Genomic DNA, 461,373 nt, shown 5'->3' with positions numbered 1-461,373 from the left:
CAATTATAGGAATCAACAAAAGAAATAATAGAATTTTACGCAATTTATTCACCTCTTTTTAAAAAACAACCTCAGCTCAAATGCGCTGAGGTTGTTTTTTTATTTATTTATTACAAAATACTTGAACGTCCGTAGTAGATAACTCCAGATACTGCATCAATTGATAACTCTTGTCCATCGCTAATCATTGTTGTAGCGTCTTTCACACCCACAATAACAGGAATCCCTAAACTTAAGCCAACAACTGCAGCATGACTTGTTAATCCACCTTCTTCAGTAATTAACCCTGCACATTTAGAGATAGCTGGCATCATATCACGATCAGAACCAATCGTTACAATAATTTTACCTTCAGTATCTTGCGCCAGTGCTTGCTCAGCATTTCTGACAACTAAAGCTTTACCTATAGCAGCAGATTTACCAATTCCTTGACCTTTAGTAAGCATATCGCCAATTACATGAACTTTCATCAAGTTAGTAGTACCCGCTTCACCTACTGGCACACCAGCTGTAATAACAACTAAATCACCGTGGTGAACATAGCCTTTGTTCAAACTTTCTTGAACAGTTAGCTCTAAAATTTCATCCGTTGAACTTACTTTTGGTCCAACGATAGGGAATACACCCCATACAAGAGCAAGTTTACGACATGTTTGTTCTGATGATGTAACTGAAATAATCGGTACACCTGGACGATATTTAGCGATCATACGTGCAGTATGGCCACTTTCAGTTGGTGCTAAAATAGCTGAAACTTGTAAGTTAAGTGAAGTGTAAGCAACCGCTTGGCTAATCGCCTCAGTCATGCTAGCACCTTTCTCACGGCTACGTTTACTAACGATCGCACGGTGATCCAATGAATCCTCTATACGATTAGCAATTTTATACATCGTTTTTACAGATTCTACCGGATAAAGTCCAGCTGCTGTTTCACCAGAAAGCATGATTGCATCTGTACCATCTAATATTGCATTCGCTACGTCACTTGCTTCAGCTCGAGTAGGACGAGGGTTACGCTGCATTGAATCCAGCATTTGTGTTGCTGTAATAACTGGTTTTCCTACTGTGTTACATTTTTGGATAAGATTTTTTTGAACAATAGGTACTTCTTCTGCTGGAATTTCAACTCCAAGGTCACCACGAGCAACCATTAAACCGTCAGAAACTTGAATGATTTCATCGATATTATCGACACCTTCTTGATTCTCGATTTTCGGAATAATTTGGATATGTCCACCATTATTATTTTCTAGCAACTCACGGATTTCTAATACATCTGATGAACGACGTACAAATGAAGCAGCGATAAAGTCTACACCTTGTTCGATACCAAATAGAATATCTTGTGCATCCTTTTCCGTAATACCTGGTAATTGTACTGAAACGCCTGGTACATTCACGCCTTTTTTATTTTTAAGTACGCCTGCATTTTCAACTACAGTATGAATTAATCCAGCCTCGGTATCTTTACCAGTTACACGTAATTCAATTAGACCATCGTCTAATAAAATGGTTGAACCTTCTTCAACATCATCGATAAGTTTTTCGTACGTAATAGAGAAAATTTCTTTATTGCCAAGTACTTCTGTCATGGAAACATCAATTGTTTGACCTGTTACTAATTCTACAGCGCCATCTTCCATTGAATGCGTACGAATTTCAGGACCTTTTGTATCAAGTAAAATAGCCACAACTTGTCCAGTCTTTTTCGCTGCTTCACGAATGCTCTCAATTCTTGCTGCGTGTTCTTCATGACTACCATGCGAAAAATTCAAACGAGCTACGTTCATACCTGCTTCAATTAATTGCACTAAAATTTCTTGCGATTCACTAGCGGGACCAATAGTACATACAATTTTTGTTTTTCTCATCTGTTCGACCACTCCAATTTAATTAAATCGATAATTCTTTTGATAAAGTGTACATTGACAAGTCTGTATTACGTTCTTTCTTAAATGCCTCTTCTAAGTCATAGTCTACCACCACATGGTTTCTCATGCCAACTGCAAGACCACCGCGATTCTCAATTAATAATTCTACTGCTCTCGCAGCGAAAGTACTTGCTAGTACACGGTCACGCGCTGTCGGCGATCCACCACGTTGGATATGACCCAAAACTGAAACTCTTGTTTCAATATCTTTTTCTGAAAGTTTTTTTGCCAGATCACTCGCTGACATAACCCCTTCAGCAACTATAATAATGCTGTGCTTTTTCCCTCTGTCATAACCTTGTTCTAAACGTGTGACAAGTTCGTCTAAATCATGTTGTACTTCAGGAATCAAAATCGTTTCAGCACCACCAGCTAGACCAGCCCATAAAGCCAAGTCGCCTGCATCGCGACCCATTACTTCAATGATAAATGTGCGTTCATGAGATGTTGCTGTATCACGAATTTTATCAATACAATCTATTACAGTATTCAAAGCTGTATCAAAGCCTATTGTATAATCTGTTCCCGGAATATCATTATCAATTGTTCCCGGCACACCTACACAAGGGAAGCCACGCTTCGTTAACGCCAAAGCCCCTTGATAAGAACCGTCTCCACCGATAACAACTAACCCTTCGATACCATGCTTTTTCAACTGTTCAATCGCTTTGAGTTGTCCTTCTTCTGTTTTGAATTCTAGACAACGTGCAGAATGTAATTTCGTACCTCCACGTTGAATAATATCCCCTACAGAACCGCGATCTAAACTTTCAATTTGTCCATCTATCAGTCCTTGATAGCCATAGTAAATACCTGCAACTTCTAAATCATGATATAAAGCTTTCCTGACAACTGCGCGGACAGCTGCATTCATGCCTGGTGCATCTCCACCACTTGTTAAAACACCAATTTTTTTCATATGATTCATTCCTCCTACAAGCGTCACTATTAAGACATTAACACGAAATAGTATTCTGTGTCAGTATTGCGTCGAAAGAAATAGGCTGTTTCATGTATCTAATTAATTGATATTGATACAGATTCAGCCCTCTCTTATATTTAATTGTTACTATTCAATGTAGTTATACCCCAATAGCTCAAAATTTATTATAACGATTTCTTACTATTCAGTGTATACTCCAATAGCTCTAAATTTATTATAACGATTTTCAATTAGTTCATCGGCTGGTATATTTTTTAGTTTTTCTAATGAATCACTAATAACCGTCTTCATATTAAGCGCTTGTTGCACTACATCATTATGTGCTCCACCTAACACTTCAGGAATAATTTCATCTATAATTTCCATTTCCTTTAAGTTCGGTGCAGTAATACGCATAGCTTCTGCAGCTTTTTGTGCTAAAGTCGCATCCTTCCATAAAATCGAAGCAGCTCCTTCTGGTGAAATAACAGACAAAGTTGCATTTTCTAACATGTGAATTTGGTTAGCTACACAAAGAGCAAGTGCACCACCACTACCACCTTCACCTATAACTATACTGATGACTGGAACTTTTAACCCCGCCATTTCGAATAGATTGCGCGCTATAGCTTCACTTTGCCCACGTTGTTCTGCCGCTTTACCAGGATACGCACCCTTTGTATCAATCATACATATGATTGGTCTTGAAAATTTCTCAGCTTGCTTCATTAGGCGTAGAGCCTTTCTATAGCCCTCCGGATGCGGCATTCCGAAGTTACGTCGAATATTCTCTTTTGTATCCTTCCCTCTTTGATGGCCAATAATTGTAATTGGTCGTCCTTCAAAAGAGGCTATACCTCCGATAATCGCTTCATCATCACCAAAGTTTCGATCACCATGAAACTCGATGAAATCATCAAAAATAGCATTTATATAATCTTTTGTCGTTGGACGCTCAGGATGTCTAGCAATTTGCACTCGGTCCCAAGGTTGGATATTATCATAAATTTCTTTAGCTAATTTACTAAAACGGTCCTCAAGTTGACTAATTTCTTTCGACATATCAACATCTGCATTAGCAGTGAATTCTTTTAACTCATTTATTTTCTCACGAAGCTGCATTAGTGGTGCTTCGAACGGTAAGTATTTCACCATAATTATTGCGCCTCCTTTACATGAAGCTTAACAATTGTTGAAACCGTTTTGCGCATATCTTTACGATTTACCACTGCATCTAACTGACCATGCGCCAATAAAAATTCCGCAGTTTGGAAATCTTCCGGTAATTTTTCACGAACTGTCTGTTCAATAACACGACGCCCTGCAAAACCAATCAATGCTTTTGGCTCAGCTAAATTAATATCCCCAAGAGAAGCAAAACTTGCAGAAACACCACCAGTTGTCGGGTGTGTCATGATTGAAATAAATAAATGTCCTTCTGCACTATGGCGTTGTAAGGCAACACTTGTTTTAGCCATTTGCATAAGAGATAACACACCTTCTTGCATACGAGCTCCACCGCTAGCTGTGAAAATGATAAATGGCGCACTTAGTTCAGTGGCCTTTTCAATTGCACGAGTAATCTTCTCACCTACTACGGAACCCATTGAACCCATACGGAAATGTGAATCCATAATCGCTACAACGATTTGTTCGCCATCTAACTCACCGATACCTGTTAATACTGCTTCATTTAATCCTGTTTTCTTTATATCTGATTGAATTTTTTCTATATAGCTAGGAAACTCTAATGGATTAATAGAAACTAAATGATCGTCCAATGATTTAAATGTACCTTCATCAAAGAAAATTTCAACACGCTCTTGTGCTGTCATTTTGTAATGATGGTCACACTTTGAACAAACTTTTAATCCTTTCATTAAATCCTTTGTTAACTCCACATGACGACAATCAGGGCATTTTGTCATGATTCCTTCTGGCACATCATGTTCCTCACGCTTTACAGAAATACGCGCTTTATTTTTTATTTTATTGGTTTTAAATAAATCTTTTATACTCATAAAATATCTCTCCCCTTATGTAGCAACTCGGTCCATTTTTCAAACCAGCTTATTGCTTCAGCAGTATTTCCTATCATTAATTCACTTATAAATGCTTGTAACATAGGCTGTTCATGCTCGGTAGAAAGTCCACTATACATCTCTTTTCCATATTGCTTTAACAGAATCCACATTTTCAGTACAAGGCGATTTTCTGATGTGATAACGATTTCCCTTATAACATCTTCGCGCGCAATTACACCTTCAGTTTCAAGATTACGCAATAAACTTTCCCATACTGGTAACTTTCGTAATGTTTCATTAGAAGACACGATACGAATTGCATCACGTTCAAGAATTTTTCGTGTTTCATTCACATTTTCTAAATCTGTTCCTTCTTGCAAAATGAAGGTAGACAATACTTCTACTAATTTATGATTTCGAAAATCGGTTAAGAATGTCCCTTCGCCTCTACGCGTTTCAATGAGTCCAAGTAGCTCTAAACTGCGTAGTGCTTCTCTTACAGATGACCTTCCAACATTCAAACGCTCAGCTAGTACACGCTCTGATGGAATTTTACCACCTGCCGGAATATTTTCATCACGTATTAAAGCTCGTAGTTCACTGACAATTTGTATAAACATTTTAGAAGTTGGTTTTTCTGCACTCATCGAATTTCTCCTTGGACAATATAAGTTGTAAAAAAGTGGTCTGACCACTTTTTATAATAGCATACATAAAATCTTTCGAAGAGTAAAGTAAAAATAAAAAACTGCGCAAAAATCACACAGTTTTAGTCGTTTAATCTATTTTTCAGTTAGTTCCGTTATTAATTTCTTTACAATCATTTGCGCCTTACCGTTACGTAGCTCTACAAAACCTTCTGCCAAAACAATCTGTTCCTCTTGTAACCATTCTTGAATCTGGCTATATTCACGAGGAAAGATAGTTATTGAAAGCATGCCAGATTCATCTTCAAGGTCAATAAACGCCATTTGTTCGCCTTTTTTCGTACGAATTTGCTTAATCCCTGAAACGATTCCGAGCATTTTCGCATATTTTCGACCTTGAATTTGTAAAATATCCGCAGCAGACATGGAATCTAGTTGCAATTCTTTCTTTAATTTCAAAATTGGGTGCTCTGACATATAAAATCCAAGCACCTCTTTTTCATATTGCAACAATAGCTTCTCTGGCATCAAGCTTGCGTCTGCATATTTTGGTTTACCAAATAAAAAATCGCCATCGCTTAATAAACTCTCTTCATCATTTGGTCGATATAAATTCGCATGCTTGACAACTGCTTCAATAGAAGCTAAAAGTTGCCCACGATCTCGCCCAAAGTCATCTAGCGCTCCAGCCTTTATTAATGGCTCTAATGCTTTTCTAGTAAAATGAACACCTGTCATATCAAGCGCAAAGTCAAATAAATCAGCCCAGTTGGAATGACCGTTTTTACGTAAACTTAAAAGTTTTGTTAAAAATGATTGTGGTACACCTTTTATTGCAGAAAGCGCAAAACGAATAGCACCATTCTCCACTCTAAATGTGCGACCGCTATGATGAATAGATGGTGGCAACACGGTTATTCCTTTTTGTTTAACCTCTTGCAATAAGCGCATAAGACGATCTTGATTTCCTATGGTACTTGTCAAAAGTGCAGCGTAAAAATACGCAGGAAAATTCGCTTTTAAATACGCCATATGATAAGAAATGACACTATATGCGACGGCATGACTTTTTGGAAACCCGTAATTTGCAAAACGAACAATTAAATCGTAAACTTCCACCGATACTTGCTCAGTAAACCCTTTTGCTACAGCATTTTTTACGAAATGTTGTTGTTCGGCATCTAATATTTCCTTCTTCTTTTTACTAACTGCTCGACGTAAAATATCTGCTTCTCCCATCGTAAATCCTGCCATCACTGAAGCAATTTGCATGATTTGTTCCTGGTACACAATGACACCATACGTCTCTCTTAAAATAGGTTCAAGTACTGGATGTGGCATGATTACAGCCTCGCCACCGTGCTTCCTTTTACTATAAACAGGAATAAAATCCATTGGACCTGGACGATACAATGCATTGACTGCCACGATGTCCTGAAAAACAGTTGGCCTTATGTCACGTAATGCTTGGCGCATACCATCAGATTCTAATTGGAAAACACCTGTTGTATCGCCTTGTTGCAACAACTTGAAAGTCGAGGGATCATGTAATGGAATTTTTTCGAAATCAAGAAATTTCCGTGTATCATAGTAAATCATTGAACGGATACGCTCTAAAATGGTTAAATTGCGCAAACCAAGAAAATCCATTTTCAATAAGCCGATAGATTCTACTTCTTGCATCGGCCATTGCGTGATATAGAGCCCGTCGTTCCCCGGCTCAATAGGGACGATATTTACTAAAGGCTCTGGAGAAAGTACCACACCCGCTGCATGCGTCGATGCATTTCGAGGCAATCCCTCTAAATTCAATGCAACTTCAATCCATTTTTGACGTATATCTGAAGTAGCAATCCAATCACGTAATGCAGCAGATTCTGCTAAGGCTCCTTTTAATGTGGTACCTACCTTATTAGGAATAAGCGAGGAAATTGTCGACATCTCTTCACTCGTAAATCCGAATACACGTGCTACATCTCTAGCAACTGCTTTAGCAGTTAGCGTACCGAATGTAATGATTTGTGATGTATATGTTTTTCCATACTTATCAGCAACATACTGAATCACTTCTTGTCGACGATGATCTGCAAAATCAACGTCAATATCTGGCATAGTAATTCGCTCTGGATTTAAGAACCGTTCGAATAATAAACCATATTGTAGTGGATCAACATCTGTAATTCGTAATGTATAAGCAACAAGCGAACTTGCTGACGAACCACGACCTGGTCCCGTTAAAATTTGCTTACTTTTCGCGTATTGAATATAGTCCGAAACGATTAAAAAGTAATCTGCATAGCCCATTTCTTGAATGATTCCTAATTCATAATGCAATCTTTCAATATAATCTGTACTGGCATTTGGTACCCGTTCTTGTAGTCCTCTTAAGCTATTTGCTTCAAGTAAAGAAAAAGCTGTCTCACTTTTTGGTGTTGGAAACTTAGGCATCAAAAATTTGTCGAATGCTAGATCAACCTGACAGCTAAGTAACATTTCCTCGGCAGACAAAAGCCACTCAGGATAATCTGCAAACCAATCCTGCCATTGGCTGTTATGAGGTACAAACTGTTGGCGCTCGCGTGCGGTCAATTGATCACTAATGTTCATCTTCATCCCTTGTTCAATAGCTTTAGCTACTTCAAAAGAAAAAGCATGTTCCTCACGCATAAATGTACATAATTGAGTCGCACAAATAGGTAATTCTTGTTCGTGGCAATAGCTAATAATGTCCTGTTCTATATCAGATTTCAAACCACCAGGTCTATCAATCCCAACATATAATCTACCCTTACCAAAAATAGCTTGTAGAGCTTGTACATCTTCAAACGAACCTTCAGTTGTCCAGTCCGGTGAGGTCATAGGTATCATCAGTATGCAGCCCTCTTGGTACCCCTCAAGCCAGCGTAACGGTAATACTTCTCCATCACGAATAGACATAGCAGAAGTTACTTTCAGTAAATGTTGATAACCTTGCTGTGTCGCCGCATATAAAACGACTGATCGTACTTGCTGTTCGCCAAATTGTACACGAACGGTTAAACCAACAACTGGATGAATCTCAGCTTTTTTTAATGCACGCCAAAAAGGCAACAAGCCGTACAATTTAGAATTGACGATTGCTGCTGCCTTCGCATGTTCTTGCTGTAAGAAAGAAATGAGCTCATCAATGCGAATCGTACTTTTTAACATATCCGCAGCCGTCACAATTTGTGGATATACATTTTGCAACTTCATCTCTTCCTTTCGATAGTTAGTATTTTGCACAAAGTTCTTTTAATTTCGAGATAACCTCTTCTGATTCTTCCCAATTATAAATAGTTGCGCCAGATGCCATTGGGTGGCCCCCACCATTATATTGTTTTGCAAGAGTATTAATAATTGGTCCTTTTGAACGTAAGCGAACACGAATTTGATCTGCCTCTTCTACAAAAATCACCCACGCCTTAATCCCTTTAACATTACCTAATGACCCTACTAAAAGAGAAGTATCGGAAGCGGATACGCCAAATAGCTCTAAAACTTTAATTGTTAATTTAATATAAGCTGCACCATTATCATCCATCACAAAATTTTGGAATATATAACCTTGCATATGAAGCAATTCTCGGCTCAATTCATACATACCATCAAATAATTCTGTACGATCAAAATTATATTTAATTAATTCTCCAACAGTGTTAAATGTCGTTTCTGTTGTACTTGGATAGATAAAGCGCCCAGTATCACCAACGATACCCGCAAATAAGAAACGAGCCGCTTTACTATCCATTTTCCAATCCGCTACTTTTCTACCCTCGGTGAATAGATCATAGATCATCTCACTACATGAGCTTGCATTTGTATTGACCCAAAGCATATCACCATAAGCATCATCATTTGGATGATGGTCTATTTTAATTAAAAACTTCCCTTGTTTGTAGCGTTGATCGTCGACACGCTCTGTATTAGCTGTGTCAGTAACAATGACAAGAGCATTTTCAAACTCTTTATCAGCAACAACTTGAGGCTCTCCTAGAAATGAAAGGGATTCCTCATGCTCACCTGTTGTATATACTGTTTTTTCCGGATAAGTCGCTTGTAAAATAGCTTGTAGACCCATTTGTGAACCGTATGCGTCTGGATCTGGTCTAACATGACGATGAATAATAATTGTGTCATATTGTTTAATTGTGTCAATAATTTGTCGTTTCATTATGATTCTCCTTTAAATGATTGTGAACCCCTAAATCCCGACTGTACAAAGGTTAGCATATTAGATTTTATAAAAGGATATATATAGAATAATTTAATCTCTCATAGTCTCTCTATATAACAAGTTCCCTTTGTTTTTCTACTCGCTTTTTCCTGTATTTATCGTTAAACTAGAATCAGCTTTGCTTTTATAGGAGGAACACCATGTCTAATATTTTGAATGTTGTTCTAGCAATTTTAATTGCTATTACAGTGGTTTTTTATTTTTATCTTAAAACAAAACAATTCCGTTCTGATTTACCTATTCGAAAAAAATGGTATTCGAGTCGTGCTGGTGTAGCTTTAGGTGGCTTATTAGTTATTTTTGGTGTCAACCAAATAATTATGTACCACACCACTTTAACGTATATTGTATGTGCAGTTTTAATTCTTTTCGGCCTATTTACTGCATTTAATTATAATAAACGAGTTCGCCACTATGGACAATTTGTTGAAGAAGAATATCGTTTGAATAAAAAGTGATGCACAGTACTGTGCATCACTTTTTTGTCGAATTCAATACATTTAGCGCTCTAATAATTGGAAGGTCATCATCGCTTTACCAACTAACATAGCTTCACTATAAACTTCGAAATCCATTTTCACAAATTTACGACTCATATCCAAAATGCGTGGTTTTACGACTAATGATGTCTCCATTTGAACCGGTTTCATATGGTAAATTGTCATATTCTCTACGACACTTTCACCGCGCTTAAATTTTTTAAGTGCAATAGAACCCGCTTCTACTAGCAAGGTAGTAAATGCACCGTATGAAATAGCACCAAATTGGTTTGTCATTTGAGGTGTTACGGTAAATTCTACTGTAGTTTCCTCATCGTCTCTTGCCATTTTAATCTCATTTTTTACTAGGTCATCTATTGTTTCTCCATGTTGGGGCTGCCTTTGAGCCATTTGTAACGCTTTTAAGACATCCTGACGGCTAATCACACCTTGTAATAATCCTTGATCATTGACTACTGGTAGTAAATCAATGCCTTCCCAAATCATTCGATGCCCTGCCGTTGCGACACTGGTTTTCATCGACACCGTAATAGGATTACGTGTCATTAATCGATCAATAGGATCATCGTCTTGTTTACCAATCACATCACGTGAGGTCACTATGCCAACAATTTTATGATGCTTATCCACTACTGGAAATCCCCCATGAGTCGTTGAAGCATTTAATAAATGATACTCGCGAACCGTATCCGTCGACTTTAAGAAAGCAGTATCTTTCATTGAGACAAAAATATCTTCAATTAACAATATCTCTTTTTTAATCAATTGGTCATAAATTGCACGGTTAATCATTGTTGCTACAGTAAAAGTATCATAACTAGTCGAGATAATTGGTAATTCTAACTGGTCAGCAAGCTTTTTCGTTTCTTCCGCCGTATCAAAGCCGCCTGTTATTAAAACAGCCGCACCTTCTTTTAGGGCGTTTTCATGCGTACGACCTCGGTTTCCAACAATTAAAAGACAACCTGCATCGGTATAACGCATCATGTCCTCAAGCTTCATCGCACCGATAACAAATTTCGTCAGTGTTTTATGCAAACCATCTTTACCGCCTAATACTTGTCCATCCACTATATTAACGATTTCAGCAAAAGTAAGTCTTTCAATATTCTCTTTTTTCTTCTTCTCAATTCGAATCGTTCCAACACGCTCAATCGTACTTACGAGTCTTCTTGTTTCTGCTTCTTTAATTGCACGATAAGCAGTCCCTTCACTCACGGATATATCCTTTGCGATTTGTCGCACAGAAATTTTATCCCCTACAGGAAGTGATTCTATATATTGAAGAATCTTCTCATGTTTTGTAGCCATAAAATCACCTATTTTCCAACATCATTGTTGCTTAAGTGTACCACATTCTGGTCATATTCATTAGTTGAAAAACCAATAAAGACATATTCTTTCAGGTTTTTTAATCAAATCTCCAGTTCTTCTCCCGGATTTAATACTTTCACTTCAGTAATCGACACCATTTCTGCAAAGTCCTGCGGATCCTGTTCGATAAGCGGGAATGTATTATAATGCACTGGAACAACAACTTTCGGTTTTAAATAAGATACTGCACACGCTGCATCTTCTGGTCCCATTGTAAAGTTATCTCCAATTGGTAAAAACGCTATATCAATTGGATGGCGCTCGCCTATTAATTTCATATCGCTAAACAACGCTGTATCACCTGCATGATAAACTGTCTTACCCTCTGCAAAAAATAAAATACCAGATGGCATACCTGTATAAATAATTTCACGATTCTCTGTCGTATAAGACGAGCCATGGAATGCTTGTGTTAATTTAACTTTGCCAAAATCAAATACATAAGAGCCCCCTATATGTAGTGGATGAGTTTTAACGCCTTGCCAGGACAAATAACTTGCTAACTCATCAGGTGCCACTACTAAAGCATCAGCCGCTTTTGCAATCTCCACCGTATCCCCGACATGGTCATTATGTCCGTGCGTCAATAAAATCACATCTGGCTTTTGGTCTTCCACTTTTAGATCCGTTAATTTGTTACCATTAATAAAAGGATCGATTAAAATTGTATAACCATTCACCTGAATTTTCACAATTGAATGCCCGTGATATGAAACTTTCATAATTAAATCCTCCTAATATTTCGACTTACTAAAAAATATTCGTTATCAATACGTTTTCTCCTTCTTTTTTGGTATTCTAATAACATAGTACCTCAGGCTTTCTTTAGCCATGGTCTATTAAATCAATCCAAGGGGGATTAATAATGAGTAAAATACAAACTATTTCAAACTATTTAAAAGAACAAAGTATTGACGCTGCATTTGTGACAACACCTGATAATGTGTTTTATGTATCTGGATTTAAAAGTAATCCACACGAAAGACTACTTGGAGTAATGATTTTCCAAGATGCGGAACCATTTTTAATTTGCCCTAAAATGGAAGTACCTGATGCTAAAGCTGCAGGCTGGTCACATGAAGTAGTTGGTCATGAAGACACCGAGAATGCATGGGCACTATTACATCAAGCAGCAGAAGCACGTGGACTTTCATTACAAAATATTGCAATCGAAAAATCACATTTAACCGTTGAGCGATTAGAAGCACTTAATGACTTCTTCCCTACTACAAAATTTGTTGGCTTTGATGACCAATTAAATAACATGCGTCTAGTGAAATCCGAAGAGGAACTTGAAAACTTGCGACAAGCAGCTGCTCTAGCGGATTATGCTATTGAAGTAGGTTGCAGTGAAATTGCTGAAGGTAAGACTGAACTTGAAATATTATCTGCCATTGAACTAGCTATGAAGAAAAAAGGCGTATATATGTCTTTCGATACAATGGTTTTAAGTGGTAAGAAAACTGCTTCTCCACACGGTAATCCTGGTGAACGTAAAATTGAAAAAGGTGATTTCATCTTATTTGATCTTGGTGTTGTCTATAACGGCTATTGCTCAGATATTACACGTACAGTGTCATTTGGTGAGCCAACATCTGCTCAAAAAGAAATTTATGAAACTGTTCGCAATGCCAACGAATCTGCTATTGCAGCTGTTAAACCTGGTGTTCGTGCGATGGATTTAGATAAGATTTCTCGTGACGTTATTACTGATGCTGGTTACGGTGAATATTTCACTCACCGTTTAGGTCACGGTTTGGGCATTTCTGTACATGAATTCCCATCTGTTCACGGAGCTAACGAAATGCCTCTTCAAGAAGGTATGGTATTTACAATCGAACCTGGTATTTACAAAGACGATGTTACTGGCGTCCGTATCGAAGACGATGTATATGTAACAAAAGATGGCGTGGAAGTTCTAACTAAATATCCAAAAGAATTAATCATTCTTTAATAACAGAAAGGACTACCCTCTATTGAGTAGTCCTTTTCTATACAAAAAGTCACTTAGTAAAATTACTAAGTGACTTTTACTTTCATTATCTTAATAATGTATTTGCATCTACATAAGGATGGTTTAATGCTTCTGCAACTGCTGCAAAAGTGACATGACCATCTAAAGTATTTAATCCTTTTTTCAATGCTTCATTGTCTAAGCAAGCTTGTTGATAGCCTTTGTTAGCAATTTGCAAAGCGTAAGGAACAGTATTGTTTGTAAGAGCCATTGTTGAAGTACGTGGTACAGCACCAGGCATATTTGCTACTGCATAATGTACTACTCCGTGTTTCACATAAGTAGGATTATCATGGGTAGTAATACGATCAGAAGTTTCGAAAATACCACCTTGGTCAATTGCAATATCCACTACTACAGAACCAGGAGACATTGATTTGATCATTTCTTCTGTTACAAGCTTAGGCGCTTTTGCACCTGGAATAAGTACTGCTCCAATTACTAAATCTGAATTTTTTACAGACTCGGCAATATTGAATGGGTTTGAAATAAGAGTTTGAACATCACGACCAAATTGGTCATCTAGTACGCGTAAACGTTCAGGGCTTAGATCGATAATTGTTACATCAGCCCCCATACCAATAGCAATTTGTGCTGCGTTTGCACCAGCCATTCCTCCACCAATGATAGTAACTTTACCACGTGTCACTCCTGGTACTCCACCTAGAAGAATACCTTTACCGCCTTCCATTTTCTCAAGATACTGAGCACCGATTTGAGTTGCCATACGTCCTGCAACTTCACTCATCGGTGTTAATAAAGGCAATGATCTATTTGGAAGTTGCACTGTTTCATAAGCAATCCCTACTACTTTTTTATCAAGCAATGCTTGAGTCAATTCTGGCTCTGGTGCTAAGTGTAAATAAGTAAACAGAATAAGTCCTTCATGGAAATAACCATATTCAGATGCAACTGGTTCCTTTACCTTCATCACCATTTCTTGAGACCAAGCTTCTTCAGCTGTCCCTACAATATGTGCCCCAGCAGCTACATAATCTTCATCTCCAAAACCAGACCCTAGACCGGCTCCCTTTTCGATGAATACTTCATGTCCGAAAACTGTTAAGTTGACCACTCCAGCAGGTGTCATAGCAACACGGTTTTCATTATTTTTAATCTCTTTTGGAATACCAATCTTCATAATCCATCCTCCTAATTGTGAAAAGCTATTAGCTCTTGTTGTATTAATAAAATGAACAAGTAACTCTATTTAAAAACATGTTCATTCTAACAGATTTTAACACTCATTTGTGTATAAATTTAGAAAATTATATTTTTTTATTATTCTCTCAATATAAGTCTTATTTGAAATTCAACATTTCCACGCAATTGTTCACACTTTAGTTGGAAAGCTTTCACATATACTTCAATATTATGGTGTTTATTTGTTTCTATTGGGTGGTATAATAATATTAAATTAAAAGGAGGAATTACATATGACATTATCTTATAACAATATCATCGTAGCTGTAGACGGTTCCGCTGAAGCAAAATGGGCATTCGAAAAAGCAGTTGGAATTGCTAAACGTAACAATGCAACGTTAAATTTAGTAAACGTGATCGACACTCGTTCATTTGCTGCTGTTGAAGCATATGACCGCTCAATTGCTGAACGTGCTCAAACTTTTGCTCAAGAGTTGCTTGCTGGCTATAAAAAAGAGGCTGAAACAGCTGGTGTAGAAAATGTTAAAGTTTTAATCGAATACGGTTCCCCAAAAACAATTATTACTAAAGAAATTTCTAAAAAATACGAAGTAGATTTAATCATCTGTGGTGCAACAGGTTTAAATGCTGTTGAACGCTTCCTAATCGGTAGTGTTTCTGAAAACATCGTTCGCTCTGCTAAATGTGATGTACTTGTAGTACGTACACCAGAATCTGATGCTAAATAATTATTAAATAAAAAGAGGCTCCTAATAAACATTAGGGCCTCTTTTTTTCGTATTATTTCTGCTCTTTTTTCCAAATTTGTACTTTTGTAAAGAACATTTCTAGCGCTTGCTTATTCGTCATACTAGGTACTTTAGCAAGTAATACTTCCTTCACAGGTTTTCCATCAGCACTTTTCTTTTGTAAGATAAATAGACTCTTCGAATGTGCTTTATTTGAAAAAAGTGAACTCGGTAATTGAATTACTGCTTGAATCCATGCTGTTTTTTGCAAATATTTATACAAACCTTGCGCTTGTTCTGATTCAAAAATATTCTCAGGTACTAAGAAGAATAGATATCCGCCATCCTTCGAATATTTCAATGACTGCTCGATAAATAAGTGATGCGCATATATCATGCCTTCAGTAGCCTTTAATTCAAATTCTTTTGCTACTTCATCATTTGGATAATAGCCTACTGGTAAATCACAGACTACTGCATCCGCTGGATCAATCATTAAATTTTGCAATGCATCTTGACGGAAAAGTGAAACTGGCTGCTCTGTTAAATCTGCAGCTGCTGCCGCTAATTGAATTAGTAGCTCGTCAATTTCTACTCCAACCCCATCTGCTCGGTCTTGTAGTAAATTCATTACGGTTAATAGTAAATTCCCCGTACCAACTGCTGGATCTAGAAGTTTGATTTTAGCACCATCCTTCTCTTGACTATCCATAAATTGTTCCACGAAATAACCAACTAATAACCCCAATGCATCTGGAGTCATTTGGTGATTAGGTTGTGCATTTTCACGCATCCCTTTTAAAATAGCCAGTTGAATTGCCTTACGAATATCTTCTTTTGAAGCCACTTTACCAGCCGGTACATTATCGCCATCTAACCATGCATTCAATACTTCTAAAACACTATCTAAATAGGATAATTCTTGTTCTTTCTCTATTTTCTGAGCATTGTCATTAATAAAAGAAAAGAGTTTTTCTATTGTTTCCATATTTACTCCTTCAAACGTGAAACCCACTCATAAAAGGCAGAGTGGGTTTCATGTTGTTTTAATCATTAGAATTCTTATTTTGCTAGTTCTTTAACAGCTACTAATGCACCTTCATAATCTGGGTGGTTTGTACCTTCAGATACATACTCTGCATAAACAACTTTTCCAGCTTGGTCTACAACGAATACAGAACGCGCTAATAAGCGAAGTTCTTTCATATGTACACCATAAGCATCACCGAATGACATATTACGGTGATCTGATAATGTATAAACATTTTCAATACCGTTCGCACCGCACCAGCGTTTTTGAGCGAATGGTAAGTCACATGAAATTGTTAAAATGGCTACATCTTCACCTAATTCAGAAGCAGCTTCATTGAAACGACGTGTTTGTGCATCACATACACCTGTGTCAATTGAAGGTACTACACTTATTAGACGAATTTTACCTTCATAATCTTGTAATGTTTTTTCAGAAAGATCTGGAGCTAGCACTGTAAAATCAGGTGCTTGATCACCTACTTTTACTTCGTTACCTACTAATGTTACAGGGTTATTTTTAAATGTTACTTGTACCATTTCAACGCCTCCTTGTATTTAATCTTACTCGAATCTTTTAGGCTCTTGCAACTGAGAAACCTCAGAATCGACTGCTTCTTTATCAACTGATAGATTTTCCTCTTCTTTTGATTCAGCAACAGTCGGTTCTTTATGTTCTACTCGTACCATCTTATCATGTTTTTCATAAGTATTTTCATGAACTACAATTGTATCTGCAATATAATCATGTAATCCTTTTTTATTTGGTGTAAAAGCTACCATCCAATAGATGACCGGTAAAGTAGCAGAAAAGAAACGCCCAATCCATTCCCGGAAAATTACCGTACCCCACTTTAGCTTTTGCTCTTTTACATGAACTACTTTCAGTCCAAAGACCATTTTCCCTACCGTTTGATTCAAAAACTTCGTCATAATAACAAAATATAAATAGAAAATAACACTAGAAACAATTGTGACCGGCGCATACCACGGCGCGTTGTCAGTATTGATTCCAAGTATAGTCACAATCGGATTGACTGTTAAGCCAGAAATTGCACTAATGATAGCTAAATCCAATAAATAAGCCCAAAACCTTACCCAAAATCCTGCTGGTTTTAACTGATATTCTTCTATTTTTCTAACCTGTACCGGCTTTTGACTAATCGTGTGTACCTCAACAAATTCCGTCAATTTTCATCGCCCCTTACTCATCACCGTACATATACATCATACGCGGTGCAGAATTGTAGTTAGAAAGAATTTTACTAATTGCTTGTGTTTCAGCAGAAGCGCCAAATAGATTATTCATTTTCACAGAGAATAGTGAAGTCCAATCTTCTGAAGTAGCATATTCAAAAACTTCAGCACCTTCTAGTTTATGATCCTTTTTCATCGCTTCAATCGTATCTTCTGCATAGCCAACTTCATCAGCTAAGCCAGCTTTAATAGCCTGTGTACCATTTAAAATTCGACCATCAGCAACTTTCTTAACATCTTTTTCACTCATGCCACGGCCATCTTCAATAACATCAACAAAACGTTCATAAGAATCATTAATCATTTCTTGTAACATAGCGCGCTCATCAGAAGTCATTTCACGTGTAGCACTCATAATATCTTTGTACTTACCTGTTTTGATTGTTTGAAATTCAATTCCGTATTTTTCTGCCAATTTACCATAATTCAAGCCTTGCATGATTACACCAATTGATCCAGTCATCGTCTCTTCATCTAAAAAGATTTTATCTGCTGGTGCTGAAATATAATAACCACCTGAGGCAGCCATCGATCCCATAGATACATATAATGGAATATTACGTTTCTGTTGAAGTTCTTTAATCTTGTCATAAATTTGTTTCGATTCAATAACAGTACCACCTGGTGAGTTCACTTTTAATACTACACCTTTAACAGTTTTATCATCTATAATCGACTCTAATTGATTCATAAAAAACTGATGATTATAGCTTGCAGCTCCACCTAGTAAAGAACCAGAACCTCCATTATCTTGAATTGTACCGTTTACGGATAAAACAGCAATTCGCTTGTTTAAGTCACCTGATTCGATTGGTAGTTCACTGTATGTAGTGCCACCTGACATATTAAGTACGTTATCGAATTTTGATGTAAAATCTGTCGTTGCAATCTTCAATACTGTATTTACACCAATTGAAGCAACTAATAAGAAAGCAGCTGCTCCTAAAGCGATCCACCTTTTTGTATTCATCTTCTCTTTTCCTCCTTTTACCTTCTATTAACTTACGAACCAAACTGCTAAATGTTTCGATTTTTTCCAAATTACTAATTTTTAGATTTTCTCACCTCTATAATTTTAGTAATTGAAAATAATATTAATGCTACCCAAATGAATGAAAATGATAATAAATCTATTCCACTAAATGATTCCCCATAAACAATTACACCTAAAAATAACATTATAGTTGGTGATACATATTGAATAAATCCAACTAAATATAATGGAATCTTCTGCGCTCCAGTAGCAAATAATATTAATGGCACCGCAGTTACAATACCAGTTCCAATAATAAGTACATCTGTTTTTATATCCGTATGTAAAAATGAAATATTTCCGTGGAAATAAACATAAACATAATATGCCACGGCAACAGGTAATATAAAGAATGTCTCTAAAACTAGTCCCCTAGTCGCATCTACTAGTACTTTCTTTTTTAGTAAACCATAAACACCAAACGTCAATGCTAAACCGAATGACAGCCAAGGAATCTGACCATATGAAATAACTAATATTAAAACGCCAATTGCAGCAATTATGAAAGACATGACTTGTGCTTTAGATAGTTTTTCTTTTAAAAAGAATATCCCTAGTAAGACAGATACTAACGGATTCATATAGTAACCTAAGCTTGACTCAACGATATGATTATTATTAACAGCCCATATGTATAAAAACCAATTGAGTGAAATTAAATAAGCCGCAGTAACGAGTAACCAAAATGATTTTGGATGCTGCCATAACTGTTTAAAATCCACTAATAACATTTTCCCTTGCTTCAAGATAACCACAAATATTAATGTTAAAATAAATGACCAAATTACTCGTCCTGCTAAAACCTCTTCGCTTGCAACATGCTGTAATCCTTTCCAATAAAGTGGAAAGATACCCCATATTATATAAGCTCCTAAGGCAGAAAGTATACCTTTCTTTTCTTCCTGCATAGTAACACCTCATTCTATATTCAATTTATAGATTACCGCTATAATTATATGACTTTAGTGTATGAAAGTAAACGTAACATAAAAAAGAAGGCCCATTCCACTGCTATTTTGCAGTGACAATAGACCTTCTATTTTACAACCATTACGCTTTATTTAATTCTAGATTTCTTAATTCCACACGACGGATTTTACCCGAAGTAGTTTTCGGTAATTCATCTATAAATTCAATTGCTCTCGGATATTTATAAGGAGCTGTTAGCTGTTTCACATGATCTTGTAACTCTTGAATAAGTGTAGTTGAAACATTATCTTCTTTATTTTTTAAAACTACAAAAGCTTTTACGATATTACCGCGTATCTCATCTGGGCTTGCAATCACTGCACATTCTTGTACAGCAGGGTGTTTTACTAAAGCATCCTCTACTTCAAATGGTCCAATTGTATATCCAGAACTAATAATAATATCGTCAGAACGCCCTTCAAACCAGAAGTATCCATCTTCATCCTTTTTGGCTTGATCTCCCGTAATGTAATAATCACCACGGAATTGCATGCTCGTTCTTTCTGGATCTTTTAAATACTCTTTAAACAGGGCAGGAGTTGATACATGAACAGCGATATCGCCAACTTCTCCAGCCTGGCATGGTTTACCATATTCATCAACAACATCAACGATATTACCTGGTGTTGGTTTCCCCATTGAACCTGGTCTTGCTTCCATACCTTTCATCGTGCCAACTAATAATGTATTTTCTGTTTGTCCATAGCCATCACGGACTTCTAAACCAAATAGTCTCGCAAAGACATCGATTACCTCGCGATTTAACGGTTCACCTGCAGAAACGGCACTGTGTAATGCTGATAGGTTATATTCTCCTAAACCGTCCACTTTTGCCATAATACGATATTCAGTTGGCGTACAGCATAATGCATTTACTTTATATTTTTCTAATAGTTGCAGGTATTTTGTTGCCTCGAATTTGCCATTATAAACAAAGCCAGTAGCTCCACTTCCTAATACCGATAGAAACGGGCTCCAAATCCATTTTTGCCAACCAGGACTTGCCGTTGCCCATACTAGATCGCCATCTTCAATTCCAAGCCAATGAGCTGCAGCTGTTTTTAAATGTGCGTATGCCCAACCGTGCGTATGGACAACACCTTTAGGATTCCCCGTTGTACCACTTGTATATGATAAAAACGCCATATCTGTATTTTTTGTTGGTGCCATTTCAAATTGTTCAGATGTTGTTTCCGCTTCTTGAATAATTTCAATCCAAGGTTTATGCGCTTGGCCAATAACAAAAAGTTTTAAGCCTTCTAAATGTTTCACTTCATCAAATTGTTCAATATATGGCTCATAAGAAACGATGGCTTTGGCTTCACTATGTACAAGGCGATAATCGATATCCTTTGCACGTAACATTTCGGAACTAGGAATGACAACTAACCCAGCTTTCAGTGCAGCCACGTAAGTAACATACGCTTCGATTAAGCGAGGCACCATAATAAGGATTACATCACCTTTTTTTAAGCCGTTGTTAGTAAATACATTCGCCACTTTATTTGCCTTTTTTATTAAGCCAGCATAAGTGATTTCATCTGTATTACCGTTTTCGTTTTCATAAACAATGGCTTTCCTTGCCTCATCATGTATATACTTTTCAAATTCCTCAACTAAATTATAGTCTTCTGGCGCAAGCAAATCTTCGCGTTTCATGAAAAACTCCCCCTTAAGATGCTCATATTAAGAACATTTACATTATACAGAAAATTCTAACTTCATACAACTCGTATGTATCATCAAGTCTTAGTACTAGGTAACAAAACTAACACAAAAAGAAGCCGATGACAAATCTGCCACCGGCTTCTCCTTTGGTTACATAATCATTTGATTATCATTTGATTATTTGTTGTAACCTTTTAATTGTTGTTCAGCCATTTGCACTAATCGCTTAGTGATTTCTCCGCCAACGGAACCGTTAGCACGCGATGATGCGTCTGGACCAAGTTGCACTCCGAATTCTTGTGCGATTTCGTATTTCATTTGGTCGATCGCTTGTTTAGCACCTGCTACTTCAAGTGGATTTGAATTTGAATTTGCCATGTGTATCACCTCCTTGTGAATATAGAATGCGCTGAAGGAGGGATTTCATACGGGCAAATTACAGGAAATTCTTTCTTCTTTTAGAGTAAATCTGCAAATTCATCTTGCTTCTGCTTAGGGAATGTATGAATTTCGCGGTTTTGCACCGCTTTTTTAATCATTTCATCGAAGTCAGTAAAGCTTTCATAATACACAACTTTCTCTAATTTCGGTTTTGTTTTTGGACTTGCTGGTGTAAATACCGTACAGCAGTCCTCATATGGACGTATTGAAATATCATATGTGTAAATTTTTCTTGCTACGTCGATAATTTCTAATTTATCGTATGTGATTAATGGGCGTAAAATAGGCGTTGAAGTTACTTCATTAATAGCAGCTAAGCTTTCTAAAGTCTGGCTCGCTACTTGCCCTAAGTTTTCACCAGTCACAATTGCTGTAGCACCGATTTCTTCACGTACTGCATCTGAAATTTTCATCATCATACGACGTGTTGAAGTCATAGTTACGTTTTCTGGCACTTGTTGTTGGATTACTTGTTGAATTTCAGTAAATGGAATGATATGAAGACGCACATTCGCACCGAAGCGACTCATTCTTTCGGCTAAATCTTTAACTTTTTCAAGTGAACGATCACTTGTATATGGTGGGCTGAAGAAATGAATTGCCTCAATTCGCACTCCGCGTTTCATCATATAATAGCCTGCAACTGGACTGTCGATACCTCCAGATAATAATAGCAATGCTTTTCCGTTTGCACCGACTGGTAAACCACCAGCACCAGGAATGACTTCTACCATCATATATACTGCATGTTCACGTACTTCAATACGAAGTTCGATTTCAGGTTCTTTCATTTGAACATGTAAATTCGGAATATTACTTAAAACATGTCCACCCATTTCAAGTTGTAATTCATAAGTATCTAATGGAAATCTTTTATCTGAACGTTTTGCATTTACTTTGAACGTTTTGCCATCTGTATCGATTGATTTCATAATATTAATCGCAAGTTCTTTCATTGCATCCAAAGTCGGTTCGCATTTTGCAACTGGACTAAAAGAATGTATGCCAAAAACTGTTGGTAATCGTTTAATTAGTTCATCCATATCTTCATCTTTATCACTGCTAATATACATACGATCTCGTTCTGCACGAATTTTCATATCTGGTATGTCTGCAAATGAGAAGCGTAAGTTTTCTCTTAATCGTGTTATAAATTGTTTTCGGTTACGTCCTTTTGTCGTTAATTCACCGTAACGTATTAGTATTTCATGCCATTTCATAGTTGAATTGTCTCTCCTTTTAATTGTTTCATCATTTTCGCAAATACTACTTTAAATTGTTCTATATCTGAATTTGTTAAGCCATTGCCAAGACTTATACGAATAACACCTTTTTCGAAACTTTCTTCTATTTGAAGAGCTTCTATAACATGACTAATACTTGAATCTTTTGAGGAACACGCACTAGATGTTGAAACGATAAAACCTTCACTTTGCAATGCATTGACAACAACTTCACCTTTTAAGCCTCTTACACTGCAACTTATAATATGTGGTGCACCACCATTATTTGAAATAACATGGACATGATAAAATTTATTGAAAAAGGCATGTAAATCCTCTCGCCACTTTTCAAATTTCGGTGTATTCTCTGTCATTTGCTCCACAGCTAGGCGCATGGCTTTTGCTAAAGCAACATTTTGAGGTACTGCAACAGTTCCACTACGGTAACCTAATTCTTGTCCACCACCATGTAGTATCGGTTGAATTTTAATGCGCTTAGAAAAAGCTAATAAGCCTGTTCCTTTTAAGCCATTTATTTTATGACCTGAAATGGTTAAAGCATCTGGACCATTATCTCCTTGAAATTGCACCGGCAATTTCCCGAAGCTTTGTACTGCATCCACATGGAAAAATGCACGGCTATTTGAACGTATGATCTTCGCCATTTCCGAAATTGGTTGAATAGAGCCCATCTCATTATTTACATGCATAATACTAACTAGCACTGTATCTTTACGAATTTTGCTTTGCAGGTCAGATAGTTTGACGCTTCCACTTTTATCGACGCCAATAAATTCTAGTTCAAAGCCTTCATTTGTTAAATGACGAGCACTTTCGATGACAGATGGATGTTCGATAGCGGAGATTAGAATATGCTTTCCACGATGCTGGTTTGCTCTAGCAAGGCCTTTAATAGCAAAGTTATTTGATTCTGTTCCACCTGACGTGAAAATTATATGCTCAGGCTCTGTTTTCAGAATTTGAGCGATTTGCTCTCTTGCTTTCATTAATAATGTATTGGCTTCTGTACCCATTTGATGAAGGGAAGCTGGATTGGCATAATATCGTTCATTCGCTTGTATAAAAGTTTGCATTACGGATGAATCTGGTTTAGTCGTCGCGCTATGATCAAGATAAATCAATTGTGTAACCTTCCTTCCAAAAGAAAGCCACCTGCACTCTACCGTGCGGTGGCTTTATGCTTCTCTTATTATGAACGTCAATTGTCGTCTTTGGCAAGTACTTGAATTTTTTTCATAGCACCTGGTTCGGCTGCTTCTACGGCTGTTGCAGCATTTTCTAGCGCTTTTGCATATCGGAATTCTCGGAATGCCTGCTCAGCCTCTAATAATCGTTGGTGCATTGTTGGATTAGACGCACGATAACGGTTACCATATTGAATAATTCGTTCAATTAATAATACGTTTTCAAGCATTTCTGTTGCTGTATTATGTACATCTTGAATACATTTTTCAGCGGTATCCAAATTCTTATGTACGGCTACCATATTTAACGGAACTTCTTTTAAGCTTTGAACAACTATAAATAACTGTTCCTCTGCTTCTTCCAATCGGATATCCATTTCTTCTGGAATCCCTGGAATATTCGCCTTATTTAACATACGATCTGTTTCATGCAATAACTGCTTGAGGTTTCCAAGTGTAGCTCTTGCTTTATTTTCATCAATTCTTAAACTCTTTAAACGATCAGCAAATCGATCTTGCTCTTCAAATAAACGTTCTGTTTCTTCTTTAACTCCCTTTAACTCCTCTTGTAAGCTAGAATAGGCAGATTGCTCTTCTTTTACTTGAATAGATAGTAATTCATATCGCTGACGAACTGACATCAATTGTTGTTTACAATTTGTAGGAAGTGCAGCATCTTTTTCTGATAAATGATATCCTTTTTGAACTTCTTCTGCCTCTTTTGCTGTTTCATCGATTGATACAATAACATTTTCTAATCGTGCACCAATTTGTTCAAAGTTTTCATCAACAAATCTCTTAGCCATCACTTCTTTTTCTAATGCATCATAAAATGAATCAATTTCATCTTTAATTTCATTTACTCGATGCTGAACTGAAGTTATGTTCAAATCCGCAATTTGTTGTTTAAATTCATCAATGCTTTCTTCCATTACATCTAACTTTCCATTCAGTTCTAAATGTTTTAAGAAGAATGATTGCTCTTCCATTTCTCGTTGACCATTACGTAGTTCATGAATATGAGATGGAATCTTGTGCTGAATATCCGTTAATAACGCTGGAATTTCATTTATCAATTTGAAAATATGTTGACCTTCTTCATCTAACGTAATAACAATTTCTCTTGCTTGTAAATAGTTACCTGATTCTGTCAGTACTTCATATTCCTCGAATTTCGGATTAAATGTCTCCAGACGTTTTTCTAATGGACCTGCAGCAGGACCATATGAATATTGATGAGCTAACAACGTTTTTCTAGCTGAACGATACTGATCCTTCAGCTGTTCAATCTCAATTCTGTTTTTCTCTTCACTACCGATCAATTCACCAAGTTCTTTTAAAATTTGGATCATCTCTTGATCGTACTCATTAATACGAGATTCAATTTCTTTTTCAATGTCAGTCGCTTTGCCAAATTGGAATTTATCCACAAGTTCTTCAGCATCAAATAATAGCACGTCGATTTTAGGCATTTCAACGTCCATAAGCTCCGTCCATTTATTGCGCCAGCGCTCAAACATCTCTTCTGTTTGACCATTCATGTTCAGAGCTTTCACTTTTGTTAACTCTTCCAAAACAGGTTTGTTTTGAATTTGAAGTTTTTTCTGATCCAACCTCTGAATTTCTTTATTATGTTTTCGACGCAAAATGAAAATGAATGCTACTATAATACATAGTACGATTATAACGGGAATGATATACTGCATCGTAAGACCCCCTGTTCCTAAATCACTATTTCAGCCAATTAATTAACCTTAATATTACCATGTTTTCGGTGAATTTGTTTACCGTTTACAACGTATTTTAAAAAAATATCTACCATATCACTATATTATACAAGTTGGAGGAATATTTCATGAAACGAGATGCTCACATTCACTCACCTTTTTGCCCTCACGGAACCACGGATGATTTTGAAAAATACATAAAAAAATCAATCAATTTAGGATTTACCGACATTACATTTACTGAACACGCACCTCTCCCTAATGGCTTTACTGATCCAACGCCTATGCAAGATAGTGGTATGGTAATTGAAAATTTATATCCATATATAGAAAAGTTAAAAGAATTAAAAAAACAATATGCATCAAAAATTCGGATTCGTATTGGTTTAGAAGTCGATTTTATTACCGGTTATGAAAGACAAACAAGAGACTTTTTAAATGATATCGGTCCACAGTTGGACGATGCTATTTTATCAGTTCACTTTTTAAAACATAACAATACTTATACATGTATTGACTATTCAAGTGAGAAATTCCTGGAATTTGCAGAAGCAGTTGGAACAGTAAAAGAAGTTTACAGTCTATATTATGAAACAGTTAAAGAATCTATTTCTTCTGATTTAGGACCATACAAACCAAAACGAATCGGTCACCCGACACTCGTTCATAAATTCCAATTAGCACATCAACAAAAAATAGATGACCACAAACAAATTGAAGAGATATTACAACTGATGGCCCTCAATGACTATGCACTAGATGTCAATGGAGCAGGCTTGTCAAAAAAGGATTGTAAAGAACCTTATCCTCCATTACAATATGTTAAACTTGCTGAAGCTTTACAGATTCCGCTTGTTTTTGGCTCTGACGCTCATCAAGTTACGGATTTACATCAACATTATGATAAAATTTTCCCTTTAAGATAATTTAGAATGGAGAGATAAAATGTTTACACAATCCTCTTATAGTGGCAACTCAGAAGAACAATATGCACTTTTAGCAAAGCAGTTAGATGCATTATTAGAAGGCGAAACAGATACTATTGCTAATTTAAGCAATGCCTCAGCATTATTAAATCAATTTTTAGACACCATTAACTGGTGTGGATTTTACTTACATAAAAACGAAGAATTATTATTAGGACCATTCCAAGGTTTACCTGCCTGTGTCCATATCACAATTGGACGTGGAGTTTGTGGAACTGCAGCAGCGAAACAGGAAACAATCGTCGTTGAAGATGTTCATGCATTTCCGGGTCATATTGCCTGTGATGCAGCTTCTCAATCAGAAATTGTCGTTCCAATCATCATTGAGGGTAAACTTTTTGGTGTACTTGATATCGATAGCCCTATTCAAAATCGCTTTTCAGATGATGATCGTAAAGGCATCGAACACTTTGCACAAGTATTAACGAAACATCTTTCATTCTAAAATACCAAAAGAGTTACGCCCACAATCGTATTGAGCGTAACTCTTTTTTAACACCTTAATTTGTAACATCATCCATTTCAAACAAACGAAATTGATTTTTGCCGTTATTTTTCGCTTCATATAATGCAATATCCGCATTTTGAAAAACGTTATGAAAATTGTGATTAAGATTTTTTTGCCAAGCAGCTACACCTGAAGAAACAGTTACAGATGGTGTTGTTACCTCAGGAACAGATGTAACAATCTTATCAACTAAATCAATTGATGCCAATAATGTTTGGTTAGGTAAATAGATAGCAATTTCTTCGCCACCCCATCTAGCACAAATCCCTTGCCCCTCCACCGTGTCTACCAAATGTTGCGCTATCGTTACTAAAATCGCATCACCTTTTTGGTGTCCATATGTATCATTGATCATTTTAAAATTATCAATATCTAATAGAATAAAGACACCACCTTCATCCTTATCCATCGAAACTTCAACATATCGATCCAAATATTTTCTAGCAAATAATTTAGTTAAATGATCTCGATCGACCATTTCTTGAAGTTGATCACGTAAAATTGTATTCGAAATCGCCAATGAAGAATGTCGTATTAAAGATTGCATTAATTTAAAACTATCAAACGAAAAGAAATACGGCTTATTATGTAAGACGATACTAAAACCATGTACTTTTTCTCGAATAATAATAGGTATAGCCATCATCGACATAAGCGAGACTCTATCAGCTATTAAGTTGCTGAAATCTGCTATAAATAATGGATCTGTCGATTTATCAAAATGATCACTTACATATTTCAAATATGGCTTTGATTCATTTTCAAAGAAAAAGGCCGTACTCTCTGTTGTTACTTGATATACATCATTTTCTTTTAAAACAAAGCAAATTTCATCCGGATTAAACGACTTTGTTAACTGTTTTGCTAGAAACAATAACATTTCTTCTTGATTCAATTTCATATTTAAACGGTGCGACGTTTCATTTATAAGTTGGAGATCTGATACTAAACGATGTGATTGATGATATAGTTTTGCATTTTCTAATGCATTCCCTGAAGTTTCAGCTATATGCATAATGAGGTCTTTCTCTTGTTTACCAAAAACGTAATTTAGCGGTGCGAAAATTTGCAGCACTCCATAAATACCTTGACGGCCCTTTATTGGTGCATTTAATACACACCATTCTATGTCTTCGGCCTGTTCAATTTTCATATCTCCTGAAACAAAGGCTTCTATAGTTGAAGAACGCTCAGACATATAATCAAATGTATGCGTATCAACAGTTAAATGACGATCTTGATCGTTTGATAAAATAAGTTTCGATTCAAACTTCGGGAGAGCACTTCTGACACCATGAAGAAGTGCTTTCAGAATTCGATCAATATCCATAGATGAATGGAAAATACTTGTCATTCTAACTAATTCAATATTCATCTTTTGTTCATATGTGGCTCTAATATTTTTTTGTATTAACTGAATTACACGCGAGAGTAGCATTTCAAAATCATGAATATACTTTGTCTTCGCAAACTTTTTCCAATCCGCAGTTTCTTGCACAATGATAATGCCAAACGGTTTCTGATTAACTTCCCGTAAAACTATCACATCATCGGCAAAATCATATTTCTTTTTCAAAATATCAACAAATGCGCTTGGGAATGGATACTCTTGATGAAGATGCTGCTCTAATAATTTACTTGGAATACCTTGCGTTATATTCTCATGTGCTGCATCAATTGAGACAGGATAGAAGGTATCTTTGTCTAAATGTAAGTATTCACTTTTTGAAATACCGAAGTATTGTAATAGGATTCCTTTTAATAGTTCAAAATATTCACTACTATTAAGTTTTTCATCTATTAAATCCATCCACAAGTCTAGGATCTGACATTTTACATTTTGCATTGTTTGTTGATAATCTGCCATGCAATCACCTTTTCCTTCAAAACATGCTATATATGATCTTGTCTAATTCTATTATACATAAAATAAGTCTTTTCAACTATAGCCTTTTGGAAAAAACTTCTTGAATTCGAGAAATCGTATCAAAGCTCCTTGTTTTATCCTTTAACTACTTGTTTTATCTATTCTACACTCTCTCATTTACCTTGACACATTACTATGTAAAAGTTACAATGGTCTTTGTGTAAAATAAACGCAGCAGTTGTATGGTTTTATTGCTTCATTTTGTTCCTCCAGAAATGGATGGTGTAACACGTAACCCTTTGGCTGCATGGGCGAAGTTGCATGAAAATAAAATGTCAATAATTCTGGATACATCTGGTTTTTATTTTACAACAAAATAAAACCAATTAAAGGAGGAGACTCTCTATGTCTCGTTATACAGGTCCATCATGGAAACTGTCTCGTCGCCTTGGTATTTCACTAAGCGGCACAGGTAAAGAAATCGAAAAACGCCCTTACGCACCAGGACAACACGGTCCTAACCAACGTAAAAAATTATCAGAATACGGTTTACAATTACAAGAAAAACAAAAACTTCGTCATATGTATGGTATGAACGAACGTCAATTCCGTACTCTATTTGACAAAGCTGGTAAAATGCAAGGTATCCACGGTGAAAACTTCATGATTCTTCTTGAAACTCGCCTTGATAACTTAGTTTACCGTTTAGGTCTTTCACGCACTCGTCGTGGATCTCGTCAATTAGTAAACCACGGCCACATTTTGGTTGATGGTAAACGCGTTGATATCCCTTCATTCCGCGTAAAACCAGGTCAAGTGATTTCTCTTCGTGAAAAATCTCAAAACCTTGATGTTGTTAATGAAGCAATCGAAGTAAACAACTTCGTACCAGAATACCTATCATTCGATGCAGATAAAAAAGAAGGTACTTTTGTACGTCTTCCAGAACGCAGCGAATTATCAGCTGAAATCAACGAAGCTTATATCGTAGAGTACTACTCTCGTTAATCTTTGTTCTTTCCAAAACCTTGTACTCGTTATTTCAACGGGTACAAGGTTTTTTTATTATATATTCTCCACTAACTAAAAATTAATTCTTTTTCAAGCTACTTATAAAAAAAGTATATAAAAGAGGCTAATGAACATCCAAAGAATTATTTGGATGTTCATTTAGCCTCAAATGGATAAGAACTAGGTTATTTACTAATCACCGCTCTACATTTACCCCATAATTGAGAACGTAAAAATAATAATAATAATAAGTAAAATGACAAAAACAACGAAGCCTGGAATGAAAATCGTGAAAAATGCACGCCAATTAGAAAAACGATGCGTCTCTGCAATTACCCCCACGTTAATAACAAAAGCCCATATAGTGACACAAAACGAGACTAGACTCGAAATTAGTGTTACTAAAAGGTTCTTCACTTCAAGATAATCGCTATCCATCCGAAAAAATGTTTCTGGAGAAAATGCCATCCATAATAATAAAATGGGTGCTAACCAAATATGAGGAATCGAGGATAACCCCATTACTTTGAACATCTCTTTGTAAGTTGCCTTTCCTTTAAACAATTTACCTATTAGTAAGAATACCGCTGCCCCAATAGCAGATGAAAACAATCCAATAAATGGTCCACCAATTAAACAAATCAATAATATACCCCAGGTTGGAATATCTAAAGATTCCGCATCCATTGCACTGAAAAGTACACCAGCCATCCCTCCGAGCAATATGAATATGATGGCGTAACCTAATCCTTTATGATCAAGTATATATCTGGCCGTTTTTTTTGGTTGTAACCAAATAGAGAAAAATGGATGTAACACTTCTTGCTGCTTTGTTTCTTGTAATTCATTCATTTACAATTCTCCCCTTCTAGTATTCTGTTAAAATCATACCAAAGATAATATAGGTATATTCTCCCTAAAAATTCATTTATGGTAAATATGAGAAATGCAACATAAGGATGACTATGCGATTCTTTCAACTTCTTTCTCAATAATCCTTAAAGAGCGAAAATCAGTTTAACGATTCTGATTCCACTCAAGAATCATATCGTCCAATAAAGTATCTTCACACCCCAATATTTTTCCATATAAAAAGAGTATGCGAAATGCATACTCTTTTATACGATTCTTATGACTGTAATTTATTCAACTTCGCCAGCCCAAGCCAACATGCCACCATCCATATTAGCTACATTAAAGCCTTGATTTTCTAAAAACATTGTTGCGTTGCCACTCCGACCACCTGAACGACAAACCATTATGTACTCTTTTGATTTATCTAATTCATTCATACGAAATTCGATTAAACCTAAAGGGATATTGATGGCTGTTGGAATTATACCTGCAGCTACTTCATCCACTTCACGAACATCAATCAAATTCAATTCTTTACCCGATTCTAATAGTTGTTGTACTTCTTCTACTGAAATTGATTTCATTTTATTATCTCCTTTACCCCTCTGGGTATATATAATATTGAAAATAAGGAAGAGACGATTATCGGCTCTTCACTAATAGATCTACAGCTTCTTTAATTAATGTTTCTTTATCTTTCCCTTTAAGCTCATTTTCATCTTCCATGCAACGCACTAAATTAGTACTTACAATAAGCCCAATCGCGCGATCAATTGCTGAGCGAGAGGCAGATAACTGTGTGATGACATCTTTACATTCTTTTTCTTCTTCAATCATACGAATAACACCTTTTAACTGGCCTTCTATTCGTTTCAAACGATTCTTAATTTGATCATTATACTCCATATTATCGTCACCTCAATTCAAGCATATCGTGTAACAGTATTAGATATTATACCCCTAATGGTATTGTGTCAAGTAAAGATGTTACAAAACAAATTAGTTGAAAACTCATACCCTCCATAGTATATTAAAAATACCTACAGGGGTATATAGGATAAACTTTCAAAAGGAGGCAATAACGGCATGACATTGGATGTGACCGTTTATTCAGCCGCAAATTGTGGTTACTGCGTATTAATGAAAAATTTTCTAAACGAACAAAACATTCTCTATAAAGAAGTAAACATTCAAGAAAAACCTGAAATTGTGCAAGAGCTAATGGCTGCAACTGGTCGCCTCGGCGTACCCCAAACAAATATTAATGGTAATTGGATACTTGGTTATGATCCGAATTATGCTATGAAAATTATCCAGCAACTAATAACAACTAATAGAAACGGAGAATTACAATAATGGAATGGATTATCCTACTACTTGCAATCGCTGTTTTTATGTACTTACGCACCAAAACAGCAAAAGGTGTAAAAAATATTTCTACAAATGATTTAAAAAACATGCTAGATGACAAATCAAAGCAACTTATCGATGTCCGTACACCTGGTGAATATAAAACCCATCATATTGTACAATTTCAAAATATCCCATTAGATCAACTACCTAGCAAAGTAAACAAGCTTGATGCCAACAGGGAAATCATCGTTATCTGCCAAAGTGGTATGCGAAGCGCTCGTGCTGCTAGTATTCTTTCAAAAGCAGGCTTCACTTCTGTTTATAATGTTAAAGGTGGCATGAATCGCTGGTCATAATCTAATCTCATTTTCAGCTATAGCCAAAAATAGCCATTCGTTATGTTATAATTACACTTAACGAATGGCTATTTTTTATTTAAAAGGAGGTCTTTATAAATGAAAATCATATCAATTTGCCCTAGTAATACTGAGCTACTCACCTACTTACAACTTGAGCATCAGTTAATTGCTATCGATGACTTTTCTGATTGGCCCTCTTCTATTCAGCATTTACCACGTCTTGGTCCAGATCTTTCTATTAATATGGATTTGCTTGAAAGCATGGAGCCCGAGCTCGTCATTGCTTCACTTAGCGTTCCTGGGATGGAGAAGAATATTGAGGAACTCGAGCGTCGTAAAATTCCACATCTCGTACTAAATCCTAATAGTCTGCAAGAAATTGCTGACGATTTACGTATACTAGGTAAAGCATGTGGCGTACTCGAACATGCTGAGGTAAGAGCTGCTGAATTTGAGAGCTTTGTTGCTAGTATGAAGAAAATCGGTGAAAGTTGTGAGATCAAACCTTCATTATATTGGGAATGGTGGCCAAACCCCATTTTCACACCAGGTGGTATTAACTGGCTGACTGAAGTAAGCGAAATTGCGGGTGGTGTAAACCTCTTTGCTGATGTTGAATTAGCTAGTGTACAGACCGATTGGAATGATGTATTAAAAAGAAATCCTGATTATGTATTTTTAGCATGGGTAGGTGTTCAACACCACCGAATTAAACCTGGGCACCTTCTGAAAAGACCTGGTGCATCAGAAATGTCTGCTATAAAATTAGATCGCCTTCATGTAATGGAGGAATGGCTCTATTGCCGTCCTTCTCCTAGGTTACTAGAAGGTGCTTTGAAATTAGCAACCTTAATACATCCCAAAGAGTATGAAAATCTCACGTTACCTGAATGGATAATTGAAAAATAAGCTGAATTTAATAAAAGTAGAAGACTTCTCACATTAAGTGGGAAGTCTTTTTTTATTTCAATATTTTACGATAAAATAGGGTTATTTTCTTACAAAAGAGCCTATTCTATGTATAGATAAGTTTTCTTTAATAATCATAATATTTATTAGTTCTATACTTCTTTCATAGATTCAAAAAAAGACTACTGCTCACTTTAAAGTGAGCAATAGTCTTAATGGAAGAATAACTAATAGCTTAGGCCCACAGGATGTAGGTCACGTAACCGTTACGGCAGGACGCCGCGTACTTAGGTTACGTTCCTTTGAAACGAGCGCCTTGGGCTAACAGGATGTTAGTCATGCAACCGTTGCGACAGGACGTCGCGTACTTAGGATGCCTTCCTTAAGTAGCTTATCCAGCTTCAGGCGCTAGACTCTCGAGGTCACTTCCACTTTCTCGGACAAAAGCTGTGGTGATGCTTTTGTTTCGAAAGTACCAGTGCTTGTCGAAGGCCCACAGGATGTGGGTCACGTAACCGTTGCGGCAGGACGCCGCGCACTTAGGTTACGTTCCTTAAAACGAACGCCTTCAGCATTTAATTGAACTGTACCATGTGGTATTTCTTTTTACCTCTTCTTACGATTGCAAATGCATCTTCTAGGCGGTCTTTGGCGTCTACAGTGTATGCTAAATCAGTGATTTTTTCGCCATTGATAGAGATAGCTCCGTTTGTTACGTCCTCACGGGCTTGACGTTTTGAAGATGAAATTTTAGCTTCGACGATTAGGTCGACAATGTTCTGATCTTCTTTAGCGATTTCAACCGAAGGTACGCCACTAAATGCTACTTTCATTTCTTCTACTGAAAGTGCTTTTAAGTCACCTGAGAATAGTGCTTCTGTAATACGAATTGCTTGCTCTAAGCCTTCTGCACCATGAATTAATTTTGTCATTTCAGCAGCTAATGCTTTTTGTGCTTTACGTAGATGTGGCTCAGTTTCTACAGCAGTTTCTAATGCTTCGATTTCTTCACGAGATAGGAATGTGAAGATTTTCAAGTATTTCACGACATCAGAGTCAGCTGCATTGATCCAGAATTGGTAGAACTCGTATGGTGATGTTTTTTCCGCGTCTAACCAAACTGCTCCGCCTGCTGTTTTACCGAATTTTGTGCCATCAGCTTTTGTTACAAGTGGAATTGTGATACCAAATGCTTTTGTTTCTTCTTCATGTGTTTTACGAATCACTTCTAGGCCAGTTGTAATATTTCCCCACTGGTCAGATCCACCGACTTGAATACGGCAATTGAAGTTGTCGTATAAGTGGTTAAAGTCAATACCTTGAATAATTGTGTAAGCAAATTCAGTAAATGAAAGACCAGTATCTAGGCGAGATGAAATTGTATCTTTACCTAGCATGTAGTTTACATTGATTAATTTACCGTAGTCACGTAGGAATTCAATCGTATTCATTGAGCCAATCCAGTCGCGGTTATTTGCAAGTTTTGCACCGTTATCTGAATTGAAATCGAAAATGCGCTCTAATTGTTTTTTAATTCCTTGAACGTTTTTCTCAACCTGTTCAACCGTTTGTAATTGGCGTTCTTCAGAACGACCTGATGGATCACCAATCATACCAGTAGCGCCACCGATTAATAGAATTGGTTGGTGACCTGCCATTTGGAATCTTCTTAAAGTAAGTAGTGGTACGATATGTCCGATATGCATGCTATCTGCAGTTGGGTCAACACCACAATACAAAGAAACAGATTCCTCATTTAATAATTTTTCCATACCTTCAGCATCTGTTTGTTGGTACAGTAGGCCACGCCACTGTAAATCTTCCAATAATAGATTTGTCATATTCCTTACCTCCTAATATAAATAAAAAAAGTCCCTGCATATAAATATGCAGGGACGTTAATCACAATTTAACGCGGTACCACCCAGCTTGAAGAAAAAATGATTCTTCCGGCTCATACGTCTTAACGCGACGCTTACGTTCTCGCTCCAAATGTGTAATTCGTGTCCATATTATGACTAGCTTTCACCAACCGCTAGCTCTCTATACAGGGAATATGTTCACTACTGCGCACTTTTCAACGCTCGAAAAACTATTAATGACTATTGTACTTCATTTAGATTCATTGTCAATAAATATTATTAGTCATAAATCAATTATGGTATAATTAACGAGATTTTAGGAGGTCGATTTAGTGATAGAACAATTTAAAAAATGGGTTGAAAAAATAGACAATCGTATTCAAGAAATGACTTCTATGAGATGGATGAAAACACTACGCATAACATCAAGCGTAATCTGGAATTTATGTTTATTATTTATCACATTAGCAGTTTTAGGTTTTGTATTTGTAGGGTCTATTGGCGCTGGATATTTTGCTTCCCTCGTAAAAGAAGAGCCTCTGCGAGCAAAAGCTGAAATGCGCAGCGACATTTTAACTTATGATGAAACGAGTGATCTCTACTTCGCAGGTGGAAAATATTTAGGTAAAATGCGTTCGGACTTAGAACGACGCGAAACTACTCTAGATAAGGTCTCGCCAAATGTAATTAATGCTGTACTAGCTACAGAGGATGAATACTTCTATGAGCATGAAGGTATTGTGCCAAAAGCAGTTTTCCGTGGATTGTTACAAGATGTAACGAACTCCTCGACTCAAACAGGTGGTTCCACGTTAACGCAGCAATTAATTAAAAACCAAATTTTAACGAATGAAGTTTCTTACGAGCGAAAAGCGAAAGAATTATTACTCGCAATGCGACTTGAGAAATTCATGGACAAAGACGAGATTTTAGAAGCTTATTTAAATATTATTCCTTATGGTAGAAATGCATCTGGTCGTAATATTGCCGGAATCGAAACAGCTGCTGAAGGTATTTTCAATAAAAAAGCAAATGAACTTAACCTTGCTCAAGCTGCCTATATCGCAGGTATTCCACAATCACCTTATGCATATACACCATTTACACAACAAGGAAAGCTTAAAGATAAAGATTCATTAGCACTTGGTATTAACCGTATGAAAACAGTTTTATATCGTATGCATGAAACAGGCTATATTACTGACAAGCAGTATAAAAAAGCACTGAAATACAATATTAAAAAAGATTTCCGTAAGCCGGAACTTCGCCCAGAAGAAAAATATCCATATGTAACATATGAAATTGAAAACCGTGCGAAAGATATAATGGCTACTATTTTAGCTAAAAAAGATGGATTAGATCCAAAACGATTAAAAAATGAAAAGAAATTAAAAGAAAAATATACAATCTTAGCAGATCGTGAATTGCGATCAAAAGGTTACAAGATTTACTCTACGATCGATAAGAAAATGTATGACAATATGCAAAATGTAAAAGATAACTTTGCCTATTACGGTGCTACATTTAAAAAGACTGTTACAGATTCAGAGACTGGAAAAAGTAAACAAGTTGATGTACCTGTACAAGTTGGTAGTGTTGTCATGGAAAACAAAACAGGTAAAATTTTAAGCTTTATCGGTGGTCGCGACTTTAAATTAGAAGAAATAAACCATGCTACTCAAGCTAAACGTTCAAATGGTTCTACTATGAAGCCACTTCTAGTATATGCACCAGCGATTGAATATGGTGTAATCGGGGCAGGTAGTCCTGTAGTCGATGTGAAATTCAACTTCAATGGATGGTCTCCATCAAACTATACTGAAAGTGATAACCGTGGTATTATTTCGGCACGTGAAGCTTTAAAAGACTCACAGAACTTACCTGCAATCAGACTGTACAGCCAAATCATGAACCGTAGACCTGCTGATTTACTTGCCAAAAATGGCTTCTCAAGTTTAGATGCGGATGATTATACGAACTACGCAACTTCTATCGGCGCGCTAAAATATGGTGTAACTGTGGAAGAAAATACGAATGCATTTGCAACATTTGCAAATGGAGGTAAATTCGTGGATGGTTATATGATTTCTAAAATTGTTGATTCAGACGGCAAAACTGTATATAAACACAAATCTAAAGCAAAACAAGTATACAGTCCACAAACTTCATATATCATTACGGATATGATGCGTGATGTATTGAAACAAGGAACTGGTACAACAGCAAATGCTGGCCTGAAATTTAGTGCCGACTTCGCTGCTAAAACAGGTACATCACAATTCTATAACGATGTTTGGTTGGTTGGATATAACCCTGATATTTCATTAGGTGTATGGATGGGTTACGATACACCACAGACACTTTATCAATACAATGAAACTTACTTACAACCAAGTACTCGTATAAATATGTTATGGGCTAGACTGATGAATTCTGTTTATGATTCTAATCCAAAATTAGCTACAGCATCTGGCAAACGCTTCACTGCTCCTCCTGGTGTAGTTAGTCAGACATTCTGTGGTTTATCTGGACGAGCATTATCATCTGCATGTTCAAAAGCAGGGTTCTCACGTACAGATTTATTTAACTCTCAAGTGATGCTACCTACTAGTCCAGATGATAGTTTCAACTCAAGTGGTGGCTTAAATCCTGACTTTATCTCTCGTATGTTAGGTACCTTTGGTGGGGATCCTGCAAGTATTCTATCAACAAAAGAGAAAGAAAAATTAGATGCTGCAAACAAACCTGATGACGAGAAAGACAAGGATAAAGAGAAGAATAAAGAGAAAGATAAACAGCAAAATAACAACTCTTCAAGTTCAAATGGAAATACTGACAAAGACAAAGATAAGAACCAGAAACCTAATACAGATAATAATAAACCCGACAAAGATAATACAACAGAGCAAGATAAAGACAAAGACAAAGACAAAGACAAAGACAAAGATAAAGACAAAGACAAGGACCCAAGTACTGATAAAGACAAAGATACTAGTACTGAAAACAATGGTACTAGTAACAACAATTAATCCTTCTCAAAGAGCATTCTACACATTTGTAGAATGCTCTTTTCTTATATCAATTAATTACATCTAAACCTTATTAATTACACCTTATATCACCCCACAAACTTTCGACACTAGACATATAATTTTCTCATTTATGTGATTATTCTCTTTTTCATTCATGTATAATTGAAATACAATATCTTAGCAAGGTGGTGAAATAATGGAATTTATTAAAACTTATTACGGCGTTAATATGGAAACTAAATCAGGTCAAATTGTAGTTGAAGGTCCTATCCCACCTGAGCAATTAGAAAAACTAAAATTCCATGAGGATTTAACAGCCTTTCGGGTTGCTAAACAACAATTTAAAGCGTTAATTGGAATAGCCAAATTACCTGAAGGGCGTATTATTATTGCACGTAATGAGGATACCATCGTCGGTTATGCAACCTTTTTATACCCTGATCCATTAGAACGTTGGTCAGAAGGGAAAATGGAGAATTTAATTGAGCTTGGAGCAATCGAAGTCATACCAGAATTTCGCGGAACAGGTGTAGGCAAACAAATACTTCGCGTATCAATGATGGATGATGCAATGGAGGACTATATCGTTATTACAACCGAATATTATTGGCACTGGGATTTAAAAAGAACCGGACTAAATGTTTGGGAGTATCGTAAAATCATGGAGAAAATGATGAACGCGGGAGGTCTGGAGAATTTCGCCACAGATGAACCAGAAATCTCTTCGCACCCTGCGAATTGCCTAATGGCACGTATTGGTAGTAGAGTTGATAGTGAATCAATTCAAAGGTTTGATCAGCTACGTTTTAAAAGCCGTTTCATGTACTAAACAACTAAACAAAGGGGATTTTGTCTATGATTGTTGAAGAAATCATGAATACAACTGTGTTCTCCTTAAAACCGTCCAACACTATTAAGGAGGCCGTTCAGCTACTTAAAAAAGAACAGATTCGTCATTTACCTATTACAAATGAAGCGAATGAAGTTATTGGCCTGGTGACAGAACGGGATATAAAAAACGCGCTTCCGTCTTCCCTGCTCAAAATACCAGACGAAGGTATCTATGACCAACCATTAGAAAATATTATGACAAAGAATATTATTGTCGGTCATCCACTTGATTTCGTCGAAGAGATCGCCATCATTTTTTATGAACATCGTATTGGTTGTTTACCTATCATAAGCGGTGGTAAATTAGTAGGAATCGTAACAGGAACAGACTTACTGTATAACTATATTGAGTTAACTGGTGCAAATAAACCGAGCTCTCATATTGAAATTCGTGTACCAGATATCGTAGGCATATTATTTGAAGTAACAAAAATATTCCATAAGCACCACGCGAGTGTATTAAGTGTCTTAGTATATCCAGATAAAGAGTTTGATGAGATGAAAATACTATCTATACGAGTAAAAATCATGAATCCTCTTTCCATCATTGAGGACTTACGAAAAGAAGGGTTTGATGTGCTATGGCCAAATATGCCGGGCATGAAACTGTAGACAAGAACGCCGTATTCATTTACTCAGATAACCAACTTGGATATAAATTTTCAGACACTCATCCTTTTAATCAAAAAAGACTAACTTTAACAGTCGATTTACTAAATGAGCTTGGTGCCTTAAATAAAGTAGATATTGTTGAGCCACGTATCGCAACAGATGAAGAAATTCTTCTCGGTCACGATTCAAAGTATATGGATATAGTAAAAAAAGCTGGTCGCGGTGAAATAACAAATGAACAGGGTGAACAGTACGGCATCGGTACAGAGGATACTCCCATCTTTCCATTTATGCATGAAGCGAGTGCTCATATCGTTGGTGGCACCCTAACCGCATGTGATTATGTGATGCAAGGAAAGGCTAAGCATGCTGCTAATTTAGGTGGTGGACTTCATCACGGCTTTAAAGGTCGAGCTTCGGGGTTTTGTATTTATAATGACAGCACTGTAGCCATCAAGTATATGCAACAAAAATATAATGCCAGAGTACTCTATATCGATACAGATGCACATCATGGTGATGGTGTTCAATGGAGCTTCTACGACGATCCAGATGTGTGTACTATTTCTATTCACGAAACAGGTCGTTATCTTTTCCCTGGCACTGGGAACGTTACAGAAAGAGGAACTGGTGAGGGTCATGGTACTTCTTTCAATTTACCGATTGATGCTTTCACAGAAGATGAATCATTTTTGGACATCTATGAAACAGCCTTTAGAGAAATAGTCGCGCATTTTAAACCGGATGTGATTTTGACACAAAATGGTGCAGATGCACATTATTTTGATCCCTTAACTCATCTGTATGGTTCTATGAAGATTTATAAAGAAATCCCAAGGATCGCTCATGAGCTAGCACATGAATATTGTGACGGCCGTTGGATTGCTGTCGGTGGGGGCGGCTATGATATTTGGCGAGTAGTCCCCAGGGCATGGTCGCTTATTTGGACAGAAATGACTGATCAAAAAACTCCTGATGGGCCACTCCCATCTGCTTGGTTAGAAAAATGGCAGCCCGAATCTCCAGTCACCCTAATCCCTACTTGGATGGATCCAAGTAATATGTATAATGAAGTTCCAAGAAAAGTAGAAATCACAGAAAAAAATCATCAAATTTTAGAAAAAGCATTGTACATGATTCGTTCTATACAAAACTAAACATATATAAAAAGGATCGCTCCTATCGTCTTTTACACGATGTTAGAGCAATCCTTTTTTATTGAAATATTTATTTCACTGAATCTCGTTCTTCAATACGATGTGGAAGTATAACAATTCCATCTTCCACTGTTTCTTTGTTCATAAATTTAGTTAATAGGCGCATTGAAACCGCACCTATATCATACAGCGGTAAGACAACACTTGTTAATTGAGGACGTACCATTCGTGCTAGCTTCGAGTTTTCAAAACTAATTACTTCAATATCGTCCGGTACTTTCTTACCTGCATCTTGTGCACCATGGATAATTCCAATGGCTAGCTCATCACTACCAGCAAAGAAGGCTGTTGGTGCATTTTCAAGCTTGCTTAGCTCTGCCCAATCCTCGATACCACTATCATAAGAGTCTTCATTGGCAATAACAAGATTGTCATCCAATTCAATTTCAGCTTCTTCTAATGCTCTCTTGTAGCCAGCAAATTTATATTCTCGGTTAATCGTAGAAGTAAATGGTCCTGACACGAAAGCAATTCGTTTATGGCCATTATCTATTAGTCGGTTTACCGCCTCATAAGCCGCTTGTAAATAATCAATATTTACAGATGGTATTTCTTGTGTTTGGTCAATTGAACCTGCTAAAACAATGGGTACAGGGGAATGTCCCATTTTATCTAATAGCTCTTCTGTGACTTGCTCGCTCATCAAAACAATTCCATCAACTTGCTTACCATACATATTATCTAATAACTGAACTTCCTTATCTTCACGTTGATCGGAATTGGATAAAATAATATTATAGCGATACATTGTCGCGATATCTTCAATACCTCTTGCAAGTTCAGCATAGAAAATATTGGAAATATCCGGAATGATAACGCCTACTGTCGTTGTTTTTTTACTTGCTAAGCCACGAGCAACCGCATTTGGTCTATATTCTAAGCGTTCAATTACATCAAGAACTTTTTTTCTAGTTGACGGCTTAACGTTTGGGTTGCCGTTGACGACACGTGAAACTGTCGCCATAGAAACATTCGCTTCACGTGCAACATCATAAATTGTAACGGTCACTTGATGACCTCCTTTTCTTTTCTTCTTTTTATGATACGACAATTAGCAAAGATTTTTCAACAAAAGAAAGGTGACGATTCTAGTAATTCGAATCGTCACCCCCTATTATGCGTGTATTTCGTAAGATTTCATGAACTTTTGTATTGTTTCGTAGAATTCATCGAATTGTGGAATGCTCATTTGTTGTTGAGCATCCGATAATGCTACTGCTGGATCTGGATGAACTTCTGCCATGACACCATCTGCTCCAATAGCAATGGCTGCTTTAGCACATGGTAATAGTAAATCGCGACGACCAGTTGAATGCGTTACATCTACAAATACCGGTAAATGTGTTTCTTGTTTTAAAATTGGAACAGCTGAAATATCTAATGTGTTACGTGTCGCTTTTTCATATGTGCGAATACCACGTTCACAAAGAATAATTTGATCATTACCTTTTGAGATAATGTATTCTGCTGCATTGATGAATTCATCAATTGTTGCTGCTAAACCACGTTTTAAAAGTACAGGTTTATTTGTCGCTCCTGCTGCTTTTAATAATTCGAAGTTTTGCATATTACGTGCACCGATTTGGATAACATCGATATGATCTAATGCTTCATCCAAATGTGATGGTGTAACAATTTCAGAAACTACAGCTAAACCGAATTCTTTTGAAATCTGTTTTAAAATTTTCAAGCCTTCAAGACCAAGACCTTGGAAGTCATATGGAGATGTACGTGGTTTGTACGCTCCGCCACGAATCATTTTCAAACCTTTTGATTGAATCGATGCAGCAACTGCTGCTACTTGCTCGTATGATTCAACCGCACATGGACCAAATACGAACGTTGGTTCTCCAGTTCCAATTGCTTCTCCGTTAATATTCACAATTGTATCCTCTGGTTTACGTTTACGAGATACTAATAATTCTTTTTTATGATCTGTTTCCTGTAATTTTAATGCTGATTTAAAGATTTCTTTGAAAATATGTTCAATCGTACCTTGACTAAGTGGACCTTCATGATTTTCTTTCAATAGGTTCAGCATATGTCGCTCACGAAGAGGATCATAACGATTAACACCTTGTTTTTCTTTAATTTTTCCAATTTCTTGTACGACTTCTGCACGTTCGTTAATTAAACTTAAAATTTCAAGGTTTAATGCGTCTACGCGGTCACGTAACTGATCTAAATTTTGATGACTCATTGCGTTTCTCCTCACTTCCTCGTATCAGGTACTTTCAGTAGACTGAAAACTGTGATACATTTTTAGATAATAAGACTATTATAATCAATGTTTTTCAAAAAGTCACGCAATATTTCTTTAGCGCTTCAACGCGACGAAGTATATTGCTTTAAATGCACATGAAAGGACGTGGCAAAACACGATGTCTAAGCTATTTGCATTAGATATAGGTACACGCTCTGTAGTTGGAATAATTATAGAAGAACAAGGTGAGAATTTCCACGTTGTCGACTTAATGATTGAAGAACACAAGGAACGTGCCATGGTAGATGGTCAAATACATAATGTATTACATGTAGCTACTTTAATAGAGAAAATTAAAACTCAACTTGAAGAGAAACACGGCCCTCTTCATAAAGTAAGTGTCGCTGCTGCCGGTCGAGCTTTAAAAACTGAACAAGCTGATGTCACGATTAATATAAAAAACCGTCTTGCTTTCACTGAAGAAGATATCAGCCGTTTAGAATTAGCTGCTGTTCAACAAGCACAGCAACAACTATTACAAAATAAAGAAGAAAAAAATAATACTAGTCATTATTATTGTGTTGGCTATTCAGTTTTATACTACCGTTTAGACCAAGAAGAAATTGGCAGTTTAATTGACCAACAAGGAGAGGAAGCCTCAGTTGAGGTAATTGCTACATTCTTACCAAGAGTCGTCGTAGAATCGCTGTTAGCGGCTCTTAAACGTGCTAATTTAGAGATGGAAGCATTGACCCTTGAACCAATAGCAGCCATCAATGCGTTGATTCCTCCTTCAATGCGCCGTTTAAATGTCGCTCTAGTGGATATAGGTGCAGGTACGTCGGATATCGCCATTACAGATAAAAGTACAGTTGTAGCTTATGGAATGGTACCTACTGCTGGTGATGAAATTACAGAGGCGTTAAGTGACCATTACTTACTGGACTTCCCTGTTGCTGAAAAAGCAAAAAAAGAAATGGCTACGCAAGATTCGATTAATATCCAAGATATATTAGGCTTCGACCAGTTTTACCCTCGCTCTGAAATTATGGAAAAATTACGTCCAGCAGTTGTACAACTCGCTACAGCAATTGGCACTGAAATTTTACGATTAAATAATCAAATTGCCCCAAAAGCTGTTTTACTAGTTGGTGGTGGCAGTTTAACACCGGATTTACCAATGGAACTTTGTAGAGTTTTAGATTTACCAGAAAACCGGGTAGCAGTTCGAGGAATCGATGCCATTCAACAACTCACAAGGGAGGATCATGTGCCTGCCTCTCCTGAGCTAGTAACACCAATCGGTATTGCCATTGCAGCAAAACGAGCACCGATAAAATATATGACTGTTGAAGTAAATAAACAAATCATTCGTCTATTTGAATTAAAAGAGATGACGGTTTCAGACGCATTACTTGCAGCCAATGTTTTAGCTACAAAATTATATGGTAAACCAGGTTTAGCTCTTTCAATTAAAGTAAACGATCAGGATATCTTTATACCTGGTGGTCATGGTAGCCCAACTGAAATTTTCGTCAATGGTAATAAAGCAAACACCAAACACCTCATCCAAAATGGTGATATCATCGAGTTAAAAGAAGGCGAAAACGGAGCACCTGCTCAAGCTACGGTGAAAGATATATTAGATGATGCTGGTGTTAAAAAAGTATACATCCAAGATTTATCATACGAAATACAACCGAAAATCGAGGTAAATGGTCAAACAGTAACCTCGGATACGCAATTAAAGGATCGGGACACTGTTTCTATTAAAACAGCCGATACCATAGAAGAAATTTTACATTGGACTAACAATCAAGCCCTTATAAAACGATTAACACCTTTTACAATCTATGTTGATAACAAGCCCGTAAATTTAGCTGAATTCGCGAGTAGTTTATCACTTAATAGTCTTCCGACAAAACTACACTATGCTATGAAAAACAATGATCGATTATCTATCAGAATGACAGAATTGCCGACAGTTGAACTAATCTCTAAGCGCCTTAACATGCAATTAGAAGACCGCATTGTCGTTACATTCCAAGATGAAACGTTAGAAATGATTAAAACTTGCATGTCTGTTTATATAAATGGAGAAATTGCTCATAAATCAGATGTCATACCAAATGGCGCAAAAATTCAATTTGTCACTAAAGATACTAGTAACTGGATCTATCAAGATGTATTCCGTTTTTCCAATTGGCAATTACCTATAGATTTCAAAGGCTCATTTTCAATATTACGTAATGAAAAACCTTCAAAATTCGATGCAGAAATTTTCGGTGGCGATCAACTTTCTATTACATTAAATAAAATAGAGCAAGAATCTTATAAATAACAAAAAAAAGCTATCTCAAATGTTCTAATAACGAACTTTGAGATGGCTTTTTACTTATTACTATATTATCTGTTTTTTGACGCTTCAGCTTTTGCTTCTTTTGTAACAGACTCGACTACTTCTACTGCTTCTTCAAGAGCTAAACTTACTGCCGTAGGCTCAATAGTCTCTGCTTCATATTCTGCAATCGTTTTTTCCATTGTTTCCATGATATCTATCGGCTCTTCACCTTCAGAAGAAGCCGTTCCATCATCCAATGGCTGAGTTGTTTTTGATTTGATTGATTTTACTTTATCAACTAATTGACCTGATTGTTCTTGTAGCGTTTTAGAAATTTGAGCAGACTTCTCCTTTGCTGTGGAAGAAAGCTCAATACTTTTTACTTTGATTTGGCTCGCTTGTGTTGCTACATCTTCACGCAATTCTTTACCTGTTTTAGGAGCTAAAAATAACGCTGCAGCAGCCCCAACAATACCACCTACAAATGCGCCGATTACAAAATCTTTTACATTTACGTTTGATTCGTCATAGAGAGATTCAGTTTTATGTTCATAAGGTTGGGGTAAGTAAGCATTCACTTCCGAACCCTCAATGCCTTGGTTACCATAAACATCATAATTATTTCTCACATCATTGTAATTCGGTTTTTGTTCTGACATACATAGCGCCTCCCAAAATCTTATTTTCTTCTTTTTCGCTTACCATTTTCATCCGGTGTACTCACCGAAACTGTTTCATTGTTTGCTTTACGCTCTTTCATCTTACCACGTATTCCCATAAAAGCGTTACTCCATTGAATAACTTGAGCGATTTGATCACTGTTTTTTGAAACATTTGAATAAATAGAAGATGTTACTTGTTGTACTGAATTATTCAATCCATTTACTGAATCGCCAAAACCTTTAACAGCTTGTACTACGGTATTCAGTTGTTGAGATTTATCCTGAATATCCTCTGCCAAACTATTTGATTTTTCTAACAAGCTTGTTGTCTCACGTGTAATCCCTTGCATTTGACCTTCAATTCCAGCCATCGTATTCGCTACATTATTTAACGTCGTTTTCAACGAATTTAATGTCATTGTTAAACCAATACATAAAACAAGGAACCCAACAGCCGCGACTAGTGCTGCAATATACAAAATAACTATCATCTTACACCCTCCTTACTATATACATTTAAGTTCCCACAAAATGAATGTATTTAAACATTACATATTACAATACATTCTACAAAACATTGCTAAATCCTGCTAATCATCATCACTATACTACAAAAATAAAGAATTTTCCATTAAAAAAACAGCTCAGCCTCTAAGAGAGGTTAAACTGTTTTTTTTATATTTTCGCTTATATTATGCGTTTTCTGCTAATAAAAGAGCTTCAAATGCTTCTTGGAATTTGTGCACATCTCCTGCACCCATAAACAAGAATACAGAATCTTTATGCTCTATTAAAGAAGAAATATTTTCTATCTTCAACAATTCACTGCCTTCAATTAGATCTACTAAATCTTGTATAGACAGAGCACCTGATTTTTCACGCGCAGAGCTGAAAATATCACAAAGATAAACACTATCTGCTTCACTTAAACTATCCGCAAAATCTTGTAAAAATGCTTGCGTACGTGTAAATGTATGTGGTTGGAAAATAGCTACAACTTCGCGATTCGGGTATTTTTGTCTTGCAGATTGAATCGTCGCTCTAATCTCTGTAGGATGGTGAGCATAATCGTCAATTAATGTACGTGCACCAATTGCTGTCTCAGTAAAACGACGTTTAACACCATCGTAAGTACTTAGACGAGCTTGAATCGTTTCAGCTGGAACTCCTTCATAATGACATAAAGAAATAACTGCAAGTGTATTTAGTACATTATGATCCCCAAACATTGGAATATGGAATTTACTATAGAATTCATTGCGTACGAAAACATCAAAGGTAGAGCCTTCAGTTGTTTTTTCTACATTACGCGCTTCAAAATCATTTTCAGAACCAAAACCGTAAAATACGACTGGTACATTAGCTTGAATTTTTTGTAAGTGTTCATCGTCACCGCAAGCAATAATAGCTTTTTTCACTTGTAATGCCATTGATTGAAACGCATCAAACACATCGTCTATATCTTTATAATAGTCAGGGTGATCAAAATCAATATTAGTCATCACTGCATAATCTGGATGATACGCTAAGAAATGACGGCGGTATTCACATGCTTCCATTACGAAGTTTTGAGCACCTACTGCCCCGCCACCAGTACCATCACCAATTAAAAACGAAGTCGGCTTGTCTCCTTCTAACACATGAGACATTAAACCTGTTGTTGAAGTTTTACCATGGGCTCCTGTAATAGCGACTGATGTATATTGTTCTAAATATTCCCCAAGGAATGTATGATAACGAATTACTTCTACACCGATTTCACGGGCTTTTACTAACTCTGGGTGCTCGTCCGTAAAAGCATTACCCGCAATTACAATCATTCCTGGTTGAATGTTGTTCTCGTCGAAAGGCAAGATAGTGATATTGCGCTTTCTTAAAGGATCCTCTGTAAAAAAGTATGTTTCGATATCGGAACCTTGAACCGTCTCACCTGAATCAAATAGAATTTGTGCAAGTGAACTCATTCCTGATCCTTTAATTCCTGTAAAATGATAAACTGTCATGTTGAAACCTCCCGGGAAAGTTTCCTTACCCTTGATTAATCAAATCTTTAAAACATATTACATTATAGCATGGATTACTACACTTCTAAAATAAACGATAATTCCCACTCTTTCACTTTTATTATTTAGAAGTTATAAGACATTAGTCATAAATAATTTACATTTCTTCATATCCGTTATTAAAGAGATTCTCTAAATCTTGTGTTTTCAAGAAGACATCACGTGGTTTTGTGCCTTTTGATTCTGAGATAAATCCTTGAGCTTCCATCATGTCTACTAATCTGGCTGCTCGATTATAACCGATATGGAATTTTCGTTGTAAAGAAGATGTCGAAACTGTACCTTGCTCACAAATATGGCGGCATGCCTCTTCAAATAACTCATCTTGTTCTTCAATTGCCTCAGCTTTTCTCAACAATTCTTCTTGTTCAAAAATATATTCCGGTTCACCTAGTGATCGCATATAGTCTGTAACAGCTTCTATTTCTTCATCCGTTACAAATGTACCTTGCACACGAATAGGCCCAGACATTCCATTACCTAAGTACAGCATATCACCACGACCTAATAATCGTTCCGCACCTTGGCTATCTAATATTGTACGTGAATCAATTTGAGATGATACAGAGAATGCAATTCGTGTCGGAATATTAGACTTTATTAGCCCTGTAATAACATCTACAGATGGGCGTTGAGTTGCAAGTACTAAATGAATACCACAAGCTCTTGCTTTTTGAGCAATTCTACAAATGGCCTCTTCCACATCAGTAGGAGCCATCATCATTAAATCTGCTAATTCATCGATGACTATTACTAAATATGGCATTTTCAATGAAAATTTTCGTTCTTCTTCAACCATGGCATTGTATCGAGTAATATCTCGTGCGCCAACATGTGCAAACAACTGATAACGTCTTTCCATTTCCTCTACAGCCCATTTTAAAGCTGCAGTAGCTGCCTTGACATCTGTAATTACCGGGCTCACTAAATGAGGAATATGATTAAATGCAGCCAATTCCACCATTTTAGGGTCAATTAATAGCAGCTTAACATCTTGTGGGCTAGCTTTTAATAATAGACTAACCAAAATTGAGTTAATACAAACAGATTTACCAGATCCAGTTGCCCCTGCAATTAATCCATGAGGCATTTTACGAAGATCCAGCGTTACCGGTTTTCCTGTTAAATCTAAACCCAACGCCGCTTCAAGTGGCGAATCTGAATCAATAAATAACTGGTCACCAACAATCTCAGAAATACGCACTGGTCGTGATTTTTGATTTGGAATTTCAATTCCGATTGAGCTCTTACCTGGAATCGGCGCTTGAATACGTATGTCCCTAGCAGCAAGAGCAAGTTTCAAATCATCTGCTAAATTACGTATTTTACTCACCTTGGTACCATGACCAACCGTAATTTCAAATTGCGTTACTGCAGGTCCTTGCACAATTTGAACAATCTCTCCTTTTACTTGAAAATAAGAGAGTGCTTCAATTAGTTTCTCACCTTGCATATCCATCCATTCAAAATCCTCTGTCTTTTCCTCTGGTGACTCTAAATATTTTAGAGATTCATCAAGGTTTTCGTTAATGCGTGATGGCATAGGCTCTTCAATTTCTGGTTCGATGACTGGCGCAACTGTTGTCGCCGCAACTTCTTCATTATCAGACACCTTATAAGACTCTAATATGGGTTCTTGTGCAGGTTTCTCTGTCATAATCGTTCCAACAGGTTGCTCTTTTGCAACCAAAGGAAGTACAGTTTCTTCTACACTCGTATTTAATAATTGCTTAGTCTTAGCTTCTTTCAGTGCCCATTTCTCTTTATCCGTTTTTAACATGAGAACATTAAAAGGAAGTTTACTTTCGTCTTTTTTTACTGGCTCTTGGTACGCTTCCTCTTTTGAAGATGGTTCCTTTATATGCTCTATATTTTCAGTGTACTTATTAGATGCATCTAAAATTACTTCTTCTGTTCTTGAAAGACCATCTTCAGGCTCTTCCGCTCTTCGAATAAGTTCTTCGACAATGGCAGGTTTTTCTTCTATAGTAATCTCCTCTATGGAAGTTTGTGCCTGCCCAACTAATTTTACTTCTAGATTTTGTTCTTCAACTTCATCCTGCTCTTTAATTTCAACAGGTTGTTGAATTGGCTCTTCCACATAATGAACAATGCCAATTTCCTCACTATCACTACCTTGAGCATTTACTTCATCCATTTTTATAACGGATTCAGTTAAGCCCTCTTCATTAGCAACTTCAAGCGACTGTTCTTCCATTACAATTGTTTCAGTAATAACTTGAGCTTGCTCTACTTCTGTTTTAGCAATAGCTTGGACTTCTTCTACTTCTGTTTCTGCAATAGCTTGGACTTCTTCTACTTCTGTTTCAGCAACTGCTTGGACTTCTTCTACTTCTGTTTCAGCAACTGCTTGGACTTCTTCTACTTCTGTCTCATCAATAGCTTGGACTTCTTCTACTTCTGTTTCTGCAATAGCTTGGACTTCTTCTACTTCTGTTTCTGCAATAGCTTGGACTTCTTCTACTTCTGTTTCTGCAATAGCTTGGACTTCCTCTACTTCTGTCTCTACAGTAGCTTGGACTTCCTCTACTTCTGTCTCTACAGTAGCTTGGACTTCCTCTACTTCTGTCTCTACAGTAGCTTGGACTTCCTCTACTTCTGTTTCAGCAACTGCTTGTACTTCTTCTACTTCTGTTTCTGCAATAGCTTGGGCTTCTTCTACTTTTGTTTCTACAATAGCACTTTCTTCTGTAGCAGTGATGTGTAGTGACTCCATTTCTTCTATGGTAGCCTGTTGCGTTACTTCTAAATGATCATCAGTCTGTTTTAGTTCATTGGATTCATTGCCCTCTAGTTGGTCATGAATAGAACGTACAGGTGGCTTTTGAAAACCATAAACGGGTGAAGGTACATTAGTAGGTTTGAATTTTTGTTTTTTTACATTCTCTGGCTTGGTGGTAGTTACAGTTTCGGCTTCACTCTCAACTGATCTACGACCTAGTGAAGAACTTGGTCGTTCCCTATAAGGAGCAGTAGTATCATAATTTGGCTTTGGATTAAATGGATTAATACGCTCTTGTTTTGATGGCGCCTCGTTATAACGATTCTTCGTTGTTGGTCTCCGCGGCTCTCGTGTTTCGAAACGAGCTGGCTCCTGATATTGCTGTAACTGATTATCAAATGGTGCCCTTCTATTTTGCGATGTTGTTTGATTTTGAGCAGATGGTTGGAAACGATCTTGTTTTTGCCTTTGTCGTTGTTCTTGCCATTGATCTGGTTGAACGGATTGTGGCTTTGGTTTGATCTTTTTATTCGATTGTAGTAGCGCTTGCTTGCTTGGAGTTTCCTTCTGTATCATTTGCGAGCGCTCTGAATCAGATATAACCGGGAAACGGAAAGCATCTCTTTTACGTAAAAATGCAGGAATAGAATCTTCTTGTTGTACTGTTTCAAATTCTTGTTCTATATATTCTTCATATGTATCTTGTATTTCAATTCTGTCATTATTAATCTTTTTTTCATTATCATATTCTTCTATTTCGTCACCCATAATACGAGCAACTACATTTTTAAACCATTTCATAAGAATCACTCTTTTCCAAATCGTTGCATTCATTTTATCAGTAATAACGCCAAGTATGCAATGAGAAGCGAAAGAATGCACTAGAAAATTACCATTTTTCTCAAATTCATTTCGTATATTAATATAATTATTTCTTTTTTGTTACAAAAAAATCGACATACCTATAATACGGTATGTCGATTTAACATTAATTTATTTAAGCTTGAAAAGGTGTACCTGCAACTGCATCATCCTCAAGTACTAAAATCCCTTTTACTTGTGGAGCGTTTGGTATTGCTAATTCGCGAGCTGAACAAATCATTCCAGAAGAAGGAACGCCACGTAGCTCAGCATCTTTGATTAACATACCTGAAGGCATAACTGCTCCCACTTTAGCAACAACTACTTTTTGACCTGCTTCTACGTTAGGAGCACCACATACGATTTGTAATGTTTCATCTCCAACATTTACTTTACAAATATTTAATTTATCTGCATTAGGGTGTTTTTCTTTTTCTTCAACAAGACCAACGACAAATTTCGGAGTTAGGTCAACATCTAAGTTTAGTGTTGCGCCATTTTTAACGATAGCTGCATCAATTGCTGCTACTAGCTCTTCCGTAATTTCAACGTTACCTTGTTGTTCAATTTGCATGTACTCACTTGCATTAAAAAGGTTAAACCCTTTTACTTCGCCAGTAGATTCTTCTTTTAAAAGAACTAAATCTCCGTGCTTTTCTAAAACAGTTTTTACGATTGCTTCTGTCGATAATTGAACTAGTAAAACGTCTCCAACATAAGCTTTGTTGTATGATACGATCATTTTTTCTCTTGCTCCTTTTTCACTCTGTTTTTAGCTAATATAAAGATTGGTTCTAAATCGCCATCTTCATATATAAATGATAGTGATGTAATTGGTACAGTACCTACCGTAAAGAAATGCATAGTCATTTGTGCTAACACATCATATCCTGCTTCATTACGAATATCACCTATGATTAGCACGTCTTGATGCGGTACTGACACAGTCATATCCCCTTCAATCTTACCACGCATTTCCTTTAAAAAGGCATCATTTAAAATACGACTTGCATCATAACCATCATTTTCATTTAAAAAATAGAAAACATTTTCCGCTACTACGTCTTTTTTAACTTTCGTATTCAGCTTTCTTATTTGAAAGCGTGCAGCTTCTGTTATTTGCTCTGCTGATACATTTAGCTTGTCCAACATATCAACATCAATTAGACGATACGTATTGCCAAGATCAAGAGCATAATAAATACGTGTTTCTGCTGTGTGATCAGTTGTTACGAAAGCATGACCATCTTTTGATTTTTTCGGAAAAGATGTAGATCGAATGATTGGGAAAATATTATCTAGATTCTTAAACCCTTCTGCATGCTCTTTTTCCATTGCTGAAAATGTCTCTTGAATTGTATAAATCACTTCATCAATTGCAAGTTCTTTTTTCGTTTCATATTTAGAAAGGATACCTGGTAAAGATATATCCATCCCTTTACCTAGCTCTTTATGATCTAATCTTACTTTGTTGTGTTTTTCATCAAATTGCCATTCAAAGTGAGTATCACTCAATCGTTCTTGTAGCTTTTTGACTAGCTCTTTAGATTTCAACTGCTTCAACTCCCTTTATTTTCACATAAACAAACGGTTCACTTTTTTGTGAACCGTATCAGATAGCTTTAATTTCACTATCTCCAATGACTTATAATGATTCTAAAAACTCTTCAATTTCAATTTGTGTTTTACGATCTTTACTTACAAATCGACCACTTTCTTCACCATTTTCGAATGCGATGAAGCTAGGTATACCAAATATATTTAAGTCTCCACATAAATCGATAAAATCATCACGATTAACTGAAACAAATTGAATCTCTTCGAATTTTTCTTCTATTTCTGGCATAAACGGATCGATAAAATGACAATCTGGACACCAGCCTGCTGTAAATAGAAAGACTGTTTTTCCTTGTGATTTTAAGTCTGAAAATTGTTCAATAGTTTGTAAACTTTGCATGTTCTTAACCTCACTTATTAGTAATCTTCACTGATCGAACAATTTGCATCATTTGTTCTATTAGTTCATCGATATTTTCACCATTTGTAATGGTCGTCAATTTAACACCACCACTACTTACAATGATCTCATATTGTTTGTCTTCTTTCTTTATAACACTTGCAAATCCAAATCGGTTCTTCTTTTTAAATGTTTGTTCTTTTACTATATTAGCTGTTTTATCAGCTTTCAAAGCTTTATAAAATCTTTCACTATCATTACTTTCATTAGGATTAATAAATAGAACAAATGCATTTTCATCTTTAGATAAAATAATATTGGTATCATCTGATGAAGTTTCTTTTGTAAAATCTGAAGGTAGATAGAAATTGATTTTATTGGCTTGCTCTGTACTTTTCTCAGGTTTGGCGTTAAATACACTTTTTGCATTCTCCATTCCCTGATCCATCTGTTCTTCAATAGTTTGTCCGCAACCTACTAGACTTGCTAGTACAGAAATGATTAGTAACAATACAATGGTATATCGTGACATGCCATCCTCCATCCTTGCTTGAACTCCATTCTATTTTAAAGATGTTATAGAGTCCATGCAACTTTAGTGCTCTTCCCACTAAACTGCTAATAAAGAGGGAAAAGTCATGCTTTTTGGAAGAAGTATTGCCCAATTAACAATTTTATAACATGTTCAAACATTTCTTTTCGATCAATTAAATCCTGAGTGAAAATACCAATTGCTCCAGAATGTTGTCGAATATCGTTTTGTTGAGTATATTCATCCATTACAGGACCCAGCTCTCTGCCACTTTTCACAGCTTCTGCAACTGTTTCTGGCAATGGAATCTGAGCCCCTGCTGCTGTAATGACATGTCCATCTTTTAATACAAGGGCTCCCCAATTGCAAACATACATAGCCCCATCAATTTCCTTCACTCCGCCTTCTAATCCAAATGAAAAATCTGCATTAGATACATTACGCGTATTTTTTGCACGATTAATTGCACCTTCTCTTGTTTCAGCATCTGTCATCGGTTGTGCGGATACGCCCGATACAACTTCAATATGTTCGAAAACTAATTCTTCATTTATAAATTGTTTTACAACTGCTTCTACAGCACCTGTCTTAGCTTTATTTTTTGTTCCTATTGCTATTAGCATTTTCATACTCCCTTAATTAATCATTTATGTATAGAAAAAGAGGGCCCTTGTCGGAACCCCCTTAATAGTATAACAAATTAACCGTTTGCACGGATTGTTTCTAACGTTGTACGGTCTGCATTTTTGACAAGCTTCACGATCAATTCCTTCGCTGCATCTAAATCATCCGTATGAATGATTGAAGCATGTGTGTGAATATAGCGTGAGCAAATACCGATAACAGAACTTGGTACACCATCATTAGAAATATGTACATTTCCTGCATCTGTACCACCTGGTGAGACGAAGTATTGATATGGAATATTATTTGATTCAGCTGTATCTAAAATGTATTCACGCATTCCTCTATGAGTGATCATTGTGCGGTCTAAAATACGAAGTAAAGGACCTTTACCTAGTTGACCGAATTGTGTTTTATCACCTGAAGTATCATTAGCTGGGCTGGCATCTAAAGCAAAGAAAAGATCAGGTTTAATCAAATTAGCTGATACTTTAGCTCCACGTAGTCCAACCTCTTCCATTACATTCGCGCCTGAGTATAATGTATTCGGTAGTTTTTCGTCTTTCAGTTCTTTTAATAGTTCAATTGCAAGCCCACAGCCATAACGATTATCCCATGCTTTTGCCATAATTTTTTTCGGGTTTGCCATCGGTGTAAATGGACAAACTGGAATAATTGATTGCCCTGGAATGATGCCCATCTTTTCTGCATCTGCTTTATCGTCAGCACCTACATCAATTAACATGTTGCTAATTTCCATTGGTTTTGACTGCATTTCTGGTGTTAATAAATGTTTTGGAACAGAAGCAATTACACCTGGTATTGCACCATTTGTTGCATATACTTCAACACGTTGCGCAAGCATTACTTGATTCCACCATCCACCTAGAGGTTGGAAACGAAGCATGCCATTTTCAGTAATTGAAGTCACCATAAAAGCAACTTCATCCATATGACCTGCAACTAGAATACGCGGACCATTTTCGTCACCTTTTTTTAATCCGAAAATGCCACCTAAATTGTCTTGCACAATCTCATCAGCATACTTAGATAACTCTTGTCGCATAAAAGCGCGTACGGCACGTTCATCACCCGGTGCCCCCGGTAATTCAGTTAATGTTTTAAACATATCTAAAGTTTCTTGATTCAATTGAAAAGCCTCCTTTAATGAGCCACTATATCTTTTATTTTATCCAAAAACTACTTTTAATACTAGCATTTTATTTCGGGCACCGAAATGTGGAAGGCGCTCGTTCAGCTACACTTCGCGTTGGAGGGCGGAAGCCAAAGTCGCTTTTTGACTTTGTGCGCCCGGCCGAAACGCCGAAAGTAGCTTGCGCCTGCAACTAGACATACCGTAATGTGGAAGGCGAAACATTCAACTAACAGTGTGGCCAGCATGTATAAAACACCCCTCAATTTAAAATAGTATCCCCAAAAGTGCCACCCTCACATTTTCACTCCATATAATGGATGTGGTACACTAGCTTCATATGAAATTTAGGGAGGCAATGATCTATGAAATTACGTGATTTCCTACTTGGCGTTGCAACAGGACTGGCTGCAGCTTATGTAATTAAAGAAGCTAGCGAAAAAATTTATCCAAATAAACCAGCTAACTCAGTATTGTCTGACATTAAAAACTTATTTAAACAGGAAGGTCCTATCGATGGGTCATGGATTTTCATGGAACCAGAAGTATTCAAAAAGGAAAACATCGAAATCCCAGTGTATAAAGGCGGTATTTCTCGCGTTCATAATGGAGAAACGCAAAGTTTCGAATTCGCTGCTGATGCTAAAACAGGCTCGATTATTGACTTAGTACGTGTTTAATTCTTACGTTCTTTTAAAACTCCTCGTTATAGAGGAGTTTTTTTCATACTTAAGCCTGTAATATACAAACATAATTTTCTCTTCCGTAGTTGACCACTCTCCTATGCACAAAAAAAAGGCATCTCATGAGCCAACCTCCCAGCTCAGAGATACCCAATATAATGAACAGGAAAAGAATTATCCTTTAAGGACAGTCTCTTCTTTCATCTCTTCTCTTGTACGTTTCAATTCTCCGATTACTTCTTTACCTGCCTCATTCCACTTAATGAGACGATAATGTGCATCATGATAGAAGCTAAACCAATAGCCTTTTTCTAATGCTTCCTTCATTAACTTTTCTTTCGCGAAAACTGATGTCATTGGATAGTCATCGTAAGCAAGTACCCATAGTGGGTTTTGGTGAGCATGTGTTGGCATAATGTCCGCCATATGTAGAATAGTCTCACCATTTTGCGTTAACTTGATAATACTATGCCCATTACTATGTCCACCTGTATGAATCATTTCAACTCCAGGTAATACGTCTAATTTATCAGTGAAAGGTGCTACTAAATGTTGCACAGGCTCCCAATTTTCTTTCCAATACGTATTAGCTGAACGAATATTTGGTTCGCGCATTTCATCCCATTCAACTTGTGAAACAAAGATTTTAGCATTCGGGAAAGTTGGTACCAGCTTGTCCTGTTCCCATTTTGTTAGACCACAAGCATGGTCAAAATGTAAATGTGTCATAAGTATATAATCGATGTCTTCAGATAGTAATCCCATTTCGACTAAGCCATCATCGATATATGATTGCTCTGTCACACCGAAATTTCGCAACTGCTTTTCAGTAAACTTATTGTTTCCAACACCTGTATCGACTAACATATTCTTACCTTGATACTGAATAAGAATTGGATCTGTCGGTAGTTCAATTTGGTTATTATCATTGACTGGATACTTGCGTGACCAAAGTGGCTTTGGCACTACTCCAAACATTGCTCCACCATCTAAAAAAGTGGTTCCCCCTTTGAGCCATGTTAATGTCATATCATGAAAATTAAATTGATCCATTTCCTTTTCCCCCTTGTAAAAAAATTTAGGTACAAACATTTCTATTTTTATACAAAATGAATATTCCCCCAAGTAAATTGTAACATGTACAAAAAAGTTGTTCTATTTTTTCTATCCTGTTCCATTTCCACAAACAAAAAAATGCAGGAGCTTTATAAAAGCTCCTGCATTTTCAAAATTCATTATTTTTCTTCTGGTAATTGGAATTGTGCTTCCACGCGATAAATAGGTTGACCTTTTGCAGAGAATTTCTCTTCATATTCAGTCATAATATTATCTTCAGGCATTTCTTTGTGTAAGTCTAAAGAAACATAAACAAGTTTCATACCATACTGTGACATACTCACTAAAGAGTATTCAAATAGGCCTCGGTTATCAGTTTTAAAGTGGACTTCACCGAAATCAGGTAAGATATTCTCATAAATACTTAAGAAACCAGCGTGTGTTAATCTTCTTTTTGCGTGACGTGTTTTTGGCCATGGATCAGAGAAGTTTAAGTATAAACGGTCAACATCATTTTTCTCAAAAAACTTTTCTAAATCCGAACCGTTTACTTTTAATAATCGTAAATTAGATGGCTGACCAGCAGCTTGTACTTTTTCAACCGCCTTTACGATAACACTGTCAAAAAGCTCAATACCGATATAGTTAATCTCTGGATTAGCAAGCGCCATACCAGTGATAAATTGTCCTTTACCCGTTCCTACTTCAATATGCAATGGATTGTCGTTTTGAAATACTTCATTCCATTTACCTTTTTGTTCTTCAGGATTTGGAACGACGATGTCTGGGTGACTAGCAATAAATTCTTCAGCCCATGGTTTATGTCGAAGTCTCAATTGTTTTCCTCATTTCTGTTATTTCTACTGTTCAACTACTCATTATTAAAGAAAGCTTACCATTCGTCAAGAAGACTTTCTTGCCAATTGCCAAGCTTTGTGGATTACGCCAAAGTGAATCGACTCATATTCCTTAGTCCTACCAGCAAACTCTCCATCTGTATGAGCCTTAACCTCGTTATAGATTTCCACTTTGAATTCTTTAGCAGAATACTGCTGAACTGCTTTTAATCCAGTATGTTTACCAAAAAATACAGTACTAAACAGAAACAATAATTTTAAACGAGAGATTTCATAAACAACGGTCAATTCGATATGGTGATCATTTGGGATAGAATATGGCGAGACTTTCATTCCACCACCAAAGTATGGCTGATTACTGGCTACAACAAGCCATACTTTTTCAAAAACTTTTTCTTGTCCATTATGTACAACTTTAGCCGAAAATGTTTTAAAATTTAGTAATGCCTTAAGTAAAAAATAAATATATGTCAGTTTCCCCAAACGAAGGATATTAAAGTATTGTTTAAGCTTCGATTCATTCGCCTCTTTGGCTATATATGCGTCGATGCCAATTCCTGCGTTATTAACAAAATAATATGTATCGCCATTTCTTTGCATAGTACCGATATCCATTAATTGACCTTCACTACGTTGCTCAACATACGCTTCTATTTCTGCTGCTGTGTTAAATGTCTCATATCCTCTTCCAAAGTCGTTCCCAGAACCTGCTCCAATTGCACCAATACATATTTCTTCACTCTCTAGAATGCCTTGTACAACTTCATGAACTGTTCCATCTCCACCAATCGCTATCAATAAATACTTTTCTGATTGCACTATCGCTGAATTAGCATATCGTTTTGCAATTTCGGTTGCATGACCCGGGTATGCTGTAAACTCTATTTGATACGGGATTTGCAAGGACTTTTCTAGATAGTTCCATTTCCTCTTAGCAGCTCCATTTCCCGCTTTTTCATTAATAATAAAGACTACTTTCACTGATCCATATCCTTTTCCTCAATCTTTGTATCCCAATTCGTACGATGGAATGATGTTGTTTGCACTGTATTTAATATCGACTGCGCAGCTTTAAACTGCATATGCTTCATAGGAGATGGGTTCTTTTTTAAATGTGAAAACCATTCTGGAAATTTGCGTTTATCGATAAACTGGACCCCATATGCCGAACCCGGATAGTCGATATAGCCATTACGTGATAAGACAATTTTATGGATTGGTATATCAATTTGGTCATTTGTAAACAATTGTTTCAATATAGATTCCATACGATTTAAACTAATCAATGGACTTAATACTTTTTTGTCTGTTGTACCTACTTTTTTCAACCAAAAGCGATCTCCACTACCGATAAATGAAGCTCGTTCTTCCTCTTCAAGAACTTGAATACACAGACAACTTGTTGGAGTTAATAAAATAACCCCCATCTCAATAGGTGCTTTTTTCAATTGTAGAATAGGATAGTAGAATAACAAATAACTATCTGGAAGGTTTTGAGTCAATGTTCGTAATAACGAATCACGTTGGTATTTTGGTTCAACATACGATTTTTCTCTTAAAGTTGAACTAGCCCATTTTAATTGAAAGTGAAATAGCTGATCAACATACATTCGTTTTAATTCTTCAGCCGTTTGTGGTCGATAAAGTATATTTGGTTCAAAATCCAAAGTCATTATTTCTTCAGGCATTTCTTCCTCATCTGTTACACTATGACTTAGACTAGCTTCATCTAATAATTCGTCATTATGCTCAAGTTCCTCTTGCCCTAAATCTTCATCTTTCTTTTTAAGAGAGAAAGACAATACCTTTTTAAAAAATGGATTACGTTGCTTTTTTTCTAATTCTTCAGACTCATGCTCCCATTGCTCTATCTCAGCACCAGTTTCCCATTCCTTTTTCATACGTTCCCATTGAATCTGTTTTAATCGTACAAATTGCGATGGATAGCGTTTTAAATTAATTTGATAGCGTGAAATATAATCTTGTAGCTTAACTAATTGTGCCATTATAAGCGTCCCTTCTAAAATAAATTCGTTCAAAAGTAGGGTTATTTCTACTGCTTTATCTATCCATTCTACATGACGTAAAGAAAAAAAAATAGAGAAGGCGTTGATTTCGCCCCCTCTATCTCTATATTTTGTAAAATTATAAGGACCCTAGCTGTTGTACACGTGCATCAAAGGCAGCTTGTAATTTTCTAGTCCATTCACCTGGTTTCCCATTACCTATAATGTTGTCATCAATTTGAATAATAGGCGTAATTTCAGAGCTTGTTGAAGACATAAAGAATTCATCCATGTCTATTGCTTGCCCTGTTGTGAATGCTTCTTCTTTAACAGATAAACCAATTTCTTCACAAAGAGACATTATAACTCTTCTTGTAATCCCATTTAGGATTAAATTGTTAGTTGGATGTGTATAAAGTACACCATCTTTTATACCATACATATTTGAAGAAGAACCTTCAGTTACAATTTCACCACGATGTTGGATTGCTTCGTAGTAACCTGCTTGTTGTGCAGCTTCTTTTGCTAACACATTACCTAGTAAGTTTAAACTTTTAATATCACAACGTAACCAACGTATATCTTCTACAAATTTAGCTTTTACACCCTTTTCATACTTCTCAATTGAACGCTCACCTTTCATTGTATAAGCGATGAAGACTGGTTCAGGCGTAGGCGTTGGGAATGCATGTGCACGAGGTGAAGAACCACGAGTAATTTGAAAATAAACATAGCCATTAACAATTTCGTTGGCTTCAATCAAATCGTAGACCATTTTATGAAGAACATCTTTTGTATATGGAATCACTATATTAATTTTTTCAGCACTTTCATAAAAACGGTCAATATGCTCAGTTACTGTGAACATTGAGCCATTATAAATTTTTATCACTTCATAGACGCCATCACCAAATTGATAGCCACGGTCTTCTATAGAAAGTTTGATTTCTTCCTCTTTTACCAAACGATCATTCCAAAGCATTGTTGTCATTCAAGCATCTCCTCAAGTTGTTTCTACACTAATTTTACTCTTAGTTATCTGCCTCATTTTTATCACAATCACAAAAAAAGCGCAATGAGTAAATATACTTCATTGCACTTTTAGGGCTGAAATTTAATTAGAGCTATTATTTTTTTAGATATACTTTTTCTGGTTTTAAGTAATTTTTAAATTCTTCATTAGATATTCGGATAAAATCTTCTTTCATGTTCTGTCCATTGTTCATAGCTAATGCTTTTTTATTCGCTTCACTTAAATCATTGAAAATAGTTTCATATTCTTCCCCTGGTCCATTATTCTGCCAAACAATAAATTGCATCGCACGGCTTACTTTAGTAAACACATTATTTTGGAAAGTAGGATTTACCGCACCACTTGCTAAAATACCACGTAAATTACCTTCATTTACATTTGTGATTGTATTATTTTCAATAACTGAGTTTGACCAGTTCATCACACGGATTGCATCTGAACGTGTATTGGAAATTTCATTGTTTCGAATAATAATACGATCATGGTATTTTCCGCCTGAATACTTATGTGTTCCAATTGCTCGGTCAAGTAGATTAAATTTATTGTTTTCTATAACTACATTGAAATTTGGTTGTGCGTCAAATTTACTCCAAATTTGGCTCCAACCGCTTGTTTTCGCATCTGGTGTATCAATGTTGATGGCTTCTTTATTATAGCCCATATAGTTTCTAGAGCCGTCAAATGTACAGTTTTTCACAACTACGTTTTTTGAAGCATCCATCTCAATAAAATGTCCCGAGTACATATTTAAAAATGTAATATTATCTACAACTATGTTTTGGTTATGCCCCATAATAATCGAGATAGCAGAAAGGTCATAATCCATATCAATCGTTACTTCTCCATGACCAATTAAGGAAATATTTTTTTCCCCTTTAAATTTGCCAAATGCATCATCTTCTTTAGCTTTAGAAGGTCTTACAAATTGGAATATTGACTTGGCTGGTTTCATGCTAGAACCCGTATCTGTTCCTTTTATTATTCTAACACCATCTTCAAATTCAATCGTTACATTTGATGGTACATAAAGTGCGTTTGTAACTGTATATGTACCTTCATTCAAAATCAGTGTTCCGCCACCCGTACTTTCTAGTTTTTCTAGATATGAACGTAACATATAATATTGCATCGTTTCACTAGTAAATGTGGAATAATTCATATAATTTTCATTGATGGGGTCTGATAAAGGAGTAACTGTGTATACAGGCTTATCCTCTGCATTTGCTGCATCTGTAGATATGTATAATAGTAGACTGAAAAATAGAACTGTTGCTCCAAATAAAATACTTATTCTCTTAACATTAAGCATTGATCTAAAATCTCCTTTATGTTGAGTATAATATATAATAAACCCCCATCCGAATATTGGAAAGGGGGTTAATATTTAGTGTACTATACTTTTCCATTTCAAAAAAGGTAAATCTTACTTCGTTGCAAGTTCGACAATGGCATCTGCATAAATAGCAGCAGCCTTCACTAAGTTTTCAACTACCACAAATTCATCTGCCTGGTGCGCGATATCAGGCTCACCTGGAAATAGCATACCAAAAGCTACACCTGTTTTTAATTCACGTGCGTAAGTACCACCACCAATGGATAATAACTCGGCTTTTTCCCCAGTATTACGCTCATAAACTTTAATTAGTTTCTGGATTAACTCTTCTTTTTCATCTACATAATGAGGAGCTGAGTTTTCTGCTATATCTAATGCAAAGCCATTTTTAGCAAGCTGTTGTTGAGCTGCAGTTATTTTTTCATTATATGGATATGTGACAGAATAGCGCAAACTTACTTGCACTTCTCCACCTTTCCCAGCTTCGAATGATACTACCCCTGCGTTCAGTGTAGTATCTCCAGACATATCATCATGGAAATCTAGTCCTAGAGCATGGCCACGCGTTTCTTCACCAAATGCAGTTACTATAAACTGTACAAACTCTTTTGATCCTGAAGTGGTTAATTGTGTATTCAAGAATGCCGCTAATTTTACCGCTGCATTCACACCATCATTTGGCTCCATTGCGTGAGCAGATTTCCCCTTAATAGAAACATTAAACACTTCAGATACTTTTTCAATCGCCCCATGTAAGCTCTCTTGTTGTAAATATGCTTGAAATGCTGCTTCAAAATCAGCAGATACATTATGAATTTCGGCTGTTGCATTATCAGGTACCATATTCGTACGATGACCTGCTTTGAAAGAAATTAATTGTTCGTTTTCAGCTATTTTTTGCAGTTGGCTAAATACTAATACAGCTATTCCTTTTTCAGCATTAATAATTGGAAAATCAGCATCTGGAGCAAATCCTAAAGTAGGCATTTCTTCTTTTTCAAAATAGCGAGTTACACAACGAAATCCAGTTTCTTCATCAGAACCGATAATTAATCGTACTCGACGATCTAGTTGAACCCCAGCATCCTTCACCATTTTCATAGCAAGCCAAGCAGCCATTGTTGGTCCTTTGTCATCAATTGCCCCTCGTCCAAATAATTTGCCATCCTCTACAACACCACCAAACGGAGGATGTTTCCAATCACTCCCTGCAGGTACTACATCAACATGACAAAGGATTCCGACTAGTTCTTCACCTTGTCCCATTTCAATATGCCCTGCCATATTATCGATATTCTTTGTCTTCAACCCTTGCTCTTCACCTTTTTGTAATAGCCATTTCATAGCTTTTAATGGACCTTCACCAAAAGGTGCTTCTGCTGTAATTGTTGTTTCATCTAAAACACTTTCTATTTGTACTAATTCCTGCAATTCTTTAATCAATTCATCTTGTCTTTCTTGAGCTTGTTTTAACCAATTCAAATTTATTCCTCCTTACACTTTTCATAAATCCATTTTACACGGTTACTTACTTCGAAGATAGAAATAACATAGACTTAGGAAAAACACGAACATTTTACCATTTAAACCATAAAATAATTCGTAAATGACTATGAACATACTGTTACAACTTTGTAAATCCAAACAAAACGTTGGAAAAGTATAAGATTTTTCGTTATAATCGAATTGTCAGACAATCACATTCTGACGATCAACTAAGAGAAGGGGATGTCTAAGGCAAAAGAAAAAAAGCCTGAAATACATCGCATATATTATCGTCCGCTAGTCTTTGCCATGAGAATTAAGATGAAGGAGTGGTTCAACTTTGAAACCAACTACTGATCGGATGCTCAATCGAATTAAAGATGTGTATATGTACATTCTTAGCAATGGGACTGTAACTACACAAGATTTAGTCGATGAATTCGGCATTACTCCTCGCACCATTCAAAGAGATTTGAATGTGTTAGCCTTTAATGACTTGGTAGAAAGCCCAAGTCGAGGTAACTGGACAACGACGCGTAAAAAAGTGAAAATGACATCATAGAACCATTCGACGAGTTAGATCTCACGCTTTTCGTTGAACAAGACGTTAACATTTGCCTTTATTAAGATTTATCATGCTGATTGCAAAAACGTCTTTTCAAAACTACTTTTAATTTTATTACATGTAAAAAAAGAATGACCATGCTGCGTCGCTTGGTCATTCTTTTTGTTTTAGGATTTTAAGCTATTTAATTCTTCCTCAGTTAACTCGCGGTATTCACCAAGTTCTAATTGCTCATCTAATTTTAATGACCCCATTGATAAACGTTTTAAATACGTCACCTTTTTTCCAACCGACTCAAACATACGCTTCACCTGATGGAATTTCCCTTCTGAAATCGTCAATTCAATTTCAGATGTAGGACCAGCATTTAAAATAACTAGTTCACCAGGCTTTGTCATATAGCCATCTTCTAACATTACTCCTCTAGAAAATGCTTCAATATCAGCTTCTGTTACTTCACCATCGATTTGCGCATAGTACACTTTCGGAACATGCTTTTTCGGTGACAGTAAATTATGTGTCAATCCACCGTCATTTGTGATTAACAGTAAACCTTCTGTATCTTTATCTAAACGCCCTACAGGGAACGGTTCAAAATGTGCATGAAAAGGATCTAGTAAGTCGATAACTGTCTGATCATGCAAGTCTTCTGTTGCTGAAATTACACCCGGTGGCTTGTGCATCATTAAGTAAATGAACTCTTGATAATGCACACGCTCACCAAGTACTGACACATTTTGTTTTACAGGGTCTACATGTTTTGATACATCTTTTGCTACTTCGCCATCAACAGTTACTGCTTTCATTTTCAGCAATTGTTTAACTTCTTTACGCGAGCCGTAGCCCATATTTGATAGTAATTTATCTAAGCGCATTTTTTCCTCCTACATGCCAAGCTTGCGTGAAATTCTTGTAATTCGTTCTCCTAATAGTTTTTGGGCTAAGCCAACTCTTAGAGAACAATATCCGTATACGACGACTCCTACAGTTGCACAAATCGTTAAGTATAGTAGTGCTTGCCATTTTGTTTCTGCCACACCCATTAACAATAATAGTTTATGGACGATGATAACAGTAGCAGCCATTATGGCAGTTAAAATAGTAATTAAGATTGAGCGTCTAATAACAACAAATGATTTGTAATTTAACGCTTTTTTCAGGACGACCATATTGATGGCGATTGATACTGTATAGCCAATCGCAGTCGCAATGATTGCGCCTTTTGCTTGGAATGCTTCAATTAGTGGTATATTGACGATAAGTTTTACTAAAATCCCTGTTAATAAACTGAAGACAATCCACTTTTGATAATCGATTCCTTGTAATAGGGCTGCTGTCACTTGGAAAAAAGCAAATAAAATAGCTACTGGTGCGTATGCTGCTAAAATACTCGCTCCCATTGCATCATTTGAATATAACAAATGATAAATATCTTTAGACAGTATCGAGATTCCAACTACAGCTGGTAAAGTGACAAATAATAAAATTTGATACGTTTTATCCATCGCTTGAATAAGTTGTGTATGCTCTCTGTTTATGAAATACTTTGTAATTGTTGGAATTAAAGCCATTGAAAACCCTGTTGCAAGCATGACTGGAATAATAACAATTTTATGCGTTGTAAAATTCAGCATACTCAAATATAAATCCGTTACACTCGATAAACCAATGTTCCCCATAGCTGTATTAAATGTCAACATATCAACTAACTGGAATAGTGGGTTTGCCACCCCAACAAATACAAATGGAATGGAATAACGAATGACTTCGGAATAAATTTCTTTATACGATAACTTACCAGAAGAAACACTTTGAGAAAGCTTCAAATCAAACTCAGGTTTTAATCGTTTCCAATAATAATAGAGAATCAATAGTCCTCCCAGTGCTCCGATAAATGCTGAGAACACCGCAAATGAAATAGCTGTTTCTGCTAATCCTCCAAATACTTTCACAATTAAAAAAGATCCTATTAATAGCGCAATAATACGAACAATTTGCTCAATCAATTGTGAAATTGCAGTTGGTTTCATATGGTCATAACCTTGGAAAAAACCACGAACTAAACTCATAAATGGTACGACAATAAGCGCGAAACTAACCCAGCGAATAACTGATGCTATTTGAGCAACAGAAAAAACTTGCTCTTCATCTTTAATAACTAAATGTGCAATCGGCGTTGCTAATAAATAAAGGACTAAAAAGGATAAAAAACCAGTGATTGTCATGATGAGTAATCCAGACTTCACAAGTTTTCGCCCTGACTCATAATCACCTATACTATTGTATTTCGATACAAATTTTGAAACTGCAATTGGTGCGCCTGAAATCGCCACCGACAGCATTATTGTATATGGAATGTAGGCATACGAATATAACGCAACATTTTCTTGCCCTATGATGGCGTAAAACGGGAATACGTAAACGAGGCCAAGTACTTTCGATAAAAACATGCCAATGGTCAAAATGGCAGTGCTTTTCATTAATGATGACATACAACCCTTCCATTCTTCGTAAATCTAATGAACCTAAATGATAGTTTACAACTCAAAGAACAATTACTCAAATAGTTTATTTAAATCATGTATAATAAATAAAAAAAGAAAGTGAGTTCACATATATGTATGACGTCATAATAATCGGTGGGGGTCCCTCGGGCCTAATGGCTGCAATCGCTGCTGGAACTGAAAGAAAGAAAGTATTACTGCTTGAAAAAGGAACAAAATTAGGTAAGAAATTAGCTATCTCAGGAGGCGGTCGCTGTAATGTCACAAATCGTCTACCTGTTGAAGAAATCGTCAAACATATTCCAGGAAATGGTCGATTCTTATATAGTCCGTTTACTGTTTATAACAATGAAGATATCATTGCCTTTTTTGAAGGCTTAGGCGTCGCTCTAAAAGAAGAAGATCATGGGCGTATGTTCCCTGTCTCCAATCGTGCACAAGACGTTGTAGACGCTATGATTAATGAATTACACCGCTTAAAAGTAGATGTTCGATTAAGTACAACCGTTAGTAAATTATTAATGGATGATGACAAAATTCTAGGTGTGCGTTTATCAAATGGCGAAGAAATACGGTCAAATGCCGTCGTAGTTGCAGTTGGTGGTAAAGCTGTACCACAAACAGGCTCGACAGGAGATGGCTATCCCTGGGCTGAGAAGGCCGGCCATACTGTAACAGATCTCTATCCAACTGAAGTTCCCCTATTATCTAACGAAAACTTCATCCGCCTTCGCGAACTACAAGGATTAGCATTACGTGATGTAGCTGTTTCTGTCCTAAACAAAAAAGGTAAACCACTAGTAACACATCAAATGGACATGCTATTTACCCACTTTGGTTTAAGTGGACCTGCCATTTTACGCTGTAGCCAATTCGTTGTAAAAGAAATGAAGAAAAACGGTGGTAACCCAGTAACTATTCGCATTCAATCATTAATGGATTACAACGAAGAATCTGCATTCCAAATGCTCTTTAAACTAGCAAAAGATGAGCCTAAAAAAGCATTAAAAAACGTGTGGAAAGGTATTGTACTTGAGCGATGGCTATTATTCCTTCTAGAGCGTGCTGGCCTTGACGCACAATCGATTGGTGCTGACCTTGCTGCAGAGAAAACACGTTTATTTGCAAAAGAGTTGGTCGCATTTGAAATGACTGTGAATGGTACACAACCATTAGAAAAAGCTTTCGTAACTGGTGGCGGAGTTTCAGTAAAAGAGATTGAGCCTAAAACAATGGCTTCTAAAAAGAAACTCGGTCTTTATTTCTGTGGTGAAATTTTAGATGTCCACGGTTATACAGGTGGTTATAATATTACTTCTGCACTTGTAACTGGGCGAATTGCTGGTATGAGTGCTGCTCAATTTACGAACTAGCTCCAATTTTTAATTCTTTCATTTCATTATTAAAGCCATTATTTCGTGAAATCGAAATAATGGCTTTTTATGTTATTTATAAGGATTTTTTATGAATTGCTTTTATTATAGATAAAAATAAGTATCGACTTTATAAACCTAAATTTTTGGCAATGATTACTTTCATGATTTCATTTGTTCCTGCGTATATAGACGCGACAGGTATATCTCTATATCTTCTAGCAATCTTATATTCTTCCATATAGCCATATCCGCCATGTAATTGCATACACTCACTGGAGATTTGCCTTGTAGATTCTGTCAGCCAATATTTCGCCATTGACACTTTTGTAACAATATCTTTACCAGCTATATGATCTTCAATTAGAGACTCAAGGAATGTTTTTCCAAGTTCAATTTTTGTCGCAATCTCTGCAATTTTAAATTGTGTATTTTGGAAAGATGATATTGATTTTCCAAAAGCTTTGCGTGATTTTATATACTCCAACGTTGTCTCCAACATATCTTCTGCAGCTATTTGAGTTGAAATAGCAACTACTAACCTTTCTTGCTGCAGTTTTTCCATTAGATAACTAAAACCTCGCCCTTCTTCACCTAATAAATTACTCACAGGGACTCTACAATCTTCAAAAAATAATTCAGCTGTGTCTTGTGCATGCAGACCGACTTTATCTAATTTGCGCCCTTTAGTAAAACCAGGCATACCATCTTCAACAACGATTAAGCTAACACCTCTATGCTTTGGTTCCGCTTGCGGATTTGTTTTAACAGCTACGACAAATAGATTGCCATTAATGCCATTTGTTATAAACGTCTTTTGACCGTTCAACACATAGTAATCACCTTCTCGAGTAGCTGTCGTTTGAATATTTGCTAAGTCTGATCCAGTTCCTGGCTCTGTCATTGCAATCGCTGTAATAGTATCGCCCGTCACACAATTCGGCAACCACCGTTTCTTCTGTTCCTGTGAAGCAAATGACTCAATATACGGAACAACAATATCATTATGTAGGCCAACTCCTACTAAACTAGTTCCTACACGTTCTAACTCTTCTGAAATAATAACATTAAAACTAAAATCTAAACCAAGACCACCATATTTCTCTTCAACTTGGGGACATAGGAAGCCCATCTCAGCAAGACTCTTCCAAAATGCAATTGGAATTATTCGATTTTTTTCCCAGGTATCATAAAAAGGTGTAGCTTCTTTTTGTAGAAACTTACGCAGCGATTCCCTGAACATCTCATGCTCTTCTGTTTCAAATCTATATCTCGTCATAAGTATTCCTCCTTACTCTATACGTTCAATAATAGTGGCATTTGCCATACCCATTCCTTCACAAATGGAAAGTAATCCGTAGCGGCCACCTGTACGTTCTAATCGATTCATCAAAGTCACTAAAAGCTTCGTTCCAGTAGCTCCTAATGGATGACCAAGTGCAATTGCCCCACCATCAGGATTTAACTTTTCAGGGTTGGCACCTACCTCTTTCAGCCAAACTAATGGAACTTGCGCAAATGCTTCATTGACTTCATATGTGTCTATTTCATCTATAGTAAGTCCTGCTTTTAAAAGCACTTTCTTAGTTGCCTCAATTGGTCCTGTTAACATTAGTGTTGGATCTGATCCTGTAACACTTCTAGCAACGATACGGACTTTCGGTTTCAAACCAAGCGCATCTGCTTTTTCACGCGACATTAGAAGAACAGCCGAAGCTCCATCACTCATCTGACTTGCATTACCTGCAGTGATCGTTCCATTTTCATCAAAAACTGTCTTCAACTCACCTAAAACTTCCACAGTAGACCCTTCACGAGGTCCTTCATCAATCGCGAAGCTCATTGTATCCCCTTTTTCTAATTGAACATCTACTGGAACAATTTCTTTTGTAAAATGCCCATTTTCGATTGCCTCAAATGCTTTTGTATGGCTTTCTGATGAATATTGATCAAGCTCCTCACGTGTTAAATTCCACTTTTCGACCATTCGTTCCGAGGACAATCCTTGATTAATAATCTCGTATTTTGCAGTTAATTTTTCACTTGGTTTTGCTTCTCTAATGTTCGAAAACATAGGTTCTCTTGTCATACTTTCTACTCCTCCAGCAATGACGATATCCATGTCCCCTGAAGCAATAGCTTGTGAAGCAAAATGGACTGCTTGTTGACTAGATCCACATTGTCTATCAATCGTGACACCCGGCACATGAATTGGGAACCCCGCAATTAGTGCTGCTGTTCGCGCAATATTACCAGCTTGTTCTCCTGATTGTGTTACACATCCTAAAATAACATCATCGACTTCAGCCTTATTTACACCTGTACGTTTTACAAGTTCATCAAGTACAACTGCGGCTAGCTCGTCTGATCTATAGCCAGAAAGCATTCCTTTTCTTCTCCCTACTGCTGTTCGTACTCCTTCTACAATTACCACTTCTGTCATTTTAATCCCACCCCTTCAATTAATTAATATCCAAGAAACTCAGCTTTTCGCTTCTCTACAAAAGCTGCTCTTCCTTCTGTGAAATCTCTAGTTTGAAATACAATAGATTGGCCATACGCTTCCATTTCTAGAACACTTTCCAAGGATGCGTGTGTAGCTTGGTGCATAATTCTTTTAGCAATACCAAATGACTTTGTCGGTCCTTTTGCCAATGAAACTGCAAGTGCTCTACCTTTTTTCACAGCTGTTCCATCTGGAACAACTTCGTTAATCAAGCCACATTCCAGCGCTTCAAGGGCCGTTACTTTTTTGCCCGTGAATACTAATTCCGCGGCTTTATGCATGCCAATCTTTTGCGGAAGGAAATATAATCCCCCCATATCAGGGATTGCTCCTACTTTTGCGAAAATCTCTGAAAATATGGCACTTTCATCCGCAACGATCAAATCACAGCAAAAAGCAATATTGCACCCTGCTCCAACTGCCGGACCATGAATCGCTGCAACAACAGGCTTTTCCATATTATAAATACCCGTAATTGCCTCATGCCCTTTTTGCAAAAACTCTTTAACTGCAACTGCATCAGTGGTGTCGATTCCAAAATCTTTCAAATCACCGCCCGAACAGAAACCCCTTCCGTTTCCATATAGTAAGACTGCTCGTATATTCTGATCATTTTTTGCCTCCGTTACCGCTGCGGCTAAATCCGATACTAATTCATAATTTACTGCATTTAACTGATCTGGCCGATTTAACTCAATTTCATAAACGCCATCTTTAGATCTAGTGATAACTGTAGACACCAAATTCCCCTCCTTTAACGAGGTCTAATGCTATGGCTAAATTTTTCATACTGAGTCATGTTGTAGTTTTTTGATTTAAATATTCTTCACGTATCACGCGCTTCAATATTTTACCTGCTCCGCTTTTTGGCAGCTCCGATAGAAATTCAATCGATTTTGGTACTTTATAATTTGAAACTATCGGACGAATGGAAGTAAGAATCTCCTCTTCTGACGCAGCAGTATCCTGTTTTAATACAACAGCAGCTCTGACAACTTCTCCCCACTGCTCGTGAGGAACACCAAATACCGCGCATTCTAATACAGCGGGGTGGCTTGATAGTGCTTGCTCAACTTCCACTGAATACACATTTTCTCCACCCGTAATAATCATGTCTTTTGCTCGGTCAACTACATAGAAAAACCCTTTTTCTTCTTTATATCCCATGTCTCCAGTAAAAAACCATCCATTCCGAAGAGCTTGCGCCGTTTCCTCAGGCAAATTCCAATAGCCCTTCATGACATTAGGACCCCTTGCGATAAATTCGCCCACTTGACCAATTGGTACCTCATTACCTTCCTCATCCACTACCTTCATTTCGATGAACTGAACAGGTTTCCCACATGAAGCAAGCCGCTTTTCCTCTTCCTTCGTCCCATTAATAATATGATCTTTCGGCTTCAAGAGAGTCAGAACCGGAGATGCTTCGGTCATGCCATATGCCTGAAACAACTGCGCGTCAGGCAACATTGTCATGGTTTTTTTTAGTAGTCCCGTAGCCATAGGTGAAGCACCGTATAACATTAACCTAAGTGAAGTTGTGTCATATTTCTCAAAATCTGCTGAATGAAGTAGCATATTAACCATCGTGGGCACTAACATAACAGCTGTCACCTGTTCTTTTTCGATGACATGCAATACATCTTTCGGTGTAAACTGGCGCACCACTGTGTGTGCCCCTCCAGCTAACGTTACCGCAAAAGTAGATGCTTGGTCCGCAAGATGGAACATAGGTGCAGCATGCAGATAAATATCACTTTCCATATATTCGAAATTCAAAGCAACATGAAGTGCATTTGTCAGCAAATTTTTATGTGTTAACATGACGCCTTTGGAGCGCCCAGTTGTCCCTCCTGTATAGAACAAACCAGCTACATCCTCTTCCTGTACGTCTTCGTAGACAAGCTCTTCTACGGACTCCCCATCAAGCAAGGCCTCATACGAATGTATATCTGAGTACTCATTTAGCTCCGGGGCATCTCGATTTTCAGCCAAAATTACATGTTTGATACCAGATACTCGCTTTTTCAGCTCGTCAACGATAGGTAAAAATTCTTTGTTGACGTATAAAATCTCTACCCCTGCATCATTTAGCACATAGGCGTTCTCTTCTAAACTAAAGCGCGTATTCAGTGGCACAACGATTCCGCCCATTGCTGTTATACCGTATATCAATTCAAGATAGCGAAAATCGTTCAGCAGGAGTAAGGCGATACGCTCTCCTTTTTTCACGCCAAATTTTTTTAGCGATTCTTTCAGTTTCGCAGTCCGCCCCTCTAATTCCTTATAACTATATCGATGATGCCCGTCGACAACTGCCAGTTTCTCTGGACAATTTCTAACCGTACTAAGTAGACTTTTTGTTAGAATCATTATCTTTCACCTCGGTATAAGTTTTTTAACGTCTAATTGTTGAAAAAAAGACTCTCTTCAAACCCGCTCCGGCTGCCACTTGATATGCGCCTATACTCAATTTATATAGTTAGTTATTTATTCATTAATTACTTTTAACTGTCTCTCGCAGTTGAAACTTCATCAATTTCCCAGAAGTATTGCGAGGCAATTCGTTTTCAAATAGCACTTTTCTTGGAATTTTATAGCCCGATAAATTCTTTCTACAATAAGCTTCCAACTCTACAAGATCTATCGTCTCTCCATTTTTTTGTACAATAACCGCCGTCACGACTTCTCCCCACTGCGGATCAGGTGTTCCAATGATTGCGATATCTGCAATTTGTGGGTGTGCGCTTAACACGTTCTCAACCTCAACAGAGTAGACATTTTCTCCACCTGAAATAATCATGTCTTTACTTCTATCAACTATAGAAATGTATCCTTCGTCATCTTTTACTCCTAAATCTCCAGTGTATAACCAACCATCTCTTAAAGTACTTGCCGTTTCCTTAGGCTTTTTATAATATTCTTTCATAATCGTACTACCTTTAAGAATAAGTTCTCCAACTTCACCTGCCTTTGTTTCAAGCCCATTAGGTGCAACGACTTTCACTTCCGTTAACAACAAGCCGTCCTTACCAGCTGACCCAACTTTTGTCTTATGTTCCTCCGGAGATAAGAAAACACCTGTAGGACCTCCTTCTGTTAATCCACATAAGCTGTAAAAATTATGCGTTTTGAAAAATTTGATACATTGATTGACTTGTTCAGCAGACATAGGTGCTGCACCATAAGAAAAACGCTTAATAGATGAAACATCATATTGATCTTTATCCGCATATTCAAGCATTAATTTATACATTGTTGGAACAGCGAAAAAGTTCGTGATTTTATATTTCTCAATATCTCTAAATATAGCTGCAGGGTTAAATTCTCGGTGTATCACGTTAAACCCACCTACGAAAAAACTACTTGTTAAACATATTACTAGCTGCGCCGCATGATATAACGGCGCAATATGAATAAATTTTTCCTGTGCGTTGTAACCAAACGTTCCAATCATCCCCACATTTACATTTGTCACACGTTGATGGTCAAATAGTGCACCCTTTGGATTCCCCGTAGTTCCTGAGGTATACAAAATATGAAGGTCGTCCGTACCATTAATTTCAATAGATGGCTCAGAAGTATCCTTAGATAAGATAGCTTCAATTGACAAGTTTCCTTCAATGCTTGGCGTTTCAACAGTAATCACTTGGCGGATAGCAGGAATGCCATTTTTAGATGCTTGAATTAACTCTTCATAGTCTTGATCGCAAATGACAAGGACACTATCAGATTGATTCAAGATGTAATTCGTTTCTCTTTCAACTAACCGAAAATTCATCGGCACAATGACTGCACCTATTTTGGCGCATGCATAATAAGAAATAGCGAAGAAATCGGAGTTTTTCATCATAAGAGCCACTTTTTCTCCCTTGTTCACTCCTAAGTTAAGTAAACCGTTGGCAAATCGGTTCACAATTTCATTAAACTCGCCATACGTATATGAACGGTCTTCATAAACAACTGCCATTTTTTCCGGGTGTCTTACTGCATTTTGCGCTAAAATTTTTACAATGTTCATCCATCCATTCCTCCATTGCTATTTAATTGAACATTCAGAAATTTATTTAGACATTTTGATATAAAGTAATGCCGTCCGCTTCGTTTCTAATGAACCATTCCTTAACGTGGAGACATCCGAATTCCACCATCTAGACGTATCACTTCCCCGTTTATATACTCATTTTCTATCATGAATAGTACCAATGATGCGTATTCAGTCGGTTTTCCAAGACGTTTGGGAAACTCGACCATGCTTTCCAATTTCTCAACCACTTTTTCTGACAAAGTCTCTGCCATTGGTGTACGGAACAAACCTGGCGCAATCGTATTAATTCGAATGCCAAAAGAAGATAGATCACGTGCAACTGGCAAAGTCATTCCTGCAACTCCAGCTTTACTTGCACCATAAGCCGCTTGCCCCATTTGACCATCAAAAGCAGCTACTGACGCCGTGTTGATAATAATTCCACGCTCGCCAGCATCTGTAAGAGGTTCATTTTTCGCCATTTCTGTCGCTGCCAATCTCAATACATTAAACGTCCCATTTAAGTTGATATCTATCACTTGTTTAAAGTTTTCTAAAGGCATTGCTCCCGAACGGCCCAATGTCTTTTGAGGTGTTCCGACACCAGCGCAGTTCACACAAATATGCACTGCTCCAAATGTCTCCATCACTTTCTCGATTCCAACCTGTACAGATGCATCGTCCGTAACATTTACAAGTGCGTAAACAACGTTTTCACCCAATTGCTCACATGCCAGTTGTGCTTTTTCTTCATTCAAATCAAAAATGACTACTTTTGCTCCTCTCTCTACTAAACTTGTCACCGTACCAAGTCCTAAACCTGAAGCTCCACCTGTAACAATTGCTACTTTACCTTTTATATTCATGTTCTCCACTCCATTTCTTTTATTGATCAAAATTTGTGGTTTTCACCACTAGTATTCTTTTTATAAAGTAATAGTTTGAACTACTAATGATTAAGGTTAATACCCTTCAAAAACTGGTTTTCTTTTTTCTGTGAAAGCTGCTAATCCTTCTGCCATATCGTATGATTTTGTATGCGCCTTCAACGATAACAATTCTTGTTTCAATGCTATTTCAACAGGTTGCTCCAATCCATCCGTTACAAGTTGTTTCATCTTGCGGAGGACCAAAGGACTTTTTTCTGAAATCTTGTCTGCAATTGCTTGTACAGTCTTTTCTAATTCCTCTAGACTAACTACTTCTTGGACAAATCCGTATTCCTTCATTTCGGCTGCACTAATAAATTCGCCAGTGAACAGTAAGTACTTTGCACGGTTAACACCAATTTTCCGTGGCAACTTCACAGCACCACCTGCTCCAGGCAACACTCCGAAATTAGCATGAGCATCCCCGATTTTCGCTTTTTCAGACGCAATAACAAAATCGGCCGTCATCGCAAGCTCTAAACCGCCCGCCAAAGTAATACCATTTAATGCGGCAATTAAAGGTTTACTCAACTTTTCTAACTTCCCAAAAAGCTCTTCACTTAAATCTAATAAGCCAGGTTCCTTTTGATACTTCACCTCAAGGTCTTCCAAAAGTTCCTTTAAATTTGCTCCTGCACAAAATGCTTTCCCCTTGCCTGAAAGTACAACAACACGGACATCATCATCATTCTCCGCTTGGACAATTGCCTCTTTCAAAGCAAGCAATAAAGCTTTTCCTATTGCATTCATTTCGTCTGGACGGTTTAAATAAATCCATGCTGTTTGATTACGTTTTTCATAAATAATTGGTTGATTGCTCATTGTAAGTTGTCCTCCTTTATTTAAATACGCCTTGTTCTTTCCATTCTCTAATTTGATGTATACTATATCCTTGTCCTACTAAAATATCTGTTGTATTTTCACCGATAGCTGTACCTACATGCTGATAAATTGGTTTAGCTGATGAAAATTTTATTGGAGTAGCCATTTGTTTTTGACTGGCTCCATTCACTTTAGGGACATCTACTATCATTCCCCTTGCTTGAAGTTGCGGATGATCACACGCTTCGGCAAACGTTAATACCGGTTCCACGCATCCTTCTAAATCTCCATCAAACACGGCCAGCCATTCTTCATAATTCTTTGTTAAAAAAACTGCTTTAATTTCTTTCTTAAACATTTCTTGATCCGCGGCCTTTTCACTCATTCCTATTCCGAATAATTCAGATTTCCCTAGAGCATCACAAAGTATTTTTTTAAAAGGCGGCTCAATGCTCCCCACGGAAAAATATCGACCGTCTTTCGTTTCATAAAAATCATAAAATGTGCCACCATTTAACTGCATTTCTTCTGGCTGCGGTTCTATTCCTCCAGCGAGATATCCTGAGCCATAAACTGCATTCAGAGAGAAAGCAGCATCAGTCATGCTTATATCGATGTATTGCCCTTCCCCCGTCTTCTCACGATGAACAACTGCTGCCAATATGCCGATAACTGAATGTAATGACCCTCCCGCAATATCTGCAATTTGGATACCCATCGTTGTAGGAGCTTCTCCTTTACGCCGCGAGTAGTCCATTACACCAGCTACTGACAAATAGTTATTATCATGCCCCGGTCGATTCCGGTAAGGCCCTGTTTGACCGTATCCTGTCAGCGAGCAGTAAATGAGTTTAGGGTTCACCTTCTTTAGTGATTCATAGTCAAGACCTAAACGCTCCATAACACCTGGCCTAAATTGTTCAATAACGATATCGTATTCGTCCACTAACGTTTTAATGATTTCCACTGATGCTTCATGCTTCAAATTCAATGTCAACGAGCGTTTCGAGCGATTCAAATAACAGTGCGCAGCAGACAGTCCCTCTTTATCAAAAGGTGGCATCACTCTAATCAGATCGACTCTCGCCTGAGACTCCACCCGGATTACTTCCGCTCCCATATCAGCGAACATCATAGTGGCATACGGTCCAGGCAACAAGGTTGAAAAATCTAGTATTTTCAATCCTTTTAAAATGCTCATTATCCATCCCCCTTGCTACTCTTGCTTTCCAAAAATACCTCTACTAATAATTTCTTTCATAATTTCAGAGGTACCTCCAAAAATCCTTTGAATTCTAGCATCCACGAAAGCTCTAGAAATTGGATATTCCTGCATGTACCCATACCCTCCGAATAATTGTAGGCAACCATCTACGATTTTCCCTTGCGCTTCAGTGCATGTTAGTTTAGCCATACTTGCTGTTTCAGTATCAAGGTCTCCTCTTTCTATTAAATACAGACATTCATTAACAAACGAGCGATTCACCCTTGCTTCTGTCTTCATTTCTGCAATGCGAAATCTAGTATTTTGAAATTGGCTAATTGGTTTTCCAAATGCTGCGCGTTCATTTACATATGCAATCGTTAAATCTAATACTCCTTCTAATGCTCCTTGTGCACCAATTGCGATTGTTAGTCTTTCCCTAGGAAGCTCCTTCATTAATGTAATAAACCCTCTGTTCAATTCGCCTAAAATTGCGTTATCAGGTACTAATACATCCTCTAAAAACATTTCAGAAGTATCGCATGCATGTAATCCGATTTTTTGAAGGTTTTTCCCTCTGCTTATACCTGGGGTGGCTAAATCTACTATAAATAATGTTGTTCCTTTTGATGCAGGTACTTTCAAGTCCGTTTTAGCAACAACAATCACAAAGTCACAAAGTTGACCATTACTAACAAATGTTTTTGAACCATTTATTACATAAGTTAATTGATCTTCATCAAACTGGGCTATTGTTTGAATTCCTTGGAGATCACTTCCTGCTCCGGGCTCAGTCATTGCAATTGCACCGACAAGTTCACCGGTAGCCATTTTCGGTAGATAGTAATTTTTTTGTTCTTCATTTCCAGAGCTCAATATGTATTGAGCAATTATATTAGAATGAACCGATAAATTAACCGCAATTGCTGCATAACCTAGTCGATTCAACTCATCGATAACTGTTACAGAATAAGAGAAAGGCGCTCCTGACCCACCGTACCTTTCTGGAATATCTATACATAACAACCCTTCATCTCCAAGCTTTTTCCAAAGATCACGAGGGATGTTCCCATTTTCTTCCCAGTTACTATATTCCGGTTCAATTAATTTCTTTGCTATAGATTGAATGGATTTACGAAATAACAACAACTCATCTGCTTGATGCATCTCACTGATTGCCATATATATATCTCCTTTACACTTTGATGATGTCAGCCACCTTGGCCATTAGTACGCCTTTTCCATGTTGATTGTATGTTGTTAATGTGATCGTAATATTTCCCTGTCTTCTTTATCTTGAATCATATGAAGAATTTAAGTTCTTCCGATAAAACTTTAGCTTTACTCTATATAAGCAAGACCCATGCCAACTTTATTTTTCATTGATACCCTTGAATATTAGGTGATTTCCAAAATATATATGTCCATAATCGTGAACACATTTCCGTTAATAAGTGGAGAGTGTTAACAAATAAGTGTAAACTGTACACCTATTTGTTATAATATTTTTAATTATCAGTAAACTTAATGAGTGGAGGAATTTTATAAATGCGTGTCGAGGATGTCATGATGAAAGATTCGCCTACTTGTACAGTAAATTACACAATTCAAGAGACATTAGAAATTTTCGCTAAAATAAATTCGCAAATTATTCCGGTAGTTAACGATGATAAAAGATTAATAGGTTTACTAACAAAAAATAAAATTATTCAAATACTAGCGGAAGGTTATTCATTTCAGTACCCTATTTCATCTTTTATTAATTTTAATCCCATTTTCTTATATCCAGATCAAGATATTAATGAAACTCGAAAATTACTACTTAATCATCAGATTGGACATGCACCTGTTGTAAATCGACAAATGCAACCTATTGGCATTCTTTCTACATCACAAATATTATTTGCATACGACCTCGTATATGATCGATTGCAAACCCAACAATCATTACTATTCGAAAACTTAAATTTCGGATTATTTTCTGTTGATACTAAGTTTAAGGTTAACGCCATAAATCCTGTAGCAGAAAAAATCCTTCAATTATTACCCAATAAACAACATATATTCACTGAATTAAACGGACTCGGGGAGATTACTAATCTATTAACTGGGATATTGCATCATAAAGAACAAATAATGAAAAAGAAGATGCAACTAAATGGCCATAGCCTTGTCGTACAGAGTTATCCATTGATAGAAAAAAACAAACTAGTTGGTTCTATGGTCATTATGGATGATTGGACTAATATCGAAAAAATAGCCAATGAACTGCGTTTTTCTAAAGAATGGGAGGAAAAGTTACGAAGCGTTATTGAACTAGCTTATGATGGCATTATTTTAGTTGATCAAAAGGCAGAAATAACAATGGTCAATAATGGCTTTTGTGAGTTATATAATGTTCAAAGTAATGAACTTTTAGGGAAATCCATTTCGAACATGTACCCTGATTTAGGGTTAGATGAAGCTTTACAAACAGGTGTCAGAATAACGAATGTTGCAAAATTAATTGGTAAGACACAATGTCTTATTACAATTTTACCTATAAAAAACAATGAAGAAATTATTGGAGCAATTTGTAAAATTACATACCGTGGTTTAAAGCATTTGCAAGAAGCTATTAAAAAGGTAAATAACTTGGAACAACAAGTCACTTACTATCAAAAAGAATTGAATGAACTTAAAGGAACAAAATACTCTTTTGCTAATATTATTGGGGAATCTTCCAATATTAAACGGATAAAAAATGAAGCCTTAGCTGCTTCTAATAGTTTATCAACGGTTTTACTTTTAGGGGAAAGTGGCACCGGAAAAGAATTATTTGCACATGGAATCCATGCCTCTTCTTCTCAAACTGGTATGTTTATTCAAGTGAACTGTGCAGCAATTCCTCCAGAGTTAATGGAATCAGAATTCTTCGGTTATGCTGAGGGCTCGTTTACTGGTGCAAAAAAGGGTGGGAAAAAGGGCAAATTTGAAATGGCTCAAAATGGAACATTATTTTTAGATGAAATCGGTGATATGCCTCTTTCACTTCAATCAAAACTATTACGAGTTTTACAAGAAAAGGAGTTTGAACCAATAGGGAGCAATCGTATTATTAAACTCCAAACTAAAATTATTGCTGCAACAAATCAAAACCTTGAAACACTTATTAAAGAGGGGAAATTCAGAGAAGATTTATATTATCGTTTAAATATAATGAGGATTAACATCCCACCTTTACGAGAACGAATTGAAGATATACCTGACATTGCAGAATCCATTATTTCAAAACTAAAACTTTCAGGATTTCATTTAAAAGGAATCACTCATTCTGCATTAACAAAGTTATTAAACTATAACTGGCCAGGTAATGTTCGTGAGCTACATAATATTTTAGAAAGGGCAGCAAATCTAACAAGTGATGGATATATAGATGCTCAACACCTTCCAGAATCGTTCAATGCTAACGCTAATATTTTCACATCAACTGAAAATATAAGAATAGATCAAACAAATACACTTCTAGCATATTCAGAGGAACTTAATAATAAGCCATATTGGAATGCTATTGATCATAAAGAAAAAGAACTCATACTTGCTGCACTTAAAGAAACAAATGGAAACAAAGCAAAAGCAAGTAGAATATTAGGTATCAGTCGCACGTGGCTTTACGAAAAGATAAAAAAATATAATATAAGTATTTGAATAATCTATTTCTAGCATACTACCGATTAACCTATCTTATTTCTATTGGCATTAATAAAAGAGGCAATAAAAATATTTTTTATAAGTCAAGAAATATTCTTAAGTCCAAATAATAAAAAGCAAGGAGAAAACGTAATGTTTTTCTCCTCGCTTTTTTATAAAAACACTTATCATTTACTACCTTACTTGAATAAACTGCTGTGTCCAGTAATGTTTATAAGGGCCACCATTGGCATAACCTACTCCAATATGAGTAAAACGGCTATTTAGCATGTTTGCTTTATGACCTGGGCTATTCATCCAAGAATTCATAACATCTTTTGGCGATATTTGGCCAGCCGCAATATTTTCACCTGCATAGTAATAACTGATGCCGTAGTTACGCATCATATCAAACGGAGAACCGTATGTTGGACTAGTGTGGCTAAGGTATTGAAGATTACGCATGTCTTCTGATTTAAGAGTAGCAGTTTTCTCTAGTCTTTTGTCTATTTTAAGTGGTTCTACTCCTACTTTTTTTCTTTCTACATTCACAAGATTAACTACTTGTTCGCTAAAAGTTACAGGTTCAGGTTTTGGTTCAGGTTTCTTTACAGGTTCTTTTTTATATGGTGATTTTAATTTACCTTTTTTATAAAGAATCCCATTGTATATGTATTGAGAAAATGCTCCTCGTTTAACTAAATCATTTGCACCAAATTTTGTTGATGATTTTCGTTTACCGACACCGGTAGTAACAAATGCTTGTACATCTTTATAAGCTTTATTTTTCTTAGATACATCTGAATACGACAGGTTTTTTACGGATTTTAATTTAAATGCCTTTGTTAACATTGTTGCCATTTCAATCTTCGTTATTTTACCTTTTGGATTGAATTTTTTTGATTTCTTCCAAATTTTTTCGTCCACTAAAGTTGCAGCATATGGATATGCCTTACTCGATTTTTTTAAATCTGTAAATTTCGGATTAGGACGGTTCTTTGTAGAAAGTTTTAAAGCTTTAACAATTGCTTTCGCCGCATCTTCGCGTGTTACATAACTAGACGGTTTAAATTTGCTACCTTTATACCCCGTCATTATTTTTTTTGAAACTACATACTCAATTGCTTTTTTGTTTGAATGAGTTTTTGAAACGTCTTTAAATTTAACATTAGTCGCCGCAAATCCCGTTGTGGACAGCGTTCCTACCATAAAGATGATTGCAATCAAACATGAAAATATCTTCTTATACATCGTACTTACTTCCCTTCTGTTGCTTTAATTGCCTAAACTTTTATGCACAACTTTATTATATTAATATAATTAAAAATAGTTTAAAAGGACAAGAAGTACAATTTCTTATCAAATAAATGGATAATTTAATAAACCTTATATTACATTTTAAAATAAATTACTCAGTTAATTTGTATTATTCTCCATAAAAAAAGACAGGGAAAGCATCTCATTCATGCTTTCCCTATCTTTTTATCAGTTAATCTCGATCTAGTATGTTTTTCAAATGATAAATGAGTTTTAGTAGTTCCGTAAATAGGTTGATAAAGTCTAAGTATAGATTTAATGCAACGAGTGGCACTTCTTCATCACTAATATAACTTCGAGCAATTTGATTCATATCGTACAACGTATAACTTACAAACAGCAATACACCAATTGCACTTGCAAAGACCATTACAATATCGCTAAAACCGACAAAAATCGTAATGATAGAAAAAATGATGACACCGATTAATACGATAAACAAAAATTTGCCCCAGTTACCTAAATTGCGTTTAGTATTATAACCAATAATACCTGCTACGATGAAGATTGCCGCCGTTGTACCGAAGATAACTAGTACTAGACTTCCACCTAAAGCACCGATGTAAAATTGGAGCAAGCTATATAATGTCACACCTGTTAAGAAAGCAAATAGGATCGAGATCGATTTGCTCGCTTTTCTTGCAGCACGACTAAACATAACGATTAACAGTAAAACAACCGTTGCGATACTAATAGGCATTACTAGTGATACGGGAACGAATACACCAGCAAATAGCCCAATCGCTGTGACTACCCAAAGCAATGTAAAAAACCGAAGAACCTTCGGAAATTGTGATTCCATTAAATTTATCTCTCCTATATTGTTAAACTACTATTATTATAATTCTTTTTTAAAGAAATGTTTAATAGTATGGATATATCAAACTTCATTCCCCTTTCAAACATTAGTGAAATTTTTCTTTAGCTAAAAAAATCTCCAACTATAATAAGATCACTCATCTTATCTAGTTATTTATCACTATATGTTTATCTTATACTTTTGCATTCCATACTTCGATAACAGTTGAATTATTCAGCGTTTATACTAGCTATAGATTAGTCATTATAATATGTAGGGAGATTGAATATGAATACTTTCAAATTTATACCGCTGATACTTTTAACGACATTTTTAATGGGTTCTTCTTTTGCAGTAGTTAAAATTGGTTTACCTTATTCATCGCCACTGTTATTAGCAGCATTACGCTTTACACTTGCCGGAATCATCATGGCAATAATCGTGATTATTTTAAAAAGACCTCATCCAACTTCAAAGGAAAGTTGGGTAAAGTTGCTGATAATAGGTAGTTTGCAAACAGCTGGCGTTATGGGCTGTATCTTTTTAAGTTTACGAACGATTACGGCTAGTGAATCCTCAATTCTCACTTTCACAAACCCATTACTCGTCGTAGTATTCGGCACCATCTTTTCTCAAATACGCTATAAATATTATCAATGGATTGGCGTTCTTTTCGGTTTAGTAGGAGTAAGTATTACGATGGGAGCACAAATTGAATTTAAGATCGGTATTCTTTTTGGCATTCTATCTGCTGTATTTTGGGCGATGGCCACATTATTAGCTAAAAAGTGGGGAGCATTTTTTGATAACTGGGTGTTATCCGCCTATCAGATGCTGTTTGGTGGATTAATATTATTACTTGGTAGCTTTACTCTTGAAGAGTCATTTTTTATTCTAAATAGTAATTCAATATTCATTTTATTATGGCTAAGCATTATGTCATCCATTGTTCAATTTGCTGTCTGGTTTTATCTTTTACAAAAAGGTGATCCGGGGAAAACGAGTGCCTTTTTATTTTTAGCACCTTTTTTTGGTGTACTGACTGGCTGGTTATTATTAGATGAACCGTTATACCCTTCTCTTATAGTTGGTGGTCTATTTATAATTATTGGTATTTATTTAGTAAATAGTAATTTCAAGCAAAAAAACAATCTAGTTCAAAGTACTATAAAAGTAAATGAATAGCTGTTGTTCAATCAAAAAACCCTCTCCTAATATAATTTGGCGAGGGTTTTTCATTTCAACATTACATATTTATATTAAAATTTTGTTTGAAACCTACTTTTCCTTTGTCTGTAATTTTTACAGCACGTATAGATGGCACTCTAACAATCCATCCTAAATCAAAAAGGTGTGTCATAAGTCCATGTCCTAAAGCACCTGCAAGATGATGTTGACGCTCACTCCAATCTAAACAAGCATGTGAAAATGAACGGCGTTTTATTTTTAATTTATCTAAATCAATGCCGAATTCAGTAAAGAATTGTTCTCCTTTAGGAGTAACTAAAAATTCTCTCTCTTCTTTTTTTAGATATCCTGAATTCAACATTGATTGGGTTAAGTTTATGCCTAATTTACCAGCTAAATGGTCATAGCAAGTTCTAGCTTCCTGAAGTAATTTTACTTGGCTAGATTGTTTTAATGAACGAACTTCAGGAGGTGGCGAAATGGCAAGAAAAGATTCCAAAATACGTGCGACTTCTTCATTCTCCAGTTGATAATAACGATGACGTCCCTGTTTCTCTACTTTCACTAAATTACCTTCTACTAATTTTGCAAGGTGAAAGCTCGCTGTTTGAGGTGTTACAGCAGCCATATAAGCTAATTCACTCGCTGTATGATAACGCCCATCCATTAAACTTGTAAGAATTGTTGCTCTTGAGGTTTCTCCAAGGAGAGAAGCAACTTCAGCCACATTGGGATTTATACTCATTTCCAACATCCTTTCCGCATTCCATATTTCGATTATAGGGGAAGTATAGGTTGCTTACAATATACACCAATTACGTTGAGGCTTATTTGATCATAAACCACATTTTAACCATTTTAACTTTCTAAAGTGATTTGTTCTGCTTTAACGTATTTTTTAAAAAACCCTTAGAAATGTTTGGAAAATAACCTTAACATTTATACTTATTTATCTTTATTCACTAATTTTCCATGTCTTTAATTTTAAAATTAATTATCTTTGCAACTATTGTTGTTTTCAAACGTATATAGGGTATCATATCTAATCAGGAGGTCTTGTATATGTTCATAATCCCAACTATTATTGCTTTTTTATATGAATTATTATTAGCTATACCTATTTTAGGTGGAGCTATTATGATTGGTTCTGGATATTCAGCTTTAACGACTGCGCTCGTTATTCATGTAATCGTTCTTGTTCTGCGCTTTGTGACTGGTCACTCAAAAGTTGTACCGATTTTAGCGATTATCTTAACTTTACTGACGTGGATTCCTATCCTTGGATGGACTATTCATATTTTAATCGCTGTTGCTTATTTCATTGACTTTTTTATGGGTTTAGGCAAAAGTTCTATTAAAAGGGATTTTTAAAATAATCAATTTATAGTGCACAGTTTCAATTCCTCAAAATTGAAACTGTGTATTTTTGTGCGTACTAAATATGAAACCCTAGTATTCCTTGCGCTATTAAAAAATGAAAAAACCACATCTTCTCTCATATTAAAGAGAAGATGTGGTTAGTCTGCTAAACAGCAGAAGTATTATGTGATGAAGCTTAAATCGCTACAATATTCACAAGTTTCCCAGGAACAGCGATAATTTTCTTAATTTCTTTATCCGCAATTTGTTCAGCAATTTTTTCATCTGCTAATGCAATTTCTTGTAGGTCTTCGCGAGATGCGTCTTTTGCTACTAAAATTTTGGTTTTTACTTTACCGTTTACTTGCACTACTACTTCGATTTCATCGTCAGTTAATTTCGATTCATCAAATGTTGGCCATGCAGCGTACGTTAATGTTTCTGCTTTACCAAATTTCGCCCATAACTCTTCTGCAATGTGAGGAGCAATTGGCGCTAACATTTTAACGAAGCCTTCAGCATAAGCTGTTGGCACGACATCTGCTTTGTAGCAATCATTGATGAATACCATCATTTGTGAAATAGCCGTGTTGAAACGGATATGTTCGTAGTTTTCAGTTACTTTTTTCACTGTTTGGTTATACACTTTTTCTAAAGTAGTATCATTTGAAGCTTGGATTTTATCTGATAGTGATCCATCTTCATTGATAAATAGACGCCAGATACGATCTAAGAAGCGTCGTGCTCCATCAAGGCCATTTTCAGACCATGGAATAGATGCTTCAAGCGGGCCCATGAACATTTCGTAAAGTCGAAGTGTATCTGCACCGTGGCTCGCAATAATATCGTCAGGGTTTACTACATTCCCTTTTGATTTAGACATTTTTTCATTACCTTCTCCTAAAATCATCCCTTGGTTGAATAATTTTTGGAAAGGCTCTTTAGTTGGTACAACACCTAGATCGTACAATACTTTATGCCAGAAACGAGCATATAGTAAATGCAGAACAGCGTGCTCTTGACCACCAATGTAAATATCAACTGGTAACCAGCGTTTTAATAATTCTGGATCCGCAAGCATCTCATCATTTGTTGGATCAATATAACGTAGGAAGTACCAACTAGAACCAGCCCATTGTGGCATAGTGTTTGTTTCTCGACGACCTTTTTTACCTGTTACAGGGTCAACTACATTTACCCATTCTTCAATATTCGCAAGAGGTGATTCTCCAGTTCCACTTGGGCGGATATCATCAGTTTTAGGTAAAATAAGTGGTAGCTCTGATTCATCAAGCGTTGTTACTTCGCCATCTTCCCAATGAATAACTGGGATTGGCTCTCCCCAATAACGTTGACGGCTAAATAACCAATCACGTAAACGATAAGAAATTTTCTTTTCACCTACGCCTTTTTCTTCTAACCATTCAATCGCTTTAGCAATCGCTTCTTCTTTGCCTAAACCATCAAGGAATCCAGAGTTAACATGTTTACCTTCTCCAGCATATGCTTCTTTTTCGATATCTCCACCCGCTACAACTTCAACGATTGGTAAATCGAATTGTTTTGCAAATTCGTAGTCACGTTCATCGTGAGCAGGAACAGCCATGATTGCACCTGTACCATATGTTGCAAGTACATAGTCAGCGATCCAAATCGGCATTTTCTCACCATTAATTGGATTCACTGCATAAGCGCCTGTGAAGACACCTGTTTTTTCTTTTGCAAGATCAGTACGTTCAAGATCAGATTTCATTTTCACTTCATCTAGATATGCTTCAACTGATGCTTTTTGTGCATCTGTTGTAATTTCAGCTACTAGTTTATGTTCAGGAGCAAGTACTGCATAAGTAGCACCAAATAATGTGTCAGGGCGTGTTGTAAATACACGGAACGATTGATTTGTACCATCTACTGTGAATGCCACTTCTGCACCTTCAGAGCGCCCAATCCAGTGACGTTGCATATCTTTAATATTTTCAGGCCAATCTACTTCTTCTAAATCGTCGACTAAACGGTCAGCATAAGCAGTAATTTTCAGCATCCACTGTTTCATAGGACGGCGTTCAACAGGGTGTCCACCACGTTCTGATTTACCATCAATTACTTCTTCATTAGCAAGTACTGTACCAAGTGCTGGGCACCAGTTAACAGCTACCTCATCAATATAAGCTAAACCTTTTTTGTATAGTTGAACGAAAATCCATTGAGTCCATTTATAGTAGCTTGGATCTGTTGTATTGATTTCTCGATCCCAGTCATACGAGAAGCCAAGTTCTTGAATTTGACGTTTAAATGTCGCAATATTTTTTGCTGTAAATTCAGCAGGATCATTACCCGTGTCTAAAGCGTATTGTTCAGCAGGTAGTCCGAATGCATCCCAACCGATTGGGTGAAGAACATTATAGCCTTGCATACGTTTGAAACGACTTAAAATATCTGTTGCTGTATATCCTTCAGGGTGTCCAACATGTAAACCCGATCCCGATGGATAAGGGAACATATCTAGTGCATAAAATTTTGGCTTTGATTCGTCATTGACAGTTTTAAATGTATTATGTTCTGCCCAATATGATTGCCATTTCTTTTCGATCTCTTGATGATTGAAATTCAATGATTTCTCCTCCTTAAAATAATAAAACAAGTTTCGCCATTTATATTGTCATAATATTCCTATACTTTAGACAAAATAAAAACTCCCGTCCCTAGAACAAGGGACGAGAGCTTAAAAAGGTTCCCGCGGTACCACCCAAATTAGTGTATTACACTCAACTTGATTCCTTAACGCGGAAAACGGCTTTGGTTACACTTGTATTCACCATTGCAGACTCCAAGGCGAGTTCAATTTATCCATTTACTAGCTTACACCACCCGCTAGCTCTCTTGAAAATCAAATAAATTTACTATTCCTTATCATAGTCTTGTTATATTGAATCTAATTCTAATCGAATTGAGCCAAAATGACAAGCAATTTAAAAACTTTGGAAATAAAAGGGTTATGATGTTCGGATCGAAGTTTTCTTTATAATATGTAAAAGGTTCGATTTCTACCCTATTTATACGTGAAGAAAAGGATATCAATAAAATACAAGTGTTATTTTAATGTAAAAAAAGAAAGACATATCCTACTTATGCCTTTCTTTTTTTATAGAATATCACTTATCTAACAACTACATTTTCCTGCACATTTTCTACATTTAAATCGGCACCAGTAACTGCAACAACTTCTTCTACTGTATACCCTTCAAATACTTCTCTTAATACCAGTCCTGTAGGTGTTACATCAATGACAGCACGATCCGTAATGATTTTGTCGACAACGGATTTTCCTGTTAACGGTAGCTCACAAGTCTTTTTAATCTTAGCAGAGCCATCCTTTGCTACATGCTCCATTATTACAATAATTTTCTTTGCACCATGTACTAAGTCCATTGCTCCGCCCATACCTTTAATCATTTTCCCTGGAATCATCCAATTGGCTAAGTCACCTGTTTCAGATACTTCCATTCCACCTAAAATGGCTACATCAATATGGCCACCGCGGATCATCGCAAATGATTCAGCATTGCTAAAAAAAGCAGAGCCAGGAATAGTTGTGACCGTTTCTTTCCCTGCATTAATCAAATCAGGATCTACCTCATCCTCTGTCGGATATGGTCCTATTCCTAATAATCCATTTTCTGATTGTAAAATTACCTCTTTATTTGAAGCTATATAATTAGCCACTAATGTTGGCATACCAATTCCTAAATTGACATAATTCCCGTCAGCAATTTCCTGTTCCGCACGACGTGCAATTATTTCTCTTACATTCATATCTCAAAGTCCCCTTTCTTTAAGAACGAATCATTAAGCGTTCAATTCTTTTTTCTTGTTTCGCCTGAAATAGGCCTTGTACATAAATGCTTGGCGTCTGCACTTGGTTAGGGTCAATGTCACCCGGCTCCACTAGTTCCTCTATTTCAGCAATCGTAAATCTTCCAGCTGCAGCCATGATTGGATTAAAGTTTTGTGCTGTTTTGTTATAAATTAAATTACCAAAACTATCTGCCTTAGCTGCTCTTATTAATGAAAAGTCTGCATGCAAAGCTTCCTCTAAGACATATTCCTTACCATCGAATATGCGTGTTTCCTTTCCTTCTGCAATAGGAGTCCCCACTCCCGCCGGCGTATAAAATGCTGGAATCCCTGCTCCACCTGCACGAATTTTCTCGGCTAGTGTACCTTGTGGTGTCAGTTCTACCTCAATTTCACCTGATAGTACTTGACGCTCGAATTCCTTATTCTCTCCTACATAAGAACCTATCATTTTCTTTATTTGTTTTTTATGTAGCAGTAATCCAAGTCCCCAATCATCAATGCCACAATTGTTAGAAATGATGGTTAGGTCTTTCACTTCTTTTTCAACTAGAGCTAGAATGAGTTGCTCTGGAATACCAACTAAGCCAAATCCACCCACCATAAGTGTCATACCATCTTGAATATCAGCAATCGCTTCACTTGCAGAAGTATAAATAGGCTTCATCTTCACTACCCCTTTCTTCACTTGAAATTTCTCCCTCTTTCATTTTCTCAAACAAGTAACAAATATTCAAATTCTAGCAAATATATATATTTATGTAGTATTTTATGCAAATAAAAAACTGAGAATCTCAAAGACTCTCAGTTTTTTTCTCTTTTAGCGGTCGATCATACATGACATAAGGTACTATAGCAATCGCAAGGAAAATTGTTAAAACAATGAACATAATATGCATACCTAATTGATCAGCCAGCACACCACCTATAAAGGGTCCGACCATTCGACCTATCATCGCAGCACTATTTACAACCCCTTGATAAAATCCATCTCGTCCTTTGGGTGCTAACGTGCTAGCAATTGTAGGAATTGCTGGCCATACGAACATTTCTCCAAAAGTCAAAATGATAATTGCGACCATGAACATTTGGAATGATTCTGCAAAGCTCACTACAATAAAGGATACGATATAGATGGAAATCCCTAACACTAGTTGCGCTTTCATAAGATGTTCCAATTTTTTTACAATCGGATTAATCAGTGGTTGACCGATTACAATCAATAAGCCATTTACAGTCCAAAGCAAACTATATTGCTTCAATGAAATACCTAAATCTTGTGTATAAGATGAAATTGTTGTCGTCCATTGTGAATAGGCAATCCAACTGAATAGGAAACCGGATGATATTATTAATAGTGCGATAAAAGAAGATTTATCTTTCACGCGCTTACTTTCACTCACAACAGATGTTGGCCCCATTGATTGTTCCCCCATGGACCGGAAACCAAAAAAGGCAATGAAAAAGAACACTACGTACATTAGCAAATTCGCACTAAATAAATAGTCAAAGCTATAAGACGCTACAACTCCTGCAAGAGCTGGACCAATCGCTACACCTAAGTTTTGAGCTAAGTAAATGGCATTAAATCCACGTCGCCCTCCTTCTGGCCAAGCAGTACCTACCATTGCGAACATACTTGGGAATACAACCCCACCACTAAAACCGATAAGCGTTAAAAACCACACGTAATGAGGCCAACCATGCCAAATTGTTAAGCAGATTAGACCTAAAATTGTCACAATAATTCCAAACATGATCGCCTTATAACCGCCATAACGATCAAATAAATAACCACCTAGTAAGTTTCCAACAACACCTGCAGCAGCATTTGCCATTAACACAAGCCCTGCAACAGAGAGAGATTGCCCTAGATGATCATGCATATAAATTGTATTTAAAGGCCATAAAAATGAACTACCTGTAACATTTACAAGCATACCAATTATTAATAGCCAGACACTTTTTGGCATCCCCTTACCCCCATTATTTCGTATAACTAAATAATCTTATTTCATTTCCATTATTTCAACAACCCCATAAAGCTTTTTTCTATTATTTTTTTTCACTTGAAATAAAATGATTCGATGAATTGGCCATTCCCATGTTAAAATAGTTCGTTAGAGGAGTGAAAACGCATGACTGAAAATTTATTTCCGTTCCCTTCTGATGGGAAACGTTATTATACATGGAATCGATATTTACGTAATGAGTTTGGTCACAAAGTATATAAAGTAGCTTTGGATGCAGGCTTTGACTGTCCAAACCGTGACGGCACTGTAGCATTTGGTGGTTGTACATTTTGTAGTGCAGCCGGCTCAGGTGACTTCGCTGGTGATCGCGTAGATCCAATTCCAGTTCAATTCGAAAAAATCAAACATAAGATGGAGCAAAAATGGAAAAACGGCAAAACGATGGCCTATTTCCAAGCGTATACAAATACACATGCCCCATTACCAATCTTGAAAGAGAAATTCGAGGCGGCTTTAGCTCAAGAAGGTGTTATGGGGATTAGTATTGCTACTCGACCTGATTGCTTGCCTGATGATGTTGTTGAATATTTAGCTGAACTTAATGAAAGAACTTATTTATGGGTAGAACTAGGTTTACAAACAGTCCATGAAAAAACAGCAACAATGATTAATCGTGCACATGATTTCGCGACTTATGTTGAAGGCGTCGAAAAATTACGTAAGCACAATATACGAGTATGTAGTCATATCATTAACGGGTTACCTCTTGAAACAAATGAAATGATGATGGAGACTGCACGAGCTGTCGCTAATCTTGACGTACAAGGGATCAAGATCCATCTACTTCATTTATTAAAAGGTACACCGATGGTTAAACAATATGAAAAAGGCATCCTTGAATTTCTGGATAAGGATGAATATATTAAGCTGGTAGCTGACCAACTAGAAATCATCCCGCCTGACATGATCGTGCATCGAATTACAGGTGATGGACCAATCGACTTAATGATTGGCCCAATGTGGAGTGTTAACAAGTGGGAAGTATTAAATGGGATTGATGCTGAACTTGAAAGACGAGGTAGCTGGCAAGGTAAGTTTTATAATGCGGAAGTGCCATCTAAATGAAGCTCCAGCGCGTTTTACAATACACTAAAGATTTACTAGCAGATACAGTAGTAGCTGGTGATTCTGTGGTTGATGCGACAGCTGGAAATGGACATGATACAGCCTTTCTAGCAGAGCTTGTAGGCACTACAGGACATGTCTATGCTTTTGATGTTCAGCAGCAAGCAGTTGACGCGACAAAATTACGCCTTGAGGAAAACCAATTAGACAAACAAGCTACAGTTATTTTAGATGGCCATCAAAACGTTAAACACTATGTATCAGAGCCTATTAAAGCAGCTATTTTCAATCTCGGTTATTTACCTGGTAGCGAACACTCGATTGTCACAAAGCCTGGTACAACAATCGAAGCAATCTCTGACTTATTAGACCTATTACATGTAGGCGGTATGATTATTCTCGTTGTTTACCATGGCCATGAAGGCGGCAAGGATGAACGCGATAAATTATTAGCTTATGTTAGTGACTTACCACAGAAATACGTTCATGTTTTACGTTATGAATTTATCAACCAAAAAAATGACCCTCCATTTATCATTGCTCTAGAGAAAATGAAGGACTTACCATAAAAGAATTACAACAATACAAGACTTCTATTACCGTTCATACAGGTGATGGAAGTCTTTTTTATACCTTTCACCTTATTCTCCTACAAAAAAATACTTGAATAAAAGCCATTGCACATAGTGATACTGATAATATTCTATTTTTATAAGGAGAATCAGTATGCCAAAAATTCATGCAGTTAGTACATATAACCCACCATATACATTAGTACAAACTCAGGCTGAGCATTTTGTTCGCACTCTTTTCTCACAAAAAATAACTCAACTAGAGCGCTATTTACGTGTTTTTGAAAATGGTGAAATTCTTAATCGCCATCTTACTATGCCAATTGATTGGTATAAACAAGATCACGATTTCGCCGAACGTAACCGACTTTATATTGAACACGCTGTCTCTTTTGGCGTTACCGCTATTGAGAACTGTTTAGAAAAAGCTGGTGGGGTCAGTACGAAGGATATTGATGCCATTGTATTTATCTCTAGTACTGGCATTTCAACACCAAGTATTGATGCTCGAATTATGAACAAACTCCCTTTTTCTGAACATGTTGTACGAATTCCTATTTGGGGACTAGGTTGTGGCGGTGGTGCCGCCGGAATTAGTCGGGCTAATGACTTCTGTATTGCCCACCCCGCTTCAAAAGTTTTAGTTCTATGTGTTGAGCTTTGTAGCCTTACTTTCCAAGCGAATGATTTAACTAAAAGTAACCTTATAGGCACATCCCTTTTCGGAGATGGTGTCGCTTGTGCGCTCGTTTGTGGGGATGCTGTCATGGCTACTGCTCGCCAGCCACTACCCGCTATTAAAGCTACTGCTTCCAAATGGCTTCCAAACTCAGAGGATGTCATGGGATGGGCTGTTGAAAATACAGGATTTCATGTTATATTCGCCAAAAGTATTCCTAGCGTTATTGAAAATTGGCTTGCCCCTTTTGTAGATGAATTTTTACAAGCTAACAAAACAGAGCTCTCAAACCTCCATCATTTTGTAGCACATCCTGGTGGAAAAAAAGTATTAACCGCTTATGAAACTGCTTTACGAATAGATTCGCAATTACTTATACCAAGTAAAACCATATTACAAGACCATGGCAATATGTCTTCTCCTACTGTTTTATATGTATTAGAAAAGACAATGACAGAGTATGCTAATAAAGGAGATATTGGCTTAATGGCCGCTTTAGGACCGGGTTTTAGCGGAGAACTATTACTCTTAGAATGGAAGTGATGACTTGCTATTTTCTATCGTCTTCATACTAATTTGTTTACAACGCTTAGGAGAATTAATGGTTGCAAGGTCAAATGAGCGCTACCAAAAAAGACAAGGAGCTATTGAGGCTGGTCAGGGACACTACCCACTCATGGTGATAATGCATACTCTCTTTTTATGCAGCCTACTCTTTGAATACTTATGGCTCAAACCTCCACTGAGCCCACTATGGCCTTATCTACTAATAGCCTTCATAACGCTACAATTTGCACGTGTTTGGGCTATTCAATCACTTGGTCGATTTTGGAATACGAAAATCATTATTTTACCCGGAGCCAAACTAGTAAAACAAGGACCGTATAAATGGATGCCTCATCCAAATTACGCCATTGTCGCTCTTGAAATCGCCATTATACCTCTTATTTTCCAGGCATATTTCACTGCTATTATTTTTACGTTTCTTAATTACGGGATGATGCTTATACGTATTCCGATAGAAGAAGAAGCACTTTCACAATATAGCAACCACCCTTCTAATGAACCAGATAAAATTTCTAGTTAAAAAAATAACCTCTACATAGCTAAATTTGCTAAGTAGAGGTTATTTTTATAGTATTTCCTTTGCAATTAGTTCAAAGGATTTTAATTTGTCTTCAAAATTATAAGCAATCGTTACTAGCATCACTTCTTCTGCTTGGTATACTTCTGCTAAGTTTTCAATTTGTTCTTTTACTTGTTGAGGATTTCCCACAACTAATCTTTTACGGAATTCCTCAATACTTTGCAGATCATAGATGGTATATGGATAATTCATAGCTGTTTCAATAGAAGGTGTTCCAGCAGATGGCTTACCTTGTACTAAACGAAGCATAGTCAGCTCCTTTGAAGATGCAATTCTCTTTGCATCTTCTTCAGTCTCTGCACAAACTACAAAGACAGCTACTGCTTGCTTTGGCTGTTGCAAATATTGAGATGGTCTAAAGCGATCTCTATATGCCTTAGCATAAGAAGGGCCTCCATCACCATTAATAAATTGAGCGAACATATATGGCAAGCCTTTTTCCGCAGCTAAATATGCTGAATTAGCACTTGAACCAAGCATCCAAACAGGTGGAGCGCTATTGGTCGTCGGTGTTGCTTTTAAACCTTGGAATTGATGACCTTCTGGTACTGCATCATGCAAATACATAAGTAAATCATCAATCTGGTTAGGGAACTGATTGACATCACGAAAATTCCCATCATGTAAAGCATGAGTTGCACGTGGCATTCCACCTGGTGCTCTCCCCATTCCTGCATCTATACGCCCTGGGTATAAGGCTTCTAATAACTTAAAATTCTCTGCAACTTTATATGCTGAGTAATGTGGTAGCATCACACCACCTGATCCAATGCGAATACTCTTAGTTGCTGACGCTAAATGAGATATTAGTATTTCAGGCGATGAACCCGCTAAAGTTGTTGTGTCATGATGTTCTGAAACCCAGAACCTTGAATATCCCCATTCCTCTGCTTTTTGTGCTAAAACAGTTGTTTGTCGCAATGCCTCGACAGCATTGGAACCTTCAGAGATGGGTGACTGGTCTAATATACTTAATCGAATGTCCAAAAAATCGCCTCCTAGCTAAAGAGTACCGAAACATATAAAATAACACCAATAAAAAGTACTAAGGGTAAATGGAATACCCTTAGTACTTAGAATGTTACTCTGATTTTTTATTTTTATTGTAGTTAACCCAGAAGTCTGCATTTTTAATACCTAATTGTTCTGGATTAAACACAGGGTCTTTTCCTTGTTTCTTCTGGGCTTCATAGTCTTTTAATGCAAGTAAAGCTGGCTTCATAATAAATAGTATACCTATGACATTTACCCAAACCATTAACCCTAATCCTACATCACCTAGTGCCCATGCTATAGTAGAAGTTTTTACTGTCCCATAGAATACGGCAGCCAAGAAAACAAATTTCATTACCCAAATCCATAACTTTTCTGCCTTTCCTTTAAATAGATACGAGATATTTGTTTCTGCTATATAGTAATATGCCATTACAGTTGTAAAAGCAAAGAAGAATAAAGCAATGGCTACAAATTCTGAACCGAATCCTGGTAAAGCAGAGTCCACTGCGTATTGTGTATACGCCGCACCAGCTTCAATATTAGACGCTACAATCCCTTTACCAAAGTCACCTTGATGAAGGAATGTTGCATTCGCTTCATCATAAACATTAAAAGTCCCTGTAAATAAAATCATGAATGCTGTTGCTGAACAAACTAATAACGTATCAATGTAAACGGAAGCCGCTTGCACGATACCTTGTTTGGCTGGATGGGATACTTCTGCTGCTGCTGCGGGATGGGCTCCTGTACCTTGACCAGCTTCATTTGAGTAAATACCACGTTTTACTCCCCAGGCGATTGCAGCTCCAATGATCCCCCCAAAGGTTGAATCCAGAGCAAAGGCATTTGCAAAGATTAATTTAAATACTGCAGGTACTTCAGAAATATTCATTAAAATAATCACAAGGGCCATTAAAATATAGGCAATAGCCATAAACGGTACAACATATTGGGCTACTTTTGCAATTGATTTAATACCACCAATAATAATAATTGCTAATAAAACAACGATGATAAGTCCGGAAATCCACATTTTAATACCAAAAGCACTTTCCATTGCCCCTGCAATTGCATTAGTTTGTACGCCAGGCATTAAAACTGCCATTGCGATTAATGCAATAACGGCAAAAACTATACCAAAGCTTTTCTTCCCCAAGCCTTTTTCAATATAGAAAGCTGGACCACCACGATATTGATCATCTTTTTCTTCCTTGTAAATCTGAGCGAGTGTCGATTCAACGTAAGCTGTAGCGGCTCCAATAAAAGCGATAGCCCACATCCAAAACACTGCACCCGGTCCGCCAAATGCAATAGCTGTAGCTGTACCTGCAATATTACCTGTTCCTACACGACCAGATAGCGCAATCGACATAGCTTGGAATGAAGAAATACCTTTTTTTGACTTTTCTCCTTTAAACATAAGAACACACATGTCTTTTATCAATCGAACTTGTAAAAATCGTGTAATGATTGAGAAAAGTAAACCTACTGCGAGTATGCCATAAATCATCCACGGTCCCCATAAAAAGTCATTCAGAAGCGAAACGAAACTCTCCACTTATTCTCCTCCTTTTTTAATTTTTAGTTAAAACTTCGTATTTTCTTTTTAATGATAGGAATATAAAATTTATAAAAAATCATTAGTGGATATATGTTACATTCTGATATATAACTAAATTTCATAATCCGTAAACCATTATATGTGTTATATATCAGAAAAATCCGAAGGGTATACATTATTATTTAAGGATAGAGCTTTATCTTTTAATTATTAAATCAATATTTTCCCAGTACACTCAATTAGAAAATATTACTCTCTTCTCCACTTATAGCAAAGCAAAAATCCTTAACAAAAAAAGGCGTCTCTTTAGTCATTTACAGACTAAGAGACGCCCTATTATATTGTGAAGATCTTGATATCATTTATGGATATTAAACTCCATTATCGAAAAAACAATTCATTTATCAGTTAAATGCTTATTTTCTTTCTTTATTTTTTTGTTCCCAGAAATCAGCATTTTTAATACCTAATTTAACGGGATCAAATTGAGGATCAATCCCCTGCTTTTTCTGCTCTTCATAATCTTTTAATGCTATTATAGACGGTTTCACCAAGAATAATAGCGCGATAATGTTTACCCAAACCATTAGCCCTAGACCAATGTCACCTAAAACCCAAGCTAAGTCCGATGTTCGAACGGCACCATAGAAAGTCGTAGCAATAATAATAATTTGCACGACACGTATGCCAACTTTCTGCCGCTTCCCTTCAAACATATAAGCAATATTCGTTTCAGCAATGTAATAATAAGCCATTGTCGTTGTAAAAGCAAAGAAGAATAATGCAATGGCAACAAAGCCTGAACCTACCCCAGCACCTGGGAATGCACTGTCGACCGCTGCTTGAGTATAAGCTGTTCCTGCGATAACACCGGGAGCATTTTCAACTAAATATTCACCTTTACCATCATCTAATTGGACATTATACATACCTGAAAATAGGATCATAAATGCTGTTGCCGTACAAACTAAAAATACAGCTAAGTATACCGAAGCTGTTTGTACTAGACCTTGTTTTACCGGATGAGATACCTCAGCAGCAGCTGCTGGGTGAGGCCCTGTACCTTGTCCAGCTTCACTTGCATAAACACCACGTTTTACTCCCCACGCTATTGCAGCACCTACCATCCCACCAAAAGTAGAGTCTAGACCAAACGCACTTCGAATAATTAAAGAAAATACTTCAGGTACCTTCTCAATATTAATAACAATAATAATGGCTGCAACTAGAAGATATCCTAACGCCATAAACGGTACGATAAAAGAAGCTACTGAAGCTATACGTTTTACGCCACCTAAAATAATGGCACCTAAAATAACACAAACTACTAAACCTGAAATCCAATGTTTTATACCAAATGCAGTATACATCGAGTCAGCGATAGCATTTGACTGCACGGTTGGTTGTAAAAATGCCATTGCAACAACTGCTGCTACAGCAAAAATCATTCCTAACCAACGCTTCCCTGTACTTTTTTCGATATAAAATGCTGGTCCACCGCGATAAACACCGTTTCTTTTTTCTTTATATATTTGTGCTAAAGTTGATTCTACATAAGCGGTTGCAGATCCGATGAAGGCAATTACCCACATCCAGAAAATTGCACCCGGTCCCCCAAAGGCAATTGCTGTAGCAGTACCTGCAATATTACCTGTCCCAACACGACCAGATAACGCCATAGATAATGCTTGGAAAGAGGATACACCTGCTTCAGATTCTTTACCACTGAAAATTTGTTTAAACATGTCTTTCAATAAACGGACTTGTACACCTTTTGTTAATATAGTAAATAATAATCCGACTAGTAGAATACCGTAGATCATCCACGGTCCCCATAAAATCTCATAAACACTGGTAATAATGGCTTCCATCTATTGTCCCCCATTGATCATAATAAATTATTCCATGAATAATATATATTGCCAGTTTCAAATAAAAGAAAAATTAATTCTATTAAAATAGCAATTGTTATGTATTATATATCAAAACCATAAAATTGGGAATATACCTTATGTGTTATATGACAATTGAAATCGGTTACAAATAAAAAAGACGGAATTCTGTAAAATTCCGTCAATGTTTAAATAATATATCCAACTGATTTTAATGTATTAAAGATAAAACTTTCCATATAGGCATAAATGTCTTCACGTTCAGGTTCTTGAAACAAATCATGATAACAGGCTTTCCATTCCTTATATTGATACTCTGATAAACTTTGTTGCGCGAGCCATTTTTTACTATACGCAATATCCGCTATTTTATCATTGCCACCAGTCATTAATAAAATCGGGATATTTGGAAATACCGTTTGTTGTGATATTCCCTTCATGAAACCATGAAGTTCACGGTACCAATTGACAGTAATGACATCATTATAGTAAATATCATCTTTTTCTTCTTTATAAAATTCATAGCTTCTCGTTAAGTGTTTAATATTGATTTCATGATTGATTTTCAGATTGCCTGTCAGTTTACTTAGACCTGTTAAAGCATTTGATAATTTTGATGGTTGGTGTTTTAAATGCATCCAAGGTGACGTTATTATCACACCCGTACATTCGTACTTGAATTTTTCAACAACATGGATTCCTAATATAGCTCCTAAACCATGTCCCACTACAAATACAGGTAAGTTATATGTTAAAGCTGCTTGCATTAGTTGTTTAACGAATGTTTCGTAACTTTTAAATTCTTCACTGTGCACACGTTTATGTCTACTATCCTCTCCATGTCCAGGTAAATCTCCTGAAATAACATGTATACCAGACGTTCTTAAATTTTCGATTAACCATGCATAACGACGATGATGTTCGTATGCACTATGTATAATTACAGCGACAGCTCTTGCTTGGCCTTCCGTTTCCCATTTCCACATTACTATCTCACCTCATAAATTCCTATGTATATATTAACGTATTCTGCCTATTTCAGTTCCATTCATTGCTTCCTTTTGTTACGATAATAATACATAATAACTTGAAATGAGGCGTTTTTCGATGATTTATCCATTTAGAGACAAAAAACCATCTATTGACCCATCTGTATTTATCGGTGATAACGTAATTATTACTGGCGATGTTACTATTGGACCTGATTCTTCTATATTTTACAATACAGTTATTCGTGGAGATGTTTCACCTACGATTATTGGACGCAAAGTAAATGTACAAGATTTATGTTGTTTACATCAAAGTCCTGCATATCCACTAATCTTAGAAGACGACGTGACAATTGGACATCAAGTAACATTACATAGCTGTACTGTAAAAAAAGGCGCTCTAGTTGGGATGGCTTCAATTATCCTAGATGGTGCTGAAATTGGTGAAGGTGCATTTATAGGTGCAGGCAGTCTCGTTTCACAAGGCAAGAAAATCCCCCCAAACACTTTAGCATTTGGACGCCCTGCAAAAGTTATTAGAGAGTTAACAGAGGAAGATAAAAAAGATATGGACCGTATTGTCAACGAGTATTACGAAAAAGGCCAATACTATAAATCACTTCAAAAATAGTTCAATCAAGTTGCCTGAGTATCGTTTTTTAAACGATTTCTCAGGTTTTTTATTCTCTTACTATGAGTTTCTTCTATATTAAATAAAAATATCCCGAACTACAATGATTACTTAAATAATCAATGTGTAACTCGGGATATTTTATGTTATTGCGATTTTTTAGATTGAATTATAGTCCCGCTTTTTCTTTTAAAACGGCAGCTTTATCTGTAGCTTCCCAAGGAACATTCAAATCTGTACGGCCGAAATGACCATAAGCAGCTGTTTGTTTGTAGATTGGGCGACGTAGATCAAGCATTTTAATAATACCTGCTGGGCGTAAATCAAATAATTCACGAACCCACTCAACTAAATCTGCTTCTTTTACTTTTCCAGTACCAAATGTATCGATTGCAATTGAAACTGGTTGTGCAACACCAATTGCATAAGCCAGTTGTACTTCACAACGCTCAGCAAGTTCAGCTGCTACGATATTTTTTGCAACATAACGCGCTGCATAAGCTGCAGAACGGTCAACCTTAGTCGCATCCTTACCAGAGAAAGCACCGCCACCATGACGAGCATATCCACCATAAGTATCTACGATAATTTTGCGTCCCGTTAAGCCTGCATCACCTTTTGGTCCACCAATTACAAAACGACCAGTTGGGTTGATGAAGTATTTTGTTTTTTCGTCTAGTAATTCAGTAGGTACAACTGGAGCAATTACACGTGCTTGTAAATCCTCTTTAATCTGCTCTAATGTTACCTCTGGATCATGTTGAGTTGAAATAACAATTGTATCCACACGAACTGGACGATTATTTTCATCATATTCGATTGTTACTTGTGTTTTACCATCTGGACGTAAATAATCTAACTCTTTTGTTTTACGAACTTCAGTTAAACGTCGTGCTAATTTATGTGCCAAGCTAATAGGTAGAGGCATTAACTCAGGTGTCTCGTTACATGCGTATCCGAACATTAAACCTTGGTCACCTGCACCAATTGCTTCTATATCTTCATCTGACATTGAGCCTTCGCGTGCTTCAAGTGCTTGGTCAACGCCCAATGCGATATCAGCTGATTGCTCACCAATTGCCGTTAAAACAGCTACGTTTTCGCCATCAAAGCCATATTTACCACGTGTATAGCCGATTTCCATTACCGTTTCACGAACGATTTTAGGAATATCAACATAAGTTGATGTTGTAATTTCTCCTGCTACTAATACAAGACCCGTTGTTACTGTAGTTTCACACGCTACACGTGCATTCGGGTCTTTTGAAACGATTTCATCTAAAATGGCATCCGAAATTTGATCACAAATTTTATCTGGATGTCCTTCTGTTACACTCTCTGATGTAAACAGTCGACGGTTTGTCATTTGGTTTCCTCCTATTATCTGCGAGATTGCCTCGGAAATGATACGGTACTCATTACCCATGTTAGTTCTTTCCAGTAGGATTGAACGCCAAGCCGTTGCTGCCTTTAACACGAGGATTCTAGAAAGTGCCACTATATATAAATAGAACCGCATAAATTACAATTACTTATTAAAAATTTAGGAATTGGTCTATTTTAAATAAAAAAACCCTTCCCCCCATTATTACTAATGAGTGGAAGGGAATAATTCATAAGCACCTTTCACTCTTATCGTTCAAGGATTAAATCCTTGCATCAGATTGAGCACCAGCGCATCACATAAAATCACAATGCAGGTTGCCGGGTTTCATAGGGCCTGACCCTCCACCAGCTCGGGATAAGAGTATCCGTTCAATTTCTCATATTAGAACATTATAGCTTAGTTGTCAACTTCTTTTTTATTTCTAAAAAAAAGTACAACTTTCATAGAAATTATATGGTAATTAGTATAGATTATTTAGCTAAATGTGTTATACTAATTTCCGAAATGAATTATAAATCCCCTCTAATAAGAGGAATAATATAAAAAGGATGGTACGTAAAACGATGAATTCAGTAGAAATTACGAATGAACTGAAGGAATTATTGAAAGGTGAAAATATTCTTGAACAACTTTCAGTACCACAATTAACAGAAAAAGCTACTTCACGCGGTGAGGCAATCCTAACTGTTGATGGTGCAGTCAGAGCAGTCACAGGAAAATATACAGGTCGTTCTCCTAAAGATAAATATATGGTTGAAGAAGATAGTTCGAAAGACAAAATTGATTGGGGTAAAGTAAACAGACCAATTTCGTCGGATATCTTCGACTCATTATACACTAAAGTAATAAACTACTTAAAAGAAAAAGAAGAATTATTTGTATTTAAAGGTTTTGCAGGTGCAGACCCAGCATCTCGATTAGCTATTCGTGTAGTGAATGAATACGCTTGGCATAACCTATTTGCACATCAATTATTCATTCGTCCTACTGAAGAGGAATTAGAAACTCATGAAGCTGACTTCACAATCGTTTCTGCTCCAACTTTCAAAGCGGACCCAGCAGTAGACGGTACTGATTCAGAAACTTTCATTATCGTTTCCCTTGAAAAACGTATCATCCTTATTGGCGGTACTGAATACGCTGGAGAAATGAAAAAATCGATTTTCAGTATTATGAATTACTTATTACCACAACAAGGTATTCTTTCAATGCACTGTTCAGCAAACGTTGGTGAAGCAGGCGATGTAGCATTATTCTTCGGTTTATCTGGAACTGGTAAAACAACTTTATCAGCAGATGCAGATCGTAAACTAATCGGTGATGATGAGCATGGTTGGTCTGACAATGGTGTATTCAATATCGAAGGCGGTTGCTACGCTAAGACTATTAACCTTTCTAAAGAGAAAGAACCTGAAATATACAATGCTATCAGTTTTGGTACTGTTTTAGAAAACGTAGTAGTAGATGAAGAAACACGCATTCCTAACTACGATGATGTTTCGCTTACAGAAAATACTCGTGTTGCTTACCCAATCCAAAATATCGAAAACATTGTTGATCCATCTGTTGCAGGCCACCCTAAAACAATCATCTTCTTAACTGCAGATGCATTTGGTGTATTGCCTCCAATCAGTAAGTTATCAAAAGAGCAAGCAATGTATCACTTCTTAAGTGGTTTCACATCTAAACTAGCAGGTACTGAACGTGGTGTTACTTCACCTGAACCAGTATTCTCAACATGCTTCGGTTCTCCATTCTTACCACTTCCAGCAACAGTTTACGCTGAAATGTTAGGTAATAAAATCGACGAACACGAAGTAAATGTTTTCTTAGTAAACACAGGTTGGACTGGTGGCGAATACGGCGTTGGTAACCGTATGAAACTTTCTTACACTCGTACAATGGTTCGCGCTGCAATCGACGGTAAACTAAATAACATCTTTACTGAAAAAGATGCTATCTTCGGATTAGAAATGCCTGTAGCTATTGAAGGTGTTCCTACTGAAGTATTAAATCCACGTAACGCTTGGGAAGATAAAGAAGCTTATGATCAAAAAGCTTCTGCACTTGCTGGCATGTTCCGAGAAAACTTCGAAAAATTCGGTGTTGTATCAGAAGATATCGTGAAAAATGGCGGTCCTATCGCTTAATTCATCCAACATAACAAAAAGACCACTCTCCGAGTGGTCTTTTATTTTAATAATATATATAAATTGATAAGACCGTTGATTTCCACTGCGGTTGGCGCTTTCCGTGGGAGTCGCCACCTCCGCTCCAACAAAGTAGCCTATAATTAATTTTAGCCCCAATAAATTACACAAACGCATTTATTATCCCAAACACCATATTCAAAACAATAAAAATTATAATAATTGTAATAATACGATGCAATGTAAGAACCTCTACTTCTTTATCTTTATAACGCTCATAAAGAATCCATAAAACAATTCTTCCTAATAAATAAATTAAATGCTAAATATACAATCTTAAAAATAGTCAACTTTTCAAAAACACCTGTCTTTTTTCTGAGTTAAATCAGCTTTTTTAAAATAAAATGGTTGGTGATAAATATGTTATGTATAGATAAGTAGCGGGTATTCAAAATGTATGCGAATGATAAAGAGTTTACGCGCTATCGATTTAAAACGATTGCAGAATGATCAAAAGGCATTTATCATAATCAAAACTTACGCCCAATAAAAGAATCAAGCGCAACGATTCTCTTAAGAAAAATGATATTGCTTTTTCGTAATACGACTAAGCAACACAACAAAGACCATTCTTTTCCTTATTTTCATTTACTATAAAAAAAACAGGGCGAAGTATCTTAAATAATAGTCAAACAAAAAACACTCAGGATATGAACATTCTGAATGTTTTTGTTATATTATTCAACGTCAACATCATAAAATACTGCCTCTGTATGAGGATTAGCAAATTGTTGTATCACTTCTTCAGAATATGCTCCTGTAACTTTATTAAAGCGCACCTCAAAGCCGTAATCCCTAACCTCTATGCTGCCATTCCCATCGTTATCATAATAGCGCATAGAGAACCATTTTAATTTCCCCTCTTTATTAGCAGCATGATTTTTTAAAAATGCACGATTATCATCTTTTAAGGGAATTCTTTGGATTTTTATAAGACCTTCATCTTTAGAGACATCTGCTATTTTTTCCAATTCTTCAATAACCCCATGTTCTTCTTGCCAACTTTGAATTTCTACATCTACACACTCTTTTGTGAATTCATCGCAAAGAATTACCCAAAATGGATATGTTTCCTCAAAACTTGCATCAACTTTTACTTTTTCCTGGTCGACTGTTATTTTTACATAACCTAGCATAAGTTCACCCCTTTTGGAGTTTCATCCAATTGCATGCGCTCTTAACCATTTTGTGATTGACTGCACTAGGGAAAAAATGAGTATAGTCATTAAAATACCATGTTTCCACATGCTTATTAAATGCCTTTAAGCTTTCTTCAAGCAATAAAGCATGATGCAATCCAACGTTTTCATCCTTTTTACCATGAATAATTAATACCGGTGCATTTAATTTTTTTATCTCAGCAATTGGTGAACGCTCTTCATATGCCGCAGGTATCTTAGTAGGTGATCCGCCTATTACCCTTTTCATCATTCTGCGCATATCTATACGTTCTTCATACGTAAATTTAGGATTAGAAACGCCTGCCCAAGTCACAATAGATGTAATGTCATCTCGCAAAATCCCAGTCCAAAGCGCCATCAAACCGCCTCTAGAAAATGCGAATATATGAATGCGATGTGTATGACAATATTGTTTTAATACATCGACACCGTTTACTGCATCATAACGGTCATTTCCACCAAATTCATCTCGACCTTCTCCCCCACGATTTCCGCGGTAATACGGCGCAAAAACAACTAATCCTTGCGATGCAAATTGTGCAATACGAGCAGGTCGAACCATACCAATACCTTGCATACCACCACGTAGATAGAGTAGTCCTTCATAAATACCCTTTGCGACTGGCTCTGCAAGTAATCCTTTCACTCGTAAACCTTCTGACCAATATGTAATTTCAGTTAGACGAACTTTGGGATTTGGAGACGGATAATCACGACGACTTTCAACGAAGCCATTTATCTTCACGCTCACTCACCTTCTCCAACATTTTTTTCATCCCTGCATCTTTCATGTAGAAGCTTAGTCGATCACTATTATGTAACTCTTCATCTGATAGCAATACAGCTCCATTCGTTTCAAATTTCCGCTGAATGTCATCAATTCCCAAGACATTTGCCACATAAACTGCTTTACTAAATGGAAACTCATCATGAACATAGTATGTTGCTAACCACTCGATCTCATGAATGATGGCACCTGTTTCTTCATATACTTCCCTTTTTGCAGCTTGTTCTAACGTCTCTTCTCCTTCTACTTTACCACCTGGAAATTCAAGACCCCGCTTTGGATGATCCGTTAATAACCACTGTTTATGATATTTAGCCAAGACTAGTACATGCTTAGGCGCCATGTTAAAAGCATTTTTCTTAAAAGATAATTCAACACCATTGCCGTTTAAATCCGTAAATGTAAACATACCTTCGATCACTCCCTATTGCTCTAAGTGTAACGAAGGTATGTTTTTCAATCAACTATAATATGGCATTTGTTCGATTAGTTGCTTCGTTTCAGTATCACCAAATTCGTGAACAAGTGCATACAGTTTCTTTAAACGTAGATCAACTTCATCGTTTTCCTGATCTAAATGGTATGGAATGTAAGGTAATTGAGCTCTCCATATACTCTTCCCATCAAAGTATTCCGCTTGATTAAATAGTTGGTCAAAAATTTTTATATATTGAGGTTCAATCTGAAGTTTAAATTCCCATGGGGATTCGTCAGGAGAAGTATAGTAACGCTGATTTGCAATTGAAACGTAAAGCGTAATGGGTTTATTCATCATATCATCCTCTTTTTTAATATAGGATAACCTAATCTATATCAATTATACTTTGACGTCCATCAAACATAGCAATTTTCATTTGTTGATCAATAGAGAAAGGTTGTTTATGTATGGTTTCTAAAACTAATTTATACAATGTTTTATAAAAGCATTTCTTTATAATGCTCTACACTGATAAACGTAGTATGAATAAAACGTAAAAATCCGCCTCTACTAATCTTAAGTAAAGGCGGATTCAAAATTTTTATTTTCTTTCTCAAGCAACTTATATCAAATTTTATTTTTTGACAAATTGGATTAGCTTGAATGATGCTCTTTTAGTTTACACTTTGTACACTTCGTTTTCTTAACAATTTCGCAGTGTTTACCATTATCTCAAGTGCTGCTAAAGTTTCATCGGTTTTTCGTGTTTTTAAACCACAATCCGGATTAATCCAGCACTGTTCTGGTAAGAGAACTTCAAGACTGTCAGTTACTACAGCTACCATTTCATCTATTTCAGGAACTCTTGGACTATGAATATCGTATACACCTAAACCAATACTATTTGTATATGTTGCATTTTTGAAAGCCTCAATAATTTCACCATGACTTTTCGATGTTTCAATTGAAATAACATCCGCATCAAGTGCACGAATTGGCTCAATAAAATCATTAAATTCACAATAACACATATGCGTATGAATTTGTGTCTCATCTTCAACTCCTGAAGTAGCTAATTTGAAAGCATCGACGGACCAATCCAAATAAGCATCATGTTTTGAAGCTTTTAATGGTAAACCCTCTCTAAGTGCAGGTTCATCTACTTGAATAATACGAATACCAGCAGTCTCTAATGCTTCAATTTCCTTACGTAGTGCTAAGGCAATTTGCTGAGCTACTATACTACGTGGAACATCGTCACGAACAAATGACCAATTTAAAATCGTAATAGGCCCGGTCAACATACCTTTAACAGGTTTAGTTGTTAACGATTGTGCGTAGACTGTTTCGTCGAGCGTCATTGGTTTTTCCCACCTAACATCTCCATAAATAATTGGTGGTTTAACGCAACGTGATCCATATGAAACGACCCACGCTTTTTCTGTAAATGCAAATCCTACAAGCTTTTCTCCAAAGTATTCAACCATATCTGTTCTTTCAAATTCACCATGAACTAAAACATCAAGTTCTAGTTCTTCTTGGTACGCAATCCATTTTTTTATTTCATTTTTTATGAAATTATCATGTTGTTCCTTATCAATTAGTCCTTTTTTAAGCTGTGAACGATTGCGCTTCACTTCAGCTGTTTGTGGGAAGCTACCAATTGTTGTTGTAGGAAAGTCTGGTAGTTGTAAAAGCCTTTGTTGACGATCTTTTCGAATAGCATATGCTGATTGACGTGTTATTTGAATTTCACTCAACCTTTTAATATTCTTCAGTACTTCTTCTTGTTGACGTACTGAACTGCTATTTAGCAATTCTCTTGTCAATCGATTTTGTTCAAAAGCCACTTGATTTGCATCACGATTATTTGTTAAAGCGTTTTTCAAAATAGCTAACTCTTGTAACTTTTCGTTTGCAAATGCTAAGTTTTCATATAGCTCTTTTGGTAATTTCGTTTCTGCTGTTAGACTTACTGGCACATGCATTAGGCTACATGACGGCTGAATCCACAGATGATTGGGGGAAACTAAACTTTCTAATTCAATTAGCAATTTAAATGATTGTTGTAAAGGAGTAATCCAAATGTCACGACCATTAATAATACCCGCTGCTAGAACTTTATCATTTGGAAATCCAAATTTTTTGATATTAGAAATATTCTCTTCTAGACCATGTACAAAGTCTAGCCCGATGCCTGCTACAGGTAATTTAATCAATTCTTCATACCATTCTGCTGACTCAAAATATGTTTGTAATAGCAAATTGCTGGAGTAATTATCAGGGTTTAGTTGTTCATATATTTCTGAGATTATTTTCATATCTTCCTTAGATAAAGAAGTTGATAGAATTGGTTCTTCTATTTGAATCCATTTTGCACCGGCTGCAGAAAGATCACTCAACAGTTGACTATAGACATTGATTAACTGAAGTAAATATGACGGCTTATTCAGCGTAGCAACTTCTTTTGTTAAAAAATAAAATGTCCCTGGGCCTATGATGGTAGGCTTTAGCTCTGCATTAAAGTTTTCCTTCGCTTCTAAATAATAGCGCAATGGTTTATTGTCCAATAATTTTAAAGTTTGTCCTTCATACTCAGGTACAATATAGTGATAATTCGTATTAAACCACTTTGTCATTTCACTTGCAGGAGCAGATTGATTTCCACGTGCCATCGCGTAGTAAGTTTCTAGAGATACTAAATCTGAATTCCATTTATAACGTGCGGGAATAATTCCAAACATTGCTGCTAAATCTAACATGCGATCGTAGTATGTAAAATCACCTACGGTTACTATGTCAATCTTTGCATCTAGCTGAACTTGAATATTTGCTAATCTATACTCTTTCATCTGTACTTCGAATTGTTGTTCACTTATTTCTTTTGACCAAAAAGCTTCGATAGTTTTTTTCCATTCACGATTTGGCCCGATATATGGATATCCAATAACTGTACTTTTCATCTTTCCATCCCCCAATTCAATAAAAAACCACCATCTAATGAAAAACATTAAAAGGTGGTTGATGATTTTTAAAATAGTAAATACCGAAAAAAATCAGGAATAATAAAAGAAGACACACTATTCCCTTTCAAATTCGCTTATCGTACTAGGATATAATAATCCTTGAAAAAATCTCTCTAACACCCCCTATCCGCGTAGGTTTTTTGGTGTGTACTAAACTAAGGCAGGTCTCCTGGCTTGTCATCATCGCTTACTTTTCCTTCCCATTACAAATCTAACAGTGGATTTAAAAGTTTGCTCCTACATACAGTTGCGGGACAGCATCGGATTCTAACCGATTTCCCTTTTAAGCGACTATCAATTTAAAATAGCGCACCTTAGCCTACACGATATTTAATTGTTCACTTACTATAACACACAAACTTTAATTTGTTCAGTATATTCTAAATTTAACAATATTTATATTTTTATGATTACCAAACCGTTAAATTTGGTTATCAGTATAAATATCAGTTACACTTTCATCTCTTCTTCAATACTAACTTCAATCAAATCATTTGAGTAATATACCAGTTCGTTATACACACTTGAATATGCCTTTTCTAGTTTACCTAATTCTTCTTCAATATTTTCAATTCCACTATTTTCAATGGAGCTTTCAATCATGTTTTTCGCCTGCAATAAAGTACAAACTGTATCTGTAACTTGTGAAAGCATCACCATCGATTTTAACTGTAATTTAAACTCTTCAATATTCATTCATATTCCCCTTATCTCTTCATTAAAAAAACACCTTTTATCAATTAATAAAAGATGTTTTTATGATTAATTAATATGTTCCCTGTTGCGACAATACGTACTAGAATAAACGTTTCTATATTTAGAAACAGAAGTTTTTATCACTTCTAAATCCTCATTAGTCCAAACGCTTTCTCTAATACGCTGTCGTACAGTGATCATATAAATAGGGTTTCTATTCATTATCACATAACACCTCCTATCCACGTAGGGTTTTGGTGTGTACTAAACTAGGCAGGTCTCCTGGCTTGTCATCATCACTCACTTTTTCCTTCCCATTACAGTTCTAACAGTGGATTTAAAAGTTTGCTCCTACATACAGTTGCGGGACAGCATCGGATTCTAACCGATTTCCCTTTTAAGCAGCTATTTATTGTAAATAGTGCACCCAATTCTACACGTTATTCAGTTGTATCACCATCTTACCATAGTGTAATGCAAATATTCATAATATTATTTGCAAGTAATATAAAAAAGGATTTACATTGAATACAAATAAAAATTATTGAAGTAATTTTTCGATAGAATATTAGTATTTCTGTCTACTAATAGCAACGAGTAAGGTTCTTTTTATAGATATAAATGAATTATTCAATGGGGTGTATGAAAAGGAGGGACTTTATATTCAACTACTATTTCAAAAAAGTTGATATTATTTAGACAAACTATATTAATGTGCCAAATTATATTTTATTAAGAACTAGCAACTGTTCTAAAATTCAAACAGTTGCTGTTGTTTATACAATATTTTTCATTCATCTTACTAAAGCTTTGATACTGCGAAAAGTTGATATCCAACACCAAATATATTAAGCTTCTTCAGCCTCATAGCTAATTTGCCATTCGATACCAAACTTGTCCTTTAAACTTCCATAGCATTTGCTCCAAAATGTTTCTTGTAGCTCCATAGCAACTTTTCCGCCAACTTTTAGTGCTTCAAAAGCAGATTTAAGTTGTTCTTCATTGTCACTAACAACGGCTAGGCTAACATTATTCCCTAATATAAAAGGAGAACCAGGGAAAACATCAGAAAACATAACATTACTTCCAAGAATGTTTAGTCGAGTATGCATGACTAAATCTTTTGCCTCCTCTGGTAGAGTATATTCAGGGTTTTGTGGCGCATCACCAAAAGTCATAATTTCTGGTTTCTCTGTGTTAAAAACCTCTGCATAAAACTCCGCTGCTTCGCGACAATTCCCATTAAAATTAAGATACACATTAATAGCCATTTAGCACACTCCTCTTTTCACTTCATATTGTTTCAAACATAATTACTTTCTAATTTTATATTTCCAACATATAGTAGTCAAATTTTTCAATTTTATGACTCGTTGTTTGAACTTTTTCAACCCATTAAAAAACCACGCACTACAAAGTTGGAGTCCGCGGCTTAAGTAAATCAAACTTGAATGTCAATAGTTGCCCCTTTATAAGGATGAGCCGCTTGAGCAGGCTCTGGCATTGCTTCTAATAACTGTACAGCTGCTGTTGCTTGCATATTCATCGAATTTTGCAAAACGCTCATTTGTACAGTTTGTTGAAGCTGAGCAAGGTCCATTGACATCATAGAGTTAATATCCATTAGTATCACTCCCTTATCTTTAATAATATCGGAAATTCTAAGTTATTATTAAATGGATGCAAATATCCCCTGAAACATTTACATGTCCAAGAGAACTATCTTTCACCTTAATTCGTAGAAAGCTCTGAACTTTCAATTGTAACCGTGACGTCTGTTTCACCATATTTGCCATACGCCGCATGATAAGCAGGACCTACACCTTGTATAAAACCAAATGAATGACGGATACCTGCTGAGATGAATTTTTTCGCCTCAATAACAGCTTCTGGTACAGTTTGACCTTTTGCTAAACCCGCAGTGATAGCTGCGGAGTATGTACAGCCTGCACCATTTGTATGAATTGTATCGAAACGTGGCGACTCCAATAAATAGAATTGTTCACCATCAAATAAGACATCAATTGCCGGGCCCTCTAATCGACCGCCCTTTACAAGTACATATCGTGGTCCCAATTCATGTAATTTCTTAGCTGCTACTTTTAAATCTTCTATCGAATTCAGCTCCATACCGTCTAGTAAATAAGAAGCTTCTGGCATATTCGGTGTGATGATCGTTGCTAGAGGAATTAGTTGCGTTCGCATCGCTTCCATAGCATCTTCTTTTAATAATGCAGAACCAATTTTCCCAATCATTACCGGGTCTACAACAATATTTTTCACACCAGATTGTTGAATCCATCTAACCACATTAATTATTATTTCATGTGTGAAAAGCATTCCTGTTTTAATTGCATCTGCACCGATATCTTCTAAAATCGTATGAACTTGTGCCTCAATCGCTTCAACTGATTGCGGAAAAATCCCTTGTCCTGTGTGAGGATTTTTTGCCACAATAGCTGTAATAGCTGATGTCCCGAAGACATCTAACTCCTGAAAAGTCTTGATATCCGCCTGAATCCCTGCTCCACCACGTGCAGCTGATCCTGCAATCGTTAAAGCTCTTGATACTTTCATTTTCAATCTATCCCTTCAGTTATCTTTCGATTGATTTCGCTTTACTAGAAGCTTTGTCTCTCGCAGAATTTTCATCATCATAAGTTTGACGATAAAGATTTGGTTATTTTAGTGAATACGGTACAACTATACCTACTAGCCATTCACTACATTTAATTCATTATAAACTATAGTGTATTTTGAATTGCCGGTACAAGAGTTCGAAGAGGGTTAAGAATATCACTATTTATTTGTTTACTTGCATCTACCATTGATAACTGAGCCACTGCAATTGCTTGAGTACTGTCTTTTACCAACATCTCTAACTCTTTAGCTACAATTCTATTGTGCCCTTCTAGTTGACCTTCCATGACTAACTTGAATGCACCTTCAATAATATGTACTTCAATGTCTAATGATTTACTATCTTTGTTTGCAAATTGATTCAAGCGATTGATGGTTCCTTCAACTGTTGCGAAGGATTAAACGGCCGTTTCAATTCGCTACATAATATTCTCGTCTCTTTAGATGCTAAAGGACCCTTTGGTAGCCCCTTTGTTGATTCGAAAAGGACAGCTGTAACGGAGAATACTGTTGAAGCACTTCAAGTATTCTATTTACGTCCATCTTTATCTATAGAAAATAGTAATGCATTGTTAGAAGCTGCAGGTAAAATGTTCTCACAAGTGCATGGTGGCGACTTCACGACTGGTCTATTATTCAAAGATCAACAATCATTTGAAATTTAAGGAGGTTCTATAGTGGGTACTATTACATTAGCAGAAGCAGTAAAACTGAAAAGCATATTAACAAAAAAAGTACATGAGCTATCCTCCGAATTACAACGTGTTGCTTTTGTCCAAGTGGAAAAAGGCGAAGAACCAAAACCTTCTAAACGTTTACTTACAGAAGTAGATACTGAACTTGAAGATGTTCGAAAAGATATTCGCATACTAGATAAATTAGTATACCGTGCAAATATTGATCATATTCTTGCTGGATTCGTAAATACAATTTTTAACGGCTTTGATAAGTCACAAATTTCTTGGAAGAAAGGTACATCTAATTTAATTATTGGTTTCATACTTTGATAATTTTCATCCAATAAAGCAATATAATTCGTACAAGTAATCAAAATCGCATCTACACCACTGTTCTCTATCCATTGAACCTGCTCGATTACTTTGCGTTTTGCCTCTGCAATTGAAAATGTATTATCGTGATTGATGCGATTTATTAACCCTGGATCAACAAAATGCTGTAATTCCACATTCATTCCAGATAACGCTTCTTCTATATATCGTATATTGGAATAATGGGCATGTAGACATCCTAATACTTTCAACGTACATCCACCTTTCTTATTCAGAAAATAATAGCTAGATATGTAAAGCCTATATGAAGACACATAAAAAGACCAGTAACTTTTCGTTACTGGTCTTAGCATTATTAACAGTTAACCTAAGAATGCTTTTAACATCCAAACATGTTTATCAAGACTTTGATAAGTAGCATTTAATAAATCTTCCGTCATATCATCCTCTTCTTTTGCCGCTTCAACCATTCCTGATTTTAAGGATTTCATCACGATTTCAAAATCACTTATAACAGCTTCAACCATTTCATTTGTTGATTCGTTACCAGTCGCTTCTTTTACATTGGAAATTTCCAAATGTTCTTTTAATGTTGCAACGGGTTGTCCACCTAAAGTTAATATACGTTCTGCGATTTCATCTAAATGAGTTGCTGCTTCATTGTACAATTCCTCAAATTTCTCATGTAGCGTAAAGAAAGATGGTCCTTTCACATACCAATGGTAGTTATGTAATTTTGTATAAAGCACCGACCATGAAGCTACTAGTTGATTTAATTCATTTTGTAAAGCTGACATAAAACTTTCACACTCCTCTTTCTGTTTTAAGCACTATACTGTTAATATACCGCTATTTTAAGTAAAATAAACATGAAGAAATCATTGAGGTGAAATAAATGTCGATTGCTTGGATTGCCATAATGCCTGTTGTTATTTTGACAGTAGCTTTAGCAAGTTATTTAATTTACTATATCGCAAAAAACAACCAAAAAGATTCACATAAAACGATTGATCCTAAACCAACGCAGCCTTTTTATACTGCCGAGAAAGAAGATAAGTAAATGAAGTATATTTTCAAATTCCTTATTCGTATTTATCAAAAAGCGATTTCACCTTTGACTCCACCATCATGTCGCTTTTACCCAACATGTTCAAATTATGGGTTGGAAGCGATAGAAAAACACGGTGCTTTTAAAGGCGCTTACTTAGCTATCCGTCGCATTTTACGCTGTAATCCGCTACATCCAGGTGGATATGACCCTGTACCAGAAGAATGGCCTCCGAAAAAAGATTAGTTTCGGGGCTTTTTTTATTGTGTTTTTTTATAAACTCTTGTATGATAAAACATGTCAAAAAACAAATCGTAATGATTACTATTTAAGAGGTGCTAATATGAAAAAGGCTCTATCTATATTTTTAATTGCTATAATCGCTTTATTTACTGTTGCCTGCAATGCAGAAGACCAAGCAAATCAGGAAAAAAGCAAAAAAGACGTACTATCTATTTACACTACTGTTTATCCTTTAACTTACTTCGCAGAACGTATTGGTGGTAAGCATGTTGAAGTTAATTCCATTTACCCTCCTGGATCAAATGAACATTCTTTTGAACCAACGCAAAAAGATATGATGAATTTAGCAGACGCAGATTTATTTTTCTATGTTGGTTTAGGTCTTGAAGGCTTTGTTAACAATGCCCAAAAAACATTAAAAAATGAGAATGTAGAATTTATTGAAACTGCCGCTAATGTATCCGAGGAAAAACTAGACGTTAGTACAAGTGTTGCACATGAACATGAAGCTGAAGAAGAAGATCATGATCATGCACATGGTGATATTGACCCCCATGTATGGCTTTCACCTATCATCAGCCAAGATTTAGCACTTTCTATTAAAGACGCTTTAGTAAAAACTCAACCAAATCATAAAGAAGAATTTGAACAGAATTACAAAGCTTTAATCTCAGAGCTTCAAGATTTAGATAAAGAATTTAAAGAAATGGCAGATAATGCCCCGTCTAAAACATTCTTTGTATCTCACTCTGCATTTGGTTACATTGCTGGAACATATGGATTAACTCAAATCTCAGTAGCTGGATTGAATTCACAAGACGAACCATCACAAAAAGAATTAACAAAGATTGTCGATCAAGCAAAAGAGAATCATATTCACTATATCCTGTTTGAACAAAATGTTTCTTCTAAGTTAGCTGAAGTCATCCAAAAAGAAGTTGGTGCAGAACCACTTACTCTTCACAATTTAAGTGTTCTTACAGATGAGGACATTAAAAACGAAGAAACATACTTTACTTTAATGAAAAAAGATATCGAGACATTAAAAACGGCTTTAAACGAATCAAAATAATATGAGTTAAACAAAAATTAAACCCGTACAAAGAGTCCTTATAATGGCTCATTGCACGGGTTTTTAATTTTCACTTTAACACCAAATATTTATCCAATTAATCCACCATTCGTTTTTTAAAGGTAACCACTGTAGCAATAGCTGCTATAATAATCCAACCAATAATCACTGCAAATGGCTTAATTAAATCCCCTAAAGCAAAACTTTTTTCAAGTAGCTCTCCCAAAAGAATAATTTGAACACTTGGGAACCATTCGATCACTTTCAATATAGGATAATTTTCAATATACGCCATTCCCATAGGTCCTAATGAAAATATAGCTAGTACGGGTAATACAATAACAGACGATTCCATTACAGACTTAGCAAAAAGACCTAAAAATGTTCCGACAGCTATATAAAATACCGCTGATATCATTAGTGCTATTGCCATCACCACAAAATTCCTTGGCATATACCCTGAGAAATACATACATCCCCCTACAATAAGCATAGTAGAAATAAATGTTAGTGTACTTTTACCAATTAGGATTTCAGAAGTCGATGCTGGAGATAACATTAAACTCCTCAGTGTATTCTTCTCTTTCTCTTCAGCAATCAAGCAACATTGGACGTAGGTAGCTACCATCGAAAATGTAATGTTAATCGACATAAAGTACCCTTGAATTGTATCAACACCCACTCGAGAGTAAAAAGCTGCTAAAATAAGCGGTAAAAAAATCATTGATGATACTGCTAAATTACGCGAAAACTCCTTGTAGTCTTTCACTAAAATTGCTTGAATTCTTCTAACTGATGTATTCATAGTAGTTCCCTCCCCGTTACTTGTACGAAAATATCCCCTAGACTTGGTTCATTAGTCGATATACGTTCTACTTGATTATTTTGCATCCATTCAAACATTTGTTTTGCATCTTCCGAACCTTTACCAATTATTTCCTTCTTACCATCTAATAGTTCAACTGTTAATGTGTCATCTCCAAATTGGCGTTTTAAGTCGGTAGGTGCTCCAATTGCACGTATAGTCCCTTTATCAAGAAAAGCTACACGATTACAAAGTACCTCAGCTTCTGCCATATCATGCGTCGTTAAGAAAATTGTCGTTCCCATCTCATTCAATTTACGTAATCCAGCATAAATATGATTAGTGTTCACTGGATCAAGCGCAGAGGTCGGCTCATCTAAAAATAACAATTCTGGTTTGTGTAAAATAGCACGTGCTAATGTAACTCGTTGGATCATTCCTTTTGATAAAGTATTAACACGTTTCTTACGTTCTTCATATAAGTTAACAAACTTGAGCGCCTCTTCAACTGATGAATCAGGTAAATCATATAATCTACTATATAGTAAGAGGTTTTCTTCAATTGAAATTCTCGTATATAAACCACTATTATCTGTTAAGATACCAAATCGACTACGTGCTGCTGGTTGTTGCAATGCTCTCGCATCATTATTAAAGACGCGTACATCTCCACCTGATGCAGTAAGTTGCCCAGTTAATATTTTTATTGTCGTTGTTTTCCCCGATCCACTTGGCCCAAGGAAACCGAATATTTCCCCTTTTTTAATTTCAAAAGAAACATCTCGGATTGCCTGCTCCTTTTGAAAACTCTTTTCCAAATGGCTTACTTCAATTATTTTTTCCATTAATATTCCCCCTGTATTCGATCTTGACCTAAGAATACAAGAGGTTTTATGATTGCGCATTATATATCGGGTGAATGGAGCTATATGATGGTGAATGATATCAAATTATGGGTGAATGGAGACCGATTATTTCCTGAGAAATAATTTATATTCCGACTATTTTCTTCAATTCTACTAACTTACTTTTCGATAAAGGAACATGCGTTCTTTCGTTTTCAGATAAAATTAAGCTATAGCTATTTTTAGTCCATGTCACAATTTCTCTAACCTTTTGTAAATTAACAATATAAGAGCGATGGCAACGGAAGAAACCGAATGGAACTAGACGTTGTTCGAGATCATTAAGTGTTAAAGTACATGGAAACGCATCTCCACTGACATATACATTCACTAATCCATCTACACTCTCAATATAATCAATCTCAGGTGGATTAAATAATATAAATTTGTCATTTAGCTTGGTAGGAATTTTCTCTAATTTAATCAGCTGACTTTCTGGTTCAAGTGCTTTCTCGGTTTCTTTTCTCTCTTCCTGTAAATCCAATGGTTCTAATCCTGTTGAATCCAGACGATATAGATGCTCTGATGAACTCAGCAGATTTTCTAAACTATTCGCCAATAAATATACAATATATCCTTTTTCCTTTAATGCTGTAATGACAATATCAACAATACGTTTAGTTTCGACATCTAGATTTTGAAAAGGCTCTTCTAAAATATGTATAGGGTGTTCATGCATTAATAATTTGGCAAACCGTACTCTTTGAACTTGTACATCATTTAAATCCTTGATTTTTACACTTTTTTTATCCATTAACCCAGTAATTTTAAGAATATCCTCGAGTACTTCATTAGAATTATATAAAGCCCTTTCAAACTTCAGGCTTTCCATTACTGTTAATCGTTCGTAGCACCCTTCTTTTCTAAAGTGAAGGTTTATCTGATTGTTGTATTGGAGTTGTTGAACAATATATCCTATTTGCTCTACATCAGAGTATATACCAGTTACAGCTCCCTCATTAAATGGCAATTCGAATGAAGGACAAATTGTGACACCACCAATAACTGACTCAGGAATAACAATTTGCTGAAAATCTTTTGTCATGATTTATAACTTCCTCTCACAAATAATAAAATTATACAACACAATGGAAATTAATTCATTTAAACCAATTAAAATACATATAAAAGCTACTGAATTCGACTAAATATCAATGCTGTTATACAAAATTAAACCATCTATGATATTAATCATCATAGATGGTTTAATTAATTTAATCTTGATTTTATTCTTTGTTTAATAACTCTTTTAATTTTCTTCGCAATAACTTATTTGAGCCATTGCGAGGTAATTCACTAACGAAATAAATTTGATGTGGTACTTTGTAATTGGCTAAATGTTCCCTGCAAAACGTCGACAATTCATCTACACTTATTCTCTCTTTTAATACAACAAATGCATTAGGTACTTGCCCCCATTTTTCATCCTCTACTCCACATACACCAGCTTCACGGACCGCTTCATGTGAAACAAGTACATTTTCAATCTCCGCAGGATAAATATTTTCACCACCGGAAATGATTAAATCTGAACGACGATCAACGACATACAAATAACCTTCATCATCGAGATAGCCAATATCTCCTGAATGTAACCAGCCATTTTCCTGAGAAGACTTATGCGCGAACCTCCCTATATATCCAGGTGTTACATGGGGACCACGAATTAAAATCTCACCTTGATCAAAAGCTTTCTCTGCTCCATCAATACGGATTTGATTGAAAAAGAGAGCTTTACCCGCAGATCCTAATTTACGTATTGCATCTGTACTTGATAAAGTTGCTGTTTGAGAAGATGTTTCTGTCATACCGTATGTTTGGGAAACATTAAGTCCAAGTTCTTCCGCTCTCTTCAAATAATCGATTGGAACCGGCCCGCCTCCAGCAAGCATTGTTAAAAACTTTGGAGAAACTTTAACATTTCTAGCTTCCAACTCCGATAAAATTCTTTCTAAAGTGACAGATACAACTGACATTCTTGTTACAGTACCTGCTACTAATTCATTTACTATTTCTTTAACGTTAAATTTAGGATAGAGTTTAATTTCAACACCATGCAATAATGATTTAGCTAGCATGGAAAATCCACTGATATGAAATAATGGCATTGTACAAAGCCAGCAATCACCTTCTACTAAACCCATATTATAAACGGAGGAAGTAGCACTTGAAACGTGATTCCCTACCGTTTGGCGAACTCCTTTTGGATAGCCAGTGGTACCAGATGTATACATGATTGTCATCGTGTCATCATCATCCCACTCACCTGCAAGAACGAAGTCTCGCTGATGACTTGTATTAATTTCATTAAAAGTCAATGTTGGCACATTATTAACAGGTAATTTCTCCACTAGTAAGTCCGCTACTAAAATAAAATTAACTGCCGCATCATCAATTTGATAAGCTAGCTCCTTTTCTGTTAATCGTAAATTTAATAGCACCATCTCACATTGCAAATGCATACAAGCATACATCATCCAAATAATATTGGGATGGGATGGTGCATAAATAGCTACACGAGATTGCCGCTTTACGCCATTTGCAATTAATTTTCCAGCTAGAATAAGTGCTTTATCATTCACTTCTTTAAAAGTCCACTGTTCTTCTTCAAAGCTAAGTGCAATCCGCTCAGGTGTTAATAAGCTACGTTGTAAAAGCCAGTTTGGTATCATTTTTTCACCCCCGCCTTAATTATGTTGATAAAAAAAGCTGCCCTTAGAGGACAGCTTACAATGACAACTTTTCTGAGCTGTCATTAGGTGAAAATTACTTGAAGTATTTACTCGACAGTTCCAGCTTCAGGCGATAACTGCTCGCAGCTGGACGAGCATTTTGTTGGTCATGCAACCGTTACGACAAACTTAGGCAGTCTTCCTTAGCTATTAAGGGAAACGTGGGAACTGGCCAAAGTCTGGTTCGCGTTTCTCTTTGAATGCGTCGCGACCTTCTTTTGCTTCGTCTGTTGTATAGTAAAGTAAAGTTGCGTCTCCAGCGAATTGTTGAAGACCTGCTAAACCATCTGTGTCTGCGTTGAATGATGCTTTTAGGAAGCGTAATGCAGTAGGTGATTTAGAAAGCATTTCTTCACACCATTGAACAGTTTCGTCTTCTAATCTTTCTAGAGGAACAACTGTATTTACTAAGCCCATATCCAATGCTTCTTGTGCATCGTATTGACGGCATAGGTACCAAATTTCACGTGCTTTTTTATGGCCAACGATACGTGCTAAGTAACCTGCACCGTAACCAGCGTCAAATGAACCTACTTTAGGTCCAGTTTGTCCAAAGCGAGCGTTTTCTGCTGCGATAGTTAAATCACAAACGATGTGTAACACATGTCCGCCACCAATTGCGTAACCAGCAACCATTGCTACTACAGGTTTTGGCGTGATACGGATTAAATGTTGTAAGTCTAATACGTTTAGACGAGGAATGTTGTCATCTCCAACATAGCCACCGTTTCCGCGAACTTTTTGGTCTCCGCCTGCGCAGAAAGCTTGGTCGCCTTCACCAGTTAAAATAATTACACCGATATTTGCATTATCACGTGCACGTGTAAATGCGTCGATTAATTCTGAAGTTGTTTTTGGACGGAATGCATTTCGCACTTCCGGACGATTAATTGTAATTTTAGCGATACCATTATAAGATTCATACTTAATATCTTCGTATGTACGCTCTGTTACCCATTGACGAGTCATATATATGATCCTCCTACTTGTAATTTTTAAATTTGTTCCTCTATTATTGTAGCAAAAGTTTCAGGATTTTCCACATGAATTGCATGTCCAGCTTTTGGTACGACTACATGCTTACAATTTTGGAATAAATTCTTCATGTCGATAGCCTTTTGATAAAATTTCTTATCTAACTCACCTGTTACTAAAACAACAGGTTTAGTAAAGGCTGCCAACTCATCCCAATATGATTTCTGTTGTCCTGTACCTACGCCTCTTAAACTGTTTGCTAAACCTCTTTCATTTTGCAATAAGCGCTCTGCACGAATTTCCTCTTGAATGTCTAGAGGTAAGTTTTTTTGTGAATCGAATAAGGATATGTTCTCCCAATAATCCACAAATGCTTGTATACCTTCTTCTTCAAGACGATCTGCTAGAGTATTATCAGCTTTTACTCTGACAGTGCGTTCTTCAATCGTTTGCAGACCTGGTGAAGCACTTTCCAAAATAAGTTGCTCAATTGATTCGGGATATTGCAAAGCATACGCTAATGCGATGCGTCCCCCCATAGAATAACCTACTAACGTGAATTTATTGATACCACGTTGTACCAACAATTCATGTATGGCTGCAATTTGCTTCTCCATGGAATAATGCTCTACGTTTTTGGGGCTATCTGTGTAACCATGACCAATCAAATCAATTGCAATGATACGTACTTGATCACCCATTAAGCTTTTTACTTTGTCCCATGTTGCAGAACTGCCAGTAAAGCCATGTAATAATACAACGGTTTTTTCGACGCGCGGATTAATTATTTTATAATGCACGTTTAAGCCGTTTATTGTCATTATTACGCTTGCCATTTTGCATCTAACTCCTCACCAATCGCTCCCCATAATTTACGGTGTGTCTCAACATTTACTTGACGATTTGTAAATACTTCTATCAAACGAAGCGGTTTTTGTTTTGGTGTTTGTAACACTTCTACAAATACCTCTTTTGTTTCTACAGCTTGATATTCTGCTCCGTACATTACTGCGATTTCTTTAAAGTTAAGTCCTGAAGGTGTTCCGAATAATTCTTCATAATGTGCTTCTTCTGTAGCTTGTGCTAAATATGAGAAAATACCACCGCCATCATTATTCATCACAACGATCGTCATATTACACGCTTGATATCGTGTCGTAATTAATCCATTCACATCATGTAAAAACGCTAAATCACCAATCAATAAATACGTTTCACGCTGTCTTGCAAGTTGCATACCAAAAGCAGTAGACACAACACCATCAATGCCATTTGCACCGCGATTCGCAAAAACTTTCACATCTTTTACCGTTTTATTGAAAAATGTATCTACATCTCGGATTGGCATACTACTACTAGCAAATAAATCACTTGCTTCAGGTAAATTTGTAAATAGCGTCGCTGCCATTGCACCCTCATCAGATTGCTCTACTAAATACTGCTTAATATGCTTTGTTGCAATATCATTTGCAGCAATCCATTTAGATCTATAAATAGTATCGATTATTGACTCAACAGTGACATCTTCTAACCAGTCACTGACACCGGCATGTATGTGATGTGTAGCAATTGCTAAAGAATCACGGAACATCGGATTCTCATCTATTACTATAAATGTATCTGGTTTAACCAAAGTTAAAAATAATGAAAGAGGTTTTGATACTAGCTGTGCACCAAAGCGAATAATAGTATCAGGTGCCATAGAATTTTTAAAAGCCTCGTTTTTCAAAATAGCATCATACTGATCAATGATATAATCCATACAATCTTCAGGAATATTCGAGCGTAAATGAGATAGGCTCTCTACAAGAACTGGCCATTTCACCTTTCGAATAAAATCCCAAACAGCTTCTATGTCCGCTCCAGGACTCATCTCACCGAAAATTAATAATCCTTTTTCAGCTTTGTTAATTGCAGCCTCTAATGTATTAAATGCCTTTTTCGAAGGACGTAATTCAGCTCCGTAACTTTCCACAAATGTTCCAACTGGTAATGTCTCTTGGAAATTGATGAGTAGTGGTTCACGGAAAGGTACATTAATTTGTACAGGGCCAGCAGGTGCAGTCGTCGCAATCGACATCGCACGTACTATATGACGTTCGATAAATGACATTGTCCCTGTTGATGTATCTGGTAGTGGGAAGTCAACTGACCATTTTACTTGCTTACCGTATAAATTCACTTGATCGATTGCTTGTGGTGCTCCGACTTCACGTAATTCATGTGGACGATCGGCCGTTAATATGATCAAAGGTACACGCGCATAGCTCGCTTCTACAATTGCAGGGAAGTAATTCGCTGCCGCTGTTCCTGATGTACAAACTAGCACAACCGGTCTCACACTTGCCTTTGCAATACCTAATGCCAAAAATGCTGCAGAACGCTCATCTACTTGACGGTATAAATTAAATTCCTTTGAAGAAGCAAAAGCATAAGCAAGTGGAGTTGAGCGTGAGCCCGGACTCACAACTACATCTCGTGCACCTGCCTCATATAATGACGCAACGAGCTTATAAACATAGCTCGTTAAAGTCTCTTTCTCACTCATGTAATTGTCCTCCTAAAGCTCGTAACATCGGACGGAATTTCACTAAAGTTTCATCGTATTCACTGCTTGGTTGTGAATCAGCTACAATGCCACCACCAGCATATAAAAATGCTTGATCTTTAGCTAATAGAGCCGAACGAATAGCTACAGCAAATTCCCCGTTACCTTGAGCATCTAGCCACCCAATTGGAGCTGCATAGAGTCCGCGATTCAATGGTTCATATTCTCGTATTACTTGCATTGCCTTCATACGAGGTACGCCCCCTAAAGCCGGTGTTGGGTGTAATGTTTTTACTAATTGTAAAACAGTCGCTCCTTCTTTCAATGGACCTTCAACTGGTGTAAACAGATGTTGTATATCTCTAATTTTCAGCAACTGAGGCGCATTTGGAATTTGATAACTTGCACAGTTTTCTTTAAATGTCTGTAAAATCATATCCACCACATATTGATGCTCGGAAAGGTTTTTCGTATCATTTAATAAGCTTTGTCCTAGCAAGTCATCTTCTTCAGCCGTTTTCCCTCGTTTGATAGAACCTGCAATACATGAAGAGTAAGCATATTTATCGGAAACCTTTACTAAACGCTCAGGTGATGCTCCGAAAAACAATTTACCTTGTTCTTCTAGGCCAAATAGATAACTGTCTGGCTGCTCCATCATTACTTGTGACAACACATTAGGAGATGTTACTTGTTCTTCAAATTGCAAAGCGAGAGAGCGTGCAATGACAACTTTATCTGCTTCTTTTTGGCGTATTAAAGACGTCACCTTGCTAATTGATTCCAAGTATTCTTCTTTATAAGGCTCATAACTGCTCTTAATTTGTGGCTTGGCATATATTTTTAACGCCTTTACTTGCGCTGTATGAATCAATTCATCACGCTCTTTGCGTAAGGCATTAAGCGCTTCTGTCGTATTCTCTTCATCAGTGATCAAATGAATACTCACATAAGCTTGATCATTTTTCACTACAAGTTGGTATGTTGCAACAGCAAAAAAAGCTTCAGGAAAACCTGTCCATTCACCTGACACTTCATTTTCCGTATCAAATGTAAAACCACCAAACAAAATAGGTTGAATATTGTTTTCATCATTCACAACATTTTGCGTTAGCTTTTTCCATTGTTGTTCTACGTCATCAAATCTATGTTCTTTTGCATCGCTTGAAATTGTTTGAGCATGACCCAAACCTGCAAGCGTAAATGTTTTTTCACGATTTTGCCAAAAAAATCGTTGTCCAGCAAATGATTGCTCACCCGCTTCAAAAAAGGCGAGCGCTGACAATCGACTTACTTCTATTGTTTCTATATGAAAATATAATGTCGATTGCTCTGTTTCAATTCGGTCGCCGGTTGTTGCTGACAACTTCCGATTCATGAAAATTCCCTCCGTCAACGAATACCACCAATTAATGGAATCCACTCGTACATACTTAAATATCCTATACTATCATACATCTTTATTGGCAATTCGGCACTTCATTTGCAAAGTTCAATTGCATTTTCTATGTATTTTCGCTAGTAATTTACTAAAAAATTCTAATACAGCTAAAATATAAACGTCATGATAGATTATGTCATGAGGTTTTATCTACTAACATATATTTTACTTATGAACATTTAGGTTGATTTGAAAGGTTGAAATCAATATTATTAAATGACTAAAAAATGAAGAAAAGGGGTTTTCACAACGAGAAAACACTTAGAAGCCAAGCAACTGGGGACAGCATTTATGAAAATAAAACGAATTCTATTGAAAAAGCCACATATCCTTGTAAGCCTTGCAATTGCTTTCTTATGCCTCTTTGTAAGTAATACCAACAATTCACCTGTAATGGCTAGTAATGAAAAGAAGTTAGCCCCCATTCAATTAGATATGGGTGGGATTTCTGTTGCACGGGAAATTTTTGATACTTTAAGCAGCTCAGACTATGTAGTTATGAGTGTGGGAGTAATACCTCATCCTCATACCATAACTATTTCCCTCAAGCTCACTAATGAAGAATTAGAAAAAGAAAATCCAATAGTGACAAAGAAAGTTGAAGAAATTTTGGCAGCCCACTATACTGACGATTATAAAATCAAAATTGAGAAATTCGAAAACGTTCCTCCTAATGAGTTGCCATCTAAAAGTGAAGAAATCCATAAAGAAATGCTTAACCTCTTCCCTATCATTTCAAAAACCATGAAAAAATTCGGATATGATACACCGCCTAGCATAGCATATAACGATATAAAATCTGGAATCCTCATTATAGAATTACCTAATACTGAAAAAAGAAAAAAGACTATAAAGCTAGCTGTGGAAAAGGCTTTAAAGAAGGAAAAGTTTAAAATTAAAAAAGTTGAATTTAAACTGTATAACAAATCGAAAAGACTTCAAGATTATAGATGGAGTCCAATTATTAGCACTATTTCAGATAATCTTATTGGGAAAAGTGATTACATGCTGAAAGGTGTAAGTTATCAAATAAAGAATGGAAAAACCTATATTTCTTTAAACACGGGGTTAGACAAGTCTAAGTCGGAAAATATCACTTATTTAAAAGAGACTTTCAAGAAATTTTTCACATTAGAATCCACTAAAACCCAGATAAAGAAAGATGCTTACGAATTAATCATTTACGGCACAAATAAGCAAATACTAGTGAAAATAACAAAGAATTAACTTCACTGCAAAAAAAACGTAATGACAACCTAGGTCATGACGTTTTTTTATACTTAATTTTATATTTTTTTCACATAAGATAAGAAGTTATTACTCGCGATACCTTTCACTTCATCCTTAGTAAAATGTTCTTGCAATTTCTCTAACAAATTTTGAGTTTGAGATGCATTCTGTAAATTCCCAACAAACTGGTGAATGCCATCAAAATCTGATCCTAACCCTAAATTCTCTACACCAACTACATTTGCTAAATGCACAAAATGTTGAATCAATGCCTGCATTGTAGCAGATTCAGTATGATTGACAATGAACTCTGGATAATAAACAAGATGAATATGACCACCATGTTCTACAAGAGCCTTTGCCTGCTCATCCGTTAAATTACGAGGATGGTCACATAATGCACGTGCATTCGAGTGACTAGCAATAATATGTTTAGCCATCGGTAGTACATCCCAAAATCCTTGCATATTTAAATGTGATACATCTATGAGTATGTCACGTTCATTTAATAATGCCACAACCTCTTTTGCAAAATCTTTCAAACCTAAATTAGGGTCATTTTGTGCACCATAAGCAACAGCATTCTCATTATTCCAAGTGAGGCCAACTAGTTTCACGCCTGCGTCTAATATAGCCTGTAATTTGAATAGATCGGCTCCGATGGCATCACAACCTTCTAATGTTAAAACCGCTCCAATTTCACCTTCTTGTAGCGTTTCTAGTTGATGCCAATCTGTAATATGTACCATCTCCGGATTTGGAGCAAGCACTTGTGTTTGGAATAATTCAATTTGGCGGAGTGCCTCTAAGTATTTTCTCCCTTGAGGTATATCTTCATCTACGAAAATCGCAAAAAATTGCACCTTCACTTTTCCTTGCTTTAAGCGTTCTAAATTTGCTTGTAATTGTGGTGCATTTCTAAAATTAAGTGGTTCTTCGGCTATGGACAATTTCCATAACACATCACAATGCAAATCGATAATATTCATATGTTGTACCCCCATTAGCTATCTTACTGCACATATTATACATGGTTACGATGTTTCAGCATAATATCGCTTGTTTGATTTTTGAAATACTTGTGTACACAATATAACCGATAGTAGCACTGCTATTGCCGAAAATCCTACAGCTACCATTTGTAAAGAAAACCATTCAGCTAGAGCACCGATAATAAAAGTAAATGAAATTTGTATTATACTCAAGAACATTGCTGTAACACTACCAAACCGCCCCATAATTTCTGTTGGCACATTTTTTTGATAGAAAGTATCATATCCTGAGTTGGAGAATGACATAAAGAACCCTAAAAAGATAAATGCTGCAGTTGCTGTCCAAAACCCTACAGAGCTGTAAAATAATAAATAGCCAACTGTGGTCATCAACATACCTACGGCAAAGTATATTTGTAATGATATTTTTTTCACCAACATTGCTGATATTGATGCCCCAATAATTGAACCTATCCCTGTAATGCTAACGATTACTCCATACATTTGATTAGATAATCCTAGGTTTTGCTTAATAAATGTCACCTCTTGTGAATCTAGAGAAAAAGCAATCATTAAAGCAACTTGGAATAATAAATATACTTTTATAAAATAATGATCTTGTTTTATATATGACTTAACAACTTGCCAATCTGCTAACATCATTTTTATAGTAATTGGTTCACGCTTTAATATTGTTTTATCTTCGATATTTGGTAACAGGTAAATACAAAAAGCACAACAAAAGAATGTTATTGCGTTAATCACAACACATATCGTTGTACCAACTGTTACAATTAGTATACCTGCAAGCGCAGGGCCGATTAAAAATGAACCTGAATTCATCATACTCATAATTGAATTAAATCGTCGTCGATCGGTTTCCTTTACAAATTTTGTGATATAAAAAGTAGAGCTGGGCCCAAAAAAGGAACCGGCCATATTTGCAACAAATATGATGGTATAAATTATCCAAATCGACCCCATAAAAGGTACAAGTAGCACAAGTAAACCTCTTATTACATCAGAAAATATCATTAACCTTCTCTTATTCTGCCTATCAATTATGGATCCGGCGAAGAAATTCGTTAGTAACTTTGCAACAGGACCTACAATATAAATACCTGCAACTGCTGCTGCTGATTTGGTCATATCAAGAACCAAGACATTTAACGCGATTATGTAAATCCAATTTCCAAAAAAGGAAACACCAATTCCACTAAGTAATAAAGAATATCTTTTCCACATCCCTATTTTCACCCCTTATTTCAATCATTTGATGAAACTGTAATTCTCCCCTTCAAAATACATTAAAATCTATATATTTCCATTTTACGATTATGGAAACTTAATATGAATATAAATTTCTGAAAAATTCATAAAATAATTTTCTAATTTCACATGGTTGTCATTAATATTGAGCACAACAAAAATGGAACTGTATCTCCACAGTCCCATTTTTACTTTATTCTATTTGATCGCTAGGTGAATCTGAGGAACCGTATGCTTCTACTTCTAGAAAACTGTCCTCATTATCAACAATTGATCTATCATCCTGTATAGGTCGCTCTGTTGAAGCATTTAATAGTTCCTCCTCAACAGGTCTGTCAGTAGGTACCTTATTTTCTGGTACATGCTCGACACATGTCAGTGCTGTTGGAATAGCCTCTAATCGACCGAATGGAATGTCTTCTCCACATTCGCTACATTTTCCATAAGAACCATCATCAATAGCTCGCAACGCAGCCTCAAGTTTTTCAATTTGTTGTCCATTATGTTCACCAATCGCCATTTCTGTTACTTGATCTGTTAAATCAGTTGCTTGATCTGCAGGATGGTTGTCATAATTGGATAACTCTGTTGAATCTGGGGGCTCATGTGTATATTTTCTTCCCTGCAACACAAATAATTCTTGTATCATTTGATTTTTTAAATTTTGATATTTTGTGTTCGTCATTTTATTCCTCCATTAATATAACCTATTTATTATTATTTCCTATATTTTTTAAATCAAACATAAAAAAGAGTACTGCTTTTGCAGTACTCTAATTATTCATTCCAGTATAGATTAATATAGCATCTCTTAAAAGTTGTGCTGTACCAGTTTGCTCTTTATCATAATAGCTCGTGAAACGTTCATCTGCTATATACATTTCTGCAAGTCCTGCATGTGCTTCTTTGCTATACTTTGGCCAATAATACATTAACCATCGCTTATGTGCTTCGGCAGCACGCTGAGCAACATCACTATCAGCTTGACCAGTTTCCATTGCTCGTTTTAATAAACTCATCACTTCTTGCTCCAATGCTTGCACTTTTTCATATTGCTGCTCAGTCATTTGTTGCACTTTATTATTGGATGCATCAACTGTAGCATCTCCGTAATTTTGTCGTATCTCTTCGCCATATTCTTTTTCATTATCTAAAATCATTTTTTCCTTTAAACCTTCAAACTTTTCTTCGTTTGACATTTGAACTCCTCCATTCATAGCTCTGATTGTTTTAGTTACCGTTGTTATCATGACATCTAATTGTTGGCGTTTCTCCATTAATGCCTTATAATGCTCCATTAGGGCATTCTTATAGTCAAAATTCTCGACTGTTATGATCTCTTTAATGACTTCTAACTTAAAGCCTAATTCACGATAAAATAATATTTGCTGTAACAAATCAATCTCTTCTTGCCCATAAATACGATAACCTGAAGAATTTACACGTGCAGGTTTTAACAAGCCAATATCATCATAATAACGCAATGTTCTAGAACTAACTCCTGACAGCTGAGCAAGTTTTTGAATCGTCATTTCCATCTCTTTTCACCTCCATGTTTCTACTATATAGTTTGACGTAACGTTAAGGTCAATAGGATATAATTTAAAAAATCTAAGTACCGGCAAACAGCCTTTACGTAGTATGTTACTTCATATATTTATGATGATTTTTAACTTGCCTAATTATAAAGAACTCTTTTTCATAATCTGCAAAAATTGCTTTAACTCATTAAAAATACGCCTTTTCAAACGCAAAAAAACCATTAGAATCAAATATGATTCTAATGGTTTTTTAGTATGACCCCTACGGGATTCGAACCCGTGTTACCGCCGTGAAAGGGCGGTGTCTTAACCGCTTGACCAAGGGGCCTATATGGCGGAGAAGGAGGGATTTGAACCCTCGCGCCGCTTACGCGACCTACACCCTTAGCAGGGGCGCCTCTTCAGCCACTTGAGTACTTCCCCATATATGGCTCCGAAGGTAGGACTCGAACCTACGACCGTCCGGTTAACAGCCGGATGCTCTACCACTGAGCTACTTCGGAATAATTTTAATGGTGGGCCTAAATGGACTCGAACCATCGACCTCACGCTTATCAGGCGTGCGCTCTAACCAGCTGAGCTATAGGCCCATAAAATTGGAGCGGGTGAAGAGAATCGAACTCTCGACAACAGCTTGGAAGGCTGTGGTTTTACCACTAAACTACACCCGCATCATGGTGGGTCAGGACGGAATCGAACCGCCGACACTTAGAGCTTCAATCTAATGCTCTACCAACTGAGCTACTGACCCATGATGATTAATACAATATTTTTAAAAAATGGCGGTCCGGACGGGACTCGAACCCGCGACCTCCTGCGTGACAGGCAGGCATTCTAACCAACTGAACTACCGGACCATTTGGTTGCGGGGACAGGATTTGAACCTGTGACCTTCGGGTTATGAGCCCGACGAGCTACCGAACTGCTCCACCCCGCGATAATGATATTATGAAATTAACTTTTAAAAAATGGAGGAGGAAGAGGGATTCGAACCCCCGCGCGGTATGACCCGCCTGTCGGTTTTCAAGACCGATCCCTTCAGCCAGACTTGGGTATTCCTCCAAAAAATATAACGTTGTGTAGATGGTGGACCTTGCAGGACTCGAACCTGCGACCGGACGGTTATGAGCCGTCTGCTCTAACCAACTGAGCTAAAGGTCCTTTAGTTTGGTTAGTATGGCGGCAGAGGGGATCGAACCCCCGACCTCACGGGTATGAACCGTACGCTCTAGCCAGCTGAGCTACGCCGCCATGATGGTATTAAATTTAGTAATAAATTGGTGGAGCCTAGCGGGATCGAACCGCTGACCTCCTGCGTGCAAGGCAGGCGCTCTCCCAGCTGAGCTAAGGCCCCATAGGGTTGAAAGTATTAATGGTCGGGAAGACAGGATTCGAACCTGCGACCCCTTGGTCCCAAACCAAGTGCTCTACCAAGCTGAGCTACTTCCCGTTAATGGCGCGCCCGGCAGAAGTCGAATCCACAACCTTCTGATCCGTAGTCAGACGCTCTATCCAATTGAGCTACGGGCGCATTTATATCACTTATATTATATTAAAAGATGGTGCCGAGGACCGGAATCGAACCGGTACGGTAGTCACCTACCGCAGGATTTTAAGTCCTGTGCGTCTGCCAGTTCCGCCACCCCGGCATATTTTGGAGCGGAAGACGAGGTTCGAACTCGCGACCCCCACCTTGGCAAGGTGGTGTTCTACCACTGAACTACTTCCGCAATATGCTGATAAACTTAAAAATTATGGTGCGGGTGAAGGGAGTCGAACCCCCACGCCTTGCGGCGCTAGATCCTAAGTCTAGTGCGTCTGCCAGTTCCGCCACACCCGCATATAATGTTTTTTAAAAAATGGTGAGCCATGTAGGATTCGAACCTACGACCCTCTGATTAAAAGTCAGATGCTCTACCAACTGAGCTAATGGCTCATATGAAATGAATGGTGCCGGCGAAAGGAGTCGAACCCTCGACCTACTGATTACAAGTCAGTTGCTCTACCAACTGAGCTACACCGGCATTGTTTATTTAAAATAATGGTGGAGGATGACGGGATCGAACCGCCGACCCCCTGCTTGTAAGGCAGGTGCTCTCCCAGCTGAGCTAATCCTCCATATTGTTCGCCTAGCAACGTCCTACTCTCACAGGGGGAAACCCCCAACTACCATCGGCGCTAAAGAGCTTAACTTCCGTGTTCGGCATGGGAACGGGTGTGACCTCTTTGCTATCGTCACTAGACTATTTTCTTAAGGACAAGAATTATTATAACATCTTTTTTAAAGTTTAGCAAGTGTTTTTTGCTATTTTAGAAAAGTTTTTTTCTTGTTCTCTCAAAACTGGATAAATTACATTGAAGTTAGTTAAGTAAAATTTGGTTAAGTCCTCGATCTATTAGTATTCGTCAGCTCCGTATGTCGCCACACTTCCACCTCGAACCTATCTACCTCATCGTCTTTGAGGGATCTTACTTACTTGCGTAATGGGAAATCTCATCTTGAGGGGGGCTTCATGCTTAGATGCTTTCAGCACTTATCCCGTCCACACATAGCTACCCAGCGATGCCCTTGGCAGAACAACTGGTACACCAGCGGTGTGTCCATCCCGGTCCTCTCGTACTAAGGACAGCTCCTCTCAAATTTCCTACGCCCACGACGGATAGGGACCGAACTGTCTCACGACGTTCTGAACCCAGCTCGCGTACCGCTTTAATGGGCGAACAGCCCAACCCTTGGGACCGACTACAGCCCCAGGATGCGATGAGCCGACATCGAGGTGCCAAACCTCCCCGTCGATGTGGACTCTTGGGGGAGATAAGCCTGTTATCCCCGGGGTAGCTTTTATCCGTTGAGCGATGGCCCTTCCATGCGGAACCACCGGATCACTAAGCCCGTCTTTCGACCCTGCTCGACTTGTAGGTCTCGCAGTCAAGCTCCCTTATGCCTTTACACTCTACGAATGATTTCCAACCATTCTGAGGGAACCTTTGGGCGCCTCCGTTACTCTTTAGGAGGCGACCGCCCCAGTCAAACTGCCCGCCTGACACTGTCTCCTACCCCGCTAAGGGGCATGGGTTAGAAGTTCAATACATCTAGGGTAGTATCCCACCAACGCCTCCTCCGAAGCTGGCGCTCCGGAATCTCTGGCTCCTACCTATCCTGTACAAGATGTATCAAAATTCAATATCAGGCTACAGTAAAGCTCCACGGGGTCTTTCCGTCCTGTCGCGGGTAACCTGCATCTTCACAGGTACTATAATTTCACCGAGTCTCTCGTTGAGACAGTGCCCAGATCGTTACGCCTTTCGTGCGGGTCGGAACTTACCCGACAAGGAATTTCGCTACCTTAGGACCGTTATAGTTACGGCCGCCGTTTACTGGGGCTTCAATTCGCACCTTCGCTTGCGCTAAGCACTCCTCTTAACCTTCCAGCACCGGGCAGGCGTCAGCCCCTATACGTCACCTTACGGTTTTGCAGAGACCTGTGTTTTTGCTAAACAGTCGCCTGGGCCTATTCACTGCGGCTCTCTCGGGCTTTCACCCTACTAGAGCACCCCTTCTCCCGAAGTTACGGGGTCATTTTGCCGAGTTCCTTAACGAGAGTTCTCTCGCACACCTTAGGATTCTCTCCTCGACTACCTGTGTCGGTTTGCGGTACGGGCACCTTTTACCTCGCTAGAGGCTTTTCTTGGCAGTGTGAAATCAGGAACTCCGGACATACGTCCTCGTCATCACAGCTCAACGTTATAGAAATGGGATTTGCCTCATTTCACGCCTCACTGCTTGAACATGCATAACCAACAGCATGCTTACCCTATCCTACTGCGTCCCCCCATTGCTCAAATGGTAAATAGGTGGTACAGGAATATCAACCTGTTGTCCATCGCCTACGCCTATCGGCCTCGGCTTAGGTCCCGACTAACCCTGAGCGGACGAGCCTTCCTCAGGAAACCTTAGTCATTCGGTGGACGGGATTCTCACCCGTCTTTCGCTACTCATACCGGCATTCTCACTTCTAAGCGCTCCACCAGTCCTTCCGGTCTGACTTCACAGCACTTAGAACGCTCTCCTACCACGGACATCTAAGATGTCCATCCACAGCTTCGGTGAATTGTTTAGCCCCGATACATTTTCGGCGCAGCGTCACTCGACCAGTGAGCTATTACGCACTCTTTAAATGATGGCTGCTTCTGAGCCAACATCCTGGTTGTCTAAGCAACGTCACATCCTTTTCCACTTAACAATTACTTTGGGACCTTAGCTGGTGGTCTGGGCTGTTTCCCTTTTGACTACGGATCTTATCACTCGCAGTCTGACTCCCGTGCATAAATCACTGGCATTCGGAGTTTGTCTGAATTCGGTAATCCGGGATGGACCCCTAGTTCAAACAGTGCTCTACCTCCAGGATTCTCTATCACGAGGCTAGCCCTAAAGCTATTTCGGAGAGAACCAGCTATCTCCAGGTTCGATTGGAATTTCTCCGCTACCCACACCTCATCCCCGCACTTTTCAACGTACGTGGGTTCGGGCCTCCAGTAAGTGTTACCTTACCTTCACCCTGGACATGGGTAGATCACCTGGTTTCGGGTCTACAACCACATACTCATTCGCCCTATTCAGACTCGCTTTCGCTACGGCTCCGTCTTCTAAAACTTAACCTCGCATGTAATCGTAACTCGCCGGTTCATTCTACAAAAGGCACGCTATCACCCATTAACGGGCTCTAACTACTTGTAGGCACATGGTTTCAGGATCTATTTCACTCCCCTTCCGGGGTGCTTTTCACCTTTCCCTCACGGTACTGGTTCACTATCGGTCACTAGGTAGTATTTAGCCTTGGGAGATGGTCCTCCCAGATTCCGACGGAATTTCACGTGTTCCGCCGTACTCAGGATACACTCAAGAGAGAATGAACTTTCAACTACAGGGCTGTTACCTGCTCTGGCGGGCCTTTCCAGACCGCTTCGTTTAACTCATTCCTTTGTAACTCCATATAGAGTGTCCTACAACCCCAAGAGGCAAGCCTCTTGGTTTGGGCTATTCCCGTTTCGCTCGCCGCTACTCAGGGAATCGATTTTTCTTTCTCTTCCTCCAGGTACTTAGATGTTTCAGTTCCCTGGGTCTGCCATCAAGACGCTATGTATTCACGTCAAGATACTGCTCCATTACGAACAGTGGGTTCCCCCATTCGGAAATCTCCGGATCAAAGCTCACTTACAGCTCCCCGAAGCATATCGGTGTTAGTGCCGTCCTTCTTCGGCTCCTAGTGCCAAGGCATCCGCCATGCGCCCTTAATAACTTAACCTAAAAGTTAGTTATTAAGCCTAAAAAACTTAATAATAAAAAATGTGTTACTTAATTTGCTTCAATGTCGTTTTATCCAGTTTTCAAAGAACAAGGTTTTGAAGATCATTTTACAATGAGCCTTCAAAACTGAACGCAAGACGTTAATCGACAGATCCAAGATCTGTTTCCGTAATTATCCTTAGAAAGGAGGTGATCCAGCCGCACCTTCCGATACGGCTACCTTGTTACGACTTCACCCCAATCATCTATCCCACCTTCGGCGGCTGGCCCCATAAAGGTTACCTCACCGACTTCGGGTGTTACAAACTCTCGTGGTGTGACGGGCGGTGTGTACAAGGCCCGGGAACGTATTCACCGTGGCATGCTGATCCACGATTACTAGCGATTCCGGCTTCATGTAGGCGAGTTGCAGCCTACAATCCGAACTGAGAACGATTTTATGAGATTAGCATACCCTCGCGAGTTAGCGACTCTTTGTATCGTCCATTGTAGCACGTGTGTAGCCCAGGTCATAAGGGGCATGATGATTTGACGTCATCCCCACCTTCCTCCGGTTTGTCACCGGCAGTCACCTTAGAGTGCCCAACTAAATGATGGCAACTAAGATCAAGGGTTGCGCTCGTTGCGGGACTTAACCCAACATCTCACGACACGAGCTGACGACAACCATGCACCACCTGTCACCAATGTCCCCGAAGGGAAAACTCTATCTCTAGAGCGGTCATTGGGATGTCAAGACCTGGTAAGGTTCTTCGCGTTGCTTCGAATTAAACCACATGCTCCACCGCTTGTGCGGGCCCCCGTCAATTCCTTTGAGTTTCAACCTTGCGGCCGTACTCCCCAGGCGGAGTGCTTAATGCGTTAGCTGCAGCACTAAGGGGCGGAAACCCCCTAACACTTAGCACTCATCGTTTACGGCGTGGACTACCAGGGTATCTAATCCTGTTTGCTCCCCACGCTTTCGCGCCTCAGTGTCAGTTACAGACCAGAAAGTCGCCTTCGCCACTGGTGTTCCTCCAAATCTCTACGCATTTCACCGCTACACTTGGAATTCCACTTTCCTCTTCTGCACTCAAGTCTCCCAGTTTCCAATGACCCTCCACGGTTGAGCCGTGGGCTTTCACATCAGACTTAAGAAACCACCTGCGCGCGCTTTACGCCCAATAAATCCGGACAACGCTTGCCACCTACGTATTACCGCGGCTGCTGGCACGTAGTTAGCCGTGGCTTTCTAATAAGGTACCGTCAAGGTACGTTCAGTTACTAACGTACTTGTTCTTCCCTTACAACAGAGTTTTACGATCCGAAAACCTTCATCACTCACGCGGCGTTGCTCCATCAGACTTTCGTCCATTGTGGAAGATTCCCTACTGCTGCCTCCCGTAGGAGTTTGGGCCGTGTCTCAGTCCCAATGTGGCCGATCACCCTCTCAGGTCGGCTATGCATCGTTGCCTTGGTAGGCCATTACCCCACCAACTAGCTAATGCACCGCGGGCCCATCTAGTAGTGACAGCCGAAACCGCCTTTCAGCATTTTGCCATGTGACAAAATGGATTATTCGGTATTAGCCCCGGTTTCCCGGAGTTATCCCAATCTACTAGGTAGGTTGCCCACGTGTTACTCACCCGTCCGCCGCTAAATCAGAAGAAGCAAGCTTCTTCATCATTCGCTCGACTTGCATGTATTAGGCACGCCGCCAGCGTTCGTCCTGAGCCAGGATCAAACTCTCCATAAAAGTAGTTTGAAAGCTCATTAGCTTTGCTAGCGTATCATCCGAAGATGATATCTATTTTTGTTTTGATCCACCAACAGAGTTGATGTCCAAAAACATTTATTGATTAACGTCTTGCATGTTCAGTTTTCAAGGTTCATTTTGTTGCCGTTTCATAAGCGACTTCAATATCTTATCATCATCTGTTTTCTTTGTCAAATACTTTTTTGAAAAAGTTTTTTGAGATGTTGTATTCATATTTTGTAGCACGTCTTAGCGACATTTATTACTATACATCATCTTATTTTGAAAATCAACAGTTTTTTTAAAATAACTTTATAATCTTTTTTCATTAATTTTATATAGCATAATACACGCTGTTACAATCACGTTACTTAGTACTTGAAAGTGCATTAGTTTTGTCATTAAATACAAAGTACTTTTTAATTACCGCGCTAATTGTTTCAAATAAACCCGCTATTGAAGTCACTTTCATACTCACCTATTATAAAAACTCATAAAAAAGATTATGCCCTAACAAATTGGGTACTATAACTAATATAGCAAAGTAACACTACTCAATTGAAGTCGGCCAACATGATTCCCCTTTAATAAGAAGATAGACAAATAAAGTAATCACACCATTCGACTAAACATTCATTGCATATGTAACATTTGGCGAAACCTTTCTCGAATAATAAATACCCTGTTGAAAATGTACAAGCCCCAACGCAAGCAAATCTCCAAAAATCTGAACTACATGCCCCCTCCCTTAGTTAGTACATAGTCTTTCATTACAATACAATCGGATAACTACGTTTCAGAATGAAGTTTATCTTTATAGAAAAGTTACTTTCCTATTGTTTAACTTGCTACAGAGGTGTAACTTAGTGACCCATAGCTTAAAATGCATGGAAACACTATGAATACTTCCGCATTAATCGAATACACCCAATCACTTCTTTTTAATCGGAATATTCCATGGAAAATGTTGAAGAAATAAATAAACTCTAAAAAGCATTCGATAAAATTTTTGAAGCTGTAATCTGTACGAACTACAAGCGTAACATAAGTAGTGAGGACTAAAATTAGGATAACACTGCCACTGATAAAAATAGCAATGTATGGATCGGTATTAGTTTTTTCAAAGAGTATCAATTTCTATAAAAAGTAAATTCCCCATATACATAGTGTACAATACGAATACTAGATGATCCTAAATTAGAATCGAGCAGGATGAGGTTCGGAAAAATGAAAATGAAATAAAGGAGGACTACTACAATGAACTTCTTACTGGATAACAGTTTAACCCATGAAATGTTCATTAAATTGATTGTTGCCGCTACATTGAGTTTAGTCATCGGTATTGAAAGAGAATTGAAAAGAAAACCGGTTGGATTGAAAACAAGTTTAGTTATTGCTACATTCAGCTGTTTGTTGACAATCATTTCAATAGAATCAGTTTATAATGCTAAACCAGTACCAGGCATCAATGTATCAATGGATCCGCTCCGCTTAGCTGCACAAATCGTCAGTGGAGTTGGTTTTTTAGGTGCTGGAGTCATTTTACGCAGAGGCAATGATAATATAAGTGGCTTAACAACTGCAGCTATGATTTGGGGTGCAGCAGGGATTGGTATTGCTGTTGGTGCAGGTTTTTATGCGCAAGCTATTATCGCTGTCGTTATTGTGATGATTGGTGTAGAAGTCCTTGCTCCTATTTTTATGAAATTTGGCCCTAAGCGTCTTCGTATGCGTGAAGTATCTTTGAAAATAGGCGTTAAAGATATTCAACATATCAATGATATATTACTATTTTTACGGAAGAATGATATGGATGTAGATAATATGCGTATTAAAGATATTCGTCTAGAGAATAATGAAGTTAAGCATGAAGTCGATTTACGTTTTTCAGCTCTGCCAAAAAAAGATACTATTTCAATATATAACAGCATTCGCGAACAACCTAATATAGAAGAAATAGAAATTGAAATTCTGTCTTAGAGGAGGCATTTTATGAGTAATGTATGGAGCTTATTAAAGAAAGGAAATAAACCTTCGCTATTAGCGGCTTTAGTCAATTTGTTTTTAGGTATATTAAAAGGTGTTGCTTTCTTCTTTACAGGAAACATTGCAATGTTTGCAGAAATGATGCACTCATTAGGTGACTCAGCCAACCAATTCTTTGTTTTTATCGGCTCTGCCTTATCTAAAAAAGCACCTACTCGACAATTCCCAAAAGGTTTTGGGCGTGTTGTTAATTTAGTGTGTTTAGGCGCTGTTCTTATAGTAGGAATATTATCTTACGAAACAATTAAAGAAGGCTGGCATCAAATTACTCACCCCGCTCCTTCGAATGGGATGTGGATTAGTTTAAGCGTTTTAGCAATTGGCATTATATTAGAAGGTGTTGTATTAATGAAAGCTGCGAAAGAAATTCTTCATGAATCAAATGAGTCAGCTACTTTCTTTTCTGTCCTACCTAAAGCCTTTACCCATTTAAACCGAGCAAAACCTGCAACGAAACTTGTCTTTATGGAAGATTTAGTAGCAACTTCAGGTGGCGTTTTAGCTTTTGTAGCTGTGATAATCGCGCATTTCACTGGATTTTTACAAGTTGAAGGTATTGCTTCAATTCTAATTGGTCTTATGATGTTCTACGTAGTTGGTGTGATATTTTTAGAAAATGCTCGTGGAGTAATTGGTGAAACCGATGAAGAAATGCTAAACCATATCGCACATTTATTATGGGAAGATAAAAATGTACGCGATATCCAAAAGTTAGAGGTGGTTAAAGAAGGCGAGTTTTTACACGTAGAGGTCCTTGCTGAAATTGATCCTTCTCTCACTTTTGCTGAGGTTGACGATATTCGGGACCACTTGATGAAGATTTTATTATCTCAAACTAAAGTTTCAAAGGTGACTATCGCCTTCGATGAAGATGATGGTATTACAAATTGGAATCACATTGACGATCACCCAAATAATATGAAATAAAAGATGAGATCGGGACGCATTGTTACCGCGTTTAGTAACATGCTCCCCTTTATACTTAATCAATTGAAAAGAGTGATGAAAATGCAAAAAACAATATTAATTAGCGATATACATGGTGAATTTAAAAAATTTCAAGAGCTTTTAACTCTTACAAATTATTCGCCAGATAAAGACAGATTAGTTTTACTTGGCGATTATGTTGATCGAGGACCTGATTCAGCTAATGTGTTAGATTTAGTCATGCAATTACAGCAAAATGGAGCAATTGTTTTAATTGGTAATCACGAAAATTTAATGCAAAAAGCATTTATAGAACAAACGGAATACGCTTGGAAACATTGGACTGAACGGTGTGGCGGTAAAGAAACCTTACTTAGCTATGGGTTTTCTGAAGAAGAGATACAGGGAATAGGTGAAGGTGAGCAGTTCAATGTTCCACAATTACAATCTGAAAAGCTTGATGAGCATTTGGCATTCATAAAAAATTTACATACATATATAGAAGATGATGATTATATTTTCGTGCATGCAGGTATTGATCCTCATATCCCTGTAAGCGAAACGGATAAAGAAACACTTATTTGGATTCGAGAAGAATTTCATAACGGTTATACCGGCAGTAAAACAGTAGTATTTGGTCATACCCCCACCTCCACTTTGCACCAAAATGAAAATAATCATGATGTTTATTTTGGCCAAAATAATATTATCGGTATCGATGGTGGCGCCGTTTTTGGCGGTCAATTGAATTGTTTAGAACTACCCAGTAAGAGCATTTACTTTATTAAATAAAAACTCGTATGATTTTTGATGTCACAACACACTCTAGCTATAAGAGGAGGTGTTATGATGAGCGTTATACAAAGAACGGCCTTATTTTTCACTATTATCGGTGCTTTAAATTGGGGTGTTATTGGCTTATTTCAATTTGATGTTGTCGCAAGTCTTTTTGGCGGACAAGCTAGTGTGGTATCAAGAATCATCTATACTATCGTAGGAATTGCTGGTCTAGTGAATTTGTGGATACTCTTTAGACCATCAGAAGAAATAGAGCGTTCAGAACCTCAAGTAGCGCGTACGATGTAATATCCAATATGCAAAAAACCCCCAAGAACACGTTAATGTTCTTGGGGGTTACTTTTTAGCTTAACGTTTATACCCAACCTCTGAAGCGAGAAGCCTCAGCAGTTTTACGTACACCTACCATATAAGCTGCTAAACGCATATCGATACCACGTGTTGTTGCAACTGTATAGACATTATCAAATGCATCAACCATTTTCTTAAGAAGTTTTTCATTTACTTCCTCTTCTGACCAGTAATAGCCTTGGTTGTTTTGAACCCATTCAAAATAAGAAACTGTAACGCCTCCAGCACTTGCTAGTACGTCTGGTACTAGTAGAATGCCACGGTCATTTAAAATTTTAGTCGCTTCTGAAGTTGTCGGGCCATTTGCTGCTTCTACTACAATACTTGCACGTATATTATGTGCATTGTCCGCAGTAATTTGATTTTCAATCGCAGCAGGAACTAAAATATCGCAATCTAGTTCAAGTAGTTCTTTATTAGAGATTGTATTTTCAAAAAGAGTTGTAACAGTACCAAAACTGTCACGACGATCTAGTAAATAATCAATGTCCAGACCTTCTGGATCATGCAAAGCTCCGTGAGCATCAGAGATACCAATAACTTTAGCACCTAAATCACTCATGAATTTAGCTAGGAAACTACCTGCGTTACCAAATCCTTGGATAACGACACGTGCACCTTTAATGTCAATATTACGACGTTTAGCTGCTTCTTCAATCACAATTGTAACACCTTGTGCAGTTGCGCGGTCACGGCCTTGCGAACCACCTAAAACAATTGGTTTACCTGTGATGAAACCTGGAGAGTTGAATTCATCAATGCGACTGTATTCATCCATCATCCATGCCATGATTTGTGAGTTCGTGAAAACGTCTGGAGCAGGAATATCTTTTGTTGGTCCAACGAATTGGCTAATAGCACGAACATAGCCACGACTTAGTCTTTCAATTTCCCCCATAGACATCTGGCGTGGATCACAGATGATACCACCTTTACCACCGCCATAAGGTAAATCAACAATACCTGCTTTTAAAGTCATCCACATTGAAAGCGCTTTAACTTCATCTTCAGAAACTTGCGGATGGAAGCGCACGCCACCTTTTGTAGGACCTACTGCATCATTATGTTGTGCACGGTAGCCTGTGAATACTTTCACTTTACCATCATCCATTTTAATTGGAATTCGTACTTCTAGCATACGTAGTGGCTCTTTTAAAAGTTCATACATTCCTTCATCGTAGCCTAGCTTGTGAAGAGCTTCGTGAATAACCGCCTGTGTTGATGTAAACAGGTTAAGATTTTCTGCCATTTGATTTTCTCGCCTCTTTATTCATAATGTTTTTTAACTGTATATCGCAAACATTGTAACATAGTTCCAGTGATTGTGGGATATATTTCAGTTTATTTTGTAAAGACTTTTTTGATTTTTTCAATTGCCCAATCTAATTCTTCTTTAGAAATAATTAAAGGTGGTGCAAAACGAATTACTGTATCATGTGTCTCTTTGCATAATAAACCTAGTGTCATCAACTTTTCACAGTATGGACGTGCTAATTCATTTAACTCCATTCCAATGAATAAACCGCGACCTCTCACTTCTTTTATCACATCGTTATCAATTTTCTTCAGCTCATCCATGAAATAATTTCCTAGCTCTAATGAACGTTCAGCAAGATTTTCTTCTTTTAGCACATTTAAAGCTGCAATCGAAACAGCACATGCAATTGGATTACCACCAAAAGTCGAACCGTGTGACCCTGGATTGTAGACGCCTAAAATCTCTTTACTAGCGACAACACATGAAATCGGGAAAACTCCCCCACCTAATGCTTTGCCTAAGATGTACATGTCAGGATTTACATCTTCCCACTCACATGCAAACATTTTCCCTGTACGAGCTAAACCTGCTTGGATTTCATCAGCGATAAATAATACGTTATTTTCACGACATAAATCTCTTGCTGCTTTTAAATAACCTGCTGGCGGAATAACAATACCCGCTTCCCCCTGAATCGGTTCAACTAAAAACGCAGCAGTATTTGGTGTAATAGCTGCTTTTAAAGCATCTAAATCACCGTAATCTACTAATTTAATACCAGGTAACATTGGTCCGAAACCTCTTTTATACTCGGCTTCTGAAGACAGGGATACCGCAGTCATTGTACGACCATGGAAGTTCCCATTACATGCTATGATTTCTGCTTGACCCTCTGCTACACCTTTTACATCGTAAGCCCAACGTCTTGCTGCTTTAAATGCAGTTTCTACAGCTTCTGCACCTGTATTCATAGGTAGCGCCATTTCTTTTCCAGTTACTTCGCAAACTAACTCATACCATGGCCCAAGTTGATCACTATGGAAAGCACGAGATGTTAATGTCACACGGTCTGCTTGATCTTTTAATGCTTGAATGATTTTTGGATGGCGATGACCTTGGTTTACAGCAGAATAAGCTGAAAGCATATCCATAAATTTATTTCCTTCTGGATCCTTTACCCATACTCCCTCTGCTTCTGAAATAACGATTGGCAGTGGCAAATAGTTTGGTGCACCAAATGTTTCTGTTTGCTTAATAATCTCATGTGTCTTTGTCATTATATTTCCCCCTAAAATATAAACGTAGGCTTTCTAACGTCCACTATTATTTTATAAAAAGACAGACATATATAATTTAGTCTGCCTTTTTGTTTCTCTCATTAAATCCTTTGTGATACAGACTAATTAAAGTGTCTCTGAAGTTGTTTTTGCTTGCATATGCAATTGCAAATAATCCGGTCCGCCTGCTTTAGAATCAGTTCCTGACATGTTAAAGCCTCCGAATGGTTGGTAACCTACGATTGCTCCTGTACAACCGCGGTTGAAGTATAAATTCCCTACATGGAAATCTTCGCGTGCTTTTTCTTGATTCATACGATTTTTTGTAATGACTGCACCTGTTAAACCATATTCAGTATTATTTGCAATAGCTAATGCTTCATCGAAATCTTTAGCTTTTGCTATAGCTACTACTGGCCCGAATATTTCTTCCTTCATCACACGTGCTTCTGGAGTCACATCAACAATTACTGTTGGATTTACGAAGAATCCTTTTGAATTATCTGAAGTGCCTCCAGCAACAATTCGGCCTTCTTCTTTTCCAATTTCAATGTAGCTAGTAATTTTTTCGAATGCAGCAGCATCGATTACTGGTCCAGTGAAGTTTGATAAATCTGTTGGGTCTCCAACTGATAAACCTTTTGTCAATTCTTCAACACGAGTTATTACTTCTTCGTAAACATCTTCTACAATGACAGCTCTTGAACATGCTGAACATTTTTGACCGCTAAAGCCAAATGCTGAATTAACGATTGATTGTGCAGCAAGCTCTAAATCTGCTTCTTTATCAACAACAATCGTATCTTTACCGCCCATTTCAGCGATTACACGTTTCAGCCAAATTTGACCTTCATTTAATTTTGAAGCCCGTTCGTTAATACGTAAGCCCACATCACGAGAACCAGTAAAACTAATAAAGCGCGTTTTCGGATGATCTACTAAATAGTCTCCTACTTCTGCCCCTGAGCCTGGAATGTAGTTAACAACACCTGCTGGTAATCCTGCTTCTTCAAGAATTTCTACAAATTTATAAGCAACTACCGGAGTAGTAGATGCTGGTTTTAAAAGTACTGTATTCCCTGTTACTACAGCAGCTACTGTTGTTCCTGCCATAATTGCGAATGGGAAGTTCCACGGTGAAATGACTACTCCTACTCCTAAAGGAATATAGTCATAACGGTTGAATTCACCTGGGCGACTTTCAACTGGTTGACCGTCTTTTAGTCGTAACATTTGTCGACCGTAATATTCTAAGAAGTCGATTGCTTCTGCTGTATCAGCATCAGCCTCATTCCAAGGTTTACCTGCTTCTTTTGTTAAAAGCGCAGAAATCTCATGCTTACGGCGACGAATAATCGCTGCTGCTTTGAATAATACATCTGCACGAATTTCAGGTTTTACTTTCTTCCATGTATGAAAAGTTTCATCTGCTACTTGCATCGCTTTCTCAGCTAATTCTTTGCTAGCCTTTGAAACTGAACCGATAACTTCTTCTTTATTTGCTGGATTATATGAAATGATTTGATCATTCGTTGTAATACGTTCTCCACCGATGATTAACGGATATTCTTCCCCAAGATATCCTTCCACCTTTTTTAAAGCCTCTAAATATGCTGTGTTGTTCTCTTCTTTAGAGAAATCTGTAAATGGTTCATGTTTGTACGGAATCATTTGTAATCCTCCCTTGTGATGTAAGTGCAAAAAATATTTGCATTTATAAATTGTTTACACTTATAATAATGCAAAAGATTGTTGCGTTTTTCAAGTAAAAAATATTTAAAATTATAAAAAAATTTCAAGGTGATAAAATATGAAACCAATTGACAACGACTTAACACCCTTTTACCGTCATGCAACAGAACATGCTTCTGTTGGTATCCATGCAGTAAATGCTCAAGGGCAAACGATTATTTATAACGATAAAATGAAAGAAATTGAAGGTTTGAATTTGAAGGATGTTATAGACCGTTCTATTTTAGAACTCTTTCAATTTGAGCAAGAGGAAAGTACGTTACTTCAAGTTCTACAAACCGGGGAAAAAGTACTCAATGTAAAACAAACCTATTGGAATCATAATGGTCAAGAAATTACGACGATTAATGATACATTTCCTGTTTTTGAAAATGATGCACTAATTGGAGCCATTGAGTTTGCTCGTGATATTACTACACTTGAAAAACTTGTTTACCAACCGCTACGACGTTATGGAGAACCTATTACTTTTTCAAGTATTACAGCTGTTTCTCTACCAATGAAGGTAGTTATTCAAACAGCCGAAAAAGCTGCAATAGCAAGACTTCCTGTACTTTTAATCGGGGAGTCTGGAACTGGCAAAGATTTAATTGCTGAAGGCATCCATCATAATTTAGATCCTGTGAATCAACATTTCATCACAATTTTCTGTCAGCGCTCAGATACAGCCATTTTAGAAAAACTGTATGAAAGTACGAATTCACTTCAAAATTGCACGATATTCTGCGAACGTATTGAATTTTTATCTTTAACGTTACAGGAGAAGTTATTACAATTATTAGAAGAGAACCATATGAAAAACCATATGTTTATCGCTAGTATTGGTGGAGATCCAATAGATTTAATTGCTTCAGGTCAACTGTTAAAAGAACTCTATTACTTTTTCGCATCTGTCACGATTAATGTGCCTCCATTACATTCAAGAAGAGAAGATATTAAACCATTTATAGAGAACTTCCTGAAACGCCATCGTCAACGTTTCGGTTCTAACATTCAAGACTTGTCTAGTGAGGTCCATGAACTTTTCCATCTATACGATTGGCCAGGCAATTTAAAAGAATTAGAAATTCTACTTGAGGAAATTGTCTCAATGGTAACGACAGAGGAATTGATCACGTTTGAAATGCTGCCACTCCATTTTAAATGGAAGGTACAAGCATTACGGGACTCTTCACACGATGCATCCTATTTTGTCGTACAAAATACGAAGGAACTACTACCGCTTGATGAATATTTACGTGAGGCAGAAGAATATTATTTGCAAAAAGCATTGAATATGTATGAAGGAAATATCACGAAAACAGCTAACGCACTTGGCATGAGCAGACAAAATTTACAATATCGTATTCGAAAAATGAAGAAATAAAAAGAGGGTTCACATTAATGTGAACCCTCTTTCAATTAACCTTTTATACCTGATTTGTCGATCCAATCTTGTAACTTTTCTTTTAATGAATTGAAACCAACTGCATCTTTTTCGTCAACACGCGCTTGTAAAGATTTTCTCGGCGCGTTTTCTTTGCGTTTCATTGGGGGGCGTTCCTGCAGTGCACGAATAGATAAGCTGATTTTGCTCGCATTTTCATCGATTTCAAGTACCTTTACCTGTACTTCCTGACCAACCGATAAAAGATCTGCAATGTTTTTTACGAAGCCGTACGTAATTTCAGAAATATGCACAAGTCCTTGGGTATTTTCGTCAAGAGCAACGAAAGCACCATAGGGTTGTATTCCTGTTATCTTACCAGTTAACACATCTCCTACTACATATTTATCTGCCATAAGCCCTTCCTACCTTCTGTAGCTATATATACACTATATTCATGTTAAATTATAACATAGCGGTATAGTACGGGCAAAAAATCACTTTGTTGGATTTAATGGGAGACGCCAACCATTTTCTTCTTTAATTAGTCTGAACTCACTTACATTTAATAAATCTATCTCATCTTCGTTCTTCCTAACAATGCGAGTAACACCCTGCACATCCTCATCTCTTACCGTTTTAAGCTGAACAAAAGTCATTTTCTCAAATATTTCACTTAGACGAGTATCTTTTCCAAAATATTCATCGAACGACATCTCCCTAACTTTATCCTTTGACGGTATTCCATACTTCTCCCCTTTCACGAAAAGCTCATAAACGGTATCATAATCATCCATCATCATACTGTAATAATATAATCCAACAACTTCAATTGCTTTGGCGTCCTTTAATACAGCCTGATTATGAGTCTTTGAAAATAATTTATAGTATGAATGGATACGGGATTCAAAATCAGTGCCTATCATTTTCTCTGTCTCTGAATAATTTGCATCAGAAGTACTTATAAATGACTCATGAAGTGAATGATTGACTGCATCCTCAATATCACTAAATTGAAGGTTTCCCCAATGCTTTGATGAAGTCCAATTTGAAGCTTCAAACTCATCCACAATCGGCTTTAAATAAAATAGCGTTGGTGAAAATTTTGAACCATTCTCTAATAAATTTAACCAAGCATCTCGATATTCCTTATTCACTTTACCGGTAGCATCCATAACGGGGTTACTATTTGAACCTTTTACTAATGAGTATACCGCATTCGCGTAATCACCTTTTAACTCATCAAAGAAAGATAATTCTTGGTCCGCCAAACTCCATGTTTTTTCTATTATATTTAATAAAAAAACCGTTTCATCAATTGAATGAACTAAATCGCCACCATAAGTAAATGGTTTTCCATGCAAAATAGTAAAATAATCTAGTAGACGAGCTGTTACTTTATCCTCCAACTTCGCAGTTGTTACATCTGAATTAAAACCAAAAATCACATTATTATAAACGATTTTTAAACCTAAATTTTGAATCTCTGCACTATCGATAGCATTTTTCAATATTTGCGGAAGTTTATCCTTATTCATGAATAGCCTCTTCCACTCTAGATTACCGTCTTCTCTTACAAAATCTAAATCTTCGCTATGCTCCATAAATAAATTATTGTAGTAATTAATAAGGTCTGTAGAACGGTCGTAATATTCAGATATATATATCCTTGCTTCCGTATCTGTAAGTTTTTTTTCATTAGCCATTGTTGTATATATCAATTGTTGGGGTAGTTGAATACTTCTCATAGTTTCCTTATAATATTCATCTTTTTGATTTTCTGAATAAAGCATTTTCCTGTCTTCATCTTTCGATAGTTTTTTATAAAAGTTATACCTTGTATCTGCCCAGTTTACAAAACCTATTTCTGCATAATCTTTTTCCTTCATTTTCAAAAGCTTACGATTCTTTTCTCTTGCCACTGGATAATCTTTTTCAATGTCTTCAAATACTTCTGCGAAAGTATATTGTCCATCACTTCCTTGTTGCAGTTGTTTATCATTTTCAAAAAAGTAGGTAGATCCTAAAATACTTAGTATAAAAATACTCGCTATACTGATAGCCCAAACAATTAGTTTTTGTCTATTTTTTCTTGGCTTTTTTATATGCTCTATAGCTTGTAATTTTTGATTTTCACTTTCAATTTGCCCTACTATTTTTTCCAACTGAAATTGCGAAGGCACCTTGTCATAGGATTTTTTCAATAGCTTCATACGATCTTCAAATTGTTTATCGTCCATTATTGGTACCTCCGATCTTTGATAACTCCCTTTTCAACTGCTCTTTAGCCCTTAGAAGACGTGTTTTAACTGATGATAATGATATATTTAGTACATCTGCTATTTGTTCGTATGTTAGTTCATGAAAATAAAAGAGCACGATAGGATGACGGTATTTTTCATCAAGTTGTAAAATGGCTTGATGTAGTTCCTGGTCCTCTTCAAATACTAGAATTCGTTCTTCAGCTGAAGGCATATATGTATGTTTAGAACTTTTTTGTGTCAACCTATGTTCCTTCGCCACTTCGCGCGTTTCCTTACGATAATAATCACGCGTTGCATTTAAGGTGATTTTATACAACCAGGTTGTGAATCTCTCGTGATTAAATTGGTGTAAAAAACGGTAAAGCTTTATAAATACTTCTTGGGTGACATCTGGTATGTCATGCACATGAACTCCACACTGAAAAGCAAACTTTTCAACTGTTATATGATGAAATTGCATCAGTAGGTTATATGATTCTAAATCGCCACTTTGCGCCTTGGCAATTAGCTCCTTATCTGGCATTGTTCCCCCCTCACTCTCTGTTGTACTGTTGGTGATACGATAGAACTTTCAATTTTGTTTCACAAAATCCTATACTTTTTTCTAATTGATTGAGGTAGAATAAAACAATCCTTACTAAAAGGAGGACATAAAAAGTGTCAAATAGGGATCAATTTGCGTCGAAGATAGGATTTATTTTAGCGGCTGCTGGTAGCGCCATCGGTTTAGGGGCTATTTGGAAGTTTCCGTATATGGCTGGTACTAATGGCGGTAGTGTTTTTATATTGCTATTTATTATATGTACATTAATTATTGGGTTACCAATATTAGTGGCTGAATTTATGATTGGACGACGTGGGCAAACAGATGCTGTTTCCTCATTTAAAAAACAAGCTCCAGGTACACTTTGGTTTTTAACTGGTTGGGCAGGTTTTATATTTTCTGCTATTATCTTATCCTTCTATAGTGTTGTTGGTGGGTGGATATTAAGTTATATTGTTCGTGCAATTTCTTTTGAATTATCTGGTAGTGGTGAAGATTATTATGGTGAGCTTTTTGCCTCTATAACATCTAATCCTTGGGAAGTTGTCATTGCCCAAGCTGTGTTCTTATTCCTTACTGTCTGGATTGTACAGGGTGGAGTGAAAAATGGAATTGAAAAAGCAAGTAAATGGATGATGCCATTACTATTTATTTTCTTTATCGTATTAGTTATACGTTCTTTAACATTAGATGGTGCAATTGAGGGCATTAAATTTATGTTCGTACCTGATTGGTCATATTTCACAGGTAAAACATTATTGATGGCTTTAGGACAAGCATTCTTCTCCTTAAGTGTTGGGGTTGCAGCTATGCTGACATATGCTTCTTACTTATCAAAAGAAACGAAAATAGGTAGCTCAGCAATAAATGTTGCAGGGATGAATATCGGTATTTCACTGTTAGCGGGTTTAGTAATCTTCCCAGCAGTATTTGCGCTAGGTTACTCCCCCGATCAAGGTCCAGGGCTAGTGTTTATTATTATCCCCGCTGTATTCCAGCAAATTCCTTTCGGCTCTTTGTTTATGATTATTTTCTTTATCTTATTATTATTTGCGACAGTGACGTCTGCAATTGCTATGTTAGAAATTGTTGTAGCAACAGCGATGGGTCCAAAATATGATAAACGTAAGCAATATTCATGGCTATGCGGCTTTGGGATTTTCATTGTTGGTATTCCTAGTGCGTTATCTTTTGGTGTATTGTCCGAGATTAAAATTTTCGGTCTATCCATTTTTGATTCAGCTGATTTCCTTACGAATAATATTGGTATGCCAATAGGTGCATTACTTGTCGCTATTTTCGCAGGTTATAAAATTTCGAAAGCAGACGCTGCTGCTGAATTGAACACAAAAGATTGGATATTCAAAACTTGGCGTATTCTTGTTCAATTCGTCGCTCCAATTGCAATTATTATTGTCTTTATCCAAAGCGTGTTCTTTAGATAACGTCATTTTTCTGTCACTTACGTTAGAAATCCCTTCACTCAAGCCGTGTTATAATTTAATTATTATTATTGTAAACGATTTGAAAGGAGTGCTTTATTTATTATGATGAATCAAGATTTTCATACTCAACTTCGCCAACTTCGTGGTGAACGTAATATTTCACTCGAGGAATTATCTTTACAAGTTTGTGTTAGTGCAGAGAAACTAGGGCGCTATGAATCTGGAGAAGATATTCCTTCAAGAGAGACAATTTTCAAACTTTCAAACGCATTAGAAGTACCGTTGTCTAACTTAACGGACGGTTTACAATTTCATTAAGAAAAAAAGCCTTATTGCTCGATTTTTATCGAACAATAAGGCTTTTTCTTTTTATACGATGCATTTTGCTTCGAATTTTACAGCTAATAGCTTATATGAAATTCCGATACATTCTTCGATAGGAATCCATCTTTCGAATGTTCGCTCGTAAATTTCTTGAATTTTCTTACCTAGTACAGTTGGATCATCTATATGCTGTAATTCCGCTACGACATCGGCCGCTTCTGTATCATATTTGAAGTTCTCTATTTCAAAAGGGTCCCACTCTGAAAGGATGTGTACAGCCTTTCTATTCATTGCAATATTCTCCATATTTTTTCACCTAATTACTTTTCATCTTTAATGGTTATGATAACATAGATATAAAAAAAGAAAAGAGGGATATGCTTGAGTAGATTTGACCAAGTGATAAACAGAAGAGATACAAATTCGACAAAATGGGATATGATGGGGGCAATTTACCAAATTGAAGATACATCAGATATCTTACCAATGTGGATTGCAGATATGGATTTTGCTGCTCCTGAAGTAGTAACCAATGCTATCCGTGGTCGTTTAGAACACCCTGTGCTAGGTTATGCAGTTGCAGATGATATGACAACAGGAACGTTCGTCAATTGGGTTGAAAAACGCCATAATTGGACCATTGAAAAGGATTGGGTTCTCTATCATAGTGGTGTTGTCCCCGCTATTGCATCAATTGTTGAAACTTATACAAAGCCTAAAGACAAGATTTTAATCACCCCGCCTGTTTATCCTCCATTTACTAATGTTCCGATTGCGTTAAAACGTGAGATGGAAGAATGTGTAATGGTAGAAAAAGAAGGTCATTATTTACTAGACTTTGAAGCATTTGAAAAAAGTGCTGCAAAAGAAGCAGTGAAGTTATTCATTTTATGTAACCCACACAATCCAGGGGGAATCGTCTGGAGTGAGGATGATTTACGAGAAATGCTTCGAATTTGTGCAAAACATGATGTACTGATTTTGTCAGATGAAATTCACGCGGACTTAATATTTGATGGTCAAAAGCATATCCCTCTCGCAAAAATTGCTGGTGAAGAGGCTGCTCGTGTTATTACTTGTATGGCACCAACGAAAACATTTAACTTAGCAGGTGTACAAGTAGCTATGATGATTGTATCTGACGATTCTATGCGAGATAAACTTTTACAAAATGCTGCTTCGCATGGTCAAATGGGACCTAACATCTTTGCTATTGATGCACTGAAAGCCGTATATACTGAAGGTGAAGAATGGTTAACTGAGTTATTGTCATATGTGTCAGCTAATATGGATCTTGTTATCGAGCAGATTCCTGCTGCTGTTCCTGGCATTAAAATCGCAAAACCTCAAGGTACATACTTGTTATGGATTGACTACCGTGATACTGGTTTAGAAGAACAGGAAGTGATGGAACGCTTGTTACATACTGGGAAAATTGCTTTAGATCCAGGTTCTAAATACGGGGAATCAGGTCGTGGATTCGTTCGTATGAATGTGGCTTGTTCAAGAGCAACTGTACAGGACGGCATTGAACGTTTTATAAAAGCATTTAAATAAGCAAAGAAAAACCAGTCGAATCTAATTCGACTGGTTTTGTTTTACGTCTTGTTGACGACTTTGAAGAATTTCTTCCTCTAGCATTTTTGTTTTTAGCTCTTGTTTTTTGGCCATTTTTTTAACTGTAAAAAACACAGCGACACATAGAACTAAAATAATTGCTAATTCAATTGCTGCTGGAAGATACTCCGATTTGTCTTCAGGAAAATAGAGAAACTCATTTAATACCCAAGTTTTCATCTGAGAACACTCCAATTATTATTTTTGAAGAACTTCGATTGATTGAATTGAAATATCTTCAAGTGGTTTGTCACGCATATCTTTTTCTACATCAGCCATTTTATCAACGATGTCCATACCTTCTACAACTTGACCGAATACAGTATGTTTGTGGTCTAACCAAGGTGTACCGCCATTTTCTGTATATGCAGCGATAATTTCTTCTGGATAGCCAGCATCTTTCATTTGTCCGATCATGTTAGCAGGAACTGATGGCATTTGAACAATGAAGAATTGGCTTCCGTTTGTACCTGGACCAGCGTTAGCCATTGATAGAGCACCACGAATGTTGAATAAGTCATTTGAAAATTCATCTTCGAAAGTTGATCCATAAATGCTTTCTCCACCCATACCTGTACCAGTTGGGTCTCCACCTTGAATCATGAAGTCTTTAATAATACGGTGGAAAATGATTCCGTCATAATAACCATTTTCAGCGTGAGTTAAAAAGTTTTGAACTGTTTTAGGTGCATGCTCTGGGAATAATTTAATCTTGATTGAACCTAAAGTCGTTTTCATTTCTACTAATGCTTCGTTTGCTTGTACTTCAGTTGTTAATTGTGGATACATAATATACTCTCCTTTAAAATCTTGAATGTTTAGTTACCCTTGTTACGGGGAAAATAAAAGTAATTTTTAAAGTGGGTTTATCCCACCATCGCAACCTTAATAACTTCAACACTTTGAGGTTGCGTATACTACTTGGATACCTCGTCATAGTCTATCATAATTTACACTATTTTTCAGTTAAAAACTCTCATTAACATTTGAAGAGCTTCATACAAAATTCATAATGCTATATACTACGAATAGACCAAATAATACAGCGAAAGAAAGTGCTCATATGAACCCACAGCAAAAACGCAATTTTATCATTATCTGGTTTGCTAACTTATTAGTTGCAGGAACAACTACTATGATTATGCCCTTTCTTTCATTATACATTGAAACAATGGGCAATTTCACCGAAAGTTATGTCCAAAAATGGGCAGGTTTAATCTTTGGTGCCACATTCGTGTCTGCTTTTCTAATGTCACCTATCTGGGGACGAGTTGCAGATAAGTATGGTTATAAACCAATTTTAATTATTAATGGCTTTGGCATATCTATAAGTATTTTCTTTATGGGACATGTACAAAGTGTAGAACAGTTTTTCTTATTACGCTTATTCATGGGTATTGTAACGGGATTCATCCCGACATCTCTTGCGTTTATAAGTAGACAAACACCCAAAGAAGTTGCAGGGAAAACCCTAGGGACTCTACAAATGGGGAGTGTAACGGGGACACTTTTTGGACCGGTTATCGGTGGTTTGTTGGCAGATGAATTTGGTTTTCAGTATACGTTTATTATTACATCGATTTCCATCGCAACTGCCGCCATACTTATCATATTCGGTGTCCGTGAAATCCAAAAAGTGAAAAAGAAAGATTCAATTGTATACTCTCGGATAGCAGTATTAAAAGGCATATTCCATCATCGATTATTATTTAACGTCATGATGATTACAAGTCTTATTCAAATCGGAAATTTTAGTATTCAGCCTTTACTTTCTCTTTATGTATCCGATTTAACAACTAGTGGGCAAGTTGCCTTTCTAGCTGGACTGACCTTTAGTGCTGCAGGCGTGGGAAACTTATTATTCGCAAGGTTCTGGGGTCGACTTGGTGACCAAATAGGATATGAAAAAGTGTTAACAATTCTTTTAGCAATAGCTGTTATTTTCATCATTCCACAAGCGTTTGTGACATCACTTTGGCAATTGATGGGACTGAGACTGTTATTCGGTATTGCAGTAGGTGGACTAATTCCTACTACTACAGCTCTAATACGTCGCGAAGCACCTATAGATATTCAAGGTGAAGTCATGGGCTATAATACAAGCTTTCGTTTCCTAGGGAATATTATTGGTCCAACCTTTGGAGGAATCGTTAGTGGCTTTATCGGTATTTCTTCTGTTTTCTACGTCACAGGCTCATTATTTTTAATAGCTTTCTTTATTTTAAAAAGGACACGTAAATATCCTAAACAGCATTTAGAAGACATTTTGGAATCGTAATTTGGGATAGCATATTTTTATTAGATTACGGCTGGAAATACTATATTTTTTTTACAGCCTTCTTATAAAATGTGCTATTCTTTTTTATGAGCGTTTTCATTTCATCAACCTTATTATACATACAAAAACATTAAATCGAGGGGGGTATCATTGAGAAAAGTAGTTGGTAGTCTTATTATTATCCTCTGTATTCCTCTACTGTTTTTTCTATTCGATCAAATTTCAATTGAGAAGAATACAGCTAATACTTTGGATAAAAAATTCACATCTTCCATTCAGTTAGATGAGACAAACTCACTCATTCCAACTGTCTTAAGAGATCAAAATAAAGATACCTTTTCAGAGGAATATACGGAATGGCGCAAACCGATGAAACTTGCGGATATTCCAGAGTTTGTTCAAGAACTATTTTTATATAGTGAAGATGAGCATTTCTATGAACATATTGGTTTTGACTTAAGTGCCATTGCGCGTGCCGTTGTTGCAAACTCATCAAGTGGTGAATCTTCGCAAGGTGGGAGTACCATCACCCAACAACTTGTTCGTATGCGCTATTTATCAGAGGAAAAATCTTATGAACGGAAAGTACTTGAAATCTTCTATTCTTATGAGTTAGAAAGAAAAGCTTCTAAAGATGAAATTTTAAATATGTATTTGAATGAAATGTACTTTAGTAATGGCGTTTATGGTATTGGTGGCGCATCAACTTATTACTTTCAACGTCCAGCAAATAAACTAACAAAAGCTGAGATGGCGTTTTTAGCTGCCATTCCAAATAACCCTTCTTTATATGACCCTATCAAACATTTTGATAATACAAAGAAAAGACAGGAACGACTAATCAATAAACTAGTGGATAAGGACATTCTAACAGCGAAACAGGGAAAGAAAATTAAAAAAGAAAAAATAACACTCTCTATCAAGCAGAAAAAACAACTTTATCCTGCTTATAGTACGTACGTATTAAGTGAATTGCGATCATTAGTCGCTGACAAAGAAGGATTTGCAAAGCAACTTAAAGTGGCTAAAACAACTGCTGAAAAAAGAAGCATTAATAAAAAGCTGACAAAAAGGGTTAATACTTTGCTAAATGATGGTCTTATTATCGATACTGCCCTATCTCCTATGAAGCAAACAGCAGATCAGAATGCAATCGATCAAGCCATTTCCTATACTCAAGATTTACAAGCAGCAGCCGTTGTTATTGATAATAATAGTCGTGAAATTGTTAGTATTTATGGGGGGAAGGGGTATGAAAAATTTGATTATAATCGAGCGTTTCAGGGTGTGCGGCAGCCAGGTTCTGCATTTAAGCCTTTAATTGACTATGCACCTTATTTTGAAACCACTTCAGCAACTCCTAATACGATTGTGAGTGGTCAGCCTTTCTGTATCGGCTCCTATTGTCCTCAAAACTATGGAGGGCAAGTGATTGGCAATGTAACTCTTCAACAAGGTTTCCGAAATAGTTACAATACTGTTGCTATGCGTTTGTTTCATCAAATTGGTGCAAACAAAGCATTTTCCTTCTTGAAGCCATTTCAGTTTAATTCATTATCAAATGCTGATCATATCTATCCTGCCGCTATAGGTGGATTAACGCATGGTGTTACGACATTAGAATTAGCTGATGCCTATACTAGCTTTATTAACGGGGATTACGAGCCAGTTCATGCCATTCGTCAAGTACAAAGTCGCGATGGTAAGCTTCAATATAAATGGGAGCAAAAGCAAAAACAAATTTGGTCACCTAGTACCATCCAGCATATGCGTACATTATTAGCGGACGTTGTTCAAAATGGAACAGGAGTTGGTATACATATTAACGCTCCCTATGTTGGTGCAAAAACAGGTACTACTAATGATTATCGTGATTATTGGCTAGCAGGCTTAACAGATCGCTATACTTCTGCAGTATGGATTGGATTTGATCGCCCAAGAAATATGTACTGGCTTGAAAATGCTAAAATTCATCATCGTATATTCTCTAATATTATGCAATAAAACAAAAAGCTGTCGAGGGTTAGTTATCCCCCTGACAGCTTTTTATGTTCCCTACATTTAGATTGGTAAACTCGCTAAAATACCGTTATACAATTTAAAAATAACATAAACAATTAAAGTTATTAAGATACTCCAAAGTAAAATATCAAATATTAAAACACCAATCGTTGCACCTAACGTCATATGATTACTAATTTTATAAATGACATAAATAAAGTATGTAAGAACAGTAAGTAAGAAAATAACCATTAATAATATGAACGATTGAATGCCAAAAGCAGAAGCTAGGGCTCCAAAGAAGAAAATAACATTTCCTCCCCGAGCTTCAGCGACTGTTTTACCATCTATATCTTTTGAAAAAAACAGCATTGCTAATTCATGAATTGTCTCTCCAATCAACTTTAAAGCAGAGAACAACATAAAAAAGCAAAGTGCAAAAACAATTAATAAAAATACACGTAACTGTATTTCTGATAAAAACTCGCGCATACCTGTGTAGACACCTATAGATTTAAAGACTTCAATGGATTCTGTTACTGTATACAATCCAAACGTTAAACTAAATAGTATGATCGTAATCAGCGGTAAATATCCATAAACATAAGGGTTTTTCATTTAAATTCCTCGATTATTTTATTATTTTCTTCCTATTTATAATATCGAATAAATACCCATACTATCAAGGTCTACAACAAAGATTAAGCCATGCAAATGTATGTATAATGAGCTATAATATGATTTGTTGACTGCAACATAAGATTTTTTTGGAAGGAGGATTTATTTGGTACAAGTATTATTTATATTCATACCAATTATTGCTGCAATCTTTATACCTGTGCTTTTTAAGAAGGTAAGAGGAATCCATACTGGCTGGTTTGTATTAATTGTTCCAGTTGTGTTAGCAGCCATTTATGCCTCTTATATTTCGCGGGTGATGCATGGAGAAGCCATTGTTTCAAAGGTCAATTGGGTTCCATCACTTGATATCTCATTTATCTCCTATATTGATGGCTTAAGCCTGTTATTTTCACTTCTGATTACGGGAATAGGCGCATTAGTCGTCCTATATTCTATCTTCTACTTAGATCGTACACGTGAACAATTACATAATTTCTATGTATATTTATTAATGTTCATGAGTGCCATGCTTGGCGTTGTACAATCAGACCATTTAATTAGTTTATATCTATTTTGGGAGTTAACTTCTATTTCTTCCTTCTTATTGATTGGCTATTGGTATGACCGTGATCGCTCTAGATTTGGCGCATTAAAATCGATGATGATTACTGTATTTGGTGGCCTCATGATGCTAGGAGGATTCATTCTTTTATCTATCATGGGTGGAACGTACTCTATTCGTGAACTCATCGCACAAGCTCCAACACTTGCTACACATGATTGGTTCACCCTATCGCTAGTACTTATTCTTTTAGGGGCATTTACTAAGTCTGCACAGTTCCCATTCTACATTTGGTTACCTGATGCGATGGAAGCGCCTACACCAGTAAGTGCATATCTTCACTCTGCGACGATGGTTAAAGCAGGCATCTATTTAGTCGCACGTTTAACACCTATTTATGCTAGCTCTGAAACTTGGGTCTGGCTCGTTATGGGAGTCGGTTTATTTACATTATTCTGGGGTTCTTTCTTTGCTGTAAAGCAAACAGATTTAAAAGGCATATTAGCTTTTTCAACTGTCAGTCAATTAGGACTAATTATGTCTTTGCTTGGTGCAGGAGCTGTTGCATTCCATGTTGACCAAGCGCAGGATACTGTATTTAAATTTGCTGCCTTTGCAGCTATCTTTCACCTTATAAATCACGCAACATTTAAAGGTAGTTTATTTATGATTGCTGGTATCGTGGATCATGAAACAGGTACACGTGATATTCGCAAGCTCGGTGGATTAATGAGTCTTATGCCAATCAGTTTTACAGTCGCAGCTATCGGCAGCTTCTCAATGGCTGGTATTCCACCATTTAACGGATTTTTAAGCAAAGAAATGTTCTTAACATCTATGCTTGCCATAAAAGATTTTAATCTTTTTGCAATGGATACATGGGGAACTATCTTCCCTATCGTCGCTTGGATAGCAAGCGTCTTTACATTCGTTTATAGCTTCTATTTTGTATTCAAAACATTTACGGGTAAATATAAACCAGAATTATTGCCGAAAAAAGCCCATGAAGCACCTATTGGTATGCTGATTTCACCAATAATCTTAGCTTCACTTGTGGTAATCATATTCTTTATCCCGAATATAATTGGAGACGTTTTTGTAAAACCAGCTGTTTTAGCCATTCAGCCATTCTTATATGACTCAGCTAGTGCTATTCCAATTCATGTCTCTGCTTGGCATGGCTTTAATACTGAGTTATTTATGACAATCGGTATTTTCGTTGTTGGCTTCTTGCTTTTCTTAACGATTCCAAAATGGCAGAAGTTATACAAAATCGTACCAGATTGGTTATCACTAAATCGTTTATACGACCGATTCATGACATTCTTAGATAAAGATTTAAATTTCATTTCAAAACTATATATGACTGGTTCAATTCGAAATTACTTAGTCTATATGTTCTCTTTCATCGTTGTCATTACTATTAGTACTTTATTTGTAAAAGATGCTTTTAGTTTCTCAATGGAAGGTACAGCACCAATTCATGTATATGAGATTATTTTAATTCTTGTTCTGATTATTAGCACTATGACTGTTTTGTTCTCAAAATCACGCTTAACAGCCATCATTGCGTTAGGAGCCGTAGGTTATTCGGTAGCTTTGTTCTTCGTTATCTTTAACGCACCAGATTTAGCTTTAACACAACTCGTTATTGAAACGGTATCAGTCGCATTGTTCTTACTTGCGTTTTACCATTTACCGAAACTTAGTCGACATGAAGAGCGAATTCGATTCCGCTTAAACAACTTTATCATCTCATTAGGTGTTGGTGTCATGGTGACACTCGTTGCTTTGTCTGCACAATCTCAAAAGCTTGTACCTTCTATTACGGAGTATTACAAAGAAACCGTCAATACATTAGCCGGTGGTGGTAATATCGTAAACGTAATCTTAGTAGACTACCGTGGATTCGATACATTATTTGAAATTACGGTGTTATCTATTGCTGGTATGGCTATCTTAGGTATGATTCAACTCCGCCTAAGTAGAAAGGAGAATGAGCGTGAAAACAAATGATGTCATTTTAAAAACGACTTCACATGTCGTATTTTTTATCATCTTTCTCTTTTCAATTCATGTCTTTTTAGCTGGTCACTTTGCTCCTGGTGGTGGATTTGTAGGAGGATTACTTACTTCAAGCGCCATCGTACTTTTACTGTTAGTTTATGATATAAAAACTGTTCAAAAATTGTTACCGATCAACTATACAATTATGACCGCAAGTGGTTTAGTTTTAGCACTTGGAACTGCTTCAATAGGTATGTTTATGGGTAAACCTTTCTTCAAGCATTATTTCGACCATTTCTATCTACCATTAATTGGTGATACTGAATTGCATACGGCAATGCTTTTTGATACAGGTGTTTATCTAGTAGTTGTTGGTGTAACATTGACAATCATTCAATCGATTGGAGGGGATGATTGATGGAAGTCATTATGGCCATTGCCATTGGTTTTCTATTCATGGCAGCTGTCTACTTAATGCTATCTAAAAGTTTACTTCGCATTATTATTGGTACTGGCCTTCTCAGCCACGGTGCTCACCTACTTATTTTAACAATGGGTGGTTTAGGCGGTAGCGCACCTCCAGTTTTATCAGAAGGCGTTACAAATATGGCTGATGCCATTCCACAAGCATTAATCTTAACAGCAATTGTTATTAGCTTTGGTGTTACTGCTTTCTTTTTAGTACTAGCTTATAGAGCTTATCAAGAGCTTGGTACAGATGATATGAATTTAATGAGAGGAACTGATGAAGATGATGAGTAATTTCCTATTGTTGCCAATCATCATCCCGTTCTTCTTTGGAATGTTGTTGATGTTTGCACCAAAAAATATTCGTTTTCAACGAATTGGAGCGATGACAGGTTTATCCATTGCAGTAGTTGCTGCTATTTTCTTATTATTTAAAGTGAAAAACGAAGGTCCGCAAGTTGTAACATTTGGGGACTGGCCTGTTCCATTCGGGATTACAATGGTTTCAGATATGGTATCTGCATTGCTAGTTTTAACATCTGTTATACTTGCCTTCTTTACTGTATGGTATAGCATTGCATCTATTGGTAAAGAGCGTGAATCGTTCTTCTATTACCCAGGTATTTTATTTATGGTGACTGGTGTGAACGGTGCCTTTACTACAGGTGATATTTTCAACCTATTCGTTTTCTTTGAAGTGTTGTTAATGTCTTCATACCTGTTAATCGTTCTTGGTGGCGAAAAGGCACAATTACGAGAGTCCATTAAGTATATTTTAGTCAATGTAATTTCATCTGCTCTTTTTGTTATTACAGTAGCTTATCTATATTCGGTTGTAGGAACGCTAAATATGGCTGATATTGCTGTGAAAATTGCGGACATTCAGCAGCCCGGTATTATTACCGTTATTGCTGTTTTATTCTTAATTGTATTTGGTTTAAAAGCAGCCATTTTCCCACTGTTTTTCTGGTTACCATCTTCATATGCCGCTCCTCCTATTCCTGTGCTTGCACTATTTGGAGCGTTATTAACAAAGGTTGGCGTTTATGCAATTACTCGTACATATACGTTATTCTTCGTACATGATACGGGCTTTACGCATGAACTACTAATGATTTTGTCGGTACTAACGATTCTCGCTGGCTGTATTGGCGCTTTAGCATACTTCGATGTGAAGAAAATCATTATTTATAACATTATTATTGCTGTCGGTGTTATTTTATTTGGGGTCTCTCAAATGAATGACAATTCGTTAACTGGCGCAATGTTTTATTTAATCCATGACATGCTAATTAAAGCCGCGCTATTCTTCTTAGTCGGCATTATCATTGCTGTTACAGGCACCTCAGATTTAAGGAAAATGGGCGGTCTTATGAAAACACACCCTGCTTTAGGTTGGTTTTACTTAATCGCAGCATTTGGCCTTGCTGGTATCCCACCATTAAGCGGTTTTATTGGTAAACTATTAATCGTTCGTGGAGGTTTTGAAGCAGGTAATCTATGGGGAAGTTTATGGATTCTATTATCCAGCTTAGTGGTATTACTATCCGTAGTTCGCATTTTCATCTATGCATTTTGGGGCAAAGAGAAAGGTCCATTACAACCTGTTGATAAAGGTTACTATCGAATGATGTTTATCCCAACCGTTATTCTAGTTGTGCTGACAGTATTTTATGGCGTTGGTTCAGAATGGATTACACCATTTATGCAAGATGCAGGAAATATATTAAATAATCCATCTGTGTATACAGATGCCGTGTTAAAGGAGTAGATGACGATGGCATTTCAAATCTTATTAAACTTCTTTATCGCATTTATATGGATGTTCTTGTCTACTAACTTCGCTTCAAGTAACTTTGTAGTTGGTTTCATCTTAGGTATGATCATGATTTATATTATGCGAAATTTCTTCTCGAGTCGTCTTTATATTAGTCGATTTTGGGCAGTGATTAAACTAATTGTTCTGTTTATGAAAGAGCTGATACTCGCTAATTTCCAAGTATTTATGGTTATCATTAAACCTAAGCTTGAGATGCGTCCAGCATTTTTCGCTATGCAAACTGAATTAGAACAAGACTGGGAAATCACATTGTTATCCAGTTTAATAACATTGACTCCTGGCACGATCGTTGTCCATGTGTCGGATGATTCGAAAACACTTTACATTCATGCAATTGATATTGACGATGTTGATTCAGCAGTTGACTCTATCAAAAATTCCTTTGAAAAAGCCATACTGGAGGTGAGTCGTTCATGACGTACTTTATTTGGGCTATTATTGTCATTGTAACACTATCACTAATCGGATTAGTTTACCGCCTTGTGAAAGGACCTTCTGTTCCAGATCGTGTGATAGCACTTGACTCAATAGGTGTATCTATCATTTCTCTAGTTGGTTTGTTTTCCATTTTCATCAAAACAAGTTTCTATTTAGATATTATTTTACTGTTAGCGATTCTATCCTTTATCGGTACTGTAGCTTTCTCTAAGTTTATAGAAAAAGGAGAGATCATAGAACGTGACAATTCTCGCTAATATATTAATCGTCTTAACAATCTCTTTTGGAGCTATATTTATCATGGTTACTGCGATCGGCCTAATAAGACTACCCGATGTATATTCGCGGTCTCATGCGGCTTCTAAGAGTGCTACATTAGGTGTTATGAGTATTTTAATAGGCGTGTTCTTACACTTTTGGTTAATAGAAGATCATTTTAACCCTCGTATTTTACTCGGTATCTTATTTTTGTTCATCACAGGTCCTGTTGGTGGCCATGTTATAGCACGTGCAGCATACTTTTCAGGTGTAAAAGCTTGGAAAGGCACTGTGAAGGATGAATTAAAACCAGAATATGAACGCAAAATGAAAGAAGCTTCTATAAAAGAAAAAGAATGAAAAAAGGCTTTTGTCTCCATATTAAAGGGACAAAAGCTTTTTATTTTACCAGTAAGGTCTACCACATGGAGGTCCAAACGGTGGTCCGCATTGTGGTCCGAAGTTCGGTCCAAAATTCGGTCCGTAATTTGGTCCATAATTTGGCCCAAAGTTCGGTCCGTAGTTTGGTCCATAAAAACGATTATAAGGTTGACGTGGTCTAATGGATGATCCGACTAAGCCACCAAGAAAGCCTCCAAAAAATGGTCCGCCGAAAAATCCGCCGCGAAATGGAAACATAAGCCTCCTCCTTTCTGCTCTATACTATGTGTCTTAGTAAAGTACAGCTAGGTCTTGGCCCATTTAATTACTTATCTTCCTCTGCTAAACGCTCGACAAATGTTGCAATGGTACGAACCATTACACCTGTACCACCTTTAGGACCTAAATCATGTGCACTGCGAGTATCTGATGTTCCAGCTATATCTAGATGAATCCAAGGTGTATCACCAACAAACTCACCTACAAAGCCACCCCCGAAAATCATATGCCCGTCAGAACCTGGAGAGTTATTTAAATCTGCTACATCACTTTTTCGAATTCGTTTCTTATCGTTTTCTGTTAATGGTAATTGCCATACGAATTCTCCCGCTTCTACAGAAGCTTCTACAAATTTCTCAAACAATGTCTCATCATTAGTTAAAACACCTGTTTTATCGTAACCAAGAGCTGTAATGACGCCTCCTGTTAATGTTGCCACATCAATGATGTAGTTTGCACCTTGTTGCTTTGCATAAGTTACAGCATCTGCTAATACAAGTCGACCTTCCGCATCAGTATTTAATATCTCTACAGTTTTTCCACTATATGTTGTAATAACATCATCCGGTTTGAAAGCTTCACCTGAGATCATATTATCTGTTGAACCAATAACAGCTATGACATTTTTGTTTGGACGTAATTCGCCAATTATTCTCATTGCGCCAAGTACAGCGGCCGCTCCGCCCATATCACCTTTCATACCAACTAGTCCTGTTTTAGTTTTAATAGAATAGCCACCCGTATCAAATGTTACACCTTTACCAACTAGACCAATGACATCTTCCCATTTATCTGTTGCTTGGTATTTTATCGTAATAACACGTGGTTCTTCTACTGAACCTTTATTGACAGCTAAAATAGCACCCATTCCTAGTTCTTCTAATTGAGCTTTGTTTAAAATTTCGATTTCGAAATCGTATTGTTTAGCAAGTTCTTCCGCATAATCTGCTAATTTTACAGAAGTTAATATATTACCTGGTAAATTCACTAAAGTACGTGCTTCATTTACAGCTTTAGCATATACTTGTCCTACTTCAAAACCAGCCACTATCTCTTGCATATCTGCTGTCGTAATGAAACTAACTTCTTCTATTTTTACATCGATTGCATTTGAAGACGTTTTATAATTTTGTACGTTATAATAACCTAAACCCGCACCTTCAGCTGCAATAATTGATACTTCTGTCGAATCAATGTCAGCGGTTACAAATGAATCTACCCATAATGTAACTGTTTTAGCATTTAGTTTATGTAGTTCTTTTCCTACTAAGCCGAATGATTCACGTAATTCATCTGTGCTTAGCGTTTTACGGTCTCCCAGTCCAACAAATAGTATACGTTTCACTTGAGTTGATGGTATAAAGCTTGGGATTTTCGTTAATTTTTTTAGACCTGTAGCAATGTCACCCTCTTTAATCCATTCTGTAATTGGATTGCCAAAGATTTCTACAAAATCTAACCATCCTTCTAATTGCTCTTGATTCTTAGATACACCAACAATTAATATTTCTGCTTGTGCCGATTGAAATGTTTGACCTTCTTTATTAATGTTCATCTGAATCCTCCATTCCTAAATGATCCATTCTATTATATCAAAAATATTACACCAAACGAAATGTTCGGATTCCGAATTTCCTTAGAGTTTTTTCAATGTTCTGTCCTATGTTATAGTATTACTAACTTATTTTCGGCTAGAAAGGTGCTGATTTAGTGGAGCTGCTTCACAATATTCCCCTGCTCTCCTCACTTTTTGCAATTATCTTTGCACAATTTATTAAAATCCCTATTCATTTCATTGCAACTAAGAAGATCGATTGGTCACTTTTCACGTCTACTGGTGGCATGCCAAGCTCACATTCTGCGGCTGTATCGGCCCTTACAACAGCTATTGGCTTTGAAAGTGGTTTGGATTCACCCTTGTTTGCCGCTTCCACGGTATTTGCTATTATCGTTATGTTTGATGCCACTGGTATACGTTATCAAGCAGGACAACAAGCAGTCATTATAAATCAACTGCGTAAAGATTTCCAAGTTTTTGTCAATGAAGCAAAAGGCTGGATTAATAAAAATGAAGAAGAAAAAATACAAGAACTAAAAACACTATTAGGGCATAGACCAAGCGAAGTATTCTTTGGAAGTTTAACTGGTATACTCATTTCAGTTATCATCTATACAATCTTTTAAAATGTAAAAAAGCAGTGTCCGATTTAAAATCGTGACACTGCTTTTTTGTGTATCGATTGTTCGAATTAGAACATACGATAGCCGTTTTTTCGTAATGCTTTCATTACTAAACCTGCAATAATAGCACCTGCAAGTCCACTTGCTAGAATAAGAATATCAACTAATTGTAATGATACTAGTTTATCCCCTAATGCCGGAAATGCCGTTCCTGGCTTAAAGAAATAATCGAAAAAACCAACTTCATCAACAATGAAGATGACAACTATCGGGTAGACAATCGCCATGAACCAAGTAGCACGGAGTAACATATTGATTAAGAATCCGATTCCAAAGAACATAACGAGGAATAATATCATTGATAATACCAATTGTACAATTGAAAATGAACCAGCCATATATTCGAAACCTCCATTTTTCCTCTCATAAGTGTACATGATTGGAACAATGCTTTCAACGACTAGTAAGTAATTTCAAAGCTTTGTCATAATTCAAATATTACTAGAAAAACAATTTATATGAGGTATAACCAAATATATTATCTGGTTCTAAATTATCTAAAGCACTTTTACGAGCATTTATTTCTGTTTTTAATAACTCTAGTATCATTAATGACGTACGCTCGTCCTCTTTTAAGGCTAATGGGGACATCCAACATGCTTCATATAATTCATCTAATTGTGCAACAACTGGCTGTAAAGGATCATTCACTATTAAATGAAAAACGGCCATATTATCACTTATATCATTTTTTATTACGCCTGTCCGTAAACCAATTAAGCCTAGTATGGTAGCATCGATTCCTGTTTCTTCTTTTATTTCTCTAATTACAGCTTGATCTGCTGTTTCAGCTGGCTGTACAAAACCAGCAGGTAATGACCATTTGCCATCAAGACCACCATAACGCTTCATCACTACAAGCCATTCACCATTATTATTCTCTACTAAACCTGATACACCTAACCAAACTTTCATACGGTCTTGTTTATCCAATGACATTACCTCCCAATAAAAAACTCCCTACAGTTATAATAACTGAAGGGAGCGTGAAAGGTACAATTATAGTACGTTGAATTTACCTTTTTTAAGAACTAAGCCAGCGCCACCAACCATGTAAAGTGCACGGTTATCGATTACTTTTTTCATGAATGAAGCTGGTTTACCAGTGATTTCTTTACCGAATACTTCACCGATTGCGTCAGAATCACCAAGAGAACATACAGTACCTTTAAGTGCTGGTACAAATTCTTTAGTGTCTTTGCCTTCGATTAAAGCAATAAGGTTTTCAGCAACTGTAATTGCTTGTTGCATAGCGATTTGAGCTGTTGTTGGGTAAGGACGACCAGCTTCTTCGTTCATTAAGAATGCACAGTCACCAACGATGAATACTTCAGGGAATCCAGGTACACGTAAGTCTTTGTCAACTGCAACACGTGCACGTTTTGATGGGATATCTGATTCTTCAACAATGCGAGAACCACGAACACCAGCAGCCCATACTACAGTACCAGCTTTGATGAATTCGAATTCTTCTTCGCCTTTTTTAATTTTTACGCCTTCTGGAGTAGCTTGAACTACTGGAGTACCGATTGAGAATTCGATACCTTTTTTAGTTAAGTAACCAACAGCATATTCTACTAATTCACGAGAGAACATAGGTAATACAGTTGGAGCTGCTTCTACACAGATAACGCGTACTTTTTCTTGAGGTGCATCGTATTCTTTGCAAAGCTCTGGAATACGGTTAGCTAATTCACCAAGGAATTCGATACCTGTGAACCCTGCACCACCAACAACGATTGTTAATAACGTGTCATCTTTTTCAGCAGGAGCTTGTGATGCCCACTCAGCGAATTGAGAATTAATATGATCGCGAAGTTTACGAGCTTCATTTACATCAGAAATACCGAATGCAAATTTATCTAAACCTTCGATACCGAAAGTTTCACCTTCGAAACCAAGACCTACTACTAGGTAATCGTAAGACATTTCACCTGCATCAGTAATTACTTTTTTATTTGTAGCGTCAATAGATTCAACAGCTGCTTGAACAAAGTTAACTTTGTTATTTAAAACACTTTGAATGTCATAACGTACTTTCTCTGGAGATAGAGTTCCTGCTGAAGCTTCGTGTAACCAAGTTGACTCATAGTGGTATGAGTTTTTGTTTACAATTGTAATATCGGCTACATTAGAACCAATTTTCTTTTGCAAGTTAACAGCTGTTGTTAAGCCACCATATCCTGCACCCAATATTAATATTTTCGGTCTATTCACTAGAATCGAAACCACCTTTAAATTTTATATTCTCTGACCAATAAAAAAGAAGTATTTTACATACTTCATCTCCACCATCAGTGTGTCTATTTTTCGACAAAATACCTACATACTATATTAGACCTTTTGTTAACTGATTTCAATAGAGTAATGTTGAAAAAACGAGCGAAATAAGTTACTATTTCAGGGTTGTTTTTTTATTTTTTATTCCTTTTAGTATAATTTAATAATTTTTGTCAATTTATCATTATGATTCCTACATACATAATATTCTTTCATACGCAACTAATTTGATGCTAACTATTAGTTTATTTATTCCCTTAAAAAAATAAAGTATCCACGAATAAATAAAAACCTCCTCATTTTTTAAAAAATGAGGAGGTTTTTTATATAGTTTTTTTAATTAACAGCTTTCAGGAGTACCTTCTGTTTTGGCTGTTCTAAACGAAGTCCCACAACCACATGAAGCGATAGCATTTGGATTATCAATCGTAAATCCGCCACCCATTAATGATTCTTTGTAATCGATTTTAGTTCCTTTTAAGATTGGTGCATCTTCATTGGAAACAAGAATTTGTAAACCATGTTCTTCTTGTATAAAATCATTTTCTGCTTTTTCTTTTTCAAAACCCATACCGTATGACAGACCACTACAGCCACCACCTTTTACAGCTATGCGTAAAAAAGAGCCTTCTTCTTCATTGTGCTGCATCATTTCTTTTACATGGATAGCAGCAGCTTCAGTAATTTCAATTACTTGCGTCATCTGTGTCACCTTCTTTCATATTTCTATCATAACAATAATTTATGTTGGAGTAAAACATCTCATACTCGAAAAATAGACACATCTAAAGACCTTTATTCTGGTATAATTGATTCATATATAGACATAGGAAATGAGGACTACATTATGGAAATTTCACCTTATTACGAGAAGCAAATAGACTGCATTCATTGTAAAAAGAAATTTAAAACAATTAAAGTGCGCTCAAAATTTATTAAGGTCAGTAATAGTGAAAGTGATTTTCATCCGTTATACGAAAATGATGTTAACCCTCTATTTTATCATGCATTTGTTTGTGAGCACTGCGGGTTTTCTTTCACAGAAGACTTTACAAAGTATTTTGGACCAAGCATATCAGAAGAGATTGATCAAAAAATCAGCTTACATTGGAAAAAACATTCATTTGAAAAAGAACGAACAATAGATGATGCACTACAAGCATATAAATTAGCACTTGTTTGTGGAAAAATAAAAAAAGAAAAACATATTACATTAGCGGGACTTGCATTAAGAACAGCTTGGCTATATCGTACACTTGAAAATAAAGAGCAAGAAAATCGATTTATGCTTATTGCACGAAATCAATATATAGACGCATTCTCCAATGGCGATTATAACGGTACTTCCATGTCGGAAGTTCGTGTTATATACATAATAGCCGAATTATCAAGAAGATTAGGAGAAAGAGAAGAGGCCATTCGCTACTTCTCTCGTGTTATAGAAAAACAACGTACTTCAAATGAAACAAAAATCATTGAAATGGCCAAAGAACAATGGCAAACCATGAGACATGAAAAGGAAATGGCTGAACGTACTGAAGCTTAATGATTCCTTTTATTATTTAAACTTATCTATAAAAAAAGAGCCTTCTAAAAGAGGGCTCTTTTTTATCTCTATACGGTTGTTGCTTAGAATACTTGTTCTACCTCAATAACACCTGGTACTTCTTCTAATAACGCGCGTTCAATCCCTGCTTTTAAAGTGATTGTAGAACTTGGGCAGCTTCCGCATGCGCCTAGTAAACGTAATTTTACGATACCATCTTCTATATCAACTAATTCACAGTCTCCTCCATCACGAAGAAGGAATGGGCGTAATTTATCTAAAACTTCTTGTACTTGTTCTTGCATATTCAATCGACTCCTTTCCTTATAATTATTATAATATCAGACGAACACAAAGGAAAGTAATTAAAATGCTCAATTAATGGTATAACAATATTTTAATTAGTACCCACTCCCAAAATACTATTCTACCTTCACCTTTTTATCTACTAAGCAATTCCGATGTTCTTTAATAATAGATAATCTTTAATAGTTTAATATTGTAAGTGACAATCTTACCGTTTATCTTTATATTTATATGTAAGTACATATGGAAAAATTTTAATATTATGAACGAGAGGATGAATTGTAAGTGACAGTACAAACAATTGCAATCGAAATATACGGGGCTAGTATCATGTGTGCAAGCTGTGTTAATGCACCGTCTTCAAAAGATACTTATGAGTGGCTACAAGCCGCTATTGATCGTAAATATCCGGAACAACCTTATCAAATCACATATATCGATATAGAAAATCCTATTGAGGATGAACGCCGTAATCAATGGGCAGAACGAGTAAAAGATGATGAGTTTTTCTATCCATTAGTATTAATTAATAATGAAATTATTGGCGAGGGCTACATCCAGTTAAAGCCTGTTTTTAAGGAGCTAGAGAAATTAGGCTTTGAACCGATTGAAAAATAAATACAATAAAAAGCTGTCTCACTGTATAATGTTTTATCATTGTACGTGAGACAGCTTTTTTTAACCGTTTTGACGTTTGTACATCCACAACAAGCCTGATTTCATCAAGCGGGCAATACGACCTGTTACAGTCTTATCTGCTAAATAAACGAAACCTTGTTTCTTTCCTAAAGAGCCCATAAAGCCTTTTAGCTTAATTTCTGGCATTTTCTCCGGAAGAGCTTCATTTTTCCAACGCAATTTTAAAATACGAACAATATGTTCCGCTTGCTCTTCAGCTAACTGTGCACTTGGACCAAATTGTGAGGCTGCGCAATCTCCAACCACATAGACATGTTCATCATTTGGTATATTCATATATTGTGTTATAACTACTCGACCAGTTCGATCAGATTCTAGACCTAAGTCACGGACTACCTTAACTGGTTGAATACCCGCCGTCCAAACAACTGCATCTACTGGAATTTGTTCTTCATGATTATGTAGCATATGTTGTTCTACTTTTGTAATATTCGAGTTCGCAATAACTTCAACATCATTATTATCGAACCACTTTTTAACATAATTACTTAAACGTTCTGGGAAATCTTTTAGAATACGAGCGCCACGATCAAATAATTTAATTTTAAGATCCGCGCGACTCTCTCGTAATTCACTTGCTAATTCAATACCACTTAATCCTGCACCTACGATTCCTACGACAGAACCAGATGGAAGGCCACAAAGAGCGTTATAAGCTTCACGTGATTTAGCCATTGTCTGGATGCTGTATGAAAATTCATCCGCACCAGGTACACCGTGATATTTATCTTCACAACCTAGACCAATCACTAAATCATCATACGCTACACTATTGCCACCTTCTAATAGTACGGCTTTGTTAACTGTATCAATTTTTTCAATTTCTCCATAAACGATCGATAACCGCTCATTTTCAGGGAAACTTACACGAATATGTTTCTCAGGTGTTGTACCTGCAGCTAAAGCATAAAAATCGGTTTTCAAGCTATGGAATGGTGCACGGTCTACTAGAGTGATTTGTACATCTTCTGGTAAATTGTTTGGTAATAAACGCAAAAGAATACGCATATTACCGTAGCCACCGCCTAATAAGACTAATTTTCTCATAGTAATCTCCTTCTTCTTACAATATTACATATCGTTTCATTTCAAAACTGTCCACTAAGAGTATAAACGATTGTGAGAAGTTTCACAATATAGACTCGAAAATTGACGAATGAAAAAAAAAATAGTAGCATTTCGAGTAGTGAGGTGAAGCGCACATGAATCCGCTTGTTGAGTTTTGTGTTAGTAATTTAGCAAATGGCTCCCAAGATACATTTGAAGTGCTAGAAATGGATCCTAATATAGATGTTTTAGAATATGGCTGTTTAAGCTATTGTACGAAATGCTCTAATTCTTTATACGCTCTTGTAAACGGCGAAATGGTTGAAGCTGAAACGCCGGAAGAATTAACAAAAAAAATCTATGAATTTATTGAAGAGAATCCTTTATTTTAACCAAAAAAGTCGCAAGCTATGTGAATTAACGACATAGTTTGCGACTTTTATTTTACAATTGCCAATCGAGTAAACTATTAATGCAGTAAGTTGGTTGGATTTCCTTTTTCAATACAGATTCAGTAGGTGTTACTCCAGTATTCACGTGTAATGTATCTATACCAAAGCGAATTCCTGCTAATATATCCGTATCATAATTATCACCAATCATAAGCATATCCTCTTTTTCAAACCCATTCAATTGCTGTAAAATTGCTAGCATATGAGGATGTGGTTTCCCTATATACGTAGGTTCCACACCTGTCACATTATGAATTAACTCTGCAATTGATCCATTTCCTGGTGCAAATCCTTTTTCACTTGGAAATTTTATATCACCATTTGTCGCTACAAATTCTGCACCATTTTGTATAGCATAGCAAGCATTTTCTATTTTAGAATAATTTAATTCCAGATCAATACCTTGCACTAACACATCCGGTTGTTCAGATGTGAACGTAATATTTTCAGCAAGTAGAGCTTCTCTTAAGCCATCTCCACCTATCATTTGCACTGTTGCATCTGGATAGTGATTGCTAATATATTTTGCAGTTGCAATAGCTGAAGTTAAAATATGTGCTTCAGGTGCACATATCCCCATTTTCAATAGTTTTTGCTGTAATTGTTTTTGCGTCATACGTGCATTATTGGTGATATAGAAAGGTTCTATGCCTTTCTTTTGTAATGCATGAATAAAAGCTACAGCAGAAGGAATAGGCTCAGTTCCCTTATACACAGTCCCATCTAAATCGAAACAATAGGCTTTGTATGCTTTCATTTTTGTACCTCTGGAATGAATGCAGAAACTGGACCTAGCTCATTTACTAGATAATGCTCTACTTTTGGTGCAAATGCTTTAATGGCATCCATATTATTATTTAATACAACTACTAACTCTTCATCATTTACTTCTAAAATATCACGCACAAGTGCACGTCGTAAGCCAATTAACTCTTTTAATGGCTGATCCATTTCAGCTGTAATGACTTTTTCATCGACTAAAATATCAATTATATCTTCATAACTTCCAGGATCACGCATAATAAAACCATCAATCATGGAATTACCCACATCAATTATCGCTTCGATTAATGTATTCGCAATACGCTCCAAAGCCAATTTACGGATATCATCTGATAACCAGTCTTTTTGGCCTTCAAAAACCACTATTAATGAATTCATATATTCAAGATTTTTTATTATTTTTTTACGATCAACGAAATACAAAGTACTTCCTCCATTCAAATTATAAAAGTTGATAGTCTACTCCTTTCTATAGTACCATATCTTTAGAATCGGAAGGAGTTGCACACGCAATGGAAAGATTTTTCTTATACGACGATGTCGAAGATACAAAGACTCGTTTCGTTAGCTTCACAGGCGAATCGCAACGCTATGATTTAGCTATTTTACAAAGCGGACGCTTTTTTGGAAAAGTGCTCGTTTTAGATATGCAACTCGGCCGCTTTGCTATTCTCGGCTCAGACGACCTAGAAGAGCCAGGATACTTAGAACAAGTATACAACCGTCCAGAAGACGAAGCACAAGAACTACGAGAATACCTACATGAATTAATTGGGTAACCCTAAATGCTGAAGGCGCTCGTCCAACGGCGACAAGCATTGGAAGGCTCGAATCAAAAGCATCACTTCAGCTTTTGACCGAGAGACTAAAGTGACCTCGAGGGGCTGGCCGCTGAAGCTGGATATACCTTAATGCTTCAGGCGCTCGTCCAGCTGCGAGGTCGTTGGAAGACGGAAGCCAAAGTCGCTCTTTGACTTTGAGCGCCCGACTGAAACGACCCGAGCAGCTAGCGCCTGAAGCTGGATATACCTTAATGCTGAAGGCGCTCGTTCAACTGCGAGGTCGTTGGAAGGCGGAAGCCAAAGTCGCTCTTTGACTTTGAGCGCCCGACTGAAACGACCCGAGCAGCTAGCGCCTGAAGCTGGATATACCTTAATGCTGAAGGCGCTCGTTCAACTGCGAGGTCGTTGGAAGGCGGAAGCCAAAGTCGCTCTTTGACTTTGAGCGCCCGACTGAAACGGCCCGAGCAGCTAGCGCCTGAAGCTGGATATACCTTAATGCTGAAGGCGCTCGTCCAGCTGCGAGGTCGTTGGAAGGTGGAAGCCAAAGTCGCTCTTTGACTTTGAGCGCCCGACTGAAACGACCCGAGCCGCTAGCGCCTGAAGCTGTATAACACCCCTTACCTCATAACTCTAACTTAACCATTTCAAATCAAAAAAATACTAAAAAAAAACATCAATTCCAGCTATTATAGCTCGGAATTGATGTTTTTTTGTTCTTCTTGAATTGCTTCAGTGATAATGATCTCTGGCTCATCTAATGTTTCAGATTCTACCTCTTCAATCACTGCTTCTTTTACAGGAATCGGCGCTTTACCCGTTTTCTTTAGTACAAAATAAGCACATCCAAAATTACAATATTCGTATAAATAATCTTGTAAAGTACTTATTTTCGTATCGAAAGAAGCCTTTTGATTTTTGTCATCAAAAAAGCCTTTTAAACGTAATTGGCCATAGCCCCAATCACCAACAATATAGTCATACTTCGTTAAAATATCGCTAAATCGTCCAAGAAAAGCCTCTTCTTGGAAACCCTCTCGATAGTCCGTTAATACATCATACGCCATTCGTTCTGCAATGACCATGTTACCACCATCCGTTAGTTATTCGTGATAGCGCTTTTTTCTTCGCCAAGCAGTTGTTTTTGTTTCGCTGCTGCATTTACTTGTTCATCGGCATGATAGCTACTACGCACCAGTGGACCAGCTTCACAATGAGAGAATCCTTTACTCATCGCAATTTTACGCAGTTTACCGAATTCTAATGGTGAATAATATTTTTTCACAGGTAAATGTTTTTTTGACGGTTGTAAATATTGACCTATCGTCATTATATCTACATTATTTGCGCGTAAATCGTCCATTACTTCAATTATTTCTTCTTCTGTTTCTCCAAGTCCCAACATCAAAGATGACTTTGTTGGAATCTCAGGTTGCATTTCTTTTGCACGACGTAAAAATTCTAATGAGCGATCGTATTTAGCTCGAGCACGAACTCTTGGTGTTAAGCGTTTAACTGTCTCGATATTATGGTTTAAAATATCAGGTTTCGCATCCATTAATATGCGTAAATTTTCTTCAATCCCACCCATATCTGAAGGTAAAACTTCAATTGATGTGAATGGGTTTTTACGACGAATTGCACGAACAGTTTCTGCAAACACTTCTGCTCCTCCGTCTTTTAAGTCATCACGTGCTACTGCAGTTACAACGACATGTTTTAAGTTCATAATTTCAACTGAATCCGCTACGCGTTCTGGTTCTGCTGTATCTAATTCATTTGGAAGACCTGTTTTTACTGCACAGAAGCGACATGCGCGTGTACATACAGCTCCTAATATCATAAATGTCGCTGTACGTCTTTCACCCCAGCATTCATGAATATTTGGGCATCTGGCTTCCTCACAAACTGTATGTAAGTTCTTTTCTCGCATCAGTTTCTTTAGGCCTTTATAGTCGTCGTTAGTATTTAGTTTGATTTTTAGCCAATCCGGTTTTCTTATATGTTCTTCTTTAGTTGGTTTACATGATGTCATTGAAGATTCGTCTCCCATCATAAGGCTTATTTATATATTGTAGTACTTTTGTCAATGTAACATAATAAATAGTTTCAAACAACCTTCGATTACTAATATTGTCAAAATATTTCGCTATACCCGGCACTAAGTAAATATTAATTTAAATGAAATGAAAAAGGAAATTAATTATCTCTTAGTTCATTTTAATTGGTACCTCAACTGATGGTTGCGTACCTCCACCTGTCGTATAAATATTAGGTACTGTTCCCTTAAGCATACCAATAGCAACTGGAATTCTTTGCTCTACTGTGGTTGATTTACTAGCAAATGGAACGATGACTTGAACATTTACTGATAAGTGAATTTGTACTTTCACGAGTGCATTATTAATACCAAATTCCTCAATATCCGTTTCTACGTTTGTATTTATTTTGCCTATAACATGAAAACGAATAGGGATTTTAGGCCCTAAATTCCCTAACAAAGGCATATTAGTTGCCTGCCCAATTGGAACAAAAAAGACAACTCCACCATCTTCTTGCATTGCATTGGCGTCATATTCAATATCATCGAATTTCGGCAATTTACTTAAATTCCCTGATTCTGCATCTTCAAGATGCTCTTGTACTAGCGTATACGTTTCCGCCATAACACGATTAATAATTTCTGAATTAAACTTTGTCATTTTAGTATCTTCGCCTGGTACTTCTTCTATTATATCATTGACATCAAGAACATTTGCAGTTCTTGAGTTTATCGCCTTACTAATAACTTCAGATGCTATTCGATTCGTTTGGACTTCTGCATATCGCAAATATATTGGCATCAGTCTTACATTCACTAAGTAAAATAAGAGAGCAATCATCCCCAAAAAGCTTAAGATAAAAATTGGTAATAGTCGAGAGCGTTTTTGTCGTTTTTGCACTAACAATCTACGTCTTTGTTTTGGTAAACGCAAAAAAATTCCCCCTAATCATAAGCTATGACTAAGGGGAATTATTTATTCATTATGTACGAGGTATTCCACCTCAACCTGATGGATGTAAGCAGTTGGTTCATCTTCCAAACAACATTCATATGTTGCTGGCAATATTTCACCATTCTCTTCAAAAATGCGAACCCAAGGTTTATCTGTAAATTTATGATTTTGTTTTGAGACAATTCCTCGGCGACCATCAGAAAGTAAAACGACAGTTCCGTTCGGATATATGGCGATGCATTTTTGAAATGCTTTTACAACCTTCTCATCGTATAATGTACCGATACCTTGCTTAATTATTTCCATCCCATGTGATGGCAACATTTTCTTTCGATATACGCGATTAGAAGTCACTGCATCAAATACATCGGCGACAGCAATAATTTTAGCATATGGGTGAATTTCAAAATCAATCAACCCACGTGGATAACCGCTACCATCAAGTCGTTCGTGATGTTGGAATGCACAATGTGCTGATAATAAAGAAATAGTATGTAAGTTTCTTAATAAGTCAAAGCCATACTTTGCATGAAGTTTCATTGTATCGTATTCTTCATTTGTTAAGCGCCCAGGCTTATTTAAAATCTCAAGTGGGATTAGCATTTTACCAACATCATGTAACATGGCACCAATCCCAATTTGGCGTATTTCATCTGATGTATATTTCATCTCTCTAGCAATCGCAATAGAATAGATTGCCACTTGTAATGAGTGTTGATAGATATATTCATCATATATAAATGCGTCACTCAAAACTGTAATCATTTCTTCACTATTTATAATACTTTCAAGTAACTGCTCTATAATACATCCGAAATGTTTGGACTGTTGATCTAAACAATAGGTTAAATCTGCATTTTTTTGATTTTTCAACATTTTGAAGGAATCTGTAATTTTATCAACAGCTTTTCTTCTTATGTGTATAGGCACAGCTTCAACTATATTAATATCATGAGAAATTTCATCGTTAATATATACATATTGAACATTTAATTGTAAAAGTCGGTCGGCTATTTGATTTGATGCTACGACCCCTTCATGTAGTAAAGGTCTTCCAGCCTCATTCCAAATTGTTCTGCCGATCACCATTCCAGGTTGCAACACTTTAGTTGAAATCAGCCTCATACTATTTCCCCATTCGTAAACATAATCTATTCTCTATATATTGACTCATATAAAACTTTAATCAGGTCTTTCTGAATTTTCCCCTTTGAAAAATTCAAGTCCATACAGAATTAGAATATCACGTAAAAATTGAGGTAACAAGTATGTTTTTGGTGTATTTTTGAAATCGGGAAAGAAATAACCAAAAGTATACATATCTAAAGTCACAAGCTTGTAACTTTTTTTCAAATCCGCTATACGTCCCTCTATTACTAACTGCCCCATATCGTTCACTTCAAATTGATAGTTTAGCATCTTACCCATCACTACACCTCTAAACCCTAAGCCCTTCACTTCTCTTCTTGGCCAATCTACATTTTGTGCTTCAATATACACTTCTTTTAAACGCTCACCAGTAAGCTCAATTACACAAGCGTTGATTGGGTGTGGAAGCATACTGTGTATATCATTAGCTGTCACTCTGCCTTTTGGAAGTCCATTTAAGAAAATTCCTGCATTAAACAAAGCACAATCAGCATTTGAAAATTGTAATAGTGCCTGGGCAAATAATCGTGAGAGATTTGAATGATGGTACCATTCCTTATTATAATAACGGTCTGTATAAAATACAGGTACATCAAGTAGTTTACGCCCTCGTCGTTCAAGACCTACTACTATCTCTTTCTCATTGTCTACAGATGCAAGATCTATCGTTCTGTGAAGCATCGTTTTTTTCTTCACAACTTTTTTTATATCCGTATCAAATAGTATCTCAGTATGCCCTACAAATAATCCGAATTTTCCTCCACCAGTTAACATCACATCATTCACTATTTTACCTTCATGCAAAATATGATGCGTATGAGCTCCGAAAATAACATCGATTTCAGGGCATTGTTCTGCTAATGACATGTCGTCAGACAAACCTAGATGCGACATACAAACAAGCACATCCACTTGATCACGTAACTCATCTACTTGTTTTTTCAATACTGTGAGTGGCTCTAATACTTGCCATTCAAGTTGCTCATAAAATGAATAAAATGGTGCTGTAGCCGCAATAATACCTACTTTTGCACCAGCTGTTGTGTTATAAATTTGATAAGGCTTTGCCCAATGAGGCAACTCACCATCATTATTGTGCAAATTTGCTACTAAGACATCGAATTTCGCATCTTTATATAACATATTCAATTCGCTATTCGATAAAGTAATACCTTCATTATTACCAATCGTTACAGCATCATAATTTGCATCATTTAATAATTCCACATTCCCTTTACCCAACGTCGCCTCAGTATAAACATTCGAACGATCCATAAAGTCCCCTATATCAAGAACAAAGCAAGTATCACCTGCATCTATATGCCACTTCTTTCGTGTCATAAGAAATTCATGAGTTCGAGGCCAATGTTCAAAATGGCTATGGACATCATTTGTATGATAAAAATGGATTGTTTCTAGCATAATATCCCCTCTTTACATTCAGATTAGTCCATCTATGATTGAACGAATTCCGAGAAGTAATAAAATTATTCGTAAAAAGAGCACTAATGTATCTGATTTAATACGCTTATTAAGTGCTGCTCCAAATTTCGCCCCTATATAAGCCCCTGGAATGACAGGAATCGTATATAACCATGGAACATTCCCTAAATATATATGGCTAGCTGAGTTAACGATAGACGATAAAAACACCATGAACATGGATGTTGCCACAGCCACATGGGGAGGGAATAAAAATAACAAAATCATTGCAGGAACAATCATTGATCCTCCACCAATTCCAAATAACCCTGAAGCAAAGCCAATTGCAAAAGTTAATAACAATGCAAACCAAATAGGATAGCCATAAACAAAACTTTTACCTTCTTGGTCGACAAAAGTTCGCTTCTGCCCATTTTCAACAAACCATTTAACTGGTTTTAATTTATCTTTCACAATTAAAATTGTCGCTATTATAATTAATAAAATACCAAAATATAAATTAAATGATGGCAAATCTAATCCTTTATTTACCCAAGCACCAAAAATCGTCCCAGGAACACTCCCAGCAAAGAAAATTACGCCACTTTTATAGTCAACTGTTTTCGATTTCATATATGATAATGTAGATGCTAATCCAGTGAAAATCATCATAACTACAGATAGACCTACTACTTTTTGTGGTGTTATATCCGGCATTAAACCGAGTGTGAGACCTACGAAAAGTGTTGCTGGTACTAATATAACACCCCCACCTAAACCTACTAAAGCGCCAATTAGCCCTGAACATAACCCAATTACAGCAATTAAAATATATTCCATTACGATTCTCCTTCAAAAAAATCTAATTGTTTCGGAGATAATCCTTCATATTGTACGCCCAACATTTTTTTTAGTTGTTTAGCATTTTTTGCTGCATCATTTCCGGAATTATTATTAAACAACACAAACACATCTTTTGCCTGCTGTTGTAACGCTACAATATGTTTTTGTAATCCCTTTAATTCTTCTTCATTATAGTTATACAAGAAACGAATTTTACGCCATTCTTCATTATTTCCTGGATTGCGCCAACCATGCACATTACGACCATGAATCCGAACAAGGACACGTTCATTTGTCGCTTTTGGTACTAGTGGAACTGAACCTTCACCTGCCTGTGGCTCATCACAAACTGTATGTATTAAACCCTCTTGACGTAAGAAATTCAATGTACCGTCCATGAATTTTTCGCTATACCAAGTGCGATTTCGAAACTCAATCGCTACAGGGAAATTCTTTAATTGTTGCTTCACATAGCGAATATAAGTAACATTTTTTGTTTGACAGTCAAACCATGGCGGGAACTGTACTAAAATCATAGCAAGCTTTCCTGCTTGTTGAAAAGGTATAATCGCGTCTTTAAATGCCTCAAACATATCTTCCTTAGTTTCATAAGGATTATCCTGCCTCAAATGACCTGTCATGCCTTGATAAGCTTTTACAACAAACTGAAAATGATCCGGTACTTCTGCAATCCACTTTCTCACATTAGTTTCAGACGGAATAGAATAAAATGACGTATCTACTTCAACAACAGGAAAGTGTCCACTGTAATCAAATAACTTATCACGAGCTGTAGACAACGGACTATATAGATCTGGATGATCTCCCCATCCAGTTAAACCAATATGTATCATCTCATATCCCCTCATTAACAGACGTTTAGTTTATGATAGCATAACATTCTACTGTGTTAGAACAGATTCACTCTTACCTTCTTATGCATTAATCACTCTAATTGTATGAAAAAAAGCTTCGGCATCAATTTGGAATTCCAAATTGAGTTACCGAAGCTTAAAAGTTAGCTCTGATTAACCGATAGAGCCTTCCATTTCGAATTTGATAAGTCTATTCATTTCTACTGCATATTCCATTGGAAGTTCCTTAGTGAATGGCTCGATGAAGCCCATTACGATCATTTCTGTCGCTTCTTGCTCAGAAACACCACGGCTCATTAAGTAGAACAATTGCTCTTCAGAAACTTTTGAAACTTTTGCTTCATGCTCTAAAGAGATTTGATCATTCATTACTTCGTTGTATGGAATTGTATCAGAAGTCGATTCGTTATCCATGATTAATGTATCGCATTCGATATTTGCACGAGCGTTGATCGCTTTTTTACCAAAGCGAACAATACCGCGATATGTTACGTTACCACCATGTTTAGAAATTGATTTTGATACGATTGTTGAAGATGTGTTTGGTGCTAAGTGAATCATTTTCGCACCAGTATCTTGGTTTTGTCCACGACCTGCAATAGCAATTGATAATGTCATACCACGAGCACCTTCACCTTTAAGGACACATGCTGGGTATTTCATTGTTAATTTAGAACCGATGTTACCATCAATCCATTCCATTGTAGCATTAGCATCACACACTGCACGTTTCGTTACTAGGTTATAAACATTGTTAGCCCAGTTTTGAATCGTCGTATAACGGCAATATGCGTCTTTTTTGATGATGATTTCTACAACAGCACTGTGTAGAGAGCTTGTTGTATAAACTGGAGCTGTACATCCTTCAACGTAGTGTACACTTGCGCCTTCATCAACAATAATCAATGTACGCTCGAATTGACCCATGTTTTCAGAGTTAATACGGAAGTACGCTTGTAGAGGTGTTTCAAGTTTCACACCTTTTGGTACATAGATGAACGAACCACCAGACCATACTGCTGAGTTTAATGCAGAGAATTTGTTGTCTTGTGGTGGAATTGTTTTACCGAAGTACTCTCTGAAAAGTTCTTCGTTTTCACGAAGTGCTGAGTCTGTGTCTTTAAACACAACGCCCATGTCTTCAAGTTCTTCCTTCATGTTATGGTAAACAACTTCTGATTCATATTGTGCAGAAACACCCGCAAGGTATTTTTGTTCTGCTTCAGGAATACCAAGCTTATCAAATGTTTCTTTGATTTCAGCTGGTACTTCATCCCAAGATTTTTGAGTTGCTTCTGAAGGTTTTACATAATACGTAATCTCATCGAAGTTTAACTCAGAAAGATCGCCACCCCATTGAGGCATTGGTTTTTCATAGAAAATCTCAAGTGATTTTAGACGGAAATCTAACATCCATTGAGGCTCATTTTTCATTTTAGAAATTTCTTTAACGATATCAGCAGTTAATCCACGTTTTGAACGGAAAATAGATACGTCCTTGTCATGGAATCCATACTTGTAATCGCCAATTTCAGGCATTTTTTTAGCCATCGTTTCTCCTCCGTTCAGAGTTCATTAATAATTTATTTATTTTCAGATTCGTTTTGTACGCCTTTTTCCATCGCTTTCCAAGCTAAAGTTGCACATTTAATACGAGCTGGGAATTTCGAAACACCTGAAAGTGCTTCTACATCACCTAAATCGATTGAATCGTCATATTCTTTTCCAAGCATCATATCAGAGAAAATATGTGCTAGGTTTTGAGCTTCCTCAACTGTTTTCCCTTTGACTGTTTGAGTCATCATGGAAGCAGAGGACATTGAGATGGAACAACCTTCTCCATCAAATTTAGCATCCTCAACGATGCCATTATTTACTTGTAAAGTTAAACGGATACGGTCGCCACAAGTAGGGTTGTTCATATCGATAGTGACATTACTACCTTCAAGAGCCCCTTTGTTTCTTGGCTTTTTATAGTGATCCATAATAACTGAACGGTAAAGTTGATCTAAATTATTCAAAGACATCAGCAAAATACTCCTTCGCAGTGCGCAACCCTGCAACAAGACGGTCAATATCTTCCTCATTATTATAAATATAGAAGCTAGCACGTGCAGTTGCAGTACATTGTAACCATTTCATCAGAGGCTGTGCACAATGATGTCCAGCACGTACAGCAATACCATTCATATCTAGAACAGTCGCTACATCATGTGGATGTACATCATCTAAATTAAATGTTACAAGACCTGAACGTTTTGCAGGATCTTGTGGTCCATAAATTGATAAACCTTTAATTGTTTGCATATGGTGAATAGCATAACGCGATAAATCATGTTCGTGTTTTTCAATCGTGTCCATGCCGATTTCTTGAAGGAAATCAATAGCTGCACCTAACCCAATAGCTCCAGCAATGATTGGAGTACCACCTTCAAATTTCCAAGGTAGCTCCTTCCATGTAGATTCATGAAGACCTACAAAATCGATCATCTCGCCACCAAATTCAACCGGCTCCATGTTTTCGAGAAGCGCTTTTTTACCATATAATACACCAATACCAGTTGGCCCGCACATTTTGTGCCCAGAGAATGCTAAGAAATCACAATCTAAATCTTGCACATCTGTTTTAAAATGCGGTACACCTTGTGCCCCATCAACGACCATTACAGCACCATGCTCATGAGCAATTGCAGTAATCTCTTTGATTGGGTTGATCGTACCTAAGACATTTGAAGCGTATGCCATTGAGACAATTTTTGTTTTGTCAGTAATTGTTGCGCGCACTTTTTCTAATGATAAAGTACCATCTGACTCTAAATCGATATATTTTAATGTCGCGCCTTTTTCCTTCGCAAGTTGTTGCCAAGGGATTAAGTTAGAATGGTGTTCCATATAAGTGATGACGATTTCATCGCCTTCACCTAAATGTGTACGACCATAACTTTGTGCAACTATATTTAGTGCAGTTGTAGTACCTCTTGTGAAGATGATTTCTTCAGTCGAGTTTGCATTGATAAATTTACGAATTTTTTCACGAGCACCTTCATAAGAATCTGTTGCTCTGTTCCCAAGTGTGTGTACACCACGGTGAACATTTGAATTTTCAAATTCGTAATAATTTTTGATTGCTTCAATTACTTGAATTGGCTTTTGAGAAGTTGCAGCACTATCAAGATAAACAAGCGGGTGCCCGTTAATTTCTTGATTTAATATCGGGAAATAGCTTCGAATGTCATCTTTGATCATTAGCGAACTTTCCTTTCGATAACCTCCGTCAGTTGCTTTTTAACACCCTCGATAGGCAATTTGTTTACAACTGGCGCAAGGAATCCGTGAATAACTAAACGTTCAGCTTCTTTTTTCGCAATACCGCGACTCATTAAGTAATACAGTTGAATTGGGTCAACGCGTCCAACAGAAGCTGCGTGTCCAGCAGTTACATCGTCTTCTTCGATTAATAAAATTGGGTTAGCGTCACCACGAGCATCTTCGCTAAACATTAACACACGTGATTCTTGAACAGCATCTGCTTTAGTAGCGCCGTGCTCAATTTTGCCAATGCCATTGAAAATAGCACGAGAAGAATCTTTCATTACACCGTGTGTAAGGATGTAACCAGTAGATGCTTTACCCCAATGACGAACTTCAGTTGTGAAGTTTTGACTTTGACTTCCGCGACCAACAACTACTGATTTACTATCAGCATTTGAACCGTCACCGATTAAATGTGAAATATTTTCAGAGATTGTATCGCAGTCATTCATTAAACCTGCAGCCCATTCAATAGTTGCATCACGGTGTAAAATACCGCGGCGGTTAACATAAGTCGTTAAACCTTTAGCAAGTACATCTACCGCTCCGAAAACCACTTTTGCATTATCATTTACGATAACTTCTGCAATAATGTTTGCTTGTCCAGTTGCTTCGTCAACAGTAGAAAGATAGTTTTCTACATATGTAACTGAACTGTTTGCTTCAGCAACAATTAATACATGATTGAATAATGAAGCTTTTGCATTGTCATGTAAGAACACAACTTGAAGAGGTTCTTCAATGATGACGTTTTTTGGAACATAAACGAAGACACCACCGTTTACTAATGCAGCATGTAATGCAGCTAGTTTGTGAGCATCAGCTTTTACGCCTTCTGTCATATAATATTTTTTCACTAGGTCACTATGTTCGCGACTTGCTGTGATAATATCAGTCATAATAACACCTTGTGCTTTTAGCTCTTCTGAAAGCTCCAAGTATGCAGGTGTATTATTGTGTTGGATATAGATGTTATGTTGGTTTTCAACATCTACAATTGACTTCACTTCTTCAGGAAGTTCAGCTAGTGATGCATATGTTGTACTTTCTACAACATGCGCTGGGAATTCTGTGAAATTCCATTTTGTAATATTAGTTTTATCTGGTTTTGGCAATGGTAGCGTTTCTACGTTCGCTAGTGCACTTTCACGAAGCTCAGTTAACCAGCTTGGTTCATTGTTCGCTTCAGAGAAGGAGCGTACGTCTTGAGCGGTTACCGCCAATTTTGTTTCAACCGTCATTCTGCTCGTCCCCCTTCTTATGCTTCTTGTTCAGCAGTTTCTTCGTCTTCAATGCCTAATTCTTGTTTAATCCAGTCATAACCTTCAGCTTCAAGTTTATGAGCTAATTCAGCTCCACCAGATTTTACAACTTTACCTTGCATCATAACGTGTACTTTATCTGGAGTGATGTAGTTAAGTAAACGTTGGTAGTGAGTGATCATTAAGCAGCCGAAGCCTTCGCCGCGCATTTCGTTGATTCCTTTAGAAACAACTTTTAATGCATCGATATCAAGACCAGAGTCAATTTCATCTAAAATAGCGAATTTAGGTTTGATCATCATTAATTGTAGAATTTCGTTACGTTTTTTCTCACCGCCAGAGAAACCTTCGTTTAAGTAGCGTTGAGCCATATCTAAATCCATTTCAAGGAATTCCATTTTTTTATCTAATTCACGAATGAATTTCATCAATGAAATTTCGTCACCTTCTTCACGACGTGCGTTAATAGCAGAACGTAAGAAGTCAGCGTTTGTTACACCAGAAATTTCTGATGGGTATTGCATACCAAGGAAAAGACCTGCTTTAGCGCGTTCGTCTACTTCCATTTCAAGAACGTCTTCACCATCTAGCATGATTGAACCTGAAGTTACTTCATATTTTGGGTGACCCATAATAGCAGAAGCTAAAGTAGATTTACCCGTACCGTTAGGACCCATGATTGCATGGATTTCGTTTGTATTAAGTGTTAAATTTACACCCTTTAAAATCTCTTTTCCGTCAATTTCGACATGAAGATCTGTGATTACTAATGTTGACATTTCATTACCTCCATTTAAAGTTCAATGAATGGTTTCCCATTTCTAATTTAATATCATTCTAATCTTAACTTAAAAAGAAGTGGCTTGCAAATCTTTTGAAAATTATTCTCATTTCCCCTTTAAACAGTAGATGTCCACTAGCTTTATATCAAGTATTCTAGCAATTCTTTGCTATTTCTAAAAAATCAATTCATTTTCAATACAGATACTCTAATTGAGAATCGATTTCACTCTCAGTATAGTGATAACCTTATTTTTCTGTGAATTTATGTATTTTCTAATATTTTCATTCGACAGATATTATTGTTTACTGACTAATTTTAATCCGATACATTGCTATTTTTCGCATAAAAAAAAGCCTGCTGAACAGGCTTTTTTAGTCATTCTCAAATTATAAAACGGCGTATTCTGTTAAATATGCATTAACACTTTCCGCTACACCACGGCCTTCTTTAATCGCCCATACGATTAAACTTTGACCTTTACGTGCATCACCTGCTGTAAAAACACCATCAACATTAGTAGCATATTTTTTCCCTATTGACGCAATTTTATTATTCGTTACTTTTACACCAAATTGTTCTGGTAAAGCGTGCTCCACACCTTCAAAGCCGATTGCAACGAATACATGTTGCGCAGGCCATACCTTTTCAGTACCAGGTACTTCTTCAAAATAAGCGTAACCTTCATCATTAATAACTTTATTCATTTGGATCGTGTGTAATTCTTTCACTCGACCTTTTTTATCCGCCACTATTTTCTTTGTTTGGATGCAATATTCTCGCGGGTCTTTACCATACTTTTCATCCGCTTCAGCATAGGCATAATCTAATTTATAAATATGAGGATCAGTTGGCCATAAATTATCGGCAGCACGATTGACCGGTAACTGAGGATGTTTACCGAATTGTACGACGCTATTGCAATTTTGACGAATTGCTGTAGCTACACAGTCAGCACCGGTATCACCACCACCAATAACAATGACATCCTTACCTTTTGTATTTATATACTTACCATCTGCAAAATTAGAATCCAGTAAACTCTTAGATGTTGAAGTTAAATAGTCCATTGCTAAATGAACCCCTTCTGACTCGCTTCCTTCCATATGAAGAGCGCGTTGTTTAGTTGCACCAGTACACAAGATGATTGCATCATACTCGGCCTTTAACTGTTCAGCTGTAATATCCTTACCTACTTCTGTATTTAAGACAAACTCTATGCCTTCTTCCATTAATAATTGAATTCGGCGTTCTACAACGTCTTTTTCGAGTTTCATATTCGGAATTCCATACATAAGTAAGCCACCCGCTCGGTCAGCTCGCTCGTAAATAGTAACCGAGTGCCCTGATTGGTTTAATTGATCCGCTGCAGCAAGTCCTGCTGGCCCTGAACCAATGACGGCAATTTTTTTCCCAGTTCGTAATTTAGGCAGACGTGGTTGAATCCAGCCATTTTCGAACCCTTTATCTATAATGGTACGTTCAATGCTTTTAATTGCAACTGCAGGGTCTGTAATTGCTAATGTACAAGAACCTTCACATGGAGCTGGGCAAACGCGGCCTGTGAATTCCGGGAAGTTATTTGTAAGCAATAAACGTTCTAATGCTTCCTTCCATTTACCTTTGTATACTAAATCATTCCACTCGGGGATGACATTATTAATCGGACAACCTGCAGCTGTACCGCGAATCTCAATTCCCATATGACAAAAAGGTGTCCCACAATCCATACATCTAGCACCTTGGATTTGAAGAGCTTCATCGGTTAATCTTGAAGCATATTCTTTCCAATTCTTAATGCGCTCTAGTGGTTGTTGTTCTTTTGCTTTTTCTCGACTATATTCCATAAACCCAGTTGGTTTCCCCATCTAGAACCCCTCCTCGATTATTTATTGGAAAGCACTACTTCCTTTTTTTTAGAAGTAGCTAAAAATGCTTTCATCTCTGCATCATCTGCAGATAAACCTTCAGCCTTGAAATCCCTAATACGATCAATCATTTTTTTATAGTCTGCGGGAACAACTTTTATAAATCTAGCAACAGACTGTGGCCAATCGGTTAAGATTGTTTTGGCTTTTGAACTATCTGTGTTCAAAATATGTTCCTCAATTAACGCGCGGACAAATTTAGTTTCTTCCTCATTATCTAAATCCTCAAAGCCTATCATTTCCATGTTGCACTTTTCTTTGAAAGATTTTTCATCCTCTACTAATACGTATGCGATACCACCGGACATACCCGCACCAAAGTTCTTACCTACATCACCTAAAATAACAACATGACCTCCAGTCATGTACTCACAACCATGATCTCCTATTCCTTCAACAACGATATCCGCTCCACTATTACGGACTGCAAAACGTTCTCCTGCTCGGCCATTGATAAATGCTTTACCACTCGTAGCACCGTATAGACAAACGTTTCCGGCAATGACATTTTTCTCAACATCGCCTTTTATTGGTGCGGAAACGACCACTTTACCTCCTGATAACCCTTTACCGAAGTAATCATTCGCATCGCCATTTACATACATAGACATCCCTCTAGGAATAAATGCACCGAAACTTTGCCCAGCTGAACCTGTGAATTGAAGTGAAATTGTCTCGTCAACTAAACCTCTTTCACCATAACGTTTCGAAATTTCACTTCCGATAATAGTGCCTACAACTCGGTCTGTGTTTTTAATCGGATAATGCAGCTTTATAGGTCTTTCATCTATTATAGCTTCCTCAACTGCACCAAGAATTTCACGCATATCAAGAGATTCTTCGATTTTATGATCTTGCATCACTTGCTGAGTACGAGGTCCTTTAGGTTGATACAATAAAGCTGAAAGATCTAATTGACCTGCTTTCCAATGATTCATAGCTCGGTCACTAATTTCTAAAACATCTGTGCGACCAATCATCTCATCCATTGAACGAAAACCGAGCATAGACATATGTTCTCGTACTTCTTCAGCAACAAATTGCATAAAATTTACGACGTGATCCGCATTTCCCATGAATTTCGCTCTTAACTCAGGATTTTGAGTAGCTACCCCAACTGGGCATGTATCTAAGTGACACGCTCTCATCATTACACAACCTAGGACGATTAAAGGAGCTGTTGCAAAACCATATTCTTCAGCTCCGAGTAAAGCCGCCATCACAACATCTTTACCTGTCATCAACTTACCATCGGTTTCTAAAATGACGCGATCACGTAGACCATTTAACATCAGCGTTTGATGCGCCTCTGCAAGACCAAGCTCCCATGGTAATCCGGTATGCTTAATGCTCGTTTTTGGTGAAGCTCCTGTACCACCGTCATATCCACTAACAACTATTACGTCTGCCGCACCTTTCGCAACACCAGCAGCAATGGTACCAACCCCAGCTTTTGAAACAAGTTTCACACTAATACGTGCATGACGATTAGCATTTTTCAAATCATGAATCAATTCTGCCATATCTTCAATGGAGTAGATGTCATGGTGTGGTGGGGGTGATATTAATCCTACACCTGTAGTTGAACCACGAACATCAGCTACCCATGGGTATACTTTGTTGCCAGGTAACTGTCCACCCTCACCAGGCTTTGCCCCTTGTGCCATTTTAATTTGCAATTCATCTGCATTCACTAAGTAATGGCTTTTCACACCGAAACGACCTGAAGCAATTTGTTTAATTGCACTTCGACGATTATCCCCATTAGCATCTATTTCGTAACGACTTGGGTGTTCCCCACCTTCACCACTGTTACTTCTACCGCCCAATCTGTTCATCGCAATAGCTAATGTTTCATGCGCTTCCTGACTTAATGACCCAAATGACATAGCACCTGTTTTAAAGCGTTTTACTATTGATGCAACTGATTCTACCTCTTCTATTGGAATACGGCGTTGTGCTTTTTTAAATGTAAATAAATTACGTAAGAAACCAATTCGTTCTTCATTTGCCATTTCAGCATATTGTCTGTAAAGGCCGATATCCCCTTTACGTGCTGCCCATTGCAATGTATGGATTGTTTTCGGATTAAAGGCATGATGTTCACCCGTACTTCTCCACTGAAAATCACTGCCCGATTGCAACACTTGCTCAGTAGAGTGAACTGCTTCAGCATGCTTACGAAGCGCTTCTTTACCGATTGTTTCTAAATCAATTCCGCTTAATTGAGAAGCTGTTCCTGTGAAATATTTAGCAATAACGTCTTTACTAATACCCACTGCTTCAAAAACTTGAGCACCACGGTAACTCTGAACTGTTGAAATGCCCATTTTAGACATAACTTTAACAACACCATCTGCAATAGCTTTTGTATATTTGGCAACAGCTTCATCATATGTTTGTGACAGATGACCATCTTTAATCGCTTGATAAATTGAAGCAAATGCTAAATACGGATTAATCGCATCTACCCCGTAGCCGATTAAAGTTGCAAAGTGATGCACTTCACGTACTTCAGCAGATTCTATAATAATGCTTACCTTTGTACGATTTCCTGTTTTCACCAAATACTGATGTAAACAGCTAGCAGCTAGTAACACTGGTATAGTCGGTGTTTCTGCATGTAAAAGACGGTCTGATAACACGAGTAGTTGAGCACCTTTAGCAATCGCTTTATCGGCATCTTTTGTCAGCCTAGCCAATTCATTTTCTAATTCTTCTGAAAAATCAAGATGCAATAATGCACTTTTGAAATTTTCATTTTCATTTACTATTAATTGCTGTAATTGACTGTTTGTAAGAACCGGCGTTTCTAGGAAAATACGACTGCTATTTTTTTCTGTTGGATGTAGCAAGTCACCTTCTGCCCCTAAAACCGTCATTGTAGACGTCACAATATGCTCACGAATCGAATCGATTGGTGGATTTGTCACTTGCGCAAAAAGCTGTTTAAAATAATTAAATAATGATTGTGGACGATCTGATAATACCGCTAGCGGTGTATCATTCCCCATTGAGCCAAGGGGGTCTTTCCCCTCAGCTACCATTGGTACGATATATTTGTGAATATCTTCATAAGTGTAACCATTGACCTTTTGACGGAAAAGTAAATCCATCATGTCCTCAGGTTGATCTTCTTTCGTCTTCACAGTCACAAGGTTTTCTTCTAACCATTGTGTATATGGCTTTTCCCCTGCAATATCTGATTTTAACTCTTCATCTGAAATAATCCGTCCTTGTTCTAAATCAACAAGCAACATTTTCCCCGGGCTTAAACGTTCTTTATAAGCGATATTTTCTTCCTCTATATCAACTACACCAACTTCTGATGAGAAAATGATGTAGTCGTCCTTTGTGACATAATAGCGTGCTGGTCGTAAACCGTTACGATCCAAAATCGCACCTATTTGCTTACCATCAGTAAAGCAAATCGCTGTTGGCCCATCCCAAGGTTCCATTAAACAGCTATGGTACGCATAAAACGCTTTTTTCTCTTCTGAAATATGCGGATTCTCAGTCCAAGGTTCTGGTATCATCATCATTGCTGTATGTGCCGGCGTGCGCCCTGCTAAAACGAAAAACTCAAAAGCGTTATCGAGCATTGACGAATCACTACCGCTCTGGTCAACAATCGGTAGAAGCTTTTCTAAATCATCCCCAAATGCTTCTGAGACAAATTGTTGTTCACGTGCTTTCATCCAGTTAATATTGCCACGTAATGTATTAATTTCCCCGTTGTGAATAATGTAGCGATTCGGATGTGCACGCTCCCAGCTCGGGAATGTGTTCGTGCTATAACGTGAGTGAACTAATGAAAATGCTGATGCAAACCGCTCATCTTGCAAATCCATGTAAAATTCGTGCACTTCTTGAGGTGTCAGCAATCCTTTGAAAACCATTGTTTGGCTCGAAAAACTTGCACAATAAAACTTCTTGTCATTTTTTGTTGCCCAGTGCTCAGTTTGCTTACGAACTAGATACAACTTACGCTCGAAGGCGAGGGAATCACTGACATTAGCCGCTTTAATAAACACTTGGCGTACAACTGGTGCTGTTTTCTTAGCAGTGTCACTTAAAGGGTCTATGTTGATCGGTACTGTTCTCCAGCCTATTAACTCTTGGCCTTCCTCAGCAATCAATTCATTCATCTTATTCTCTATATCTTGTCGTTCAGTGAGATCTTGAGTAAAAAATAACATCCCGACGCCGTAGCGTCCTTGTTCAGGTAAAGCCCACTCAGTACAAATCGCTCTGAAAAATGCATCCGGAATTTGGACCATTAATCCAGCCCCATCACCTGTTTTGCCGTCACTACCTCGCCCTGCACGATGATCCAAACGGCACAGCATTTCTAACCCCTTCATTACGATGTCATGAGTGGCTTTACCTTTTAGATGAGCATATAAACCAATACCACAGGCATCATGCTCAAATTGTGGGGAGTATAATCCCTGTGCTGTTGGAAGTTGATGAAATGTCATGTAAATCCCTCCCTCTTCACTTAAAAAGTGACTTAAATTTATTTTAGTTTTTCAAATTGATATAAACAATATATAATTTATATATTATTAATCTATAAATTAGATGAATGGGAGATGACATACGATGGAACTACGCCAATTACGCTATTTCGTCGCGGTTGCGGAGCTTGAACATATTTCTGAAGCTGCCGAAAACTTACACGTTGCTCAATCTGCGATAAGCCGTCAAATAGCAAATTTAGAAGAAGAACTCGGCACAAAGCTGTTTGAGCGGGTTGGGCGAAATGTCAAACTGACGCCAATTGGTAAAATATTTCTCGAGCATAGCATTGCAGCCTTACAAGCAATCGATTTTGCCAAAAAGCAAATCGACGAATACTTGGATCCAGAAAAAGGCACGATCAAAATCGGTTTCCCTACGAGCTTAGCAAGCTTCTTGTTGCCAACTGTTATTTCAGCATTTAAAAAGGAGCACCCGAATGTATCATTCCATCTGCGCCAAGGCTCTTATCGATATCTAATAAATGCAGTGAAAAACAGAGAACTAAACCTAGCGTTCCTTGGCCCACTTCCACAAAAAGACGATGCCATCAATACGACCATCTTATTTACAGAGAATATTGCAGCCTTATTACCTGCTACTCATTCTTTAGCCCAAAAGGAGTCCATTCATTTATCTGATTTACGGAATGAAGATTTTGTTCTTTTCCCCGAAGGTTATATTCTCAATAAAGTAGCAGTTGAAGCTTGTAAATCTGTTGGTTTCACACCAAAAATCACTTCAGAGGGTGAAGATATGGATGCTTTAAAAGGTTTAGTTGCTGCAGGGATCGGCATAAGTTTGTTACCTGAAAGTGCCTTTTATGACTCCACGCCTAGACGTACTGTAAAGTTACCGCTAGTTTCACCAGAGTTTACGAGAACGGTCGGTATTATTTCTCCTACTAATCGTGATTTAGCTCCTTCTGAAAAAGTTTTCTTAAATTTTGTAAATAACTTCTTCTCTTTGTTGACTCAATTTAAATAGTTCGGCGCATTATGATTCACTATACGAAGAATAATTCTACCTAGCTCAGGGTTAGAACTAACAAGTTATATTTTTCATAAATAAAAACGGCAGTAAAATCACTGCCGTTCAGACTTTATACAAACTCGAAGAATCCGTAAGAGCGTTGATTTCCACTGCGTGCGGACGCTTTCCGCGGACGGGGCCGAGCCGCTTCCTTCACTTTGCTCAGTCCAGGGTCTCGACTATCCCGCTTTTCCCGCTGGAGTCGCCGCTCTCCGCTCCAATCAACTGAAGTCTACTATAAAACAATATTTTTGAGATGATGGAAGATGATGAAGAATCAAATACACAAAGTGCAAAGAAACCACTATTCAGCTGACGTCATGTTTAAGTGGCGAGCTTCTTTATATTCATAACAGCAAAAGTAAGCATCGTTTGCATGGACAATTTCTTTAGACCTCATAAGGTTCTCCATCGCGTACCTCTTTTTCGTCAATTATTAATTGGTCTATCAAAGATGAATAAGCGTCTGCTACAATTTGAGCACCTTTACTATTTAAATGAACCCCGTCCAAAGTAAAATGAAGTCCTCTTTTTTCTGATAATGCGTCAATTCTAGATGTTTTTTTATATAGTAGAACATCCTTCATAACTCTCATCACTTTCGTACTGATGTAATCCGAACTATAGACTTTATCAATGTACCCCTCAAATACAGATTGCAAATTAAGACAACTGACATTTTCATGTTCACTACTAATGGATTCAATTAGGACAGATAATTCCTTAATCTCTTTATTAGAAGTACTTGTAACATCTTCACCTACTAATGCTGGAGTAACAACAATTACTTTATTAGCAGATGCTAAAACGAAATCTAAAACTTTTCTATAATATTCTTCGAATTCCTCGCGATCTTTTGCCACAGGCTGTGCTTGAACGCTCAACAATTTTGAATAAACATCATTTACTCCAATCCAAAGAAAAGAAAGATCATAATCGGTTTCTAATGTAGTTTTAGTTAGACGAGCAAACAAACTTTTAGTCGATTCCCCTGGTTTGCCATGATTAACAAATGTAATATCTGGATAATTACTTCTTAAAATGTTAACGAATGATACGCCAGGACGCCCTTCAGTTAAACTATCACCGATTAATCCGATTTTCATTTTATTCCTCCTTAACATTTATGGAAATAAAACAAATTACTATTGATTATAAAAAACGTTGCTCTAGTGTACTCGATTCTTGAGTGTCGGTAATCTTCCATAAACCAAGTAAATTAAATCTCTTTTCTAAATTTGTACGTTCTTTCTAATTCAGTTATACATTTATCCCCTTAAAATTAGTTCAATTCTTACTGGTCTCCACTAAATTGTCACTTTCCCTCCCAAACGCATAAAAACAGTGCATTTCAAATATGAAATGCACTGTTTTTCCGATCAATATAGAAGCCTAAATTACTATTATGAAATTTCTTTTTTACTGAAGCGGTCAACGATCATTGAAAGTGCACCGTCACCTGTTACGTTTGTAGCTGTACCAAAACTATCTTGCGCGAGATAAAGAGCTATCATTAACGCCACCATAGTTTCATCAAAACCTAACATTGATTGAAGAATTCCTGTCGCAGCCATTACTGCGCCACCCGGTACACCTGGTGCTGCAACCATTACAATACCTAACATGAAGATGAAAGGTATCATTTCAGTTAATGAATACGCATGATTATTTAACATCATTACAGCAATTGAACATGTTGTTAATGTAATTGTACTACCTGATAAGTGAATTGTTGCAAATAGTGGGACAGTGAAACCTGTTACTCTCTCAGAAGCACCTGTCTTACGTGCTTGCTTTAATGTAATCGGAATCGTCGCAGCTGATGATTGTGTACCAAGAGCTGTGAAATATGCCGGTGCCATCGTCTTCAATAAGTAGAACGGGTTTTTCTTATTAATAGCGCCTGCCACTACGTATTGTAATACCAAGATACATAAATGCATTAAAATAATTAATAAAAATACTAATGCAAAAACTGATAGTATTTTTGCTACTTGACCAGCAAAAGTCATATTTAAGAAAATACCAAAAATATGAATAGGTAATAAAGGAATAATAACTTTCGAAATTACTTTATCAATAATCAAATTAAACTCATCAAAGAACTTTTTCATAAATTCACTATTGATAGATGCCATTCCAATCCCTAGGATGAAGGCTAATAATAGTGCCGTCATAACGTCCATCAATGGTGGCATATCGATTACTACAAATGATTTCGCTAAAAATTTCTCTGGGTTAGCAAATTGCTCACTACCAGAAGTTGAAATTAAATTAGGTAAAACATTTGAAGCAACAAAGAATGCAAAGAATCCAGCGATTAAAGTAGAGAAGTAAGCAAAGAAAGTAGCTAACCCTAACAGCTTTCCAGACCCTTTACCTAATTGTGCAATTCCCGGCGCAATAAATGCGACGATTAATAATGGTACTACGAAATTCAAGAAATTCCCGAATATACCATTGAAGGTTGCGAATATACGAACGCCGTCTTTCGGCATGATAGTCCCTAGTAAAGCCGCCAATATAATCGCGACAATGATTCGTGGTAATAAACCAAACTTGATCTTCATAATTTGTCCTCCTGATAAATACATATGTCTTTTCTAAAAGTATATGCACACTCTATCACACCCACTTATTAAAGTGAATAGCACAATGATAATCCGGAATATTAAGTATTTTCAGATTATTTTAATTAGGTTGTGTTAATCAAGTAACTGTAAGGCATACAATCTTTCTGTAGTATAATTCCCTAAATATTGTTATTTAACTTATAAATATATAAAAACACCCAAGCTTATTAAGCTTGGGTGTTTCAAATGTTTCTTATTCAGATACAGGAACAATATCCCCGTTCCATTCTTTTAATATATAGTCTTGCATTTCTTTTGAATGAAGCACTTTAACTAATTTTTTAATCTTCTCGTTATTCTCATCTTCTTTACGAACAGCAATCACATTAATGTAATCTGATTCTTTATCTTCTAATGCAATTGCGTCTTTTCCTGGGCTTATACCTGCATCAATCGCGAAGTTAGAGTTGATTAATACCGCGTCACCTTCGTCATTTTTATACATTTGTACAAGCATTTCAGGTGCAGTGTTTGCATCGAATTTTAAGTTTTTTGGGTTCTTTGTTATATCCTTAATTTCAGCTGCAGTTTTATCTACGCCTTCTTTTAACGTGATAAGTCCTTTTGCTTCAAGTAGAGATAACATACGACCATGGTCAGAAACTGAATTACTCAGAAGAATTGTTGCGCCTTCTGGAAGATCTTCGAGTTTTTTATATTTTTTAGAATAGATACCGATTGGCTCGACGTGCACTCCACCAACATTTACAAAATCATATCCATTTTGCTTATTTTGAAGTTCTAAGTAAGGGATGTGTTGGAAAAAGTTAGCATCTAAATCCTTATTCGCCAGATCTTTGTTCGGTAAAACAAAATCTTGATATCTTTCGATTTTCAGCTTGATACCTTCTTTTTCAAGTAATGGCTCTGCTTTTTCTAAAATTTCTGCATGTGGTGTATTAGCTGCACCGATTACTAATTTCTCTTCGGATTTACCACAAGCTGCTAAGCTTAGGGCTAATACTCCTGTAAGGATTCCTGCTACAAGTTTCTTCATGTTCTTAACGCTCCTTTTTACTGTTTAGTTATATGTGATCGGTTATACCGTATAAGCCCAAATTATCTTTTATCAATTTTCGCCGTAATAAGGTCGCCGACGAATTGAATAATAAATACCACTACTAAAATAAGGATTGTTGCAACAAAAGTTACATCGTTTTGACTTCTTTGGAAACCGTCTAAAAACGCTAATGTCCCTAGTCCGCCTGCCCCAATAACACCTGCCATTGCTGTGTAACCAACAAGTGCGATAGCTGTTACAGTAATACCCGAAACTAATGCGGGTAATGATTCTGGGATTAACACTTTACCGATAATCGTAGAAGTTTTTGCACCCATTGAACGTGCCGCTTCGATGACACCTTTATCAATTTCTTTTAACGCAATTAAAACCATACGCGCATAGAATGGTGCTGCTCCAATAATTAAAGCTGGTAATGCGGCATTGGGACCTCGAATTGAGCCTAATAATAGTTTCGTAAATGGTATTAATAGAATCACTAAAATAATGAATGGAATCGAACGGAAAATATTCACGATCGAACCTGTTAACCAACTTACTAATTTATTTGCCCATAATTGCTGAGGGCTTGTCAAAAACAGCAAAATACCTAAAGCTAAACCAATGATAAATGTGAAAACTGTAGCAACGCCTGTCATATACAGTGTTTCTATCGTTGCTTCCCACATTCTATCCCATTGTACATTCGGGAAGAGATCATTAAGCATTTTCGATCACCTCCGTTTTTACTCCATGTTCATTCATATATGTGACTGCTTTTTGTACATTATCATTATTGCCATCTAACTGAATAATCAGCGTACCATATGGTCCACTTTTCGTTTGCGAAATATTACCATGGACAATATTCACGTCTAAATTAAGTTCACGACTTAAATGTGAAATAACTGGCTGGCCAGTTGAAGAGCCTACAAACGTTAATTTTACAAGTGTTCCTGATGGGTAGTTTTCAATAATTTGTTCAATTGATTCTTTACGTTCATTCGTATCAGTAATTTGAGATACAAATCGTTTTGTAACGTCTGCTTGTGGTGATTGGAATACTTCTAGGACATCACCATTTTCAACAACTTGTCCAGCTTCCATTACCGCCACGCGATGACAAATCTTACGAATGACATGCATTTCATGTGTGATAAGTACGATTGTTAAGCCTAATTTTTCATTGATATCAACTAATAAATCTAATATTGAATCCGTAGTTTCAGGATCAAGTGCTGAAGTAGCTTCATCACAAAGCAATACTTCTGGGTTATTTGCCAGTGCTCTAGCAATACCTACACGTTGCTTTTGACCACCTGATAATTGAGAAGGATATGCCTTTTCTCTGCCTTTTAAACCGACTAATTCAATAAGTTCTAATACCTTTTTCTGACGTTCCGCCTTAGATAAACCTGCAATTTCTAATGGAAATGCAATATTCTCTTCAACAGTACGTGACCAGAGTAAATTGAAATGTTGGAAAATCATACTGATTTTTTGACGTGCATTACGTAACGCACTTCCTTTAATCGACGAAACTTCCTGACCATTCACAACAACTTTTCCTGTTGTCGGTTGCTCCAAACCATTTAATAAACGAATGAGCGTACTCTTACCCGCTCCGCTGTATCCAATAATGCCGAATATTTCTCCGTTTTCAACAGATAAATTCACATTTTTGACAGCGGTTAACTCTCCGTTAGCAGTTTTATATTTTTTCATTACATTTTCTAACTGAATCACTGTCATACCACCTTTATTTTAAAACTAAAAAGTATGCACTTTCTACTGGCATCTCTTAGAAACTAAAAAAACCCTTCTGCAGATTAACAGAAGGGTTTAACGCAAAGCTATATACGTAAAACCGTTCTCTCATCTTCCAAAGTAAATACTTTGTGTGATTTGGCACCGTGCCATATAAATATGACGGTTGCCGGGCTTCATTGGGCACTTCCCTCCACCTCTCTAAATAAGAGTAACGACTATATTTAATTAGTTATGTTTGCTACTTTATCACGCTATTGCTTTAACGTCAATCGTTTTGACGTAATTTTTCAAACAAAAAAGGTACTGATTGAAAGGCATAAATTTTATCGTGAATTTTCCCGTTTTTCGAAATAATCAAACACGGAACACTTTCTACTTCATAATCAAACGCTACATCTTGTATATAATTCAAGTTCGCTTTACCAATAGGAATATCGCTAACGACATGCTCTACTACTTCCATCATCTTCGACGCAACTGCACATGTACCACATAATGGTGTATACAAATAAAAAGCCGAAAGCGAGGAGGTTTTCATAGTTTCTTCCCATTGTTCACGTGACCATTCTTCCATCTTCTTCATTCCTATACTATTAGATATTCTTTATGAACTGTAAAATTTGCCGCCAATAATATTCTAGCTAAATGTCTTCTAGGAGTAGCTTCTACTTGTTTATAAGTAGAGGAGGTGTGTAGGTGACGAGCATTTGGGAACTCTCTTTTAAAAAGAGCACGGAGCTTATCACCCGATGAGTCAGCATCAAAAAATGCATACATTTCGCAGTCATCATATGGTGCCAAAATCTCTTCTAATCGGCTTGCACTAACTGTTCCATTCGTACATATTATCGGAATGTTCTCTGCTAATATTGGCGCGATTCGCAACTTATCTTGGCGCCCTTCTACGATAATCAGTTTGTTAAAAGTCATATATACCCTCCTAACAAATACTTTTTGTCGTTTACCAAGTTTAAAAAAACGCCGAGCAAATGCACGGCGTTTTCAGATCTTATTCTTCGATAATTGCTTCGTATTGTTCTGCAGTTAATAATGCATCAACTTGAGCGTTATCAGCTGGTTCAACTACAACCATCCATGCTTTATCGTATGGAGATTCGTTAACGAACTCTGGGCTTTCTTCAAGCTCTTCGTTAATTTCAACAACTTTACCAGAAATCGGTGCGTAAAGTTCTGATACAGTTTTTACAGATTCAACACTGCCGAATGGTTCGTCTGCTACTAATTCGTCGCCAACCTGTGGAAGTTCAACAAAAACGATATCGCCTAGTTCAGATTGTGCGAAATGTGTAATACCGATACGTACTTTTCCGTCTTCAGTTTTTACCCATTCATGTTCTTCAGAATAGCGTAAGTCTTTTGGTGTGCTCATGAATACCCCTCCAAATATGTAATTATATTCACTTTAAGTTTGACATATTTCCATTGTAAAAACAAGCATATGTCTGTGTTATTTCCATGTCTGTTCAAAGTCTGATTCTTTAAATCCTAACGTCACTTTTTTACCGTCTGTAACGATTGGACGCTTGATTAACATACCATCCGAAGCAAGCAATTCTAATTGCTCATCTTCCGACATATCAGCCAGTCGATCTTTCAATTGTAGATCTCTATACTTCATCCCTGAAGTATTAAAAAACTTCTTCAATGGTAAACCACTAGCATCTAGATACTGTTTTAATTCCTCTTTAGAAGGTGTTTCTTCAACGATGTGCTTATCTGTATACTTTACGCCATTTTCGTCTAACCATGCTTTTGCTTTACGACAAGTTGTACATTTTGGATATTGAATGAATAAAATAGACATATACATGCTCCTTTTTCCAAACTATTTAATTCTATTGTAGTGGGAGTATAGTATACAAGCAAGAAATCCGAACACAAAAGTTGTGTTCGGATTCTCAACTAGCTTATTTTAGACAACAAATTTCTCAGCAGCAATTAGTTTAACTGATGCTTCACGTTTCTTCGCAATAACATTGTAAGGATTGTTACGAGTAAGTTTGCGAAGCGCAGATAACATCATACGAGCATTGTCTCCGTCTACAGCTGTAATGATTGTTTCTTTTGCTTCTTTTTCGATTTCTTCAAATGCTTCTTGGCAGAAGATTTGAGTATATAGTAATTTTTGGCTTGCTTTGTCTAACCCATCACGAGCAATAGCTTTTTCTGTACGTAACACAGTAGATTCCATTGCAAATAATTGGTTAGCGATATTCGCAATGTTCACTAGTAATTCTTGTTCGGCATCTAATTTCGGGCCATATTTTTGTGCAGCAAGACCAGCTGCTAATAGAGCGATTTTTTTCGCATTTTTCACAAGATGCTTTTCTTGTGCTAATGGCTCATCACCAATTTCTTCAGGCATTAGCATTAAAAGCTCTTGTTGTAGGCTCTGCGCTTGTTGCAATAAAGGTAACTCACCTTTCATTGCTTTTTTCATAAACGTGCCAGGTATGATGAAACGGTTAATTTCGTTTGTTCCTTCAAAAATTCTATTAATACGTGAATCACGGTAAATGCGCTCTACTTCATACTCTTGCATGAAACCATATCCACCATGTAATTGCACTGCTTCATCAGCGATATAGTCAAGTGTTTCAGAACCAAAAACTTTATTGATAGAACATTCAATAGCATATTCTGCAATTGATGCTGCAATCGCTTTACCGTCTTTTTGTTCTTCTTCACTTAATTGACCCATACGATCTTCAAAGTATCCTACTGTACGGTAGATTAAACTTTCAGTAGCATATAATTTTGAAGCCATTGTTGATAGTTTTTCTTTCGTTAAATTGAAAGATGAAATAGGTGTTTTAAATTGTTGACGTTGGTTTGTATACGAAATCGCTAATTCAAGAGCACGCTTTGATGCACCAATTGATCCCACACCTAATTTGTAACGACCGATGTTCAAAATGTTAAATGCAATAATGTGACCGCGCCCTACTTCACCAAGTAGGTTTTCAACTGGTACTTTTACATCTTCTAAAATTAGTGTTCGAGTTGAAGAAGATTTAATCCCCATTTTCTTTTCTTCTGCACCGACAGAAACACCTGGATAATTGCGTTCTACTATGAATGCTGAGAATTTATCGCCATCAATTTTCGCATATACGATGAATACATCAGCAAAACCAGCGTTTGTAATCCATTGTTTTTCTCCGTTTAATACATAATGTGTGCCTTCTGCATTTAGTTTTGCTACTGTTTTTGCACCTAATGCATCCGACCCAGAACCTGGCTCCGTTAATGCATAAGCTGCAATTAGCTCACCAGATGCTAGCTTAGGTAAGTACTGTTGTTTTTGCTCCTCATTACCAAATAATACGATTGGTAATGAACCAATTCCAACATGTGCACCGTGTGTAATAGAGAATCCGCCAGCTACTGACATTTTCTCAGCGATTAATGCCGATGTTACTTTGTCTAAGCCTAATCCTTCATATTCTTCAGGTACATCTGCGGCTAAAAGACCAAGTTCACCAGCTTTTTTCAATAATCGTACAGAATGGTCAAACTCATGATTTTCTAAGTTTTCAACGACTGGTAATACTTCATTTTGCACATAGTCCTCTGTCGTTTTCGCAATCATTTTATGCTCTTCAGTGAAATCTTCTGGCGTAAATACACGATCAAGTTCTACATCTTCAGTTAAAAAGCTACCGCCTCTAATGATATTCGCTAATTTCTCTGTCATAATAATCGCTCCCCTTTTGTGTGTTATTTATAGAATTTCAAATACGCCAGCAGCTCCCATACCGCCACCGATACACATTGTTACTACACCGTACTTTTTACCTTGACGTTTTAACTCATGAATTAATTTCAGTGTTAAGATGGAACCTGTAGCACCAAGCGGATGCCCTAATGCAATTGCACCACCATTAACATTGACTTTTTCAAGGTCGATGCCCAGTTCACGCACCACTTGAATTGATTGTGAAGCAAAAGCTTCGTTAATTTCCCATAGGTCAATATCTTCGATAGATAGGCCCGCAATTTTCAGCGCCTTCGGTACAGCAACTGTTGGGCCAATCCCCATAATTTCAGGAGGTACCCCGCCTACTGCAAAGGATAAAAATTTCGCCATCGGCTTTAAGCCTTGTGCTTCAGCCTCTTCACTGTCCATAACAAGTACTGCTGCTGCACCATCTGAAGTTTGTGAAGCATTTCCTGCTGTTACACTTCCAGTTACTGAAAACGCTGGGCGTAATTTCGCAAGTGTTTCTTGAGATGTACCAACACGTACACCTTCATCCATGTCAAATGTGAATTTTCTCTCTTGCAAATTATTCCCCGCATCCACGTATCGTTGTACGACTTCCACTGGCACGATTTCATCGACGAATTTACCTTCTTGAATTGCTTTAGCGGCTAATTCATGTGAACGAACAGAAAAGGCATCTTGATCCTCGCGACTAACATCATATTTCTTAGCTACTTCTTCCGCTGTATGCCCCATACTCATATAATATTGTGGCGCAGTTTCCGCTAAAGTCGCATTAGGTCTAATCACATTGCCCATCATTGGTACTAGACTCATAGATTCAATACCGCCTGCAATAATAGCCTTTGAATGTCCAAGCATAATACGTTCTGCAGCATAAGCGATTGATTGTAAACCTGATGAACAGAATCGATTAACTGTTACAGCTGGCGTTGTATCAGGTAGCCCAGCAAGCGCTCCTATATTACGCGCAATATTCATCCCTTGTTCTGCTTCTGGCATAGCGCAACCAAGAATTAAATCATCTATGTCCCCTTCATAACCCGCTCTTTGTAATGTCTCTTTCACAACTAATGCTCCAAGATCATCAGGACGAATAGTTGCTAAAGATCCTTTTTTTGCTTTTCCAATAGGTGTTCTTGCACCTGCTACAATAACAGCTTCACGCATAGTAGATTCCCCCTTAATCACTTCTCTAAAACTAGTTGCGAAGTGGTTTACCTTTCACTAACATATGTTGCATTCTAGCTTGTGATTTTGGCTCTGCTACAAGGCTTAAGAACGCTTCACGCTCTAAATCTAGTAAGTATTGTTCATCCACTAATGTGCCGTATGGAACTTTGCCACCTGCTAAAACAAAGGCAAGCTTTTTCGCTATTTTCAAATCATGCTCACTAATGAAGCCTGATTGATACATTCCTTGTGCTCCTAATAATAATGTTGCATAACCAGTTTCACCTACAACCGGCACCTTAGTTCTAATTGGCGCTGTATAACCACCCTCATATAATGCCAATGCTGCTTGTTTGGCGTCATATAGTTGGTGATCAGAGTTAACGCTAATACCATCTGCAAAGTTTAAGAAGTTATTTTCTCTCCCTTCCTCAGCAGATGTTGAAACTTTCGCCATTGCGATAGATTCAAATACTTTGTTTGCGATATTTTGATAATCGACTTGTACTCCATTTGGTAATCCTTTTAAATGCTTTAAGTACAATTCTTTATTACCACCACCGCCAGGAATTAGACCTACCCCTACTTCCACTAGACCCATATACGTTTCCATTGTTGCTTGAATATGAGCTGCTGGTAAACAAACTTCAGAACCGCCACCAAGTGTCATTGCAAATGGTGCTGCTACTACTGGTTTTGAACTGTACTTAATTTTCGTCATCGCATTTTGGAAACCACGAATCGTGAAGTCTAATTCGAAAATGTTGTCATCTTGAGCTTCCATAAGAATCATTCCTAGGTTGGCACCAACGCAGAAGTTCTTCCCTTGGTTACCAATAACAAGCCCTTTGTAATTTGCTTCTACCTCATCAATGGCATAATTAATCATTTGTATAACATCTAAACCGATAGCATTTGCTTGTGAATGGAATTCCAGTAATGCAATGCCATCCCCCATATCGATTAAGCTAGCTCCTGAATTCGATTTAATAACACCGTGTTTTTTCTTATAGCGCTTTAAATCGATTGCTTTTTCATTAACCGGTACTAGCTTGTAATCTTCACCGTCGAAGTAAGCTAATCCTTCCTCTAGTTCTTTATAAAAAGTTTCATAGCCTTTAGCTAGTAAACCTTTTACGAAGCTAGGAATCTCTTTACCTTCAGCAGTCATCTTCTCAACTGATTTCTTTACACCAATTGCATCCCAAATTTCAAATGGTCCTTGTGCCCAGCCGAAGCCCCATTTCATGGCGTTATCGATTGCTACAATATCATCGGCAATTTCACCATGTAACTGCGCTGAGTAAAGTAAAGTTGGTGCTAGCACATTCCACAATAGTTCTCCTGTACGGTCATCAGCATATGTTAACAACTTCACTTTCGCTCTTAATCCTTTTTGTTGCTTTGCCATTTCAATTGAAGGAGTGCGGAGTTTTTTTACTGGTTCATATTCAAATGTATCTGTATTTAACTCTAATATCTCTTTTCCCTTTTTAATGAAGAACCCTTGACCTGACTTGGCTCCAAACCAGCCATTATCAACCATCTTCTGAATATAAGCTGGTACTTCGAATACTCGTTGCTCTTCACCCGTTGTTTGATCATAAACGTTTTTTGCGACGTGAACGAAAGTATCTAAGCCGACAACATCTAATGTACGAAGAGTTGCTGACTTTGGACGGCCAATTAAAGGTCCTGTAACAGAATCTACTTCACCAACTGAATAACCACGTTCTTGCATTTCACGTAAAGTAACAAGCAAGCCATATGTACCAATCCGATTAGCGATGAAGTTTGGTGTGTCTTTTGCTAGAACGACACCTTTTCCTAGTTTGTCTTCTCCAAATTCCTTCATAAATGCCACTACATCAGGACAAGTATTCTTTGCCGGAATTACTTCAAGCAGTTTCAAATAGCGTGGTGGATTGAAGAAATGAGTGCCTAGGAAATGCTTTTGGAAGTCTTCTGAAAGACCTTCAGCCATTGCATCAATACTAATGCCAGATGTATTAGAACTAATAATTGTGCCAGGTTGACGAACTATATCAATTTTTTCATATAAACTCTTTTTAATAGCTAAGTTTTCAACGACAACTTCTATAATCCAGTCCACATCTTTTAGTTTTTCAAGATCATCCTCGAAGTTCCCAACTGATAATAACGCTAAGTTTTTCTTTGCAGTTAACGGTGCTGGTTTTTGTTTCAAAAGCTTTTGTAATGCTGTATCTGCGAATCGATTACGTACGACCGAACTATCTAAAGTAAGCCCCTTTGCTTCTTCCTCTTTAGTCAATTCCTTTGGTACGATATCAAGCAAAATTGTTGGAATACCAATGTTTGCTAAATGGGCTGCGATCCCCGAACCCATTACCCCCGAACCTAATACAGCTGCTTTCTTTATTTGATAAGCCATGAGCAAATCCTCCCTTTTCCCCTTTTTGAATGAATGCTCATTCATTTTAAGAATAAAAAAAATAAAACTTCCTTATCTGCTTCTTAGTTTAGACTATTTTCTGTTTTTTCGCAATAATCAAATTCACATATTTTACAAATATATGGATTAAATTTTGTTTTAATCCCTTAAAAATACTATCATCACCTTTTTTAAAACAAGTTGCTTTCAGCGTCACCAAAAAACGTGTACACTATTTTTATAGGAGGGATTTACTTATGAAACCAATTACAACTATTGAACAATTTACTGAAACTACTTCAACAGCAAAACCTGTTATCGTAAAATTCCACGCTGGCTGGTGCCCTGATTGCACACGTATGGACATGTTCATCGACCCTATTATCGAAGAATACAATCAATATGATTGGTATGAATTGAACCGCGATGAGCTTCCAGAACTTGCTGAAAAGTATGATGTTATGGGTATTCCTAGCTTACTGATCTTCAAAGAAGGCGAAAAGTTAGCGCACCTTCACAGTGCAAATGCTAAATCACCAGCTCAAGTAACTGAATTCTTAGAAGCACAAAAGGCAAATGCGTAACATTTTTAACGGATAGACTGTAGACAACTCGAAGAATTTCGAGTTTGTCTACAGTCTTTTTGTTTTAAAAAATAAATAGATAGGACCGTTGATTTCCGCTACGGTGGACGCTTTCCGCGGGCGGGCGCCAAGTCGCTTCGTCGCTACTCTCCTGCAGGGTCTTGGACTGTCCCGCTTTTCCCGCAGGAGTCGCCACCTCCGCTCCAATCAACTACACATGTAATATAAACCAATCTTTAGAGATGATGGGAAATAAAAAAATCTCGAAAGAAATCAAATTGAAATGATTGCTTTGTATCAACTAGTACCCAAGAACATCTTATGGGGAAAATTGAGGTTGCGGTGGCCAACCTTAAGAGGTCTTAAAAAGTGTCCATGCAGAAGATGCTTACTTTTGCTGTTGTGAATTTAAAGAAACTCGCCAATTGTACTTGGCAAGTTCAAAAATGGAAAGCAAGTTAATGTCTATCCGTTTTTTCTTATACAATTTGTAATATACTATGTATTCTATTCATGAAAAGTTCTAACAATTACATACAAATATCCATGATCGTTATATTAATGATTAAACTACCGCTTCAAATATTGTAACTAGAGATAGGTTTGTATTTTTTCTTATAAGCATCTCTTAGCGGAATCCTATCTCGTATTGAGTCATACATTCTTTTCATGGAGGTGAATTATATGCGCATTCAGTTACCCGTAAATGGTCAATCCCAACATACCGATGATGTGCTGAAGCAATGGCGGAATTCTGCATGTGGACCAACAACCGCTGCTGTCATGTTAGATTATCTATTACCTGATGAAAAAACAAAAAGCATCAATCAGCTTTATAAACAGCTAGGAACAACACCAATTGGCCTTTTTAAATACCGCTTCATTCATAATATGCGGAAAATAGTTGGGCCTAATTGGTCTATTCAGAGCTGTAGCTTACATGATGCTTTGTTTGAATTGCGCGCGGGAAGACCGGTTGCAATGAAGTTTGATAAATATTTTTCTTTTCACTTTTGCTTAAAGCCCACATACGCCTATCACTGGGTACCGCTAATTGGTTATGAAGAGGTTGAGGACGATGTCATTCTCATTATCCATGATAATGGTGGACAAAATCGTGATAGTCAAATACGTGAGGTCTCATATAAAGCCAATCAAAAGGTGCTTACCTTTGTAAAGATGACGCCTTTACCCGTTCGGGAATAATGATTTTGCATGACGTGAAATCAGTGAATAACCATCCATAGTTAATTGATCAAGCTTCTCTTGCGTTAGTGACGGTAATGATAAATCATCAATTGTTGCATGTATAGGCACTTCTGTATGAATTTTCGCCAGTTGATGTGACAGCTTTAACATTTCTTCATATTCTGTGATTTTCGAACGCTGTGCTGGTTTAAGCTCATCAATCGCAGCTAAAACGCCATCCACTGAGCCATATTTTTGGATGAGGCTCAATGCAGTTTTAGGGCCAATTCCTTTAACACCTGGGTAACCATCACTTGAATCGCCCATAAATGCTTTAACATCTGCAAATAATGCAGGTGCAATTGCATATTCTTCCTCAAAACGTTGAACATCATAAACATTGTATTCTGTATAACCTTTTTTCGTTAAGGCAATCGTAGTTGAAGGATTTAATAACTGTAATAAATCCTTATCTCCACTGACAACTGTTATCTTCGCATCATTCTTCCATTTTTCAACGATTGAACCAATTGTATCGTCTGCTTCCATTCCTACTTCACCAAAGTTTTTCCAGCCAATCATTTCTGATACTTCCTTCGCCATATCAAATTGTGGCTTCAATTCATCTGGTGGACTCGGACGATTTGCTTTATAGCCATCAAATAGGTCATTCCGGAAAGTGTGTACACCCATATCCCAACATATAGCCAAATGAGTCGGTTTCATCATCGATTGTGCAGTCAAAACATGACGTGCAAAACCTTGTACTCCATTTGTCGGTGTACCGTCTGCTTTTCTAAAAAACTGGTTCATTGGGGCTGTTGCAAAAAACGAACGGAATAACAGTGCCATTCCATCTACTACTAAAATATGTGGTTGCTCATTCATTATATATATCCTCTCAATCTGTTCACTTTAATATCTATTAAGCATTCATTATAACAAATATCTAGATAGAATGATTAAGTTGTGCGTTCTATGGGTAAATATAAATAGTTTTGTAAGGGGGTATTAAAAAGTGCATATACATGAAGGTTCTTTATATTGGCCAACAACAGTTGCCAAACGTTTTAAAGTGCTACCGGTAGAAAAGTCAGATTGTTATGATGCTATTATTGTTGGTGGTGGTATGTCAGGTACATTAACTGCATATACACTTGCTAAGGAAGGTTTAAAAGTAGCGGTAATTGATAAAAGACCATTTGGTACAGGTAGTACTGCTGCAAATACAGGTTTGTTACAATTTTCAAATGATATTATGTTGCATGAGCTTGCACAACAAATTGGTGAAGCAAATGCCATTCGTTTTTATAAACTTTGCTATCAAGCAATCGATCAACTTGAAGAAATTTCTATTACTTTACAGGATCATGCGGACTTTATACGTAGACCGAGTATTTACTATGCAAGTACACAAGAGGATGTATCAAGACTACAAAAAGAATATGAGGCGTTATCTTCTAATGGCTTTCCTTGTGAGTTTTGGACAGCTAAAGAAATAAAAAATCATATGCCCTTTCAAAAACCAAGTGCAATCGTTACTCATAATGATGCAGAGATAAATCCTTATAAATTTGTTATAGGGTTATTAGAAAAGATGCAAGAAGCAGGAGTACATTTACTGGAAGGAATTGAAGTTTTAGATACTACCCAAGATGAAGAAACAGGGAATATTACTGTTCAAACATCGAAAGAGGAACTATGTGCTAAAAAAGTTATTTATACGACTGGTTATGAACCACTACCATTTGGGAAACGCCAAGGTGCAGAGATAAATCGTTCATATGCTATTGTGACAAAACCAATGCAGTCATTAAACAATTGGTATAAACATGCACTCATCTGGGAAACAAAACGCCCTTATCTTTACCTTCGTACTACTGTTGATAATCGAATTATCGCCGGTGGATTAGATGAGAATTCTCCTGAAGCACCTTCAACAGAAAACATTGTCCACGAGCGCGCAGATAAATTAGTGGAAGAGCTACAAAAGCTATTCCCCGACGAACTAATAGAGGCTGAATATATGTATGGTGCTACTTTCGGTGAATCTATCGATAATTTACCATTTATCGGTGAGCACCCTAATCAGCCCAACCATTTCTATTTACTAGGATATGGAGGGAACGGCACGGTTTATAGCACGCTTGGGTCCAATATATTAATAGATTTAATACAGGGTCATGAAAACGAAGATGCCCATTTAGTCACTTTAAATCGCCCTAATGGTGTCATCTGATTCATATAAAAAACGCGTCAATTATTAGCAGTTAACCGCTAACAATTAGACGCGTTATTATGTTTGTTTAATGATTGATTGGTGATAACCACTCAGCGAGCTTTTCTACATCTTTGCTAAAAATTCGATCCTCATTGATAGTAGGTACAACTGCGCGCACTTCTTGCCATTTAGTATAAAGCGCTTTAGACATTTTCTCTACGCCTCTATATTCAACTGCTTGCGCTGCACAAATAGCTTCTATTGCTAACACCCTTCTAGCATTTTCGATTATTTGATAGGCATGTCTTGAACCTATTGTTCCCATACTGACATGATCTTCTTGATTGGCTGAAGATGGAATTGAATCTACGGATGCTGGATGCGCCAATGTTTTATTTTCTGATACAAGACTTGCTGCTGCATACTGCAATATCATTGCTCCAGATTGCAGACCTGGTTGGGGGCTCAAAAATGCCGGTAACCCCTCATTTAACTGAGGATTTACGAGACGTTCAATTCGACGTTCAGAAACGTTAGCTAATTCAGCCATACCTATTTTCAAGAAATCCATAGCAAATGCGATTGGTTGACCGTGGAAATTCCCACCTGAAATGACTGTACCACCATCATCGAAAATAAGCGGATTATCCGTAGCAGCATTTATTTCAATTTCAAGCTTCTCTTTCACATAGTTGAGTACTTGCCAGCTAGCCCCATGAATTTGCGGAATGCAACGAAGAGAATAAGCATCTTGTACTCTTTTCTCCCCTTGTTTAGTCGCTAATTGACTACCATCTAACCAATTACGCATACGTTCTGCAACGTCTACTTGTTCCTTATAGCCACGCGCCTCATGAACCGCTGGATGAAAGGCATCGACAATTCCAAATAAAGACTCCATCGTCATTGCCGCAATCCATTCGCTGTCATAAGCCAATTGACTTGCTGCTAAATAATTCACAATGCCTTGAGCTGTCATTGCTTGGGTGCCATTTATTAGTGCTAATCCCTCTTTCGCCTCTAATGTAATCGGTTCCAAATTATGAGTTTGCCAAACATCAGCCGCTGGCACTTGCTCATTCTTCTGCCAAACAAACCCTTCACCAATTAATACTAAAGCTAAATGTGATAATGGCGCCAAATCACCTGATGCACCAAGTGACCCTTGCTGCGGAATGACTGGATGAATTCGATTATTTACCATATATGCAAGACGTTCTAGTACCTCAATTCGAATGCCCGAAAAACCTTTTAACAGTGCATTCAAGCGAAGAACGACCATTGCTCTAGAAACGACTTCAGCAAAAGGCGCACCTATACCACAAGCATGTGAACGGATTAAATGGAGTTGAAGATGTCGCGTATCTTCTTCTGCAATTTTCACATCGCTAAATTTACCGAAACCTGTATTGATACCATAGACAGTTTGGTCTTCACGTACAATTTTCTCAACAGCTAAACGACTTTTCTTAACAAGCACTATCGCATTTTTATCTAATTCAACTTTGACGTTATCATTTAGAATGACCTTTAAATCCGCCAATGATAAGTTCTTTCCGTCTAATGTAATCATTCAACAGTCACATCCTCTTTATCATCGTGAAAATTCCAGTAAGCTTTTCGCCATTTATGTACAACTTTAAGAAGACGAACCAAAAATGAAATTTCCCTAATACACTACATTCATTTTACATAAAACCAGTCTAAAATTAAGTACTTTTTGTAAAAAAGTAAAAATTTCTCACTTGCTATCAATGTAGTATTTTAGCAGGATAAAGTTGCTGAATAACAATAAACTTTTATCAAGGTTCTTTATTTTTTATACAGGATTATGATAGAGACTAACTAGTACCTTTTTTTACTAGACGCTTAATAACTACAAGAAAACTTTACTTACGATGACACTCCTTTTATAATTTCTCTTCCACTATAAATGGTTCTATTACCTTCTTTTCATGCGAAGATAACACAATATTTGTTGACGGTGTGCCGTATTGCATGGAGTCATCTATAAATCGCTCTAAACTCTCTACAGAATGCGTTGCTATTTTGACTATATAGCTAATCTCTCCTGCCACTCGGTAACACTCAAGTACATCCGGATGATTATGACAAAAGTTCGCTAATGCTTTACAGTCCTTTGACTCGAACAAAATAATCGCACGCATTGGACGATGCATTTTTTTCAATGCAACACTTGCATGATAACCCTCAATTATTTGCTGTTCTTCTAACTTTCGAACACGCTCAATTACTGCAGGAGCAGATAAATGAACGATTTCCGCTAATTCTTTCATAGAAATTTTGGCATTTAACTGTAATTCTCTTACTATCTTTTTATCTATTTGATCCATTTTTCCACTCACCTTTTTTTATTAAATAGAATAACTCAAAATCCTTATAATATAAATTCATTTAAAGATATATCCTTTTTCAGCTTATGTAATATAACTTTTCATTTAATTAAAATAAAGATATTGGAGGGATTTAAGAAATGAAAAAAATATTATTGTTATTGGCAGATGGCTTTGAAGCCGTAGAAGCAAGCGTATTTACAGATGTGCTTGGCTGGAACAAATGGGAAGGCGACGGCTCGACTGAGGTTGTGACAGTCGGTCTTCGAGATAAATTAACTTGCACATGGAATTTTAACGTCGTCCCTGAAAAAACGATTCATGATATTCAATTAGATGAATTTGATGCATTAGCTATTCCAGGAGGATTTGAAGAGGCCGGCTTTTATGACGATGCATTTAGTGAATCCTTCTCCAACATAATCCGTCATTTTGATGCAAGACAAAAGCCTATTGCTAGTATTTGTGTAGCATCATTAGCACTTGGTAAAAGCGGCATTTTAAAAAATAGAAAAGCTACAACTTATGCTCACCCAACTAGTATAAGAAAAGAACAGTTAAAGAATTTTGGCGTAAATGTACAAAATGAGAGAATTGTTCAAGATGGCCATATCATTACTTCATCAAATCCAGGTACTGCTTTTGATGTCGCATTCCTATTGCTTGAAATGCTGACGACAAAAGAAAATACTCATCATGTGAAAGACCTCATGGGATTTGCCTAAACAAAAGTGATATGTTTTTAATTCAAAAAAAACTGCTAAGTAATCGATTTTAACGAATACTTAGCAGCTCATCTTACTCTTCTATTTTTAAGTGTACTTGCAATTCAAGTGCAACATTCCCTTGAATTGCCTTACTGATCATACATGTTTTTTCTGCTTTTTCTGCAAGCTTTTGCGTTAAACTAGCATCTCGTACCGTTGTGCCGCTTGCTAAGGTGATTTCTGGTTTGTGAATAATCTTCTTATACGTAAAGACGCCATTCGTTACATCAACGATTCCTTCAGATTTCATCGATAGGCTCTCTACATTGATACTTGATCGTTCAAGCATTGCAGCTAATGTAATAATATAACAAGTCGCAGCAGCGCCTAACAGCATCTCATCAGGATTTGTGCCAATACCTGGCCCGTCCATTTCAGTGGGAATAGATACTTTTGTTTGTAATTGACCTGATGCGATTGTGCCGACATCATTACGACCACCTGGCCAATTTGCAGTCAAATGAAAACTATGTTCTGCCATATTCAAACCTCATTTCTAATCCGCAAATGAATAATATTTTTCAGTATACGGATCAAATGCATAACGCGAAACTTCTTTATCCTTTTCAAGTGTAATAATATATACTTCTAGCCCAGAATAGTCGACAATTGTCCCGCTAAATTTGCGGTCCTTCACAACTTTCCCGCCCTCAGTTCGCGAAATAATTTGCGTTGCATCATCTACATTAAAACTCGGTACATGCTTTTGGAAATAGAACGGAGCTATGATTAAAAGTGCATATGCAATAATGATAAGTGCATTCTTTTTTCTAATATTACTTTTCTCAACCAATATAAAGTAAGCTACAAACAATAATGCATTACCGCCAATAATATAGTATGGCATATCTCCAAGACCATTTATAAAAAGATATTGTTTCCCTATAAAATAATAATACAGCATCTCTAGTGCTGAAATTACAAGTATTCCTTGTAAAAGTCGTTTTCTCTTATACATTTATGTTTCACCTCAAAAAATTTATAAATCCTATTTTCAATAGAAAAGCATCCGAAGCCCACGACAAATTATGCCATAATAGAATGCAGATTGATAGAAGGAAAACCGGTCACTCTATTGAAGAAACATCGGACAGGCATTTTCGTTTCCACAACGATTCCTATTACTATTTACACTCTATGTACTCTTTTCGCCTAAACCAACAGCTTATCTAGTCAAAAGGATGTTTGATGGCGGCGTTACAGTTTAGCCTGAAAAATATAATGCCATCGAGAAAAAGACAAAGAGCTGGAATACTATCGATTATGGTTGTAAGTATAAAGACGGTTACCTTAATATCATTGTTCCCAAAGACAGGTCAGAACATGTAAACGTAATTTAAAATTCATGGCGATGCATTGGTGCAATCGTTATTGATTTTGGTAAGCGAAAATAGAAAGGATTTATAACTATGCTTTTGGGACAAAGAATTATTATTATAAGTATAAGCTTCTATTCACTTTTCGTTATAATACTTTTATTGTACAAATTAAGAACTAGTAAATATTTCGATGAAAACAATTTAATTAAAAATGAAAAAATTATGACAGCTCTTTGTATTCTAAACTTCCTATGTATAATAGTTAATCCTTCTCTCCTGATTATTAATATTGGATTGAATGCAATGTTACTAGCACTATCATGCAAAATAGGAATTAGATTTATAAATGATAAATCCAATAAAATATATAAAATTATCTTAGCTATACTCTTTTTTATCTATCTAGTTATGCAGTTTATTACTCCAATAATAAGTAATGAGTTTAATTGAAAGAATAATACTCAGTTATAGCTCCCTAATAGAAAAATACCTAGCTTCTCTATATGAGTGCGCTAGGCATTTTGTTTATTTGATTTGGATGGATGTGATTCCTTTAAGATAGTTTGGATAAGCTGAGAAGTATACCTTTACAGGATTGACTATTTTTTGCGGTTCAATTCCTACCTGCCAATGAACAGAATCATTATCTGCCCACCCAGACCATGAATTCGTATCCAGTTCTCTTCCTTCAAAGTCTTTTAACCCGTAGAATAATTGATATGGTAAATCTTCATGCTTTCCTTCCATTTTCGCCTCGATTGAAAGTTTGGAGATATTAGTGATTTCTAGCTTATCCTTATATGGTCCTTTAATTACTTTTTCTTTATTCAAGTCTACGATAATATAGGCATCTTTTTTAGGTAATGCCTGTACTTTATCAAATTTTAAATACAGATTCTTAGGCTGTTTAAAGAAATTACTTTGTAAGAAGAAAGTTCTATTAGTATCATCACTTCCGCCGAAACTTGAAATGCCATTCCGAATACTACTCCAGACTTCTCCACGCTCATCTTCAATTCGGATATCCTCAAAATTTAATATTCTCATCGTATTGCGCTGATCAAATGTCATATTAACAGCAACACGTAATGGATAGAGAGTAATGTCTTCTATAATGATTTTTTGTCCATCCATTATTATTTCCTTATTAATTGTGAACACTTTTCCTTTTTGAATGTCCTTTTTAAGTGTGAACGGAATACTAAAACTCGTTTTTTGCTCGTTCCTTAAATTTAGTTTCAGTTCAAACTCTTTAGAACTATATTTTTGCTGTTCACCAAATGTAAAAGTTATTTCATCTGTTCGATATTTTTTATCCTCTTGATCTGGATTACCATACTCTGTTGAACCTTCGAGACTTTTTCCATTATGAAAAATTTCAATCATTCCATAATCTCCAGAACTTAATTTAGTAGGTGATTCAGTTGTATAAAATATGACCATACCTGACTCATCAACAATGACCCCATCAATCGTAACCTTAATATTATCTTTTGTTTGTGATACACCAATTGCTTCATAGTATTCATTATCAACTATTGCTTGAAGGCCTTTGTCGTACTGGATTAAATCTACTAGACGTTCCAATCCTGGAATACTCGCAACGGTTTTGGCAAAGGTTGGCGATACTCGAATAGATGTAACAAGTGTGATAAAAAGAAGTGCTGCAATTGAAATGGACCAAGCAATGCGTTTAAATGAGCGCTTCTTTTTGCGTTCCGAAGACTTTGCAATTTGCATCCCTTGCTGAATTGCTTGAGTAAGCTCATCCTCAGGAATCGATAATTTCTCTAAATCCTTTTGCATGTCATGTAATTTAGCTTCTTCCTTTTCATACATCTGTATTCTCTCCTCCCTTTGACCAAAACGCCCGCAATGATCGCAATGCTTTATGTAATCTCGATTTCACAGTGCCTTCTGGAATATTTTCAAGTACGGCAATGTCTTTTATCTTCGTATTTTGTAAGTATTTTAATGTAATAAGTTGTTGGTCTTTTTTAGATAAGGATGCCATTGCTTCATTTAATTCTAAGAAACTTGTGTCATCCATTGTTGCAATTTCTTGTAGCTTTTCAGTTGAAATAAAGCGTTTGTTCTTTGCTATTTGATCCTGACAATAGTTTATCATTATGCGGATGAGCCACGTCTTTGTATAGGCTGGTTCCTTTAGCGTATGTATTTTTTGATAGGCGCGGACTGTTACTTCCTGAACAGCTTCTATTGCATCATGTTCGTTCTTTAGAAAGGCATAGGCAGTACGGTATAAATCATTCTTATACAACTGCATGATAGATAAAAAGGCAGTGTCGTCTCCTTTAATCGCTTGTTGCGCTAGCTCTTGTGGTTCCATCCTGTCACCTCGTTTCGGGCTTTGTATGTATTAGACCTAGTAGTAAGGAAAAAGTTCATCTTATTTTTAAATATAACAAAAAAACGCCAATCGATTTTTCGATTGACGTTTAACTATTATAATTCGTCGGCAAGACCAAGGATGACAATTCCTAGCATAATAATGGCAATGACGAAGTATTGTTTCTTTGTTAGTTTTTCTTTTAAGAAAATACGCGATAGTATAATTGAGAAAATACAGTATGATGAAATAATTGGCGCGGAAATAAACGCATAGGCTGAAATTGCGTACACATAGAAGAACTGACCAATCGTTTCTAAAACTGCTGCGTATGTGCGATCACGCTCTTTAAATACATTGAATTTCACTTTTTTATAGAAGCGAAGATAGATAAAGCATACAACTGCTACGATAAAGAATGTATATTCATATGCTAGTAGCGCTGCATCTTCAGTCATAATTGTTAACTCATCTAAGTAGATACCGTCAGCGAAAGTTCCTACCCCATCTATTAATGCGTATAAAATCGGGAATAACAATGCGAAAAATCCAAATTGATATTTACGTTCAATTTTAACTTTTTGAGAACGTAACAATGCATCGTCCTGTTGTTTTTCAATAACAGCAATCCAAATAACGCCGGCTGTAATAGCAATGATACCTGCAAAATGTATCCAAGTAACTTCTTGTGGAAAGAACATATATAATAAAATCGTTGTAACCGCACCTGAAGCATTTTGCACTGGTGCTGCAATGGATAACTCTAAATAACGTAAACCAATATAACCGAAAACCATTGAAACAATGTACAATGTTGAAACGGGCAAATACGTTAACATATCTTGTGGATGGAATTCTAAACCTTTCACGAACATATAGACCGTTGCGTGAATCCCCATTACAAGACCAACCATAATCGTTATTTTAATATGACTATTTTTGTCATTTGAATCTGAGCCCTTTTTGTAAAATAAGTTCGCTGCTCCCCATGAGAGCCATGTTAATATTGCAAATAAAAACCACATAATCTAAATAAACTCCTTTTTAATGGTAACCTAGTAATTTTGAAAGAATAATAAGGAAAATAACCATTAAAATTATGGAGAGTAATGCATTTTGAAAGCCTCGGTTACTTCTTGCTTCGTAGTAGCAATTTCACCATTCTGGATATTAAGTTCATTAACAAATAGATTGCCTAAACTGAACAGACCGTTGGCTAAATAAGCTTTTTTCATGTAGAAATACCTCCGTTCTGTCTAATTGTATGTATTTTTTCACCCATTGACAATAAGTATTTTTATAATAGCGCTTCCAATTAAACAAGGACTTTAAGCCCTCTATACAATTGAATAAGAACGTTGATTTCCGCTACGTGCGGACGCTTTCCGCGGGCGGGGCCGAGCCGCTTCCTTTGCTACGCTCAGTCCAGGGTCTCGACTAACCCGCTTTTCCCGCTGGAGTCGCCGCTCTCCGCTCCAATCAACTGAAATATGTAACTATTACAGCATACTATAAACGATATTTTTGAGGTGATGGAAAAAATAAAGCTCATCACTTAGACATGGCGAGCAGCTTAATAGTGGGAGTTGATTGAAAAGTACGGTTAATTGAATGAATTATCCTATTGTTTATACTTGTAAAAATGACAAAAGGCATCGAGAATTGACTTCTCGATGCCTTTTGTTAAAACTAGTTTAATGGCTGTTATATCCTGGTTTTAAGCTATTCGATTAAATAATTCTTTGTACTTCTTCAAAGTTCGGTATTCCTTTTTCTAAATTATACTCTGCCCATTTCTTTACTTCACTTTCTACGGCTCTATTTTGCCATTCAAAACAACCACATTCTCTGCAATGACTTTCCATATACGTATTATTATTACGTCTTTTTTGATACACGGTCTCTTCCTTGCAGTTGTAACAATATAGTTTTTTCTCTAATTCCATCGGTAGCCACCTAACCTTCCTTGTTCATTGGTTTTAATTGTGGCTACAGCTTTCTCTTTTTGTGCTTTATTTAATCTTGCTAATGGGGACTTTTTTATATTCTCCACAATAAGAAAAGTTTCAATAGAACAAATAGATAACCAATTAATTGACTTTCACTAAACCTGTAACTATAATGATTACAGGTAGGAGGTTGAATTTCAAAATTAGTATTTTTGTCAATTGCTGTGTATAATTCTTTATCCATCATATTTTTTTAGATAACTTGTAACTTAATCAGTTACAATTATGTTCTAATAATCAAAAAGCGAGGAAATATAAGATGACTGTAAATATAAAAGTATACTCGGACTTTGTTTGCCCATTTTGTTTTTTAGGAAAGGGTCCTTTAGATGAGATTGTTAAGGAAAAAGATGTAGAAGTAGAATGGATGCCATTTGAATTACGCCCAAGTCCTCATCCCAAAATTGATCCATGGAAAGAACCCGATAAATTAGCTTCATGGGATTCTTTTATTCTGCCTACTGCAAAAAAATTAGGAGTTGATATGCGTTTACCACGTGTTTCCCCTCACCCATATACTTACTTAGCATTCGAAGGATATCAATTCGCAAAAGAACATGGAAAAGGAAATGAATTTCACCATAGAGTATTTACTGCGTTTTTCCAAGAGGAACAAGACATTGAAAATGTAGAAGTATTAACAAAACTAGCAGGTGAAGTTGAACTGTCCACAGTTGATTTCAAAGACGCTTTAATAGCAAGAACATATCGAGAAGTTCATCAAGATGCTCTAAAACAAGCATATGAAGAGGCACAAATTATGGCTGTACCAACGTTTATTATTGGTGATGAAGTGATTCAAGGATTAGCTAGCAAAGAAAGATTAGAGATGGTCATTGATAAAGAATTAAAAAAATTGAAATCAAATGATTTGGATGGCATGCAATGCGATATAGATGGGTATTGCTAAACATAGGTTCAAATGGTAATGAATCGTTTTAAGTATTACTTTATTTAGCAGATTGAATCGTTTGAAGAACCTAAGTTTAAACTTAATTGGAGGAATTAAAATGTCAGTAACTACAAAAAATTTAAAAGAAGTAATCATCAACCGCCGTTCTATTCGTAAGGTAAAAAAGAATGGAAACATCACAAAAGAAAAAATTAATGAAGTATTAAAAACTGCTTTACATGCACCAACTTCTTTTAACATGCAAAGTGGACGTGTCATTGTATTGATGGATGCAGAACATGAAAAGTTTTGGGATATCGTAAAAGAAACTCTACGCTCACGTGTTCCAGAAGAGAACTTTGCTGCAACTGTAGAGCGATTACAAGGATTTCACGATGGTGTAGGTACAGTTCTCTTCTTTGAAAACCAAGAAACAGTAAAAAATATGCAAAAGAATGCACCATTGTATAAAGATCAATTTCCATATTGGTCTCATCAAGGAAGTGCAATGTTACAGTATGCAGCATGGTTGGCTTTTTCTGCTGAAGGTATCGGTGCATCATTGCAGCATTACAATCCAATTGTTGATGAAGAAGTAAAACAAACTTGGAATATCCCAAGTGAATGGAGTTTAGTAGCACAAATGCCATTTGGTGAACCAAACGAACAGCCAGGAGAAAGAACATTCTTACCATTTGAAGATGTTGTGAAATTTTATTAAAGGAAACAAATCATTGAAAGTTCTTTTCAATCCAAATAGTTTTTTCAAAACAAAAACCGTTGATTCCTCAACGGTTTTCTTGTTTTTCATATGGAGACGGCGGGAGTCGAACCACTGTATCTAAGAAAACTTATTAAACAAGCATTTATAAGGGTTTTTAGCAGTTTTGGAAATATGCTAAATGCCAAACTAAATGCCATTTCACTAAATTAGCGTTGTGGGGGCAAATTTTCTAAAAAAATTATTAAACGCACGTGGCATATCAGCATCTTTTATTTTAGAAGCAATCTCACGAATTCCTGCCAAAAGACAAACGCCCACCTTACATTATAGTGGACGTTATTTCATGCTTAATTATAATTTCTGCTTATGCTGTAGCTTTGGAATAAAGATTGATCAAAATGGAGTTACTCTTTTTTTTGACAAGTATTAGATTTTTTCTAAAAAAGTTTGATCATTTTAATAAGCCTTATTCTGCAAACGCTCCCTTTAATTGAATAACTATAATCTGACCTCACTCATAATATCACTTAATTCTTATTAAACTAACGAACCCCGTTAGTTTAATACATTTCTTTATAATCTTTACAATGATATCGACATTAATATCCAACAAATTAAAAAAAGAGGAAATTATTAGTTTGAAAGATGCTGAAGAAATTAAAGAGTATGTGAACTCCAAAATGGAAGAATAGGAAGCATTTGTAGGTTTAGTAGAGGAAGCTGCAGATGAATTGAACCCATTACCTCAGCTTGCTGCCAGTGTGTTGTATCATGATCTTAAAGATGATTATGGATGCTCAAGACAAGAGGATAATACTGAACTTAGGAGTTTAGAGAATGAAGGGTATATTTATTTTGATTAAGGCTGGCATGTTCAATATGAGCACCCAGGTATGGCTAAAGCGTACCAGGTACTAATGAACTTGAAAAATTTCATTTACAACAATGGGGACATAATAGGAGAAAGATTCTTCGAGGAGTATGGAATTATGATTGGAATCAAGTACACCTCGTTTTGGAACGCAGTCTTGGGTAAGAAAGTTTTAGATTCCACACGCTAAAATTTACTAATAGCTAGGCCTTTCTTTTAATTTAAAAGCTTTATCCTAAACATGCGAACAATTGCATTAGACACTGATACGATAGAAATCTTAAAATCTTGGAAAGCTAGACAAGAAGAATTCGGGGAAATTGATTTTGTATTTTCATACGATGGTAGGCCTACTTGGAAATCAACTATTTCTAGGATTATTAAAAGACACGCAAAACTAGCGGGTGTAAAGCCCATTCAAGCAAAAGGATTACGACATTCACACGCTTCATTTTTAATTAATGAGTACAATGCTAATCCTCTTATTATTAGAGATCGTTTAGGTCATGAGGATATAAAAACAACTCTAAGCACATATTCACACCTCTATCCAAATGTAAATTTTGAGATTGCAAAAAATATGTCTGGCTCAATAAGTTATCAAACTTCTAATAACAAACAAACTAAATTTCAAGGTAATCAATCATTTGAATATAAAACTGATGGAATTTAAATGATTATAAAAAAGCAACTCTAAATAAAGCGTATCAAAAACAGCAATTTCCATACTCATGGGAACTGCTGTTTTTTTAAAAATAAAATAATTTTATCTACCTTCAATAAACTACACACATTGAAGGTTATTTGAGAAAAAATCAAATCGGGATTTTATCATTTGATTGATCGCCTTATTAGATTTAACAAACGACAAATTTTGTTTAACAAAATCCATATCATATTTTTTTATTAGCTCAACAAATGCTGTATTAGTGAAGCTAGATGTAATGCTATTGATTCCTTCAAATGAAACAATTACTTTATTCTTCTTATTTAATAATGAATCAATTATTTCGAATACAACCGCACCGTCATCATTTGAATAACAGCTATCCACATAATCTAATACACTAACAGTAATTACCATAAGAACTCCTCCTCTTCATCATTATCCTTATCTTCTTCTCTAACAACTTTAGTATCTATATTAAACTCTAAGAAAGTTCCAGGATAGAACCCAAAAGCTTCATGAGATTTAATAACCATATCATTTCGATTAGCAAATACATTTAATAAACCATACCCTGAATTTATATGAACTGAACCTTTTAAATTTAATACGACATTTCTTATTAATGTATATAAACCTGCCCCTAAATTTCTAGGAGTAGTTTTAGTTGTGAATCCTTCTTTGATTGCTAATTCTAAAGCATCAGCATCACCAAGTTCTGGATGTAACTTCCTTATATTATGCGGTATACCTACACCAAAATCAGCTATACAAAACGTTAACAAGTGTTTATTTGGATAATATTGTGCATATATACAACCTATTTCCTCCATAGAATGGTCGTTAATATTGTTAAAAATCTCACCTAAACACATTTCAATGTTAGCTAAAGTAGAGTTTTTCACATCTAATTGTTGTGCTAACCACGGTATAAACTTATGTTTTAGCCATGCATGACTTTGACTATAAGTTACATCTTGTAATGACATTGTTGTAGACCTAACAGATGAGTTTGGATAGATTGTCTTTCCTAAATGTCTCCTAAAAAAATTCGAATCATCCAAATACTTCAACGGGTCCTTAATTCCTTTATTTTCTATAGGATAAGTGAAACTTACTTTAACCTTCTTACTACTAAGCCATTCTATCATGTTATGTAAAGCAACTATACCACCAGGCTCAACAAAACCTATTTTTTCGAAATCTATTTCCAAATCACTACATAAAGGAGTTTTATCCCTATCCAAAACTTCCTCAAGCATGCTGTTCATATTAGTTTTATCTAAATCCTTATTTAATATCATTCTTTTTTTTATCGTAATCACAGTTTACGCCTCATCCCGTCTATATATTCATTATATTCGCCATAAATCAAAAAACACCTTTAAAGATGTAAGTCATTATTGGTAATATCAATTCTTTTCCCCAATAATTTTAGGTAATATTAACTATAATTTTAAATGTTTTACATTACATTGACAAGATAAATTAGATTAATTAATTCTATAAAAAATAAGTTTGGTATCAATTCTGGTATCACCAAACAAAAAAGCTTGGCAGAAACCTTATTAAATAAGGCTCCCCAAGCTTTTTCTAGGTGCTATTTAATTATTTCCACTCAATGGGATATTTAGGCTTATAAAAGCCCGTTGTTATCATGTTTCTAAAGTATCTCTATTATTTTGGAGACAGTTTTGGAGACATTTGTTTCACTGCTTGATTACCAACAAAAGCAAACTGCTTACTTGGAGCAGTATTAATTTTGATAATGCCTGCCATAGATTCGGCAACACCGTCATCAATACCACGCCACAAATGTGCATAGTGTTTCAGCGTAATTTCTGGTGAACTATGTCCTAGACGTTTTGAAACACTCAAGACAGAAGCATTTAATTCATTGATGAGAAAACTAACGTGGGAATGGTGTAACCCTTTTGCCTGTATTACTGGAACGCCTGCAAGTTTTGCATAGCGTGCAATAATTCGAGCAATCGTTGATTTTATCATTGGTAAGCCATCATAGGAGAAAATGAAATCCATATCTCCGTGTTGTACTTGTCGTTCTTTCCAAACTCGCAACACTTCAAGCGTATCATGATCTAAGGCAAGTACACGCTTCCCATCAGCCGTCTTCGTATGGTTCTTACGGTTGTAGTTCTTGCGACTCTTGGTAATCAACATATGGTGAACACGTAGCTGTTTCTTTTCAAAATCAACATCATTCCACCAGAGAGCTGTTCCTTCATTCACACGAACACCAGTCATGTAGTAGAGCCACAATATAACTAGACAGAGGTGCTCGTAAAAGTCTTCAATATAAATTTTTGAAAGGACTTTTTCAAACTCATCTTTCGTCCAGTAAGCCACATCTGTTTTTCCTTTTGGGATTGGTTTCACTTGTCGAGCAACATTCTTATCAAGATAATTGAGCGTAACAGCAAATTCAAGAATTTTCTTCAACATTCCAAAGATCATCGAAGCATAAGACTGTGAATACCCTGCCGCATTTTTATCCAAAAGCCACGTTCTAAAAAATTGAACATCGTGCAAAGTAATCTTTCGCAATTGTTTTTGATACGCAAAATATGATCTTTCTATTATTAAAAATATTGCTGGTGGGAAAGCCTATCCCAAGAAAAATCCAAATTTAATCTCGGACTCACTTTTATTACATTTAACAAAGGTGTTGGGATTTAAAAAAGATAAGCGTAAATTACTATGGGGAGATTTTGAAAATAGTGACTTATCTAATGTCTTATTTGAGAAGCTTCTTCTTGATGTTTTATATGGGGATGATGACAAATTAAAAGAAACATATAATAAAGTGCTATTTGACTATGTTCCGTATGCTGAATATCACTCATATTGGCAAATGTTTATGGTTGGCGAAATAGAAATGTCCGAATTTCCTAATAGTCAATTAAGTATTTCTTCTCATTTTTATAATCTTAAAGAAGATGATATTTTTGAGAAGTACGAATCCATACAAAAAAACGCAATTGAATTTCTTTATTTTAAGTGCGGAAAACAATTTCATATTTTGTTTGTAGATTTCATAATGCATGAAGGAGATTCTCTGAAGAAACTAGATAAGAAATTAGATAATTTTGTATCATATTTAACTAGGCTTCTTCTAATATATGTTCCGAACGAAGATTCCTTGGGATTAAGGGCTCGCAATATAATTATTTCTGATTATAAGAAATTTGGGACTTTGATAGCTAAAGAAATGAAAGGTAAGCCATGGACATTAGATGAACATACGTTAAAGTTGTTGGTATAATCTTCCTTTGCATATGTCACAGAATTAAAAAGAGTGCAAACGATAAAGCTTGAGGTAATTAACAAATACAATTTTAGCGGAAAATAAAAAGGTGATGATGTAGAATGAAATAATTCTACACCACCACCAATGCAATTTTGTTCCTTTAGAACGAGACTAAAATATTCTGGTTTTTAACCCTTATTTTAGATTTATTAAATCTTTCCACCTACTCCCTTAAACTTATCTACGAATGCAGAGATTTTCTGGAAAACGCTCTGCTTTTTTGTTAAATAGTGAGGATTAAGAGGACTCATTTTAGGAAGAATTTCATTAAGCTCCGTTCCATTTTCACTGGCATATTCTCTTTTTAATGAAGTTAAAATATATCTTTTTGCAGCTTCATCATTAAGTTTTTCAGTATTAATCAACTCTTCTGCTTCACGTTTTTGCTCAGTTTGAGCAAATGAGAAGAAGGCATCAATAATACTTGCTTTATCTTGAATACTATCTAAATCAGCTTGGTTGATAAAGTCAACTACTAAGCTTTCTTTTGCACGGTTTCCTACGCTTGATCGAATTAAGCGGCGAACTTCTTCAACCAATGTTGCTTTATCTTTTACCTTTTTGTTATGCTCAAAAATAAGTTCAAGAATGTAATCTAAATTGATCTCTTGGGATTTTAAAAGATCTACCTCAAAGACAACATCATCCCAATCAATAGAGGCATTTCCTTTCTCTTTTCCAGTTTTTTCACGGCGAAGCCAATCACGAATATCATTATATGAAGAACGATAATCTTGAACAGCTCTTTCTTCTAAAACTTGAATCTCTTGCATAACAGCTATATCTTCATCCGTTACATAGTGAGTAGACTTAAAATCTTCTAAAGCTTTAGGGTCAGTCAGATCTACTGTTTGTAAAGCTTTTAAACCTGAAAATTCATCATAGTTCTGTAGGATATTTTCAATACGCAAATATTCCCCAAAAAGTTTAGCAAATTCTTTCTTATCCCTTTCAGTAACAATCTCATCAACATTAGGATAACGTTCCTTTAATTCTTTTACTACATCTGCATATCCACGACGGGCTTTACCTGTTGCCACATCAGTGAATCCTTCCATATACTCCTTGTAGCTTTTCTCCAACACAACGTTTTTAGTGTTTTTATCTCCAAAAAGAGTAATGGCGTCTATGGTTGCTTGTTCTAAATCTCTAAAAGTAACAATATTCCCAAAAGTTTTGGTTGAATCATAAATACGATTTGTTCTCGAAAAAGCTTGCATTAGACCATGATATCTAAGATTTTTATCAACAAATAAAGTATTTAATGTAGGTGCATCAAAACCAGTTAAAAACATTCCAACAACAATCAACAAATCAATCTCTTTGCCTTTTACTCGTTTAGCAAGGTCACGATAATAATTTTGAAATTCCTTACTTTCTACGCCATAATTGGTTTTAAACAGGGCATTATAGTCTTTAATGGCTAAACTTAAAAACTCTTTTGCACTACTATCCATTGCTGAAGGTTCAAACGTTTCATCAAGAATTTCTCCTATAGCATTTTGCTCTTCATTAGCAGCAAAGGAGAAGATTGTCGCAATCTTAAGTGGTTTACTACTTCCCTCTTGTAAGTTATTTAATGATTCATAGTAGAGTTTGGCTGCATCAACACTGCTTACAGCAAACATGGCATTAAATCCTCTTCCACCCGCATTTAAACGATGGGTTTTTATTTTAAAATTATTAAGAATATATTGAGAAATTTCTTTAATTCGTTCAGGATGCAGTAAAGCCTCTTTATTTTCTGCTGCCGATAGCTTTTTTTCGTCCTGTTCTTTTTCAATCATTTTGAATTTAGGACGTACATCATTATAATCTACTTTGAACTTTAAGACTTTCTCATCTCTAATGGCATCAGTAATTACATAGGAATGTAACTCTCGACCGAAGACAGAAGCAGTCGTTTCAGAACCTAACGCATTTTCTGGAAAAATAGGCGTACCTGTAAATCCGAATTGATAGAACTTCTTAAACTTTTTCTTAATATTTTTTTGAGCTTCACCAAATTGTGAACGATGGGCTTCATCAAAAATAAATACCACTTGTTTATTATATATAGGTAGCTCTGTTTCGCTTTTAATTAGGTTATTCAGTTTTTGAATCGTAGTCACAATAATTTTATTATCGTCTTTTTCAATGTTACGCTTTAATCCTGCGGTACTTTCTGACCCATTAACACTATCAGGAGAAAAACGCTGATACTCTTTCATTGTCTGAAAATCTAGGTCTTTCCGATCTACAACAAAAAAAACTTTATCTATAAAATCCAGTTCAGTAGCCAAACGAGCTGCTTTAAAACTCGTAAGCGTTTTTCCCGAACCTGTTGTATGCCATATATATCCACCACTTTCAATAGTTCTCCAATTTTTGGCTAGGTAAGAACTTTCAATTTTCCATAGTATCCTTTCCGCGGCAGCAATTTGATAAGGACGCATAATCAGCAAATTATCGCTCACATCAAAAACTGAGTATTTCAGTAGTATATTCAATAAAGTATTCTTCTGAAAAAATGTAGCAGTGAAATCTTTTAAATCTTTAATCAGGGTATTATCCGATTTTGCCCAATTCATAGTAAAATCAAAACTATTCTTATCACGTTTAGTCGTATTAGCAAAATAACGGCTATCTGTCCCATTAGAAATCACGAAAACCTGTAAATATTTAAACAGGGAGTTTTCCAAATTAAAGCTCTCTTTACTATATCGATGAACCTGATTAAAGGCTTCACGAATGGCAATTCCACGCTTTTTAAGCTCTACTTGTACTAAAGGTAAGCCATTAACTAGAATGGTAACATCATATCTATTGGCTTGCGTCCCTTTTTGTTCAAATTGGGAAATTACTTGCACTTTATTGTTAGGAATATTCTTTTTGTCAACTAGGTAAATGTTTTGAATATGCCCATCATCAAAAACAAAGTCATAAATATAATCGTTATGAATTTTACGGGTTTTATCAATGTGGTTATCACTAGGTTTATCTAAAAACTGTTCACAAAATCTAATCCATTCAGCTTCTGAAAACTGTACATTATTAAGGTTTTGCAGTTGCACCCGAACATTAGCAAGCATCTTTTCAGGAGTGGTTAAACTTGGTAGGTGTTCATAACCTTGATTCACTAAATCTTGAATAAGCTCTCGTTCTAAATCAGCTTCAGTTTGATAGCCAACCTCTTGTTGATCCATCTTGTTATATTTATCTAAAACTATGAAGTTGTTCGATTCTGCGATAGGTTTGTAATCGCACATTAAATTTCCCCCCTTAATTATTAAATACTCTCTTTATTAAATCTATATATTTCACTAATTTCACTAATAAGATGTCTCAAAACATTTTTATCATCATCTGTGAGCACAACAATTTCATCAGCTGAGTGCTTTGAATGACTGGATAAGTTTAGAATCCTTTTTTCATATGCATCACGATTTCCTTTAACAGGTAATAACAAATCTCCCCAATCAGAATAGCCTAAAAAAGTGGATGTTTTCTCTAAAATATTTCGAAGAAAATTAAAATGATATTTGTATATTTGCTCAGATTCAATAGCTTTGCCAATTTCATTTATTAGAAAAAGATGATACGAAAACGGCGAATCATTAGGCTGAGGTATTAGTTCATAAGTGCCCTCTTCTTTCTTTTCTAACCTGTGCTTTTTAAAGTGTTTATTGTTCTTGTAACCTGTGCTTTTATTAGAATTGTTAAATTCATTACACAGCACATTATAAAAAAGAGGATTATGTGTGGTTATAATAAATTTAAGCTTTGGTTCACTGGATTTTTTTATTAATTGTGCTAGATTTACAGCTAACTCAATCAAGTGATTATCATCTAATGAACTTACAGGGTCATCTATAAATACATATTCCAGCTGGTCAAACTGATTTGTTTCTCTATCACTTTGTTCAGCTACATTCAATACATCAATAACTTGTTCAAGTAGAGAATAAAAAACACACCATACAAAGTTACTCTCTTCTCCTTTTGAAATTTTAATATTATCTGAACGCTCATCATTACCACGCTCATACGAAAAAGTTATTTCTGTAAAAGCTCCTACTGTTACAGTATTCCCATCCTTATCTGTAATAGTATATTTTTCATTAAAATGTGGAGTTAATTTTTCGTCAGTATAATGTTGAAAATTCGTAATAATGTTCCTATCTTGTCCTTGCACTTCATATATCCAATTTGTAAATGAGTTAGGATGGATTTTAAGTTTTGGTTTTGCATCAAACTCTAAATCATTATCCCAATAAAATAAATCTTCCGTAAAAGCATTATAATAAAGAATATTTTTACTGCCTACTTCTGATTCCTCTAGCTCCGTATCACCATCTACTTTCGGTGCAACTAATTTGAATTCTCGTGAAAGTCTAGTTTTACCAGTTCCATTAAAAGCATAAATCAGCTGAACTTTTTTATTATTATCTCTTAACTGCTTTGCAATATCAGTTAGTGAAACACCCATATTACTCCTCTACCTCCTCTTTTGGAAAGCTAAGAAGCATATTGCGGTAATATTCGTATTGCTTTTGACGCAATTCTATTTCACGAGGTAATCCCTCGGTAATTGAGGATGCCAAAGCGTCGAATTTGTCGAGTAAAGACACGATGCGAGCTTGTTCTGTTTCATTTACTATAGGAATAGGTATTTCTTTAATTGACTTTAGACTGAGCGTTTTTTGACTGCCGCCTCCCACGTTTCTTTCAATAAAACTTTGTACATCATTAGATAATAAAATATAATATAAATATTTACCATTTACCAAAGGATGAATTACAACAGTATTTTGACCCATGCAAACAGCACTATCCGATGGAACAATACTAACATTTCCATATGAACCTACCCTAGACATTACTAAGTCATATTTTTGAGGTAGATATTTTTTTGTGAATATACTAAATACTTCGTCACTAACTTTTAAAGTATCTTCTAAATTCAAGAAACCGCCTTTAATATCAGTAACTCTTATCATGCTTAGTCCATGATCTGAGTATCGTGGTGTTTGATGCAATGAATCGAATATTTTTGCAACCTCTCCTAATACTTTCCACTCAACTTCACCATCTTCAAAAGTCAATAACTTATCACGGTAATATGTATATTGCTTTTTACGTGCTGTAAGCTCTGATATAAGCTCTGCTGTAAGGTCTGTGAAGGCATCCAAGATACGGACGATTTCCTCTTGTACTTTAAGGGGTGGGGTTGGGATTTTGAACTCTTTGACCTTCGCATCAGAAATAGCTGGATATGCTGAACCACTTTGATTCTCTTCTACATAATTTTTAAAATCCGATGAAGTAATGCAATGATAAATCCATTTTGGTAAAACTTCATCTTTTTTGGCTCTTAAGATACAATAACCAGTACTTGCGACTTCTCCAGAAAATTCTTCAGTAATCATACATAATCTTTGTTGGGTCGGACGAGTTGTTGCAAAAATAACATCATTTTTTACAACTAATTTTTTGGCTCTGCTTGGTGCATTTTCGGCAGATATTTCAGTTGTCTCAATTATTGTGTTTTTTTCACGACTAACTGAAGTTAAATCAATATACCGATAAGTACCCTTCGTATCTCTCCATCTAATATTGGAAGTTGGTAATGTAACATCCCCTAACGCTTTCCACTCAACCCGCCCCCCCTCAAGGAGTTTCTCCATATAATTTGGCATAATCATGATTCAAGCACCTCAATAATGTCATCAATTTCAGCACGAAGTTGTTCTATCTTTGCTACAGTCGTTTTTATCTCTGCATTCAGCTCATTTATATCAATGACTTCCCTAGTGTCTCTTGCTTCCACATAGGTGCTAACAGATAGGTTATAATTTTTTCTAACGATTTCATCATATTCAACAGATTCTGCAACATAATTAATAACTTCTTTACTGTCAAATATTTTCATTATCCCCTCAATATGTTCATCTGTAAGTATGTTATTATTCATTTCTTTTTTATAGAAATCTACTCCACTTGCATCAATAAATTGAGTTTTATTATCGGTTTTATGCTTAGAAAGAACCAAGATATTAACTGCTATTGAAGTCCCATAAAAAAGGTTAGGTGCTAATGAAATAACTGTTTCAACAAAGTTATTATCAATCAGATACTTTCTAATTTTTTGCTCTGCACCACCACGATAAAAAATACCAGGGAAGCAAACGATAGCAGCCCGACCTTTGCTTGAAAGATAACTAAGCGTATGAAGCAAAAAGGCAAAATCGGCTTTAGATTTTGGCGCTAATATGCCTGCAGGGGCAAATCTTTCATCATTAATAAGTGTTGGATCATCACTGCCAATCCAATGTACGGAATAGGGTGGATTAGATACAATAGCATCAAAAGGTTTTTCATCACTAAAGTAAGGGTCTAATAGCGTATTTCCTAAAGCAATATTAAATTTATCGTAGTTTATATTGTGCAAAAACATATTCATACGAGCGAGGTTATAAGTTGTATGGTTAATCTCCTGTCCATAAAAACCATCTTCAATAATATGATCATCGAACTGTTTTTTTGCTTGTAATAGCAATGAACCTGAACCAGCTGCAGGGTCATAAATCTTATTAATGGTTGTTTGCTTGTGGATTGCTAATTGAGCAATAAGCTTAGACACACTCTGCGGTGTAAAAAATTCCCCTCCAGATTTACCAGCATTGGCAGCATAATTAGAGATTAAAAACTCATAGGCATCACCAAAAAGGTCAATTTGACTATCTTCAAAATCACCAAAATTAAGCCTTTCAACGCCTTTAATAACAGCAGCTAAACGACTGTTTTTATCTTTCACTGTATTTCCTAATCTATTGCTTGTCGTATCAAAATCGGCAAATAATCCTCTAATATCTAGTTCAGATGGATAACCGTTTGCTGAACTTTCAATAGCAGAAAATATGGCAGCTAAATCTGTATTCAAGCTTTCATTTGTGTTGGCGGTTTTCGCAATATTAGCAAACAGCTGACTCGGATATATGAAATATCCTTTTGTTTTAATGGCATCCTCTTTGATTTCTTTCGTTATAATATCATCAGGAAGGTCTGCATACTTGACACTTTCGTCTCCAGCTTCAATATAGCTAGAAAAGTTCTCGCTAATGAAACGATAAAAAAGCGTTCCTAAAACATATTGTTTAAAATCCCAACCATCTACTGAGCCACGGACATCATTGGCTATTTTCCAGATTTGAGATTGTAATTCGGCACGTTGTGTTGCACTTGACATTTGTATACCTCCAATTTTTCTTCTTATACATTGATTATAGAAGCAACTCTAGATAGGTTTGTAGTTTTTCTTCCACCTTTAGTTCTTGCCACTTTAATGACACAATTGTACCTCCACATTATACACCATTCCACCGTGGTGAAGCCTAAATAAAAACTCTCGCCGACAATCATTCGGCGAGAGTTTTTGGCGACAATCTTGGAGACAATTCAAATGAATATTGGTCTCAGAAAGTCATATAAGTTTTACCTAAACGGGATAAAATCAACGTTTTTCAGTGTACAGAGTGTCACTTGATTATTCCCACTCAATAGTAGCTGGTGGCTTAGAAGTAATATCATACAGTACACTCACCAACTAGTGATACACATGAGTTTTGCGCTTTTTATCAAAACAGAAAAATCCGTTCAAATCATGTAATTCTTGTCCTCAATTGTAGCTGGTAAACCCCAGTTTACAAGGTTATTATTTTGAATAATGGCTATGTCGTTTCAATGTCAAAATCAATTAGTGAAGAATGGATATCTGATGACGAGTTTTTTGTCACCGAATCTGAAATTTAGGAGAATAATAAACTCTATCATCAATTGAAAAAAAGAACTTCGAATAAGAAAAACATAGGGAGATTTTAGGCTTCCTACGTTTTCATTCATATTATTTATCTGTTTGTTTTTGCTTTTTTTTTCAAATACTCCGCACGTATTTTTTCAAGTTGCTGCTTTTTATCAAATTTGGCAGGCTTGTGTTTTTCATGCTACTTTGCCACAGCCACCTGACCTTAGGTACCCAATTGATATTTCCCCACTTTGTTTAAAGAGAATCTATTCAACAAATATAATATACCTTATTTTGCTGAAGTAAACCTTTTTACTTTAGGCAACTTCTCTTCGAGAATGAAAGTATTTTTTTATGGAACCCTCATTAGAAGTTGCGAAGAACTAAATTACCTTTAAAGTAATTTAGTTCTTTTAGCCCTAAGAAGAGTACTTTCAGAAATTCCTGTCATTTCAGTTACTTCTTTATAAGAATGTATTTCTAATTGTTGTAGAGCCAATTCAATTTGTTTTCTTGAAAATTTCTTTGGGCGTCCTTCTCTAAACCCTGGTCGCTGTTTAGCTAATTGTTTCCCTTCTTGTGTACGTTCTACAATCATATCCCTTTCAAATTCTGCAAAAGCACTAAAAATAGAAAAAATCAACCTACCTGTAGGTGTGTTTTCTATAATACCCATATTTAAAATATGTACTTTAATACCTCTATTAAATAAATCATGAATGACATCTAATGCATTTCTCGTATTCCTTGCAAAACGGTCTACCTTAGTAACCACTAAACTATCCCCTTCATTCAATTCAACTATAAGCTGATCGAAATTCGGACGACTGTTCTTTGTTCCTGAAATTTTTTCAGTAACGATTTTATCGCATCCCTCTTTTTCAAGCATATTAATTTGTGTTTCTAAATCCTGATGAACTGTACTCACACGAGCATAGCCATACTTCATTCTTTCATCCCCCTAAAGGTAATTTCATGACACAATTATGATGGTAAGTTTTGACCATCTACTAATCCTTATTTTATCAGCAAGCATAAAAACCGTCAAAACCTTTAAGTTTTGACGGTAAGAATGTAGATTAGTCAGAATAGCTTCTAAATATTTTGGTAATACCTCTAAAAGAGGTGATGAAATTTGTTGCTAACAACTCATGTAATGGTGAAGTGGGTTCAAAATAAGACTAAATCACATTATGTAAAAAAAGGATACAAATTTACTTCCTGGGGCGATAAATTCCAAGTACCAGTAGAAGATCTCCCAAAGTCGTCAAATGTACCTGTTACGGTATTATGTGATTATTGTAATAAAAAAATATCTAAACAATTTGGTAATTATAAAAGGTCGAGAGATGAAAACCCCGTAAAAAAAGATACGTGTAGTAAATGTCATCCCCAAAAGACTAAGGAAGGAAACAAATTATTATACGGTGTAGAACATTACACACAAAAACCTGAAGAAGCAGAAAAAATCGGGGCTAGAAAAAGACATAGTTACGAATTTATAAAAAACGAATTTAATAAGCGAGGATTAATACTTTTATCAGAGTCATATAAAAATAGTGAACAACTACTTAGTTATTCTTGTAATAATCATACAGATAATGGAATTATGGAAGGGTCTTGGTCAAATATAAAAAATCAGATTGGCTGTCGCTCTTGTGGTCATGAAGAAAGTGGGAAGAAGCAGAGATTAGATTATAGAAAAATACAACAGCTGTTTAATTCCAAGGGCTTTATTCTTTTAACAATCGAAGAAGAATATTTAAATACAAAGACCAAAGTAAAATATTATTGTGAACAACATCCCGAAGATATACTGGAAGGTACTCCCGATAGTATTCGTTACGTACAAGGTTGTAAAAATTGTTTTATAGATAGAAACCGTGGTGAAAACTCATATAAATGGAGAGGAGGAATAACTACATTAAAGTTTTTCTTGCGTGATCAAACAAAAGAATGGAAAAGAGATAGTTTGAAAGTTTGGAATTATAGATGTGTTATTACAGGCAAACCTGCAGAAGTAATCCATCATCCACATAATTTTAGCTTTTTAATGGACCTTACTTTCGATAGATTGCAATTAGATATTCGCCCAAATTTAGGGGATTATACTGAGGAAGAGCAGGTTTTACTAGCAAGCATGATTAGAAAAATTCATTATGAATACGGTTATGGTATTGCCCTTACTAAAGAGATGCATATTTTATTCCATAAAAAATTCGGTTGGGAAAATAATACTTCTGATCAGTTCAAAAAGTTCAAACAAGAGATAACTGGAAATTCAGATATCCCCTGAATCTTGTTTAACAAAGCCATTTTAATATCATTACTAAAGAATTAGTGAATATAGCAACTAAGTGAATGGAAAATAATTTTTTATTCAGTAAGATACACCTCTGCCAAATCAGTACGATTACTACCATGTCCTAAATAGCCATGAATAGTATCCATAATTTTATTTGTTAGATCATACAATTCTCTTTGTTCAGCAGAAACCAAATGATCTTTACGATAGCCTGCAGCCCTATTTTCTATCATTTGTGTCATCATACGTCTACCTTCTAGCTCAATACCATACTTTTTAAATTCTAAATTAAGCATGTAGCGTGCATAGGTATGTCTTAAGCCATGCGATCCTTCAATGAGCCCAGCACGATAATAGGCGGATTTTAGAGAATTATAATGAATAGGAACCAAATATTCATAGTCAGATTTTCCACTTAGAAGTTTCTTTATTCTTTCTTCATAATCGGGACGACATTGTGTTTTGCGAGCGCGGCCACCTTTAGTAACACCTTTAGCCGGGTTAACAGCAAGTGAATCATCTGAAGCAGCCCAGAAAATTTCATTTCCTTGCTGAATAATAAAGGCTTTAGTTGTTGAAGAGGCCTCTTTTAATCGTAAACCAAAGGCCATTTGAAGATTCATACCAATTTTTGCATTATTAGAAAGCCTTTCATATACTTCACTAGCTCTTTCATCTGTAATAGAACGATTAACAGGATTTTCTCTATTAGAAGTATCAATTATCCGTTGTTTAGGAATCCATACTCTAATTCCGTAGCCTTTAGCAATAGAAATATGTTTCATCCCTTTATTCAACAATCTTAAATTGGTTTCAATGTTAATCAAATGTCCATATGAAACTTCCTTTTGCTGCATATAATCTATATATTCCAGATAATGAACTTTTTTTAATCTAAATAAATCCTTAACTTCTTGCTCTAATAACCATTTGCCAAAGTTCTGGCTAACACTTAGAACTTCTTTTAATTGCTTATATGAGTGGATTTGAGAACCACCATTCTTCCTGGCGGTTCTCTTCGATACACCCACTTTATTTATTGAATTAATACATTGCTCAATTTGATATTTGAGTCGATTCCCACCTCGACTCTTAACTTGATGACCCACACGATCACACCTTCCATTAGTCCAGAGAGAAAAAATTACAAACGCAGTTAAATACTATTACTATCTCTGATGTGTATAAGGTGACGCATTTTTCACTCTGTAAGTTTAGTCACCTTATACACATCAGGTAACCTGCGTTTGTAATTTAAGCCTATCAGCCAGCAGTTATATGCTTCTATTCGCTTTATATGCGACACGTGTATACGCCTCCTACAGTGATGAAATGTCATCAGTCTTTATTTAATTGAACAAAATTTTAAGCAATATCCACTCCTTTCTTTTCATATTTGATTATCTTATTGACATCATCCTTTCAATTTTATTTTTTTAATTGTTTATACTAACCCCCTACCTGTTTATTAATGTTTAGATACATGTTTCTTCAATTTCCACCACCCTTAATTCCAATTAATTTTGCTATTAAGGTTTACTGCCCTTAAAAAAGGGCAGAAAAAAAGCCTTAATAGCTGATCGTAGTTAATAAAGGGTATAATAGTCCCTTTACAATTAGGATCAGCCCAAAGGCTGTAAGTGGTAAAATCATCGCAAAACCAAAAGTGGTCTGCTAATAAACGAAAATAAAATTTTTATAAACTGATTGTATCAAATTACATGTAAAGTTCATAGTTCAAATTACAAAAGGTTAGATTTATTCATTTTTAATAACCTTTTAATTAAAACCACGAATAAATGAGTCTCATGAGTCTCAATAAAATAGAAAATGAGATTCATGAGACTCTAAAAAATCTATTTCTATTTAAAAGCAAGTTATTATGTTAATCTGTAGAATTATATTAGTCATAAGCTAATCTTACTTACGAAAGTAAACTTTTTGCTGACCATAATATTTAAATCGTGCGCGCTTTTGATTGCCTGTCTTCCACCCCAGTGCAGTTAACGTAGCGCCGATTTTTTTTGATTCAAAGTTATTAATTTGATTTTCCTTTTTTCCTAAACACTCCACCCATATTTCTATCGCTGAAACTTTCTCCTTAATCCCTACACCTTGTTCAACTTCAGTTTTCTCAGTATCAATATTACTTAAATACCTTTTAAAATAAAGAAAACGTTCATCAGGTATGATATCTGACCAATTATTAGGTAATGGAATATTTAAATATTCCTCAATTAGCCCTTTTGTTGGATCTACTGAAAAGTGCTTTTCTTGTTCCTTTCGGGCAACGGCTTCTAGTTCTTCTGACAAAGCTAATATTTCGCCATCTAAATAATATGAATAAGCCTCTGCCCATAATTGCCTTATATAGTTAAAATCTAATTTGCTAAAATTTAATTTTATTTTGCTTTTATCTAAATCTATTGGCCAAAATCGTCTATTACCCGTTGTATCTGTTAAAAAGTCATATGTATTGGTTGTACCAATAAATACACACTTGCGAGGAAACATCTCTGCATACTTTGTATAGGCTGGTCGATATTCATCTAAAGTTTTAGATATAAATGCTTTTGTTTGTTCAATATCGTTTTTTCTCAAAGCAGATAATTCAGGGATTTCAATAATCCATGCATTTTGTAAAATTTCTGCAGCTTCCTTTGATTTAAAATCAGGTGGACCTGCTGAATACCAATTAAGCGCAATTGCTTCGACAAAACTTGATTTTCGAATGCCCTGTTCACCCACTAGTACGATCATGTAATCATATTTATGCCCTGGTTGATAGATGCGAGTAACAGCAGCAGTAAAAAATATTTTAGAAACAGTTCTCACATAGCTACTGTCCTCCGCACCTAAAAAATCAATAATTACCCCTTCAACACGTTTAATGCCATCCCATTTTGTAGATGTAATTAAATCCTTTATTGGATGTATAATATTTTTCATCGTCACTTCAATATAAGCATTCTTAACTAAGCTATCACCTTTTATGTTGTACTTCTTGTTTAAGTAATGCTGTAATCTTGCATCGTCTGTACTATTCCAGTGATCATAAGTCTTATATGGAGGTATTTTCCGCCATGGTAAATCTTTAAGCACAATACTTTTTAATCTAAAAGCATCAAAAGCTAGTGCACCTTCTAACTCTCCGTTAGTTAATATTAATTCTACATTCTGTGAATTACTTATTATTGTTTTATTTCTCTTTGAACGTATGAATTGTGATTGCCAATCTAAGTCTAATTCATCTTGTAATTTTTTTACAAATTTATTTTCTTCATCTGTTAATTCAGATTTATCATATTTATTATTCATATTCTACTCTTGCCCCCGCAATAGTTAATAACTATTTTTATGTAAAAAATTATCAATCTCTTTTTTGGACACTCTTTTAATACCATCAATTTCACATATTACTAATCCCATTGCTCGAAATTTCATGAAGCTGTTGTAGCTAACTCCAGCATATGTAGCACCTTCTTTAAGAGACATCCATTCTCTAGTTAATGGTTGCTTTTTCTCCTCAACCAGTGCTTTTCTTGTAGCAGTAATAACCAACTCCTTTAATTTGCTTTCTAATTCATCAAAAATATCTAGCTCTAGTTTCATTTTTACACCACCTATAAATTTTGTATCAAATAAGGAATTATGCTATTCTATATCATGAAACTAAAATTATATTTCATGACACTATTTGACACTTTTATGTTAAATGAAACACCGTGACACTGTCAATGAATTTCTTGACACTATTTGATACGAAAATACAAATTTAATATGAGGAGGAGTTTTATATGGGTCCAACACTAGGTAAAAGGATAAAGGAGATTCGTTTAAGTTTAGGCTTAAATATGGAAGAATTCGGTGAATTAGTAGATAGAGCAAATAAAAGTCTTGTCTCAAAATGGGAAAATGATAAAAGTATACCTGGAGTTGAGAGACTCCACATCATTGCCAATTTAGGTAATACTTCGTATAAGAATTTAATTGAAAGCTCAAATACAAACTATTTAATAGAACAAACTCAAAATCTAAGCTTAAAATTAGAATTATCATTACAAGTTTTAGAAAAACTGAAAAAGGATTTGGAAATACTTAAACAGACTTCATCAAATCAGGATAAATCATCTATAGAATTTGCCAATATATCTGTAGAAATATCTAAAGTTCATGATAATATCTATAACGAAATTTTAAATATTAAAGAAATTAGATATACTCTTGCTGAGATAAATGAAATTATCAAACAAATAGAAATTCATGATGATTTATACTTAAATAAGACTTTTGAGTTAGAAAATATTTTTTCTTTAGAAAATATAAGCGTTAATAATAAAATCTTATCTCTTGAAGAAAAAGAACGCACCCTACAAATTTTAAAGCTTATTTTTTTCAAATAAAAATTAATAACTCCTTTTATAATACTTGCCCCCGCAAGCGACTAAATAGGAGGAATATTTATGGCAACAATTCAAAGTTACACCAAAAATAATAAAAAATTTTATAAGTTTCAAATTTATATTGGTACAGATCCATTGACTGGAAAAAGATTAAAGACAACCAGAAGCGGCTTTTGTACAAAAAAACAAGCCCAACTCGCCCTGTCTCGCTTGCAACTAGAAATAGAACGTGGTGACTTCGGTAAAAAAAGAACCGACACATACCAAGATGTGTACGATTTATGGATAGAACAGTATAAAAACACCGTTCAAGAAAGTACTTTTGTAAAAACAACGGGTATTTTCAAAACTCATATTTTGCCAGCTATGAGTGACTATAAAGTTGATAAAATCAATGTTCAAGTTTGTCAAAAACACGTAAATGAATGGTTCAATAAACTAAAAAAGTTCCGTATGGTCAAGGCATACGCTTCAAAAATTTTAGACTATGCAATTACTTTAGGAGTTATTACAAGTAATCCGATGAAACTCGTTACAATGCCTGTTAATATTGAACAACCTCTAGAAGAAGACGCTGAGGTAAATTTCTATACAAGAGAAGAATTAAAGGTATTCTTAGAGTGTTTTGAAAAGGAGAGTAATTTCAAAGCTTATACGCTATTCAGATTATTAGCGTATAGTGGAATGCGTAAAGGAGAAGCACTTGCACTGACCTGGAATAATATTAATTTCAAAGATAACGAAATTCGCATCAATACAGCCCTATCACGTGGTGAAAATAATCGTCTTTATATCAAAACAACGAAAAGAAAAAGTTCCATTCGAACTATCAAAATGGATAAAAAGACAATGGATATATTAAACGATTGGAAAAAAAAACAAAAACAAGATTATTTAGTTTTAGGCTATAACACCTTAAAACCTAAACAACTTGTATTTAACAATGAACGCAATGAATTCTTGCAACCAACAAAAACAAGAAAGTGGATATTACAAGTTCAAAAGAAATATAACCTTAAACAAATAAGTACCCACAAATTGCGACATACGCACTGTAGCCTATTATTTGAAGCAGGTGCAAGTTTAAAGGAAGTTCAAGATCGATTAGGTCATTCGGACGTTAAAACAACAATGGATATCTACACACACGTAACAAAAAAGGCTAAAGATGAAGCAATTCAAAAGTTTGTAAAATATATGGACTTTTAAATGCCATACTAAATGCCATTTGCTGATTTTAAATGCCACTCTACGATATTGGCAAAAAGAAAAAGCCTTGATATACAAGGCTTTTAATACTCTTTGAAATCCTTTGATTTCACTCTATGGAGACGGCGGGAGTCGAACCCGCGTCCAGAAACTCCAATACTCAAGCTTCTACGCGTGTATCTTGCCTATTTAGGATTCACGCTTCAATAGCCAGCAAGCAGGCATCATGAGCGCTAACTTGGGAAGCTCTTGTTACTAGCTCAAGTGGCACTAGTAACCGTATCCCACTATAAGTGAGCCTGAACTATGCTACATGGGCGATAGAATAGACAGGCAGTTTCATCAGCTTACGCTGCGAAAGCTAAGTTGTTTTGTTGTTTGCCAGTTATTATATAACTTCCGTTGTTGACGAAGCCGAGACCTCCGACGCGCAACTCAAGCTCAGACCATCCCTGTCGAATCCGTAACGTCCCCTTAATATAGGCTCTACAAGGTATTTCTACTACTTGTAGTTAGATGCCTTAGGGGTCCTTATGACAATAAATGTCTTAAGGACGTTCGGAAATACTTTTAGAAAAAGTATTTATACTGGCTTGTTTACTTTATAAATTATAAGGCAAAATTGGTGAAACTTCAAGTTTGAGCATCTCAATTAGATTTGATTTTTTGCCTTGAATGTACGTTCCATATCACGTTTTGCTTCTTTTTTACGTAGGTCATCACGTTTATCGTAGTTTTTCTTACCTTTACCGACACCGATTAATAATTTCGCATAACCGTCTTTTATGTACATTTTCAGCGGTACGATAGTATAACCGTCACGTTTAACTCTACCAATCAGCTCAGCAATTTGTCTTTTATGAAGCAATAATTTACGTGAACGTAATGGATCATGATTAAAACGATTTCCTTGTTCATATGGACTAACGTGCATGTTTGAAATCCAAGCTTCATTACCACTGACGCGGACATACGAGTCTCTCAATTGCACTCTACCGTTACGAATTGACTTAATCTCAGTTCCTTGTAATACCATTCCTGCTTCGATTGTTTCCTCTATAAAGAAATCATGTCCTGCCTTTTTATTTTGTGCCAGAACTTTTCCTGACCCTTTAGCCATTATCATTCACCTCATTAAATAGAGGAGAAGCGACTAGCGCTTCTCTTTATTTTTCTTTTTACCATTGCTGCCTTTTTTCTTTTTAGCAATACCTTCGTAGAACTTTTTCTTTTGGCTACCACTTTTACCGGAAGCTTTACGTTCTTCCTTGCGTGTTTTACCATTCACTTTTGCACCACTTGGTTTTCGAGTTCCGCTTCCGCTTGCACTTTCGCTTCTGCCTTTTCCTCTGCCACCTCTAGTGCCCTCTTTTTTCTTCGCATGAATGACACGTGGTGCTTCTTTGCGAGTACGGCCAAATTCGCGTTTCATACCGACGATTTCAAAATCAACAGCTGATTCTTCAACGTTGACAGCCTTAACTTTAATTTCTACACCATCACCAATACGGAAAATGCGACCGGTACGTTCGCCAATCATCACCATTTGACGGTCGTCAAAACGGTAGTAATCATCTGTCATATTACTAATATGAACAAGACCTTCAATTGTGTTTTCTAATTCGATGAACATACCAAAGTTTGTAATCGAACTAATGATACCTTCAAATTCATCACCAATTTTATCAGCCATGAATTGTGCTTTTTTCAGTGCATCTGTATCACGCTCTGCATCGACTGCACGACGTTCGCGCTCAGATGTATGCTGTGCAATTTCATCCATTATAGCATTCCAATGTGCAATTGTAGCAGATGAAACGTCCCCGTTAATTAAGTACGTACGGATTAATCTGTGAACAATTAAGTCCGGGTAACGACGGATTGGAGATGTAAAGTGTGTGTAAAACTCTGTAGATAAACCAAAGTGACCTAAACATTCCGCACTATATTTTGCTTGTTGCATAGAACGAAGCATCATAGTCGAAATAACAGGTTCTTCAGGTAATCCATCAACTGATTCTAAAATCTCTTGTAATGCACGTGGGTGGACTGTGTTACCAGTACCTTTTATAACTAACCCAAAGTTTGTTACAAATTCAAAGAAGCGTTGAAGTTTTTCTGGCTTAGGATCTTCGTGAATACGATAAATGAAAGGTACATCCATCCATTTAAAATGTTCTGCAACTGTCTCATTTGCAGCTAGCATAAACTCTTCGATCAGACGCTCTGCAACTGTACGTTCACGTAATACAACATCTGTAGGCCAACCATTTTCATCTACAAGTACTTGAGATTCTTTAAAGTCAAAGTCCACAGCACCGCGGTCCATACGCTTATTGCGTAGAATTTGCGCTAATTCGCCCATATCCTTAAACATAGGAACAAGATCTGCATAACGTTCTTTTAATTCTTCGTCATCTTCTTCTAAGATCTTATAAACGTCTGTATACGTCATACGCTCAGTCGTATTAATGACACTTTGGAAAATCTCGTGTCCTATTACTTCACCGCTACCATTAATCGTCATCTCACAAGATAATGTGAGTCGGTCAACTTGTGGATTTAACGAACAAATACCGTTTGATAGTCGATGAGGAATCATCGGAATAACGCGGTCTGTTAAATACACACTAGTAGCACGATCATACGCTTCTTCATCAAGATCTGAACCTTCTGTTACGTAGTAGCTTACGTCAGCGATATGAACGCCTAGCTTATACGTACCATCATCATTTTTTGTCACAGTAACAGCATCATCTAAATCTTTTGCAGTTTCACCGTCAATTGTGACAATCATTTGATCACGTAAATCGATACGACCTTCTAAATCTGCTTGAGTTACTTCATCAGGAATAGCTGATGCAGCATCTATCACTTCTTTTGGGAAGTCGATAGCGATACCATGTTTATGGATAATCGATAAGATATCGACACCTGGGTCATTTTTATGACCTAAAATTTGCGTTACAATTCCTGTTGCTGAGCGATTATCATCAGGCCATCCAGTAATTTCAATGACTACTTTATGACCATCCATCGCGCCAAGTGTGTCCCCTTTTGCGATAAAGAAATCGATTGATAATTTCTTATCATCTGGCACTACAAAGCCAAAACCACGATTTGCTTGAAAGACGCCGACAACCTTCGTTGTTCCTCTTTCTAGGATCTGAATGATTTTACCTTCTCGTCGATCTCCAGAAGTTGTTTTAGATACACGGATTAATACTGTATCACCATTTAATGCACCATTTATAGCATCTGGCGGTATGAACACATCATCCATTCCTGCTTCTTCTGGTGCAACAAAGCCAAAACCTTTTGCATGACCGATGAAGCGACCTTTTAACAAATTCATACGATCTGGTGTACCATAACGATTCGTATTAGAGCGCACTACCTGCCCTTGCTGTTCCATTCTCACTAGTGTTTTTACTAGTTCTTTAAATTCATCCGCATCTTTAAAACCAAATTGTTGTTCGAATTCGGCAACAGTGAGCGGTTTATATTGCTCTTCTTTCATGAAAGTTAATAATCGTTCTTGCAATGTTAATTCTTGATTGTTCATCTTTCTTCCCTCCTTCTAATAGCGTTTGCGAAGAATGCCATTTCTACTCTCGCCAATCGAGTTTTTCTAAAAAAGCATATATATCTTCATGTAATTGTTTTTTCTCTTTGTCAAGAGTAATAACGTGCCCGGACTCTTTATACCATTTTATGTCTTTATCATTGGACTCCACCTGATCATAAATGATTTGTGCTGAATTTATGTCAATCACGTCATCTAATAATCCTTGGGCAACGAATATTGGAGCATAGATTAGATCAATCTGATCTCGAACTTGATAAACAAGTTCTCGTAATTCTGAAAGTGAAGGCATCCCTTGTTCCTTCAGCTCAGATATCTCTTGCTCGATTTCATCTGGTTTTTTTCCAATAAATTTTTTAAAGTCACGTGCATATTTCAACACACCTTCGAACATTAAATCCGTAGTGCGCATTGACATTGGTGCACACATTGTCGCAATCCCCTTAATAGGTAGTGTATACCCTAAACGCAGTGAAAATACACCACCTAAAGATAAACCGGCAACTGCAATTTCTTCATAACCAGCTTCTTTTAAAGTATTATATCCTTGTAGAACGTCTTCCCACCAATCTGATGGTTTTGTATGGATTAATTCCTCTGGTGGTACACCGTGGCCTTTATAATGAGGAGCAAGCGTAGTATAGCCTTTTTTCTCTAAAAACCTCCCAAGCATTCGTACATCAGAAGAATTCCCAGTGAAGCCATGCAACAGTAAAACTGCGCGTGGACCTGCTTTAAAAAAGAAAGGCTGTGACATTAAAACTTCCATGAAGCAAACCTCCATTAATAATACAATTCATGTATGTAAGTGTTCTATTATTAATTATATGCTTTTATAAAAGAAAACGCCTAACCATATGGTGGTCAGGCGGTTCAAATATCGCTCATTAAAATTTCGCAATAGCTAAAGCTAGTACAAAAAATAAAATTGATAATACTACCGTAATGCGGTGCAAAATAAGGTCCATGCCTCGAGCTTTTTGCTTACCAAAAAGTTGCTCAGCTCCACCAGAGATGGCTCCCGAAAGACCTGCACTTTTACTTGATTGTAATAATACTAAGACAACTAATGCAAGAGAAACAATGATTAATAGTGTCATAATCACAGTATGCATATGTTCCACCTCCTGATTCGAAACATCACAACAGTCTTATCTTACCAAAAACTGTACGTAATGACAACGTTGTTCTAATTCAATCATGCTATGTAGCCTGTAAATAGACTAGCGCTTAAGTTATATTCTAACATTTCCATACAATTTTGACGACTACCTAATGAAAAAATAGAGCTATTTCTACTGTCCTTATTGAGACAGTGAAATAGCTCTCTGTTATTTAGAGCTTAAGTAAATTTCTAACTTATTTTTTTAAGTTGTAGAAAGATTTTAAGCCATTATATCTTGATGTTGAGTCTAGTTGATCTTCGATGCGAAGTAATTGGTTATATTTCGCAACACGGTCAGTACGTGAAGGTGCACCTGTTTTGATTTGGCCAGCATTTACAGCTACTGCTATGTCAGCAATAGTTGAATCTTCAGATTCACCTGAACGGTGAGAGATAACAGCTGTGTAGCCTGCTTGTTTAGCCATTTCAATAGCATCTAAAGTTTCTGTTAAAGTACCGATTTGGTTAACTTTAATTAGGATTGAGTTACCAACGCCTTCTTCGATACCACGTGATAATTTTTTCGTATTTGTAACGAATAAGTCATCACCAACAAGTTGTACTTTCTCGCCAATACGTTCTGTTAATAATTTATGACCAGCCCAGTCATTTTCATCTAAGCCGTCTTCAATAGAGATGATTGGATATTTATTAGTCATTTCTTCGTACCATGCTACCATCTCTTCAGAAGTTTTAACAACGCCTTCACCAACTAAGTGGTATTTACCGTCTTCTTTACTGAATAGTTCAGAAGATGCAACGTCCATTGCTAAGAATACTTCTTCGCCTGGTTTGTAACCAGCACGTTCGATTGCTGTCATAATTGTAGCAAGTGCTTCCTCGTTAGAAGAAAGGTTTGGCGCGAAGCCACCTTCATCACCTACTGCAGTATTATGTCCAGACTCTTTTAATACAGCTTTTAAGTTGTGGAAGATTTCAGTACCCATACGTAATGCGTGGCGGAAAGATTCAGCGCCTACAGGCATTACCATAAATTCTTGAATATCTACGTTGTTATCAGCGTGTTCGCCACCATTTAAGATGTTCATCATCGGTACTGGTAATTGTTTTGCATTTACTCCCCCGATATATTGATAAAGAGGAACTCCTAAATAGTCTGCTGCTGCATGTGCAACTGCTAAAGATACACCAAGAATAGCATTTGCTCCAAGTTTTCCTTTGTTTTCAGTACCATCTAATTCGATCATGCTGTTATCAATTGATACTTGATCAAGTACAGCATAGTTACCGATTAATTCAGGTGCAATGACGTTATTTACATTATCAACTGCTTTTAAAACACCTTTTCCAAGGTAGCGACCTTTATCGCCATCGCGCAATTCTACTGCTTCATATTCCCCTGTAGATGCACCAGATGGTACGATTGCACGACCAAATGCACCGCTTTCTGTGAATACTTCTACTTCTACTGTTGGGTTACCGCGTGAATCTAATACTTCACGAGCTTGTACGTCTGTAATAATTGGCATTGTTTTAACTCTCCTCAGTTTTAAAATAATGGTTTTCCTGTCATTTCAAGTGGTTGTTCCACTCCAAGTAATTTTAACATGGTTGGAGCCAAATCGGCTAAAATTCCACCATCTCGTAAAACGATATTTTCTTTTGTGACGATTACTGGAACAGGGTTCGTTGTATGAGCTGTCATCGGTTGACCTTCCAAAGTAGTAACTTCGTCAGAATTCCCATGATCAGCAGTTACAATTGCTGCTCCACCTTTTGCAATGATAGCATCAACAATTTTACCTAAACACTCATCAACAACTTCAATTGCCTTAATCGTTGGTTCTAGCATACCGCTATGTCCAACCATATCAGGATTAGCAAAGTTAAGAATAATGCCATCAAATGCATCAGATTCAATTGCTGCTAATAATGCATCAGTTACTTCATAAGCACTCATTTCAGGTTTTAAATCGTATGTCGCTACTTTAGGTGAGTTTATCAAAATACGCTCTTCACCAGCGAATTTCTCTTCACGTCCTCCACTCATAAAGAATGTGACATGAGGATATTTCTCAGTTTCAGCAATACGCAATTGAGTTAAACCTTCATTTGCTATTACTTCGCCAATAGTATTGACCAAGTTATCATTTTCAAACGCAACCTTCGCATTTACTTCATCACTATAATGCTTGAACGTTACATATACGAGGTCTTTAGGATGTCTTTCACTTAATACAAACCCATTAAATGCAGGATTCGTAAATGCTTTTGAAAGTTCAATTGCTCGGTCAGGACGGAAGTTGAAGAAAATGACAGAATCATTTGAATCAATTGTTGCAACAGGTTTGCCGTTTTCTTTCACGACAAAAGGTACAACAAATTCATCTGTAATATCTTTTGCATAAGAATTTTGCACACCAGATTTTGCAGAATTTGCTTCTTCACCTTTAGCGCCGACAAGCGCTTGATACACTTTTTCTATACGATCCCAACGATTGTCACGATCCATTGCATAGTAACGACCACTAATTGATGCGAATTTCCCTACACCGATTTCAGCTATTTGACGTTCAGTTTCTTCAATATAAGAAACTGCTGATGTTGGTGCTACGTCGCGACCATCTAAGAAACCATGAATATAAACTTCATCTAAACCATGTTTCTTAGCTAGCTTTAGCAGTGCGAATAAGTGCTCATAATGACTATGTACACCACCATCAGAAAGTAAGCCCATTAAATGTAGTTTCGTATTATTCTCTTTTGCATGTTTTACTGCTTGCACTAATGCATCATTTTCAAAGAAGTCACCATCTTTAATAGACTTGTGAATTCTCGTTAAACTTTGATACACAATACGTCCAGCACCAATATTCAAATGGCCAACCTCTGAGTTACCCATTTGTCCATCTGGCAACCCTACTGCTTCACCTGAAGCAAGTAGAGTCGAGTGTGGATACGTATTCCATAAACGATCAAATGTTGGTTTTTTCGCTTGTGCTACAGCATTTCCAAACACTTCACTACGTAAACCTAAACCGTCTAAAATAATAAGTGCTACAGGTTTTTTAGGCATTTGCGCCCGCCTCCAAAAGTCTCAAATAAGAATCTGATTGTAGGCTTGCTCCACCTACAAGAGCCCCGTCAATGTGCTCCATTGATAGCAATTCAACAATATTTTCAGGTTTCACACTTCCACCATATTGAATGCGAATTGCTGCAGCAGCATCTGGACCAGCAATTTCTTGAACAGTGGCACGAACCGCTCCACAAACTTCATTTGCATCTTCAGCAGTTGCCGTTTTACCTGTACCGATTGCCCAAATTGGCTCGTATGCAATAACAGTTTGTTTTACTTGCTCTGTTGATAAACCTTCAAGAGCTGCACGTACTTGACCAGCTACTTTTGCAACTGTGTTTCCAGCTTCACGCTCTTCTAGTGTTTCACCAACACATACAATTGGAGTTAAGTTATATTCAAATGCTGCCTGAGTTTTTTTGTTAACTGCTGCATCCGTTTCGTTATAATACTCACGGCGCTCAGAGTGGCCTAAAACCACATAAGAAACAGCAATGTCTGATAGTTGAGAAGGACTTACTTCACCTGTAAAGGCACCTTCTTTTTCAAAGTGCATTGTTTGAGCACCAATCGCTAAATTAGAGCCTTTAGCTTGTTCGACAAGTGTTGGCAAGAATAAAGCTGGAGCGCAAATAACTGAGTCCACTTTTTCTTTGTTTGGAATTGATGATTTTACTGCCTCTACAAATTCTACAGCATCGCTTAAGTGTTTAAACATTTTCCAGTTACCTGCAATAATTGGTTTACGCATGTGAATACCCTCCATTATTTATCGTTTAATGCGACAACGCCTGGTAAAGCTTTGCCTTCCATAAATTCTAGTGATGCACCGCCACCTGTTGAGATGTGGTCCATCTTATCTGCTACATGGAATTTTTCCACTGCTGCGGCTGAATCTCCACCACCAATAATAGTGTAGGCATCAGTTTCAGCCATAGCTTGAGCCACACCTTTTGTTCCGTTCGCAAAAGCATCCATTTCAAAGACACCCATCGGTCCATTCCAAATAACTAACTTAGAGTTTTTAATGACATCTGCATAATTTGCAGTTGTTTTAGGACCAATATCAAGCCCCATCCAATCAGAAGGGATTTGATCGATATCAACAACTTTTGTGTTTGCGTCTTTAGAGAAGGTATCTGCAACAACTACATCGACAGGCATATGCAATTTCACACCTTTAGCTTGCGCTTTTTCGATGAAAGATTTCGCTAACTCAATTTTATCTTCTTCTAATAAAGATTGTCCGATATCAAAACCTTGTGCTTTAGAGAATGTGTATGATAGACCGCCACCAATAATTAAGTTATCTACTTTCTCTAAAAGGTTTTCGATTACACCAATCTTATCTTTAACTTTAGCTCCACCAATAATAGCAGTGAATGGACGTTCTGGAGTAGATAAAGCTTTACCTAATACATCAAGCTCTTTCTCCATTAATAAGCCGGAAACAGCTGGGATGTATTCAGCGATGCCCGCAGTCGTTGCATGTGCACGGTGAGCTGCTCCAAATGCATCATTCACAAAAACATCTGCTAATTTAGCAAAGCTTGCTGCAAGGTCAGCATCATTCTTTTCTTCTCCAGCATGGAATCGAACGTTTTCAAGTAATACAACGTCACCATTTTCCATTTCTGCTACTGCTTTTTCTACTGTTTCACCAATTGATTCGTCTAATTTTGTAACAGGTTTTCCTAGCAATTCAGCTAGATGTTTACCAACTGCAGTTAAACGTAACTCTTCTTTCACTTCACCTTTTGGACGTCCAAGATGACTAGCTAAAATTACTTTAGCACCTTTTTCAACTAGGTTAGAAATTGTAGGAAGTGCTGCTCTAATACGAGTGTCGTCGGTGATTTTACCATCTTCCATAGGTACATTAAAATCTACGCGCACAAATACACGTTTTCCGTTTACTTCTACATCATTCATCGTCTTCTTCTGATACATGAAGAGAGCCTCCTCCAATTGTTAAAATTGCTTTTCCAACTATGTGAAACAAGCATCTTATTTATAATTTTTTGATAATACAACAGGCAATTCGACAATACGTTCGAAAAATTCATTCCAATAGTACTAGTAGGCAAACGCTTACTCTTTTAGGAACAAAAGAAGGAGAAGAGTAACCCCTTCTCCTTTTACCCTAATACATTATAAACTCTCGGGTTCATAAAGGCTACGGTTTTTCTATTACAAACCTTGATCGTACATGTAAAGAGCTAAGTCGATACAACGAGAAGAATATCCTGACTCATTATCGTACCAAGAAAGTACTTTAACAAGGTTATCTTCAAGGACCATTGTTGATAGGCTATCAATTGTAGATGATGCTTTATTACCATTATAATCAATTGAAACTAGTGGTAAATCTGTGAAATTCAAAATACCTTTTAGTTCGTTTTCTGAAGCTTCTTTTAGTACAGCATTGATTTCTTCTACTGTTACTGATTTATCTAATTCAGCTACTAAGTCTACTAAAGAAACATTAGGAGTTGGTACACGTACTGCCATACCGTCCAATTTGCCTTTTAAGTTAGGTAAAACTTTTGCAACTGCCACTGCAGCACCTGTTGTTGTTGGAATCATTGATTCACCAGCTGCACGTGCACGACGATAATCAGAATGAGGTAAGTCTAAAATGCGTTGGTCATTTGTATATGAGTGGATTGTAGTCATCATTCCACGTTTAATGCCAAATTTCTCATCTAATACTTTTGCTAATGGTGCTAAGCAGTTTGTAGTACAAGATGCATTTGAAACAACGTTATGCTCTGAAGCATTGTATTCTTTATGGTTTACACCCATAACAAATGTAGGCATATTACCTTTACCTGGTGCAGAAACGATAACTTTTTTAGCACCTGCTTCAAGGTGTTTACTTGCTAATTCTGTTTTAACAAAATGTCCTGTAGATTCGATAACAATATCGACTCCAAGTTCTTTCCAAGGTAAAACTGCTGGATCTTTTTCAGCATAAACACGTACTCTCTTACCATTAACAATTAGGTATTCGCCTTCAGAAGATACTTCTGCATCTAAAATACCGTGTACGGAATCATATTTTAACAAATGAGCTAACATTGCTGCATCTGTTAAATCGTTTACTGCTACTACCTCAATATTCTCGTGCTGTACTGCATTTCGAAATACTAATCGTCCAATACGTCCAAATCCGTTAATCGCTAATTTTAAAGTCATGTTCTATTCCTCCATTTGTTTAATTACTTAAGTAATTGAATCATTTCTTCTGCTGCTGCTAGATCCGTTATAAGGATAGTTTGCTCAGCAGGATTTTTAATATACGAAAGAATTGCCTTAGCCTTCGAAGTTCCTCCCGCTACAGCTAAAATAGACGGGCATTTATGAACTTGTTCCAGCTGGATACCAACAGTACGAATTCTATGTACTGCGTTACCCGTTTCATCAAAATAATAACCAAAAGCTTCACCGACTGCTCCAAAACTTTGTAATGCTTTTAAATCTTCAGGTGATGAGTGTCTGCGAACAGCCATCTCCTCTGCAGAACCGATACCATGTATGACAATATCAGTCTGTTCATATAAATCGATCATTTCTCTCACAATAGGTTCTTGCATCATTGTAGTATAAGCATTTTCACTTAAATATTCCGGTAAATATAACGTGCGATAAGTACCGCCTGTTTTACTTGCAAATACGGATGCAATGGTATTTGCTTGTAGCTGCATTTCTTCACCGATGCCGCCCCGAGCTGCTATAAACTGTAGTTGTGAAAATTTATTCGATGGAGTTAAACTTTCAGCAATTGCACTGACAGTACTTCCACCAGTGACAGCTACGGTTTTCTTACCATTCGCTAAACGTTCTAGCTCATTTGCAGCTTCCGTCCCCATTAAAGTTTTGACAGAAGGTTCAACATCATTATTGCCAGGTACAATGATTACTTTTTGAATTTTGAATTGTCTTGTGAGTATAGTTTCTAATGATGATATTCCTGACCATTCATGCACGAGAGATTTTAGTTTACTGAGTACATGATGCCCACTATCCGAAATACTCATACCTAAACGACTTGTAAATATTAATCCTTGCTCGTTTAACAAATCAGTTTCCTTACGTACTTCACGCTCAGTTACTGATAATTGCTCAGCTAATGCTCTACGGCCAATCGGACCCATCATCTGAATCGTTTGAAGAAGTCGATATCTGATTTGAAGGATGTCTGACATTTCGGGTAGTAATTTTAATTGTGCCTCCGATAATGTATACATATTATTACGTCCTCCATCAGTGGTGGGTTATTTTCTATCCCACTGGTTATAATTTTGTCCCACATGGGGTAAAAAAATTTATTTCATGCCCATAGTATACAATTGCAGTTCAAAATTCGCAACTAAAAAGTGAATTATAAATTATTTTTTTTAAGAAAAAAGAGGGGAGCTACCCCTCGTCAATAGCTAATCCCTCTAATAAAGTCACATAATCAAGTAATCCATATTGAACAATTTCTCCGTTCTTTTCAACCACCGGAATCATTAACATAAATTTCTCATGTAGCGCATCATCTGTTTCAATATTAATTTCTTCTATTGTAAATGCAACATCTTCTTGTACTATCTTTAATAGTTCTATCCCTTCTTCACAAAGCCCACAACCCGGACGACTATAATATTTAATGTTCATCTACTCACCTCATTACTCAAACCTTTTTCGTTTCGTCGAAGCAAGTATACCCAATTGCTCCCGGTACTTCGCTATGACACGTCTTGATAATACCAAACCTTGCTGCTCGAGCAAACTTTTTATTGTTTGATCCGATAATGGCTTTGTTTTATCTTCAGCTTGAATTAATTGTTGTAACTGTGTTTTGACACGATCTACAGAAACATCTTCGTCCTTAATCATCGTTGACCGTTGTGAAAAGAATCTACGTAATGGTAATGTACCCAATGCAGTATGAATATATTTTTCTTTAATTGTCCTACTAATCGTCGACTCATGTAACTCTAACTTTGTAGCTAATTCTGTCATTGTGTATGGAACAATGGCGTCATATCCTTTTGAAAAAAATACTGATTGCTTTTTAACGATTTCTTGAATGACGAGACGCAGAGTTTCTTTTCTTTGTAATAATTGTTTATCTATAACACGTACCTGTTCCTTCATCCCATTAATATAAGCAAGTGATTCTTGATCTCCTTGGATTTGCTTAACATACTCTTCATCTAACTCTACAGAAGGAAATGCTTCTTTTGTATATCTAATTAACAATTTACCATTTTCCATAAAAACGTCTGCTTCTGAAATTATATATTCTGTTTTAGGTGTTCTTAAATAATCTATAGGTGATGGATTCAACGTACCAATTGCATCCGCAGCTTGTTGAATTTGTTTTAAAGAATAATTGGAAACACGCCCTAACTCCTGCCACCTTTTCTCAATAAATAATGTGTAGTAACTAGATAAAATATTGCAAACTACTTCATCCATTTGCCCTTTTTCTGCTTGTAATAATAAACATTGTGACATTGAGCATGCGCCAATGCCAGTTGGTTCACACTGTAATATGTATTGTCTAGCTTGTTTTATAGTCGTAATATTTAGACCAAGCCATTTAGAATATTCTTCATCTGTACTAGTTAAGAAGCCAAAATCATCAAAATCATTAATTAACCAGTTGATAGCTTTTTTACATTCAGGAGATAAGGATTCGTTTAATAACTGATCCATAATAGAACTTTGAATTGAATCTGATTCTGCTGATGCCGTCCATTCAACCCAATCTTTAGCCTGCTGATTCTTTGATGATTTTATTTTTATTTTTAAAAAGGGATTTTCCACTTGTTTTTCTTGTAGAAAAGCGTGCAGTTCTTCAGAAGAATATTGCAGTAAATCTAGTGATTGCCGCATTTCCTGCGTTAATGCTAGCTTTTGTATTTGCGTTTGCGTTTGCTCAAAGCGAAATGACATTTCTTCACACCCCCAACTCAATTATAAAGTTTATGCGATGACCATGCCAATCGAAAACTCAAATATAAAAAATGGTTCCGCATGTTTTGCGAAACCACCTCATCTACCATTTACGCCCTGCTCCTCCACCAGCTGATGAACCTCCACCACCGTTGAATCCTCCAAAACTTCTGCCACTAGTTCTACCAGGACCACCGGAATTAAAGCTCCCCCAGCCACCATAATCATACATACGTCTTCGGCGACCTCGTGAACCACCAGATCCACCTCCACCTTTTGAAAAAATACTATATATGATCAAAAAAAGGATAACGATGATAACAATCGTTATTGGCGATAAGCCTTCTTCTTCAGGTTTTACAGGATTATCTACTGTCCCATCCCAGTTATATTCCTCTGCAACGATATTATATATCAGTTTATATGCAGAACTAAAGGCTGCGTCATAATTTCCGGCTTTTAAATTCGGTACCATATATTCATCTAAAATCCGTCCGATTTTAGCATCAGGTAATGCGCCTTCCAGACCTTGACCAACAGTAATATGTAAATCCCGATCACCTTCAGCGTCACCAAAACTTGCTAAAATAAGCACGCCATTATTTTTTTCTTCGCTACCAATTCCCCATGAACGCACGATTTTTGTACCGTAAGATGCTGCATCCAAACCATCTAAAGTATCTACCGTTAGAATATAAATTTGCGCACCGGTTGCAAGCTCTAGATTTTTGGAAAGCTCATTCAATTCTTCTTTTGTGTCTTTTGATACAACATTTGCGAAATCCTGCACGTAACCTTCTTGCTCAGGTTTGGGTAAAGTTGCGGCTTGAGTCGTTGCAGAAGTTATAAAAAAGAACACCCCAGTAAATAATACACCTAGTACAAGAGTGATTTTTTTCATTTTGAATCATTTCCGCCAAAATCTACTGCGGGAGCATCATTGGCATTAGGATTAGCTTTAAAATATTCTTTTTTCTCAAAATTGAACATTCCTGCAATAAGGTTCCCTGGAAATGCTCTTCTTAATTTATTATAACTATTTACTTCTTCATTATAATCCTCACGCGCGACAGCAATACGATTTTCCGTTCCAGAAAGTTCATCCATCAGTTGACGGAAATTTGCATCTGCTTTTAAATCAGGATACTTTTCTACAACAACTAATAATCGATTTAACGCACCAGTTAATTGATCATTTGCTATCGCTTGATCTTGTGGTGTATTCGCCCCAGCTAATTTCGATCGAGATTCAGCGATGTCCGTCATAATCTCCTTTTCATGATTTGCATATCCTTTAACTGTATTAACTAAATTAGGTATTAAATCCAATCGTCTTTGTAATTGATTTTCAATTTGAGCATACTTCGAATCCACTTGCTCATCCGCATTCACTAACTTGTTATAGCGCGGTACAATCATCATTGCTAAAACACCTATAATTACGACTATTATTATTAAGGGTGTGACCAACTTTTTCAAATGAATGACCTCCTCATTTTTTAATTATTCTTCCCTTACTTCGTTATGAAAAAACATACGACTTATTATACGCTTCAAACATTTGGAAGTTTCATTTTTACCGTATAATGCTTTGCATTAACTCCATACTACGATTGCGGTAAAAACGCTATTTCATTAAGGAGGCCAAACAATTGACTAATAACCAATTTGGACAAACTGAATCCGGTGATATGTATAAACCACAGTCGGCGATGATGAACCATGGTGGCCATGAAGTTTTAGATATGCACGAAACATTATCTGAAACAGTTGCTATGCTTAATCACGCCGTACTTTTGCGTCCACACGTACAAGACCCAGAATTACTGGATATTTTAGACCGCCAGTACAACTTCAGCCTAGATGAGTACAATATTACAGTGGAGGCATTTAGAGGAGGACGTGATCCATCACATCCGACAGGTAGCTATAAGATGAAGCTTAACCATGATTTTATCTACGGGTTAGAACCATCTCAACCAAAAAAGCCAATGTCCAATGCTTCTGAGCTGAATGACGAAATGATTTCAGGTTACTTACTAGGCGGGCATAAACAACTCGCTTCATGTAAGGCAACAACTGCCCTCGAAACAACTAACCCAGTCACAAGACGTGTGCTAGCCGATTCAATACCGAACTGTATCGAAATGGCTTACGAATTATCTCTGTATCAAAACAAACATAAATATTATCAAGTTCCACAATTAGACGGAAAAGATATGCAAGAGTTATTGAATGCTTTTGCCCCCGCTCCAAATACCCGCCTACAATAATAAAAAAGCCCAATTATGACTTTACGTCATAACTGGGCTTTTTCTTTTGTTAATTATGCTTTAACTTCTTCTTTTTGTTCTTGAGTTTGAGTGTTTTCAGTTGGATTCATTGATTTTCCATCAACCTTAACACGTTTAACGAATAGTGCTAATATAAACGCAACTATCGTAATACACATCGCTACAAAGAATGAGAAATTAATACCATCAATCAACGCTTGTTGACCAACTTGAGCTTTCATTTGAGCAATTTCTGTAGCACTTGGTACATTACCCGATTGCGCAGCTGAAGCCATTTTTTCTTTCATTTCTAAACCTATCTCTTTTGCACGAGTTGCTGTATGCTTTGTCATAATTGTGATTAATACAGCTGAACCAATCGCGCCAGAAACTTGTTGTAGCGTATTATTCATGGCAGTACCATGTGGATTCATCTTCATTGGTAATTGGTTTAAACCATTTGTCATAATCGGCATCATAACCATAGACATACCGAACATACGAATTGTATATGCAAACATTAAGTAACCATAGCTCGTATCAGCAGTTAATTTTGTTAACTCGTAAGTTGCAATCGTAGTAATTGTTAACCCAGTAAGAGCTAATGCTTTAGGTCCAAATTTATCAAATAACTTACCTGTAATTGGTGACATAATACCCATTACAAGTGCACCTGGTAGCATTAATAATCCGGCATCTAAAGGCGAAATACCACGAACTGTTTGCACATAAATTGGTGTAATAATCATACCCGAGAACATTGCCATAGAAACAACGATTGAAATCGCTGAAGATAGCGCAAACATCGGGTGTTTGTAGATTCTAACATCTAGTAAAGGTTGTTCTAAGAATAGCTGTCTAATAACAAATGCAGCAACACCTAAGACACCGACAATAATTGTACCGTAAACGATTGGACTATCCCAACCTTTATCTCCAGCTGAACTGAAGCCATAAAGTAAAGAACCAAATCCAATTGTAGACAAGATTAATGAAAAGACATCTAGACTTACTTTTCTTGTTTCCATTACATTGCCTAGTTTAAAGATTGCTAGCAATAATACAAGAATTGCGAAAGGCAAGATGATTTCAAATAACATACGCCAATCATAGTGCTCTACAATCCATCCTGATAATGTTGGTCCGATAGCTGGAGCAGAAATCATTACTAGACCGAAGATACCCATAACAGACCCACGTTTTTCAATTGGGAAACTTGTTAACATAACGTTCATTAATAATGGTCCTAATACCGCTGCACCCGCTGCTTGGATCATACGAGCTGCAATAAGTACCCAGAACTCTGGAGCGAATATAGCTAACGCTGTACCTATAGAAAACAACGTCATTGATGTAATAAATAAATGACGGTTTTTAAATCGAGTGATAAAGAAAGCACTTGCTGGAACTAGAATACCTCCGACAAGCATATAACCTGTTGATAACCATTGAACTTGAGAAGCCGCTACATCAAACTCCTTCATTATCGTTGGTAATGCCACATTTAATAATGTGTTGTTAAGAAAAGAAACAAAAGCACCTATAAACAAGATTACTATCATTGCGTAAGGTGGCTTTTTCTGTAATGCGTTACTATTCATATATTATCCTCTACTTTCATTATATTTCGTATATAGAAGTTTACTTGATTTATTTTATACTCATGGTACAACTTTTTCAACTAAAAAATTTCACCTTTTTATAATCATTGATATTAAAGCGTTTCCAAGTTAGAATGATAGTACACTAATTGAAAATACAGGTGAATTTATGAACAATCGTAAACGTCAAGTTATCGTTGCCTCTCAAAAGCTCTTCGTCGAAAAAGGGTTTCAAAATACTTCCATCCAAGACATTCTAGATGAATCGCATATTTCTAAAGGCACTTTTTATAATTATTTTGCTTCAAAAAACGAATGCTTAATCGCCATAATAGCAAAGGGTCGCGAGGAAGCCGATGTTCGCAAGCACGAGATGCTTATAGGACAGGATCCAAAAGATAAAAACATTTTAGCTAAGCAAATTGCTGTATTGATGCAAATAAACCGTGATCAAAATTTAATCCCTATCTTTGAATCGATTTTCCATTCAGGTGACCCAGAACTTAAAGAAGTAGTAATGCGATTTCATCTAAACGAATTAAATTGGCTCGCAAAACGAATTGTCGATATTTATGGAGAAGAATCAAAGCCACACTGTTATGATGCTGCCATCCTAACTTTCGGTATGATACAACACATGCTTCATATTTGGAAAATTACTCGTGAAGATTCTCTAGACCCAGTACTGATTGTAAAATATGTCATTCAACAGCTAGACGCCATTTTACCTGCTCAAATTGAGAAAGGTGAGCATTTCCTAGGCTGCGATTTAGCAAAGTACTTACATGAGAATTTCAAACATAAATATGTAACGAAAGAATATTTAGTTGAACAACTAAATGGATTTTTAGAAGGTCTTATCGAAGATGATTTACAAGCCGGTAAAGAATATACAACCTGCCTTATTAAATCATTACAGGAAGAAACCATCCCATACTATATAATTGAAGCAATTGTTTCACCCTTTAACACTAGCTTTAAAGGTACTAAACATGCTGCAGAAGCCCAAGAAATTGCTAATCTTTTATGGCTATTTATAAAACAAAATAACAACCTAGACATATTAAATAGTAATTAGTTAAACACAAAAAGTCGCTTTCCAATATAAAAGCGACTTTTAATTTCTATATTACAGTTTATTATTCTATTGATTTGGGCATATTATCATTACAGGAGCCCATCATACAAAAACATCTAGGTCGCTATTTAAATAACGACCTAGATGTTTGAAGTGCAGTTATATACGCCCTCGGAGGGAATCGAACCCCCAGCCTAAGAACCGGAATCTTATGTGTTATCCATTACACTACGAGGGCAATTCATCAATTGCGACTTTTCTATTATACAAAGGAAACCAAAACAATTCAACCATAGGAATTTTGATTCGAATCATTTGACCTTCCTTGACCATAATGTGTATGATAAAGATACAATAGAAGCAAATTGCTTTTATACAGGAAAATTGAATTTACCTTTTGAGGAGGATATTCTTATGAACTTAATCCCTACAGTTATTGAACAAACAAACCGCGGTGAACGTGCTTATGACATTTACTCACGCTTATTGAAAGACCGTATTATTATGTTAGGTAGCGCTATCGATGACAACGTTGCAAACGCTATTGTTGCTCAACTTTTATTCCTAGAAGCTGAAGACCCAGAGAAAGATATCTCTATATACATTAACAGCCCTGGTGGTAGCATTACAGCTGGTATGGCAATCTATGATACTATGCAATTCATCAAACCAAATGTACAAACAATTTGTATCGGTATGGCTGCATCTATGGGTGCCTTCTTACTTGCTGCTGGTGAAAAAGGCAAACGCTTTGCATTACCGAATGCTGAAGTTATGATTCACCAACCACTTGGTGGTGCACAAGGTCAAGCGACTGAAATTGAAATTGCTGCAAAACGCATTTTATTCCTTCGTGAAAAACTAAACAGTATTTTATCTGAACGTACAGGTCAACCAATCGAAGTTATAGCAAAAGACACAGATCGTGATAACTTCATGACAGCTGAGCGTGCAAAAGAATATGGTTTAATCGATCAAATTTTTGAACGTAACGAAATTAAATAAATATCTAAAAAACCGCTATTCTCGTATGATGAGAATAGCGGTTTTTATATTTTATTCATTTAATCCTCAGATTGAATTAGTTTTACTAGGCCTTCTAATGCAAGTGCTTCATCAGCACCATCTGCAGTTAAAATAACTGTAGACCCTTTTGCAACAGCCAAACTCATAATACCCATAATACTTTTAGCATTTACTTTTTTATTATCTTTTGTTAAAAATACATCCGCAGAGTAGCGATTTGCTTCTTGTACGAACAAAGCTGCCTGTCTTGCTTGTAATCCTGATTTAAGTTTTACTTCTACTTGTTGTTCTGCCATTCGTTTTACTCCTCCTATAATTACTTACATATTCATTATTCGTGCATCTTCATTTCATTAAAGCTTAACGGCTTCGCCTCTACGCAATGATTCAGCAATATCATCAATTTTACGTAGGCGATGATTGACACCTGATTTACTAACAGTACCGGCTGATACCATTTCACCAAGTTCTTTTAAAGTCACTTCTTGATATTCTACACGTAATCGCGCAATCTCTCTAAGCTTCTCAGGTAGTTGATCAATTCCAATACTATGATCGATATATCGGATATTTTCTACTTGACGAACAGCTGCTCCAATCGTTTTGTTTAAATTGGCCGTTTCACAGTTCACAAGTCGATTCACGCTATTTCTCATATCACGTACAATACGCACATCTTCAAATTTCATCATGGCTTGATGTGCACCTACTAAACTTAAAAAGTCTGAAATTTTTTCAGCTTCTTTTAAGTATGTGACAAATCCTTTTTTTCTTTCGATTGTTTTAGCATTTAAATCAAAATTATTCATTAAATCGGCCAATGCCTCACCATGCTCTTTATATAACGAATAAACTTCTAAATGATACGCAGAAGTTTCCGGATTATTGACAGAGCCACCAGCTAAAAATGCGCCTCTCAAATATGAACGCTTACTACTTGTTGTATCGACTAAAGCTTCTGAAATTGTATGATTGAACAAAAAGTTCCCAGACACAATTTCTAAATCCTCTAAAATTTCTTTTGATCCTTCTCTCACACGGCAGATATAAACATTATTCTTCTTTAAACGCATTTTCTTTCGCACAAGAAGCTCGACTCTATAACTATAGAACCTCTTCATCACTGTATAGATTCTTCGTGCGATTGCTGCATTTTCAGTTTGAATATCAAGACTAAGTTGACGGTTTGCAAATGACAGAGAGCCATTCATTCTGATGAGGGCAGATAATTCTGCTTTTAAGCCTGTATCGCCTGCTTCAACTTGCGTTAATTCTTTTTTTGTTTCTGAAGCAAATGACATATTAATCCCCCTCTCTATCATAATTTATATAAAATAACGGATTTTATATCATTTTTATGTCACTGTTAAAAGAATGAGCATACTCTACTAACCATTCAGCAACCTTTGAGGCTTCATGACGCACAACGCCATCATGAGTAGTAGCAATTTCTTTTTTCACTACTTGAATACCCATTTTTTCTAATACTCCAACATCAAAAAAAACCGGCTCTGCTTCTTCTTCTTTATAAGCCGCTCTTACAGATGCTGGTACCTCTTCTCTATTAATTAATATAGTTTCTATAAAAGGTTGCCCTACATGATCATATAATGCTTTTACATGGTCTGATGCTGCAAAGTTTTGTGTTTCTCCTGCTTGCGTCATGAGATTGCATATATACACTTTCTTCCCTTTAGCACTAATAATGGCCTGTTGAATATCATCTACTAACAGATTCGGTAAAATACTCGTATATAAACTTCCAGGTCCTATAATAATAATATCCGCTTTCTTGATCGCACTTACAGATTCTGGTAGCGGTTTCACATCCTCAGGCGATAAAAAAATTCTTTTGATGCCTGTATTGAATGTTGGAATTTTAGATTCACCTTTAACAATTGTACCATCAATTAGCTCAGCAAAAAGGGTAATTCTTTGATTTGCTGCTGGTAATACTTTTCCGTGCACATTTAAGACACGACTCATTTCTCGAATTGCATGCGAGAAATCGCCAGTAATTTCAGTTAGAGCGGTTAACATCAAGTTGCCTAAAGAATGACCCTTTAAATCTTCAGATGCTGAAAATCGATATTGGAACATTTCTTCTACCAGAGGTTCGACTTCAGATAGTGCAGCGATGACATTTCGTACATCACCTGGTGGCGGTATTTCATAGTCATCTCTTAATCTCCCCGAGCTTCCTCCATCATCCGCTACCGTCACAATGGCAGTTATATCAATCGGGAACTTTTTCAACCCTCGTAAAAGAGTTGATAATCCAGTTCCTCCACCGAGAATGACGATACGAGTATTTCGTTTCCCCATAGAATTAGCCCTTTCTTTTCGCAATATCGCGATGCGTAATTACCGTTGGCACATCTTTATTCAAATAATCACCAAAATATTCGGCTAATGTAACAGAGCGATGCTGACCCCCCGTGCAACCAAATGCAATAATGAGTTGTGTTTTACCCTCTTTTTTATAAAGAGGCACCATAAATTCAAATAAATCCGTTAGTTTTTTTATTAATGTCTGTGCTTCATCATATTTTAGAACATATGATGATACGTCCTTCTCTAATCCTGTTTTAGGACGTAAACTCTCCACATAATAAGGATTCGGTAAGAAACGTACATCAAATACTAAGTCTGCGTCAATTGGAAGGCCATGCTTAAAGCCGAATGACATAACATTGACTGTAAACCTTCTAGAATTTACACCTGAAAATTGCGCAATTATTCGTTCGCGTAACTCTCGAGGTTTCATACTTGATGTATTATATATAAATTGTGCTTTTTGTTTCACTTCAGCAAGTAATTCTCTTTCATGATGGATCCCTTCTAGCGGCAAACCACCAGCAGGAGCAAGTGGGTGTGAGCGGCGGGTTTCTTTATAACGTCTCACCAGAGTTTCATTATCTGCATCTAAGAACAAAATTTTTGTTGCAACTAAATCTTGTTTCTCGATTTGCTCTAATGCATCAATTAATGATGAAAAGAAATCACCACCGCGCAAATCCATCACAGCTGCAATACGAGAAAATTCTTTTTTTGACTCTTTCATTAGAGTTAAGAAAGTTGGTAGTAATGCAGGTGGTAAATTATCGATGCAGTAAAAACCTAAGTCTTCAAAACTTTGGATTACGACCGTTTTTCCTGCGCCAGACATCCCTGTAATAATGATCAATTCGTTAACCGGTTGAGTGCTAGGCATTGATGCCATCTCCTTCAGTTGAAATTTGAATTGTTTCATTTAATAGTTCAAAATCTTCTGTATAAGTAAAAGTACCATATTGCATGCCTTTTTCGTTTACAGCAAACAATAAATTAGTACGATCTCCTTCAGCCATAGGTAAATGGTGCAAGCTTTCAATTGGATGCCATTCCAGGACACCTTCAACTGTATCTTCATAAGGTGTACCTTCTAAGCCATCTGCTACAAATGTAAAGAGCATCCACTCATTTACAATATCTTGATCATTTTTTATCACCATTGTATATATACCTTTTAAATGCGGGTTTAAAGGGATTGTCCCCGTTTCTTCCCTGAATTCCCGGTTAGCAGCTGTAAAAATAGACTCCCCACTCTCTATTTTACCACCCGGCGCAACATACCAGCCTCGTCGTGGTTTTTTTAGTAAAAGAACTTTGTTATCTTTTCTAACAATCAAATTTGCTATTCTCTGCACACACGACACTCCAAATCATTGTAAACTTATAATCATTATTATACATTGTTACACCATTAGCGTACAAAAATATGTACGAAAGGACAGTGATTTCACGTGTTTTCACTATTCTAGTCCTTTTCCAAGAAACTATATAACCTCTATATAAAAAAAGAGGCTGCTTCTAACGGCAAATTACCGCGAAACAGCCTTACCAATATATCTATCTTAATAGGGGGTTATTGCACTTACAACTATACCTTTATTATATTGCAAATGAGTTACAGCTATGTTAAGAAGACGTTAAAATCAGCAATTAATTACTAATTTTTTCTTTTAACATTTCAACATAGTGTTGAACTGCTTGAGCTGCGATACTACCATCACCAGTTGCCGTTACGATTTGTCTTAACGTTTTTTCTCGTACGTCACCAGCAGCGAAGATACCTGGAATAGATGTTTCCATTTCTTCATTTGTTGGGATATAACCAGCTTCATTTAAGATACCTAGACCTTCAAATGGTTTTGTTAATGGTAACATACCGATATAAACGAATACACCATCAGCAGCAAATTCTTGTTCTGTACCATCAACCGTAGAAACAAGTGTTACACTACCTACTTTTCCATTTTCTTCGTTCACTTGTTTAACAGTGTTATTCCAAATGAAATCAATTTTATCGTTAGCAAATGCACGATCTTGAATGATTTTTTGAGCACGTAGTTTATCACGACGGTGAACGATAGTTACTTTTTCCGCAAAGCGAGTTAAGTAAATTCCTTCTTCAACAGCAGAGTCCCCTCCACCAACAACAACTAGGTTTTTATTTTTGAAGAATGCCCCGTCACAAACTGCACAATAACTTACGCCACGCCCACCAAGTTCTTTTTCACCAGGTACGCCCATTTTTTTGTATTCAGCACCAGTTGTAATAATGATGGCACGTGTTTTAAATTCTTTAGAGCCTGCTTTAATTGTTTTAAATTCTTCGCCATCGATTATTTCAGTAACATCGCCATAAGCGTATTCAGCACCGAATTTTTTCGCGTGGTCAAACATTTTAGTTGATAATTCAGGTCCTAAAATAGAATCGAATCCTGGATAGTTTTCAACTTCTTCTGTATTAGCCATTTGTCCGCCTGGAATACCGCGTTCTAACATTAATGTAGATAGGTTTCCACGTGAAGTATAAACTGCAGCAGTCATTCCTGCTGGACCTGCACCGATAATAACTACATCATAAATTTTCTCTTCTGACATAACTGTTCCTCCTAGATCTGTATAAAGCATTTCATTATATTCAATATCCATGGTAGAGGATAACTGGTGTACGTTCAATATTTCTGCTTACTGTTTCGACATTTAAGCATCGAATCCAGGTAAAAAATGTATTAATTCGTTCACATATTTCGTTAAAGTAGTTGTTGTAACCCCATAGGCTTCTGCAACTGACTTTTTAGTAACACTTTTCGTACGTGAGGATTTATACATATAATCCGCTGCTGCTACAAGTGCCTTTGGATTCTTGAATTGATAATTTTCATCTAACGCTCTTTCGCATAATACGAACCACATTTGAAATAGAAATGTGGTAGGCATTGAGATAGGCATTGATTGCATATATAAAATATCTGAAGCTTCCATCGCTCTTAAAAAAGGTAAAATACTTTTATCCTGTGCATCAAATTCATGCTCAAGTGCATATGCTAGAAATAGCTTTTCCATCGAAGAATATTCATCAACATCTATCCAACCTGGATGTGCAATAATTTCCTGCTTGTGAATTGTTTTACCTAATAAAAACAGACCAAATAATCGATCACTACGGTATTTACTTTCAAGTTTTTCAACGATAAATTCACGATTTTGCTCAATAGCATTTGGGTTTGTCACACGGCTTTCATGTGCCCATGGTTCAAAGCCATCTTTATCAGGATCGATTTCAAGTAGTTTTTTCCAAGCACTTTTCCCAACAGCTTTTCTACCTGAGAAATAAGCTGCATGGGATAGCCAAAAGTAAAATCCAGGATCGCCTTCAAATCCACGTTTTTGCAAACTACGTAGCCATTTATAAGCTTCTTCATAACGACCAACGAGAGCTAATGTAGCCCCTAATTTATAACGATGGTCAAACGAGTATGGTTGGATTTTTACTAATAACTCAAGTAGCTCTTCCAATTCTTCTTTGTTTTTTTCGTAGTAAGCCATGACCGTTAAATTACAAAGGGCATGTAAATTACCAAAATTCCCTTTTAGCACTTGATGCAATAACGCTCTTGCTTGCTCAGCTTCTCCTAGATAAAAATAAGCAAGAGATAGATTATTATAGGCTGCCCAGAAATCTGGGTTATCTTGAATAATCTCTTCAAATTGCTCAATAGCTTCTTTAAAATTTCCCTCTTCCATCATACGGCGAGCTTTTTCTTGTAAATACACAGCTTCTGAATCTTGCGGTTCATCAGATGTTGGTTGCTCTTTCATTTGCTCAGAAAAATCAATAATTTCAAGCGCTTCTTCCGCATAAACACCTTGTTGATCTAACTCTAGATAAAGCTTTGCATATTTTCCCGCTTCATCTGACATGCCTAGATGAGCAGAAACTTCAGCTAAAAACAATACTATTTCCGGTTCATCAGGATCAATAGAATGGGCTTTTCTCAATAGCTCTAAAGCATGATCATGCTGTTCAAGCTCCATTTTAATGACACCATATTGCATAAGTATAAGTGAATCTTCAGGGCTAAGTTCTGCTGCTCTTTGTAAGTATTTATGCGCCTTTTCAAACTGCTCTCGATCTAACGCTTGTAATGCTTTATTATAATAAAAATCCCCATTTGGAATAAAAGATACGACATTTTCTCGCGGTTTTAGTTTACGTTTTTTCTCCAAAAAAATTCCTCCGAAAAAAATAAGGCACGTATAGAAACGTCCCTTATACTCTAGTATCCTTCATTATATCATATTTAATGTTGCTCATGGCGCTTTTGAAGCACCCCTAAAACATCAAATACATCCAACTTTTGTTCTTGTAATAGTACCAATAAGTGATAAATTAAATCTGCTGTTTCCCATTTCAACTCTTCGGCATCGCGGTTTTTTGAAGCTATAACAACCTCTGTTGCTTCCTCGCCGACTTTTTTACAAATTTTATCGATTCCTTCATTAAATAGATAAGTTGTATATGCACCCTCTGGCATTTCCTTTTCGCGGTTTTGAATAACACTACGAAGCTCAGTAATAATATCTAAAGAACCCACATTATCTGATTTCTCTTTTATGGTCTCTGTAAAGCAACTTGTCGTACCATTATGACACGCAGGTCCTGTTGGTAAAACCTCAACAACTAGTGCGTCTTTGTCGCAGTCAGCACGAATTGCTATCACATTTTGTGTGTTACCACTTGTGGCCCCTTTATGCCAAAGTTCTTGACGAGAACGGCTATAAAACCACGTTTGACCTGTCGCTAATGTTTTTTCTAAAGATTCTTTGTTCATGTATGCAACGGTTAATACTTCTTTCGTTTGCGCATCTTGTACTACTGTAGTAATCAAACCTTTTTCGTCAAATTGAAGATTTTCTATCATCTCACGAACACTCCCTTTTGTCGCAATTTATTTTTCACTTCTGCGACACTTGTTTCTTTATAGTGAAATATAGAAGCCGCTAGTGCAGCATCAGCATCTACATGTTGTAAAACATCATAAAAGTGATCAGCGTTTCCAGCCCCACCACTCGCAATAATTGGTACATTGACAGCTTCACGGATTGCTTTTGTTAACGGTAAATCAAAGCCGCTTTTCTCTCCATCTTGATCCATACTTGTGACTAATAATTCTCCTGCTCCAAGCCGTACTGCTTCTTTCGCCCAAGCCACTGCTTGCCAATCTGTTTTATTGCGCCCACCGTGCGTATATACCATCCAAGTACCGTCTTCTTCACTCCACTTAGCATCGATTGCCACAACGATACATTGTGCTCCAAAGTAATCAGAACCTTCTTTAATAAGTTCTGGACGTTGCAAAGCAGAAGAATTTACCGATACTTTATCTGCACCAGCACGGAGTAATCGTTTCATATCCTCAAGAGTTCGAATGCCGCCTCCAACAGTAAAAGGAATCGCTAAAGTAGAAGCTGTTTGTCGCACGACATCAACCATCGTTTCACGACCTTCATGCGTAGCTGAAATATCTAAAAAAACAAGCTCATCTGCCCCTTGTTCATTATAAAATTTAGCAAGCTCTACTGGATCACCAGCATCTCGTAATGAGACGAATTGAACGCCTTTTACAACGCGTCCTTCCTTCACATCAAGACATGGAATAATTCGTTTCGTAAGCATTATTCCGCCTCCTTAAGTGCCTCTGGTAATGTAAATCGACCTGCATAAAGGGCTTTCCCAATAATCACACCTGCAACTGATGAGTTTTGTGCAGCTTCTTTTACTTGCTGAATATCTCCAAGTGAACTAATACCACCGGATACAATAATCTCGGCATTTGTTGCCTCAGCTAATTTCACGTTCGCTGGAATATTCGGACCAGCTAAAGTACCATCTGTTGCAATATCAGTGAAAACAAAATATTTTGCGCCTGCCTTAGCAAAATATTTCCCGACTTCAATAGCAGACTTATTAGATGTCTCCAGCCAACCATGTGTCGCTACCATACCGTCCTTTGCATCTAGTCCAATTACTATGCGTTCTGCACCAAACTCTTCTATAAAGCTTGCAACAAGCTCCGGTTCACGAATGGCTAGACTGCCAATAATCACACGATGAACCCCATTTTCGAGATAGAAGCGTACATCCTCCTCAGTACGAATACCCCCACCTATTTGCACTTTTACCGGTAATTCTTTTGCTACGCGTAAAACTTCAGCTGCATGTGTACGTTCACCATCTTTAGCACCATCTAAATCGACCATATGTATAAAGCTTGCACCTGCTTCTGCAAAGCTTTTTGCCATTTCAAAAGGAGAGTCTGCGTACACAGTTTCTTGTGCGTAATCGCCTTTAAATAAGCGCACGCATTTACCACCTCTCATATCGATTGCTGGGAAAACTTGAATTGAACTCATTACACTACAACTCCTTTTTTTACACCATCTAACCACTGTTTCAATAATAGAACACCGAATTCACTTGATTTTTCAGGGTGAAATTGCATACCTGTAATAGACCCTTTTTGTACAATACCTGGCACTTGTTCATTGCCATAATGAGCAAAAGCAACTAATTCCGCTTGATCTATATTAGTTGCGAAGTATGAATGAACAAAATAAACGAAATGATCACCTGTCATTTCATTTTTTTGTAACCATTCTGGATGTTGAGCAAATTGTAGTTCGTTCCACCCCATATGTGGTACTCGATAGGCAACACCAGCATCATTAATCCCAGCAAATCGCTCAATTTTCCCGTTGAAAATACCTAGCCCTTTTCCACAGCCATTCTCTGAGCTTTCTTGAAATAATAATTGCATACCTAAACAAATACCCAGTAAGGGTTTATTGCTTTTTTCTACTTCATTTATTAATAAATCTAAATTCGTTTCTTGTAGTCGTTTCATAGCATCTTTAAAAGCACCGACCCCAGGTAAAATAAGAGCATCTGTTGCAAATAGCTCTTCTTTGTCTGCAGATACTAAAACTTCAAATCCTAGACGTTTAATAGCCTGTTCAACGCTAAATAAATTCCCCATACCATAATCGATTATGCCGATTTTCATGTTAGCAGCCCCTTAGTTGAAGGTACACCTTTCACACGTGGATCAATCGATACCGCATCATCAATCGCTCTAGCCAACGCTTTAAAGATTGCTTCGATAATATGATGAGCATTGTGCCCATAAGGGACAATGACATGAACATTCATACGAGCTTCTAATGCAAATTTCCATAAAAATTCATGCACTAACTCCGTATCAAATGTACCCACTTTGTCTGTTGGGATATCTACTCGGAATTCTAAGTGTGGACGATTTGAACAATCAATAACAACTTGTGCTAATGCATCATCCATTGGCACAAATGCGTTACCGTAGCGCTTAATACCTTTTTTATCACCTAACGCCTCTTTAATTGCTTGACCTAACACAATCCCTAAATCTTCTGTTGTATGGTGATCATCAATATATGTATCACCATTTGCAGTAATAGATCCGTCAAATAAACCATGTTTCATAAATAGATCTAACATATGGTCCATAAAAGGAACACCCGTTGAAATAGTAGACTTCCCTTCACCATCTAAATTAATTTCTACAGCAATCTGAGTTTCATTTGTTTTTCGTTCGATTTTGGCAAAACGCTTTTTAGTTGCTTCCACTTGATTCGTCTCCTTTTTCCCACCCTCTAGACTCCACTGCTCTAGCATGAGCTTCTAATCCTTCTAATCTGGCAAGTCTAGCTATTTTCGGCGAATTTTGTGCCCAAGTTTCTTTTGTATAATAAACAACGCTTGTTTTTTTTATAAAGTCATCAACATTCAAGCCACTAGCAAAACGCGCTGTACTATTTGTTGGTAACACGTGATTTGTACCTGCAAAATAATCTCCTACTGGTTCTGAACTATAACGCCCGATAAATATAGCGCCCGCATTACGAATTTGCTCAGCAATAGCTTCCGCATTGTCCGTAACAATTTCTAAATGCTCTGGTGCTAATTGATTGATTGCTTGCACTGCTTCAGCGAGCGTTTCAGCTATATAAATACTGCCAAAGTTTTCGATTGCCTTACGTGCAATTGCTTCTCGCGGTAATAATGTTAGTTGATTTTCAACTTCCTCCGCTACTTCTTCAGCTAGTCTTTCACTCGTTGTAACTAAAATCGCACATGCCATAGGGTCATGCTCGGCTTGAGATAATAAGTCTGCTGCAATCTCATCTGCATATGCATTCTCATCTGCAATAATAGCAATTTCGCTTGGTCCAGCAATCATATCAATGGCTACTTCACCAAACACTTCACGTTTTGCTAATGCAACAAAAATATTACCTGGTCCTGTAATTTTATCAACTGCTTGAATAGACTCTGTACCGTAAGCAAGAGCACCAATTGCCTGTGCACCTCCCATTTTATAAATCTCAGTAATCCCTAATATGGATGCAGCAGTTAAAACAGCTGCTGGTAGCTTACCGTCTTTTCCTGGAGGTGATACTAAAACGATGCGCTCAACACCAGCTACTTGTGCTGGAATAACATTCATTAAAACAGATGATGGGTAAGCAGCTGAACCTCCTGGAACATAAAGACCAACAGCCGCTAATGCTGTAATACGTTGCCCTAGCCAAGAATCATTTTCAAGATTTAGTCGATAACCTTGGCGCTTTTGTTTGTCATGATATGCGCGTATATTCAATGCAGCTTCTTTTAAATCTTCTATTAACTGCGCATCCATACTGCTAACTGCTTCGGATATTTCTTCTGGTGACACACGCAATTCATTAAGAAAAACACCGTCCCATTTTGCACCATACCTTTTGACAGCAGCATCACCATTTTGACGAACATTGGCAAGTACTTCTCTAACTGTTTGTAATTGCTCCTCGTTGCCGCTCTCCAATGGGCGTTGTAAGGATATATTATTTGTTAAGTCTTGAATCTTCATCGTTTAAACCTTCTCTCATTTCACACATTTTTTTAAACGTTTTACGAGATCTTGAATACGCTCACTCTTCATACGATAGCTTACCGGGTTAGCGATTAATCGAGATGATACATCTGTAATATGCTCATATTCAACTAGCCCATTTACTTTTAATGTTTGACCAGTTGAAACAATATCCACAATACGGTCAGCAAGTCCTATCATTGGAGCTAATTCAATCGAACCGTTCAGTCCAATTATTTCAACTTGTTCTCCTTTTTCACGGTAATAGTGAGAGGCAACTGTTGGATATTTCGTCGCAATACGTGGTGCAATATCATCTAACTTTGTATTTGGTAATCCAGCAGAAGCGATATAACATTTACTAATTTTCAAATCGAGTAATTCATGTACCGCTCTTCCTTGTTCTAGCAGAACATCTTTTCCTGCTATACCAATATCAGCTACACCGTGTTCAACATATGTAGGTACGTCCATTGGTTTTGCTAGGATGAAGCGAATTTTTTCAGATGGAATTTCAATCATTAATTTACGTGATATTTCAACATCTTCTGGCAGGTCAAAACCTGCTTGAATGAGCATTTCATACGCTTCTTCGAAAATGCGCCCTTTAGGCATTGCGATTGTCAATTCAGTCATGTTCGATTCCTCCTTGCCCGATACGTACAACTTTTGAAAAGAGTTGCTCAAACACTGCTATATTCTCTAAACCTTCAATCGATTGCAATGTGGTGCGTTTGCCTTCTTTACGAAGGGCAGCTGCCTTTGCTACTGCTAACGGGAACTCATTCTCTGCAAATAATACGAGCACCTCTTCTTGATCCTTTTGAAGTGAAGGCATGACTTCCAACAATTGATCAACACGTAATCCAAAACCAATTGCTCCAACCTGTGATCCAAATTCATCCAGTAATCCATCGTAGCGGCCTCCATTGCCTAATGGGAAACCTGCTCCTGTTGCAAATACTTCAAATAGCATGCCAGTGTAGTAATTCATATGACTCGCTAATGTGAAATCAAAATAAATGTACTTTTCTACTTCGGAAATAGCTAAAATCTTTTGCAATCTTTCCATATATATAAAATCATCTTTTTCTATTAAATATTTATCAATTTGGTTAATGTTATTTAAATCTGTCGCTTCTTCAATAAAAGTTAATAATGTTTGTTTGTTTTTCTGAGGCAGCTCAAAAAGCTTAACCGCTTCTTCAAAACCTACAATATTCTTTTCCACAAGCAATTTATATAATTCTTTGAATTGCTCTTCTGTTCTGACATTTTGAGATAAAATGGCATTTAGAATCCCAACATTTCCGATTGTTAACTTAAATTGTTTTACTTCTAATGCCTTTAAAAGTTCAATTACAGTCAATAAACTTTCAGCATCCGCATAAACAGAAGAATCTCCAATAATTTCAACACCCATTTGTTCAAATTCTGCTGGGCGTCCACCTTCTGTTTCTTGAGCGCGGAATACATTCGCAAAATAAGCTAAACGTAGTGGGATCTTTTCTTTTAATAACTTCGATGAAGCTACACGTGCGATTGGTGTTGTCATATCTGGACGAAGTACTAATGTATTTCCTTGACTATCTACTAGCTTAAATAAAGAAGACTCAACAATTGCAGAGGCTTTACCAACTGTATCGTAATATTCAAGCGTTGGTGTTTTTATAAAGTCAAAGCCTCTCATTTGTAGAAAATCTCTACCGGTCTGTCTAACAACTTCTTTTTTTTCAAAAATCTTTGGAAACGTATCGCGCATTCCAAGTGGCTTTTCAAACTTTCGAATCGGTGACATAGTGACACTTCCTAATCTATTTACTTTAGTTCACTAGAGTGATAGAGTGATGATGTATGAAAGTATTTTATCTCAATTCTTACATGCCGTCAATAGAAAAAACTCATAAAGTATTCAAACTTTATGAGTTTTTGGAATTCACTGACTTTTTGATATCCATTTGTTCCTTCGTGTAAATGATTTGCATTGGATTACCTCCGACAAAAGCGCCAGCTGGAACATCTCTATTCACTAATGTTGCCGCAGAGACAATTGCATCATCTCCAATGTTAACGCCAGGCAATATTGTTGAATTTGCGCCAATCATTACACGATCTCCAATAATGACATCGCCTAATCTATATTCTTCTATTAAATATTCATGCGCTAAAATTGTCGTATTATAGCCAATGATCGTATTACTTCCAACTTGAATACGTTCAGGAAACATCGTATCTGGCATTACCATTAAAGCAAACGCCGTCTTATCTCCTATTTTCATTTTCAAAAATGTACGATACAGCCAGTTTTTCATCGATAAAAATGGCGTATAACGCGCCATTTGAATAACGATGAATGTTTTTGCTACCTTCCAAAAGGAAACTGTTTTATAAATTTGCCAAAGGGAACTTGCACCTTCAACAGGATATCTCTCAGTTCTCCTCATAGGAAACTTCCCCAACAATCTCTAATAAGTCACTCAAATGATGTAGCATATAATCAGGTTTGAATTGTGCCAAGAATGCTTCACCTTTCAATGACCATGCAACGCCCGCTGTTTTTACTCCAGCGTTTTTACCACCTTCAATATCGTGAGAATTATCGCCTATCATTATTACTTCATCTTTCCGTAGACCCATCTTCTCAAGTGCTAATAAAATTGGCTCTGGATCTGGTTTCACATTTTTCACATCATCTGAACCAATAATGACTTCAAATAGTCCTTCCGCTTTTAAAATACGAAGTCCTCTTGCTAGCATTTCTTGTCGTTTTGTTGAAACAATCGCAAGTCGAATTCCCGCTTCTTTCAGTGTTAGTAATGTTTCTAAAACACCATCAAATTCTGTTACAAGCTCATCATGATGAGCAATATTCCATTTTCGATAATCTTGTATTAGCTCATCTACACGCTCTAAATCGACAGTTGAAAATGTATCTTTTAAAGAAGGTCCTAAAAATGGCAAAACGTCTTCTCTGCTATATTTCCCGGGGAATTTAGTCTCTAATACATGTAAAAAAGTTTGTATGATAAGCTCATTTGTATCTAATAAAGTACCGTCGAAGTCGAATAATAGTGCTTTAATTTTTCTATTTGTCATACGAATGCAGCTCCTTTTTCTTTCTTTTCTTCCGTTCTTCGTCAAAGTATTATTACAGCTACGAGAAAAACGAACCCTGTCATAATGTGAATAAAAATAACGACGATATAGGGATTCCTAACGTCTAAAATGTATATAGTTTCATCAACTGCATGATAACCATTAATGACCAAGCTGATTTCAGCCTGGTCATTAATACTCTATTAGCGTTCACTGCGCTACTCTTCAATATTACTTATCTAAATACTTTACAACTGGTTTTACTTTCATTCTTCTATAGATGAAAAGTGCTACACCTATTACTAAACCGATTAACGATACAATTTGTGCCATGCGCAAATCACCTATTAATAAACTATCAGTACGTAATCCTTCTACAAAGAAACGACCAAATGAATACCAAATAATATAAGTTAAGAATATTTCACCACGTCGTAAGTTCACTTTTCGTAAAGCTAATAACAATACGAGGCCAACTACATTCCATAATGATTCATATAAGAAAGTAGGATGATGGTAGATACCGTTCACATTCATCTGCTCAATAATCCAATTTGGCAAATGCAGACCTTCTAAGAAATCGCGTGTCACAGCATCACCAAAGGCCTCTTGGTTCATAAAATTACCCCAACGACCAATAATTTGACCTACTATTAAGCTTGGCGCTAATACATCTGCGATTTTCCAAAAACTAGCCCCATGCTTTTTAGCAAAAATATATGTAGTAATAAATGCACCAATTAGTGCACCATGTATAGCAATTCCACCATGCCAAATCTGAATAATCTCACCAGGGTTTGCACTATAGAAATCCCATTTAAATATCACATAGTAAATTCGGGCACAGATAATAGAAATTGGTACTGCCCAAATCAATAAATCTGTTAGAAAATCATTATGAAACCCACGCTTCACCATTTCTCGTTGCCCAATCAAAAAGGCAATAATAATACCCGTCGCAATAATAACTCCGTACCATCTAATTGAAATTGGTCCTAGTTCAAGTGCTACTGGATTAATTTGTAATAATATTGAATCCATACTTTTCTCCTTCCAAATTACGAAGTTTGCCTACATCAATTTCCTTTAGACTCAATCACACTATCAAGTCTTCTAGAAAACTCTTCTGCTGCATTAACCCCAAGTTTTTTCAAGCGATAATTCATAGCTGCTACTTCGATGATAACAGATAAATTTCGTCCTGGTTTAACTGGGATTGTTAACTTCGTCAATTCCGTATCAATAATTTTCATCGTCTCTTCTTCTAAACCTAAACGATCATAGGTTTTATCAGAATCCCATACTTCTAAATCAATAACAAGTGAAATGCGTTTATGACTTCTAACTGCACTAGCTCCAAATAATGTCATAATATCAATGATACCTATGCCACGAATTTCAAGTAAATGCTGTATTAAAGCAGGTGCATTCCCTATTAATGTATTTTCACCTTCTTGACGAATTTCTACACAGTCATCCGCAACAAGACGGTGCCCTTTTTTCACAAGTTCAAGTGCAGTCTCACTTTTACCTACGCCACTTTTCCCAGTAATCAAAACTCCGATTCCATATATATCAGCCAATACACCATGAACAGCTGTTGTAGGGGCTAATTGACTTTCAAGATAATTCGTTAACATACTTGAGAAACGAGTTGTTGCCATTTTTGTTGATAATACTGGTACATGGTGCTCATTAGAAGCAACAAATAACGCTTCAGGTACTTCCATATCATGCGAAATAATAATGGCAGGTGTATCTTGTGAACAGAGTTTGTTCATTCGATCAAACTGTACATCTCTTGGCAACATATCAAAAAATGACAGCTCTGTTTTACCTAATAGCTGAACACGTTGAGCTGGATAATGCGTAAAATAGCCTGCCATCTCAAGGCCTGGTCTAGAAATATCACTTGTTAATATATGTCGACCAATTCCCTCATGACCACTGATAATCTTCAAGTCAAACATCTTAATAACATCTTTCGTACATACTTGATCCAAGACTAACACTTCCTTCCATAAACCTACCCTTTAAAATAACAACACTTGGAATATATTTTAACATAAATTTAATAGCTGAGCGCGTTCGTTCAGCTATGCCCCTCTTCCATAAACCAAATTTACAAATAGAAAAAAGCAATCCATATTCCCTATGGGTTGCTCTTATCCTTGCTGTATGTTCCACCTACAAAAAACTAGCTTCCCCCTCAGAAAGCTAGTTTTAATATAGAGCTTATTTTTGTTCAGATAACCATTTAGCTACTGCCTCAGCATCGTCACCAGAAATGAGACCACCAGGCATTCCATTTTTACCATTATTAATAACATCTAAGATTTCTTTTTTGGAAAGTGTGGCACCGATTTTTGAGATATTAGGGAAGTTACCTCGTCCTTCAAGATTTTCACCGTGACAAGTAATACATTTTTGTTGAATAATTTGTTGTGCATCAACAGCTGCTGTTTCTGAACCAGTTTTTTCATTTGTAGTTTCTTCTTTTGCTTTATTACCACCACCACATGCACCAAGCACAAGGGCTGAACCGAATAGAATAGCAAGTAGAGTTTTTTTCATTTGAAGACCTCCTCAATCATTGTATTGCTTACAGAATAATTATACCGAATATAGAATTTTTTAAAACCTTACACTAACAGGTATACCCATTAAAAAGCTCTGCAAACACATATACATCAATGTATACAGCAAGTTGTTTCATCTTTGTGAATTTCACTATTTCAGCATTCCCCAAAATAAAAAGCTTATTCAACTGTTTTAGTCTTCATTTTACTATTGCAAACTTTTTTAACACACCATCTATAGTAGACATTAAAGAATATTATCTGACCATTTATTTGCTTCTTGGTATATTGCATATAAATCTTTTCCATTAATGCCTATCTCAACAGCTAACTTTGCAACTTTATCCCAATTTAGCTTATCCAAAGCAATAGCCATTTGTAGATACGGCGTCATCTCTGTCTCACCATCTAAAATCGTTTCTATAATAATATCCGACAAAGGAAGTTGTGATAATATATTGTTCATAGATCTCTGCAAAATTGCATCGATTAATGAAAACATTCCTACTAAGAAGTATTCGGAATAATTCTCTTTATATTTATAACGTGCTAACATTTCACAAATTTTAGCTCTACATAAGGATGCCTTCATCAGTTCATCATACATATCAGCTTGTGCATCTTTTTGCGATTCACGATACGCTAAAATATATATCCATTTACGTAAATCTGCTAAGCCCAATAATAATATAGCTTGTTTAATTGAACGAATTTTAGACTTTCTACGTTTCGAAGATGAATTGATCAATTTCAACAATTTAAATGACATCGCAACGTCGTGTTCAATTTGCTTAGTTATATCATCAATATCAGGATCTTTCCCGCGTAATAAAGAAATTACACGATAATATTGTAATACATTGGCAGGGATATCATTACCTCGGATAATTTGAGGTTGTTTGAAGAAATAACCTTGAAAAAGTTGATATCCATTTTCATTTGCTATGTGACATTGTGATCGTGTCTCTACCTTTTCAGCTAACAAAACAATATTAGGGAAGTCTTTTCTAACACGATTCTCAATCTTTTTTCGTTCCTCTTCTGAAGTAAGAAGAAAATCTACTTTAATAAAATCAGTATATGTAAATAATTCATTATATAGCGTCACATCTTTTTGCAATTCAAAATCATCAAGAGCAATTTTATAACCTTGGCTTTTTAATTTTTTGATTCTCTTCACCAATTTTGCTGTGATGGGGACATCTTCTAAAATTTCAATTACTACTTGATCAGGTTGTAAGTGATCAAATATATTACTCATTAAAAGGTTTTCAGTAAAATTTATAAAGCATGGTTTACCATTTGTAAGTTCATCAAAACCAATTGAAAATAATGAATTGATCAAAACTTCAACAGTTGCCTTATCCGAATCAATAGACGGAAACTCGTTCATGACTGCTCCGTTTCTATATAATAATTCATATGCGAAAACTTGCTTTTGTTTATTAAATATAGGTTGCCGACCAATAAATACTTCCATATGGTTTCTCCTTTAAAATCTATTTCCATTTCATTATATCAGCAATTTTGCTTAAAGTATTTAGTTTACCCCGTTACTTTAAACCTTTCATTTTACCTTTAATTTCATATAGATACACATTTCATAATAAAATTATCCTTTAATCGAAAATATGAGGATAATATTAAACATTTAATAACTGGAAATATTTATTCAAAGATGACGAAAAACCATAGACATGCTATCGTTTAATTGGGAGTAATTTTTTCACAATAAGGGGGAATTTTTATTGGAAACACTAATTTATAAACAACAGGAGCATTTGGCTTTTGTTACATTGAATAGACCACTAGCGATGAATGCATTCAATTATGATTTACTAGTTGAATTAGGAAAAATTGTTGAATCTATTCGGATTAATCCCGATATTCGTGTGGTCATCTTTACAGGCGCTGGTGATAAAGCTTTTAGTGTTGGTGCTGACTTGAAAGAACGAAAAACATTAACTGAGCAACGTGTAAAACGTAACCTCTATAAGATTGGTGAGGTTTTTTCAGCTATTGAAAATTTACCTCAACCGACTATTGCAATGATTAATGGCTATGCTTTCGGTGGGGGTACCGAGTTAGCATTAGCATGTGACTTCCGTTTTGCTGCAGATGATGTTTTACTCGGTCTAACAGAAACGAGCCTTGGTATAATTCCCGGAGCTGGTGGAACTCAACGACTTCCTAGACTCATAGGAGAAGCAAAAGCATTAGAATTGATTTTAACTGCAAAAAGATTACAGGCTGAAGAAGCATTAGCATACGGTCTACTAACCAAAATCGAAAAGCGTGAAGATCTTCTTACAAAAACAGTGGCATTCGCAGAGTTGATGCTAGCTAACGGTCCAATTGCATTACAACAAGCAAAATTTGCTATCAAGCATGGTATGAATACAGACTTACAAACAGGTCTTCATATTGAGCGAAAAGCATATGAAATTACCATCCCTACTGAAGATCGTATTGAAGCACTCAATGCATTCTCTGAAAAGCGAAAACCAAATTTTACAGGAAGATAATAAAAAAGAGGCTGCTAATATTCGCAGCCTCTTATCTGTTTATTCTTCTATGAAAATTTGTTTCCACTCATTACGTTTCGCTAGCATTTCTTCTGCCAGCTCCTTGGCACCTTCTAAGCTATGGCTCGCAGCCCAACCGCATTGTACTTCATTACATGCTGGTACTTCAGTTGCTACCAAGACGTCATTAAAAGTTTTTTCTAAAATATCTAGTACTTCATCAAAGTTATCATGATTAATCATTGATAAATAGAAACCCGTTTGGCATCCCATTGGACTAAGGTCAACAACATGGTCTGTATGATTACGAATGTTCTCCGCCATTAAGTGCTCTATTGAATGTAACGCAGGCATTTCCATATGCTCTTTGTTTGGTTGTTTAAATCGAATATCATATTTATAAACTTCATCACCATTTACACCTTTTTTAAGACCAGCTAAACGGACAAAAGGTGCAACAACTTTTGTATGATCTAAATTAAAGCTTTCAACATTCATTTTCCCCATGCTATCAAACTCCTTTTACTATTAGTTTTCTATATCAAATCAATATTACCACTTTCTAAATGTTTTTTCACTAAATATTCCAACAATTCTTATTATTTTAATTGGTTTTCATAAAAAAAAAACACTTTAGCCAATAACTAAAGTGTTCTACTGCTATTATTTATTTCTTTACTCTTGATTTCAATAAACCAATGATTGCTGGTAAAACTGAAACGAAAATAATAATTAATATTACTTTTGAGAAGTTGTCTTTAACTATTGGGATATTACCAAAGAAGTAACCTGCTAATGTACAAATACCTACCCATAAGAATGCACCTATAATGTTATACATTAAAAATTGACGATAATGCATTCTACTAGCACCTGCTACAAATGGGATAAACGTTCGAATAAATGGCATAAAGCGGGCGAAGATAATCGTTTTCCCACCATGCTTATTAAAGAAGTCCTGTGCTTTTTGCATACGGTCTTGATTAATAATACGACCTAAAAAACTCTTAGGTGAAATAGCCGTTCCTACTTTTTGTCCAATTTCATAGTTTACTGAATCTCCAAACACAGCTGCTACGAAAAACACTAAAAGAAGTATCGGTAAATTAAATGCTCCAAGTGCCGCAAATGCTCCGCTGGCAAAAAGTAATGAATCACCTGGTAAGAACGGGAATATTACAACACCCGTTTCTACAAAAACAATGGAAAAGATAATTCCATATGACCAAACGCCAAATTGTTGAATTATTTCAACGAGATGTTGATCTATATGCATTATAAAGCTAAATAAATTCTGTATTAGTTCAATCATTCAATTCACTCGCAATCTTTTTTTCTCACTTGTTTATCATACTGTTTTCTCACTATACTGTCACGGATTTATAAATATGTATGCTTTTAATAAACGTTCTGAAATATAAAAAGTTCCGCAAATTGTGCGGAACTTTTTATATTTATTATGCTCTCATTATGAGATTATTTATTCCTTTAAATATTGTACTTATAGCAACTTAGTTTAGACAATTCACTACATCTAGATTCTTGCTTTGAAGTCTTGTCATCCTTAGAATTTTTAGATTATAAATATTTCTCAAACCAACCTGTAATTTGATTAAGTCTTTCAATACGTAAATTTGGTAAGCCTGTTCGAGATAAGTTATGATCTGCATCTGGGAATCTCACAAATTGAGTTTCCTTGCCCATAGACTTCAATGTAATATACAGTTGCTCTGCTTGTTCTATTGGACAACGGAAATCCTTTTCACTATGCAAGATTAATAAAGGCGTTTCCACATTTTCTGCATATTTAAGAGGTGAATGTTGCCATAACTTTTCTACATCTTTCATATCCGTACCGATTTGCCAATCGCTGAAATAGTAACCAATATCTGATACGCCAAAGAAACTAATCCAGTTAGAGATTGAGCGCTGCGTTACAGCTGCCTTAAAGCGATTTGTATGACCAACTATCCAGTTTGTCATAAAGCCGCCGTAGCTCCCGCCAGTAACACCAAGTCGATCTGTATCAATCCAATCCTGATTCGCAATAACCGCATCTAATCCAGCCATGATGTCTGCATAATCACCACCACCATAATCACCACGTACTGCATCTACAAACTCTTGGCTATATCCATGGCTTCCTCTTGGATTGACATAAAGGACACCATAACCTTGCGCTGCGATCAACTGCATCTCATGGAAAAATGAATTTGCATACATTGCATGCGGTCCACCATGAATTTCAACGATTAATGGATACTTTTTACCTTCTTCATACTGAGCTGGCTTCATCAACCAACCGTACACATCAAATCCATCTGAACTTTTATAAGTAATTGCTTCAGGTTGAACTAGTTCAACCTCGTTTACAAAGGCATCATTGAAATGAGTTATTTGTTGTCTTTCACCTGTTGTTACATCGTATTTGAAAAGCTCACCTGGCATTATAGGATTACTAATTGCTAACAGCGCGAACGCACCATCACGCTCAATATCGTAGCCATAGACATGTTCATTTTCTGGACTTGCCGGATAAATTGCTCCGTCCAATGTTGCATAATATAATCGTATATCTCCCATTGTAGACACTTGGAAATACAGATCGTTCGCTTTCGTCCATACAACAGTAGGTGCAGTAGCTCCTTGCTGATGATCTGCTACAGCAAGATCTCCTATTGGTGCATCAAAACCCTCGGTTAGATTTCTATAATTCTGCTCTTCTGTATCGTAAATATAAACTGCTCCGTGTGTCGCGTTTTTATATGAATGATTACCACCATAAAACGCTATGTAACGATCATCATATGAAAAATATGCATCCCCATAATTGCCTTCTTCATTAAGAATGGTCGTTTCTTTCTTTGTTTCAATATCAACTAATAGTAGTTGCTGACTGAAATCAAAGTCTTTATTTTCTGCACGATTCACTGATAAAACTAACTTTTTACCATCATGTGATACTGCTTCTAAACTGTAATTATGATTGCCTTCTGAAAACAATTCAATATCACCAGATGCTACATCAATTTTCCCAATATGATTATAACTATCTTGAGGTAATAACCCTATACTATCAGCTTTATATTTCATACCTTCTACTATATAAGCAGTAGGCTTTTTCTTCTCTTCTTTTTCAGCTACATCTGCGAAGTTTTTACCTTCCTTAAGTCGACCACTAAACCAAATACTCTGACCGCACGGTGACCATTGAAATTGTGAAACACCATTTGCTAATGTTGTAAGCTGACGTGCCTCTCCACCATTTTTCGAAATGATATAAATTTGATTTTTTTCATTACGATTTGATACAAATGCAACATTCCGCCCATCTGCTGACCAAGTCGGAGATGAAACGCGATCTTCTCCATATGACCACTGAGTTACTGCTCCACTTGTAATATCTAGGTGGAATAAGTGCGCTATATATTTGTTTTTTTCTTCATCAATACTTGTACGAACAAAAACTGCCTCTTCTCCACTTGGAGATAATTGTGGATTTGTAATAGAGTGCAAGACATATAAATCCTCAGCTTTTAATAAACGTTTAGACATGAAAAAACTCCCCTTCCCTATAAATGGAAAACTCTTAAATTATCAATATATTTGCATTAATCAAACATATATATGTATTGTAACCATAAATTACTTATAAAGACAAAGAGTTTACATATTTTTTCTTGTTACCCTGGCGTGTGGATTTTTATTCATTAAATTTTATGATAATATAGGGGAGTTATCATTAGCATCGAAGGAGTCTAACATTATGAACAAGAAACCAGAGCTCCAACGAGGGTTGGAGCAACGACACATTACGTTGATGTCGCTCGGTGCCGCTATAGGAGTCGGTCTATTTTTAGGTTCTGCAGGAGCAATAAAATTAGCTGGTCCTGCTATTTTAATTGCTTATGCACTTGGTGGCGCTGTTATTTTCATTATTATGCGTTCGCTTGGCGAAATGGCCGTAAACAATCCAGTTGCCGGTTCATTTAGTCGTTACGCTAGAGATTATTTAGGTCCTCTAGCTGGATTTATAACCGGCTGGAACTATTGGTTCTTGTGGATTGTTACTTGTATGGCAGAAATTACAGCAGTTGGCGTGTATATGCAACTTTGGTTCCCAGATTCTCCGAAATGGTTATGGGCTTTAGCAGCGTTAGTTGTCATGGTTTTGGTTAATTTAATTGCTGTGAAAGCTTATGGTGAATTTGAATTTTGGTTCGCACTTATTAAAATCCTTGCGATTATTTCGATGATTGTACTTGGCTTAGGTGTTATTTTATTTGGTATTGGCAATGGTGGTATTGCTGTTGGCTTTAGTAATTTATGGAGCCATGGAGGATTTTTCCCGAATGGAATACAAGGTGTTTTCATGTCCTTACCAATAGTAATGTTCGCATATCTAGGTATCGAAATGATCGGGATTACTGCTGGTGAAGCTAAAAACCCAGAAAAAGTTATACCTAAAGCAATTGATACTGTACTATGGCGTATTTTATTATTCTACGTAGGTGCATTACTTGTAATCATGTCGATTTATCCTTGGAACGAAGTTGGCTCTACGGGTAGTCCGTTTGTTTTAATGTTTGATAAAATTGGTTTACGTTATGCTGCAGGGATTATTAACTTTGTTGTCTTAACAGCCGCATTATCTAGCTGTAATGGCGGTATTTTCAGTACTGGCCGTATGCTCTTTAATTTGGCTGAACAAAAACAAGCACCAAAAGTATTTGCGAAAATTAGTAAAGGTGGCGTACCAGCTGCAGCCATTATGGCATCTGCATTCGTATTACTAATCGGTGTGGCACTGAACTATTTTGTCGCTGAAAAAGTATTCGTATGGGTAACTAGTATATCTACTTTCGGAGCCATCTGGACATGGGCAATTATTTTAATTACCCAATTAAAGTTCCGGAAATCATTATCAAAAGCTCAAGTATCTAAACTAAAATATAAAGCATTTATGTATCCAGTCGGACCATATTTAGCTCTTGCCTTTTTATCACTAGTCATGATTTTAATGGCATACTTCCCAGATACTCGTATCGCGCTTATTGTCGGTCCGATATGGATTTTATTTGTCTATATTATGTACCAATTAATTTATAAAAAGTAAAAAAAGGAGATGCCGTTTAAGCATCTCCTTTTTATTATTTATTTAGAGCATGTTCTTTCAAAGAACGACGCAAAATTTTCCCCGTCGTATTTTTGGGTAGCTCTTCAATAATTTCAATTTGCTTAGGTATTTTATATTTCACTAGCTTTTCTTTACAATATTCATAGATATCTTCAATGGTTAGATTCTTGTCTTTTAACACCACATACGCAAAGACTTCTTCACCAAAATTGAGATCAGGTAAACCAATTACTGCAGCTTCTACTATACCTGGGTGTGCATATAGTACTTCTTCCACCTCACGGGGATATACGTTATAGCCACCTACTATTATCATATCTTTCTTTCGATCAACAATGTAGAAGTAACCTTCCTCATCCATTTTCGCAAGATCACCTGTATATAACCAGCCATCTCGAAGGGTTGCTGCTGTTTCTTCAGGCATTTTATAATAGCCTTTCATCACATTAGGACCTTTGACAACAAGTTCACCAACTTCACCAACAGGTACTTCCTCACCGAATTGGTTGAATACTTTATTTTCTACATTGACGATGTTCGTACCAATTGAACCAGGTTTTCGCTCACGATCAAGTGGGTTAAAACTTGATACTGGTGATGCCTCAGATAAGCCATAGCCTTCGGAAATGCGCACGTTAAACTTGTCCTCAAAATTATGTAGCAATGCTACTGGTAAAGAAGAACCCCCAGAGATAGCTAAACGAATTGTAGAGAAATCTTCTGGATTACCATCAGGGAATTGATATAAGAAATTGTACATTGTTGGTACTCCCGCAAAAACTGTAGCTTTTTTCTCTCTTGCAATTTCAAATACATCTTTCGGACTGAACCTAGGTACAATTAATAATGTTGCCGCATTTAATAGTGGTGCATTCACTACTACCGTAAGGGCAAATACATGAAAGACCGGTAATGCCGTAATCACACGATCTTCGGGAGAAATAGTCAAATATTCTGCTACATCACGCGCATTTGAAAAAAGGTTTTTATGCGTTAACATTGCACCCTTGGGTTGTCCTGTCGTTCCCGAAGTATACAAAATAATAGCTGTATCTTCTGGATCTAAATCTGTAGGTTCAAAATCCGCTGAAGATGAAGCTAGCAACATTGAAAATGATCTTACTTTTTCTTTCACAGGACTCTCTAACTCTGCCAACTTGGCTGCCGTTTCAGGAGCAGTTTCACATACAATGAATGCTTCTACATTTGGAAAGGCAGTTACTCCTACTTTCACTAATGGCAATAAAGCATCTAATGCAATAACTACTTTAGCATCTCCATTACGTACAATATACGTAATCTCATCTGGTGTATAAATTGGATTAATCGGAATTACAGTTGCTCCTACGCGCATTGTTGCATATAAAGATATTAAAAAATGAGGTGTATTGCCAAGTAATAATGCAACATGATCCCCATTCCCTACCCCTAATCCCTTTAAAGCTGAAGCAAAGCGTGCAACCGATTCTTCAAATTCCCCATAATTCGTATCTTTCCCCATAAAATGATACGCAATCTTTTCTGGCTGCTCTTTTGATGTTTTATGAACTGCCGAAACTAAATTCATATACTAATCTCCCCTTTGTCAAAACAGAATGAATGTTCATTCATTTCTGACTATATTATACGGAAATTTACAAAATAAAACAACAGACAGCTATTTATAGTGTTATGTAGTAGAGAGTAGTAATTAGATCCTTTTTTCCATCAAAAAAAGCCTACCAATCACCAAGGGTAATTGATAGACTTGCATAGTTCTATAGCATTAGAGGTAATTTTGCGTTAGCGAATATGGGATAAATAACGCCAGCGAATTAAATAGAAATAGAAAAATTGAACACAAGTGATAGCTGCTAAAACGATTAATATTTCCCTTAATATCGAAAGCTCTGCAATACCTATCCAAAATGCCTGTAATGACATAAATGCAAATGTACTGTGCAACATTGCTAGACCCCAAGGTAAAAAGAACTGTGGTATCAATTGTCTATTCACAATTTTCCGTAGTTCCCTTTCCGTAATCCCCATTCTCCTGAGTGCATTAAATTGCTGCTTATCTCGCTCTAAACCCGTATATAATTTAAAGTAAATAAAACTACCAGATGCTAAGAAAAACACAGAAGCTGCTAATAAACCAATAAAAAGCAACAGTGCAAAAGTCGAACGTATAAATGAATAGTCTAAGCCGGAATTCTCAAAGTAGAATGGTAATTCACCTTGATGATTATTTAGATAAGCATCTGTCACCATCGCATCTAACTCTACTCCAATATTCTTAGTAGCTGTCCACTGTGGTACATGAAATACATACAAGCGATTTGTGGACTGTTCGGCATTTGCTCCAACCATTGCCTCATCTATTAAATTGAAATCATCGTCATTTATGACAATGACATTAGTTCCAAGCTCAGTAGGAGAAAAAAGAACACGTGGATAAACTGAATTGATGTAAAGTGGAATACTATTTTCTTGTAAAACTGTCCTTACCTTCTTGTTCCTTAATTCCTCTAAAGACTTCTCGGAATAGGCTAAAAAGATGGCCTCCCCTTGATCCAAATTGACAACAGGATAACCAAATACTAGAGCCAGTCTATTTATATCTGATTGTCGAATAATTTTTACCGGCTGTTGAGTATTAGAAGATGTTTGACGTTTAACCGTAAACTTATTTAAATGATAAGACAGTCCCTTTGCTTCTAATTCTTTCGTCAAACCATTAATATGTGCTTCTTCATAAGGATTATCTAATTTACTCGAATAGACGAGGCCCAGTGGATTTAGACGATGAAACTGATGCGTAAATGTCGACATAGAGATAAGCGTACCCATAGCTAAAAAAGCCAAGGTGGAAACCATGCAAGAGATAAAAAACATACGCGCATTTTCTCGCATAATAATAGACACTTCAGAAACGGTTATTAAACGATACTTATGCCAATACATTTTCTTTCGAGCACGCACAAAAGACATCAGCCACTGTAGTGTATCCGTGAAAAACAAATATGTCCCCAAACTTGCTAAAGGAGGTAATATTGCTGATAAAACCATTAAACGTTCTTGTGTCGTTAATGAAGCTAGCACATAAGAAATAATTAATATCAACAATCCTAAAATAGCTCGCCATTTCGAATAAGAGGCCGTCTGTTCATTGCGCCAGTAACCCTTTAGCAAATCGATAACATCACGATCTCGTATGAACATCACGCTAACAAACGAAATAATTACAAATAAACTTGTAAACGTCCCAATTGTTAATGCAAATGGCTCCCAAGAAAAATACAATGGAAGGCTATCGATTTGTAAAATTTCGCGAACAATCATAAAAAAGAATTTCGCAAAGGCATAACCGAATACAATTCCTACAATAATTGAAGTTACTCCAATAATTATCGTTTCTAGTAATACCAGCTTATTTAACTGCCGTTTTTCCATGCCAAGATGCATGAGTAAACCAAATTCCTTGGAACGGGCCTGAAGAAATGCACGCATTGAGTAGAATAAGAAGAACATCATAAATAACACTAATATGACTTCTGCGACAAACATTCCTTGGAATGCAATTTCCCTTAGAAACTCATCCTCTACCTTCGGATGAAACATGAGCATCGAGTAAATAAAAAACACCATCACGGATGATACGCTCGACATAAAAAATGCTGCATAAACTCGGTAATTCCTTATAACATTACGGTAGGCGAACTGTCGAAAAGTCACCGACATGACCTCCCAATAGACTGAGCACATTCAAAATTCCTTGGAAAAATGTCTGACGGTGATCATCTCTATAGATTTCATTGAAATACTCACCATCTTTAATAAATAACACACGATCACAATAACTTGCTGCAATAGGATCATGCGTCACCATTACGATTGTCGTACCCTCTTTTTTATTTATGCGTCCTAACAGCTCTAACACATCTCTTGAGGAATTGGAATCTAAATTTCCAGTTGGTTCATCTGCTAAAATTAGAGATGGCTTATGAATAAGAGCTCGTCCAATTGCCGTCTTTTGAGCTTGCCCACCCGAGATTTCATTAGGACGTTTTTCTAAAATAGACTGAATGCCTAGCTGTTTTGATACACTCTGCACCCGCTCTTCCATTAGCTCAACATCCATATTATCCAAAGTCAAAGGTAATACCATATTCTCCTCAACCGTTAGCATCTGTAATAAGTTGAAATCTTGAAATACGAAGCCAAGTTGACGACGTCGAAAATAAGCCAGTTCGTTCTTATTCAGCTCATGAGGCTTAATGCCATCTACGGTGATTTCACCAGAAGTAGGTGTATCTATCGTTGAGACAACATTTAACAACGTCGTTTTGCCACTACCCGAAGGACCCATAACAGCCAAAAACTCGCCCTTCTCTACTTCAAAACTCAGTTGATTAAGCGCTCGATGTGTAACTTTTCCTTCATAAACTTTTGTAACTTCATCAATTTTCAAGATAGACACAAGTCCGCCTCACTTTCTATGAAATGCTAAGGTCGCTCTAAGAACGATGAAACAAAACCTTCAGCTTCGTCCCTTTCCCTACCTCAGATTCAATTAATAACTGGTGTCCTAATTTATCACAAACCTCTTGTGCTAAATACAAACCCATTCCCGTCGACTCACCTGTTTTACGTCCATTCTCACCTGTGAAAAATGGACGTGTTACACGCTTCAAATCTGATGAAGGTATACCTATTCCTTCATCTCTAATTGTCAGTTCAATATGGTTCTCCGTAACTTCCGTGGCTAAATATATTTTTTTACCCTCTTCAAACGTATATTTAACTGCATTTGTAATAAATTGACCAATAATAAATTTCATCCATTTTGAATCAGTAGGAACCATAAGATTTTCATCTATTGCAATATCAGGATAAACACGATTCGCAATAAATAACCGTTTATGCTCATTAACTGCCTCAACAACCATTTGACGAAGTTCAACCTGTTCAATTTTCATATCCTCTTCAAATGTATCGATTCTCGCATTCATCAATACAGTCTCAAGACTTCGTTTCATACGATCGACTTCTTCTTGGACACTCTTCTTATCTAATTCACCCTCTTCTTGTAAGAGTAATTCTAATACAGCAAGAGGTGTTTTCATTTGATGTACCCATTGATTCATGAATTGTAAATGTCGATTTTGCTTAGCATATAAAGCCTGTACTTCTAGTTGATATATTTTATAAAGTGTATGGATGAAAACCTCTGTTTGCAAATGCTCTGGTGTTTTTGCATTTTTTTGTAATGCATCTTCCATTGCTTTTGGTTTAACAGATATCTTTTTATAAAAAGATTGCCGCATAATATAACGTGTAGCTAAATATGTGAACGTTAATATTAAAGTAATCACAATGGAATACACTGCCGTATCCACATTTCTTAAGCCATCTAACCAAAATAACACTAAAATAAATAGCACTAATAACACTTCAAAAAAGACTAATGTAATATTATCCTTCAGAAATAATCTGACATTCGGCATCATTAAGACTCCTCTGAATGTAATACAAACCGATAACCTGCGCCTCTAACGGTTTCAATCGTCGACTGAACATCATAATCTGACAACTTCTTTCGTACACGGGTCATGTTCACATTCAACGTATTCTCATCTACAAATGCTTGATCATCCCACAGCTCTTCTAGCAATTGCTCTCGAGATACAACTTTTGGAGCTTGTCCCATCAACAATTCTAAAATTACACATTCTTTTTTCTGCAGCGGAATTTGAGCTTGTTTCGTATGCAATTCCATACGTTCCAAGAACAAGTGAAGCTGACCTTGTTTTACAGTTCTCTCTTCTTGCTTAGTAGCATATTCCCCATATGATCGACGTAAATGACTCTTTATTTTTGCTAGCACGATTTCGTAATGGAACGGTTTCGTAATAAAGTCATCTCCACCATTTTCCAGCGCAAAAATTTGATCCATTTCGCCTGAACGAGCTGATATGAAAATAATTGGACAAGTCGTTAACTGTCTAAGCTGACGACACCAATAATATCCATCATATGAAGGTAAATTAATATCAAGCAAAACAAGATGAGGATTGAACGCCGTAAATTCTTCAAGGATGCTATCAAAAGACTCTACAGTTTTTACTTCATAATGATATTTGCGCAAAGTATCAGCAAGTAACGAAGCAATTTTCAAATCATCCTCTACGATTAATATACGATGAGTATTCATTCCACTCTCCCCTTCATCTTGACCGCAAATTCTAACATTATGCTGTCAAATTTAATTAATATATCAATTGTATAAATTGTTCTTTCGTAACACCACCAAAGTACGTTGGTACATCGATAGCATTTAGAGCTTCATCAATAACATTGCGTTCATAATTTTTCCCAACTAATGCCTGTTCTACATCTGCCATATCACCAACGCCAAAGAAATCGCCGAAAATATGTACTTCTTCCATAACTCCCTTTTTAACTTCTAAACGCACATCAATACTTCCTGAAGGGAATCGTTGAGAACGTTGTACGTTAAATTTTGGAGATTGACCATAATTCCAATCCCATTGTTGATAACGTTCTTCAGATAACTTGTAGATATTAGCCCAGTCTTCATCAGTTAGTTCATAATATTGTATATTCTCTTCGCCACCGAAAATCGATTTTAAGATTTCCAAACGGAATTCTTCTACTGTCATTGCTTCATTCATAAATTCTGTAATATTCGCTACACGTGATCGAATCGATTTGATTCCTTTTGATTCGATTTTCTCTTTTTTCACTTTTAAAGCTGAAACAACTGCATCAATTTCTGTATCAAACAATAGTGTACCATGACTGAACATACGACCTTTTGTTGAGAATTGAGCGTTACCTGATATTTTACGACCTTCAGCCATAATATCATTACGACCTGATAACTCAGAGTTAATACCCATTTTTTGTAACGCATCCACTACCGGTTGTGTGAATTTTTTAAAGTTTTGGAAGCTATCTCCGTCATCTTTTGTTAAGAAACTGAAGTTTAAATTTCCTAAATCATGATACACAGCACCACCACCAGATAATCGACGTACAACGATGATACCATTATCTTCAACATAATCAGTATTTATCTCTTCTACTGTATTTTGATTTCGACCAATAATGATAGAGGGTTGATTGATATAGAACAGTAAAAAAGAATCTTTCTCTACATCCATCGTTTTTAATGCATACTCCTCAATGGCTAAGTTAATGCGTGGATCTGTAATACCTTTATTATCTATAAAAAACATTCATTTCACTCCTCTTTAGTGTCTCAACAATTATTTTAACTTAAAATTGGGTTTTTGTATTGACATAAATGTCTGTGTTATAATACAATACATAATAACAAATCAGTAATATAACAGATTACTTAGGAGGCGAACACAATGTTAGAAAATATCGTTGAATTTTTCAAAAATTTACCCGCAAAACAATGCACTGTATGCGGCGAAAAAATAGAAGAACAAAGCGAGTGCTATTCAAACACTTGTGAACATTGCAATTCTCTTTAATCGTTAATTATTGATCACTCGAATTCCCCATTCGATTGATAGCTCACATTCATCACTAATTGAACCTTAGAGATGAACCTATATTAAATCGCTTACTTTTGAAAAAGCGAAGAGAGCCTGAACCACTCTCTTCGCTTTTTCTTTTTACATAAAATGCTTTACAAAAAAAGGTTAAAGAGCATATTTCACTCTTTAACCTTTTTCAATATTATTCAGTTACTGCGTCAGTATTTGAATGACGTTTTTTAAACATTAATGCAAAGTATCCAAAAGTAATGGCTAAACAAACAACCATGAATCCTAATAGAATACCTCCATTTGTCCAGAAGAAGCTCATATCTCCAGTAGAAATAGCAGCTTTAAATCCTTGAACAGAGTATGTCATTGGTAATAACGTATTAAAAATGTGTAGTGGTTTAGGTACTAATTCTAATGGGAATGTACCTGCACTAGTTGTCAGTTGTAGTATCAAAATTAAGATAGCTACAAAACGACCTGGATCTGAGAAAATTGATACTAACATTTGAGTTAATGATAGGAATGTATAACTTGTAACTATCGCCATTAAAATGAAAGCACCCATATTAGCCGGTTCAAGTTTTAGACCCCAAACGACTATCGCGACTGCAGTCAATGATTGAATTAATCCAACGACTGCCAAAACAGCTACTTTACTAGTAAACCATGAAACACCGTTAATTGGTTTTATCGCTGGTTCAACTAATGGGAAGACGATTGTGATTAATAGCGCACCTACAAATAAACCAAGTGCTAAGAAGTATGGCGCGAAACCTGTACCGTAGTTAGGTACTGCGTTAATTTCTTGTTTCTCAACCGCTACTGGTTCACCGACCATGTCATAAGTTTTTTGCGTTGCTTTTACTTCAGCGGCTTTGTCATTCGCTTCTTTTAATTTTCCTTGTAATGTGTTAGTACCATCTTTTAGTTCAGATGTTCCGTCTTTTAATTGACTTGAACCATCTTGTAATTTATCTAGGCCTGTTATAAGTGATGTAGTACCACCGCTTAATGTTACTAAACCTGTTGATAGTTTACTAGAACCATCTTGTAATTGACTCATACCACTTGTTAATGATTGAGTACCATTTGCAAGTTGTGATGAACCATCAGCTAATTGTGCTGAACCTGATTGTAATTTATTGAAACCACCAGTCAGATCAGTTAAGCCAACTTGTAATTGGCCTGCTCCAGCATCTAGTTTTTTAGCGCCAGCAATTGATGTACTCCAATTAGATGCTAATTGATCAGTTCCTGCTGCTAATTGTTTTGTACCAGGAGCTAATTCTCCACTAACTGTTTTATTCATTTTATCTAAACCAGCTGCAACTGATGCTGCACCTTGTTTTAATTCTACTGCCTTATCAGACGTAGGTATTTCCATAGTTGAAACTTGATTGTTTAATTGTGCTGTTCCCTCACTTAATGCAGCTGCATTTTCACTCACTTTAGTAGCAGTTGCATTAATCTTTCCTGCTGATTGAAGTAAAGTATTTTTTTGTTCTTCAGAAATATTCATAGACTTGATTTGATTAACTAGCTCTTTTGTTTCCGCTGCTAAACCTTGTGATCCTGCACTTAAACCAGCAGCTCCATCATTTGTATCCTTTACGCCCTGTTGCAATGCTGGAACTTTTGCAGTCATAGTACCTAAACTATCTACCAGTTTCGTAACTCCTGCAGAAACATTTTGTGCACCTGGTGCTAATTGACCTAATCCTGCACTTAACGAGCCGACACCTGTATTTACTTTTTGTGCACCATCGTTTAGTGCATTAATATTTGCTGTATTTCCTTCTAAACCTTGCACTAAAGTTTCGGTACCTTTTTTCAATTCTGTTGAACCAGATTGTAATTTGTTTGAACCGTCTTTAGCAGATAGAATACCTGCATTCAAATCTGCAGTTCCTTTTGCTAATGATAAAGCACCTTGGTTTAAAGTACCTGCACCATCTGCTGCTGAATCAATACCATTTTTTAAATCTGACGATCCTTTTGCTGCTGTTTTAGCACCATCATTTAATTGAGTAGCACCATCTGCTGCACTGCCAATACCGTCTTTTAATTGACTAGCACCGTCTTTTAATTTGTTAGAGCCCTTTTCAAGTTTTACAGCACCATCTGCTGCTTCGCCGAAACCGTCTCCTAATTTTGCAATATTATCAAATAGTGTTTCAGCATAAGTAGCAGAAACTTTTTTATTTACTTCAGCACGCACAAGCTCCATTGCTGTATTACCAATTTGTCCACCTAAGAAGTTGTATCCTTCATTTGGTCTATAAATTATTTTCATTTGTTCAGGATTATCTTCTAATAAAGTACCAGCATTTTCTGAGAAGTTTTCGGGAATTTCAATTAAAATATAATAATCGCGATTCTTTAATCCTTCTTCCCCTTTTGCTTTAGATACTTCAACAAATTTAAATTCTTTACTATCACGTAAATTATCCACCAAATCGTTACCTAATTGCATTTCTTTTCCTTCTATTTCAGCGCCTTCATCATTGTTGACAAGAGCGACTGGTAAATCCTGTAAATGTGCATATGGATCCCAGAAAGCCCATAGGAACATACCTGCATATAGTACAGGAACGAAAAGAACTGCAATAATAGCAATCAGCATTTTTTTCGTGCGGAGAATTTTTGCAAACTCTGCCTTAATCATTCTTCATTCCTCCTACAAAACTATGTGACTAAATCTCTCAATCAGTCATTTTTATTCAAAAAAAGAGTCTCACGGTAAGAGACCTCGAAAAATGGTATCTCGAAACAGTGAAGCTATTTTCTCTTCTGACAGTTCAAAATCATGCGTTTCTCCCCAGTCAGCAACAAAACCAAAATACGCTTTTAATAATAAGTATGCAACTAGATCTGGTTCACATTCCCGAATTTCACCTTTGCTAATGGCTGTTTTAATTTTGTCACCAACAAAGTTAACAATTTCTTGTTCAATTCGAATAAGTACATGTTTCACAGCAGGTGTTCTAAGTTCCTTTTCTTCTTCTATCAATTTTGCATACAGAAGATGTACTTCTCGAAACTCTAATACTTTCATCAACACCGCATGTGCATTTTGTTGGAATGGTTGTTCTGCTGAGATTGCTTCGTCCGCTGCCGTTTTCATCTCTTGAATCATTTTCACGACAATCTCTTGAAAAAGGATTTCTTTATTACTAAAAAAAGTATAAATTGTTCCTTTCCCGACGTTCGCGATTTTCGCTACTTGATCCATTGTTGTAGCTTTATACCCAAAAAGAGAAAATGACTTCGAAGCCGCTTCAAGTATTTCTTGTCTGCGGTCCATTTTGTTTCTCACCAACTTTCATTTTGAATAAAAATGACCAGAAAACTAATTTAGTCATCTGGTCATTTATTCTACACGCAACAATTGAAAGTTGCAAGTGTTTTCCATACAAAATAACGAGCTATTTTATTTTGATGAATGATCAGACGATTCTTCATCTTCTTCATCATGCTTATTCTTGTGATCCATACCTTTTGATCCGTCATTTGATTCTTCTTTCACTTTACTCATATCTGGATTACCCACAATTATTTTTTGTTTCGGCATAACATGTAGACCTCTTGCATTTGTGTGAGCATACATGTAGTAAACTCCATCATGATCAAAAGTGATAGCTGCTTTGTACTCACCCTTTTTGTCCAATTTACTTTCAATCATTTGTCCATCTTCACGCATACCAGATTCCCATACTTCAAATTTCACATCATCTGCATCGTTTACATCTTCTCCACCTTGTGTTACATGTGCAGCTAATTCAATCTCTTTATTTGCTTCCACTTTTTCTGGTGTTAAAATATCAACTTTTACTTCAACTGTTGTTCCTTCATTATTTGACGCATGGTCTTCTTGTTTGTCATCATTATTACACCCTGCAAGTAAACCTGTAATTACTAATAACCCCATCATCCATTTCTTCATTATTAAAACTCCTCTACCATTGGTATTTGTATTGTAATTGTTGTTCCTTTTTTAAACTCACTTTCAATTTGCCAAGTACCTTCATGCAATTTAACAAGCTGGTCAACGATTGAAAGACCTAATCCACTTCCGCCATCACTACGGCTTCTCGCTTTATTTACTCTATAAAACCTCTCTGTTACATGAGGTAGATCCTCTGCTGGAATCCCGATACCATGATCTTGTATTTGAATGTTTACAAAGCGTCCATTCGTTTTTGCAGTAATCTCTATTGATGTATTCTTATTAGAATAACGTATTGCATTTTCAATCAAGTTAATGAGAATTTGCTTTAATTTCTCTTCGTCTGCATTAACAATGATATCCTCACTAACATCTATATTCACTTTCATGTCCTTTTTAAGCGCTTGTTGCTCCGTTAATAACACTACCTCACGAATTGTTTCTGCGAGTGGTAACGGAAATAACGCAATCGGTTCAGATAAGTTAGTTGCTCGTGATAATTGTAACAATTCATTTGTCAGCTTTTCCATACGATTAGCTTCTCGGACGATTAAGGAAATCGTTTCATGCTGTTCTTGTTCAGGAATTAAACCTTCTTGAATAGCTTCTCCGTATCCTTTCACATAACTTATAGGTGTTCGTAATTCATGTGATACAGTAGCTAAAAAACTCTTTTGTAACTCATCATTTTCTTGAATAGCAGTCGCCATTTTGTTAAAGGTTTTTGATAACTTTCCTATTTCGTCCTTTGATGTAACTTGGACTCTCATTTCATAATTTCCTTCAGCCATTTTCTCTGCAGCATTTTGCAATGCATTAAGAGGTTTCATAATATGACCTATTCCTTTATAAATACCAAAACCTACTATTATTAAAAATACGGCCGCACTTCCTAATAAAAAGATAACTTCTTTAGATGCTAATTCTGATATTTTCGCTAACGGGAAATATAAATAAATAATACCTTCTAAACGATTTTGATCTGTCAGCGGAATAATAACAGAAATAATTTGGCGATCGAAGCGCTCCTCATATCCCATCTTGGTGACAGTTTGTTCTTGTAAAAGTTGCTGTCGCTCTTCTGCACCAATCAATGTTTTATAATCAATATCAAATGGTACACAAGCACTTAGTTCACGTGGATTCTTAACTGCAAATACAGAGACATTTGAGTAGTTGTTGTAATTATCAATTTGCGCGATTAATTCATCGGTTACTTTACCACCTTCATAAATCGTCGCCAATTTCTCCCCAACTTCAATCATCGACTGTTCCGCATCCTTAACATACAATCGTTCATATAAAAAATGGGTTAGTATGTACATAAAAAGAACCGTTAGTGTTAAGAAGATTAAAATCATTGCCCAAATACGCGTGGACAGTTTTTTCATATTCTTACCTCGAAACGATAGCCTAGCCCCCATACTGTATGAATAAATTGACCGGCTTCTTTCCCTAGTTTTAATCGAAGTGTTTTAATATGCGTATCTACTGTTCTTGTTCCCCCTGCATAATCTAAACCCCATAAACTCACTAATAATTGTTCACGAGTATAAACCGTATTTTCATTCGTCATAAATAAATGTAGTAAGTCAAATTCTTTTAAAGTCAGGGGAATTACTTTTCCAGATACAAATACTTTTCTGGATACCTCGTCTAAATCAATTGTTCCTTTACATAAATGCTTTACTTGCATCTCCACTGGAGCATTTCCCGTACGACGTAACACGGCTATTATTCGGGCTACTAGTTCTGTTGATGTAAATGGTTTTACAATATAATCATCTGCACCAAGCGTTAAACCTTTTACCTTGTCCTCATTTGCGTCCTTTGCAGTTAGGAAAATGATTGGTACATTCGATGTTTTGCGAATTTCTTCGCATACTTGAAAGCCATTTATACCTGGCATCATAACATCGAGCAATACTAAATCGACTTTCGCTTGAGCGAGGGTGGTTATAGCAACGTTGCCATTTTCAGCTTGTAGTGTTTGAAATCCTGACTTTTTTAACATCATATGGATTAAATTCCTCATATCTTGTTCATCATCTACAATTAGAATGGATGTCATTCGCTCATCTCCCTTACAATCAATTGAAACGGTCCTTTATCAACTTTTACTTTCTTTGTAACATCATTATTTTTCATAAAGTATAAAGTTTGATCATCGTACCCTGCCACTACGACATATTGTTCAAAAAGTTGCACCGCAAATGGATTAGCACCAATTTCTTGTGCACTCAATACATGACCTTCATCATTTACTTCATATAACTGACTTTGCCCATGACTGACAACATATATTCGGTCATCGTCAATCGCAAAACCAATTGGCATCATTGGTAGTGAAAGTTCCCGATCCTTCTGCCCCTTATTTATATCAAAAATATCGACAGTCGTATTCGGTTTCATACCTGCACCGTGTCCACCAAGCCATAGTTCTTTTCTTTTTTCTAAAATAATCATACCGTGAGAGGATTTTGGAATTTGCCACTTATCTTTTACTTCAAGAGACTCTGCATCAAGTACAGAAAGTTTTGTATCTTTATAATTAACTACATACAAATTTTGTCCGTGGGTAACCATCGACATCGGATAATTACCTACCTTCTGCTCAGCAATTTGATCACCTTGATTAGTATAAGCCGTAACACGGTTCGTTTTACCATTTGATATGTAGAGTATTTTCTTATTTGGTGCATAGATAGCATTCGTTACTCCAACACCAGTTGCAATAGAATACGCCACTTCACCGGTACTTAAATTATAAACGTCCGCACTCTCTAGCTGATTACCATAAAGCAGTAAATATTGCTGACCAATCAAAGTAGCACCTGTGTACGCTTTCTCTAATTGCCAAGTAGCAAAAACCTTAAGATCTTTGTTTACAAAAGTTACTGAAGGCTGCTGTATATTGACTGCTGCGATAAAGGAAGAATCTGCTGGAATCGCTGGGTATGCATCCTTTCCACATCCAAAAAGGAGTAATAAGACAAATAATAGGATAACCGTAATACGCTTTCTCAACTCCATCCCCTCCCCTTTTCATCATACTGTATAAATGTGAAATAATAATGAAAGAAAGCTAAGTAAATTGTGAACAAATTGGAAATGTGGAAGGCTCCTCTAATAAAAAAGACCAAAAAAAATCGCTCTTCTGTAGGTATCTTTAAACCAACGAAAAGAACGACTCCATTATTCAAATAACTTTATTAATAACTCATCCACTGCGCTTCTAGCCTGGTCAACACAATTAGGTAAGCTTGTTCCTTCATAAGAACTCCCTACTAACTTCATTGTAGGAAAATGTTCATTTAATTCTTGTTTAGCTAATTCCACACGCTGAGCGTGACCAACTTTATACTGAGGCATAGCTTCTTTCCATCTTGAAACAACCGTAAATAACGGATTTCCTTTTAGTGGGATTACTCTATTTAAATCTTGTAAGACAATTTTTTCAATCTCACCATCTGATAAATCCACAATCGCTTCATCGCCTGGACGTCCTACATAGACTTCCAATAAAGCATAGCCCTCCGGAACAAATGATGGCCATTTTCGATGTGCCCATGAGCAAGATGTAATTGAAAAATCGCTATTACGCGCAACAGTGAGTCCAGTGCCAGTAAAACTTTCATTCATTGCATCAATGGGAAATGCCATCGATACGGAAGCAACAGTTGTTAGTGGAATATCTTGCAATCCTTGTAATAAACCTTGTTTGGCAAACATTTTTTGAGTTATAAGATGTGGTGTAGCTAAAATTACTGCGTCTGCGGTAATTGAGGACTTATTATTCAAAGATAATATGACTTGATGCGCTGCTTTTGCAATCGATTCAACTTTGACACTTTTTAAAATAGTTGTATCTGTAAGTTGCCTTTCTAATGCCTCTACCAACGTTTCAAGACCATTTATAAAAGTTTGGAATGGACGCTGATCTTCAATGCCCTTCGAGTCATCATGAGAGATCTCAGAAAGTGCTTTTTTCATACCAGTCATTAAACTTCTATATTCTTTTTCCATTTCAATTAGTTCTGGAAAAGTCGCTTGTAAACTAAGCTGTTCTATATCTCCAGCAGAAACACCTAATAAAAGGGGTTCAATAATATTTTCAACAGTTTCCTTACCAAATCTTCTACGTAAAAATTTTCCTAATGGCTGATCTTCTTGTATTCGAGAACGAGGAAACCATAGGTCGCATGCAGCACGTACTTTACCGCTCCATGACACAATATCAGAAGCTACAAATGAAGATAACTTTGTAGGAATCCCAAAAATTGAACCTGCTGGTACTGGATATAGTTTTTCATTGACAGTAATGTACGGTTGACCTGCTTCACTTCTAATGAGCTGCTCTTCGATACCTAAGTCTTGTACTAATTTAGCCATACTATTATTGTTATCAATAAATGAGTTTGGACCACGTTCAATGATAAAATTTTCCTTACGTACAGTTTGAATCTTGCCACCTAAACGATGAGAAGATTCAATCAGTACTATTTCTAATGGAAGTTTTTTCTCTTTAGCCTCTTGTTGCAAATAGAACGCAGCAGCTAAGCCTGAAATCCCACCACCGATAACGGCTACTCTTTGCTTTTGTTCAGTCACATCAATCATCACTTTCTATTAGGCTTGAGATAACGATTTATTAATAACATCAACCATAGCATCGATGAATAAAGGATCATCGTTTGGCATTGCAGGACGACGATAGTTAGCGCCTAATTCTTCACAAACAACACGACATTCATAATCATTATCATACAAAACTTCTAAATGCTCCGCAGTAAAGCCTACTGGTGTATAAACAAATGAACGGAAGCCTTTTTGATGGTATAGTTCGCGAGTTAAATCTTGAACATCTGGTCCTAGCCAAGGCTCTGGCGTTTGACCAGCACTTTGCCAGCCAACTTCCATATGTTCTACCCCTGTTTCTTTTTGAAGAATTTCAGCTGTCTCATGTAGTTGGTCCGCATACGGGTCACCTAATTTAACAATTTTCTCAGGTAATGAGTGGTTAGAAACAATTAGGCAAGCTGTTTTACGTTCTTCTTCTGACATGTCAGAAAACGCTTCGTTGATTTTTTCTGTCCAATATTGGATGAATTTCGGCTCTTTGTACCAGCTTTCAACTGAAGTGATTGTTAAACCACCTAATTCTTCTGCTTTTTCTTTCGCACGGCCATTGTACGATTTAATAGAGAATGTTGAGAAGTGAGGGGCAAGTACGATGGAAACAGCTTCAGTAATTCCGTCTTTATGCATTGCTTCAACTGCATCTTCTACGAATGGTGCAATATGTTTTAGACCAATATATAATTTGTACTCAACTTCATCTTGAACTTCATTTAAACGAGCACATAATGCCGCTGCTTGTTTACGAGTTGTTTCAGCAAGAGGGGAAATTCCACCGATAGCTTGATAACGACTACGTAAATCTTCGATTAATTCTTCGCTAGGTTTACGACCGTGGCGAATATGTGTATAGTATGCTTCAATTTCATCTTCGTTGTTAGGTGTACCATAAGCCATAACTAATAAGCCCATTGTTTTTTTCATTGTAATCTCACCTCAAAAGTTATTTACTACTTATTAAGAACGTACTTTAACTTGCTCTGCACTGTACTCATGAATAAGTGTTGTTAAACGTTTTAAAACATCTGGATCTACTGAAGGGAAAACGCCGTGTCCTAGATTAAAAATATGACCCGGTACTTCTAGGCCCTGGTCAATAATTGCTTTTGTACGTTCTTCAATAATAGACCAATCAGCTAATAATAATGTTGGATCTAAGTTTCCTTGCACTGGTTTAGTCATACCCATAGCACGTGCTTCTTTAATCGGCAAACGCCAATCTAAGCCGACGACATCAACCGGTAAATCATGCCATTCCATCGCTAAGTGGCTAGCGCCTACACCGAATGTAATCATCGGAACATCTAACTCTTTTAGCTCAGTAAAAATTCTTGTCATAACTGGTTTAATGAAGATTTGGTAATCTTCCTTACTTAATGCTCCAACCCATGAGTCGAAAATTTGGAATGCTTTAGCTCCTGCTCCAACTTGCGCTTTAATATCCACAATAATCATATCTGCTAACTTGTCCATTAACATGAACCAAGCTTGTGGCTCAGAGACCATAAATGATTTTGTTAAGCTGTAACTTTTAGAAGGGCCACCCTCAATCATATAGCTCGCAAGTGTAAATGGAGCGCCCGCAAAACCGATTAAAGGTACATCTAATTGTTCTTCAGTTAAAAGTTTTATTGTATCAAGCACGAATGGTACATGTTCTTCAGGATTAAATTCGCGTAAAGCTTCTACATCCTTTACAGAGCGAATTGGATTTGAAATCACTGGACCAATACCTGCTTTAATCTTCACATCAACACCCATACCTGGTAGTGGTGTTACGATATCTTTATATAAAATGGCTGCATCAACATTATAATTTTGTACCGGTAAATGTGTCACATAAGCACACAATTCTGGTTGATGTGTAATTTCCTCTAATGAGTATTTTTCTTTAATCTTACGGTATTCAGGCTGCGAACGTCCTGCTTGACGCATATACCAAACAGGCGTATAGGCTGTCCTCTCTCCACGTGCTGCGCGTAAAAGCGTATCGTTAATCTTTCTCATGAATAGATTCATTCCCTTCATTTAAAAAAGTTATTCGTTTCGACTTTCGTATCCGTTTTCACTATAGTCGTTTCCCATGTTATTGTATAGTTTTCCGCCCGAATTGTCATGAAAATGTTTGTATTGGTGACATCTTTTCGACAAAGATGTCTGACAATCTAGAAAACCTCAAATTCTTTTAATATATTTTACTTATTATCGCTATATCAAACATACAATTATTAATTGTGCACATTATAATGTTTAATTAATATAAGCTAAGGCTAAATATTAAATAAGGGAATGCTGAAAGCACTAGCCACTGAAACTAATTATATTTAAGAATACACAAATTAAATAGGAGGCGTTATTATTGAATATTTATTTAACATCTGGAACTCCAGAGTTTATGGAAAGCTTACGAAAAAAATACTCAAACGAAAAAATGATTGTATTACATGGCTCTGGCAACTCTATGTTGCTACATGAGACGGAGGGAAAATCTGTATTCCAAACCCCTAGAAGCTACGAGGTAATCGATTCAATTAATGAATTAGAAGACAAAGGTTTCTTTGTAATGAATCACCTACCTGTTTCTGATGAAGGCCGACCACTATTTGAACATCGTTTTTTAAGTCGTTCGCATGTTATTGAATCCGATCCTGGTTTCAAAGCATACCGTTTACTTAAACCTATCAATTCCGAAACTTATATTGTCTTAACCGAATGGTCAGGTCCAACTTCCTTTGAAGCTTGGAAAGTATCAAAAGCATATAAAGACGCTTTTGAAAATCAAGTTGCTGCAGTAGGTATTGAAAATCGCAACATATTCACAAGTAAAGCGTATGTAACAACTTATACCACTGCAAAAAATGAAGAAACTGAAGATTAATTACTAAAGTCGAGTCAAGCGCTCGGCTTTTTTTGTTATAATAAAAGCAAATCAAAAATACTAACTATGAGTGAGGTATAGCAGATGAAACTACAACTTTTTGATAAACTAGATGCTTCTTATAAAGACATGGTGCAAATTCGCCGTCATTTACATATGTATCCTGAAGTTTCTTTTAATGAGACTGAAACAGCTAAGTATATACAAAAATTTTACGATCAACTTGGCGTTGTTTATGAAGCGAACGTTGGTGGCAACGGGGTTGTTGCACGAGTTAAAGGAGCAATACCTGGTAAAACAATTGCATTACGAGCAGATTTTGATGCACTTCCTATTCAAGAATTAAACGATGTTCCCTATAAATCAACTGTCGCTGGTGTTATGCATGCTTGTGGTCATGATGGTCATACAGCCACATTATTACAACTTGCAAAAGCACTTCATGAAATGCGCGATCAGCTAGCTGGTGAATATGTCATCATTCATCAACATGCTGAAGAAATAGCGCCTGGTGGAGCAAAACCTATGGTGGAAGCGGGATGCTTGGATGGAGTTGACGCTGTATTCGGCACACATTTATGGTCACAAACACCGTTTGGCACTATTGAACATCGTTCAGGTCCTATGATGGCTTCAGCTGATCGCTTCGAAATTTCTATACACGGTCGTGGTGGACATGGTGCAATGCCACAAGATACGATTGATACTGTAACAATTGGTGCACAACTTGTTACAAATTTACAGCATATCGTCTCTCGTCGAGTAGACCCTATTAAATCGGCAGTAGTAACAATCGGTTCTTTCCATGCTGGAGACACTTTTAATGTTATCGCAGGAGAAGCTAAAATGTCAGGTACAGTAAGAACATTTTTACCTGAAGTCCGTGATTTAGTGGAAGCTGAAATTGAACGTATTATAAAAGGGACTTGCCTTGCAGCTGATTGTGACTACACATTTGAATATATTAGGGGCTATCCAGCTGTTGTCAATCATGAAAAAGAGTCTGCTTTCCTTTTTGACATTGCGAAGGATATTCCTGGTGTTAATGAAGTAGTTGAATGTGCTCCACTTATGGTTGGGGAAGATTTTTCGTACTATCTAGAAAAGGTACCTGGTGTATTCTTCTTTACAGGTGCAATGCCTGAAGGAACTGCATATGCTCATCATCATGCAAAATTCGATTTCCGTGAAGAAGCAATGTTGATTGCTGCTAAAACGTTAGGTGCAGCAGTACTTGATTATCAAAATATATAACAAAAAAATCCTGAGACATTTTCACTGTCCCAGGATTTTCTTTATTTTGTCATTCGTAATGTAAGCTCTCCAACGATTAACATAATCACTGGTCCAACATAAAATAATGGGTTACCTATGCCACAAATTAACACGATAATCGCTTGTACAATATTTACTACTCGAACAATTTTATGAACTGCTAGTTTACGATAAACTGCAGGTAATGGATATAACATATACATACTGAAATCTGTTGAAGAAATTAATGCTTGCTTCAACTGAATTGTCGTCGCAAATGCAAGCGCTGCTAAAAAGACGCCAGCAGCAACAGGCATATTAATGATCAAAGCACCTATTCCCGCTATTGCCGTTAAGCGCACCCATAAATAGAAATGGTCATCTGTACGGACGAAAGTGCGAAACACCAAATAAGCTTGTGTATTTTCTTTCTTAAACGGCACCATTTTATATAGCGCATCCAACCACTGACGTCTTTTAATGCTACCGTGTATGTGCGGTACATCCGTAAAATAATTAGCAAAGCGATAAAGACGCAACATACGATTTTGCTCAAGTTTTACGAAATGTTCATAAGGGAAGGGATGCATAGCCTTTTGTTTCATCCAAATAAAACCATAATAGATTACTGGAATAGCAACAATAATCATCATCCATACATTCATTAATAATACTGATGCTAGAACAGTAATAGAAATCAATACTCTTACAATACGATCTCCCCATACTGCTTGTCCTCTATTAGCCCAACGAAATGCAAAATCAACTTGTACATTCCACCACTTCATGAACACAACAACAACCAATGTTAATCCAATCGTTCCACTAGATACTTGTCCTATTTGCTTTAGCATAGGTAGAGCTATGATAAAAGGTATAACAACGACAAGAATCTGCGACCAAAATGTCCAATTCAAGGCCTTCTTAAAATAAATTGGAAGCTTTGTCTCAAGTGGCAATAAGTACACTTGGTCAGGCTCACGGATTAAAGTCGTAGGACTACTAAATGCTAATAGAAAACCTAATACAATTGCAGTTACTAATATAGAAGGAAAATCTACTGGGTTGGTTTTCAGCCACTCACTATATTGATAACCACCTGCACCGATGATGAATACAAGCACGATTGCCATATGCCCCGTCAAGACATACTTCATATACTTTTGCACTTCATTTATATAATGAAAGAAGCGTGTACGCCACACATCATGCAAGTTATTCATGTTCTTGCTCCTTCGTCATTGCGATGTATAAGTCGTCCAAAGTTGCACCTGGCATATTGAATGCTTGGCGTAAGTCATTCATCGTCCCTTGTGCGCGAAGTCGGCCATTATGTAACAATAAAATACGATCACAATGTTTTTCAGCCGTCGATAAAATATGTGTAGACATCAATATAGATGCCCCGTCTTTTTTCTTTTCATCCATATGATCTAATAATGATTGAATACCTAAAGGATCAAGTCCTAAAAATGGCTCATCAATAATATATAATGATGGATTAACTAGGAATGCACACATAATCATCACTTTTTGACGCATCCCCTTTGAGAAATGAGACGGGAACCAGTTTAATCGCTTTTCCATACGGAATTCTTTTAATAATGGTTCAGAGCGTTCTTTTAATGTTTGTTCATCCAAACCATATGCCATTGCTGTTAATTCTAAATGTTCTTTCAAAGTTAACTCATCATATAAAACAGGCGTTTCTGGAATATATGAAAATGAGGAACGATATTGATCCATATTTTCCTTTATTGTGATCCCATTTAGAAGAATGTCTCCACTTTTTTGAGTCATTAATCCGATGATATGTTTAATTGTAGTACTTTTCCCTGCCCCATTCAGTCCAATTAGTCCGACTAGTTCTCCAGGTTGAATTGTAAAGGATAAATCATGAATAACAGGTTTTCTCGTATAACCACCTGTTACGGATTGTAATTCTAATACTGTCATTCCTCGTCACTCCTATTCTTCTTACAGTTTATCAAAATTTTCGCAATCTAGCAGTTACCAATATGGTAAAATAAAAAGCAAAATGATGAAAGGTGTGTTTTTTTATGAGCGATTGTTTATTTTGTAAAATTATCGATGGTTCAATTCCTAGTACGAAAGTTTACGAAGACGAATTTGTCTATGCCTTTATGGATATTGGCCCTTTATCAAAAGGTCATACATTATTAATTCCTAAAGAACATGTGGCAAACATTTTTGAAATGTCTTCTGAAATAGCTTCGAATCTTTTTGCCGTTGCACCTAAAATTGCTAATGCTATCAAAGATACCTTCAACCCAGCTGGCATGAACTTAGTAAATAATAACGGTGAAGCGGCAGGACAAACTGTCTTCCACTATCATTTACACTTCATTCCAAGATATGATGAAACAGATGGATTTAAACCTACTTGGACTACAAAACCAGATGAATATACGCCAGTAATTTTAGCTGATTTAGCTGAACAAATTATTGCTAATCTAAATAAATAGGATTAACACTCTTATTATTACTATTATATAATAGTATTGATTTCACGATAATTTACCTGTAATATCATGTATAAGTTTCGCTTCCGATCACGAGGATACGGAAGGAAATAACAAAAGTTGAGCTCAGTGTAGCTATAGGAGAGATGAGAAATGAATACGAAGAATTTAGTTTTAATGGCACTTTTAGTTGGTGTAGGTGCGGCATTATATGTCGTGATTCCAGGAATTAATGGTGGTATGAAGCCAGACTTCATGCTAACGATGATGTTTATCGGCATCTTATTATTCCCTGGTATTAAGGAAGTTTTCTTACTAGCGATAACAACAGGCGTGATTTCAGGCCTATTTTCAACATTCCCAGCTGGTTTTGTACCGAATATTATCGACAAATTAATAACAGCATTTATTTTCTATGCAGCAGTTGTATTATTACAAAAGTTTGCTCAGAAAATTGCAGTATCGGCTGTTCTTGCTGGTGTAGGTACGATTATTTCAGGAAGTGTTTTCTTAGGTTCTGCAATACTAGTTGTTGGCGCGAAAATTCCATTTACAGCATTATTCATAACAGTTGTACTACCTGCTGTTGCCATTAACGTCGTAGCATTTATTATTATTTACCCAATCATCATTAATTTGGTTAAACGTTCTAAATTTAATACATCTTTAACACATGCCTAAATACCAAAATAAAAGATAATATAATTCAGAAGGTCACTATCTACAATACTATAGATAATGACCTTCTTTTTAATAGCTATAAATAATAAATAATTTTTGTTTAAATTTCTTTTATTGAATATCATGTTTTATTATAGTAAAAGAAGGATATACATAGTTTAAAGTAGGAAGGAGAAACGATAATATGAAAACATCTACATTTTTTCTCGGCTTAACAACTGGGGCAATCGGTGGTATGGTAGCTGTTCTTTTATCTACACCACAATCAGGTAAAGAATTTAGATCATCATTGCAAACTACTAAAGAGGATCTTCAAAATAGACTTGCTGATATTAAAGGGTCAATTGAGAACATAAAAAATGAAGCGCAACTAACTATTCCAAAGGTGATTGAAGAATCAAAAGAATCTTTTGCTTCTTGGCAAGCTGAGACAGCGCCTATTCAAGAAAATCTACAACAAGAAATTGCTTCTTTACAAAGCTCTGTTGAAGAAATCGAAAAACATCTAGCAGAATTCCAAAATCGTAAAAACAAAAAAAATAATGAATAAAATCATACGATAAAAGTATATTTTTTGAGAAAAATAATTAAACTAATATAAAAATATATTTTTTGTACTATTTTATATTGGAAAACGATTGTTTATTATTTACAAATAATGTTATAATGTTAGAAAATTGCGAAAGTTGGTGATAGCTATGTCTGAAGACTTATATACGGTTCGTGAAGCTATGCTTTACAGCCAAAGAATCGCCCAGCTATCGAAGGCCCTTTGGAAAGCTGCTGAAAAAGATTGGCAAGCATGGATTAAACCATATGATTTGAATATCAATGAGCACCATGTATTATGGATTGCTTCTAATCTTGAAGGCGCATCGATTTCTGATATAGCAAAATTTGGTGTAATGCACGTATCAACCGCATTTAATTTCTCTAAAAATTTGGAGGAGCGTGGATTGCTTGCATTTTCTAAACGTAATGACGATAAGCGAAATACATATGTTGAGCTCACCGAAAAAGGTAAGTCATTACTTGTTGAATTGACAGAAAATTACAACCAATCGAAGCATAGTGTTCTTGAAGGTTCACTTCCTTTAAAAGAAATGTATGGTAAATTCCCTGAATTATTAGACCTTATGGCTATTATTCGTAATATCTACGGGGATGATTTCATGGACATTTTTGAAGGTTCATTACGCAAAATTGAATAATATTCAAAACGAGTTCAACCTGAGTATTGCTCTAATCGTTCAATACTCAGGTATGAAAACGCTATCTTTTTTTTAATATAAAATGACTTGATTTTCCCTATGAAAAGCATTAATGTTAGGTTTCGAAGATTATCATATATTGAAATTGGAGATGCTAAACCTTGCATTGCTGGAAAACAATTAATGTACAGAAACAATACGGCCACGATCGTATTTTTTTATTGTCTACTATAATCGTCATTAGCGTATTTTCTGTTTTTTATATAGTTTTAAATATATTTAAAGAAGCTCCGTTATCAGATCACTTATTCCCGCTCTTTTTAATTGTCTTTTTTATGATTTACCCTGCTCATAAGCTGCTACATTTTATGCCATTATTTAGTTATCGTAAAAGTTTGCGCTTTTCCATCGAGAAACAATATAGTTTTTTACCTGTATTGTCGATGCGTATCCATGAGCCCATTTTAAAAAGTCGTTATGTTTTTGCATTGCTCGTACCATTTATTCTACTGAACTTAGTTTTAATAATTGGTGCGATAATGTTTCCACCCTTTAGACATTACTTTTCGATTTTGTTGGCTTATCACTGTGGACTTTGCTTAATTGATCTATTGTATGTTAAACATCTTATACATTCGCCTAAAACGGCATTGATTGAAGAAACAGATAAGGGGTTTGAAATTTTAGTTCCATCATCTAACCAATGATGATTAACTTGTCATTTCTGTTCTTTGTTTGTTATGCTTATGATGTAGATAGAGGGGAGGAAAAGACTTGATGATTGCCATTGTCGTCCTATTCTCGGTGTTTTATTTATTTCAAATCAACCGGATGACGTATGCACTTTGTGCGCAAAAAGAAATTCCTGAAGAAAAACAACCAAAAATATACCGAACTATAAATGTATTGATTACTATTTTGTTAATCTCATTTTACTTGGAGATTCTGTTTACTGTGTAAACAATATTCATTTTATAGCATTGAAAATAGCTTATTGAATAAGTTCTATCAACATTAAGTTAGTTCTTCTGTCCTCAATTTAGTGATCATAATAAATAAAAAAGTCCATTCGCATCTCTGCAAATGGACTTTCTTATTGCCTAAAAATTAGCACATAAATGCTGCGCCAACAATAATTAACAAAATAAATAACACGACAAGTAAAGCAAAGCCTGAACCATTAGAATATCCACCACCGTTACCCATTACCCGCACCTCCCTTCTCTTTGCTATCTTATGCAAATATGTTTTGGGGTTTTAGGCTAAATGAATATGGAACCTTTTTCTTTTTTTTTCGTTTTGTGTTATAGTTACAAATACATTAGTTAGAAGTGACTAAAGTTGGGAGAGATTTTAAAGATGAAGAAAACAGTATTATCACTTACACTAGCAGCATCTGTTCTTGCTCTTGCTGCATGTGGAAATAATTCAAGTGACGAAGTAGTAGCAGAATCAAAAGCAGGAAATATTACTAAAGAACAACTGTACCAAGAAATGAAGAGCGCGGCTGGTACACAAACACTTCAAACATTAGTTATTAAAAATGTCTTAGAAGATAAATACAAAATAACTGATAAAGAAGTAGAAGCAGAATTCAAAAAGCAAAAAGAAGCAATGGGTGAAAGCTTCGAACAAACTCTTGCTGCTCAAGGCTTAACAGAAAAAGATTTCAAAGAAGATTACGTCCGTATTCTTTTATTACAAGAAAAAGCTATGGATATTTCTGAAAAAGATATCGAAGCATACTACGAACGTATGAAAACAGAAGTAAAAGCAAGCCATATCTTAGTTGCTGATGAAGAAACAGCTAAAGAAGTAAAATCTAAACTAGATAAAGGTGAAGATTTTGCTAAACTTGCTAAAAAGTACTCTACAGATCCAGGTTCTAAAGAAGCTGGCGGTGAACTAGGTTGGTTCGGTCCAGATAAAATGGTTGCTGAATTTACAGACGCTTCATATGCTCTTAAAAAAGGCGAAATCAGTGAACCGGTTAAATCTACTCATGGCTATCACATCATTAAATTAGAGGACAAGCGTGATGTTAAAGACCTTCCTTCATTAGAAGAAAGCAAAAATGACATTAAACAAAAAATTGCTGCAACTGAAGCAGCTCAAAATAAATTCATTGAAACAACTACTAAATTAATTAAAGAAGCTGACGTGAAGATTAAAGACAAAGATCTAAAAGACGCACTAAGCCAATTTTTAGATGAAAAAACTGCTACAGAAAAATAATTAGCCACATAAAAGTACTTGATCCATTACGATGGGTCAGGTATTTTTTATTTTTACGGGCCTCTGTCCTCTTAATGTTTTACTTTGTCGCATGTTATAGAGTTAACAAGTTAGAACGGAGGTGATTCCTTTGAAACGTCACAACCATCACCACTGCCATGGTTTCGGTCACGGTCACGGTCACGGTCACGGTCATTGCCATCACGGTCAACAACCGGTCGTATGCCCTACTCAATATCAGTTCAATGATTGCTATGTTGAAAGAGAAGTTCCAGTTATCCACCCAATAGTTACTGTAAACAGAAAACACATTGTTAATGTACCACGTCATTACTACACACAATCTACTGAAAACGTAGTAGTTGATCCAGGTGATCCAGGTAGACCAGGTCACTGCAATATGAATAAGCCATGTCATAAACCATTCCATGGACTGTTCCGTAACTGTTAACAGTAATACTCTTTAGTATGTAAAAAGGACCTCTCAGCATCGCTGAAAGGTCCTTTTTTATTTTATTAGTCTATTGTTGGTTTATAAAATGAACGATTATCCAATGGGAATAGTCTTTCTGTAAATTCCCCTGGAACTGTTTTACCTAGAGCACGTTTTAGCATATTCATTTTTGCATCGATATTATCGATGTAGTGAAGCATCTCCGCTTCTTGCAACATTGGCTTTTTAGGGCTTCCCCATTCTTCTTTACCGTGATGAGATAATACCATATGTTGCAATAACATGACCTCTTCACCTTCGATTTGAAGTGTATCTGCGGCTTTCGCAATTTCTGTCACCATAATCGAAATATGCCCTAGCATATTACCTGTGACAGTATATGATGTTGCAACTGGTCCAGATAATTCAACTACCTTACCGATATCATGTAAAATAATACCTGCATATAATAAGTCCTTATTTAAAGTCGGATATAAATCAGCTATCGCTCGACCTAATTTCAACATCGATACAACGTGATCAAGTAAACCAGATGCATAATCATGGTGATTTTTTGTCGCTGCTGGGAACGTCATAACTTCATCTTGGTTTTCTTTTAATATATGTCTAGTAATGCGAGAAATTTGTGGATTTTTAATTTCGAAGAAGAACTGCATCAATTGCTCATATAATTCCTCTTTTGGCGTCTCTGCAGAAGGTACTAAATCTACTACGGAAACTCCCTCATCATTCGCTACTGGACGAATTGCTTTTATACGTAGTTGAGCTTTACCACGATAATCATGGATTTCTCCACCGACACGAACAATGCCCTCAGATTGATATAGTTTTTCATGCTCTTCGCCTGTATCCCATAATTTCGCTTCAATACTACCGCTCTTGTCTTGTAAAATAAGCGTCATAAATGGCTTCCCCATTGTTGTAACGCCTTTTGTAGCTTGTTTAATTAATAAATAATGATCGACTGGCTCTCCGACTTGAAGTGATGCTATACCATTCATATGGAAGTCAATCTCCTTTCACCTTTTAAATTTGAAACATGAATGACGAATGATTTTGCCCATTGATCTATCATATTTTCATGACATGTAAAATAGAGTATCTGGTGTTTCGTTTGAATACTATCAACTAATTGTACCATGTTCCCAATGCGCAAACGATCAAAATGGACAAAAGGATCATCCATAATAATCGGAAATGGCGCAGATTGTTGCAATGAATCCGCCAATGCAAATCGTAATGCTATATAGGCTTGCTCCTTAGTCGCTTGGCTCAATTCAGCTATTGTATAACGCATACCATCTTCAGCAACTGCTTCGAAAACACTTTCCGAATTTATCTCTAATGTCTCATAGCGGCCACCTGTTAACTGTTTAAAATATCGTTCTGCGCCTTGCAAAACGGCTGGAAGTCTTTTTTCTTTCAAGTTACGCATAGTTTCCTGTATTGCTGTTGCAATTGCTTGATTAATAGCCCATTCACGTGCTTGCTCTGCTAAAGCGGCTTTTTGCTCTTCAAACTTTTGAATCTGAATACTATATTTCTGATCTGATAATAGATCTATTGTTTTCGCTTGTAGCTTCGCATGTTCGCTGAGTAACTTATCTTTTTTCTCTTGTAAAGATAGCAGCGTAGCTGATATGTGCTCAAGTAGACTTTGGGATTCTATATCGTTTAATTGAACATTGACAGCTGTCTCATCGAACATTGACAATTGTTCCTCTACTTGTTTTAATGCTAGGGAATTATCTTTATAAAGCTGAAATTGCTCGTTAGCCTTATAGAAATCCTCGGCTGTTTCAACATCGGCTTCTTCAAATAAATTTAAGATTTCTGTTGTATAAGATTTATGCAAATTCGTCTTCTCATCAATAATATTATCTAATTGTTGTAGTTTTTCTTTAGCAGTTACAACAAGCTGCTGTTGCTCAGTCATTTTGAAAAAGACAGCTTGAACGGTAGTGGATAAATTTTCTCTCGTACAAATTATTTCACAAGCAGATGAGGCATCCTTCAAACGCTCATTTACTAGCGCAGAAAGTCGCTCTAATTGATGCTCTTTCATCACAATACTTGTGCTTTTTTGCTGGAGCTCACGTACTTGCCTAAATAGCTCTGTAAGAAGTTCGGGCTGTAATGAGCCACTTATTTGAAAACGTTTTAAAAAAAGTTGAAGTTGTCCTTCACTTTGTTCGATATACATATTGAATTTAGATACCGCTTGTTGGGCCTCTTTCATTTGTACTTTTCTATCATCATACTGTTCTTGTAACAGAGTAATACGATCTTCAAATTGGCGAATTTTTGTCAGTAGTTGTTCCATGTCAGATTGCTGTGATTCAAATTCGCGAATTTCACGTTGAAGAACTTCTGTATTTACAGAATCATTATCATTCGATCCATTGTCCAAAATAAACCATAGTGCAGCAGCAACAATGATACCTATTGCGATTACAAGCCAATTAGATAAACTAATACCTATTAGAATAGCTATTATCGCAATCGCTCCACTTAAGAGTTTTACTGATTTCGTACTTTTAGATGCTTTTACACCTTGATTTAAGGTCGCCTTCGCTTCAGCTACTTTTTGTATTTTTGCTGACCAATTGGCAGCTCGTTCTATCTCATAGTCAGACGGTTGCTGTTCAAAAAGATTGTCTAGTTTTTGTTCGACCGTTGCTAATTCCTGTTGAAGCTGATCTACAGTACGTTGACCAAATCGATATTGCTCTTTATTTTCTTCCAATTGCTTTACTAATTGACGAAAATATTCTTCCTGTTCTAGAGAAACTTCCGTTTGCTCTAAAGCTTGTTGCTGTTCATCATCCGTAATGCCCAACAAACGATATTGAGCGATTTTTTCTTGTTGTAGTATTTCAATGTCATTTTCTAAACTTTTCACCTTAGAATTCCACTCGCGCCATTCACTATCTTGGTCATTGAGATTCTTTAATAGTTGGTATCGTTCATCATTAAAGTCTGCTTGGAGCTGCTTTTGGATTACTTCTTTCTCATGCTGTACTTGGCTTAATATCGCTTGGACTTCGAGTTTTTTGTCTTTGTACAGCTCATAACGATGTACTCCATTTGTCGGAAATCCTCTTTGTAGAATTAATTGGAGCTCTTGTTCTATCTGTTCCTTCTTTTGTAATAGTGGATAGAGTTGACGGAATATATGTAACTTCTGCTGTTCTTGCAATTGCATAGATTCAGTTGATTTAATATCATCTAATTCTGCTGTAATTTGCTGTAACCTTAAAATAGTAGGTTCATACTCCTCAAGTTTTTTACGCTCTTCTTTTAAAGTCTGATCACTTTCACGAAGTTCTTCAATCTGCTTATTTATCGTTGGGTTTTTACCAGATTTCTTAAAGAGTTCTCCAATTTTCTTATCAAGATCCTTTTCAAGTTTAGTTAACTGATCAACACCTGTTGTACCTGAAGCTAATAACACTTTGCTTAGTTCATCCTCAGACATATGCTCTAACTGTTGCAATTGGTGAACAGAAAATGAAAAAATGGCTTCAAAGCCTTCGCGATTATATCCATGTACTATTTTTGCTAACGCCTCTTCGTGCCCTCTTGTACCATCTTCAAAATAGACGGTAACATCCCCTATTGCTTTTCCCTTCACACGTTCAATAATACAATCTCCAAATTTATCGTCTATTATATGTACTTGGCCTCCATATTTACCGCCTGCTTTCGGTTCGTAGCGGAGCTGTTGCGCATTCTTTTGAGGAAAACCAAATAATATATGTAGTATAAATTGCTGAATCGTCGTTTTTCCCGCTTCATTGAGCCCATAGAACACATTAATACCTTGTTTCAAATTAATCGTTACATTCTCATGTTGCCCGAATCCAAAAATAACTAATTTGCGGATATGCATATTGTTCACTCCCTTCTTTACTTCAAACTTAAAGTTTCTTTGATACTAAGTTTTTAAATAAGTCTTTTGTTTGTGCCGAGATTTGCTCCAAATCTAATTCAGATAGAGGTTCTAGATAACGGCCTCCTCTAGGATGCTGATAGAGATCTTTCAACTTTTCCTTCCATTGCATTTCGTCCCAACTATCAATAACTTGAAGTACTGCTTCTGTTGCAACAGTAGGATCATATTCTATGAAATCTTGCCAATTGACGTGAACAGACTGTACCCAGATCGCAGGAGACTTCAACTCTTCTCTCTCTCGTATCAATTCAAGCCATTCTTCTAAAGTACTTTCTTCAAATAACATCTTAGCGCTAGGCTCTAATTGCACAAGCTTTAGTTCTACAACACCTGCGCCATTAATTTCGCGAAATTGTTGCAACGACTTTTCACACGCTTGTAAAATTTCATTGGCGTGAATAAGGCCATCACAATTAACTTCAAATTCATCGTAAACAATCGCTGATGTCGGTACAAAATCCAGGTTTGTACGATGCTGATCCATCTCTACATCATAAAAGCCTTTTATCCCCTGCTCTTTACGATGGCGACTTTGAATATTACCCGAATAAACAATCGGTGGATGTTCATTTATTATTTGTCGTAAATGAATATGCCCTAGTGCCCAATAATCATATTGTTTCGAAAGTAAAGCTTCTTTTGTAAACGGCGCATAGACATCATGAGTTGTATTCCCCATTAAGCTTCCATGGAGCATTCCAATATGAAAGGCCTCCTTATTTGTAGCAACTGGATATGTATTTATCATAGGATCCGTCACATGCCGATCAGGATAACTAAAGCCATATATATGAACAGCAGTATCTCGAATTTGCAAGGTCACTTGCTTTGTTTGCTTTGGTAGTACATGGACATTGGGAGGCAACTCGAAGCGTGTCCATTTCCCATTCAGATGATCATGATTTCCATAGCTCAAAATGACTGGTATATTCTTATCACAAAGTTGTTCCATACCTTTTTGGAAATAAGCTTGTGCACGTAAACTACGATCTTCTCCATCATATATATCGCCAACAATGACAATAAAATCTGGCCGTTCTTTTACAGCATATTGGATGAATCGATCAAATGCTGCAAATGTGCTATTACGAAGTTCCTGTAAACGCTCCTTTGGGAGTGCCGACATCCCTTTAAATGGGCTATCTAGATGTAAATCAGCAGTATGAAAAAATCGAATAGTAGACATGGTTTTCTCCTTTAATAGATGCGAATATTTGTTCTTATTTTATCACAAAATTCCGGTAATTTATAGCAAAAGCTCTATCATAACTGATAGACTACTATTAAAATCCCATTACTGATTTGTATGTTTTTTCTGACTTTTCTAGTATAATGAATACACATTCATAAAAAGGGTGATGAATATGAAAACGTATCGGTTTACAGCGTTCGAAAAATCAGGTAAAACACTTTTTGACGAAGCGTGGGAGTTTGCTGATGATGTAACTGCCAAAGCTCAAGGGCAACAACAAGTTGAAGAAAAAGGTTTGGCGGATCAAACACATCGCTTAGTAAACTCTGCTGGTAAATTAATATTGTTCCATTCATAATGAAAATGCCTTTCACAAAAGTTACATTGTGAAAGGCATTTTTTCACTGTCCGTTGAAAACCGGTGTGCGTTTTTGTACGAATGCTTGAATGCCTTCTAAATGATCCACCGTTTTACGCATTTTTGATTGCGCAGAGGCTTCCATTTTGAGAACATTCGATAGCTCTGCACACTTTTGTGTATGCAAGATTTCCTTTGAAGCGATCATTGCAGCAACTGGTGATTGTAACAATTTTTGCGCTAATAAATCCGCCTGTTCAGAAGCTTTCCCTTCAGGTACTACTTCATCTACCAAACCTAGTTTTTTTGCTTCAGGACCCGGTAATACGTCACCTGACCAAATCATCTGTTTTGCAAGCGGTGTGCCTAAACGCTCCTTCATGAAGAAATGACCTGCACCATCAGGTATAAGACCAATTCCAATGAAATTCATCGCTAGTTTACTAGTTTCTTCAGCAATGATTATGTCACTTGCTAGCGTTAAACTAAAGCCTAAACCTGCAGAAGCCCCGTGAACTGCTGCAATTGTTATCATTGGCAACATATAGATAGCCTTAACAAAGCGTGTAATATCAACCATTACTTCGTCAATATCCATCGGGCTGCCCTCATTCAGCATCGCTTTTATATCTCCACCAGCTGAAAATACTTTTCCTTCCCCTTTAATAATGAGTACTTGTATATCCCCATCATCATTTAACGCTTCAAAGCAATCAGCTAATTCTCTCATCATCACTTCATTCATAGAATTCATCGCAGCTGGCCTGTTCAAAGTCAACGTAGCCAATCTACCATTCTTCTCTAGTTTTAATGTTTCAAATGTCATTAAAAACACCCCTTTGTTTAAAAATGAACAGTTATTCATATATATTAATATTCTCTATTTTCTCTAGAACACCTTTATTTTTTGAAAAATTATTATTTTTTATATCTTTCAAAACTCCACGCCCTGCCTGTCGACCGCTAAATAAACATCCTCCTAAAAAAGTTCCTTCCAATGCTCTATAGCCATGAACGCCTCCGCCACCGAATCCAGCCACTTCCCCAGCGGCATACAGCCCTTCAATCGGCTTCATCGATTCATCTAACACTCGGCCATCTAAATCTGTCTGTAGACCACCTAAAGTTTTACGTGTTAAAATATTTAGTCGAACCGCTATCAAAGGTCCCTTACTGGCATCTAATAGTTTATGTGGTTTAGCAACACGAATGACTTTATCCCCTATATAATTTCTAGCTCCGTGAATTGCTTTTACTTGCAAATCCATCGTAAATTTCTTATTTATCTCGTCATCACGTTCTTTTATTTGTTCTTCAATATGTTCAATATGAATTAATTCATTTCCTGCAATTTTGTTCATACCATTCACTAATTCTCTTAAATTATTAGCCACCACAAAATCTGCTCCATTTTCCATAAATGCTTTAACAGGTTTTGTCGGCCCAGGTAAAATACGTTGAAGCACTTTCCTAATATTTTTTTCAGTTAAATCTGGATTTTGTTCTGATCCTGACAATGCAAATTCTTTTTCAATAATTTTCTCCGTCAATATAAACCAAGAATAATCATATCCAGTTTTTTGAATAGCCTCCAACGTGCCAAGGGTATCAAAACCTGGAAAATTAGGAGCTTTAAAACGATTTCCTTCAGCATCTAACCAAAGTGAAGATGGTCCAGGTAAAATGCGAATACCATGATTTTGCCAAACGGGATTCCAATTTTGAATTCCTTCTGTATAATGCCACATTCTATCTTTGTTAACGATGCGACCTCCTACACGTTCAGAAATGGCTAGCATTCGCCCATCTACATGTGCAGGTACTCCAGAAATCATTCGTTCTGGAGCCTTCCCTAAATTTTGTGGCCAATTTTTTCGTACCAACTCAATATTAGCCCCAATTCCACCACTTGTGACTATTATGGCCTTCGCTTTATATTCAAAATCGCTAATTGAATCGCGTGCACTTTCTTCTCCACGTTTAGCACTACTAGGCACTAAAACCTTCCCCTTTACTCCATTTACAGCATTAGTGGAAGTTATCAACTCATCTACTTGATGACGTGGTTTATAGTCTACGAGCCCAGTTTTAATAGCGGCCTTTAATTTTTCTTCAAATGGCTTCACTAATCCAGGACCTGTTCCCCATGTTATATGAAAGCGAGGAACTGAGTTACCTTGACGTTCTGCCCACCCTACAACAGGAAAGAATCTAATACCTAAACTTTGCAACCATTCGCGTTTTTCCCCTGATGCAAAATCAACATATGCTTTTGCCCATTTTATAGCCCAGTAATCTTCGTCTTTCTCTCTGTCAAACTTTGCAAAGCCTAGCCAATCTCTCCAAGCTAAATCTTTTGAATCCTTTACACCAAGACGACTTTGTTCTGGTGAATCAACAAGAAATAATCCACCAAAAGACCACCAAGCTTGTCCGCCAAGAGAAGCTTCTGGCTCTTGATCAAGTAATAATACTTTCTTTCCCTGATCCGATAATTCCGCTGTTGCTACGAGTCCAGCCAATCCTGCTCCTATGACTATCACGTCATAATCCATAACACTCACCCTCCCCTACTGATAAAGTGAATAATAATTCGTTCCATTATATTTCTTCACCTAATGTTTAAACACCTCTATTTACAATAAATGTAGCTTAGGAATTAGAATTTTTTTAAAACATGAGTTATGAATATCTAAATTGTTCAGTAATAATTCATGTAAATCATTAGGATAAATTATCTTTTCCCCTCAAAGATATCTTTTTTTTGATCTTCATTTTGCGTATGTAATTTAATTTCTCTCAACAACTTTAAAACTTTCCGTTTGATATTGTGCTACATTTTTAATTTTCACTAAGAAAATCTGAATTACCTATATTCCGAACGATTGACTGTTTTAACAATTAAATTTCAAACTAGCGCTTACTATTTTCGAACAATAATTTGAAAAGACATGCCTTTTCATGAAAACGCTTCACTTCATTACACTAATATCATAAATCTTCTAGAATATGCATTCTATATAGACTTGTAAAAAAATGTATTAGCAATATTAAAATGCAACTATCATAATAACCAGTTCTAAAAACACAAATTCCGACTCTTAAGTGTCCTCCCCAATAATACGAACTTTATTTATATAATAAGATTATTTTATTCGGTTTTAAGTTGATTAACCCCTCATTTAAACCTAATTTATATTAATTTTTTAAAACAATGTTGACATTAACCGAATATAGCATTAATATTGATTTAAATTTAAAACACAGAAAAAATATGATGACGGAGACATGCTTCCCGATTTTGAAATCTTTAGAGAGCTAATGGTTGGTGAAAATTAGCGGTTTCAGCGGCAGGTTCCACTCCCGAATAGATAGGCTGAACATTCCAAAGTATGCCTATACGAATCATGCACGTTACGCATATAGCAAAGACTGTCCTTTTAGAGTGGACAGTAACCCAAGGGTGGTACCGCGTCTGTTAATTTAGCCTTTCGCCCCTTACATAATCTTATGTAAGGGACGGAAGGCTTTTTATATTTTCAAATACTTTAATTGTTTTTCAAATAAGAGAGGAGATTTAACATGTTACAAGATTATCAACTATTAAGAATTCCAGGTCCAACTCCAATTCCACCAAGCGTAGAACGCGCTATGGCACAACCTATGATTGGTCACCGAGGTTCCGAAACATCTAAAATGATCCAAAACATTAAACCGGGTTTGAAAAAAGTGTTCGGTACAAAACAAGATGTTCTTATGATTACAGGTAGCGGTACATCTGGTTTAGAAGCAGCAATCGTTAATGTTGTAAAACCTGGTGATAAAGTGTTGGTTGTAGCAACGGGTGTATTCGGTCAACGTTTCACAAAAATTTGCCAAGCATATCAAATTGACGTTGAAGAATTTGCCGTTGAATGGGGTACATCGTTAAATCCAACAGCGGTAAAAGATTACTTAAAAGAACGCCAAGATATTACTGCTGTATTCTCTACTTATTGTGAAACATCAACAGGTGTTATCAATCCAGTTGGCGAATTAGCAAAAGCAGTTCATGAAGTATCTGAAGCACTTGTAATTGTTGATGGTGTATCTTGCATGGGCGGCATTGAAACAAAAATGGACGAATGGGGTATCGATGTTCTAGTAACTGGTTCACAAAAAGCCTTTATGCTTCCTGCAGGCTTAAACTTTATTGGTGTGAGTGATCGTGCTTGGAAAATCATCGAAGTTAACCCTAAAAAAGGATTCTACTTAGATTTAACAAAATACCGCGATAACATAGAAAAAGATACAACACCATTCACACCAGCTTTATCTTTACTATTTGGTCTTGAACAAGTACTTAAAAATCTGGAAGCTGAAGGCTTTGAAGAAGTATATAAACGTCATGCATTAATGCGTGATATGACACGTGCAGCATTTAAAGCACTAGATATTCCACTATTTACAACAGATGCGGATGCTTCTCCAACAGTTACCGCTGTTAAACCAGTCGATTTTGATGCTGAAGCATTCCGTAAAGTACTAAAAACTGATTTCAACTTATCTGTAGCAGGTGGCCAACAACACTTAAAAGGACAAATCTTCCGTGTCGGTCATATGGGCTACTGCGCTCCAACTGATGTGCTACAAACATTGGCAGCAATTGAAATTGCACTTGTTAAAATTGGTAAAGAGATTGAACTTGGAAAAGGTTTAGCAGCAGCACAAAAAGTTTATCTTGAAGGAGCGAACAACTAATTATGGCTATTAACATTTTAATCAGTGACCCACTAAGCGAAGATGGTATTTACCCTCTTCGCCAAGAAAAAAAATTAGATTTAAATATCGTTATCGATACTGGCTTAACTCCAGATGAGTTAAAAGCTAAAATTAATGACTTCGATGTATTATTAGTTCGTAGCCAAACAAAGGTTACTCGTGACATCATAGAAGCTGCTGATAATTTAAAATTAATTGGCCGTGCTGGTGTTGGCGTAGATAACATCGACCTTGATGCCGCTACAGAAAAAGGAATAATCGTAGTAAATGCTCCCGATGGTAATACTAACTCTGCAGCTGAACATACAACTGCAATGATTATGGCTCTTGCTCGTCATATTCCACATGCACATATGTCATTACAAGAAGGTCGCTGGGATCGAAAAAAATTCGTAGGCGTTGAATTAAAAAATAAAACATTAGGTGTTATCGGTTTTGGACGTATCGGGCAAGAAGTGGCACACCGTGCAAAAGGTAATCGCATGGATGTTATTGCTTATGACCCATTCTTAACTGCTGAAAAAGCTGAAAAACTAGGAGTAGACTTCGGTTCAGTTGAAGATGTAGTTAAAGTAGCTGACTTTATCACAGTCCATACACCTCTATTAAAAGAAACAAAACATATGATTAACAAAGAAATCTTTGCATTAATGAAAGACGGCGTTCGTATCATCAACTGTGCTCGTGGTGGAATTATTGATGAAGAAGCTCTCTATGATGCTATCGTAGAAGGTAAAGTAGCTGGTGCTGCCCTTGACGTAATGGAGGAAGAACCATTTGTAGGAAACTGCCTATTAGAATTACCACAAGTCATTGCAACACCACACTTAGGCGCTTCGACTATTGAAGCACAAGAATCAGTTGCAGTTGACGTAAGTCATGATATCCTAAGCTACTTCAATATTGGTACTGTTCGAAATCCAGTAAACATGCCATCTATTCCTAAAGACATTATCGCGAAAATCGAACCTTTCTTCGATCTTGGTGAAAAACTAGGTGCTTTCGTGTCTCGCCTATCAGATGCGGCAGTGGAAGAAATCAATCTATACTTCGCTGGTGAGTTAGCTAACTTCGACGTTCGTCCGTTAACAAACAATACTGTTAAAGGATTATTAAAACGTAATTTAGGTAACCACGTAAATAATGTAAATGCACGTTACTTAGCTGAACGGAACACAATTAAAATTAACGAACATAAAACTACTACGGCAAAAGGTTTCTTAAACTCAATCACTGTTGAATTAGTTACTTCTACTGAAACGCATAAAGTAACAGGAACTCTATTAAACGGTCTTGGTGCTCGTATCGTTAAAGTAGATGAATATGTAATTGATGTTGTACCAGAAGGCCACTTACTATTTATCAAACATACTGATAAACCAGGGGCAATCGGCCGTGTCGGAACACTATTAGCAGAAAAGGATATCAACATCGCAACAATGCAAGTTGGTCGTTCAAACCAAGGTGGAGATGCCATCATGATGTTATCAGTAGATAACCACATCGAAAACGTCGACTTCCTAAAAGCACAAGACAACATCTTTGATGCAAAAACTATTGATTTATAATAAATGCTGAAGGCGCTCGTCCAGTGGAAGATAGCCTAAGTTCGCCACGTCCTGTGGCAACGGCTACCTGACCAACATCCTGTTGGCCTGAATCAAAAGCATCACTTCAGCTTTTGACCGAGAGACTTCACTTCACATGTATCTCAAAAAACAACCCGATCCTTTAAAGGATCGGGTTGTTTTAACTCGTGTGTTTAAATGAAGCTTCAAAAAAAGCCGTCTAATAAAAAATATAGACAGCTTTTCGAAGTATTAGACTGTTTTAAGTAGAGATATTAATTCACGTAATGATTTAATCTCATATGTTGGAGTAACATCTTTTATTGGTGCTTTTTCTTCACGATTAATCCAAGCAGAACACATATTAACACGCGATGCTCCTAAGATGTCGGTCATCAAATTATCGCCAACCATAATAGCTTCTTCCGCTTGAATGTCAGCAACTTTTAAGACATGTTCGAAAATAGAAGCATCCGGTTTACCACGACCAAAATCACCAGAAATAACGATATGATCAAAGTAAGGAGCGATTTCAGGTGTAATTTCTAATTTTGTATGCTGTAAACTTGGTGAACCGTTTGTTAATAATATTAATTTAAAGTTCCCTTTTAATGTATCCAGTACTTCAAATGTTTCTTCATAAACAAAAGGACTTTGCTTACGCGCTTCGATAAAATAATCCCCTAGTTCTGCTCCAAGTTCCTCATTATCTATCCCTAATTTAGCTAAACCTACTGTCCAAGAATCTTTACGATAAGTTGGAACTACTCTTTTTAATTGTTGAAATTCATCTGTTGGATCATCAAAGGTTCCCCAAAGACCTTCAAATGGGTTAATGCCAATCATTTGTGTATATTCATATGTAGGGTACGATGCATAGAAATTGCGTGCTGCTTCTCTCACTGTTTCTTCAAGGTCAAAAGGATTAACTGTCACCTGCTCAGCTGCCTTTTTACAAGTAAGTTCAAATGCAGTCGCAATACTTTTCTTATCCCAAAGTAAAGTATCATCTAAGTCAAATATCACCGTTCGAATGGCCAAAATAATCGTCTCCCTCATCACAATAAAAGTTTAAGTATTATCACTATCCTAGCATATTTCAAGCTACATATAATAAGAATTATTAAAAATTAGTCGACACTGCACTTCCAATAATACAAAAAGGTCATTAGCTTGATATTCTTTGCTAATGACCTACTATAAAGTGTTTCAATTTTCTTCACCAATATCATCCAATGCATCTGGATAAATTATTTCACTAAATATTTTATCATTTTTGGAGTCTTTCATTTTGACAGTAACCTTCAAATCTTCCTCAGCTGTTCCGTCAAATACTTGATAGAACATACCTGCAATACCTAAAGAGAATACCGCAAAACTATCGAAGCTATTTTCAAACTCTTTTTTATCTACGGTTATTATAAACTCAGAGAAATTACTGTTATTGCTAATCTTAAGAACAGAAGGTATTTCCGAATCTTCTTCAATTTCTTTTACATTTGAAGCTGTACTCTCCTTCATTTCCTTAATCAGAGTATCGTGCTGCTCACGTGACATAATGTAGGTCACAGAACCATCACTGTTCTTTTCAACTTTTATATATTGCTTTTTTTCCTTGGCATCTGCAATAATTGCATCTATATCTTCACCTTCATAAAATGAAGCTGGGACTTTTATTTCGATATTCATTAAGTCTCGATTTACTGCAACGTCACTTTTATCTTGCTGTTTATTCTCTGCTATCTCACCAGATGAGCAGCCTGAAATCACTAATGTGCTAGCGATTATTCCGCCTGCTAGTAAAACTTTGAAATCCATAACTCCCTACCTTCCGAACATATATTTCTCAACAATTGTAACATATTACAGGTAGGCATTTTAGGTTAATTATATTATTTTTGATAGTATTCGCTTACTTATGGGCATTTTATCTCAAATAAGAAAAATTATAATACAGTTTTGTTCTGTGTAAAATGCGATACAAATTTGAAAAATTACTCAACCAATTTCTGTCAAACAGCGTTCAATTTTTCTTTCGATAAAAGCATACTTTTTATCCGTAGACGCTATATAATAGAAGCTTTTTAAAAACATCTTGCAATTCGCTTGCAGAATAACAAACTTCTTAGTAGATGCTTTCTCTTTTTGTTTGGCTAAAAAAGGCGGAATCCGCTCGAAAAGTCCTTTTGCTATATCAATAGATAATCCATTTTCAAGCATCGTAAGTATCGGCATGATTACTCGCTCATCCTCATTTGAGAGATACACTGCTTTCGAAGTGAAAATCTTATTCACTAAAGATTGAAAGATTTCATCATAATCGGCTACTTTTAACTTTGGGTTCTTTACTAGTTCATCCACTGCATACGCAGTATTTGCAACACTATGAGCCCACCCCTTATTTGTAACATACCCCCTAATATCTTCTTCCAAATCTAAATATGTAACTAACTTGTCCTTTACTTTTCCAATCATTTCTTCTGTCAAAAAAGGATGCTGTAAATCTTGATTTAATAGTAAAGCAATTAATAATGCTGTGTAGGAGCGTTTAAAGACACTATCCACGCCATTTTCACCAATTTCATCAAATAAATAAACGTCACTAAGAGCAGTATTTAGCATATCTATCATTAGTTCTTCAGATAAATGCCCGTTATGAATTAGTTTCCAAAATGCTTGATAAATTAGTTCATCGCGAAGTTCAACATCTGTTGACCCTATATGCTCCATCATCGAAAACACATAACGATGTTCAGCTACTTCTGCCCAACTCTTCTGACCACTTTGCAACTCTAATAGTAGACTTTTTACTTCTTTCTCATTCATAGCTACACCACCTTTAGTGATAATTCTCTTTAGTTAACATATTCACTGGCGATGCTATTCATGATTAATCTTTATTATTCCAATACTTATATACCATAAAATTTTTAATAGAAGGAAAAAGTCCTTAAGCTATGTCTATTGAAAATAAATTTCATCTCTTCTTATGAACTATTTTCAATTACTACTTTAATAGCACATTCAAACATACTAAAATCTCAACCTCTACCATCTAGTAAAAGAAAGAGTACACATAAGAAGATTACTAGAAATACTCTGTGTTACACTTCTATACTTCTTTTATGATTTGTTTTACCATCTCAAACGTCCTCCTCCTTAAATGTATCGCTGCATTTTGAATTGAATCTTGCTGTGTAATTGATTCATTTACTACGCTTGCGATTGCCAAGAAATGTTCAGATAGCGATGCATAACTATCATTGTCTACATAACCTGAAATTAAGGCTACTGGGATTTGCAATTCTTTTGCCACATTAGCGACGCCGATGGGTGCTTTCCCTGAAAGTGTTTGAAAATCTGATTTTCCCTCTCCAGTTATAATCAAAGATGCTCCTAGAATTTGACCTTGAAAATCAATTGCTTTCATAACGACTTCTATCCCTGGTTTTAATTCTACTGGAAAAAACGCTAAAAATGCTCCACCTATTCCGCCTGCAGCGCCTGCACCAGGTTCATTATGCAATGCAACACCTGTCATAGCTTCGATTTTATTAGCTAATATCGTTAAATTATCATCAATTCGTTGCACCATTTCTGGTGTTACTCCTTTTTGTGGACCAAAAATAGTAGTCGCCCCATTCGTCCCTACAAATGGATTATCTACGTCACATGCGATAACGAACTCAGATATCTTTATTCGTTCATCGAAAAATGAATCATCAATTTGATGAAGAGTACTAAGTGCTTCTGCACCAAGTTCTAATTCTTTTCCGTCAATATTTAAAAATTTCATACCAAGTGCATTGAGCATTCCAGTACCGCCATCGTTCGTAGCACTTCCCCCAACACCTATAATAAATTTACGGAACCCTGCATCTAATGCATGACGGATTAACTGTCCAGTTCCATAAGTTGAAGCGATAAGTGGATTTCTTTCATCGTTCGTCAAAAGAGTTAAACCGGACGCCTTTGCCATTTCAATGACACAAGTCTCTCCATCCCCTAAAACGCCGTATTCAGCTTCAACAAGTCGACCTATTGGATCTTGTACCTGTAAACTAATAATATGACCATTTGTAGCTTCCAGTAGTGGCTCTAGTGTTCCCTCCCCCCCATCTGCTACAGGTAATAGTACAGTTTCAATTTCTGGATTTATCTCATGAATAGCAGCTACCATTGCTTTTGCGGCTTCGATGGCTGTAAGTGAACCCTTAAAAGAGTCAGGACTAACAACGATTTTCAAAACAATCCCCCCTAAAATAAAACGCTTACAATTATTATAGTGATAATTTCAGTTTTTTACATTATACTTAACGTATAAATTCCTTGTATTATAACAACTAGTTTTTATACACGTCGGAGGAAAATTATGATATCAAAACAGTTAGCGAACCAAATAGTAGAACAGACCATGCTACGTTTGCACCGCAATATAAACGTTGTACATACGAATGGACGAATTTTGGCTTCAGGAGATAGATTACGTGTAGAAAGTATACATGGAGGGGCTAGAATTGTTGCAGAAACAGAAAAAACGCTCATTATTACTGAGGAAAATAATCATCTTTTTCAAAATGCAAAACCTGGTATTAACTTGCCCATCTTCTTTCAAAATGAGCTTGTTGGTGTAATTGGCATTACTGGTAATCCAGTCGATATTGCAGAATGGGCACCGCTCGTTCAATTAACTACTGAAATGATGGTTCACCAAGCGCTTATAGCTTCTCAAACTGAATGGAAACGTAAATTGCGTGAAGCGATTTTCGAAGATTTGATGACTCAACAGCCGTTGCAAAAAGCAATGAATGATCGGTTATCTAAAATTGGCTTCTTTCATGCACCCCCCTTTTATGCGATAACATTGGATGCCGATCCTAAATTAACAGCATACCAATCTTTTGTTGAACATATGGAAGATTTTTTCATTCATGAGTCTGTCATCTTTGGCAAATATCAAGTAAATGAGCATTTCATTTTAGTATCTGGTATGGATGCGAAAGCGATAGTAAATAAATTAACGCTATTGTTAACTCAAGTAAAAAAATATTTTAATGTCAAAATTGGCATTGGTCAACCAGTTCAAACATTAGAAAAAGCATTTAACTCTTATGAAATGGCGAAAAACGCCATTGAGTATGGTGACGGAAAAAAACCGATAAACTTTTTTGAAGAAGTTGAAGTTTTTTCCTTACTAAAAAAAAGTGATTCTCAGGAAGCTTTGCTATTCACGAACCGTACATTAAATGGTTTAAATAATAAACTTATACATACGTTGGTTGTTTATTTTTCAAATAATCAACAGCTTACAATTTGCTCTGAAGAACTAGGTATTCACCGACATACACTGACATATCGCTTGAATCAAATTCATGAATTGACTGGTTATAATCCAGCCATATTCCAAGAGGCAATCATTCTTCAGATCGCCCTTTGGTTAAGAAATAAATAAAAATAGGTGAGCATCTCTTGGATAGAGATACTCACCTATTTTTTTATATTAATTCGGTTTCTTCTTTATAAAGTTCATCCAAAATTTCTAGCTTTTTATCAATAGCATCTTCAAATGTCATAATATAAGCTGCTGGATCTTTAGGGTTATGGAATTGAGTAATCTTGCCTGTTTCTGCGTTAACGAATTTACTTGAAGCTCCACAACCAAGTCCTATAATCGTTTGAACTTCTTCCATAATCACGATGTTATATATACTCTCTTCACCTTTTTTAGAATATCCAACGTTTTCAAGATTCCCTAAAATATTTTTTTGGCGATATAAATAATACGGCTCGTAGTTATTATTTGCAGTCCATTCATGTGCACGATGCATCATTTTCTCAGCTGTTTCACGGTCTGCAACTTTATATTTCTGTTTGTTATGCGTCATTTCTGAAGCACGTTTAAATGATAGCGTATGCACAGTTAGTGATTCCGGTTGCATTTTTTCTGTTTCAACTAATGAGTTCTCAAATTCATCGAGACCTTCATTTGGTAAACCGATAATTAAATCCATATTAATATTATTCATTCCCATATTACGAGAAAGCCAGAACTTATCAATTGTCTCCTGGACTGTATGGTGGCGTCCAATCGCCTTTAATGTTTCATCTGTATAGGATTGTGGATTAACACTAATACGGTCAATTCCCCATTTTTTCAAGACTTCTAATTTAGCAGGCGTAATTGTATCTGGGCGTCCAGCCTCCACAGTTACTTCTCGAATCGATTCAGCATGTGGGAATGATTCATACATCGTTTGATATAATGCATCCATTTCATCTGCTTCTATTGAAGTTGGTGTTCCTCCACCCCAATAAATAGATGTAATTTTCATATCACGTTTCTTTAACCATTTACCCATCTCACGAATCTCAATATGAAGTCCGTCTAAAAACGACTCTACTCGTCCATTTTTACGATGGATAGCATACGCGGGGAATGTACAGTACGCACATTTTGTAGGACAAAATGGAATCCCAATATAAATACTTACTTCATTACCTATTGTATCTAAATCTGGAATAGTCGTGAGTTGACGATCTACGATTTTTTTCATTAGAGTTATTTTTTCATCTGATAGTCTAAATTCTTCTTTTAACTTAGTATGAATTTCTAAATCAGTTAATCCACTTTTTCTAAATTTATGGTACAGCTTTGTAGGACGTATACCCGTTAAGATACCCCATTTCTGGTGAATACCCGTCAGTTTTTCAAGTGTGTCTAAAAGCACATGAGATAATGCTCTCTTCAACCGAATATTTTGTTCCTTTTCATTTGCTTCATCCGTGTACTCTTGAACAAATTTACTCTTATACGTTTCACCATCTGAATGTAACTCAGCGGTTGTTGTTACTGTATGATCGGCATCTATATGCCATTCAAAATAAACATTTAAATCTGTATCTTTTTCCGTTTTCGAAACTTTCGAATCCTCAAAAAACAAATTTGTAATATGATTGAAGACACGCACCCAATCCTGAGGGTAATCTCCATTAATTCCAAGGACTTTCATATCATCTATTCACTTCTTTCGTTTTTACTTTCATATAAAATAGAAAAACTCTAAACTATTCTTACTACAATGTTAAAGGAGCGAGTAAATTGTCTTTTCTCTCAAGAAAGTAAAAGCCTATAAATTCATCTGTAGAAATATTAGTTTCTCAAGAACTTAATAACATCGTTATATCTAAATCTCTCAACTGATTCAGTTATATACAGATGGATATGATCCAGTTAACTAAAAATGACTTAGCTACTTTTCGCATTATGAAACCTACTCTAGTCAAAAAACATTGAATCCATTGTAGCAAAGTTTTATGAAAATCTCGAAAAAGAAAATTCATTAGGTAAAATTATTAATCAAAACAGTTCGATTATCAGTTTAAGAACTGCTTTGAAGGGCCATATTTCAGAAATATTCAATGGACACATTGATAAAGAATTTATGAAGAAACGTTATAAACTCGCTTTTGTCCATGCAAAAGTTGGATTTGAACCGGTATATGAGTGCTTTCCACGATTAACTCAATGTCTTTTTCTCAATTGTACAACAGAGTCAGTTTAATCATGAGGAACAACTTAAAATTATTAATGATATAGCCACAGCAGAATTCTGAACGCATCCATAACGCGACTAAAAATTTTAACTGCTATGTAATAAAAAACTCGTACTGCTAGTTAACAGTACGAGTTTAAAATAATTTCTATATAGTATTACGTTAATTAGATTTCTGCGTATAGTTCTTGAACTGGTTTAATCAAAGTACGAGTTACTTCTTCAATTAAACCACTTAAAGCCATTTCTGATTGAAGCATTTTTTCTATCTTACTATTTTGTTGAGCAAGTTGAGCAGTTTTTCCAGCGTAAGTTAACTCATCTTCTTGGATTTGTTCGCCTTTTGCTTGTTTTTCTTGTAAATTCAATTGAACTTTACGGAAGTTTTGGAACAATGTTAGTGCCTCTGAATCGTTTTTCACTTCCTCAACAGCAGCTTTTAATGCGTCAAATTCTGCCGTTTTACGGAATGTTGCTTCTAACTTGTTAATGTCATTATAAATGTTAATCATTTTAATACCCTACTTTCAATTTTAATTAATCAGCGTCATGATAATACCTTGAACAATCCCAATAATACCACCAAGTACGAAACCTAATACTGTAATCATTTTAAATTCTCTTTTTGAAATGCCCAGTACTAAATCCTCAAGTACTTCAACAGGGAATGTGTCAACTTGTTCACGTACTACTTCTTCTAAATTCAATCGTTTTAAAACATCTTCCAATTTCACTTCTGCTTGTACAAAAGCATTGTCAACTACCTGTGGTACAACATTTTGTTGCATCCAGTGGGCACCATTTGTCCAATAATGCACAATTGGCTGGTCTAAACGATTTTCAATTTTCAATTCATTCTTCACATAGCTTTGAACCGCTTTAGTAGTCGAATTAAAATCTAAATCGCCAACTAGTTGAGTAACCGTTTGGTCTTGCAATTTAACCCATTCATTCGTTAACATATTCGAAACGAGCACAAATGTGCCATCTGCATTAAGAAATTTTTTAATTTCTTTTTGAGCTTTGTTAACTATTGATGAAGAATCACCTAAGAACATTTGAATCATGCCACCAAGCGTTCCTTTAGTATCAAGGAAATCATCAATTAATCGTTTAATCGTTTGATAGCCTTCTTCTGATTCAAAATAAACATCGCCTTTATTTAAAATATAACGAGCGATATCCGGAATTTTCGTATTCGCTTTCTCTTGCCATCTTTCAGGTAAAAGTTCGCGAACAGTTTTTGTAGATAGAACATTTTGTACTTTATCTACTTGGTCAATGATTAGAGCATCAACTTTTTCTTCAATCGCTAAGTGGATATTTTCAACACCCGCTTGCTTCAGCCAGTCGTTGATTGTTTTATCATCTGTAAACAAAGTTGTTTCTATTTTTTCATTTAACCATTGTTCAATTTTCAATCGAATATCATTTGAAAAGAACTTTTTACGGAAAGTCTCAGGTGTGAGTAAATAGTTCACTACTGTTTTTCCTAGTTGTTTTGCTAAATCATCTCGGCGTTTTGGAATTAAACCCGGTGTAAAAGGGACACGCCAAGATCCAATATAAACTGCTTTATAAGGCCTAAAGAGCATTTTAATCGCTAAATGATTCGTAAAACCACCAATGACTGCTCCAATGACCGCCATGAATAGTATTGTTACGAACACACCCATATTCTTCACCCATTTCTTCAAAAACTCTCCTACATTATAACAGACAGTCAAGTAGGTGAGAATTAATAGCTATTGAAGTTAGGGATTTCATACTATTTATAGTGCATTGTAAATTGTTGAAAAGCGAATCGCATGCTCCATATCATCTTGCATAGCGATAAAAAATGGGTATTGTCCTTGTTGAAGAGGAGTATTTAAGAACATTTCCTTATATACATCCGTATTTTCAAGCTCTTCCCCGATAGCTTCTTTCGCACAGGCCTTAAGATTTTTGCATGGTGGTCTTTTCGTTAAATTTTGTACATATTCTCCAGTCATCATATAATAAAGTTGTTGGAACATCTCATAATGGCACTTCTCGTCTGTTATTGCATGCTCGATATAAGATTTCCATGTAGGATCCTTCGTCAGCCCAAGCATCGATTTGTACCAAAAATACATCTGATATTTAACTTGAATCGCTTTCTTTAGCTGTTCTTCAAACATACCGCCATCTCCTATACGCTTTTTCACACTATATGCGAACGGGACCGGCACTATGAAAAGGGGTATACATATGATTCAACATTTCAGCTTTAAACCATTATTTGAAAATACAAAATTACCCGGCTGGCAGATCGCCTTTTTCTACAAGCATCAACGATACGAAGGCGAATATAAAAAAGACGGCTCCATCATCTGGTCAGGGTCAATACCACCAAATGAAGAAACCGTAAAAAAAATGATACACGAACTAATGCTTTATCATGTATATGACTAATTAAATGCTGAAGGTGCTCGTTCAGCTGCGAGGTCGTTGGAAGGCGGAAGCCAAAGTCGCCCTTTGACTTTGAGCGCCCGACTGAAACGACCCGAGCCGCTAGCGCCTGAAGCTGGATATCTTATTAAATGCTGAAGCGGCCCGCTCAGCCCTGACAAGCACTGGAAGGCTCGAATCAAAAGCACTCATAAAATCATCGATTACTTAACTACAATTAAACATTTATTCCACAAAATAAAATAGCATTATTATTAGAAAACTCCTCCAAGGAGCGTCTAATAATAATGCCTCTAACTTATAGCAACTAAACCTTCAAAAACTCTTCTCGCCACATAACAACTTCTTTTTCAACTAGTAGCTTCTCCAATTTATCATCCCAATGAGATAACAATGTGTTCCATACTCGAACGAAAAGAAGGTCCTGTTCACGATTGTATAAGATAAATTCAAGACAAGGTACATCATTAATCTGACGTGCTTCTTTTGATAAAATATCAGTAATGACCGTTTGTTCTTCACCTTCGTCTTCAGATGGACGGCTATTTTGCAGAACTTCTATTAACTCTTCCTCTACAAATTTCAATGTCTCCTCAGGTTCCTCTAAAGCATATCGAAATAGATCTGGTAACTCGTCATACTCATCCATCTGATCAATTTCCGCAGGCAAAAATGCTTCGTGACAAGCACTGTAAAGCAACTGTTGTGTTTCTATTTCTTGCTCTTCTTCAAATACGCCATTTTCAAGTTGGATTTTGCCTTTAGATGTTAAATGATAGTATTTCTCTCCTCTTTCAATTAGCCCTGTTTTCGTTAAATTTATGAGGAGGTCTTGAATGAAGAGATCCTCTACTAATAGTAATTCACCCAATTCGCTAGCATTTGAAATTTCAGCTTGTTGGAAAGTCAGTAGCATCATTTTCATCAATATATCCATCTTCAAACGCTTTACTGGTTGATAAGTGACATCAATTGATTGCACTGGCACGCACCAGTTGGAGGATTTTAAAATCTCTACTTTACCATTTTGTAAGACTTCTCTTTTCAATCGTTTTTCTAACGCTTGCATACTTGGCTCTCCTTTCCATTTTACTGTTTCACATTTCCGTCTTGGTCACGGAGGCCTTTTTGTTCTTTCACCGTTTCTAATAGTTGACTATACATATCTCGCGCATGTTTCTGCTTCGCTCTCTGTGTAAACATTTCTGTACTACCTACAAGAATTAGTAGCTCCCTCGCACGCGATAGCGCTACATTTAATCTACGATAATCATTGGCGAAACCGATATCTCCGCCTTTATGTTGTGTATTACGAACCATACTCACGATAATAACATCCATTTCCATCCCTTGGAACTTATCAACAGTACCCGTACGTAGATGTAAATGTTGTAGATTTAGTTCTTGTTGAATAAGGCGGTCAATTTTCTTAACCTGCTCCCCGTAAAAACTTATAACACCAATACTTTTGCGTTCATCTTGTTTTATTTTCCCTGCCGCTTTAGCCATTTCAGTTGCATGATCTAGATCTAATAGCATATGGCGAATCGTATCTAATTCACCTTGATTGAAACGACTTTTACCATTTTTCATTTGTTCTTCAAAATAAGGCTTTTCATTTGGCATATCTAGCCATAATAAGTGATCAGCCCGTTTTACATAATGCCCCTCTAGGAAATGATCTCGAACGTTATCTGAATCGATTAGACCACATTGCAGTTGGTCATCTTCATTTTCATAAAAAGGAGTGATTGTCTTCATAATATCCTCATGCATACGATATTGAATAGCTAGCATTTGTTTATTATCTCGAGGGAGGTTTTTGAAAAGGCGTTCGAATAAAGACTCTTTTAATAATTTTTTTAGCTCAGCGCTTTCTTCTAGTGCGTCACTCTCTTCTATAATCGCCTTTAACGTTTCCTCTAGCGTATCGTCTCCAACTAATGGTGGTAGCTGATGATGATCTCCTACAAGAATAATTTTTTTCCCTTTTAACATTGGTAACAACAATTCTGGTGGTGTTGCTTTTGACACCTCATCGATAATAACAACATCAAATGTTGGATAATTATCCATAAATTCTTTTCTTGCGGAAGCTACACATGTTGTCCCAATAACATTGGCATGTCTTACATACATTTTTCGAATTTCATCTAAATCATGTTCATTAGCTTCTTGTAGTAATGTATACCATTGTTTTTGTAGTGCTTGTTTAATAGGTAACTGTGCTTTGTTATGCTGGAGTTTTGTTATTTTTTCTGCCAGCTTTTTAATAGCATAATCTGCTTGTAATTGTTGGTCCTCAAAATCTTGCTCAAGGATTTCTTCCAAAGCTTTTAAATCCTTTTCCTGCTTTAAACCTTGTGAATTAATCTCTTGAATTGATAGTTTCTTTTCTTCAAGGTCACTAGCTATAGTAGTTCTTTCTTCCATTAACTTTTGGTGCTGTTGCTGCATTTGGTCTAACTGAGGGATGGTTCGTAAAACTACTTGGTGGGTTGATTTAACATGCTGCAATTCTTCTTCTAATTTGTGTAATATTGCGGTTAGTTGCTCTGAATTGCTAGAGTTAGGTACGTCAGACAAGTTTAACTTTAATTGGTCATATCGTTTTTGGAGTTGGGCTTGCTTATCTTTTAGTAGCATCCCTTTATTCGTTAAAGTACTTTTCTTTTGCTGTGCATTGGCTAATACTTCAGTTGTTTGTTTAATCACTTCTCGCTTGATCATCTCAAATAATCTAACAGCTTCTTGTTTTAATTGTTGTAGTATTGTACCTTGTTCCCACACAAATTTTCTTCTTAAATAAAGTCTTTCTAAATGTGGTTTTAACTGTGCAGGGTTTACAACTTTTTGTGTTATTAAAAACTGCTTCATATGATCTATCGCTTCATGCACTTCACGGATCGAATAAGATGAATAGCTATCCTCGGGCCGTGCATTAATTTGTTGCAAAATAATTTGAGCAACATGCCCCATTTGCATTTCTACATAGTCAATTGCTGCTTTCAACTTATTATTTACAGCCATCCAATCATGATAGCTTACCATTTGGTTTTTAATTTTCTCTAATGCATTAATCTGGCGTTCAATGATGAAACCCATTGGAATGTCGTACTGTTTCATAAAATCAGTGAGTTCATCAACTTTAGTAAAGTCTTTTAACTCATGTTGCAATTGATGAAGTTCTAAAATATTTTTTTGCCAAGTCATGTATTCATTACGAGAATTGTTTAGCTCTTCGTTAACAGCAGCCAATTCTTCTTCAGCTTGACGGAACAGCAATTGATTTCTAGTTTTTTCAATTTCATTGGCTAATCGATTAGTCCGTTCAAGTAATTTTTCACTGGATTCATTCGTTTCAAGAAAACGCTCTAACTCTTCTACCTTCGATAAGACTTGTTCGTATTTATTGGCTACTTCTCCAAAATGTTCTTCAAGGTCTCGAAGCTCTCTTCTATAAGTACCTAACATTTTTTTTAGTTTTTGAACTTCTTCAGCTATTACTTCATAATCGAGTTTTGCCTGTTGTTGTTCTACTATTTTTTCTTTTATAACCACTAGCTGAGCTTCTAATTTTTGAAGTTCTTCCTCACATGTCACTAATGTTGCAGTAAGCTCCGTTTCTTGACTAGCATGTAACGTTAACTCCTGCTCAATATCTTGTAACGTTTGCTCTCTCCAATATTCCGCTACATTTTCTTCAATGAATTTCTTGCCTTCTTCTTCAATACTTTCTGTTCGACCAAAGCGTAAAATACGAATGTCTTTATTTGAAAGCAGTCGACTTAATGCATTATCAACAGCTAAATTAGACTGAGATGCTACTAATGTACGTAATCCTGCCTTCGCATTTTGCTGACAAATTTCTGAGATAACGGTTGTTTTACCAGTGCCCGGTGGACCTTGAATAACAAATAAATCTTCAGCTGACATTGCACCAATTACAGCTTCTTGCTGAAATTCATTTAATCGGTTATGAAACTCAAGTTTAGCTCGCTTTTTAGGTGATTGAATTCGAGGTCGATCTTCAAATAATATCTTTTCCAAATTCGCATTTGCAGCTAAGCCTTTTTCTAAATCTGCAAAACCTCTACGTAGTCTTCGAATCTGACTTAAAGTAGCAAAGTTACTAAAGATGACTTCCTTTGTTTTTGGTTTTAGCTGATTTTTTCGAAGTTGCTCCCTTATATATGGACGTAGCTCAATTTCTACTGTTCTATTCGAGCGATTCACTTTTAATACTTCACCAAGTTCATCGCGAGAGCCTTTAAATTTCGCACTTAATCCCTTAGCTTTATTCCATTCATTATCCTTTAAACCACTACAATTTAGAGTCATGCGACTGAAGTCTTCATTGATCGAAAGCTTTGAGAAGGATGCTGTCATATCCTCTATCGTGGCGTCGCGTTCTTGAATTTTCAAATAGCCTTCCCAGCTAGAAATACGTTTTCTAACATATTCTGAACGTTCTTCAGCTATTGGCAACTGGCGGATTTTAGAATGGAGTTCAATTGGCAATCCTACGGTATTCTTAGGGGCTGTCACAAACTCTAACTGTGTAGCAAATCTTCTATTTGTACGAACAGGGACTCTTGAACTGATAACACGGAAATTAGTTGCCAGTAGTCCTTCATATTTAACAATACAATTCATCACTGCAACTTGACTATCTAGCTTTTCAGCAAGGTTTGCATTTGCTACATTGTCAAAATAAATTGTAATTGCTGTCTCTCCTTGTGCAGAATTGCTCATTCTTTCAATATGTACTAAAAACGATTTTTGAATATGAAAAAAAGCATGCTCATCTTTTGACCATGCTAAAATTCCTTCACGTGCTTTGTTTGTCATGATTAGGTTTGTACGCACCGTTTCAATTTTAGCTACTACTTGTCCCATGAACATATCTTCCTCTCTTCGAAATTGGTTCACTTTTAAAAACACTAATTTCTATAATAGCAGTTTTACCCTCGTATTAGAATTTTCGAATGTTAGAAAGGCGATGGTAATTGATGTATTACGTAATAATTATTGAAAGAACTATAAAAAACACCTACTAGTCGCTTTAATATCACGCACAACTAGTAGATGTTCTTTTTTCTTAAGTTTTTTTATGCCACCGCGAGTTTTTTATTCCGCCCAAATACAAAATAAAAATAGGTAGAAGCAATCAAATACAATATTCCTGTTATTGTAAAAGTATATGCATAACCCCAATAGTGCCCGTACTTCGTAACAAAAAAGGCAGCTGGCAATCCCATTGATGCCCAGCCGACTTGGAATACCATCTGATTGACCGAATTCCCTAACCCTTTATATTTATCATGCACAATTTCCATAGCAATAGCCGATTGGATCGGGTTCGCTGCATTCATCAATGCTTGACGGAATAAAAAACCAATCGATGCTACAAATAAAGAATTCGTAAACGCTGTTAAAAATAAAAACGGAATGGATAAAAACTGAAATATGATAATAGCTCTAACTTCTCCTACACGTTTAACTAATGCAGGGCCAATCAACATTGCAACAGCTGTCATTGCAGATCCTAGTGCTAAAATAAGTCCTATATATGTATTGGTTGCATTAAATCGATTAGCGAAATACAAATTTAAATATGGAATGACTAGCCCAGATCCTATACCAATAATCAATTGAGCTACCCCAAATAGTACAATGATTCTTATATTTTCTTTGAAGCTTGCATTTTTCTCTGATACTTTTACGACGTCTTTAATTGAAGCCACTGTTTCCATGGCGACTTTCTTTTCCATCTTCAAGCGGAACAATGGAAACAATCCAATGACGAAAAATGCGACCCCACTATATAGTGATACCCGAATTCCTTCAACAGCTGACAAATTCATAAGAAAGCTTGCGCAGTCAGCCACAACTCCACCAAGTAAATTCCCAATAAAACCGGCAATTGTCATGATTGAAAAGTGAATACTAAATAATTTCATTCTTTCAGAAGCCTTGGAGTTTTCAGCTAAAAACGGTACGCCTGAAACTTGAGCTACTGCCCATACAATACCTGTTGCGAATGCTGACCAAAGCATCGGTTGTTCAACAGTGACAATACTTCTATAAAAAAATGTAATTGCTGTTAATCCTGTTCCGATAATAAGCGCCCACTTACGTCCAAATCGATCACTTAGAAGACCGGCTGGAATTAGCATAATAGCTGTTGCTAACGCTGTCATCGCAATAACATTTCCATTAACAGCTTCCTTCATACCTAATTCCTTAATATATAAATTGTACATTACACTGAATATGCCCATTCCAATTTGAATTAGTATATTCCCAACCATGAACAACTTTATATTTCGATTAAAAGATTTGATACTATGTAACCAATCTTGCCACCAGTTCAGGATCGACACCTACTTTCACATAGCTATTTAATTCGTCTCCCTAAATATACGAGTATCGGCAAAGATTTGCAATAGCTTCATGCTTCAAATACACTATTCTTAATAAAATAAACTCATTATATTTCTTGATTCGGAGGAAACGTTTATATGCCCGAAGTAGTCTATTATTTATTCTTCTCTTTTTTTGTGTCACTACTTATTAGTGGCATATTAAATGTCTTTTTGGAAACCACTTCAAAATTGAACTGGCTTACCTCTATTACCTTTTGTGCCGTTCTTTCTATTTTCATCACCACTATAATGAACTGATTTTCTAATTAAAAGAGACCCTTCAATTGTTTGAGCAATTGAAGGGTCTTCATATTAACTAATATTTTTTTCACCTGATTGCAGTTTATACATTTGTTCATAACGCCCACCTTGTTTCAGTAGCTCATCATGAGTACCCTGTTCTACAATTTCACCACGGTCTAATACTAGAATGCGATCTGCATTCTTAATAGTAGAAAGTCTATGTGCGATGATAAATGTCGTGCGCCCCTTTTTCAATACATCCATTGCGTGCTGAATAATTTCCTCAGTTTCCGTATCTATATTGGAAGTCGCTTCATCAAGGATTAATATCGCCGGGTCAAAGGCAAGCGCTCTAGCAAATGAAATTAACTGACGTTGTCCGGAAGATAAAGTACTTCCTTTCTCAATCACAGGTTCATCTAAACCTTTCGGTAGATTTTTCAAGACGCGTTCACCACCAACTGCATCCAATGCTTTCTGTACAGTGTCACGCGTAATTCTAGGGTCTCCTAAACTAACATTCGATTCAATCGTACCCGTAAATAGATAAGGGTCTTGCAATACAATTCCCATATGCTCTCGGATGGTTTGACGTGAATGCTCTTGAATATTGATACCGTCAATTGTAATCGCACCTTTTGAAACGTCATAAAAACTGAAAAGTAAATTCATGATAGAACTTTTACCAGACCCCGTATGACCAACAAGTGCGACTGTCTCCCCTTGCTTCGCTTCAAAATCAATATCTTTTAGCACATATTCTTGTTCCTTATAAGCAAACCACACATGCTCAAAGCGAACATTTCCTTTATAACGTGGAATACGTTTATCGACTACAGGCTCCCCTGGTTGATCTAATAATTCAAAGACACGCTCAGCTGCAACGTTCGCTCTTTCTAAGCGAGCCAACTGATTGACAATGCCAGTTACAGGATTAAATAAACGTGTAATATAGTCAACAAAAGCATATAGCATACCGACTGAAATAGCAGCTGCACCATTCATTTCAGCACTGCCAAAATACCAGATAAAAAGGACAAATGTAAGCGAACGAATAACGCCTACTAAATTGTGAGACGTAGCTGCATCTAATATAAGCAATTTATTTTGATAACGATAATGCTCTTCATTTAGTGCCGCAAATTCATCTTCAATTTGTTTTTCGCGACTAAAAGCTTGAATGATAGTCATCCCATTAATTGATTCGTTGATCATACCGTTCATATCAGAAACTTTTCCTCGAACAATATGATTGTACTTAGAAGCATACTTACGATACACAATCGTCCAAACAATTAAAATTGGAATAACAAATAATGCGATTAATGCCATCTTCCAGTCAAGGAAGAATAAAGCGATATAAATCCCAAAAATCGTCATAAAGCTCGCTGCAAATTGTGAAACAACCGTTACAAACAAATCACGAATAGCTTCCGTATCATTTGTAACACGCGCAACCACTTTTCCAGCAGGCAAATTATCAAAATAACGAATCGGCAATGTTTGAATATGCTCATAGACTTCATTGCGCATTTTTTGAATTATACGATTTGCGCCCATTTGAAGTAAAAGATACTGACCGTATCTAAAAATAGCGGCAACAACTGCTAATCCGAAGAATACAGCCAATAAAATTGCAATCGGCTGAAAATCAATACCTGCGACTTCTGCTTTTGCAATATGATCATCAATAATTTTCTTTGCTACTAATGGTCCCGCTAAGTCTGCGGCAACTGCAATTGCTAATAATAATAGGCCTGAAATAAGTAGCTTTTTGTACATTAAAGCATATTGAAATAATCGTTTACCAGTACCCATTATTTCACCCCCTCAACTTGCTGACGGTCATGCTGTTCTTTGTACCAGCCCTCTTCTTCAAGCAATGTTTGATGTGTACCTTCTTCAACGATACGACCATCCTCTAATACAATGACCCAATCCGCATGTTGAATTGCCGATAAGCGGTGTGTCACAATTATAGTCGTTTTGTCACTTCTAGCTGTTTGGATATTTTGAATAATTGTTGCTTCTGTTTTAGCATCCACTGCTGACAAGGAATCATCTAATATTAATATTTCTGGATCACGAATTAATGCACGAGCAATTGAAATACGTTGCTTTTGCCCTCCTGATAGCGAAACCCCTTTTTCACCAACTAATGTTTGCAAACCGAGTGGTAGCATTTCTAAATCACGCTCGAAGTTTGCTAAACGGATTGCTTCATGTAATTCGTCCTCTGTAGCATCTGATTTACCAAACAAAATATTCTCTTTCACTGTTCTAGAAAATAGTACGTGGTCTTGAGGTACATAACCAATCCAGTTACGAACCTGTTCTTTTGTTTGATCATGAATAGGACTATTTGAGACAAATAGATCACCTTCACCGTTTGGATATTCACGTAATAGCTGTTTAACGACCGTCGTCTTTCCACTACCTGTTTTCCCAACAATTCCTAGCGTTTGGCCTTTTTTCAAAGAAACTTCAAGGTTTGCCAGGTTAATAGAAGATGATTGTGGATATTGGAATGTCACATCTTTAAAAACAATAGAATCTGGATTTTGAATGATTGTTGGCGTTTTTGGATCAACAACATCTTCTTTTTCGTCTAATGTTTCCTGGACACGATCAAGTGAAGCATTTCCACGTTGCATAACATTGATAAGTTCTCCAATCGCAAACATTGGCCAAACGATCATACCTAGATACACATTAAATGTAACTAGCTCACCTAAAGTCATCTCTTGCTTAGACACTAAATAAGCACCAAAACCAAGACCAATCATATAACTAAGACCTGTTAAAATCTTTGTAATTGGATTAAATAATGCATCGATTTTCTCGACATGCATATTTTTTTTGTAAACATCTTCTGTCATTTCACTAAATTGCTGCTCTGTAGCACGTTCTTGAACGTATGCACGAACAACACGAACACCCTCTACAGCTTCAAGTACACTATCATTCATTTCACCAAACACGTCTTGAGCTTTCATATAGCGCTCATGAATTCTCTTACCAAGAATTTGCATAACGATTGCTAATATCGGTAAAGGCAATATTGCTGCTATTGTTAGTTTCCATGAAACAAGGAATCCCATTGTTAGTAAAATTGTTAATAAGTATAATGTCGAATCAATTAACGTCATAATACCAAACCCAGCTGTTTCAGAAACAGCTCGTAAATCGTTTGTCGCTCTCGCCATCAAATCTCCTGTACGATTTCGTTCATAAAAAGGTGGAGACATTTTCAAAAACTTTGTCATAAGCTTTGATCTCAGTTTACGTTCAATTACATTCGCTCCACCAAATAATTGATACTGCCAAATAAAGTTAACAACATATGACAACACCAAAATAACTAGCATCGCAGCAATGTAAAACATAAGAGAATGACTTGTTAATGTTTCTGAATGGATCGCATCAATCGATTGGCCAATAATCCAAGGTGGCGTCACTTCAATTACATTAGCTACTAGTAACAATGCAATAGCTATTGCGTAACGCTTTCGATTTTCTTTAAAAAACCATTTTAATTTAAATAAAACCTCAAACATTTATTATTCCTACTTTCCTATTCTGTTTTTCACTAACCGTCTTCAATCGAATCCTTGTTAAATTTCTTTTTCCGCTTTTGAATAAACATATTCAGCTCTCCTTTTTGAATTTTGCACTCGTAATTCACTTAAAAAGGCAACAAAAAAAGCGCACACTCCTTTCAGAGCATACGCTTTTGAAAAAAGATACAGGTATCTACACCCATACCAATTAGTTATTAAAGTTAAATTACAGAATTAATTGCTGAATAGGTAGGTGTGGATTCATTATTTAATTGTATAAATAAACTTCTTAACTTTTTCATAATCCATACCTCCTTTTCCATAAATTATTTAGTGCCTCTCAATATTAGCACTCCGAATTTTGAATTGTCAATACTTTTAGAATAAATTGGGTAATTTAATTATTTCCTTACTTTTGACGATATTTCTTACTTCAATAAACAATTATTATTAATAGTCAAATTAAATCATGTAGATGATTTGTTTTTTCAACTTAGTTGTCATATCATTGTATTACTTAACTATTTTTTATATCACAGGAGGTGTACACTTTGTTCTCACCCCTCATTTGGGTCTGGAACAAAGGAAGTCTTTGGACATAGCCATACGGTTGACAGCATTCGCTGTCTTGATCGCATGTTCGGCTTTTTTCGTAGCAACTGAATTTTCTATCGTTAAAGTCCGAACAACTCGAATTGATCAGCTTATAGCTGAAGGTAACAAAAAAGCATTAAAAGCAAAAAAAGTAGTATCTAATTTGGATGAATATTTATCCGCTTGTCAGTTGGGAATTACGATTACTTCTTTAGGACTTGGTTGGCTAGGTGAAGAAACAGTATCGATTTTATTGAGACCGATATTTGATTTATTCGCACTTGAAGGAAGTGTGACATCCGTTCTATCCTTCGTGTTGTCATTCTCTATCGTGACATTTGTTCACGTTGTAGTTGGTGAATTAGCACCAAAAACATTAGCCATTCAAAAGGCAGAAGCTGTAGCATTAGCAACAGCAGGTCCTTTAATTACGTTCCACAACGTCATGTATCCATTTATTAAAGCATTAAACTTCTCTGCTCGTTCATTGTCATCACTTTTCGGGTTAAAGGATGTATCTGAGTCAGAAGTGGCAATGACAGAAGAAGAATTACGTATGATTTTATCGGATAGTTTAAAAAGCGGTGAAATAAATCAGTCTGAATATAAATATGTGAATAGCATTTTTGAATTCGACGATCGTATTGCCAAAGAAATTATGGTGCCTCGTACTGAAATCATTGGTATTGAAAAAGAAATGACTCTTAAAGAAGTTTTCGAAGTGATGGGCGTTGAGCAGTATACGCGCTACCCTATTATTGATGGAGACAAAGACCATATTATAGGTCTCGTCAATATGAAGCATCTTTTAACTGCTTACATTAAAGACCCAACTAATGGTTCAAAATCAGTAACGGAATATATGCAACCTATCATTCGCGTCATCGAAACAATTCCAATTAGTGACTTATTGTTGAAAATTCAACGAGAACGTATTCATATGGCCATTTTAATGGATGAATACGGTGGTACTTCTGGTCTTGTAACAATCGAAGATATTATCGAAGAAATTGTCGGTGATATTCGAGACGAGTTTGATGCAGACGAGATTCCTGAAGTTCGTAAAGTAGATGAAAACCATTTTATCTTTGATGCCAAAATGTTAATTGAAAACGTTAACGATTTCCTTAAAATTGACATCAATGAAGATGATATCGATACTATCGGTGGTTGGTTTATGACCAAAAACTTCGATGCCGTTAAAGGCGAAGCAATAATTGAACAAGGCTATGAATTTATTGTAAAAGAAGTAGATGGTCATCATATCTTATACTTAGAAGTTATTAAGTTACCAGATGAATCCAACAACGAATCACTAGAAGATACAAACTCATCTTCTGAAGAATAAATATGAAAATTTAACAAGAAACGACGCACACTAATATGAGTGTGCGTCGTTTTATATTGCCAAGAAATTTTGCAAGGGGGAAACATTGTGGAGCTATACACAAATTTAAGACAAGGGGAAAGAGGTGCTTGGCTAAGCATCGCCACTTATCTCATACTCAGTACCGCAAAGCTGACAATTGGTTTTATAGGTGCATCTACTGCATTAAAAGCTGATGGACTAAATAATACAACAGATATTATCGCTTCTGTTGCAGTTCTAATTGGATTACGTATTTCACAAAAGCCACCAGATGGGGATCACCACTATGGTCATTTAAGAGCTGAAACGGTTGCTTCCCTTATCGCATCATTTATCATGGCAGTCGTTGGACTCCAAGTGTTATTTAATTCAGGCAAAAGTTTTATCGAGAACAACCACTCTTCTCCTTCCCTGCTAACAGCAGTTGTCGCTATTATTAGTGGTATTATTATGTACGGTGTTTATCGTTATAATTTAAAGTTATCTGAACGAACTAAAAGTTCAGCTGTAAAAGCAGCTGCTCTCGATAATCGTTCAGATGCACTTGTTAGTTTTGGTACTGCAATTGGTATTTTAGGTGCTATCGTTGGTTTTCCGATAATTGATTCCATTACCGCCATTATCGTTGGTATTATAATAATTAAAACAGCCTATGAAATATTTTTTGAAGCTGTTCATACATTAACAGATGGCTTTGACGAAGAAGAGGTTGAAACGTTATCAACTCTTGTCCGCAATGTAGATGGTGTTATTCATCTCATAGATTTCAAAGGACGTAATCATGGGAATATGGTGTTTGTAGATTTAACAGTCACTGTTAATCCTGAACTAAATGTTTGGAAAAGCCATCAAATTACCGAAGATATTGAAAATACGATACGACTAGCAAAACCATTGACAGTAGTACTTGTTCATATTGAACCAGAAGGCTTAGTACATAAACATAATTCTGGTTTAATGTAATTTTTTGAGAATAATTGAATATTTATATTGACTTTATTTTTCCATTTTGTTAATCTAATAACAACTTTAAGGAAAGCAGGTGAGGTTTTATGACAAATTTAATGAGCATTGCATCAACGCAAATCGGTTTGTTACAAAATACTCGCCATCCGTATGCTTTTTAAGGATACTTTCTTTTATTGTGCGTGTATAAACTGTAGCTGCCGATTTGCAGCTACAGTTTTTTTATTTTAAATGCTGAAGGCGCTCGTTTAGACTCGACAAGCACTGGATCCTTCGAATCGAAAACATCTCTTCAGTTTTCGACTGAGAAGGTGGAAGTGACCTCGAGAGTCTAGCGCCTGAAGCTGGATATCTAAATTAAATGCTGAACACGACCGCTTAGCTACGCCTGGCACTGGAGGGCTCGAACACAAGACGCTTTTTGTCTGGTGCCAAGAGACCGAAGTGACCCAAGTAGCTGGCGTGTGAAGCTGGATATCTAGAGGAAGGCAACCTAATTTCGCGGCAAGGTCGATGGAAAGCGGAAACCAAAGTCACTCTTTGACTTTGAGTGCCCGACCGCAACGACCTTACAGAAAAATAGTCGCCTCAGCTCAATATCTCTACACACACAATAGGAGGATCTACAAATGACAAAATTACAAGATTTCGGCTGGAATACAACTTGGGAAGAAAAATTTAAAATTGCCCAAGCTTCAAATAAATTAGCAAAAACAATTCCTGGACGTGTATTGCTAGAGCATAAGCACTCCTACCGTGTTATCACGGAACAAGGTGAATGGCTTTCTAGTCCATCAGGCAGCTTCCAACATACTGCTTTTGAACGTCGCGACTTCCCTGCAGTCGGTGATTGGGTATTAGTTGAACAGATGCCTGGTGAAGAAAAAGCGATTATTCATGCCGTATTACCGCGTACCTCTCTGTTCTCTCGTAAAGCCGCTGGATTAACTACAGCAGAACAATTAATCGCAGTCAATGTCGACATCGTTTTTTTAATCATGAGTTTGAACTTAGATTTTAATCTTCGACGATTAGAGCGCTATTTAATCGCTGCTTGGGATTCAGGTGCCACACCAATCATCGTATTAACGAAAAAGGATCTATGTGAAGATGACACACCTTTTATTCAGGAAGCAGAATCTGTTGCATTTGGTGTACCCATCCATACAGTAAGTAGTTTTACTGGTGAAGGCATTAATGAGCTTCAACAATTATTAGTTGATGGTAAGACAGCTGCACTTTTAGGATCATCTGGTGTTGGTAAATCATCTTTAACCAATGCACTATGTGGCACTGAAGTAATGTTCGTCCAAGAAGTTCGTGAGGATGATGATAAAGGTCGCCATACGACAACACATAGAGAATTATTCAAGATTCCAGGTGGTGGATTATTAATTGATACCCCGGGAATGCGTGAATTCCAGTTATGGGATCAAGGTGAAAGCTTAGATAGCAGTTTTAAAGATATAGAAGAACTTTCATCTCAGTGCCGCTTTAGAGATTGTGAGCACAAGCGTGAACCTGGATGCGCAGTACAAAATGCAATTCATGAGGGTACACTAACAAACGAACGATACAGTAGCTATATAAAGTTAAAGCGAGAATTAGCTTATATTGAAAGAAAAACTAACGCTCAAGCACAAATTGCTGAACGTAATAAATGGAAACAGGTTTCAAAAACCTTACGCCAAAAACCTCAGAAAAAACGTTAAAAAAAGCTGTCCTATCAGTCATTTCGATGACTAAGGGACAGCTTTTTCTTTTATTGTTGCTCACTCGGTTCAGTTAACCCATGTTTAACAGCATAAAGTGCAGCTTGAGTACGATCTTGTACTTCTAATTTTGAAAAAATATTCGAAATATGCGTCTTCACAGTTTTTTCTGTAACAAAAAGCGAGGATGCAATTTCTCTGTTACTCTTACCTTTTGTTAGTTCAGCTAGGACATCACGTTCTCGAGGTGTTAAAGTATGTTTCATATGTGGCAAATCTTCTTGCATCTCTCGACTTTTAATAAGTTGAGTTGTCGCTTGTGGATGCAATGTATTTTCTCCTGCCATTATTCTGCGGATTGATGTCACCAATTCATCTGGTTCGATATCTTTCAACTGGTAACCTGCAGCTCCCGCTTCAATTGCAGGAATGACATGGTCACTATCCGAAAAACTTGTCAGCATTAGTACCTGCGTGTCAGGAAATTTTGCCTTAATACGTTTTGTAGCTTGGATACCATCTAATTCAGGCATAACTAAATCCATTAAGACGATATCCGGCTTTAATTCCGACGTTAACGCTACTGCTTCCTTACCATTTTGAGCTTCACCAATAACTTCTATGTCCTTTTGCGTTTTCAGGAAAAACAATAATCCTCTTCTTACAACATGGTGATCGTCTGCGATTAATACTCTAATCATCGAAATCCCCCTTAATATGGTAGACGGATTAAAATTTCCGTTCCTCTTCCAATATTACTCACCCAATCAACCTTGCCGCCAAGTGCTTTTGCACGATCTCGCATGCTTTGCAAACCGATTGATGGTAATTTTACAAGAGAGTCAACTTGAAATCCTCTACCTTCATCTTTGATAACTAATAACACATCTGTCTGTGTAATAATGACGAAAATTTCTGCGTCCTTAACACCAGAATGCTTACGTACGTTATTTAGTGCTTCTTGTGTAATACGAAATAATGTTTCTTCCACACGAGAAGGCAATTGTAAAACACCCGAAACATTCACAGATAGATTTAGACCTAACATTTCAGCATAACCTTTAATCGCTTCCATTAAGCCACTTTCTAAACCTTTAGGGCGTAATTGCCAAATTAAAGCTCGCATTTCTGTTAAGGCTTCTTGCGTTAAATTCTGAATTTCCTTAAACGTTTCCTTCATTTCTGGTTGCTCAGCCATTTCAATTCCGGCACGAGATGTTAACGTAACAGAGAATAATAATTGATTCACTGAATCATGCAAATCTCTCGCTAATCGATTTCTCTCTTCAACTAGTGCCATTTGTTGTTCTTGTTTTGTTAGTAAAATTCGTTTTATTGCGGATCCCATTTGGAAGGCGACTGATTCTAAAAGAGCTAGCTCATCATCAGAAAAACTGACTGTATTTGGCGTAGCCACATTTAATAGCCCAAAACGCTCTTGTCCAGATTGCAAGGGTACTGTGGCATGATGGGTAATCCCACCATCACCCTCTAGTTCAGCAGCATTGGCGCTTTCAATGCGCTGGCATTCAATAATATTCGAAGCTTTTTTTAATTCATTATTCCGATAACGTGATACACACCAACAACCACCTTTTTCTAAAAAATGACAGTTATTATGCTTTAAAGCTTGTGGCAAGTTTTCATGCGCTATGAGCTCATGTCTACCTTTTTTATTAATAAAAAATACCCAACCTGTTTCAAAATTCGTGCCTGCTAAAAATTTTCTCAGAGCACCTTGCAACATTGCTTGAATTTCAGTTTCTTCATTTAGAAGTTCGGCAATTTCCTTGAGTAAACTAATGTTCGAATGATCATTTTGCTGCATGTAATTGCCTCCTTCCTTTTTCCAGCTATAAATATATTGTACCTACTATGATACCACTGCCTGTCATACATTCGCATGAAATAGTCCTCATTCTTTTGACTGAGAAAATAGAAAAGCCACCATTTCTACTCATAAAATGCAGTGGTTAAAACTTATTATTCTTTTGAATATTGTAAACGATATAAATTATGATGAAGTTTTTTCAAATGAGCACATTAATGAACTCTCAACCTTGTAATTATAATTGTCATGTCCTTTAATGACAGGTCTCCAATAAAATTGACGAGTCACACCTTTTCGTACATCATTAAGTAATTGTACTACTTTTATATGGTGATAATTAGTATTGACTGTACCTTCATTTTTGTATAATTTATAGCCAACTAGATTATCATTGGTATAATAACTATTATCATTGTGTGCAGTTCATCATATTAATTAAGGCTAAATATTAGTCTGAAACCTTGCTTTCACAAGATTGCCTTATTTCTATAATAGAGAAGTTTTTATTAAGGATAAAATATTTTACATATATATGCATTCCCTCTATAATTCAAAGGGAAATACTCTAATACTAGGAGATATCTGTATGTCAAAAAAAGTTGAGAATAGTTTACTATTCATCTGGATTGTCTCATTGGTCGCAATGCTAGGCTCCCTATTTTTTTCAGAAATTCAACAATACGAACCTTGTAAGCTTTGTTGGTATCAACGTATTTTAATGTACCCGATTGTCATCATTACAACCGTAGCTTATATCCAAAAAAATGCACGTATTGCTGTAACTTTAGCTGTTTTCTCCATAATCGGTGGCTGTATTTCCATCTACCATTATGGTATTCAAAAATTCGAATTTTTATCTAGCTCTGCAGTAACATGTGGTCGTGTACCTTGTACAGGGCAATATATCAACTGGTTTGGCTTCATCACCATCCCATTCCTTGCATTAACAGCATTCGTCTTAATCGCAGGAGCAAGCTTTTACATGTTAAAAGCATCTAAGGAGGAAAAATAATTGAAAAAGCTACTCATCATTGCTGGAGTAATTGTTGTCATATTTGGACTAATCATCTTCTTAAACAACCAAGGAAATGAAGCAAAATTAAAAGATAATCCATACGGCACTAACGATTTAAAACAATCTACAATTGATCTACTTAGCGATAAAAACTATCAAAACATCATTACTCTGACAGAACTTGAGAAAAAGCTATCTAAAGGTGACCCAACAGTGGTATACTTCTTCAGTCCAGAGTGTACACATTGTAGAGCTGCAACACCTAAATTAATGCCATTAGCAAAAAAATTAGGTGTACACATCGATCAATTAAACTTACTGGAGTATGATTTAGATGACAAGTACGGCGTCACAGCCACACCAACACTTTCTTATTATAAAGATGGTAAAGAGATTCAACGTATGGAAGGCGATGCAGACGAGGCTACTTTCGAAGCATTCCTAAAACAAACTGGTCTCGTGAAATAATACAACTAGTAAGGATTATGTTGTACAAACAACGTAATCCTTCTTTTTAATGGAGGAATAATAATGAAACAATCTTGGACATTCACTATTCTACAAGATAACCAAACTATCGAAGAACTACTACGTGAACAATGGAAGCTAGGTAAAAAAACTGTCCACGAATTACGTATGACAAAAGCTATCTCAGATACAAACGGCGAGCTTCTACAATGGAAAGATCCCCGTCCAAAAAGTATGGAAATTGTCATAACTATGGATGTACCAGAATCTTCATATGAAGCAACTCGTGAATGCGAAGTTAAAGTAGTATACGAAGACCCACATTGCTTAATCGTTTCTAAACCAAAAGGTATGGCTACACATCCAAATGACGTTTGGGATCGCTTCACTTGTATGAATCATGTTATGAATTATATACAAGCACAAGGTGGAGTATACGCGGAGCATGTACATCGACTAGACCAAGGTACAGCTGGACTTTTACTTGTTGCAAAACACCCAATTGCAAAATCCATTTTCGACCGTTTATTAGAAGAGAAGAAAATCCTTCGCGTATATGAAGCAGAAGTTCAAGGCCATATGAAAGAGCGCAAAGGGACAATTCGTGAAGCTATTGCTAAAGATCGCCACCATGGTACCCGCCGTCGCGTTGCACCAGAAGGTCAAATGGCTATTACAAACTTTGAAGTTGTACGTCATCTGCAATATTCAACAATCGTCAATCTTGTATTAGAGACAGGACGTACGCATCAAATTCGTGTACATCTTTCACATATCGGTCACCCAATTGTCGGAGATACTTTATATGATGCAAGAGAAACAGCATCTGGTGATTATTCTCTACACGCTAGAAAACTCCAATTTACTCATCCATTCACAGATAAGAAAATGGAAATTATTGATCAATAAATATTAACAAGGTATCTCTGAGCGTTTTATTGCTTGGAGGTACTTTTTTTATTGGTGGATTTGGGTAGGGATTGGTGTTACTTGATTTGGCTTTAGCGCTTCTCGCTCTGGCTTTAGCGCTACTCACTTTGGCTTTAGCTCTACTCACTCTGGCTTTAGCGCTACTCACTCTGGCTTTAGCTCTACTCACTCCGGTTTTGGCGCTACTCACTTTGGCTTTAGCTCTACTCGCTCTGGCTTTGGCGCTACTCTCCAGCTTTAGCTCTACTCGCTCCCGCTTTAGCTCTTCTCACTCCGGCTTTAGCTCTACTCACTCTGGCTTTGGCGCTACTCACTTGCTTTAGCTCTACTCACTCCGACTTTAGCTCTACTCGCTCCAGCTTTAGCACTTCTCACTTCGGCTTTGGCGCTACTCACTCCAGCTTTGGCGCTACTCACTGACTTTAGCTCTACTCACTCTGGCTTTAGCTCTACTCACTCTGGCTTTAGCTCTACTCACTCCCGCTTTGGCTCTACTCACTGACTTTAGCTCTACTCACTCTGGCTTTGGCGCTTCTCGCTCGGGCTTTAGCTCTACTCACTTCGGCTTTGGCGCTACTCACTCTGGCTTTAGCTCTACTCACTCCCGCTTTGGCGCTTCTCACTCCCGCTTTGGCACTTCTCACTCCCGCTTTGGCACTTCTCACTCCCGCTTTGGCGCTACTCACTGGCTTTAGCTCTACTCACTCTGGCTTTAGCTCTTCTCACCCTGGCTTTGGCGCTTCTCACTCCGGCTTTAGCTCTACTCACTCGGGCTTTAGCTCTACTCACTCCGACTTTGGCGCTTCTCAAGCAATAAAATAAAAAAACGCTAGAAGAAAACACAACATTTTCTTCTAGCGTTCTTTATTATTTTTCTTCTAATACATTCCCTAAAACGTACCTAAATATACGATTCAAGCGTTACCGCGTTGCAACTTGGCGAAAACCTTCAGCATTAAAATTTAAAACTAAAGTTATCTGGGTCTGCGCCTGTTCTTTCGTCTTTGTTTAGCGCGCTAATTAGTTGCATGTCTTCGTTTGTAAGTTCGAAATCGAATACTTGAGCGTTTGCTTGTATTCGGCTTGGCGTTACTGATTTTGGAATAACAATATTACCCAGCTGTAAATGCCAACGAATTACTACTTGTGCTGCAGATTTTCCGTATTTTTGGCCAATACTAGTGATAGTTGCATCATCTATAATTTTACCTCTAGCTAATGGAGACCATGCTGTAACTGCGATGTCATTTGCTGTACAGAAGTCACGTACTTCTACTTGCGTTAAGTATGGGTGCACTTCAATTTGGTTGACCATTGGTTTGACATTAGCAGTAGCAAAGATTTCTTCTAGATGGTGAATTTGATGGTTAGAAACACCTGTTGCGCGAAGTAGTTTTTCATCATATAAGCGTTCAATTGCACGATATGTGTCTTTGAATTTATCAGGTACTGCCCAGTGAGTTAAATATAAATCTAAGTAATCCATATCTAATTTCTTTAATGAAGTCTCGAAAGCACGTAAAGTTTCATCATATCCCTGATCAGTGTTCCAAACTTTTGATGTAATGAATAAATCTTCACGTTTCACATTAGAAGCTTTGACTGCTTCCCCTACTTCTACTTCATTGTTATATAGTGAAGCTGTGTCAATTGCAATATACCCTGTATCAATTGCAGTGGTCATCGCTTGAATCGCTTCTTCACGATCAGTCATTTTGTACACACCAAGTCCAAAACGCGGCATTTCTACGCCGTTATGTAGTGTTTTTGTAGATGTAATATTCAACACATCGCACAACTCCTTCTAATTGATTAATTTCATTATACAAATGTAATCAAATTATTTCGAGAATAAAGACTTTGGGAAAACAGTTGATTTCTCATATAGAAATCATTAATATATTCTTGTTATTTCTCTAAAATGCATAAATATCATGTTTAATGTCATAAAAATTGTTTGTTTTTAAGAAAGAGGGTATTAAAATGTTTCGTTTAAAGGAAAATGGAACGAATGTTAAGACGGAACTTATAGCAGGAATAACTACATTCTTTACTATGATATACATTGTTGTTGTAAATCCAAGTATGTTATCTGCATCCGGGGTTCCACTTGATCAAGTTTTCATAGCGACTATTATCGCTATCGTTATAGGTACTTTATGGATGTCGCTATTTGCTAATTATCCACTTGTTATCGGGCCAAGTATTGGGTTGAATGCATATTTTACTTATTCAATCGTCGTTTCATCAGAAGGCACCATTGATTATTTAACTGGATTTGCAGCTGTTTTTGTATCAGGTATTATATTCGTTCTATTATCACTAACACCGCTACGTGAAAAATTAATTTTAGCCATACCTGAAAATTTAAAACGGGCAATTGCTGCAGGTATTGGTCTATTTATTGCTTTCCTAGGCTTGCGGATGGGGAATATTATTGTCGATAGTGAAAGTAACTTAGTGATGCTAGGTGATTTAACTTCTCCTGGGGTGCTACTAACATTATTCGGATTATTCGTTACTGTAATTTTAATGGTACGGAATGTCAGTGGTGCCCTATTTATCGGTATGTTTATTACAGGTGTTGTCGCAACTTTAACAAATCAATTGCACATTGAAAAGGTGGTTGCAGTTCCTCACCTTCCTGAAGGCATATTAGTCTGGAATCCGATTGAAGCAATCGGCCAGGTTATCTCTTATGGATTATACGGCGTTGTATTTTCTTTCATTTTAGTTACATTATTTGATACGACTGGTACAATGATTGGAGTTGCGAAACAAGCGGGTTTAATGAAAGATGGTAAATTACCACGTGCTCGTAAAGCATTGTTAGCCGACTCAGTTGCTACAACTTTTGGTGCTATGTTTGGTACAAGCCCAACTACAGCATTTATTGAATCTTCTGCTGGGGTTGCTGCTGGTGGCCGTACAGGTTTAACGAGTTTAACTGTCGCTATTCTATTCGTCGCTGCTTCATTCTTTGGACCTTTAGTTAGTGCTATTTCAGGAGTTTCTGCTATTACTTCACCAATATTAATCATCGTGGGTACGTTGATGATTGGTTCTATTAAAGAAATCGAATGGGAAAAATTCGAAGAGGCTTTCCCTGCGTTTTTAATCATTTTGATTATGCCACTTACTTCAAGTATTGCTACAGGAATTGCCTTCGGATTTATCTCTTATCCTATTTTAAAAATAGCGAAAGGCGAGGCAAAAAAAGTACATCCGTTGCTTTATGTTTTTGCTATTTTGTTTGCATTCCAATTAACCTTCTTATCTTAATCATACAGAAAAATGCCCACTGCATATTTAGATGCAATGGGCATTTTTTAATCACGTGGATGAATTGACGGTGCTTTATCTGACTGGACAGGATCTTGTATGCGACCATCACGCTCAAGTTCCTCACCATCACGCATTTTATCCATTTGCTTGCCTAATTGTCTAAGCTCCTCCATAGAAGTTGCCATTGAGCCGTTTTCTGGTTGCTTTTCATTGTTATCCATATTATCCGCTCCTTTAACAAAAATGCATTACTTAGGAATTATTAGCACCTTTCATTCATCCTATTCGATTAATATGTACATTGCAAATAATAAAGAACGATTTCTGCCATAATTTTATAACTGCGAATATTTCATTTTTATACAAAGTAGGCTATACTTGATAAGAACTTTTTATTACCATGAGGAGGGTACTTCCATGAAATTAATCTTAATTCTTGGTGTTTGTGTAGCATTTTTAACTGCAATCTTCACTGGTGGATATGAAGACAAACAAGGCACTTCTGAAAAGTAATCCATCGTATAAAAAAGGACAACCTACTTACAGGCTGTCCTTTTTTTATTTTAAACCAGGGAAATTTTGTTGGCGCATTGCTTCATAGATTAAAATAGCTGCGGTATTTGAAAGATTTAATGAGCGGATATTATCACTTTGCGGAATACGTAAGCAACGATCTTGGTTTCCTTCTATTAACTCCATCGGAATTCCTGTCGTTTCCTTTCCAAAAATAAAGAAAATCTCTTCATCTTGGTTACTAAAATTAAAATCTGAATAGGCTTTATCACCATATGTTTCAATATAATAAAATGACCCACCATCATTCTTTTCAAAAAATTCATCTGCTGAATCATAATACGTAATATTTACGCTATGCCAATAATCTAACCCAGCTCTTTTTAACATTTTGTCGTCCGTTGAAAACCCTAATGGACGAATTAAATGTAAGCTTGTATTTGTACCTGCGCAAGTTCTGGCGATATTACCAGTGTTGGCTGGAATTTCTGGTTGATATAAAACGATATGCAAAGACAACTTTGACACTTCCTTTATTTTTGTGCTAAAAAGGCTAATCCTTTTTCTATTTCTATTATAACCTCAGGATCCTGTTCTTTTTGTAGTGCTACTTGTAAAATTTCTTTTGCTTCTATTACACCCATTTTACCAATAGCCCATGCAGCTGTTCCACGAATTACTGGACGTTCGTCCTTCTGTAAAACTTCAATAAGCTTTGGTATGGATGACTCTTCTTTGAAATGAGCGAGTGCAATAATAGCATTACGCTGAATTGGCTTCTTCCCTCTCCAAGAACCGGAAATATAGCCGAATTTCGCTTTGAATTCCTTATTAGAAATAGTTAATAACGGTTCAAGTAGAGGTTTCGCAATTTCAGGATCTGGCTTAAAAGCATCATGCAGCCAATTTAATTTGCCTTTATTCTTTGGACAAACTGTTTGGCAAGTATCACAGCCATAAATTCGATTACCAATTTTCGTACGAAACTCGTCGGGTAAAAACCCTTTTGTTTGCGTTAAAAATGCTACACAGCGGTTTGAATTCAATTGACCTGCTTGTACAATAGCACCAGTAGGACATACATCAATACAAAGCGTACAATCCCCACATTGGTCAGACATAGGTTCATCTGGAGCAAACGGGATATTCGTAATCATTTCACCTAGATAAACGTATGATCCAAATTCGGGAGTTATAATTGAACAGTTTTTTGCACTCCATCCAATGCCAGCTCGTTCGGCTACAGCCCGGTCAGATAACTCTCCAGTATCAACCATTGAACGCATTTTAGCTTGCGGCAGTTTTTCTTGTATAAATGCTTCAAGTAACGCTAATTTTTCGCGAAGTACTGTATGATAGTCCATTCCCCATGAAGCTCGGCAGAAAATACCTCTTCGCTCCCCTCGCTTTCCTTTAGGTGCATTTTCCATTCGTGATGGATAAGCAATTGCGATAGCAATAATACTCTGTGCCTCTTCTAGTAAAAGGGTTGGTTCAGTACGTTTTTCAATATCAGATTCTTCAAAGCCCGATTGAAAATTGAGCTCCTGCTGGCGACGCAATAAGTTCTTTAACTCAATAAATGGTGCAGCGGATGTAAAACCAATTTTATCTATGCCAATGGTTTTTGCGTACTCAATCAGCTCTTCTTGCAAGTCGTTGACAATCACTTGGTTCTACTCCTTTCTATATGTTACACTTGTGAAAATACAAGATATAGGTGATGTTCATGATAAAAGTTGCATTAGATTCTACTTTATTAAACAAAGTACCAGACTTTAAAATCGGCATTATCCATTATACCAAAATTGTCGTGTCTGAATCTCCTCAAATGATTAAAGGACGTACACAGTTATATCAAGAGAACTTATTTTTAGAATTACAGGACACTCCTGTCACTGAGAGAGAGGGTATTTCTGAATGGCGTAAGCTTTGGAAATCACTTGGTTCTGACCCAAACCGCTATCGTCACTCAGCTGAAAGTTTGATGCGCCGTATTGCCAAACAAAACTACATAACGCCATTTCACTCGGCAGTAGATTTAAATAATTTCTTTTCATTACAATACGAAATGCCAGTTGGAATATATGATATTGAAAATTTAGAGGGGAATGTCACTGTAACACTAGGTGATGAGGAAACGGGCTATGAAGGATTAAACGGCCGTTTCAATTCGCTACATAATATTCTCGTCTCTTTAGATGCTAAAGGACCCTTTGGTAGCCCCTTTGTTGATTCGAAAAGGACAGCTGTAACGGAGAATACTGTTGAAGCACTTCAAGTATTCTATTTACGTCCATCTTTATCTATAGAAAATAGTAATGCATTGTTAGAAGCTGCAGGTAAAATGTTCTCACAAGTGCATGGTGGCGACTTCACGACTGGTCTATTATTCAAAGATCAACAATCATTTGAAATTTAAGGAGGTTCTATAGTGGGTACTATTACATTAGCAGAAGCAGTAAAACTGAAAAGCATATTAACAAAAAAAGTACATGAGCTATCCTCCGAATTACAACGTGTTGCTTTTGTCCAAGTGGAAAAAGGCGAAGAACCAAAACCTTCTAAACGTTTACTTACAGAAGTAGATACTGAACTTGAAGATGTTCGAAAAGATATTCGCATACTAGATAAATTAGTATACCGTGCAAATATTGATCATATTCTTTCATTTAAAGGTGAAGAGTATGCAATTGTAGAAGCAATTGAATTGGCAACACAACTTCGTGCTAGAGCCGCTACCTATAAAGAGTTTGCTCAAGCAGAAAAAGAGGAAATTCAATATGGCTATTCTGACGGTACAACCGTTTATCGTGTTGCCTTATTTGAACCTGAGGAATACCGTTTGAAAGCAGTAGAACTTGAGAAGGATGCGCATAAGTTATCTAACTTAATCAATGCAAAAAACTATACAATCGAAATCGATTTTGATGATAGTAAGTATTTCTAACCTTGAGGCAGTGAGACTCTTCCTCGGGGCGTAATTGGCACGATCACATTATTCATTAGTTGAATTCAAACCGATGACCGATGACCATTTAACATATTAACTGTGACCAATGACCAACCAATGCAAAGGCCCACAAATTATTAGTTAAGCATCACCTGATCTGCCGTTACGAAAAAAACGCGCTCTTCCTTCTTGGAGAGCGCGTTTTTTATATATTATTTAATTGGCAACAGTCTCAAATTGCTCAATGGCAAGTACTTCTTCATCATATAAATGGCAAGCAACATAATGCCCTTCACTTTTTTCTAACCATTTTGGTTGTAGTTGTCCACAAACTGCTTTTGCCATTGGACAGCGGGTATGGAAAACACAGCCTGTTGGTGGATTAATAGGGCTTGGTAATTCCCCTTTAAGAATAATACGTTCCCTTTTCTCTTCTATATCCGGATCAGGGATAGGAATAGCTGATAATAAAGCTTGTGTGTATGGATGTAGGGGCTCATTGTACAATTGTTTACTTGTTGTCAATTCTACCATTTGCCCTAAATACATAACGCCAATTCGTTTTGAAATATATTTTACCATTGATAAATCATGTGCAATAAATAAATACGTTAAACCTTTTTCCTTTTGGAGCTTCTGCAATAGTTTTACTACTGAAGCTTGGACAGAAACATCCAAAGCTGAAATCGGTTCATCGGCAATTATAAACTTCGGTTCAAGTGCTAATGCCCTGGCAATTCCTATCCTTTGACGTTGACCACCTGAGAATTCATGAGGATAACGATTGGCATGATCACGATTCAGACCAACATCCTCTAGTAACTCATATACTCTCTCTTTTAGTTCTTCTTTTGATTTATTTAAATGATGAATTTCTATAGGTTCTGCAATTATTTCAAAGACAGTAGAACGTGGATTTAATGATGCATATGGATCTTGGAAAATCATTTGCATCTTTTTCAAGAAGTTGTTGCGCTCCTTCTCTGTCATTGAATGGACATCTTGATCTTCGAATAAGACTTTGCCATCTGTACGATTATACAGCCCTAAAATTGTTCTTCCTGCTGTAGATTTACCACACCCAGACTCGCCTACTAATCCAAATGTCTCACCTTCCATCACATCAAAGCTTATACCATTTACCGCCTGTAATGTGGTACCTTTGCCTAAATCAAAATGTTTTTTTAAATTTTGCACCGATAAAATCACTTTTTCTGTCATGGTGTTTTCACTCCCGGTCCATAGCGTCTAACAGCACAGATTTCTTCCTCGAATATTGTGCCTGCGAGTTTTATTAGTTCAACTGATTTACCGGTTTGTGGAGAATGAAGCATTTGTCCTTCACCGTAGTAAAAACCTACATGCCTCACCGGCTTGGTACCCTTTTCATCTGCAAAGAATAATAAATCTCCAACTTGCCATTCCTCTTTATTGTCCTTTGATATAGCCATACCATATGTTGCTTGGTCACCTGCATCCCTCGGAATTCGTAGACCGCAAGCCTTTGCCATGTTATAAGTAAAGCCAGAGCAGTCATAACCATACGATGACATACCGCTCCAAATGTAAGGTAAGTCCAAATAGTAAAGACCAAACTGTACAGCCTTATCCATCGACTGTACAATGTCTCCTGTATATTTTACTGCACTCGATTTTAATACTTTCCCTCTTCCTGTTGGCGTATCAACGATATAATATTGTGCTTTCTCGTCTAATACAGGCAATATTGTATTAAAAGTTAAGACAATTTGTGGTGTATCATCTTCAGACCATAATTGTGTTTTATCCACATTCACAATGATACTTTCCGTCGAATCTGAAAGTGGTTGTTTAGACAATTGCACTAAAGGTACCCAACCTGGATAGCCTCTTTCATCCTTATGAGTGGGTTGTAAGATGGCAATGACTTTCGCCCATTCTCCCTGAATTCCCTCTACTATTACTGGTTCACCAAATAATAGCTGCGTTTGAATTCTGTTACTATTACATAAATCTAAACGTTCTTTATAAGGGAGAGCTTCTAACCATTTGACGAGCTGTACGGGTTTTGTAATAGCTGGTTGATCGATTTCTCGAGCTGATTCTGGCTTCGTCCAAATAGATGCTACTGCAACTGAGCAATGCCAAATATTATGTAATGCGGTCATTTAGTTCCCCCCTGTATATACTTCTTCAAAGCCTAATCCACTACGTTCTGAGAAGGTAATATATCTTTCTTTATATGTTACGCCGCCCTTGATTGTTTCAAATTTCAACATTAGAGGCGCATCAAAATCGTAATATTGTATATTCGGTTGACTAGCCGCAAAATGTGCTGCAGCGGTAATACCTATTTTGGTTTCTATCATACTCCCTGTCATACATTGCACCCCATAGCTTTCAGCTAATGCATTGATTTTCAAGGCTTGATATATCCCTCCTGCTTTCATCAATTTAATGTTTATTAAATCCGCTGCACGCATTTCTAAAATAGTTTTTGCATCATGAATTGAAAAGACACTTTCATCAGCCATAATCGGTGTTAATGTATGGTCCGTTACAAATTTTAGCCCATGCACATCATGCGCTATTACGGGTTGTTCAATCAATTCTATATCTAGACCTAAGTCTTCCATTTTAGAAATGGCATACACAGCTTCCTTTGCATTCCAACCTTGATTGGCATCTAGTCGAAGTTTCGTTTTATAGCCAATTTCATCTCGAATTGCTTTTATCCTAGCAATATCATCAGTAATTTCACCGATACCCACTTTTACTTTCAAAACATTAAATCCATTAGCAATATATTTTGCTGCATCAGCTGACATTTCCTTCGGAGCATTTACGCTTACTGTATAATCGGTTTCTATCTCCTTTTTATATCCACCCAAGAATTGATATAGGGGTAGATCTGCTTGTTGCGCAATTAAATCATACAATGCCATATCAATTGCCGCCTTAGCACTTGTATTGCCCACCAACGCAGTATGCAGCTTTTGAAAAACCTGCTCATAAAATCGGAGATCCTGCCCGTTTAATAATGGTCCAAACACTTTTTCAATTGCATATTGGATACTACCTAAAGTTTCACCTGTAATGACAAATGTTGGTGGTGCCTCGCCCCAACCTACCCGCCCATCTTCTACTGTTACACGTACATAAATGGATTCTGCGACCGTTACTGTACGTAACGCAGTTTTAAATGGTTTTTTTAATGGTACCGCAACTTGAAATACATCAATAGATTGGATAATCATGACGTGTCACCCCTTCACTTATTGGACCCCTGGTAAAATGGTCAGTGTTTTATCATTAGCATTCAAAATAGCTTCTGCGCCTAGCGGTATTGCAAAATGAGGTTCACAATGCCCAATTTTAAAGCCCTTTACTACTGGTACATTTAAAGCACCTAAATAGTGATTTAACACTTCCTCTAGCGACAATGAGACTTTTCTCTTTTTCGGCTCAGTATTGCTAAAATCACCTACAATAATGCCTGCTGCACCTTGCAATTTACCCGATTGTCGTAATTGATTTAACATACAATCGATTCTATAAGGTTCTTCATCTACATCCTCTATTAATAGAAGTTTACCTCTCGTATCGACTTCAAATTCTGTTCCAAGTCCATTTGATAAAAGACTTAAGTTACCACCTGTAATTTCTCCTTTTGTCACTCCTGCAACCATTGTCTCTAATGGTGAGTAATCTTCTGTATACTGTAATTCCATTGGTTGAAAAAGTTGTTTGAACATTTGACCTGACTTTTCTCGGAATGTAGGTCTACCAACATCCGAAGCTAGCATTGGGCCATGAAAGGTAATGAAATTAGAGTACTTTCCTATCGCTGTATGTAGAAATGTAATATCCGAATAGCCCCAAAGGATTTTAGGATTATTTGCAAGGAGCTGAAAGTCAATTTTATCAGTATAACGTGCCGAGCCATAACCTCCACCAGCACATATGACTCCAGCAATTGTAGGGTCCGCGAACATAGCATGTAAATCATTTAATCGCTCTTCATCGGTACCTGCTAAATAACCATAAATATTCTCTACGGATGGACCAAATTTATAATGCAACCCAAGCCCTTCAAGAAATGTAAGTGAATGTTGTAAACTTTCCAGGTTTGGTGGACTTGATGGAGCTATAATCCCAATCGTGTCTCCCTTTTGAAGTCTCATAGGTCTATTTTTCATCATCATTTCCTCCCTTTCTAAAATAAATCAAGGAACGTAACATATACATTCTTTCATTTATTAAAGAAAGTGCAGTGCCTATAATAGGCACCGCTACTTTTTAATTTTTATCTGCCCATTTTAGTTCTGTATAACCAACTGGGTGACGAACAATACCAGAAATATTAGATTTCTCTAATGACACTTGGTTATAGAAATATAGTGGTACAATAGGTGCTTCGTCTATTAACACACGCTCTGCTTCTTGTAGAGTTTCCCATCGCTTTGTCGCATCTGATTCTTGTTTAGCAGATTTAATCAAGCTATCAAATTTTTTGTTTGACCATGCTGTACGGTTCATAGGAGAGTCTGTAATAAAACTTTCAATTGCATTAATTGGATCTGCATAGTCATATAAGAATGATGAACGAGATGTTTGATGCTTCAGCTCTTTTTGTTCAGCTAAGAATACACTAGCTTCTACATTTTGTAGTTTTGCATCTACACCTAGCGCATCTTTAATTTGACTTTGTAAAGCTACCGCAATATTTTGATGTTCTGGGCTTGTTGAATACGTTAATGTCACTTTTGGAAGCTTAGACCATCCTTCTTCTTTCATACCTTCTTTTAATAATTTCTTTGCCTCTTCTTTATCTAAAGAGACTAGGTCTCCAACTGATTCTCGGAATTCTTTACCGTCTGGACCTTTGAAGCCATATGTTACAAAACCATGCGCTGCTTTCTCACCATTTTTCGTTACATATTGCACGATATTTTCTTGGTCTACTGCTTTAGCAAAAGCTTGGCGAATTTTTTTGTTTGTAAATGGCTTTTTCTCTACATTAAATCGATAGAAGTATATGCCTGCTTGATCTTCTACATGTAACTCTTTATCGTTCTTTAACTGTTCAGCTAGCTCAGCAGGTACGCTCGATACATCTAGCTCATCTGATTTGTACATTTGATATTCAGTATTCGTATCATTCACCATTGCCCAATCAACTTTATCAAGCTTTACAGTGTCTTTATCCCAATACTGATCATTCTTTTTGAATACGAACTTTACATCATGCTCCCATTCTGATAAATTGAATGGTCCGTTACCGACAAATGAATCTGCTTCTGCAAACCATTTTGGATTTTCCGTTGCAACTTTCTCATTCACTGGGAAGAAGCTTGGATTAGTAATAATGCTCAAGAACGCATCAGTTGGTGCATTCAATTTCACTTCAAATGTCTTATCATCAATCGCTTTGATAGCTACTTCCTCCGCTTTACCCTTTCCAGTGTTATAAGCTTCAGCACCATCAATTGGATAAGCTAAGAATGCTGCTGGTGAAGCTGTTTCTGGATCAAGCATATGCAGCCATCCAAAAACAAAATCTCCCGCCGTTACTGCATCGCCATTTGACCATTTTGCTCCATCTCGAATTGTAAAAGTATAAGTTAATCCATCATCAGAAACTACAAACTTTTCAGCTGTCGCTTCTACAGGTTGATCTTTGTCATTAAAGCGAACTAAACCTTCCATCAAGTTATTTAATGCATTCCAAGATACTGCATTAAAACCGACAGACGGATCGAAAGAAGTTGGTTCACTACCGTTATTTAAGTAAAGGACTTTTTCCTTGGCATCTCCCCCACCATCAGCGGATGACGGTTCTTTGCCTGCTTCTTTATTTGCCGTACAAGCGGATAAAACAATTGCGAATACTGCTACGAATAAAACTGTTAACCACTTTTTCATGAATAATCCCCCTTTAACTCTTTTGTGAAATATATTAAGCACAATGTGCCTCTCACCATTTTCAGTTAAATAAGCCTTTTGCACGTTCATCTTGTAACCAACAATCTACCTTATGCTTCTCAGATAGCGATGTTGCCACAGGATATACATGATTGCATACTTCCATCGCATATGGACATCTTGCTGTAAAAGCACAGCCTGTTGGTGGTGCAAATAAATCTGGTGGTGTTCCTTCAATTGGCTCTAATTCTTCCTCTACTAAATCTAGTCTAGGGACTGAATTTAATAATCCTTTTGTATAAGGGTGGGTAGGTTCATAAAAAATTTCTCGCTTCGTACCTATTTCAATAATTTTTCCTGCATACATAACTGCAATCCGATCAGCTATTTTCGCAACCACACCCAAGTCATGTGTTATTAAGATAATAGAGACGCCTGTTTTCTTTTGAATCTCTTCAAACAGTTCCAAAATTTGCGCTTGAATGGTTACATCTAAGGCTGTTGTTGGTTCATCAGCTATTAATAAGGTGGGTTCACATATTAATGCAATTGCTATGACAATTCTCTGCCTCATACCACCAGAAAACTGATGGGGGTACTGATTTAAACGTTCACTAGGATTTGATATTCCTACAAGTAGCAACATTTCAATAGCCTTAGTTTTAGCTTCTGCCTTACTTATCTTATGATGCGTACGTAGTCCCTCAGTCAATTGTTCTCCAATTGTCATCGTTGGATTTAATGCAGTCATAGGGTCCTGAAAAATCATCGACACATCTAGCCCTTGGATTTTGCGAAGATCAGATTTTTTATAAGAAGTTAAATCTTTTCCTTTAAAGACTACTTTGCCGTTTGTAATTTTCCCGGGAGGTTGTGGGATTAAGCCCATAATCGCATTTGATGTAACACTTTTACCACAACCAGATTCTCCTACAATGGCAAGTGTCTCACCTTTATGCAAATCAAATGTGACTCCTCTTACAGCTTGGACTACGCCGCCAAATGTAGTAAAAGTCACTTGTAAATCTTCCACTTGTAAAATTTTCTCTTCCATTTTCACTTTTCCTTCGAGTGTTGGTTGGCCCATAGAATCGTTGTGTATCGCTTGTTCACGTACCATTCCACTCACCCCCTTAATTTTGGATCAAGTGCATCTTGTAGCCCATCACCAAGAACATTAAATGCAAACATTGTTAATGAAATAAATAATGCCGGGAAAAACAATCTCCACCAATGTCCCGATAATATAACCGGCAATGCATCGTTTGCCATTACACCCCAGCTGGCAAATGGTGCACTAATACCTAAGCCTAAAAAGCTTAGAAAGGCTTCTGCAAAAATTGCACTCGGCACTGTCAATGTCATCTGTACAATAATTGGTCCCATAGTATTTGGTAACAGATTTTTTCGTATGATGCGTGAAGTCTTAGCCCCAAAAGACTTAGAGGCTGTTACAAATTCATAATTTTTTAATTGCAACACTTGACCACGTACAATACGTGCCATTCCTACCCACCCTGTAATTGTTAAGGCAACAATGATTGTCGTTAAGCTAGATCCCATTACTACCATTAACAAAATAACTACAAGTAAATGTGGAAGACCATATAAAACTTCAATGATACGCATCATAATTAAATCCACTTTGCCACCCTTATAACCGCTAATACCGCCATAAATAATACCTATAAAAAAGTCTATAAGTGCTGCCATCAAACCTACAAACAAAGAAATTCGTGCGCCGTACCATGTTCTTGTAAACACATCTCGCCCTGCTTCATCCGTTCCAAACCAATGCGTCATAGAAGGCGCTTTATTTTGACTAGGGTAATCAGTTGCTGTGACTAAATATGGAGAAAATATCGGAACAAATATAGCCATAATGGCAAGTAATATTAAAAAAAACATTCCTAACATTGCTAGCTTATTCTTCTTTAACTTACGCCAAGCATCTGCCCAATACGATAATGATGGCCTTACAACCAATTCTGCCTTTTCCAAATTCTTCGCTTTAGGCTTAAACCATTCGTCCTTTATTACAACTTCTTTTATATTGGTCATGATGATTCACCTTCTTTTTTGTGCAATTTAATACGCGGATCTAAAATGCCATATACAATATCGACTAGGAATAGCATGAATACTAAAAATGCACTATAAAAAACAGTTGAACCCATAATAACGGGATAGTCACGATTATTAATACTTTCAACGAAGTATTTTCCCATACCTGGAATTGCGAAAATACGTTCTATAACGAACGTACCCGTTAAAATTCCAGCTAGCATCGTCCCCATAATTGTCACGACAGGCATCATAGCATTTCGTAGTGCATGCCGGATAATAATTCTAGACGGTTTCAAACCTTTTGCTCTCGCCATCTTTATATAATCCTGTGTCAGTACCTCTAACATGCTAGAGCGAGTAAGTCTTGCGATAATCGCCATAGGTCCTGTTGCTAATGCTAAGGTAGGTAAAATCATATGAAGCGGGCTCTGCCAAGTTGCCGCGGGTAACCACTTCAGTTCACCTGCAAAAATTTGAATAAGTAAAGTTGCTAAAATAAAGTTCGGAATAGAAATACCTATAACTGCAAAAGTCATCGCAAGATAATCAATTATTCCGTTATGCCGGAGTGCTGCTAAAGTGCCTAACGTTACCCCTGATAAAACCGCAACTAGTATCGTTATGATCCCTAGCTCAAATGAAATAGGGAATCCCCTGGCCAATAAGCTATTAACTGAGTCGTTTGGTTTCTTAATCGAAGGACCAAAATCGAACGTAACAATAGCCTTTAAATAGTTCGCATACTGCACCGGCAATGGCTGATCTAGCTTATAGTATTTTTCTAGATTTTCTTGAATTGTAGGATTTGAAGTACGATCATCATCAAATGGCGACCCTGGAATTGCATGCATTAAAAAAAACGTCAATGTCGCAATTAGCAACACTGTTAAAACCATCATGAAGAAGCGCTTTATAATATATTGAATCATTCAAACCCTCCTCCTTGTCAGCAATACCGTGTTTGGTATGCCAACTCTGCCATTACAAGCATTGCTCTATATGCTTCTAGAATATCTTTTGCCTTAAACTCCACCATTGTTGTGCCTTCAATAATCTTCGTTCCTGGCATTAATGCTGCCCATTCGGCTTGGCCATAATTTGTAAATTCAATGCGTAATGTTGGTGTAGCTGGTGGTACAAGTGGTTTAATTGAATCTTTTTTCGCAATCGCTTCAGCCGTTTTTTCAACTAACAACGCTCGTGCTTTTTTAGGATGTAATGTCTTCACAGCCGATCTAGAAATTGATTCTTTTACTGCCGCAGTTACAACTCCAGGAATAAGTGCTTCAATCTCACGACAAGCACAATCATCACCAGCTAGGAAAATAACTGGTACCCCAAAATAACCAGCCACATATGAATTAAAGCCAATCTCACCAATTTCCACATCATCAATGAAAATTGTTCGAATACTAAATGTCATTGAATGGCTCATTACTCCAGGTTGTCCTGCTCTCGCATGATATCCAGCAAACATTACACCATCAAATGTTTCATCTACATTTTGAACCATTGAGAGCGGCTTCAAATCTCCCGTGATCAAATCTGCATCCTCATGCAATTCCTCAACTAACAAATTATTCATTTTGGAATGGCTATCGTTTACTAGCACTTCTTTCGCTCCACTTTTAAAAGCAGCACCTATTATCGCATTGGCTTCATCTGTCATAATTTTTCTTGAGTGTTCATAATTATTTTCTGATTGAGATACAAACGTATAATCTGGTAAACCCGTAATCCCTTCCATGTCTACTGATAAAAAATACTTCACATTACCACCCCTATCATTTTTATAATATTCTGATAATATTATAAAATTACATTAACAGATTTTTACTTTAATATCAATTATTTATAAAATAATATATTTACTTTTTCACTCAATCATTACCCAGATATACTAATAGAAATAAATAAAAAAACTCACCTCTATGAGAGATGAGTTACATAGTAAATGTTTTCTTGTTTAAAGCGAATTTTATTAATAAAAGTTATTGTATTATAAGGTAACGATTGAAGAGTTATGCCTAAAAGCATCGAATTTATCTAATTGTATGCTATCACTGAACACCAGGTAAAATAGCTAAATGCTTACGATCTGCGTCTAAAATTGCATCCACACCTAATGGAATTGCTACATTTGGTTCGCAATGTCCAATTTTGAAACCTTTCACAACTGGTTTACCTAAATTGCCAAAATAATGAGCAAACACTTCATCTATTGTGAGTGAATCTACGTAGTCTCTAGGTTCTGCGTTTGTAAATTCTCCGATAATAACACCTGCTACTTCGTCTAGCTTTCGTGTTAGCTTTAACTGATTGAGTAGACCATCAATTTGAGCCGGCTCTAAACCAATATCTTCAATAAGCAATATCTTTCCTTTAGTATCGATTTCATACTTAGTACCAATACTGCTGACAATTAGTGTTAGATTTCCTCCTGTTAGTTCCCCTCTTACAGCCCCACCAGATACTGTTGTAAGCATAGAGATATCTTCTTCATAGTGAATTTCAGCAGGTTCAAACAACTGCTTAAACATATGCTTAGAACGTTCTGCTACATCTTCTCGCCCCATACTTGATAAAGTCGGACCATGGAAAGTTACAATATCAGAATACAAACCAAAAGCGGTATGTAAATACGTAATATCTGAAAATCCCCAGAAGATTTTAGGATTTTCCTCTAGTAATTGATAATCAATACGCTCTGCAAGACGCGCAGCACCGTACCCACCACTAGCACAGAAAATAGCAGCAATATTAGGATCTTCAATCATTTCGTGTAAATCCGATAAGCGATCCTCATCAGTTCCTGCCAAATAACCATTCTTCAGTTGTACAGACTTTCCAATAACATATTTCAAGCCAAGTTCCTCTAAAAAAGCAAATGACTTAGTTAAATTTTCTAAATTTGGTGGACTAGCAGGCGCAATAATCCCAACCGTATCCCCTACTTGCAATCTCTTTGGTCGTATTTTCATTTCTTAAAACTCCTAATAATATATTCTGTTTCTTATCTCTACTTTATCAAACTCTATATATGAAAAGCGAATAAAGAAGCATTCCTTGATTTACTTATTCTCGAAGTATTATAAGTCTGCTGGAAGTACACTTTAATTAAGTTACAATATAATACTTTCATTCCATTGAGAACTGTTAACCTCAGAACTTCTACCATCTAGTAAATTGCTAGGGGGATCTATATGTAGAAATGCACAAAAAAAGAGGAGCACTCTTTTAGCCCCTCTCTCTTCTAAACATCTATTTCTTAAAATGTTACAGGAACCTTCTCATATTCCTCATTACTCGCGATCATAAATTTACTTATAATTCCACATGTACCCCTGCTTTATTCGCAATAGCCTTATCATACAAATATTTAGCGACAACTATATCCGCAATCGCAAGACCCACAGATTTAAAAACGGTAATTTCTTCATCGTTTTCTCTGCCTGACATTTCTCCACTTACCACTTTTCCAAGCTCTGCATGAATACCATTTTCAGAAAATACTCCTTCTTGAATCGGCACATGTAAATCTCCTGTTTCTTCCAGAGCAGCGTCTTTTGCTTCTACAATAACTTTATGTGCTGAAGCAATTGCACTTGACGGTAATTCCTGCATCGTTGGACGGAATGAGCCCACCGCATTTACGTGCGTACCTGGTTTCAATGCTTCGGTGAAGACCGGGATTGTCGAGCTCGTTGCAGTCACTAGAATATCTGCTTTACGTACCACTTCATTAGGATTATCACAAAGAACTGTTTCCACTTTAAACTTTTCTTCTAAGAATTGAGCAAACTCTTTTGCTTTTGAATCACTACGATTAAATAAATGAATTTCTTCAATATCTCTTGCAGCTAAAACTGCTTCACACAAACCTTTTGCCTGCTCACCAGTTCCAATAACGCCTAATACTTTCGCATTCTCACGTGCAAAATACTTTGTCGCAACACCTGATAAAGCACCTGTTCGAATAAGAGTTAAAAAGGAGCCTTCAAGTAAAGCTAATGGTTCACCAGTTTCAATATCAGATAATAAAACGACACCTTGAATGGTTTTGCCAGTTTTCTTATTATCGGGAACCACCGTTACATATTTAACACCCATTGTTTGCAACTCTTCGGCAACGGAAGGCATGACAAGTCCTGTATTTGCTAGGCCAAAAGGAAGTGACAACCTGATTGGTGTTTCTGTTCTCGATGCGGAAAATTCATTTAACGCTTGCGCAACACAGTCCATTACCTCATTCATATCTATCAATTTTTTTTGTTCACGTGCACTTAAAATCAACATATCTTTTCCTCCAGTACTGAACTTCCTAACAAATACAAGTTACTCTACGAGATTATTGAACCACCATTTTTGGTTTTGGCAAGGAAGTATCCATAGCTTCTTCAAGAGATTCTATTTCACTGCCAAAACGTGTGTGCACAATTGCAGTTCCCGTTAAATCACCAGCAATATTATTCACTGTGTTTCCAGTATCAACAAGTGGTGATACTGCAGCATAAATTGCGACTATTTCAAGTGGTAATCCTAATGTGGACATTAATATTGCCATCATGACAATATCTGCTCCCCTTGCTCCTGCAGTCCCCATCGATAAAGCCAATCCTAAAAAAACAAATTGCATAATTAAAGAAAATGTAATTGGTATATTATATAGATTAGCCGCAAAAACTCCTGTCACACCAAAAGTGACTGCCAACCCATCCATATTAATTGTTGCACCTAAAGGCAATGTAAAACCGTAGATTTTATCTGAAATTCCAAGTTGTTTAGACACCCTCATGGATGCTGGTAAAGTGGAATTGCTAGAAGATGTTGCTGCAGCTACAAGGAGTGCTGGGCTTATCGTCTTAAAAAAACCTAAAGGCTTAAATTTAGTGAATATCTTAATCATTGTCGGATACACAATAAACAACAAAATTGCCAAACCGATAAGTGCCGTTAAAACATAGTGCAATGATTCATACAATATTTTTGTGTCTGTTGTTCCGACTAAATTCGCAAGTAATGCAAGAATGCCAATTGGAGCAAGCATCATAATGATATCCGTTATTTTCAACATCAATATTGCACCTTCATTAATCAACTTTTTCATACCGCTTACCTTTTCTCCCAAGCTGAGTAATGCGACTCCAATGATGACCGCCACAATTATTATTTGTAGCATATTCGTTTCAGCCATCCCCGCAATAATATTGTTAGGCACCCATTCAACCATATTATCAATGAAGCTGAACTCTTGTGGTTCAATTTCTTTACCACCGGTTAATAATCCTTGTGCGTTCTTACCAGGATTCATTATAAGGGCGACTCCTATACCAATTGAGGCTGCAAGTATGGTTGTAAGTGAATAGTATAAAAAAGTTAGACCCCCAATTGATTTTAATGATTTCATTCCTGGTAAATTTGTAATACCATCAATTAGAACAAAGAAAGTCAACGGTACAATTAACATTTGAAGGAATCTGATAAATATATCACCGATTGGTTTAAGATAACCTGCTTGCTGTCCAAAAACCAAACCAATAATTATTCCAATCACTGCACCAATTGCGACTTGAATAAAAAGATTCTTCTTTTTCCACCACTTTAACATCTTACATCACCCCTCCTTTCTTTAACGTTACGAAACTATCAAATCTCTTCCAATAAAAATCCTCTTGGTAAAGTGTCGCGTGGATCAACTAAAAATTGATGGAAACCTGTCAAGAAAGCTTCTCCTGTAACTTTTGGAATGACCGCTTCATAACCCGCTACATTGCTAATCGATAAAATCTCTCCGATGAATTGGCCATCTGTAATGCTTTCGTGAACAAAGCTTCCCTGGTCTTCCAATTCACCATGTGCATAAAGGCTCGCTAATCTTGCGCACGTCCCTGTACCACAAGGTGAGCGGTCGATTTGTTCATCTGCAAAAATTGTCACATTGCGCAAATCTGCATTCTCTCCTACTGGATCATCTGAGAAAATAACACCATAAATGCCACGAAGACCACTTTCAAGTGGATGAACTACATCAATTTTATCTTCTATATATCGTTTGATTTTTGTTCCCCATTTTTGAATTGCAGGTAAATCTTTAGTATTTACTTTCAAGCTCATCTCTTTGCTTTTAACAACTGCGTAGAAAGCACCTCCAAATGAGATATCAACATTGAATTCATGACCATCAATACTTACAGGCATATCCTTTTCCAATACAAATGACGGGACATTTTCAAAAGAAACCGCTTCCACAATAGAACCATTGCATTTTGCATAAGCTACTATTTCACCTGCAGGACTATCGATGATAAATTTCTGATTTTCTTCTGTTACGATGAAACGACCTGTTTCTATCCCCATCGTGATTACACCAACAATTCCATGTCCACACATCGTGCTCCAACCTTCATTGTGCATAAACAGTACTCCAAAATCTGCATGAGGGCTTGCAGGGGGCGTAATAATACATCCATACATACCATGATGCCCCCTCGGTTCAAGCATCAGCACTTCTCTGATATAATCAAGATGTTCCATGCAGTAAGCACGTCTTTCCAATTGAGTATCACCTTTTATCTCGGGTAGCCCGTCCGTAATAATACGTAATGGTTCGCCCGCAACATGTACATCAACTGTTGAATATACTTTTTTAATAATCATCTAAATCTCTCCAATCCAATTTTTAAAATACTGTTTCAAAATTAATTATAAAAAGAGTCTCTAGTTATTTATTAACATATGTTTTATAATTTAAGTGAAAGTTCAATATTTTTGAAGTATTACTTAAATTACAATAACCTAATATTAGATTAGAGTTAATATTCTGTCAACTTTATTTTTTAAAATATATAATGATGTATACTTTACATAAATTGAGATGAGGTATTGTTATGGACAAAACAATTGGAGATAAAATTAAAAGCCTACGAAAAGAAAGAAAATTAACCCTTAAGGAAATTGCAGACAAGACTGATCTATCAATCAGTTTTCTATCACAAGTTGAGCGTATGAAATCATCTCTAACACTAGAATCGCTCAAGAAAATATCCGAAGTACTTCAAGTAAATCCTAGTTACTTTTTCAACACAGAAACAGAACAAAAACAGCCTACTGTCATTCGAGGAATAAATAGCGGTACGGAGTTGACCGTCAACCAATTCATTTACAAGGACCTGTCCGGCAATCATAAAGGCCTTGGCTTTAACCCACTTCTTATAATTCTAAATCCTGGAGAAAACAAGGGGAATCAATTTACTCATCACGGAAAAGAATTTCTATATGTTTTAGATGGCAAGCTGACCGTACAAATAAATGATGAAGAATATCATTTAAACGAACATGACTCCATTATCATCGACTCTAGTAGTCCGCATTATTGGTTGAATCTCACAAGTACACCTGTTAAATTTTTATGTGTTTCTTCAGAGTAAAAGTCAATAAATCCTGATCTTGTTTCTATAACTACTACTTTTAAAAAAGAGGAGAGAAATTTTGCTCCTCTCCTTTTAGTCCTTTCTCCCTTTCCTCCTCTTTTTTAAGTTCATAAAACATTGCAGGAACCTACTGCGCCTTTATAGTTAACATTGAACGACTGTGCTTCTAGAATATCTTGTACCTTAAATTCCACCATGGATACTCCCTCAAAGAAAGAAATTTAAACAACAAAAAAAGAGCTCTCATAATGAGAACTCTTAAGGAAATTTATATTTAGGATACCGGTGGTCGGGGTCGAACCGACACTCTCGAAAGAACACGATTTTGAGTCGTGCGCGTCTGCCAATTCCGCCACACCGGCATAATATTATTATAGATCATATGTAGTTATTTTAAAAATAATTGGAGGCGGCAACCGGATTTGAACCGGTGGTAGAGGTGTTGCAGACCTGTGCCTTACCACTTGGCTATGCCGCCGTAAATAGAAAATGGAGCGGAAGACGAGGTTCGAACTCGCGACCCCCACCTTGGCAAGGTGGTGTTCTACCACTGAACTACTTCCGCAAATTTAACTGGGGTACCTGGATTCGAACCAGGGCATGACGGAATCAAAATCCGTTGCCTTACCGCTTGGCTATACCCCAATAATATGGGGCGACTGATGGGAATCGAACCCACGAATGCCTGAACCACAATCAGGTGCGTTAACCACTTCGCCACAACCGCCATAATATTATTATATCTAAGTTATTTTATTGTCAAAAATTAAATGGGGCGACTGATGGGAATCGAACCCACGAATGCCTGAACCACAATCAGGTGCGTTAACCACTTCGCCACAACCGCCATTATATAATTTAAATTGGCAGGGGCAGTAGGAATCGAACCCACATCAAAGGTTTTGGAGACCTCTATTCTACCGTTAAACTATGCCCCTAAAATAAAAAAATGGTGGAGGGGGACGGATTCGAACCGCCGAACCCGAAGGAGCGGATTTACAGTCCGCCGCGTTTAGCCTCTTCGCTACCCCTCCAGAAAAACATGGTGCCGGCGAAAGGAGTCGAACCCTCGACCTACTGATTACAAGTCAGTTGCTCTACCAACTGAGCTACACCGGCATTATTATGGTGGGTCAGGACGGAATCGAACCGCCGACACTTAGAGCTTCAATCTAATGCTCTACCAACTGAGCTACTGACCCATAATAATTTAATATTCTTTTTTAAAAAATGGCGGTCCGGACGGGACTCGAACCCGCGACCTCCTGCGTGACAGGCAGGCATTCTAACCAACTGAACTACCGGACCATTTGGTTGCGGGGACAGGATTTGAACCTGTGACCTTCGGGTTATGAGCCCGACGAGCTACCGAACTGCTCCACCCCGCGATAATGGTATTATTAATTTAAATGGTGGAGGATGACGGGATCGAACCGCCGACCCCCTGCTTGTAAGGCAGGTGCTCTCCCAGCTGAGCTAATCCTCCGTATAATGTTATAAATGGTGACCCCTACGGGATTCGAACCCGTGTTACCGCCGTGAAAGGGCGGTGTCTTAACCGCTTGACCAAGGGGCCATTTAATAAATTAGAATGTGTATGGCGGAGAGCAAGGGATTTGAACCCTTGAGACAAGGTTACTCGCCTACACGATTTCCAATCGTGCTCCTTCGGCCACTCGGACAGCTCTCCAAAAATGGCTCCGAAGGTAGGACTCGAACCTACGACCGTCCGGTTAACAGCCGGATGCTCTACCACTGAGCTACTTCGGAATAATATGATCGCCTAGCAACGTCCTACTCTCACAGGGGGAAACCCCCAACTACCATCGGCGCTAAAGAGCTTAACTTCCGTGTTCGGCATGGGAACGGGTGTGACCTCTTTGCCATCATCACTAGACTATTGTATTACCTAAGGACAAGAATAATTATACCATCTTTTTTAAAGTTTAGCAAGTGTTTTTTGCTATTTTAGAAAAGTTTTTTATTATTCTCTCAAAACTGGATAAATTACATTGAAGTTAGTTAAGTAAAATTTGGTTAAGTCCTCGATCTATTAGTATTCGTCAGCTCCGTATGTCGCCACACTTCCACCTCGAACCTATCTACCTCATCGTCTTTGAGGGATCTTACTTACTTGCGTAATGGGAAATCTCATCTTGAGGGGGGCTTCATGCTTAGATGCTTTCAGCACTTATCCCGTCCACACATAGCTACCCAGCGATGCCCTTGGCAGAACAACTGGTACACCAGCGGTGTGTCCATCCCGGTCCTCTCGTACTAAGGACAGCTCCTCTCAAATTTCCTACGCCCACGACGGATAGGGACCGAACTGTCTCACGACGTTCTGAACCCAGCTCGCGTACCGCTTTAATGGGCGAACAGCCCAACCCTTGGGACCGACTACAGCCCCAGGATGCGATGAGCCGACATCGAGGTGCCAAACCTCCCCGTCGATGTGGACTCTTGGGGGAGATAAGCCTGTTATCCCCGGGGTAGCTTTTATCCGTTGAGCGATGGCCCTTCCATGCGGAACCACCGGATCACTAAGCCCGTCTTTCGACCCTGCTCGACTTGTAGGTCTCGCAGTCAAGCTCCCTTATGCCTTTACACTCTACGAATGATTTCCAACCATTCTGAGGGAACCTTTGGGCGCCTCCGTTACTCTTTAGGAGGCGACCGCCCCAGTCAAACTGCCCGCCTGACACTGTCTCCTACCCCGCTAAGGGGCATGGGTTAGAAGTTCAATACATCTAGGGTAGTATCCCACCAACGCCTCCTCCGAAGCTGGCGCTCCGGAATCTCTGGCTCCTACCTATCCTGTACAAGATGTATCAAAATTCAATATCAGGCTACAGTAAAGCTCCACGGGGTCTTTCCGTCCTGTCGCGGGTAACCTGCATCTTCACAGGTACTATAATTTCACCGAGTCTCTCGTTGAGACAGTGCCCAGATCGTTACGCCTTTCGTGCGGGTCGGAACTTACCCGACAAGGAATTTCGCTACCTTAGGACCGTTATAGTTACGGCCGCCGTTTACTGGGGCTTCAATTCGCACCTTCGCTTGCGCTAAGCACTCCTCTTAACCTTCCAGCACCGGGCAGGCGTCAGCCCCTATACGTCACCTTACGGTTTTGCAGAGACCTGTGTTTTTGCTAAACAGTCGCCTGGGCCTATTCACTGCGGCTCTCTCGGGCTTTCACCCTACTAGAGCACCCCTTCTCCCGAAGTTACGGGGTCATTTTGCCGAGTTCCTTAACGAGAGTTCTCTCGCACACCTTAGGATTCTCTCCTCGACTACCTGTGTCGGTTTGCGGTACGGGCACCTTTTACCTCGCTAGAGGCTTTTCTTGGCAGTGTGAAATCAGGAACTCCGGACATACGTCCTCGTCATCACAGCTCAACGTTATAGAAATGGGATTTGCCTCATTTCACGCCTCACTGCTTGAACATGCATAACCAACAGCATGCTTACCCTATCCTACTGCGTCCCCCCATTGCTCAAATGGTAAATAGGTGGTACAGGAATATCAACCTGTTGTCCATCGCCTACGCCTATCGGCCTCGGCTTAGGTCCCGACTAACCCTGAGCGGACGAGCCTTCCTCAGGAAACCTTAGTCATTCGGTGGACGGGATTCTCACCCGTCTTTCGCTACTCATACCGGCATTCTCACTTCTAAGCGCTCCACCAGTCCTTCCGGTCTGACTTCACAGCACTTAGAACGCTCTCCTACCACGGACATCTAAGATGTCCATCCACAGCTTCGGTGAATTGTTTAGCCCCGATACATTTTCGGCGCAGCGTCACTCGACCAGTGAGCTATTACGCACTCTTTAAATGATGGCTGCTTCTGAGCCAACATCCTGGTTGTCTAAGCAACGTCACATCCTTTTCCACTTAACAATTACTTTGGGACCTTAGCTGGTGGTCTGGGCTGTTTCCCTTTTGACTACGGATCTTATCACTCGCAGTCTGACTCCCGTGCATAAATCACTGGCATTCGGAGTTTGTCTGAATTCGGTAATCCGGGATGGACCCCTAGTTCAAACAGTGCTCTACCTCCAGGATTCTCTATCACGAGGCTAGCCCTAAAGCTATTTCGGAGAGAACCAGCTATCTCCAGGTTCGATTGGAATTTCTCCGCTACCCACACCTCATCCCCGCACTTTTCAACGTACGTGGGTTCGGGCCTCCAGTAAGTGTTACCTTACCTTCACCCTGGACATGGGTAGATCACCTGGTTTCGGGTCTACAACCACATACTCATTCGCCCTATTCAGACTCGCTTTCGCTACGGCTCCGTCTTCTAAAACTTAACCTCGCATGTAATCGTAACTCGCCGGTTCATTCTACAAAAGGCACGCTATCACCCATTAACGGGCTCTAACTACTTGTAGGCACATGGTTTCAGGATCTATTTCACTCCCCTTCCGGGGTGCTTTTCACCTTTCCCTCACGGTACTGGTTCACTATCGGTCACTAGGTAGTATTTAGCCTTGGGAGATGGTCCTCCCAGATTCCGACGGAATTTCACGTGTTCCGCCGTACTCAGGATACACTCAAGAGAGAATGAACTTTCAACTACAGGGCTGTTACCTGCTCTGGCGGGCCTTTCCAGACCGCTTCGTTTAACTCATTCCTTTGTAACTCCATATAGAGTGTCCTACAACCCCAAGAGGCAAGCCTCTTGGTTTGGGCTATTCCCGTTTCGCTCGCCGCTACTCAGGGAATCGATTTTTCTTTCTCTTCCTCCAGGTACTTAGATGTTTCAGTTCCCTGGGTCTGCCATCAAGACGCTATGTATTCACGTCAAGATACTGCTCCATTACGAACAGTGGGTTCCCCCATTCGGAAATCTCCGGATCAAAGCTCACTTACAGCTCCCCGAAGCATATCGGTGTTAGTGCCGTCCTTCTTCGGCTCCTAGTGCCAAGGCATCCGCCATGCGCCCTTAATAACTTAACCTAAAAGTTAGTTATTAAGCCTAAAAAACTTAATAATAAAAAATGTGTTACTTAATTTGCTTCAATGTCGTTTTATCCAGTTTTCAAAGAACAATATTGGTGGAGCCTAGCGGGATCGAACCGCTGACCTCCTGCGTGCAAGGCAGGCGCTCTCCCAGCTGAGCTAAGGCCCCAAAAAAGAAAAATGGTGGGCCTAAATGGACTCGAACCATCGACCTCACGCTTATCAGGCGTGCGCTCTAACCAGCTGAGCTATAGGCCCCTTTTTCGGAAAAATATAAGGTTTTTATAAACCTTCAAAACTGAACGCAAGACGTTAATCGACAGATCCAAGATCTGTTTCCGTAATTATCCTTAGAAAGGAGGTGATCCAGCCGCACCTTCCGATACGGCTACCTTGTTACGACTTCACCCCAATCATCTATCCCACCTTCGGCGGCTGGCCCCATAAAGGTTACCTCACCGACTTCGGGTGTTACAAACTCTCGTGGTGTGACGGGCGGTGTGTACAAGGCCCGGGAACGTATTCACCGTGGCATGCTGATCCACGATTACTAGCGATTCCGGCTTCATGTAGGCGAGTTGCAGCCTACAATCCGAACTGAGAACGATTTTATGAGATTAGCATACCCTCGCGAGTTAGCGACTCTTTGTATCGTCCATTGTAGCACGTGTGTAGCCCAGGTCATAAGGGGCATGATGATTTGACGTCATCCCCACCTTCCTCCGGTTTGTCACCGGCAGTCACCTTAGAGTGCCCAACTAAATGATGGCAACTAAGATCAAGGGTTGCGCTCGTTGCGGGACTTAACCCAACATCTCACGACACGAGCTGACGACAACCATGCACCACCTGTCACCAATGTCCCCGAAGGGAAAACTCTATCTCTAGAGCGGTCATTGGGATGTCAAGACCTGGTAAGGTTCTTCGCGTTGCTTCGAATTAAACCACATGCTCCACCGCTTGTGCGGGCCCCCGTCAATTCCTTTGAGTTTCAACCTTGCGGCCGTACTCCCCAGGCGGAGTGCTTAATGCGTTAGCTGCAGCACTAAGGGGCGGAAACCCCCTAACACTTAGCACTCATCGTTTACGGCGTGGACTACCAGGGTATCTAATCCTGTTTGCTCCCCACGCTTTCGCGCCTCAGTGTCAGTTACAGACCAGAAAGTCGCCTTCGCCACTGGTGTTCCTCCAAATCTCTACGCATTTCACCGCTACACTTGGAATTCCACTTTCCTCTTCTGCACTCAAGTCTCCCAGTTTCCAATGACCCTCCACGGTTGAGCCGTGGGCTTTCACATCAGACTTAAGAAACCACCTGCGCGCGCTTTACGCCCAATAAATCCGGACAACGCTTGCCACCTACGTATTACCGCGGCTGCTGGCACGTAGTTAGCCGTGGCTTTCTAATAAGGTACCGTCAAGGTACGTTCAGTTACTAACGTACTTGTTCTTCCCTTACAACAGAGTTTTACGATCCGAAAACCTTCATCACTCACGCGGCGTTGCTCCATCAGACTTTCGTCCATTGTGGAAGATTCCCTACTGCTGCCTCCCGTAGGAGTTTGGGCCGTGTCTCAGTCCCAATGTGGCCGATCACCCTCTCAGGTCGGCTATGCATCGTTGCCTTGGTAGGCCATTACCCCACCAACTAGCTAATGCACCGCGGGCCCATCTAGTAGTGACAGCCGAAACCGCCTTTCAGCATTTTGCCATGTGACAAAATGGATTATTCGGTATTAGCCCCGGTTTCCCGGAGTTATCCCAATCTACTAGGTAGGTTGCCCACGTGTTACTCACCCGTCCGCCGCTAAATCAGAAGAAGCAAGCTTCTTCATCATTCGCTCGACTTGCATGTATTAGGCACGCCGCCAGCGTTCGTCCTGAGCCAGGATCAAACTCTCCATAAAAGTAGTTTGAAAGCTCATTAGCTTTGCTAGCGTATCATCCGAAGATGATATCTATTTTTGTTTTGATCCACCAACAAGTTGATGTCCAAAAACATTTATTGATTAACGTCTTGCATGTTCAGTTTTCAAGGTTCATTTTGTTGTCTTCGTCGTTGTTGTTGTTGTTGCAGCGACTTTAATATCTTAACATCCTTCAATTTCGATGTCAACAACTTTTTTAAAAAAGTTTATCGGGTGAAAGTTTTAAGTTTTAACAACACGTCTTAGCGACAATTAATATAATACAATAATGTCGATACTCATGTCAACACTTTTTCTAAAAAAATTTGAGGCGTTTTAAACGCCTCAATTAATATACAACTAATCAACGATTTCTTCAACCTTATAATCTCTATGATATATGTTATTTCCTTTAGTCTCTACACGCTCTACAGAGATGTAACCTTTATCTATTAAGTATTCGATGAAAACTTCAAGGTTAACTGAATAGTTTTTTAGCTCCTCTTGTTCATGCAGTTCTTGAATTGTCCAAAAGTCTTTTTGAGACATTACTTCTATTACATGCGTTGCACCATCTGCAGTACGAGAATGAATAAAGAACTCACTTGCTAAGAATAATAACTCTAATCGTTTATCTAATGATTCTTCACTTGTAATAAGTTCTTCATATAATTTGTAAATGGCTGGATCAATTTGTTTTACTTGCGACCACACTGTAACCTCAGGGTACAATCCTTTATCCATTACAGCAAGACGAGCTAAATGATGCAATGATTCAACAACATGATTATAGGCATCTAAATAATTTTTCTCTTCGAAACATACTTTACCCTCTAAGTATCTTCGTATTAACTTTGCAAACTCAATACCCATTTTGATTTTCCGACCATAAAATGGGAACTCCTTAAGTTCCTTTTTTAAATTAGAGAGATACTCATTACGATCGAATAATACTTTACCAAAGAATAGCCAGTCGACTATCTTCTTATTAGTTCCTACTAATAACCATTTATTTAACTGCTTCTCCGTAATGATGTGCATAGCAGCTTTTTTATCTTTAAATGTATAATGTTTTGTAAAGACTGGTCGGTCACTTTGTCTTGTAATAATAAGAAGTATCGTATCGAATGTATCTGTTATCGGGCTTACTTCTTCCCTTTTTTCTATTAAAATTACACCTATTGTATTCGGGTGACTTGCTCGTTCTTGGTATATGGGTCGTAGTAGCTGCTCCATAATGATCCTCCTATAGTCAATAGTCAATTTACTCTGTCTTAAACGTTCGACAAAAATAATAAGATTCCTGCATAAAATTTTCACTTCATATTACGATATCATTTTGTGTTATAGTATGTTGTAGATTAGGAGGCTTACAAATGAAACCATATAAAAACAAGATAAATAAAATCCGTTCATTTGCTTTATCTCTCATATTTATTGGCTTTATCATCATGTACGGTGCCATTTTCTTCAGAGAACACCAATGGTTAGTTATTATCTTCATGACACTAGGTATCCTCTGTATTCTTGGAAGTACTTTTGTATATGGATGGATTGGATTCCTTTCAACCCGAGCAGTATTAGTTGAATGTCCGGGTTGCCATAAACACACGAAAGTGCTTGGCCGCGTAGATATGTGTATGTATTGTAATGAACCACTTACTTTAGATCCTTCATTAGAAGGACAAGAGTTTGATCAATCATTAAACAATCGCACAAAACGTTAAAGAATAATGCCTTCTCCTCGTTACTAAATTGTAACGGGGTTTTTTTATCAAAAAAGCATTATATAGTTTACCATAAAAAGAAGCTACCTATGTGTCATTCTTGACAGTTAAGTAGCTTCCTTACTTATTGAACTTTAGTGGCTTGCTCAGAACACGTTGGACAAGTCCCATAAATCTCCATACGGTGTGAATTAATTTTGAAGCCAGTGACGTGAGCGGCGAAATGTTCAACCTCATCAAGCCCTGGGTAATGGAAGTCTACAATCTTCCCACAGCCCTCACAAATAATGTGATAGTGTTTATTTGTAACAAAATCAAAACGACTTGCGCTATCACCATATGTTAATTCTTTCACTAAACCTGATTCTCGGAATACACGAAGATTATTATAAACCGTTGCTACACTCATATTAGGGAATTTCCCTTCAAGTGCTTTGTATATTTCATCAGCTGTTGGATGTGACATTGTTTCGATTAAATACTCTAAAATAGCATGACGTTGGGGGGTGATCCTTACGCCTGTTGTCTTTAGCGTGTCTAGAGCGCTTTTCAATTGCACTTCAGTCATCGCCATGCACCTCAATTCATAAAAATTATTAGTTTATAATTGTTATAATTAGTTTACTTAAAAACTAGGGCAAATGTCAACATTTCCATCTACGAGTCACCTTTTTGTTCTGGTTTTTAATAAGGATAATTTACTATCTATCAAAAATTTGCTCTAATAATCCAAAATATATTATTTCATTCCTTGTTTCATTCTCAATTGTTCCTGGTTAATGATACTTTCTCTTACAACGATAAAAGTTCCTGACTAATACCCTCTAATAATATCCATTTTGTTAATAAGTTCTGTATCTCCCTCTAACCACTTTTTTAAGTTAGGTTTGAAAATTTCTAAACTACGTTCCAAATATCTTGAAGAATGGCTGGAGACATGAGGCGAAACAGTAACAGTATTCATCTGCCAAAAAGGATGTTCTGCTGGTAGCGGTTCTTCTTCATATACATCTAATACAGCATGTGCGATTTTTCCTGCATTCAATGCGTGTATCAATACATCTGTTGACACTAAATCACCGCGGCCAAAATTCAGAAATAATGTACTATCTTTCATCGCTTCGAAATGTTCACTCTTTAATAAATATTGTGTATCCGGAGTACTTGGTAAAACAGAAATAACTATATCAGCGCTTGGTAATGCCTTTTGCAATGCACTAAAAGAAATCATATCCTCCATATAATCAGCCTTATTTCCTGAACGATTACATCCTATTGTATGTACGCCAAAAGCTTGCAACAATCGGCCAATCTCAGAACCAATTGCGCCAGGTCCTAAAATAAGGGCGGTAGAACCGTGAAGCTCCGTTGCTTTAGACTTACGGTTCCATTCAGCTTTTTGCTCTTGTTCATAGATCCATGCCAGTCCACGTTTATATGATAGAATGTGGGCTAGTACAGATTCTGCCATTGGAACTTTATGAATGCCACGTACATTAGAAACAACGATACCACGTTCAGCAATTTCCTTTTGAGGCATTTTCTCTACCCCTGCAGAAGCAACCATTATCCATTTTAACTTCTCTGCTAACCTTATTTGCTGCGCTTCAATATCTTCACCATAAGTAACTACAACTTCTGCCTCTTTTAACACAGTATGATCTATATTGTTATGAAAGATAAATTCAATAGTAGGAAAATCTTGTAGTAGCCCCTCTTTTAAATCTGGTCTTGGATCAAAAGTAAAATACACTATCATAATTATTCCCCCTTTTCCCGTATATAAGTAAGCACCTCTTCAATATGTCCCTTCACTCTGACTTTACGCCATTCTTTAATAACTACCCCCTTTTCATCTATTATAAAAGTAGTGCGTTCGATTCCCATATATTCACGACCGTACATTTTCTTCAATTTCCAAACGCCATATGTTTCCGCAACAGCATGATCCTCATCTACTAATAGTGAGAATGGTAAACCGTGCTTTTCTATAAATTTTTCATGTCTTTTTTCATCATCGGGACTTACTCCTAATATAACGGTATTTAGATCAGAGAAATCATTATGGAAGTCTCTAAAATCACATGCCTCTGTAGTGCAACCAGGTGTCATATCTTTTGGGTAAAAATATAGCACTACCGATTTCTTCCCAATATAATCTGCAAGTGATACTAGTTTGCCCTGTTCATTTTTTAGAGTGAAATTTGGTGCTTGTTGTCCTTCTAGTACTGTCATATTTACTCCTCCTATTCTCTTTTACAATAATTGTATCAATTTTTTTGAAGAAACGTCGTTTTTTTGTCTACACTATAGGTTACCGTCATAAGTTAATTAAGCTCATGAATAATCCGTTGTTGACCATCTTGAGGTAATCGGTTAAAGTAGCGGAATACTAGTATACAGAAAGAGAGGTTACCCATTTCAGATGAAATTAGGTGCCCGTATTTTAAAAACAGGTTTAGCTATTATATTTGCACTATATATTGCAGATTTGCTTAACTTACCATCACCCGTCTTTGCCGGCATTGCTGCTATTTTCGCAATCCAACCATCTATTTATCGCTCTTATTTAACAATTCTAGAACAAGTACAATCTAATTTAATCGGTGCTGCAATAGCTGTTTCTTTTGGTTTACTATTTGGCCATCAATATGTAGCCGTTGGATTAGCTGCTATCATAACTATTTCTATCGTTATTCGACTTGGTTTGGAAAATTGCATTTCCTTATCTCTTGTAACTGTCATCGCGATTTTAGAAGTCCAAGATGGTGATTTTCTTACTTTCGGTTTGATTCGGTTTGTTACAGTTCTCATCGGAGTACTTGCCGCATTCATCGTCAACCTTGTATTTTTACCACCTCGCTATGAAACAAGATTATTTCAATCCATCAACCTGTTGCAGGATGAAATTATTCGCTGGACTCGTCTTGCAGTTCGACAAGCATCTGAACATACATCAACAAAACAGTCTTTACGAAAATTAAAAGAACATCATTTAAAGCTCAACCAGTTATATTTATTTTATAAGGAAGAACGTAGATATATAAAAAATGAAAAGCACGTAAAAGCAAGAAAGCTTGTTGTTTATAGACAAATGATTACAACATCGAAAAAAAGTTTAGAAGTTTTACAAAGACTACATTTACATGAAAACGAGTTATCCAAACTTCCTGAGCAGTTTCATATTATGATTCAAGAACGTTTAGATTTCCTCCTTACTTATCACGAACAACTCTTTTTGAAATATTCCGGAAAACTAAAGCCTGATCATAAGGCTTGGATTGGTCAAGATGAGTATTTACAAAGAAACGAAGTAATGGATATTTTCGCAGAACAAATTGCAATTTCACGCGAAAATGATGAGGATGAAGAATTTTCAAGCTATCATTTACTGCATATACTCTCACGTATTTTAGATTATGAGGAAAACTTAGAGCATTTAGATACGCTTATTATGTCGTATCAAAATCACCACGGTGATGAAATTAAACTCGAAATTGAAGACAGCATATTCTAAAAAAAGCATCCAATGTATCGTTTTTAATCGACACATTGGATGCTTTTATCATTTAGTTTTTCATTTTTGGATCAAGAGCATCTCTTAAACCATCACCCATTAAGTTAAACCCTAAAACAGTTAGCATAATCGCTAAACCTGGGAAAATCATAGTCCAAGGAGCATTGATTAAATAGATACGTGCATCAGCTAGCATTTTACCCCACTCTGGTGTAGGTGCTTCTGCTCCAAGTCCAAGAAAGCCAAGTGCAGCTGCTTCAATAATTGCAGATGCGACGGCAAGTGTTCCTTGCACAATAACCGGCGTCATTGAATTCGGTAAAATATGAGAAAATAGAATCCGAGCATCCTTCATACCAATCGCTTTTGCAGAAGTTATATACTCTTCTTGCTTAATACTCAATACCTTCGAACGAATGAGCCTTCCAAAGTTCGGAACATTAATAATTGCAATAGCAATTAAAGCATTTTGCAAAGATGGACCAAGTATTGATACAACTGCAATCGCAAGTAATATACTTGGGAATGCTAACATAATATCGAAAATTCGTGAGATGATGGTATCAACCCAGCGACCATAATAACCAGCAATAATCCCCAACATACTTCCGACTACAACTGAACCAATAACTGAAGAAAAACCAACCCATAGTGATATTCTAGCGCCGTGAACAACCCGTGAAAAAATATCCCGCCCAAAATCATCTGTGCCAAACCAATGCTCAGCAGATGGTGGTTGTAAACGATTCTTTAACACTTGGTCATTAATTCCTTCTGGAACAAAAAATGGACCAACTATAGCTAGAAGGATGAAGAACGCAACAATTACTGCCCCTACAAGCGCCGCTTTACTTTTCTTAAAGCTACGCCATGCTTCTCTCCATGGACCGACCGATTGATCTTGTTTAATAACTACATCTATAGTTGCATTCGGTGCCATTTCAGACATATCGAACTTCCCCCTCCCTAGTCATATTTAATCCTCGGATCTATAAGACTATATAAAATATCTACGATTAAATTGATCATAACAAAAACAAAAGCGATCACTAAAATACCGGATTGTATAACCGGATAATCACGGTATCCAATAGCATCATAAATATAGCGACCAATACCAGGCCAACTAAAGATTGTCTCTGTTAAAATAGCCCCACCTAATAGTAACCCCATTTGCAAACCAATTACTGTTAATACAGGAATGATGGCATTTTTGAGAGCGTGTTTATAAACAACCCAGAACATATTTTGCCCTTTAGCTCGTGCTGTTCTAACATAATCAGAACGCATCACTTCAAGCATACTTGAACGAGTCATTCTCGCAATAATTGCCATCGGGATTGTCGCTAATGCAATTGCAGGTAATATTAAATGTTTTAACACATCCCAAAGCTGGTCAAATCGTCCATGAATAATCGTATCTACAATATACAAGTACGTAATAGGATCGACGGGATTCCTGGCGTCCTCTCTACCTGATGTAGGGAGTAAATCCATTTGAATACCAAATACCCACTGCCCCATTAACCCTAACCAGAAAATAGGCATAGATACACCGATAAGTGCTAAAATCATTGCAAAATAATCAAACCAAGAATTTTGGAACCATGCTGAAACAATTCCTGCATTCACTCCAATGATTACTGCTAAAATCATTGCAAAAAGTGCTAATTCAAATGTCGCTGCTAAATACGGCCACAATTCACTTGAAACTGTTGCTTTCGTACGCATCGACTCACCTAAATCACCTGTCAATAAACCACCTAAATAATTGACGAACTGAATATACCAAGGGTTATCCAATCCTAGGCTTGCTCGCAATGCCGCTCTCGCTTCTTTTGTAGCCTGCTGTCCTAAAATTACTTGAGCAGGATCGCCTGGAATTGCACGAATAATTAAAAATACAATAAAGGTCATTCCGAGCAAAACCGGGATTAACTGTAACAGTCTTTTTCCAATATAGTGAAGCATCTTCTTCACCTCTCCATCTCAATTATGTAGAATAACTCTCGTTTGAAAAAACTCGCCTTCCGCCAAATAAGCGAAAGGCGTAGTTTAGTTGTCTAGCTTATTTAAAATCTACTTTTTCCAATCTGTCAGAACCAGTTGGATGTGGTAATAAGTTAATGACATCTGACTTACTAGCTAAAAGTGGTGTAGAGTGAGCCAGTGGAACCCATGGTGCTTCTTCATTAAAGATTTCTTGGACTTCTTTGTATATCGCATTACGTTTCTCTTCATCTACTTCTGTTTGAGCCTCAATTAATAACTTGTGTGTTTTAGAATTTTTGTAGTAAGTGTAGTTATTACTACCAATGCTATCCTCATCAAGAAGAGCGTATAGGAAATTATCAGCATCTCCGTTATCGCCAGTCCAGCCGAGTAAGAATGCATCTGCTTCCCCTTTTTCAGCTTTATCTAAATATACGCCCCATTCATATGAAACAATTTTACTCTTCATACCAACGTCAGCTAGATTCTTTTGAATTGCTTCAGCAATTTTTTGGCCATCTGGCATATACGGACGCGGTACAGGCATTGCCCATAATTCAATTTCTTTACCATCATAGCCAGCTTCTTTTAATAGAGCCTTAGCTTTTTCCGGATCATATCCATAGCCTTTAACATCGTCATTGTAACCACCAATTACTGGCGGCATTTGGTTTTTCGCAACTTCAGCTTGACCTTCAAAGAATGCGTCAACAATCGCTTGCTTATCGATTGCATAGTTCATCGCTTGACGAACTTTTACATTATCAAAAGGTGGTCGCGTTACAGTTAAACCAAGATAACCAATGTTCATAGATGGACGTTTAAGTAATTGTAAATCAGCATTACTTTCAATCGATGCTGCATCCGACGGACTAATACCGTCTGCTAAATCGATTTCACCTGTAGTTAAAGCATTTAAACGAGCAGAGTTGTCTGGAATAGAACGGAATACTACTTTATCAAGCTTCGGTAGTCCTTCTTGCCAATACTCAGGATTCTTCTCGATTGTTATTGAATCGTTACGCTTCCAAGAGACAAATTTGAATGGTCCAGTACCTACTGGATTATCACCAAACTTATCACCAAACTTTTCAAATGCCGTCGGGCTCGCAATAGCGAATGGACTCATTGCAAGATTTTTCAAGAATGGAGCTTGAGGTTGTTTTAAAGTGATAACTACTTTTAAATCGCCGTCAGCTTTCACAGATTTGATTACTAGACTTTTATCATCTTTAAAGCCACCAAATACTGATTTAAAGTAAGGGAATTTCTCTGCATCGCCGTTCATCCAGCGTTCAAAGTTTTTCACTACTGCATCAGCATTGAAATCAGTGCCATCGTGGAATTTTACGCCTTCTTGTAAGTCCAACGTGTAGCTTAAACCGTCTTCAGCAGCCTCCCAAGACTTAGCTAAACCAGGGTTTAATGTTGTATCTTGTTCACCAAAATTGATTAGTTTTTCATATAAGTTCTCTGTTACTTTGTAAGTCTCTCCCTCTGTTGTAGCAATAGGATCAAGTGATACAGAATCTCCCCCACGACCAAAGACTAACGTTTTTTCTTTTTTCTCTCCGCTGCCTTTATCATCGCCTTTAACATCATCCTTTTCATCGGATGAACATGCTGCTAATGCTGTAGACAACACTAGTAATAACATCAAGCCTAGCGCTAACCATCTCTTTTTCCTCATATACATAACCCCTCCACACTTTGCTCTATTATCATTGTTGACCTTGCTCATTATATAAATGACAAGCAACAGAATGACCTTTCTCAACTTCCTTTAATACAGGTACTGTTTTCGAACAAATATCCATTTTAAATGGACATCTTGTATGGAATGTACATCCCGCAGGAGGATTTGAAGGACTTGGAATGTCCCCTGTTATCAATATTTGCTCCCGTGTAAAGTTCGGATCCGGTACAGGAACTGCTGATAATAATGCCTTTGAATAAGGATGCAATGGTTTGCTATATAAAGACTCACTATCTGCTAGCTCAACCATCTTCCCTAAATACATGACCCCTACACGGTCACTAATGTGACGAACAACACCTAGATCATGCGCTATAAATATATAAGTAAGCTTTAAATCTTTTTGTAAATCTTGCATTAAATTTAAAACTTGAGCTTGAATCGAAACGTCTAGAGCTGAAACAGGTTCATCTGCAATAATCAGTTTTGGATTTGTCATTAGCGCTCTGGCTATACCAATACGTTGTCTTTGTCCCCCACTAAACTGATGTGGGTATCGTCTGGCATGATAGCTACTGAGACCAACAATTTCTAGGAACTCATTGACCTTTTTCTTACGTTCTTTTGCATCTCCAATGCCATGAACAACTAAAGGTTCCTCTAAAATTTTGCCTATTGAATGCCGAGGATTTAATGAGGCATAAGGATCTTGGAAAACCATTTGAATTTCCCTACGAGCTTTACGCATTTCTTCTTTAGATAAATCGGATAGCAGTTTACCATCAAATTCAATACTTCCTTCTGTTGGCTCTAGCAATCTCATAAGCATACGTCCCGTAGTAGATTTACCACAGCCGGATTCGCCTACAATTCCAAGTGTTTCACCTTCATTCACATAAAAGGAAACATCATCAACTGCTTTGACCTGACCGGATACTTTTCCAAGCATCCCTTGGCGAATCGGAAAGTATTTCTTCAACCCTTTAACTTTCAACAACGGCTCTGTCAACTGCAGACACCTCCTTTCTTTCGTGCAAGAAGCATCTTGTCTTATGTTCTGGGCTTGTTTGATATAAATTCGGATTTTCTACACGGCATTGCTCAAAAGCAAATTCACAACGAGCAGCAAAACGGCAACCAGTATTAACGGATCCTGGTTTTGGTACGTTTCCAGGTATAGAATATAACCGTTGTTTTTTAAAGCGCATATCTGGCACAGATTGAATAAGTCCTTTTGTATATGGATGTTGTGGGTCGTTAAATATTAATTTAACAGGGCCCTCTTCTACTACTTGACCGCCATACATAACGACAACTCGTTCACACGTTTCTGCAACAACACCTAAATCATGCGTAATCATAATAACAGCTGTATTCAATCGCTCATTTAAGTCTTTCATTAATTGTAAAATTTGTGCTTGAATCGTTACGTCTAATGCTGTCGTTGGTTCATCTGCTATAAGTACTTTCGGATCACAAACAAGTGCCATCGCTATCATCACACGTTGGCGCATACCACCGGATAATTGATGTGGGTATTCCTTTATTAACTCTTCAGCTCTTGGTAAACCCACTAACTTCATCATTTCAATCGCACGATTTCTAGCCTGCTTTTTTGACCAATCTTTATGATGGATTAATATTGCTTCCATCAATTGATTCCCTATTGTAAATAGCGGATTTAGTGACGTCATTGGTTCTTGGAAGATCATTGCTATATCTTTCCCTCGTACTTTACGCATTTCTTTTTGAGAAAGCTTAGTTAAATCCTTGCCATCAAATTCAATTTGTCCACCTGTAATTTTACCCGGTGGAGATGGTACAAGTCCCATAATCGATAAAGCGCTTACACTTTTACCACAACCTGACTCTCCTACAATGCCAAGTATTTCACCTTCTCTTACCGAAAAGTTAATATTATCTACTGCAGGGATTTCACCATCATCTGTGAAAAATGTCGTCTGAAGTCCTCTCACCCGTAGTAATTCTTTACGATCACTCATATAGTCCCCCCTTAAATTCGATAATTCGATATTTTCTAAATATTCAATTCTTTTTATCTATTTTATACTGTTAATTTGAAAAATTGCAATACTTTTCATATTTAAGTATTTTTATGACAAAAAAATAAAGACTCCCCTTAAATGAGAAGTCTTTATTTTATGCTATTTTATATACTACTTATGCATCTAGTCTTTGCATATGGAACAGGTTATGATAAATGCCTTGTTGTTCTATCAATTGCTCATGTGTACCTTGTTCTTTTAGTTCACCATGATCTATAACTAGAATTTGATCGGCATGTGTGATTGTCGATAAACGATGAGCTACGACGATTGTTGTTCTATCATGAGCTAACTTATCTAATGATTCTTGAATTAGAGATTCACTTTCTAGATCTAAAGCTGAAGTTGCTTCATCCAAGATTAGGATTGGTGGATTTTTCAAAAAGACTCTAGCGATAGCAACCCGCTGTTTTTGTCCACCAGATAATTTAACACCACGTTCTCCAACTTTTGTATCGTAACCTTCTGGTAATGAAATAATGAAATCATGAGCATTAGCTGCCTTAGCTGCTGCAATTACTTCTTCATCAGAAGCATCTGGACGTCCCATTAAAATATTTGATTTAACAGAATCGCTAAATAGAATATTATCCTGGAGTACGATTCCAATTTGTGAGCGTAGCGAATGGATTGTTGCCTCTTTAATATCCACTCCATCAACTTTTATAGCACCTTCCACCACGTCGTAAAATCGAGGTATTAGTCCTACTATCGTTGATTTACCTCCACCACTCATTCCAACAAGCGCAATTGTTTGTCCTGCTTGAATATTGAAACTTACATCGTTTAGTACATTCTGTTCATCCTCGGTATATCGGAATGATACTTTTTCAAATTGTACATCCCCTTTTAATGGAGGTAATGCTGCCGCATTTGGTTGATTTTCTACATCGTATTTCTCATCTATCAATTCAAATACGCGGTCCATCGAAGCGATTGATTGGGTAAGTGTCGTTGAAGATGTTACAAGTCTACGTAATGGTCCATATAGACGATCGATATAAGCTACAAACGCTACCATCGCACCGACTGAAAGTGGTCCTTGAATAACCATATAACCTGCAAATCCAATAACGAGTAACGGAGCTACTTCAGTAATCGTATTAATCACTGCAAAAGCTTTAGCATTCCATTTGGTTTGATCAAGTGCCTTGTCCAAAAACTCTCCGTTTGTCTCATCGAAAATTTTCTGTTCGTGCTTCTCTAATGTGAAGCTTTTTATGATACTCATTCCTTGAACACGTTCATGTAAATAGCTTTGTACTCCTGCTAATGCTTGTGAACGTTTGCGTGTTAAATCACGTAATCTGCCGAAAAAATATTTTACACAAAACGCATAGAATGGAAAGACGATTAATGTTACTAAGGTCAATTTCACATCTAATGTTAGCATTATCCCAATAGCGATTAGAATTGTTGCTAAGTCCAGCCAAACATTCATCAGACCGGTCATAATAAAGTTCTTCGTTTGCTCCACATCATTAATAACACGTGAAATGATTTCTCCAGCACGTGAATTTGCATAATAGTTCATGCTTAACTTTTGGAGATGTCCATACAATTCTTTGCGAATATCATATAATATCTTATTACTCACATGCTGAGCAAAGTATTGGCGATAATATTCTATTGGTGGTCTTAATACAAAAAATACAACAGCTGTTCCGCCTAGCCAATAGAATAGCTGTAATGTTTTTTCATCATTTGTTAAATTTTCTGCCAGCACAATATCATCAATTACAATTTTGATTAATATTGGAATAAATAACGGGATTGCAAATTTTACAATTCCTATAACAAGTGTTAATAGAATCTCCCAATTATAAGGCCTTACGAATCGCATATAGCGTTTAATACTGTCCAAAAAGTCACTCCCTTTTCAAGCGAAAAGCCTGCTGGTTTTAACCAACAGGCATTTATTAGTCATTATCATGAAGCTTTCTTTGAAATTGATAACGGCTCGTCCAAGCCTCTATAAAGTCAGGCGCAAATGGTCCACGTCTTTGGTGAATCCAACTAAGTAACTTATCAACATTTGATTTCAATATTTGATCAATTACAGATGGATAACTCATTTCCTCCTTATGTTGTTCATACTCATCTTCGTCAAGTAAAGTATAAGACATATCAGGAAACACTTTTACATCTAAGTCATAGTCAATATACTTAATAGCGTTATTATCAAAAACAAATGGAGAGCTCATATTACAGTAGTAATATACTCCATCTTCTCTCAACATACAAATAATATTAAACCAGTGCTCTGCATGAAAGTAACAAATGGACGGTTCACGTGTTAACCATGTTCGACCATCCGCCTCCGTTACGAGTGTACGCTCATTCGCTCCGATGACTATATTTTTTGTGCCTTTCAATACCATCGTTTCTTGCCAGACACGGTGGATACGGCCATTGTGTTTATAACTATGTATTTGTATTGTTTCACCTTCTAATGGAATCGCCATGCTAATGCCCACCTTTTCGATAAACACTTATTGGAAAAGCGCTCTTTGCTTAACATTATAACAATCATGAATAAAAACTTGTAGCAAAAAATAAGCGAAGGCCAAAAGCCTTCGCTCATTAGGGTGTGTCCCATGATTAGTTCGAGTTATTTTGATTGTTCTTAGCAAATTTACCCGAAGCTTTTTGCTTGTTTTGCTCAGCTTTATTATTTTGCTTTGCTACTTCGCTGAAATCAGTTTCAGCTCCAAACTCCTCAAACATGTTTTGCGCATTGTTTTGCGCATTGTTTTGTGATTTGTTTGCACTGTTTTGATTCTTTTTCATGGAAATCACCTCCGTGCTATCTAATTTGCGTAGCTTGGAGTTATTTATTCTTGGTAATATTTCCTTTATAAATTTGTTGATTGAATTTGATAACATTGCCACACTTTTTGCATTGGTACTGGCATTGGTAAAGCAGCCATCTCTTCAACCGTGAACCACTGGCAATTATCAGGAATGATTTGTTGTTCCTCACAATTAATAAAGTAACTTTCTATATGCCAAGTTAAATGTGAAAAAATATGTTTGAATGAAGTTAATTTTTCGCGTGATAATAAGTCTAAGCTATATTGTTTTGATAATGTCGTTTCGTTTGTAGTATCGGTATCTGTTTTTTGCTCAATCATTGGAAATTGCCACATATTCGCTAGTAGACCTTTTTCAGGACGCTTTTCGATTAAAAATTGGCCTTTAGTATTTCTTACAACATAAACGTCATAAGGAATGTGCTTCATCTTTATTTTTTTCGTTTTAATAGGTAGCTTCTCCGGATTTCCCTCATTGAAAGCTGTACAAAACTCTCTTACTGGGCATAATAAACATTTAGGAGAAGTAGGCGTACAAATCATCGCACCTAACTCCATCAAACCTTGATTAAATTCGGATGGATGAATTGGGTCAATGAGTTCCATAACTGCATTTTCAAACGTTTTTTTCGTCTTAGGAAGTGCAATATCTTCTTCAATTAGTAAAACTCTGCTTAGTACACGCATAACATTGCCATCAACAGCATGCTCTGCTTTATTATAGGCAATACTAAGAACGGCTCCTGCAGTGTACGGGCCAACACCTTTTAGTTTCGATATTTCTGGTCGATTATCGGGCACTTTACTGTTATAATTTTCGACCACTTCTCGAACACCTGCTTGTAAATTGCGTGCTCGTGAATAGTATCCTAGCCCTTCCCATTGCTTCAACAACTTCTCCTCTGGTGCGTCTGCCAAATGTCGAATTGTTGGAAATTCACTTAAAAATCGTTCATAATATGGGATAACCGTGTCGACTCTTGTCTGTTGAAGCATCACTTCTGACACCCAAATTTTATAAGGGTCGTTCGTTTTTCTCCACGGTAAATCCCGTTTTTCTTTTTTAAACCACTCGACTAATGCTTGTTGGAATTGATGTTTATATTGATAGTACACTTTTTCCTCCTAGGTATTTTCGATTTATTTTAACAATGTATATAGCTATAAAATGTAACACAACTGATTATTTTATCTAATAAAATTGAAACAATTTCTCTCCCAATATTTAAGGAGCTGATTATTTTTGGATTCAGGTACACATTTAGTAATGGGTATTGCACTAGGTGGTTTAGCATTAGCTGACCCAGTAGTAGCTGATAGTTCCATGACAACAGCTGCGGTTATTACAGCAACAATCATTGGATCACAAGCACCCGATATCGATACGGTTTTAAAATTGCGTAATAATGCTGTTTATATTCGGAACCATCGCGGGATCACACATTCAATTCCCGCTGTTATATTATGGCCTATTCTAATTACAGGCGTATTATCGTTGTTATTTCAAGGTGCTAATATATTGCATCTATGGCTTTGGACATTTTTGGCTGTTTTCCTTCACGTTTTCGTTGATATTTTTAATGCTTATGGAACACAAGCATTTCGGCCAATTTCGAAAAAATGGATTGCGCTCGGTGTTATCAACACATTCGATCCTATAATTTTCGGATTACATGTAATAGCACTAATGCTATGGGCATTTGGCTCCGATCCCGTTTGGACAATAACCAGTTTATATAGCATTATTGTGATTTACTATTTAATCCGATTTATCTTACAGCAAGCCGTTAAGCATGCTGTAAAAAATACCATTCCAGATGCCGAAAAAATAATACTTTCACCAACAATGCGCTTTTTCCAATGGCGTGTTGCGGTCAACTCAAGCTCCACACACTACGTCGGACGAGCATATGGGCGTTCTATCACCATTTATGACAAATTCCCAATAGAACCACTACCAGACACTCCATTATTCCACGCAGCGTTAGAAGATTCCAATTTAGCTGCATTCGTATCATTCTCTCCCTTATACCGTTGGGAAGTAAGTGAGCTTGAAAATAATTACCATGAAGTACGATTAATCGATCTACGTTATCGAAGCGAAAATCATTATCCCTTCGTCGCAGTCGCACTACTAAACAATAATTATGATGTCGTCCAATCCTACACAGGCTGGATATTTAGCGAAGACAAACTACGAAAGAAACTGATTGTGGATTAACTTAAATGCTGAAGGCGCTCGTTTAGACTCGACAAGCACTGGAGCCTTCGAATCGAAAACGTTTTTTCAGTTTTCGTCCGAGAAGGTGGAAGTGACCTCGAGAGTCTAGCGCCTGAAGCTGGATAACTTAAATGCTGAAGGCGCTCGTTTAGACTCGACAAGCACTGGAACCTTCGAATCGAAAACGTTTTTTCAGTTTTCGTCCGAGAAGGTGGAAGTGACCTCGAGAGTCTAGCGCCTGAAGCTGGATAACTTAAATGCTGAAGGCGCTCGTTTAGACTCGACAAGCACTGGAACCTTCGAATCGAAAACGTTTTTTCAGTTTTCGTCCGAGAAGGTGGAAGTGACCTCGAGAGTCTAGCGCCTGAAGCTGGATAACTTAAATGCTGAAGGCGCTCGTTCAGCTGCGAAACACGTTGGAGGGCGGAAGCCAAAGTCGCTCTTTGACTTTGAGCGCCCGACCGAAACGTCGAGCAGCTGGCGCCAACTGTTGCACTAACTCAGGTGATTGTTGCATATTCACTGCTATTTGTTGTACTAACTCGAGTGATTGTTGCGCTAACTCGCCTCTTTGTTATTTAGCAGAATATTCACGTCCTAAAACTGACGTAATTCTAGTCTTACCAAAACGAGTTATCCCTTTTATTTATCCAACCTTTAGAAAAGCTGCCAAAATCGGCAGCTTTTCGTGTTTATCAATGAAGTTGCTTGATAAATACAGTATCTCACTCAAAAAATGCTACCAACTAATATACATCCTCAATAAACTGACCGCTACACATTAACGTAGCGGTCAGTTTATTGTAATCAGTTATCAGTTGCATCTAGTAAGTGAGCGTATTTTGGATTACGTCCTGCGAATTCATGTAGTTGATGACCATAGCCTTGAATCCATTGGCGAATGATTTTCTCAGTCATTTCAGTACCTTGATAATCATAACCCGCTTTTGCGTATGTCGCTTCAAAATCAGACCATAATAATTCAATCCACACGCGTGCACGTTCTTCTGTTAGTAATTCATTACTATCTTTCAGTTCCATTACAAGTTGATCTATTATTGCTTCCAATTTACATACCTTCCTTTACTGGTGTTAACATTGAAATTGGTAAAGCTTCTTCATAATGATCGCCACCAAGTCGATATCCCCATCCAAAGCGTCCTTTTAAGTATTCTAATTGAAAGAACACACCTGGATCACCTTCTATACGATACATTTCACCAGGTTTAAAATCGTCTGGGTTCAATAAAAATGCTTGAGCCATTAATGCTTTTCGTTCATAAACAGCAAATTCATTAAGAATACCTAATTGCTCTGCTTTTCTCGCCTTTTCTTTTAATGTTGCGATTTCTGTTCGTAATTCTGATGGTGTCATATCGCTATATTTTTTATCCATTTTCTCGCTCCTTCTCTTCTATGAAAGTTTCTATAATATCAGCTGGAAATCCTTTTTGATATAGAGTTTGCTTTACACGCATATGCAGATCATATCCACTATATTTCGTAGCATATTTACGCCATGCTTTGTCACCTTGCACTTGAATCATTTGTTGCCATTCATCATCTTCTCGTGAAAATTCAATTTGTTCAAGTACTTGCTCTATTATCGCAAAGGAATAGCCTTTTCGCATTAAGTTATCTTGAATTTTCTGTTTTACTTGAGTCGGCGTTTTACGTCGTTCAGAAAAAGCAACCTTCTCTCCTAACTTCAAGGCAATACTTAGCTGCTCTTCCTCAGAAAAGGTTTCTAGCACTTCTTCTTGTAACTTTTTATCAATACCTTTTTTCTGCATATCTTGTCTAATTGCACGAGGCCCTTTTTTAGCAGTCTTCTTCTTCGTTTCAAGAAGTGCTTTTGTATATGTGGCATCATTTAAAAAACCATGTTTATTTAATTTTTGAATAGCCTCTTGAATAACGGCCTCTCCAAATTCTAAGTCAAGAAGCTTCTTTCTCACTTCATATTCACTGCGCATTTGATAACTTAGAAAGCCCAGCGCACGATTATACGCTCTTTGAATTTCATCATCAAAGGCAATCTCATCTAGCTCGAGCCCTTCAATCACTTTACCTTTTGTCAGGCCAAACTGAATTAAAATGGTTTCATCAACACTAAAAGCGTAGTCTTCATTTAAAAAGATATTATAGCGCTCTTGGTTTTTCTTTTGGCGCGTAATTTTTGTGATTACTCGAGTCATCGAAACACTCCTTCACTTAAATATAGTATACATCTTTTCTAAGTTACCTTCATTTCATCTATACTTATATATAATCAAAGCATACATATGTATGGAAAGCTATAACACTTGATTTGATTAAAGCAATCAATTAGTTCATGTTTTTTCACTACCCAATCTTACATGGAGGGACGTTAAAATTATGAAAATTGCAATTACAGGTGGCACTGGTTTTGTAGGACGTGAGCTTACTAAACTTTTACAGCAACAAGGTCATGACATTTTTATCTTAACGCGGAAAAAAAGCTATGAAGCAAATGGTATTCACTATATACAATGGCTAACAGAAAATGCAATGCCTGAAGCACATTTACAAAGTATAGATGCCTTTATTAACCTAGCCGGTACTTCTTTAAATGAAGGACGTTGGACAGATAAGCGTAAAAAGGATATCTACGACAGTCGCATCACTGCGACCCAGGAAGTCCTACGTATTATTGAAACACTTGATGTGAAACCTAAAGTACTGATTAATGCCAGTGCAATTGGCATCTATCCATCTTCAAAAGCTGCAGCCTATACAGAAGGCTCACCTCAAGTGGCAAAAGACTTTTTAGGTAAAACCGTCAAACACTGGGAGCAAGAAGCAAAAAAAGCCGAAAACTTTGGTGTTCGTGTAGCTATGGCACGTTTCGGTGTCATCTTAGGTAAAGATGCTGGTGCACTTTCTCTAATGGTTTTACCCTATAAACTTTATGTAGGTGGTACAGTTGGTTCTGGTTCCCAGTGGGTATCTTGGGTACATGTCAAAGATGTTGCATCTGCATTATGTTTTGCATTAGAAAATGATCGTATTGTAGGACCATTTAATATAACAGCTCCTAATCCAATTAGGATGAAGCAAGTAGGCGAAATAATTTCATCCGTTCTTGGTAGACCACATTGGTTTCCTACTCCATCATTTTTACTGAAAATTGCATTAGGTGAAAAAAGTAATCTCGTTTTAGAAGGACAGCAGGTTTTACCTAAAGTTTTACTAACAGAAAACTTTCATTTTGACTATCCAACATTAGAATCAGCATTAAAAAATTTGTACGCATAAAGATCAATCCTTAGCGCAACCTACTTTAAAAATAGAAAGGTTGCGTTTTTATGTGGAAAAACCATTTGCTCGGAATTGTCATTGCAAGTGTTCTTGTTTTTATTGGTGCTATCGTCAATCCGTTTAGCGCTTCTGCAGATGAGCTTCATTGGGGTTTTAAAAAAGCTCAAAACGAACAACCGGCAGAAGCTGGTGCAGCACTCGATCAAACATTAGAAAAGTACGGCGCTATTTATAAAGGAAGTCCTGATGAAAAGGTTATTTATCTAACCTTTGATAATGGCTATGAAAATGGTTATACAGCAAGCATACTCGACACCTTAAAAAAGGAGAAAATTCAAGCAACATTTTTCCTGACAGGTCATTATTTAACGAGTGCTACCCCTCTTGTTAAGCGTATGATAGAAGAAGGTCATGATATTGGTAACCACTCGTACGGTCACCCGAATATGGCAAGAATAAGTGAAGAGGAAATATTAAAGGAATGGAAGAAGTTCGATGATAAGCTAAGAGAGATTACAAAAGTCGAACGAACTATTTTTGCAAGACCACCTGAAGGCACCTTTAACGAAAAACTGCTTCAAGTAGGTAATGATGCTGGCTACCGACATATATTCTGGTCAGTTGCCTTTAAAGACTGGCTTAAAGACAAACCGCAAGGCTGGAAATATGCATATGACAACCTTATGTCACAGCTACATCCTGGTGCCATCGTCCTCATGCATACCGTGTCGCCTGATAATGCGGAAGCTTTACCAAAATTCATCGAAGCTGCACGCAAGAAAGGTTATCGATTTGATTCCATTAATAATCTTGTAAACAAAGAAGCCGGTTTAGCTGGTTCTTTCAAAACACACGACCGTTCGTTATAATGAAGGAACATAGCGAAAAAGGACGTGTAATTTTTGACGCAACAATCAATTATGGAAATGGGACAAAAACTTACTATAACAATTAAAAGGCTCGGCATTAATGGTGAAGGAATCGGCTACTATAAACGTAACGTTGTTTTCGTCAAAGGCGCTCTTCCTGGTGAAGACGTCATCGCACAAGTGACGAAGGTAAATCGAAACTTTGCGGAAGCAGAAGTTGTGAAAATTCACAAAAAATCACCGATACGCCAAACACCACCATGTCCAGTTTATGAGGAATGTGGCGGTTGCCAATTACAACATATAACATACAAAGGACAGTTAGCAGCAAAACGAGATGTCATCGTTCAAGCTCTAACAAAGTATGTAAAATCACAAGCAAACAAAATCGATGTGCGTCCTACAATGGGCATGGACGATCCTTGGCATTATAGAAATAAGAGCCAATTCCAAGTACGGAAGCCTGGCAATAAAGTGCTTGCTGGTTTGTATTCTGCCAATAGCCATAAACTGCTGAACATTGAAGAATGCGTTGTACAACACCCTGCAACAACGAAAATCACTACTGCTACAAAAAACATTTTAGATGAGCTTAACATCCCTATATACGATGGTCGCTCAAAAGGAATTGTACGTACAATTGTTGTTCGTACTGGAATAAAAACAGGTGAAGTACAACTCGTGCTTATTACGACACGTAAAAACTTCCCTAAAAAAGAAGTGCTAGTTGAACGTTTAAAACAAATTGATCCAGCTGTTGTATCCATCGTGCAAAATATTAATGCTGAAAAAACCTCGTTAATATTTGGTGACGAGACATATACATTAGCTGGAAAAGAGACAATTCATGAAGAACTTGGTGAACTTGCATTTGATTTATCGGCACGTGCCTTCTTCCAACTTAACCCTACACAAACTGTCCATCTCTATAATGAGATAAAAAAAGCAGCTGCATTAACAGGCAAAGAGACTGTTGTTGACGCTTATTGTGGCGTTGGTACAATCGGTCTTTGGTTGGCAAAGGACGCAAAAGAAGTACGTGGAATGGATATTATTCCAGAAAGTATTCAAGATGCTAAGTTAAACGCCAAAAAGCATGGCTTTAAGCATGTTAAATATGTGACAGGCTCCGCTGAAGAATGGTTAGCAAAATGGCGTAAAGAAAAATTCGTACCGGATGTACTAACAGTAGATCCTCCAAGAACAGGCCTTGCACCAAGTCTTCTAAATACAATTTTACAAGTTAAACCAAAACGCTTTGTTTATACTTCTTGTAATCCATCGACTTTAGCAAAGGACTTACAGGAGCTTACAAAGGTATATAACATTGAATATATTCAACCGATTGACATGTTTCCCCAAACAGCTCATGTTGAATCAGTCACATTATTAACATTGAAATAATCCATTAAAAAGATTGAAGTTCTTATGAGCTTCAGTCTTTTTTATTATTACTTATTACCCCCTTCTATAGATTCAAATCCCTAAATCATTTTAATAAAAAAAGTATATTTCCCTACTTATCACACAGTACAATTTACTAAAATAACACATTTATAGCTACTTTTCGACAAGTTATTACATTTTTCTGCATTTTTTCTCATTGATTATCATAGTTTACAAATCCATAATAGTATTAACAGATTTTTTACTATTAAGGAGGGGGCTCAATGCAAAGGATACGTAACTCTATTCAATGGAAGCTCATGTTAAATTCATTACTTCTTGTCGCAATACCTTGTATCATTATTGGTTTTTTCAGTTACCAAAGTGCAAAATCTAATATGGATAAATTAGGTGAAACGATTGTGAAAAACAGTGTCCAGACGACGATGCAGCTAATCTCTTCACTAGATGCTGAAGTACAGAAAGGAAACTTGTCCCTAGAAGATGCGCAAGAAGCTGTAAAGATTCAAATCATTGGTAAAAAGACAGAGGATGGACATCGAGAGATTACATATCCTGGTGATTTAGGTGAAAGTGGTTATATTTTCATTTTGCAAGAAGATGGCTTAATGCTTGCCCATCCCAATATTGAAAATCAACAATCGTGGGAGTTAAAAGACAGTAATGGACAATATTTTATCCAGAAAATTATTAAAAACGCAAAAGCAGGTGGTGGTTTTGTCGAATATCCATTCCATCTACCTGAAGATGAAAAGAAACTTGCTGAAAAAATTACATATGCCGAAATCGATCCAAACTGGGGTTGGGTTATAAGTGCCGGTAGCTACAAAAAAGACTTTAACTCATCCGCTCAAAATTTACTTATTGTCATGGGGATAGCCTTTACCGCCTCACTTATCATTGCGACTATAATTATGTACTTATTAGCTAAACATTTTGGTAATCCTATTTTAAGACTAACGAATAAGGTAAAAGAGATTTCTACGGGTGACTTAACTGTCCAATTACATGAAGTAAATCGCGGAGATGAGTTAGGACAATTGAATACTCATTTTGATGTGATGGTAACACAATTAAAAACCTTAATAAGTGAAGTAGATACAACGATAAATGATATACAAGATGCCTCATCAACATTAACCGCTGTATCCGAAGAGGCGACTGCTTCTACAACAGAAATTACGCGTGCTGTGTCGGATGTCTCAGCTGGATCATTACAGCAAGCAAGAGATGCTGAGGAAACAAAACTAGTTATTATGGGTATCTCAGAACAAATAAAAAATCTATATCAAAAAAATGAATTTATGCAACAGTCTTCAGAACAGATGCAAAATTCAAATGAACAAGGGCTAAATAATTTAACTTTATTAAAAGAGAAATCAACAAAATCAGCTGACTTAGTAGAGCATGTACAAAAAGTATTTCAATCCCTATCTTCCAAAATGAAAGATATTGAGAATATTATACAAACGATTAATCAAATCTCTGCCCAAACAAATTTACTAGCTCTTAATGCAAGCATTGAAGCTGCTAGAGCTGGTGAGCATGGTAAAGGATTTGCTGTTGTAGCAAACGAAGTCAGAAAACTAGCTGAACAGACTGCAGCATCCACAGAAAGTGTTCAACAAACGTTACGTGGTATTGAACAAGAAACCTTACTTGCAAACCAAGAAATTGACAAAACATCTTTGATTGTCAAAGAACAAAATATAGCTGTTTCAAATACAGAAATGTCATTTGAGGATATTAAATCAAATGTAGGTACCATCATTTCATCCATCGAAAACGTCACAGAGAGCGTTAATATATTAATGGCTTCTACGGAGATGTTTACTTTTGCGATTGAAAGCATTGCTGAAGTAAGTGATCAAAATGCCAAAGCTTCTACGGAAGTATTTGCTTCGGTTGATGAACAGCAACATGTCATGGATATTGTGGCTAAATCTGCATCGCAGTTATCGAATGAAATTAATTCATTAAAATCATCTATTGCACAATTTAAACTAAAATAAGTAGACAAAAGCCGTCCTCTATTTAATGAGGACGGCTTTCTTCTTTATTGACTAGGGCTCCAATACAAAAGAGCAGCTTTAAATTGATGCTTATAAATATATTTACCTTCTTTGTATTCAACATACTTCTGCACAGCTTCCTCAACTCTTGACTGCTCTACATTTGGCGTCAATAGCTTCACACTGTTAGCATCAATCATCTCGTCGTAAGAATCATACGTATACGTTTTCTCCAAATCTACTATCTGACAATTTGCATGGATATCCAATTCATAGAGAATATTCATCAAATCTATGTAATCTCTTCTAGGGTACTTTAACAAATAGCCAAAGTTATTTTGTAAATCTATATAATGTGGTCGCATCGGTGCAAAGGTCACACCAATGATGGCTAACTTCTTGGCACTATTATGTATTTGTTGTAGCGCTCTCTTTATTTCATATATACGATAAAAACAATTCATTCCTAAGACAATATCATATTGCTCAGTTCTCTTATAATCCTCCCACTTCTCATGAATAAAGGAAATATTGTTATAATTATCGGTAGCACATTTATTTTGCAAATAATCAATCATACTTGCCGAACTATCTACACAAGTTAGCTTCTCCACATGATTGGCAAGTGGAAAAGTATAATTCCCCCAACCAGGTCCGATTTCTAGAACCGTATCAGTTTGGTCAATGAACTTTTTAATGGTTTGAAAGATACCCTCTGCATAAGGATCTGTCTCTTTACCAGCATTTTTTTGAATATATTGTGCCCAAAATTGCTCTTCTAAAGCATCATTGACCATGCGCTCTGGCATCTTCCCAGACCAATCTTTCATCCCTTCTTGCCAAACCTTTTCGAAATCTGCTTTTTCACGTGTCTCAATAATCATTGCACACTTCCTTTTCCACTATATTCGAATTATTCATTATCTTTATCATATAGTGACAACATCACAGCCGCAACGAAAAAAGGACTGCACCCACAAGTACAATCCAAATCATTAGAATATTTGATTATAAACCGCAATCGCATCAGTCATATTAAACTGCTCCGTATTATGATCTCCAGGTGCTCCCGTTGTAATGAATATATACTGCTTACCATCTTTCTCAGCTAAACTTGCCAAACAAAGCCCCGCTTTATCTGTATAGCCTGTTTTACCACCTAAAATCATTCCACCTTCAATAGTAGTAGCGGGTAGCTTTTCAAACATTGAGCTATTAAAAGTAATGCCATATGGATGTACATTTGTTGCTGAAGTAGTATACCGCTTTGCTGTAAACACTTTATAGAATGTTTCATCCTGTAAAGCATAACGTAGTAATTTCGATAGATCTTTAGCAGTTGAAAAGTGCTCCTTATCTTGTAAACCTGTAGCATTCATAAAATGCGTATCATTCATACCAAGCTGTTTTGCCTTATCATTCATTAACTTTACAAAGCCATTCTCTGAACCTGAAACTGCAATAGCTAAGCTAATCGACGCATCTGCTCCAGATGGTAAAGTATTCCCGTATAATAAATCACGTACTGTTACTTGCTCTTGTGATACAAAACCTGCTACTGAAGCATTTTCAGCACGAATCTTATCAAATATATCATCCGGTATTGTGATTCGTTGTTCTAAATCAGGTAAGTTCTCTATTGCTACAATGGCGGTCATCATTTTCGTTAAAGATGCAGGATATATTTCCATTTCACTTTGTTTATCAAGCAAAACCTTTCCACTATTTAAATCAACTAAAATGGCGTTTTCACTGAATAGCCCCGATTCTGCCTGTGTTATTTGTTGCCTTTCATCTATAAATAAATTAGCAATCCATAGTAAACCTAATACTAATAGAACCATCACTAATTTAGTTCTTAATTTCAACTTTCTTTTCTTCACCTGAAACATCTCCTTTCACTTCTATTAAACCAAATAGAAATGAAGGAAGATTAAAGGAAATCTGATTTTTTTCTTAATTTTTCAAATCAAAAAGTCTTTGTTACATATAAAGTAACAAAGACCCTAAATTATATAGCTCGCTTTACTGTTCTTCCACCAATTAGAGAAATGAAAAACACACTAAGTAACATGATTGATACAAGTAAAAGGAAGCTATATTGCGTTACAAATTGTAAATAAAATCCCCCTAAAAATGGTCCACTCAAGCTACCTAAGCTAAAAAATATACCGCATAATAAATTACCAGTTGGCAACAATTCTTTTGGAGTTAAATCTGTCATATATGTAATTCCTAATGAAAATAATGAACCTGCAAATAACCCTGCACATAAAAAGACAAGTGCTACTAAAATTTCAGATCCCTCAAGAAAGCTGCCAATACCGAAAATCGTTCCTCCACCTGCTAAGGCAATTAATAGAATTCTACGACGTCCAATCCTATCTCCAAGCATACCTAATGGCACTTGAGAGATAATCCCTCCCGCTGAGAAAGCTGCTAAAATAAAAGATAACATCGCTACATCAAATGATAGTCGTAGTGCATAAACCGGGAACAATGCATTTAATGAAGATTCTAAAAAGCCATAACAAAATGGTGGTAAAAATGCTACCCAAGCATATCTCAAGGTCGACACATAACGTCCCCATGCTTTTTCATCTGCATTTGTCATTTGAATGGCCTCTGGACGCTCATTTTTCAATAAGAAAATAAGTGACCATGCTACTAAACAAAGAAGCGATGACACGATAAATGGTAGTGCCTCGAAAACGTTCATCAATGGTACAAATAAAGGCCCTACTGCAAAACCTATACCAAATGATAAGCCATAAATTGCGATACTTTTACCAAGTCGATTTGCTGGAGCCGTACTTGTAATCCACGTTTGTGTTGCATAATGCAATGCATGATCCCCAATACCGATCAGCAATCGTAATATAAACCAGAACGTTATACTTTTCCATAACGGAAACATGAGTAAAGATAAAAAGACGAGAGCTCCACCTATCACAATAATTGGTTTATATCCAAATTTGCGTAACGGTTGTTCTATAAAAGGAGCTATTAATAATGTGCCAATGTATAAACCTGTTGCATTCAAACCATTCAAAGCAGAAGAAACACCATCCTGCTCAAAAATCACCGACACAAGCGGCAATAACATACCTTGAGAGAAGCCTGAAATGGAGACCATAATTACCAAAATCCAAAATCTTCTCTTTTCAAAATTAATACTATGCTCCATTTCTTCCTCCTTGCGAATATATATATCAATATAGGTACCACTTAATTCTTGTACAATATTATCATAACTCGGTTGGAAGCTGATATGATTTTTCCCATAAAAAATGAAGGCCCAGTTCACATTGATAACATGTGTACTGAGCCCTCTAACAATAACTAATATTCATTTTAATTTGCAGTTGCCTTTAAATCCTTAGCGGTAGTTCGCCGTTAACTGCTATCTCCCTCCATCTACTACTGGATTTTTAATTTGCTTTTCTAATTATTCTCCTTTCATATTCTTGTATTCACTTTACCATAATACTTAAATAATGTAAATTTTCTAAATACAAATAACATTAAAACATTTAATAAGTCCTAGTATTTCCGTAATTCAATTGAAAAAACTATACAAATCAGCTACTATTGGGTAGAAGAAATGAGGTGTAATGATGGGTAAATCAATTACAGATAAAGATCAACAAGTGACCTACCTAAAAGAACGTCTTCAAATCTTTTTAGAAGTGCTAGACGCAATTGACCCTGAAACTACTGAATTAGAAGATATCGATCGTCTTATTCAGATGATGGACGATTTAGAAGAAAAAATGGATCAATTCAATGACAGACCTGAAAACTAATTAGTGAAAATGAATAATTTTTATCAGTAAAAAAAGGAGCGTGAATTCACGCTCTTTTTTTCATATTTTGAAAAGGGTATAATGAGTATTGGAATTAAAACATTTCCTTATTTGAGGGGGCAATTTACATGAATTTAGAAAAGCTTGAACAAAGCATTTATGATTTAGTAACTGAAACATCTACAAACTTACCAAAAGATGTACGCCGCGCAATAAAAAAAGCGAAAGATGCTGAAAATGCTGGTACTCGTGCTGCTATGAGTTTAGATACAATCGCTACTAACATTCATATGGCTGACGATAATATTTCACCTATCTGTCAAGATACTGGACTTCCAACATTCAAAATAAAAACTCCTGTTGGTGTAAACCAAATTGAAATCAAAAAGGTTATCAAAAAGGCGATCGCTCGTGCTACTGCTGACGCTAAACTACGTCCAAACTCAGTAGACTCATTAACTGGTGCAAACAGCGGTGATAACTTAGGTGAAGGTCTTCCTGTTATGAAATTTGAACAATGGGAAAATGACTTCATCGAAATTAAGTTAATATTAAAAGGTGGCGGCTGTGAAAACAAAAATATTCAGTACAGCTTACCTACTGAATTAGAAGGACTTGGACGCGCTGGTCGTGACTTAGATGGTATCCGTAAATGTGTTCTTCACTCTGTATACCAAGCACAAGGACAAGGCTGCTCAGCTGGATTCATCGGTGTTGGGATTGGTGGAGATCGCTCATCTGGATATGATTTAGCGAAAGAACAATTATTCCGTAATGTTGATGATACAAATCCAAACCCTGATCTGGCTAAATTAGAAGATTACATACTTGAAAAGGCTAATACATTAGGTATCGGTACAATGGGCTTCGGTGGTGAAGCAACATTACTTGGCTGTAAAGTTGGCGTTATGAACCGTATCCCAGCATCGTTCTACGTATCTGTAGCTTATAACTGTTGGGCTTACCGTCGTATGGCAATTGATGTTGATGCTACTACTGGTGAGATCAAAAACTGGCATTACCAAGACGGCGAAAAAATCTCTTTCAAAGACGAGCCACAAACAGAAGAACCAAAATCGGAGAAAAAAGTTGTTGAATTAACAGCACCAATCTCTGAAGAACAAATTCGTTCATTAAATGTTGGTGATGTAGTTAAAATCACTGGTCGTATGTATACTGGCCGTGACGCTATCCACCATCACTTAATGAGTCATGACGCTCCAGTCGATTTAAACGGACAAATCGTTTACCACTGTGGTCCAGTAATGGCGAAAGACGAAAATGATAATTGGACAGTAAAAGCTGCTGGGCCAACAACTTCTATCCGTGAAGAACCTTACCAAGGCGATATTATGAAAAAATTTGGTATCCGCGCAGTTATGGGTAAAGGCGGTATGGGACCAAAAACACTTGCTGCTTTATCTGAACATGGTGGCGTTTACTTAAATGCAATCGGTGGCGCTGCACAATACTATGCGGATTGTATCAAATCAGTCGATGGCGTAGACTTAATGGAATTCGGTATTCCAGAAGCAATGTGGCACTTATCAGTTGAAGGTTTCACAGCTGTTGTAACAATGGACTCTCACGGTAACTCATTACACGCAGATGTTCAAAAATCTTCTCTTGATAAATTAGCACTACACGCTGAACGCGTATTCTAATAGAATCTATATGTAACTCTTGGGAACTATTTATAGTTTTCGAGAGTTTTTTTATTTTCCACATTCACATTTTCTCTTAAACTAACATTTATTAAACAATGTACTTCCCCAATTATCGCCTCTATGTTATAATAATTCTAAATTGAAAATGATTGTAAAAATAACTGGTAAGCCCTTGTGGCAAGCCAGTTTTGTTTATTAATAAAGGTTTTGATATTGATATTCATTATCAGGAGGTCTAACAATGGAAACTATAAAACAACAAAACCACTCGCTAATTGAGAATGTGAAGGAACACGCTGAACTCATTGCAGCTCTCTCTTCAGGTGTCTTCATATTAATTGCTTGGTTACTAGGAAAAAATGATATGAACACTTTATCTATACTTGTTTATGTCCTTGCATTTATAATTGGTGGCTTCGCAAAAGCAAAAGAAGGTGTTGAAGAAACAATTGCTAATAAGGAATTAAATGTAGAATTCCTTATGATTTTAGCAGCAATCGGTTCAGCAATTATTGGTTATTGGACTGAGGGCGCAATTTTAATCTTTATCTTTGCAGTAAGTGGCGCACTTGAAACATACGCAATGAATAAAAGTCACAAAGAAATTTCAGCACTTATGAATTTACAACCTGAAGAAGCATGGCTAGTAAATGAACAAGGTGAACTAACTCGCGTTTCTGTCTCTACTCTAAAAAAAGGTGACCGTCTTTTTATTAAACCAGGTGAAAGAGTTCCAGCTGATGGCATAATTTTTGAAGGTACTACCGCGATTGACGAAGCTGCGATTAGTGGCGAAGCAATTCCTGTTACTAAGCTTGAAGGTGACGAAGTATTTGCAGGGACTGTCAATATGAGTGGTGCAGTGACAATGGAGATGACGAAACCAAACTCCGAATCACTATTCCAGAAAATCATTGACCTTGTTCAATCTGCTCAAGATGAGAAATCACCTTCTCAGCAATTTATTGAACGTTTTGAAGGTACTTATGTAAAATTTGTTTTAATCGCCGTTTTGCTAATGATGTTCATCCCCCACTTCATACTTGATTGGGATTGGACAACTACCTTTTATCGCGCAATGGTATTACTAGTTGTTGCATCACCTTGCGCTCTAGTAGCATCTATAATGCCAGCTACTCTATCTGCCATTTCTAATGGGGCAAAAAGCGGTATTCTATTTAAAGGTGGCGTTCACTTAGAAAACTTAAGTGTATTAAACGCCATCGCATTTGATAAAACAGGAACACTTACACGAGGTAAACCAATTGTCACTGAGTTTATAGTTCGTGAAGGTATCGATCAACAACAAATGCTCTCTATAGTCGCTGGTATTGAATCACAATCAAATCACCCTCTTGCACAATCGATTACAGCTTTTGCGAAACAACAAGGAGTAAAATCCTTCGATAAAGCTCAAATTGAAGATGTTCCTGGTTGGGGTATGAAAGCAGTTGTAGATAACATTGCTTATAAAGTAGGGAAAGCTGATTTCGTTGGTCGCGAAGATGCAATGCATTTTGCTAATGGGATTGCACTTACATTAGCGGATGAAGGTAAAACTGTTATTTTCGTTCGTGATGAACAAGGAATTGTTGCCATCGCTGCAATGAAAGATACGGTTCGTGAAGAAGCAAAACGTGCAATTGCTCTTCTAAAAGAGCTAGGTATTCACACAATTATGTTAACTGGGGATAATGAGAATACCGCTAAAGTGATCGCCAATGAAGCAGGTGTTGATGCTTATATTGCAGAGTGCTTGCCTGAAACAAAAGTACAACATATGAAAGATTTAATGGCTAAGTACAAACATGTCGGAATGGTTGGTGACGGTATTAACGATGCCCCTGCACTTGCAACAGCTACTACAGGGATTGCAATGGGTGAAGGAACGGACGTTGCATTAGAGACAGCGGATGTTGTATTGATGAAAAATGACCTTTCTAAAATTGCTTATGCTATTAAACTGTCGCGTAAAATGCAAAAAACCGTTAAGCAAAATATTGCATTTTCTATTTCGGTCATTGCTTTGCTTATTATCTCAAACTTCCTACAAGCAGTAGATCTACCTTTAGGTGTTATCGGACATGAAGGTAGTACAATTTTAGTAATTTTAAACGGTTTGAGACTGTTAAATAAAAACATATAAAAAAGAGAGTGACCATTTAAGGTCACTCTTTTTTTCGTACTCCCAATATTTCTAGTCTCTTCTGCATAATGGCATTAATTTGTCCACTGGCCATTAAAATCATGCCTGTGAAATATAACCATAACATTAATATGATAATTCCCCCGATACTACCATACGTTGCAGAGTAATTCGCAAAATTACTAATATAGTAAGAAAATCCATAAGATAATACTATCCATGCGACCGTCGCAACAGCCGAACCGAGTAATACACTGCGTAAATACAACTTTATATTAGGTACAATCCAATACATCGTTGTTAATACTGTGAAAATCAATAGCGGTGGTATGATCGAACGAATACTATTCCAAATCTTTAGGAAATCCACCTCTAACCCAAAGTAAGAGAATAGTATAACACCAATTTGCTTACCAAAGACTGATAGTAACAATGCCACAATAATCAATCCTACTAATAAAAACGTGAAAATAACCGATACAAATCTCGCTATGATGAATGGCCTTGTTTCGTCTTTATCATAAGAACGGTTTATCGATTTGATCAACGCATCTACACCTTTAGATGCTGACCAAATCGTACCGATAATACCTATCGACAATAATCCACCGTTCCTATTTTCTAAAACTTCACTAATTGTCCCATTTATCAATGAGTACACTTGATCAGGTAAAATGGCATTCAAAAACAAGTAAATTTGATCTGGATCAATATTTAAAAACGGCAGTAATGTCACTAAGAAAATGAGTAATGGAAAAAAAGATAATAGGAAGAAATACGCTAACTGCGCACTAAATCCCGTAATATCTGCATTTTTTATACGGTGTATAAACTCCATCAAAAAGCCTTTTGATGTCGTTATATCATTAACCTTTTCATCCTTACCCTTTTTCTCTATTTGCATCATCTTTACTTTATTAAATACAGTTGAAGACCTTGAATCATCACGATTTTTTCTACTCATTGATCTCTCCCCCTCTGTTCAGATCAAAGATGAATTATGTTAGGATCTTCCTCTTTTTCCTTTGGAGATACAAACGCATTTTTAGTATCCTCTATTAGATTTTTCACTTGTGGTGTATATGTTCGAATCTCATCAACTTTTTCCATTAAATAATCTTTTTCTGTTGAAAATGAATCATATAAAGTTTGATACTTTTCCACTTTGTTTTGTACTTTTTCAACAAATTCATCACGATTTTTTGCATAGTACTTAACATCATTTGAAATGCTTTTAGCTTTTTTACATGTGCTCTCACGAGTACTGCGATCCAACATACTAATTGCTGCTCCAGCAATTGCACCAATTGTGATTCCTACAAATAACTTATTCGACATTAAAAATTCCTCCTTGCATTTAATCCCTTTGAAATAGTATGCCCTTCTACTTTAACAATAAAACTAAAGTGATGGCTATACAATGTAATCTCTTTAAAAAATATTTCTTGACTTATAGACAGAAAATTAAGAATAATAGTATACGATAGGGAAATTAATAGAAATGGGAGGAATTTTTTACAAAAATAAGTGGATGCGGGGGAATTATTAAATGGATAAGTTAAATGAAATTTTAGGATCAATATCAGGCTTTCTATGGGGAATCCCATTAATTGTCTTAATCGTCGGTTCAGGGATTTATCTCACTATTCGAGTGGGTGCATTACAACTTAGACTATTACCAACAGCTCTTAGACTTGTATTTTCTAAAAAACACGCTTCAGATGCTGAAGGCGATATTTCACAATTCCAAGCATTGACAACAGCACTTGCTGCTACAGTGGGTACCGGGAACATCGTTGGAGTTGCAACAGCAGTTATTCTCGGTGGACCTGGTGCTATATTTTGGATGTGGTTCTCTGCATTCTTCGGTATGGCAACAAAATATAGTGAAGCTATTTTAGCAGTTCGCTTCCGCGTAAAAGATTCGAAGGGACAAATGGCTGGCGGACCGATGTATTATCTTGAGCATGGTCTTAAACAGAAATGGCTAGCTGTATTATTCGCCTTATTTGGTGTTTTGGCTTCATTTGGTATCGGAAACGGTACACAATCTAACTCAGTTGCTGGAGTTGTAAATTCTACTTTTAAAATTGATCCATGGATTACTGGTATTATTTTAACTATTTTTGTAGGCCTTGTTATTTTAGGTGGAATTCAATCTATCGGTAAAGTAACTGCAGTTTTTGTTCCGGTTATGGCTTTATTTTATTTAGTATCTGGATTAATCATTATTATTATGAATATTACTGCAGTACCTGAAGCATTTATGACAATTATTAAAATGGCATTCTCTGGAGAAGCTGCTGCAGGTGGTGCAATTGGTGCGGCAATTCGCTACGGTGTTGCTCGAGGAGTATTCTCCAATGAAGCTGGTCTAGGTTCTGCTCCAATTGCTGCGGCTGCTGCAAAAACAGATTTACCTGGTCGACAAGCACTTATTTCAATGACACAGGTTTTCTTTGATACATTCTTAATCTGTTCAATTACTGGCTTAACAATTGTTATGTCGGGTGTTTATACAAACCCAAAATTAGAAGCTAATGCAGTTACAACTCAAGCGTTTGGTCACTTCTTAGGTAGTTGGGGACCAATTGTTGTAGCAATCGGATTAATTTTCTTTGCTTCTTCAACTATTTTAGGATGGGCATACTATGGAGAGAAATGCTTCCAATATTTATTTAAAAATCCTTTTGCTCTTTTAATTTACCGCATTATTTTTGTAGGTTTCGTATATATCGGTGCGACTATTCCACTTGATATCGTTTGGACATTCTCCGATGTTGCAAATGGTTTAATGGCTATTCCAAATTTAATTGGCCTTATTGGCTTATCAGGGATAGTTGTTTTTGAAACGAAACGTATTAAAGAAAAGCTAAAAGAAGAGAAAGAAGAAAAATTAAATAATAAAGCTGAGCAATCTGCAAAAGCCTAATCAATTTGTAATTGACATTCAATTCATTGCATGAAATGATACTATGTATGTAACGAAAGGTAGGGAATCCAATGAATTTAACTGAACCCTCTACTGAGAATGTCATCTATATGATTGATATGATCAAAGAAAAACTTCGTATGGTTAATGCTGATGCAATGAAACCAGAGCATTTTGATACTGAGCAATACGAAGACCTTGTCTATCTTTATGAAATGGTTATGAAACGCGATGCATTTAGCCCAAGTGAAATGCAAGCAATCGTAAGTGAGTTAGGCTCGCTTCGAAAATCATAAAAAAGCTAGGAACAGCCATAATATAATGGCTTTGTTCCTAGCTTTTTTCATCTAATTATTTATTTAAAGCTACAGCAATTTTAGAACCTACTACAGCATTATGTTTTACTAATGCGATATTAGCTACTAAGCTCTTGCCTTCTGTTAATTCTTTTACTTTACCTAATAAGAATGGAGTTACTTTTTTACCACTAATACCATTTTCTTTAGCTTCTTGCAATGCTGTTTCAATGATGTTCGTGATGAAATCATGATCCATTGCATCAGCTTCTGGAATTGGATTAGCAATTACTGCTCCACCCTTAAGTCCAAGATCCCATTTTGCACGTAAAGTTTCTGCTACTGTTTCAGGATTATCTGCACGGAAGTTTACAGCGAAATCACTTTCACGTGTGTAGAATGCTGGTACTAAGTCTGTTTCATAACCGATTACTGGAACACCTTTTGTTTCAAGATACTCTAAAGTTAATCCGATATCTAGAATAGATTTTGCACCCGCACATACTACTGCTACATTTGTTTGTGAAAGTTCTTCTAAGTCAGCTGAAATATCCATTGTTGTTTCAGCGCCACGGTGAACACCACCAATACCACCTGTTACGAACATTTCAATGCCAGCTAATTCTGCACAGATCATTGTTGCAGCCACTGTTGTAGCTCCTTTTTGTTTTGTTGCTAATAAATAAGCAAGGTCACGACGAGATGTTTTTGCTACGTCTGGTGAGTTACCTAATACTTCTAACTCTTCATCAGAAAGACCGATTTTGATTTTACCATCTAAAATAGCAATTGTTGCTGGTACTGCACCGTTATCGCGAATGATTTGTTCTACTTCACGTGCTGTAATAACGTTTTGTGGGTATGGCATACCGTGTGAAATGATTGTAGATTCTAACGCTACGATTGGTAGCCCTTTCTCTTTTGCAGCTTTTACTTCTTCTGAGAATGACAAATATTGTTTCATGAATTATTCCTCCAGCTCATTTTTTAGTTTATTTGCAGATAACTCTGGTCTTACGGTAAATGCACTTTGTAAAGTTTTTGCTGCATTCATCAAACCATTTTGAATATTTTCAGCGAAAGGTTCTTGTAGAATCCAGCTATGTAGCAATGCTCCTACAAAAGCATCTCCCGCACCAGTTACATCTTCAACATGATCAATTTGAATTGCAGCATAGCTCTTCACAGGCAAGTCTTTAGATGCCGCATAAACGCCTTTACTACCTGCTGTAATAACAACATTTTCTGCGCCTTTTTCCAATAAAGCTTGTACTGATTTCTTCCAGTCTTCCTCTGAAGTGATCGTACTATCCAAATACGTTTCTGCTTCATCGCGATTACAGATAAACCATGTTACGCCATTTAAATCTTTTGGCATACGATCCATCTTGGGTGACGATACTGGAATTAATACAAATGGAATTTGTCTCACCGATGCAAGTTCTTTGATACTCTCAATTGTTTCTTTAGGGCAATTCAAATCCATAACGATACATGCTGCATTTGACATAGCTGCCTCGTGCTTCATCAGCAACTCTGGCACTAATAGATCATATACATCCATATTCGCTACAGCTAAAAGCATTTCACCTTGCTCATCTAAAACTGCCGTATAAGAGCCCGTTGAAGCATTTTGGAATTGTTCTACGTTTGAAACATTCATATAGCTTGCTGAAGCTTCTTTAATAGCATTCCAATCTGAATCCTTACCTGCACCTGTTAAAAGTGATACATGGTGTCCTAGACGCCCTAAATTTTCGGCAATGTTTCGAGTTACGCCACCGATACTTTGTGTAACGGCAGCAGGATTAGAGGTTCCCAACTGAGCTTTACCTTTAATATGAAACTTACGGTCCATATTAGCTCCACCGATACAAATTACTTCATTTTCTTCCGGCAATATATACGCCCTCCCGACAATTTTACCTTGACGTGTTAATCCTGAGATAATATTCGCTAGAGCGGGTCTAGACATCTTTAACTCTTCAGCCATTTCTTGTTGGGACAAAAAAGGGTTTTGGCGAATAAGCTTTAGGATCATTAACTCTTTTTCATTCATGTCATCACCCTCATTACATTTGTTTAGATTATAAACTTTTGTTTTAAGAATGTCAAAAAAAAAAAGAAAAAACGATATGTAAACATACATATCGTTTTTTCTTATTCTGATTTTGCTGATGTTTCTTTTTCGTTTGTATTTGTATCTTCTTTTTTCACTAAAGGCTGAATAAGTACTTCTACTCGTCTATTTTTCGCACGACCTTCATCTGTCTTATTAGATGCAACAGGTTCATTTTCTCCATATCCTTTTGCACTAAAAAATGCTGGATCAAGTTTAACATTTTCATCTACAACTAATTTCAAGAAATTAACTGCACGCATAACACTTAGCTCCCAATTCGAAGCAAATTCTGCATTGTTCATTGGTACATCATCTGTATAACCTGTAATAATTACATGACGTGGTGGATCGAATACAAGTAACTTAGATAATTCTTTCGCTATATTTTGATACTCATCTTTTACAATAGCTTTACCTGGATCAAAGAGAATACTATCTCGGATTGTTACGAGTAATCCTTCATCTGTTAGTTTAGTTGCGAATTGCTTTTCAAGCTCATTAACAGCAATAAATTCATCTACATTCCCTTTTATCTGCGATAAGGCTTCTTGATCTTCTAAATATGCTGCATCGCTATCTTTTTCGGAGCTTTCTGGTTTTTGTGGTTCAACTGGTGATGGCTGCTCAAAAACGCCATCACCTGAATCAAAGATAGAACTAAAAACTGTAGAAAGCTGTTGCATTTTTTGTACATCGACGGTACTAGAAGCAAATAAGACGATAAAGAGTGCTAATAATAACGTTAGGATATCGGCATATGGAATTAGCCAAGATTCATCTGTATGTTCTTCATGCTTTTTTCTTCTTTTAGATCTCTTTGCCAAGGCCACTCGCCCCGCTTTCGTCCATTATTTGAGAGCGATCTTCTTTCGTTAAATAAGACGCCAATTTCTGTTCGATTACGCGAGGAGCTTCACCTTCTAGAACCGATAAAATACCTTCAATCATCATTGTTTTTTGACGAATTTCTTGGCTAGATTTACGTTTTAACTTATTTGCAAATGGATGCCATAATACATACCCTGTGAAGATACCTAGAAGTGTCGCTACAAACGCTGCTGAAATAGCATGTCCCAATTTTTCTATATCGTTTAAATCTCTTAGTGCTGCGATAAGTCCAATTACCGCACCAAGTACCCCTAAAGTCGGGGCATATGTACCTGCTTGTGAGAAAATCAAAGCTCCACTTGCGTGGCGATCTTCCATCGCTTCCACTTCTTCGTTTAAGACGTCACGGATATAATCTGCATTTTGACCATCAATAGCCAAAGTCAATCCATTTTTCAAAAACGGATCATCAATTTCGGATACTTTGCTTTCAAGTGCAAGTAGCCCTTCACGACGAGCTAAATCTGCCCATTGCGAAAACATTTTAATAATCTCTACATCACTTACTAACTTTTGCTCCTTGAAGATAAGACCAAACAGCTTAGGTATACGTTTTAGTTCACTCTTAGGAAATGCGATCGTAATCGCTGCGATCGTACCGAAGATGATAATAAGTATCGCTGCTGGGTTCAGTAATGCATCAGGAGTAACACCTTTAAAATACATTCCTGCTAATAGCGAAACAAAAGCTATTATTAAACCAATAATCGATGATAAATCCATTTTAGTACCCCCAAAATCGTCATTCTTTTTTTTATTTCGGTTTATATTTCATTATTTTAATAATCTATTGTAAACAATAGAAGATATTTGCTGAAATTTCGTGAAAAGGACAAAATTATAGTCCTCTACTTTTTCTTTTATAATCTTTCAAAAATTGTTACAATTGACTTAAATTAAGGAGGAATGTCGTCATGATTTCATTCAATGAGAAATTAGATCGTTATGCTGAACTTGCTGTTAAAATAGGTGTCAACATCCAACCAAATCAATTTCTTTACATCAGCACTTCTATTGATAATGTAGAGTTAGTTCGTTTAATTACTAAAAAGGCTTATGAAGCTGGTGCTAAACAAGTATTTGTTGATTTCGCGGATGATCAAATTAATCGTTTACGTTATGAGTTAGCTCCTGCAGACTCTTTTGATTTTTACCCACATTGGAAAACAGAAGAACGTAATTGGTTGGCAGAACAAGGGGCTGCCTTCATAAGCATCGTTTCCCAAAGTCCAGATTTACTTGCAGGGATTGAATCTAGCCGTATCTCCGCATTCCAAAAAGCTACAGGAAAAGCCTTGAGTAAATATAGAGAATATGCACAATCTGATAAAATCAGTTGGAATGTTATTGCAGCATCTTCTAAAGATTGGGCTGCCAAAGTTTTCCCTGAACTACCTCAAGATCAACAAGTTGAGCAACTCTGGGACGCTATTTTCAAAGCTGTAAGAGTTGATGTAGCAGATCCAATCCAAGCCTGGAAAACACTTGATGAATCACTGCACGACAAAGTATCCTATTTAAACGAAAAAAAATACCATAAATTACATTACCGTGCGCCTGGAACAGACCTTACAATCGAGCTTCCTAAAAATCATTTATGGTGTGGTGGCGGAAGTATCAATGTGAATGGTAAAGAGTTTATGGCTAATATGCCTACAGAAGAAGTCTTCACTGCACCTTATAAAACTGGTGTTAACGGCTATGTTTCTAGTACTAAACCATTAAGTTATGGTGGCAATATTATTGATCAATTTAAAATTACCTTTGAAAATGGTCGAATTGTGGACGTAACTGCTGAGCAAGGTGAGGAAGTACTAAAACAACTTGTAGCTACTGACGAAGGTTCACATTATTTAGGTGAAGTTGCTTTAGTTCCGCATAATTCTCCTATTTCACAATCGGGTCTATTATTCTATAACACACTGTTTGATGAAAATGCTTCTAACCATTTGGCTATTGGTAGTGCTTACGCTTTCAACATAGAAGGTGGTAAAACCATGTCTCGTGAAGAGATTGCCGAGAACGGCTTAAACCAAAGTCTAACACATGTAGACTTTATGATTGGTTCTGACAAAATGGATATAGACGGTATTACGGAAGATAATAATGTAGAACCAATATTCCGCCAAGGAAGCTGGGCTTTTTAGTATTCCAGCAAAGTATTCTACTAATAATAATCTAACTATCATTTTGCACACTAAATTCTACTGAAGTGTACAATTTACGTACATATAAGGCATTGGTAAAATGGTAATCCATAAATTACACTTATCTTGTAACATAATATCATGTATACTGATAGATAATGAATCTTTAATAATGGTAGAGAGGAGTTTTATCATGGGTACATTTATAGTAACAGTATTAGGATTTTCAGCACTTATCCTAATCACTGGTGGAATCCTTATTCACTATTTACTAGTAGGATTAGATACTTCAACAGCAACTCTTGTTGATCCAAAACCAAAAAACTAACTTTTAATGCTAAACAGTTACTTATAAGTAACTGTTTTTTTATATTTTCCTCACAATTTTGTAACAAACTTGTGACATATTAAACCTAACTACCTCTATTTTTACCAAAAATTGATTATTCAAAAATACTAATTTCACATTTTTTCTCACTGCGATTTACAACTTCCAAAATGTAACATAGGGGTTTTATCGTTTTTCCTCTATACTTATGAGGCAATGTTATAAGGGAGGAACTATACAATGTTTTCAACAACTGCAATTGGAATCGATCTTGGCACAGCCAATACGTTAGTATATACAAAAAACAAAGGAATTTTATTAAACGAACCATCAGTTATTGCCGTAAATACAACTACAAATGAAGTCATCGCAATCGGTACTGAAGCGAAGAATATGATCGGTAAAACGCCCGCTAATATTCAAGCAATCCGTCCCCTTCGTGATGGTGTCATTGCCGACTTTGATATGACTACCGAAATGATTAAAGTCATTATGCAAAAGGTCGGGAAAATTATAGGTGGTTCAATCCGTAAACCGAGTGTAATTGTCTGCACTCCCTCTGGAGCTACTTCAGTTGAGCGCTTAGCTATAAAAGATGCTGTAAAACAATGTGGTGCTAAAGAAGTCTTCTTAATCGAGGAACCGGTTGCTGCTGCAATAGGTGCTGATCTTCCTGTTAGTGAGCCTATCGCAAGTGTCATCGTTGATATCGGTGGAGGCACAACAGAGGTTGGAATCATTTCATTTGGTGGCGTTGTTACTTCAAACACTATGAAACTAGGTGGCGACAGAATGAATGAAGAAATCATTCATTTTGCACGTAAGGAATACAGTGTGCTAATCGGTGAACGTACTGCTGAGAATATTAAGAAAGAAATTGGTTATGCTTTAATCCAACACGACAAAGAGTTCATGGAAGTACGCGGTAGAGATATCGTTACTGGCTTACCAAAAACGATCACAATAAATTCAGAAGAAATTCAAAGTTGTCTTAAAGAATCTCTTCTTTCAATCTTAGAGGTTATCCGTAGAACATTAGAAAGCTGCCCACCAGAGTTATCCGGGGATATTGTAGACCGTGGCGTTGTATTAACTGGTGGCGGTTCTCTTTTAAAAGGTATGCCTGAATGGCTTTCAGACGAACTACTTGTACCTGTCATTCTAGCTCCATCACCATTAGAATCTGTTGCAATTGGTACTGGAAGATCTCTAGATACAATGAACCTTTTACAAAAATTGAATTCATAAATTCGTGAAAACTTATTCTCTTTTCTGAATAGTTATTCTAAAATAAGTATGTAAGGAAAGGGGAACTGTTTAATGTCCATTATTAATGAAATTCTTACATTCAATGAAACATTTGTAGAAGATAAGCAATACGAGCCTTTTATTACTAGTAAATTTCCAGATAAGCATTTTGTTATTTTAACGTGCATGGATACTCGCCTTGTAGAACTGTTACCAAAAGCGATGAATTTACGTAATGGCGATGTCAAAATTGTTAAAAGCGCAGGTGCAACATTAAACCACCCATTTGGTGGTATTATGCGTAGTCTACTTGTTGCAATTTATGAGTTACAAGCAGATGAAATTTTTGTCATTGGGCACTACGATTGTGGTATGAGCGCAGTTAACCCTGACAAAATGTTAGCTAAAATGGTCGATCGTGGTGTTTCACAAGATACCATTGATCTTCTAAATTACTCTGGTGCAAACTTGCATGAATGGTTAAGAGGCTTTGATGATGTAACCGAAAACGTTCGTAATAGTGTTGAAATGATTCGAAGTCATCCGCTAGTTATCAACTCTATTCCCGTTCATGGTTTAGTAATTGACCCAAGTACAGGTCGTCTTGATGTAGTTGAAGACGGTTCAAAACAATAGATATGACAAAAAGCGAGGGCCACCTTTTAAGTGACCCTCGCTTCTTCTTTTTCAAACAGAAATCGACGCATTTCCCAGGAAATGATTCGCTAATTATTTCATTCCGTACAGCATCCCTCTGACAGTACTTTTCCATCTCCGCCAGACAGCCTTGCCCTTTCAAAAATCATCATCTATATAAGAATACAAATAATGATCTTCCCAGTTTCCATTAATGTACAATAGCTTTCTTAATAATCCTTCACGTAGGAATCCTGCTTTCTCTAGCACACGGACAGAGCCAATGTTATTAGGCGATACATATGCCTCTATTCGATGTAGCGACAAATCTTCAAAGCCGAATTTAACTACTAGCTCTAGAGCCTCAGATGCAATTCCTTGACCAATATAACGCTTATCTACTGAATAACCTACAAAAGCACTTGCAAATGGTAATCTCTTGATAGAATAAATCGATATATGTCCTACAAGATCCGACGTTCCCATTGCAAATATTGCAAAACTATACTCACGATTGAGTCTCATACGCTGAATAGACTCAATAATTTTCTTTCTTTGAGTGTGTTCTGTATAAAACTCATCCTCATGTAATGGCTCATAAATCGACCAATAGCGCTTATTACGCTTTACTAGATTTGTGAATGCCGAAACATCGGCTTCTTCTAATGTTCGTAAATAGCAGCGATTCCCTTCAAGAAATACCATGTTAGATCACCCTTTTTGAGTGGTTAATTCTAAAAACTGTTCAACATCCTGTTCACATATACGAATTCCCTTTTCCCAGAATGCCTTTTCTGTAATATCCTCACCTAAATGTTTCATCGCTAAATCTTCTACAGACATAACGGCTGTATCTTGTAATAAAGCGATATATTTATCTTCAAAACTACTACCTTCTTCTTTTGCTTTAGCATAAATACTTAATGAGAACAAATAGCCGAATGTATATGGGAAATTATAAAACGGCACACTTGTCATATAGAAGTGCAATTTTGAAGCCCAGAAATGTGGATGAGCAACATTCAGCGCACCTGCATAAGCTTCCTTCTGTGCCTCTTCCATTATTTCATTCAACCGATGAGCTGGTACAATCCCTAACTCACGTTCTTCATAAAAGCGTGTTTCAAATAAGAATCGAGCATGAATATTCATGAAGAATGCTACACTGCGCTGAATTTTATCCTCAAGTAATGCTATTTTTTCATCTTCTGATTTTGCTTCTTGAACAGCTGCATCTGCAACAATCATTTCAGCAAATGTAGAAGCTGTTTCTGCCACACCCATTGCATAGCCAGTATTCAAAGTATGAATAGGGCGTAATGCATACGAATGGAATGCATGACCTAGTTCATGCGCTAATGTTGCAACATTAGACATAGTACCACTATAAGTCATGAAAATACGTGATTCCTTCGTTAATGGTAGTCCGGTACAAAATCCACCCGGACGTTTATTTGGGCGGTTTTCAGCTTCAACCCAGCCGTTTTCAATTGCATTTGTAGCAAAGGCTTCTAGCTTCTTGCCAAATCGTCCAAAATTTTCGATGACAAATGCTGCACCTTCTTGATAAGAAATCGTTTCTGTTGATGAAGTAATTGGCGCATCTAAATTGAACCAATCCATTGTACTTGTGTTTAATAGCTCTGCTTTACGCTTTAAATATTCTGCGAAAGGTGCTTTATGATCTATAATTGCACCCCACATTGCATCAATTGTTTCAGGCTGCATACGGTTAGTTTGAAGTGGCTCTTGTAATACCGAATCCCAACCTCTTTTTTTGTATGTAGCTAACCGGAACCCTGCTATATGATTCAACGTTTTTGCAAAGAATTCCTCTTTTTCTGTCCATGTTTTTTCAAGAGCTTCATAAGCCGCTTGACGCACTGTAGCATCTGGATGTGAACTTAAGTTATTCGCTTGACCTACAGAAAGCGCTTTTTCCTCACCATCAATTGTAAAAGGAATTTTAATATCGCTAATCAAAAGATCATACATTTCTCCCCAAGCATTATAACCATCTACCTTTAATGCGGAAATAATATTCTCTTCCTGCTCAGAAAGTTTTAACTTAGTTTCATCGCGCCATTCATTTAAAGTGAAATTAAATTGTGATAACTCCTCAGTAGCAAGTAGTTCTGTCCATTTTTCTTCTTCTATGCCACTTAGTACTTGTTGAAATTGCAATTTAATTGGAGCGAAATTCGCAGCTAATGATGAAATTTCACTACGTAGTAATGATGCTTTTTTATCAGTCATATCTTGTGCTTGTAGACACGATACAAATGACCCGGTTTGCCCCATATTAATATATACTTCTTTCATTAATTCTAGAACATTTAAAATGGATTTTGAATCTTCTGCTACAATACTTGAAATTGCATTTTGTAGCTCTTCTAATTCAACTTGGATTTTGTCTAATTGGATTCTTAATTCTTCTGAATTACTACCTCCTGCAAATACGCTCTCTAAATCCCATACTTCTGGAAATTTTACATTTGTCATATTCAAGCCTCCATTACCAAATTTTCTTACATATTCAGTATAATACTTCCGGACCCGAAATAGTTAGACTTCTTCGCTAATAGTTTCAGAAGGATCAGTAATTTGTAATCCTCTTAGTTCACATTCTCTTGTAACATGTGCAATTACTTGCTTTAACACTTGAATTCGTGCGTACTTTTTATCATCACCAGATATTAAAATCCATGGTGCATGAGGTTTATCTGTCTTCTTGAACATTTCATTTGCTGCTTCTACATAGATTGGCCACTTGTCACGATTTCGCCAATCTTCATCTGTTAATTTCCATTTTTTATAAGGATCTTCTTGTCGTTCTTTAAATCGATTTAATTGTTCTTCTTTTGACACTTGAATCCAGAATTTTGCTACGATATAGTTATCATCTGTAAGTAGTTTTTCAAATTGGTTAATTTCTTCGTAGGCACGTTGCCATTCTTCTTGTTTAGCAAAGCCTTCTATACGTTCTACTAGTACTCGTCCATACCACGAACGATCGAAAATGCCGATTTGCCCTTTATAAGGTAAGCGCGTCCAAAAGCGATGTAGATAGTGATATTTCAGCTCGAAGGGTTGTGGTGCTGCAATGGGATGTACGATATATCCACGAGGATCCAGTCGTTGTGTTAAACGTTTAATGGCTCCACCTTTACCAGCTGCGTCCATTCCTTCAAATGCTAATACAAGCCCGATATTATGATTGAACAAGAACTGTTGGATATTTAAAAGTTCTAATTGTAATTTTTTTAGTTCCTTTTTGTAGGAAGGTTTATCGTTTAGATGTTTGTCTAATTTCATATCTTCAATGCGTTTACTCACTCTAACCACTCCTTTTACTTTTATACTATTATTTTACAGTAAATTGATCTGAAATGATATTTGTTGTTCTAACTAATCGAATGTATACTTTATACATACACTTTAAAATTCGAAGAGTTGTTTGTATATTTACGTAATGAATAACGAGATACTTTTCTACTTCAGAGTGCAACAAAATTAAGTTTTTTATACTATTCTCAACATGAAGGAGGAGATTTTATTGGGGAGATTAATTATTATTACCATCGCTTATATTGCAATGGTAACCGTGAACTTAACTGCTAATATTCTTCCACTAAATGGTCAAACTACTGGCGAAATCTCCGACAGTTATACAGTTCTTTTCACTCCAGCACGATATGTTTTTACTATTTGGGGCTTTATATACATAATTTTAGCTTACTGGATTTATAAACATTGGAACAATCATCAGAGTAAGAACTCAATTTCTATTGAACAAACACTGTTATTTACAGCCAGTTCACTACTTAATATTTTGTGGATTTTCCTATGGCATTATAATTACTTCCAACTGACGATTGTCGTAATGCTACTATTGTTAACTTGTTTAGCACTTCTATATTTCTCATATAGTAATGATGAACAAACGTGGTCAAAACGCATCCCCATTTCCATTTACTTTGCTTGGATTTGCGTAGCAACAATAACAAATGTCTCTTTCGTTTTAACATCTAATCATTGGAATGGCTTAGGTTTAAGTAATCCTTTGTGGGCTGTTATTATGCTTACCCTAGGTACGGCTATTGCACTTCATATTCGTTTCCACCATTATGATATTTTTTTTCCAATCGTCTTCATTTGGGCTTATATAGGGATTGCGATAAAAAATGGCTTTGAGGAATTATTAGTAACGACAGCAGCACTTTTTCTAAGTGGTGTTTTATTGGCAGGAATCTTGTTTATAAAAAAACAAAAGCCTTCTAAATAACAATAAAAAACAAAAGGCCTCCCTTGATGGAAAATTCAAGGGAGGTTTTTTCAATATTTTAGTCTAATTTAGTTGTAATAATTGGTTCACCATCAGTTACGATGATTGTATGTTCATATTGAGCAACTAGTGATTTGTCAGGCGTTATAAATGTCCAACCATCACCTGATTCAACAATATGTTCTGCTTTTTGAGAGATGAACGGTTCAACAGCTAAAACCATACCTTCTTTTAAAATTGTGCGATCCCATGCATCAAAATAATTTAATACATGTTGTGGATCTTCATGAAGTGAACGGCCAATGCCATGACCTGTTAAGTTCATAATAACCGCTAGACCGTTAGCTTTTGCTTCACGTTCAACCGCTTTACCAATTTGGTTTAAACGAGCACCTGGTTTTACTTTTGTCATCGCACGATCAAATGCACTTTCTGCAACTTGACAAAGTTTATCGATTTCTGGGTAAGATCCATCACCAACAACAAATGACACACCAGTATCTGCAAAATAGCCATCAACATGACCAGAAACGTCGATATTAATAAGGTCTCCCTCTTTTAGAGTAAGGTTTCCTGGAATGCCGTGTGCAACTTGTTCGTTCACACTTATGCATGTATATCCTGGGAAATCATATTCACTTTTAGGTCCTGAAACGGCTCCATTTTCTTCAAATAAACGGCCACCAATTTCATCTAATTCTTTAGTTGTAATTCCTGGTTTTGTTGCTGCCTTCATCGCTTCACGAATTTGGGCCATTACACGTCCAGCTTTTTTTAATCCTGCAATATCCTCTTGAGTTATAGCTATCATTTTATACGATCCCTTCTTCTCATATGTCTACTCTCTACTATAACACTTTTTTTGCGAAATGAAGAACATGAAAACTGAGTATCTTGCTATTTCAAATGTCTATATATTTAGAATAATTTTGTTTAGCTCTTATATTAAACATATGAAATTACGTTACTGAAAGTGCTAAAAGAGGATTCCAATTTTAAGGAATTCTCTTTTTTTATCAATTTTGTTGTTGTAATAAACGAGGTGCTGATGTAAATAAAAGTACAGCTACAACTGCTGTTAGTATAGTAGCTGGCAACATATACGTACCATTATAAATTATAGAATACAAATATACATTTTGATTACCTGCATATTCGCTAAAGAAGACAATTCCTGCTGTAGTATGAGCAATGTATCTCAGCAAACCACCAAGTGTTGTACCTAGCACAATATACAAAGTCATTGCTTTTTTGTTTAATTGCTTACTTGCAGTAAACACTAGATGCCTCACAACTCCAGCAAGTCCTACCACAGTAAATGCTATAAAGTAATCGATAAATCCTTGAAGCGGTGTAAAAATTGAAGCGCCCATCGCCACTTGCAATAATCCAATTAAAAAACCGGTAATCAAACCACCTGATACACCCCATCGGAATGCCATTAATACAATTGGTACCATAACGAGGCTAATAGAGCCGCCTTGAGCCCACAGTTTAAATGACAGCTGATCTAAAATTAGACCGATTGCGGAAAAAATTGCAATCTCAATTAAAAACAACAATTTCTTTTTATCCAAAATAAATATCCTCCCGTAGTTCTGATGTAGAACACACAAGACCTAAACGTATCCCTTTTGTAATGGGCTCTAGATAGTAAAACTTAGAAATAAAAAACCGACATCAGGACAGGTCCTGACATCGGTTATATGTCGGTTTCTATCCACATTCCTACGCAAGCATTAACTTACAGGTTCAAAGGGTTAGAACTTTGGGTTCACTCTCAGCCGACCATTTCGGCTCCCCTTGTGGTAAATACATCATTTAATTGTAATTGTAGAACACCCCTATTGTACTCAAACAATTCTTTTATTTCAATAGATTACTCTGAATTGAATGAGAGATCTCTTTCAAAAATGTATATAATAAATAAAATGGAATTTAATGAAAGGGATGACAATTAAATGATTGATTTACTAAAAAAATTAATTACATACAAAAGTGATACTCCTACTGGAGCAAATGAAGCTTTACAATTTTGTGCTCAATGGCTTGAGCAACAAGGTATAGATGTTAACCTATATCAAAATAACGGACTTGATATTTTAACAGCTGAAATTGGACAAGGCGCAGATTGTCTTATCTGGAATGGCCATGTCGATGTCGTTCCAGCTGCAATTGAACAATATACCCCCTTTGTAGATGGAGACCTTTTATACGGGCGTGGAGCTGCTGATATGAAGGCAGGAGTCGCGGCGATGATGTTCGGCTTTGTAGAGCTATCTAAATCAGCTGACAAGCTGCCTAGACGCCTTCAACTTCATCTGGTGACAGATGAAGAAACTGGTGGTGAGAATACATCAGGATGGCTTGCTCGTAATGGGTTTAATGGTCAATTTGTTATTTGTGGTGAACCTACGCAACTGCAAATTGGTTTACAAGCAAAAGGTATTCTTCAATTCGAAATTCAATTCAAGGGTAAAGCATCACATGGTAGTCGTCCTTGGGAGGGGCTAAATGCTGTTTTACAAGCCATGCATTTCCACTCAAAACTGTTAGAATCACCAATAACAAATGCTCATAATACATTTTATGATTCTCCATCGATTAATTTGGCTACAATACAAGCAGGTGAACGTTTTAATGTCGTTCCAGATCAGTGCAATGTACGCTATGATATCCGATACGTTCCAGGTCAATCAGTAGACTTTATTCTACATGACATTCAAAAAATTCTAGATGCAGAAAAAATCCAAGCTGAAATCATTATTCACAGTATTGCTCCTGCAGTTACAACAAGTGCTGACGATCCATTTGTTTTATCATTATTAAAAACAACTGCTGCAGTTTGCGACAAGCAAGCCACACTATTTGGACAACATGGATCTGCAGATACTCGATTTTATGCTGCAGATGGCGTAGGAGCCATTGAGTTCGGCCCAACTGGAGCAGATTGGCATGGTCCCGCTGAATATGTCAGCATTTCATCTGTATACCTTTACGCAAATATAATAAAAGCACATGCATTGGGTTGAATCTTTTTGGGAGTTCTAGCGTAGATAATAATATGAATGGAGGTGCTTGGACTGGATAACAATCGAGTAATGTCGGCATTATGTTACTTTAGTATATTTTTTGCAGGATTTATTTTGCCAATAATTGTTTATTTTATCAGTGCTGATTCGAGTGTAAAAAACCATGCGAAACGAGCATTCATATCACATCTTTTACTCATTATCCCATCCATTATCGGTTTCATTATTTTCTTTATCGTTTTTGGAGTTTATGGCAGTGGTTCTGATAACTTTATAAGTACAGGGCCTATTTTAATTATCTCGTTTATCATTTTAGAAATCCTACTATCTGTAGCAGTGATCATTTGGAATATCATTCAAGGTGTTCGTGTACTACGCGTTTAAGATGCAGCATCTATGGGAATAAATTATTATTAGCTTATAAGAAATGGAGTGCTACTAAATGAAGGTAAGAAACGTAGTAAAAACTGCTATTAAATTAGCGCCAATTATTTATCCGATTGTTATTAAAGTTATTGATTCTCGTAAAGCAAAATCAAAATCACAAGCACAACAAACTCCCACAACAAGATATAAACCATAGTATTAATTGCTCTTATGCGGATAAATCCAAGCATAGGGGTTTTTTTTATGGCATTGTGATTATTGCTTTAACTCTTGGATTTGTTGCACTGACTGAGATGATTGTTGCGCTAACTGAGATGATTGTTGCACTGACTGAGATGTTTGTTGCGCTAACTCACCTGTTTGTTATTTAGCAGAATATTCATGTCCTCCCCTATTCCAAATTACAGCTAAACATCCCCCACTTTACAACAAAAAAAATGGTACGCCCATCAAGGAGGCGTACCAGTTTTAACTCATTTATTTATTTAAAATGCCCAACTACCATTGCGGAAGATTGGTTCTACTGTACCATCTGCTAAAACACCGTCGATATTCATGTCGGCACTACCAATCATGAAATCTTCATGTGTAATAGAAGTATTAATACCGTGCTCTTCTAATTGTTCGGGAGATAGCGCACTACCACCTTCGTAGCATGTTGGATATGCTTCACCAATAGCTAAATGATTCGAAGCATTTTCATCAAATAATGTATTGTAATAAAGAATATTTGATGCAGAGATTGGCGATTCATGTGGCACTAATGCTACTTCACCAAGATATTTTGAACCTTCATCAGCTTTGATCAATTCTTGTAATAGATCATTGCCCACGCCAGCTTCAGCTTTAACGATTTTGCCATCTTCAAATGTTAATTTGAAGTCATCAATGATATTGCCTTGGAAGACAAGAGGTTTTGTATTTGATACAGTTCCGTTTACTCCATATTTTGATGGCATTGTATATACTTCTTCCGTCGGCATATTAGCCACAAATGAAGTATTCTCAGGTGTTTTACTAGCACCCGTTTGCCAAATATGTTTGTCAGGCAACTCGATTGTTAAATCAGTTCCTGGTGCTGTGTAGTGAAGTTTTGCAAAGCGTTTTGCATTCAGAATTGCAGCACGAGTGTCTAGATTCTCTAAATGCCCTTGCCAGTTTTCAACAGCATTTCCCTCACCTATACGCACTGTTTTAAAAATTGCTTCCCATAAGGCTTCTACTTGCTTATCTGCTTCTACATTCGGGAATACTTTCGCTGCCCATTGCTTAGACGGAACGGCAATGATTGCCCATGCAACTTTATCATTCATAACAGCATTACGGTAATTCGCTAATGCTTTACCTGCTGCTTTTTGTTGTGCAGATAGCTTAGACACAGGGACACCCGATAATAAATCTGGATCTGCGGCATCAATCCATAATAAGGCACCTTTTCGTTCGATTAGTTCGTCACGCTGTTCACTAATCCAACGAGGGTATTTTGAGAATTCATCCTCAGGAGCATTATCAAAAAAAGCGCGGTCAATCTCTCCATCAGAAAAATTGACAGTAACGCGACCTGCTCCTGCTGCATAGGCTTCTTTTACAACTAAGCGTGTAAACTCAATTGTATCTGTAGTTGTGTTAATTAGAAGTGTTTGACCTTTTTGAATATTAACGCCTACTTTTACAGCAAGCTCAGCAAATTGTGCTAATTTCTCCTGGAATGTCATTCTTATTTGCCCCTTTTCACAGTAGGTTTTGTTGTTCCTTCAATTAATTTTCCAGCTGTCCACGTTTTTTCAACGGGTTTTGATGGCAGCTCACGAGTCCATTTGCGATACGTATGCTCTTCATGATGTGCAAGCAATGTTAATACTTCACCATCTGCTCCTGCACGTCCTGTACGGCCTGAACGATGTAAGTATTGCTCCATTGTATGTGGTACATCTACATGTATTACATGTGTTAGACCTTCAATATCTAATCCACGTGCAGCTACATCTGTCGCGATTAAAACACGTGCTTCGCCTTTACGGAACGAATCTAGTGCTTTTTTACGCTCTTCTTTTTTCATTTCTGAGTGTAAAACAACAATTGGTGCAGCACGGTATGATAATTTTGTTTCTTTCATCAATAATTGATCTAAATTATTTACAAATGCTAAACCACGTAATCCTTCTACATTTGAAAGCTTACGTAACATTTCTGTTTTATTTCTCTCTTCGATTTTCATAAATGAATGCGTTACTTTGCCTTGGTTTGGCATTTCATCTAAGCTAACTTTGAAGCGTACAGGCTCATTCATCATACGTGCAGCAACTAACTCGATTTCCTCCGTAATTGTTGCAGAAACAACAGCAACTTGGCGACCATGACTTGCTCCATCAATAAATGATTTAACTAATACGCGATAGTCACGACTTAGAAGTTGATCCCCTTCATCAAGGATAATTTTCGTTAGTTCATGAAGTTTTAGTTTTTTTGCTTTTACTAATTCATTTAGACGACCTGGTGTTCCGACAACGATTGTTGGTTTTTTCTTTAGTTTATCAATTTGACGTTGTGGATTCGCACCACCTATTAAAGGCACAACTGTAATGTTCGTTCCTGCAACCCAAGTACGGGTAACTTCAACAATTTGCATACATAACTCTTGTGATGGAGCAATTATTAATGCTTGTGTCGCTTTTTTAGAACCATCAACTGTTTGTAAAATTGGTAAAAGATATGCAAGTGTTTTACCTGTTCCTGTTGGAGATTCTGCTACGACGTCTTTGCCCTCAAGTAATGCTGGAATCATTTCATCTTGGATTGGCATTGTATGTTCAAAAGTCCATTTTTTTTGTAAATCTTCATTTAATAATGTTAAAAAAGACATTGCTGTTCCACCTTCTCTCATTCACATATAATAATGTGAAAAATACTTTTTATATAAAAACCTGCCCTTTAATCGAGATGAAAGGACAGGTTTTTGCGCTCTAATCTAGTAATTCATATCCACAACTAACAATAGCACAATCAGCAAGTACAAGTAACGAATCTATATAAGAATCATCAAGAGCAAGCTCACGATTTACAATTGATAGCTCTGTACATCCTAAAATTATTCGATCGCAGCCTTCAGCTTTTATCGCTTCTTCAATCATATTCCACTCGTTACGTGTAACGGTTTTCCCAGCTTTCACACAGTCATAAATGATAGACATGACTTGCTTTTGCAGCTGTTCATTTGGAATAACTGGTTCTAATCCAACCTCTTCCAATGCATGTTGATACACACCAGAGGTAAGGGTACCAATTGTTGCTAATACTCCAACGCGTTTTGCACCAAGTTGCTTTGCTTTATTAGCTGTTTCTCGAATCATATGCAGTACTGGTACTGGTGAGTTTTCTTGTAGCTCATCATAAAATGTATGTGCTGTGTTACAAGGAATTGCAATTAGCTCTGCTCCAGCAGTTGCTAGCTTATGCGTATCCTCAACCATTAAAGGTACCGGACTTGGTTCAGATGGATTCAGAATATGAGCTGTTCTGTCAGGAATACGCGTATCATTATCTATAATGAAGTGCACATGTTCCTGATCTGTGAAAGCTTTTGTTCTGCGGACAATCATTTCCCCTACAAGCATTGTTGCAAGCGGTCCTACTCCACCAATAATACCTAATGTTTTTTTATTCATGACTTAAGACAAACCCTTGTTATTAAAATATTTTTTGTATTTACGGTAGTAGTTTAAATTGTTAAGCGTTAATTTAAACCAACGTTTAATGTTAAAATCCTTTTTATAAAATAACGAATTCGTCATTTTACCCGCTCTGATTAAACGTTTGGCTTCTGCTTTAAGTTCCTCATTTTGAGCGTATTTGAATAGAACTCCTTTAGGAATAATCATCCATAAATGCTTTTCTTTCGCATACGTTAAACCTAAATCTTTCCCTAACATACGGTCATCTGCTACATACTTCATCAAGTTATGTCCACTTGCTGTTACGTAGTAGCTACTACGACCATTACGTAAATTGATTTCGAATAATTTATATTCACCATCACGAGAATCATACTTCATATCGAAGTTAGCAAAGCCTGTATAACCGATATCTTCTAAGAAGAAACGTACTCGGTCCATAATTTCTTTATCATATGTGTTAATGATAGCTGCATAGCTACCAATTCCTTCTGGTGAATGTTCTTCAAGGATTGGATTACCAAGAGACATCAATTTTACTTTACCATCTTGTCCAACATAAGCGTTCAATACTCGCATATACGAATCATCACCAGGGATGAATTCTTGGATAATTAGATGGTCTTTATATGTTGAGCTATAAATTGCTTTTAATATTGCAGTTTTCTCCGCTTCATCATGTGCAACGAATACTTTTTTCTTCCCTGGGAAGCTACATGCCCAGTATTCAACTGAGTTAGACGCTTTAATAATAATAGGGTATTTAAATTTCACATCAAAGCTTTCATATGTTTCGTAAGTGCACGTATCGGTTTTTGGATAGCTGAAATTATATTTCTCACACATTTTGTAGAAATTTTCTTTCAACAAAATTTGATCCATTAATGATTCATCGATATATGGCACTGTGAAATATTTGATTAACTCTGGTTTGTTTTTAATAATTAGTTTTGCATAATCATCGCCACAAGCTAGTAGTAATAATTTTTTATGAGAATATTTCTTTGCAACTTTCACCAATTCATCTACAAAATTTTCTTGTTTGTTTATATTGGGTACTTGTTCAAAGTGTAGAATACTACTATTTTGTGTTGCAGTTAAATGTGAACGACCGATAACGATTGGTTTAATGCCATATGCTTCATAAAATGAACGAGCCATTCCATATGCATTCATATCAGATCCGATTAATATTGGTAAAAATGGTTGTTCTGCCATTGTATATCATCTCACTTATAGTCTATTGTTTTGCCATTAGTGTAACATATTTCGTAAATTCTTTATGAATGTTCATATACGACTTATGTACCCTTATCAAAAAATCACAGAGGTTAATCCCCTGTGATGGTTACTTCCAAATTGCAACAGCTTGTGATCCGAGTTTCTTATAACTTTTGAAAAAGTTAGTTTCGTCGTGAGAAACATAGCCGTGTAACGGATCCATCACAATTACTTTATCATCCATATGCCCAGTTAGAACAACAGCATGAAGATTACGATACATATCCAGTTTTCTATTTGTTCCCTTAATCCACCAACCCTCTTTAAAAGTAGGCTTAGATAAATCAAGTGTAACCCAAACTACAACAGGTACTCCCTCTTGTACGAGCGAGATTATTTCCTCTGCACTTTGACCACTTACATTTTCTACTTTCAACGATACGTTCTTATCTTTTGCTATCTTCTTTGCTACCTTTTCAATAACTGGTGCAAAGACATAAGTACCTGTAAGTTTGTTAAAGGGATCACCAGCATAAGCTTTTGCTGGATCAGGACCTATGCGTTTATTCCCTTTATCAACAATCTCTTGTTTTGGTAAATAATTTTTAGCCATATCTGTTTTTGACAGATTTAATCCATAATAATTAAGTGCTGCAGTTAAAGCCGTGATTTCACATCCATGGGGTAGTTCAGGGTTTTGCATTATGATCGGCACATCTAATTGCTGCTCCTCACGCTCAAAATACGTCTCCAATACTACATAGCCCATATCTTCTTGAATCGTCACAACTTTACCGACACTTTTTTCTTGCTCACTATCATCTGTATAAATTGATGAAGGGACAAACAAATATTGATGACCCTCCTGTAAGTCCGTAACGATAGCTTCTCCTTCTATATCACCAGTCGCTGTCGTTACATCCTCATTCGTCTCCATATCTCGGACGGTCACTTTCATATCAGGTATCGGCGTGCGGCTGCCGAATTCAACAATGAGTACTTTTATGCCCTCATCTTGCTGCTTTTCTTTTGCTGTGGAAATGATATTGCAACCGCTCACTGCTACCAGCAGTACAAAGCAAAAGAGGAGCAGCCTCATTGGCATCTTACCTCTCTTATCCAATGCTGATGACCCCTTCTACTGATCGCTTGTTTTTAGCTAAAATATTTTTTGTACCAAACTAAGAACATATAAATTGTCCAGATTTTACGTTGATTTTTCGCTTTACCTTCATAATGGTCTGTTAATAATTTAACAATTGCTTGTTGGTCAAAGAATTGTGCTGCTTCTGGAGATTCAAATGATTCTTTAATCTTGTTGAAGTATTTTTCTTCTTGAATCCATAAGCGAATTGGTACTGGGAAACCGATTTTTTTACGGTTAGCCCAAGCTTCAGGCAATGCGCGTTTAGACGCTACACGGAATGCATATTTCGTATCAACATCATTAACACGGTAGCGAGACGGCACTTTCGAAGCAACTTTCATTACTTCTTTGTCTAAGAACGGTACGCGCAATTCAATTGAGTGCGCCATACTCATTTTATCTGCTTTTAATAAAATATCGTCGACTAACCATAAATTTAAGTCTAAGATTTGTTTTTTCGTTAAATCGTCTTCGCCCGCTGCTTTTTTATAAACAGGCATAACGATATCTTTGACAGATGGTGCATCGTTATATTTTGCTGTTAAAATATTAGCTGCTTCTTGCTCTTCGAAAATATGCGCTTGTCCAATAAACGTTTCCTCTACTGGTAAGCCACCTTTCATCAAGAAGTGTTTACCTCTAACTTCTGGAAGCATTTTCGCAACTTCAGATACAGGACGACGGATGAAGCCTGGTACTTTTTTATATTTTTTCATAGATGCTGATTCATCATACTCTTCGTAACCACCGAATAATTCATCGGCACCTTCACCAGATAACACAACAGTTACATGTTTGCGTGCAAGCTCTGCTAAGAAGTAAAGTGGTACGATTGATGGGTTTGAATGTGGCTCATCCATAATATATTGAATCTCGTCGATTTTGTTAAAGCATTCCTCTGGATCAAGTACTTCATTGACATTCTCAATACCAAGCTCTTTAGATAGCTCTTTTGCAGTGTCAATTTCAGAGAAGTTTTGAGCACTAAAACCTACCGTGAAAGTTTTATCTGGTTTTAAAACAGATGCTACATAGCTTGAGTCAACACCACTTGATAGGAATGAACCAACTTTAACATCTGAGATTTGGTGTGCTTTAATTGAGTCACGTACGACACTATCGATTTCTTCAACGATTTCATCAAGTGGACGCTCTTCAGGATTAAATTTTGGTTCCCAGTAGCGAGTAGTTGTCACTTTGCCGTTTTCGTACGTCATATAGTGAGCTGCTGGCAATTTGAAAACACCTTTAAAGAATGTCTCGTTTAACACTGGGAATTGGAATGTTAAATAAGGTTTTAACGCTTTTTCATTTAATACTTTATCGAAATGTGGATGTGGCAAGAAGGTTTTAATTTCTGAACCGAACATTAAAGTACCGTTCATATGGGCATAGTAAAAAGGTTTAATACCGAACATATCACGTGCAGCAAATGCTCGTTTTTTGTTACGATCCCAAATAACGAATGCGAACATACCACGTAATTTAGTTACTAATTTAGTACCGTATTCTTCATAACCATGAATTAAAACTTCACTATCTGTTTCAGTTGTAAATGTATGCCCTTTTTCTATTAGGTCTTTACGGATATCTTGATAGTTATAAATTTCACCATTGAAAATTAATACTAAAGATTGGTCTTCATTATACAAAGGTTGGCTACCATTTTCTAAGTCAATAATACTTAAACGTCGGAAACCAAGTGCAGCTTCACTATCTGTAAAAGTACCTGCAGAGTCTGGTCCACGGTGAATAATTTGGTTCATCATATTCTCTAACACTACGTCAGGGTTTGAAACCTCACCTATAAATCCTGTAAATCCACACATATATCTAAATTCTCCTATCTTGTTACATTCAGTCTTATATTTTAACATGCACTAGTTTGCTTTATAATAAAAAATCACATAGTAATTATACGCTATTTTCTCGATTTCTCCAATGTTTGTCTATGATGATAAAGTCATTTTGTCGCCTAAAACCTACGATTATTATACTATTTTCTCACAAAATTGAAAAAGACTGCCACCTAGTAGCAATCTTTTATTGACAATGCTTTTGATATTCTTCCACAAGCTCCTCTATAGATACTTGATAAAGCTGTTGATCATTAACTTTGAAAACACCTAAAGCCATTAAATCATCTATAATATGCATCTTTTTACTTTCTTCTAATTGTTCTCGTTGTTCAATCATATAAAAAACCCCTTCTTACTTAAATTGCTATATTACCCATACCCGAAAGTTCGAATATTAAACAATTTGCTTACATTTTGACCCGATACTTGGCATCCCCTTTTTCATCCCTTTGTATACAAGATAACCTAATATCGCGCCCAATGTATTTAACCAAAGATCGTCTACATCAGTACTACGCATTTGAGGTAGTTGCATCGTTTCGATAAAGATAGATAAACTCAACGCTGTAATAAATACATAAGGAAACTTCTCCATCTTGCGCCATAGCAGTGGTAGTAAAAAACCAATTGGCATGAAAATGGCTATATTCCCAAGAAAGTTAATGAAAAATGGCTGCCATAAATCTAAATAATGAATAGCGTTATACACATCCTTAAATACTTGGAACAACTTTAAATTCACACCTAAAATCATATCCTCTTGGAAGCGCATTTGAAAAAGCTGTATACTCATTCCATTTCTAGGTACGATTGTTTCATAAAACAAACCAATTACATACACAAAAAAGAACAATAATCCTATTTCATGCCACCTATTAGTCGGAGGATTCCCTTTTCTTTTGCGAGACTTGAATCGTAAATAAACGACAAAAGGAATCGCCACAATCATAACAGGGATCATTTCAAGTAGGTAATACAGTATGTCTGACAACCTTTTCACTCATTTCATACTTTCTATTTAACAGGACAAATTATATAGGATTTGGTTGCAAGTAAATATTAAAATTCAATTACAATCTTATATCAAAATAATTTAATATAAATTTGCTCTCCTTAAGACAGGGGAATCGCCTTATACAAATACCATATTTAAACAATCTCGATTAACTTAACTATAGCATATTATTCTTTTTCTTGTGAGCAATAAACGTTAAATTTAATAGTCTATTATTTCTTTACTAATTCAGTACTGACAAGGATATGTAAGATTCGATTTTATAAAAAGCTGAATACTTTCATCTATAAAATGTTCAATTTCTTTATATGTTATTTCTCTCTCTACTATTCAATTAATTAAGTCCATTCACCATGAGCCAATGTAATTATATACCATAATAATTTGCTGATTTCTCCTTCTTTTCTCTATTCAATTAGACCACTTTGTTCCCCAAAAAAATCGAGCATCTGTGAGATGCTCGATTAAATATGTAAGTTCAATATTGTTTTCATTTTATATTATGTACTTGTTGATTTTTTAATCCACATTTTTTCAAAAAAATAACCGTCCCCTCCACAAAAGGTTTGACGGTTATTTCTGACCTCGAACCAACCGCTTTTTCTGCGGTGACTAGTCAGTAGACTGAACGTTCGCAGCGTTCGGTCTTGGTATGGTATGCTTTTCTAACTCTATTATACAATTCTGATAACAAATTTTCAATAAATGGATTGTATTGCCTTATATTATATAATTGTCATGCTCTATTATTTTGGCGCCTCTACTTTATCATCAAAAGTTACAATCACAATCTCAGCATTTGTGATACCTGGCAATGATTTCGTCATCATCGGGGAATGGTATGCAGTAATTTTCAAACCTGCTTTCAATCCCGTTTCTCCGCCAAGCAATGAGATTACTTTTGTATTTTCCGAGATATTCAGAATAACATCATTGTTTGAGATTTGGTCAGATCCGACATTGATATACAGCTGATCTTTCGTAGTACTATTTGATGTGACAATTGTGCCTTCAACTTTATTGTGTTCCATTTCTTTCACAACAATTTTCTCTGCATGTGTTTGAGCTGGATATATCATGGTCATCATTTCACCGTAGTAGGCCTCAACACGAACATCGGTCTTCAAAGCTTCTAAGGTTAATGATTTACCTAGCTGGTTGACGATTTGAGTATTCTCATCCACGGATAGAATTACATAATTCACTCCGCCTTTTTTCATCGAATTCCCAATCACGGTAAACTTGCTATCTGCTACATTTGTAATAATACCGTTTGTACCTACAGCGTCTTCATGAACCACCTCATCAGTTGCCAAGTTAACAACGACATAATCCGTTGTCGATTGAGCCGGAATACTCATCGTAACAGCTGGTCCATAGAAGGCTTTGACACTCATGCCTGATTTGATAGCACTTTTCTTTATTGCTTTTCCATTTTGGTCTAATATCTGTGCTTTATCAGCGAAATGTAAAACAATCTTATCCTTATGCGCTGTGTAGATATCCGTACCTTCTACGACAATCCCATTTTCATTCACTTCAGATATTGTGCCATTAATTCCTGTGAAATCCTGATCTTGAACAACTAGCTTTAGTGCTTTTCCTCGCGCTGGAATGCTCTTCGTAATTTTAGGGTCATAAAATGCCTTTACAGTCTTCTTGTTTTCGATGATTTTTTTTAAAGACACTTTTTTTCCTTTGGAATCGATAATTTTAGTACTTTTAGTAATAGATAGAATTATTTCACTTTGATCAGTTGTAACAAGCCCATGTCCAGTTACAGTAATAAACTTCCCAGTCTTATCGTTTACGTAATTTGTAATTTGCCCAATTGTCCCTGTAGAAGCTTTTACTTTATTCTGAGCGACCACTTGACCATTATGAATTGGCTTGGCTGGAACGCTCTGTGCACTTGCTGTCGCAGGGAGAGCTGCCATCAATACAATAGATGCTGTTACTAACATTTTTTTCATCTTATATTCCTCCAATTTTAGTATTTTTACTCCATACTTTCCAAACCTATCTTCATGCACAACACAGTCTGCAATAAATTTATAAGTTCACTACACATATGTACCTAAATTATACCATTATATATATATTCAGGGTAAATATTAGAACGTAAATGCCTTATCTGGTAAAATAATAATAACTAGTTGTGCAGGTTGGACGGTTGGTCACTTCCAAGGGATTGGAGGTGATACTATTGACAACTTTCGAAATAATAAGCTTATTGATTCAACTCTCAGTTGGGTGGATAGCATTCCTTTCAGTTTTGTTGTCGGTACTCTTTTTTCTATTAAAAAAGAAATAACCGTCCCCTCCACATAAGGTTTGACGGTTATTATTGACCTCGGACCAACCGCTTCATCTGCGGTTACTAGCCACTAGACTGAACGTTCGCAGCGTTCAGTCTTTTTATATTATGTTTTACTATCGTATTAATACAAATTAAATCTCTACAAATGTCATTCCTCACTTTACTTCTACATAGACGGACATCTACTCATGTATAAACCCTGTAATCGCCTCAACTAATTCTGTAGATAACGGAAGTGTCGGATTAGTATAAGTAGCCATGTTTCCTTGTATCTCATCTGGTGCATCTTTTAGAATATGATTCATCTTACTAACAATCATCAGTTTAGCCTCTTCGTTATTGGCCTTTAATATTTTCGCATCACTTACTGGAACTTGAATATCGTGTGCTCCTTGAATGATTAAGACAGGTGCTGTTATTTTTTGAATGCTCTTAGCTGGATCATACTTTAGCCAAGACATAAGATATGGCTGAACAGAAGGTCTAAATAGTGGTTGTAATTCTGTTGATATGGTTGCTACCGATTTACCTTCTTTTAATGATGCTAAGATTTCTGTAGTTTCTTTTGTAAGATCCGATGTTAATTTACCTTCTAATTGTTCAAGTAATATCTCATCTGCTGGACGTCCTGCACCTGCTATCGAAGTAAATGAAGCAATGTTACTATTCTGTGCCGCTAATATACCAATTAAAGAGCCCTCACTATGACCAATAATATGAATACTTTTAAATTTATTTTCTGATATTGCGTATTTAATAACTTGGTTAACGTCTTCTACATATTTTTCTATTGATAAATCTTCTTCTTTTGTTGTTAATGGAACATTATCACCAATTCCTCTTTTGTCATAACGAATAGATGCGATCCCTTGTTTAGCTAGGTCTTCAGCCAGCATCTTCAAGCTATTATTTTTGCCAGCACCTATAGTATTTCCATCTTTGTCGGTCGGACCAGACCCCGCTATTATAATCGCCAATGGATATGAGCCTTCCTTTTCAGGATGTTGCAAAGCTGCCTTTAGATTCCCTCCATTAACTGGGATATTAATGGATTCATAACTCGCCTTCTCTTCTTTGTAAGGAGTTAATTTAATAGGTAGTGTATTACCATTTTGCTTAAATGTTCCTGTTATTAAATTACCTTGTAACTTACCGTCTATTACAATATTCGAACCTTGTAAATCGATTGTAATCAAAACTTTATTGCCGTCATATGAAACTTCTTTAAATGGATAGTCCTTTACCCCTTGAGCCGGAACTGATAAAGTGCCACTTTTCTCTTTAAGCGATAAAATTATTTCTAATGGTGATTGCGGAAGCTCAATATTCCCTTGCCATTGTCCTAACATTTCATCATTCACACCTTTCTTAACCTCTGGACTTTCTTCCTTAGAACAAGCTACTAAAAATACCAGCACGCAAAGCCAAATTACATATTTTTTCATTTATAAACTCCTTTTCTACCTGGTTCAAATAATAAATACGTATGCTATACCTTCGTTCAATCTGTTCTATCCTTAGTATCACAAATACAACCGGTAATTTCAAATGTTTTATGGAAATATTATGGAATTTATATTTTCACAAGTGTAATTGATTTGATAAAATAATCTGAGATTGCTCTATAGTTAAGTGAATTTTTAGTTCAAGATGAATAACATAAATATATCCTTACTTACAGAAAAACAACTGTGTAGGCGAAGAGAAGAGGTTTTTTCATGAAATTAAAATGGATTCCTATAGTATTAGGGGCAGCATTACTAGTGGGTTGTGGAAGCGATACAGAAGCGCTAGAAAAGAAAGTTAATACACTGCAAAGAGAAAACAATACGCTTAAACAACAACTTGAAACAATAGAAAAAGAAATGACATCTATGACTGCAAAAATCAACTCAGAAGATTCATCAAAACCGTTGGAAAATGAAAGCGATCTTTCGAAATTAGACTCTGAAGTAACAGATTTAATTACTTCATATGAGGATGCGGTTAATGCAAGAGATGTAGATGCCTTGCAAAAACTATTTACAGAAGACGTTACGATCAAAAAAAATAACAAACAAATTGAATTAATTAAGGATGGTCAAAGTCCTATACCAATCGTTTCAGAAATCAATTCAAACGTTATTTATGAAGTTCATATAGAATGGTTTAATTATGATGGCAAAGGAAGCTATTGGATACGTACATTATTAATCAAAGAAAATGAAGATTCTGGTGCAGAAGTTTATTTCACAATTATCAAAACAAGCAATGGATTTAAAATTTCGGCTATTGAAAGCTAATTCAGAATTTATATTAAAAAGGGGTGTTTATTCTTGTGACGATAAACATCTTTTTTGTATTCATTTCTTCAGTGCTATATAGGTTATGGAATTAACTTCCACATTATTCATTTAGGCCACTTACCTCGCCATAATTCAGATACATAAAAAAAAGTCTTCCAATCGGAAGACTTTGAAATAAATTATGAGTTCGGTATAACTAAAAAAATGGATGGTATGAAAGAAATGCCAAAAAATAAAATGTACCATAAAGACATACGTCGTAACGAAAATTGACGTTGTTTCTTCTGTGCATAGAAAATGTCCGTAAAAATAGCAACGACGAGTGGAATACTCATACATGCAATAGCAATTAAAATCACATCTGAAAAGTTCATTGTGCATCCCCCAATTTTCAAACATCTTAATTATAATTGTGACGAAAATGTGTCTTAATTTATTGTACACAATTTCGTCACAAATTGTCAATGGATTTTACCATACTTTTCTAACTTTCTTTATTTGACCCAAAAAAAGAAGGCAGAACCAGATCTATCTCCTGAGGTTCTACCTTCTTCTATTTGTCTAATACTAATTGCCTTATTAAAAATCTTGTTTTCTTTATAAAACGGAAGCCAATCTTTTGATACCTTCCTCAATTGTTTCTGGATCAGAGTTCGTATAATTAAGACGCAAAGTTCCCGCTCCTTTAATATTCGTATAAAACGGATCTCCAGGAACGAAAGCCACTTTCTTCTCAGTTGCTCTTTTGAAGACTTCTACTGAAGAGACTCCTTCTCCCAAATCTGCCCATAAAAACATACCGCCCTCTGGTTTTGTGAACGTAACATGAGCTGGTAAATATTTTTCCATCGCAGATATCATTGCATCACACTGTTGTTTATATAGTGCTGTAATTTTGCTAATATGCGCTTCGTAATCATTATTCGTTAAATAATCATAAATAGCATATTGTGCAAGTACATTCGTATGTAAATCAGACGATTGTTTCGCTCCGATTAAATGTCCCATTAGCTCTTTATTTTTTGTACATAAATAACCAATACGCATTCCCGGTGATAACGTTTTAGAGAAAGAACCAAATAGTACACTATTTTCCGTTTTTCCACCTGCAATGTAAGGTAATGATTCTCCTTCAAAGCGAAGTTCTCCATACGGATCGTCTTCAATTAAAACTGTGTTCGTCTTCTTAATAATTTCAAAAATAGCTTCACGTTTCTCTTTAGAGTAAGTTAAGCCTGTTGGATTTTGGAAATTAGGGACTGTATACAATAATTTCACATCATTATTTTGTAAAGTTGCTTCAAGCTCTTCTAAATTTAAACCGTCATCTTCAAGGCTAATTGGTAAAAACTCAGGTTCAAAAAGTGCAAATGTTTGAATAGCAGCCAGATAACACGGGCTTTCTACAGCAACTTTATCCCCCTTATTTACTAAAGCTTTCCCCATTAAATCTAGTCCTTGTTGAGAACCTGTTGTAATTAAAATATCATCTGCTGTAACATCCATACCAAATCGTTTTTTATAACGGTCTGCAATCCATTGGCGTAATGGTAAATAACCTTGAGTCCCTGAATACTGAAATACCTTGTCGCCAGAATTTTGTAAAACGCGATTAATCGATTCTTGGAACTCTTTCATTGGGAATGAAATAGGATTTGGTAACCCTCCTGCAAATGAAATAATATCTTCTACCTCAGTCAAACTTAAAATATCTTTTATAAAAGAACTATCTGCTTGTAAAACTCTATCTGAAAAAATCTGCACTATCATCAATTCTCCTTCTAAACTACTTCTACTATATTCCGTTTATATTTTTATATTATTATAGCAAATCACATAACATTGTGAATTGTCAATATTTTCTCATGAATTAAGTTGGATTTACAGATTAATTAGATTGGATGTTTTGTACTTGTCTATTATTTGGAGCAGAAAAATTCTATTTTATTATCATAATTAACTTACTTGTGATTACTTTTAACTTGCTAGTGCTCTTATTTAATTTTATCGGGCTTTTTGACTCACTCTCGCTCCGTTTTAACCTATTTGAGCTTTCTTTTAACTCACTCGGACTCTCTTTTAACCTACTCACTCTCTCTTTCAACTCACTCATCCTAATTCCAAAACAAAAAGCATCTCACAAGAGATGCTTTTTTATATTGCCTGTAGCTGACATGACATAAACTAAAAGCCTTTGAAGCTAATTGCTCTTACATTCCAAATTTCTGTCTAAAGCCGCACTTCCTGCATAATTCTTCAACTGCTTCTCTTCTAGTGAATCCATCAACAAGATTATTGGCCCTCTCACTCTCTACGATTTCAGAGAATGATGTGTTATTAATATTCCCTAAATTTATGACACCTTCTCCATCTAGGCAACATGGGACAACTGTACCGTCAACAAGAATTGCTGCTTGGCTGCGAAGTGCATGGCAAAATCCTTTCCCTTCATCCTCAGGGGCTTGCAAGCTTGGCCATTGAAATTCATGATCTTGGTTTAAATAAACACGATCCGTAATTTTAACGCCTTTTCCGGGCTGTACTTTTTCTTCAATTTTAAAGTCTAAGTTATATTCTTTCTCTAATATATCTAAAGTTTCACGGTTTCTTCTCTTCTCTAAATCGGTAACCTGATCTTTTTGTAGGTTCCATAATCGGTACGATATGATGATGTTATGTTCTGCCGCATCACGAACAAATTCAAGAATATCTCCTAAATATTTTTCGCGATTCTCTGACCCCTCATGTCCGTCAAAACTATGTAATGAGAAGTTGATTTGGCGTAGCGCAGGCTTTCCTAATAATTTCTCTCGATTCTTTTTAATCAGTGTTCCATTAGTCGTGATATTCACTTTAAACCCTTTAGCATGTGCTGCATCAAGTAGTTGGTCGATTTTATTATGTAAAAGAGGTTCTCCCTTCACATGTAGGTAAATATAATTCGTATGCGGTCTAATCTGATCAAGTATATTGTTAAACGCATCTAGTTTGATTATATTCGCCTTACGACTCGTAGGTGGACAGAAGCTACACGCAAGATTACAGACGCTTGTAATTTCAACATAAACTTTTTTAAATGTTTTCAATTATAATTCACCATTCCCGTTCTCTATATATTCCATGACTATTGTTATTGTAATCAAATTCAATGATACTGAACAGTCTTTCGACAATAGAGATGGAGTGAATACATGCCTTTTCTATTCTATAACGAGTTTTGTTGCAGCAATAACATAAAAAGATGCCTCCCAAAAGCCGATTGGTAACGACATTCGGGGGCATCATTTCATTTTCTTACTTTACTTTCAAAGATAAAGTATACGGGTCAATTGACGCACGTCCTTGACCATCTCGAACCTTCACATAATAAGTACCTTTAGTCATTTTTAAGGATAGAATTTCCTTATCCCCTTGCCCATAAATATCCGATTTAGCTACCCTTTTTCCATTACGATAAACTTCAATAACACCATCTAGCTCTTGGCTAGCATCGAGTGTCAACGTCACTTGTTCTGTTTTAGTTGGTTGATAAATATACCAATCTTCATCACCATTTTCATATCCTGTATTGAAGTACCCTGTCGTTGAATACAATTTGCTACTTTTCTTTTGTAGCTTGATAGGCTTAGAAGGTTTGTTATTTTTCACTTTAGATCCGGCATCTTCATCTTTTTTATTCACTGAGTCTACTTTTAGTTGATATGGCCATAAAGAAATTGCTGAACTTGAGTCAACTAAACCTAATACAGTGATAAAATATGATTTACCTTTTTTTGCTTCAAAGGAGCCTGTTGTCGTTCCATCTGCTGTATTTTTTAATAGATATGTTCTGTATTCCAAATCTTTATCATCTATTTTGTGATTTTTGTTAACGTCCTCTGTAATTTCCATGAGGCCTAAATATGGGCTCAACAACTCTTTTGGATACTTGGCTTTAAGCTTAGAAGTCAGTGGTGTACGGGAGAATTTCACTCCGTATATTGCTTTTTCTTTTGCAGTGAAATAATAAGTATCAATATCATTCGCTGTAGAGAAATTTGCCGTCACACCAGAAGCCGGAAAATCTTTTGCTTGCTCTGGGTTGTTATTTTCTTCATAACTATCACCGGCGTCTTTAACGACAAGCTTAGAAGTTACTTGATACCCATCATACGGAATTTGATACGTATTATAGTTTGGATTGATGGATAAGTAATACGTTTTATCTGCTTTTAAACTAGCGAAAAATTCCCCTTTGACCCAATCATTATATGAAGACCAGTCCTCATTAGTTGAGACTAGAGATAAGAGTTGATATGCCTTACCATTTTCATCTTTATCTATTATTACCTCATACAATCCTAAATTTGGAATATTCTCTTTTGGTGTTGGTAATTGGAATTGATAAATGCCCGCACTTGAAGTGTTAAATTTATACCAGTCTTGGTCCATTGTATTTTGTAGATACCCTTGAATAGTTCCACCCAATTCGTATGGAAGTGCTACCGATTCCAACAGATTAATTCGTTCTGAGTCATCTTCTGTTAATACATTCATCATTGTGGAATCATCCATAGAACTATAGTGGTCTTCATCTTCTGGAATAATCTTTCCGACTAGGCTCACGCTATATGGGAGTGCAGACCCCGCAGGTTCTTTTTCTTCCATGCCTCCAACCAATCCTAATAGTAATTGTTCTAAAGTAACGTAACCGAAAGTTCCTTTATTCGTTACTTTTAAATAATATTCTTTTTCAGGTTCAGTTTGGAATAATAGCGTTTCGCCTTCTCCTATACCATGCATATTACTTGTATATAAAGCTGGTATATCTTCTACTCCTAATTTCTCAGATGTTGCTGGGAATAGCTGTTCCTTTTCATACACAGCAGCACTTATATCTACTCCTGGTATGCCTGTAACATCAAATTTCATAAAATGCGCTTCTTTTGATGTAAAGTGGAAGTAATCCGAATCTCCATTTTCGCCAGCCATATAAAGATTATCTTGGTTAAATGGCCATTTATCTATTTTAATAGGATTTTCTAATGTAGACTCGGTTTTTGGTATTTGAGTTACCTTATCTACTACTAATGTGAAACTTGATTGATTCTGACCTGAGACATCAAAATTGCCATTCACATCTTTTACACCAATTGCTAATGTTCCACTAAATGGTGCTTGGATTAGCCTACCTTCAGTTTTTCCTTCCGTCACATCGTTGACATCCATAAGTTGCTTTTGATTATTACCATAGAAATGAATACTCATTTTATAATCATACTGCTTTGCACCAATCAATGAAGTTTGAATGTATTCGCCCTTTTCTACAGGAATTTTAACCCACTTTTGTTCTGAAGGCTTTGTAAAAGAATGCTTCAATTTTGCAGGAATTGAAATCTGCTCAGCGTTCTTTATAATTTCTTTTTCGCCCCACTTCTCTTTCACTAGAGAAGGAATCTTTTTCACATCAAATTTCATTGCAGCAATTGGGTTGATAAGACCATTTCCATATTTATGATCAAACCCTTTCTCCCCTAAATCTGTCGCTGTTTTTTCTAAAATATATTCTACTTCAGCTGGCTTTAAATTTGGATATTTGGATAACAGCAATGCTACTGTTCCAGCAACTACAGGTGAAGCCATAGATGTTCCACTTAAATTCGCAAAAGTTGATCCCTTTTGTGCATCATAAAAAGGTGCATAAATATTTTCTCCAGGTGCTACCACATCAGTAGATGCACCGTAAGATGAAAATTCACTTAATTTTTTTTCGCTATTAATAGAGCCTACACTAATTACCCCTTCATACTTGGCAGGGTAAATCGGCATATCAGATCCTTGATTCCCCGCTGCTGCAACGACAACAACACCACTACTAATTGCCTTGTTCACAGCTTCTTCTAGAACAGTAGAAGGCATAGACCCCTGCAAACTCATGTTAATGACGTCTGCTCCTTGATCTACAGCTTTTAATATAGCATTTGCAATTGTGTAGTCGAATGTCCACATATCTGCGTCAAAGATATCATAAGAAAGAATCTTCACATTTTGATTTATGCCATAGCCACCGATACCGTTATCCTTTTTAGCAGCAATAATGCCAGCCACGTGAGTTCCATGTATGTCAGTAGTTGCAGGATTCATCGGATTCATAATGTTTGTACTTGAAAGGATAGACCCTTTTAACTCCGGGTGATTACGGTCAATTCCGGTATCAATAACCGCTACCTTTACTTGATTATTCCCCGCCAACTTTTGGGCATCTGCTGTTTTTAGTATGCTATGCATATATTGTTCACTTACTTTCGGGTCAACTGAACCCGCATGCTGATATTTTGGACTAAGACCAACAGAAACTACCTTACTGTTTTTTTGATAGTTTTTAATAGTTTGCTGTAGTTTATTCTTGTTACTAACTTTAACAGCTACATAGTTAAGTCCTTTTATTTGGTTTACAACTGTACCGCCAGCCTTGCGATGATCACTAGCGCTTAGCGCACTTGAATATTTAATAATAATTGTGTCGTCACTATAATTCGCAGTCTTTTCAATTTTGGACGTTCGTTCATTTTGGCTAAGCGAGTGCAATTTAGCTGTAATAGATTTAGTTTTCGCGTCTACTTTTAAACTACTAACTAGTGAAAATAACAATGCAAAGCTTGCTAAAACTACTACTACTTTTTTTATAATAGATTTCACAATAACCCTCCTTAAATAGCAATCCTTATATTCTATTTAACGAGGTGCTTCATTTATACCAATTAATATATATTATTTTGAAATTTATATTCATTTAATACTAAATATTCCAATTTAGTTTCCAATGTTCATCTTAATAGACAAGACTCCCTCTAAATTTTGGATGAAATTCTATCTACTTTAAACACAAAGAGAAATACTTGAGCGATCTACTTTAGTTATATAGAAACACTTGCAAATTATCGTTTTGGTCTATCGTTGCTAATAATACATCTTTAACATCTACGTTAAACATGGATATGACTCTGTCTTTAAGCCAATCCTCATTAATATTTAGGTTTTTTAATTCATAGTAATCGATTTTCCCCTCTTTTATTAGTACTGTAGGTAAAGAAAAAGGTTCAGGTGCTATGTTCATATCTGCTCGCGTTAATGTTTGGTATTGAGGGTATAAAAAGCTTGAAATAGTTCCATCTGGCTCCCATAAGGCTAGAGCAACCTTTTGAATATCTTCTATTTTCTCTTTTCTTAATTCAGATAAAAGTAAATCCACGGAAATTCTAGCTTTTGATAAATTTTTTGAAATAATTTGTCCATTCTTAATAAGTGGAAATGGGGAGGAATCTATTATATGTCGAAACGGAACCCATTTAAGGCTCAAATAAACACCTACCGAATATAAAACAACTAAAGTTGACATGGTAATAAGGGAACCCTTCATCCCTAACCCTTCATCTGACAAGGGATGGGCAATAATATTCCCTACAGATATTGCCATAGCAAAATCGAGTAATCTCAACTGAGAGATAGAACGTTGCCCCATAACTTTCGCTGCAATGAGTAAAAAAATAAATGCTACAATTGCTCGGAGAATCCATTGAATTGCCGTAAGCGTCTCTTGTGCCTGGAAAAAGTCCATAGCATCACATCCTCTCAACCCTTCTACTTCTCTTATCATCTCCAATAATATCCGTATTATAAGAAAAGCTTGCTAATAATATAAAAATAAATGGGTCAATCTTCTATTACTTTACGTAATGAAGATCGACCCATTAGAACACTTATTATATTGATTTCTACCTCTACTTTACATCGTTACTACTATGCATTGCTTATTGTTAGAAGATCGTTTAAATCATTTTCAATAATGCCTCTGATCCAATCATTCCTTTAGCAATGCCAAATTGCTCTGCTTCAAGGGTAACTGACTCAAGAGGTGCATTCAACAATTGTTCAATTGTCTTCACACCAACTGCCCGACCGGCAACTATTTTACGGTCGGCTAATTTCGTATTCAAAAGTCCAACATCTAACGCACCACACATAATATAACCTACATCATTCGAAACCGTTAACAACGTCGTTTTAGGTAAACTTACAGTAACAGCTTTGAAAATAGAACCCTCAATATTAATTGTTTCAGTTGAAACCATCTAATTCGCCCCTTCCTCTATATACATATGAAACTGGGTAAAAAGTTGTTCGAGTTATTCCGCATGTTCTTTAATTAATTCACTATTTATATGCCTAGCTTTCTATATTTACTTATGCAACTAATAGAGCCCTTAAATGTACAAATTCAAGGGCTCAATCGTTGCATATCTCGTTTTATAAAAATCTCCGTGAATTCTTTTTGCCATCATATGAATAGAGAACTATCTTTTCTTCACTATGCGTTTCTACATGAACAGGCCGCCCCCACAGCTGATAAATATAACGTAGGACATTTTCTAAATAGCGAGTATCAAGTTCCATTCCTTCAAACCCATGGACTAAATATAATTCACCATTTCTTAAGTAATCTCCATCTTTCACAACAATATATGGAAATCCACCATTCACACGCATTGATACGAGTTGATCACGCACATTTTCATAATCTTTATCTGTAATTTTATATTCATTGCCCTTTTTTTCAAATAAATATAGATCTTCATGTTTCACTAAATCTTTGGTTAAATAATTACGGATAAAGGAAATATCCGATTCAACTTCTCGTACCTCAAACATTTTCTCTCGACCGGAGTACCGTTTCACTCCTAATTTCCGCATCTCTTCCGTTGGGGAATCGTATCGCTTCTCAATGTCTTCAAAAATTTTCAATCCTAGATAATATGGATTAATCGTCGTCTTTGAAGGTTGAACAACACCAGCGTTTAACTTTGCATATTCAATTGATTCATCCGTTGTTAAATTTAACTCTCTCATAATACGTTGATGCCAGAAAGAAGCCCAGCCCTCATTCATAATTTTCGTTTCTAATTGTGGCCAAAAATAGAGCATTTCCTCACGCATCATCGTTAATATATCTCTTTGCCATTCCTCCAATTCACGACTATATTGTTCAATGAATAATAGTAGATCTTTTTCTGGATATGGCGGAAACTGTTTCTTTTTTTGTCGTATTGTCTTTTCTTCTTTTTCTTTTTCGTCTATTCTCCAAAGATCATCATAAGGCGTTTTACGGGCAACATCCTCATCCTCATCTATATCGTTTTCATACGTTAACAACTTGGGTCGCTGTATAGATGGATCAATATGTTCTTGAATAGCTAAAACAGCGTCTAAAAACTCTTCTACTTCATCTTTTCCGTAGAGCATTTCATAGTTGGCGATTCGTTCAGCCGTAGCTGTCATACTCTCAACCATATCTCGTCTCGTATTGGAGAAGCGAACATTATTTTTGAAAAAGTCACAGTGCGCTAATACATGCGCAATGATTAGCTTATTTTGTGTTAACTTATTTGTATCAAGCAAAAATGCATAACAAGGGTTCGAGTTAATGACGAGCTCATAAATTTGACTTAAACCTAAATCGTACTGCAGCTTCATTTTGTGAAATTGTTTACCGAAACTCCAATGGGAAAAGCGTGTAGGCATACCGTATGCCCCAAATGTATAAATAATATCTGCAGGGCATATTTCATAACGCATCGGGTAAAAGTCTAGACCAAACCCAGTCGCAATTTCCGTAATTTCTTCAATCGCTTGGTGAAGCTCTTTTTCCATTTATCTAAATCCCCCCGTGTCTATTATTAGGGAATGAGTGCTTGGCACCATTCGTCTCTCGCTTAAGACTCAACTTTTTGGAAAAAGCTTTTTAATGCTTCATAAACGTCACTTTTATGTCTCAAAATATAGTGGCGAAATTTCTGATTATCGATTTTTTTATAGTTATACATTAATGTAGAAAAACGATTATGTTGATTTACTTCGCCGTAACCAAACATACTTGATACTTTCATTAATTCCTGAACCAATTTCATACACGTCTCATTGTCTGTTGACATATTTTCACCATCTGAGAAATGAACAGGATAAATATTATATCTAGCTGGGTTATATTTCTGTTTAATAAGTTCTAATGCCTTTTTATAGGCCGATGAGCAAAGCGTTCCTCCACTCTCTCCTTTTGAGAAGAAATCCTCCTCTGACACTACTTTTGCTTCTGTATGATGTGCAATAAATTCAATTTCAACTGTTTCATACTTGGAGCGTAAAAATCTTGTCATCCAAAAGAAAAAACTCCTTGCACAATACTTTTCAAAATTGCCCATTGAAGCACTTGTATCCATCATTGCAAGGACTACTGCTTTCGATTCAGGTTTTGTCACTTCATCCCAAGTTTTAAATCGTAAATCATCATCATGAATAGGAGTAATCTCCGCTTTTCCGTTGATAGCATTACGTTTAATCGCATTTAAAATGGTACGTTTCTTATCAATATTCCCCATAAGCCCTTTTTTGCGAATATCATTAAATTCAATTTTTTCGGTTGTGATATCTGCCATTTCTTTTTCTTTCAAATTTGGTAATTCTAACTCTCTGAATAAGGCGCTCTCTATTTCTTCAAGGCTGACTTCTGCCTCATAGTAATCTTCTCCAGGTTTGTCACCTGCTTCTTTACCGTTACCTTTACCTTTATCGCCTTGGCCTGGACCTCTTGCTACTACATCACCGACTTGACTATCACCTTGTCCTTGACCAACATGTTTCGACTTATCGTAGTTATAGCGAATTTTATATTCATCAAGAGATCGTATAGGAATTTTAATAACTTCACGACCGTTTGACATAACAATACTTTCTTCACTTATTAGATCTGGTAAATTATTTTTAATAGCATCTTTTACTTTTCCCATATGGCGTTGTTGATCTTGGTACCCTTTGCGATGGAGGGACCAATTTTCCTGAGAGATGACAAAGCGTTTATCCTGGTTTTCGCTCATTTTTATCCTCACCCATCTATAAAATCAAATTCGCCTAAGCCTATTAGCAACCGACTTTACACCCTGTTCAAAAAAACGTTCTTTCTTGGTATTACATAATTAAGTACGACTTCCTATAAGATCTGCTTCTTATGTGAGTTTGCTTAAAATCGGAAGGCACTTTTCTTATAATATGTTAGTTTCAAGAATTATTTGACTTCTTTTTATAAATAAAAAAGAGTGCCCTAAAGTTTATCCGGACACCCCTTATTTAAGAAGAAACAATATTATTCGTTTTACGCTTTTCTTAAGTTTATCTATTCAGCAAGCTACCTACATATTGTAACAATTCATTTGCAGAAGTTGAATTATATCCATGTTCATCTATAAGCCTTGCAACAACTTCGTTAATCTTTTTAAGTTGAGATTCGTCAGGCATTTTTGAAGACGTTGTAATTTTCACAACATCTTTTAAATCAGCAAACAATTTCTTTTGGATTGCCTCACGTAATCTTTCATGAGAATGATATTCGAATCTCTTTCCATTTCTTGCATAGGCCGAAATACGAATTAATATTTCTTCTCGGAATCCCCTCTTAGCATTTTCCGAAATACCTATTTGTTCTTCTATGGATCGCATTAGTTTTTCATCTGGATTCATTTCTTCTCCAGTAAGGAAATCTCGAATTTTATTTTTATTACAGTACGCTTCAACATTATCGAGGTAATTGTTCAT

General features: G+C 36.6%; 420 protein-coding genes, 39 tRNA genes, 6 rRNA genes, 1 other RNA gene, 2 pseudogenes, 5 riboswitches and 3 other annotated features (2 of these 476 only partly in view). Of the genes and pseudogenes, 119 read left to right on the top strand and 349 right to left on the bottom strand.

The window, feature by feature from the left end; translation table 11 throughout:
* The 8 genes from MHH85_RS02775 to MHH85_RS02740 form a co-directional block, all read right to left on the bottom strand.
* Positions 1–43: the beginning of an FxsA family protein gene (locus MHH85_RS02775; RefSeq protein ID WP_193740711.1), read on the bottom strand. Its footprint begins 347 nt before the window's first position; 43 of the gene's 390 nt are visible here — the first part of the coding sequence; its start codon is at positions 41–43; its stop codon lies off the left edge, out of view.
* Between the two features lie 67 nt (positions 44–110).
* A complete protein-coding gene (gene pyk, locus MHH85_RS02770) occupies positions 111–1,871 on the bottom strand; it encodes a pyruvate kinase (RefSeq protein WP_193740712.1) in 1,761 nt (586 codons plus the stop codon).
* 22 nt (positions 1,872–1,893) lie between these two features.
* Positions 1,894–2,850: a 6-phosphofructokinase gene (gene pfkA / locus MHH85_RS02765; protein WP_053416614.1), complete on the bottom strand. Its 957-nt coding sequence runs from the start codon at positions 2,848–2,850 to the stop codon at positions 1,894–1,896.
* 204 nt (positions 2,851–3,054) lie between these two features.
* Complete coding sequence (locus tag MHH85_RS02760) at positions 3,055–4,008, bottom strand: acetyl-CoA carboxylase carboxyltransferase subunit alpha (protein ID WP_193740713.1); 954 nt, start codon at positions 4,006–4,008, stop codon at positions 3,055–3,057.
* Positions 4,009–4,010: 2 nt separating this feature from the next.
* A complete protein-coding gene (accD, locus tag MHH85_RS02755; protein WP_193740714.1) occupies positions 4,011–4,874 on the bottom strand; it encodes an acetyl-CoA carboxylase, carboxyltransferase subunit beta in 864 nt (287 codons plus the stop codon).
* The gene (locus MHH85_RS02750) at positions 4,871–5,524 is read right to left on the bottom strand and encodes a FadR/GntR family transcriptional regulator (protein WP_340705877.1); all 654 of its coding nucleotides are present in this window, start codon (positions 5,522–5,524) and stop codon (positions 4,871–4,873) included. Before MHH85_RS02750 ends, accD begins: the two co-directional genes overlap by 4 nt.
* Before the next feature lie 135 nt (positions 5,525–5,659).
* A complete protein-coding gene (gene dnaE, locus MHH85_RS02745) occupies positions 5,660–8,752 on the bottom strand; it encodes a DNA polymerase III subunit alpha (RefSeq protein WP_340705876.1) in 3,093 nt (1,030 codons plus the stop codon).
* 22 nt (positions 8,753–8,774) lie between these two features.
* Entirely contained in the window at positions 8,775–9,716 is a 942-nt protein-coding gene (locus MHH85_RS02740) for a DHH family phosphoesterase (protein ID WP_340705875.1), read from the bottom strand.
* Positions 9,717–9,919: 203 nt separating this feature from the next.
* Between MHH85_RS02740 and MHH85_RS02735 the strand changes: the two genes are divergently transcribed.
* Entirely contained in the window at positions 9,920–10,237 is a 318-nt protein-coding gene (locus MHH85_RS02735) for a YtpI family protein (RefSeq protein ID WP_340705874.1), read from the top strand.
* A gap of 42 nt (positions 10,238–10,279) precedes the next feature.
* On the opposite strand, the gene MHH85_RS02730 is transcribed toward MHH85_RS02735, so the two are convergent.
* Positions 10,280–11,590 (bottom strand): DRTGG domain-containing protein, encoded by a 1,311-nt coding sequence (locus MHH85_RS02730; protein ID WP_193740717.1) that lies wholly within the window; start codon positions 11,588–11,590, stop codon positions 10,280–10,282.
* Positions 11,591–11,694: 104 nt separating this feature from the next.
* Complete coding sequence (locus MHH85_RS02725; RefSeq protein ID WP_340705873.1) at positions 11,695–12,375, bottom strand: metal-dependent hydrolase; 681 nt, start codon at positions 12,373–12,375, stop codon at positions 11,695–11,697.
* 143 nt (positions 12,376–12,518) lie between these two features.
* Between MHH85_RS02725 and MHH85_RS02720 the strand changes: the two genes are divergently transcribed.
* On the top strand, positions 12,519–13,607 hold the full coding sequence (locus tag MHH85_RS02720; protein ID WP_193740719.1) for a M24 family metallopeptidase: 1,089 nt from the start codon (positions 12,519–12,521) through the stop codon (positions 13,605–13,607).
* Between the two features lie 85 nt (positions 13,608–13,692).
* Here MHH85_RS02720 and ald read toward each other — a convergent pair whose 3' ends face one another.
* Positions 13,693–14,808, bottom strand: a complete 1,116-nt coding sequence (gene ald / locus MHH85_RS02715) for an alanine dehydrogenase (protein ID WP_193740720.1) — start codon at positions 14,806–14,808, stop codon at positions 13,693–13,695.
* A 295-nt stretch (positions 14,809–15,103) separates the two neighbouring features.
* Between ald and MHH85_RS02710 the strand changes: the two genes are divergently transcribed.
* A complete protein-coding gene (locus tag MHH85_RS02710; RefSeq protein WP_193740721.1) occupies positions 15,104–15,559 on the top strand; it encodes a universal stress protein in 456 nt (151 codons plus the stop codon).
* Between the two features lie 52 nt (positions 15,560–15,611).
* Here the strand turns inward: MHH85_RS02710 and MHH85_RS02705 are convergent, their stop codons facing one another.
* The 10 genes from MHH85_RS02705 to ezrA all read right to left on the bottom strand — a co-directional run bounded on the left by MHH85_RS02705 (position 15,612) and on the right by ezrA (position 26,090).
* On the bottom strand, positions 15,612–16,547 hold the full coding sequence (locus MHH85_RS02705) for a class I SAM-dependent methyltransferase (protein ID WP_340705872.1): 936 nt from the start codon (positions 16,545–16,547) through the stop codon (positions 15,612–15,614).
* Between the two features lie 74 nt (positions 16,548–16,621).
* Positions 16,622–17,128, bottom strand: a complete 507-nt coding sequence (tpx, locus tag MHH85_RS02700) for a thiol peroxidase (protein ID WP_340705871.1) — start codon at positions 17,126–17,128, stop codon at positions 16,622–16,624.
* Positions 17,129–17,152: 24 nt separating this feature from the next.
* On the bottom strand, positions 17,153–17,779 hold the full coding sequence (locus MHH85_RS02695) for an RDD family protein (RefSeq protein WP_340705870.1): 627 nt from the start codon (positions 17,777–17,779) through the stop codon (positions 17,153–17,155).
* A gap of 13 nt (positions 17,780–17,792) precedes the next feature.
* On the bottom strand, positions 17,793–18,815 hold the full coding sequence (gene sppA, locus MHH85_RS02690; protein ID WP_340705869.1) for a signal peptide peptidase SppA: 1,023 nt from the start codon (positions 18,813–18,815) through the stop codon (positions 17,793–17,795).
* 74 nt (positions 18,816–18,889) lie between these two features.
* On the bottom strand, positions 18,890–19,786 hold the full coding sequence (gene rarD / locus MHH85_RS02685; protein WP_340705868.1) for an EamA family transporter RarD: 897 nt from the start codon (positions 19,784–19,786) through the stop codon (positions 18,890–18,892).
* Positions 19,787–19,928: 142 nt separating this feature from the next.
* Entirely contained in the window at positions 19,929–21,506 is a 1,578-nt protein-coding gene (gene mbcS, locus MHH85_RS02680) for an acyl-CoA synthetase MbcS (protein WP_340705867.1), read from the bottom strand.
* Between the two features lie 186 nt (positions 21,507–21,692).
* Positions 21,693–21,893 (bottom strand): alpha/beta-type small acid-soluble spore protein, encoded by a 201-nt coding sequence (locus MHH85_RS02675; RefSeq protein WP_038187843.1) that lies wholly within the window; start codon positions 21,891–21,893, stop codon positions 21,693–21,695.
* 80 nt (positions 21,894–21,973) lie between these two features.
* Positions 21,974–23,176 carry a tRNA uracil 4-sulfurtransferase ThiI gene (thiI, locus tag MHH85_RS02670; RefSeq protein ID WP_340705866.1) on the bottom strand — a complete coding sequence of 401 codons (1,203 nt, stop codon included), beginning with the start codon at positions 23,174–23,176 and terminating at the stop codon, positions 21,974–21,976.
* The gene (locus MHH85_RS02665; protein WP_340705865.1) at positions 23,173–24,321 is read right to left on the bottom strand and encodes a cysteine desulfurase family protein; all 1,149 of its coding nucleotides are present in this window, start codon (positions 24,319–24,321) and stop codon (positions 23,173–23,175) included. Before MHH85_RS02665 ends, thiI begins: the two co-directional genes overlap by 4 nt.
* 77 nt (positions 24,322–24,398) lie before the next feature.
* Entirely contained in the window at positions 24,399–26,090 is a 1,692-nt protein-coding gene (gene ezrA, locus MHH85_RS02660) for a septation ring formation regulator EzrA (protein ID WP_193740728.1), read from the bottom strand.
* 149 nt (positions 26,091–26,239) lie between these two features.
* On the opposite strand from ezrA, the gene hisJ reads away from it, so the two are divergent.
* Positions 26,240–27,037 carry a histidinol-phosphatase HisJ gene (gene hisJ, locus MHH85_RS02655; protein WP_340705864.1) on the top strand — a complete coding sequence of 266 codons (798 nt, stop codon included), beginning with the start codon at positions 26,240–26,242 and terminating at the stop codon, positions 27,035–27,037.
* A 19-nt stretch (positions 27,038–27,056) separates the two neighbouring features.
* A complete protein-coding gene (locus MHH85_RS02650) occupies positions 27,057–27,542 on the top strand; it encodes a GAF domain-containing protein (RefSeq protein ID WP_340705863.1) in 486 nt (161 codons plus the stop codon).
* 55 nt (positions 27,543–27,597) lie between these two features.
* Here MHH85_RS02650 and MHH85_RS02645 read toward each other — a convergent pair whose 3' ends face one another.
* Positions 27,598–29,472, bottom strand: a complete 1,875-nt coding sequence (locus MHH85_RS02645; protein ID WP_340705862.1) for a sensor domain-containing diguanylate cyclase — start codon at positions 29,470–29,472, stop codon at positions 27,598–27,600.
* Positions 29,473–29,877: 405 nt separating this feature from the next.
* On the opposite strand from MHH85_RS02645, the gene rpsD reads away from it, so the two are divergent.
* Positions 29,878–30,480 (top strand): 30S ribosomal protein S4, encoded by a 603-nt coding sequence (rpsD, locus tag MHH85_RS02640; RefSeq protein WP_053416636.1) that lies wholly within the window; start codon positions 29,878–29,880, stop codon positions 30,478–30,480.
* Between the two features lie 213 nt (positions 30,481–30,693).
* Here rpsD and MHH85_RS02635 read toward each other — a convergent pair whose 3' ends face one another.
* The 3 genes from MHH85_RS02635 to MHH85_RS02625 all read right to left on the bottom strand — a co-directional run bounded on the left by MHH85_RS02635 (position 30,694) and on the right by MHH85_RS02625 (position 32,244).
* A complete protein-coding gene (locus MHH85_RS02635) occupies positions 30,694–31,335 on the bottom strand; it encodes a Yip1 family protein (protein WP_340705861.1) in 642 nt (213 codons plus the stop codon).
* A 290-nt stretch (positions 31,336–31,625) separates the two neighbouring features.
* Positions 31,626–31,922, bottom strand: coding sequence for a rhodanese-like domain-containing protein (locus tag MHH85_RS02630; protein ID WP_053416638.1), 297 nt, complete (start codon positions 31,920–31,922; stop codon positions 31,626–31,628).
* A gap of 58 nt (positions 31,923–31,980) precedes the next feature.
* Positions 31,981–32,244, bottom strand: a complete 264-nt coding sequence (locus MHH85_RS02625; protein WP_053416639.1) for a metal-sensitive transcriptional regulator — start codon at positions 32,242–32,244, stop codon at positions 31,981–31,983.
* Positions 32,245–32,424: 180 nt separating this feature from the next.
* Between MHH85_RS02625 and MHH85_RS02620 the strand changes: the two genes are divergently transcribed.
* From MHH85_RS02620 to MHH85_RS02610, 3 genes are all read left to right on the top strand, one after another.
* Positions 32,425–32,694: a glutaredoxin family protein gene (locus MHH85_RS02620; protein ID WP_340705860.1), complete on the top strand. Its 270-nt coding sequence runs from the start codon at positions 32,425–32,427 to the stop codon at positions 32,692–32,694.
* Positions 32,694–33,047 carry a rhodanese-like domain-containing protein gene (locus MHH85_RS02615; protein WP_340705859.1) on the top strand — a complete coding sequence of 118 codons (354 nt, stop codon included), beginning with the start codon at positions 32,694–32,696 and terminating at the stop codon, positions 33,045–33,047. Before MHH85_RS02620 ends, MHH85_RS02615 begins: the two co-directional genes overlap by 1 nt.
* 99 nt (positions 33,048–33,146) lie before the next feature.
* The gene (locus tag MHH85_RS02610) at positions 33,147–33,959 is read left to right on the top strand and encodes a cobalamin-binding protein (protein WP_340705858.1); all 813 of its coding nucleotides are present in this window, start codon (positions 33,147–33,149) and stop codon (positions 33,957–33,959) included.
* A 575-nt stretch (positions 33,960–34,534) separates the two neighbouring features.
* Here the strand turns inward: MHH85_RS02610 and tyrS are convergent.
* Positions 34,535–35,800 carry a tyrosine--tRNA ligase gene (tyrS, locus tag MHH85_RS02605; protein ID WP_340705857.1) on the bottom strand — a complete coding sequence of 422 codons (1,266 nt, stop codon included), beginning with the start codon at positions 35,798–35,800 and terminating at the stop codon, positions 34,535–34,537.
* 47 nt (positions 35,801–35,847) lie between these two features.
* Positions 35,848–36,049: a binding site (T-box leader), on the bottom strand.
* Between the two features lie 158 nt (positions 36,050–36,207).
* Between tyrS and MHH85_RS02600 the strand changes: the two genes are divergently transcribed.
* The 4 genes from MHH85_RS02600 to MHH85_RS02585 all read left to right on the top strand — a co-directional run bounded on the left by MHH85_RS02600 (position 36,208) and on the right by MHH85_RS02585 (position 41,513).
* Complete coding sequence (locus MHH85_RS02600; RefSeq protein ID WP_340708113.1) at positions 36,208–38,850, top strand: transglycosylase domain-containing protein; 2,643 nt, start codon at positions 36,208–36,210, stop codon at positions 38,848–38,850.
* A 199-nt stretch (positions 38,851–39,049) separates the two neighbouring features.
* The gene (locus MHH85_RS02595; protein WP_193740737.1) at positions 39,050–39,682 is read left to right on the top strand and encodes a GNAT family N-acetyltransferase; all 633 of its coding nucleotides are present in this window, start codon (positions 39,050–39,052) and stop codon (positions 39,680–39,682) included.
* Positions 39,683–39,708: 26 nt separating this feature from the next.
* On the top strand, positions 39,709–40,356 hold the full coding sequence (locus MHH85_RS02590) for an acetoin utilization AcuB family protein (RefSeq protein ID WP_340705856.1): 648 nt from the start codon (positions 39,709–39,711) through the stop codon (positions 40,354–40,356).
* Positions 40,326–41,513, top strand: coding sequence for an acetoin utilization protein AcuC (locus MHH85_RS02585; protein ID WP_193740738.1), 1,188 nt, complete (start codon positions 40,326–40,328; stop codon positions 41,511–41,513). The genes MHH85_RS02590 and MHH85_RS02585 overlap by 31 nt, the downstream gene beginning before the upstream one ends.
* A gap of 70 nt (positions 41,514–41,583) precedes the next feature.
* On the opposite strand, the gene ccpA is transcribed toward MHH85_RS02585, so the two are convergent.
* Complete coding sequence (gene ccpA, locus MHH85_RS02580) at positions 41,584–42,582, bottom strand: catabolite control protein A (RefSeq protein ID WP_193740739.1); 999 nt, start codon at positions 42,580–42,582, stop codon at positions 41,584–41,586.
* A 105-nt stretch (positions 42,583–42,687) separates the two neighbouring features.
* Positions 42,688–43,773 carry a bifunctional 3-deoxy-7-phosphoheptulonate synthase/chorismate mutase gene (locus MHH85_RS02575; RefSeq protein WP_193740740.1) on the bottom strand — a complete coding sequence of 362 codons (1,086 nt, stop codon included), beginning with the start codon at positions 43,771–43,773 and terminating at the stop codon, positions 42,688–42,690.
* 181 nt (positions 43,774–43,954) lie between these two features.
* Between MHH85_RS02575 and MHH85_RS02570 the strand changes: the two genes are divergently transcribed.
* A complete protein-coding gene (locus tag MHH85_RS02570) occupies positions 43,955–46,117 on the top strand; it encodes a cell division protein FtsA (protein WP_340705855.1) in 2,163 nt (720 codons plus the stop codon).
* A gap of 65 nt (positions 46,118–46,182) precedes the next feature.
* Here the strand turns inward: MHH85_RS02570 and MHH85_RS02565 are convergent, their stop codons facing one another.
* The 10 genes from MHH85_RS02565 to MHH85_RS02520 all read right to left on the bottom strand — a co-directional run bounded on the left by MHH85_RS02565 (position 46,183) and on the right by MHH85_RS02520 (position 56,709).
* Positions 46,183–46,776, bottom strand: a complete 594-nt coding sequence (locus tag MHH85_RS02565; protein WP_340705854.1) for a YtxH domain-containing protein — start codon at positions 46,774–46,776, stop codon at positions 46,183–46,185.
* Positions 46,777–46,796: 20 nt separating this feature from the next.
* Positions 46,797–47,270, bottom strand: coding sequence for a DUF948 domain-containing protein (locus MHH85_RS02560; RefSeq protein ID WP_193740743.1), 474 nt, complete (start codon positions 47,268–47,270; stop codon positions 46,797–46,799).
* A gap of 201 nt (positions 47,271–47,471) precedes the next feature.
* Positions 47,472–48,782 (bottom strand): UDP-N-acetylmuramate--L-alanine ligase, encoded by a 1,311-nt coding sequence (gene murC / locus MHH85_RS02555; protein WP_193740744.1) that lies wholly within the window; start codon positions 48,780–48,782, stop codon positions 47,472–47,474.
* Between the two features lie 157 nt (positions 48,783–48,939).
* Positions 48,940–52,386, bottom strand: coding sequence for a DNA translocase FtsK (locus tag MHH85_RS02550; RefSeq protein ID WP_340705853.1), 3,447 nt, complete (start codon positions 52,384–52,386; stop codon positions 48,940–48,942).
* Positions 52,387–52,582: 196 nt separating this feature from the next.
* The gene (gene ytpR / locus MHH85_RS02545; protein ID WP_193740745.1) at positions 52,583–53,188 is read right to left on the bottom strand and encodes a YtpR family tRNA-binding protein; all 606 of its coding nucleotides are present in this window, start codon (positions 53,186–53,188) and stop codon (positions 52,583–52,585) included.
* Positions 53,185–54,000, bottom strand: a complete 816-nt coding sequence (locus tag MHH85_RS02540) for a DUF1444 domain-containing protein (RefSeq protein ID WP_053416655.1) — start codon at positions 53,998–54,000, stop codon at positions 53,185–53,187. Before MHH85_RS02540 ends, ytpR begins: the two co-directional genes overlap by 4 nt.
* Before the next feature lie 91 nt (positions 54,001–54,091).
* Positions 54,092–54,403: a thioredoxin family protein gene (locus MHH85_RS02535; protein ID WP_340705852.1), complete on the bottom strand. Its 312-nt coding sequence runs from the start codon at positions 54,401–54,403 to the stop codon at positions 54,092–54,094.
* 10 nt (positions 54,404–54,413) lie between these two features.
* A complete protein-coding gene (locus tag MHH85_RS02530) occupies positions 54,414–54,935 on the bottom strand; it encodes a hypothetical protein (protein WP_340705851.1) in 522 nt (173 codons plus the stop codon).
* 104 nt (positions 54,936–55,039) lie between these two features.
* Positions 55,040–55,558, bottom strand: coding sequence for a DUF84 family protein (locus MHH85_RS02525; protein WP_340705850.1), 519 nt, complete (start codon positions 55,556–55,558; stop codon positions 55,040–55,042).
* A gap of 77 nt (positions 55,559–55,635) precedes the next feature.
* Positions 55,636–56,709, bottom strand: a complete 1,074-nt coding sequence (locus MHH85_RS02520; protein WP_340705849.1) for a M42 family metallopeptidase — start codon at positions 56,707–56,709, stop codon at positions 55,636–55,638.
* 368 nt (positions 56,710–57,077) lie between these two features.
* Between MHH85_RS02520 and MHH85_RS02515 the strand changes: the two genes are divergently transcribed.
* Positions 57,078–57,392 (top strand): peptidase M4, encoded by a 315-nt coding sequence (locus tag MHH85_RS02515; protein ID WP_038187927.1) that lies wholly within the window; start codon positions 57,078–57,080, stop codon positions 57,390–57,392.
* A gap of 177 nt (positions 57,393–57,569) precedes the next feature.
* Here MHH85_RS02515 and MHH85_RS02510 read toward each other — a convergent pair whose 3' ends face one another.
* The 7 genes from MHH85_RS02510 to pepV all read right to left on the bottom strand — a co-directional run bounded on the left by MHH85_RS02510 (position 57,570) and on the right by pepV (position 65,162).
* On the bottom strand, positions 57,570–58,448 hold the full coding sequence (locus MHH85_RS02510; RefSeq protein ID WP_340705848.1) for a YtnP family quorum-quenching lactonase: 879 nt from the start codon (positions 58,446–58,448) through the stop codon (positions 57,570–57,572).
* 182 nt (positions 58,449–58,630) lie between these two features.
* Complete coding sequence (gene trmB / locus MHH85_RS02505; RefSeq protein ID WP_193740751.1) at positions 58,631–59,287, bottom strand: tRNA (guanosine(46)-N7)-methyltransferase TrmB; 657 nt, start codon at positions 59,285–59,287, stop codon at positions 58,631–58,633.
* Positions 59,288–59,353: 66 nt separating this feature from the next.
* The gene (locus tag MHH85_RS02500) at positions 59,354–60,289 is read right to left on the bottom strand and encodes a diacylglycerol/lipid kinase family protein (protein ID WP_340705847.1); all 936 of its coding nucleotides are present in this window, start codon (positions 60,287–60,289) and stop codon (positions 59,354–59,356) included.
* The gene (locus MHH85_RS02495; RefSeq protein ID WP_340705846.1) at positions 60,286–61,314 is read right to left on the bottom strand and encodes a nuclease-related domain-containing protein; all 1,029 of its coding nucleotides are present in this window, start codon (positions 61,312–61,314) and stop codon (positions 60,286–60,288) included. Before MHH85_RS02495 ends, MHH85_RS02500 begins: the two co-directional genes overlap by 4 nt.
* Before the next feature lie 139 nt (positions 61,315–61,453).
* Positions 61,454–62,305 (bottom strand): D-amino-acid transaminase, encoded by an 852-nt coding sequence (gene dat / locus MHH85_RS02490; protein WP_340705845.1) that lies wholly within the window; start codon positions 62,303–62,305, stop codon positions 61,454–61,456.
* A gap of 136 nt (positions 62,306–62,441) precedes the next feature.
* Positions 62,442–63,656, bottom strand: coding sequence for a right-handed parallel beta-helix repeat-containing protein (locus MHH85_RS02485; RefSeq protein WP_340705844.1), 1,215 nt, complete (start codon positions 63,654–63,656; stop codon positions 62,442–62,444).
* 114 nt (positions 63,657–63,770) lie between these two features.
* Positions 63,771–65,162, bottom strand: a complete 1,392-nt coding sequence (gene pepV / locus MHH85_RS02480; RefSeq protein WP_340705843.1) for a dipeptidase PepV — start codon at positions 65,160–65,162, stop codon at positions 63,771–63,773.
* Between the two features lie 343 nt (positions 65,163–65,505).
* On the opposite strand from pepV, the gene MHH85_RS02475 reads away from it, so the two are divergent.
* On the top strand, positions 65,506–65,727 hold the full coding sequence (locus MHH85_RS02475; protein WP_038187960.1) for a DeoR family transcriptional regulator: 222 nt from the start codon (positions 65,506–65,508) through the stop codon (positions 65,725–65,727).
* Between the two features lie 170 nt (positions 65,728–65,897).
* Here the strand turns inward: MHH85_RS02475 and MHH85_RS02470 are convergent, their stop codons facing one another.
* Together MHH85_RS02470 and MHH85_RS02465 are read right to left on the bottom strand one after the other, a co-directional pair.
* Entirely contained in the window at positions 65,898–66,605 is a 708-nt protein-coding gene (locus MHH85_RS02470) for a pseudouridine synthase (RefSeq protein WP_193740757.1), read from the bottom strand.
* Positions 66,606–66,614: 9 nt separating this feature from the next.
* Positions 66,615–68,222 (bottom strand): putative polysaccharide biosynthesis protein, encoded by a 1,608-nt coding sequence (locus tag MHH85_RS02465; RefSeq protein WP_193740758.1) that lies wholly within the window; start codon positions 68,220–68,222, stop codon positions 66,615–66,617.
* Positions 68,223–68,347: 125 nt separating this feature from the next.
* On the opposite strand from MHH85_RS02465, the gene MHH85_RS02460 reads away from it, so the two are divergent.
* Entirely contained in the window at positions 68,348–69,607 is a 1,260-nt protein-coding gene (locus tag MHH85_RS02460) for a BaiN/RdsA family NAD(P)/FAD-dependent oxidoreductase (RefSeq protein WP_340705842.1), read from the top strand.
* Between the two features lie 130 nt (positions 69,608–69,737).
* Here the strand turns inward: MHH85_RS02460 and MHH85_RS02455 are convergent, their stop codons facing one another.
* The 9 genes from MHH85_RS02455 to MHH85_RS02415 form a co-directional block, all read right to left on the bottom strand.
* A complete protein-coding gene (locus MHH85_RS02455; RefSeq protein ID WP_340705841.1) occupies positions 69,738–70,886 on the bottom strand; it encodes an acyl-CoA dehydrogenase family protein in 1,149 nt (382 codons plus the stop codon).
* 12 nt (positions 70,887–70,898) lie between these two features.
* Positions 70,899–72,050: a thiolase family protein gene (locus MHH85_RS02450; protein ID WP_340705840.1), complete on the bottom strand. Its 1,152-nt coding sequence runs from the start codon at positions 72,048–72,050 to the stop codon at positions 70,899–70,901.
* Positions 72,051–72,073: 23 nt separating this feature from the next.
* Positions 72,074–72,853 (bottom strand): enoyl-CoA hydratase/isomerase family protein, encoded by a 780-nt coding sequence (locus MHH85_RS02445; RefSeq protein ID WP_340705839.1) that lies wholly within the window; start codon positions 72,851–72,853, stop codon positions 72,074–72,076.
* A gap of 55 nt (positions 72,854–72,908) precedes the next feature.
* The gene (locus MHH85_RS02440; protein ID WP_340705838.1) at positions 72,909–74,486 is read right to left on the bottom strand and encodes a long-chain-fatty-acid--CoA ligase; all 1,578 of its coding nucleotides are present in this window, start codon (positions 74,484–74,486) and stop codon (positions 72,909–72,911) included.
* 124 nt (positions 74,487–74,610) lie between these two features.
* Positions 74,611–76,134: a long-chain-fatty-acid--CoA ligase gene (locus MHH85_RS02435; RefSeq protein WP_340705837.1), complete on the bottom strand. Its 1,524-nt coding sequence runs from the start codon at positions 76,132–76,134 to the stop codon at positions 74,611–74,613.
* 101 nt (positions 76,135–76,235) lie between these two features.
* Complete coding sequence (locus MHH85_RS02430; RefSeq protein ID WP_340705836.1) at positions 76,236–77,006, bottom strand: 3-hydroxyacyl-CoA dehydrogenase; 771 nt, start codon at positions 77,004–77,006, stop codon at positions 76,236–76,238.
* Positions 77,007–77,102: 96 nt separating this feature from the next.
* Entirely contained in the window at positions 77,103–77,891 is a 789-nt protein-coding gene (locus tag MHH85_RS02425; RefSeq protein ID WP_340705835.1) for an enoyl-CoA hydratase/isomerase family protein, read from the bottom strand.
* 16 nt (positions 77,892–77,907) lie between these two features.
* Positions 77,908–79,092: a CaiB/BaiF CoA transferase family protein gene (locus tag MHH85_RS02420; protein ID WP_340705834.1), complete on the bottom strand. Its 1,185-nt coding sequence runs from the start codon at positions 79,090–79,092 to the stop codon at positions 77,908–77,910.
* A 15-nt stretch (positions 79,093–79,107) separates the two neighbouring features.
* The gene (locus tag MHH85_RS02415) at positions 79,108–80,277 is read right to left on the bottom strand and encodes an acyl-CoA dehydrogenase family protein (RefSeq protein ID WP_340705833.1); all 1,170 of its coding nucleotides are present in this window, start codon (positions 80,275–80,277) and stop codon (positions 79,108–79,110) included.
* Between the two features lie 366 nt (positions 80,278–80,643).
* Between MHH85_RS02415 and MHH85_RS02410 the strand changes: the two genes are divergently transcribed.
* Positions 80,644–82,782 carry a sigma 54-interacting transcriptional regulator gene (locus MHH85_RS02410; protein WP_340705832.1) on the top strand — a complete coding sequence of 713 codons (2,139 nt, stop codon included), beginning with the start codon at positions 80,644–80,646 and terminating at the stop codon, positions 82,780–82,782.
* A gap of 177 nt (positions 82,783–82,959) precedes the next feature.
* On the opposite strand, the gene MHH85_RS02405 is transcribed toward MHH85_RS02410, so the two are convergent.
* Positions 82,960–84,015, bottom strand: coding sequence for a CAP domain-containing protein (locus tag MHH85_RS02405; RefSeq protein ID WP_340705831.1), 1,056 nt, complete (start codon positions 84,013–84,015; stop codon positions 82,960–82,962).
* Between the two features lie 238 nt (positions 84,016–84,253).
* Positions 84,254–84,883: a Bax inhibitor-1/YccA family protein gene (locus MHH85_RS02400; protein ID WP_340705830.1), complete on the bottom strand. Its 630-nt coding sequence runs from the start codon at positions 84,881–84,883 to the stop codon at positions 84,254–84,256.
* 285 nt (positions 84,884–85,168) lie between these two features.
* On the opposite strand from MHH85_RS02400, the gene MHH85_RS02395 reads away from it, so the two are divergent.
* The gene (locus tag MHH85_RS02395) at positions 85,169–86,065 is read left to right on the top strand and encodes a DMT family transporter (RefSeq protein ID WP_340705829.1); all 897 of its coding nucleotides are present in this window, start codon (positions 85,169–85,171) and stop codon (positions 86,063–86,065) included.
* A 61-nt stretch (positions 86,066–86,126) separates the two neighbouring features.
* On the opposite strand, the gene MHH85_RS02390 is transcribed toward MHH85_RS02395, so the two are convergent.
* Complete coding sequence (locus tag MHH85_RS02390; RefSeq protein WP_340705828.1) at positions 86,127–86,813, bottom strand: ArsR/SmtB family transcription factor; 687 nt, start codon at positions 86,811–86,813, stop codon at positions 86,127–86,129.
* Between the two features lie 317 nt (positions 86,814–87,130).
* On the opposite strand from MHH85_RS02390, the gene MHH85_RS02385 reads away from it, so the two are divergent.
* Positions 87,131–87,439, top strand: coding sequence for a hypothetical protein (locus tag MHH85_RS02385; RefSeq protein WP_053416684.1), 309 nt, complete (start codon positions 87,131–87,133; stop codon positions 87,437–87,439).
* A gap of 184 nt (positions 87,440–87,623) precedes the next feature.
* Here the strand turns inward: MHH85_RS02385 and leuS are convergent, their stop codons facing one another.
* The 4 genes from leuS to MHH85_RS02365 form a co-directional block, all read right to left on the bottom strand.
* Positions 87,624–90,038, bottom strand: a complete 2,415-nt coding sequence (gene leuS, locus MHH85_RS02380; RefSeq protein ID WP_340705827.1) for a leucine--tRNA ligase — start codon at positions 90,036–90,038, stop codon at positions 87,624–87,626.
* Between the two features lie 96 nt (positions 90,039–90,134).
* Positions 90,135–90,350: a binding site (T-box leader), on the bottom strand.
* A 233-nt stretch (positions 90,351–90,583) separates the two neighbouring features.
* Complete coding sequence (locus MHH85_RS02375; RefSeq protein WP_340705826.1) at positions 90,584–91,240, bottom strand: 3-oxoacid CoA-transferase subunit B; 657 nt, start codon at positions 91,238–91,240, stop codon at positions 90,584–90,586.
* 19 nt (positions 91,241–91,259) lie between these two features.
* Positions 91,260–91,949, bottom strand: a complete 690-nt coding sequence (locus MHH85_RS02370) for a CoA transferase subunit A (protein ID WP_340708112.1) — start codon at positions 91,947–91,949, stop codon at positions 91,260–91,262.
* A 127-nt stretch (positions 91,950–92,076) separates the two neighbouring features.
* Complete coding sequence (locus MHH85_RS02365; RefSeq protein ID WP_038188050.1) at positions 92,077–93,255, bottom strand: MDR family MFS transporter; 1,179 nt, start codon at positions 93,253–93,255, stop codon at positions 92,077–92,079.
* 165 nt (positions 93,256–93,420) lie between these two features.
* Between MHH85_RS02365 and MHH85_RS02360 the strand changes: the two genes are divergently transcribed.
* The 4 genes from MHH85_RS02360 to MHH85_RS02345 all read left to right on the top strand — a co-directional run bounded on the left by MHH85_RS02360 (position 93,421) and on the right by MHH85_RS02345 (position 96,718).
* A complete protein-coding gene (locus MHH85_RS02360) occupies positions 93,421–94,380 on the top strand; it encodes a TIGR01212 family radical SAM protein (protein WP_193740775.1) in 960 nt (319 codons plus the stop codon).
* Positions 94,377–94,949 carry a class I SAM-dependent methyltransferase gene (locus MHH85_RS02355; RefSeq protein WP_053416690.1) on the top strand — a complete coding sequence of 191 codons (573 nt, stop codon included), beginning with the start codon at positions 94,377–94,379 and terminating at the stop codon, positions 94,947–94,949. The genes MHH85_RS02360 and MHH85_RS02355 overlap by 4 nt, the downstream gene beginning before the upstream one ends.
* Before the next feature lie 157 nt (positions 94,950–95,106).
* Positions 95,107–96,174, top strand: coding sequence for a type III polyketide synthase (locus tag MHH85_RS02350; RefSeq protein WP_340705825.1), 1,068 nt, complete (start codon positions 95,107–95,109; stop codon positions 96,172–96,174).
* A gap of 4 nt (positions 96,175–96,178) precedes the next feature.
* Complete coding sequence (locus tag MHH85_RS02345) at positions 96,179–96,718, top strand: isoprenylcysteine carboxyl methyltransferase family protein (RefSeq protein WP_193740778.1); 540 nt, start codon at positions 96,179–96,181, stop codon at positions 96,716–96,718.
* 45 nt (positions 96,719–96,763) lie between these two features.
* Here the strand turns inward: MHH85_RS02345 and MHH85_RS02340 are convergent, their stop codons facing one another.
* From MHH85_RS02340 to MHH85_RS02325, 4 genes are all read right to left on the bottom strand, one after another.
* Entirely contained in the window at positions 96,764–97,765 is a 1,002-nt protein-coding gene (locus MHH85_RS02340; protein ID WP_340705824.1) for an LLM class flavin-dependent oxidoreductase, read from the bottom strand.
* 94 nt (positions 97,766–97,859) lie between these two features.
* Entirely contained in the window at positions 97,860–99,332 is a 1,473-nt protein-coding gene (locus MHH85_RS02335; RefSeq protein ID WP_340705823.1) for an alanine/glycine:cation symporter family protein, read from the bottom strand.
* A 419-nt stretch (positions 99,333–99,751) separates the two neighbouring features.
* Positions 99,752–101,206 carry an alanine/glycine:cation symporter family protein gene (locus MHH85_RS02330; RefSeq protein WP_340705822.1) on the bottom strand — a complete coding sequence of 485 codons (1,455 nt, stop codon included), beginning with the start codon at positions 101,204–101,206 and terminating at the stop codon, positions 99,752–99,754.
* A gap of 209 nt (positions 101,207–101,415) precedes the next feature.
* Complete coding sequence (locus MHH85_RS02325; protein ID WP_193740781.1) at positions 101,416–102,213, bottom strand: alpha/beta hydrolase; 798 nt, start codon at positions 102,211–102,213, stop codon at positions 101,416–101,418.
* Between the two features lie 121 nt (positions 102,214–102,334).
* Here MHH85_RS02325 and MHH85_RS02320 point away from each other — a divergent pair, with 121 nt between their 5' ends.
* Entirely contained in the window at positions 102,335–102,847 is a 513-nt protein-coding gene (locus MHH85_RS02320; RefSeq protein WP_053416697.1) for a gamma carbonic anhydrase, read from the top strand.
* Positions 102,848–103,016: 169 nt separating this feature from the next.
* Here the strand turns inward: MHH85_RS02320 and metK are convergent, their stop codons facing one another.
* Positions 103,017–104,213, bottom strand: coding sequence for a methionine adenosyltransferase (gene metK, locus MHH85_RS02315; RefSeq protein WP_193740782.1), 1,197 nt, complete (start codon positions 104,211–104,213; stop codon positions 103,017–103,019).
* Between the two features lie 263 nt (positions 104,214–104,476).
* Positions 104,477–104,595: riboswitch (SAM riboswitch) on the bottom strand.
* A gap of 202 nt (positions 104,596–104,797) precedes the next feature.
* Between metK and pckA the strand changes: the two genes are divergently transcribed.
* Complete coding sequence (gene pckA, locus MHH85_RS02310; RefSeq protein WP_193740783.1) at positions 104,798–106,384, top strand: phosphoenolpyruvate carboxykinase (ATP); 1,587 nt, start codon at positions 104,798–104,800, stop codon at positions 106,382–106,384.
* A 737-nt stretch (positions 106,385–107,121) separates the two neighbouring features.
* On the opposite strand, the gene MHH85_RS02305 is transcribed toward pckA, so the two are convergent.
* The 11 genes from MHH85_RS02305 to MHH85_RS02255 form a co-directional block, all read right to left on the bottom strand.
* Positions 107,122–107,580 carry a hypothetical protein gene (locus tag MHH85_RS02305; protein ID WP_340705821.1) on the bottom strand — a complete coding sequence of 153 codons (459 nt, stop codon included), beginning with the start codon at positions 107,578–107,580 and terminating at the stop codon, positions 107,122–107,124.
* Between the two features lie 4 nt (positions 107,581–107,584).
* Entirely contained in the window at positions 107,585–108,370 is a 786-nt protein-coding gene (locus tag MHH85_RS02300) for an alpha/beta hydrolase family protein (protein WP_340708111.1), read from the bottom strand.
* Positions 108,348–108,821, bottom strand: coding sequence for an RNA deprotection pyrophosphohydrolase (ytkD, locus tag MHH85_RS02295; protein ID WP_340705820.1), 474 nt, complete (start codon positions 108,819–108,821; stop codon positions 108,348–108,350). The genes MHH85_RS02300 and ytkD overlap by 23 nt, the downstream gene beginning before the upstream one ends.
* 51 nt (positions 108,822–108,872) lie before the next feature.
* On the bottom strand, positions 108,873–109,187 hold the full coding sequence (locus MHH85_RS02290) for a transposase (protein ID WP_245639467.1): 315 nt from the start codon (positions 109,185–109,187) through the stop codon (positions 108,873–108,875).
* 317 nt (positions 109,188–109,504) lie between these two features.
* Positions 109,505–111,793: a 5-methyltetrahydropteroyltriglutamate--homocysteine S-methyltransferase gene (gene metE / locus MHH85_RS02285; RefSeq protein WP_340705819.1), complete on the bottom strand. Its 2,289-nt coding sequence runs from the start codon at positions 111,791–111,793 to the stop codon at positions 109,505–109,507.
* Between the two features lie 205 nt (positions 111,794–111,998).
* A riboswitch (cobalamin riboswitch) is annotated at positions 111,999–112,188 on the bottom strand.
* A 118-nt stretch (positions 112,189–112,306) separates the two neighbouring features.
* The gene (locus tag MHH85_RS02280; RefSeq protein WP_340705818.1) at positions 112,307–112,552 is read right to left on the bottom strand and encodes a hypothetical protein; all 246 of its coding nucleotides are present in this window, start codon (positions 112,550–112,552) and stop codon (positions 112,307–112,309) included.
* Positions 112,553–112,618: 66 nt separating this feature from the next.
* Positions 112,619–112,780, bottom strand: coding sequence for a hypothetical protein (locus tag MHH85_RS02275; RefSeq protein WP_340705817.1), 162 nt, complete (start codon positions 112,778–112,780; stop codon positions 112,619–112,621).
* Positions 112,781–112,807: 27 nt separating this feature from the next.
* Positions 112,808–112,998: riboswitch (cobalamin riboswitch) on the bottom strand.
* A gap of 402 nt (positions 112,999–113,400) precedes the next feature.
* Positions 113,401–113,823 carry a VOC family protein gene (locus tag MHH85_RS02270; protein WP_340705816.1) on the bottom strand — a complete coding sequence of 141 codons (423 nt, stop codon included), beginning with the start codon at positions 113,821–113,823 and terminating at the stop codon, positions 113,401–113,403.
* 170 nt (positions 113,824–113,993) lie between these two features.
* A complete protein-coding gene (locus tag MHH85_RS02265; protein WP_053416707.1) occupies positions 113,994–114,176 on the bottom strand; it encodes a YjfB family protein in 183 nt (60 codons plus the stop codon).
* A 107-nt stretch (positions 114,177–114,283) separates the two neighbouring features.
* A complete protein-coding gene (gene thiD / locus MHH85_RS02260) occupies positions 114,284–115,129 on the bottom strand; it encodes a bifunctional hydroxymethylpyrimidine kinase/phosphomethylpyrimidine kinase (protein WP_340705815.1) in 846 nt (281 codons plus the stop codon).
* Between the two features lie 167 nt (positions 115,130–115,296).
* Positions 115,297–115,557, bottom strand: coding sequence for a hypothetical protein (locus MHH85_RS02255; RefSeq protein ID WP_340705814.1), 261 nt, complete (start codon positions 115,555–115,557; stop codon positions 115,297–115,299).
* Between MHH85_RS02255 and MHH85_RS02250 the strand changes: the two genes are divergently transcribed.
* Both MHH85_RS02250 and MHH85_RS02245 read left to right on the top strand, forming a co-directional pair.
* On the top strand, positions 115,549–115,857 hold the full coding sequence (locus MHH85_RS02250; RefSeq protein WP_445684100.1) for a hypothetical protein: 309 nt from the start codon (positions 115,549–115,551) through the stop codon (positions 115,855–115,857). The two genes, MHH85_RS02255 and MHH85_RS02250, sit on opposite strands and share 9 nt — an antisense overlap.
* A 12-nt stretch (positions 115,858–115,869) precedes the next feature.
* Complete coding sequence (locus tag MHH85_RS02245) at positions 115,870–116,199, top strand: hypothetical protein (protein WP_340705813.1); 330 nt, start codon at positions 115,870–115,872, stop codon at positions 116,197–116,199.
* 365 nt (positions 116,200–116,564) lie between these two features.
* Here MHH85_RS02245 and MHH85_RS02240 read toward each other — a convergent pair whose 3' ends face one another.
* Positions 116,565–116,999 carry a Dps family protein gene (locus MHH85_RS02240; protein ID WP_193740794.1) on the bottom strand — a complete coding sequence of 145 codons (435 nt, stop codon included), beginning with the start codon at positions 116,997–116,999 and terminating at the stop codon, positions 116,565–116,567.
* 98 nt (positions 117,000–117,097) lie between these two features.
* Between MHH85_RS02240 and MHH85_RS02235 the strand changes: the two genes are divergently transcribed.
* The 3 genes from MHH85_RS02235 (at position 117,098) to MHH85_RS02225 (ending at position 118,565) form a co-directional block, all read left to right on the top strand.
* Entirely contained in the window at positions 117,098–117,262 is a 165-nt protein-coding gene (locus MHH85_RS02235) for a hypothetical protein (protein WP_157059205.1), read from the top strand.
* Positions 117,263–117,496: a membrane protein insertion efficiency factor YidD gene (yidD, locus tag MHH85_RS02230; RefSeq protein ID WP_038188145.1), complete on the top strand. Its 234-nt coding sequence runs from the start codon at positions 117,263–117,265 to the stop codon at positions 117,494–117,496.
* A gap of 97 nt (positions 117,497–117,593) precedes the next feature.
* Positions 117,594–118,565 carry a metal ABC transporter solute-binding protein, Zn/Mn family gene (locus MHH85_RS02225; RefSeq protein WP_340705812.1) on the top strand — a complete coding sequence of 324 codons (972 nt, stop codon included), beginning with the start codon at positions 117,594–117,596 and terminating at the stop codon, positions 118,563–118,565.
* Between the two features lie 97 nt (positions 118,566–118,662).
* Here MHH85_RS02225 and MHH85_RS02220 read toward each other — a convergent pair whose 3' ends face one another.
* From MHH85_RS02220 to MHH85_RS02185, 8 genes are all read right to left on the bottom strand, one after another.
* The gene (locus tag MHH85_RS02220; protein WP_340705811.1) at positions 118,663–119,370 is read right to left on the bottom strand and encodes an ABC transporter permease subunit; all 708 of its coding nucleotides are present in this window, start codon (positions 119,368–119,370) and stop codon (positions 118,663–118,665) included.
* Positions 119,367–120,215, bottom strand: a complete 849-nt coding sequence (locus MHH85_RS02215; protein WP_340705810.1) for an ABC transporter ATP-binding protein — start codon at positions 120,213–120,215, stop codon at positions 119,367–119,369. The genes MHH85_RS02220 and MHH85_RS02215 overlap by 4 nt, the downstream gene beginning before the upstream one ends.
* 145 nt (positions 120,216–120,360) lie before the next feature.
* The gene (locus tag MHH85_RS02210) at positions 120,361–121,320 is read right to left on the bottom strand and encodes a LytTR family transcriptional regulator DNA-binding domain-containing protein (protein ID WP_340705809.1); all 960 of its coding nucleotides are present in this window, start codon (positions 121,318–121,320) and stop codon (positions 120,361–120,363) included.
* A 181-nt stretch (positions 121,321–121,501) separates the two neighbouring features.
* Positions 121,502–122,947 (bottom strand): o-succinylbenzoate--CoA ligase, encoded by a 1,446-nt coding sequence (locus MHH85_RS02205; RefSeq protein ID WP_340705808.1) that lies wholly within the window; start codon positions 122,945–122,947, stop codon positions 121,502–121,504.
* A 210-nt stretch (positions 122,948–123,157) separates the two neighbouring features.
* A complete protein-coding gene (menB, locus tag MHH85_RS02200; protein WP_038188163.1) occupies positions 123,158–123,976 on the bottom strand; it encodes a 1,4-dihydroxy-2-naphthoyl-CoA synthase in 819 nt (272 codons plus the stop codon).
* A 26-nt stretch (positions 123,977–124,002) separates the two neighbouring features.
* Positions 124,003–124,818: a 2-succinyl-6-hydroxy-2,4-cyclohexadiene-1-carboxylate synthase gene (menH, locus tag MHH85_RS02195; protein WP_340705807.1), complete on the bottom strand. Its 816-nt coding sequence runs from the start codon at positions 124,816–124,818 to the stop codon at positions 124,003–124,005.
* A complete protein-coding gene (gene menD / locus MHH85_RS02190; RefSeq protein WP_340705806.1) occupies positions 124,806–126,530 on the bottom strand; it encodes a 2-succinyl-5-enolpyruvyl-6-hydroxy-3-cyclohexene-1-carboxylic-acid synthase in 1,725 nt (574 codons plus the stop codon). Before menD ends, menH begins: the two co-directional genes overlap by 13 nt.
* Positions 126,523–127,908, bottom strand: coding sequence for an isochorismate synthase (locus tag MHH85_RS02185; RefSeq protein ID WP_340705805.1), 1,386 nt, complete (start codon positions 127,906–127,908; stop codon positions 126,523–126,525). Before MHH85_RS02185 ends, menD begins: the two co-directional genes overlap by 8 nt.
* 354 nt (positions 127,909–128,262) lie before the next feature.
* Between MHH85_RS02185 and MHH85_RS02180 the strand changes: the two genes are divergently transcribed.
* Positions 128,263–129,198, top strand: a complete 936-nt coding sequence (locus MHH85_RS02180; RefSeq protein WP_340705804.1) for a hypothetical protein — start codon at positions 128,263–128,265, stop codon at positions 129,196–129,198.
* 59 nt (positions 129,199–129,257) lie between these two features.
* On the opposite strand, the gene MHH85_RS02175 is transcribed toward MHH85_RS02180, so the two are convergent.
* The 27 genes from MHH85_RS02175 to MHH85_RS02045 form a co-directional block, all read right to left on the bottom strand.
* Positions 129,258–130,190: a dipeptidase gene (locus MHH85_RS02175; RefSeq protein WP_340705803.1), complete on the bottom strand. Its 933-nt coding sequence runs from the start codon at positions 130,188–130,190 to the stop codon at positions 129,258–129,260.
* Positions 130,191–130,235: 45 nt separating this feature from the next.
* The gene (locus tag MHH85_RS02170; RefSeq protein ID WP_340705802.1) at positions 130,236–131,438 is read right to left on the bottom strand and encodes an MFS transporter; all 1,203 of its coding nucleotides are present in this window, start codon (positions 131,436–131,438) and stop codon (positions 130,236–130,238) included.
* A 217-nt stretch (positions 131,439–131,655) separates the two neighbouring features.
* Entirely contained in the window at positions 131,656–132,147 is a 492-nt protein-coding gene (locus MHH85_RS02165; RefSeq protein WP_340705801.1) for a TraR/DksA C4-type zinc finger protein, read from the bottom strand.
* An 88-nt stretch (positions 132,148–132,235) separates the two neighbouring features.
* Positions 132,236–133,000, bottom strand: coding sequence for a MerR family transcriptional regulator (locus MHH85_RS02160; RefSeq protein ID WP_193740813.1), 765 nt, complete (start codon positions 132,998–133,000; stop codon positions 132,236–132,238).
* Between the two features lie 259 nt (positions 133,001–133,259).
* A tRNA-Glu gene (locus MHH85_RS02155) sits at positions 133,260–133,331 on the bottom strand.
* Between the two features lie 4 nt (positions 133,332–133,335).
* Positions 133,336–133,426, bottom strand: a tRNA-Ser gene (locus MHH85_RS02150).
* 5 nt (positions 133,427–133,431) lie between these two features.
* Positions 133,432–133,506, bottom strand: a tRNA-Asn gene (locus MHH85_RS02145).
* A 10-nt stretch (positions 133,507–133,516) separates the two neighbouring features.
* Positions 133,517–133,593: transfer RNA gene (locus tag MHH85_RS02140), tRNA-Ile, on the bottom strand.
* Between the two features lie 7 nt (positions 133,594–133,600).
* A tRNA-Gly gene (locus MHH85_RS02135) sits at positions 133,601–133,674 on the bottom strand.
* 4 nt (positions 133,675–133,678) lie between these two features.
* Positions 133,679–133,754, bottom strand: a tRNA-Phe gene (locus tag MHH85_RS02130).
* Positions 133,755–133,783: 29 nt separating this feature from the next.
* Positions 133,784–133,860 (bottom strand) — tRNA-Asp (locus MHH85_RS02125).
* Positions 133,861–133,863: 3 nt separating this feature from the next.
* Positions 133,864–133,940, bottom strand: a tRNA-Met gene (locus MHH85_RS02120).
* A gap of 32 nt (positions 133,941–133,972) precedes the next feature.
* Positions 133,973–134,065, bottom strand: a tRNA-Ser gene (locus tag MHH85_RS02115).
* A 22-nt stretch (positions 134,066–134,087) separates the two neighbouring features.
* Positions 134,088–134,164 (bottom strand) — tRNA-Ile (locus MHH85_RS02110).
* Between the two features lie 16 nt (positions 134,165–134,180).
* Positions 134,181–134,254, bottom strand: a tRNA-Met gene (locus MHH85_RS02105).
* 27 nt (positions 134,255–134,281) lie between these two features.
* Positions 134,282–134,357: transfer RNA gene (locus tag MHH85_RS02100), tRNA-Ala, on the bottom strand.
* 19 nt (positions 134,358–134,376) lie between these two features.
* Positions 134,377–134,453: transfer RNA gene (locus MHH85_RS02095), tRNA-Pro, on the bottom strand.
* A gap of 4 nt (positions 134,454–134,457) precedes the next feature.
* Positions 134,458–134,534: transfer RNA gene (locus MHH85_RS02090), tRNA-Arg, on the bottom strand.
* 29 nt (positions 134,535–134,563) lie between these two features.
* Positions 134,564–134,652: transfer RNA gene (locus MHH85_RS02085), tRNA-Leu, on the bottom strand.
* Positions 134,653–134,658: 6 nt separating this feature from the next.
* Positions 134,659–134,733: transfer RNA gene (locus tag MHH85_RS02080), tRNA-Gly, on the bottom strand.
* A gap of 25 nt (positions 134,734–134,758) precedes the next feature.
* Positions 134,759–134,843, bottom strand: a tRNA-Leu gene (locus MHH85_RS02075).
* A gap of 20 nt (positions 134,844–134,863) precedes the next feature.
* Positions 134,864–134,939 (bottom strand) — tRNA-Lys (locus MHH85_RS02070).
* Positions 134,940–134,951: 12 nt separating this feature from the next.
* Positions 134,952–135,027 (bottom strand) — tRNA-Thr (locus MHH85_RS02065).
* Positions 135,028–135,045: 18 nt separating this feature from the next.
* Positions 135,046–135,121, bottom strand: a tRNA-Val gene (locus MHH85_RS02060).
* A 9-nt stretch (positions 135,122–135,130) separates the two neighbouring features.
* Positions 135,131–135,246 (bottom strand): 5S ribosomal RNA (gene rrf / locus MHH85_RS02055).
* Positions 135,247–135,379: 133 nt separating this feature from the next.
* A 23S ribosomal RNA gene (locus tag MHH85_RS02050) occupies positions 135,380–138,309 on the bottom strand.
* A 184-nt stretch (positions 138,310–138,493) separates the two neighbouring features.
* Positions 138,494–140,046: ribosomal RNA gene (locus MHH85_RS02045) — 16S ribosomal RNA — on the bottom strand.
* Together the 16S, 23S and 5S rRNA genes with 20 tRNA genes alongside form the textbook arrangement of a ribosomal RNA operon.
* Positions 140,047–141,303: 1,257 nt before the next feature.
* On the opposite strand from MHH85_RS02045, the gene MHH85_RS02040 reads away from it, so the two are divergent.
* The 4 genes from MHH85_RS02040 (at position 141,304) to MHH85_RS02025 (ending at position 144,105) form a co-directional block, all read left to right on the top strand.
* Complete coding sequence (locus MHH85_RS02040; protein ID WP_193740814.1) at positions 141,304–142,026, top strand: MgtC/SapB family protein; 723 nt, start codon at positions 141,304–141,306, stop codon at positions 142,024–142,026.
* Between the two features lie 12 nt (positions 142,027–142,038).
* Positions 142,039–143,019: a cation diffusion facilitator family transporter gene (locus tag MHH85_RS02035; protein WP_340705800.1), complete on the top strand. Its 981-nt coding sequence runs from the start codon at positions 142,039–142,041 to the stop codon at positions 143,017–143,019.
* Positions 143,020–143,100: 81 nt separating this feature from the next.
* Positions 143,101–143,811: a metallophosphoesterase family protein gene (locus MHH85_RS02030; RefSeq protein ID WP_340705799.1), complete on the top strand. Its 711-nt coding sequence runs from the start codon at positions 143,101–143,103 to the stop codon at positions 143,809–143,811.
* Positions 143,812–143,868: 57 nt separating this feature from the next.
* On the top strand, positions 143,869–144,105 hold the full coding sequence (locus tag MHH85_RS02025) for a DUF378 domain-containing protein (protein WP_038188473.1): 237 nt from the start codon (positions 143,869–143,871) through the stop codon (positions 144,103–144,105).
* A 67-nt stretch (positions 144,106–144,172) separates the two neighbouring features.
* Here MHH85_RS02025 and MHH85_RS02020 read toward each other — a convergent pair whose 3' ends face one another.
* The 3 genes from MHH85_RS02020 to pruA all read right to left on the bottom strand — a co-directional run bounded on the left by MHH85_RS02020 (position 144,173) and on the right by pruA (position 148,374).
* Positions 144,173–145,417: a Glu/Leu/Phe/Val family dehydrogenase gene (locus tag MHH85_RS02020; protein ID WP_038188476.1), complete on the bottom strand. Its 1,245-nt coding sequence runs from the start codon at positions 145,415–145,417 to the stop codon at positions 144,173–144,175.
* Between the two features lie 92 nt (positions 145,418–145,509).
* On the bottom strand, positions 145,510–146,703 hold the full coding sequence (locus tag MHH85_RS02015; protein ID WP_193740817.1) for an ornithine--oxo-acid transaminase: 1,194 nt from the start codon (positions 146,701–146,703) through the stop codon (positions 145,510–145,512).
* A 126-nt stretch (positions 146,704–146,829) separates the two neighbouring features.
* Positions 146,830–148,374 carry an L-glutamate gamma-semialdehyde dehydrogenase gene (gene pruA, locus MHH85_RS02010; protein WP_340705798.1) on the bottom strand — a complete coding sequence of 515 codons (1,545 nt, stop codon included), beginning with the start codon at positions 148,372–148,374 and terminating at the stop codon, positions 146,830–146,832.
* A gap of 139 nt (positions 148,375–148,513) precedes the next feature.
* Here pruA and MHH85_RS02005 point away from each other — a divergent pair, with 139 nt between their 5' ends.
* Positions 148,514–149,821: a sigma 54-interacting transcriptional regulator gene (locus MHH85_RS02005; RefSeq protein WP_193740819.1), complete on the top strand. Its 1,308-nt coding sequence runs from the start codon at positions 148,514–148,516 to the stop codon at positions 149,819–149,821.
* Positions 149,822–149,856: 35 nt separating this feature from the next.
* Here the strand turns inward: MHH85_RS02005 and yugI are convergent, their stop codons facing one another.
* The 3 genes from yugI to MHH85_RS01990 all read right to left on the bottom strand — a co-directional run bounded on the left by yugI (position 149,857) and on the right by MHH85_RS01990 (position 152,608).
* Positions 149,857–150,237: a S1 domain-containing post-transcriptional regulator GSP13 gene (gene yugI / locus MHH85_RS02000; protein ID WP_340705797.1), complete on the bottom strand. Its 381-nt coding sequence runs from the start codon at positions 150,235–150,237 to the stop codon at positions 149,857–149,859.
* 81 nt (positions 150,238–150,318) lie between these two features.
* Positions 150,319–152,061 carry a hypothetical protein gene (locus tag MHH85_RS01995; RefSeq protein ID WP_340705796.1) on the bottom strand — a complete coding sequence of 581 codons (1,743 nt, stop codon included), beginning with the start codon at positions 152,059–152,061 and terminating at the stop codon, positions 150,319–150,321.
* Positions 152,051–152,608: an RNA polymerase sigma factor gene (locus MHH85_RS01990; protein ID WP_340705795.1), complete on the bottom strand. Its 558-nt coding sequence runs from the start codon at positions 152,606–152,608 to the stop codon at positions 152,051–152,053. The genes MHH85_RS01995 and MHH85_RS01990 overlap by 11 nt, the downstream gene beginning before the upstream one ends.
* 134 nt (positions 152,609–152,742) lie before the next feature.
* On the opposite strand from MHH85_RS01990, the gene MHH85_RS01985 reads away from it, so the two are divergent.
* On the top strand, positions 152,743–154,074 hold the full coding sequence (locus tag MHH85_RS01985; RefSeq protein WP_340705794.1) for a sodium-dependent transporter: 1,332 nt from the start codon (positions 152,743–152,745) through the stop codon (positions 154,072–154,074).
* 102 nt (positions 154,075–154,176) lie between these two features.
* Positions 154,177–154,392, top strand: a complete 216-nt coding sequence (locus MHH85_RS01980) for a helix-turn-helix domain-containing protein (protein ID WP_322787055.1) — start codon at positions 154,177–154,179, stop codon at positions 154,390–154,392.
* Positions 154,393–154,443: 51 nt separating this feature from the next.
* Here MHH85_RS01980 and MHH85_RS01975 read toward each other — a convergent pair whose 3' ends face one another.
* Positions 154,444–154,704: a DUF1871 family protein gene (locus MHH85_RS01975; protein ID WP_340705793.1), complete on the bottom strand. Its 261-nt coding sequence runs from the start codon at positions 154,702–154,704 to the stop codon at positions 154,444–154,446.
* A 75-nt stretch (positions 154,705–154,779) separates the two neighbouring features.
* Here MHH85_RS01975 and MHH85_RS01970 point away from each other — a divergent pair, with 75 nt between their 5' ends.
* Positions 154,780–155,955, top strand: coding sequence for a MalY/PatB family protein (locus MHH85_RS01970; protein WP_340705792.1), 1,176 nt, complete (start codon positions 154,780–154,782; stop codon positions 155,953–155,955).
* Positions 155,956–155,976: 21 nt separating this feature from the next.
* Here MHH85_RS01970 and MHH85_RS01965 read toward each other — a convergent pair whose 3' ends face one another.
* Together MHH85_RS01965 and MHH85_RS01960 are read right to left on the bottom strand one after the other, a co-directional pair.
* Complete coding sequence (locus MHH85_RS01965; RefSeq protein ID WP_193740826.1) at positions 155,977–156,195, bottom strand: hypothetical protein; 219 nt, start codon at positions 156,193–156,195, stop codon at positions 155,977–155,979.
* Positions 156,196–156,213: 18 nt separating this feature from the next.
* Entirely contained in the window at positions 156,214–156,804 is a 591-nt protein-coding gene (locus MHH85_RS01960) for a peptidylprolyl isomerase (RefSeq protein ID WP_193740827.1), read from the bottom strand.
* 274 nt (positions 156,805–157,078) lie between these two features.
* On the opposite strand from MHH85_RS01960, the gene MHH85_RS01955 reads away from it, so the two are divergent.
* The gene (locus MHH85_RS01955) at positions 157,079–158,293 is read left to right on the top strand and encodes an MFS transporter (protein WP_340705791.1); all 1,215 of its coding nucleotides are present in this window, start codon (positions 157,079–157,081) and stop codon (positions 158,291–158,293) included.
* Between the two features lie 150 nt (positions 158,294–158,443).
* A complete protein-coding gene (locus MHH85_RS01950; protein ID WP_340705790.1) occupies positions 158,444–160,297 on the top strand; it encodes a transglycosylase domain-containing protein in 1,854 nt (617 codons plus the stop codon).
* 57 nt (positions 160,298–160,354) lie between these two features.
* Here MHH85_RS01950 and MHH85_RS01945 read toward each other — a convergent pair whose 3' ends face one another.
* Positions 160,355–160,912, bottom strand: coding sequence for a DUF5366 family protein (locus MHH85_RS01945; protein WP_053418604.1), 558 nt, complete (start codon positions 160,910–160,912; stop codon positions 160,355–160,357).
* 166 nt (positions 160,913–161,078) lie between these two features.
* Here MHH85_RS01945 and MHH85_RS01940 point away from each other — a divergent pair, with 166 nt between their 5' ends.
* The 7 genes from MHH85_RS01940 to mnhG are packed head-to-tail and all read left to right on the top strand — an operon-like array spanning position 161,079 to position 166,848.
* Positions 161,079–163,493, top strand: a complete 2,415-nt coding sequence (locus tag MHH85_RS01940) for a Na+/H+ antiporter subunit A (protein ID WP_340705789.1) — start codon at positions 161,079–161,081, stop codon at positions 163,491–163,493.
* Positions 163,480–163,902 (top strand): Na(+)/H(+) antiporter subunit B, encoded by a 423-nt coding sequence (locus tag MHH85_RS01935; protein WP_053418606.1) that lies wholly within the window; start codon positions 163,480–163,482, stop codon positions 163,900–163,902. Before MHH85_RS01940 ends, MHH85_RS01935 begins: the two co-directional genes overlap by 14 nt.
* On the top strand, positions 163,902–164,246 hold the full coding sequence (locus MHH85_RS01930) for a Na(+)/H(+) antiporter subunit C (RefSeq protein ID WP_038188520.1): 345 nt from the start codon (positions 163,902–163,904) through the stop codon (positions 164,244–164,246). The genes MHH85_RS01935 and MHH85_RS01930 overlap by 1 nt, the downstream gene beginning before the upstream one ends.
* The gene (locus MHH85_RS01925) at positions 164,239–165,723 is read left to right on the top strand and encodes a Na+/H+ antiporter subunit D (RefSeq protein ID WP_340708110.1); all 1,485 of its coding nucleotides are present in this window, start codon (positions 164,239–164,241) and stop codon (positions 165,721–165,723) included. Before MHH85_RS01930 ends, MHH85_RS01925 begins: the two co-directional genes overlap by 8 nt.
* 6 nt (positions 165,724–165,729) lie before the next feature.
* Positions 165,730–166,209, top strand: a complete 480-nt coding sequence (locus MHH85_RS01920; protein WP_193740829.1) for a Na+/H+ antiporter subunit E — start codon at positions 165,730–165,732, stop codon at positions 166,207–166,209.
* Positions 166,206–166,487, top strand: coding sequence for a Na(+)/H(+) antiporter subunit F1 (locus tag MHH85_RS01915; RefSeq protein WP_193740830.1), 282 nt, complete (start codon positions 166,206–166,208; stop codon positions 166,485–166,487). The genes MHH85_RS01920 and MHH85_RS01915 overlap by 4 nt, the downstream gene beginning before the upstream one ends.
* Complete coding sequence (gene mnhG / locus MHH85_RS01910; RefSeq protein ID WP_038188527.1) at positions 166,471–166,848, top strand: monovalent cation/H(+) antiporter subunit G; 378 nt, start codon at positions 166,471–166,473, stop codon at positions 166,846–166,848. Before MHH85_RS01915 ends, mnhG begins: the two co-directional genes overlap by 17 nt.
* A 45-nt stretch (positions 166,849–166,893) precedes the next feature.
* Here mnhG and MHH85_RS01905 read toward each other — a convergent pair whose 3' ends face one another.
* Together MHH85_RS01905 and MHH85_RS01900 are read right to left on the bottom strand one after the other, a co-directional pair.
* Positions 166,894–167,127: a penicillin-binding protein gene (locus MHH85_RS01905; RefSeq protein WP_193740831.1), complete on the bottom strand. Its 234-nt coding sequence runs from the start codon at positions 167,125–167,127 to the stop codon at positions 166,894–166,896.
* A gap of 67 nt (positions 167,128–167,194) precedes the next feature.
* Positions 167,195–168,703 (bottom strand): leucyl aminopeptidase, encoded by a 1,509-nt coding sequence (locus tag MHH85_RS01900; RefSeq protein WP_340705788.1) that lies wholly within the window; start codon positions 168,701–168,703, stop codon positions 167,195–167,197.
* Positions 168,704–168,858: 155 nt separating this feature from the next.
* Between MHH85_RS01900 and MHH85_RS01895 the strand changes: the two genes are divergently transcribed.
* The gene (locus MHH85_RS01895; protein ID WP_340705787.1) at positions 168,859–169,332 is read left to right on the top strand and encodes a divergent PAP2 family protein; all 474 of its coding nucleotides are present in this window, start codon (positions 168,859–168,861) and stop codon (positions 169,330–169,332) included.
* Between the two features lie 65 nt (positions 169,333–169,397).
* On the opposite strand, the gene MHH85_RS01890 is transcribed toward MHH85_RS01895, so the two are convergent.
* The 4 genes from MHH85_RS01890 to MHH85_RS01875 all read right to left on the bottom strand — a co-directional run bounded on the left by MHH85_RS01890 (position 169,398) and on the right by MHH85_RS01875 (position 172,372).
* Positions 169,398–169,727: a YuiB family protein gene (locus tag MHH85_RS01890; RefSeq protein ID WP_053418612.1), complete on the bottom strand. Its 330-nt coding sequence runs from the start codon at positions 169,725–169,727 to the stop codon at positions 169,398–169,400.
* A 103-nt stretch (positions 169,728–169,830) separates the two neighbouring features.
* Positions 169,831–170,328: an NUDIX domain-containing protein gene (locus tag MHH85_RS01885; RefSeq protein WP_193740834.1), complete on the bottom strand. Its 498-nt coding sequence runs from the start codon at positions 170,326–170,328 to the stop codon at positions 169,831–169,833.
* 60 nt (positions 170,329–170,388) lie between these two features.
* Positions 170,389–171,606: an NAD(P)/FAD-dependent oxidoreductase gene (locus MHH85_RS01880; protein ID WP_193740835.1), complete on the bottom strand. Its 1,218-nt coding sequence runs from the start codon at positions 171,604–171,606 to the stop codon at positions 170,389–170,391.
* 403 nt (positions 171,607–172,009) lie between these two features.
* Positions 172,010–172,372 carry a HesB/IscA family protein gene (locus MHH85_RS01875; protein ID WP_053418624.1) on the bottom strand — a complete coding sequence of 121 codons (363 nt, stop codon included), beginning with the start codon at positions 172,370–172,372 and terminating at the stop codon, positions 172,010–172,012.
* A 144-nt stretch (positions 172,373–172,516) separates the two neighbouring features.
* Here MHH85_RS01875 and MHH85_RS01870 point away from each other — a divergent pair, with 144 nt between their 5' ends.
* The gene (locus MHH85_RS01870; RefSeq protein ID WP_340705786.1) at positions 172,517–173,215 is read left to right on the top strand and encodes a DUF2225 domain-containing protein; all 699 of its coding nucleotides are present in this window, start codon (positions 172,517–172,519) and stop codon (positions 173,213–173,215) included.
* 83 nt (positions 173,216–173,298) lie between these two features.
* Here MHH85_RS01870 and MHH85_RS01865 read toward each other — a convergent pair whose 3' ends face one another.
* Positions 173,299–173,520, bottom strand: a complete 222-nt coding sequence (locus MHH85_RS01865; protein ID WP_038188571.1) for a NifU family protein — start codon at positions 173,518–173,520, stop codon at positions 173,299–173,301.
* Positions 173,521–173,806: 286 nt separating this feature from the next.
* Here MHH85_RS01865 and MHH85_RS01860 point away from each other — a divergent pair, with 286 nt between their 5' ends.
* Complete coding sequence (locus tag MHH85_RS01860; RefSeq protein WP_193740837.1) at positions 173,807–174,139, top strand: YuzD family protein; 333 nt, start codon at positions 173,807–173,809, stop codon at positions 174,137–174,139.
* Between the two features lie 60 nt (positions 174,140–174,199).
* Here MHH85_RS01860 and MHH85_RS01855 read toward each other — a convergent pair whose 3' ends face one another.
* Positions 174,200–175,267, bottom strand: coding sequence for an NAD(P)/FAD-dependent oxidoreductase (locus tag MHH85_RS01855; protein ID WP_053418627.1), 1,068 nt, complete (start codon positions 175,265–175,267; stop codon positions 174,200–174,202).
* Positions 175,268–175,422: 155 nt separating this feature from the next.
* On the opposite strand from MHH85_RS01855, the gene MHH85_RS01850 reads away from it, so the two are divergent.
* Positions 175,423–175,659: a YuzB family protein gene (locus MHH85_RS01850; protein ID WP_193740838.1), complete on the top strand. Its 237-nt coding sequence runs from the start codon at positions 175,423–175,425 to the stop codon at positions 175,657–175,659.
* Between the two features lie 52 nt (positions 175,660–175,711).
* On the opposite strand, the gene MHH85_RS01845 is transcribed toward MHH85_RS01850, so the two are convergent.
* Entirely contained in the window at positions 175,712–176,476 is a 765-nt protein-coding gene (locus tag MHH85_RS01845) for a TIGR01457 family HAD-type hydrolase (protein ID WP_340705785.1), read from the bottom strand.
* On the bottom strand, positions 176,473–176,925 hold the full coding sequence (locus tag MHH85_RS01840; protein ID WP_193740840.1) for a DUF86 domain-containing protein: 453 nt from the start codon (positions 176,923–176,925) through the stop codon (positions 176,473–176,475). Before MHH85_RS01840 ends, MHH85_RS01845 begins: the two co-directional genes overlap by 4 nt.
* 89 nt (positions 176,926–177,014) lie before the next feature.
* Between MHH85_RS01840 and MHH85_RS01835 the strand changes: the two genes are divergently transcribed.
* Positions 177,015–177,281: a DUF3055 domain-containing protein gene (locus tag MHH85_RS01835; RefSeq protein ID WP_053418631.1), complete on the top strand. Its 267-nt coding sequence runs from the start codon at positions 177,015–177,017 to the stop codon at positions 177,279–177,281.
* Positions 177,282–177,970: 689 nt separating this feature from the next.
* Here the strand turns inward: MHH85_RS01835 and MHH85_RS01830 are convergent.
* From MHH85_RS01830 to gltB, 14 genes are all read right to left on the bottom strand, one after another.
* Positions 177,971–178,366 carry a YutD family protein gene (locus MHH85_RS01830; protein ID WP_340705784.1) on the bottom strand — a complete coding sequence of 132 codons (396 nt, stop codon included), beginning with the start codon at positions 178,364–178,366 and terminating at the stop codon, positions 177,971–177,973.
* Positions 178,367–178,380: 14 nt separating this feature from the next.
* Positions 178,381–179,316 (bottom strand): lipoyl synthase, encoded by a 936-nt coding sequence (lipA, locus tag MHH85_RS01825; RefSeq protein ID WP_193740842.1) that lies wholly within the window; start codon positions 179,314–179,316, stop codon positions 178,381–178,383.
* A 175-nt stretch (positions 179,317–179,491) separates the two neighbouring features.
* Entirely contained in the window at positions 179,492–180,256 is a 765-nt protein-coding gene (gene yunB / locus MHH85_RS01820; RefSeq protein WP_227752131.1) for a sporulation protein YunB, read from the bottom strand.
* 42 nt (positions 180,257–180,298) lie between these two features.
* Complete coding sequence (locus MHH85_RS01815; RefSeq protein WP_193740843.1) at positions 180,299–181,402, bottom strand: HD-GYP domain-containing protein; 1,104 nt, start codon at positions 181,400–181,402, stop codon at positions 180,299–180,301.
* Between the two features lie 57 nt (positions 181,403–181,459).
* Positions 181,460–182,848 carry a bifunctional metallophosphatase/5'-nucleotidase gene (locus MHH85_RS01810; RefSeq protein WP_340705783.1) on the bottom strand — a complete coding sequence of 463 codons (1,389 nt, stop codon included), beginning with the start codon at positions 182,846–182,848 and terminating at the stop codon, positions 181,460–181,462.
* 18 nt (positions 182,849–182,866) lie between these two features.
* On the bottom strand, positions 182,867–183,688 hold the full coding sequence (locus tag MHH85_RS01805) for a sulfite exporter TauE/SafE family protein (RefSeq protein ID WP_340705782.1): 822 nt from the start codon (positions 183,686–183,688) through the stop codon (positions 182,867–182,869).
* A complete protein-coding gene (locus tag MHH85_RS01800; protein WP_193740845.1) occupies positions 183,688–184,545 on the bottom strand; it encodes a DUF72 domain-containing protein in 858 nt (285 codons plus the stop codon). Before MHH85_RS01800 ends, MHH85_RS01805 begins: the two co-directional genes overlap by 1 nt.
* A 174-nt stretch (positions 184,546–184,719) precedes the next feature.
* Entirely contained in the window at positions 184,720–186,117 is a 1,398-nt protein-coding gene (gene sufB, locus MHH85_RS01795; protein WP_193740846.1) for a Fe-S cluster assembly protein SufB, read from the bottom strand.
* Between the two features lie 32 nt (positions 186,118–186,149).
* Positions 186,150–186,593 (bottom strand): Fe-S cluster assembly sulfur transfer protein SufU, encoded by a 444-nt coding sequence (sufU, locus tag MHH85_RS01790; protein ID WP_038188609.1) that lies wholly within the window; start codon positions 186,591–186,593, stop codon positions 186,150–186,152.
* Positions 186,580–187,812, bottom strand: a complete 1,233-nt coding sequence (locus tag MHH85_RS01785) for a cysteine desulfurase (RefSeq protein ID WP_340705781.1) — start codon at positions 187,810–187,812, stop codon at positions 186,580–186,582. The genes sufU and MHH85_RS01785 overlap by 14 nt, the downstream gene beginning before the upstream one ends.
* Positions 187,812–189,119: a Fe-S cluster assembly protein SufD gene (gene sufD / locus MHH85_RS01780; protein WP_340705780.1), complete on the bottom strand. Its 1,308-nt coding sequence runs from the start codon at positions 189,117–189,119 to the stop codon at positions 187,812–187,814. The genes MHH85_RS01785 and sufD overlap by 1 nt, the downstream gene beginning before the upstream one ends.
* Positions 189,120–189,136: 17 nt before the next feature.
* Entirely contained in the window at positions 189,137–189,919 is a 783-nt protein-coding gene (gene sufC, locus MHH85_RS01775) for a Fe-S cluster assembly ATPase SufC (protein WP_053418641.1), read from the bottom strand.
* Positions 189,920–190,310: 391 nt separating this feature from the next.
* Entirely contained in the window at positions 190,311–191,789 is a 1,479-nt protein-coding gene (locus MHH85_RS01770; RefSeq protein WP_340705779.1) for a glutamate synthase subunit beta, read from the bottom strand.
* Positions 191,790–191,806: 17 nt separating this feature from the next.
* A complete protein-coding gene (gltB, locus tag MHH85_RS01765) occupies positions 191,807–196,330 on the bottom strand; it encodes a glutamate synthase large subunit (protein WP_340705778.1) in 4,524 nt (1,507 codons plus the stop codon).
* A 124-nt stretch (positions 196,331–196,454) separates the two neighbouring features.
* Between gltB and MHH85_RS01760 the strand changes: the two genes are divergently transcribed.
* A complete protein-coding gene (locus MHH85_RS01760) occupies positions 196,455–197,357 on the top strand; it encodes a LysR family transcriptional regulator (RefSeq protein ID WP_193740851.1) in 903 nt (300 codons plus the stop codon).
* Positions 197,358–197,875: 518 nt separating this feature from the next.
* Here MHH85_RS01760 and MHH85_RS01755 read toward each other — a convergent pair.
* From MHH85_RS01755 to MHH85_RS01700, 12 genes and pseudogenes are all read right to left on the bottom strand, one after another.
* Positions 197,876–198,508, bottom strand: a pseudogene (locus MHH85_RS01755) (SGNH/GDSL hydrolase family protein); the annotation flags it as partial.
* Positions 198,509–198,805: 297 nt separating this feature from the next.
* Positions 198,806–199,972: a dicarboxylate/amino acid:cation symporter gene (locus MHH85_RS01750; RefSeq protein ID WP_193740852.1), complete on the bottom strand. Its 1,167-nt coding sequence runs from the start codon at positions 199,970–199,972 to the stop codon at positions 198,806–198,808.
* Between the two features lie 256 nt (positions 199,973–200,228).
* The gene (locus MHH85_RS01745; protein WP_193740853.1) at positions 200,229–201,032 is read right to left on the bottom strand and encodes a MetQ/NlpA family ABC transporter substrate-binding protein; all 804 of its coding nucleotides are present in this window, start codon (positions 201,030–201,032) and stop codon (positions 200,229–200,231) included.
* 62 nt (positions 201,033–201,094) lie between these two features.
* Positions 201,095–201,763, bottom strand: a complete 669-nt coding sequence (locus MHH85_RS01740) for a methionine ABC transporter permease (RefSeq protein WP_340705777.1) — start codon at positions 201,761–201,763, stop codon at positions 201,095–201,097.
* Positions 201,756–202,781, bottom strand: coding sequence for a methionine ABC transporter ATP-binding protein (locus MHH85_RS01735; RefSeq protein WP_340705776.1), 1,026 nt, complete (start codon positions 202,779–202,781; stop codon positions 201,756–201,758). Before MHH85_RS01735 ends, MHH85_RS01740 begins: the two co-directional genes overlap by 8 nt.
* Before the next feature lie 126 nt (positions 202,782–202,907).
* Positions 202,908–203,014: riboswitch (SAM riboswitch) on the bottom strand.
* Positions 203,015–203,070: 56 nt separating this feature from the next.
* On the bottom strand, positions 203,071–203,379 hold the full coding sequence (locus tag MHH85_RS01730; RefSeq protein ID WP_340705775.1) for a thioredoxin family protein: 309 nt from the start codon (positions 203,377–203,379) through the stop codon (positions 203,071–203,073).
* Positions 203,380–203,390: 11 nt separating this feature from the next.
* Positions 203,391–203,735: a hypothetical protein gene (locus tag MHH85_RS01725; RefSeq protein WP_053418651.1), complete on the bottom strand. Its 345-nt coding sequence runs from the start codon at positions 203,733–203,735 to the stop codon at positions 203,391–203,393.
* Positions 203,736–203,814: 79 nt separating this feature from the next.
* The gene (gene gcvH, locus MHH85_RS01720) at positions 203,815–204,195 is read right to left on the bottom strand and encodes a glycine cleavage system protein GcvH (protein WP_038188701.1); all 381 of its coding nucleotides are present in this window, start codon (positions 204,193–204,195) and stop codon (positions 203,815–203,817) included.
* Positions 204,196–204,273: 78 nt separating this feature from the next.
* Entirely contained in the window at positions 204,274–204,630 is a 357-nt protein-coding gene (locus tag MHH85_RS01715; protein WP_193740856.1) for an arsenate reductase family protein, read from the bottom strand.
* A gap of 108 nt (positions 204,631–204,738) precedes the next feature.
* Positions 204,739–206,523 (bottom strand): acyl-CoA dehydrogenase family protein, encoded by a 1,785-nt coding sequence (locus MHH85_RS01710; protein WP_340705774.1) that lies wholly within the window; start codon positions 206,521–206,523, stop codon positions 204,739–204,741.
* Between the two features lie 27 nt (positions 206,524–206,550).
* Positions 206,551–207,723 (bottom strand): acetyl-CoA C-acetyltransferase, encoded by a 1,173-nt coding sequence (locus MHH85_RS01705; protein ID WP_340705773.1) that lies wholly within the window; start codon positions 207,721–207,723, stop codon positions 206,551–206,553.
* Between the two features lie 31 nt (positions 207,724–207,754).
* Positions 207,755–210,139 carry a 3-hydroxyacyl-CoA dehydrogenase/enoyl-CoA hydratase family protein gene (locus MHH85_RS01700; protein WP_340705772.1) on the bottom strand — a complete coding sequence of 795 codons (2,385 nt, stop codon included), beginning with the start codon at positions 210,137–210,139 and terminating at the stop codon, positions 207,755–207,757.
* A gap of 257 nt (positions 210,140–210,396) precedes the next feature.
* Here MHH85_RS01700 and MHH85_RS01695 point away from each other — a divergent pair, with 257 nt between their 5' ends.
* Together MHH85_RS01695 and MHH85_RS01690 are read left to right on the top strand one after the other, a co-directional pair.
* A complete protein-coding gene (locus MHH85_RS01695) occupies positions 210,397–210,723 on the top strand; it encodes a thioredoxin family protein (protein ID WP_038188714.1) in 327 nt (108 codons plus the stop codon).
* 684 nt (positions 210,724–211,407) lie between these two features.
* Positions 211,408–211,929, top strand: coding sequence for a C39 family peptidase (locus MHH85_RS01690; protein WP_340705771.1), 522 nt, complete (start codon positions 211,408–211,410; stop codon positions 211,927–211,929).
* On the opposite strand, the gene MHH85_RS01685 is transcribed toward MHH85_RS01690, so the two are convergent.
* Entirely contained in the window at positions 211,912–212,799 is an 888-nt protein-coding gene (locus tag MHH85_RS01685) for a 5'-3' exonuclease (protein ID WP_340705770.1), read from the bottom strand. The genes MHH85_RS01690 and MHH85_RS01685 overlap by 18 nt on opposite strands.
* 130 nt (positions 212,800–212,929) lie before the next feature.
* Here MHH85_RS01685 and MHH85_RS01680 point away from each other — a divergent pair, with 130 nt between their 5' ends.
* Complete coding sequence (locus MHH85_RS01680; protein WP_340705769.1) at positions 212,930–214,150, top strand: NAD(P)/FAD-dependent oxidoreductase; 1,221 nt, start codon at positions 212,930–212,932, stop codon at positions 214,148–214,150.
* Positions 214,151–214,217: 67 nt separating this feature from the next.
* Here the strand turns inward: MHH85_RS01680 and hutH are convergent, their stop codons facing one another.
* Entirely contained in the window at positions 214,218–215,705 is a 1,488-nt protein-coding gene (gene hutH, locus MHH85_RS01675) for a histidine ammonia-lyase (RefSeq protein WP_340705768.1), read from the bottom strand.
* A gap of 337 nt (positions 215,706–216,042) precedes the next feature.
* Complete coding sequence (locus MHH85_RS01670; protein WP_193740864.1) at positions 216,043–216,486, bottom strand: Lrp/AsnC family transcriptional regulator; 444 nt, start codon at positions 216,484–216,486, stop codon at positions 216,043–216,045.
* Between the two features lie 140 nt (positions 216,487–216,626).
* Between MHH85_RS01670 and MHH85_RS01665 the strand changes: the two genes are divergently transcribed.
* The gene (locus MHH85_RS01665) at positions 216,627–217,211 is read left to right on the top strand and encodes a DJ-1/PfpI family protein (protein WP_340705767.1); all 585 of its coding nucleotides are present in this window, start codon (positions 216,627–216,629) and stop codon (positions 217,209–217,211) included.
* A 73-nt stretch (positions 217,212–217,284) separates the two neighbouring features.
* On the opposite strand, the gene MHH85_RS01660 is transcribed toward MHH85_RS01665, so the two are convergent.
* The 7 genes from MHH85_RS01660 to MHH85_RS01630 all read right to left on the bottom strand — a co-directional run bounded on the left by MHH85_RS01660 (position 217,285) and on the right by MHH85_RS01630 (position 222,868).
* Positions 217,285–217,734, bottom strand: coding sequence for an OsmC family protein (locus MHH85_RS01660; protein ID WP_340705766.1), 450 nt, complete (start codon positions 217,732–217,734; stop codon positions 217,285–217,287).
* A gap of 15 nt (positions 217,735–217,749) precedes the next feature.
* The gene (locus tag MHH85_RS01655; RefSeq protein WP_193740867.1) at positions 217,750–218,211 is read right to left on the bottom strand and encodes a hypothetical protein; all 462 of its coding nucleotides are present in this window, start codon (positions 218,209–218,211) and stop codon (positions 217,750–217,752) included.
* Between the two features lie 886 nt (positions 218,212–219,097).
* Complete coding sequence (locus tag MHH85_RS01650) at positions 219,098–220,411, bottom strand: DUF4179 domain-containing protein (protein WP_340705765.1); 1,314 nt, start codon at positions 220,409–220,411, stop codon at positions 219,098–219,100.
* Positions 220,404–220,922, bottom strand: a complete 519-nt coding sequence (locus MHH85_RS01645) for a sigma-70 family RNA polymerase sigma factor (RefSeq protein WP_340705764.1) — start codon at positions 220,920–220,922, stop codon at positions 220,404–220,406. Before MHH85_RS01645 ends, MHH85_RS01650 begins: the two co-directional genes overlap by 8 nt.
* Before the next feature lie 116 nt (positions 220,923–221,038).
* Positions 221,039–221,947, bottom strand: coding sequence for an EamA family transporter (locus MHH85_RS01640; RefSeq protein ID WP_193740870.1), 909 nt, complete (start codon positions 221,945–221,947; stop codon positions 221,039–221,041).
* A 72-nt stretch (positions 221,948–222,019) separates the two neighbouring features.
* Positions 222,020–222,157: a hypothetical protein gene (locus MHH85_RS01635; protein WP_340705763.1), complete on the bottom strand. Its 138-nt coding sequence runs from the start codon at positions 222,155–222,157 to the stop codon at positions 222,020–222,022.
* Between the two features lie 495 nt (positions 222,158–222,652).
* Positions 222,653–222,868 (bottom strand): hypothetical protein, encoded by a 216-nt coding sequence (locus tag MHH85_RS01630; protein WP_053418668.1) that lies wholly within the window; start codon positions 222,866–222,868, stop codon positions 222,653–222,655.
* Between the two features lie 322 nt (positions 222,869–223,190).
* Here MHH85_RS01630 and MHH85_RS01625 point away from each other — a divergent pair, with 322 nt between their 5' ends.
* The 3 genes from MHH85_RS01625 to MHH85_RS01615 all read left to right on the top strand — a co-directional run bounded on the left by MHH85_RS01625 (position 223,191) and on the right by MHH85_RS01615 (position 226,091).
* A complete protein-coding gene (locus MHH85_RS01625; RefSeq protein ID WP_340705762.1) occupies positions 223,191–223,841 on the top strand; it encodes a DsbA family oxidoreductase in 651 nt (216 codons plus the stop codon).
* A 100-nt stretch (positions 223,842–223,941) separates the two neighbouring features.
* A complete protein-coding gene (locus MHH85_RS01620; protein ID WP_340705761.1) occupies positions 223,942–224,544 on the top strand; it encodes a nitroreductase family protein in 603 nt (200 codons plus the stop codon).
* 1,115 nt (positions 224,545–225,659) lie between these two features.
* Complete coding sequence (locus tag MHH85_RS01615; protein WP_340705760.1) at positions 225,660–226,091, top strand: tyrosine-type recombinase/integrase; 432 nt, start codon at positions 225,660–225,662, stop codon at positions 226,089–226,091.
* Positions 226,092–226,202: 111 nt separating this feature from the next.
* Here the strand turns inward: MHH85_RS01615 and MHH85_RS01610 are convergent, their stop codons facing one another.
* The 3 genes and pseudogenes from MHH85_RS01610 to MHH85_RS01600 form a co-directional block, all read right to left on the bottom strand.
* Positions 226,203–226,502: an STAS-like domain-containing protein gene (locus MHH85_RS01610; protein ID WP_340705759.1), complete on the bottom strand. Its 300-nt coding sequence runs from the start codon at positions 226,500–226,502 to the stop codon at positions 226,203–226,205.
* Positions 226,496–227,410: an ATP-binding protein gene (locus MHH85_RS01605; RefSeq protein WP_340705758.1), complete on the bottom strand. Its 915-nt coding sequence runs from the start codon at positions 227,408–227,410 to the stop codon at positions 226,496–226,498. Before MHH85_RS01605 ends, MHH85_RS01610 begins: the two co-directional genes overlap by 7 nt.
* Positions 227,411–227,762: 352 nt before the next feature.
* Positions 227,763–228,659, bottom strand: a pseudogene (locus MHH85_RS01600) (tyrosine-type recombinase/integrase); the annotation flags it as partial.
* A 112-nt stretch (positions 228,660–228,771) separates the two neighbouring features.
* Here MHH85_RS01600 and MHH85_RS01595 point away from each other — a divergent pair.
* Entirely contained in the window at positions 228,772–229,368 is a 597-nt protein-coding gene (locus MHH85_RS01595; protein WP_340705757.1) for a hypothetical protein, read from the top strand.
* A 194-nt stretch (positions 229,369–229,562) separates the two neighbouring features.
* On the opposite strand, the gene MHH85_RS01590 is transcribed toward MHH85_RS01595, so the two are convergent.
* The 6 genes from MHH85_RS01590 to MHH85_RS01570 form a co-directional block, all read right to left on the bottom strand.
* Positions 229,563–232,661: a type I restriction endonuclease subunit R gene (locus MHH85_RS01590; RefSeq protein ID WP_340705756.1), complete on the bottom strand. Its 3,099-nt coding sequence runs from the start codon at positions 232,659–232,661 to the stop codon at positions 229,563–229,565.
* Between the two features lie 20 nt (positions 232,662–232,681).
* A complete protein-coding gene (locus tag MHH85_RS01585; RefSeq protein ID WP_340705755.1) occupies positions 232,682–233,881 on the bottom strand; it encodes an AAA family ATPase in 1,200 nt (399 codons plus the stop codon).
* 1 nt (position 233,882) lies between these two features.
* Positions 233,883–235,097 (bottom strand): restriction endonuclease subunit S, encoded by a 1,215-nt coding sequence (locus tag MHH85_RS01580; protein WP_340705754.1) that lies wholly within the window; start codon positions 235,095–235,097, stop codon positions 233,883–233,885.
* On the bottom strand, positions 235,094–236,641 hold the full coding sequence (locus MHH85_RS01575) for a type I restriction-modification system subunit M (RefSeq protein WP_340705753.1): 1,548 nt from the start codon (positions 236,639–236,641) through the stop codon (positions 235,094–235,096). Before MHH85_RS01575 ends, MHH85_RS01580 begins: the two co-directional genes overlap by 4 nt.
* Before the next feature lie 297 nt (positions 236,642–236,938).
* Complete coding sequence (locus MHH85_RS22230; RefSeq protein ID WP_083493760.1) at positions 236,939–236,995, bottom strand: GMP synthase (glutamine-hydrolyzing); 57 nt, start codon at positions 236,993–236,995, stop codon at positions 236,939–236,941.
* Between the two features lie 595 nt (positions 236,996–237,590).
* A complete protein-coding gene (locus MHH85_RS01570; protein WP_340705752.1) occupies positions 237,591–238,145 on the bottom strand; it encodes a recombinase family protein in 555 nt (184 codons plus the stop codon).
* Positions 238,146–238,331: 186 nt separating this feature from the next.
* Between MHH85_RS01570 and MHH85_RS01565 the strand changes: the two genes are divergently transcribed.
* Positions 238,332–239,492, top strand: a complete 1,161-nt coding sequence (locus MHH85_RS01565; protein WP_340705751.1) for a hypothetical protein — start codon at positions 238,332–238,334, stop codon at positions 239,490–239,492.
* Positions 239,493–239,572: 80 nt separating this feature from the next.
* Here MHH85_RS01565 and MHH85_RS01560 read toward each other — a convergent pair whose 3' ends face one another.
* From MHH85_RS01560 to MHH85_RS01550, 3 genes are all read right to left on the bottom strand, one after another.
* A complete protein-coding gene (locus tag MHH85_RS01560; protein WP_340705750.1) occupies positions 239,573–240,610 on the bottom strand; it encodes an integrase in 1,038 nt (345 codons plus the stop codon).
* Between the two features lie 811 nt (positions 240,611–241,421).
* Positions 241,422–242,819, bottom strand: coding sequence for a virulence-associated E family protein (locus MHH85_RS01555; protein ID WP_340705749.1), 1,398 nt, complete (start codon positions 242,817–242,819; stop codon positions 241,422–241,424).
* A 24-nt stretch (positions 242,820–242,843) separates the two neighbouring features.
* Positions 242,844–243,113 carry a DNA-binding protein gene (locus MHH85_RS01550; protein ID WP_340705748.1) on the bottom strand — a complete coding sequence of 90 codons (270 nt, stop codon included), beginning with the start codon at positions 243,111–243,113 and terminating at the stop codon, positions 242,844–242,846.
* 185 nt (positions 243,114–243,298) lie between these two features.
* Between MHH85_RS01550 and MHH85_RS01545 the strand changes: the two genes are divergently transcribed.
* Entirely contained in the window at positions 243,299–243,904 is a 606-nt protein-coding gene (locus tag MHH85_RS01545) for a helix-turn-helix domain-containing protein (RefSeq protein WP_340705747.1), read from the top strand.
* A gap of 60 nt (positions 243,905–243,964) precedes the next feature.
* Positions 243,965–245,113 (top strand): tyrosine-type recombinase/integrase, encoded by a 1,149-nt coding sequence (locus MHH85_RS01540; protein ID WP_340705746.1) that lies wholly within the window; start codon positions 243,965–243,967, stop codon positions 245,111–245,113.
* A gap of 114 nt (positions 245,114–245,227) precedes the next feature.
* Here the strand turns inward: MHH85_RS01540 and ssrA are convergent.
* The 15 genes from ssrA to MHH85_RS01465 form a co-directional block, all read right to left on the bottom strand.
* Positions 245,228–245,587, bottom strand: a transfer-messenger RNA (tmRNA) gene (gene ssrA, locus MHH85_RS01535).
* Positions 245,588–245,765: 178 nt separating this feature from the next.
* Positions 245,766–246,233: an SsrA-binding protein SmpB gene (smpB, locus tag MHH85_RS01530; protein WP_038188785.1), complete on the bottom strand. Its 468-nt coding sequence runs from the start codon at positions 246,231–246,233 to the stop codon at positions 245,766–245,768.
* Between the two features lie 33 nt (positions 246,234–246,266).
* Complete coding sequence (gene rnr, locus MHH85_RS01525; RefSeq protein ID WP_340705745.1) at positions 246,267–248,678, bottom strand: ribonuclease R; 2,412 nt, start codon at positions 248,676–248,678, stop codon at positions 246,267–246,269.
* A gap of 43 nt (positions 248,679–248,721) precedes the next feature.
* Positions 248,722–249,468, bottom strand: coding sequence for an alpha/beta hydrolase (locus MHH85_RS01520; protein WP_340705744.1), 747 nt, complete (start codon positions 249,466–249,468; stop codon positions 248,722–248,724).
* A gap of 118 nt (positions 249,469–249,586) precedes the next feature.
* Positions 249,587–249,814: a preprotein translocase subunit SecG gene (secG, locus tag MHH85_RS01515; protein ID WP_053418687.1), complete on the bottom strand. Its 228-nt coding sequence runs from the start codon at positions 249,812–249,814 to the stop codon at positions 249,587–249,589.
* Between the two features lie 244 nt (positions 249,815–250,058).
* The gene (gene eno / locus MHH85_RS01510; RefSeq protein ID WP_053418688.1) at positions 250,059–251,354 is read right to left on the bottom strand and encodes a phosphopyruvate hydratase; all 1,296 of its coding nucleotides are present in this window, start codon (positions 251,352–251,354) and stop codon (positions 250,059–250,061) included.
* Between the two features lie 20 nt (positions 251,355–251,374).
* Complete coding sequence (gene gpmI / locus MHH85_RS01505) at positions 251,375–252,901, bottom strand: 2,3-bisphosphoglycerate-independent phosphoglycerate mutase (protein ID WP_340705743.1); 1,527 nt, start codon at positions 252,899–252,901, stop codon at positions 251,375–251,377.
* A complete protein-coding gene (gene tpiA, locus MHH85_RS01500; protein ID WP_053418690.1) occupies positions 252,894–253,655 on the bottom strand; it encodes a triose-phosphate isomerase in 762 nt (253 codons plus the stop codon). Before tpiA ends, gpmI begins: the two co-directional genes overlap by 8 nt.
* 14 nt (positions 253,656–253,669) lie before the next feature.
* Positions 253,670–254,854, bottom strand: coding sequence for a phosphoglycerate kinase (locus tag MHH85_RS01495; protein ID WP_340705742.1), 1,185 nt, complete (start codon positions 254,852–254,854; stop codon positions 253,670–253,672).
* A gap of 240 nt (positions 254,855–255,094) precedes the next feature.
* The gene (gene gap / locus MHH85_RS01490) at positions 255,095–256,102 is read right to left on the bottom strand and encodes a type I glyceraldehyde-3-phosphate dehydrogenase (RefSeq protein ID WP_193740891.1); all 1,008 of its coding nucleotides are present in this window, start codon (positions 256,100–256,102) and stop codon (positions 255,095–255,097) included.
* A 23-nt stretch (positions 256,103–256,125) separates the two neighbouring features.
* Complete coding sequence (locus tag MHH85_RS01485; protein ID WP_340705741.1) at positions 256,126–257,154, bottom strand: sugar-binding transcriptional regulator; 1,029 nt, start codon at positions 257,152–257,154, stop codon at positions 256,126–256,128.
* Positions 257,155–257,323: 169 nt separating this feature from the next.
* Entirely contained in the window at positions 257,324–257,566 is a 243-nt protein-coding gene (locus MHH85_RS01480) for a glutaredoxin family protein (protein WP_340705740.1), read from the bottom strand.
* A 12-nt stretch (positions 257,567–257,578) separates the two neighbouring features.
* Entirely contained in the window at positions 257,579–258,853 is a 1,275-nt protein-coding gene (rpoN, locus tag MHH85_RS01475; RefSeq protein ID WP_340705739.1) for an RNA polymerase factor sigma-54, read from the bottom strand.
* Positions 258,854–258,956: 103 nt separating this feature from the next.
* Positions 258,957–259,754: a TPM domain-containing protein gene (locus MHH85_RS01470; RefSeq protein WP_340705738.1), complete on the bottom strand. Its 798-nt coding sequence runs from the start codon at positions 259,752–259,754 to the stop codon at positions 258,957–258,959.
* Positions 259,751–260,332, bottom strand: coding sequence for a LemA family protein (locus tag MHH85_RS01465; protein WP_193740896.1), 582 nt, complete (start codon positions 260,330–260,332; stop codon positions 259,751–259,753). Before MHH85_RS01465 ends, MHH85_RS01470 begins: the two co-directional genes overlap by 4 nt.
* A 173-nt stretch (positions 260,333–260,505) precedes the next feature.
* Between MHH85_RS01465 and MHH85_RS01460 the strand changes: the two genes are divergently transcribed.
* Complete coding sequence (locus MHH85_RS01460; protein ID WP_445684099.1) at positions 260,506–261,126, top strand: spore coat protein; 621 nt, start codon at positions 260,506–260,508, stop codon at positions 261,124–261,126.
* 53 nt (positions 261,127–261,179) lie between these two features.
* Here the strand turns inward: MHH85_RS01460 and MHH85_RS01455 are convergent, their stop codons facing one another.
* Positions 261,180–262,727 (bottom strand): DHA2 family efflux MFS transporter permease subunit, encoded by a 1,548-nt coding sequence (locus MHH85_RS01455; RefSeq protein ID WP_340705737.1) that lies wholly within the window; start codon positions 262,725–262,727, stop codon positions 261,180–261,182.
* A 169-nt stretch (positions 262,728–262,896) separates the two neighbouring features.
* Between MHH85_RS01455 and MHH85_RS01450 the strand changes: the two genes are divergently transcribed.
* Complete coding sequence (locus tag MHH85_RS01450) at positions 262,897–263,805, top strand: TetR/AcrR family transcriptional regulator (RefSeq protein WP_193740898.1); 909 nt, start codon at positions 262,897–262,899, stop codon at positions 263,803–263,805.
* Between the two features lie 166 nt (positions 263,806–263,971).
* Here MHH85_RS01450 and MHH85_RS01445 read toward each other — a convergent pair.
* Positions 263,972–264,043 (bottom strand) — tRNA-Arg (locus MHH85_RS01445).
* Positions 264,044–264,219: 176 nt separating this feature from the next.
* On the opposite strand from MHH85_RS01445, the gene clpP reads away from it, so the two are divergent.
* Positions 264,220–264,810 carry an ATP-dependent Clp endopeptidase proteolytic subunit ClpP gene (gene clpP, locus MHH85_RS01440; protein WP_038188848.1) on the top strand — a complete coding sequence of 197 codons (591 nt, stop codon included), beginning with the start codon at positions 264,220–264,222 and terminating at the stop codon, positions 264,808–264,810.
* Between the two features lie 59 nt (positions 264,811–264,869).
* Here clpP and MHH85_RS01435 read toward each other — a convergent pair whose 3' ends face one another.
* The 21 genes from MHH85_RS01435 to MHH85_RS01335 form a co-directional block, all read right to left on the bottom strand.
* Positions 264,870–265,127: an HPr family phosphocarrier protein gene (locus MHH85_RS01435; RefSeq protein ID WP_053418700.1), complete on the bottom strand. Its 258-nt coding sequence runs from the start codon at positions 265,125–265,127 to the stop codon at positions 264,870–264,872.
* A 57-nt stretch (positions 265,128–265,184) separates the two neighbouring features.
* Positions 265,185–266,132: a DNA-binding protein WhiA gene (gene whiA / locus MHH85_RS01430; RefSeq protein ID WP_193740899.1), complete on the bottom strand. Its 948-nt coding sequence runs from the start codon at positions 266,130–266,132 to the stop codon at positions 265,185–265,187.
* A gap of 43 nt (positions 266,133–266,175) precedes the next feature.
* A complete protein-coding gene (locus MHH85_RS01425; RefSeq protein ID WP_340705736.1) occupies positions 266,176–267,156 on the bottom strand; it encodes a gluconeogenesis factor YvcK family protein in 981 nt (326 codons plus the stop codon).
* A 4-nt stretch (positions 267,157–267,160) separates the two neighbouring features.
* The gene (gene rapZ / locus MHH85_RS01420) at positions 267,161–268,045 is read right to left on the bottom strand and encodes an RNase adapter RapZ (RefSeq protein ID WP_193740901.1); all 885 of its coding nucleotides are present in this window, start codon (positions 268,043–268,045) and stop codon (positions 267,161–267,163) included.
* Complete coding sequence (locus MHH85_RS01415; RefSeq protein WP_053418704.1) at positions 268,038–268,520, bottom strand: NUDIX domain-containing protein; 483 nt, start codon at positions 268,518–268,520, stop codon at positions 268,038–268,040. The genes rapZ and MHH85_RS01415 overlap by 8 nt, the downstream gene beginning before the upstream one ends.
* 295 nt (positions 268,521–268,815) lie before the next feature.
* Complete coding sequence (trxB, locus tag MHH85_RS01410) at positions 268,816–269,760, bottom strand: thioredoxin-disulfide reductase (RefSeq protein ID WP_193741067.1); 945 nt, start codon at positions 269,758–269,760, stop codon at positions 268,816–268,818.
* 102 nt (positions 269,761–269,862) lie between these two features.
* Complete coding sequence (locus MHH85_RS01405; protein ID WP_193740902.1) at positions 269,863–271,389, bottom strand: tetratricopeptide repeat protein; 1,527 nt, start codon at positions 271,387–271,389, stop codon at positions 269,863–269,865.
* 74 nt (positions 271,390–271,463) lie between these two features.
* Positions 271,464–272,084 carry a bifunctional phosphoribosyl-AMP cyclohydrolase/phosphoribosyl-ATP diphosphatase HisIE gene (gene hisIE / locus MHH85_RS01400; RefSeq protein ID WP_340705735.1) on the bottom strand — a complete coding sequence of 207 codons (621 nt, stop codon included), beginning with the start codon at positions 272,082–272,084 and terminating at the stop codon, positions 271,464–271,466.
* On the bottom strand, positions 272,081–272,839 hold the full coding sequence (gene hisF / locus MHH85_RS01395) for an imidazole glycerol phosphate synthase subunit HisF (RefSeq protein ID WP_340705734.1): 759 nt from the start codon (positions 272,837–272,839) through the stop codon (positions 272,081–272,083). The genes hisIE and hisF overlap by 4 nt, the downstream gene beginning before the upstream one ends.
* Positions 272,839–273,576: a 1-(5-phosphoribosyl)-5-[(5-phosphoribosylamino)methylideneamino]imidazole-4-carboxamide isomerase gene (hisA, locus tag MHH85_RS01390; RefSeq protein WP_340705733.1), complete on the bottom strand. Its 738-nt coding sequence runs from the start codon at positions 273,574–273,576 to the stop codon at positions 272,839–272,841. Before hisA ends, hisF begins: the two co-directional genes overlap by 1 nt.
* Positions 273,576–274,226 carry an imidazole glycerol phosphate synthase subunit HisH gene (gene hisH, locus MHH85_RS01385; RefSeq protein ID WP_340705732.1) on the bottom strand — a complete coding sequence of 217 codons (651 nt, stop codon included), beginning with the start codon at positions 274,224–274,226 and terminating at the stop codon, positions 273,576–273,578. Before hisH ends, hisA begins: the two co-directional genes overlap by 1 nt.
* On the bottom strand, positions 274,223–274,873 hold the full coding sequence (hisB, locus tag MHH85_RS01380) for an imidazoleglycerol-phosphate dehydratase HisB (protein ID WP_340705731.1): 651 nt from the start codon (positions 274,871–274,873) through the stop codon (positions 274,223–274,225). The genes hisH and hisB overlap by 4 nt, the downstream gene beginning before the upstream one ends.
* On the bottom strand, positions 274,812–276,107 hold the full coding sequence (hisD, locus tag MHH85_RS01375) for a histidinol dehydrogenase (RefSeq protein ID WP_340705730.1): 1,296 nt from the start codon (positions 276,105–276,107) through the stop codon (positions 274,812–274,814). The genes hisB and hisD overlap by 62 nt, the downstream gene beginning before the upstream one ends.
* A 15-nt stretch (positions 276,108–276,122) precedes the next feature.
* Positions 276,123–276,746, bottom strand: a complete 624-nt coding sequence (gene hisG, locus MHH85_RS01370; protein WP_340705729.1) for an ATP phosphoribosyltransferase — start codon at positions 276,744–276,746, stop codon at positions 276,123–276,125.
* Positions 276,739–277,908 (bottom strand): ATP phosphoribosyltransferase regulatory subunit, encoded by a 1,170-nt coding sequence (locus tag MHH85_RS01365; protein WP_340705728.1) that lies wholly within the window; start codon positions 277,906–277,908, stop codon positions 276,739–276,741. The genes hisG and MHH85_RS01365 overlap by 8 nt, the downstream gene beginning before the upstream one ends.
* A 121-nt stretch (positions 277,909–278,029) precedes the next feature.
* Entirely contained in the window at positions 278,030–278,554 is a 525-nt protein-coding gene (locus MHH85_RS01360) for an acyltransferase (protein ID WP_340705727.1), read from the bottom strand.
* A complete protein-coding gene (ppaX, locus tag MHH85_RS01355) occupies positions 278,541–279,206 on the bottom strand; it encodes a pyrophosphatase PpaX (RefSeq protein WP_340705726.1) in 666 nt (221 codons plus the stop codon). The genes MHH85_RS01360 and ppaX overlap by 14 nt, the downstream gene beginning before the upstream one ends.
* A gap of 231 nt (positions 279,207–279,437) precedes the next feature.
* A complete protein-coding gene (gene lgt, locus MHH85_RS01350) occupies positions 279,438–280,247 on the bottom strand; it encodes a prolipoprotein diacylglyceryl transferase (protein WP_193740913.1) in 810 nt (269 codons plus the stop codon).
* Positions 280,248–280,282: 35 nt separating this feature from the next.
* Entirely contained in the window at positions 280,283–281,209 is a 927-nt protein-coding gene (gene hprK, locus MHH85_RS01345; protein ID WP_193740914.1) for an HPr(Ser) kinase/phosphatase, read from the bottom strand.
* Positions 281,210–281,441: 232 nt separating this feature from the next.
* Positions 281,442–281,780 carry a cytochrome c551 gene (gene cccB / locus MHH85_RS01340; protein ID WP_340705725.1) on the bottom strand — a complete coding sequence of 113 codons (339 nt, stop codon included), beginning with the start codon at positions 281,778–281,780 and terminating at the stop codon, positions 281,442–281,444.
* 252 nt (positions 281,781–282,032) lie between these two features.
* Positions 282,033–283,265 carry an EAL and HDOD domain-containing protein gene (locus MHH85_RS01335; protein ID WP_340705724.1) on the bottom strand — a complete coding sequence of 411 codons (1,233 nt, stop codon included), beginning with the start codon at positions 283,263–283,265 and terminating at the stop codon, positions 282,033–282,035.
* Between the two features lie 268 nt (positions 283,266–283,533).
* On the opposite strand from MHH85_RS01335, the gene MHH85_RS01330 reads away from it, so the two are divergent.
* Positions 283,534–284,310 (top strand): enoyl-CoA hydratase-related protein, encoded by a 777-nt coding sequence (locus MHH85_RS01330; RefSeq protein ID WP_193740917.1) that lies wholly within the window; start codon positions 283,534–283,536, stop codon positions 284,308–284,310.
* A 39-nt stretch (positions 284,311–284,349) separates the two neighbouring features.
* Here MHH85_RS01330 and MHH85_RS01325 read toward each other — a convergent pair whose 3' ends face one another.
* From MHH85_RS01325 to MHH85_RS01315, 3 genes are all read right to left on the bottom strand, one after another.
* Entirely contained in the window at positions 284,350–284,817 is a 468-nt protein-coding gene (locus tag MHH85_RS01325) for an S-ribosylhomocysteine lyase (protein ID WP_340705723.1), read from the bottom strand.
* 160 nt (positions 284,818–284,977) lie between these two features.
* A complete protein-coding gene (locus MHH85_RS01320; protein WP_370588356.1) occupies positions 284,978–285,619 on the bottom strand; it encodes a DedA family protein in 642 nt (213 codons plus the stop codon).
* Positions 285,620–285,888: 269 nt separating this feature from the next.
* Positions 285,889–287,865: a S9 family peptidase gene (locus tag MHH85_RS01315; protein WP_340705722.1), complete on the bottom strand. Its 1,977-nt coding sequence runs from the start codon at positions 287,863–287,865 to the stop codon at positions 285,889–285,891.
* A 211-nt stretch (positions 287,866–288,076) separates the two neighbouring features.
* Here MHH85_RS01315 and MHH85_RS01310 point away from each other — a divergent pair, with 211 nt between their 5' ends.
* On the top strand, positions 288,077–289,426 hold the full coding sequence (locus tag MHH85_RS01310) for an amino acid permease (protein WP_193740920.1): 1,350 nt from the start codon (positions 288,077–288,079) through the stop codon (positions 289,424–289,426).
* A 34-nt stretch (positions 289,427–289,460) separates the two neighbouring features.
* On the opposite strand, the gene MHH85_RS01305 is transcribed toward MHH85_RS01310, so the two are convergent.
* The 6 genes from MHH85_RS01305 to MHH85_RS01280 all read right to left on the bottom strand — a co-directional run bounded on the left by MHH85_RS01305 (position 289,461) and on the right by MHH85_RS01280 (position 296,688).
* Positions 289,461–291,014 (bottom strand): fatty acid--CoA ligase family protein, encoded by a 1,554-nt coding sequence (locus MHH85_RS01305; protein ID WP_340705721.1) that lies wholly within the window; start codon positions 291,012–291,014, stop codon positions 289,461–289,463.
* Positions 291,015–291,229: 215 nt separating this feature from the next.
* The gene (locus tag MHH85_RS01300; RefSeq protein WP_340705720.1) at positions 291,230–293,167 is read right to left on the bottom strand and encodes an ABC transporter permease; all 1,938 of its coding nucleotides are present in this window, start codon (positions 293,165–293,167) and stop codon (positions 291,230–291,232) included.
* Positions 293,133–293,906, bottom strand: coding sequence for an ABC transporter ATP-binding protein (locus tag MHH85_RS01295; RefSeq protein WP_193740922.1), 774 nt, complete (start codon positions 293,904–293,906; stop codon positions 293,133–293,135). Before MHH85_RS01295 ends, MHH85_RS01300 begins: the two co-directional genes overlap by 35 nt.
* A 37-nt stretch (positions 293,907–293,943) precedes the next feature.
* Positions 293,944–294,933 (bottom strand): sensor histidine kinase, encoded by a 990-nt coding sequence (locus tag MHH85_RS01290; protein WP_340705719.1) that lies wholly within the window; start codon positions 294,931–294,933, stop codon positions 293,944–293,946.
* 2 nt (positions 294,934–294,935) lie between these two features.
* Positions 294,936–295,640 carry a response regulator transcription factor gene (locus tag MHH85_RS01285; protein WP_053418730.1) on the bottom strand — a complete coding sequence of 235 codons (705 nt, stop codon included), beginning with the start codon at positions 295,638–295,640 and terminating at the stop codon, positions 294,936–294,938.
* 55 nt (positions 295,641–295,695) lie between these two features.
* Entirely contained in the window at positions 295,696–296,688 is a 993-nt protein-coding gene (locus MHH85_RS01280) for a lipoate--protein ligase (protein WP_340705718.1), read from the bottom strand.
* A gap of 138 nt (positions 296,689–296,826) precedes the next feature.
* Here MHH85_RS01280 and yhfH point away from each other — a divergent pair, with 138 nt between their 5' ends.
* Entirely contained in the window at positions 296,827–296,952 is a 126-nt protein-coding gene (gene yhfH / locus MHH85_RS01275) for a protein YhfH (RefSeq protein WP_193740925.1), read from the top strand.
* Positions 296,953–297,160: 208 nt separating this feature from the next.
* Here yhfH and MHH85_RS01270 read toward each other — a convergent pair whose 3' ends face one another.
* From MHH85_RS01270 to hemE, 9 genes are all read right to left on the bottom strand, one after another.
* Positions 297,161–299,635 (bottom strand): YhgE/Pip domain-containing protein, encoded by a 2,475-nt coding sequence (locus MHH85_RS01270; RefSeq protein ID WP_340705717.1) that lies wholly within the window; start codon positions 299,633–299,635, stop codon positions 297,161–297,163.
* A 69-nt stretch (positions 299,636–299,704) separates the two neighbouring features.
* Positions 299,705–300,274 carry a TetR/AcrR family transcriptional regulator gene (locus MHH85_RS01265; protein WP_038188944.1) on the bottom strand — a complete coding sequence of 190 codons (570 nt, stop codon included), beginning with the start codon at positions 300,272–300,274 and terminating at the stop codon, positions 299,705–299,707.
* 126 nt (positions 300,275–300,400) lie between these two features.
* Positions 300,401–300,913 (bottom strand): FixH family protein, encoded by a 513-nt coding sequence (locus MHH85_RS01260; RefSeq protein WP_193740927.1) that lies wholly within the window; start codon positions 300,911–300,913, stop codon positions 300,401–300,403.
* 2 nt (positions 300,914–300,915) lie between these two features.
* Entirely contained in the window at positions 300,916–302,307 is a 1,392-nt protein-coding gene (locus MHH85_RS01255) for a sensor histidine kinase (RefSeq protein WP_340705716.1), read from the bottom strand.
* Positions 302,304–302,987, bottom strand: coding sequence for a response regulator transcription factor (locus MHH85_RS01250; RefSeq protein WP_193737433.1), 684 nt, complete (start codon positions 302,985–302,987; stop codon positions 302,304–302,306). The genes MHH85_RS01255 and MHH85_RS01250 overlap by 4 nt, the downstream gene beginning before the upstream one ends.
* Positions 302,984–303,943 (bottom strand): YncE family protein, encoded by a 960-nt coding sequence (locus MHH85_RS01245; protein ID WP_340705715.1) that lies wholly within the window; start codon positions 303,941–303,943, stop codon positions 302,984–302,986. The genes MHH85_RS01250 and MHH85_RS01245 overlap by 4 nt, the downstream gene beginning before the upstream one ends.
* Positions 303,944–304,111: 168 nt before the next feature.
* On the bottom strand, positions 304,112–305,536 hold the full coding sequence (gene hemY / locus MHH85_RS01240) for a protoporphyrinogen oxidase (protein WP_340705714.1): 1,425 nt from the start codon (positions 305,534–305,536) through the stop codon (positions 304,112–304,114).
* A gap of 9 nt (positions 305,537–305,545) precedes the next feature.
* The gene (gene hemH, locus MHH85_RS01235) at positions 305,546–306,478 is read right to left on the bottom strand and encodes a ferrochelatase (protein ID WP_340705713.1); all 933 of its coding nucleotides are present in this window, start codon (positions 306,476–306,478) and stop codon (positions 305,546–305,548) included.
* 33 nt (positions 306,479–306,511) lie between these two features.
* Positions 306,512–307,561, bottom strand: coding sequence for a uroporphyrinogen decarboxylase (gene hemE / locus MHH85_RS01230; protein WP_053418740.1), 1,050 nt, complete (start codon positions 307,559–307,561; stop codon positions 306,512–306,514).
* A gap of 352 nt (positions 307,562–307,913) precedes the next feature.
* Between hemE and MHH85_RS01225 the strand changes: the two genes are divergently transcribed.
* On the top strand, positions 307,914–308,432 hold the full coding sequence (locus MHH85_RS01225; RefSeq protein WP_053418741.1) for an antibiotic biosynthesis monooxygenase family protein: 519 nt from the start codon (positions 307,914–307,916) through the stop codon (positions 308,430–308,432).
* 84 nt (positions 308,433–308,516) lie between these two features.
* Positions 308,517–309,686, top strand: coding sequence for a M20 family metallopeptidase (locus MHH85_RS01220; protein WP_193737436.1), 1,170 nt, complete (start codon positions 308,517–308,519; stop codon positions 309,684–309,686).
* Positions 309,687–309,727: 41 nt separating this feature from the next.
* Here MHH85_RS01220 and MHH85_RS01215 read toward each other — a convergent pair whose 3' ends face one another.
* On the bottom strand, positions 309,728–310,909 hold the full coding sequence (locus MHH85_RS01215) for an ABC transporter permease (RefSeq protein WP_340705712.1): 1,182 nt from the start codon (positions 310,907–310,909) through the stop codon (positions 309,728–309,730).
* Entirely contained in the window at positions 310,902–311,642 is a 741-nt protein-coding gene (locus tag MHH85_RS01210; protein ID WP_053418744.1) for an ABC transporter ATP-binding protein, read from the bottom strand. Before MHH85_RS01210 ends, MHH85_RS01215 begins: the two co-directional genes overlap by 8 nt.
* Before the next feature lie 104 nt (positions 311,643–311,746).
* Here MHH85_RS01210 and MHH85_RS01205 point away from each other — a divergent pair, with 104 nt between their 5' ends.
* The 6 genes from MHH85_RS01205 to MHH85_RS01180 all read left to right on the top strand — a co-directional run bounded on the left by MHH85_RS01205 (position 311,747) and on the right by MHH85_RS01180 (position 315,021).
* On the top strand, positions 311,747–312,172 hold the full coding sequence (locus MHH85_RS01205) for an HIT family protein (RefSeq protein ID WP_193737438.1): 426 nt from the start codon (positions 311,747–311,749) through the stop codon (positions 312,170–312,172).
* Positions 312,173–312,322: 150 nt separating this feature from the next.
* Positions 312,323–312,850, top strand: a complete 528-nt coding sequence (locus MHH85_RS01200; protein WP_340705711.1) for a tryptophan transporter — start codon at positions 312,323–312,325, stop codon at positions 312,848–312,850.
* A 184-nt stretch (positions 312,851–313,034) separates the two neighbouring features.
* Entirely contained in the window at positions 313,035–313,400 is a 366-nt protein-coding gene (locus tag MHH85_RS01195) for a YtxH domain-containing protein (protein ID WP_340705710.1), read from the top strand.
* Between the two features lie 142 nt (positions 313,401–313,542).
* Positions 313,543–314,061: an HTH-type transcriptional regulator Hpr gene (locus tag MHH85_RS01190; RefSeq protein WP_051448815.1), complete on the top strand. Its 519-nt coding sequence runs from the start codon at positions 313,543–313,545 to the stop codon at positions 314,059–314,061.
* Positions 314,062–314,222: 161 nt separating this feature from the next.
* The gene (locus MHH85_RS01185; protein ID WP_193737439.1) at positions 314,223–314,768 is read left to right on the top strand and encodes a DUF3267 domain-containing protein; all 546 of its coding nucleotides are present in this window, start codon (positions 314,223–314,225) and stop codon (positions 314,766–314,768) included.
* A gap of 70 nt (positions 314,769–314,838) precedes the next feature.
* Entirely contained in the window at positions 314,839–315,021 is a 183-nt protein-coding gene (locus MHH85_RS01180; protein WP_370588357.1) for a hypothetical protein, read from the top strand.
* A gap of 147 nt (positions 315,022–315,168) precedes the next feature.
* Here the strand turns inward: MHH85_RS01180 and MHH85_RS01175 are convergent, their stop codons facing one another.
* The gene (locus MHH85_RS01175; protein ID WP_083446313.1) at positions 315,169–315,267 is read right to left on the bottom strand and encodes a YjcZ family sporulation protein; all 99 of its coding nucleotides are present in this window, start codon (positions 315,265–315,267) and stop codon (positions 315,169–315,171) included.
* Positions 315,268–315,420: 153 nt separating this feature from the next.
* Here MHH85_RS01175 and MHH85_RS01170 point away from each other — a divergent pair, with 153 nt between their 5' ends.
* Both MHH85_RS01170 and MHH85_RS01165 read left to right on the top strand, forming a co-directional pair.
* Positions 315,421–316,296: a peptidylprolyl isomerase gene (locus MHH85_RS01170; protein WP_193737440.1), complete on the top strand. Its 876-nt coding sequence runs from the start codon at positions 315,421–315,423 to the stop codon at positions 316,294–316,296.
* Between the two features lie 130 nt (positions 316,297–316,426).
* The gene (locus MHH85_RS01165) at positions 316,427–316,747 is read left to right on the top strand and encodes a hypothetical protein (protein ID WP_340705709.1); all 321 of its coding nucleotides are present in this window, start codon (positions 316,427–316,429) and stop codon (positions 316,745–316,747) included.
* Between the two features lie 65 nt (positions 316,748–316,812).
* Here MHH85_RS01165 and yhaM read toward each other — a convergent pair whose 3' ends face one another.
* From yhaM to MHH85_RS01150, 3 genes are read right to left on the bottom strand one after another with little or no spacing between them, the layout of a single operon-like run.
* The gene (gene yhaM / locus MHH85_RS01160) at positions 316,813–317,751 is read right to left on the bottom strand and encodes a 3'-5' exoribonuclease YhaM (RefSeq protein ID WP_193737441.1); all 939 of its coding nucleotides are present in this window, start codon (positions 317,749–317,751) and stop codon (positions 316,813–316,815) included.
* Positions 317,748–320,642 (bottom strand): ATP-binding protein, encoded by a 2,895-nt coding sequence (locus tag MHH85_RS01155; RefSeq protein ID WP_340705708.1) that lies wholly within the window; start codon positions 320,640–320,642, stop codon positions 317,748–317,750. The genes yhaM and MHH85_RS01155 overlap by 4 nt, the downstream gene beginning before the upstream one ends.
* A gap of 28 nt (positions 320,643–320,670) precedes the next feature.
* Positions 320,671–321,891 carry a metallophosphoesterase family protein gene (locus tag MHH85_RS01150; protein ID WP_340705707.1) on the bottom strand — a complete coding sequence of 407 codons (1,221 nt, stop codon included), beginning with the start codon at positions 321,889–321,891 and terminating at the stop codon, positions 320,671–320,673.
* Positions 321,892–322,069: 178 nt separating this feature from the next.
* On the opposite strand from MHH85_RS01150, the gene MHH85_RS01145 reads away from it, so the two are divergent.
* A complete protein-coding gene (locus MHH85_RS01145; protein ID WP_193737444.1) occupies positions 322,070–322,255 on the top strand; it encodes a YhzD family protein in 186 nt (61 codons plus the stop codon).
* Between the two features lie 43 nt (positions 322,256–322,298).
* Here MHH85_RS01145 and MHH85_RS01140 read toward each other — a convergent pair whose 3' ends face one another.
* Together MHH85_RS01140 and MHH85_RS01135 are read right to left on the bottom strand one after the other, a co-directional pair.
* On the bottom strand, positions 322,299–323,081 hold the full coding sequence (locus MHH85_RS01140; RefSeq protein ID WP_193737445.1) for an enoyl-CoA hydratase: 783 nt from the start codon (positions 323,079–323,081) through the stop codon (positions 322,299–322,301).
* A 31-nt stretch (positions 323,082–323,112) separates the two neighbouring features.
* A complete protein-coding gene (locus MHH85_RS01135) occupies positions 323,113–324,810 on the bottom strand; it encodes an FAD-binding dehydrogenase (RefSeq protein WP_340705706.1) in 1,698 nt (565 codons plus the stop codon).
* Between the two features lie 713 nt (positions 324,811–325,523).
* Positions 325,524–325,757, top strand: a binding site (T-box leader).
* An 80-nt stretch (positions 325,758–325,837) separates the two neighbouring features.
* Here MHH85_RS01135 and MHH85_RS01130 point away from each other — a divergent pair.
* A complete protein-coding gene (locus tag MHH85_RS01130; RefSeq protein ID WP_340705705.1) occupies positions 325,838–326,995 on the top strand; it encodes a pyridoxal-phosphate-dependent aminotransferase family protein in 1,158 nt (385 codons plus the stop codon).
* A 2-nt stretch (positions 326,996–326,997) separates the two neighbouring features.
* Positions 326,998–328,584, top strand: coding sequence for a phosphoglycerate dehydrogenase (gene serA, locus MHH85_RS01125; protein ID WP_340705704.1), 1,587 nt, complete (start codon positions 326,998–327,000; stop codon positions 328,582–328,584).
* Between the two features lie 252 nt (positions 328,585–328,836).
* Here serA and MHH85_RS01120 read toward each other — a convergent pair whose 3' ends face one another.
* From MHH85_RS01120 to MHH85_RS01105, 4 genes are all read right to left on the bottom strand, one after another.
* Positions 328,837–329,625 carry an HAD family hydrolase gene (locus tag MHH85_RS01120; protein WP_340705703.1) on the bottom strand — a complete coding sequence of 263 codons (789 nt, stop codon included), beginning with the start codon at positions 329,623–329,625 and terminating at the stop codon, positions 328,837–328,839.
* A 168-nt stretch (positions 329,626–329,793) separates the two neighbouring features.
* Positions 329,794–330,402 (bottom strand): hypothetical protein, encoded by a 609-nt coding sequence (locus MHH85_RS01115; protein ID WP_340705702.1) that lies wholly within the window; start codon positions 330,400–330,402, stop codon positions 329,794–329,796.
* 180 nt (positions 330,403–330,582) lie between these two features.
* Positions 330,583–331,410, bottom strand: a complete 828-nt coding sequence (locus MHH85_RS01110; protein ID WP_340705701.1) for a DUF2785 domain-containing protein — start codon at positions 331,408–331,410, stop codon at positions 330,583–330,585.
* A 286-nt stretch (positions 331,411–331,696) separates the two neighbouring features.
* Positions 331,697–332,830: a glycerate kinase gene (locus MHH85_RS01105; RefSeq protein ID WP_340705700.1), complete on the bottom strand. Its 1,134-nt coding sequence runs from the start codon at positions 332,828–332,830 to the stop codon at positions 331,697–331,699.
* Positions 332,831–332,956: 126 nt separating this feature from the next.
* Between MHH85_RS01105 and MHH85_RS01100 the strand changes: the two genes are divergently transcribed.
* Positions 332,957–334,036, top strand: coding sequence for a CdaR family transcriptional regulator (locus tag MHH85_RS01100; protein WP_340705699.1), 1,080 nt, complete (start codon positions 332,957–332,959; stop codon positions 334,034–334,036).
* A 43-nt stretch (positions 334,037–334,079) separates the two neighbouring features.
* Here the strand turns inward: MHH85_RS01100 and MHH85_RS01095 are convergent, their stop codons facing one another.
* Positions 334,080–335,594: a coproporphyrinogen III oxidase gene (locus MHH85_RS01095; protein ID WP_340705698.1), complete on the bottom strand. Its 1,515-nt coding sequence runs from the start codon at positions 335,592–335,594 to the stop codon at positions 334,080–334,082.
* A gap of 279 nt (positions 335,595–335,873) precedes the next feature.
* Between MHH85_RS01095 and MHH85_RS22225 the strand changes: the two genes are divergently transcribed.
* Positions 335,874–336,146 carry a protoglobin domain-containing protein gene (locus MHH85_RS22225; protein WP_368539284.1) on the top strand — a complete coding sequence of 91 codons (273 nt, stop codon included), beginning with the start codon at positions 335,874–335,876 and terminating at the stop codon, positions 336,144–336,146.
* A gap of 158 nt (positions 336,147–336,304) precedes the next feature.
* On the opposite strand, the gene MHH85_RS01090 is transcribed toward MHH85_RS22225, so the two are convergent.
* The 3 genes from MHH85_RS01090 to MHH85_RS01080 all read right to left on the bottom strand — a co-directional run bounded on the left by MHH85_RS01090 (position 336,305) and on the right by MHH85_RS01080 (position 338,299).
* Complete coding sequence (locus MHH85_RS01090; protein WP_193737455.1) at positions 336,305–336,649, bottom strand: YlbF family regulator; 345 nt, start codon at positions 336,647–336,649, stop codon at positions 336,305–336,307.
* A gap of 21 nt (positions 336,650–336,670) precedes the next feature.
* Positions 336,671–337,813, bottom strand: coding sequence for a DUF445 domain-containing protein (locus MHH85_RS01085; protein WP_340708108.1), 1,143 nt, complete (start codon positions 337,811–337,813; stop codon positions 336,671–336,673).
* Between the two features lie 96 nt (positions 337,814–337,909).
* Complete coding sequence (locus tag MHH85_RS01080; RefSeq protein ID WP_340705697.1) at positions 337,910–338,299, bottom strand: ferritin-like domain-containing protein; 390 nt, start codon at positions 338,297–338,299, stop codon at positions 337,910–337,912.
* A 70-nt stretch (positions 338,300–338,369) separates the two neighbouring features.
* Here MHH85_RS01080 and MHH85_RS01075 point away from each other — a divergent pair, with 70 nt between their 5' ends.
* Entirely contained in the window at positions 338,370–338,573 is a 204-nt protein-coding gene (locus MHH85_RS01075; RefSeq protein WP_038189043.1) for a YheE family protein, read from the top strand.
* A 304-nt stretch (positions 338,574–338,877) separates the two neighbouring features.
* Here the strand turns inward: MHH85_RS01075 and MHH85_RS01070 are convergent, their stop codons facing one another.
* The 5 genes from MHH85_RS01070 to MHH85_RS01050 form a co-directional block, all read right to left on the bottom strand.
* Positions 338,878–339,639, bottom strand: coding sequence for a hypothetical protein (locus tag MHH85_RS01070; protein WP_340705696.1), 762 nt, complete (start codon positions 339,637–339,639; stop codon positions 338,878–338,880).
* A gap of 20 nt (positions 339,640–339,659) precedes the next feature.
* The gene (locus tag MHH85_RS01065) at positions 339,660–343,469 is read right to left on the bottom strand and encodes an AAA domain-containing protein (protein ID WP_340705695.1); all 3,810 of its coding nucleotides are present in this window, start codon (positions 343,467–343,469) and stop codon (positions 339,660–339,662) included.
* Positions 343,470–343,681: 212 nt separating this feature from the next.
* Positions 343,682–344,950, bottom strand: coding sequence for an MFS transporter (locus MHH85_RS01060; RefSeq protein ID WP_445684118.1), 1,269 nt, complete (start codon positions 344,948–344,950; stop codon positions 343,682–343,684).
* A 360-nt stretch (positions 344,951–345,310) separates the two neighbouring features.
* A complete protein-coding gene (locus tag MHH85_RS01055) occupies positions 345,311–347,059 on the bottom strand; it encodes an ABC transporter ATP-binding protein (RefSeq protein ID WP_340705693.1) in 1,749 nt (582 codons plus the stop codon).
* A complete protein-coding gene (locus MHH85_RS01050) occupies positions 347,059–348,798 on the bottom strand; it encodes an ABC transporter ATP-binding protein (RefSeq protein ID WP_193737459.1) in 1,740 nt (579 codons plus the stop codon). The genes MHH85_RS01055 and MHH85_RS01050 overlap by 1 nt, the downstream gene beginning before the upstream one ends.
* Before the next feature lie 595 nt (positions 348,799–349,393).
* Here MHH85_RS01050 and MHH85_RS01045 point away from each other — a divergent pair.
* The 3 genes from MHH85_RS01045 to rsgA all read left to right on the top strand — a co-directional run bounded on the left by MHH85_RS01045 (position 349,394) and on the right by rsgA (position 353,442).
* Positions 349,394–350,743, top strand: a complete 1,350-nt coding sequence (locus tag MHH85_RS01045; protein ID WP_340705692.1) for a hemolysin family protein — start codon at positions 349,394–349,396, stop codon at positions 350,741–350,743.
* A gap of 87 nt (positions 350,744–350,830) precedes the next feature.
* The gene (locus MHH85_RS01040) at positions 350,831–351,727 is read left to right on the top strand and encodes a cation diffusion facilitator family transporter (RefSeq protein WP_340705691.1); all 897 of its coding nucleotides are present in this window, start codon (positions 350,831–350,833) and stop codon (positions 351,725–351,727) included.
* 632 nt (positions 351,728–352,359) lie between these two features.
* Positions 352,360–353,442 carry a ribosome small subunit-dependent GTPase A gene (gene rsgA / locus MHH85_RS01035; RefSeq protein WP_340705690.1) on the top strand — a complete coding sequence of 361 codons (1,083 nt, stop codon included), beginning with the start codon at positions 352,360–352,362 and terminating at the stop codon, positions 353,440–353,442.
* Positions 353,443–353,492: 50 nt separating this feature from the next.
* On the opposite strand, the gene MHH85_RS01030 is transcribed toward rsgA, so the two are convergent.
* Entirely contained in the window at positions 353,493–354,143 is a 651-nt protein-coding gene (locus tag MHH85_RS01030) for a response regulator transcription factor (RefSeq protein WP_193737463.1), read from the bottom strand.
* A gap of 11 nt (positions 354,144–354,154) precedes the next feature.
* Positions 354,155–355,270, bottom strand: a complete 1,116-nt coding sequence (locus MHH85_RS01025) for a GAF domain-containing sensor histidine kinase (protein ID WP_193737464.1) — start codon at positions 355,268–355,270, stop codon at positions 354,155–354,157.
* Positions 355,271–355,859: 589 nt separating this feature from the next.
* On the opposite strand from MHH85_RS01025, the gene MHH85_RS01020 reads away from it, so the two are divergent.
* The 3 genes from MHH85_RS01020 (at position 355,860) to MHH85_RS01010 (ending at position 357,665) form a co-directional block, all read left to right on the top strand.
* On the top strand, positions 355,860–356,285 hold the full coding sequence (locus tag MHH85_RS01020; RefSeq protein ID WP_340705689.1) for a disulfide oxidoreductase: 426 nt from the start codon (positions 355,860–355,862) through the stop codon (positions 356,283–356,285).
* The gene (locus MHH85_RS01015; protein ID WP_193737466.1) at positions 356,286–356,756 is read left to right on the top strand and encodes a thioredoxin family protein; all 471 of its coding nucleotides are present in this window, start codon (positions 356,286–356,288) and stop codon (positions 356,754–356,756) included.
* Positions 356,757–356,819: 63 nt separating this feature from the next.
* Positions 356,820–357,665, top strand: a complete 846-nt coding sequence (locus MHH85_RS01010; RefSeq protein WP_340705688.1) for an RluA family pseudouridine synthase — start codon at positions 356,820–356,822, stop codon at positions 357,663–357,665.
* Between the two features lie 976 nt (positions 357,666–358,641).
* On the opposite strand, the gene MHH85_RS01005 is transcribed toward MHH85_RS01010, so the two are convergent.
* Positions 358,642–359,472, bottom strand: coding sequence for an aldo/keto reductase (locus MHH85_RS01005; RefSeq protein ID WP_340708107.1), 831 nt, complete (start codon positions 359,470–359,472; stop codon positions 358,642–358,644).
* Positions 359,473–359,669: 197 nt separating this feature from the next.
* Here MHH85_RS01005 and MHH85_RS01000 point away from each other — a divergent pair, with 197 nt between their 5' ends.
* Entirely contained in the window at positions 359,670–360,968 is a 1,299-nt protein-coding gene (locus MHH85_RS01000) for an NCS2 family permease (protein ID WP_340705687.1), read from the top strand.
* A 47-nt stretch (positions 360,969–361,015) separates the two neighbouring features.
* On the opposite strand, the gene MHH85_RS00995 is transcribed toward MHH85_RS01000, so the two are convergent.
* From MHH85_RS00995 to queG, 3 genes are all read right to left on the bottom strand, one after another.
* Positions 361,016–361,192 carry a hypothetical protein gene (locus MHH85_RS00995; protein ID WP_193737469.1) on the bottom strand — a complete coding sequence of 59 codons (177 nt, stop codon included), beginning with the start codon at positions 361,190–361,192 and terminating at the stop codon, positions 361,016–361,018.
* Positions 361,193–361,529: 337 nt separating this feature from the next.
* Entirely contained in the window at positions 361,530–362,003 is a 474-nt protein-coding gene (gene trmL / locus MHH85_RS00990) for a tRNA (uridine(34)/cytosine(34)/5-carboxymethylaminomethyluridine(34)-2'-O)-methyltransferase TrmL (protein ID WP_038189061.1), read from the bottom strand.
* A 14-nt stretch (positions 362,004–362,017) separates the two neighbouring features.
* Entirely contained in the window at positions 362,018–363,154 is a 1,137-nt protein-coding gene (gene queG / locus MHH85_RS00985; protein ID WP_340705686.1) for a tRNA epoxyqueuosine(34) reductase QueG, read from the bottom strand.
* A 62-nt stretch (positions 363,155–363,216) separates the two neighbouring features.
* Here queG and MHH85_RS00980 point away from each other — a divergent pair, with 62 nt between their 5' ends.
* Positions 363,217–363,906 carry a B3/B4 domain-containing protein gene (locus MHH85_RS00980; RefSeq protein WP_340708106.1) on the top strand — a complete coding sequence of 230 codons (690 nt, stop codon included), beginning with the start codon at positions 363,217–363,219 and terminating at the stop codon, positions 363,904–363,906.
* A gap of 12 nt (positions 363,907–363,918) precedes the next feature.
* The gene (locus tag MHH85_RS00975; protein ID WP_193737471.1) at positions 363,919–364,434 is read left to right on the top strand and encodes a DIP1984 family protein; all 516 of its coding nucleotides are present in this window, start codon (positions 363,919–363,921) and stop codon (positions 364,432–364,434) included.
* A gap of 219 nt (positions 364,435–364,653) precedes the next feature.
* On the opposite strand, the gene MHH85_RS00970 is transcribed toward MHH85_RS00975, so the two are convergent.
* The 13 genes from MHH85_RS00970 to MHH85_RS00910 form a co-directional block, all read right to left on the bottom strand.
* Positions 364,654–365,658, bottom strand: coding sequence for an ABC transporter ATP-binding protein (locus MHH85_RS00970; RefSeq protein ID WP_340705685.1), 1,005 nt, complete (start codon positions 365,656–365,658; stop codon positions 364,654–364,656).
* Positions 365,655–366,584: a C40 family peptidase gene (locus MHH85_RS00965; RefSeq protein WP_340705684.1), complete on the bottom strand. Its 930-nt coding sequence runs from the start codon at positions 366,582–366,584 to the stop codon at positions 365,655–365,657. Before MHH85_RS00965 ends, MHH85_RS00970 begins: the two co-directional genes overlap by 4 nt.
* A complete protein-coding gene (locus tag MHH85_RS00960) occupies positions 366,585–367,673 on the bottom strand; it encodes a dipeptide epimerase (protein WP_340705683.1) in 1,089 nt (362 codons plus the stop codon).
* A gap of 18 nt (positions 367,674–367,691) precedes the next feature.
* A complete protein-coding gene (locus tag MHH85_RS00955) occupies positions 367,692–368,615 on the bottom strand; it encodes a S66 peptidase family protein (RefSeq protein WP_340705682.1) in 924 nt (307 codons plus the stop codon).
* Between the two features lie 100 nt (positions 368,616–368,715).
* On the bottom strand, positions 368,716–370,341 hold the full coding sequence (locus MHH85_RS00950) for a peptide ABC transporter substrate-binding protein (RefSeq protein ID WP_340705681.1): 1,626 nt from the start codon (positions 370,339–370,341) through the stop codon (positions 368,716–368,718).
* Positions 370,342–370,402: 61 nt separating this feature from the next.
* A complete protein-coding gene (locus MHH85_RS00945) occupies positions 370,403–371,395 on the bottom strand; it encodes an ABC transporter ATP-binding protein (protein WP_193741076.1) in 993 nt (330 codons plus the stop codon).
* A 71-nt stretch (positions 371,396–371,466) separates the two neighbouring features.
* The gene (locus MHH85_RS00940; RefSeq protein ID WP_193737477.1) at positions 371,467–372,402 is read right to left on the bottom strand and encodes an ABC transporter permease; all 936 of its coding nucleotides are present in this window, start codon (positions 372,400–372,402) and stop codon (positions 371,467–371,469) included.
* Entirely contained in the window at positions 372,399–373,337 is a 939-nt protein-coding gene (locus MHH85_RS00935) for an ABC transporter permease (protein WP_053418794.1), read from the bottom strand. The genes MHH85_RS00940 and MHH85_RS00935 overlap by 4 nt, the downstream gene beginning before the upstream one ends.
* 17 nt (positions 373,338–373,354) lie before the next feature.
* Positions 373,355–374,179 carry a M55 family metallopeptidase gene (locus MHH85_RS00930; RefSeq protein ID WP_340705680.1) on the bottom strand — a complete coding sequence of 275 codons (825 nt, stop codon included), beginning with the start codon at positions 374,177–374,179 and terminating at the stop codon, positions 373,355–373,357.
* A gap of 289 nt (positions 374,180–374,468) precedes the next feature.
* A complete protein-coding gene (locus tag MHH85_RS00925; RefSeq protein ID WP_340705679.1) occupies positions 374,469–375,389 on the bottom strand; it encodes a S66 peptidase family protein in 921 nt (306 codons plus the stop codon).
* A 343-nt stretch (positions 375,390–375,732) separates the two neighbouring features.
* Positions 375,733–376,704, bottom strand: a complete 972-nt coding sequence (locus MHH85_RS00920) for an ornithine cyclodeaminase family protein (protein ID WP_340705678.1) — start codon at positions 376,702–376,704, stop codon at positions 375,733–375,735.
* 52 nt (positions 376,705–376,756) lie between these two features.
* Positions 376,757–378,016: a dicarboxylate/amino acid:cation symporter gene (locus MHH85_RS00915; protein WP_340705677.1), complete on the bottom strand. Its 1,260-nt coding sequence runs from the start codon at positions 378,014–378,016 to the stop codon at positions 376,757–376,759.
* Between the two features lie 38 nt (positions 378,017–378,054).
* Positions 378,055–379,065, bottom strand: coding sequence for a proline racemase family protein (locus tag MHH85_RS00910; protein ID WP_193737482.1), 1,011 nt, complete (start codon positions 379,063–379,065; stop codon positions 378,055–378,057).
* Positions 379,066–379,295: 230 nt separating this feature from the next.
* Here MHH85_RS00910 and MHH85_RS00905 point away from each other — a divergent pair, with 230 nt between their 5' ends.
* A complete protein-coding gene (locus MHH85_RS00905) occupies positions 379,296–379,835 on the top strand; it encodes a helix-turn-helix domain-containing protein (RefSeq protein WP_340705676.1) in 540 nt (179 codons plus the stop codon).
* Positions 379,836–380,118: 283 nt separating this feature from the next.
* Here the strand turns inward: MHH85_RS00905 and MHH85_RS00900 are convergent.
* From MHH85_RS00900 to MHH85_RS00795, 22 genes are all read right to left on the bottom strand, one after another.
* Positions 380,119–380,200: transfer RNA gene (locus tag MHH85_RS00900), tRNA-Leu, on the bottom strand.
* A gap of 42 nt (positions 380,201–380,242) precedes the next feature.
* Positions 380,243–380,316 (bottom strand) — tRNA-Cys (locus MHH85_RS00895).
* Positions 380,317–380,328: 12 nt separating this feature from the next.
* Positions 380,329–380,403: transfer RNA gene (locus MHH85_RS00890), tRNA-Gly, on the bottom strand.
* An 8-nt stretch (positions 380,404–380,411) separates the two neighbouring features.
* Positions 380,412–380,483: transfer RNA gene (locus MHH85_RS00885), tRNA-Gln, on the bottom strand.
* 6 nt (positions 380,484–380,489) lie between these two features.
* A tRNA-His gene (locus MHH85_RS00880) sits at positions 380,490–380,565 on the bottom strand.
* A 44-nt stretch (positions 380,566–380,609) separates the two neighbouring features.
* A tRNA-His gene (locus MHH85_RS00875) sits at positions 380,610–380,685 on the bottom strand.
* 17 nt (positions 380,686–380,702) lie between these two features.
* Positions 380,703–380,776 (bottom strand) — tRNA-Trp (locus tag MHH85_RS00870).
* Positions 380,777–380,788: 12 nt separating this feature from the next.
* A tRNA-Tyr gene (locus tag MHH85_RS00865) sits at positions 380,789–380,872 on the bottom strand.
* 9 nt (positions 380,873–380,881) lie between these two features.
* Positions 380,882–380,957 (bottom strand) — tRNA-Thr (locus MHH85_RS00860).
* Positions 380,958–380,964: 7 nt separating this feature from the next.
* Positions 380,965–381,040 (bottom strand) — tRNA-Phe (locus tag MHH85_RS00855).
* A 29-nt stretch (positions 381,041–381,069) separates the two neighbouring features.
* Positions 381,070–381,146, bottom strand: a tRNA-Asp gene (locus MHH85_RS00850).
* A gap of 3 nt (positions 381,147–381,149) precedes the next feature.
* A tRNA-Met gene (locus MHH85_RS00845) sits at positions 381,150–381,226 on the bottom strand.
* 22 nt (positions 381,227–381,248) lie between these two features.
* Positions 381,249–381,324, bottom strand: a tRNA-Val gene (locus tag MHH85_RS00840).
* A gap of 15 nt (positions 381,325–381,339) precedes the next feature.
* Positions 381,340–381,414 (bottom strand) — tRNA-Glu (locus tag MHH85_RS00835).
* Between the two features lie 22 nt (positions 381,415–381,436).
* Positions 381,437–381,528 (bottom strand) — tRNA-Ser (locus tag MHH85_RS00830).
* A gap of 5 nt (positions 381,529–381,533) precedes the next feature.
* Positions 381,534–381,608 (bottom strand) — tRNA-Asn (locus MHH85_RS00825).
* A gap of 11 nt (positions 381,609–381,619) precedes the next feature.
* Positions 381,620–381,735, bottom strand: a 5S ribosomal RNA gene (gene rrf / locus MHH85_RS00820).
* 136 nt (positions 381,736–381,871) lie between these two features.
* Positions 381,872–384,801 (bottom strand): 23S ribosomal RNA (locus MHH85_RS00815).
* Positions 384,802–384,897: 96 nt separating this feature from the next.
* Positions 384,898–384,973 (bottom strand) — tRNA-Ala (locus tag MHH85_RS00810).
* 12 nt (positions 384,974–384,985) lie between these two features.
* Positions 384,986–385,062: transfer RNA gene (locus MHH85_RS00805), tRNA-Ile, on the bottom strand.
* A gap of 96 nt (positions 385,063–385,158) precedes the next feature.
* Positions 385,159–386,711, bottom strand: a 16S ribosomal RNA gene (locus tag MHH85_RS00800).
* Positions 386,712–387,071: 360 nt separating this feature from the next.
* Positions 387,072–387,947: a nucleotidyltransferase-like protein gene (locus MHH85_RS00795; protein ID WP_193737484.1), complete on the bottom strand. Its 876-nt coding sequence runs from the start codon at positions 387,945–387,947 to the stop codon at positions 387,072–387,074.
* A 140-nt stretch (positions 387,948–388,087) separates the two neighbouring features.
* Here MHH85_RS00795 and MHH85_RS00790 point away from each other — a divergent pair, with 140 nt between their 5' ends.
* Positions 388,088–388,438 (top strand): YgzB family protein, encoded by a 351-nt coding sequence (locus MHH85_RS00790; RefSeq protein WP_193737485.1) that lies wholly within the window; start codon positions 388,088–388,090, stop codon positions 388,436–388,438.
* Between the two features lie 124 nt (positions 388,439–388,562).
* Here the strand turns inward: MHH85_RS00790 and perR are convergent, their stop codons facing one another.
* From perR to bcp, 3 genes are all read right to left on the bottom strand, one after another.
* Positions 388,563–389,006, bottom strand: a complete 444-nt coding sequence (gene perR, locus MHH85_RS00785) for a peroxide-responsive transcriptional repressor PerR (protein WP_179078290.1) — start codon at positions 389,004–389,006, stop codon at positions 388,563–388,565.
* 246 nt (positions 389,007–389,252) lie between these two features.
* Complete coding sequence (locus MHH85_RS00780) at positions 389,253–390,197, bottom strand: D-2-hydroxyacid dehydrogenase (RefSeq protein WP_340705675.1); 945 nt, start codon at positions 390,195–390,197, stop codon at positions 389,253–389,255.
* Positions 390,198–390,199: 2 nt separating this feature from the next.
* The gene (gene bcp, locus MHH85_RS00775) at positions 390,200–390,673 is read right to left on the bottom strand and encodes a thioredoxin-dependent thiol peroxidase (RefSeq protein ID WP_340705674.1); all 474 of its coding nucleotides are present in this window, start codon (positions 390,671–390,673) and stop codon (positions 390,200–390,202) included.
* A 190-nt stretch (positions 390,674–390,863) separates the two neighbouring features.
* Between bcp and MHH85_RS00770 the strand changes: the two genes are divergently transcribed.
* Positions 390,864–391,955, top strand: coding sequence for an FUSC family protein (locus MHH85_RS00770; protein ID WP_340705673.1), 1,092 nt, complete (start codon positions 390,864–390,866; stop codon positions 391,953–391,955).
* A 52-nt stretch (positions 391,956–392,007) separates the two neighbouring features.
* Here the strand turns inward: MHH85_RS00770 and MHH85_RS00765 are convergent, their stop codons facing one another.
* From MHH85_RS00765 to mutY, 9 genes are all read right to left on the bottom strand, one after another.
* Positions 392,008–392,895 carry an ABC transporter permease gene (locus MHH85_RS00765; protein WP_390011951.1) on the bottom strand — a complete coding sequence of 296 codons (888 nt, stop codon included), beginning with the start codon at positions 392,893–392,895 and terminating at the stop codon, positions 392,008–392,010.
* Between the two features lie 26 nt (positions 392,896–392,921).
* Entirely contained in the window at positions 392,922–393,926 is a 1,005-nt protein-coding gene (locus MHH85_RS00760) for an ABC transporter permease (protein WP_340705671.1), read from the bottom strand.
* Between the two features lie 97 nt (positions 393,927–394,023).
* Entirely contained in the window at positions 394,024–395,637 is a 1,614-nt protein-coding gene (locus MHH85_RS00755) for an ABC transporter substrate-binding protein (RefSeq protein WP_340705670.1), read from the bottom strand.
* A 31-nt stretch (positions 395,638–395,668) separates the two neighbouring features.
* Positions 395,669–396,652, bottom strand: a complete 984-nt coding sequence (locus tag MHH85_RS00750; protein WP_340705669.1) for an ABC transporter ATP-binding protein — start codon at positions 396,650–396,652, stop codon at positions 395,669–395,671.
* Positions 396,627–397,646: an ABC transporter ATP-binding protein gene (locus MHH85_RS00745; protein WP_340705668.1), complete on the bottom strand. Its 1,020-nt coding sequence runs from the start codon at positions 397,644–397,646 to the stop codon at positions 396,627–396,629. Before MHH85_RS00745 ends, MHH85_RS00750 begins: the two co-directional genes overlap by 26 nt.
* Positions 397,647–397,824: 178 nt before the next feature.
* Positions 397,825–399,573 (bottom strand): ABC transporter ATP-binding protein, encoded by a 1,749-nt coding sequence (locus MHH85_RS00740; RefSeq protein ID WP_340705667.1) that lies wholly within the window; start codon positions 399,571–399,573, stop codon positions 397,825–397,827.
* Positions 399,574–399,628: 55 nt separating this feature from the next.
* Positions 399,629–400,174 (bottom strand): nucleoside tri-diphosphate phosphatase, encoded by a 546-nt coding sequence (gene ntdP, locus MHH85_RS00735; protein ID WP_053418811.1) that lies wholly within the window; start codon positions 400,172–400,174, stop codon positions 399,629–399,631.
* A gap of 136 nt (positions 400,175–400,310) precedes the next feature.
* On the bottom strand, positions 400,311–400,499 hold the full coding sequence (locus MHH85_RS00730; RefSeq protein WP_038178545.1) for a gamma-type small acid-soluble spore protein: 189 nt from the start codon (positions 400,497–400,499) through the stop codon (positions 400,311–400,313).
* 65 nt (positions 400,500–400,564) lie between these two features.
* Entirely contained in the window at positions 400,565–401,638 is a 1,074-nt protein-coding gene (gene mutY, locus MHH85_RS00725) for an A/G-specific adenine glycosylase (RefSeq protein ID WP_340705666.1), read from the bottom strand.
* Positions 401,639–401,765: 127 nt separating this feature from the next.
* Here mutY and MHH85_RS00720 point away from each other — a divergent pair, with 127 nt between their 5' ends.
* Positions 401,766–402,743 carry a metal-dependent hydrolase gene (locus MHH85_RS00720; RefSeq protein ID WP_340705665.1) on the top strand — a complete coding sequence of 326 codons (978 nt, stop codon included), beginning with the start codon at positions 401,766–401,768 and terminating at the stop codon, positions 402,741–402,743.
* An 807-nt stretch (positions 402,744–403,550) separates the two neighbouring features.
* Here MHH85_RS00720 and MHH85_RS00715 read toward each other — a convergent pair.
* Genes MHH85_RS00715 through recX form a run of 3 tightly spaced genes read right to left on the bottom strand, consistent with a single transcriptional unit; the run spans position 403,551 to position 404,941 of the window.
* Positions 403,551–403,811 (bottom strand): YfhJ family protein, encoded by a 261-nt coding sequence (locus MHH85_RS00715; RefSeq protein WP_193737497.1) that lies wholly within the window; start codon positions 403,809–403,811, stop codon positions 403,551–403,553.
* A gap of 1 nt (position 403,812) precedes the next feature.
* A complete protein-coding gene (locus MHH85_RS00710) occupies positions 403,813–404,139 on the bottom strand; it encodes a YfhH family protein (protein ID WP_038178552.1) in 327 nt (108 codons plus the stop codon).
* Entirely contained in the window at positions 404,132–404,941 is an 810-nt protein-coding gene (gene recX, locus MHH85_RS00705; RefSeq protein WP_340705664.1) for a recombination regulator RecX, read from the bottom strand. Before recX ends, MHH85_RS00710 begins: the two co-directional genes overlap by 8 nt.
* Positions 404,942–405,122: 181 nt before the next feature.
* Between recX and MHH85_RS00700 the strand changes: the two genes are divergently transcribed.
* The 4 genes from MHH85_RS00700 to MHH85_RS00685 all read left to right on the top strand — a co-directional run bounded on the left by MHH85_RS00700 (position 405,123) and on the right by MHH85_RS00685 (position 410,313).
* Positions 405,123–406,022, top strand: coding sequence for a TIGR01777 family oxidoreductase (locus MHH85_RS00700; protein WP_340705663.1), 900 nt, complete (start codon positions 405,123–405,125; stop codon positions 406,020–406,022).
* 50 nt (positions 406,023–406,072) lie between these two features.
* Positions 406,073–406,894, top strand: a complete 822-nt coding sequence (locus MHH85_RS00695) for a polysaccharide deacetylase family protein (RefSeq protein WP_340705662.1) — start codon at positions 406,073–406,075, stop codon at positions 406,892–406,894.
* A gap of 33 nt (positions 406,895–406,927) precedes the next feature.
* Positions 406,928–408,298: a 23S rRNA (uracil(1939)-C(5))-methyltransferase RlmD gene (gene rlmD / locus MHH85_RS00690; protein ID WP_340705661.1), complete on the top strand. Its 1,371-nt coding sequence runs from the start codon at positions 406,928–406,930 to the stop codon at positions 408,296–408,298.
* 266 nt (positions 408,299–408,564) lie between these two features.
* Positions 408,565–410,313, top strand: coding sequence for a methyl-accepting chemotaxis protein (locus MHH85_RS00685; RefSeq protein WP_340705660.1), 1,749 nt, complete (start codon positions 408,565–408,567; stop codon positions 410,311–410,313).
* A gap of 44 nt (positions 410,314–410,357) precedes the next feature.
* On the opposite strand, the gene MHH85_RS00680 is transcribed toward MHH85_RS00685, so the two are convergent.
* The 3 genes from MHH85_RS00680 to MHH85_RS00670 all read right to left on the bottom strand — a co-directional run bounded on the left by MHH85_RS00680 (position 410,358) and on the right by MHH85_RS00670 (position 413,500).
* Positions 410,358–411,197: a class I SAM-dependent methyltransferase gene (locus MHH85_RS00680; protein ID WP_193737503.1), complete on the bottom strand. Its 840-nt coding sequence runs from the start codon at positions 411,195–411,197 to the stop codon at positions 410,358–410,360.
* A 111-nt stretch (positions 411,198–411,308) separates the two neighbouring features.
* Entirely contained in the window at positions 411,309–412,196 is an 888-nt protein-coding gene (locus tag MHH85_RS00675; protein ID WP_340705659.1) for a D-alanyl-D-alanine carboxypeptidase family protein, read from the bottom strand.
* 128 nt (positions 412,197–412,324) lie between these two features.
* Positions 412,325–413,500 (bottom strand): MFS transporter, encoded by a 1,176-nt coding sequence (locus MHH85_RS00670; RefSeq protein WP_340705658.1) that lies wholly within the window; start codon positions 413,498–413,500, stop codon positions 412,325–412,327.
* A 430-nt stretch (positions 413,501–413,930) separates the two neighbouring features.
* Here MHH85_RS00670 and MHH85_RS00665 point away from each other — a divergent pair, with 430 nt between their 5' ends.
* The 3 genes from MHH85_RS00665 (at position 413,931) to MHH85_RS00655 (ending at position 417,932) form a co-directional block, all read left to right on the top strand.
* Positions 413,931–414,119 carry an SE1561 family protein gene (locus MHH85_RS00665; protein WP_038178566.1) on the top strand — a complete coding sequence of 63 codons (189 nt, stop codon included), beginning with the start codon at positions 413,931–413,933 and terminating at the stop codon, positions 414,117–414,119.
* A 128-nt stretch (positions 414,120–414,247) separates the two neighbouring features.
* Positions 414,248–415,783: a fumarate hydratase gene (locus MHH85_RS00660; RefSeq protein WP_340705657.1), complete on the top strand. Its 1,536-nt coding sequence runs from the start codon at positions 414,248–414,250 to the stop codon at positions 415,781–415,783.
* A 244-nt stretch (positions 415,784–416,027) separates the two neighbouring features.
* Positions 416,028–417,932 carry a heavy metal translocating P-type ATPase gene (locus tag MHH85_RS00655; protein ID WP_340705656.1) on the top strand — a complete coding sequence of 635 codons (1,905 nt, stop codon included), beginning with the start codon at positions 416,028–416,030 and terminating at the stop codon, positions 417,930–417,932.
* 22 nt (positions 417,933–417,954) lie between these two features.
* On the opposite strand, the gene MHH85_RS00650 is transcribed toward MHH85_RS00655, so the two are convergent.
* Positions 417,955–418,896 carry a YihY/virulence factor BrkB family protein gene (locus MHH85_RS00650; RefSeq protein ID WP_193737507.1) on the bottom strand — a complete coding sequence of 314 codons (942 nt, stop codon included), beginning with the start codon at positions 418,894–418,896 and terminating at the stop codon, positions 417,955–417,957.
* Positions 418,897–418,919: 23 nt separating this feature from the next.
* On the bottom strand, positions 418,920–419,270 hold the full coding sequence (locus MHH85_RS00645; RefSeq protein WP_053418826.1) for a YtxH domain-containing protein: 351 nt from the start codon (positions 419,268–419,270) through the stop codon (positions 418,920–418,922).
* A gap of 211 nt (positions 419,271–419,481) precedes the next feature.
* Between MHH85_RS00645 and MHH85_RS00640 the strand changes: the two genes are divergently transcribed.
* Together MHH85_RS00640 and MHH85_RS00635 are read left to right on the top strand one after the other, a co-directional pair.
* Positions 419,482–420,864 (top strand): alanine/glycine:cation symporter family protein, encoded by a 1,383-nt coding sequence (locus MHH85_RS00640; RefSeq protein ID WP_340705655.1) that lies wholly within the window; start codon positions 419,482–419,484, stop codon positions 420,862–420,864.
* Positions 420,865–420,935: 71 nt separating this feature from the next.
* Entirely contained in the window at positions 420,936–421,160 is a 225-nt protein-coding gene (locus tag MHH85_RS00635; protein ID WP_340705654.1) for a DUF1128 domain-containing protein, read from the top strand.
* Between the two features lie 55 nt (positions 421,161–421,215).
* Here the strand turns inward: MHH85_RS00635 and MHH85_RS00630 are convergent, their stop codons facing one another.
* The 4 genes from MHH85_RS00630 to motA form a co-directional block, all read right to left on the bottom strand.
* Positions 421,216–422,124 (bottom strand): pseudouridine-5'-phosphate glycosidase, encoded by a 909-nt coding sequence (locus tag MHH85_RS00630; protein WP_340705653.1) that lies wholly within the window; start codon positions 422,122–422,124, stop codon positions 421,216–421,218.
* 3 nt (positions 422,125–422,127) lie between these two features.
* The gene (locus tag MHH85_RS00625) at positions 422,128–423,219 is read right to left on the bottom strand and encodes a carbohydrate kinase (RefSeq protein WP_340705652.1); all 1,092 of its coding nucleotides are present in this window, start codon (positions 423,217–423,219) and stop codon (positions 422,128–422,130) included.
* 101 nt (positions 423,220–423,320) lie between these two features.
* Complete coding sequence (gene motB / locus MHH85_RS00620; protein WP_193737512.1) at positions 423,321–424,106, bottom strand: flagellar motor protein MotB; 786 nt, start codon at positions 424,104–424,106, stop codon at positions 423,321–423,323.
* Complete coding sequence (motA, locus tag MHH85_RS00615) at positions 424,090–424,893, bottom strand: flagellar motor stator protein MotA (protein WP_193737513.1); 804 nt, start codon at positions 424,891–424,893, stop codon at positions 424,090–424,092. The genes motB and motA overlap by 17 nt, the downstream gene beginning before the upstream one ends.
* Before the next feature lie 191 nt (positions 424,894–425,084).
* Here motA and MHH85_RS00610 point away from each other — a divergent pair, with 191 nt between their 5' ends.
* From MHH85_RS00610 to MHH85_RS00595, 4 genes are all read left to right on the top strand, one after another.
* Positions 425,085–426,317 (top strand): aminopeptidase, encoded by a 1,233-nt coding sequence (locus tag MHH85_RS00610; protein WP_193737514.1) that lies wholly within the window; start codon positions 425,085–425,087, stop codon positions 426,315–426,317.
* A 193-nt stretch (positions 426,318–426,510) separates the two neighbouring features.
* Entirely contained in the window at positions 426,511–426,645 is a 135-nt protein-coding gene (locus MHH85_RS00605; RefSeq protein WP_255511482.1) for a hypothetical protein, read from the top strand.
* Between the two features lie 240 nt (positions 426,646–426,885).
* Complete coding sequence (gene mreBH / locus MHH85_RS00600) at positions 426,886–427,893, top strand: rod-share determining protein MreBH (protein ID WP_193737515.1); 1,008 nt, start codon at positions 426,886–426,888, stop codon at positions 427,891–427,893.
* A 72-nt stretch (positions 427,894–427,965) separates the two neighbouring features.
* Positions 427,966–428,529: a beta-class carbonic anhydrase gene (locus MHH85_RS00595; protein ID WP_193737516.1), complete on the top strand. Its 564-nt coding sequence runs from the start codon at positions 427,966–427,968 to the stop codon at positions 428,527–428,529.
* 159 nt (positions 428,530–428,688) lie between these two features.
* On the opposite strand, the gene MHH85_RS00590 is transcribed toward MHH85_RS00595, so the two are convergent.
* The 3 genes from MHH85_RS00590 to MHH85_RS00580 form a co-directional block, all read right to left on the bottom strand.
* Positions 428,689–429,234 (bottom strand): GNAT family N-acetyltransferase, encoded by a 546-nt coding sequence (locus MHH85_RS00590; protein ID WP_193737517.1) that lies wholly within the window; start codon positions 429,232–429,234, stop codon positions 428,689–428,691.
* A gap of 6 nt (positions 429,235–429,240) precedes the next feature.
* A complete protein-coding gene (locus tag MHH85_RS00585; protein ID WP_340705651.1) occupies positions 429,241–431,031 on the bottom strand; it encodes a M3 family oligoendopeptidase in 1,791 nt (596 codons plus the stop codon).
* Positions 431,032–431,094: 63 nt separating this feature from the next.
* Positions 431,095–431,844, bottom strand: coding sequence for a polyphosphate kinase 2 family protein (locus tag MHH85_RS00580; RefSeq protein WP_403982936.1), 750 nt, complete (start codon positions 431,842–431,844; stop codon positions 431,095–431,097).
* 241 nt (positions 431,845–432,085) lie between these two features.
* Here MHH85_RS00580 and MHH85_RS00575 point away from each other — a divergent pair, with 241 nt between their 5' ends.
* On the top strand, positions 432,086–432,814 hold the full coding sequence (locus MHH85_RS00575; RefSeq protein WP_193737520.1) for a tryptophan-rich sensory protein: 729 nt from the start codon (positions 432,086–432,088) through the stop codon (positions 432,812–432,814).
* A 58-nt stretch (positions 432,815–432,872) separates the two neighbouring features.
* Here the strand turns inward: MHH85_RS00575 and map are convergent, their stop codons facing one another.
* Positions 432,873–433,625: a type I methionyl aminopeptidase gene (gene map / locus MHH85_RS00570; protein ID WP_193737521.1), complete on the bottom strand. Its 753-nt coding sequence runs from the start codon at positions 433,623–433,625 to the stop codon at positions 432,873–432,875.
* 205 nt (positions 433,626–433,830) lie between these two features.
* Entirely contained in the window at positions 433,831–434,391 is a 561-nt protein-coding gene (thiT, locus tag MHH85_RS00565; protein WP_340705649.1) for an energy-coupled thiamine transporter ThiT, read from the bottom strand.
* A gap of 131 nt (positions 434,392–434,522) precedes the next feature.
* Positions 434,523–434,628, bottom strand: a riboswitch (TPP riboswitch).
* Between the two features lie 147 nt (positions 434,629–434,775).
* Here thiT and MHH85_RS00560 point away from each other — a divergent pair.
* The 3 genes from MHH85_RS00560 to MHH85_RS00550 all read left to right on the top strand — a co-directional run bounded on the left by MHH85_RS00560 (position 434,776) and on the right by MHH85_RS00550 (position 436,429).
* The gene (locus MHH85_RS00560; protein ID WP_340705648.1) at positions 434,776–435,846 is read left to right on the top strand and encodes a M20 family metallopeptidase; all 1,071 of its coding nucleotides are present in this window, start codon (positions 434,776–434,778) and stop codon (positions 435,844–435,846) included.
* Between the two features lie 114 nt (positions 435,847–435,960).
* Positions 435,961–436,230 carry a hypothetical protein gene (locus MHH85_RS00555; protein ID WP_390011836.1) on the top strand — a complete coding sequence of 90 codons (270 nt, stop codon included), beginning with the start codon at positions 435,961–435,963 and terminating at the stop codon, positions 436,228–436,230.
* Between the two features lie 58 nt (positions 436,231–436,288).
* The gene (locus MHH85_RS00550; RefSeq protein WP_193737524.1) at positions 436,289–436,429 is read left to right on the top strand and encodes a hypothetical protein; all 141 of its coding nucleotides are present in this window, start codon (positions 436,289–436,291) and stop codon (positions 436,427–436,429) included.
* Positions 436,430–436,718: 289 nt separating this feature from the next.
* Here MHH85_RS00550 and MHH85_RS00545 read toward each other — a convergent pair whose 3' ends face one another.
* The 10 genes from MHH85_RS00545 to MHH85_RS00500 form a co-directional block, all read right to left on the bottom strand.
* Positions 436,719–437,948 carry an aminopeptidase gene (locus MHH85_RS00545; RefSeq protein WP_340705646.1) on the bottom strand — a complete coding sequence of 410 codons (1,230 nt, stop codon included), beginning with the start codon at positions 437,946–437,948 and terminating at the stop codon, positions 436,719–436,721.
* 2 nt (positions 437,949–437,950) lie between these two features.
* On the bottom strand, positions 437,951–439,096 hold the full coding sequence (locus MHH85_RS00540) for a DEAD/DEAH box helicase (RefSeq protein WP_340705645.1): 1,146 nt from the start codon (positions 439,094–439,096) through the stop codon (positions 437,951–437,953).
* A 100-nt stretch (positions 439,097–439,196) separates the two neighbouring features.
* Positions 439,197–439,898, bottom strand: a complete 702-nt coding sequence (locus MHH85_RS00535) for an aspartate/glutamate racemase family protein (RefSeq protein WP_053418846.1) — start codon at positions 439,896–439,898, stop codon at positions 439,197–439,199.
* 3 nt (positions 439,899–439,901) lie between these two features.
* Positions 439,902–441,122: a carboxylate--amine ligase gene (locus MHH85_RS00530; RefSeq protein ID WP_193737527.1), complete on the bottom strand. Its 1,221-nt coding sequence runs from the start codon at positions 441,120–441,122 to the stop codon at positions 439,902–439,904.
* A 130-nt stretch (positions 441,123–441,252) separates the two neighbouring features.
* Positions 441,253–442,248, bottom strand: coding sequence for a C39 family peptidase (locus tag MHH85_RS00525; RefSeq protein ID WP_340705644.1), 996 nt, complete (start codon positions 442,246–442,248; stop codon positions 441,253–441,255).
* Positions 442,249–442,280: 32 nt separating this feature from the next.
* Positions 442,281–444,101: an asparagine synthase (glutamine-hydrolyzing) gene (gene asnB, locus MHH85_RS00520; RefSeq protein WP_193737528.1), complete on the bottom strand. Its 1,821-nt coding sequence runs from the start codon at positions 444,099–444,101 to the stop codon at positions 442,281–442,283.
* 214 nt (positions 444,102–444,315) lie between these two features.
* Complete coding sequence (locus tag MHH85_RS00515) at positions 444,316–444,468, bottom strand: Fur-regulated basic protein FbpA (RefSeq protein WP_083446317.1); 153 nt, start codon at positions 444,466–444,468, stop codon at positions 444,316–444,318.
* Between the two features lie 57 nt (positions 444,469–444,525).
* Complete coding sequence (locus MHH85_RS00510; protein ID WP_193737529.1) at positions 444,526–445,122, bottom strand: VanZ family protein; 597 nt, start codon at positions 445,120–445,122, stop codon at positions 444,526–444,528.
* 770 nt (positions 445,123–445,892) lie between these two features.
* Positions 445,893–447,119, bottom strand: a complete 1,227-nt coding sequence (locus tag MHH85_RS00505) for a peptidase (protein WP_340705643.1) — start codon at positions 447,117–447,119, stop codon at positions 445,893–445,895.
* A 529-nt stretch (positions 447,120–447,648) separates the two neighbouring features.
* Complete coding sequence (locus MHH85_RS00500) at positions 447,649–448,911, bottom strand: alpha/beta hydrolase (protein ID WP_340705642.1); 1,263 nt, start codon at positions 448,909–448,911, stop codon at positions 447,649–447,651.
* A 273-nt stretch (positions 448,912–449,184) separates the two neighbouring features.
* On the opposite strand from MHH85_RS00500, the gene MHH85_RS00495 reads away from it, so the two are divergent.
* On the top strand, positions 449,185–449,748 hold the full coding sequence (locus MHH85_RS00495) for a hypothetical protein (RefSeq protein ID WP_340705641.1): 564 nt from the start codon (positions 449,185–449,187) through the stop codon (positions 449,746–449,748).
* 182 nt (positions 449,749–449,930) lie between these two features.
* Here MHH85_RS00495 and MHH85_RS00490 read toward each other — a convergent pair whose 3' ends face one another.
* From MHH85_RS00490 to MHH85_RS00450, 9 genes are all read right to left on the bottom strand, one after another.
* Positions 449,931–450,125, bottom strand: coding sequence for a hypothetical protein (locus MHH85_RS00490; RefSeq protein WP_038178623.1), 195 nt, complete (start codon positions 450,123–450,125; stop codon positions 449,931–449,933).
* 223 nt (positions 450,126–450,348) lie between these two features.
* Positions 450,349–451,521, bottom strand: coding sequence for an aminotransferase-like domain-containing protein (locus tag MHH85_RS00485; RefSeq protein ID WP_340705640.1), 1,173 nt, complete (start codon positions 451,519–451,521; stop codon positions 450,349–450,351).
* 440 nt (positions 451,522–451,961) lie between these two features.
* Complete coding sequence (locus tag MHH85_RS00480) at positions 451,962–452,837, bottom strand: radical SAM/SPASM domain-containing protein (protein WP_340705639.1); 876 nt, start codon at positions 452,835–452,837, stop codon at positions 451,962–451,964.
* 208 nt (positions 452,838–453,045) lie between these two features.
* Positions 453,046–456,429 (bottom strand): S8 family peptidase, encoded by a 3,384-nt coding sequence (locus MHH85_RS00475; RefSeq protein WP_340705638.1) that lies wholly within the window; start codon positions 456,427–456,429, stop codon positions 453,046–453,048.
* Positions 456,430–456,643: 214 nt separating this feature from the next.
* Positions 456,644–457,348 (bottom strand): DUF421 domain-containing protein, encoded by a 705-nt coding sequence (locus MHH85_RS00470; RefSeq protein WP_193737536.1) that lies wholly within the window; start codon positions 457,346–457,348, stop codon positions 456,644–456,646.
* Positions 457,349–457,559: 211 nt separating this feature from the next.
* Positions 457,560–457,862, bottom strand: a complete 303-nt coding sequence (locus tag MHH85_RS00465) for a YunC family protein (protein ID WP_053418859.1) — start codon at positions 457,860–457,862, stop codon at positions 457,560–457,562.
* A gap of 175 nt (positions 457,863–458,037) precedes the next feature.
* On the bottom strand, positions 458,038–459,438 hold the full coding sequence (locus MHH85_RS00460) for a SpoVR family protein (protein ID WP_340705637.1): 1,401 nt from the start codon (positions 459,436–459,438) through the stop codon (positions 458,038–458,040).
* Positions 459,439–459,500: 62 nt separating this feature from the next.
* Positions 459,501–460,658, bottom strand: a complete 1,158-nt coding sequence (yhbH, locus tag MHH85_RS00455; protein ID WP_193737538.1) for a sporulation protein YhbH — start codon at positions 460,656–460,658, stop codon at positions 459,501–459,503.
* A gap of 292 nt (positions 460,659–460,950) precedes the next feature.
* Positions 460,951–461,373: the final stretch of a PrkA family serine protein kinase gene (locus MHH85_RS00450; RefSeq protein WP_340708105.1), read on the bottom strand. 1,473 nt of this gene lie beyond the right edge of the window; the window shows 423 of its 1,896 coding nt (coding positions 1,474–1,896); its start codon lies off the right edge, out of view; its stop codon occupies positions 460,951–460,953.

The organism is Viridibacillus sp. FSL E2-0187, from assembly GCF_038006425.1.
Classification (GTDB): Bacteria; Bacillota; Bacilli; order Bacillales_A; family Planococcaceae; genus Viridibacillus; species Viridibacillus arvi.
The sequence above is the reverse complement of the archived record's forward strand: the minus strand, read 5'-3'. Positions and strand labels throughout refer to the sequence as shown.

What these genes read in the sequence shown, in the direction of transcription:
- sufD (WP_340705780.1), bottom strand. Translation starts at nt 189,119, where the DNA reads ATGACGGTTGAAACAAAATTGGCGGTAACCGCTCAAGACGTACGCTCC.
- MHH85_RS01300 (WP_340705720.1), bottom strand. Translation starts at nt 293,167, where the DNA reads ATGTCGGTGACTTTTCGACAGTTCGCCTACCGTAATGTTATAAGGAAT.
- sufC (WP_053418641.1), bottom strand. Translation starts at nt 189,919, where the DNA reads ATGTCAACATTAGTAATCACAGATCTTCATGTCGAAATTGACGGAAAA.
- MHH85_RS02465 (WP_193740758.1), bottom strand. Translation starts at nt 68,222, where the DNA reads ATGTCATCATTAATGAAAAGCACTGCCATTTTGACCATTGGCATGTTT.
- menH (WP_340705807.1), bottom strand. Translation starts at nt 124,818, where the DNA reads ATGGCAAGCGTAATAATGACAATAAACGGCTTAAACGTGCATTATAAA.
- sppA (WP_340705869.1), bottom strand. Translation starts at nt 18,815, where the DNA reads ATGAATACAAAAAGGTGGATCGCTTTAGGAGCAGCTGCTTTCTTATTA.
- MHH85_RS02635 (WP_340705861.1), bottom strand. Translation starts at nt 31,335, where the DNA reads ATGAATGAATTACAAGAAACAAAGCAGCAAGAAGTGTTACATCCATTT.
- MHH85_RS01450 (WP_193740898.1), top strand. Translation starts at nt 262,897, where the DNA reads ATGAACAATCGTAAACGTCAAGTTATCGTTGCCTCTCAAAAGCTCTTC.
- MHH85_RS00535 (WP_053418846.1), bottom strand. Translation starts at nt 439,898, where the DNA reads ATGAATAAAAAAACATTAGGTATTATTGGTGGAGTAGGACCGCTTGCA.
- MHH85_RS00625 (WP_340705652.1), bottom strand. Translation starts at nt 423,219, where the DNA reads ATGAATGAAAAAGAGTTAATGATCCTAAAGCTTATTCGCCAAAACCCT.
- menD (WP_340705806.1), bottom strand. Translation starts at nt 126,530, where the DNA reads ATGAGTGAGAAAGAGACTTTAACGAGCTATGTTTATAAGCTCGTTGCG.
- MHH85_RS01620 (WP_340705761.1), top strand. Translation starts at nt 223,942, where the DNA reads ATGTCAGTAACTACAAAAAATTTAAAAGAAGTAATCATCAACCGCCGT.
- MHH85_RS01685 (WP_340705770.1), bottom strand. Translation starts at nt 212,799, where the DNA reads ATGAATGAGCAACCACATATTTTAGTAGTAGATGGAATGGCACTGTTA.
- MHH85_RS01020 (WP_340705689.1), top strand. Translation starts at nt 355,860, where the DNA reads ATGTCAAAAAAAGTTGAGAATAGTTTACTATTCATCTGGATTGTCTCA.
- MHH85_RS01725 (WP_053418651.1), bottom strand. Translation starts at nt 203,735, where the DNA reads ATGACTTTTAACAAACTGATTATCGTAGAAGGGCGCCAAGATAAGTTG.
- MHH85_RS02645 (WP_340705862.1), bottom strand. Translation starts at nt 29,472, where the DNA reads ATGGCAGATTATCAACAAACAATGCAAAATGTAAAATGTCAGATCCTA.
- MHH85_RS01110 (WP_340705701.1), bottom strand. Translation starts at nt 331,410, where the DNA reads ATGAATGAGAAAGAAGTAAAAAGTCTACTATTAGAGTTGCAAAGTGGT.
- MHH85_RS00515 (WP_083446317.1), bottom strand. Translation starts at nt 444,468, where the DNA reads ATGATTGAACAACGAGAACAATTAGAAGAAAGTAAAAAGATGCATATT.
- accD (WP_193740714.1), bottom strand. Translation starts at nt 4,874, where the DNA reads ATGAGTATAAAAGATTTATTTAAAACCAATAAAATAAAAAATAAAGCG.
- MHH85_RS00790 (WP_193737485.1), top strand. Translation starts at nt 388,088, where the DNA reads ATGAAACCATATAAAAACAAGATAAATAAAATCCGTTCATTTGCTTTA.
- MHH85_RS01260 (WP_193740927.1), bottom strand. Translation starts at nt 300,913, where the DNA reads ATGAAGAAATGGATGATGGGGTTATTAGTAATTACAGGTTTACTTGCA.
- MHH85_RS00640 (WP_340705655.1), top strand. Translation starts at nt 419,482, where the DNA reads ATGGATAAGTTAAATGAAATTTTAGGATCAATATCAGGCTTTCTATGG.
- MHH85_RS00465 (WP_053418859.1), bottom strand. Translation starts at nt 457,862, where the DNA reads ATGGTTTCAACTGAAACAATTAATATTGAGGGTTCTATTTTCAAAGCT.
- rarD (WP_340705868.1), bottom strand. Translation starts at nt 19,786, where the DNA reads ATGCAGGAAGAAAAGAAAGGTATACTTTCTGCCTTAGGAGCTTATATA.
- lgt (WP_193740913.1), bottom strand. Translation starts at nt 280,247, where the DNA reads ATGGATTCAATATTATTACAAATTAATCCAGTAGCACTTGAACTAGGA.
- MHH85_RS00995 (WP_193737469.1), bottom strand. Translation starts at nt 361,192, where the DNA reads ATGGATAACAATGAAAAGCAACCAGAAAACGGCTCAATGGCAACTTCT.
- MHH85_RS00660 (WP_340705657.1), top strand. Translation starts at nt 414,248, where the DNA reads ATGAATTTAGAAAAGCTTGAACAAAGCATTTATGATTTAGTAACTGAA.
- MHH85_RS00915 (WP_340705677.1), bottom strand. Translation starts at nt 378,016, where the DNA reads ATGTTAAAGTGGTGGAAAAAGAAGAATCTTTTTATTCAAGTCGCAATT.
- MHH85_RS01810 (WP_340705783.1), bottom strand. Translation starts at nt 182,848, where the DNA reads ATGCTAGAAACAATCCATTTTTATCATACAAATGATGTCCATAGCCAT.
- MHH85_RS02420 (WP_340705834.1), bottom strand. Translation starts at nt 79,092, where the DNA reads ATGAGCATTTTAAAAGGATTGAAAATACTAGATTTTTCAACCTTGTTG.
- MHH85_RS01670 (WP_193740864.1), bottom strand. Translation starts at nt 216,486, where the DNA reads ATGGATCAAATAGATAAAAAGATAGTAAGAGAATTACAGTTAAATGCC.
- MHH85_RS01470 (WP_340705738.1), bottom strand. Translation starts at nt 259,754, where the DNA reads ATGAAAAAAATCACTCTTGTACTAGGTGTATTATTTACTGGGGTGTTC.
- MHH85_RS01435 (WP_053418700.1), bottom strand. Translation starts at nt 265,127, where the DNA reads ATGGCAGAACAACAAGTAGAAGTAAAACTTAAATCAGGATTACAAGCA.
- MHH85_RS01065 (WP_340705695.1), bottom strand. Translation starts at nt 343,469, where the DNA reads ATGGGACAAGTAGTAGCTAAAATTGAAACGGTGCGTACAAACCTAATC.
- MHH85_RS01740 (WP_340705777.1), bottom strand. Translation starts at nt 201,763, where the DNA reads ATGCTTAATGATCTCTTCCCGAATGTACAATGGGATAGAATGTGGGAA.
- hisD (WP_340705730.1), bottom strand. Translation starts at nt 276,107, where the DNA reads ATGAAGATTCAAGACTTAACAAATAATATATCCTTACAACGCCCATTG.
- MHH85_RS00760 (WP_340705671.1), bottom strand. Translation starts at nt 393,926, where the DNA reads ATGCTTCACTATATTGGAAAAAGACTGTTACAGTTAATCCCGGTTTTG.
- asnB (WP_193737528.1), bottom strand. Translation starts at nt 444,101, where the DNA reads ATGTGTGGATTTACAGGATTTATAGGTGAGGTTTCAAACCCTGACGTA.
- MHH85_RS01200 (WP_340705711.1), top strand. Translation starts at nt 312,323, where the DNA reads ATGAATACGAAGAATTTAGTTTTAATGGCACTTTTAGTTGGTGTAGGT.
- mbcS (WP_340705867.1), bottom strand. Translation starts at nt 21,506, where the DNA reads ATGAAACGCGAAGATTTGCTTGCGCCAGAAGACTATAATTTAGTTGAG.
- MHH85_RS01745 (WP_193740853.1), bottom strand. Translation starts at nt 201,032, where the DNA reads ATGAAGAAACTTGTAGCAGGAATCCTTACAGGAGTATTAGCCCTAAGC.
- MHH85_RS01150 (WP_340705707.1), bottom strand. Translation starts at nt 321,891, where the DNA reads ATGTCTACTATTCGATTTTTTCATACTGCTGATTTACATCTAGATAGC.
- MHH85_RS01285 (WP_053418730.1), bottom strand. Translation starts at nt 295,640, where the DNA reads ATGAATACTCATCGTATATTAATCGTAGAGGATGATTTGAAAATTGCT.
- MHH85_RS02185 (WP_340705805.1), bottom strand. Translation starts at nt 127,908, where the DNA reads ATGAATCGGAAGTTGTCAGCAACAACCGGCGACCGAATTGAAACAGAG.
- MHH85_RS02600 (WP_340708113.1), top strand. Translation starts at nt 36,208, where the DNA reads ATGACTTCTATGAGATGGATGAAAACACTACGCATAACATCAAGCGTA.
- MHH85_RS00560 (WP_340705648.1), top strand. Translation starts at nt 434,776, where the DNA reads ATGATTGATTTACTAAAAAAATTAATTACATACAAAAGTGATACTCCT.
- MHH85_RS01310 (WP_193740920.1), top strand. Translation starts at nt 288,077, where the DNA reads ATGAACAAGAAACCAGAGCTCCAACGAGGGTTGGAGCAACGACACATT.
- MHH85_RS01715 (WP_193740856.1), bottom strand. Translation starts at nt 204,630, where the DNA reads ATGTCTATTTTATTCATTCAATATCCAAAATGTACAACTTGTCGTAAA.
- MHH85_RS02625 (WP_053416639.1), bottom strand. Translation starts at nt 32,244, where the DNA reads ATGGAGTATAATGATCAAATTAAGAATCGTTTGAAACGAATAGAAGGC.
- MHH85_RS01700 (WP_340705772.1), bottom strand. Translation starts at nt 210,139, where the DNA reads ATGGCTTATCAAATAAAGAAAGCAGCTGTATTAGGTTCGGGGGTAATG.
- MHH85_RS00460 (WP_340705637.1), bottom strand. Translation starts at nt 459,438, where the DNA reads ATGGAAAAAGAGCTTCACCAAGCGATTGAAGAAATTACGGAAATTGCG.
- MHH85_RS00950 (WP_340705681.1), bottom strand. Translation starts at nt 370,341, where the DNA reads ATGAAAAAGTGGTTAACAGTTTTATTCGTAGCAGTATTCGCAATTGTT.
- MHH85_RS00680 (WP_193737503.1), bottom strand. Translation starts at nt 411,197, where the DNA reads ATGATTATTGAGACACGTGAAAAAGCAGATTTCGAAAAGGTTTGGCAA.
- MHH85_RS01730 (WP_340705775.1), bottom strand. Translation starts at nt 203,379, where the DNA reads ATGGAAGAATGGTCACGTGAACAATGGGAAGAAACTATGAAAACCTCC.
- MHH85_RS01315 (WP_340705722.1), bottom strand. Translation starts at nt 287,865, where the DNA reads ATGTCTAAACGTTTATTAAAAGCTGAGGATTTATATGTCTTGCACTCT.
- MHH85_RS01025 (WP_193737464.1), bottom strand. Translation starts at nt 355,270, where the DNA reads ATGCAGCAAAATGATCATTCGAACATTAGTTTACTCAAGGAAATTGCC.
- MHH85_RS00635 (WP_340705654.1), top strand. Translation starts at nt 420,936, where the DNA reads ATGAATTTAACTGAACCCTCTACTGAGAATGTCATCTATATGATTGAT.
- MHH85_RS02015 (WP_193740817.1), bottom strand. Translation starts at nt 146,703, where the DNA reads ATGACAAAGACACATGAGATTATTAAGCAAACAGAAACATTTGGTGCA.
- map (WP_193737521.1), bottom strand. Translation starts at nt 433,625, where the DNA reads ATGATAGCTATAACTCAAGAGGATATTGCAGGATTAAAAAAAGCTGGA.
- MHH85_RS00970 (WP_340705685.1), bottom strand. Translation starts at nt 365,658, where the DNA reads ATGACAGAAAAAGTGATTTTATCGGTGCAAAATTTAAAAAAACATTTT.
- MHH85_RS00945 (WP_193741076.1), bottom strand. Translation starts at nt 371,395, where the DNA reads ATGGAAGAGAAAATTTTACAAGTGGAAGATTTACAAGTGACTTTTACT.
- MHH85_RS01705 (WP_340705773.1), bottom strand. Translation starts at nt 207,723, where the DNA reads ATGCGTGAAGCTGTTATTGTAGCAGGTGCAAGAACACCTATTGGAAAA.
- MHH85_RS00540 (WP_340705645.1), bottom strand. Translation starts at nt 439,096, where the DNA reads ATGTCTTTTTTAACATTATTAAATGAAGATTTACAAAAAAAATGGACT.
- MHH85_RS00595 (WP_193737516.1), top strand. Translation starts at nt 427,966, where the DNA reads ATGTCCATTATTAATGAAATTCTTACATTCAATGAAACATTTGTAGAA.
- MHH85_RS02430 (WP_340705836.1), bottom strand. Translation starts at nt 77,006, where the DNA reads ATGAATATAAAAGGTAAAGTAGCAATTGTTACAGGTGGAGCTTCAGGT.
- MHH85_RS01090 (WP_193737455.1), bottom strand. Translation starts at nt 336,649, where the DNA reads ATGATTAACATTTATAATGACATTAACAAGTTAGAAGCAACATTCCGT.
- MHH85_RS01085 (WP_340708108.1), bottom strand. Translation starts at nt 337,813, where the DNA reads ATGGGTGTGTTCGTAACAATACTATTCATGGCGGTCATTGGAGCAGTC.
- clpP (WP_038188848.1), top strand. Translation starts at nt 264,220, where the DNA reads ATGAACTTAATCCCTACAGTTATTGAACAAACAAACCGCGGTGAACGT.
- MHH85_RS02550 (WP_340705853.1), bottom strand. Translation starts at nt 52,386, where the DNA reads ATGAAATGGTTTAAAAATGTAGTTGCTCGTATTATGGGTGACGAAATA.
- MHH85_RS01945 (WP_053418604.1), bottom strand. Translation starts at nt 160,912, where the DNA reads ATGAAAAACCCTTATGTTTATGGATATTTACCGCTGATTACGATCATA.
- MHH85_RS02415 (WP_340705833.1), bottom strand. Translation starts at nt 80,277, where the DNA reads ATGGCAATCAGTGAGATGCATCAAGCAGATGAGTTGTTGTTATTTCGT.
- MHH85_RS01550 (WP_340705748.1), bottom strand. Translation starts at nt 243,113, where the DNA reads ATGAAACTAGAGCTAGATATTTTTGATGAATTAGAAAGCAAATTAAAG.
- MHH85_RS02585 (WP_193740738.1), top strand. Translation starts at nt 40,326, where the DNA reads ATGGCCAAATATGCCGGGCATGAAACTGTAGACAAGAACGCCGTATTC.
- MHH85_RS02180 (WP_340705804.1), top strand. Translation starts at nt 128,263, where the DNA reads ATGAAAATAAAACGAATTCTATTGAAAAAGCCACATATCCTTGTAAGC.
- MHH85_RS00665 (WP_038178566.1), top strand. Translation starts at nt 413,931, where the DNA reads ATGGGTAAATCAATTACAGATAAAGATCAACAAGTGACCTACCTAAAA.
- MHH85_RS01750 (WP_193740852.1), bottom strand. Translation starts at nt 199,972, where the DNA reads ATGAAGATCAAGTTTGGTTTATTACCACGAATCATTGTCGCGATTATA.
- MHH85_RS01520 (WP_340705744.1), bottom strand. Translation starts at nt 249,468, where the DNA reads ATGGAAGTTTTAATGTCACAGCCTTTCTTTTTTAAAGCAGGTCCACGC.
- MHH85_RS01480 (WP_340705740.1), bottom strand. Translation starts at nt 257,566, where the DNA reads ATGAACATTAAATATTATAGTCGTCCGGGTTGTGGGCTTTGTGAAGAA.
- MHH85_RS01905 (WP_193740831.1), bottom strand. Translation starts at nt 167,127, where the DNA reads ATGTTTCCATTTCGCGGCGGATTTTTCGGCGGACCATTTTTTGGAGGC.
- rapZ (WP_193740901.1), bottom strand. Translation starts at nt 268,045, where the DNA reads ATGCCTAGCACTCAACCGGTTAACGAATTGATCATTATTACAGGGATG.
- MHH85_RS01875 (WP_053418624.1), bottom strand. Translation starts at nt 172,372, where the DNA reads ATGACGCAAGTAATTGAAATTACTGAAGCTGCTGCTATCCATGTAAAA.
- MHH85_RS01195 (WP_340705710.1), top strand. Translation starts at nt 313,035, where the DNA reads ATGAAAACATCTACATTTTTTCTCGGCTTAACAACTGGGGCAATCGGT.
- MHH85_RS02460 (WP_340705842.1), top strand. Translation starts at nt 68,348, where the DNA reads ATGTATGACGTCATAATAATCGGTGGGGGTCCCTCGGGCCTAATGGCT.
- MHH85_RS02575 (WP_193740740.1), bottom strand. Translation starts at nt 43,773, where the DNA reads ATGAGTCATCAAAATTTAGATCAGTTACGTGACCGCGTAGACGCATTA.
- rpsD (WP_053416636.1), top strand. Translation starts at nt 29,878, where the DNA reads ATGTCTCGTTATACAGGTCCATCATGGAAACTGTCTCGTCGCCTTGGT.
- metE (WP_340705819.1), bottom strand. Translation starts at nt 111,793, where the DNA reads ATGAAAAGTACAGTTATTGGATATCCATATATCGGGCCAAATCGTGAA.
- eno (WP_053418688.1), bottom strand. Translation starts at nt 251,354, where the DNA reads ATGCCAATTATTACAGACGTACAAGCTCGTGAAGTATTAGATTCACGC.
- MHH85_RS01815 (WP_193740843.1), bottom strand. Translation starts at nt 181,402, where the DNA reads ATGAGGCTGATTTCAACTAAAGTGTTGCAACCTGGAATGGTGATCGGC.
- MHH85_RS02535 (WP_340705852.1), bottom strand. Translation starts at nt 54,403, where the DNA reads ATGCAAAGTTTACAAACTATTGAACAATTTTCAGACTTAAAATCACAA.
- MHH85_RS00545 (WP_340705646.1), bottom strand. Translation starts at nt 437,948, where the DNA reads ATGACATTCCAGGAGAAATTAGCACAATTTGCTGAGCTTGCTGTAAAA.
- MHH85_RS02710 (WP_193740721.1), top strand. Translation starts at nt 15,104, where the DNA reads ATGACATTATCTTATAACAATATCATCGTAGCTGTAGACGGTTCCGCT.
- MHH85_RS01280 (WP_340705718.1), bottom strand. Translation starts at nt 296,688, where the DNA reads ATGTTTTTTATAGATAATAAAGGTATTACAGATCCACGCATTAACTTA.
- smpB (WP_038188785.1), bottom strand. Translation starts at nt 246,233, where the DNA reads ATGGCTAAAGGGTCAGGAAAAGTTCTGGCACAAAATAAAAAGGCAGGA.
- MHH85_RS02370 (WP_340708112.1), bottom strand. Translation starts at nt 91,949, where the DNA reads ATGAAGCCTATTTATACTTCTGCAAGTGAAGCGATTGCTGATATTCAA.
- MHH85_RS01835 (WP_053418631.1), top strand. Translation starts at nt 177,015, where the DNA reads ATGGAAAGATTTTTCTTATACGACGATGTCGAAGATACAAAGACTCGT.
- MHH85_RS01055 (WP_340705693.1), bottom strand. Translation starts at nt 347,059, where the DNA reads ATGGGTACTGGTAAACGATTATTTCAATATGCTTTAATGTACAAAAAG.
- MHH85_RS02565 (WP_340705854.1), bottom strand. Translation starts at nt 46,776, where the DNA reads ATGTCAGAACAAAAACCGAATTACAATGATGTGAGAAATAATTATGAT.
- MHH85_RS02330 (WP_340705822.1), bottom strand. Translation starts at nt 101,206, where the DNA reads ATGGAAGCCATTATTACCAGTGTTTATGAGATTTTATGGGGACCGTGG.
- MHH85_RS02485 (WP_340705844.1), bottom strand. Translation starts at nt 63,656, where the DNA reads ATGCTTAATGTTAAGAGAATAAGTATTTTATTTGGAGCAACAGTTCTA.
- recX (WP_340705664.1), bottom strand. Translation starts at nt 404,941, where the DNA reads ATGACTCGAGTAATCACAAAAATTACGCGCCAAAAGAAAAACCAAGAG.
- MHH85_RS01305 (WP_340705721.1), bottom strand. Translation starts at nt 291,014, where the DNA reads ATGAATTTAGTTTCGGCAGTTCATAAAACATCAAAAGAGCAGCCAGAA.
- MHH85_RS02360 (WP_193740775.1), top strand. Translation starts at nt 93,421, where the DNA reads ATGACTGAAAATTTATTTCCGTTCCCTTCTGATGGGAAACGTTATTAT.
- MHH85_RS00700 (WP_340705663.1), top strand. Translation starts at nt 405,123, where the DNA reads ATGAAAATTGCAATTACAGGTGGCACTGGTTTTGTAGGACGTGAGCTT.
- MHH85_RS00685 (WP_340705660.1), top strand. Translation starts at nt 408,565, where the DNA reads ATGCAAAGGATACGTAACTCTATTCAATGGAAGCTCATGTTAAATTCA.
- MHH85_RS01665 (WP_340705767.1), top strand. Translation starts at nt 216,627, where the DNA reads ATGAAAAAAATATTATTGTTATTGGCAGATGGCTTTGAAGCCGTAGAA.
- MHH85_RS02175 (WP_340705803.1), bottom strand. Translation starts at nt 130,190, where the DNA reads ATGAATATTATCGATTTGCATTGTGATGTGTTATGGAAATTGTCCATA.
- MHH85_RS01495 (WP_340705742.1), bottom strand. Translation starts at nt 254,854, where the DNA reads ATGTATCAGAAGAAGACGATGAATGATGTAGAAGTAAACGGAAAACGT.
- rpoN (WP_340705739.1), bottom strand. Translation starts at nt 258,853, where the DNA reads ATGTCATTTCGCTTTGAGCAAACGCAAACGCAAATACAAAAGCTAGCA.
- MHH85_RS01625 (WP_340705762.1), top strand. Translation starts at nt 223,191, where the DNA reads ATGACTGTAAATATAAAAGTATACTCGGACTTTGTTTGCCCATTTTGT.
- hemH (WP_340705713.1), bottom strand. Translation starts at nt 306,478, where the DNA reads ATGAAAAAAACAATGGGCTTATTAGTTATGGCTTATGGTACACCTAAC.
- hisJ (WP_340705864.1), top strand. Translation starts at nt 26,240, where the DNA reads ATGAAACGAGATGCTCACATTCACTCACCTTTTTGCCCTCACGGAACC.
- MHH85_RS01100 (WP_340705699.1), top strand. Translation starts at nt 332,957, where the DNA reads ATGATATCAAAACAGTTAGCGAACCAAATAGTAGAACAGACCATGCTA.
- gltB (WP_340705778.1), bottom strand. Translation starts at nt 196,330, where the DNA reads ATGACATTTCATCAACTTCCAACAGCACAGGGATTATACTCCCCACAA.
- dat (WP_340705845.1), bottom strand. Translation starts at nt 62,305, where the DNA reads ATGACAACAATGCTTTGGAATGATCGTTTGGTAAAAGAGGAAGAAATC.
- MHH85_RS01930 (WP_038188520.1), top strand. Translation starts at nt 163,902, where the DNA reads ATGGAAGTCATTATGGCCATTGCCATTGGTTTTCTATTCATGGCAGCT.
- MHH85_RS00745 (WP_340705668.1), bottom strand. Translation starts at nt 397,646, where the DNA reads ATGAGTGATCGTAAAGAATTACTACGGGTGAGAGGACTTCAGACGACA.
- hemY (WP_340705714.1), bottom strand. Translation starts at nt 305,536, where the DNA reads ATGATTGATGTGACTGAACAAAAGCAAAGAGTAGCCGTTATCGGTGGT.
- MHH85_RS01540 (WP_340705746.1), top strand. Translation starts at nt 243,965, where the DNA reads ATGGCAACAATTCAAAGTTACACCAAAAATAATAAAAAATTTTATAAG.
- MHH85_RS02240 (WP_193740794.1), bottom strand. Translation starts at nt 116,999, where the DNA reads ATGTCAGCTTTACAAAATGAATTAAATCAACTAGTAGCTTCATGGTCG.
- MHH85_RS00645 (WP_053418826.1), bottom strand. Translation starts at nt 419,270, where the DNA reads ATGTCGAATAAGTTATTTGTAGGAATCACAATTGGTGCAATTGCTGGA.
- MHH85_RS01630 (WP_053418668.1), bottom strand. Translation starts at nt 222,868, where the DNA reads ATGGAATTAGAGAAAAAACTATATTGTTACAACTGCAAGGAAGAGACC.
- MHH85_RS00610 (WP_193737514.1), top strand. Translation starts at nt 425,085, where the DNA reads ATGATTTCATTCAATGAGAAATTAGATCGTTATGCTGAACTTGCTGTT.
- MHH85_RS00925 (WP_340705679.1), bottom strand. Translation starts at nt 375,389, where the DNA reads ATGAAAATACGACCAAAGAGATTGCAAGTAGGGGATACGGTTGGGATT.
- MHH85_RS02730 (WP_193740717.1), bottom strand. Translation starts at nt 11,590, where the DNA reads ATGGCTACAAAACATGAGAAGATTCTTCAATATATAGAATCACTTCCT.
- MHH85_RS00905 (WP_340705676.1), top strand. Translation starts at nt 379,296, where the DNA reads ATGGACAAAACAATTGGAGATAAAATTAAAAGCCTACGAAAAGAAAGA.
- MHH85_RS02525 (WP_340705850.1), bottom strand. Translation starts at nt 55,558, where the DNA reads ATGCTAATAGCAATAGGAACAAAAAATAAAGCTAAGACAGGTGCTGTA.
- hisIE (WP_340705735.1), bottom strand. Translation starts at nt 272,084, where the DNA reads ATGATAGAAAATCTTCAATTTGACGAAAAAGGTTTGATTACTACAGTA.
- MHH85_RS01785 (WP_340705781.1), bottom strand. Translation starts at nt 187,812, where the DNA reads ATGATCAAAGATGACATTCGAAGCTATTTCCCGATATTAAATCAAGAA.
- MHH85_RS01070 (WP_340705696.1), bottom strand. Translation starts at nt 339,639, where the DNA reads ATGCAAGCGTTAGAAAAACGATTGAAAAGAGAAGTCTTACAAAATGGT.
- MHH85_RS00940 (WP_193737477.1), bottom strand. Translation starts at nt 372,402, where the DNA reads ATGACCAATATAAAAGAAGTTGTAATAAAGGACGAATGGTTTAAGCCT.
- MHH85_RS02495 (WP_340705846.1), bottom strand. Translation starts at nt 61,314, where the DNA reads ATGGCACAATTAGTTAAGCTACAAGATTATATTTCACGCTATCAAATT.
- gpmI (WP_340705743.1), bottom strand. Translation starts at nt 252,901, where the DNA reads ATGCCTAAAAAACCTGTAGCACTTATTATTTTAGACGGTTTAGGTTTA.
- MHH85_RS01850 (WP_193740838.1), top strand. Translation starts at nt 175,423, where the DNA reads ATGAATCCGCTTGTTGAGTTTTGTGTTAGTAATTTAGCAAATGGCTCC.
- MHH85_RS02210 (WP_340705809.1), bottom strand. Translation starts at nt 121,320, where the DNA reads ATGACAAAAGATTTTCAGCAAATTGTTATTCCTGAGTCAGTTATTGGT.
- MHH85_RS00470 (WP_193737536.1), bottom strand. Translation starts at nt 457,348, where the DNA reads ATGGACTTTTTCCAGGCACAAGAGACGCTTACGGCAATTCAATGGATT.
- MHH85_RS00485 (WP_340705640.1), bottom strand. Translation starts at nt 451,521, where the DNA reads ATGATAGTGCAGATTTTTTCAGATAGAGTTTTACAAGCAGATAGTTCT.
- MHH85_RS02390 (WP_340705828.1), bottom strand. Translation starts at nt 86,813, where the DNA reads ATGAGTATAAATCCCAATGTGGCTGAAGTTGCTTCTCTCCTTGGAGAA.
- rnr (WP_340705745.1), bottom strand. Translation starts at nt 248,678, where the DNA reads ATGAACAATCAAGAATTAACATTGCAAGAACGATTATTAACTTTCATG.
- perR (WP_179078290.1), bottom strand. Translation starts at nt 389,006, where the DNA reads ATGACTGAAGTGCAATTGAAAAGCGCTCTAGACACGCTAAAGACAACA.
- MHH85_RS00710 (WP_038178552.1), bottom strand. Translation starts at nt 404,139, where the DNA reads ATGGATAAAAAATATAGCGATATGACACCATCAGAATTACGAACAGAA.
- MHH85_RS01170 (WP_193737440.1), top strand. Translation starts at nt 315,421, where the DNA reads ATGAAGAAAACAGTATTATCACTTACACTAGCAGCATCTGTTCTTGCT.
- MHH85_RS02215 (WP_340705810.1), bottom strand. Translation starts at nt 120,215, where the DNA reads ATGGAAAAAATAATTGAAGTAAGCCATTTGGAAAAGAGTTTTCAAAAG.
- hisB (WP_340705731.1), bottom strand. Translation starts at nt 274,873, where the DNA reads ATGCTAGAGCAGTGGAGTCTAGAGGGTGGGAAAAAGGAGACGAATCAA.
- MHH85_RS01610 (WP_340705759.1), bottom strand. Translation starts at nt 226,502, where the DNA reads ATGGTAATTACTGTTAGTGTATTAGATTATGTGGATAGCTGTTATTCA.
- MHH85_RS02740 (WP_340705875.1), bottom strand. Translation starts at nt 9,716, where the DNA reads ATGAAACGACAAATTATTGACACAATTAAACAATATGACACAATTATT.
- MHH85_RS01585 (WP_340705755.1), bottom strand. Translation starts at nt 233,881, where the DNA reads ATGGGTGTTTCACTAACTGATATTGCAAAGCAGTTAAGAGATAATAAT.
- MHH85_RS02610 (WP_340705858.1), top strand. Translation starts at nt 33,147, where the DNA reads ATGAAAATCATATCAATTTGCCCTAGTAATACTGAGCTACTCACCTAC.
- mreBH (WP_193737515.1), top strand. Translation starts at nt 426,886, where the DNA reads ATGTTTTCAACAACTGCAATTGGAATCGATCTTGGCACAGCCAATACG.
- MHH85_RS00495 (WP_340705641.1), top strand. Translation starts at nt 449,185, where the DNA reads ATGAAATTAAAATGGATTCCTATAGTATTAGGGGCAGCATTACTAGTG.
- MHH85_RS01080 (WP_340705697.1), bottom strand. Translation starts at nt 338,299, where the DNA reads ATGTTTGAAGAACAGCTAAAGAAAGCGATTCAAGTTAAATATCAGATG.
- MHH85_RS01360 (WP_340705727.1), bottom strand. Translation starts at nt 278,554, where the DNA reads ATGAGGAGAACTGAGAGATATCCTGTTGAAGGTGCAAGTTCCCTTTGG.
- MHH85_RS01250 (WP_193737433.1), bottom strand. Translation starts at nt 302,987, where the DNA reads ATGACATCCATTCTAATTGTAGATGATGAACAAGATATGAGGAATTTA.
- MHH85_RS01270 (WP_340705717.1), bottom strand. Translation starts at nt 299,635, where the DNA reads ATGATTAAGGCAGAGTTTGCAAAAATTCTCCGCACGAAAAAAATGCTG.
- MHH85_RS02515 (WP_038187927.1), top strand. Translation starts at nt 57,078, where the DNA reads ATGAAATTACGTGATTTCCTACTTGGCGTTGCAACAGGACTGGCTGCA.
- MHH85_RS01900 (WP_340705788.1), bottom strand. Translation starts at nt 168,703, where the DNA reads ATGAACATTAATAAAGAAGGTCAAACATTTCAATCGGCACAAGCAGAA.
- MHH85_RS02280 (WP_340705818.1), bottom strand. Translation starts at nt 112,552, where the DNA reads ATGAATATTGAAGAGTTTAAATTACAGTTAAAATCGATGGTGATGCTT.
- MHH85_RS02470 (WP_193740757.1), bottom strand. Translation starts at nt 66,605, where the DNA reads ATGCGCTTAGATAAATTACTATCAAATATGGGCTACGGCTCGCGTAAA.
- MHH85_RS02570 (WP_340705855.1), top strand. Translation starts at nt 43,955, where the DNA reads ATGTCTAAGCTATTTGCATTAGATATAGGTACACGCTCTGTAGTTGGA.
- MHH85_RS02375 (WP_340705826.1), bottom strand. Translation starts at nt 91,240, where the DNA reads ATGAATGTAAGAGAAATAATTGCACGTCGTGCGGAACAGGAAATTGCT.
- MHH85_RS02510 (WP_340705848.1), bottom strand. Translation starts at nt 58,448, where the DNA reads ATGGATCAATTTAATTTTCATGATATGACATTAACATGGCTCAAAGGG.
- MHH85_RS02025 (WP_038188473.1), top strand. Translation starts at nt 143,869, where the DNA reads ATGAGCGTTATACAAAGAACGGCCTTATTTTTCACTATTATCGGTGCT.
- MHH85_RS01115 (WP_340705702.1), bottom strand. Translation starts at nt 330,402, where the DNA reads ATGGATTTCAAAGTTTTACTAGCAGGCGGAATAATCGCTAGCACATTA.
- MHH85_RS00730 (WP_038178545.1), bottom strand. Translation starts at nt 400,499, where the DNA reads ATGAAAAAGAATCAAAACAGTGCAAACAAATCACAAAACAATGCGCAA.
- MHH85_RS02165 (WP_340705801.1), bottom strand. Translation starts at nt 132,147, where the DNA reads ATGACGAACACAAAATATCAAAATTTAAAAAATCAAATGATACAAGAA.
- MHH85_RS01975 (WP_340705793.1), bottom strand. Translation starts at nt 154,704, where the DNA reads ATGGAGAATATTGCAATGAATAGAAAGGCTGTACACATCCTTTCAGAG.
- MHH85_RS01265 (WP_038188944.1), bottom strand. Translation starts at nt 300,274, where the DNA reads ATGGACCGCAGACAAGAAATACTTGAAGCGGCTTCGAAGTCATTTTCT.
- MHH85_RS00490 (WP_038178623.1), bottom strand. Translation starts at nt 450,125, where the DNA reads ATGAACTTTTCAGATGTGATTTTAATTGCTATTGCATGTATGAGTATT.
- MHH85_RS01915 (WP_193740830.1), top strand. Translation starts at nt 166,206, where the DNA reads ATGACGTACTTTATTTGGGCTATTATTGTCATTGTAACACTATCACTA.
- MHH85_RS01000 (WP_340705687.1), top strand. Translation starts at nt 359,670, where the DNA reads ATGTTTCGTTTAAAGGAAAATGGAACGAATGTTAAGACGGAACTTATA.
- MHH85_RS00500 (WP_340705642.1), bottom strand. Translation starts at nt 448,911, where the DNA reads ATGAAAAAATATGTAATTTGGCTTTGCGTGCTGGTATTTTTAGTAGCT.
- MHH85_RS00650 (WP_193737507.1), bottom strand. Translation starts at nt 418,896, where the DNA reads ATGAGTAGAAAAAATCGTGATGATTCAAGGTCTTCAACTGTATTTAAT.
- ytkD (WP_340705820.1), bottom strand. Translation starts at nt 108,821, where the DNA reads ATGTTTACATTTACGGATTTAAACGGCAATGGTGTTGAATTATCTTTT.
- MHH85_RS02440 (WP_340705838.1), bottom strand. Translation starts at nt 74,486, where the DNA reads ATGATTCTAACAAAAAGTCTACTTAGTACGGTTAGAAATTGTCCAGAG.
- MHH85_RS01050 (WP_193737459.1), bottom strand. Translation starts at nt 348,798, where the DNA reads ATGTTTGAGGTTTTATTTAAATTAAAATGGTTTTTTAAAGAAAATCGA.
- whiA (WP_193740899.1), bottom strand. Translation starts at nt 266,132, where the DNA reads ATGTCATTTGCTTCAGAAACAAAAAAAGAATTAACGCAAGTTGAAGCA.
- hisG (WP_340705729.1), bottom strand. Translation starts at nt 276,746, where the DNA reads ATGACTGAATTGACAATCGCAATGCCTAAAGGGCGCATTTTCGAAGAA.
- tpiA (WP_053418690.1), bottom strand. Translation starts at nt 253,655, where the DNA reads ATGCGTAAACCAATTATTGCAGGTAACTGGAAAATGTTTAAACACTTA.
- murC (WP_193740744.1), bottom strand. Translation starts at nt 48,782, where the DNA reads ATGACAGTTTATCATTTTACAGGAATTAAAGGATCAGGAATGAGTTCA.
- MHH85_RS02385 (WP_053416684.1), top strand. Translation starts at nt 87,131, where the DNA reads ATGTTCATAATCCCAACTATTATTGCTTTTTTATATGAATTATTATTA.
- MHH85_RS02450 (WP_340705840.1), bottom strand. Translation starts at nt 72,050, where the DNA reads ATGACAGAAGTGGTAATTGTAGAAGGAGTACGAACAGCAGTAGGGAGA.
- MHH85_RS01830 (WP_340705784.1), bottom strand. Translation starts at nt 178,366, where the DNA reads ATGGTCATTGCAGAACGAATGGCGTATGATGTATTAACGGACTATCGA.
- pfkA (WP_053416614.1), bottom strand. Translation starts at nt 2,850, where the DNA reads ATGAAAAAAATTGGTGTTTTAACAAGTGGTGGAGATGCACCAGGCATG.
- MHH85_RS01660 (WP_340705766.1), bottom strand. Translation starts at nt 217,734, where the DNA reads ATGGCAGAACATAGTTTTCATTTGACTGCAAATTGGCCAGGTGGTCGT.
- MHH85_RS01455 (WP_340705737.1), bottom strand. Translation starts at nt 262,727, where the DNA reads ATGAATAGTAACGCATTACAGAAAAAGCCACCTTACGCAATGATAGTA.
- MHH85_RS02170 (WP_340705802.1), bottom strand. Translation starts at nt 131,438, where the DNA reads ATGTGGAAAAGATATTCTTTATTACTTAGTGGAATTGGTGTTTCCTTT.
- MHH85_RS01805 (WP_340705782.1), bottom strand. Translation starts at nt 183,688, where the DNA reads ATGGAATATATTTTAATTGCTGTAATTGGGTTATGTTCAGGGCTAATT.
- MHH85_RS01335 (WP_340705724.1), bottom strand. Translation starts at nt 283,265, where the DNA reads ATGGAAGTATTTATTGGTCGGCAACCTATATTTAATAAACAAAAGCAA.
- MHH85_RS01980 (WP_322787055.1), top strand. Translation starts at nt 154,177, where the DNA reads ATGATGAATCAAGATTTTCATACTCAACTTCGCCAACTTCGTGGTGAA.
- MHH85_RS00505 (WP_340705643.1), bottom strand. Translation starts at nt 447,119, where the DNA reads ATGAAAAAAATGTTAGTAACAGCATCTATTGTATTGATGGCAGCTCTC.
- MHH85_RS01885 (WP_193740834.1), bottom strand. Translation starts at nt 170,328, where the DNA reads ATGTCATTGGATAAACAAGACCGTATGAAAGTTTGGTTAGGTGTATCA.
- yhfH (WP_193740925.1), top strand. Translation starts at nt 296,827, where the DNA reads ATGTTAGAAAATATCGTTGAATTTTTCAAAAATTTACCCGCAAAACAA.
- MHH85_RS02735 (WP_340705874.1), top strand. Translation starts at nt 9,920, where the DNA reads ATGTCTAATATTTTGAATGTTGTTCTAGCAATTTTAATTGCTATTACA.
- MHH85_RS02630 (WP_053416638.1), bottom strand. Translation starts at nt 31,922, where the DNA reads ATGAAATCAATTTCAGTAGAAGAAGTACAACAACTATTAGAATCGGGT.
- MHH85_RS02040 (WP_193740814.1), top strand. Translation starts at nt 141,304, where the DNA reads ATGAACTTCTTACTGGATAACAGTTTAACCCATGAAATGTTCATTAAA.
- MHH85_RS01425 (WP_340705736.1), bottom strand. Translation starts at nt 267,156, where the DNA reads ATGGGGAAACGAAATACTCGTATCGTCATTCTCGGTGGAGGAACTGGA.
- MHH85_RS00910 (WP_193737482.1), bottom strand. Translation starts at nt 379,065, where the DNA reads ATGATTATTAAAAAAGTATATTCAACAGTTGATGTACATGTTGCGGGC.
- MHH85_RS00605 (WP_255511482.1), top strand. Translation starts at nt 426,511, where the DNA reads ATGGGTACATTTATAGTAACAGTATTAGGATTTTCAGCACTTATCCTA.
- MHH85_RS01645 (WP_340705764.1), bottom strand. Translation starts at nt 220,922, where the DNA reads ATGGAACCACAAGAGCTAGCGCAACAAGCGATTAAAGGAGACGACACT.
- pyk (WP_193740712.1), bottom strand. Translation starts at nt 1,871, where the DNA reads ATGAGAAAAACAAAAATTGTATGTACTATTGGTCCCGCTAGTGAATCG.
- thiD (WP_340705815.1), bottom strand. Translation starts at nt 115,129, where the DNA reads ATGAAAGTATCAAGAGCTTTAACGATTGCAGGATCAGCTGCACGTGGT.
- MHH85_RS00960 (WP_340705683.1), bottom strand. Translation starts at nt 367,673, where the DNA reads ATGATTATCCAATCTATTGATGTATTTCAAGTTGCGGTACCATTAAAA.
- MHH85_RS01615 (WP_340705760.1), top strand. Translation starts at nt 225,660, where the DNA reads ATGCGAACAATTGCATTAGACACTGATACGATAGAAATCTTAAAATCT.
- MHH85_RS02160 (WP_193740813.1), bottom strand. Translation starts at nt 133,000, where the DNA reads ATGGAAATGACGATTCAAAAACTTGCTCAGCTGTCAGGAGTTAGTTCT.
- MHH85_RS02035 (WP_340705800.1), top strand. Translation starts at nt 142,039, where the DNA reads ATGAGTAATGTATGGAGCTTATTAAAGAAAGGAAATAAACCTTCGCTA.
- MHH85_RS01135 (WP_340705706.1), bottom strand. Translation starts at nt 324,810, where the DNA reads ATGGATTATGACGTGATAGTCATAGGAGCAGGATTGGCTGGACTCGTA.
- MHH85_RS02320 (WP_053416697.1), top strand. Translation starts at nt 102,335, where the DNA reads ATGATTTATCCATTTAGAGACAAAAAACCATCTATTGACCCATCTGTA.
- gap (WP_193740891.1), bottom strand. Translation starts at nt 256,102, where the DNA reads ATGACTTTAAAATTAGCGATTAACGGATTTGGACGTATTGGACGATTA.
- hisH (WP_340705732.1), bottom strand. Translation starts at nt 274,226, where the DNA reads ATGAAAATCGGCATAATCGATTATGGTATGGGGAATTTATTTAGCGTT.
- MHH85_RS02530 (WP_340705851.1), bottom strand. Translation starts at nt 54,935, where the DNA reads ATGTCACGATATACCATTGTATTGTTACTAATCATTTCTGTACTAGCA.
- MHH85_RS01555 (WP_340705749.1), bottom strand. Translation starts at nt 242,819, where the DNA reads ATGAATAATAAATATGATAAATCTGAATTAACAGATGAAGAAAATAAA.
- MHH85_RS01965 (WP_193740826.1), bottom strand. Translation starts at nt 156,195, where the DNA reads ATGAAAACTTGGGTATTAAATGAGTTTCTCTATTTTCCTGAAGACAAA.
- MHH85_RS02760 (WP_193740713.1), bottom strand. Translation starts at nt 4,008, where the DNA reads ATGGTGAAATACTTACCGTTCGAAGCACCACTAATGCAGCTTCGTGAG.
- MHH85_RS00590 (WP_193737517.1), bottom strand. Translation starts at nt 429,234, where the DNA reads ATGGTATTTCTTGAAGGGAATCGCTGCTATTTACGAACATTAGAAGAA.
- yhbH (WP_193737538.1), bottom strand. Translation starts at nt 460,658, where the DNA reads ATGAGCGAAAACCAGGATAAACGCTTTGTCATCTCTCAGGAAAATTGG.
- MHH85_RS00655 (WP_340705656.1), top strand. Translation starts at nt 416,028, where the DNA reads ATGGAAACTATAAAACAACAAAACCACTCGCTAATTGAGAATGTGAAG.
- MHH85_RS02030 (WP_340705799.1), top strand. Translation starts at nt 143,101, where the DNA reads ATGCAAAAAACAATATTAATTAGCGATATACATGGTGAATTTAAAAAA.
- hisF (WP_340705734.1), bottom strand. Translation starts at nt 272,839, where the DNA reads ATGCTTACGAAACGAATTATTCCATGTCTTGATGTGAAGGAAGGACGC.
- MHH85_RS02560 (WP_193740743.1), bottom strand. Translation starts at nt 47,270, where the DNA reads ATGATAGTTATTTTGTATATTGCAGCACTAGTCGCGGCTGTTGGGTTC.
- bcp (WP_340705674.1), bottom strand. Translation starts at nt 390,673, where the DNA reads ATGACAGTACTAGAAGGACAACAAGCACCAAATTTCACTCTAAAAAAT.
- MHH85_RS01760 (WP_193740851.1), top strand. Translation starts at nt 196,455, where the DNA reads ATGGAACTACGCCAATTACGCTATTTCGTCGCGGTTGCGGAGCTTGAA.
- MHH85_RS02705 (WP_340705872.1), bottom strand. Translation starts at nt 16,547, where the DNA reads ATGGAAACAATAGAAAAACTCTTTTCTTTTATTAATGACAATGCTCAG.
- hutH (WP_340705768.1), bottom strand. Translation starts at nt 215,705, where the DNA reads ATGATTACATTAGACGGAAAGAACTTATCATTGGCGGATTTAAAGGTC.
- MHH85_RS01010 (WP_340705688.1), top strand. Translation starts at nt 356,820, where the DNA reads ATGAAACAATCTTGGACATTCACTATTCTACAAGATAACCAAACTATC.
- MHH85_RS02220 (WP_340705811.1), bottom strand. Translation starts at nt 119,370, where the DNA reads ATGAATACATCAGTTAGAAGAATTCAAGCAATTTTAGTGAAAGACTAC.
- MHH85_RS00755 (WP_340705670.1), bottom strand. Translation starts at nt 395,637, where the DNA reads ATGAGGAAAAAGAGATGGTTAGCGCTAGGCTTGATGTTATTACTAGTG.
- MHH85_RS00585 (WP_340705651.1), bottom strand. Translation starts at nt 431,031, where the DNA reads ATGACAAATGTAAAATTTCCAGAAGTATGGGATTTAGAGAGCGTATTT.
- MHH85_RS01690 (WP_340705771.1), top strand. Translation starts at nt 211,408, where the DNA reads ATGCGCATTCAGTTACCCGTAAATGGTCAATCCCAACATACCGATGAT.
- MHH85_RS01545 (WP_340705747.1), top strand. Translation starts at nt 243,299, where the DNA reads ATGGGTCCAACACTAGGTAAAAGGATAAAGGAGATTCGTTTAAGTTTA.
- ntdP (WP_053418811.1), bottom strand. Translation starts at nt 400,174, where the DNA reads ATGGCGATTCCATTAGAAGGTGAAACAATACAAATACATAGTTATAAA.
- MHH85_RS01290 (WP_340705719.1), bottom strand. Translation starts at nt 294,933, where the DNA reads ATGCCGAATGTCAGATTATTTCTGAAGGATAATATTACATTAGTCTTT.
- tpx (WP_340705871.1), bottom strand. Translation starts at nt 17,128, where the DNA reads ATGGTACAAGTAACATTTAAAAATAACCCTGTAACATTAGTAGGTAAC.
- MHH85_RS00770 (WP_340705673.1), top strand. Translation starts at nt 390,864, where the DNA reads ATGAAATTAGGTGCCCGTATTTTAAAAACAGGTTTAGCTATTATATTT.
- MHH85_RS01210 (WP_053418744.1), bottom strand. Translation starts at nt 311,642, where the DNA reads ATGACAGTATTAGAATTACAATCCGTAACAGGTGGTTATACGAGAAAA.
- MHH85_RS01920 (WP_193740829.1), top strand. Translation starts at nt 165,730, where the DNA reads ATGGCATTTCAAATCTTATTAAACTTCTTTATCGCATTTATATGGATG.
- MHH85_RS01590 (WP_340705756.1), bottom strand. Translation starts at nt 232,661, where the DNA reads ATGTGCGATTACAAACCTATCGCAGAATCGAACAACTTCATAGTTTTA.
- MHH85_RS01955 (WP_340705791.1), top strand. Translation starts at nt 157,079, where the DNA reads ATGAACCCACAGCAAAAACGCAATTTTATCATTATCTGGTTTGCTAAC.
- MHH85_RS01180 (WP_370588357.1), top strand. Translation starts at nt 314,839, where the DNA reads ATGATTGCCATTGTCGTCCTATTCTCGGTGTTTTATTTATTTCAAATC.
- MHH85_RS02365 (WP_038188050.1), bottom strand. Translation starts at nt 93,255, where the DNA reads ATGCCAAAAAGTGTCTGGCTATTAATAATTGGTATGCTTGTAAATGTT.
- MHH85_RS00955 (WP_340705682.1), bottom strand. Translation starts at nt 368,615, where the DNA reads ATGAAAAATAGACCTATGAGACTTCAAAAGGGAGACACGATTGGGATT.
- MHH85_RS02595 (WP_193740737.1), top strand. Translation starts at nt 39,050, where the DNA reads ATGGAATTTATTAAAACTTATTACGGCGTTAATATGGAAACTAAATCA.
- serA (WP_340705704.1), top strand. Translation starts at nt 326,998, where the DNA reads ATGGCTATTAACATTTTAATCAGTGACCCACTAAGCGAAGATGGTATT.
- MHH85_RS01205 (WP_193737438.1), top strand. Translation starts at nt 311,747, where the DNA reads ATGAGCGATTGTTTATTTTGTAAAATTATCGATGGTTCAATTCCTAGT.
- MHH85_RS02725 (WP_340705873.1), bottom strand. Translation starts at nt 12,375, where the DNA reads ATGAAAGTTTCATATCACGGGCATTCAATTGTGAAAATTCAGGTGAAT.
- MHH85_RS01095 (WP_340705698.1), bottom strand. Translation starts at nt 335,594, where the DNA reads ATGAAAGTCCTTGGAATTAATGGAGATTACCCTCAGGATTGGGTGCGT.
- MHH85_RS00550 (WP_193737524.1), top strand. Translation starts at nt 436,289, where the DNA reads ATGAAGGTAAGAAACGTAGTAAAAACTGCTATTAAATTAGCGCCAATT.
- MHH85_RS02290 (WP_245639467.1), bottom strand. Translation starts at nt 109,187, where the DNA reads ATGATGAATAAACCCATTACGCTTTACGTTTCAATTGCAAATCAGCGT.
- lipA (WP_193740842.1), bottom strand. Translation starts at nt 179,316, where the DNA reads ATGACATCATGTAAACCAACTAAAGAAGAACATATAAGAAAACCGGAT.
- yhaM (WP_193737441.1), bottom strand. Translation starts at nt 317,751, where the DNA reads ATGAATGGTATAGCATCACTTCAAGTCGGAGAGCCAGTCGATCATTAT.
- MHH85_RS02620 (WP_340705860.1), top strand. Translation starts at nt 32,425, where the DNA reads ATGACATTGGATGTGACCGTTTATTCAGCCGCAAATTGTGGTTACTGC.
- MHH85_RS01030 (WP_193737463.1), bottom strand. Translation starts at nt 354,143, where the DNA reads ATGATTAGAGTATTAATCGCAGACGATCACCATGTTGTAAGAAGAGGA.
- MHH85_RS00580 (WP_403982936.1), bottom strand. Translation starts at nt 431,844, where the DNA reads ATGAAATTAGACAAACATCTAAACGATAAACCTTCCTACAAAAAGGAA.
- MHH85_RS02590 (WP_340705856.1), top strand. Translation starts at nt 39,709, where the DNA reads ATGATTGTTGAAGAAATCATGAATACAACTGTGTTCTCCTTAAAACCG.
- MHH85_RS02405 (WP_340705831.1), bottom strand. Translation starts at nt 84,015, where the DNA reads ATGTATAAGAAGATATTTTCATGTTTGATTGCAATCATCTTTATGGTA.
- MHH85_RS00670 (WP_340705658.1), bottom strand. Translation starts at nt 413,500, where the DNA reads ATGGAGCATAGTATTAATTTTGAAAAGAGAAGATTTTGGATTTTGGTA.
- MHH85_RS01890 (WP_053418612.1), bottom strand. Translation starts at nt 169,727, where the DNA reads ATGGCTGGTTCATTTTCAATTGTACAATTGGTATTATCAATGATATTA.
- MHH85_RS01570 (WP_340705752.1), bottom strand. Translation starts at nt 238,145, where the DNA reads ATGAAGTATGGCTATGCTCGTGTGAGTACAGTTCATCAGGATTTAGAA.
- MHH85_RS02720 (WP_193740719.1), top strand. Translation starts at nt 12,519, where the DNA reads ATGAGTAAAATACAAACTATTTCAAACTATTTAAAAGAACAAAGTATT.
- MHH85_RS01710 (WP_340705774.1), bottom strand. Translation starts at nt 206,523, where the DNA reads ATGACAGAGAAATTAGCGAATATCATTAGAGGCGGTAGCTTTTTAACT.
- MHH85_RS02235 (WP_157059205.1), top strand. Translation starts at nt 117,098, where the DNA reads ATGTCGATTGCTTGGATTGCCATAATGCCTGTTGTTATTTTGACAGTA.
- MHH85_RS02265 (WP_053416707.1), bottom strand. Translation starts at nt 114,176, where the DNA reads ATGGATATTAACTCTATGATGTCAATGGACCTTGCTCAGCTTCAACAA.
- hisA (WP_340705733.1), bottom strand. Translation starts at nt 273,576, where the DNA reads ATGAGTTCAATTCAAGTTTTCCCAGCAATCGATATGAGAGGTGGTAAA.
- MHH85_RS02325 (WP_193740781.1), bottom strand. Translation starts at nt 102,213, where the DNA reads ATGTGGAAATGGGAAACGGAAGGCCAAGCAAGAGCTGTCGCTGTAATT.
- sufU (WP_038188609.1), bottom strand. Translation starts at nt 186,593, where the DNA reads ATGTCTTTGAATAATTTAGATCAACTTTACCGTTCAGTTATTATGGAT.
- MHH85_RS00765 (WP_390011951.1), bottom strand. Translation starts at nt 392,895, where the DNA reads ATGGCACCGAATGCAACTATAGATGTAGTTATTAAACAAGATCAATCG.
- MHH85_RS01800 (WP_193740845.1), bottom strand. Translation starts at nt 184,545, where the DNA reads ATGATACATATTGGTTTAACTGGATGGGGAGATCATCCAGATCTATAT.
- MHH85_RS01635 (WP_340705763.1), bottom strand. Translation starts at nt 222,157, where the DNA reads ATGAAAAAAGCTTATTTAGCCAACGGTCTGTTCAGTTTAGGCAATCTA.
- pruA (WP_340705798.1), bottom strand. Translation starts at nt 148,374, where the DNA reads ATGATTCCGTACAAACATGAACCATTTACAGATTTCTCTAAAGAAGAG.
- tyrS (WP_340705857.1), bottom strand. Translation starts at nt 35,800, where the DNA reads ATGACAAATCTATTATTGGAAGATTTACAGTGGCGTGGCCTACTGTAC.
- MHH85_RS01655 (WP_193740867.1), bottom strand. Translation starts at nt 218,211, where the DNA reads ATGTATAAGAGAAAACGACTTTTACAAGGAATACTTGTAATTTCAGCA.
- MHH85_RS02410 (WP_340705832.1), top strand. Translation starts at nt 80,644, where the DNA reads ATGCGTGTCGAGGATGTCATGATGAAAGATTCGCCTACTTGTACAGTA.
- MHH85_RS02425 (WP_340705835.1), bottom strand. Translation starts at nt 77,891, where the DNA reads ATGAGCAATCAACCAATTATTTATGAAAAACGTAATCAAACAGCATGG.
- yugI (WP_340705797.1), bottom strand. Translation starts at nt 150,237, where the DNA reads ATGGCAGATAAATATGTAGTAGGAGATGTGTTAACTGGTAAGATAACA.
- MHH85_RS01865 (WP_038188571.1), bottom strand. Translation starts at nt 173,520, where the DNA reads ATGCAAGAACAAGTACAAGAAGTTTTAGATAAATTACGCCCATTCCTT.
- MHH85_RS01925 (WP_340708110.1), top strand. Translation starts at nt 164,239, where the DNA reads ATGAGTAATTTCCTATTGTTGCCAATCATCATCCCGTTCTTCTTTGGA.
- MHH85_RS00935 (WP_053418794.1), bottom strand. Translation starts at nt 373,337, where the DNA reads ATGATTCAATATATTATAAAGCGCTTCTTCATGATGGTTTTAACAGTG.
- secG (WP_053418687.1), bottom strand. Translation starts at nt 249,814, where the DNA reads ATGCATACTGTGATTATGACACTATTAATCATTGTTTCTCTTGCATTA.
- cccB (WP_340705725.1), bottom strand. Translation starts at nt 281,780, where the DNA reads ATGAAAAAAACTCTACTTGCTATTCTATTCGGTTCAGCCCTTGTGCTT.
- metK (WP_193740782.1), bottom strand. Translation starts at nt 104,213, where the DNA reads ATGACAAACCGTCGACTGTTTACATCAGAGAGTGTAACAGAAGGACAT.
- MHH85_RS01995 (WP_340705796.1), bottom strand. Translation starts at nt 152,061, where the DNA reads ATGGACGATAAACAATTTGAAGATCGTATGAAGCTATTGAAAAAATCC.
- MHH85_RS01175 (WP_083446313.1), bottom strand. Translation starts at nt 315,267, where the DNA reads ATGGGTAACGGTGGTGGATATTCTAATGGTTCAGGCTTTGCTTTACTT.
- MHH85_RS01770 (WP_340705779.1), bottom strand. Translation starts at nt 191,789, where the DNA reads ATGGGGAAACCAACTGGGTTTATGGAATATAGTCGAGAAAAAGCAAAA.
- pckA (WP_193740783.1), top strand. Translation starts at nt 104,798, where the DNA reads ATGAATTCAGTAGAAATTACGAATGAACTGAAGGAATTATTGAAAGGT.
- MHH85_RS01695 (WP_038188714.1), top strand. Translation starts at nt 210,397, where the DNA reads ATGAAACCAATTACAACTATTGAACAATTTACTGAAACTACTTCAACA.
- MHH85_RS01325 (WP_340705723.1), bottom strand. Translation starts at nt 284,817, where the DNA reads ATGGGGAAAATGAATGTTGAAAGCTTTAATTTAGATCATACAAAAGTT.
- trxB (WP_193741067.1), bottom strand. Translation starts at nt 269,760, where the DNA reads ATGTCAGAAGAGAAAATTTATGATGTAGTTATTATCGGTGCAGGTCCA.
- MHH85_RS00795 (WP_193737484.1), bottom strand. Translation starts at nt 387,947, where the DNA reads ATGGAGCAGCTACTACGACCCATATACCAAGAACGAGCAAGTCACCCG.
- MHH85_RS02650 (WP_340705863.1), top strand. Translation starts at nt 27,057, where the DNA reads ATGTTTACACAATCCTCTTATAGTGGCAACTCAGAAGAACAATATGCA.
- MHH85_RS02400 (WP_340705830.1), bottom strand. Translation starts at nt 84,883, where the DNA reads ATGGAATCACAATTTCCGAAGGTTCTTCGGTTTTTTACATTGCTTTGG.
- MHH85_RS01215 (WP_340705712.1), bottom strand. Translation starts at nt 310,909, where the DNA reads ATGAATAACTTGCATGATGTGTGGCGTACACGCTTCTTTCATTATATA.
- MHH85_RS01255 (WP_340705716.1), bottom strand. Translation starts at nt 302,307, where the DNA reads ATGAAAAAACTGTCCACGCGTATTTGGGCAATGATTTTAATCTTCTTA.
- MHH85_RS01990 (WP_340705795.1), bottom strand. Translation starts at nt 152,608, where the DNA reads ATGCCAGATAAGGAGCTAATTGCCAAGGCGCAAAGTGGCGATTTAGAA.
- MHH85_RS01650 (WP_340705765.1), bottom strand. Translation starts at nt 220,411, where the DNA reads ATGTATGAAAAGGAAGAAGCTAAATTACATGACATGCAAAAGGATTTA.
- MHH85_RS01075 (WP_038189043.1), top strand. Translation starts at nt 338,370, where the DNA reads ATGATTCAACATTTCAGCTTTAAACCATTATTTGAAAATACAAAATTA.
- MHH85_RS00920 (WP_340705678.1), bottom strand. Translation starts at nt 376,704, where the DNA reads ATGTTGATTTTAAGTGCACGTGAACAAAAAAAATTGATAGATATGAAT.
- MHH85_RS02005 (WP_193740819.1), top strand. Translation starts at nt 148,514, where the DNA reads ATGAAACCAATTGACAACGACTTAACACCCTTTTACCGTCATGCAACA.
- MHH85_RS01580 (WP_340705754.1), bottom strand. Translation starts at nt 235,097, where the DNA reads ATGATTATGCCAAATTATATGGAGAAACTCCTTGAGGGGGGGCGGGTT.
- MHH85_RS02675 (WP_038187843.1), bottom strand. Translation starts at nt 21,893, where the DNA reads ATGGCAAATTCAAATTCAAATCCACTTGAAGTAGCAGGTGCTAAACAA.
- MHH85_RS00965 (WP_340705684.1), bottom strand. Translation starts at nt 366,584, where the DNA reads ATGACCGCATTACATAATATTTGGCATTGCTCAGTTGCAGTAGCATCT.
- hemE (WP_053418740.1), bottom strand. Translation starts at nt 307,561, where the DNA reads ATGAGAAAGATTAACGATACGCTTTTACGCGCAGCACGTGGAGAGAGG.
- yidD (WP_038188145.1), top strand. Translation starts at nt 117,263, where the DNA reads ATGAAGTATATTTTCAAATTCCTTATTCGTATTTATCAAAAAGCGATT.
- MHH85_RS02395 (WP_340705829.1), top strand. Translation starts at nt 85,169, where the DNA reads ATGAATACTTTCAAATTTATACCGCTGATACTTTTAACGACATTTTTA.
- rsgA (WP_340705690.1), top strand. Translation starts at nt 352,360, where the DNA reads ATGACAAAATTACAAGATTTCGGCTGGAATACAACTTGGGAAGAAAAA.
- MHH85_RS00530 (WP_193737527.1), bottom strand. Translation starts at nt 441,122, where the DNA reads ATGGCAGAACAACCATTTTTACCAATATTAATCGGATCTGATATGAAT.
- MHH85_RS01575 (WP_340705753.1), bottom strand. Translation starts at nt 236,641, where the DNA reads ATGTCAAGTGCAACACAACGTGCCGAATTACAATCTCAAATCTGGAAA.
- menB (WP_038188163.1), bottom strand. Translation starts at nt 123,976, where the DNA reads ATGACTCGTCAATGGGTAACAGAGCGTACATACGAAGATATTAAGTAT.
- MHH85_RS01365 (WP_340705728.1), bottom strand. Translation starts at nt 277,908, where the DNA reads ATGTCACCGATTCGAAAGTTTGAAAAGCCACTTGGAATGCGCGATACG.
- MHH85_RS02435 (WP_340705837.1), bottom strand. Translation starts at nt 76,134, where the DNA reads ATGAACATTGTAAAAATTTTAGCGCAAAATGCAGTAAGACACCCGGAA.
- MHH85_RS01640 (WP_193740870.1), bottom strand. Translation starts at nt 221,947, where the DNA reads ATGTGGTTTTTATTTGCAATATTAACATGGCTCTCATGGGGAGCAGCG.
- MHH85_RS01855 (WP_053418627.1), bottom strand. Translation starts at nt 175,267, where the DNA reads ATGAGAAAATTAGTCTTATTAGGCGGTGGCTACGGTAATATGCGTATT.
- ytpR (WP_193740745.1), bottom strand. Translation starts at nt 53,188, where the DNA reads ATGATCGTATCATACAACAAAGCTTATGTTGGAGACGTTTTACTAGTT.
- MHH85_RS02615 (WP_340705859.1), top strand. Translation starts at nt 32,694, where the DNA reads ATGGAATGGATTATCCTACTACTTGCAATCGCTGTTTTTATGTACTTA.
- MHH85_RS01145 (WP_193737444.1), top strand. Translation starts at nt 322,070, where the DNA reads ATGAAAACGTATCGGTTTACAGCGTTCGAAAAATCAGGTAAAACACTT.
- ppaX (WP_340705726.1), bottom strand. Translation starts at nt 279,206, where the DNA reads ATGACAAATAGAAAAATTAAAGCACTATTATTCGACTTCGACGGTACT.
- MHH85_RS01485 (WP_340705741.1), bottom strand. Translation starts at nt 257,154, where the DNA reads ATGTATACATTATCGGAGGCACAATTAAAATTACTACCCGAAATGTCA.
- gcvH (WP_038188701.1), bottom strand. Translation starts at nt 204,195, where the DNA reads ATGAGCACACCAAAAGACTTACGCTATTCTGAAGAACATGAATGGGTA.
- MHH85_RS02350 (WP_340705825.1), top strand. Translation starts at nt 95,107, where the DNA reads ATGCCAAAAATTCATGCAGTTAGTACATATAACCCACCATATACATTA.
- ald (WP_193740720.1), bottom strand. Translation starts at nt 14,808, where the DNA reads ATGAAGATTGGTATTCCAAAAGAGATTAAAAATAATGAAAACCGTGTT.
- MHH85_RS02225 (WP_340705812.1), top strand. Translation starts at nt 117,594, where the DNA reads ATGAAAAAGGCTCTATCTATATTTTTAATTGCTATAATCGCTTTATTT.
- MHH85_RS01845 (WP_340705785.1), bottom strand. Translation starts at nt 176,476, where the DNA reads ATGAAAGCATACAAAGCCTATTGTTTCGATTTAGATGGGACTGTGTAT.
- MHH85_RS02020 (WP_038188476.1), bottom strand. Translation starts at nt 145,417, where the DNA reads ATGGCAGAAAATCTTAACCTGTTTACATCAACACAGGCGGTTATTCAC.
- MHH85_RS02305 (WP_340705821.1), bottom strand. Translation starts at nt 107,580, where the DNA reads ATGCTAGGTTATGTAAAAATAACAGTCGACCAGGAAAAAGTAAAAGTT.
- motA (WP_193737513.1), bottom strand. Translation starts at nt 424,893, where the DNA reads ATGGATTTATCATCGATTATTGGTTTAATAATAGCTTTTGTTTCGCTA.
- MHH85_RS02205 (WP_340705808.1), bottom strand. Translation starts at nt 122,947, where the DNA reads ATGATACCAAACTGGCTTTTACAACGTAGCTTATTAACACCTGAGCGG.
- MHH85_RS01130 (WP_340705705.1), top strand. Translation starts at nt 325,838, where the DNA reads ATGTTACAAGATTATCAACTATTAAGAATTCCAGGTCCAACTCCAATT.
- thiI (WP_340705866.1), bottom strand. Translation starts at nt 23,176, where the DNA reads ATGAAATGGCATGAAATACTAATACGTTACGGTGAATTAACGACAAAA.
- ezrA (WP_193740728.1), bottom strand. Translation starts at nt 26,090, where the DNA reads ATGCAGTATATCATTCCCGTTATAATCGTACTATGTATTATAGTAGCA.
- MHH85_RS01220 (WP_193737436.1), top strand. Translation starts at nt 308,517, where the DNA reads ATGAAACTACAACTTTTTGATAAACTAGATGCTTCTTATAAAGACATG.
- MHH85_RS02455 (WP_340705841.1), bottom strand. Translation starts at nt 70,886, where the DNA reads ATGACGAGATATAGATTTGAAACAGAAGAGCATGAGATGTTCAGGGAA.
- MHH85_RS02750 (WP_340705877.1), bottom strand. Translation starts at nt 5,524, where the DNA reads ATGAGTGCAGAAAAACCAACTTCTAAAATGTTTATACAAATTGTCAGT.
- MHH85_RS00630 (WP_340705653.1), bottom strand. Translation starts at nt 422,124, where the DNA reads ATGAAACAATATTTGTCATTCTCAGAAGAAGTAAAAGCTGCAAAAGAG.
- MHH85_RS01140 (WP_193737445.1), bottom strand. Translation starts at nt 323,081, where the DNA reads ATGACATTTGAAACATTAAAACTAGAGAAGAATGGTAGATTGGCTACG.
- MHH85_RS01960 (WP_193740827.1), bottom strand. Translation starts at nt 156,804, where the DNA reads ATGTATCCACAATTAACAACTGAAGTACAAGCAAACGAAGCATTAGTA.
- MHH85_RS02270 (WP_340705816.1), bottom strand. Translation starts at nt 113,823, where the DNA reads ATGGCTATTAATGTGTATCTTAATTTTAATGGGAATTGTCGCGAAGCA.
- MHH85_RS00695 (WP_340705662.1), top strand. Translation starts at nt 406,073, where the DNA reads ATGTGGAAAAACCATTTGCTCGGAATTGTCATTGCAAGTGTTCTTGTT.
- MHH85_RS02355 (WP_053416690.1), top strand. Translation starts at nt 94,377, where the DNA reads ATGAAGCTCCAGCGCGTTTTACAATACACTAAAGATTTACTAGCAGAT.
- sufB (WP_193740846.1), bottom strand. Translation starts at nt 186,117, where the DNA reads ATGGCTAAAAAAATGCCTGAAATTGGCGATTACAAGTATGGATTCCAT.
- MHH85_RS00780 (WP_340705675.1), bottom strand. Translation starts at nt 390,197, where the DNA reads ATGATAGTGTATTTTACTTTTGATCCAAGACCAGATTTAAAAGAGGGG.
- MHH85_RS01155 (WP_340705708.1), bottom strand. Translation starts at nt 320,642, where the DNA reads ATGCATATCCGCAAATTAGTTATTTTTGGATTCGGGCAACATGAGAAT.
- MHH85_RS01870 (WP_340705786.1), top strand. Translation starts at nt 172,517, where the DNA reads ATGGAAATTTCACCTTATTACGAGAAGCAAATAGACTGCATTCATTGT.